General features: G+C 31.4%; 429 protein-coding genes, 10 tRNA genes, 1 other RNA gene, 15 pseudogenes, 2 riboswitches and 1 other annotated feature (2 of these 458 cut by a window edge). Of the genes and pseudogenes, 78 read left to right on the top strand and 377 right to left on the bottom strand.

The features are described 5' to 3' along the window. Both BQ4446_RS08400 and BQ4446_RS08395 read right to left on the bottom strand, forming a co-directional pair. Window positions 1–220: the 5' portion of a vWA domain-containing protein gene (locus BQ4446_RS08400; protein ID WP_071027497.1), read on the bottom strand. It extends 182 nt beyond the left edge of the window; only the first 220 of its 402 coding nucleotides appear in the window; the start codon lies at window positions 218–220; its stop codon lies off the left edge, out of view. Between the two features lie 295 nt (window positions 221–515). Further along, window positions 516–665, bottom strand: coding sequence for a hypothetical protein (locus tag BQ4446_RS08395; protein ID WP_167632540.1), 150 nt, complete (start codon window positions 663–665; stop codon window positions 516–518). A gap of 760 nt (window positions 666–1,425) precedes the next feature. Between BQ4446_RS08395 and BQ4446_RS05835 the strand changes: the two genes are divergently transcribed. The 4 genes and pseudogenes from BQ4446_RS05835 (at window position 1,426) to BQ4446_RS05820 (ending at window position 3,934) form a co-directional block, all read left to right on the top strand. After that, on the top strand, window positions 1,426–1,674 hold the full coding sequence (locus BQ4446_RS05835) for a hypothetical protein (protein WP_167632539.1): 249 nt from the start codon (window positions 1,426–1,428) through the stop codon (window positions 1,672–1,674). A gap of 168 nt (window positions 1,675–1,842) precedes the next feature. After that, window positions 1,843–2,295: pseudogene (locus BQ4446_RS08630) on the top strand (DUF4300 family protein). After that, entirely contained in the window at window positions 2,270–2,455 is a 186-nt protein-coding gene (locus BQ4446_RS05825) for a DUF4300 family protein (RefSeq protein WP_071027491.1), read from the top strand. The pseudogene BQ4446_RS08630 and the gene BQ4446_RS05825 overlap by 26 nt, the downstream one beginning before the upstream one ends. 60 nt (window positions 2,456–2,515) lie before the next feature. Continuing rightward, window positions 2,516–3,934 carry a phospholipase D-like domain-containing protein gene (locus BQ4446_RS05820; protein WP_071027489.1) on the top strand — a complete coding sequence of 473 codons (1,419 nt, stop codon included), beginning with the start codon at window positions 2,516–2,518 and terminating at the stop codon, window positions 3,932–3,934. 528 nt (window positions 3,935–4,462) lie between these two features. On the opposite strand, the gene BQ4446_RS08390 is transcribed toward BQ4446_RS05820, so the two are convergent. The 3 genes and pseudogenes from BQ4446_RS08390 to BQ4446_RS05810 all read right to left on the bottom strand — a co-directional run bounded on the left by BQ4446_RS08390 (window position 4,463) and on the right by BQ4446_RS05810 (window position 5,692). Beyond that, the gene (locus BQ4446_RS08390) at window positions 4,463–4,633 is read right to left on the bottom strand and encodes a hypothetical protein (protein ID WP_167632538.1); all 171 of its coding nucleotides are present in this window, start codon (window positions 4,631–4,633) and stop codon (window positions 4,463–4,465) included. 218 nt (window positions 4,634–4,851) lie between these two features. After that, a pseudogene (locus tag BQ4446_RS05815) lies at window positions 4,852–5,340 on the bottom strand (alpha/beta hydrolase family protein); the annotation flags it as partial. Between the two features lie 130 nt (window positions 5,341–5,470). After that, window positions 5,471–5,692 (bottom strand): hypothetical protein, encoded by a 222-nt coding sequence (locus BQ4446_RS05810; RefSeq protein ID WP_071027485.1) that lies wholly within the window; start codon window positions 5,690–5,692, stop codon window positions 5,471–5,473. 174 nt (window positions 5,693–5,866) lie between these two features. Here BQ4446_RS05810 and BQ4446_RS05805 point away from each other — a divergent pair, with 174 nt between their 5' ends. The 3 genes from BQ4446_RS05805 to BQ4446_RS05795 all read left to right on the top strand — a co-directional run bounded on the left by BQ4446_RS05805 (window position 5,867) and on the right by BQ4446_RS05795 (window position 7,972). Further along, entirely contained in the window at window positions 5,867–6,352 is a 486-nt protein-coding gene (locus BQ4446_RS05805) for an acyl-CoA thioesterase (protein WP_071027483.1), read from the top strand. A 707-nt stretch (window positions 6,353–7,059) separates the two neighbouring features. Continuing rightward, window positions 7,060–7,653, top strand: a complete 594-nt coding sequence (locus BQ4446_RS05800) for a hypothetical protein (RefSeq protein WP_071027481.1) — start codon at window positions 7,060–7,062, stop codon at window positions 7,651–7,653. A gap of 13 nt (window positions 7,654–7,666) precedes the next feature. Next, window positions 7,667–7,972: a hypothetical protein gene (locus BQ4446_RS05795; RefSeq protein WP_071027479.1), complete on the top strand. Its 306-nt coding sequence runs from the start codon at window positions 7,667–7,669 to the stop codon at window positions 7,970–7,972. A 92-nt stretch (window positions 7,973–8,064) separates the two neighbouring features. Here the strand turns inward: BQ4446_RS05795 and BQ4446_RS05790 are convergent, their stop codons facing one another. From BQ4446_RS05790 to BQ4446_RS05780, 4 genes are read right to left on the bottom strand one after another with little or no spacing between them, the layout of a single operon-like run. Further along, window positions 8,065–8,529: a CHAD domain-containing protein gene (locus tag BQ4446_RS05790; protein WP_071027477.1), complete on the bottom strand. Its 465-nt coding sequence runs from the start codon at window positions 8,527–8,529 to the stop codon at window positions 8,065–8,067. A 13-nt stretch (window positions 8,530–8,542) separates the two neighbouring features. Next, a complete protein-coding gene (locus tag BQ4446_RS08830) occupies window positions 8,543–8,785 on the bottom strand; it encodes a CHAD domain-containing protein (protein WP_083329045.1) in 243 nt (80 codons plus the stop codon). Window positions 8,786–8,797: 12 nt separating this feature from the next. Further along, the gene (locus BQ4446_RS05785) at window positions 8,798–9,076 is read right to left on the bottom strand and encodes a hypothetical protein (RefSeq protein WP_071027475.1); all 279 of its coding nucleotides are present in this window, start codon (window positions 9,074–9,076) and stop codon (window positions 8,798–8,800) included. Next, window positions 9,067–9,291 (bottom strand): hypothetical protein, encoded by a 225-nt coding sequence (locus BQ4446_RS05780; protein ID WP_071027473.1) that lies wholly within the window; start codon window positions 9,289–9,291, stop codon window positions 9,067–9,069. Before BQ4446_RS05780 ends, BQ4446_RS05785 begins: the two co-directional genes overlap by 10 nt. Before the next feature lie 150 nt (window positions 9,292–9,441). On the opposite strand from BQ4446_RS05780, the gene BQ4446_RS05775 reads away from it, so the two are divergent. Beyond that, window positions 9,442–9,729 (top strand): hypothetical protein, encoded by a 288-nt coding sequence (locus tag BQ4446_RS05775; protein WP_071027471.1) that lies wholly within the window; start codon window positions 9,442–9,444, stop codon window positions 9,727–9,729. Between the two features lie 217 nt (window positions 9,730–9,946). Here BQ4446_RS05775 and BQ4446_RS05770 read toward each other — a convergent pair whose 3' ends face one another. Next, a complete protein-coding gene (locus BQ4446_RS05770) occupies window positions 9,947–11,542 on the bottom strand; it encodes a potassium/proton antiporter (protein ID WP_071027469.1) in 1,596 nt (531 codons plus the stop codon). A 296-nt stretch (window positions 11,543–11,838) separates the two neighbouring features. Here BQ4446_RS05770 and BQ4446_RS08135 point away from each other — a divergent pair. Further along, a pseudogene (locus BQ4446_RS08135) lies at window positions 11,839–12,195 on the top strand (metallophosphoesterase family protein); the annotation flags it as partial. Here the strand turns inward: BQ4446_RS08135 and BQ4446_RS08625 are convergent. The 4 genes from BQ4446_RS08625 to BQ4446_RS05750 all read right to left on the bottom strand — a co-directional run bounded on the left by BQ4446_RS08625 (window position 12,115) and on the right by BQ4446_RS05750 (window position 14,569). Then, on the bottom strand, window positions 12,115–12,447 hold the full coding sequence (locus BQ4446_RS08625; RefSeq protein ID WP_245149706.1) for a hypothetical protein: 333 nt from the start codon (window positions 12,445–12,447) through the stop codon (window positions 12,115–12,117). The pseudogene BQ4446_RS08135 and the gene BQ4446_RS08625 overlap by 81 nt on opposite strands. 521 nt (window positions 12,448–12,968) lie before the next feature. Continuing rightward, on the bottom strand, window positions 12,969–13,247 hold the full coding sequence (locus BQ4446_RS08620; RefSeq protein WP_280630413.1) for a Ppx/GppA phosphatase family protein: 279 nt from the start codon (window positions 13,245–13,247) through the stop codon (window positions 12,969–12,971). A 437-nt stretch (window positions 13,248–13,684) separates the two neighbouring features. After that, window positions 13,685–14,119: a DUF3021 domain-containing protein gene (locus tag BQ4446_RS05755; RefSeq protein WP_071027463.1), complete on the bottom strand. Its 435-nt coding sequence runs from the start codon at window positions 14,117–14,119 to the stop codon at window positions 13,685–13,687. A gap of 9 nt (window positions 14,120–14,128) precedes the next feature. Further along, window positions 14,129–14,569 carry a LytTR family DNA-binding domain-containing protein gene (locus tag BQ4446_RS05750; RefSeq protein WP_071027462.1) on the bottom strand — a complete coding sequence of 147 codons (441 nt, stop codon included), beginning with the start codon at window positions 14,567–14,569 and terminating at the stop codon, window positions 14,129–14,131. Window positions 14,570–14,753: 184 nt separating this feature from the next. On the opposite strand from BQ4446_RS05750, the gene BQ4446_RS05745 reads away from it, so the two are divergent. From BQ4446_RS05745 to BQ4446_RS05730, 4 genes are all read left to right on the top strand, one after another. Then, window positions 14,754–15,323: a flavin reductase family protein gene (locus BQ4446_RS05745; protein WP_071027460.1), complete on the top strand. Its 570-nt coding sequence runs from the start codon at window positions 14,754–14,756 to the stop codon at window positions 15,321–15,323. Continuing rightward, entirely contained in the window at window positions 15,320–15,667 is a 348-nt protein-coding gene (locus tag BQ4446_RS05740) for a Spx/MgsR family RNA polymerase-binding regulatory protein (protein ID WP_071027458.1), read from the top strand. Before BQ4446_RS05745 ends, BQ4446_RS05740 begins: the two co-directional genes overlap by 4 nt. A gap of 168 nt (window positions 15,668–15,835) precedes the next feature. Continuing rightward, a complete protein-coding gene (locus BQ4446_RS05735) occupies window positions 15,836–16,225 on the top strand; it encodes a methylated-DNA--[protein]-cysteine S-methyltransferase (RefSeq protein ID WP_167632537.1) in 390 nt (129 codons plus the stop codon). A gap of 1 nt (window position 16,226) precedes the next feature. Further along, window positions 16,227–16,715: a methyltransferase family protein gene (locus BQ4446_RS05730; protein WP_071027455.1), complete on the top strand. Its 489-nt coding sequence runs from the start codon at window positions 16,227–16,229 to the stop codon at window positions 16,713–16,715. 19 nt (window positions 16,716–16,734) lie between these two features. On the opposite strand, the gene yfcE is transcribed toward BQ4446_RS05730, so the two are convergent. The 3 genes from yfcE to BQ4446_RS05720 are packed head-to-tail and all read right to left on the bottom strand — an operon-like array spanning window position 16,735 to window position 18,498. Beyond that, on the bottom strand, window positions 16,735–17,241 hold the full coding sequence (gene yfcE, locus BQ4446_RS05725; RefSeq protein ID WP_071027453.1) for a phosphodiesterase: 507 nt from the start codon (window positions 17,239–17,241) through the stop codon (window positions 16,735–16,737). Between the two features lie 8 nt (window positions 17,242–17,249). Then, window positions 17,250–17,375, bottom strand: a complete 126-nt coding sequence (locus BQ4446_RS08125) for an OadG family protein (protein WP_083329043.1) — start codon at window positions 17,373–17,375, stop codon at window positions 17,250–17,252. 4 nt (window positions 17,376–17,379) lie between these two features. After that, entirely contained in the window at window positions 17,380–18,498 is a 1,119-nt protein-coding gene (locus BQ4446_RS05720) for a sodium ion-translocating decarboxylase subunit beta (protein ID WP_071027451.1), read from the bottom strand. 239 nt (window positions 18,499–18,737) lie between these two features. On the opposite strand from BQ4446_RS05720, the gene yfcC reads away from it, so the two are divergent. The 11 genes from yfcC to BQ4446_RS05665 all read left to right on the top strand — a co-directional run bounded on the left by yfcC (window position 18,738) and on the right by BQ4446_RS05665 (window position 34,453). Continuing rightward, complete coding sequence (gene yfcC, locus BQ4446_RS05715) at window positions 18,738–20,525, top strand: putative basic amino acid antiporter YfcC (protein ID WP_071027450.1); 1,788 nt, start codon at window positions 18,738–18,740, stop codon at window positions 20,523–20,525. A gap of 11 nt (window positions 20,526–20,536) precedes the next feature. Then, complete coding sequence (gene iadA, locus BQ4446_RS05710; protein WP_083329042.1) at window positions 20,537–21,724, top strand: beta-aspartyl-peptidase; 1,188 nt, start codon at window positions 20,537–20,539, stop codon at window positions 21,722–21,724. 115 nt (window positions 21,725–21,839) lie between these two features. After that, entirely contained in the window at window positions 21,840–22,766 is a 927-nt protein-coding gene (gene glsA, locus BQ4446_RS05705; protein WP_071027448.1) for a glutaminase A, read from the top strand. 15 nt (window positions 22,767–22,781) lie between these two features. Continuing rightward, window positions 22,782–24,194 (top strand): alanine/glycine:cation symporter family protein, encoded by a 1,413-nt coding sequence (locus tag BQ4446_RS05700; RefSeq protein ID WP_071027446.1) that lies wholly within the window; start codon window positions 22,782–22,784, stop codon window positions 24,192–24,194. A 98-nt stretch (window positions 24,195–24,292) separates the two neighbouring features. Then, a complete protein-coding gene (locus BQ4446_RS05695; protein ID WP_071027444.1) occupies window positions 24,293–24,874 on the top strand; it encodes an HD domain-containing protein in 582 nt (193 codons plus the stop codon). Window positions 24,875–24,891: 17 nt separating this feature from the next. Beyond that, a complete protein-coding gene (locus BQ4446_RS05690; protein WP_071027442.1) occupies window positions 24,892–26,271 on the top strand; it encodes an NAD(P)/FAD-dependent oxidoreductase in 1,380 nt (459 codons plus the stop codon). A gap of 73 nt (window positions 26,272–26,344) precedes the next feature. Continuing rightward, window positions 26,345–27,751, top strand: a complete 1,407-nt coding sequence (gene miaB, locus BQ4446_RS05685; RefSeq protein ID WP_071027440.1) for a tRNA (N6-isopentenyl adenosine(37)-C2)-methylthiotransferase MiaB — start codon at window positions 26,345–26,347, stop codon at window positions 27,749–27,751. After that, window positions 27,732–30,338, top strand: coding sequence for a DNA mismatch repair protein MutS (gene mutS / locus BQ4446_RS05680; protein WP_335341263.1), 2,607 nt, complete (start codon window positions 27,732–27,734; stop codon window positions 30,336–30,338). The genes miaB and mutS overlap by 20 nt, the downstream gene beginning before the upstream one ends. Continuing rightward, window positions 30,339–32,261: a DNA mismatch repair endonuclease MutL gene (gene mutL, locus BQ4446_RS05675; protein ID WP_071027438.1), complete on the top strand. Its 1,923-nt coding sequence runs from the start codon at window positions 30,339–30,341 to the stop codon at window positions 32,259–32,261. A gap of 1 nt (window position 32,262) precedes the next feature. Further along, a complete protein-coding gene (gene miaA / locus BQ4446_RS05670; RefSeq protein WP_071027436.1) occupies window positions 32,263–33,177 on the top strand; it encodes a tRNA (adenosine(37)-N6)-dimethylallyltransferase MiaA in 915 nt (304 codons plus the stop codon). Beyond that, on the top strand, window positions 33,164–34,453 hold the full coding sequence (locus tag BQ4446_RS05665; RefSeq protein ID WP_071027434.1) for a methionine gamma-lyase family protein: 1,290 nt from the start codon (window positions 33,164–33,166) through the stop codon (window positions 34,451–34,453). The genes miaA and BQ4446_RS05665 overlap by 14 nt, the downstream gene beginning before the upstream one ends. 41 nt (window positions 34,454–34,494) lie before the next feature. Here the strand turns inward: BQ4446_RS05665 and lexA are convergent, their stop codons facing one another. After that, a complete protein-coding gene (gene lexA, locus BQ4446_RS05660) occupies window positions 34,495–35,112 on the bottom strand; it encodes a transcriptional repressor LexA (protein WP_071027432.1) in 618 nt (205 codons plus the stop codon). Window positions 35,113–35,328: 216 nt separating this feature from the next. Here lexA and BQ4446_RS05655 point away from each other — a divergent pair, with 216 nt between their 5' ends. The 4 genes from BQ4446_RS05655 to BQ4446_RS05640 all read left to right on the top strand — a co-directional run bounded on the left by BQ4446_RS05655 (window position 35,329) and on the right by BQ4446_RS05640 (window position 38,997). Next, entirely contained in the window at window positions 35,329–35,607 is a 279-nt protein-coding gene (locus BQ4446_RS05655; RefSeq protein ID WP_245149676.1) for a LysM peptidoglycan-binding domain-containing protein, read from the top strand. 224 nt (window positions 35,608–35,831) lie between these two features. Further along, window positions 35,832–37,346 carry a ribonuclease Y gene (rny, locus tag BQ4446_RS05650; RefSeq protein ID WP_209019111.1) on the top strand — a complete coding sequence of 505 codons (1,515 nt, stop codon included), beginning with the start codon at window positions 35,832–35,834 and terminating at the stop codon, window positions 37,344–37,346. 44 nt (window positions 37,347–37,390) lie between these two features. Then, window positions 37,391–38,374 (top strand): tyrosine recombinase XerC, encoded by a 984-nt coding sequence (locus tag BQ4446_RS05645; RefSeq protein ID WP_071027425.1) that lies wholly within the window; start codon window positions 37,391–37,393, stop codon window positions 38,372–38,374. Continuing rightward, window positions 38,374–38,997: a copper amine oxidase N-terminal domain-containing protein gene (locus BQ4446_RS05640; protein WP_071027423.1), complete on the top strand. Its 624-nt coding sequence runs from the start codon at window positions 38,374–38,376 to the stop codon at window positions 38,995–38,997. The genes BQ4446_RS05645 and BQ4446_RS05640 overlap by 1 nt, the downstream gene beginning before the upstream one ends. A gap of 469 nt (window positions 38,998–39,466) precedes the next feature. Here the strand turns inward: BQ4446_RS05640 and BQ4446_RS05635 are convergent, their stop codons facing one another. Next, on the bottom strand, window positions 39,467–40,705 hold the full coding sequence (locus BQ4446_RS05635; protein WP_071027421.1) for a serine hydroxymethyltransferase: 1,239 nt from the start codon (window positions 40,703–40,705) through the stop codon (window positions 39,467–39,469). Window positions 40,706–40,912: 207 nt separating this feature from the next. Here BQ4446_RS05635 and BQ4446_RS05630 point away from each other — a divergent pair, with 207 nt between their 5' ends. Continuing rightward, on the top strand, window positions 40,913–42,664 hold the full coding sequence (locus tag BQ4446_RS05630; protein ID WP_071027420.1) for an Rqc2 family fibronectin-binding protein: 1,752 nt from the start codon (window positions 40,913–40,915) through the stop codon (window positions 42,662–42,664). Between the two features lie 42 nt (window positions 42,665–42,706). On the opposite strand, the gene BQ4446_RS05625 is transcribed toward BQ4446_RS05630, so the two are convergent. The 39 genes from BQ4446_RS05625 to der form a co-directional block, all read right to left on the bottom strand. After that, the gene (locus BQ4446_RS05625) at window positions 42,707–43,021 is read right to left on the bottom strand and encodes a YerC/YecD family TrpR-related protein (RefSeq protein WP_071027419.1); all 315 of its coding nucleotides are present in this window, start codon (window positions 43,019–43,021) and stop codon (window positions 42,707–42,709) included. Between the two features lie 142 nt (window positions 43,022–43,163). Next, window positions 43,164–43,847 carry an AAA family ATPase gene (locus tag BQ4446_RS05620; RefSeq protein ID WP_071027418.1) on the bottom strand — a complete coding sequence of 228 codons (684 nt, stop codon included), beginning with the start codon at window positions 43,845–43,847 and terminating at the stop codon, window positions 43,164–43,166. A 2-nt stretch (window positions 43,848–43,849) separates the two neighbouring features. Next, window positions 43,850–44,083, bottom strand: a complete 234-nt coding sequence (locus tag BQ4446_RS05615; RefSeq protein WP_071027415.1) for a hypothetical protein — start codon at window positions 44,081–44,083, stop codon at window positions 43,850–43,852. A gap of 1 nt (window position 44,084) precedes the next feature. Then, the gene (locus tag BQ4446_RS05610) at window positions 44,085–45,533 is read right to left on the bottom strand and encodes an AAA family ATPase (protein WP_071027414.1); all 1,449 of its coding nucleotides are present in this window, start codon (window positions 45,531–45,533) and stop codon (window positions 44,085–44,087) included. Then, the gene (locus BQ4446_RS05605) at window positions 45,530–46,507 is read right to left on the bottom strand and encodes a metallophosphoesterase family protein (protein WP_071027412.1); all 978 of its coding nucleotides are present in this window, start codon (window positions 46,505–46,507) and stop codon (window positions 45,530–45,532) included. The genes BQ4446_RS05610 and BQ4446_RS05605 overlap by 4 nt, the downstream gene beginning before the upstream one ends. Before the next feature lie 29 nt (window positions 46,508–46,536). Beyond that, window positions 46,537–47,589 carry a recombinase RecA gene (recA, locus tag BQ4446_RS05600; protein ID WP_071027410.1) on the bottom strand — a complete coding sequence of 351 codons (1,053 nt, stop codon included), beginning with the start codon at window positions 47,587–47,589 and terminating at the stop codon, window positions 46,537–46,539. Window positions 47,590–47,598: 9 nt separating this feature from the next. Next, window positions 47,599–48,825 (bottom strand): competence/damage-inducible protein A, encoded by a 1,227-nt coding sequence (locus BQ4446_RS05595; RefSeq protein WP_071027408.1) that lies wholly within the window; start codon window positions 48,823–48,825, stop codon window positions 47,599–47,601. Window positions 48,826–48,833: 8 nt separating this feature from the next. Further along, the gene (gene pgsA / locus BQ4446_RS05590; protein WP_071027406.1) at window positions 48,834–49,367 is read right to left on the bottom strand and encodes a CDP-diacylglycerol--glycerol-3-phosphate 3-phosphatidyltransferase; all 534 of its coding nucleotides are present in this window, start codon (window positions 49,365–49,367) and stop codon (window positions 48,834–48,836) included. Beyond that, on the bottom strand, window positions 49,364–50,677 hold the full coding sequence (rimO, locus tag BQ4446_RS05585) for a 30S ribosomal protein S12 methylthiotransferase RimO (protein WP_071027404.1): 1,314 nt from the start codon (window positions 50,675–50,677) through the stop codon (window positions 49,364–49,366). The genes pgsA and rimO overlap by 4 nt, the downstream gene beginning before the upstream one ends. Then, complete coding sequence (locus BQ4446_RS05580) at window positions 50,670–53,111, bottom strand: FtsK/SpoIIIE family DNA translocase (protein ID WP_071027402.1); 2,442 nt, start codon at window positions 53,109–53,111, stop codon at window positions 50,670–50,672. The genes rimO and BQ4446_RS05580 overlap by 8 nt, the downstream gene beginning before the upstream one ends. 57 nt (window positions 53,112–53,168) lie before the next feature. Continuing rightward, the gene (dut, locus tag BQ4446_RS05575; protein WP_071027400.1) at window positions 53,169–53,600 is read right to left on the bottom strand and encodes a dUTP diphosphatase; all 432 of its coding nucleotides are present in this window, start codon (window positions 53,598–53,600) and stop codon (window positions 53,169–53,171) included. Window positions 53,601–53,645: 45 nt separating this feature from the next. Beyond that, entirely contained in the window at window positions 53,646–55,823 is a 2,178-nt protein-coding gene (locus tag BQ4446_RS05570) for a polyribonucleotide nucleotidyltransferase (protein WP_071027398.1), read from the bottom strand. Window positions 55,824–55,865: 42 nt separating this feature from the next. Continuing rightward, complete coding sequence (rpsO, locus tag BQ4446_RS05565) at window positions 55,866–56,132, bottom strand: 30S ribosomal protein S15 (protein ID WP_071027396.1); 267 nt, start codon at window positions 56,130–56,132, stop codon at window positions 55,866–55,868. A gap of 128 nt (window positions 56,133–56,260) precedes the next feature. Beyond that, window positions 56,261–57,169, bottom strand: a complete 909-nt coding sequence (locus tag BQ4446_RS05560; protein ID WP_071027394.1) for a bifunctional riboflavin kinase/FAD synthetase — start codon at window positions 57,167–57,169, stop codon at window positions 56,261–56,263. A gap of 3 nt (window positions 57,170–57,172) precedes the next feature. After that, on the bottom strand, window positions 57,173–58,066 hold the full coding sequence (truB, locus tag BQ4446_RS05555) for a tRNA pseudouridine(55) synthase TruB (protein ID WP_071027392.1): 894 nt from the start codon (window positions 58,064–58,066) through the stop codon (window positions 57,173–57,175). A gap of 1 nt (window position 58,067) precedes the next feature. After that, window positions 58,068–59,054 (bottom strand): DHH family phosphoesterase, encoded by a 987-nt coding sequence (locus BQ4446_RS05550; RefSeq protein ID WP_071027390.1) that lies wholly within the window; start codon window positions 59,052–59,054, stop codon window positions 58,068–58,070. Further along, on the bottom strand, window positions 59,035–59,394 hold the full coding sequence (gene rbfA, locus BQ4446_RS05545) for a 30S ribosome-binding factor RbfA (protein ID WP_071027388.1): 360 nt from the start codon (window positions 59,392–59,394) through the stop codon (window positions 59,035–59,037). The genes BQ4446_RS05550 and rbfA overlap by 20 nt, the downstream gene beginning before the upstream one ends. 1 nt (window position 59,395) lies before the next feature. Next, a complete protein-coding gene (infB, locus tag BQ4446_RS05540) occupies window positions 59,396–61,606 on the bottom strand; it encodes a translation initiation factor IF-2 (protein ID WP_071027386.1) in 2,211 nt (736 codons plus the stop codon). Between the two features lie 29 nt (window positions 61,607–61,635). Further along, window positions 61,636–61,896, bottom strand: coding sequence for an RNase P modulator RnpM (gene rnpM / locus BQ4446_RS05535; RefSeq protein WP_071027384.1), 261 nt, complete (start codon window positions 61,894–61,896; stop codon window positions 61,636–61,638). Window positions 61,897–61,924: 28 nt separating this feature from the next. Beyond that, entirely contained in the window at window positions 61,925–63,232 is a 1,308-nt protein-coding gene (nusA, locus tag BQ4446_RS05530; RefSeq protein WP_071027382.1) for a transcription termination factor NusA, read from the bottom strand. Between the two features lie 11 nt (window positions 63,233–63,243). Then, window positions 63,244–63,705, bottom strand: coding sequence for a ribosome maturation factor RimP (locus BQ4446_RS05525; protein ID WP_071027379.1), 462 nt, complete (start codon window positions 63,703–63,705; stop codon window positions 63,244–63,246). A 99-nt stretch (window positions 63,706–63,804) separates the two neighbouring features. Then, window positions 63,805–68,052 carry a PolC-type DNA polymerase III gene (locus tag BQ4446_RS05520; protein ID WP_071027377.1) on the bottom strand — a complete coding sequence of 1,416 codons (4,248 nt, stop codon included), beginning with the start codon at window positions 68,050–68,052 and terminating at the stop codon, window positions 63,805–63,807. 58 nt (window positions 68,053–68,110) lie between these two features. After that, a complete protein-coding gene (ispG, locus tag BQ4446_RS05515; RefSeq protein ID WP_071027375.1) occupies window positions 68,111–69,193 on the bottom strand; it encodes a flavodoxin-dependent (E)-4-hydroxy-3-methylbut-2-enyl-diphosphate synthase in 1,083 nt (360 codons plus the stop codon). Next, window positions 69,190–70,212 carry an RIP metalloprotease RseP gene (rseP, locus tag BQ4446_RS05510; protein ID WP_071027373.1) on the bottom strand — a complete coding sequence of 341 codons (1,023 nt, stop codon included), beginning with the start codon at window positions 70,210–70,212 and terminating at the stop codon, window positions 69,190–69,192. Before rseP ends, ispG begins: the two co-directional genes overlap by 4 nt. 12 nt (window positions 70,213–70,224) lie before the next feature. Beyond that, on the bottom strand, window positions 70,225–70,935 hold the full coding sequence (locus tag BQ4446_RS05505) for a phosphatidate cytidylyltransferase (RefSeq protein WP_245149705.1): 711 nt from the start codon (window positions 70,933–70,935) through the stop codon (window positions 70,225–70,227). Window positions 70,936–71,010: 75 nt separating this feature from the next. Beyond that, a complete protein-coding gene (locus BQ4446_RS05500; protein WP_071027369.1) occupies window positions 71,011–71,736 on the bottom strand; it encodes an isoprenyl transferase in 726 nt (241 codons plus the stop codon). 65 nt (window positions 71,737–71,801) lie between these two features. Further along, window positions 71,802–72,359 carry a ribosome recycling factor gene (gene frr / locus BQ4446_RS05495; protein WP_071027367.1) on the bottom strand — a complete coding sequence of 186 codons (558 nt, stop codon included), beginning with the start codon at window positions 72,357–72,359 and terminating at the stop codon, window positions 71,802–71,804. Between the two features lie 9 nt (window positions 72,360–72,368). After that, window positions 72,369–73,073: a UMP kinase gene (pyrH, locus tag BQ4446_RS05490; RefSeq protein WP_071027365.1), complete on the bottom strand. Its 705-nt coding sequence runs from the start codon at window positions 73,071–73,073 to the stop codon at window positions 72,369–72,371. 9 nt (window positions 73,074–73,082) lie between these two features. Then, window positions 73,083–73,733 carry a translation elongation factor Ts gene (gene tsf / locus BQ4446_RS05485; protein ID WP_071027363.1) on the bottom strand — a complete coding sequence of 217 codons (651 nt, stop codon included), beginning with the start codon at window positions 73,731–73,733 and terminating at the stop codon, window positions 73,083–73,085. 68 nt (window positions 73,734–73,801) lie between these two features. Further along, complete coding sequence (rpsB, locus tag BQ4446_RS05480) at window positions 73,802–74,626, bottom strand: 30S ribosomal protein S2 (protein ID WP_071027361.1); 825 nt, start codon at window positions 74,624–74,626, stop codon at window positions 73,802–73,804. Window positions 74,627–75,385: 759 nt separating this feature from the next. Continuing rightward, complete coding sequence (locus BQ4446_RS05475; RefSeq protein WP_071027359.1) at window positions 75,386–76,270, bottom strand: RluA family pseudouridine synthase; 885 nt, start codon at window positions 76,268–76,270, stop codon at window positions 75,386–75,388. Beyond that, complete coding sequence (gene lspA / locus BQ4446_RS05470; RefSeq protein ID WP_071027357.1) at window positions 76,267–76,725, bottom strand: signal peptidase II; 459 nt, start codon at window positions 76,723–76,725, stop codon at window positions 76,267–76,269. The genes BQ4446_RS05475 and lspA overlap by 4 nt, the downstream gene beginning before the upstream one ends. Window positions 76,726–76,736: 11 nt before the next feature. Continuing rightward, complete coding sequence (locus BQ4446_RS05465) at window positions 76,737–77,513, bottom strand: YlmH family RNA-binding protein (protein ID WP_071027354.1); 777 nt, start codon at window positions 77,511–77,513, stop codon at window positions 76,737–76,739. Further along, a complete protein-coding gene (locus BQ4446_RS05460; protein ID WP_071027352.1) occupies window positions 77,507–77,962 on the bottom strand; it encodes a cell division protein SepF in 456 nt (151 codons plus the stop codon). Before BQ4446_RS05460 ends, BQ4446_RS05465 begins: the two co-directional genes overlap by 7 nt. Before the next feature lie 13 nt (window positions 77,963–77,975). Beyond that, window positions 77,976–78,662, bottom strand: coding sequence for a YggS family pyridoxal phosphate-dependent enzyme (locus BQ4446_RS05455; protein ID WP_071027350.1), 687 nt, complete (start codon window positions 78,660–78,662; stop codon window positions 77,976–77,978). An 8-nt stretch (window positions 78,663–78,670) separates the two neighbouring features. Continuing rightward, the gene (locus BQ4446_RS05450; RefSeq protein ID WP_245149675.1) at window positions 78,671–79,924 is read right to left on the bottom strand and encodes a biotin/lipoyl attachment domain-containing protein; all 1,254 of its coding nucleotides are present in this window, start codon (window positions 79,922–79,924) and stop codon (window positions 78,671–78,673) included. Window positions 79,925–79,980: 56 nt separating this feature from the next. Continuing rightward, entirely contained in the window at window positions 79,981–80,988 is a 1,008-nt protein-coding gene (locus BQ4446_RS05445; RefSeq protein ID WP_071027346.1) for an NAD(P)H-dependent glycerol-3-phosphate dehydrogenase, read from the bottom strand. Beyond that, on the bottom strand, window positions 80,985–81,575 hold the full coding sequence (gene plsY, locus BQ4446_RS05440; protein WP_071027344.1) for a glycerol-3-phosphate 1-O-acyltransferase PlsY: 591 nt from the start codon (window positions 81,573–81,575) through the stop codon (window positions 80,985–80,987). The genes BQ4446_RS05445 and plsY overlap by 4 nt, the downstream gene beginning before the upstream one ends. Continuing rightward, entirely contained in the window at window positions 81,572–82,891 is a 1,320-nt protein-coding gene (gene der / locus BQ4446_RS05435; protein WP_071027342.1) for a ribosome biogenesis GTPase Der, read from the bottom strand. The genes plsY and der overlap by 4 nt, the downstream gene beginning before the upstream one ends. A 109-nt stretch (window positions 82,892–83,000) precedes the next feature. Here der and BQ4446_RS05430 point away from each other — a divergent pair, with 109 nt between their 5' ends. Continuing rightward, window positions 83,001–83,780 (top strand): threonine/serine exporter family protein, encoded by a 780-nt coding sequence (locus BQ4446_RS05430; RefSeq protein WP_071027341.1) that lies wholly within the window; start codon window positions 83,001–83,003, stop codon window positions 83,778–83,780. Next, the gene (locus BQ4446_RS05425) at window positions 83,777–84,226 is read left to right on the top strand and encodes a threonine/serine exporter family protein (RefSeq protein WP_071027339.1); all 450 of its coding nucleotides are present in this window, start codon (window positions 83,777–83,779) and stop codon (window positions 84,224–84,226) included. The genes BQ4446_RS05430 and BQ4446_RS05425 overlap by 4 nt, the downstream gene beginning before the upstream one ends. A gap of 16 nt (window positions 84,227–84,242) precedes the next feature. On the opposite strand, the gene BQ4446_RS05420 is transcribed toward BQ4446_RS05425, so the two are convergent. The 48 genes from BQ4446_RS05420 to BQ4446_RS05185 all read right to left on the bottom strand — a co-directional run bounded on the left by BQ4446_RS05420 (window position 84,243) and on the right by BQ4446_RS05185 (window position 136,872). Further along, on the bottom strand, window positions 84,243–85,394 hold the full coding sequence (locus BQ4446_RS05420; protein ID WP_083329041.1) for a TraB/GumN family protein: 1,152 nt from the start codon (window positions 85,392–85,394) through the stop codon (window positions 84,243–84,245). A gap of 88 nt (window positions 85,395–85,482) precedes the next feature. Continuing rightward, complete coding sequence (locus BQ4446_RS05415; protein WP_071027335.1) at window positions 85,483–86,568, bottom strand: hypothetical protein; 1,086 nt, start codon at window positions 86,566–86,568, stop codon at window positions 85,483–85,485. Between the two features lie 2 nt (window positions 86,569–86,570). After that, window positions 86,571–87,365 (bottom strand): hypothetical protein, encoded by a 795-nt coding sequence (locus BQ4446_RS05410; protein ID WP_071027334.1) that lies wholly within the window; start codon window positions 87,363–87,365, stop codon window positions 86,571–86,573. 12 nt (window positions 87,366–87,377) lie between these two features. Beyond that, a complete protein-coding gene (locus BQ4446_RS05405; protein ID WP_071027332.1) occupies window positions 87,378–87,800 on the bottom strand; it encodes a SoxR reducing system RseC family protein in 423 nt (140 codons plus the stop codon). 9 nt (window positions 87,801–87,809) lie between these two features. Next, complete coding sequence (aspS, locus tag BQ4446_RS05400) at window positions 87,810–89,585, bottom strand: aspartate--tRNA ligase (protein WP_071027330.1); 1,776 nt, start codon at window positions 89,583–89,585, stop codon at window positions 87,810–87,812. 247 nt (window positions 89,586–89,832) lie between these two features. Then, window positions 89,833–91,362, bottom strand: coding sequence for a Mur ligase family protein (locus BQ4446_RS05395; protein ID WP_071027328.1), 1,530 nt, complete (start codon window positions 91,360–91,362; stop codon window positions 89,833–89,835). Further along, window positions 91,359–92,738 (bottom strand): coproporphyrinogen dehydrogenase HemZ, encoded by a 1,380-nt coding sequence (gene hemZ, locus BQ4446_RS05390; RefSeq protein ID WP_071027326.1) that lies wholly within the window; start codon window positions 92,736–92,738, stop codon window positions 91,359–91,361. Before hemZ ends, BQ4446_RS05395 begins: the two co-directional genes overlap by 4 nt. Next, the gene (locus tag BQ4446_RS05385; protein ID WP_071027324.1) at window positions 92,735–93,361 is read right to left on the bottom strand and encodes an MBL fold metallo-hydrolase; all 627 of its coding nucleotides are present in this window, start codon (window positions 93,359–93,361) and stop codon (window positions 92,735–92,737) included. Before BQ4446_RS05385 ends, hemZ begins: the two co-directional genes overlap by 4 nt. A gap of 12 nt (window positions 93,362–93,373) precedes the next feature. Further along, window positions 93,374–93,823, bottom strand: a complete 450-nt coding sequence (gene dtd / locus BQ4446_RS05380; protein ID WP_071027322.1) for a D-aminoacyl-tRNA deacylase — start codon at window positions 93,821–93,823, stop codon at window positions 93,374–93,376. A 4-nt stretch (window positions 93,824–93,827) separates the two neighbouring features. Further along, a complete protein-coding gene (locus tag BQ4446_RS05375) occupies window positions 93,828–95,960 on the bottom strand; it encodes a RelA/SpoT family protein (RefSeq protein ID WP_071027320.1) in 2,133 nt (710 codons plus the stop codon). After that, a complete protein-coding gene (gene recJ / locus BQ4446_RS05370) occupies window positions 95,957–97,732 on the bottom strand; it encodes a single-stranded-DNA-specific exonuclease RecJ (protein ID WP_071027318.1) in 1,776 nt (591 codons plus the stop codon). The genes BQ4446_RS05375 and recJ overlap by 4 nt, the downstream gene beginning before the upstream one ends. A gap of 115 nt (window positions 97,733–97,847) precedes the next feature. Further along, entirely contained in the window at window positions 97,848–98,375 is a 528-nt protein-coding gene (thiT, locus tag BQ4446_RS05365) for an energy-coupled thiamine transporter ThiT (RefSeq protein ID WP_071027316.1), read from the bottom strand. Between the two features lie 225 nt (window positions 98,376–98,600). Beyond that, window positions 98,601–99,953: a thioether cross-link-forming SCIFF peptide maturase gene (scfB, locus tag BQ4446_RS05360; RefSeq protein ID WP_071027314.1), complete on the bottom strand. Its 1,353-nt coding sequence runs from the start codon at window positions 99,951–99,953 to the stop codon at window positions 98,601–98,603. A 43-nt stretch (window positions 99,954–99,996) separates the two neighbouring features. After that, window positions 99,997–100,152 carry a six-cysteine ranthipeptide SCIFF gene (gene scfA, locus BQ4446_RS05355; protein WP_071027312.1) on the bottom strand — a complete coding sequence of 52 codons (156 nt, stop codon included), beginning with the start codon at window positions 100,150–100,152 and terminating at the stop codon, window positions 99,997–99,999. Between the two features lie 9 nt (window positions 100,153–100,161). Beyond that, on the bottom strand, window positions 100,162–100,461 hold the full coding sequence (gene yajC, locus BQ4446_RS05350) for a preprotein translocase subunit YajC (protein WP_374042613.1): 300 nt from the start codon (window positions 100,459–100,461) through the stop codon (window positions 100,162–100,164). 74 nt (window positions 100,462–100,535) lie between these two features. Next, on the bottom strand, window positions 100,536–101,645 hold the full coding sequence (gene tgt / locus BQ4446_RS05345) for a tRNA guanosine(34) transglycosylase Tgt (RefSeq protein WP_071027308.1): 1,110 nt from the start codon (window positions 101,643–101,645) through the stop codon (window positions 100,536–100,538). 8 nt (window positions 101,646–101,653) lie between these two features. Beyond that, the gene (gene queA / locus BQ4446_RS05340) at window positions 101,654–102,673 is read right to left on the bottom strand and encodes a tRNA preQ1(34) S-adenosylmethionine ribosyltransferase-isomerase QueA (RefSeq protein WP_071027306.1); all 1,020 of its coding nucleotides are present in this window, start codon (window positions 102,671–102,673) and stop codon (window positions 101,654–101,656) included. After that, the gene (locus BQ4446_RS05335; protein ID WP_071027304.1) at window positions 102,660–103,793 is read right to left on the bottom strand and encodes a SpoIID/LytB domain-containing protein; all 1,134 of its coding nucleotides are present in this window, start codon (window positions 103,791–103,793) and stop codon (window positions 102,660–102,662) included. The genes queA and BQ4446_RS05335 overlap by 14 nt, the downstream gene beginning before the upstream one ends. Further along, window positions 103,793–104,797 (bottom strand): Holliday junction branch migration DNA helicase RuvB, encoded by a 1,005-nt coding sequence (gene ruvB, locus BQ4446_RS05330; protein ID WP_071027303.1) that lies wholly within the window; start codon window positions 104,795–104,797, stop codon window positions 103,793–103,795. Before ruvB ends, BQ4446_RS05335 begins: the two co-directional genes overlap by 1 nt. Next, entirely contained in the window at window positions 104,794–105,378 is a 585-nt protein-coding gene (gene ruvA, locus BQ4446_RS05325; protein WP_071027301.1) for a Holliday junction branch migration protein RuvA, read from the bottom strand. The genes ruvB and ruvA overlap by 4 nt, the downstream gene beginning before the upstream one ends. Beyond that, complete coding sequence (gene ruvC / locus BQ4446_RS05320) at window positions 105,378–105,872, bottom strand: crossover junction endodeoxyribonuclease RuvC (RefSeq protein WP_071027299.1); 495 nt, start codon at window positions 105,870–105,872, stop codon at window positions 105,378–105,380. The genes ruvA and ruvC overlap by 1 nt, the downstream gene beginning before the upstream one ends. A 38-nt stretch (window positions 105,873–105,910) precedes the next feature. Continuing rightward, a complete protein-coding gene (locus BQ4446_RS05315) occupies window positions 105,911–106,666 on the bottom strand; it encodes a hypothetical protein (protein ID WP_071027297.1) in 756 nt (251 codons plus the stop codon). 94 nt (window positions 106,667–106,760) lie between these two features. Next, window positions 106,761–107,756 carry an aspartate--ammonia ligase gene (asnA, locus tag BQ4446_RS05310; protein WP_071027295.1) on the bottom strand — a complete coding sequence of 332 codons (996 nt, stop codon included), beginning with the start codon at window positions 107,754–107,756 and terminating at the stop codon, window positions 106,761–106,763. A gap of 93 nt (window positions 107,757–107,849) precedes the next feature. Continuing rightward, the gene (locus BQ4446_RS05305; RefSeq protein WP_071027294.1) at window positions 107,850–108,500 is read right to left on the bottom strand and encodes a zinc dependent phospholipase C family protein; all 651 of its coding nucleotides are present in this window, start codon (window positions 108,498–108,500) and stop codon (window positions 107,850–107,852) included. A gap of 120 nt (window positions 108,501–108,620) precedes the next feature. After that, window positions 108,621–110,255 carry a glycosyl hydrolase family 18 protein gene (locus BQ4446_RS05300; protein ID WP_071027292.1) on the bottom strand — a complete coding sequence of 545 codons (1,635 nt, stop codon included), beginning with the start codon at window positions 110,253–110,255 and terminating at the stop codon, window positions 108,621–108,623. A 54-nt stretch (window positions 110,256–110,309) separates the two neighbouring features. Next, window positions 110,310–110,657: a 50S ribosomal protein L19 gene (gene rplS / locus BQ4446_RS05295; protein ID WP_071027290.1), complete on the bottom strand. Its 348-nt coding sequence runs from the start codon at window positions 110,655–110,657 to the stop codon at window positions 110,310–110,312. Further along, window positions 110,644–111,384, bottom strand: a complete 741-nt coding sequence (gene trmD / locus BQ4446_RS05290) for a tRNA (guanosine(37)-N1)-methyltransferase TrmD (RefSeq protein WP_071027288.1) — start codon at window positions 111,382–111,384, stop codon at window positions 110,644–110,646. Before trmD ends, rplS begins: the two co-directional genes overlap by 14 nt. After that, a complete protein-coding gene (gene rimM / locus BQ4446_RS05285; protein WP_071027286.1) occupies window positions 111,381–111,884 on the bottom strand; it encodes a ribosome maturation factor RimM in 504 nt (167 codons plus the stop codon). Before rimM ends, trmD begins: the two co-directional genes overlap by 4 nt. Further along, window positions 111,865–112,104: a KH domain-containing protein gene (locus tag BQ4446_RS05280; protein ID WP_071027284.1), complete on the bottom strand. Its 240-nt coding sequence runs from the start codon at window positions 112,102–112,104 to the stop codon at window positions 111,865–111,867. The genes rimM and BQ4446_RS05280 overlap by 20 nt, the downstream gene beginning before the upstream one ends. 12 nt (window positions 112,105–112,116) lie before the next feature. Continuing rightward, complete coding sequence (gene rpsP, locus BQ4446_RS05275) at window positions 112,117–112,434, bottom strand: 30S ribosomal protein S16 (RefSeq protein ID WP_071027283.1); 318 nt, start codon at window positions 112,432–112,434, stop codon at window positions 112,117–112,119. Window positions 112,435–112,486: 52 nt separating this feature from the next. Continuing rightward, window positions 112,487–113,824 (bottom strand): signal recognition particle protein, encoded by a 1,338-nt coding sequence (gene ffh / locus BQ4446_RS05270; RefSeq protein WP_071027281.1) that lies wholly within the window; start codon window positions 113,822–113,824, stop codon window positions 112,487–112,489. A gap of 11 nt (window positions 113,825–113,835) precedes the next feature. Then, entirely contained in the window at window positions 113,836–114,189 is a 354-nt protein-coding gene (ylxM, locus tag BQ4446_RS05265; RefSeq protein WP_071027279.1) for a YlxM family DNA-binding protein, read from the bottom strand. A gap of 80 nt (window positions 114,190–114,269) precedes the next feature. Then, window positions 114,270–115,472, bottom strand: coding sequence for a signal recognition particle-docking protein FtsY (gene ftsY / locus BQ4446_RS05260; protein WP_071027277.1), 1,203 nt, complete (start codon window positions 115,470–115,472; stop codon window positions 114,270–114,272). A gap of 8 nt (window positions 115,473–115,480) precedes the next feature. Then, entirely contained in the window at window positions 115,481–119,017 is a 3,537-nt protein-coding gene (gene smc, locus BQ4446_RS05255; protein WP_071027275.1) for a chromosome segregation protein SMC, read from the bottom strand. Beyond that, complete coding sequence (locus BQ4446_RS05250) at window positions 119,014–120,063, bottom strand: elongator complex protein 3 (protein ID WP_071027273.1); 1,050 nt, start codon at window positions 120,061–120,063, stop codon at window positions 119,014–119,016. Before BQ4446_RS05250 ends, smc begins: the two co-directional genes overlap by 4 nt. Continuing rightward, the gene (gene rnc, locus BQ4446_RS05245) at window positions 120,056–120,748 is read right to left on the bottom strand and encodes a ribonuclease III (RefSeq protein WP_071027272.1); all 693 of its coding nucleotides are present in this window, start codon (window positions 120,746–120,748) and stop codon (window positions 120,056–120,058) included. Before rnc ends, BQ4446_RS05250 begins: the two co-directional genes overlap by 8 nt. A gap of 5 nt (window positions 120,749–120,753) precedes the next feature. Next, window positions 120,754–120,981 (bottom strand): acyl carrier protein, encoded by a 228-nt coding sequence (locus BQ4446_RS05240; protein ID WP_071027270.1) that lies wholly within the window; start codon window positions 120,979–120,981, stop codon window positions 120,754–120,756. Next, window positions 120,981–121,967, bottom strand: coding sequence for a phosphate acyltransferase PlsX (gene plsX / locus BQ4446_RS05235; RefSeq protein WP_071027268.1), 987 nt, complete (start codon window positions 121,965–121,967; stop codon window positions 120,981–120,983). The genes BQ4446_RS05240 and plsX overlap by 1 nt, the downstream gene beginning before the upstream one ends. Window positions 121,968–122,085: 118 nt before the next feature. Next, window positions 122,086–125,625: a pyruvate:ferredoxin (flavodoxin) oxidoreductase gene (gene nifJ, locus BQ4446_RS05230; RefSeq protein WP_071027266.1), complete on the bottom strand. Its 3,540-nt coding sequence runs from the start codon at window positions 125,623–125,625 to the stop codon at window positions 122,086–122,088. Between the two features lie 230 nt (window positions 125,626–125,855). Next, window positions 125,856–126,776, bottom strand: a complete 921-nt coding sequence (gene hprK / locus BQ4446_RS05225; RefSeq protein WP_071027264.1) for an HPr(Ser) kinase/phosphatase — start codon at window positions 126,774–126,776, stop codon at window positions 125,856–125,858. Continuing rightward, window positions 126,760–128,631 carry an excinuclease ABC subunit UvrC gene (uvrC, locus tag BQ4446_RS05220; protein WP_071027262.1) on the bottom strand — a complete coding sequence of 624 codons (1,872 nt, stop codon included), beginning with the start codon at window positions 128,629–128,631 and terminating at the stop codon, window positions 126,760–126,762. Before uvrC ends, hprK begins: the two co-directional genes overlap by 17 nt. A gap of 4 nt (window positions 128,632–128,635) precedes the next feature. Continuing rightward, complete coding sequence (locus tag BQ4446_RS05215) at window positions 128,636–130,396, bottom strand: aminopeptidase P family protein (RefSeq protein WP_071027259.1); 1,761 nt, start codon at window positions 130,394–130,396, stop codon at window positions 128,636–128,638. A gap of 65 nt (window positions 130,397–130,461) precedes the next feature. Continuing rightward, window positions 130,462–131,325 (bottom strand): sensor histidine kinase, encoded by an 864-nt coding sequence (locus tag BQ4446_RS05210; RefSeq protein WP_071027258.1) that lies wholly within the window; start codon window positions 131,323–131,325, stop codon window positions 130,462–130,464. Then, window positions 131,322–132,137, bottom strand: coding sequence for an ABC transporter permease (locus tag BQ4446_RS05205; protein WP_071027256.1), 816 nt, complete (start codon window positions 132,135–132,137; stop codon window positions 131,322–131,324). The genes BQ4446_RS05210 and BQ4446_RS05205 overlap by 4 nt, the downstream gene beginning before the upstream one ends. Then, window positions 132,130–133,047, bottom strand: a complete 918-nt coding sequence (locus tag BQ4446_RS05200) for an ABC transporter ATP-binding protein (RefSeq protein WP_071027254.1) — start codon at window positions 133,045–133,047, stop codon at window positions 132,130–132,132. The genes BQ4446_RS05205 and BQ4446_RS05200 overlap by 8 nt, the downstream gene beginning before the upstream one ends. Window positions 133,048–133,119: 72 nt before the next feature. After that, window positions 133,120–133,809, bottom strand: coding sequence for a response regulator transcription factor (locus BQ4446_RS05195; RefSeq protein WP_071027253.1), 690 nt, complete (start codon window positions 133,807–133,809; stop codon window positions 133,120–133,122). 265 nt (window positions 133,810–134,074) lie between these two features. Beyond that, entirely contained in the window at window positions 134,075–136,171 is a 2,097-nt protein-coding gene (locus tag BQ4446_RS05190) for a sensor histidine kinase (protein WP_071027251.1), read from the bottom strand. Then, a complete protein-coding gene (locus BQ4446_RS05185; RefSeq protein ID WP_071027249.1) occupies window positions 136,171–136,872 on the bottom strand; it encodes a response regulator transcription factor in 702 nt (233 codons plus the stop codon). The genes BQ4446_RS05190 and BQ4446_RS05185 overlap by 1 nt, the downstream gene beginning before the upstream one ends. Before the next feature lie 148 nt (window positions 136,873–137,020). Between BQ4446_RS05185 and BQ4446_RS05180 the strand changes: the two genes are divergently transcribed. Then, window positions 137,021–137,096 (top strand) — tRNA-Trp (locus BQ4446_RS05180). Between the two features lie 128 nt (window positions 137,097–137,224). Here the strand turns inward: BQ4446_RS05180 and BQ4446_RS05175 are convergent. The 27 genes from BQ4446_RS05175 to BQ4446_RS05050 form a co-directional block, all read right to left on the bottom strand. After that, window positions 137,225–138,256: a YeiH family protein gene (locus BQ4446_RS05175; protein ID WP_071027247.1), complete on the bottom strand. Its 1,032-nt coding sequence runs from the start codon at window positions 138,254–138,256 to the stop codon at window positions 137,225–137,227. A 200-nt stretch (window positions 138,257–138,456) separates the two neighbouring features. Further along, entirely contained in the window at window positions 138,457–139,407 is a 951-nt protein-coding gene (locus BQ4446_RS05170; protein WP_071027245.1) for an FAD-dependent oxidoreductase, read from the bottom strand. Further along, on the bottom strand, window positions 139,340–139,570 hold the full coding sequence (locus BQ4446_RS08615) for a hypothetical protein (protein WP_135100590.1): 231 nt from the start codon (window positions 139,568–139,570) through the stop codon (window positions 139,340–139,342). Before BQ4446_RS08615 ends, BQ4446_RS05170 begins: the two co-directional genes overlap by 68 nt. After that, entirely contained in the window at window positions 139,542–139,817 is a 276-nt protein-coding gene (locus BQ4446_RS08610; protein WP_071027243.1) for an NAD(P)/FAD-dependent oxidoreductase, read from the bottom strand. Before BQ4446_RS08610 ends, BQ4446_RS08615 begins: the two co-directional genes overlap by 29 nt. Before the next feature lie 121 nt (window positions 139,818–139,938). Next, complete coding sequence (locus tag BQ4446_RS05160) at window positions 139,939–141,261, bottom strand: replication-associated recombination protein A (RefSeq protein ID WP_071027241.1); 1,323 nt, start codon at window positions 141,259–141,261, stop codon at window positions 139,939–139,941. After that, on the bottom strand, window positions 141,258–141,713 hold the full coding sequence (nrdR, locus tag BQ4446_RS05155) for a transcriptional regulator NrdR (protein WP_071027239.1): 456 nt from the start codon (window positions 141,711–141,713) through the stop codon (window positions 141,258–141,260). Before nrdR ends, BQ4446_RS05160 begins: the two co-directional genes overlap by 4 nt. 72 nt (window positions 141,714–141,785) lie before the next feature. Beyond that, a complete protein-coding gene (gene ftsZ, locus BQ4446_RS05150) occupies window positions 141,786–142,865 on the bottom strand; it encodes a cell division protein FtsZ (RefSeq protein ID WP_071027237.1) in 1,080 nt (359 codons plus the stop codon). Between the two features lie 213 nt (window positions 142,866–143,078). Next, the gene (locus BQ4446_RS05145; RefSeq protein WP_071027235.1) at window positions 143,079–143,885 is read right to left on the bottom strand and encodes a cell division protein FtsQ/DivIB; all 807 of its coding nucleotides are present in this window, start codon (window positions 143,883–143,885) and stop codon (window positions 143,079–143,081) included. A 19-nt stretch (window positions 143,886–143,904) separates the two neighbouring features. Further along, entirely contained in the window at window positions 143,905–144,987 is a 1,083-nt protein-coding gene (murG, locus tag BQ4446_RS05140) for an undecaprenyldiphospho-muramoylpentapeptide beta-N-acetylglucosaminyltransferase (RefSeq protein ID WP_071027233.1), read from the bottom strand. Next, window positions 144,984–146,111 (bottom strand): FtsW/RodA/SpoVE family cell cycle protein, encoded by a 1,128-nt coding sequence (locus tag BQ4446_RS05135; protein ID WP_071027231.1) that lies wholly within the window; start codon window positions 146,109–146,111, stop codon window positions 144,984–144,986. The genes murG and BQ4446_RS05135 overlap by 4 nt, the downstream gene beginning before the upstream one ends. Beyond that, entirely contained in the window at window positions 146,112–147,431 is a 1,320-nt protein-coding gene (murD, locus tag BQ4446_RS05130) for a UDP-N-acetylmuramoyl-L-alanine--D-glutamate ligase (RefSeq protein WP_071027229.1), read from the bottom strand. A gap of 7 nt (window positions 147,432–147,438) precedes the next feature. Next, a complete protein-coding gene (gene mraY / locus BQ4446_RS05125) occupies window positions 147,439–148,389 on the bottom strand; it encodes a phospho-N-acetylmuramoyl-pentapeptide-transferase (protein WP_071027227.1) in 951 nt (316 codons plus the stop codon). Then, complete coding sequence (locus tag BQ4446_RS05120) at window positions 148,382–150,706, bottom strand: penicillin-binding transpeptidase domain-containing protein (protein ID WP_071027225.1); 2,325 nt, start codon at window positions 150,704–150,706, stop codon at window positions 148,382–148,384. The genes mraY and BQ4446_RS05120 overlap by 8 nt, the downstream gene beginning before the upstream one ends. Before the next feature lie 9 nt (window positions 150,707–150,715). Next, window positions 150,716–151,129, bottom strand: a complete 414-nt coding sequence (locus BQ4446_RS05115) for a cell division protein FtsL (RefSeq protein WP_071027224.1) — start codon at window positions 151,127–151,129, stop codon at window positions 150,716–150,718. 1 nt (window position 151,130) lies between these two features. Further along, on the bottom strand, window positions 151,131–152,066 hold the full coding sequence (gene rsmH, locus BQ4446_RS05110; RefSeq protein WP_071027222.1) for a 16S rRNA (cytosine(1402)-N(4))-methyltransferase RsmH: 936 nt from the start codon (window positions 152,064–152,066) through the stop codon (window positions 151,131–151,133). After that, complete coding sequence (gene mraZ, locus BQ4446_RS05105; protein WP_071027221.1) at window positions 152,066–152,494, bottom strand: division/cell wall cluster transcriptional repressor MraZ; 429 nt, start codon at window positions 152,492–152,494, stop codon at window positions 152,066–152,068. Before mraZ ends, rsmH begins: the two co-directional genes overlap by 1 nt. A gap of 223 nt (window positions 152,495–152,717) precedes the next feature. Beyond that, entirely contained in the window at window positions 152,718–154,169 is a 1,452-nt protein-coding gene (locus BQ4446_RS05100; RefSeq protein WP_071027219.1) for a sensor histidine kinase, read from the bottom strand. Continuing rightward, window positions 154,153–154,824, bottom strand: a complete 672-nt coding sequence (locus BQ4446_RS05095) for a response regulator transcription factor (protein ID WP_071027217.1) — start codon at window positions 154,822–154,824, stop codon at window positions 154,153–154,155. Before BQ4446_RS05095 ends, BQ4446_RS05100 begins: the two co-directional genes overlap by 17 nt. 124 nt (window positions 154,825–154,948) lie before the next feature. Next, on the bottom strand, window positions 154,949–157,093 hold the full coding sequence (locus tag BQ4446_RS05090) for a DUF3160 domain-containing protein (protein WP_071027216.1): 2,145 nt from the start codon (window positions 157,091–157,093) through the stop codon (window positions 154,949–154,951). Continuing rightward, window positions 157,074–157,682 carry a hypothetical protein gene (locus tag BQ4446_RS05085; protein WP_071027214.1) on the bottom strand — a complete coding sequence of 203 codons (609 nt, stop codon included), beginning with the start codon at window positions 157,680–157,682 and terminating at the stop codon, window positions 157,074–157,076. The genes BQ4446_RS05090 and BQ4446_RS05085 overlap by 20 nt, the downstream gene beginning before the upstream one ends. Before the next feature lie 243 nt (window positions 157,683–157,925). After that, window positions 157,926–159,359, bottom strand: coding sequence for an Asp-tRNA(Asn)/Glu-tRNA(Gln) amidotransferase subunit GatB (gene gatB, locus BQ4446_RS05080; protein WP_071027212.1), 1,434 nt, complete (start codon window positions 159,357–159,359; stop codon window positions 157,926–157,928). Continuing rightward, on the bottom strand, window positions 159,356–160,798 hold the full coding sequence (gatA, locus tag BQ4446_RS05075; RefSeq protein WP_071027210.1) for an Asp-tRNA(Asn)/Glu-tRNA(Gln) amidotransferase subunit GatA: 1,443 nt from the start codon (window positions 160,796–160,798) through the stop codon (window positions 159,356–159,358). Before gatA ends, gatB begins: the two co-directional genes overlap by 4 nt. A gap of 3 nt (window positions 160,799–160,801) precedes the next feature. Further along, window positions 160,802–161,083, bottom strand: coding sequence for an Asp-tRNA(Asn)/Glu-tRNA(Gln) amidotransferase subunit GatC (gene gatC, locus BQ4446_RS05070; RefSeq protein ID WP_071027209.1), 282 nt, complete (start codon window positions 161,081–161,083; stop codon window positions 160,802–160,804). Continuing rightward, window positions 161,076–163,106: an NAD-dependent DNA ligase LigA gene (gene ligA / locus BQ4446_RS05065; protein WP_280630405.1), complete on the bottom strand. Its 2,031-nt coding sequence runs from the start codon at window positions 163,104–163,106 to the stop codon at window positions 161,076–161,078. The genes gatC and ligA overlap by 8 nt, the downstream gene beginning before the upstream one ends. Continuing rightward, window positions 163,106–165,310 (bottom strand): ATP-dependent helicase, encoded by a 2,205-nt coding sequence (locus BQ4446_RS05060; protein WP_071027206.1) that lies wholly within the window; start codon window positions 165,308–165,310, stop codon window positions 163,106–163,108. The genes ligA and BQ4446_RS05060 overlap by 1 nt, the downstream gene beginning before the upstream one ends. A 1-nt stretch (window position 165,311) precedes the next feature. Further along, window positions 165,312–166,007, bottom strand: a complete 696-nt coding sequence (locus BQ4446_RS05055) for a tRNA threonylcarbamoyladenosine dehydratase (RefSeq protein ID WP_245149674.1) — start codon at window positions 166,005–166,007, stop codon at window positions 165,312–165,314. After that, window positions 166,000–167,007: an S-layer homology domain-containing protein gene (locus tag BQ4446_RS05050; protein WP_071027204.1), complete on the bottom strand. Its 1,008-nt coding sequence runs from the start codon at window positions 167,005–167,007 to the stop codon at window positions 166,000–166,002. The genes BQ4446_RS05055 and BQ4446_RS05050 overlap by 8 nt, the downstream gene beginning before the upstream one ends. Window positions 167,008–167,391: 384 nt before the next feature. Between BQ4446_RS05050 and BQ4446_RS08485 the strand changes: the two genes are divergently transcribed. Then, a complete protein-coding gene (locus BQ4446_RS08485; protein ID WP_209019109.1) occupies window positions 167,392–167,589 on the top strand; it encodes a transposase in 198 nt (65 codons plus the stop codon). A 142-nt stretch (window positions 167,590–167,731) separates the two neighbouring features. On the opposite strand, the gene BQ4446_RS05045 is transcribed toward BQ4446_RS08485, so the two are convergent. Then, window positions 167,732–169,723: an S-layer homology domain-containing protein gene (locus BQ4446_RS05045; protein ID WP_071027202.1), complete on the bottom strand. Its 1,992-nt coding sequence runs from the start codon at window positions 169,721–169,723 to the stop codon at window positions 167,732–167,734. Between the two features lie 145 nt (window positions 169,724–169,868). On the opposite strand from BQ4446_RS05045, the gene BQ4446_RS05040 reads away from it, so the two are divergent. Continuing rightward, entirely contained in the window at window positions 169,869–170,723 is an 855-nt protein-coding gene (locus BQ4446_RS05040) for a precorrin-2 dehydrogenase/sirohydrochlorin ferrochelatase family protein (protein ID WP_071027200.1), read from the top strand. Between the two features lie 99 nt (window positions 170,724–170,822). Here BQ4446_RS05040 and BQ4446_RS05035 read toward each other — a convergent pair whose 3' ends face one another. The 18 genes from BQ4446_RS05035 to BQ4446_RS04950 all read right to left on the bottom strand — a co-directional run bounded on the left by BQ4446_RS05035 (window position 170,823) and on the right by BQ4446_RS04950 (window position 189,805). Beyond that, on the bottom strand, window positions 170,823–171,410 hold the full coding sequence (locus BQ4446_RS05035; RefSeq protein WP_071027198.1) for an ABC-2 transporter permease: 588 nt from the start codon (window positions 171,408–171,410) through the stop codon (window positions 170,823–170,825). 1 nt (window position 171,411) lies between these two features. Next, entirely contained in the window at window positions 171,412–172,023 is a 612-nt protein-coding gene (locus BQ4446_RS05030) for an ABC-2 transporter permease (protein WP_071027196.1), read from the bottom strand. Then, entirely contained in the window at window positions 172,023–172,862 is an 840-nt protein-coding gene (locus BQ4446_RS05025; RefSeq protein ID WP_071027194.1) for an ABC transporter ATP-binding protein, read from the bottom strand. The genes BQ4446_RS05030 and BQ4446_RS05025 overlap by 1 nt, the downstream gene beginning before the upstream one ends. Before the next feature lie 8 nt (window positions 172,863–172,870). Then, the gene (locus BQ4446_RS05020; RefSeq protein WP_071027192.1) at window positions 172,871–173,242 is read right to left on the bottom strand and encodes a GntR family transcriptional regulator; all 372 of its coding nucleotides are present in this window, start codon (window positions 173,240–173,242) and stop codon (window positions 172,871–172,873) included. Between the two features lie 175 nt (window positions 173,243–173,417). Next, complete coding sequence (locus tag BQ4446_RS05015; protein WP_071027191.1) at window positions 173,418–176,135, bottom strand: calcium-translocating P-type ATPase, SERCA-type; 2,718 nt, start codon at window positions 176,133–176,135, stop codon at window positions 173,418–173,420. A gap of 79 nt (window positions 176,136–176,214) precedes the next feature. Continuing rightward, window positions 176,215–176,448 (bottom strand): hypothetical protein, encoded by a 234-nt coding sequence (locus BQ4446_RS05010; RefSeq protein WP_071027189.1) that lies wholly within the window; start codon window positions 176,446–176,448, stop codon window positions 176,215–176,217. Between the two features lie 76 nt (window positions 176,449–176,524). Beyond that, window positions 176,525–178,882: a phosphoenolpyruvate synthase gene (gene ppsA / locus BQ4446_RS05005; protein WP_071027187.1), complete on the bottom strand. Its 2,358-nt coding sequence runs from the start codon at window positions 178,880–178,882 to the stop codon at window positions 176,525–176,527. Window positions 178,883–179,020: 138 nt separating this feature from the next. Continuing rightward, on the bottom strand, window positions 179,021–179,554 hold the full coding sequence (locus tag BQ4446_RS05000) for a class IV adenylate cyclase (protein WP_071027185.1): 534 nt from the start codon (window positions 179,552–179,554) through the stop codon (window positions 179,021–179,023). Continuing rightward, entirely contained in the window at window positions 179,554–180,231 is a 678-nt protein-coding gene (locus BQ4446_RS04995; protein WP_071027183.1) for a metallophosphoesterase, read from the bottom strand. The genes BQ4446_RS05000 and BQ4446_RS04995 overlap by 1 nt, the downstream gene beginning before the upstream one ends. A gap of 2 nt (window positions 180,232–180,233) precedes the next feature. After that, on the bottom strand, window positions 180,234–182,498 hold the full coding sequence (locus BQ4446_RS04990; RefSeq protein ID WP_071027181.1) for an ATP-binding protein: 2,265 nt from the start codon (window positions 182,496–182,498) through the stop codon (window positions 180,234–180,236). Continuing rightward, entirely contained in the window at window positions 182,488–183,522 is a 1,035-nt protein-coding gene (locus BQ4446_RS04985; RefSeq protein WP_071027179.1) for a metallophosphoesterase family protein, read from the bottom strand. Before BQ4446_RS04985 ends, BQ4446_RS04990 begins: the two co-directional genes overlap by 11 nt. Window positions 183,523–183,615: 93 nt before the next feature. Next, window positions 183,616–184,167 carry an isochorismatase family protein gene (locus tag BQ4446_RS04980; RefSeq protein ID WP_071027177.1) on the bottom strand — a complete coding sequence of 184 codons (552 nt, stop codon included), beginning with the start codon at window positions 184,165–184,167 and terminating at the stop codon, window positions 183,616–183,618. A gap of 8 nt (window positions 184,168–184,175) precedes the next feature. Beyond that, window positions 184,176–185,078 carry a PfkB family carbohydrate kinase gene (locus tag BQ4446_RS04975; RefSeq protein ID WP_071027175.1) on the bottom strand — a complete coding sequence of 301 codons (903 nt, stop codon included), beginning with the start codon at window positions 185,076–185,078 and terminating at the stop codon, window positions 184,176–184,178. 9 nt (window positions 185,079–185,087) lie between these two features. Next, a complete protein-coding gene (locus tag BQ4446_RS04970) occupies window positions 185,088–186,770 on the bottom strand; it encodes a phospho-sugar mutase (RefSeq protein WP_071027173.1) in 1,683 nt (560 codons plus the stop codon). Window positions 186,771–186,772: 2 nt separating this feature from the next. Beyond that, a complete protein-coding gene (ybaK, locus tag BQ4446_RS04965) occupies window positions 186,773–187,243 on the bottom strand; it encodes a Cys-tRNA(Pro) deacylase (RefSeq protein WP_071027171.1) in 471 nt (156 codons plus the stop codon). A gap of 65 nt (window positions 187,244–187,308) precedes the next feature. Further along, entirely contained in the window at window positions 187,309–188,103 is a 795-nt protein-coding gene (locus BQ4446_RS04960; RefSeq protein ID WP_071027169.1) for a metal ABC transporter permease, read from the bottom strand. Further along, entirely contained in the window at window positions 188,103–188,762 is a 660-nt protein-coding gene (locus BQ4446_RS04955; protein WP_071027167.1) for a metal ABC transporter ATP-binding protein, read from the bottom strand. Before BQ4446_RS04955 ends, BQ4446_RS04960 begins: the two co-directional genes overlap by 1 nt. After that, window positions 188,759–189,805 carry a metal ABC transporter solute-binding protein, Zn/Mn family gene (locus BQ4446_RS04950; RefSeq protein ID WP_071027165.1) on the bottom strand — a complete coding sequence of 349 codons (1,047 nt, stop codon included), beginning with the start codon at window positions 189,803–189,805 and terminating at the stop codon, window positions 188,759–188,761. The genes BQ4446_RS04955 and BQ4446_RS04950 overlap by 4 nt, the downstream gene beginning before the upstream one ends. Window positions 189,806–189,924: 119 nt before the next feature. Between BQ4446_RS04950 and BQ4446_RS04945 the strand changes: the two genes are divergently transcribed. Next, on the top strand, window positions 189,925–190,347 hold the full coding sequence (locus BQ4446_RS04945; protein ID WP_071027164.1) for a Fur family transcriptional regulator: 423 nt from the start codon (window positions 189,925–189,927) through the stop codon (window positions 190,345–190,347). A 48-nt stretch (window positions 190,348–190,395) separates the two neighbouring features. Here BQ4446_RS04945 and ftsH read toward each other — a convergent pair whose 3' ends face one another. The 4 genes from ftsH to dnaX all read right to left on the bottom strand — a co-directional run bounded on the left by ftsH (window position 190,396) and on the right by dnaX (window position 195,130). Next, the gene (gene ftsH, locus BQ4446_RS04940; RefSeq protein WP_071027161.1) at window positions 190,396–192,360 is read right to left on the bottom strand and encodes an ATP-dependent zinc metalloprotease FtsH; all 1,965 of its coding nucleotides are present in this window, start codon (window positions 192,358–192,360) and stop codon (window positions 190,396–190,398) included. Between the two features lie 99 nt (window positions 192,361–192,459). Further along, window positions 192,460–193,065, bottom strand: coding sequence for a recombination mediator RecR (gene recR, locus BQ4446_RS04935; protein ID WP_071027159.1), 606 nt, complete (start codon window positions 193,063–193,065; stop codon window positions 192,460–192,462). Window position 193,066: 1 nt separating this feature from the next. Then, window positions 193,067–193,408 (bottom strand): YbaB/EbfC family nucleoid-associated protein, encoded by a 342-nt coding sequence (locus BQ4446_RS04930; protein ID WP_071027157.1) that lies wholly within the window; start codon window positions 193,406–193,408, stop codon window positions 193,067–193,069. 9 nt (window positions 193,409–193,417) lie between these two features. Then, on the bottom strand, window positions 193,418–195,130 hold the full coding sequence (dnaX, locus tag BQ4446_RS04925) for a DNA polymerase III subunit gamma/tau (RefSeq protein ID WP_071027155.1): 1,713 nt from the start codon (window positions 195,128–195,130) through the stop codon (window positions 193,418–193,420). 132 nt (window positions 195,131–195,262) lie between these two features. Between dnaX and BQ4446_RS04920 the strand changes: the two genes are divergently transcribed. Both BQ4446_RS04920 and BQ4446_RS04915 read left to right on the top strand, forming a co-directional pair. Beyond that, window positions 195,263–195,544: a hypothetical protein gene (locus BQ4446_RS04920; protein ID WP_071027154.1), complete on the top strand. Its 282-nt coding sequence runs from the start codon at window positions 195,263–195,265 to the stop codon at window positions 195,542–195,544. A 143-nt stretch (window positions 195,545–195,687) separates the two neighbouring features. After that, complete coding sequence (locus tag BQ4446_RS04915) at window positions 195,688–197,391, top strand: zinc ribbon domain-containing protein (protein ID WP_071027152.1); 1,704 nt, start codon at window positions 195,688–195,690, stop codon at window positions 197,389–197,391. A 29-nt stretch (window positions 197,392–197,420) separates the two neighbouring features. Here the strand turns inward: BQ4446_RS04915 and BQ4446_RS04910 are convergent, their stop codons facing one another. The 10 genes from BQ4446_RS04910 to BQ4446_RS04865 form a co-directional block, all read right to left on the bottom strand. After that, complete coding sequence (locus BQ4446_RS04910) at window positions 197,421–198,194, bottom strand: TMEM164-related integral membrane acyltransferase (protein WP_071027150.1); 774 nt, start codon at window positions 198,192–198,194, stop codon at window positions 197,421–197,423. Between the two features lie 75 nt (window positions 198,195–198,269). Next, window positions 198,270–199,340 (bottom strand): class III poly(R)-hydroxyalkanoic acid synthase subunit PhaC, encoded by a 1,071-nt coding sequence (gene phaC / locus BQ4446_RS04905; protein WP_071027148.1) that lies wholly within the window; start codon window positions 199,338–199,340, stop codon window positions 198,270–198,272. A 14-nt stretch (window positions 199,341–199,354) separates the two neighbouring features. After that, window positions 199,355–200,404 carry a poly(R)-hydroxyalkanoic acid synthase subunit PhaE gene (locus BQ4446_RS04900; RefSeq protein ID WP_071027146.1) on the bottom strand — a complete coding sequence of 350 codons (1,050 nt, stop codon included), beginning with the start codon at window positions 200,402–200,404 and terminating at the stop codon, window positions 199,355–199,357. A gap of 270 nt (window positions 200,405–200,674) precedes the next feature. Further along, complete coding sequence (locus BQ4446_RS04895) at window positions 200,675–201,799, bottom strand: BMP family lipoprotein (RefSeq protein ID WP_071027144.1); 1,125 nt, start codon at window positions 201,797–201,799, stop codon at window positions 200,675–200,677. A 107-nt stretch (window positions 201,800–201,906) separates the two neighbouring features. Next, the gene (locus BQ4446_RS04890) at window positions 201,907–202,917 is read right to left on the bottom strand and encodes a hypothetical protein (RefSeq protein WP_071027141.1); all 1,011 of its coding nucleotides are present in this window, start codon (window positions 202,915–202,917) and stop codon (window positions 201,907–201,909) included. A gap of 121 nt (window positions 202,918–203,038) precedes the next feature. Further along, window positions 203,039–204,076: an ABC transporter substrate-binding protein gene (locus BQ4446_RS04885; RefSeq protein ID WP_071027139.1), complete on the bottom strand. Its 1,038-nt coding sequence runs from the start codon at window positions 204,074–204,076 to the stop codon at window positions 203,039–203,041. Next, window positions 204,073–204,855 carry an ABC transporter permease gene (locus BQ4446_RS04880; protein ID WP_071027137.1) on the bottom strand — a complete coding sequence of 261 codons (783 nt, stop codon included), beginning with the start codon at window positions 204,853–204,855 and terminating at the stop codon, window positions 204,073–204,075. The genes BQ4446_RS04885 and BQ4446_RS04880 overlap by 4 nt, the downstream gene beginning before the upstream one ends. Continuing rightward, the gene (locus BQ4446_RS04875) at window positions 204,839–205,687 is read right to left on the bottom strand and encodes an ABC transporter permease (RefSeq protein ID WP_071027135.1); all 849 of its coding nucleotides are present in this window, start codon (window positions 205,685–205,687) and stop codon (window positions 204,839–204,841) included. Before BQ4446_RS04875 ends, BQ4446_RS04880 begins: the two co-directional genes overlap by 17 nt. A 7-nt stretch (window positions 205,688–205,694) precedes the next feature. After that, a complete protein-coding gene (gene potA / locus BQ4446_RS04870) occupies window positions 205,695–206,732 on the bottom strand; it encodes a spermidine/putrescine ABC transporter ATP-binding protein (RefSeq protein WP_071027133.1) in 1,038 nt (345 codons plus the stop codon). Between the two features lie 9 nt (window positions 206,733–206,741). Then, a complete protein-coding gene (locus BQ4446_RS04865; RefSeq protein ID WP_071027130.1) occupies window positions 206,742–207,281 on the bottom strand; it encodes a helix-turn-helix domain-containing protein in 540 nt (179 codons plus the stop codon). Between the two features lie 150 nt (window positions 207,282–207,431). On the opposite strand from BQ4446_RS04865, the gene BQ4446_RS04860 reads away from it, so the two are divergent. Further along, window positions 207,432–208,127: a heparan-alpha-glucosaminide N-acetyltransferase domain-containing protein gene (locus BQ4446_RS04860; protein ID WP_071027128.1), complete on the top strand. Its 696-nt coding sequence runs from the start codon at window positions 207,432–207,434 to the stop codon at window positions 208,125–208,127. Here BQ4446_RS04860 and BQ4446_RS04855 read toward each other — a convergent pair whose 3' ends face one another. The 5 genes from BQ4446_RS04855 to BQ4446_RS04835 form a co-directional block, all read right to left on the bottom strand. Continuing rightward, window positions 208,128–208,907, bottom strand: coding sequence for a TPM domain-containing protein (locus BQ4446_RS04855; protein ID WP_071027126.1), 780 nt, complete (start codon window positions 208,905–208,907; stop codon window positions 208,128–208,130). A 7-nt stretch (window positions 208,908–208,914) separates the two neighbouring features. Further along, window positions 208,915–209,475 (bottom strand): LemA family protein, encoded by a 561-nt coding sequence (locus tag BQ4446_RS04850; RefSeq protein WP_071027124.1) that lies wholly within the window; start codon window positions 209,473–209,475, stop codon window positions 208,915–208,917. Continuing rightward, window positions 209,462–210,643 (bottom strand): tRNA uracil 4-sulfurtransferase ThiI, encoded by a 1,182-nt coding sequence (gene thiI, locus BQ4446_RS04845; protein ID WP_071027122.1) that lies wholly within the window; start codon window positions 210,641–210,643, stop codon window positions 209,462–209,464. The genes BQ4446_RS04850 and thiI overlap by 14 nt, the downstream gene beginning before the upstream one ends. Next, the gene (locus BQ4446_RS04840; protein ID WP_071027120.1) at window positions 210,644–211,795 is read right to left on the bottom strand and encodes a cysteine desulfurase family protein; all 1,152 of its coding nucleotides are present in this window, start codon (window positions 211,793–211,795) and stop codon (window positions 210,644–210,646) included. A gap of 166 nt (window positions 211,796–211,961) precedes the next feature. Then, window positions 211,962–212,399 carry an LUD domain-containing protein gene (locus tag BQ4446_RS04835; protein ID WP_245149673.1) on the bottom strand — a complete coding sequence of 146 codons (438 nt, stop codon included), beginning with the start codon at window positions 212,397–212,399 and terminating at the stop codon, window positions 211,962–211,964. 83 nt (window positions 212,400–212,482) lie between these two features. Between BQ4446_RS04835 and BQ4446_RS04830 the strand changes: the two genes are divergently transcribed. Further along, window positions 212,483–213,373 (top strand): ribonuclease H-like domain-containing protein, encoded by an 891-nt coding sequence (locus tag BQ4446_RS04830; protein WP_071027118.1) that lies wholly within the window; start codon window positions 212,483–212,485, stop codon window positions 213,371–213,373. Window positions 213,374–213,632: 259 nt separating this feature from the next. On the opposite strand, the gene feoB is transcribed toward BQ4446_RS04830, so the two are convergent. Together feoB and BQ4446_RS04820 are read right to left on the bottom strand one after the other, a co-directional pair. Then, window positions 213,633–215,705, bottom strand: a complete 2,073-nt coding sequence (gene feoB, locus BQ4446_RS04825) for a ferrous iron transport protein B (RefSeq protein ID WP_071027116.1) — start codon at window positions 215,703–215,705, stop codon at window positions 213,633–213,635. Then, the gene (locus BQ4446_RS04820) at window positions 215,702–215,932 is read right to left on the bottom strand and encodes a FeoA family protein (protein ID WP_071027113.1); all 231 of its coding nucleotides are present in this window, start codon (window positions 215,930–215,932) and stop codon (window positions 215,702–215,704) included. Before BQ4446_RS04820 ends, feoB begins: the two co-directional genes overlap by 4 nt. Before the next feature lie 463 nt (window positions 215,933–216,395). On the opposite strand from BQ4446_RS04820, the gene BQ4446_RS04815 reads away from it, so the two are divergent. The 3 genes from BQ4446_RS04815 to BQ4446_RS08115 are packed head-to-tail and all read left to right on the top strand — an operon-like array spanning window position 216,396 to window position 217,019. After that, a complete protein-coding gene (locus BQ4446_RS04815; protein WP_071027111.1) occupies window positions 216,396–216,623 on the top strand; it encodes a DUF1659 domain-containing protein in 228 nt (75 codons plus the stop codon). 20 nt (window positions 216,624–216,643) lie between these two features. Beyond that, window positions 216,644–216,856, top strand: a complete 213-nt coding sequence (locus BQ4446_RS04810) for a DUF2922 domain-containing protein (protein ID WP_071027109.1) — start codon at window positions 216,644–216,646, stop codon at window positions 216,854–216,856. 10 nt (window positions 216,857–216,866) lie between these two features. After that, window positions 216,867–217,019 carry a YvrJ family protein gene (locus tag BQ4446_RS08115; protein WP_083329039.1) on the top strand — a complete coding sequence of 51 codons (153 nt, stop codon included), beginning with the start codon at window positions 216,867–216,869 and terminating at the stop codon, window positions 217,017–217,019. Between the two features lie 256 nt (window positions 217,020–217,275). Here BQ4446_RS08115 and BQ4446_RS08605 read toward each other — a convergent pair whose 3' ends face one another. Next, window positions 217,276–218,721, bottom strand: coding sequence for a stalk domain-containing protein (locus BQ4446_RS08605; RefSeq protein ID WP_071027107.1), 1,446 nt, complete (start codon window positions 218,719–218,721; stop codon window positions 217,276–217,278). 529 nt (window positions 218,722–219,250) lie between these two features. Here BQ4446_RS08605 and BQ4446_RS04800 point away from each other — a divergent pair. Further along, window positions 219,251–219,901: a sigma-70 family RNA polymerase sigma factor gene (locus BQ4446_RS04800; RefSeq protein ID WP_083329038.1), complete on the top strand. Its 651-nt coding sequence runs from the start codon at window positions 219,251–219,253 to the stop codon at window positions 219,899–219,901. Further along, on the top strand, window positions 219,891–220,364 hold the full coding sequence (locus BQ4446_RS04795; protein WP_071027105.1) for a peptidoglycan recognition protein family protein: 474 nt from the start codon (window positions 219,891–219,893) through the stop codon (window positions 220,362–220,364). Before BQ4446_RS04800 ends, BQ4446_RS04795 begins: the two co-directional genes overlap by 11 nt. Before the next feature lie 504 nt (window positions 220,365–220,868). Here BQ4446_RS04795 and BQ4446_RS04785 read toward each other — a convergent pair. The 6 genes from BQ4446_RS04785 to BQ4446_RS04755 all read right to left on the bottom strand — a co-directional run bounded on the left by BQ4446_RS04785 (window position 220,869) and on the right by BQ4446_RS04755 (window position 228,754). Then, entirely contained in the window at window positions 220,869–221,261 is a 393-nt protein-coding gene (locus tag BQ4446_RS04785) for a hypothetical protein (RefSeq protein WP_135100589.1), read from the bottom strand. 87 nt (window positions 221,262–221,348) lie between these two features. Continuing rightward, window positions 221,349–221,888: a transposase gene (locus tag BQ4446_RS04780; protein WP_071027097.1), complete on the bottom strand. Its 540-nt coding sequence runs from the start codon at window positions 221,886–221,888 to the stop codon at window positions 221,349–221,351. A 541-nt stretch (window positions 221,889–222,429) separates the two neighbouring features. Beyond that, entirely contained in the window at window positions 222,430–222,693 is a 264-nt protein-coding gene (locus BQ4446_RS04775; protein ID WP_071027094.1) for a hypothetical protein, read from the bottom strand. Window positions 222,694–222,988: 295 nt separating this feature from the next. Continuing rightward, the gene (locus tag BQ4446_RS04770; RefSeq protein WP_071027092.1) at window positions 222,989–225,751 is read right to left on the bottom strand and encodes an S-layer homology domain-containing protein; all 2,763 of its coding nucleotides are present in this window, start codon (window positions 225,749–225,751) and stop codon (window positions 222,989–222,991) included. 590 nt (window positions 225,752–226,341) lie between these two features. Then, entirely contained in the window at window positions 226,342–227,652 is a 1,311-nt protein-coding gene (gene brnQ, locus BQ4446_RS04760) for a branched-chain amino acid transport system II carrier protein (protein ID WP_071027088.1), read from the bottom strand. A 595-nt stretch (window positions 227,653–228,247) separates the two neighbouring features. Continuing rightward, window positions 228,248–228,754, bottom strand: a complete 507-nt coding sequence (locus BQ4446_RS04755; RefSeq protein WP_071027086.1) for a folate family ECF transporter S component — start codon at window positions 228,752–228,754, stop codon at window positions 228,248–228,250. Window positions 228,755–228,790: 36 nt separating this feature from the next. Further along, window positions 228,791–228,883: riboswitch (THF riboswitch) on the bottom strand. Between the two features lie 46 nt (window positions 228,884–228,929). Here BQ4446_RS04755 and BQ4446_RS04750 point away from each other — a divergent pair. After that, window positions 228,930–230,201, top strand: coding sequence for a bifunctional folylpolyglutamate synthase/dihydrofolate synthase (locus BQ4446_RS04750; RefSeq protein WP_071027085.1), 1,272 nt, complete (start codon window positions 228,930–228,932; stop codon window positions 230,199–230,201). Window positions 230,202–230,734: 533 nt separating this feature from the next. Here BQ4446_RS04750 and BQ4446_RS04745 read toward each other — a convergent pair. From BQ4446_RS04745 to BQ4446_RS04665, 17 genes are all read right to left on the bottom strand, one after another. Beyond that, entirely contained in the window at window positions 230,735–231,892 is a 1,158-nt protein-coding gene (locus BQ4446_RS04745) for a C40 family peptidase (protein ID WP_071027083.1), read from the bottom strand. Between the two features lie 125 nt (window positions 231,893–232,017). Beyond that, an RNA gene (rnpB, locus tag BQ4446_RS04740) (RNase P RNA component class A) lies at window positions 232,018–232,345 on the bottom strand. Window positions 232,346–232,385: 40 nt separating this feature from the next. Beyond that, window positions 232,386–233,159 carry a Nif3-like dinuclear metal center hexameric protein gene (locus tag BQ4446_RS04735; protein ID WP_071027081.1) on the bottom strand — a complete coding sequence of 258 codons (774 nt, stop codon included), beginning with the start codon at window positions 233,157–233,159 and terminating at the stop codon, window positions 232,386–232,388. Continuing rightward, window positions 233,143–233,835: a tRNA (adenine(22)-N(1))-methyltransferase gene (locus BQ4446_RS04730; RefSeq protein ID WP_071027079.1), complete on the bottom strand. Its 693-nt coding sequence runs from the start codon at window positions 233,833–233,835 to the stop codon at window positions 233,143–233,145. The genes BQ4446_RS04735 and BQ4446_RS04730 overlap by 17 nt, the downstream gene beginning before the upstream one ends. Beyond that, window positions 233,832–234,929, bottom strand: coding sequence for an RNA polymerase sigma factor RpoD (gene rpoD, locus BQ4446_RS04725; RefSeq protein ID WP_071027077.1), 1,098 nt, complete (start codon window positions 234,927–234,929; stop codon window positions 233,832–233,834). The genes BQ4446_RS04730 and rpoD overlap by 4 nt, the downstream gene beginning before the upstream one ends. After that, the gene (gene dnaG, locus BQ4446_RS04720; RefSeq protein WP_071027075.1) at window positions 234,926–236,719 is read right to left on the bottom strand and encodes a DNA primase; all 1,794 of its coding nucleotides are present in this window, start codon (window positions 236,717–236,719) and stop codon (window positions 234,926–234,928) included. Before dnaG ends, rpoD begins: the two co-directional genes overlap by 4 nt. Further along, the gene (locus tag BQ4446_RS04715; RefSeq protein WP_071027073.1) at window positions 236,716–237,732 is read right to left on the bottom strand and encodes a deoxyguanosinetriphosphate triphosphohydrolase; all 1,017 of its coding nucleotides are present in this window, start codon (window positions 237,730–237,732) and stop codon (window positions 236,716–236,718) included. Before BQ4446_RS04715 ends, dnaG begins: the two co-directional genes overlap by 4 nt. A gap of 2 nt (window positions 237,733–237,734) precedes the next feature. After that, window positions 237,735–238,559 (bottom strand): pyruvate, water dikinase regulatory protein, encoded by an 825-nt coding sequence (locus tag BQ4446_RS04710; protein ID WP_071027071.1) that lies wholly within the window; start codon window positions 238,557–238,559, stop codon window positions 237,735–237,737. A 9-nt stretch (window positions 238,560–238,568) separates the two neighbouring features. Then, a complete protein-coding gene (locus BQ4446_RS04705) occupies window positions 238,569–239,198 on the bottom strand; it encodes a transcriptional regulator CcpN (RefSeq protein WP_071027069.1) in 630 nt (209 codons plus the stop codon). Between the two features lie 14 nt (window positions 239,199–239,212). After that, on the bottom strand, window positions 239,213–241,291 hold the full coding sequence (glyS, locus tag BQ4446_RS04700; RefSeq protein ID WP_071027066.1) for a glycine--tRNA ligase subunit beta: 2,079 nt from the start codon (window positions 241,289–241,291) through the stop codon (window positions 239,213–239,215). Next, window positions 241,284–242,165: a glycine--tRNA ligase subunit alpha gene (locus tag BQ4446_RS04695; protein WP_071027064.1), complete on the bottom strand. Its 882-nt coding sequence runs from the start codon at window positions 242,163–242,165 to the stop codon at window positions 241,284–241,286. The genes glyS and BQ4446_RS04695 overlap by 8 nt, the downstream gene beginning before the upstream one ends. A gap of 11 nt (window positions 242,166–242,176) precedes the next feature. After that, on the bottom strand, window positions 242,177–242,869 hold the full coding sequence (gene recO / locus BQ4446_RS04690; RefSeq protein WP_071027059.1) for a DNA repair protein RecO: 693 nt from the start codon (window positions 242,867–242,869) through the stop codon (window positions 242,177–242,179). Beyond that, a complete protein-coding gene (gene era / locus BQ4446_RS04685) occupies window positions 242,856–243,746 on the bottom strand; it encodes a GTPase Era (protein ID WP_071027057.1) in 891 nt (296 codons plus the stop codon). Before era ends, recO begins: the two co-directional genes overlap by 14 nt. Next, complete coding sequence (gene cdd, locus BQ4446_RS04680) at window positions 243,743–244,144, bottom strand: cytidine deaminase (protein ID WP_071027055.1); 402 nt, start codon at window positions 244,142–244,144, stop codon at window positions 243,743–243,745. Before cdd ends, era begins: the two co-directional genes overlap by 4 nt. 6 nt (window positions 244,145–244,150) lie before the next feature. Further along, window positions 244,151–244,858, bottom strand: coding sequence for a diacylglycerol kinase (locus BQ4446_RS04675; RefSeq protein WP_071027053.1), 708 nt, complete (start codon window positions 244,856–244,858; stop codon window positions 244,151–244,153). Between the two features lie 4 nt (window positions 244,859–244,862). After that, on the bottom strand, window positions 244,863–245,306 hold the full coding sequence (gene ybeY / locus BQ4446_RS04670; protein ID WP_071027051.1) for an rRNA maturation RNase YbeY: 444 nt from the start codon (window positions 245,304–245,306) through the stop codon (window positions 244,863–244,865). Next, window positions 245,303–246,274: a PhoH family protein gene (locus BQ4446_RS04665; protein WP_071027049.1), complete on the bottom strand. Its 972-nt coding sequence runs from the start codon at window positions 246,272–246,274 to the stop codon at window positions 245,303–245,305. The genes ybeY and BQ4446_RS04665 overlap by 4 nt, the downstream gene beginning before the upstream one ends. A gap of 127 nt (window positions 246,275–246,401) precedes the next feature. Here BQ4446_RS04665 and BQ4446_RS04660 point away from each other — a divergent pair. Then, a tRNA-Thr gene (locus BQ4446_RS04660) sits at window positions 246,402–246,477 on the top strand. Window positions 246,478–246,601: 124 nt separating this feature from the next. Here BQ4446_RS04660 and BQ4446_RS04655 read toward each other — a convergent pair. The 5 genes from BQ4446_RS04655 to ribD are packed head-to-tail and all read right to left on the bottom strand — an operon-like array spanning window position 246,602 to window position 250,717. Continuing rightward, entirely contained in the window at window positions 246,602–247,255 is a 654-nt protein-coding gene (locus tag BQ4446_RS04655) for an HAD family hydrolase (RefSeq protein WP_071027047.1), read from the bottom strand. Continuing rightward, entirely contained in the window at window positions 247,252–247,713 is a 462-nt protein-coding gene (gene ribH, locus BQ4446_RS04650; RefSeq protein WP_071027045.1) for a 6,7-dimethyl-8-ribityllumazine synthase, read from the bottom strand. Before ribH ends, BQ4446_RS04655 begins: the two co-directional genes overlap by 4 nt. A gap of 32 nt (window positions 247,714–247,745) precedes the next feature. Beyond that, window positions 247,746–248,951, bottom strand: a complete 1,206-nt coding sequence (locus tag BQ4446_RS04645) for a bifunctional 3,4-dihydroxy-2-butanone-4-phosphate synthase/GTP cyclohydrolase II (RefSeq protein ID WP_071028317.1) — start codon at window positions 248,949–248,951, stop codon at window positions 247,746–247,748. Window positions 248,952–248,961: 10 nt separating this feature from the next. Further along, complete coding sequence (locus BQ4446_RS04640) at window positions 248,962–249,615, bottom strand: riboflavin synthase (RefSeq protein WP_083329037.1); 654 nt, start codon at window positions 249,613–249,615, stop codon at window positions 248,962–248,964. Next, complete coding sequence (ribD, locus tag BQ4446_RS04635) at window positions 249,608–250,717, bottom strand: bifunctional diaminohydroxyphosphoribosylaminopyrimidine deaminase/5-amino-6-(5-phosphoribosylamino)uracil reductase RibD (RefSeq protein WP_071027043.1); 1,110 nt, start codon at window positions 250,715–250,717, stop codon at window positions 249,608–249,610. Before ribD ends, BQ4446_RS04640 begins: the two co-directional genes overlap by 8 nt. Window positions 250,718–250,769: 52 nt before the next feature. Further along, window positions 250,770–250,882: riboswitch (FMN riboswitch) on the bottom strand. Window positions 250,883–251,178: 296 nt separating this feature from the next. Between ribD and BQ4446_RS04630 the strand changes: the two genes are divergently transcribed. The 3 genes from BQ4446_RS04630 to BQ4446_RS04620 all read left to right on the top strand — a co-directional run bounded on the left by BQ4446_RS04630 (window position 251,179) and on the right by BQ4446_RS04620 (window position 251,460). Continuing rightward, window positions 251,179–251,270 (top strand) — tRNA-Ser (locus BQ4446_RS04630). Between the two features lie 7 nt (window positions 251,271–251,277). After that, window positions 251,278–251,354 (top strand) — tRNA-Ile (locus BQ4446_RS04625). A gap of 30 nt (window positions 251,355–251,384) precedes the next feature. Beyond that, window positions 251,385–251,460: transfer RNA gene (locus BQ4446_RS04620), tRNA-Phe, on the top strand. Window positions 251,461–251,912: 452 nt separating this feature from the next. Here the strand turns inward: BQ4446_RS04620 and BQ4446_RS08480 are convergent. The 4 genes from BQ4446_RS08480 to BQ4446_RS08255 form a co-directional block, all read right to left on the bottom strand. Then, a complete protein-coding gene (locus BQ4446_RS08480; protein WP_245149672.1) occupies window positions 251,913–252,131 on the bottom strand; it encodes a hypothetical protein in 219 nt (72 codons plus the stop codon). 98 nt (window positions 252,132–252,229) lie between these two features. Then, window positions 252,230–253,627 carry a DUF2207 domain-containing protein gene (locus BQ4446_RS04605; RefSeq protein WP_071027039.1) on the bottom strand — a complete coding sequence of 466 codons (1,398 nt, stop codon included), beginning with the start codon at window positions 253,625–253,627 and terminating at the stop codon, window positions 252,230–252,232. Beyond that, window positions 253,617–254,042 (bottom strand): LemA family protein, encoded by a 426-nt coding sequence (locus BQ4446_RS04600; protein ID WP_071027037.1) that lies wholly within the window; start codon window positions 254,040–254,042, stop codon window positions 253,617–253,619. The genes BQ4446_RS04605 and BQ4446_RS04600 overlap by 11 nt, the downstream gene beginning before the upstream one ends. Continuing rightward, window positions 253,976–254,185, bottom strand: coding sequence for a LemA family protein (locus tag BQ4446_RS08255; RefSeq protein ID WP_135100585.1), 210 nt, complete (start codon window positions 254,183–254,185; stop codon window positions 253,976–253,978). The genes BQ4446_RS04600 and BQ4446_RS08255 overlap by 67 nt, the downstream gene beginning before the upstream one ends. A 180-nt stretch (window positions 254,186–254,365) precedes the next feature. On the opposite strand from BQ4446_RS08255, the gene BQ4446_RS08865 reads away from it, so the two are divergent. From BQ4446_RS08865 to BQ4446_RS08575, 8 genes are all read left to right on the top strand, one after another. Beyond that, on the top strand, window positions 254,366–254,824 hold the full coding sequence (locus BQ4446_RS08865) for a DUF5058 family protein (protein WP_245149671.1): 459 nt from the start codon (window positions 254,366–254,368) through the stop codon (window positions 254,822–254,824). After that, window positions 254,805–255,089 (top strand): DUF5058 family protein, encoded by a 285-nt coding sequence (locus BQ4446_RS08860; protein ID WP_245149670.1) that lies wholly within the window; start codon window positions 254,805–254,807, stop codon window positions 255,087–255,089. The genes BQ4446_RS08865 and BQ4446_RS08860 overlap by 20 nt, the downstream gene beginning before the upstream one ends. Continuing rightward, complete coding sequence (locus BQ4446_RS04590) at window positions 255,086–255,703, top strand: hypothetical protein (RefSeq protein ID WP_071027035.1); 618 nt, start codon at window positions 255,086–255,088, stop codon at window positions 255,701–255,703. Before BQ4446_RS08860 ends, BQ4446_RS04590 begins: the two co-directional genes overlap by 4 nt. An 8-nt stretch (window positions 255,704–255,711) precedes the next feature. Then, window positions 255,712–256,632, top strand: coding sequence for a glutaminase A (glsA, locus tag BQ4446_RS04585; RefSeq protein WP_071027033.1), 921 nt, complete (start codon window positions 255,712–255,714; stop codon window positions 256,630–256,632). A 144-nt stretch (window positions 256,633–256,776) separates the two neighbouring features. Beyond that, window positions 256,777–257,157 carry a zinc-binding metallopeptidase family protein gene (locus tag BQ4446_RS08590; protein ID WP_245149669.1) on the top strand — a complete coding sequence of 127 codons (381 nt, stop codon included), beginning with the start codon at window positions 256,777–256,779 and terminating at the stop codon, window positions 257,155–257,157. Between the two features lie 36 nt (window positions 257,158–257,193). Next, the gene (locus BQ4446_RS08585; protein WP_245149668.1) at window positions 257,194–257,436 is read left to right on the top strand and encodes a hypothetical protein; all 243 of its coding nucleotides are present in this window, start codon (window positions 257,194–257,196) and stop codon (window positions 257,434–257,436) included. A 60-nt stretch (window positions 257,437–257,496) separates the two neighbouring features. Then, window positions 257,497–257,649 (top strand): hypothetical protein, encoded by a 153-nt coding sequence (locus tag BQ4446_RS08580; protein ID WP_245149667.1) that lies wholly within the window; start codon window positions 257,497–257,499, stop codon window positions 257,647–257,649. 76 nt (window positions 257,650–257,725) lie between these two features. Continuing rightward, on the top strand, window positions 257,726–258,100 hold the full coding sequence (locus tag BQ4446_RS08575; protein ID WP_245149666.1) for a hypothetical protein: 375 nt from the start codon (window positions 257,726–257,728) through the stop codon (window positions 258,098–258,100). A gap of 62 nt (window positions 258,101–258,162) precedes the next feature. On the opposite strand, the gene BQ4446_RS04575 is transcribed toward BQ4446_RS08575, so the two are convergent. The 23 genes from BQ4446_RS04575 to BQ4446_RS04465 form a co-directional block, all read right to left on the bottom strand. Further along, the gene (locus tag BQ4446_RS04575) at window positions 258,163–259,332 is read right to left on the bottom strand and encodes a type II secretion system F family protein (protein WP_071027031.1); all 1,170 of its coding nucleotides are present in this window, start codon (window positions 259,330–259,332) and stop codon (window positions 258,163–258,165) included. Continuing rightward, window positions 259,329–260,777, bottom strand: coding sequence for a GspE/PulE family protein (locus BQ4446_RS04570; protein WP_071027029.1), 1,449 nt, complete (start codon window positions 260,775–260,777; stop codon window positions 259,329–259,331). The genes BQ4446_RS04575 and BQ4446_RS04570 overlap by 4 nt, the downstream gene beginning before the upstream one ends. After that, window positions 260,770–262,854 carry a type I DNA topoisomerase gene (gene topA / locus BQ4446_RS04565; protein WP_071027027.1) on the bottom strand — a complete coding sequence of 695 codons (2,085 nt, stop codon included), beginning with the start codon at window positions 262,852–262,854 and terminating at the stop codon, window positions 260,770–260,772. Before topA ends, BQ4446_RS04570 begins: the two co-directional genes overlap by 8 nt. A 26-nt stretch (window positions 262,855–262,880) precedes the next feature. Beyond that, window positions 262,881–263,963 (bottom strand): DNA-processing protein DprA, encoded by a 1,083-nt coding sequence (dprA, locus tag BQ4446_RS04560; RefSeq protein ID WP_071027025.1) that lies wholly within the window; start codon window positions 263,961–263,963, stop codon window positions 262,881–262,883. Beyond that, on the bottom strand, window positions 263,963–265,483 hold the full coding sequence (locus tag BQ4446_RS04555; protein ID WP_071027023.1) for a YifB family Mg chelatase-like AAA ATPase: 1,521 nt from the start codon (window positions 265,481–265,483) through the stop codon (window positions 263,963–263,965). Before BQ4446_RS04555 ends, dprA begins: the two co-directional genes overlap by 1 nt. Beyond that, complete coding sequence (locus BQ4446_RS04550; RefSeq protein WP_071027021.1) at window positions 265,483–267,327, bottom strand: ATP-binding protein; 1,845 nt, start codon at window positions 267,325–267,327, stop codon at window positions 265,483–265,485. Before BQ4446_RS04550 ends, BQ4446_RS04555 begins: the two co-directional genes overlap by 1 nt. A gap of 8 nt (window positions 267,328–267,335) precedes the next feature. Further along, window positions 267,336–268,280 carry a DNA double-strand break repair nuclease NurA gene (locus tag BQ4446_RS04545; protein WP_071027019.1) on the bottom strand — a complete coding sequence of 315 codons (945 nt, stop codon included), beginning with the start codon at window positions 268,278–268,280 and terminating at the stop codon, window positions 267,336–267,338. Continuing rightward, window positions 268,273–269,079, bottom strand: a complete 807-nt coding sequence (gene rsmI / locus BQ4446_RS04540; protein WP_071027017.1) for a 16S rRNA (cytidine(1402)-2'-O)-methyltransferase — start codon at window positions 269,077–269,079, stop codon at window positions 268,273–268,275. The genes BQ4446_RS04545 and rsmI overlap by 8 nt, the downstream gene beginning before the upstream one ends. Next, on the bottom strand, window positions 269,076–269,765 hold the full coding sequence (locus tag BQ4446_RS04535) for a tRNA1(Val) (adenine(37)-N6)-methyltransferase (protein ID WP_071027016.1): 690 nt from the start codon (window positions 269,763–269,765) through the stop codon (window positions 269,076–269,078). The genes rsmI and BQ4446_RS04535 overlap by 4 nt, the downstream gene beginning before the upstream one ends. Further along, the gene (locus BQ4446_RS04530) at window positions 269,758–270,948 is read right to left on the bottom strand and encodes a CapA family protein (protein ID WP_071027014.1); all 1,191 of its coding nucleotides are present in this window, start codon (window positions 270,946–270,948) and stop codon (window positions 269,758–269,760) included. Before BQ4446_RS04530 ends, BQ4446_RS04535 begins: the two co-directional genes overlap by 8 nt. Beyond that, entirely contained in the window at window positions 270,921–271,565 is a 645-nt protein-coding gene (locus tag BQ4446_RS04525) for an epoxyqueuosine reductase QueH (protein ID WP_071027012.1), read from the bottom strand. Before BQ4446_RS04525 ends, BQ4446_RS04530 begins: the two co-directional genes overlap by 28 nt. Before the next feature lie 43 nt (window positions 271,566–271,608). Continuing rightward, window positions 271,609–271,685: transfer RNA gene (locus BQ4446_RS04520), tRNA-Pro, on the bottom strand. Window positions 271,686–271,721: 36 nt separating this feature from the next. Further along, window positions 271,722–272,465: a prolipoprotein diacylglyceryl transferase gene (gene lgt / locus BQ4446_RS04515; protein ID WP_071027010.1), complete on the bottom strand. Its 744-nt coding sequence runs from the start codon at window positions 272,463–272,465 to the stop codon at window positions 271,722–271,724. After that, window positions 272,462–273,118 (bottom strand): deoxyribose-phosphate aldolase, encoded by a 657-nt coding sequence (gene deoC, locus BQ4446_RS04510; protein WP_071027008.1) that lies wholly within the window; start codon window positions 273,116–273,118, stop codon window positions 272,462–272,464. Before deoC ends, lgt begins: the two co-directional genes overlap by 4 nt. 10 nt (window positions 273,119–273,128) lie before the next feature. Next, the gene (locus tag BQ4446_RS04505; protein WP_071027007.1) at window positions 273,129–273,701 is read right to left on the bottom strand and encodes a flavodoxin family protein; all 573 of its coding nucleotides are present in this window, start codon (window positions 273,699–273,701) and stop codon (window positions 273,129–273,131) included. After that, the gene (locus tag BQ4446_RS04500) at window positions 273,701–274,438 is read right to left on the bottom strand and encodes a YebC/PmpR family DNA-binding transcriptional regulator (RefSeq protein ID WP_071027005.1); all 738 of its coding nucleotides are present in this window, start codon (window positions 274,436–274,438) and stop codon (window positions 273,701–273,703) included. The genes BQ4446_RS04505 and BQ4446_RS04500 overlap by 1 nt, the downstream gene beginning before the upstream one ends. Window positions 274,439–274,592: 154 nt before the next feature. Continuing rightward, a complete protein-coding gene (locus BQ4446_RS04495) occupies window positions 274,593–276,878 on the bottom strand; it encodes a hypothetical protein (protein WP_071027003.1) in 2,286 nt (761 codons plus the stop codon). Window positions 276,879–276,888: 10 nt separating this feature from the next. Beyond that, on the bottom strand, window positions 276,889–277,683 hold the full coding sequence (locus BQ4446_RS04490; protein ID WP_071027002.1) for a metal ABC transporter permease: 795 nt from the start codon (window positions 277,681–277,683) through the stop codon (window positions 276,889–276,891). Next, window positions 277,676–278,335, bottom strand: a complete 660-nt coding sequence (locus BQ4446_RS04485; RefSeq protein ID WP_071027000.1) for a metal ABC transporter ATP-binding protein — start codon at window positions 278,333–278,335, stop codon at window positions 277,676–277,678. The genes BQ4446_RS04490 and BQ4446_RS04485 overlap by 8 nt, the downstream gene beginning before the upstream one ends. Next, window positions 278,328–279,272, bottom strand: coding sequence for a metal ABC transporter solute-binding protein, Zn/Mn family (locus BQ4446_RS04480; protein WP_071026998.1), 945 nt, complete (start codon window positions 279,270–279,272; stop codon window positions 278,328–278,330). The genes BQ4446_RS04485 and BQ4446_RS04480 overlap by 8 nt, the downstream gene beginning before the upstream one ends. A gap of 215 nt (window positions 279,273–279,487) precedes the next feature. Next, complete coding sequence (locus BQ4446_RS04475) at window positions 279,488–280,231, bottom strand: TRM11 family SAM-dependent methyltransferase (protein ID WP_071026996.1); 744 nt, start codon at window positions 280,229–280,231, stop codon at window positions 279,488–279,490. Between the two features lie 7 nt (window positions 280,232–280,238). Further along, window positions 280,239–281,099, bottom strand: coding sequence for a type II restriction endonuclease (locus BQ4446_RS04470; RefSeq protein WP_071026994.1), 861 nt, complete (start codon window positions 281,097–281,099; stop codon window positions 280,239–280,241). Between the two features lie 11 nt (window positions 281,100–281,110). Continuing rightward, a complete protein-coding gene (locus tag BQ4446_RS04465; protein ID WP_071026992.1) occupies window positions 281,111–282,055 on the bottom strand; it encodes a DNA adenine methylase in 945 nt (314 codons plus the stop codon). 210 nt (window positions 282,056–282,265) lie between these two features. On the opposite strand from BQ4446_RS04465, the gene rpsD reads away from it, so the two are divergent. Both rpsD and BQ4446_RS04455 read left to right on the top strand, forming a co-directional pair. Continuing rightward, window positions 282,266–282,862: a 30S ribosomal protein S4 gene (rpsD, locus tag BQ4446_RS04460; protein WP_071026990.1), complete on the top strand. Its 597-nt coding sequence runs from the start codon at window positions 282,266–282,268 to the stop codon at window positions 282,860–282,862. Between the two features lie 48 nt (window positions 282,863–282,910). Beyond that, window positions 282,911–283,174: a putative signal transducing protein gene (locus BQ4446_RS04455; protein ID WP_071026988.1), complete on the top strand. Its 264-nt coding sequence runs from the start codon at window positions 282,911–282,913 to the stop codon at window positions 283,172–283,174. Window positions 283,175–283,220: 46 nt separating this feature from the next. Here the strand turns inward: BQ4446_RS04455 and fabZ are convergent, their stop codons facing one another. From fabZ to BQ4446_RS04290, 33 genes are all read right to left on the bottom strand, one after another. Next, window positions 283,221–283,646, bottom strand: coding sequence for a 3-hydroxyacyl-ACP dehydratase FabZ (gene fabZ / locus BQ4446_RS04450; RefSeq protein ID WP_071026986.1), 426 nt, complete (start codon window positions 283,644–283,646; stop codon window positions 283,221–283,223). Then, the gene (fabF, locus tag BQ4446_RS04445) at window positions 283,646–284,851 is read right to left on the bottom strand and encodes a beta-ketoacyl-ACP synthase II (RefSeq protein WP_071026984.1); all 1,206 of its coding nucleotides are present in this window, start codon (window positions 284,849–284,851) and stop codon (window positions 283,646–283,648) included. Before fabF ends, fabZ begins: the two co-directional genes overlap by 1 nt. After that, window positions 284,848–285,558 (bottom strand): 3-oxoacyl-ACP reductase FabG, encoded by a 711-nt coding sequence (gene fabG, locus BQ4446_RS04440; RefSeq protein ID WP_071026982.1) that lies wholly within the window; start codon window positions 285,556–285,558, stop codon window positions 284,848–284,850. The genes fabF and fabG overlap by 4 nt, the downstream gene beginning before the upstream one ends. Next, entirely contained in the window at window positions 285,555–286,460 is a 906-nt protein-coding gene (locus tag BQ4446_RS04435; RefSeq protein ID WP_071026981.1) for an ACP S-malonyltransferase, read from the bottom strand. The genes fabG and BQ4446_RS04435 overlap by 4 nt, the downstream gene beginning before the upstream one ends. After that, complete coding sequence (locus tag BQ4446_RS04430; protein ID WP_071026979.1) at window positions 286,460–287,470, bottom strand: NAD(P)H-dependent flavin oxidoreductase; 1,011 nt, start codon at window positions 287,468–287,470, stop codon at window positions 286,460–286,462. The genes BQ4446_RS04435 and BQ4446_RS04430 overlap by 1 nt, the downstream gene beginning before the upstream one ends. Next, window positions 287,454–288,386, bottom strand: coding sequence for an NAD(P)H-dependent flavin oxidoreductase (locus tag BQ4446_RS04425; protein ID WP_071026977.1), 933 nt, complete (start codon window positions 288,384–288,386; stop codon window positions 287,454–287,456). Before BQ4446_RS04425 ends, BQ4446_RS04430 begins: the two co-directional genes overlap by 17 nt. After that, window positions 288,373–289,278 (bottom strand): beta-ketoacyl-ACP synthase 3, encoded by a 906-nt coding sequence (locus BQ4446_RS04420; RefSeq protein ID WP_071026976.1) that lies wholly within the window; start codon window positions 289,276–289,278, stop codon window positions 288,373–288,375. The genes BQ4446_RS04425 and BQ4446_RS04420 overlap by 14 nt, the downstream gene beginning before the upstream one ends. Then, window positions 289,269–290,159: a carboxyl transferase domain-containing protein gene (locus BQ4446_RS04415; protein ID WP_071026974.1), complete on the bottom strand. Its 891-nt coding sequence runs from the start codon at window positions 290,157–290,159 to the stop codon at window positions 289,269–289,271. Before BQ4446_RS04415 ends, BQ4446_RS04420 begins: the two co-directional genes overlap by 10 nt. 1 nt (window position 290,160) lies before the next feature. Continuing rightward, complete coding sequence (locus BQ4446_RS04410) at window positions 290,161–291,003, bottom strand: acetyl-CoA carboxylase carboxyltransferase subunit beta (protein WP_071026972.1); 843 nt, start codon at window positions 291,001–291,003, stop codon at window positions 290,161–290,163. Then, a complete protein-coding gene (locus BQ4446_RS04405) occupies window positions 290,975–292,369 on the bottom strand; it encodes an acetyl-CoA carboxylase biotin carboxylase subunit (RefSeq protein WP_071026970.1) in 1,395 nt (464 codons plus the stop codon). Before BQ4446_RS04405 ends, BQ4446_RS04410 begins: the two co-directional genes overlap by 29 nt. After that, on the bottom strand, window positions 292,363–292,806 hold the full coding sequence (locus BQ4446_RS04400; protein WP_245149665.1) for an acetyl-CoA carboxylase biotin carboxyl carrier protein: 444 nt from the start codon (window positions 292,804–292,806) through the stop codon (window positions 292,363–292,365). Before BQ4446_RS04400 ends, BQ4446_RS04405 begins: the two co-directional genes overlap by 7 nt. Next, window positions 292,781–293,017: an acyl carrier protein gene (acpP, locus tag BQ4446_RS04395; RefSeq protein ID WP_071026968.1), complete on the bottom strand. Its 237-nt coding sequence runs from the start codon at window positions 293,015–293,017 to the stop codon at window positions 292,781–292,783. Before acpP ends, BQ4446_RS04400 begins: the two co-directional genes overlap by 26 nt. 160 nt (window positions 293,018–293,177) lie before the next feature. Next, window positions 293,178–295,802 (bottom strand): DEAD/DEAH box helicase family protein, encoded by a 2,625-nt coding sequence (locus BQ4446_RS04390; protein ID WP_071026966.1) that lies wholly within the window; start codon window positions 295,800–295,802, stop codon window positions 293,178–293,180. Next, entirely contained in the window at window positions 295,802–297,727 is a 1,926-nt protein-coding gene (locus BQ4446_RS04385; RefSeq protein WP_071026964.1) for a DNA methyltransferase, read from the bottom strand. Before BQ4446_RS04385 ends, BQ4446_RS04390 begins: the two co-directional genes overlap by 1 nt. 169 nt (window positions 297,728–297,896) lie before the next feature. Further along, complete coding sequence (locus BQ4446_RS04380; protein WP_071026962.1) at window positions 297,897–298,337, bottom strand: hypothetical protein; 441 nt, start codon at window positions 298,335–298,337, stop codon at window positions 297,897–297,899. Between the two features lies 1 nt (window position 298,338). Continuing rightward, window positions 298,339–300,093, bottom strand: a complete 1,755-nt coding sequence (locus BQ4446_RS04375) for a DUF4153 domain-containing protein (RefSeq protein ID WP_071026960.1) — start codon at window positions 300,091–300,093, stop codon at window positions 298,339–298,341. Window positions 300,094–300,153: 60 nt separating this feature from the next. Further along, window positions 300,154–301,443: a dihydroorotase gene (locus BQ4446_RS04370; RefSeq protein WP_071026958.1), complete on the bottom strand. Its 1,290-nt coding sequence runs from the start codon at window positions 301,441–301,443 to the stop codon at window positions 300,154–300,156. 1 nt (window position 301,444) lies between these two features. Next, the gene (locus BQ4446_RS04365) at window positions 301,445–302,749 is read right to left on the bottom strand and encodes a bifunctional folylpolyglutamate synthase/dihydrofolate synthase (RefSeq protein ID WP_071026956.1); all 1,305 of its coding nucleotides are present in this window, start codon (window positions 302,747–302,749) and stop codon (window positions 301,445–301,447) included. Further along, window positions 302,742–303,602 (bottom strand): ATP-grasp domain-containing protein, encoded by an 861-nt coding sequence (locus BQ4446_RS04360; protein WP_071026954.1) that lies wholly within the window; start codon window positions 303,600–303,602, stop codon window positions 302,742–302,744. Before BQ4446_RS04360 ends, BQ4446_RS04365 begins: the two co-directional genes overlap by 8 nt. Beyond that, the gene (locus BQ4446_RS04355; protein WP_071026952.1) at window positions 303,599–305,617 is read right to left on the bottom strand and encodes a hypothetical protein; all 2,019 of its coding nucleotides are present in this window, start codon (window positions 305,615–305,617) and stop codon (window positions 303,599–303,601) included. The genes BQ4446_RS04360 and BQ4446_RS04355 overlap by 4 nt, the downstream gene beginning before the upstream one ends. Window positions 305,618–305,629: 12 nt before the next feature. Further along, window positions 305,630–306,907 (bottom strand): bifunctional folylpolyglutamate synthase/dihydrofolate synthase, encoded by a 1,278-nt coding sequence (locus tag BQ4446_RS04350; RefSeq protein WP_071026950.1) that lies wholly within the window; start codon window positions 306,905–306,907, stop codon window positions 305,630–305,632. Beyond that, window positions 306,904–309,543 (bottom strand): valine--tRNA ligase, encoded by a 2,640-nt coding sequence (locus BQ4446_RS04345; RefSeq protein ID WP_071026948.1) that lies wholly within the window; start codon window positions 309,541–309,543, stop codon window positions 306,904–306,906. The genes BQ4446_RS04350 and BQ4446_RS04345 overlap by 4 nt, the downstream gene beginning before the upstream one ends. A 31-nt stretch (window positions 309,544–309,574) precedes the next feature. Further along, window positions 309,575–309,780 (bottom strand) — a binding site (T-box leader). A gap of 60 nt (window positions 309,781–309,840) precedes the next feature. After that, the gene (gene trpS / locus BQ4446_RS04340; RefSeq protein ID WP_071026946.1) at window positions 309,841–310,830 is read right to left on the bottom strand and encodes a tryptophan--tRNA ligase; all 990 of its coding nucleotides are present in this window, start codon (window positions 310,828–310,830) and stop codon (window positions 309,841–309,843) included. Then, on the bottom strand, window positions 310,808–311,662 hold the full coding sequence (locus BQ4446_RS04335; protein ID WP_071026944.1) for a CPBP family intramembrane glutamic endopeptidase: 855 nt from the start codon (window positions 311,660–311,662) through the stop codon (window positions 310,808–310,810). Before BQ4446_RS04335 ends, trpS begins: the two co-directional genes overlap by 23 nt. Beyond that, complete coding sequence (locus tag BQ4446_RS04330; protein WP_071026943.1) at window positions 311,659–312,942, bottom strand: amidohydrolase; 1,284 nt, start codon at window positions 312,940–312,942, stop codon at window positions 311,659–311,661. The genes BQ4446_RS04335 and BQ4446_RS04330 overlap by 4 nt, the downstream gene beginning before the upstream one ends. A gap of 362 nt (window positions 312,943–313,304) precedes the next feature. Beyond that, on the bottom strand, window positions 313,305–314,483 hold the full coding sequence (locus BQ4446_RS04325) for an ISL3 family transposase (RefSeq protein WP_071026941.1): 1,179 nt from the start codon (window positions 314,481–314,483) through the stop codon (window positions 313,305–313,307). Between the two features lie 167 nt (window positions 314,484–314,650). After that, a complete protein-coding gene (locus BQ4446_RS04320; RefSeq protein WP_071026939.1) occupies window positions 314,651–315,205 on the bottom strand; it encodes a DUF6648 family protein in 555 nt (184 codons plus the stop codon). Window positions 315,206–315,312: 107 nt separating this feature from the next. Then, window positions 315,313–315,738 carry a hypothetical protein gene (locus BQ4446_RS04315; RefSeq protein ID WP_071026937.1) on the bottom strand — a complete coding sequence of 142 codons (426 nt, stop codon included), beginning with the start codon at window positions 315,736–315,738 and terminating at the stop codon, window positions 315,313–315,315. Then, on the bottom strand, window positions 315,735–316,643 hold the full coding sequence (gene mnmL, locus BQ4446_RS04310) for a tRNA modification radical SAM protein MnmL/YtqA (RefSeq protein ID WP_071026935.1): 909 nt from the start codon (window positions 316,641–316,643) through the stop codon (window positions 315,735–315,737). Before mnmL ends, BQ4446_RS04315 begins: the two co-directional genes overlap by 4 nt. After that, on the bottom strand, window positions 316,633–317,091 hold the full coding sequence (locus BQ4446_RS04305; RefSeq protein WP_071026933.1) for a peroxiredoxin: 459 nt from the start codon (window positions 317,089–317,091) through the stop codon (window positions 316,633–316,635). Before BQ4446_RS04305 ends, mnmL begins: the two co-directional genes overlap by 11 nt. Next, on the bottom strand, window positions 317,072–317,452 hold the full coding sequence (locus BQ4446_RS04300; protein ID WP_083329036.1) for a DUF1292 domain-containing protein: 381 nt from the start codon (window positions 317,450–317,452) through the stop codon (window positions 317,072–317,074). The genes BQ4446_RS04305 and BQ4446_RS04300 overlap by 20 nt, the downstream gene beginning before the upstream one ends. 60 nt (window positions 317,453–317,512) lie before the next feature. Further along, window positions 317,513–318,850, bottom strand: a complete 1,338-nt coding sequence (locus tag BQ4446_RS04295; protein WP_071026931.1) for a GTP pyrophosphokinase — start codon at window positions 318,848–318,850, stop codon at window positions 317,513–317,515. A gap of 182 nt (window positions 318,851–319,032) precedes the next feature. After that, window positions 319,033–319,725 carry an acyl-[acyl-carrier-protein] thioesterase gene (locus BQ4446_RS04290; RefSeq protein WP_071026929.1) on the bottom strand — a complete coding sequence of 231 codons (693 nt, stop codon included), beginning with the start codon at window positions 319,723–319,725 and terminating at the stop codon, window positions 319,033–319,035. Between the two features lie 240 nt (window positions 319,726–319,965). Here BQ4446_RS04290 and glmS point away from each other — a divergent pair, with 240 nt between their 5' ends. The 3 genes from glmS (at window position 319,966) to BQ4446_RS04275 (ending at window position 323,804) form a co-directional block, all read left to right on the top strand. Beyond that, window positions 319,966–321,786 (top strand): glutamine--fructose-6-phosphate transaminase (isomerizing), encoded by a 1,821-nt coding sequence (gene glmS, locus BQ4446_RS04285; RefSeq protein ID WP_071026927.1) that lies wholly within the window; start codon window positions 319,966–319,968, stop codon window positions 321,784–321,786. 288 nt (window positions 321,787–322,074) lie between these two features. Then, window positions 322,075–323,316: a hemolysin family protein gene (locus BQ4446_RS04280; RefSeq protein WP_071026925.1), complete on the top strand. Its 1,242-nt coding sequence runs from the start codon at window positions 322,075–322,077 to the stop codon at window positions 323,314–323,316. Beyond that, complete coding sequence (locus BQ4446_RS04275; RefSeq protein ID WP_071026924.1) at window positions 323,316–323,804, top strand: LURP-one-related/scramblase family protein; 489 nt, start codon at window positions 323,316–323,318, stop codon at window positions 323,802–323,804. Before BQ4446_RS04280 ends, BQ4446_RS04275 begins: the two co-directional genes overlap by 1 nt. A gap of 86 nt (window positions 323,805–323,890) precedes the next feature. Here the strand turns inward: BQ4446_RS04275 and BQ4446_RS04270 are convergent, their stop codons facing one another. Continuing rightward, window positions 323,891–324,247 (bottom strand): hypothetical protein, encoded by a 357-nt coding sequence (locus BQ4446_RS04270; RefSeq protein ID WP_071026922.1) that lies wholly within the window; start codon window positions 324,245–324,247, stop codon window positions 323,891–323,893. A 192-nt stretch (window positions 324,248–324,439) separates the two neighbouring features. Here BQ4446_RS04270 and BQ4446_RS04265 point away from each other — a divergent pair, with 192 nt between their 5' ends. The 5 genes from BQ4446_RS04265 to BQ4446_RS04245 all read left to right on the top strand — a co-directional run bounded on the left by BQ4446_RS04265 (window position 324,440) and on the right by BQ4446_RS04245 (window position 327,840). Continuing rightward, window positions 324,440–324,742: a hypothetical protein gene (locus BQ4446_RS04265; protein WP_071026920.1), complete on the top strand. Its 303-nt coding sequence runs from the start codon at window positions 324,440–324,442 to the stop codon at window positions 324,740–324,742. Then, entirely contained in the window at window positions 324,696–325,025 is a 330-nt protein-coding gene (locus BQ4446_RS04260) for a hypothetical protein (protein WP_167632536.1), read from the top strand. Before BQ4446_RS04265 ends, BQ4446_RS04260 begins: the two co-directional genes overlap by 47 nt. A 251-nt stretch (window positions 325,026–325,276) precedes the next feature. Next, a complete protein-coding gene (locus tag BQ4446_RS04255; RefSeq protein WP_071026917.1) occupies window positions 325,277–326,242 on the top strand; it encodes a P1 family peptidase in 966 nt (321 codons plus the stop codon). Window positions 326,243–326,291: 49 nt separating this feature from the next. Continuing rightward, complete coding sequence (locus BQ4446_RS04250) at window positions 326,292–327,053, top strand: ECF transporter S component (RefSeq protein WP_071026915.1); 762 nt, start codon at window positions 326,292–326,294, stop codon at window positions 327,051–327,053. A 7-nt stretch (window positions 327,054–327,060) separates the two neighbouring features. Beyond that, window positions 327,061–327,840, top strand: a complete 780-nt coding sequence (locus BQ4446_RS04245) for a type III pantothenate kinase (RefSeq protein WP_071026913.1) — start codon at window positions 327,061–327,063, stop codon at window positions 327,838–327,840. 125 nt (window positions 327,841–327,965) lie between these two features. On the opposite strand, the gene murI is transcribed toward BQ4446_RS04245, so the two are convergent. The 38 genes from murI to BQ4446_RS04055 all read right to left on the bottom strand — a co-directional run bounded on the left by murI (window position 327,966) and on the right by BQ4446_RS04055 (window position 366,642). Further along, on the bottom strand, window positions 327,966–328,778 hold the full coding sequence (gene murI, locus BQ4446_RS04240; protein WP_071026912.1) for a glutamate racemase: 813 nt from the start codon (window positions 328,776–328,778) through the stop codon (window positions 327,966–327,968). Window positions 328,779–328,860: 82 nt separating this feature from the next. Beyond that, complete coding sequence (locus BQ4446_RS04235) at window positions 328,861–330,990, bottom strand: TRAP transporter permease (RefSeq protein WP_071026910.1); 2,130 nt, start codon at window positions 330,988–330,990, stop codon at window positions 328,861–328,863. Then, entirely contained in the window at window positions 330,980–331,516 is a 537-nt protein-coding gene (locus tag BQ4446_RS04230; protein ID WP_071026908.1) for a DUF1850 domain-containing protein, read from the bottom strand. Before BQ4446_RS04230 ends, BQ4446_RS04235 begins: the two co-directional genes overlap by 11 nt. A 2-nt stretch (window positions 331,517–331,518) precedes the next feature. Continuing rightward, complete coding sequence (locus BQ4446_RS04225) at window positions 331,519–332,583, bottom strand: TAXI family TRAP transporter solute-binding subunit (protein ID WP_071026906.1); 1,065 nt, start codon at window positions 332,581–332,583, stop codon at window positions 331,519–331,521. Between the two features lie 222 nt (window positions 332,584–332,805). After that, on the bottom strand, window positions 332,806–334,815 hold the full coding sequence (recG, locus tag BQ4446_RS04220) for an ATP-dependent DNA helicase RecG (RefSeq protein ID WP_071026904.1): 2,010 nt from the start codon (window positions 334,813–334,815) through the stop codon (window positions 332,806–332,808). A gap of 43 nt (window positions 334,816–334,858) precedes the next feature. After that, window positions 334,859–336,517, bottom strand: coding sequence for a DAK2 domain-containing protein (locus BQ4446_RS04215; protein WP_071026902.1), 1,659 nt, complete (start codon window positions 336,515–336,517; stop codon window positions 334,859–334,861). Between the two features lie 11 nt (window positions 336,518–336,528). Next, on the bottom strand, window positions 336,529–336,882 hold the full coding sequence (locus BQ4446_RS04210; RefSeq protein WP_071026900.1) for an Asp23/Gls24 family envelope stress response protein: 354 nt from the start codon (window positions 336,880–336,882) through the stop codon (window positions 336,529–336,531). Window positions 336,883–337,032: 150 nt separating this feature from the next. Continuing rightward, on the bottom strand, window positions 337,033–337,224 hold the full coding sequence (gene rpmB / locus BQ4446_RS04205; RefSeq protein ID WP_071026898.1) for a 50S ribosomal protein L28: 192 nt from the start codon (window positions 337,222–337,224) through the stop codon (window positions 337,033–337,035). 98 nt (window positions 337,225–337,322) lie between these two features. Then, a complete protein-coding gene (locus BQ4446_RS04200) occupies window positions 337,323–337,958 on the bottom strand; it encodes a thiamine diphosphokinase (RefSeq protein WP_071026896.1) in 636 nt (211 codons plus the stop codon). Beyond that, window positions 337,955–338,599, bottom strand: coding sequence for a ribulose-phosphate 3-epimerase (gene rpe, locus BQ4446_RS04195; protein WP_071026894.1), 645 nt, complete (start codon window positions 338,597–338,599; stop codon window positions 337,955–337,957). The genes BQ4446_RS04200 and rpe overlap by 4 nt, the downstream gene beginning before the upstream one ends. Further along, window positions 338,599–339,456, bottom strand: coding sequence for a ribosome small subunit-dependent GTPase A (gene rsgA, locus BQ4446_RS04190; RefSeq protein ID WP_071026892.1), 858 nt, complete (start codon window positions 339,454–339,456; stop codon window positions 338,599–338,601). Before rsgA ends, rpe begins: the two co-directional genes overlap by 1 nt. Further along, window positions 339,456–341,468 carry a Stk1 family PASTA domain-containing Ser/Thr kinase gene (gene pknB / locus BQ4446_RS04185; protein ID WP_071026891.1) on the bottom strand — a complete coding sequence of 671 codons (2,013 nt, stop codon included), beginning with the start codon at window positions 341,466–341,468 and terminating at the stop codon, window positions 339,456–339,458. Before pknB ends, rsgA begins: the two co-directional genes overlap by 1 nt. 7 nt (window positions 341,469–341,475) lie before the next feature. Then, window positions 341,476–342,201, bottom strand: coding sequence for a Stp1/IreP family PP2C-type Ser/Thr phosphatase (locus tag BQ4446_RS04180; protein ID WP_071026889.1), 726 nt, complete (start codon window positions 342,199–342,201; stop codon window positions 341,476–341,478). Beyond that, window positions 342,179–343,225, bottom strand: coding sequence for a dual-specificity RNA methyltransferase RlmN (rlmN, locus tag BQ4446_RS04175; RefSeq protein WP_071026887.1), 1,047 nt, complete (start codon window positions 343,223–343,225; stop codon window positions 342,179–342,181). Before rlmN ends, BQ4446_RS04180 begins: the two co-directional genes overlap by 23 nt. Window positions 343,226–343,284: 59 nt before the next feature. Beyond that, window positions 343,285–344,574, bottom strand: coding sequence for a 16S rRNA (cytosine(967)-C(5))-methyltransferase RsmB (gene rsmB / locus BQ4446_RS04170; protein ID WP_071026885.1), 1,290 nt, complete (start codon window positions 344,572–344,574; stop codon window positions 343,285–343,287). Beyond that, window positions 344,574–345,266 (bottom strand): zinc metallopeptidase, encoded by a 693-nt coding sequence (locus tag BQ4446_RS04165; RefSeq protein ID WP_071026883.1) that lies wholly within the window; start codon window positions 345,264–345,266, stop codon window positions 344,574–344,576. The genes rsmB and BQ4446_RS04165 overlap by 1 nt, the downstream gene beginning before the upstream one ends. A gap of 4 nt (window positions 345,267–345,270) precedes the next feature. Then, a complete protein-coding gene (fmt, locus tag BQ4446_RS04160; protein ID WP_071026881.1) occupies window positions 345,271–346,194 on the bottom strand; it encodes a methionyl-tRNA formyltransferase in 924 nt (307 codons plus the stop codon). After that, a complete protein-coding gene (def, locus tag BQ4446_RS04155; protein WP_071026880.1) occupies window positions 346,191–346,694 on the bottom strand; it encodes a peptide deformylase in 504 nt (167 codons plus the stop codon). The genes fmt and def overlap by 4 nt, the downstream gene beginning before the upstream one ends. Window positions 346,695–346,707: 13 nt before the next feature. Continuing rightward, window positions 346,708–349,059 (bottom strand): replication restart helicase PriA, encoded by a 2,352-nt coding sequence (priA, locus tag BQ4446_RS04150; protein WP_071026878.1) that lies wholly within the window; start codon window positions 349,057–349,059, stop codon window positions 346,708–346,710. A 28-nt stretch (window positions 349,060–349,087) separates the two neighbouring features. Then, the gene (coaBC, locus tag BQ4446_RS04145) at window positions 349,088–350,284 is read right to left on the bottom strand and encodes a bifunctional phosphopantothenoylcysteine decarboxylase/phosphopantothenate--cysteine ligase CoaBC (protein ID WP_071026876.1); all 1,197 of its coding nucleotides are present in this window, start codon (window positions 350,282–350,284) and stop codon (window positions 349,088–349,090) included. Window position 350,285: 1 nt separating this feature from the next. Continuing rightward, window positions 350,286–350,582, bottom strand: coding sequence for a DNA-directed RNA polymerase subunit omega (gene rpoZ / locus BQ4446_RS04140; protein WP_071026874.1), 297 nt, complete (start codon window positions 350,580–350,582; stop codon window positions 350,286–350,288). A 1-nt stretch (window position 350,583) separates the two neighbouring features. After that, window positions 350,584–351,198 (bottom strand): guanylate kinase, encoded by a 615-nt coding sequence (gmk, locus tag BQ4446_RS04135; RefSeq protein WP_071026872.1) that lies wholly within the window; start codon window positions 351,196–351,198, stop codon window positions 350,584–350,586. Window positions 351,199–351,218: 20 nt separating this feature from the next. Then, window positions 351,219–352,094 carry a YicC/YloC family endoribonuclease gene (locus tag BQ4446_RS04130; RefSeq protein WP_071026870.1) on the bottom strand — a complete coding sequence of 292 codons (876 nt, stop codon included), beginning with the start codon at window positions 352,092–352,094 and terminating at the stop codon, window positions 351,219–351,221. A 9-nt stretch (window positions 352,095–352,103) separates the two neighbouring features. Next, window positions 352,104–354,515: a leucine--tRNA ligase gene (gene leuS, locus BQ4446_RS04125; RefSeq protein ID WP_071026868.1), complete on the bottom strand. Its 2,412-nt coding sequence runs from the start codon at window positions 354,513–354,515 to the stop codon at window positions 352,104–352,106. A gap of 25 nt (window positions 354,516–354,540) precedes the next feature. Further along, on the bottom strand, window positions 354,541–355,926 hold the full coding sequence (gene asnS, locus BQ4446_RS04120) for an asparagine--tRNA ligase (RefSeq protein WP_071026866.1): 1,386 nt from the start codon (window positions 355,924–355,926) through the stop codon (window positions 354,541–354,543). Window positions 355,927–356,086: 160 nt separating this feature from the next. Next, a tRNA-His gene (locus BQ4446_RS04115) sits at window positions 356,087–356,163 on the bottom strand. Window positions 356,164–356,205: 42 nt separating this feature from the next. Continuing rightward, a complete protein-coding gene (gene rdgB / locus BQ4446_RS04110; RefSeq protein ID WP_071026864.1) occupies window positions 356,206–356,793 on the bottom strand; it encodes an RdgB/HAM1 family non-canonical purine NTP pyrophosphatase in 588 nt (195 codons plus the stop codon). Beyond that, on the bottom strand, window positions 356,768–357,505 hold the full coding sequence (rph, locus tag BQ4446_RS04105; protein ID WP_071026862.1) for a ribonuclease PH: 738 nt from the start codon (window positions 357,503–357,505) through the stop codon (window positions 356,768–356,770). The genes rdgB and rph overlap by 26 nt, the downstream gene beginning before the upstream one ends. Window positions 357,506–357,515: 10 nt before the next feature. Then, a complete protein-coding gene (locus tag BQ4446_RS04100) occupies window positions 357,516–358,871 on the bottom strand; it encodes an N-acetylmuramoyl-L-alanine amidase (RefSeq protein WP_071026860.1) in 1,356 nt (451 codons plus the stop codon). Continuing rightward, window positions 358,868–359,869: an AIR synthase family protein gene (locus tag BQ4446_RS04095; protein WP_071026858.1), complete on the bottom strand. Its 1,002-nt coding sequence runs from the start codon at window positions 359,867–359,869 to the stop codon at window positions 358,868–358,870. The genes BQ4446_RS04100 and BQ4446_RS04095 overlap by 4 nt, the downstream gene beginning before the upstream one ends. Before the next feature lie 32 nt (window positions 359,870–359,901). After that, a complete protein-coding gene (locus tag BQ4446_RS04090) occupies window positions 359,902–361,158 on the bottom strand; it encodes a hypothetical protein (protein ID WP_071026856.1) in 1,257 nt (418 codons plus the stop codon). Beyond that, window positions 361,134–361,877, bottom strand: a complete 744-nt coding sequence (locus BQ4446_RS04085; RefSeq protein WP_245149664.1) for a prepilin peptidase — start codon at window positions 361,875–361,877, stop codon at window positions 361,134–361,136. Before BQ4446_RS04085 ends, BQ4446_RS04090 begins: the two co-directional genes overlap by 25 nt. 2 nt (window positions 361,878–361,879) lie before the next feature. Then, complete coding sequence (locus tag BQ4446_RS04080; protein WP_245149663.1) at window positions 361,880–362,269, bottom strand: prepilin-type N-terminal cleavage/methylation domain-containing protein; 390 nt, start codon at window positions 362,267–362,269, stop codon at window positions 361,880–361,882. 60 nt (window positions 362,270–362,329) lie between these two features. Beyond that, entirely contained in the window at window positions 362,330–363,085 is a 756-nt protein-coding gene (locus BQ4446_RS04075; RefSeq protein ID WP_071026853.1) for a metallophosphoesterase, read from the bottom strand. After that, a complete protein-coding gene (gene coaE, locus BQ4446_RS04070) occupies window positions 363,082–363,699 on the bottom strand; it encodes a dephospho-CoA kinase (RefSeq protein WP_245149662.1) in 618 nt (205 codons plus the stop codon). Before coaE ends, BQ4446_RS04075 begins: the two co-directional genes overlap by 4 nt. Further along, entirely contained in the window at window positions 363,668–366,325 is a 2,658-nt protein-coding gene (gene polA, locus BQ4446_RS04065) for a DNA polymerase I (RefSeq protein ID WP_071026851.1), read from the bottom strand. The genes coaE and polA overlap by 32 nt, the downstream gene beginning before the upstream one ends. A 91-nt stretch (window positions 366,326–366,416) precedes the next feature. Next, window positions 366,417–366,503 (bottom strand) — tRNA-Leu (locus BQ4446_RS04060). 52 nt (window positions 366,504–366,555) lie between these two features. Further along, window positions 366,556–366,642, bottom strand: a tRNA-Leu gene (locus tag BQ4446_RS04055). A gap of 169 nt (window positions 366,643–366,811) precedes the next feature. Between BQ4446_RS04055 and BQ4446_RS04050 the strand changes: the two are divergent. Then, window positions 366,812–367,402 (top strand): annotated as a pseudogene (locus tag BQ4446_RS04050) (hypothetical protein). Window positions 367,403–367,781: 379 nt separating this feature from the next. On the opposite strand, the pseudogene BQ4446_RS04045 reads toward BQ4446_RS04050, so the two are convergent. From BQ4446_RS04045 to BQ4446_RS08730, 39 genes and pseudogenes are all read right to left on the bottom strand, one after another. Then, window positions 367,782–368,482 (bottom strand): annotated as a pseudogene (locus BQ4446_RS04045) (replisome organizer). An 88-nt stretch (window positions 368,483–368,570) separates the two neighbouring features. Beyond that, window positions 368,571–369,566: an ORF6N domain-containing protein gene (locus tag BQ4446_RS04040; RefSeq protein WP_071026847.1), complete on the bottom strand. Its 996-nt coding sequence runs from the start codon at window positions 369,564–369,566 to the stop codon at window positions 368,571–368,573. Between the two features lie 267 nt (window positions 369,567–369,833). Continuing rightward, window positions 369,834–370,173, bottom strand: a pseudogene (locus BQ4446_RS04035) (phage replisome organizer N-terminal domain-containing protein); the annotation flags it as partial. A 64-nt stretch (window positions 370,174–370,237) separates the two neighbouring features. Then, window positions 370,238–370,402, bottom strand: a complete 165-nt coding sequence (locus BQ4446_RS08105; protein WP_280630412.1) for a PDDEXK nuclease domain-containing protein — start codon at window positions 370,400–370,402, stop codon at window positions 370,238–370,240. A 67-nt stretch (window positions 370,403–370,469) separates the two neighbouring features. Continuing rightward, window positions 370,470–370,886, bottom strand: coding sequence for a DUF4829 domain-containing protein (locus BQ4446_RS04030; RefSeq protein WP_245149660.1), 417 nt, complete (start codon window positions 370,884–370,886; stop codon window positions 370,470–370,472). Beyond that, window positions 370,870–371,493 carry a DUF1016 N-terminal domain-containing protein gene (locus tag BQ4446_RS04025; RefSeq protein WP_245149659.1) on the bottom strand — a complete coding sequence of 208 codons (624 nt, stop codon included), beginning with the start codon at window positions 371,491–371,493 and terminating at the stop codon, window positions 370,870–370,872. The genes BQ4446_RS04030 and BQ4446_RS04025 overlap by 17 nt, the downstream gene beginning before the upstream one ends. Window positions 371,494–371,698: 205 nt before the next feature. Beyond that, a pseudogene (locus tag BQ4446_RS04020) lies at window positions 371,699–371,953 on the bottom strand (nickase); the annotation flags it as partial. A gap of 130 nt (window positions 371,954–372,083) precedes the next feature. Beyond that, window positions 372,084–373,289, bottom strand: a complete 1,206-nt coding sequence (locus BQ4446_RS08475) for a restriction endonuclease subunit S (RefSeq protein WP_280630411.1) — start codon at window positions 373,287–373,289, stop codon at window positions 372,084–372,086. Beyond that, the gene (locus BQ4446_RS04010; RefSeq protein WP_071026839.1) at window positions 373,274–375,292 is read right to left on the bottom strand and encodes an HsdM family class I SAM-dependent methyltransferase; all 2,019 of its coding nucleotides are present in this window, start codon (window positions 375,290–375,292) and stop codon (window positions 373,274–373,276) included. The genes BQ4446_RS08475 and BQ4446_RS04010 overlap by 16 nt, the downstream gene beginning before the upstream one ends. A 2-nt stretch (window positions 375,293–375,294) precedes the next feature. After that, on the bottom strand, window positions 375,295–375,513 hold the full coding sequence (locus BQ4446_RS04005; RefSeq protein ID WP_001207345.1) for a helix-turn-helix domain-containing protein: 219 nt from the start codon (window positions 375,511–375,513) through the stop codon (window positions 375,295–375,297). Window positions 375,514–375,630: 117 nt separating this feature from the next. After that, on the bottom strand, window positions 375,631–375,789 hold the full coding sequence (locus tag BQ4446_RS04000) for a Maff2 family mobile element protein (RefSeq protein WP_004825242.1): 159 nt from the start codon (window positions 375,787–375,789) through the stop codon (window positions 375,631–375,633). A gap of 1 nt (window position 375,790) precedes the next feature. Beyond that, window positions 375,791–376,104, bottom strand: a pseudogene (locus tag BQ4446_RS03995) (single-stranded DNA-binding protein). Between the two features lie 205 nt (window positions 376,105–376,309). After that, complete coding sequence (locus BQ4446_RS03990) at window positions 376,310–376,828, bottom strand: ClbS/DfsB family four-helix bundle protein (RefSeq protein ID WP_071026837.1); 519 nt, start codon at window positions 376,826–376,828, stop codon at window positions 376,310–376,312. A gap of 93 nt (window positions 376,829–376,921) precedes the next feature. Next, window positions 376,922–377,536: pseudogene (locus BQ4446_RS03985) on the bottom strand (VirD4-like conjugal transfer protein, CD1115 family); the annotation flags it as partial. 11 nt (window positions 377,537–377,547) lie between these two features. After that, window positions 377,548–377,733, bottom strand: coding sequence for a transposon-encoded TnpW family protein (locus BQ4446_RS03980; protein ID WP_019132985.1), 186 nt, complete (start codon window positions 377,731–377,733; stop codon window positions 377,548–377,550). A 101-nt stretch (window positions 377,734–377,834) separates the two neighbouring features. Continuing rightward, on the bottom strand, window positions 377,835–378,824 hold the full coding sequence (locus BQ4446_RS03975) for an ORF6N domain-containing protein (RefSeq protein ID WP_071026836.1): 990 nt from the start codon (window positions 378,822–378,824) through the stop codon (window positions 377,835–377,837). A gap of 73 nt (window positions 378,825–378,897) precedes the next feature. Next, complete coding sequence (locus BQ4446_RS03970; RefSeq protein WP_068474691.1) at window positions 378,898–379,221, bottom strand: hypothetical protein; 324 nt, start codon at window positions 379,219–379,221, stop codon at window positions 378,898–378,900. Window positions 379,222–379,403: 182 nt separating this feature from the next. Beyond that, window positions 379,404–380,150, bottom strand: coding sequence for a phage replisome organizer N-terminal domain-containing protein (locus tag BQ4446_RS03965; protein ID WP_071026834.1), 747 nt, complete (start codon window positions 380,148–380,150; stop codon window positions 379,404–379,406). 2 nt (window positions 380,151–380,152) lie between these two features. Next, window positions 380,153–381,805, bottom strand: a complete 1,653-nt coding sequence (gene mobQ / locus BQ4446_RS03960; protein ID WP_071026831.1) for a MobQ family relaxase — start codon at window positions 381,803–381,805, stop codon at window positions 380,153–380,155. 244 nt (window positions 381,806–382,049) lie between these two features. Then, window positions 382,050–382,379: a DUF3847 domain-containing protein gene (locus tag BQ4446_RS03955; protein WP_071028303.1), complete on the bottom strand. Its 330-nt coding sequence runs from the start codon at window positions 382,377–382,379 to the stop codon at window positions 382,050–382,052. 83 nt (window positions 382,380–382,462) lie between these two features. Beyond that, the gene (locus tag BQ4446_RS03950; RefSeq protein WP_001074477.1) at window positions 382,463–382,879 is read right to left on the bottom strand and encodes a sigma-70 RNA polymerase sigma factor region 4 domain-containing protein; all 417 of its coding nucleotides are present in this window, start codon (window positions 382,877–382,879) and stop codon (window positions 382,463–382,465) included. Between the two features lie 265 nt (window positions 382,880–383,144). Further along, entirely contained in the window at window positions 383,145–383,729 is a 585-nt protein-coding gene (locus BQ4446_RS03945; protein WP_000791747.1) for an MptD family putative ECF transporter S component, read from the bottom strand. A gap of 10 nt (window positions 383,730–383,739) precedes the next feature. Then, window positions 383,740–384,444 (bottom strand): energy-coupling factor transporter transmembrane component T, encoded by a 705-nt coding sequence (locus BQ4446_RS03940; RefSeq protein WP_025194627.1) that lies wholly within the window; start codon window positions 384,442–384,444, stop codon window positions 383,740–383,742. 1 nt (window position 384,445) lies between these two features. Then, complete coding sequence (locus BQ4446_RS03935) at window positions 384,446–385,951, bottom strand: ABC transporter ATP-binding protein (RefSeq protein WP_000601969.1); 1,506 nt, start codon at window positions 385,949–385,951, stop codon at window positions 384,446–384,448. Between the two features lie 2 nt (window positions 385,952–385,953). Next, window positions 385,954–387,663: an ABC transporter ATP-binding protein gene (locus BQ4446_RS03930; protein WP_071026829.1), complete on the bottom strand. Its 1,710-nt coding sequence runs from the start codon at window positions 387,661–387,663 to the stop codon at window positions 385,954–385,956. Further along, on the bottom strand, window positions 387,656–389,395 hold the full coding sequence (locus tag BQ4446_RS03925; RefSeq protein WP_037328242.1) for an ABC transporter ATP-binding protein: 1,740 nt from the start codon (window positions 389,393–389,395) through the stop codon (window positions 387,656–387,658). Before BQ4446_RS03925 ends, BQ4446_RS03930 begins: the two co-directional genes overlap by 8 nt. Before the next feature lie 103 nt (window positions 389,396–389,498). Next, on the bottom strand, window positions 389,499–390,071 hold the full coding sequence (locus BQ4446_RS03920) for a TetR/AcrR family transcriptional regulator (RefSeq protein ID WP_000079886.1): 573 nt from the start codon (window positions 390,069–390,071) through the stop codon (window positions 389,499–389,501). A gap of 75 nt (window positions 390,072–390,146) precedes the next feature. Further along, on the bottom strand, window positions 390,147–391,985 hold the full coding sequence (locus tag BQ4446_RS03915; protein WP_071026827.1) for a recombinase family protein: 1,839 nt from the start codon (window positions 391,983–391,985) through the stop codon (window positions 390,147–390,149). Between the two features lie 96 nt (window positions 391,986–392,081). Continuing rightward, window positions 392,082–392,519 (bottom strand): annotated as a pseudogene (locus tag BQ4446_RS03910) (type IV secretory system conjugative DNA transfer family protein); the annotation flags it as partial. A gap of 41 nt (window positions 392,520–392,560) precedes the next feature. After that, entirely contained in the window at window positions 392,561–392,725 is a 165-nt protein-coding gene (locus tag BQ4446_RS03905) for a transposon-encoded TnpW family protein (RefSeq protein ID WP_071026824.1), read from the bottom strand. Between the two features lie 101 nt (window positions 392,726–392,826). Further along, window positions 392,827–393,591: a class I SAM-dependent methyltransferase gene (locus BQ4446_RS03900; protein ID WP_245149658.1), complete on the bottom strand. Its 765-nt coding sequence runs from the start codon at window positions 393,589–393,591 to the stop codon at window positions 392,827–392,829. Between the two features lie 147 nt (window positions 393,592–393,738). Next, complete coding sequence (gene mobQ / locus BQ4446_RS03895; protein WP_071026820.1) at window positions 393,739–395,223, bottom strand: MobQ family relaxase; 1,485 nt, start codon at window positions 395,221–395,223, stop codon at window positions 393,739–393,741. 239 nt (window positions 395,224–395,462) lie between these two features. Next, the gene (locus BQ4446_RS03890) at window positions 395,463–395,783 is read right to left on the bottom strand and encodes a DUF3847 domain-containing protein (protein WP_018165296.1); all 321 of its coding nucleotides are present in this window, start codon (window positions 395,781–395,783) and stop codon (window positions 395,463–395,465) included. A gap of 107 nt (window positions 395,784–395,890) precedes the next feature. Continuing rightward, on the bottom strand, window positions 395,891–397,369 hold the full coding sequence (locus tag BQ4446_RS03885; protein WP_071026818.1) for an Lsa family ABC-F type ribosomal protection protein: 1,479 nt from the start codon (window positions 397,367–397,369) through the stop codon (window positions 395,891–395,893). Between the two features lie 47 nt (window positions 397,370–397,416). Then, the gene (locus tag BQ4446_RS03880; protein WP_071026817.1) at window positions 397,417–399,087 is read right to left on the bottom strand and encodes a recombinase family protein; all 1,671 of its coding nucleotides are present in this window, start codon (window positions 399,085–399,087) and stop codon (window positions 397,417–397,419) included. A gap of 53 nt (window positions 399,088–399,140) precedes the next feature. Continuing rightward, window positions 399,141–399,512 (bottom strand): annotated as a pseudogene (locus BQ4446_RS08250) (type IV secretory system conjugative DNA transfer family protein); the annotation flags it as partial. Between the two features lie 282 nt (window positions 399,513–399,794). Next, a complete protein-coding gene (locus BQ4446_RS08245; RefSeq protein WP_135100582.1) occupies window positions 399,795–399,911 on the bottom strand; it encodes a replicative helicase loader/inhibitor in 117 nt (38 codons plus the stop codon). A 276-nt stretch (window positions 399,912–400,187) separates the two neighbouring features. Then, window positions 400,188–400,346, bottom strand: coding sequence for a hypothetical protein (locus BQ4446_RS08370; RefSeq protein WP_167632535.1), 159 nt, complete (start codon window positions 400,344–400,346; stop codon window positions 400,188–400,190). Between the two features lie 606 nt (window positions 400,347–400,952). Next, a complete protein-coding gene (locus BQ4446_RS08730; RefSeq protein WP_280630404.1) occupies window positions 400,953–401,084 on the bottom strand; it encodes a hypothetical protein in 132 nt (43 codons plus the stop codon). A gap of 218 nt (window positions 401,085–401,302) precedes the next feature. Between BQ4446_RS08730 and BQ4446_RS03875 the strand changes: the two genes are divergently transcribed. Together BQ4446_RS03875 and BQ4446_RS08820 are read left to right on the top strand one after the other, a co-directional pair. Beyond that, entirely contained in the window at window positions 401,303–401,911 is a 609-nt protein-coding gene (locus BQ4446_RS03875) for a LexA family protein (protein ID WP_071026815.1), read from the top strand. Then, window positions 401,898–402,035: a transposase gene (locus BQ4446_RS08820; RefSeq protein ID WP_083329032.1), complete on the top strand. Its 138-nt coding sequence runs from the start codon at window positions 401,898–401,900 to the stop codon at window positions 402,033–402,035. The genes BQ4446_RS03875 and BQ4446_RS08820 overlap by 14 nt, the downstream gene beginning before the upstream one ends. A 201-nt stretch (window positions 402,036–402,236) precedes the next feature. Here the strand turns inward: BQ4446_RS08820 and BQ4446_RS03870 are convergent, their stop codons facing one another. From BQ4446_RS03870 to BQ4446_RS03860, 4 genes and pseudogenes are all read right to left on the bottom strand, one after another. Beyond that, a complete protein-coding gene (locus tag BQ4446_RS03870; protein ID WP_245149700.1) occupies window positions 402,237–409,094 on the bottom strand; it encodes an InlB B-repeat-containing protein in 6,858 nt (2,285 codons plus the stop codon). A 1,533-nt stretch (window positions 409,095–410,627) separates the two neighbouring features. Further along, window positions 410,628–410,738, bottom strand: a pseudogene (locus tag BQ4446_RS08725) (hypothetical protein); the annotation flags it as partial. Between the two features lie 1,151 nt (window positions 410,739–411,889). Then, window positions 411,890–412,117 carry a hypothetical protein gene (locus tag BQ4446_RS03865; RefSeq protein WP_071026811.1) on the bottom strand — a complete coding sequence of 76 codons (228 nt, stop codon included), beginning with the start codon at window positions 412,115–412,117 and terminating at the stop codon, window positions 411,890–411,892. Window positions 412,118–412,267: 150 nt separating this feature from the next. Continuing rightward, window positions 412,268–412,344, bottom strand: a tRNA-Arg gene (locus BQ4446_RS03860). A gap of 315 nt (window positions 412,345–412,659) precedes the next feature. Here BQ4446_RS03860 and BQ4446_RS03855 point away from each other — a divergent pair. Both BQ4446_RS03855 and BQ4446_RS03850 read left to right on the top strand, forming a co-directional pair. Continuing rightward, window positions 412,660–413,142, top strand: a complete 483-nt coding sequence (locus tag BQ4446_RS03855) for a CarD family transcriptional regulator (protein ID WP_071026810.1) — start codon at window positions 412,660–412,662, stop codon at window positions 413,140–413,142. A 227-nt stretch (window positions 413,143–413,369) separates the two neighbouring features. Continuing rightward, the gene (locus BQ4446_RS03850; protein WP_335341259.1) at window positions 413,370–414,260 is read left to right on the top strand and encodes a PIN/TRAM domain-containing protein; all 891 of its coding nucleotides are present in this window, start codon (window positions 413,370–413,372) and stop codon (window positions 414,258–414,260) included. 214 nt (window positions 414,261–414,474) lie between these two features. On the opposite strand, the gene tnpA (BQ4446_RS03845) is transcribed toward BQ4446_RS03850, so the two are convergent. Both tnpA (BQ4446_RS03845) and BQ4446_RS03840 read right to left on the bottom strand, forming a co-directional pair. Further along, window positions 414,475–414,900 (bottom strand): IS200/IS605 family transposase, encoded by a 426-nt coding sequence (tnpA, locus tag BQ4446_RS03845; protein ID WP_071026806.1) that lies wholly within the window; start codon window positions 414,898–414,900, stop codon window positions 414,475–414,477. A gap of 201 nt (window positions 414,901–415,101) precedes the next feature. Next, window positions 415,102–416,748: a M20/M25/M40 family metallo-hydrolase gene (locus tag BQ4446_RS03840; protein WP_071026804.1), complete on the bottom strand. Its 1,647-nt coding sequence runs from the start codon at window positions 416,746–416,748 to the stop codon at window positions 415,102–415,104. Window positions 416,749–416,833: 85 nt separating this feature from the next. Here BQ4446_RS03840 and BQ4446_RS03835 point away from each other — a divergent pair, with 85 nt between their 5' ends. Next, complete coding sequence (locus BQ4446_RS03835; RefSeq protein ID WP_071026803.1) at window positions 416,834–417,478, top strand: GntR family transcriptional regulator; 645 nt, start codon at window positions 416,834–416,836, stop codon at window positions 417,476–417,478. On the opposite strand, the gene BQ4446_RS03830 is transcribed toward BQ4446_RS03835, so the two are convergent. Beyond that, on the bottom strand, window positions 417,479–418,921 hold the full coding sequence (locus tag BQ4446_RS03830; RefSeq protein ID WP_071026801.1) for an alanine/glycine:cation symporter family protein: 1,443 nt from the start codon (window positions 418,919–418,921) through the stop codon (window positions 417,479–417,481). It lies immediately after the preceding gene. Between the two features lie 25 nt (window positions 418,922–418,946). Further along, the gene (locus BQ4446_RS03825) at window positions 418,947–419,822 is read right to left on the bottom strand and encodes a dimethylarginine dimethylaminohydrolase family protein (RefSeq protein WP_071026799.1); all 876 of its coding nucleotides are present in this window, start codon (window positions 419,820–419,822) and stop codon (window positions 418,947–418,949) included. Between the two features lie 405 nt (window positions 419,823–420,227). Here BQ4446_RS03825 and BQ4446_RS03820 point away from each other — a divergent pair, with 405 nt between their 5' ends. Further along, window positions 420,228–422,528, top strand: a complete 2,301-nt coding sequence (locus BQ4446_RS03820; RefSeq protein ID WP_071026797.1) for a bifunctional dihydroorotate dehydrogenase B NAD binding subunit/NADPH-dependent glutamate synthase — start codon at window positions 420,228–420,230, stop codon at window positions 422,526–422,528. 51 nt (window positions 422,529–422,579) lie between these two features. Here the strand turns inward: BQ4446_RS03820 and BQ4446_RS03815 are convergent, their stop codons facing one another. Both BQ4446_RS03815 and BQ4446_RS03810 read right to left on the bottom strand, forming a co-directional pair. Beyond that, window positions 422,580–423,233 (bottom strand): type I restriction endonuclease subunit R, EcoR124 family, encoded by a 654-nt coding sequence (locus tag BQ4446_RS03815; protein ID WP_083329030.1) that lies wholly within the window; start codon window positions 423,231–423,233, stop codon window positions 422,580–422,582. Window positions 423,234–423,235: 2 nt separating this feature from the next. Next, a pseudogene (locus BQ4446_RS03810) lies at window positions 423,236–423,937 on the bottom strand (type I restriction-modification system subunit M); the annotation flags it as partial. A 240-nt stretch (window positions 423,938–424,177) separates the two neighbouring features. On the opposite strand from BQ4446_RS03810, the gene alr reads away from it, so the two are divergent. Then, complete coding sequence (gene alr / locus BQ4446_RS03805) at window positions 424,178–425,344, top strand: alanine racemase (RefSeq protein ID WP_071026793.1); 1,167 nt, start codon at window positions 424,178–424,180, stop codon at window positions 425,342–425,344. A 49-nt stretch (window positions 425,345–425,393) separates the two neighbouring features. Here alr and fusA read toward each other — a convergent pair whose 3' ends face one another. Further along, a complete protein-coding gene (gene fusA, locus BQ4446_RS03800; protein WP_071026792.1) occupies window positions 425,394–427,466 on the bottom strand; it encodes an elongation factor G in 2,073 nt (690 codons plus the stop codon). Between the two features lie 183 nt (window positions 427,467–427,649). On the opposite strand from fusA, the gene BQ4446_RS03795 reads away from it, so the two are divergent. Further along, complete coding sequence (locus BQ4446_RS03795) at window positions 427,650–428,279, top strand: helix-hairpin-helix domain-containing protein (protein ID WP_071026790.1); 630 nt, start codon at window positions 427,650–427,652, stop codon at window positions 428,277–428,279. A gap of 66 nt (window positions 428,280–428,345) precedes the next feature. Here the strand turns inward: BQ4446_RS03795 and BQ4446_RS03790 are convergent, their stop codons facing one another. From BQ4446_RS03790 to ychF, 15 genes are all read right to left on the bottom strand, one after another. Then, window positions 428,346–429,305: a C-terminal binding protein gene (locus BQ4446_RS03790; protein WP_083329028.1), complete on the bottom strand. Its 960-nt coding sequence runs from the start codon at window positions 429,303–429,305 to the stop codon at window positions 428,346–428,348. A gap of 9 nt (window positions 429,306–429,314) precedes the next feature. Continuing rightward, on the bottom strand, window positions 429,315–430,550 hold the full coding sequence (locus BQ4446_RS03785; RefSeq protein WP_071026788.1) for an aminopeptidase: 1,236 nt from the start codon (window positions 430,548–430,550) through the stop codon (window positions 429,315–429,317). 53 nt (window positions 430,551–430,603) lie between these two features. Beyond that, on the bottom strand, window positions 430,604–431,884 hold the full coding sequence (locus BQ4446_RS03780) for an AI-2E family transporter (protein ID WP_071026786.1): 1,281 nt from the start codon (window positions 431,882–431,884) through the stop codon (window positions 430,604–430,606). After that, window positions 431,884–433,005 (bottom strand): cysteine desulfurase family protein, encoded by a 1,122-nt coding sequence (locus tag BQ4446_RS03775; protein WP_071026784.1) that lies wholly within the window; start codon window positions 433,003–433,005, stop codon window positions 431,884–431,886. The genes BQ4446_RS03780 and BQ4446_RS03775 overlap by 1 nt, the downstream gene beginning before the upstream one ends. Window positions 433,006–433,024: 19 nt before the next feature. Next, the gene (locus BQ4446_RS03770; RefSeq protein WP_071026782.1) at window positions 433,025–433,420 is read right to left on the bottom strand and encodes an RrF2 family transcriptional regulator; all 396 of its coding nucleotides are present in this window, start codon (window positions 433,418–433,420) and stop codon (window positions 433,025–433,027) included. 10 nt (window positions 433,421–433,430) lie between these two features. After that, a complete protein-coding gene (gene sufU / locus BQ4446_RS03765) occupies window positions 433,431–433,883 on the bottom strand; it encodes a Fe-S cluster assembly sulfur transfer protein SufU (RefSeq protein WP_071026780.1) in 453 nt (150 codons plus the stop codon). Continuing rightward, window positions 433,873–435,114 (bottom strand): SufS family cysteine desulfurase, encoded by a 1,242-nt coding sequence (locus BQ4446_RS03760; protein WP_071026778.1) that lies wholly within the window; start codon window positions 435,112–435,114, stop codon window positions 433,873–433,875. The genes sufU and BQ4446_RS03760 overlap by 11 nt, the downstream gene beginning before the upstream one ends. 1 nt (window position 435,115) lies before the next feature. Further along, the gene (locus BQ4446_RS03755; protein ID WP_071026776.1) at window positions 435,116–436,165 is read right to left on the bottom strand and encodes a SufB/SufD family protein; all 1,050 of its coding nucleotides are present in this window, start codon (window positions 436,163–436,165) and stop codon (window positions 435,116–435,118) included. A gap of 9 nt (window positions 436,166–436,174) precedes the next feature. Further along, entirely contained in the window at window positions 436,175–437,587 is a 1,413-nt protein-coding gene (sufB, locus tag BQ4446_RS03750) for a Fe-S cluster assembly protein SufB (protein WP_071026774.1), read from the bottom strand. Beyond that, window positions 437,580–438,335 (bottom strand): Fe-S cluster assembly ATPase SufC, encoded by a 756-nt coding sequence (gene sufC / locus BQ4446_RS03745; RefSeq protein WP_071026773.1) that lies wholly within the window; start codon window positions 438,333–438,335, stop codon window positions 437,580–437,582. The genes sufB and sufC overlap by 8 nt, the downstream gene beginning before the upstream one ends. A 146-nt stretch (window positions 438,336–438,481) precedes the next feature. After that, window positions 438,482–438,841 (bottom strand): YraN family protein, encoded by a 360-nt coding sequence (locus BQ4446_RS03740; protein ID WP_071026771.1) that lies wholly within the window; start codon window positions 438,839–438,841, stop codon window positions 438,482–438,484. Continuing rightward, on the bottom strand, window positions 438,835–439,452 hold the full coding sequence (locus BQ4446_RS03735) for a ribonuclease HII (RefSeq protein ID WP_071026769.1): 618 nt from the start codon (window positions 439,450–439,452) through the stop codon (window positions 438,835–438,837). The genes BQ4446_RS03740 and BQ4446_RS03735 overlap by 7 nt, the downstream gene beginning before the upstream one ends. Continuing rightward, window positions 439,449–440,282 (bottom strand): ribosome biogenesis GTPase YlqF, encoded by an 834-nt coding sequence (gene ylqF, locus BQ4446_RS03730; RefSeq protein WP_071026768.1) that lies wholly within the window; start codon window positions 440,280–440,282, stop codon window positions 439,449–439,451. Before ylqF ends, BQ4446_RS03735 begins: the two co-directional genes overlap by 4 nt. 4 nt (window positions 440,283–440,286) lie before the next feature. Next, the gene (locus BQ4446_RS03725) at window positions 440,287–441,105 is read right to left on the bottom strand and encodes an HAD-IIB family hydrolase (RefSeq protein WP_071026766.1); all 819 of its coding nucleotides are present in this window, start codon (window positions 441,103–441,105) and stop codon (window positions 440,287–440,289) included. Between the two features lie 22 nt (window positions 441,106–441,127). Then, window positions 441,128–442,222 (bottom strand): redox-regulated ATPase YchF, encoded by a 1,095-nt coding sequence (ychF, locus tag BQ4446_RS03720; RefSeq protein ID WP_071026764.1) that lies wholly within the window; start codon window positions 442,220–442,222, stop codon window positions 441,128–441,130. 211 nt (window positions 442,223–442,433) lie between these two features. Between ychF and BQ4446_RS03715 the strand changes: the two genes are divergently transcribed. After that, the gene (locus BQ4446_RS03715) at window positions 442,434–443,762 is read left to right on the top strand and encodes an ATP-binding cassette domain-containing protein (RefSeq protein WP_071026762.1); all 1,329 of its coding nucleotides are present in this window, start codon (window positions 442,434–442,436) and stop codon (window positions 443,760–443,762) included. Between the two features lie 2 nt (window positions 443,763–443,764). Then, the gene (locus tag BQ4446_RS03710; RefSeq protein ID WP_071026760.1) at window positions 443,765–444,604 is read left to right on the top strand and encodes an ABC transporter permease subunit; all 840 of its coding nucleotides are present in this window, start codon (window positions 443,765–443,767) and stop codon (window positions 444,602–444,604) included. 158 nt (window positions 444,605–444,762) lie between these two features. Here the strand turns inward: BQ4446_RS03710 and BQ4446_RS03705 are convergent, their stop codons facing one another. From BQ4446_RS03705 to BQ4446_RS08855, 11 genes and pseudogenes are all read right to left on the bottom strand, one after another. Next, window positions 444,763–445,590, bottom strand: coding sequence for an exodeoxyribonuclease III (locus BQ4446_RS03705; protein ID WP_071026758.1), 828 nt, complete (start codon window positions 445,588–445,590; stop codon window positions 444,763–444,765). A 108-nt stretch (window positions 445,591–445,698) separates the two neighbouring features. Next, on the bottom strand, window positions 445,699–446,025 hold the full coding sequence (locus BQ4446_RS03700; protein ID WP_071026756.1) for a cupin domain-containing protein: 327 nt from the start codon (window positions 446,023–446,025) through the stop codon (window positions 445,699–445,701). A 191-nt stretch (window positions 446,026–446,216) separates the two neighbouring features. After that, a pseudogene (gene tnpA / locus BQ4446_RS03695) lies at window positions 446,217–446,689 on the bottom strand (IS200/IS605 family transposase). A gap of 246 nt (window positions 446,690–446,935) precedes the next feature. Next, window positions 446,936–450,298 carry an InlB B-repeat-containing protein gene (locus BQ4446_RS03690; RefSeq protein WP_071026754.1) on the bottom strand — a complete coding sequence of 1,121 codons (3,363 nt, stop codon included), beginning with the start codon at window positions 450,296–450,298 and terminating at the stop codon, window positions 446,936–446,938. Window positions 450,299–450,617: 319 nt separating this feature from the next. After that, the gene (locus BQ4446_RS08815; RefSeq protein WP_418008173.1) at window positions 450,618–451,046 is read right to left on the bottom strand and encodes a transposase; all 429 of its coding nucleotides are present in this window, start codon (window positions 451,044–451,046) and stop codon (window positions 450,618–450,620) included. 60 nt (window positions 451,047–451,106) lie between these two features. Then, window positions 451,107–451,379: pseudogene (locus BQ4446_RS08810) on the bottom strand (ISL3 family transposase); the annotation flags it as partial. Between the two features lie 354 nt (window positions 451,380–451,733). Next, the gene (locus BQ4446_RS03680) at window positions 451,734–455,582 is read right to left on the bottom strand and encodes a stalk domain-containing protein (protein WP_071026750.1); all 3,849 of its coding nucleotides are present in this window, start codon (window positions 455,580–455,582) and stop codon (window positions 451,734–451,736) included. A 649-nt stretch (window positions 455,583–456,231) separates the two neighbouring features. Then, the gene (locus BQ4446_RS08565) at window positions 456,232–456,342 is read right to left on the bottom strand and encodes a hypothetical protein (protein ID WP_245149657.1); all 111 of its coding nucleotides are present in this window, start codon (window positions 456,340–456,342) and stop codon (window positions 456,232–456,234) included. 26 nt (window positions 456,343–456,368) lie between these two features. Then, on the bottom strand, window positions 456,369–459,638 hold the full coding sequence (locus tag BQ4446_RS03675; protein WP_470381999.1) for a copper amine oxidase N-terminal domain-containing protein: 3,270 nt from the start codon (window positions 459,636–459,638) through the stop codon (window positions 456,369–456,371). A gap of 1,066 nt (window positions 459,639–460,704) precedes the next feature. After that, a complete protein-coding gene (locus BQ4446_RS03670) occupies window positions 460,705–460,986 on the bottom strand; it encodes an FtsX-like permease family protein (protein ID WP_071026746.1) in 282 nt (93 codons plus the stop codon). Beyond that, window positions 460,962–461,373 carry the final stretch of a copper amine oxidase N-terminal domain-containing protein gene (locus tag BQ4446_RS08855; RefSeq protein ID WP_470381998.1) on the bottom strand. The gene runs 1,553 nt beyond the window's last position, so 412 of the gene's 1,965 nt are visible here — the last part of the coding sequence; its start codon lies beyond the right edge, outside the window; the stop codon is at window positions 460,962–460,964. Before BQ4446_RS08855 ends, BQ4446_RS03670 begins: the two co-directional genes overlap by 25 nt.

Here is a 461,373-nt window from a genome sequence, read left to right as displayed (position 1 = left end):
TTACTTTTTGAATTGAATCTTTAGAAATATCCATCATAGTTTGATTTCCTATGGACTTTGCCATTGATCCAGAGCAATCTAGGGCAATTTCTAAATTTAAATTTATGTTTTCATTAATTGATTTATGGTTAAATGGATCTTCCTTATCATTTTTAAATACCAGATATGAATAGCGTTGGATTGATTCAATGACTGGATAGTCATAAGCTACAAGATACAAAAACTGTTTAAAAAGGTGGTCAATTTCATCTTAACTTGCATCATCTGTAAGTTTAGGTTCTGTCTTTTTTACTTCTTCTTTAAGATTTTCTCGCCATTTTTTTTGTATTTTCTTGGTAATTTTCTTCGTAGAAACTAGGGGAAGGACATATTCTACCAACTGAGTACACAATCACTTCATAAGTATATTCTATATTTGGTAATTGGCCATTAACGCCTTTTTTTATTTGCATTTCTTCTTCGCTCTTCTCTTCTTGCGAATCTACTAGCTTATTTTTTTCTCTTGGTCATTCTTATTATTTGTTTCTTCTCTTTGTATAGGCTGTGGAACATTTTTTTTGATTTTCGTTTTTAGATTCATCTTTTTTTGTACATCCGCTTAAAACTAGTAGGCAAACAAGAAATAATACTGCAGCTTGCATAAGCATTTTTTTCATCCTTATCATTCTTTTTATCCTGATATTCAAGATTGTTTGCCATTGGATATTTTTACCTATACCCCCCTTAGTAAATATTTAAGCTTAGGCTATTTTCTTTGATAAAATATAAACCAAATAAAATTTAAATTTTCACAAGAAAATATAGCAATGGAAGAGGTTTATATAATATGAACGATTATAATTTCAATATCTTACTACAGATATATTTTAAAATTACCTGAATAATTTTACCTTTATTTTTTTGAGAGCTAAAAATTAAGATTTTTAATTTATTTAGAGAAGAAATTTAATAGAGAAATGAAAAGAAATTTGATTTAATTATTTTTGCAGATGGAAAATATGCTCCATGCCTAGGTTGCTTTAAATGCTGGATTAAAACTCCTGCAAGCTACGTGATTAGAGATTCTCTTAAGGAAATAAGTAGAGTAATAGGTGTGGCTGATAATCTTACGATTCTAATGGAAAATTATTATTGAGGATTTAGCCCAAAAATTAAAAATATACTTGATAGATCAATAGGAACTTCAACACTTTTTAGCACCTATAGGGGAAGACAGATGCACCATGTTTTACGTTATGGCAAAGATGATAATTTTAAAAAAGAAGGCTTAGTGCATTGGAATTTATTATAGATTTAACAAGTCTTTTTGTTATTGAAGAAAAAGATTAAGAAAGCATAAGAACAAAGGCCGATTACCAAAAAGTATGATATAAGTTAGAAGACGCTAATAATCTTGTATTTTCCATTCCCTTATATGTTGATGGTGTGTCTTCTAATATTCTTCCTTTTCTTAAAAAAATGGAAGACCTTTGTAGGGAAAATAAACTTAGGTGTAATGTCTATGTAATTGCCAATAACCGTTTTATCGAAGAAAGAGAAAATGAGTTCCTAATGCAAATTATGGAAAATTTTTGCATTAGAAGCAATATAAAGTGGTGTGGAGGCCTAGAAATTGGTGACGGTGTTATGATGAATGTGATGAGAATAATGACTGCTCTAAATAAAAAATTATAAAATAACATAGGAAATGATAAATTATTCTTTAATTTGTAAGAGGAGATAAGTTATGAAATATTTTAAACTTTTAATTTTGTAACTTTGATTTTATTAGTATTTAATGGATGTGATAAGAAAAATCTTGTCAGTGATGAACTTGAAAATAATATAGAAATTATAAATTTAGTGTCTAGTAATGATAAGGCTCTTGTAAAAGATGGACTTTTAGAAGCTGGACTTAAAAGAGAAAATATTGATGCATTTCTTGACAATGTAAATAATTATAATGATTATGTAAATAACAGCCTTCCTTTAAAGATGGCTTTTCAAAAGGGCCTATTTATAAGCAAGATTATAATGAAACTGTAGAATAATTTTGTAATAAGGGCAATAAATTAGGATCAAATTGCAGAATTAATACATTTATATTATTATAAAGATAATATTATAATAAATAACTTTATAAATGACAATTCAAGTATCCTTGCCTTTGACAAGGCTTCAATTGAAAATGAGTTTAAGAATATTTTTAATGATGAAGAGGCAAGGGACTTTTATACTTTATTTGCATCAATAAGGGCAGCAAAAAGCAAAGATAAAAAAGAACAAATTAATGAAATTAAGAAAGCCTTTAAGTAAATGGGAATATCCTTCAAAAAATCAAAGGCAGCTTTCTGATTATTTAATGGAAAAGTATGATGTTGAATGCAATCAAGATGTTACAAGACCATTTATTATGGACGGCTTAAAAATATTAAAAGATTTTAGACAAAATTCAAAAAATAAATTAGTAATTTAAATAGGCTTAAAGAAAGACTATTATACAATTTTTGCTATAATTATTTAAGAGGAGGAAGTTATGAAAAGAAAAAATAAAAAGATAAAGCAGGTCATAATTCTTATAATTCTTGCTATGATTATAATCCCTATATTGTATAGTGCATCGACAAAAAATCCCCTTGGCACCAACATTTCAGGAAATTTTCAAAATGCAGATATTGATTTTTTCTACGATTTAACTTATTTAAAAGATGATGAAAGAAAGCATGAACACAATATTTTTAATGCAGAAATGAAGCTAATAGAAAATGCAAAGGACTTTCTAATAATTGACCTCTTCTTATATAATGATGAATATGATAAAATTGTATCTTATCCAAATCAGGTAAGTCAAATGACAGATCTTTTAATTACTAAGAAAAAAGAAAATAAGGATATGCCAATTTTATTTATAACTGACCCAATAAATAATTTTTATGGAGCTTACGAGCAAAAAAATATAAGAAAGCTTCGTGAAAATGGAATTGATGTGATAGTTACAGACCTAAATAAAATGCGTGATTCAAATATTTTAGTTTCAGGCGGCTATAGGGCATATTTTAAATACTTTGGCACAGGCGGCCCCACATGGATTAGAAACTTTTTTCAAAAGGACGGACCAAAGGTCAACCTACGCTCAATTTTTAAACTTGCAAATTTTAAGGGCAATCACAGAAAAGTATTAATTTCAGAAAATGAAGCAATTGTTGCATCTGCTAATCCTCACGATCCAAGTAGCTATCACTCAAATGTTGCACTAAGATTTGTGGGAGAGCCAATGGAGGATTTAATAAAATCCGAAAGCATATTTTTTGAAGAAATGCCAGATGTCATTAAAAATTTTAGACCAAAGAAAATAACAAAATCAGAAGATAAATTAAGAATAATAACAGAATGTGGTATAAGAGATGCCCTATTAAAAAATATTGAAAATTCAAAAGAAGACGACAAAATTCATCTTGGAATATTTTATATAAGCGAATTTGATATTTTAAAGGCTCTAGGACAGGCAAGCGATCGTAACGTTGATGTTAAAATTATTGCTGATTTAAATAAGGATGCTTTTGGACTTGAAAAAAATGGAACACCAAATAGGCCAGCTCTTAGTGAATTAAAGGAAAAATATCCAAAGCTTGAAATTAAATTTTACAACACTTCTGGAGAGCAGTTCCATACAAAAATTGCCTATTTTAAATTTAAAGATAAAAATAATAGGGCAATCTTAGGATCAGCAAACTTCACAAGAAGAAATCTTGACAATTTTAATTTGGAAACAGATGTGGAAATAGAAATGAATGAAAATTCTAAAATTAATAAGGAAATTAAAAATTATTTTGAAAGAATATGGAATAATGAAGATGCTGAATATACCTTAGACTTAAATACAAATTCTGAAGATAGCCTTTTTCTAAGGACCATTTGGAAAATACAAGAAAGAACTGGTCTATGCACTTGGTAATTAATAATTTTTTCTTTATATTCTTAAGAATATAAGATAGTAAAATAATTTAAGAAATATAGAAGACATAAAAATTTTTGAGGTTTGATTAATGAATAAAGATAAAGAAAAGATAGCTCAAATATAATAGGATTGGGAAATGGTTTAGTTTGAGTATTGTAATTTTATTAGGTTTATTAATTGGGCAGATTAAAATGTGAGCAGGAGTTGACCTTACAATATGTATAAGCATAGCTTCTGCACTAAATAATGAGAAATAGTTATTTGCTGTTGATTGACTTATTTTATGTTAATTTAGAATTAAGTCATTTTTCAAGATAAGTTTTATAAATTTTTGTGGTTGGCTTATACTTGCTTACATAACCAAGAATTTTACCATAATCTATAAACTCTTCAAAATTATTATTTATGGTACTATTTAAATAATTATAAGAAATCATTTTAACTAATTCTTGAACCCTATCAACTGTAGGAAGTTGTTCGAATGAGAAGACTATTTTATCTCCAAGATCAACGTCAATTACAAAATCAGTTATTATTAATCATATGGGGATTTTTTATCTTGTCAAAGTCTATTTTCAGTTTCTCATAAATATCTATATCCATTCTAAAGGAAATATTAAGCTCCATCATTCCTTTAAGAATATTTGCATAATAGTAATCATAGCGGCTTAAAATTAGGACTTTTATATGATTCATAGGTTCCATTAATTGTTGGATTAGATTTGGCCAAAGTGTGTAAATGGTATTTACTAAATTTTATAGTTCAAATCTTGATTCGAGGGTTATATAAATTTAAGTATTCTTGAAGAACTTTAGACAAATCATTATAATATTCAACATTAAAAAATTTCACATAATATAAGAAATAGTCTGATTGATCTACAAAGAAATCATTGTATCCTATCCAAAGATTATCATTTTTTATTATTATTTTTTAATTTGTTAAAAAAGTCCCTTTGACTTTCAAGACTTGTAATTTCATCATTTTTTGCTGACAATATTAAAAGGGGAATATCAGTATCCCTTAAATATTTATTAGCTGTTAAATCACTAAAATCAAAACCATAGCGTTTTTTTGAAATTAGATTGCCAGACATGACCATTAAATATTTATGGATACCTGTTTCTTTTTCTATATTATCAAATTCTTTATAGATCATCTCTTTTCCATTAATAACAGGGGAGTCAAAAATTAAAAATTCAGGCTTAATATCGAATTTTCCAATGGAAATTGCAATAGCCATAGCACCCATAGACTGACCCCATAATATTTTTTTCCTATTATTAACTTTATCTGCATATAAAAAGATATCCTTCAAATCATAGGCTTCATAATAACCAAAGGTATTTAAAGGTGCAAAATTTTCTCCCGAATTTCTTTGATCATATAACAATAGGTCATAACCAAAATCTAAAAATAACTCTCCCTAAAAATACATTTCTTCCTTTAAAGCCCCAAGTCCATGTGACATAATTACAAGGTCCTTCATATTCATTATCTATGTATAATGCAAGAATTTCGTGGCCATATTTCTAAGATTTAATTCTTAAGTTTTTGGGCCTATATTTATTTGAAAATTTTTCATATTTTCTTTTATATTTTTCTTCATAATATTTAAGGGTATCTTCTCTTGAAACCAAGTTATAAACACCTTCAGTAACTTGATAGCCAATAACAAAAAAAGTTATTGTTAGACTAATAAATACTGTAGTTAAGATTATTTTTATGATTTTTTTAAACTTTGAATTTTTCATTAAGGACTCCTTTTCATTAATATAAATTATTTAGAAAAAAATAAAGTATAGTGAATGTAAGAATTATTTAAATTTTTAAAGACTTAAAAATATAAAGTCTTTAATGGAAGAATTTTTTAATTGAGTGTATAATATAATAAGAATAAAAATAATTTATCTATAAAGGAGAATATAATGACTAGCGAAAACAATAAAATTGCAATTCAAGAAACTTATGGCGATAGATTTCAATATTGCTGGGGATGTGGACCAAAAAATGAAGAGGGTATACATATAAAATCATATCCAAGTGAAGATGGACAGTCCTGCTATTGCAAGATTGTGCCTGAAGAAAAATATACCGGTGGAGTTCCAGCAAATCTTTTTGGAGGAATGATTGCCATGATTTTTGACTGTCATGGAACTGCATCAGCAGCATGGTTTAACCATAATAATAAGGGGCTTAAACTTAAAGAAGACACGGTAATTGGAAGATACATAACAGCAAGGCTTGAAATAGACTTTAAAAAACCGGTTCCCATGAATAAAGAAATTACAGTTACAGCTAAGGCTGAGGAAATTGGCGAAAGAAAAATTATCGTAAGTATGGAAATGGAAGCTGGCGGAGAATTGAGAGCAAAGGCAAAAATGGTTGCAGTTGGCGTTAAGGACAATATGTAATTTCGATAAATTGGTTTTTTGTGCTAATAATTGGTTTTTGATAAAAGAATTGGTGAAAAAATGTGTAAGTGGTCTTAGCAAAAGTCAAATGGAAAGCCTAGTCAATAGAAAAATAAATGATAAGAATGGAATTAAATGACTAGGGGTGGAAGTGTACAAATGATTGGCGGAGCAGATGTAGAAACCTCAATTTATACTAAATTAAATAAAAAAAGTTTGTTGTCTAATAAAAGATATTTTATATAGAAATCCTTTTTAATTTGTTAAATAAAAAACCCTCCAAAATGGAGGGAATGAATTTTAAGCCATTGTCCAACCGCCATCAACAGGAAGATCAACACCTGTTAAGTAATAAGAATCGTCAGAGATTGCCTTTCCGCCCTTATCTTCAATTTCTTTTACAAGCTTCTTTTAATTGATATTCTTTTCTAGCAACTAATACAATTTTTGCTCCTTCTTAATAAAATAATAGGGCAGTAGCCTTATCAAAACCTGAAGAAGCACCAGTAATAATTGCAACTTTATTTTCTAATTTCATAAGTACCTCCTCTTATAAATATTATAGTACATTTTTACCAATAAAATTTAGTATTCAAATAAAGTTTTTCCGTAAAAAGTTATATTTATATTTCCAAAAATAATGAAAGGGAAAAAAATCTTCATGATATAATGAGATAAAATGCAATTAAAGTTATGTGAATAATTAAGTGTATTTTAAAAGTAATCATAAAATCGTAAATCATAAGGACGATTTTAAATTTATTGATATAAAAAATATGCCTAAAACATCTTATACGTCAAAAACCATAAAAGTTGCTGAAAAAATATCTTGGATAAGGACTGGAGATTCAAAAGATTTTGCTATAAATCAGTGCGGAGCTACGGTAGCAAGTAATATTTTCCTTTATTACAAAGAAGGCCTAGGAGAGGATTTTGCATATACTTTAAATAGTACAGAAATTTTTGCAGAAGTATATGATATACTAGGAAACGGGCCAATTATGTCAATTTCAGAAGCTTTGAAAAAATATTTTAAAAAATTTGGAATTATAATTAAGACTAAGGACCTTTATAGTTTTAAAGATTTAAAAAAGGAAATTGAAAAGAATATTATTGTTGCAATTCTTTTGGAAAAGGGTCTAATGAATTGGCACTGGATAATTTGTCTTGGCTATAGAATTTACGTTGATGGTGCTGAATATTTAAGAATTATCGATGGATGGAATAATAACATTGACAAGTTTTATAAAATCCAAAGGGGAAGGGAATGGCTTTCAGCAGCAAGCTATTTTATAAAATAATTAAGGGGTTATTATGAGTAAACAAGGTATTTTTGAAAAAATTCTATATTATATTGTAGGTTTAGTACCACTTTTAGCTTACTATTTTATTACTAAAGATTTTTTTAAGGTCAATCCCTTTAAGGATCTGGCTTTAATTTTTTCCACATATTTTATTCTTTCTTATATTTTATTTCCAAGGTCAGGAAAAATTTTTAGCGAAAGAAACGAAAATTCCAGTTTTTGGGGCATAGCTGGCCCAAAGACAAATCTTTTAATTGCCTTTATTTTCGGGCCTTTCATTTTATTTTCTCATAGACTAAAAATTAAAAAATTTTAAAAGAAGCAGATCTAAAAAAAATAGACCTGCTTTTTGTTTGTAAAGGGAAGGATTTCTGAAATCCAATATTGCAATAATTATAATTAGCTATATTAAAATTTCTTTTCTTCTTTCATTTTTTTAATAAGTTCATTTTCCCAATAGGCATTTAGTGTGATTAAATGATTTAAATCTTCTTCCCATGCGAAATTCTTATTTAGAAGCTCTTTAAGCATAAGCTGATTTGTTTTAGCATCACATAGGTCTCCTAGTTTTGTCTGTATATTCTTAAAATCTTTAGAAATATTGTCATCAAGAGAATTGATATAGTCTCCAAAATTTTCCATAACACAGTGCATCTTCTTAGCTGTTTTTCTTAAATTATGAGTTCCAATCATATTTTCATAGTCATTATGGTTTGCAGTCAGCTGGAAGTCAATCATTTGATTAAAATAACGCTCATTAATTTTATTAGCTAGGGAATCTTCTTTTAAGTCTAAATTATTTAAAATTTCTGAAAGCTCTGGAATTATTGCCAGACTATTTTCAAAAATCATCTCTCTTAAAAGTTCGTTCATTTCATTTTTTTCTTTAGCTTTTTATAAGATCCGTAATTTGATAGTAATTTTTTAAGATATCATTGTTTTCTTTTTGATAATCTTCAATCTGTTTTAACAAGACATCTTCTTCCCTAATTCTTGAAAACTTAAGAGCCAATTTTTTTAGAAAATCTCTTAAAAACTTGTTTTTTTCCTGATCAGTAAAGGGTCTTAAAAAATCAAGAAGAGATCTTAAAGTTCTGGCATTAACTCGAATCTTGTGAACAGCTTCTATATTATTGGCATTTTAGAAAAGAATAAGAAGAGTTTTTTCAAGAGTTTCCCGCTTTTGCTTTAAAATATTTAAAATGTCATCTTTAGCAGAGCAGTCATTAGATTGACCATCAGGCAAAAGAATTCTACCCTTTGATTTTATTTGCCATGGAAAATCAATTATATTATTTTCGTTTAAATCAATTTTAAAAGCCAAGCCATTTTTATTAGAACCTAAAAGAAGTTTAGCAAAGGAATTATAAAAGTTTTCAGGCAAAATTAAAAGGGAATTTTCGCCAGGATTTAAGTCCATAATATAAGATAATATTCTTGGTTTGATAAAAAATCAAAAACCCTTAAAGACTTATTCTTTAATAGGGGAAGAGCAATATTATCAGCACTTAAAATATAGTTTGGTAAATTTGCTCCCTCTATATAATAAATATTTTCTAATAATAATCCTAAATCCCTATAATTTTTACTTTCATTATTATGAAAATCTTTGCAAAAGATTAAAGATAAGGGCATATAATCACATCATTCTATATACTTGCTTTTATTATATCAGAAGTTAACTAAACAATCAGCTAAAGGATTATAAAATTTACTTTACAAAACTTATATGTTTGAAAATTATAAATTTACAATTTTTCTCTATAATAATCTTAGGAGGAAAGTATGAAAGAATTGAAATTATATTATTCTAAAGAATATTATTTGAGTAAGGCAATTTTAATGTTTGTTTTTGGATTTATGCCACTTGTTATTATTATTGTAGAAGAAAACTTGCAAGATGGCACACTAAAAACTCTAGTAAATTCCCTGGCCTTTATTTATATAGTTTTTTGGATAATTTATATTTTTAGAAACTTTGGAAAAGTCTTTAAAAAAGATATAGCCTTTATTTTAGATGAAAAATATTTTTATGATAATTTTTCTCCCTTTAAATTTGGAGATGTTTTATAGAAAGATGTAGTTTCTATAAATACAGAAGAATTTACATGAACGACATAAAATCCAAGGATGGATATATATTGGAAAAATAATTTAACAGAATTAAGGCAGAATCCTTTAATAGAAAAAAACAATATTTAATTTACACAGCAGATTATCAGAATCTATAAATCCTTATTTATCATAATATAAGTAAGGATTATTTTTATTATGATTAAGTAGGTCATAATTATTTTTTAATAGTCTTGTCTGCATTTAAAATTACTATTCTGTCATTTTCTTCTAATTTTGTATCGCCACTTGGTACGACTATTTGTCCTGTAGGTTTTTGTAGCATTATTATTAATTCATTTGGATCAACTTTTATATCTTTAATTTCCTTATTAATCCATTCATGATTACCTGAAAGTTTTATTTCTATTAATTCTTTTCCTGATGAGTCAAAATAAGCCTGACCACCTAAAACAATGTCATCTCCCACTTCTATTAGTGTGTTGCCACGAGGGACAATTGTCCTTCCTCTTCTTTCAATTTTTGCAACTATTATATTAAAAGCAATTTCTATGTCTTTTATCTTTTTATTTGCCCATTTAGAATTTTCTATAATTTTTGTTTTCAAAAATCCAAGACCAGACTTGTCCTGATAATAGTTAAAAGTTCTTAAGACTGTGTCATTTTCTTCAAACATATTTAGAGCCTTTGTTGATATAGGCATTAAAACCCCTTGAATTAAGGATGAAAATAGGCAAATTACAAATACTATTGAAAATAGATTTATGGAAAAATTTGCTCCTGAATTTACTGCCATTATGGCAAAGGCGATTGCTGCTGCACCTCTTATGCCTGCAATTGAAATTAAGGTCATTTGATTATTTTTTAATTTAAAGGGCTTCATTATACAAAAAACTGTTAGGGGTCTTGCTATAAAAAACATAAACAGCATTAAAATAAGTCCAATGGGAAGGGCTTTTATAAGTAGGGAAAAATCTGCAAGAAGACCTAATAAAAAGAATAGGGCAATTTGAACAATGCTAGTAACTCCATCATAGAAAAAAACAACATCCCTTTTGCCAGGATATTCAAAATTTCCAATATAAATTCCCATTAAATATAGGGCAAGATAGCCATTTCCTCCAAAGGCATCTGCAAGTCCATAAGTTCCAAACATAATGGATGCAATAAAAACTGCAAAAAGTCCGTCTTCATTAAAATTAAGAAGTTTTATTAATTTTATTACAATTATTCCTACTAAAAATCCTACTAAAATGCCAACGAAAACTTGTTTGAAAATTAATAAAAATACATTTACATCTTTCCCTAAAATTAAAGATAAAAATACCATAGTCATTGTATAGGCAGTGGGGTCGTTTGATCCAGATTCTATTTCAAGAAGGGAAGCAGTACCATATTTTAAATTTAGATTTTTTGAAACTAATATATTAGATACTGATGCATAGTCAGTTGATGAAACAACAGAACCTAATAGCATTGATTCTAAAAGAGGAAACCTTAAAATAAAATAGGAAAAAATACCAGTTAGAATAGCCGTTAAAAACACACCAAGGGAAGATAATATCATTGCTTCTTTGGCAACGTGTTTTCCCATAGACCAATTTGTACCAAATCCACCATAAAACATTATTACCATTAGGGAAATGGAAGCAATATTATCTGCTATTTGAAAATTATTAAATTCTATTCCTAGCCTTGAAAATATTAGTCCTAATATAATAAATAAAAGTAGTGCAGGAAGGCCTGATTTTGACGATAATTTTATGGCAACTAGGGCGAGAATTAGAATAAGTGTAATTAATAATAAATTCATATAATCGCTCCTCTTATTTTAATTATAGTATATCATTTAATTTTATAAAACAAAAGGGATATTTTATATTGTGGAATCTATTCACTATAATAAAATTTTTTTTATAATTTTTATTAAAATTTTGCACGTATCTTACAAATTAAGAAAAAAATTTACTTTTATCAAATAAAATAATTTATTGGGATAAAATTTATCTCAAATTTATATAAAGGTGATAATTTGAAAATTTTACAAGTAACGGATTTACACTTAGGAACTTTTCCCTATAAAAAAATGATTTAAAAACTGTAAAGCTAGTAAAAAAACTAATTGAAAAAAATGAACCTGCCCTTATAGCCTTTACTGGTGATGTAATATGTTCTGCTTCAACACAGGCTCTTGAAGTATTTAAAAATTTTGTTAAACTTATGGATTCTTTTAAAATTCCCTATGCTATGACTTTTGGAAATCATGATTCTGAAAGGTCGATTTTGAATTATTATATAGAAAATTTTGAAAAGGTAGATAAAAATACTCAGCTTGCCTTTAGAGAAGATGAAAAACTAAAGAAATATATGAAAAACTATATGAATTTAAAAAATTTTACTAGAGAAGATCTTTTTAATGGCCATAGGAACTTCATCAATCATTCCAAAGACATAGTTCATATTTAGGGGTGATGTTATTTTAAAGGCCACCTTTTTTTCAAGATTAATTTGATCTAAAATGAAATTAAAAGAGGCCTCAGGAATTCCTTCTTGACAAACTGGCCTTACGGCTTCAAGTCTTTTTCTCTTTTTTAGAATAGTCTTCATATATTCTTGATAGTCTTCAAATTCTTCTTGGGTATCTCTATCATCTTTAAAGTCAAAATTTCCGGTTACCTTAAAGACAGATTTATTTAAAACTTCATAGTCCTTAAAGATTTTTTCAACAAGATTTAATAGAATATCTTACATTAAAATGTAATCAACTAAATTTAATACAAAAATACTTATGAATTTTAACTTTTCTAAAAGAGGAACTTTCTCTTCACATACTTCAAATCAAACTCTTTCATTAAATCTTAACCACGAAATTTCACGATTTTGAAAATAAACTTTTTTATCCATTATCCGCCTCTTAAAACTTTAAAAATTAAATATCCTTCTCTTAAACCTTCTTCTGAAACAATTATTTTCTAAATATTTAAGTGCTGACAAACAGTTTTTAAAATTAAAATTCCAGGAACTATGGTATGAATTTTGTTTGGATTTACTTTTATTACTGTTCTAATAGTTTCTAAATCCTTATGTTTAAAATTATTTAATAAAACTTTTAAATCATAAGTATCAAATTCATTTTTATCCTTATCACAAAGTTCAGATATAATTTTGCCAGTTGCACGAATTGTTCCTCCAATGCCAATTAAAGTGTCATAGGAATCCTTAAATTTTTTGTTGGAAATCTACTTAATTATATGATTTGTAATTGGGATAAATTCTTTTTTCTTGGGAATTATTACTGATGAAGCTCCACCAATATCCATACTTATGCCCTCATTGACTTTTGTATTGTGAAGAATACCAATATTCCCAATTTTTGCTTCATCTTCTTGGTACAGAAGGTCAATCACTATTTTGCACTCATACTTAACCTTCCTTATAATTTCCTTAGAATTATTAATATTTCTTAGGGAAGCTGTGGCAAAAGCATTAAAACTTTCTACGAGCACTTCATCACAAATAAGCTTAATACTTTAAAGGATTTCAATTAATTTTTTTACAGCCTTATCTGATAACTTTTTAAATTCCACATAATTAATTAAGCCTGCTGTATATTTTTTATTTAAGATTTTCTTAAAATCATTATTAATAACTTCAAAAATTATAAACCTAATGGTGTTTGAACCAATATCTACTGTTGCGTGTTTCTTTTGAAACTCCTTGATAAATTATATATTTTCCCAATTGACAAAAATTATGCTATAGTTAATGGCAACAAAAAAGAACTTAATCGCCTTGTATTAAACAACATGTACATGCTATGTCCCTCAATCTGCAGTTGACCCAGTAAAATAAAATAATAAATTTTGGCCCCTAGGAAAAAATTCTTAGAGGTCTTTTTTTTACATTAAATTTCTAATTTTGAAAATTAAAAGGGTTGGAGTAAATCCTTGTCTTTCTAATTTAAAATATCTTTATTAATTTTTTCAATTCTTCTCTTATTATAAAAGTAAAATCCAGACCATATAACTAAAAAAATTAAAATAAACAATAGATTACTAAAAAATAATTCTTTAAAGTTTGAGAACCAGCATAAATAAAAACCTACAAAGGAATAATAGATTAATAGTAAAAGTAAATGCAGAGAAGTTGCAGCTAAAAGTGAAAACTTGTCAATATCATATAAGATTCTTCCTAAGGCCCCAACAAGCCCAAAACCTCCATATAGCACAAGCTCGATAGCCCTTGCATTTACAAGATTTGACTGACCTTCAAAAAAATTAGGAACTCCAACAATAATTTCTCCTAAAAGATATGAAATTGAAAGCTCAACAAGGGATCCAATTCCAACTCCAATTAAAAAACTAATTAACAAATTTTTTAAAATTTTCATAATTACCTCCTAAAAACCCAATAAATTTTTAAATTCTTTTAAATTTCTTCTGGAAACATAAGTCGTTTCTCCATTCTTTAATTCCACAGCAATGGTTCCCTTAAAAGATAAGTCCAGTTTTTTTATAAAGGAGATATTTATTATTTCAGACCTTGAAATTTGAATGAAATTTCTCTTGTCAAGGCGACTATAAATTTCGTAGAGTCTAAGACGAGATTTATATGATTTTTTAAGATCTTCAATAATAATATCATTATTTTCAGTATAAAATCTCACAATATCCTTAACGGCAATAATATATACATCCTCGTCATCAAAGCCTATAAAGATATTATTATTTATTGAATTTAAAGATTTTTCTAAATTTTCTATATCCTTGCTATAGGAGTTGGCAAAAATTTTTATTATTGTTTCCTTATATTCTTCATCTATAATAACTTCTACTTTCATACTTCCTCCTTAACTTATCTTACATAAATTATATAATTTTAAAAATTCTATGCTACAAAATTCCTACAAGCGGTTTATATTTAACTATAAGTGGTAATTCTTTTTATCTTATGCCCAATTTTATTGAAATTTATTGTATAAAATAAAAAACAAAGGGGTAAAAATAGAAAGCGAGGAGGGAATTATGAGAAAAAATTTAGGAATTAAATCTTATTTACTACCAGAGCCTGTGGCAATTATTGGAACTTACAATGATGATGGTAGTCCAAATGCCATGAATGCTGCATGGGTTTCAATGGCTGAATCAAATAGAATATCTCTATATTTAAGTTCAGGTCACAAGACTGTTAAAAATCTTTTAAAAAGAAAGGCTTTTACAATTGGTCTTGCAAATTTAGAGCATTTAGAAGACTGTGACTATGTTGGCCTTACATCAGGAAATAAAGTTACAAATAAGCTTGATGCTACAAGTTTTGAGATAGAAAAATCAGAATTTGTAGATGCACCTATTATTGCAAATCTACCAATTACTTTTGAACTAAAGGTATTTTCCTACCATGAAGACACTGAGCACTTAGTTGGTGAAATTATAAATGTCTCTATCGATGAAAAATATATAGATGAAAATGGGCAAATTGATGTAGAAAAAATGGAACTTTTAACTTATAATTCCATTGACCTAACTTACAATGTAATAGGTAAAAAAGTTGGAAAGGCATTTTCTGACGGAAAAAAATTAGGAGGAAATAAATGAAATTAGTAGGCTATAAATCTTGTAATACTTGTAAAAAAGTGGAAAAATTAATGAATGACAAAAATTTAGAATTTGATTATAGGGAAATTGATAAGGATACCCTAAATAAGGATGAACTAAAAAAACTTCAAGAGGAAAGTGGACTTGAAGTTAAAAAATTCTTTAACACTTGTAGTGCTCCTTATAAGGCAAATAATTTAAAGGACAAGCTTAAGGATATGTCAGAAGATGAAAAATTTAATATGCTTGCCGAAGAACCTATGTTAATCAAAAGACCTATCTTAATTGATGATAATACGGTTTATGTTGGACCAGATGTGAAAAAACACATAGAGAATCTATAAGGATTATTTTTAATCCTTATACATATTTAGATAATGAAGTATTTTTATTATTATAAAAGCCCTAATAATTTTTCTAATATTTATTTATTAGGAGATGGAGAATTTTTAAGAGGTCTTTATTTTGAAAATTCAAATAATTTAAAAGCTATCAATCTAAGGAGTTATAGGATGAATAAGGAAGTTTTTGAAACTAGTATTTCTTGGCTTAATATTTATTTTAAGGGAGAAAATCCTCACTTTTTACCTAAATATTCACTTGGAGAAATTTCAGACTTTAGACAACTTGTTTATGGAGATCTTTTAAAGCTTTCTTTTGGGGAAGTAGCTTTTTATAGTTATATTGGAGAAAAAATTGCAGTTAAGAAAAATATAAATTCAATGTCAAGTAGGGCAGTGGGAACTGCCATTGGCAAAAATCCTATTTCTATAATTATTCCTTGTCATAGGATAATAAGAAAAGATTTAAATATTGGAAATTACGATGGTGGATTTGAAAATAAGAAGAATCTTCTAGAACTTGAAGGGAACACTATTAAGGATTTTAAAATTGTAAAATAAAATGAAAGATAAAAAACTTCCAGCCTTTGGGCCTGGTCCTATTTACGTAATAGGCTGCTTAATTTTAACGATTTTTGGAATATATTTGGACAAAAAAGGCTTATTAAATTTTGCAAAAGTAGAAAATTTTAGATATATTATTATAGGCCTTGGCATACTATTAATTATTTTTGGAATTATCCTTTGGGTTTTAGCTGTTTTTAAGTTTAGAATAAACTATATGGCCCAAAATAATATACTTATAAAAGATGGCGTTTATGCCTATGTGAGAAATCCTGTATATTCAGCATTTTTATTTGTTTTCACAGGCATACTTCTACTTAGGGCAAATTTTCTTCTTTTAATATTTCCAATAATATTTTATTTTTATATGACTTTGCTCTTAATTAACACTGAGGAGAAATGGCTTTATGAAGTATTTGGAGAAGAATATTTAGAATATAAGAAAAAGGTGAATAGGATAATTCCATGGAAAAGAAAAAATGAGTGATTAATTTCACTCAATTTTTTTATAATTCTATAAATTTCCACTCTCCATTTTCATAAAGAGTGCAAGTATTTGGTCCATCTTTTGAAAGGGAAATAGATCCAGGATTTACTACTAATATATCTCCATGCCTTTCCAAAGTTTTTATATGGGTATGTCCAAAGCAAACTGTATTAGCACCCAAATGATAGGCTCTTAAAATTCTTTCATCTAATGTTTCTTCATATCCATGAACGGCATAAATTTTTAAATCCCCGAAATCAAAAAGTCTTTCCTTATGACTTAGATTCTTTCCAGTAACCATTTGGTCAACATCACTATCACAATTTCCTCTAATATAAGAAATATTCTTATCTCTTAAATACTCTGCAAGCTTGGCAGGTTCATAAGTTGAAAAAATTGGATTTCTTGGTCCATGATATAAAACATCTCCAAGATGAATTATATGGTCACACTTTCCTAAAGCCTCAAGTGCTTTTTTGGTCTGTATATAAGAACCATGACTATCTGAAATTAAACCTATTTTCATATTATCACCTATTTTTTAGAAAAAATTTTAAGCATAATTTTAGTTGAAATATAAAATAAAATTAAAACTAAAAAAACTCCACTCATTCCCAGTATGCTAATTTCAAAACCTTTTTCCATAATACTTAAATCCATTTTATCACCATCCCAAAATCATTGGTACAAGGGCAAGAATCATTGAGCCAGCAACAACTGATCCAAGCTGTCCTGCAACATTTGCACTCATTGCTTGCATTAAAATAAAGTTAGTTGGATCTTCCTTTGTTGCCATTTTTTGCACAACTCTTCCACTCATAGGAAAGGCTGAAATTCCAGCTGCACCAATCATTGGATTTACTTTATTCTTTAAAAATAAATTCAAAATTTTAGCAAATATAACTCCGCCTGCTGTGTCAAAAATAAAGGCAACAAGGCCCATAGCCATAATCATTAAGGTGTTAATATTTAAAAATGCTTCTGCACTCATTGTTCCGCCAATTGTTATACCAAGTAAAATTGTGATTAAATTTGCAAGACCGTCTTGGGCAAAAAGTGATAGCCTTTCTAATACACCGCAAACCCTAATTAAATTTCCAAACATAAGAGCTCCGATTAGGGCAACAGACATAGGAGCAATAATCCCTGCAATAATTGTTATTATAATAGGAAATAAAACTTCAACAATTTTTGGAACTTCAACTGTAGTATATTTCATCCTAATTTTTCTCTCTTGTGAAGTCGTTAATAGTTTAATGACTGGCGGCTGAATTATAGGAACAAGCGACATATAAGAATAAGCAGCTACAGAAATTGGTCCTAAATAATTTTGGGCAAATTCTTTGGCAACATAGATTGATGTTGGACCATCAGCTGCACCTATAATTCCAATTGAAGCAGCTTCTGGAAGGGAAAATCTTCCTGTGGAAAGGGCAAAGAGCATTGTTGCAAAGATTCCAAATTGTGCTGCTGCACCAAAAAATAACATAAAGGGAGAAGCAATAAGGGGTTTAAAGTCAATCATAGCTCCAACTGCAATAAAAATTAAGACAGGAAATAATTCCGTTGCAATACCCACATTATATAAAATAGTTAAAAAACCTCCATCACCAATGGCTGATGACAAGGGTATATTACATAAAATTGCACCAAAACCTATAGGCAATAATAAAGAAGGCTCATATTCCTTAGCAATTGCTAAATATATAAGTAAGCCTCCAATAATAAACATGATGCATTGATTTAGCTCAAGATTCAAAATTCCTTCAAATAATAATTTCATTCATACCTCCTAAATATAAATTATAACTATAAATTTTTAATTACTCAAGAAAATATAAAGAATTACTTCTTTAATAATAATTCAATACTATAGAGTTTATTTATTTCCTTATATTTAATTTACCAACATTAATTATAAAACAATATATAATATTTTGAATAAATAAAAGGATTGATTTGTGATATAATAGCAAAAGCATATTGTTTTTTTTATAATATTATTTAAGAAGGAGTGACAAAATGAATAAAAACAAAAAGGATCTTACAAAATTTAAGACGCCACATACCTATGCAATTATTTTCTTTGTTGTAATCTTTTCATGGCTTCTAACTTTTTTAATACCTGCTGGTAAATTTTCTACCCACGATATTGAATATTTAGATTCCAAAGGGGAAACAAAAACAAAAACTGTATTAATGGAAGATACCTTTAGGTATTCTTATAATCTTAATAAGGATTTTTTAAATGAAAATTTAAAGGACCTTACAAATAATGAAGCAAAGCTTGCCCAAGAAGGAGATTCTATTAAGATAATTGGTCAGGCTGATGGTCCAACATCTATTTACCTTGAAAATGAAAATGAGCTTGAAGTTGATAAGGAAGGCCTTAATGATCTTTTGGCTTCAGGAGATTATGATCAAGCTGATCTTGACGAAATTGGCTTAAGTGATGATACCCTTTACAGTATGTATGGTCTTGATATGTATGATACATCTCAAAAATTACATAAAACTGCTGGCCTTTGGGGCACAGATGACTTTGGAGGTTTTGGGGTTCTAAATTATTTATTTGAAGGTCTTGTTAGTGGTGACAAATATGGAACTGCCGTTGGTATTGTTGCTTTAATTTTAGTTGTTGGTGGAGCCTTTGGTGTAATTATGCAAACTGGCGCAATTGATGCTGGCATCTATAAATTTATTTCTAAGGCTAGGGGTGCAGAAAGACTTGCCATTCCAATGTTTTTCTTTTTATTTTCTCTAGGAGGAGCAACTTTTGGTATGTCTGAAGAGGTTATACCTTTTTCTATGATTATGGTTCCCTTTGTTATTGCCCTTGGCTATGATTCCATTGTTGCAGTTACTGTAACTTTTGTTGCATCACAAGTTGGTAATGCAGTTTCTTGGATGAGTCCATTTTCAGTTGCTATTGCCCAAGGTATTGCAGGCGTACCTGTTTTATCCGGTGCAAAATTTAGACTTATTATGTGGTTTGTTGTTACTGCTGCAGCATCTGCCTACACTATGAGATATGCAGAAAAAATTAGAAAAAATCCATCACTTTCACCTATGCATGAAAAGGATGCTCATTTTAGACTTTCAAATGAAAATGTAACAGAAGAAGAAAAAGAATTTAAATTGGGTCATAAATTAATTTTATTAGAACTTTTATTAGGTTTAATTTGGATTATTTGGGGAGTAACTTCTAAGGGCTATTACATTCCTGAAATAGCTTCACAATTTTTCGTTATGGGCTTTGTTTCAGGTATTACTGCCATAATTTTTAATTTAAATAATATGACCATTAATTCTATGGCTAGTGCCTTTCAAGCTGGCGTTGCTGATTTAGCTGGAACGGCTTGCGTTGTTGGTATGGCAAAAGGTATTCTTTTGGTTTTAGGAGGTTCAGATGCAAATGTTGCTTCAACTTTAAACACTATATTATTTGCTGTAGGTAATGCATTAAATGGAGTTCCGAAAGTAATAGCGGCAATTGGAATGTATATTTTCCAATCATTCTTCAATTTAGTCGTTACTTCAAATTCAGGTCAAGCAGCTTTAACAATGCCAATTATGGCACCTCTTGCTGATATTGTTGGAATTTCAAGACAAATTGCCGTTCTATGCTATCAAATGGGTGCAGGATTTGTTGATGCCTTTACACCTGTTTCAGCAAGTTTAATTGGTGTTCTAGGTGTTGCAGGAATTGATTGGGGCAAATGGTTTAAATTTCAAGTTAAAATGCAAGCCTTCTTTATGGTTCTTGGAATAATATTTATTTGTATTGCTGTTGGAATTAATTTTCAATAGAGGTGAAAATTTTGATCAAAATAATAAGAAATGTAAATATCTATAATCCCGATCCAATAGGCATAAAAGACCTTTTAATTTTAAATGATAAAATTGCCGCCGTTGAAGAAAGTATAAATATTGACCTTAAAAATTATGTTGAAGTAGAGGAAATTGACGGCAAGGGAAATATTTTAGTACCTGGTTTTATTGATGGTCATGTTCATATTATTGGTGGTGGCGGTGAAGGTGGCTTTTCAAATAGAACGCCTGAAGTCAATTTAAGTATTTTGACAAGAGCGGGAGTTACAACTGTTGTTGGGGTTTTAGGAACTGACTCCTGTGCAAGGGATACAAATGCCCTACTTGCAAAGGCAAGGGCCCTTGAAGAAGAAGGCCTTACAACTTATATTTATGACGGATCTTATAGACTTCCAATTAAAACTTTAACTTCAAATTTAATTAACGATATTATGGCAGTTGATAAAATAATTGGAATTGGCGAAATTGCCATTTCAGATCACAGATCATCTCAACCTTCTTTTGATGAATTCGTAAAAGCTGTCGCTGATACAAGAGTTGGCGGAATTTTATCTGGTAAAGCAGGAATTGTTAATTGCCATTTAGGAGATGGCAAAAGATGTCTTGATTTAATTAGAAGAGTTGTTGATGAAACGGAAATCCCTATTAGCCAGTTTTTGCCAACTCACATAAATAGAAATGAATATCTATTCGAAGATGGAGTTGCCTATGCAAAAAGTGGTGGGTATATTGACTTCACGGGAAATGCGGATCCAGATTTATGGGAAAAACTCTATGGAGAAATAAGATTTTCTAAAGGTCTGAAAAGACTTATAGATGAGGGAGTCAGTCTTAATAACTTCACCTTAACTTCTGACGGTCAAGGATCTTTTCCAATTTTTGATAAAAATGGAAATTATGAAGGAATAGGCATTGGAACTTCATCTTGCCTTTTAGAGGCTATAAAGGAATGTGTCTTTAAAGAAAGTATCCCTCTTGAAATAGCAATAAGATCCCTTACAATAAATCCGGCAAAGATTTTAGGATTTAAGAATAAAGGTGAAATTAAAGAAGCTTTCGATGCAGATTTATGTATCTTAAATAAAGATACTCTTGACATTGAAACAGTTATTGCCAAGGGACAAGTTATGATTAAAGACAGAGAAATTCTTAAATATGGAGTTTTTGAAAATAAATAATATTTAAAGGGTGAAAGGTTAAGTTCTTTCACTTTTTTTGCCATAAATTAATCTTGTTAATCTATATGATAAGTTGTAAAATAAGATTGAAATTTTAAGAATTGGGAGGTGAAAAATGAAAATTCAAGAAGTTTTACAAAAATCTTATGATTATGCTATTAAATATACCGATAAGGGTGTAGCTGCCAATTATATTCCTGAACTTGCAAAAGAAGATAAGCATAGGGCAGGGGGAGCAATTATTTCTAAAGAGGGAGAATTATATGAAGTTGGGTCAGCAAGATATAAATTTTCCATTCAAAGTATTATTAAAATTGTTATTTATCTATGTGTTTTAGAAAATTATGATTTTGATTACATTAAAAAATTTATAGGTGTGAAACCATCATCTAAGGCTTTTAACAGCATTATAGAATTGGAATTAAGCAATAAACAAATTCCTGTGAATCCTTTTATCAATGCAGGAGCAATTGTCGCTTGTTCTCTATTAATGGAAAAATATGGCAATAATACTTTTGATATGATTATTAATAGGGCAAGGGAAGTTATAGAAGATGATAAGCTAGATTTCTCAAGAAGTATTTATTCCTCTGAAAGTTCTAGTGCCTTTGCAAATCGTGCATTGACATATATGCTCTTAAATAATGAAATTATTGATAGAGAAATAAATGTAGAAGATTTACTTAATACTTATTTTAAAAGTTGTTCAATTCTTGTTGATGCTGTAGATCTTTCAAGATTAAGTTTTATTTTGTCCAGAAATGGCAAAGACATAGAAAACAAACAAGTAATTGATCCAGACCATGCATGTATTATAAGAACTTTAATGGCAACCTGTGGTACTTATGACTATTCTGGTGATTTTGCCATTAGAATAGGTCTTCCAGCTAAAAGTGGAGTTGGCGGAGGAATTGTTACTGCATCAAAAGCTGGTTATGGTATAGGAGTTTATTGTCCTGGACTTGATTCCCATGGCAATTCCTATGTAGGAACTAGAATGCTAGAAAGTATTTCTAAAGAATTAAAATTAAATATTTATTAACAATTGGAGGTTATTATGGTAGAAACTTTAAAGGGTATTATAGAACCCATTAATAATTTTATTTATTATCCGTTATTAGTTGTTTTACTACTATGTATCGGATTATATTTCACAATTAGGACTAAATTTTTACAAGGTAGACTTTTAAAAGAAGCAATAAATGTAGTTATGGAAAAACCTGAAAAGGAAGGAGCCGTATCTTCCTTCCAAGCTCTTATGGTTTCAACTGCATCAAGAGTTGGTACAGGAAATATTGTTGGTGTATCAACAGCAATTTGTCTTGGAGGCTATGGAGCGGTTTTTTGGATGTGGATTGTTGCTATCATTGGCGGAGCTTCAGCTTTTATTGAATCAACTTTAGCTCAAATGTATAAAAAAAGAGATAATGAAGGAAATTCCTACGGTGGTCCTTCATACTATATTGAACAAGCTTTAAAATCAAGAACTCTTGGAGTGGTTTTTTCCATTTCTTTAATTGCAACTTATGCAATTGGCTTTAATATGCTTGCAGCTTTTAACTTACAAACAAGTTTTATGGCCTATAGTTTTTATGATCCTAAGGTTACTCCTTGGATTATTGGTGTTGTGCTTGCTCTTATTACAGCTTACTGTATCCTTGGTGGTGGAAAAAGAATTATAAAATTTACTTCAACTCTTGTTCCTATTATGGGCGTAATTTATATTATAGTTGCAATTTTAATGATTATACTTAATATTTCTTGTATGCCAACAGTATTTTCAAGAATTTTTTCTGATGCATTTAATTTTAAAGCTATATTTGGAGCAATTGCTTCTTCATCAATGATGTACGGTATTAAGAGAGGACTATATTCAAATGAAGCTGGTATTGGTTCTGCACCAAATGCAGCAGCCTCAGCTGATGTTTCTCACCCTGTTAAACAAGGTCTTGTTCAAATGCTTTCAGTATTTATTGATACGCTTTTAATATGTTCAGCAACAGCTTTTATGTGCTTAAGTTCCGGAGTAGAACCAAATGCAGAATTAAGTGGAGCTCCATATGTTCAAAAAGCTCTTACTACTTTTATGGGATCTTTTGGTAACCACTTCATTTGCTTTTCACTTGTACTTTTTGCCTTTACAACCCTAATAGGAAATCTATTCTATGTTGATACTAACCTTGCTTATATTAATGGCAAACAACCATCTAAAAACTTTATGATTGTCTATAGAATTATTGCAGCAATAATAATTTTATTTGGTGCAACACAAGAAGCAACTTTAGCATGGGATATCTCTGACCTACTAATGGGAATTATGGCAATAATAAATTTACCTACAATTTTAATTTTAGGTAATAGAGCAATCGCCTGTCTTAAAGATTATGAAAAACAAAAGAAAACTGGCAGAAATCCAGTTTTCCATTCTGCAGACATTGGTATTAGCGAAAAGCTTGACTACTGGTCTTAATTTTTATTATTAATAACCAAGGCTTCGGCCTTGGTTAATTTTTTTATGCTTAAAAACGTGCTATAATTATGTTAGTCTTGAAGTGAAAGGAAATTAAAATGAAAAATTTAGAAAAAGATATGGATTTTATTTTAGAAATGGATAAAATGAAGTCTATTCAAAGGGAAACAAGAAATTTAACAAATGACCGTAGGGAAAATGATGCGGAACATTCTTTTTATGTAACAATAATGGCTATGATTTTGGGAGAATATGCCGATAAAAATATAGATATAAATAAGGTTATAAAAATGATGCTTATCCATGATTTAGTGGAAATTGATGCAGGAGATACTTTTGCTTATGATGAAGAAGGATATAAGTCAAAATATGACCGTGAGCAAAAAGCTGCAAATAGAATTTTTGCCCTTTTAAGTCCTCACAAAGAAAAATTTTATAAAGATCTTTATAATGAATTTGAAGACTGTCAAACTGAAGAAGCTAAATTTGCAAATTTAATTGATAGAATTAATCCCATGATTTTAAATTATTTTGGTCATGGCGGAACATGGAAAACTCACAATATTCCTAGAGAAAAAGTTTTGGGAAGAATTGAAAATTTAAAAGATTCTTCTGAAGAGATTTTTTCATATGTCAAGGGACTAATAGATAATTACTTTTCAAAAGAAGATATAGAATAAATTAAGTAGGGGTAAATATGAGTAACTATGATGTAATAATAATTGGCAATGGAGCAAGCGGAGTTTTTGCTTCCTATGAATTTACAAAATTAAAAAGCAAATTAAATGTTTTAGTTATAGATAAGGGAAATGTTATAACTGAAAGGCTTTGTCCAATTAAAACCGGAAAAGTTGAAAAATGTATAGGATGCGTACCCTGCAATATTATGAATGGATATGGGGGAGCGGGAACTTTATCTGATGGTAAATATAATATTACTACAAATTTTGGCGGCGAAATGCATAAATATGTTGGAAGGGATAGGGCTCTTGAACTTATGGAATATGTGGATAGCGTCTTATGTTCTTTTGACAGCCACGAATCAAAACTCTATCAAACTTCAAATTCAAATTTAAAGACCCTAGCTTTAAAAAATGACCTTCATCTTTTAGATGCTAAGGTTAGACACTTTGGAACTGATAGGAATGTAAAAATTCTTGAAAAAATATATAATTACACAAAAGATAATATTGATATGTTATTTAAAACTCTAGCTGTAGATATAGATTTTAAAGACGATGAATATATAGTTAGGACAAATAAGGGGAAGGAATATTCTTGCAAAAAGCTTGTACTGGCATCTGGCAGATCTGGTTCAAAATGGATTTCTCAAATCTGCAAAAAACTTAAAATTGACTTATATTCAAATCAAGTTGATATTGGTGTTAGAGTTGAGCTTCCAGCAGAAGTTTTTAAACATATTACAGATGCCGTTTATGAATCAAAAATTGTCTACCAAACTAAGGGCTACAATGATTTAGTAAGAACCTTTTGTATGAATCCCTATGGTCAAGTTGTGGCAGAAAATACTAATGGAATTATAACTGTTAATGGTCATGCCTATTCTGACCCTAAACTTCAAAGCGAAAATACAAATTTTGCCCTTCTCGTTTCCAATAAATTTACTGAACCTTTTAAGGACTCCAATGAATATGGAGAATCTATTGCAAGGCTTTCAAATATGTTAGGTGGGGGAGTTCTTCTCCAAAGATTTGGAGATTTGGTAAAGGGTAGAAGAAGTGACAAGAGAAGGATGGATAAATGTTTTACAGTACCCACCTTGAAAGCAACAGCGGGCGATCTTTCCCTTGTAATTCCTAAAAGGCAGTTAGATTCTATAATTGAAATGATCTATGCCCTTGATAAAATTGCACCGGGAACTGCAAATGATGATACACTCTTATACGGAGTGGAAGTTAAATTTTATAATTCAAAAGTTGAAACGGACAATAATTTTGAAACTGCAAAGAAAGGGCTTTTTGTTGTTGGTGACGGAGGCGGAGCAACCCATTCTCTTTCACAAGCATCGGCCTGCGGAGTTTATGTTGCAAGATATTTAAATGACTTACTTTCTTAGAGAGGATTTTTAAAATTCTCTCTATTTTTATGGGCTTTATGATATAATAAAATATTATGAAATGAGGGATATTTTGAATTCAAATTTAGATTTAATTAGTACTTTTGAAAATAGTGTTAATGAATATATAAGAAAAGTTAAGGACATAACAAATAATTTGCTATTTGCAAAAGTTATAACCCATGGCTGCCAAATGAATGAACATGATTCAGAAAAAATTAAATGGCTTTTAAATAAAATGGGTTATAAATTAACTGAAGATGATAATCTTGCAAATTTAATAATTTTAAATACCTGCTCAGTAAGGCACAGTGCTGAAGATAAAGTTTATGGCCAGCTTGGTAATTTTAAACGCCTTAAGGAAGAAAATAAGAATTTGAAAATCGCTGTTTGTGGCTGTATGATGCAAAGAGAAGAATCCAGAAATTATGTTATTGATAAGTTTGAAAATGTGGATATTATTTTTGGTACCAATAATATATGGAAACTTCCAGAACTTTTATTTGAGTCCTATAATGGCGAAAAACTGGCATTAGATATAGAAAATAAATATTCTGATCTCGACAACAATTTAGGTGCAAATAGACTTTATTCATACAAGTCCTATGTGAACATTATGTATGGTTGCAATAATTTCTGTACTTTTTGCATCGTACCCTACACTCGGGGAAGGGAAGCAAGCAGAAGACCTGAAGATATAATTAATGAAATAAAAGGCCTTGTCCAAAAGGGTTCAAAGGAAATCACGCTTTTAGGTCAAAACGTAAATTCCTATGGAAAAAATCTTGACAATAAAATTTCCTTTGCAGAGCTTTTATATAAAATAAATGACATAGATGGCATTGAAAGAATAAGATTTATGACATCTCACCCCAAGGATATATCCGACGAGTTAATATATGCCTTTAAAGATTTAGACCACCTTTGCAATTTTCTCCATCTTCCTGTTCAAGCTGGTTCATCAAGAGTTTTAAAACTAATGAATAGGAGATATACAAAGGAAGACTATTTAAGAAAAATTGATAAGATAAAAACTGTAAATCCTAATATTGCACTTTCTACAGATATAATGGTTGGCTTTCCAGGAGAAACTGAGGAAGATTTTGACCAAACCTTGTCCCTTGTTAAAGAAGTGAAATATGACACTTCTTTCACTTTCTTATATTCTATGAGAGGGGGAACTCCTGCCGCCAAAAGTCCGAACCAAGTGCCAGATAAGATAAAACACGATAGATTTCAAAGACTTCTTGATATCCTATATCCCATTCAATATGAAAAAAATAAGAAATTTTTAAATAGGGATGTAAAAGTTTTAGTAGAGGATATTTCAAAAAAAGATGATACAAAAGTCCAAGGCAGAAATGATGAATTTAAGCTCGTGAACTTTACAGGGACTAAGGAAGATATTGGAAAGATTATAGATGTTAAAATAACTGATTTTAACTCATTTTCATTAGTTGGTGAAAAAATTGGAAACTAAAAAACTAACCCCAATGATGAAACAGTATTTGGAAACTAAAGAAAAATACCCTGATTCTATACTATTTTTTAGACTTGGGGATTTTTATGAAATGTTTTTTGATGATGCAATCCTTGCATCTAAAGAACTTGAAATAGCCCTTACAAAAAGAGATGCTGGCTTTGCTCAAAAAGCGCCTATGTGTGGCATACCATATCATGTTAGTGATTCATATATTTCAAAATTAATTAATAAGGGATATAAGGTGACAATTTGTGATCAAATAGAGGACCCCAAACTTGCCAATGGCCTTGTAAAAAGAGCCGTAACTAAAATTGTAACTCCTGGCACCTTTACAGATAATGAATATCTTAGGGGTGATGAAAATAATTATTTAATGAGTATATATATAGAAGACTATAAAATTTTTATATCCTATACTGATTTTTCAACAGGAGAGCTTTATTACACTTCAAAAACGGCCTTAAATAAGGAAAAGCTTTATCTATTCTTGCGTGATGAAATCTATAAAATAATGCCATCTGAAATTTTAATTAATGATTATGAGAAGAAGATTTTTAAGAAATTTATTTCAGAGGACTTTTGTATAAATACCTATAGTAATAAAGAAATTGATAAAATTGATATCTATGACCTTGCAAAAAACAATTTATTAAAAGAATCCTTTGATAAATTTAAGGAGCTAGGTCTAAGGACAAATAAGTCCCTAATTTTACTTATTGATTATTTGGCTACAACTCAAAAAATTCATCTAAATCATATTAATAATTTCATTTATTATTATAATGACAATAATTTAATTCTTGATGAAAATTCAAAGAGAAATCTTGAAATTATAAAAGGTTTAAATAGCGGTAATAAAAAGGGATCTCTTTTAGAAATTCTTGACAAGTGTAAAACATCAATGGGATCAAGACTTTTAAAAAAATGGTTGTCATCTCCATTAACTGATATAGAAAAAATAACTTTAAGAGAAGATTTTATTGAAAACTTGAATGAAGACCTCTTGCTTTCCAGTGATTTAGGTGAATGTCTTAAAGGAATATATGATATTGAAAGGCTGAGCATTAAAATTACTAATAAAACAATTAATCCAAAGGAAATTAATGCTTTAAAATACACAATAACTTTAGCTTTAAAAATTAAAAATCTTTTAAATATAGAAGACAAAAAACTAAAACTTTTGGCTGATAAAATTGAAGACTTAAGTGAAATTTCAAATACTATTGAAGAAATCTTAATTGAGGATCCTCCTGCTATCATAGAAGACCAAAGAATAATAAAAAAAGGATATTCAAATGAAATTGACGAAATTTTTGAAGCCAAAGAAGATGGTAAAAATTGGATACTAAATCTTGAAATGGAAGAAAGAGAAAGAACTGGCATTAAAAATCTTAAAATTAAATACAATAAAATTTTGGGATACTTTATAGAAATTACAAAGTCAAATCTTGACCAAGTTCCAGATGATTATATAAGAAAACAGACCCTAGTGACTAATGAAAGATACTTTTCTATTAAACTTAAAAATATGGAAAGTAAAATAATTATGTCAAAGGATAAGGCAGAGGAGCTTCAACTTCAAATTTTAAATAGTTTAAAAGATATGCTACTTAGAAATATTGTAAGGATCCAAAATCTTGCAATTAGCATCTCTGAAATTGACTGCTTATATTCCCTAAGCGAAGTTTCAAGGCTTAATAATTATAAAAGGCCTAGGCTAAACAAAAAAGGAATTATAGAAATAATTGGGGGAAGACACCCAATTGTTGAAGAAAATTTTAAGGGAGAGCTTTTTGTTCCCAATGACACCTATTTAGATCTTGAAGATAATATGATTCTTATCATAACCGGACCCAATATGGCTGGTAAATCTACTTACATGAGGCAAGTTGCTCTAATAGCAATAATGGCTCACATTGGATCCTTTGTCCCCTGTGACTCTGCAAATATTTCAATTTTAGATAGGGTTTTTACAAGAATTGGGGCATCAGACAATTTAGCCATGGGCCAATCCACTTTTATGGTGGAGATGAAAGAAGTTGCCAATATAACAGAAAATGCCACTTCAAAATCCCTTTTAATTTTAGATGAGGTTGGAAGGGGAACATCAACTTATGACGGTCTTTCTCTTGCTTATGCAATCCTAGAATATATAGCATCAGAACTAAAGGCTAAAACACTTTTTGCAACCCATTACCACGAACTATGTGCTCTTGCAAATGCCTATAAATGTATATCAAACCTTACAATAGCTGTAAAAAAAGAAGAGGACAAGATTATCTTTTTAAGAAAAATAATTGAAGGCTATTCAAACCACTCTTATGGAATTGATGTGGCTAGACTAGCTGGCATAAATGAAAATATTATAGAAAGATCCAAGGAAATTTTAAGTAGTCTTGAAAAGAATTCTATAGACAAAAAAAACTTTGAGATTAATAAGGTAGAAGACCATCACATTTTAAAATCAAATCCCAAAAGGGATAAATTTATAGGAGAAATTCAAAAACTTGACATAAATAATATTTCTCCTATGACTGCCTTTAGCATTTTAAATGAATTAATAGAAAAATCTAAGGAGGTTTAGATGTCAATAATATTACTTGATGACAATACTATTTCCAAAATATCAGCAGGAGAAATAATAGAAAATCCTGCTTCAATAGTAAAGGAGCTTTTAGAAAATTCTATTGATGCGGGAGCGAGAAATGTAACTGTGGAGCTAAGAAATTCACCAACAGAATTTCTTAGAGTTACAGATGATGGTGAAGGCTTTTCTTTAGATGAAATTGAAAAAGCCTTTTTAAGACATTCAACTTCAAAAATTAAAGAAATTGAAGACCTTCAAAGTCTTTATACTTTAGGATTTAGGGGAGAGGCTCTTGCCAGCATTTCAAGTATTTCCAAAATTAAACTTTTAACTAAAAGAGAAGGAGAAATTTCAGGAACTTCATCTACAATAATAAATGGAAAGATAACTGACAAATCCAATGTTGGTATGACAAAGGGCTCTACTTTTTATGTGGAAGACATCTTTTATAACACCCCAGTAAGAAAAAAATTTTTAAATAATGATAAATATGAATTTTCTCTTATATTCGATTTAGTTCAAAAGATTGCTCTTGGGACTCCGGATGTTTCTATAAACTTAATAAAAGATGGAAAAACCCTTTTAAAATCTTATGAAACAAAAAATTTTAAGGATCATATTTTAAATATCTTAGGCAGAGAAATTGCAGGAAATCTTATTGAAAAATCTTTTGCCAGTGAAACCTATAAAATTAAGGCTTATTTTTCCAATAATAAGCTTTTTAGATCAAATAGAAATTTTGAATATATTTATATTAACGGTAGATTTGTTAGAAATAGAGACATTTCAAAAGAAATTGAAAAGGCTTATAAGTCACTAATTCCCTTAAATAGGTTTCCTGTATTTATTCTTTTTATAGACATTGATCCAAAACTAATTGATGTAAATATTCATCCAAAAAAACATGAGGTAAAACTTTCAGATGACAATAATTTGCTTGCTATTTTAAGGGAAATGATTGATGAAGTTTTATATCCAAATAGGTCGTTAAGAGAAATTAAGGAAGAAAAAAATCAAAAAAACTTAAATGTATTCCAAATATTTATCCAGGAAAATGGCAAAAAATGTACAAATGAAGAAAATATTGCAAGTTCAGAAAATCTTGATCTTAAAAATTCAGAAAAGACTTTTGAATTAAAAAGTCTTGAGGATAATCCAACTCTTTTTGAAGATTCTAATCTTGATAAAAACTTTTTTATAGCTGCTGAAAATACTAATGAATTTTTTAAAGAGGAATCAAAAGAAGGTGAAGAGGATAACTTTGATGATATAACTTCCAATGGCTATAAAGAAATAAATAATAATTCATTTTTAATGGATGAAGAAGTAATTGACAAAAACCTTTTAAACACTAGAATTGTTGGAATACTATTTAATACCTTTATAATCCTTGAAAATAAGGACAAAAAAATCCTATATTTGGTTGACCAACACGCAGCCCATGAAAGGGTAATGTATGAAAAATATAAAAATCAGTATCTTAATGAAAAAATCAATTCGCAAATTCTCTTGAAACCTGAAATTATTGAACTTACAGGCCAAGAATTTCTCAAGCTATCAAAGTATTATAATCTTTTTGAAAAGCTTGGATTTTCAATTGAAGCCTTTGGCGAAAATGCCATAATTTTAAGAGAAGTACCTATGATTTTCGGTATGCCAACATATGTGAACTTTATAAGAGATATAATTAGTTCTCTTGATGACAATATTAAGACCAATTATGAGGCAGATATGTATAAAGTAATGAAAAGAGCCTGTAAAAAAGCCGTAAAAGCAGGAGATATCCTTTCAGATTTGGAGGTTAAGGAACTAATAAAGTCCTTAATTCGCTGTGAAAATCCTTATACATGCCCCCATGGAAGGCCAACAATTATTGACATTAAAGAAGATACAATTGCCAAACTATTTTTAAGGGAATAAAATGGAAAAGCTAATAATTTTAACAGGACCAACAGGTATTGGTAAAACAGAAATATCTCTTGAAATAGCCAAAAAATTTAAATGCCAAATTATTTCTGCTGACTCCATGCAGATTTATAAAAAGCTAAATATTGGAACAGATAAAATCAATTTTGAAGACACAAATATTAAACATCATATGATTGATATCATAGGCCCAGATGAAGAATTTTCAGTATCCGACTTCCAAATTATGGCTAAAAAAATAATTTATGACCTAAATAAGGAAAATATTATTCCTCTTGTAGTTGGAGGAACTGGTCTTTATATAAATTCTCTTGTATATGACCTTGATTTTTCCAAAAGCGCTAAGGATGATAACTTGAGAAAGAAATTGGAAGAAGATGGAGAAAAATATGGACTTGATTTTTTAGTCAATAAACTTCTTAATCTTGATAAGGACGCGAGAAAAAAGGTTGACCTTGCAAACAAAAGAAGAGTAATAAGAGCCCTTGAAATAATTTTAAGTGGTGGCCAAAAGTCTAATAATTTTAGGGCCTATAATAATAACTATGACCTTATTTTTATAGGTCTTTACATGGATAGGTCAAGGCTATATGAAAGAATAAATAAAAGGGTAGATCAAATGATAGATAAGGGCCTTATTGATGAAATAAAAGAACTTCTAGATCATGGACTTAGGGAAAACTCTCAGTCCCTTAAAGCCATTGGTTATAAGGAAGTTATTTCTTATCTTAATGGTCAATTATCTTATGACCATATGATTTACGATATTAAAAAAAATTCCAGGCACTATGCCAAAAGGCAAATAACCTGGTTTAAAAGAGATGAAAGAATTAAATGGTTTAATAGGGAAGAACCTAGTATTAAAAACCAAATAATTAATTATATAGGAGAAAGACTTGGATATTTATGAAAATATACTTAAAGAAAATTACCAAATAAATTCTAAGGTAATAAATTTTGTTGACAAATGTGAAGAAAAAATAAAAAATCGCTATGAAGATTTTTCAAAAATAGCCATGTATAATCAAGTGAAAATTCTTAAAGCTATGCAGGATAGCAAACTTCAGTCCACAGACTTTTCTTGGACAACGGGCTATGGCTATGGCGATGCTGGAAGAGATAAAGCAGAAAAAATTTATGCTGATGTCTTTAAAACAGAAGACGCCCTAGTTAGGCCCAATATAGTAAATGGTACTCATGCAATTAGCCTTGCAATTTCTTCAAATCTTGAAAGCGGAGATCATTTACTTTCCCTTTCAGGAAGGCCCTATGATACACTTCAAAAAGTTATTGGTCTAACTTCAAATAACAAAAAAACCCTTTTAAATCGAGGTATAGAATATTCGGAAGTGCCTTTAATAGATGGTCATATTGATTTAGATTCCTTTAAAGATTATTTAAGAGAAAATACAAAAATTGTTATGATTCAAAGGTCAACTGGTTATTCAAATAGAGCTGCTTTTTCCATTGACGAAATAGATAAAGCATGCAGAACAATAAGAAAGCTTAAAAAAGACCTTATAATTTTTGTAGATAACTGCTACGGTGAATTTACAGATATTAAGGAGCCGAGTGAACTTGATGTTGACTTAATGGCAGGCTCTCTTATTAAAAACCCTGGCGGCGGCCTGGCATATTCAGGAGGATACATTGTTGGTAAAAAGAATTTAATTGAAAACTGTGCTTCATTTTTAACAGCACCTGGTATCGGAAAAGACTGCGGCTTAACTTTTGGTATGACAAGACAGGTTTTACAAGGATTTTTTATCAGCCCAAAAATAACAGAGGATGCCTTAAAAACTGCCCTATTATTTTCCAAGGCCTTTGAAGAATTAGAATTTTATGTAATACCAAAATCTGATTACAAAAGATCTGATATAATTACAGCTATCAGACTTGAAAGTCCAGAAATTTTAGAAGAATTCTGCAAATTTATTCAGTTTTCATCCCCAGTTGATTCACAATTTACACCAATGCCATGGGATATGCCAGGTTATAAAGATAAAGTAATTATGGCAGCAGGAGGATTTATTGAAGGATCATCAATTGAACTTTCGGCAGACGGCCCTATGAGAGATCCTTATTATGTTTACTTTCAAGGAGGACTGACCTACTATCATGGAAAGATCGCTCTTTTAAATATTCTTAACTCCTTAAACAATAAGGAATTAATAAAAATTAAATAAAAATAATATAGCCTCATAGGAAAACCCTATAAGGCTATTTTTTAATATTTTCTATAAAGACCAATAATTTTACCTAAAATTGAAAGATCTTGAACATATATTGGCTTCATAAAGTCATTTTCAGGTTGAAGTCTGAAGCCATCCTTTTCTTTGTAAAAAGTTTTTATAGTTGCTTCATCTTCAATTAAGGCTAAAACTTTATCACCATTTTCAGCATAAGAAGTCTTTTCAATAACAACATAATCTCCATCTAAAATCCCAGCATTAATCATGCTTTCTCCCTCAACTTTTAGGACAAAAACATTTCTATCCCTTACAAAATCACAGGATAGGGGAACAGTATCTTCTAAATTTTCAACGGCAAGAATTGGTATTCCGGCAGTTACACGTCCAAGAATTGGCACATCAATAGTTTTTTTCTTAGAAGAAAAAAATCCTTCATCCTGATCAATTATTTCTATAGCCCTAGTTTTTGAAGGATCTTTTTTTATATAATTTTTGTTTTCTAAACGTTCAAGGGCATAATGAACGGTAGAAGTACTTTTAATACCAACTCCTGCGCAGATTTCCCTAACAGTAGGAGGGTAGCCCTTTCTTTCAATTTCTTTTTTTATAAAAAACAAAATTTCAAGTTGTCTTTGATTTAAATCTTCGTACATTATAAACCCCCATATATTTTATTAATTACATAATAACACATGAAAACATATTTTTCAAACTATCGTTCAAAATTTTAAAAAATTTATTGACAAATTTTCAACATTATATTAACATATGTTTAGAACATATTTTTACCCTTTATGTTTCAATCTAATGTTTATATAAAGCGTTCTGATTATTTGTTCGTAACATACGTTCTATTTATGAGGTGTATTATGAAGAAAAAATTTAAACTAAATTTGACAAGAATATTTTTAAGTATGCTATTTGTAAGTATCTTCTCATCAGGAATTGTTTTCAAAGAACTTCCTAAGGATTATAGGGAGGTTCCCTTGAGAGTTCATACGGTTGTTGAAGGGGAAAGTCTTTGGTCCATAGCTGGTAAATATGATTATAAAAATAAAAATTATCTTATTAGTGAAATTATGAGAATAAATAAACTAAAAAATTCAAAAATATACCCTGGCTATAAATTATCTATTCCTCTATATTAATATAATATACAGACAAAAATTAATTATAATTTTCTTTATTTCTGCATTTTAAGCCCCTTCTTGTATTTAACTTTCAATTTAAGGCTCTTTAATTCATTGACTTATTTACCTAAAAGATATAAAATTAAGATGTAAAGATAATTTTACAATGTAATTAATTTGATTTATGAAACTTGAAAACTAAATATGGGAGGTGTTAGAACTTGGAATTGCAAATTTTATTAATGATAATTATTGCTATAATTGGCACTGGAATCGGTTATGCTGTTAGAAAATATATATCTGAAGGTAAAATTAAAAATGCTGAAGATCTTTCCAAAAAAATTGTTGTTGAAGCTGAACATGAAGCTCAATCTAAAAAGAAAGAACTATTGGTTGAAGCTAAAGATGAAATTCAACGCTTAAGAGCATCTCAAGAAAAGGAAATTAAAATTCAAAAAGATGAAGTTAAAAAATTGGAATCTAGGGTTTTATCTCGTGAAGAGCAAGTAGAAAAAAAATCAGCACTTGTTGATAAGAAGGATGAAAAACTTTCACAAAAATTAGAGGCTTTAAGAGAAAAAATCGAACATGCAGACCAATTAATCCTTAAAAGAGATGAAGAATTACAAAAAATTGCAGGACTTACTGCAGAGGAAGGCAAGGCCATTTTATTAAATGAACTGGAAAGGGATATTGTTCAAGAATCAGCCTTAATTATTAAAGAAAATGAACAACGAATTAAGGACGAATCTAATAAGTATGCCAGAGATGCAATAGCTGCAGCTATACAAAGATGTGCTGCTGATCAAGTCGCTGAAACGACTGTTTCTGTTGTTACACTGCCTAATGATGAAATGAAGGGCAGAATTATCGGCAGGGAAGGAAGAAATATTAGAGCTATTGAATCTATAACAGGTGTTGACTTAATAATTGATGATACTCCTGAGGCTGTAGTTTTATCATGTTTTGATCCTATAAGACGTGAAGTTGCAAGGGTAGCTTTGGAAAAACTTGTAAATGATGGAAGAATCCATCCTTCTCGTATAGAAGAAATGGTAAATAAGGCTCAAGATGAAGTTGATACAATTATTAAAGAATCTGGAGAACAAGCAGCATATGATGCTGGAGTGCATGGTCTTCATCCTGAAATTATCAAATATTTAGGAAGACTTAAGTACAGGACCAGTTATGGCCAAAATGTTTTAAAACATTCTGTTGAAGTATCTCAAATTGCAGGAATTTTAGCCAGCGAAATTGGAGCAGATATAAAACTTGCTAAAAGAGGCGGATTATTACACGATATTGGAAAATCTATAGACCATAATATCGAGGGTACACATGTTGAACTTGGAGTGGAAATAGCTAAAAAATATAAAGAACCTGAAAAAGTTGTTAATGCTATTGAATCTCACCATGGTGATGTGGAACCTACTTGTGTTGAATCTATTTTAGTTCAAGCTGCAGATGCTATTTCAGCAGCTAGACCGGGAGCTAGACGTGAAACCGTTGAAGCTTATATCCAAAGACTTGAAAAGCTTGAAGAAATTGCAAATTCATTTGAAGGAATTGAAAAGTCCTATGCTGTTCAAGCAGGTAGAGAAGTTCGAATTATTGTAAAACCCGAAGCTATATCTGAAGCTGAAATCACTCTTACTGCCAGAAACATTGTTAAGAAAATCGAATCTGAACTTGAATTTCCTGGACAAATTAAAGTTAATGTAATTAGAGAAACGAGAGCAGTTGAATATGCTAAGTAAACCTGACTTTATGTCGGGTTTTTTTTAAAGTTTAAGGAGAACTTATGATTAAATCAAATCTTTTAGACGATTTTCTAAATTATTTGGAAGCTTCTAAGGGACACTCAAAAAATACCTGCAAGGAATATTATTATGATTTAAGAATTTTTTTAAGATTTATAATACTTAGAAAAACTTATTTATATGATGAAAATGCTGATTTTACTGATGTTGATATAGATTATGCAGATGAAGAGCTTTTAGCTAGAGTTACTAAGCAGGATATTTATGCCTACAACTCTTATTTAGATAAGGTTAGAAAGTTATCTAACAAATCAAAATTCAGGAAAATTGCCGCAGTTAGGGCCTTTTTTAATTATTTGACCAATAAAATTGATCTTTTAAAATATAATCCTAGTGAAAATATTGATCTTCCAAAAATTGAAAAGACCTTGCCAGTATATTTAAGCCTAGATGAAGCTTTAAACCTTTTAAAAACCATAGAAAATTCTAAGGAAAAAGACCTATTTAAAAAGCGAGATTATGCCATTTGCACCTTATTCTTAAACTGCGGTATGAGGCTCTCAGAGCTTTCTTCCATTGATATTAAAGACTTAGAAGAGGACACAGTAAGAGTAATAGGAAAGGGAAGTAAGGAAAGGACCATATATTTAAATAAGGCCTGCATAAATGCCCTAGAGCTTTATTTAAAATTAAGACCCCAGGTAAAAACAGATGCATTATTTTTATCTATGAGGCAAAAAAGGATGAGCAATAGATCTATACAACATATGATTGAAAAACATATGCAAAATGCTGGCCTTGATACGGAAAAATATAGTGTCCACAAATTAAGACATACTGCAGCAACTTTAATGTACCAATATGGAAATGCTGATATTAGATCTCTTCAAGAAATACTAGGTCACGAATCTGTATCAACGACTCAAATTTATACTCATGTAAATAACGAACTTTTAAAATCAACTGTTGAAAATAATCCTCTTTCAAATATAATAGAAGAGGATACAAAAAAAGGAGAAAAATAATGAAAATCTTAAAAAAAATTTTAGTCCTTTCAGTGACAACTATTGGACTAAGCCTAAATATTTTTGCAGCCGGTAAATTGCCTGAAACTGCTTCCGATTCCAAAATATCTATTTATATGAATAACGTTGTAAAAACTATTCCTAATGAAATGGGTAGTGCCTATTTTGACAAGTCAAATAACAGGGTAATGGTGCCTATAAGATTTATTTCTGAAGAGCTTGGTGCCTATATTAATTTCTATCAAGAAAAAGAAGGTGGAAGAGGCATTTTAATTGGTGGCGTTGGCAGCAAATTAATTAAGATGAATATAGGTTCAAATGAAGCTAATTTACTTGAAAATGATTCATCAAAAATTGTTAAAACTGATGCTCAAGCTATTTTATACGATGGCAGGACTTATGTTCCAGTTAGATTTATAAGTGAAGCTATGGGTCTTACAGTGGACTGGAAAGATAATGTAGTATATATTACAGGATCCATAAAAGATGCTAAGGATTCAAATGAAAATTCAAAAAATTTAAAAGAAGAAAATAAGTCTGAAGAAAAGAAATTAGAAGAAAATAAACTTGAAGACAGAAAAATAGACCAAGAAAAAATGAGAAAAGGTCTAATATTTGAATAATATTCAAGGGAAAAGGACAAAAAATAGTCACAAAACAATAATTTTGTGACTAATTTTATATTATTTTTTTATTTTTTAAATCTGCCAGCAATAATTAATTTATAGGATCTAAAGAGCTTCATAATACTTTTTCCAAATTTATCAATATGATTTACTATTTCCCGTTAAATTATTTCTTTAATATTTATAAAAATCTTTTACATATACTTAAATAGAACTTTTAAGTTCTGTCATATATATCATGTTTAACTTTATTACATTTTACTTTAATTTTATAATATTTAAGAATTTTTACAAATCTAATATTTTAAATTTATCTTAACTTTAACTTATTTCCATATTTATTATAAGTTCTTAATTTAAATAACCTATAAATTATATCACGAATATAGAAATTATGTTCTAAATATATGTTCTTGTGCATATTGAAAAAATCCGGTCTATGACCGGATAATTCTAAGCTGATTAATTAATCTTCATATAAAGGAAAGACCTTTAATAATTCTAAAACTTCTCCCTTAATTGTTTCTACATCTTTCTTTTGTTTCAAAGTTTCTACCATAAGCTCTGCTACTCTGGCAACATCATCTTCCTTCATTCCTCTTGTAGTAAGGGCTGGAGTTCCAATTCTAATACCGCTAGTAACATTTGGTGAATTAGGATCATTAGGAATTGTATTTTTATTAGTAGTAATATTAACGGCAGAGAGCATTTTTTCGGCTTCTTTTCCTGTTAAATTCAAATTCCTTACATCAAGTAATAGTAAGTGATTATCTGTTCCGCCTGAAACAAGTCTAATTCCTTCTCTTTCAAAAACTTCACCCATTTTTTTAGCATTTTTAAGAACTTGTAAAATATAATCCTTAAATGATGGTTCAAGGGCTTCTTTAAAGCAAACAGCCTTAGCTGCGATTATATTTTCAAGAGGACCTCCTTGGAAGCCAGGGAAAATTGATTTATCGATAATCTTTTTAAATTCTTCCTTGCAAAGAATTGCACCCCCTCTTGGACCTCTTAGTGTTTTGTGAGTTGTTGTTGTTACAAAGTCAGCATATTCACATGGATTCATATGATAGCCTGCGGCAACGATGCCAGCAATATGAGCCATATCTACCATTAAATACGCTCCAACTTCATCAGCAATTTCTCTGAATTTAGAAAAATCAATTTCTCTTGGATATGCAGAGGCTCCAGCAACAATTAATTTAGGCTGAACCTCTTTAGCAACCTTTCTTACTTCGTCAAAGTCAATTCTTTCACTTTCAGGATCAACTCCATAAGAAGAAAAGTTATAAAATTTACCAGAAAAATTTACTGGACTTCCGTGAGTTAAGTGTCCACCTTCTGAAAGGCTCATGCCCAAAACCTTATCCCCCGGCTTTAGAACTCCAGCATAAACGCCAATATTGGCATTTGCTCCTGAATGAGGTTGAACATTTGCATGATCAGCGTTAAAAAGCTTTTTAAGTCTATCTATACCAAGCTGTTCAATAGTATCTATATGTTCGCATCCAGCATAATAACGCTTATTTGGATAACCCTCAGAATATTTATTAGTTGGTGTTGAACCAATAGCTTCTAAAACGGCTCTTGACACAAAATTTTCTGATGCAATTAATTCAACATGTTCTCTTTGTCTTTGTGTTTCTTTTTCAATAGCATTATAAATTTCCCTATCTACTCTTTTTAAATTTTCTTTAATTTCCATAATTCATCCTTTCTTCAACCATTTACATTGCTAATATTTATATAATTATACTATTTTTTTAATTTTAAAACAATTAAATAATGATTGCATCGCTTTATTTCCACAAAGAACTCTTACATATATTTTTAAAGTGTAAATTATAAAAATTAGAATTTTTGTATAATAACACAAGTTTTATTCCTATGATATAATATTTATGGTGATTAAATGTCTTTAGACGGATGTGTAGTGTCAAATATTGTATTTGAACTAAATAATAAATTAAAAAATGCTAGAGTAAATAAAATATATCAGCCTAATGATGAAGAAATTATTGTAAATTTAAGGCTAGGAACTAATAAATATAAATTATTAATTTCTGCAAATGCTGGTGAAGCGAGGATTCATCTAACAGAAAGAGAAATTGAAAATCCTATTACCCCACCTTCCTTTTGTATGCTGCTAAGAAAACATCTTGAGGGCAGCGTAATTAATGAAATTTGCCAATATAAAATGGATAGAATTGTAAAAATAAAATTTACTGGAAGAGATGAGCTTGGATTAATTGAAGATAAGTCCTTAATTATTGAAATTATGGGAAAATATTCAAATATTATTTTAACTAACAATGCCAATAAAATACTAGATGCAATAAAGAGAGTAAATTTTAATATGTCATCAGTTAGGGAAATTTTGCCAGGTGTTTCTTATAATTTAACAGATATATCTAAAAATTTAGACCCTAGGGATGAATCTAATCTTTTAGATAGATTAGAATCCTTTACACAAAATAAGACCCTAAAATCTTTTTTAATGGCAAGCTATACTGGAATTAGTCCACAAATGACTATGGAAATTGCCTTTAGGTCAGACCTTGATAATGATAGAACCTTAAATACTTTAACTGAAGAGGAAAAAAATAGACTTGAAAATTCATTTTATGAGATTTTTGGGGATATTAAAAATGAAAATTACTACCCTATAAAGATCTATAAGGATGAGAAATTTAAGGATTTTTATGCCCTAGACCTTAAAATATATTCTAAGGTAAATAAAAAATATGAAGAAAGTATTTCAAAAATTTTAGATGATTTTTATGCTAGCAGAGCTTTAAATATGAAACTCAATTCAAAAACTGCAGGCTATGAAAAATTAATTAGGAATAATCTTAAAAAAAATAAAAGAAAGCTTGTAAATTTAACAGACGAATTAAACGAGGCTCTTGATAGGGATAAATATAAGGTTTATGCTGATATTATTTCTTCTAATCTTCATCTTATTAAAAAGGGCGAAGATAAGACTATTCTTCAAAATTATTATGATAATATGAATGAGATTTCAATTCCCCTCGACATAAAACTTTCTCCAAGTCAAAATGCCAATAGATATTATAAAAAATATTCTAAATTAAAAAATGCTGCAAAACTAGTAACAGAGCAGATTGAAGAAACAAAGGTGGAAATTACCTATTTAAATTCCCTTCTTTTAAATATTTCTCTTATAGAAACTCTTCAAGATGCAGAAGATTTTAAGGAAGAACTTGAAAAGGCAAGTATAATTAGGACAAGAAAAACAAGCAAAAATTCATATAAGTTAAAAAGTCAAAATAATTTCCTTAGATTTTTATATGATGGATTTAATATTTATGTTGGAAAAAATAATAAGCAAAATGATTACCTCACCCTAAAGCTTGCAAATAGGGATGATCTTTGGTTCCATGTTAAAGAAGGTGCTGGATCTCACGTAATTCTTCGCTATGACGGCAGAGAATTTACAGATGAAGTCATAAATGCAGCAGCTGCTCTTGCTGGAAAATATTCCGATCTTTCAACATCTGATAACATAACTATTGACTATACAAAAAAAGTCAATGTGAAAAGGCACCCCCTTAAAAAACTTGGACTTGTAGTTTATGAAAATTTTAAATCCATTAATATTAAAAGGGATAATAGCTTTCTTCAAAATTTGCAAGAAGTATAAAAAAGGCCTAAGAAAAATTCTTAGGTCTTTCAATTATAAAATTTATTTTTCCTTCTTTTCTGATAAATAACCAAGTCTTTCAAGAAGAATTTTATAGCCATCAGCTCCATAATTTAATGATCTATTAATTCTTGAAATTGTGGCAGTTGACGCACCTGTTTCGCCCTCAATTTCATGATATGTTTTCCCCTTAACCAAAAGTTTAACAACTTCCAGTCTTTGAGAAATGGCTTGAATTTCTTTTACTGTACAAATATCTTCAAAAAATCTGTAACATTCTTCCATGTTTTCAAGGGCTAAAATAGCTTCAAAAAAACCATCTGTTTGTTTACTTTTTATCTTTGAGTTATATTTCATATCTTCCTCCTAAATCACTAAGAATAATTCTAATAGCGCTCATTAATAACTACTAACATACTAACAATTTTACATACTAAAGTCAAGCATAATTTTATTCATCTAATACGTTATTAATAGTAAAAAGTAAAATATTATAGACTTAAATTATTCTTTTATTTTCCCCTGCCCTTGTATCATTAGAAGATAGAGAAACTTGTGAAATACCATTTTTTATTTCAACGGAATAGGACTTGTCACAAATTTGGGCAAGGTGTTTATTATGAGTTACCATTATTATTTGTCTATTGAAAAGTGAGGAGGATTTATTTAAAAATTCTCCTAAATTAAAAATATAATCATCACTAACATGCTTACCAGGTTCATCTAAAATCAGAGGCCCTTCTATTTCAGGCTTGTGAATTTGAATAAAGGCTATTCTTAGAGCAATTGAAATAATATCAACAACTCCCCCACCCCTTGAAATTTCTGGTTTTGTAACTACACTATACCCCTCGTCATAGCTACTTTTAACTAGAAATTCTGCATTGGGAACTGATCTTTTCTCACTTAATTCTATTAAAAATTCAATGTCAGTTTCAAAAATAAATTGAAGACATTTAGAAACTATATCTTCAATCTGTCTTTTGGATTGATCTCTAGCATATCTTGCAGTCTTTTGAAATAAAATAACGACCTTAGTTAAAAGATCTTCATACTTTCTCTTTTCTGCCAGTTCGGCTTCAGTATTTTTTAAAGACTCTTCAATAATTTCTAGCTTTCCCTTTTCTATATTAACTTTTGTTCTTATATTTTCAATTTGACCATTTAAATAATCAATATCCATCTTTAAACCTTTGGTAGCATATTATTTGCCTTTTCAAATAAATCCTTTATTTCCCCTTCTAATTTTTCAATTTGTGTCCCTAAATCTTCAGGGTTTATTCCTTGGCTTTTGATTTCCTTTAAAAGTTCTTCCTTTTGAGATTTTAAACTTTCTAATCTTGCATCTGCTTTATATTTAAGGTCCTTTGCCCTGTCAAGCTGTTTTTTTAAATTATTTAAATTATCTTCATAATTCATTTTAATCCCCCTCTAAATGACTTTTTATATGCTTCAAAGACTCTACATTTATTTTGCTATAGCAAAATGGGCAAATTCCTGCCTTCATAATTATTCTTTCATAATCCTCTGTTAAACTAGATATATCCTTATTAATGCCTGAAATTTCCTTATTTAAAAGTTCAATATTTGAATTTAAGCCCTCATAAGAATTATATAAAGTTCTTAGAACTTTTAATTTTTCTGCCTTTTGTCCAATTGTAGTCACATTTGTATTTAAATCATTAAGACTATCAAAGGACTTTATATAATTTTCACCGATTTTTATGGATTTTTCTATATGTAAAAATCTTACATTTAAATCACTATAGGTCTTTAATATAATAATTTTCTCCTCTAAGTCCTTTAAATTTTTTTCTTGAGGATATATATTATCAAAATCTTTTAAAATGAACTTACATTCATAGATTTCTTTTTCATTTGCCTCAAGTTTTTCAAAAAGACCTTTATTTATCCTAAGTTTTAGTATATCATCTTTTAGATTAAGATATATTTCCTTTAAAGATTCATTATTTATAAAATGTTTTAAATAAGCTTCGGTTTTTAAAATATCTTCCCCAGTCTTATTTATTTTTGTAAATAAATTTTCATATAAGGAATAGTAGGAAATATTTGCTAGTAGTTTTCCATAAATATTAGATAGAACTTCAATATCAGGGAGACACCTTAGACTTTTCCTTTCCTTATCTATCTCATAATTAATTTTATTTAAATTTTGGTCATAAGATTTTAATAAATCAAACTCCTGACTTTTGTTCTTAATTTCTATTCTTAATTGATCTAAAGCCTTAAGTTTTTTTTCTAAATCTTCAAGATAGTCAAATTTCTTTATCTTTTCTTCTAAATTCTTTTTAGTTTTTTCAAGGTCGTTTATTTTTGAAAGAGTGCTCTTGTCATCACGCACAGTTTGTCTTAATGCATCGTCAATATAATTGACACTAACAAGCCTACCAATGGCATTTGCTCTAACTGATGAGCTTTCATTTAATAAAAACGGCCCTTCAAGTTGCTCTGAAATATTTAAGATTCCAAGATTAGATGATGAAAAATCAACCTTATACATGCCTGTTGCCTCTAAAACTTCTCTAGGAACCTCATTTCTAAATCCTTCAAATTGGTATTCTTCTCCATCTCCTGTCTTTAAATAGTATAAATTTTTAGAAGAAGATTTTAATCTTCTAACCACAACTCCATTGGAAAATTCTATTTCAACAACAACTTTTGCTTCGCCTTGTCTAATAAAATAATCACCTTGGGGTTCATTATAAAGGGCCCATTTAATGGCTCTTAAAATTGCAGTTTTTCCAGAGTCGGAATTTCCAATGATAACATTTAAACCCTTGTCAAATGTCATATCTGTCAGCTTATGGGATTGAAAATTTTCTAAATGAATTCTCTTTATATAAATCATACAAAATCCGCTCCATCTATTTGCACATGTTCAATTCTTTTTAAGGCTTCATCAATAACATCGCTTGAAATTTCTTCATTGCTGGCAATTATATTAAGTAATGAATAAATATCCATATTATTTAAATTTACTGATGAATCAATAAGTTCCTTAAATTCATTAATTTTAATACCCTTAAATTGATGCTTCTCAATTTCACTTCTATCTAAAACTTCATTTCCCACAGGGGCTGACTTTAAATAAATTTCCTTGATTTCTATATGGTCACTTAAGTCCATTATAATAACCTTAGGTCTTCTTTCAACTTCCTTTAAAGAGTTGGAAATTCTAACTAAGGCACCAGGATTTATAAAATATTTACCATCTAAATTTACAGTTTTAAAACCATAGTGAAAATGTGCCCCTAAAGTAATATCTGCAAGAGTATCCCTAATTTCAGAAATTAATGTGTGCGGAACTTCTTTTATAAAAGGCTTGTCCACTAAAAAGCCATGGGTCATATGAATAGCGTACTTTGCCTCCGGATCCCTTTCCCTAACCATATAGGATTCAATATTTTCTCTAGAATCCATAGAATAAACATAGGGAGAACCAGTAAGCTGTACTTTTATATCTTTTTTTAAGATTATTCTTTTATAATTTACCAAATTTAATATTCCAAGATTACAGAGAAGTCCAAAAACAGTTCTATTTAAAGTGGAGGGGTTGTGGCCAAAAATATCGTGATTTCCAGAGATTACAAAAATAGATTTATTAAATTCCTTTAAAATATTTGCAAATTCTCCCACTACTGAAAGAGAAATATCAGGTCTATCAAATAAGTCCCCTCCATGAAGGATATAATCTACCCCTTCATCTTTAGAAATTTGAACAACTTCCCTTATTTTATTTTTTAAGGTTTCATAAAAATTATCAAGCCTGTTCCTTGGATTAGTTCCCCTAATATGGGTATCAGTAAAATATAAAAATTTCAAAAAATCACTCTCTATTACTTAGTTCAATCTTAAAAATCAGAATTCTTATCTTCTTCTTTTAATAATTCTTCCTTACTTTCTTCTTCGTCACTAGATTTTAATAAATCTCTAACCTTATCTTCAATTTCCTTTAAAAGTACGGGATTGTCTATTAAAAATTCTTTTGATTTTTCTCTACCTTGACCTAGTTTTTCGTCATTATAAGAATACCAAGATCCTGCTTTTTTAACAACTTCTAAAGCAGCAGCAACGTCCAAAATATTTCCAATTTTAGAAATGCCAGCACCATACATAATATCAACTTCAGCTTCCTTAAATGGAGGTGCCACTTTATTTTTAACAACTCTTATCCTAACTCTATTTCCAACTGCTTGATCCCTTTGTTTTATAATTTCAACTCTTCTTACATCAAGTCTAACGGTAGAATAAAATTTTAAAGCCCTGCCACCAGTTGTTGTTTCAGGATTACCATAAACAACTCCAACCTTTTCCCTAAGTTGATTAATAAAAATAACTGCTGCCTTTGACTTATTAATTGCACCTGTTAATTTTCTTAGAGCTTGTGACATAAGTCTTGCTTGAAGGCCAATTGTTGCTTGGCCCATTTCCCCTTCAATTTCTGTTTTTGGAACTAGGGCTGCCACTGAATCTATTACAACAATATCAACTGCATTAGATCGAACAAGGGCCTCTGTAATTTCTAAGGCTTGTTCACCAGTGTCTGGTTGAGAAATTATTAAATTTTCAACATCTACACCAAGTTTTTTTGCATAAGAGGGGTCAAGAGCATGTTCCGCATCAATAAAAGCTGCCGTTCCGCCAAGTTTTTGTGATTCAGCAATCATATGAAGAGCTATCGTTGTCTTTCCTGAAGATTCAGGTCCGTAAATTTCAATTATTCTACCCTTGGGAATTCCACCAATACCAAGAGCTAGGTCAAGGGCAAGAGAACCAGTTGGAATTGAATCAATATCAAGTTTAGTTCCTTCACCAAGCTTCATTACGGAGCCTTCACCAAACTGCTTAACAATTGAAGCCATGACCTTATCTAGGGCTTCTTTTTTTTCTAGGTTATCTTTCATTTTCTACTCCTATTCTTTCAATATTAAATATAATAAATTTGACAATACTTGATCAACAGTTCTTCTTCTAATTTTATTTCTATTTCCTGTAAAATAATAATGTTTTAAATCAAAATTCCCGTCTGCAAAATAAATGCAACTATAAACACTACCAATATCTGTTTCCTTGGCATCTGGGCCTGCTTCTCCAGTTGTAGAAATACAAATATCAGCGCCTGTTCTTTCCCTTAATCCTTTAGCCATAGCTATTGCTGTCTCTTTACTAACAGCTCCATATTCATCTAAAATTTCTTTTGGAACTCCCAGCTCCTTATTTTTACTTTCATTTGAATAAGTTACAAGAGATGTGGAAATGACATTTGATGCTCCTTTAGAATTTATAATTTCACCAGCTAATAGGCCTCCAGTGATTGACTCAGCAAAGGAAATTTTTAAATTCTCTTCCCTTAATTTTTTAACTAAGACTTCTTCAACAGTTTCATTACTTTCAGAATAGATATGTCCGTCAAACTCCCTGTATAGTTTTGCTATAGTGTCTTCCAAAAGCATATTTAAAAACTCATAGCCCATTCCCTCTGCAATGATTTTTATTTCAGTTTGGCTAAAATGTGCAAAGGTGTTTATTGATAAATATTCGTTTTCTAAATTTAATTTTCTTAACCTATCTTCCGTAAGAGATTCTCCAAGACCAATTACATTTAAGGATTTAATTAAAATCACTTGGTCTTCAGAAATATTTTCAGCTAAATATCTGTTAACCATGGGTTCGAACTCCCTAGGAGGTCCAGGAAATAAAAAATATTTTTTTCCTTCGTACTCGTCAACTTCACCAAGGGCGAGGCCCCATAAATTATCAAATTTTTTAGCCCCATCTATAAGCATAACTTGCCTTAAATTATTTTCAGTCATATTTTTGCCAGACTTTTTAAAATATTCTTCCAGCTGTTTTTTACTTTTTTCATCATAGTGAATATCTCTATTTAAAAATTTAGCAAGCGCCTGTCTTGTAATATCATCATTTGTGGGGCCAAGGCCCCCACATAAAAATATAAGATCACTTGATTCAGATGCGATTTTAAGCTCTCTTATAATATCATCCATAGAGTCATTTACTGAAACCTGTCTATTAACATCACAGCCAAGTTCCACTAATCTTTCTGAAAGAAATTTTGAATTGGTATTAATAATTGAACCAATTAAAATTTCAGTTCCAACTGTTATTATTTCAGCCTTCATAAAAACTCCTATAAATTTTCTAAATCTAAAACTTTTTTATTCTTAGTAAAATAATCTATACCTGAAATTATGGTCATAATTACTGCAAAATAAAAGATAATAAGCCCAATATTATTTAAACTTTCAATGCCCGTCAAAAGAAGAATCATAGAAATCAACTGGCTTACAGTTTTAAACTTGCCGAGAGAGCTAGCTGCAATTGTAATATTTGATGAAGCAGCAAGTATTCTTAAACCTGAAACTGCAAATTCTCTCGCTTCAATAATTATTACACAATAGGCAGGTATTGTCCCATAAGATGCAAGCATGATAAGGGCTGCACAAACCAGGATTTTATCTGCTAAGGGATCAGCAAACTTACCAAAATTTGTTACTAAATGATTTTTTCTTGCAATATATCCATCTAAAAAATCAGTAAAGGATGCAATACAAAAAATAGCAGTCGCTACTAGCCTTGAAGCTTCAAAGTCAAGGTACATAAAGATTATAAATATTGGAACCATAAAAATTCTCAAAATTGTTAATTTATTTGGTAAATTCATATAACATCTCCTATTAAGTCATATTCTAAGGCATCTGTAATTTTAACTTTTATAAATTCGCCAAGTCTAAGTTTTTTATTTGAAGAAATATAAATAATTCCATCAATATCAGTGCTATCTAAATAAGATCTGCCTGTATATTCATTGTCTGAAATTTCTTCTTCAATTAAAACTTCATAAATATTTCCGATTTTTTCCCTTAAAAGATTTTCGGATATAAAAGACTGCTGTTCCATTATCCTATCTCTTCTACGAACTTTAATTTCTTCTTTAATTTGACCATCCATAAGGCCAGCTCTTGTTGATTCTTCTTTCGAATAGGTAAAAACACCTAGCTTATCAAATTTATTTTCCTTAATAAAATCTAAAAGTTCTTCAAAGTCCTCTTCACTTTCCTTTGGAAAACCGACTATAAAAGTTGTTCTAATACTAATTCCCTCAATAGTCCTTAATTTTTTCAAAAGATTTTTTATATGGTTTTTATCAGTATGCCTATTCATGAGTTTTAATACATGGTCGCTAACCTGTTGAAGGGGAATATCTACATATTTTAAAAGCTTTTCATTATTTTTAAATTCATTTATAAGCTCATCAGTAAAATGATCGGGATAGAGATATAAAACTCTAATCCATTTTAAATCTTCAATTTTTGTAAGTTCTTTTATAAGTTTTGCAAGAGAATATCTTCCATAAAGGTCGATTCCATAATCTGTTGTATTTTGGGCAATTAGGATTAATTCCCTCGTCCCTTTACTTACTAAATACTCAGCTTCTGCATAAATATCTTCAATCCTTCTTGATCTATTTCTTCCTCTTAATTTTGGAATAATGCAATAGGAACAGTTATTATTACACCCTTCAGAAATTTTAAGGTATTCAGAAACCTTGACATCATTTTTTCTAATTCCTTCAATATATGGGGCGTTTAAGTTATTAACTTCTACAACTTTTTCTCCCCTTTCAGAACTATTTAAAATATCATTAATTTCTGAAATATTTCCAGTTCCAATAATTCCGTCAACCTCAGGAATTTCTTTCAAAAGCTCTTCTGGATATCTTTGAGCTAAACAACCAGCTAAAAAAATTTTTTTACAATTTCCCTTTTTCTTAAATCTTGTGGCTTCTAAAATAGTATCTATAGATTCTGCCTTAGCATCATTAATAAAGGCACAAGTATTTACAATTATAATATCAGCCTTATTAGGGCTATTTGTCATTTGATATTTATCCTTATCAAGGATTGACATCATTTGAGAACTGTCAACTTCGTTTTTTGAACAGCCAAGTGTTACAATGTGAACATTATTCATCTTCATCACCTAAAAGCTTATCAATCTCTTCTTTTGTCTTCAGAAGTTTTCTAGGCTTTGAACCTTCATGAGGCCCAATTATTTCCATTTCTTCCATTTGATCAACAATTCTTGCAGCTCTTGAATATCCAATTTTTAACTTTCTTTGGAGATAAGATACTGATGCCTGCTCATCTGTTACTACAAAATTAATGGCATCCCTAAATAATGGATCAAGATCTAAATCTTCGTTTCTCTCTTGCTCCTTTATTTGATCTTCAATTACCTTTTGATTTTCTTTATTTTCTTCTACTTGATTATTTAATTTAATAAAATCAACTACTCTTTCTACTTCTTCATCGGAAACAAAAGCTCCTTGAATTCTTTTGGGCTTAGGATAATTTGATGGATAAAAGAGCATATCTCCCTTTCCTAAAAGTTTTTCAGCTCCACCCATATCTATTATTGTTCTAGAATCCACTTGTGATGATACAGCAAAGGCTATCCTTGAAGGGATATTAGCCTTAATAATTCCTGTAATTACATCTACACTTGGTCTTTGAGTAGCAATGATTAAATACATACCTGCAGCCCTAGCCATTTGTGCAAGTCTTATAATATAATCTTCCACTTCCTTAGCTGCAACCATCATAAGATCTGCAAGTTCGTCTACAATAATAACAATCCTTGCAAGTTTTTCTCCTTCTCTTCCCTCTTTTTCAAGTTTTTTATTATAGGATTTAATATCTCTTACCTGCATTTCAGAAAATAATTTATATCTCTTTTCCATTTCTCCAACAGCCCAGCTTAAAGCATAACCTGCCTTTTTAGGATTGGTTACAACAGGAATTAAAAGATGAGGTATGCCATTATAGACACCTAACTCCACAACTTTTGGATCAATTAAAATAAATCTTACATCTTTTGGTGAAGACTTATATAAAAGTGTAGTTATTATTCCATTTATACAAACTGACTTTCCAGAACCTGTTGCTCCTGCAATTAAAAGGTGGGGCATATCATCTATTGAAGAAATTATAATATTTCCCTCAACATCCTTTCCCAGGGTCAAAGGAAGGGCATTTTTAGCAGACTGAAACTCATTAGATTCAAGCATTTCTCTAAGACTTACAGAATCTTTTACCTTGTTTGCTATCTCAATACCCACAACAGTTTTTCCAGGTATAGGTGCTTCAATTCTAATGTCACTAGAAGCTAAGGCCATGGAAATATTGTCACTTAAGCCTACAATTTTTGATAGTTTAATGCCTGGGGCTGGTTTTAATTCATAGCACGTTATAACCGGTCCCTTATTTATGGCTGTAATTGTGCAGTCTATACCAAAATTATCAAGAGTCTGCTCAATAATTTTTCCATTCCTAATAATGTCCTTATTAGACATGGCATTTTTTTCTGCACCCTGATTTAAAAGTGAAATATCAGGAAATACATAATTTTCACTTTCTGCACTTTCCTTAATGTTTTCAAATTCTCTTTTATCTTCTTCTGAAAGATCCTCTGACAAGTCTTTAGACCTTTCTTTTTCTATCTTAGCTTCTCTTCTTGTTTCTTTCTTAAATTCTTGCTTTGGTTTTTCCTCTATCCTAATATTCTTCTTATCATATTCATTAATAGTGAAACTACTAATTTCTTCTGGATAGTCTTCTAAGATAATAGCTGCATTTTTATCATCTTTTTTTACCATTAATTCATTTTTAACCTGGTCTTTTTCTAGTCCTTTTAATTTAGCCTTGAGCTTACCAAAAATATGGGCATTTTTTTCCTTAAACGAATGAGAATTAGGGTCCATTTCTTTTGCTATAATTCTATCTTCTCTTTCTCTTTGCTTTTCCCTAAATTTTAACTTTTTATCTTCAATAAATTCTCCTAAGTCTTCAAAGAACATAAGAATTTGATCAATATTTGTCCTAAGTATTATATATAGGTTTACTAAAATTATTACTCCAAGGAAGATATAAGTTCCTAGAGATCCTAGTAATTTATAGACAAAAAAACCTAAAACCGCTCCTATAATTCCTCCACTTCTTGTAACAGAAAGATATTCAATTGACCTATTAATTCTGTCTACTAGAGTTAAGTCAAGTTCCTTTGATGAATCTAAAAGAACAAGAAGACACAAAAATATTATACTTGTGCATATAATATATCTTCTGGTGTAGTGCTTGGTAGCCTTTAAATTATATAAAATTCCCCAGAAAACTAAAATCAATGGAAATATATAATTTGCACTACCAAATAAGACAGATAATAGTCTATAGACGATTCTACCAACTATTCCCATTTTTGAGCTGAAAACGGAAATGAAAAAAATAATTCCCAGAACCATTAATAAAAGACCAAAAATTTCATTTTTAGTTTCTATATCAATCTGCTCATTTTTTGATTTAATTGTCTTTTTCTTTTTAAGTCTAGTGTCTTTTTTCTTTTTTTCCACTTTAACACCTCATTAATATTATATCATAAATGATAATATAAAAGAATATTTGTTTTATTAAAGACCTGTGTGGCCAAATCCACCCTTATTTCTTTCAGTATCTGAAAGATCTTGAACTTCAATTAATTGACATTTTTCTATCTTCATAATTACAAGCTGAGCAATTCTATCTCCGTCTTTAATGACTATATCATCTTTTCCTAAATTTACAAAAATTACTTTAAGTTCTCCCCTATAATCTGCATCGATTGTACCAATACCATTTGGAAGTGATAAACCTTTTTTCAAGGCAAGCCCACTTCTGGCTCTAACTTGCCCTTCATAGCCTTCAGGAATTTCTAAAAATAAGCCTGTTGGCACAAGAGTTCTTTCAAGAGATTTTAAAATTATGTCTTCATCTAAATTTGCATATAAGTCCATACCGCTTGATCCACTTGTTTGATATTTGGGTAATTTATGTTTTCCCTTATTTATTATTTTTATTTTCATGGTTCTCCTTTAAAAAAATCGCATTTTTTTATAATGCGATTTAAGTTAATTATCTTTTTCTTCTTTTGAATCGTTTTCTATTTCTTCTCTATTTCCATTATTATCTCTTCTATGAAAAGAATGATTTCTTTCGTTTCCCTTAGGCTTTTCTAAAAGAGCTCTCCTTGAAAGAGAAATCTTTCCAGTTTCGTCATTTATTTCAATGACCTTAACCTTAACATCATCGCCAACATGAAGAACATCTTCAACTTCTCTGGTCCTTTCATGGGCAATTTCTGAAATGTGAAGTAAGCCTTCTGTTCCCTTCTTGAGTTCTACAAAAGCACCAAACTTCATAATTTTCTTAACTTTGCCAAGGTAAACATCTCCAACTTCAACTTCCTTAACTATAGATTCAATGATTTCAATTGCTTCCTTTGCCTTTTCTGAATCTTCTGAAAGAACAGACACTTTTCCATCATCATCAATATCAATTTTTACACCTGTTTGTTCAATAATTTTATTTATTGTTTTGCCTCCAGCTCCAATAACATCGCCAATCTTATCAGGGTCAATAATAATAATATGAATTATAGGGGCATATTTTGACAAATGATCACGAGGTTCTTCGATTGTGGTCTTAATATGGTCTAAAATTTGTAATCTTGCAACTTTTGCTCTTTCAAGGGCAACCTCTAAAATTTCTCTTTTAATTCCTTCTACTTTAATATCCATTTGAAGAGCAGTTATACCTTCTCTAGTACCTGCAACTTTAAAGTCCATATCCCCAAAGTGATCTTCAAGACCTTGAATATCAGTTAATATTTTTGTTACTCCATTATTTTCTATAAGTCCCATGGCAATTCCAGCAACTGGAGCCTTAATTGGAACACCAGCATCCATTAAAGATAAGGTTGAACCGCAAATTGATGCTTGAGAAGATGAACCGTTTGAAGATAAAACTTCTGAAACAACTCTAATTGTATATGGGAAATCTTCAATTGACGGTAAAACTGGAACAAGAGCTCTCTCGGCTAAGGCTCCATGACCAATTTCACGTCTTCCTGGACTACGAGATGGTTTTACATCACCAACACAAAATCCTGGGAAATTATAGTGGTGAATATAATGTTTTGGTTTATCGTCACCTAAGCCATCAATAGTTTGTTCTTCTGAAAGAGCACCTAAAGTAGTAATAGATAAAACTTGAGTTTGACCTCTAGTGAATAATCCACTTCCGTGAGCTCTTGGTAAAAGTCCAACTTCTGAAGAAAGTTTTCTAATTTCTGTTAAGGATCTGCCATCAGGTCTTCTATCTTCTTCTATAATCCCTCTTCTTACTTCTGTAACTTCTATATCTTCAATGGCAGCTTCAACGTCCTTGCCATTTTCTTCCATAAGGTCCTTAAATTCTTCCCTAATCTTATCTTTGGCTTCATCTGTTAGTCTTTCTCTAACAACTTTATCTTCTTGTCTAATTGCATCTGTTAAAATATTTGTTCCAAATTCTTTAACCTTATTTACAATTTCTTCATTAGGCATAAAAACAGTATACTCTGCCTTTTCTTTTCCTAATTCACTTGTGATTTCATTAATAAATTTACAAATATCTTTAATTACTTCGTGGCCTTCTAAAATGGCTCCAAGCATTTGATCTTCACTAACAATATTACAGCCTGCTTCAACCATCATGATGGCACTTTCTGTACCAGCAAGCATTAAATTAATATCAGATTTTTCTCTTTCTTCTTCATTAGGATTGATAACATAAGAGCCATCAATCATTCCAACTTGAACAGAACCTGTTGGTCCGTCAAAAGGAATATCAGAAACTGAAAGAGCTATTGATGAACCAATCATTGCAACAATGTCTGGAAGGTGATCTTGATCAACACTAAAAACAGTTGCAACTATTTGAACATCATTTCTATATCCATTAGGAAATAAAGGTCTTAGGGGTCTATCAATTAATCTTGCTACAAGTGTAGCTTTTTCGCTTGGTCTTCCTTCTCTTTTAATAAAACCTCCGGGTATTTTCCCAACAGCATACATTTTTTCTTCATAGTCTACGCTTAAAGGAAAAAAATCTATTCCTTCTCTCGGCGTTTTTGAAGATGTTGCCGTTACAAGTACAATAGTATCGCCATACTGTACAAGACATTCTCCATTAGCTTGCTCTGCTACTTTTCCAATTGTTACTTTTAAAGTAGAACCAGCAAGATCCATGGTAAAAACTTTCTCCATATTTCCTCCTTTAAAAATAAAGAGCGGATACCCCGCTCTTATTTATCCTCTAATTCCTAATTTTTCAATTAAACTACGATATCTTTCAATATCCTTGTTCTTTAAATATCTTAAAAGATTTCTTCTTTTACCAACCATTTTTAAAAGTCCTCTTCTCGAATGGTGGTCTTTTTTGTGTTCTCTAAGGTGTTCATTTAAAATGTTAATCCTCTTAGTTAAAATAGCAATTTGTACTTCTGGAGATCCAGTATCCCCTTCATGAGTCTTATACTCATCAATAATTTCGATTTTTGAATTTTTATCTAGCATTTTTACCTCCTAATAATTTACCTTACCCTAGTAGATCGCCGAGGAACGACAAACCACGATAAGCTAGTTAATATTAATAATAATATTATAAAATATATAATAACAAATATTTGTAGTTTTGTAAAGAACTATCTTTGACGCACTTTTTGAACGTCATTTTCTATTTGTTTAAAAAGTTCATCTACTGAATTAAAAACTTTTTCTTCTCTAATAAAATTTAAAAATATAAGTTGGACTTCTTTTCCATAAATATCTTTATCAAAATCTAAAATGTGAGCTTCAATCTTTAAACCATCATCTTCAACTGTTGGATTTGTGCCAATAGATGTTGCAGCCTTATATCTTACTCCATCAACAACAATATCTGTATCATAAACTCCAAATCTTGGAACAATATAATTATCATTCATCTCAAGATTTGCTGTGGGATAGCCCATTTTTTTCCCTAGGCCCTTGTTATGAATCACCTTACCTTCAATTGTGAATTCACCTTCTAAAAGTTCATTAGCATCTTTTATTTCCCCTTCTGAAATTAAGTGTCTTATTAAAGATGAAGAAATAGTTTGTCCCTTACAAGTTTGCTCATCTATAATATCAAGCCAATTAAAAATATAGGAGTGCTCTTTTAAATAGTCTACATCTCCTGCTTTTTTATAGCCAAAGGTATAGTCATAACCTACAACAAGTCCTCTTACCTTCAATTTGTCATAGAGAAAATTTTTTAAAAAATTATAGGGACTAAGGGACATAAAAGTTTTATCAAAAGCAATTAAATATACAATATCAATACCTATTTCAGAAAAAATTTTAAATTTATTATCATTACTACTTATGATTTTTTTCTTATTTGTCATATAGGTATTAGAAGAATGTTCCTTGAAAGCTAAAACACAAGCACTTAGTTTTTTCTCTCTTGCTCTTTTTACTGTTTGTTTCAAAAGCACTCTATGGCCCTTATGGACACCATCAAAATTTCCAAGGGCCACTATAGATTTTTCCTTGGCCAAATAATTTAAATCAATATCTACTACCTTCATATCTCACCTAACTAATTTTTTGTGAACTAACATAAATTTTTTACCCAATTCATCTTGCACTTTACCAAGTCCAATAAATTGATCTTTACAATAAAGTCTATAATAATCTAATGCATTATGTGCAATAAAATTATTATCAAGCTGAAATTTTTGCCCATTTAATACTTTTTGGTAAAAATTTTGAGGATAAGTAAATTTAGGCAGATTATAAAGAGCATTATCCGTGGGAATTATCCTTTTTACTACATCCTCTTTTGATATCTCTTTTAAAATTTTCGTGTCAATGCCATCTTCAATACTAAAGCCATTGTTTTCTAATCTTGTAAGCTCAGTTAAAACACCAAAGCTTCCAAGTTTTTCTCCAATATCAAAGGCAAGTGACCTAATATAGGTTCCACTTGAGCATGAAACTAAAATTTCAAATTCATCTTTTCCATTAAAAGATAAAATTTCAAGCCTATAAATATTAATGAGTCTTTTTTTTATTTCGACCTCTTCTCCCCGTCTGGCATATTCATATAGTTTTTTCCCCTTAACTTTAAGAGCACTATATAAGGGAGGCTTTTGATAAATTTCCCCTTGAAAAGATTTTATAACCTTTTTTATTTCATCTAAGCTTTTATTTACACTTTCTTCCCTTAAAATCTCTCCAGTAATGTCATAGGAGTCAGTTAAAATTCCAAGCTTAACTTTTGCCTTATAAATCTTCTTGGACTTCATTATAAAATCGCTAATTTTAGTAGCCTTACCAAGGCAAATTATTAGGACTCCGCTGGCCATAGGATCTAAAGTTCCTGTATGACCAACTTTTTTCATCTCAAGTTTTTTCCTCACAATATTTACTGCATCATGTGAAGATATAAATTTCTCCTTATTTAAAATTAATAGTCCGTCCATTTTAGAATTCTTTTATAGCAGCATCAACAACTGCCTTTATTGCTAGGTCTATATTTTCATAGTAATCCTTATAAAGAGTTGCTCCAGCTGCTCTAATATGGCCTCCGCCTCCAAATGTCTTTACAAGTTTTGAAACGTCTAAATAGGATTTTGACCTTGTAGAAATTCTATAAGAATCTTCCTTTTCCTTTATAAAGATTGCAAGCTCCACTCCATCAATGTCTCTTATAAATTCAACAATTCCATCAGCATCAGATTTTCTCGCCTTGGTTTTTTTTGTGTCATCGTTATTAATAGTTACCACGGCGATTTTATGGCCATTAAAATATTTTAAAGATTTTAGGGCCGTTAGAAGTAAATCTGTTTTTTCCCTACTTCTTCTTTGGTATAAATTGACAACTATTTCATTTTTGTCAATTCCTTCCTCCAAAAGTTTTTTAGCTACTTCGAAAGTAAGGGGCCTTATAGAATCATATTTAAAGGAACCTGTGTCTGTTGAAAGTCCAGTATAAAGGCAGGTTGCAATATCCCTATCAATAGAAAATCCCATTTCTTTAATAAGGATATATAATAGTTCACAAACTGCAGGAGCCTTGTCATCAACAATATTTAAATCTGCAAAATTTGTATTTGATGCATGATGATCAATATTAACGGTAAATGCTGCATTTTTAAAAACTTTTACAGCCCTTCCAATTCTTTCAAGATCACCGCAGTCTAGGCAAATGAATAAATCAGCTATAGAATTTTCAAGTTTTTCAGAATCTACTAATTTATCAACGTTAGGTAAAAATTCTTCAGCAGTTGGTACTTCATCATTTTCAACAACATAAACTTTTTTCCCCAAATTTAATAAAAGTTTATACATGGCAAGTTTTGAACCCAAATTATCACCATCTGGGTTCATATGGCTTGCCAAAATAATAGTCTTTGCTGATGAAATTTTCTCCTTTAATATTTCAATCTCCCTATGAAAGTTTATTTCCATGGTTAACCTCATCAATTAATTTATCCATTTCCATAGCCCTTTCTATTGAATCATCTTTTATAAAAATCAGTTCTGGCATAATTCTTAATTTAACTTCCTTAGCCAGTTCTTTTTTAATAAATCCCTTGGCGCTTTCAAGTCCTTCAACTGCACTTTCTCTTTCTTTGTCGCTACCAAGACAGGATACATAAACTTTAGCAAAGGATAAATCCCTGGTAACATCAACGTGTGATATGCTTGTTAAATCCGGAATTCTTGGGTCTTTAATCCTATTTTGAACAATGTCACTTAGGCATCTTCTAACTTCTTCTGAAATTTTACTTATTCTTTTATTATCCATATCAATCTCTCTTAACTTCCTTCATAATGAAAGATTCCAATAGATCTCCTTCCTTAATGTCATTATAGCCATCAATTACAAGTCCGCCTTCAAAATTAGTTGCTAGTTCTCTGACGTCATCTTTAAATCTCTTTAGAGAACTTATATCTCCCTCATGGATTACAACGTCATCTCTTAAAACTTTCACCTTAGAACTTCTTAAAATTTTACCACTTATAACGTAAACTCCGGCAACCATATTATTATTTGGAAGTTTAAATAATTGACGAATTTCACATCTTCCTTGAATTTCTTCAACAATTGTCGGTTCAAGCATACCCTTAACAGCCGCTTCAATATCATTTAAAATATCGTAAATTACCCTATATGTTCTTATTTCCACTTCTTCATTTTTTGCAAGTTCAATTGCATTTATATTAGGTCTTACATTAAAACCTATAACAATTGCATTAGAGGCTGAAGCAAGAGTAATATCTGATTCATTAATTCCGCCAACACCTTGATGAACTATAGAAATTTTAACTTCATCTGTTGAAAGTTTTAAAAGTGATTGAATTAAGGCTTCGACAGAACCCTTTACATCTGCTTTAACAACAAGATTTAGTTCTTTCATTTTTTCTTCCTTAATCTTGTCAAATAGATTTTCAAGGCTTACCTTGTTTGTAGAATTTAATCTTTCATCTCTTTCAAGTTCCCTATTCCTATCGGCAATTGTCTTTGCAGTCTTATCGTCCTTAACTACAAAAATTGTGTCGCCAGCATTTGGAACTTCATTTAAACCTAATATTACAGCTGGCATTGAAGGACCAGCTTTTTTTAACTTCTTACGCTTGTCATCAACCATTGCTCTGATTCTACCAGAAGATATGCCTGAAACAACATAATCCCCTGCTCTAAATGTTCCATTTTTTACAAGAACTGTTGCCATTGGTCCCTTAGCCTTATCAAGTTTTGCTTCAATAATAGTTCCAACACCAAGTCTATTTGGATTTGCCTTCAATTCCTGCATTTCTGCTACAAGTAATATCATTTCAAGCAAATCATCAATTCCATCTTTTGTTTTTGAAGAAACGGGAACCATAATTGTAGAGCCGCCCCATTCTTCAGAAACTAAATTTTCATTCATAAGTTCTTGTTTAACCCTATCAAGATTTGCGTCAGGCTTATCAACTTTTGTAATTGCTACAATTATTGGTACGTCAGCTGACCTTGCATGTGAAATAGCTTCTAGAGTTTGAGGCATAACTCCATCATCTGCAGCTACAACTAAAACTGCAATATCTGTAGTTTGGGCACCTCTTAATCTCATGGAAGTGAAAGCTTCGTGACCTGGTGTGTCTAAAAATGTTATTTTTTTGCCCGAAAGATTCACAGTATAAGCACCAATATGCTGAGTAATGCCGCCAGCTTCACTATCAGTTATATGTGACTTTCTAATTACATCAAGAAGAGATGTCTTTCCATGATCAACGTGGCCCATAACTGTTACAACAGGAGCCCTTAATTTTAAATCTCTTTCTTTGTCTTCTTTTAATAGTCCAAATTTTTCTTCAATCGTTTGACCCGCAACTTCATCTTCTGATATTTCTATTTCAACTTTTAATTCATCTGCAAGAAGGATGCAAGTATCTTCATCGATAGATTGATTTTGATTTGCCATAACTCCAAGACCTATTAATTTCATAATCACCGTGCCCACAGGGATTCCCACTTCTTCTGAAAAATCCTTAACACTTATTGGAGTTTGAATCTTTACTGGTCCTTCACTCACATCTTTTTTAACCTTAGATTTTTTATTAAGTCTTCTCTTTGGTTTTTTCTTAGTTAAATCCTTTGGCTTGTAAGTTTCTTCTTGATCAAAATTTTTAGTATTGTCTTTTTTATTCTTATGATTATTCTTTTGATTTATATTTTTCTTATGCTTAAAATTATCTTCATCTTCTAAATTATCGGAATGTTTCATATGTTTTTTATCTTGCTCTTTCGCCTTATTTTCTTTTGTTGACTTTACTTCTTTCCTTCTATTATTTTTTTGCTTATCTATATTCTTATCAGCCTTGGAATAAAGTTTTCTAATTCTGTCCTCATCTTCTTTTTCTATTGTTGACATATGATTTTTTGCATCTATATTTAATTCCTTTAATTTCATTAGGAGTTCCTTACTAGTAATCCCAATTTCTTTTGCCAATGCGTGCACTCTAATATTTGACAAATAAAACACCTCCTAAAAGATGATATTTATTAAATTGACTCTTTTAACTTCTCATATGTTTCCTCGTCAATTTCTGTAGAAAATGCCCTGTTTAAAGCCTTTGACTTTATTGCTTTTTCAAGGCAATCTTTACTTTTACATAAATATGCACCTCTACCATTTGCCTTTCCGCTTAAATCAATAAATATCTCTTCTTCTTTATTTTTAACTACTCTAATTAATTCTTTTTTGGGTTTCTGCTCCCTACAACCTATGCAAGTTCTCATAGGAATTTTCCTAGTTTTTGCCATAAGTCACCATCAATATTTTATCCTTTCCTTATTCATCCTCTAAATTTATCTCTTTAGTGCTCTCAGGAACTTCTATTTCTAAGTCGCTAAAATCTTCTTTGTCTTCATCTAGTCCAATGACTTCTTTAGTGTTTTCATTTTCAGACTCAAAAGAATCTTCATCTGTGAGTCCATCTTCTGCCAATTCATTTAAATCTTCAGAACTATCTAATATAGGGTTTTCCCTACTGGACTCTCCATTTTCTTCACCTGAAAAATCTCTTTCAAATTCTTCTTCAGTCAAGTTTTCAGCTTCTAAAAATTCTTCAAACTGACTCACCGATTTTATATCAATTTTCCAACCTGTAAGCTTGGCTGCAAGTCTAACATTTTGACCTTCCTTACCTATGGCTAGTGAAAGCTGGTAGTCTGGAACAATGGCAAGAGCGGATTTTTCTCCATCTTTAATAAATACTTTTTCAACCTTTGAAGGACTTAAGGAATTTCCTATAAAAACCTTAGGATCCTTTTCATAAATAACTATGTCAATTTTTTCGTTTGATATTTCATCTACAATAGCATTTACTCTCTGTCCCTTATAGCCAACACAGGCTCCTAGTGGGTCTACTTCTTCATCCTTTGAAAATACAGCTATCTTTGTTCTTGAACCTGCTTCTCTTGAAATTGAATATATTTCAACAAGACCATCATTAATTTCTGGAACTTCAAGTTCAAATAATCTCTTGATTAAATCAGGATGGGATCTTGATAAAATAATTTGTGGCCCCTTTGTTGATCTTTTAATTTCAAGTAATAACATTTTATATCTATCACCATGCTTATATGATTCGCCTCTAATTTGTTCATTCGGAGGCAAAACTCCCTCTACCTTGCCAAGGTCAACATAAGCATTTCCGTAGGCAGTTCTTTGAACAAGTCCTGTTATTATTTCTCTTTCCTTTTTTGTATAATCTTCAAAAATTACGTCCCTTTCGGCATCTTTTATCCTTTGAATTACAACTTGCTTTGCAGTTTGGGCTGCAATTCTGCCAAAATTTTTGGGATGAATTTCCACACTATAAATATCTCCTAAGTTAAAATTAGGGTCGATTTTTTTTGCATCCTCTAAAGATATTTGGAAGCTATCATTTTCAACTTCTTCAACAATGTCTTTGTAAAAGAATAACTTGATTTCTCCAGTTTCTCTGTCCATTTTTACTATGACATTTTGTGAATTTCCATAATTTTTTTTGTAACTTGATACAAGTGCTGATTCTAAAGCTTCAAAAATTATATCCTTGGAAATGCCTTTCTCGCTTGCAATTTCATTTAATGCGCTGATAAACTCTTCGTTCATTTCATCCTCCATTAAAATTTAATACTTTGCTTCATAGATGATATGCTTTTTATTGGTATATCAATATTTCCCTTATTAACTTCTAAAGTTATTTTTTCCTCATCATAGGCTTTTAAAATGCCTGAATACTCCTTTTTATCATTAAGAGATCCAAAGAGTTTAAGGTCAACTTCATTTTCTAAATTTCTCCTATAATCGTCCTTTGTCTTTAGGGGCCTATCCAAGCCTGGAGAAGAAATTTCAAGATAATAAGGATTTTTTAAAATTTCAAGACTATCTATGTCTTTTTCTATTGAATGGCTCATTTTTGTACAGTCATCTAAATCTATTCCTTCTTTTTTATAGATGAATATTGAGAGCAGATCGTGTTTATTACCCTTTGTAAATTCCACGTCCACAATTTCGTAGCCTAAATTTTCTGCAGATTTTTCTGCAATTTCTATTACTTTATTTCTTAAAGATTTTTTATCCACAGCTACCTCCGATTAAAAAACAAAGAGTGGGATGGCCCACTCTCTAACTACTTTCTTACTAATATAAAAATTATAGCATAGGCTATATTTTATTTCAAGTTAAAACATACCAAACATTGAAATTTGATTTGTGTCATCAAGCTCTCCGATAACTTTATTTTCTTCAAATAAAGATAAAAGTGAAGGCCCTACTTTTGCTCTATTTTTTAAATCCTGTTTTGACAAAAATTTTCCCTTTTGTCTTTCTTCCACAATAGAATTTGCTGCTTGTTCCCCAACTCCCATTAAGGCTCTCAAGGGCATTCTAATTTTCCCATCTTCTATAGTAAATTTGCTTGCTTCTGACTTATATAAATCACAGGGCAAAAATTCAAATCCCCTTGCATACATTTCAAGAGCAACTTCATAAACAGTCATTTCATTTTTTTCCTTTACTGTTAAGCTTTCCCTTGTCTTTAAATCCTCCATTAATTGTAAAATTTCTTGGTGCCCCTTAATTATTTCCTTACCATTAAAGTTTTCAAGCTTAATTGTAAAATATGTTGCATAAAAGGCCAAGGGATAATTTAATTTATAATAGGCTATTCTAAATGAGAGCATAACATAAGCAACGGCGTGAGCCTTTGGAAACATATACTTAATCTTTTGACAGGAATCAATATACCATGGAGGCAAATTAAGTTTATTCATTATTTCTATTTGCTCATCGGTTAAGCCTTTGCCCTTTCTAACTTTTTCCATTGTGTCAAAGGCCATTTTATTTTCCGCCCCTGCATCAATTAAATATAGCATTATATCCTCTCTTGTACAAATTACTTCAGAAAGGGTCGCTCTTCCATTTGCAACAAGCTCCTGAGCATTTCCTGTCCACACATCAGTACCATGTGAAAGACCAGAAATTCTTACTAGCTCTGCAAAAGAATTTGGCTTTGTGGCAATTAACATTTGTCTTACAAAGTCTGTTCCGAATTCTGGAATACCTAAGGTTCCAGTTGGACTTGTCATTATATTTTTATCAAGCTTTAAATTATCAGAAGTTGAAAAAAGTGATATTGTTTCCTTATCATCAAGAGGAACTTTTGAAGAATCCACTCCAGTAAAATCTTCTAGCATTTTTAAAATTGTAGGACCATCATGACCAAGTATATCAAGTTTTAAAATCTTTCCGTGTATAAAGTTATAGTCAAAGTGGGTTGTTATAACTCCAGAATTTTTATCATCTGCCGGATACTGAATTGGCGTAAAGTTAAAAATATCTTTAGTTTTTGGGCAAATCATAACTCCGCCTGGATGCTGACCGCTTGTCCTCTTAACTCCCATTGCTTCCATTGTTAATCTTTCCACTTCAGCCTGAGAAATTTCTAAGCCTCTCTCTTCAAAAAATTTCTTTACAAAACCATAGGCAGTTTTAAAGGCAACTGTGCCTATAGTGCCTGCCCTAAAAACATAACCTTTTCCAAATAATTCTTCTGTATATTTATGGGCATTTGGTTGATACTCTCCAGCAAAATTTAAGTCAATATCAGGTTCTTTATCTCCATTAAAACCAAGAAAAACTTCAAAGGGAATATTATGACCATCTTTATCCATTTTTTGGTCACAATTTGGGCAGTTCTTGTCTGGTAAATCGACTCCTGAACCAATTTTTGGATCGTTTATAAATTCACTATGCTTGCAGTTTTTGCAAATATAATGGACTGGCAGGGGATTTACTTCTGTTATCCCTGCCATTGTGGCAACAAAAGATGAGCCTACAGATCCCCTTGATCCTACTAAATAACCATCATCATTTGATTTCTTTACAAGTTTTTGGGCTATGATATATAAAACGGCATAGCCATTTGAGATTATTGAATCCAGTTCCCTCTTAAGTCTTTTTTCAACGATTTCTGGAAGGGGATCTCCATAAATTTCTATTGCCCTTTTGTAGGTTATAGTTCTTAAATCATCATCCGAACCTTCAATTTCAGGTGGATATTTACCTTCGGGGATTGGCTGTATTTCATCAATTAAAGAATTTATATACTTTGGATTTTCAATAACAACTTCTCTTGCAATTTCAGGTCCCATATAGGAAAATTCTTCTAGCATTTCATCTGTTGTCCTAAAAAATAATTTTTGCTTAATTTTCACAAGACTACTTGGCTTTCCAGTCTTTCCATTTAAAATAATTCTTCTAATTAAATCATCTTTTTCATCTAAATAAAAAACATCACCTGTTGCAACCACTGGAAGACCCATTTTTTTGCCAAGTTCATATATTTTTAAATTAATTTCTTTCACATCATCAGGGCTTAACCTATTGTTTAAAAAATCAGGAATGTAATTATTTATAGGCTGTATTTCCAAATAATCATAAAATTTTGCAATCTCTTCAACTTCATTAAAATCTAAATTTCTAAAGAAAGCATCAAAGATTTCTCCACTGCCATCACCTGAGCCTATTAAAAGCCCTTCCCTAAATTCCTCAATTAAAGACCTTGGAACTTTTGCACACCTAGAATAGTAATTTAAATGACTTTTGCTTACAAGCTTATAAAGATTTTTTAAACCAACTAAATCTTTACATAAAATACTTAAATGAGTTTCAAATAAAATCCCAGGATCTATATCTTTTTTTAATTCATTAAGTTTATCAAAATTAATATTTTTCTTATCACTAACCCTATCTACTAAAGTTAAAAATAAGTTTGCCGTTGCTTCTGCGTCATTTACAGCCCTATGGGCTCCTACAAGTCTTATGCCAAATCTTTTACAAAGGGCGGATAAATTAAATTTTTTCACATCAAAAACACTTGCCCTTGCTAGGGTCAACGTGTCCAAAATCGGAAAGTCAAAGACTAAATTATTTTCCTTAAATATTCTCCTAATAAAAGCCGTATCAAATTTGGCATTATGAGCAACTAAAACAGATCCTTTAATAAATTTATAAAAGTCCCCTATTGCCTCTTCAATTGTTGGTTCGTTTTCGACAAAGGAATTTGTAATACCTGTTAGTCTAGAAACCACTTCAGGAATGGGAATTTCAGGATTTATAAGCTGAGAATACCTATCTACAATAATCCCCTTCGAAACCTTTACTGCACCAATTTCTGTTATCTTATCCCTTAAAGTAGAAAGACCTGTGGTTTCAATATCAAAGACTACAAAATCATTATGGCCTTCGGGATTTTCATAGTCATAAACAATATTTTCTTCATCATCTACAAAATTTGCATCAAGTCCGTAAATAACTTTTAAATTATATTTACTTGCGGCCTCCATGGCTTCTGGAAATCCTTGAACATCTGCAAGATCAGTAATGGCAATTGCCTCGTGGCCCCAAATGGCTGCCCTTTTTGCAAAATCCGAAAAACTGGTGACACCATTCATTTGGCTCATTTTTGTGTGCAGTCTAAGTTCAATTCTTTTTTCCTTAGCCTCATCCTTTTTTTCTTCTTTAATAGTTTTTTGCATAAAACGAATCATTAAGGCTTGAGATTTGGCATAATTATCATAAATTAGCTGACCGCCAACCATAACACTTGTCCCTTCCTTAAAAGCGTTTTTAAAATCTTCCACTTCTTTATCCTTCAAAAAGGCTTTAGCTAGTAATGAATTTGTGTAGTCCGTTATATAGATTGTGGCAAGTATGGAATTTTTTAGTTCCTTTACTTCCAACTTAAAAATATCGCAAATAAGGCTTACATTTTGATCATTTAAATTAATGTCTGCAATTTTTACAGGATCCTTATAGGTAAATCTTCCTGACTTATAAATATACTCCTTATCTGAATCATTTTTAGCTGGACCTATATTAGGACTAGTCACTTTACAAGTATTTGTATTTGAACACAGGTGGTCTTCCTCTTTTTCAATATTTTCAATTAATTCATCTTTTTTAACTTCCTCTTCTTTGCATATAAAGAAAATGCCATATCTTCCAAAGACCTTTAATTTTTCCTCTAAAATATTATGAAGGCCATTGTTAGAAAATGAATTATGAATTTCCCTTGTAGGAGCAATTATTTCTATTTTATTTTCTTCTTTATCCAAATTTATTTGTAGTTTATCGACCCAAGCCTTAACTGATGGATTATACTTTACAATCTCAGATTTAATTAATTCATCTTCAGTTGAAAAGGGGTTTTCTTTTAAGTTATAGGATATATTTAGGTCGATATCACCCAAATAGGCAGCCAATTTTTGTTTGAAACTATCTTTTATTTCATCTGGAATTTCTTTTTTCATATCAATTTTTACAAAAACTTCTCCAGTTTTTTCAATATAATCAATTGATTTAATCTCTGCTACTATATTTTCTTGGCAAGAAATCTTTAATTTATCTAAAACATTTTTTAAATTCAAAAAAATCACCCTTTATAATAAAAAAAGCTATTAAGATAATTATATCAAAATAGCTCCATTAATTTTTATTTAATTTATTATATTTTTTCATATTTTCAATTTCTAAAAGTAATTCGTCTAAAAGTATTTCTTCAGGAACTTTTTTTATGACCTCACCTTTTTTAAAAATCAAGCCATTTTTATTGCCACAGGCAATTCCAATATCTGCTTCTCTAGCCTCTCCAGGTCCATTTACAGCACATCCCATAAGAGCAACTTTTATATTTAAATCTAGCTGGTCAAGTTTTTTTTGTGCAATATCTACAAGTTTTATTAAATCAACTTTTGTCCTTGCACAAGTTGGGCAAGAAATTAAATCAAGCCCATCAGTTTTTAGGCCAAGAGATTTTAAAATTTTTTTTCCAGCCTTTACCTCTTCAATGGGGTCAGCAGTTAGAGAAACTCTAATCGTATCTCCAATGCCTTGAGAAAGTAAAGATCCAATGCCCACAGCAGATTTAACAATTCCCATTGGTGGAGGTCCTGCTTCTGTTATTCCTAAATGAAGTGGATAATCTGAAATTTCTGAAAATTTTTTGTAGGAATCAATGGAAAGATTTACATTTGATGCCTTTAAGGAAACTTTAATGTCAAAAAAATTTAAAGATTCTAAAATTTCAATTTCTTCTAGGGCTGACTCTACAATTGAATTTTCATTTACTCCGCCATACTTGTCTATAAATTCTTTTTTTACTGATCCCGAATTAACGCCTACTCTTATAGAAATCCCCCTAAATTTACAGGCTTCACAAACTTCTTTAACCTTCCATTTGGCACCTATATTTCCAGGATTTATTCTCATGCCGTCTATTCCATTTTCACAAGCTGCAAGAGCAAGTTTATAGTCAAATTGAATATCAGAAATTGTTGGGATATGAATCCTCTTTTTAATCTCACCAATTGCCTTTGCATCATCAAAATCATTAACTGCAAATCTAATAATTTCACAGCCTTCATATTCAAGTTTTAATATTTGACTTACTGTTGCTTCAAAATCCTTGGTAATAGTATTAGTCATGGACTGAATACTAATTGGTGCATCACCACCAATTAAAACATTTCCAACTCTAATTTGTCTTGTTTTTCTTCTATTAATTGTCATTTGAATAATCTTCCTAAATCATTAAAAATTGTTACATAAATCATAAGGGATAAAAGAAACGCATATCCTATCATAGTTAAATTTGCTTCTACTTTTTGACTTATAGCTTTTCCTCTTATGCCCTCAATTATTAGGAGGGCAAATTTTCCTCCATCAAGGCCAGGAATTGGCAGTAAATTCATAACTGCAAGATTTGCTGAAATTATTCCAATAATCTGTATTAAATAAATTATGCCCTTGGAAGTTTCCTGACCTATTATAGAAATTACCCCAATTGGCCCTGAAATCATTTCTCCAGAAAATTTCCCTTCTTTTATTATATCGAAAATAGAAAATATTGCCTTTACAACTCCTTTTGTGGCGTTAAATCCTTCTCCAATTGCATTAAATAAATTTCTTTGTCTAATGGCAGTAAAGCCAAGCAAAAATCTATTTTCTTCCTTTGAATACTCAGCCTTTAAAGTCTTTTGACTAGACTTGCCATCTCTTAAAATTTCAAGGCTTAAAGGTTCATCTCCAGATTTTTCAATTTCCCTAGAAATACTTAATAAATCCTTAGTTTCAATATTATTAACTTTTAAAATTCTATCATTTTTTTTAAGACCTGCTTCCATAGCAGGTGAATTTTCCATAACTCTATCAATTATATTTGTTCCAAAACCTATATAGAAAAATAAAATGGAAAAACAAATAATAGCCAGGACAAAATTCATAAATACACCAGCTAAAACTATGGCTATTCTCTTTAAAACTGAAACATTATTAAAACTTCTCAGATCTTCAGAATTTTCCTCTTCACCCTCCATGGCAACATAACCACCAACAGGCAGGGCTCTTAAAGAATATTTAGTTTCTCCCCTTTGCCTTTGAAAAAGTTTTGGACCCATTCCAATAGAAAACTCATTTACCTTTACTCCACATAGTTTTGCGACAGTAAAATGACCAAGCTCATGGAGAAAAATCACTAGAGAAAAAACAATTACTGATCCAATTATAGTCGTTAGTAAATTAAAAGGCATCCTATACTCTCCTTAAACAATTAAATAATATAAAAAATAAACAAAAGGACTTACAAAAATAAGGGAATCAAATCTATCTAAAAATCCTCCATGACCTGGAAGGATTTTTCCAAAGTCCTTAATATTTACAGTTCTTTTTATTTTCGAGGCAAATAAATCCCCAAACTGACCTGATATTGATGCAAAAACTATAAGAATTACAATATAAAAATTAAGGTCAATATTAACATAAGCTCTCTTTATAAAATAAAAATACAAAAATGTAAAAATTGTGGCTAGAATTGTTCCTCCGATTGCTCCTTCAACAGACTTATGGGGACTTATTCTCTCAATTAATTTATGCCTTCCAAATAAATTTCCTGTTAAATAGGCAAAAGTATCAGTTGAAAAAGATATAATTAGGGCTGAAACAAAAATATAGATCTCATTAATTGATGCCAAAAGACTTAATAAAAATACACCATAAAAATAAGCAAATATAGTATATATCATATCTGAATTCCTATATTTTTTTAAAATTATTGACCCAAATCCATTTAATAGAAAAAATAGAGCTAAAGCAAATATTAAATTATAGTGAAAATAAGAGCATAAAAAAGTAATCAACGCTCCTATAAATAGGATAGGCAAATTTATTTTTATTTTGATTTTTAAAAATGCGTTATGAAGCTCTAAAAGTATTTCAAGTGTGCATAGAAAAATTGCAATTCTAATAGCACTCATGCCGACCATTAAAAGAATAACAATTGCAATGATTCCTAATGTCCCAGTAATTAAACGTTTACTTAAATCCGTCACTTATAAACCACCAAACCTTCTATCTCTTTTTTGAAAACTAACTATTGCCTTATACAATTCTTCCTTAGAAAAATCAGGCCATAAAATATCAGAAAAATAAAATTCTGCATAGGACATTTGCCAAAGCATAAAATTTGAAACCCTAAGCTCGCCGCTTGGTCTTATTAAGAGATCAATTGGTCCTTGACCCCTTGTATATAAATAGTTTTCAAAAAGATTTTTATTAATATCATTTAAATTTATAGAGCCATCTAACAAATCTTTTCCAATGTTTTTGCAAGCCCTTAAAATTTCATCTTGACCACCATAATTTAAGGCAATATTTAAATTCATTTTATTATTGCAAGAAGTTTCATCTAAAGCTGAATTAATTTCATCTTGAACAAGCTCTGGAAGAGGAATAATATCCCCCAAAACATTTATTTTAATATTATTATTTTTAATTTTTTCCAGCTGTGTTCTTACATAATATACAATTAATTCCATTAATTTGTTTATTTCATTTTGGGGTCTCTTCCAATTTTCTGTTGAAAAAGCATAAAAGCTTAAAGATTTTATACCCAAATTATAAGAAGCTTCAACAATTTCAATTACCCTATCAGAACCCTTTGAGTGTCCATAAGTTCTTGGAAGCATTCTTTTTTTTGCCCATCTGCCATTACCATCCATAATAATGGCAATATGTTTAGGAAGATTATTTAAATCAATTTCATCTCTATAAGTCATAAAAACCTCTTGTAAGAATAAAATATTTTAAAAAAACGGGCTGATAAATTAACAGCCCGAATCTCTTAAATTTCCATTAATTCTTTTTCTTTTAATCCTGTTTCCTTATCAATTTCATCTATATATTGATCAGTTAGCTTTTGTATGTCATCTTCGTAAGTTTTTTTGTCATCCTCAGTTATTTCATTGCCCTTTTCAGCCTTTTTAATTTCATCCATGGCATCTCTTCTAATATTTCTAATGGCAATTTTTGCAGATTCTGAATTTTTATTTACGATTTTTGCTAAATCTTTTCTTCTTTCTTCAGTTAATTGAGGGAAGACAAGTCTAATAACCTTTCCGTCATTTGATGGTGTTATGCCTAAATCTGATTTCATAATTGCCTTTTCAATTTCAGGAACAAGTTTTGCATCCCAAGGTGAGATCATAAGCATTCTTGCTTCTGGAACCGAAATACCAGCAACTTGGTTTAAAGGAGTTTGTTGTCCGTAATAATCTACTGTGATTTTATCTAAGAGGGCTGAATTTGCTCTGCCTGCCCTAATGGATTGAAAATCTTCCTTTAAAGATTTTATAGTTTTTTTCATCTTTTCTTCACAAGATTTTTTTAAATCCTTTATCATAATATCCTCCTATTTTACAACTGTCCCCGTAACTTCTCCAAGGCAGGCCTTATACATTGTATCTTCTTCATCAATTCCAATAACAATTAATGGTATATTATTGTCCATGCAAAGAGAAGTGGCAGTTGCGTCCATAATTTTTAAGCCCTTATTTAATATTTCTTGATAGCTTAGGCTTTCGTATTTTTTTGCCGACTTATTAATATTTGGATCTGAATCATAGATGCCATCAACACCTTTTTTTGCTAAGAGTATTAAATCTGCATCAATTTCTGCGGCTCTTAAAGCTGCTGCTGTGTCTGTTGAGAAAAACGGATTTCCAACTCCTGCTGAAAATATGACAACTCTTCCCTTTTCAAGATGTCTTATAGCGCGCCTTCTAATATAGGGTTCAGCAACTTCTTTCATTTCAATAGCTGTTTGGACTCTTGTAACAACATCCATTTTTTCAAGTGAGTCTTGAAGGGCGAGTGCATTCATAACAGTTCCTAACATTCCCATATAATCAGAGGTAGCCCTGTCAATAGTCTTTGCATCTCTGCCTCTCCAGAAATTTCCACCACCAACAACTATTCCTGTTTCAACTCCCAAGTCATGAATTTTTTTAACCTGAGCTGCAATTTTGTCTATGACTTTCATGTCAATACCTTGACTTTTATCACCAGCCATTGCCTCTCCAGATAATTTTAAAACAATTCTTTTATATTTAGGCAATATAATCACCTAGTTTGTACCCATTTGTTTTGCAACTTCTTCGGCAAAATCTTCACATTTCTTTTCAAGACCTTCGCCAACTTCAAATCTTACGAATCTTCTAATCTTAATATTTTCTCCAATTTTTGAAATTAAATCGTTTAAAATATCAGAAACTTTTTTATCCCCGTCTTTAATGAATTTTTGATCAACTAAAACAATTTCTTCATAGAATTTTTCAAGTCTACCTTCAACCATTTTTTCAATAATCTTGTCAGGCTTTCCTTCTTGACGTGCTTGTTCAGTTAAAATTTCTTTTTCGTGTTCAACTTCGCTTTCAGGAACTTCTTCCCTAGTAACATATTTTGGAGACATAGCAGCAACTTGCATAGCTATATCTCTTACAAAGGATTTAAATTCTTCATTTTTAGCAACGAAGTCGGTTTCAGAATTAACTTCAATCAAAACACCAATTCTTCCGCCATGAATATAAGAATCTACAAGACCTTCAGAAGTTATTCTTGAAGATTTTTTAGCAACTGAAGCTAGGCCTTTTTCTCTTAAAAAGTCAATTGCCTTTTCAAGATTACCATCGCTTTCAGCTAAAGCTTTTTTACAATCCATCATTCCAGCACCTGTTTTTTCTCTAAGTTCCTTAATTTGTGATGCACTAATATTCATTTTTATCCACTCCTTTAAAATCTAAAAAAAGGGAGTTTAAAGACCAGCTTTAGAACTCCCAAATAAAATTATTCTTCTTCGTTTCCTTCAGTATTTTGCTCATTATCTAAAGCATCTTGCATATTAATTTCTACTTCTTCAGAAATTTCAACATTTTCTGCTGCTTCTTCTTTAGAATCACTTGCAGAATCTTCTTCCATTACATTTTGAGTGCCTTGTTTTCCTTCAAGAACAGCATTTGAAATTGTTTCTGTAATTAACTTTACAGCTCTAATTGCATCATCATTTCCTGGAATTGGGAAATCAAGTTCATCAGGGTCACAATTTGTATCAACAATGCCTATTACAGGTATTCCTAAAACATGAGCTTCTTTAACTGCAATTCTTTCCTTTTTGGGATCTACAATATAAAGAGCATCAGGCATCTTATCCATATCTTTAATTCCGCCTAAGAACTTTTCAAGTCTTTCTCTTTCGTGAATAAGCTTAATAACTTCTTTTTTGGGAAGAACGTCAAAAGTTCCGTCTTCTTCCATTTCCATTAATTTGAAAAGTCTGTCGATTCTTTTTCTAATTGTTTTATAGTTAGTTAAAAGACCGCCTAACCATCTTTGGTTAATATAAGGCATTTCGCATTTTTTTGCTTCTTTTTCAATGGCATCTTGAGCTTGTTTTTTTGTACCTACAAATAAAATCTTTCCATCTTCTTCTGCAATTTGTCTTACAAAATCATAGGCTTCTTCAATTTTCTTAACTGTCTTTTGTAAATCTATAATATAGATTCCATTTCTTTCAGTGAAGATGAATTTTGCCATTTTTGGATTCCATCTTCTTGTTTGGTGACCAAAGTGAACTCCGGCTTCCAATAAATTTTTCATTGATATAACTGACATTTCTACCTCCGTTTATTCCTCCATTTTTATCTTCTAACAAAAGAACAAATTGCAACGCTTTTGTTATCAAAAAATGTGTGTTTTATTCCGCATAAAAGTATAACATAAGACCAGCGTTTTAGCAATTAAAATTTAATATAAATAAGCATTAACTATATTAAATAACTTATAGTAATCACTTTAAAATAATTTAATTTTAAAAACTGCAAAAAAACACCTAAAAAAGAGCTTTATAAAACTCTTATTAGATGTTATGCTTTATAATATATAATTAACATTTTATTAATTCTTAAATAACGTATTTTTATTTTTTAATCTCATTAATTACTATTACCACTATATTACTTACCTATTAATTTTTGTTCTACTACTTCCACTAGAACAATTATGACTAACCCAATTAATAAAGCCTTTACAAGGTCTTTAAGAATATAAACTAATAAAATCCCTACACACAAGTAAAATAAACTTTTAAATATTTTTAGAAACATCTAATCACCTCTTCATAATCTAATGTGTAAAAAATGCTTAACAAAAATAATTAATTACTCAAAAAAAGTTGTCTATAGCTTTATTATAGATTCTTTTACACATTGCTGTCAATGAATTTTTTAAGTATTTACTAAGGTAACTTAAGAAATTGGAAACTCTTACCATAAATTACTAGGGGATTACAAAAAATAATCAAAAAAGCAAAAAAATACAAACATATAAAAAAACTAGGCTTGTCTACAACATAAAACTTAGTTAATAATAGTTTTAAAATTTATTAATTAAATTTTTAAATCTTTCAGGAAAGTCATCTGTTATTTCTATTTTTTCTCCTGTAATTGGATGATTAAAAATTAATTTATAGGCATGGAGCATTTGTCTTGTAATTTTTAAGGAATTCTTTCGGCCGTAAATAAGATCTCCTACAACAGGGTGACCTATATAGGCCAAATGAACTCTTATTTGATGAGTCCTCCCCGTTAAAAGTCTTATTTTTAAAAGGGCATAGTCACCGAAATCTAATATTTTTTTATATCTTGTGACAGCTTTTTTTGAATTCTCATAGATAACTGCCATTTTTTTTCTATCCTTTGGATTTCTACCTATTGGCTGGTCAATTTCTCCCTTGTCAATATTCTTTCCATGACAAATAGCAAGATAATATTTTTTGATTTCCGAATTTTTAAAAGCCTCCACCAATTTATAGTAAGACTCATTTGTTTTTGCAATAATCATAAGACCTGACGTATCCTTATCAATCCTATGGACAATTCCTGGCCTTATAGGGTCTACATCTGAAAGGTTTTCAAATCTATTTAAAAGACCATTGACAAGAGTGTGATCAAAATTTCCTGCTCCCATATGGACAACTAAATCCTGAGGTTTTGAAATTATTGCAAGGTATTCATCTTCATAAATCACTTTAAAATCTATTTCTTCTTTAAAAGGTTTTGGCTCTTCAGGATAAGAAATTTTTATTTTATCTCCAGCTTTTAAAGAATAGCCAGCCTTAACTTTTTTTTCGTTTAAGATAATTACCTCAGAATCTATTAGTTTTTTTATTTGAGATCTGCTTAAATCAATATTATCTTCTAAAAATTTATCAAGTCTTTTATTTTCATCTTTCCTTGCTATTAAAAATTCTTCTTTCATCTTGCATGTCTTTCATAATAAATACTGTAAATAAATAATATAAAGCAGCCACATACTATAAAAGCATCTGCTAAATTAAAAACGGCAAAGGAATAGCCAAAGAAATTTGTGGAAATAAAGTCAACAACATATTTTAAACGAAGTCTATCTATAAAATTTCCAATAATTCCTGCTATAACAAGACTTGCACAAATTTTTACAGTAAGGTTCATCTTTGAATAATATTTAAATAAATAGAAAAATATAAGACTTAGAGTCACAATGGTGATTATTATAAATAATATTCTTGCATCTTTTAAGATTCCAAAGGCTGCACCTGTGTTTTCAGTATATGAAAACCACATAAAGTTTTTTATGATTTCTAAATCACTAGCTCCTTTTAAAAATTTTACAACTAAGTATTTAGAGAACTGGTCAATTATAATTAAAATAGCTGATAGTAATACTACAAACATTTTTGTCTCTCCTATTTCGGTATTTTTATTTTCACAAGTAGTTTATCTTTTTTTGTAGTTTTTTCTATATTAGAAAAAATTATCCGTCCATATCTTCTTACTGAAACTAAGTCATTTTCATTTAACATATATGATCTCTTATCTATATAGGTGAAATTTACCTTAACTTGATTTTGAATTATAAGGCTTGCTGCTTTTGATCTTGGTATTTTTAAAGCCTGAGATAAGAAGGCATCGAGTCTTCTTGATGAAATAATAATTTCTCTTTCGTTATATTCTTTTTTTGGAAAATCCTCACCATCTTCAGTTTCAATTAGGCTAACATTATAATTTGAAATTTTTTCAAGATTATAAAAAATAAAATCGCTTATCTCATTTTTGGCAAAAAAATAAGTGAAGTCTTTTCCAATTAGAATATCACCTATTTTTCGTCTATCTATTCCAAGCCCTAAAATGCTTCCTAAAACATTTTTATGTTTTATCCCCGACATGCTATTAAATTTAAAAGCTCTAATATCAAAATTTGTGGGCTCCTCTAAATATTCAGGGCCCATAGAAATCACACTCAGCTCACTTTGGTCATAGCCACCGTAAACTGAGTATGACAAATTTAAAGAGTTTAAAATTTCTGTTGCCTTTTTTATTTCGTGGGGATTTAAAAAATCACTTGTAAGATTTACATAGTCATTAATGACAATTTCAGCCTTATCAATAATTTTTCTTAACTCTATTAAATCATTAGGATCATTTATGTGTCTTAAAAGATTCTCTCTATTTAATTTTACCAAGGAAACATACCATTATTTTTTAGAGTTTCCTTTAAACCATCAATAGCCACATTGCTTGGTGCTAAAATGAAAATATCCTTATTTACCTTTTGAATTTTTCCGTCAAGGGCATAAAGAGCACCGCTAACAAAATCAAAAATTTGTCTTTTTACTTCTGTGTCTAATTGTTCAAAATTTAAAACCACAGCCTTGTGTTGTCTTAAATCGTCAACGATTAATGGTGATTCATCATAAGATAAGGGTTCTTGTACAGTAATAACAAGTCCTGAAAGTATATCTGCCTTAGCCTTAGTAGATTTTTTGTTTGTAAACGTAGAAGAACTTGTTTCTACTTCCCTTTCAGGAATACTTTCTTCAACATATTCATCTTCATAGTCATCATACTCATAGGCTTCGTCATCTGCAAAACCAAAAATTCTCTTTAATTTATCAAATGTTTTTTCTGCCATAATATCCTCCTAATTAATAGATTCTTTTCCCAAAAATTTTGCTTCCTATCCTAACCATGTTTGATCCTTCTTCTATGGCTAGTTTAAAATCAGAACTCATACCCATTGATAGGTAGTCCATGGAAAGCCCTTCAAAATTTTCATTGGAAATTTTTTCCTTCATTTTAAACATCTTCCTAAAAAGACTTCTTAAATATTTTTCATCACTTGTATTTGGTGCTATTGCCATAAGTCCCCTTATAGAAATATGCTTAAAATCTAATAAATCATAAATAAAGGAAAGAGTTTTACAATACTCAATTCCTGATTTAGTGTCTTCATCACCAATATTTATTTGCACAAGACAGTTTACACAAATATTATCAGCTTCGGCTCTCTTTTCAATTTCTTCAGCAAGTTTAATCCTGTCAAGCGACTGAATCATTTCAACTTTATTATAGATATATTTTACTTTATTTGTCTGTAAATTTCCAATCATATGATAATTTACAATATTTCCAAGTTTCCCTATCTTATCTTTTAATTCTTGGACCTTATTTTCGCCAACGTCTTTAATGCCGAGATTGGTTATCTCTTTTATTATCTCAGCTTCATGGGTTTTTGTAACAGCAATTAACCTTACTTCTTGTCCTGTCACTGAATGGCGTCTGGCCTGTTCAATTTCCTCTAAGACCTTATTTAAATTATCCTTAAGTTCCATATGGCCTCCTAATTCAAAATACGCGATTCATCAACTGTCCTAGGATTTAATACTATTGCATCATTTATGGTAAGAGTTTTGTAGGACTTATTGTTTATTTCAATTAAGGACTGTCTAGTGCCCCTAGAAATAAAGACTTTTTCATCTTCCTCTTTTATTATATCTACAGGTACAAATTTAACAAGCCCCTTTATTTCTTGAATGTAAAGTCCCAATAAACTATTTCTTTCAATTAAGCAGGATTTTGGAACTATGTATCCTCTTGTCTTTTCAACTATTATCTTGCCTTCATGAATTCTCTTATTATAAATATCTTGAATGGAGTCGTTAAGACCAATAACTATTGCTGCTTTGCCTTCAAATCTATTTATTTTTAAGATCTCTCCAGTCAAAATATCTAAATTATTTATTTCAATAGAAATTCTATCGCCTGTTTGGTAATTTTTTATTTGTGCTTCCTTGGGAACTAAAGCCACTAATTTATAGGAAAAATTATCTATTAACTTAAAAATTGCTTCGTCTGCTTTTACATTTAAATTAATATTATTTTTCTTCGGCCTTTTTGCTTCCTCCACATATTTATAGGTATAATTTGCCAAATTAGGATCTGAAAAGTAATCTTCCAAGCCGTCAATTTCATAGGAAACAATTCCTGTAAACTGAGCATTATAAGTGATGTTATATTTTCCTATTTCAGATTCTAAGGAGAGTTTTTTATTTTGAAGGTCATCAATTGGCATCGACAAATATTCCTTTAAATCATTTATGGAAAAAGATCCCTTAGAATCAAGATCCATGGAATTTATTGCCTCATTTGCCCCTTCAAAATTTCTATTTATAATATACCTTTGAATATCCTTATTAAAAGAAAGTTTTTCTGTTTCCTTTCCTTGGGAATTAAGATAGCTTATAGCTGCTTCAACTTTTAAAAGTTCATCCCTCAGATTTGAAATATCCTCCATTAAATTTATGGAGCAAATTTCGTAACCAACTTGTACTTTTTGACCTTCGCTGGCATTAAAAACAGCAATTCCACTACTTGAAGCCCTATAGACCTTTTCATTTAAAATATTATAAAAGGTTGTATCTATATCATTTTCATAGGTTGTTAGAGTAGGAAATATAGTCTTATAAGAATTAAAATTTTTCCCCTTGATAAATTTAACAAAAAAAGTTACTATACAAGCTATAATAATTAATGCAAGGATTCTCCTAAAAACATATTTTTTACTATTTAGCTTTTTACTTTTCAAATTTACCACCTAGAATTAATTCTCAATTATTAAATAATTATAACATAAATAGGCTGTTTTTTATATTATTGGAAAAAATTTTGTTCAATTTCTTCCTTTTTTTCTCTAGTCATTAAAATTTTTACTGCCTCTTGTGGATCCTTCCCCTCATATAAAACTTCATAAAGTTTTTCAGTAATAGGCATTTCTATATTTAATTTTTGGGCAAGCATATGGGCAGATTTTGTAGTTTTAATTCCTTCAACAATTTGCCCAACTTCCTTTGAAGCCTCTTCTACACTTTTGCCTTCGCCAATTAAAATACCTGCTCTCCTATTTCTAGAATGCATACTTGTGCAAGTTACAATCAAATCTCCCATGCCTGAAAGTCCGTTAAAAGTGTGTGGATTTGCACCAAGAGCAAGGCCCATCTTACTCATTTCATACATACCCCTTGTCATAAGAGCAGCTTTTGTATTATCTCCAAATTTTAAGCCATCGCTAATTCCAGCAGCAAGGGCAATTATATTTTTAAGGGCACCACCTATTTCAACTCCAATTAAATCGGCATTGGTGTAAATCCTAAATTTATCTGTGGAAAATTCATTTTGGATAATATTTGCATATTTAATGTCCTTAGATGAAACTACAACTGTTGTTGGTATATCATTTCCCACTTCCTCTGCATGAGATGGACCAGAAAGGGCAACGAAAGGATTGTCGGGAAGAATTTCTTCACTAACTTCTGAAATCCTATCTAAGCTTTCAACTTCAATCCCCTTTGAAAGATTTACAATAATTACATTCTTTGATAGTTTGCCCTTAATAGAATTAAGTAATGGCCTAACGGCTGAAGTCGGAACAGCTAAAACTAAAATTTCAATGTCTTTTATAGCATCTTCTACATTTTCATAAAGATTAATTTCTTTTGAAAATTTTGATCCTGGCAAATATTTGCTGTTTTCCCTATTATTTTTAATATCAAGCCTTGTCATTTCATTTCTAATATAAAAATTTATTTCATGATTTATATTTGACAAAAGTCTTGCCATGGCAGTTCCCCAAGAACCGCCTCCAGCTACTGCAATTTTCATTTTTTGCCTCCAATCCTATTTTCATTTCCATTTAAAAGCCTTTTTATATTTGACTTATGTCTAATTATACCCAAAAGGCAGACTATAGCAATAAGAATTTTGTTTTCCAACGAAAAATCTCCAAATGCCCCATAGGAAATTATTGAAGATATAAAAAACATAATTGAGGCTAGAGAAATATACCTAAAGGTCAGGGCTATTATAAGCCAAATTATATAGGGGATTATTGTAAATTTAAAGGAAAAAATAGCTAGGCTTCCAAGAGTCATCGCCATTCCCTTGCCTCCCTTAAAGGACATGTAAAAGGGATAATCATGGCCCAAAACTCCAAATAAAATACCAAAAGGTACATACTCATATCCAAAAAATTTTCTAATTATTAAAACTAAAATAATTCCCTTAAAAAAATCAATAACAAAAGTTACAAGGCCTGCCTTTTGACCTAAGACCCTAAAGGCATTTGTGGTTCCAGCATTTCCTGAACCGAATTTTCTAATATCCTTATTTAGAAATAAATTTCCTATTATAAAAGAACCTGAAATATTTCCTATTAAATAAGAAATTACAGCTATCAAAAGATATTTCATTTTTCTACTCCACGATTTTTTAAATCTAAGATAATTGGGCTGCCAGTAAAGGCAAAGGACCCTCTAATTTGATTTTCCAAATATCTAACATAGGAAAAATGAAAAAGCTCCTTATCATTTACAAATAATAAAAACCTTGGTGGCCTTACGGCAACTTGATAACCTAAATATAGTTTTCCTCTCTTTCCCTTGTCAGATGGGGGCTGATTCATAAGACTTGCTCTATTTAAAATATCATTTAATACTCCTGTTTGGATTCTATGGTTATAATTATTATTTACTAGGTCAATCAATTCTAAAAGATTTTCTATTCTAATATTTTTTAAAACTGAGATGAAAATAATTGGAGCATAGGATAAAAAGGGCAGCTCCTTCCTAACCTCAGCTTCAAAATTATTCATTGTGTAGGTGTCTTTTTCTATTGCATCCCATTTATTTACACAGATAATTATGGCCTTATTATTGTCATGGGCATAGCCAGCAATTTTTGAATCCTGTTCACTTACCCCTTCTGTTGCATCAATTAAAAGTACGCAGACATTTGCCCTTTCAATGGCCGTTAAGGTTCTAATCACAGAATACCTTTCAATATTTTCCTTTATCTTTTTTCTTTTACGTAGGCCAGCTGTATCTATAAATAAATAGTCTGTATCCTTATAGATTATTTTTGAATCTATAGCATCTCGTGTTGTTCCTGGAATATCAGTAACAATTGATCTTTCTTCGCCTGTTAAAAAATTAAAAAGTGATGATTTTCCAACATTTGGTTTTCCTATCAAGGCCACTTTTATTTGGTCATCATCTTCATCTTCTTCATAAAGAGGCAAATCTTTTATAACTTCATCTAATAAATCGCCAACTCCCATTCCCTGCTCTGCACTGATTGTGAAAGGATCTCCAAGACCTAGCTCATAAAAATCGTATAAATTTTCCCTTGATTTTTTTGAATCAAATTTATTAACGGCAAGCACAACTTTTTTCTTAGCCTTTCTTAAATAATTTGCTATTTCTCTGTCTGTAGAACTTACTCCATCAAGTCCGTCAACAAGAAAAATAATTACATTACTTGTGTCTAAAGCCAAATCGACTTGAGCCTTGATATTTGACATAAAAATATCTTCATCTCTAAGATCAAGTCCGCCAGTATCCACAAGTAAAAAATTATAATTTAGCCATGAGGCCCTTTGATAAATTCTATCCCTTGTAACACCAGGAGTATCTTCAGTGATGGAGATTTTTTTGCCTACTATTTTATTAAAAAGTGTTGATTTACCAACATTTGGTCTTCCAATTATAGAAACTACAGGTATTTCCATTTGCTCACCTCTTTTTTTAATTATATCAAAGTCTAGAGCTACTTTCAAAAAATAAATTTGCCTTTGTGTCTTTATAATATGAATAGTATAATAAATATGGAGGTAATAGATGGAATTAAAAATTTCAGATATTGATGATGCAAAAAAATTAATGAATCTTGCCCTTTATGCAGGGTCCCTTTTAATTTCAAATGGCGCTGAATCGTATAGAGCCGAAGATACAGTTGAAAGAATTTGTTTGTCCTGCCAAGAAATTGATTCAGTTGATTGTTACGCCCTGCCAACTGCAATTTTTTTGAAATTAAAATATAAGGACGAATTTATAAATAATTTCAAAAAAATTAAGGTTTCAGATATAAATCTTGGTAAAATCGATTTAATTAATAATTTTTCCAGAAATTTTTCAAAAAATATCTATGATCTTGACAAAGCTTATGAAGAACTTAAGTCAATTGAAAATAAGGGAGATAGGCAGTATCAAAAAATTATTGCAGGTGGAATTGCTGCATCTTTTTTCACAGTCTTATTTGGGGGAGGTCTTAAAGATTTTTTCCCTTCCTTTATAATTGGAATGATTATTTCCTATTTTGTAGATTATCTTTATAGGTTTAATATGTCTTTTTTTATTAATAATGCAATTGCATCTTTAGTTAGTGCAGTTCTTGCTATAAGTGCAGTAAAACTTGGTTTGGGAAATGATTTTGATAAGATAATAATTGGTGTAATAATGCTTATTGTGCCTGGAGTTGCAATTACAAATGCCCTAAGGGATATTATGAGCGGCGAATTTATTACTGGTGCCATAACCTTAATTAAGGCTGTTTTTATTGCTCTTGCCATTGCCATTGGCGCTGGTTTTGGACTAAAATTTATGAGGATGATGTTATGAGATTTATTCAGCAGTTTTTATTTGCAGCCTTTGCCACTTTGGGCTTTACCCTATATTATAAAGTTCCAAAAAAATCAATTTTTACAACCTGTATAATCAGCGGTTTTATGTGGCTAATTTATGAATATTCCCTTTTGAAATATAATAATTACATGGGAAGCGGCTTTAGTGTTTCCTTTTTAATTGGCATAACATCAGAATTTTGTGCCTACTATTATAAAAAGCCTGTAACAGTTTTTTCCCTTCCCTGCTTAATTCCAATTGTGCCTGGAGCCGGCATGTATTATATTATGTATTATTTTATAGAAAATAATTATGAATTAATGGTTAGAAATTTAACATCAACCTTATTTACAGCAGCAGGACTTTCAATGGGTATTGTTTTTTCACAGGCCCTTGCAAAAATTACAAAATCAGTTTTTGAACCAAAAAATCCTATAAAATAAAAAAAGTATAGTAGGCTTATCTTACTATACTTTTTATTATATCCGTCCCTGCCAAAATAGTTCCAATCGATGAACCTAAATTTGCAAAGACAATTATTAATAATACTTTCAAAAATTTATTTGATAAAATTCCCTTTATAGAAAAAATATCTTCAGGAATCCTATTTACATCATCAACTGTTGGCTTTCTTATACTTGCCTCCACAAGGCCTGCAAACCAACCACAAGCTAAAAATGGATTAAGAGATGTAAAAGGTGCCGCAACAAAGGCCGTTAAAATACTAAGAGGGTGGGCTAGGGTTACAGCAGTGAAAATCCCCGCCAAAATGGAATTATATAAAAACCAAGATTTAATTTGAGAAAATCCAGTGTCTAAATTTTTTGTAAAGCCAAAAATTACAAGGCCCACAATAATTATGGGGATTATCCATGGAACAACTTTTGAAAAAGAAGACTTTTCAGGGATTTTGTCAAGCTGGTCTATATCTTGATCCTTAAAAATTTCTTTTTCAACACCAATTGAATGGGCAGCCCCTAAAATCGCAACAATTTTTTCTCCAGGAGCATTTTTTATCTTATAGGATAAATACTGATCTCTTTCATGTAAAAGAGCCTGAGCTATTTGGGGATATTCCCCCGTCATATCTGCTACCACATTTTCAAGATTTGATCTTTCAATTAATTTTTCAAGGTCCTCTTCTGAAACATCCTCATCTTTTGCAAATGCAAAGGAAAATATTAACTTGCATTTTTCAATGAAAGTCATTCCTCTCCAAATTCTCAAAAAAGTCGTTTGAATATTTCTATCAGCTAGTACCAAATTTGCTCCTAATTCTTCTGCAGATTTTATGCCTTGCATCATTTCTCCGCCTGGCTTAGTATTTAATTTTTTAGCAATGTTTGCTTGATAGGCACTTAAAATTAAATTTGCTATTAAAAGTGTAACTTTCTTTTCCTTAATGACATCAATTATATTTGTATCTTTCCATTTTTGGGGATTTGTAATATTTTTATATCTGGCTTCGTCAAGTTCTATGCATATAGAATCAGGTTTAATTTCATCAATCGTTTCCTTTACAAGTTTTATACTTTCTGTGGAAACATGTGCCGTAGGAATTATGGTGATTTCCTTGTCATTATAATTTATTTTAATGGTATTATCTTTCATTTTCGCCTCGCTTTTCATATTTTAGCATACTTTATTTTTTTATACAATTGGGTCCAATCTTTAGGAAAAAAAATAGATGCCGAAGCATCTATTCACTAGTAAATTCGCTTGTATAAAATATTTCACCTGAACCGTCATAATATTCCAATATTTTTTTGTCTTCCCTTTTACTTTCCTTTATAAAAATTCTTCCTTCAAGATTTTCTAAGTATCTATTGTCTTTATCCTTACGAATTTTTAAAAAGTTAATAAAATTTACTCCCTTATTTAAAGTTTCATAGGCATAGATGCCGTATTGATTTATGTCATTTAAATCCTTGTTTTCAGATCCGCCTTCACTCATTAAACTTAGCTCCTTCTTGGCAAGATCTTCTGTGTATGATGATAGATTTTCCTCATAATTTATTATCCCCAAGTCTTTAAATAGAAGTAAGAATTTATCTTCTTCTGATAGAATATTATAGGCTGATTCTTTTGTCTTGTTTAAATCTGTATTATACTTTAAAACTTTTGATTTAATTAAAAAGTTGTCGCCATTTTCTAAATAGTCAATTACTCCATAATATTCAATGACATCTGCATTATGCCTTGCAATTTTTAAATTCAAATCATTATTAAAGGCATATTCAAGTACTAGGGGCAAAAAATTTATATTATTTTTAATTTCATCATTAGTTAAGGAATCCTTAAAATAAATAGAATCAAGGGCTTTAAAAGAATTGGTTTCTTCTTTATTAACAAGAGTATTTTCAAGTTGATTTTCCTTTAAAGGATTTTCCTCTAAAGAACCCTCCTTGTTCTCTTCTGGCATTTTACTATCCTTAGTATTTGTAATAAAACTCCTATTTAATCTTAAGTCCCCATAAATATTTTCAAATTCCAAGTCCTTAATATTTTTTGTTAATTCATCAAGCTTTTCCTTTTGTCCAATAAGATCAAAATTATTTAATTCCTTGGTTAGGGACTCCTCCTCGATTTTCTTTTGAGATAGGATATCTTTGTTTTCAGTTATTTTATTGTCAAGAGATATATTCTCGGCCTCTATATTTTTTATTTCCTTATTTAGGGCAAAGGTTGAGGCAGGATTTTTTACAAGAGAATTGTAAAGCCTAAAGGCCAAAAGCCCTGAAAGTAAAATTAAAATGCCTATAATTATATTTGTCTTATTTTTCATACTTATCCCAACGCCTTAACTAAGCCTTTTTCCTTATAGTAGGAAATCATTAAATCTTTAATATTGGCCCTTAAATATTCTAAATTTTCAGCCTTTAAATTTCCAAGGTCATATCCCATATTTTCAGCCTTTGCAAGTAAATTTTTTAAATTTACAATAGCTGCATATACTTCATAAACAGGCACAGATTCATCATCGGCAAAATATTTTAATTTTGATGAATAAATTAAGTAGAGAAACATTAAATTATTTAGGCTGTCCTGGTCCCTATCCCTATTTCTACCCATAATATAGGAAATGCTTCCGTCATAGGACTTCATAAGTTTTTTTATTCCCAAATCTTTATAGGGATCTGTCATATCTCCACCAGATGAACCTTCAACTAAGGATGTAAATCTACTTAAGACTACATCCAGCTCTTCATTATCATAAATTTCGCCCTTATAATAATTTCCATAATTGACAACAATTGTCCTTATTTGGTCTTCTAAATCTTTCGATGAAGATTTATTTGCACTAATAAAGGTATTTATTTCATCTTCCTTAGAATTATTATAATCATAGCCAAATCTATTTTTAAATTCTTCTGAAAGACTGAGATAATTTTCGTCAACTCTTGCTATTTCCTTGCTTAAATTGTCTAATTCTTCTTTTTTTTGGTCTTGAGCGGCCATTAGGCTTTTCAGTTCCCTTTCTTTTATGGCTTCATTTTTTTTCATAAAAGATATATAAAAATTGCCAGCCAAAAGAAAGACAAAAATTATTAAAATCGGTCCAAGTAATTTATTATTATTCATATTTACCTACAATTAAAGTCTTTTTAATGTTATATAGGAGTCCTTAGCCTTTGCATTTTTTCTATCTATAAATCTAATTATTAAATAAGATGGAATTAATGATCCAAAGCCTATAAAGAATGAAAGGACTTCAAAGTTTTTAAGATTCGTCTTACTTAAAAAATAATAGGAAAGGCTAATTGCTAATAACATTAAAAGGAGAGGTAGTCCATAAACTAAGAAGAAATAACTTAGAATGTTTTGAGGTTTAGAAATAATTTCAACTACTTCACCCTTTTTGGCATTAATTAAATTATCAATTTCCAAAACTTCTGTCTTTGACTCTGCACATTTTGCAGTACAAGTGGCACAGGATTCTCCGCAAGCACTATCTCTAGTAAATTCTACATATAATTTATTGCCAATAACTTCTTTAACTATTCCAAGTTTTTCCATTTGTTTCACCTATTTACTTTCTATAACTTTTACATGGACTTCAGATAATTGTTTATCAGTTAATTCTGTAGGAGCTCCCGTTAAAAGACAGGTTGCAGATTGTGTTTTAGGAAATGCTATAACATCTCTAATACTTTCTGCTCCTGTAAAGAGCATTGTCAATCTATCTAGTCCAAAGGCAAGGCCTCCATGGGGAGGTGCACCATACTTAAAGGCTTCAAGAAGAAAACCAAATTTTTCCTTAGCTTCTTCTTCCGAAAAGCCAAGAGCCTTAAACATAGTATTTTGTATTTGTGAATCATTAATTCTTATTGAACCTCCACCCATTTCATCTCCATTTATAACTATGTCATAGGCCTTTGCCCTTGCCTTTTCTGGATTAGTAAGAACTATATCAAGATCTTCGTCATTTGGAGCTGTAAAGGGGTGGTGTTTTGCAACATATCTTCCTTCATCTTCACTATATTCAAAAAGTGGAAATTCCGTTATCCATAAAAGTTCATATGAATTGTTATCAATTAAATCAAGTTCCCTTGCAAGTTCATTTCTTAAATTTCCAAGGGCATCAAAAACAATATTATCCTTGTCTGCAACAAGTAAAATCAAATCTCCCTTTTTACCATCAAAAACCTTAATAATTTCGTCAAGTTTTTCAGGACTTAAGAATTTGCTAATTGTTGATTCAATTTCATCGCCAATTTTTATATAGGATAGACCCTTAGCCTTAAAATCTTTTACAAAGGATTCAAGTCTTTTAATCTTTTTCTTTGAAAGAGCTTCTGCTCCTCCCACTGCATTTATTCCTCTTACGCTACCAATTTTTACTGCATCTTCAAAAATTTTAAAGCCAGAGTCTTTAACAAGGTCTGAAATATTTTTAAGTTCCATGCCAAATCTGAGGTCAGGTTTATCAACTCCAAACCTTTCCATGGCTTCACTATATTTCATCCTTCTTAAAGGAAGTTCAATATCAATATTTAGAAGTTCTTTGAAAAGTCTTTGCAAAAACCTTTCGTTAATTGTCATTACATCTTCTTCGTCAACAAAGGACATTTCAAGGTCAATTTGAGTAAATTCTGGCTGCCTATTAGCCCTTAAATCTTCGTCACGGAAACATTTGGTAATTTGAATATACCTGTCAAGGCCAGAAACCATAAGTAACTGTTTTAAAAGCTGAGGTGATTGAGGAAGAGCATAAAATTTGCCAGCATTTACACGGCTAGGAACTAAATAATCCCTCGCTCCTTCAGGAGTGGGTTTTGTAAGCATTGGTGTTTCAACTTCAATAAAACCATTTTCGTTAAAGAAATCTCTTGTAATCTTATAAATTTGGGAACGAATTTTTAAATTTCTTTGCATTGATGGCTTTCTTAAGTCTAAGGTCCTATATTTCAATCTCATATTTTCAGCAACATTGTCATCATCTTTAACATATATTGGTGGAACTTCAGACTCTGCCAAAATTTTCAGTTCACTTGCCAAAACTTCAACTTTTCCTGTCTTTATTTTTTCATTAATGGATGATCTTTTTCTAACTCTTCCCTTAATGGCTATTACATATTCGTTGTGAAGTTTTTCGGCCTTTTCTTTAATTTCCTTTGGACATTTTTCATCAAATACAATTTGACAAATCCCTTCCCTATCTCTTAAGTCTACAAAAATTATTGATCCAAGACTTCTTTGCCTTTGAACCCAACCCATAAGGACAACTTCACTGTCAATAAACTCTTCTGTAATATCTCCACAGTAATTTGTCCTCTTTAAGTTTCCCATTTTCTCTGCCATTTCTACCTCCAAATAAGAAAAGCTCCTTAAAATTAGGAGCAATTATATTTAATGTCTCCAAGTAATTCTATTACATTTGACACTTAAATTCTGTATTAATCTACATTTATTATATTATATCTTGAAATTTTTTTCAATATAAAGCACCCTTCATTTGTCCTTTGAGATTATATATAATTTTATTAAATTTTTTACCATATTTATAGATAAGAAAAATCCCCCTAAATCTCTTTAGGAAGATTTAAAGTTAACATATTCTATTATCAATTCTATTTATAAATCTTTTCTTATCTTTAACTAAATTATTTTCTAGCATAAAGTCTTTAACAAATTTTGCTCCCTTGTCCATTCCTTGACAGCCTGCCAAAAGAAGGACATCATCTGGACAAAGATTTTTTAAAATTTCACAAATCCCATCTTGAAGATTTTCAAAATATTTACTTTCAATATTATTTTTGGCTAAAACTTTTTTATAGACTTCAAGTTCTTCTTCCCTTACCCTATCCTTTTCACTAACTGTGTCCCTGCTTAGGCTTGTATAAAAAGTTTTTGGCTTTAAAATTTTTATCCAGTGAGAAAGTCTTTCAGCATTTTCTCTATTTAGTTCCACTCCTCTATTGCCCCTGACTGCATATAAAATATGGAAATTTGTATATTTCATTTTGCTAATTGTTTCCATAGTAGAATCTATATTTTTTTCATTGGCAAAGTGGTCGTCTAAAATTTTAAATTTTTCATTATAAATAAGTTCAAATCTTCTTTCAACTCCCTTAAAATCAATAAGGGTCTTTTGAATTATTTCTTGGGGTATTTTTAAAATTAAGGCAATAATAATTGCAACTTCTGCATTCATAATTGAAGAATAGCCAATAGTTCCAAGATTAATGTCAAAAGATGATTTCTTTAAGCCTAATTCTTCAATATCTCTATTTATATTTAAGGTGAATTTTCCAAAACCTGTTGACAAATCAATATTAGAAATGCCAAAATCACTATCAAGGTTTCCCATAGAAAAGCCTAAAACTTTTGCCTCTGTCTTGTCTTTTAAGCTGGCAATCTTTTCATTATCCATATTTAAAATTGCATAGGCATCTTTTTTTGCCTCTAAAATTAATTTGGACTTGGCCTTAAAATAATTTTCAAAAGATCCGTGCTGATCAATATGTTCCCTACTTAAATTATTAAAAGTTACTATATCAAAGTCAATATTTTGAGTTCTATATGCCTCTTGGGCTGATGAAGATGCTTCCATTGTGCAAATTTCCACTCTCTCATCCTTCATCATTCTAAAATATTTTTGAAGATCGCAAGATTCAGGTGTGGTTAAAAGTGAAGGCACAATAAAATCATTAAATTTTGTATATACCGTTCCGATAATTCCAGTTTTTTTATTAGCGGCTTTTAAAATTTCATTTACCATAAAAGCTGTTGTTGTCTTGCCATTTGTACCAGTAATTCCTATCACCTTTAAATTCTTTGAGGGATTGTCATAAAAATTGTTAGCAATTTTGGCCATAAGTTTTCTTGCGTTTTTAACCTTTATTTGTGGCATATAAACTTCCTTAAAATCTTCAACAATTGCAGCTATGGCCCCATGATTTTTTGAAGCCTTTAAATATTTATGGCCGTCAGTTATATGGCCTTTCAAGGCTATAAAAAGGCCGTCTTCTTTTATATTATTTGAATTATAGGAAATATTTGTAATTTCTTCATCCATATTAACTTGGCCTCTAGTGTCTAAAATTTCAATATCCTTTAAAATATCTTTTAATTTCAAAATAATTCTTCCTTTTTTTCTATTAATTTTGACTTTTCTAAAATTATATCATTAATCCTATTTTCATAGTCTGCTAAATTTTTGTAGTTAAAACACTTTTTAAATTTAAAATTCTTATTTAAAATTTTTGTGGAAGCTGCCATCCCAAAAGCTAAAATATCCTCCATCTCCTCCATAATTAAAATGTTGTAAAGGCAAAAGGTCTTGTCCTTTCCATAGCCAATATTTTCACCATTTAAAGTCATCCTCTTTTGTCTATACATATAATAGACTTTATAGGAATTTTCTGCCAAGAGATTTTTGGCATAGGATAAAATTTCGCTATAATCTTTGTCGTTAATGTATGCACTTTCAAAAAGCCTTGACCCCTTTTTTAAGGCCAGGGAATGAAGGGTTATGTTTTCAGGATCAAGATCCACGACCCTATTTATAGATGAAATTATACTTTTCTTATTCTCTCCCGGAAGTCCAATTATTAAATCCATATTTATGACCCTGAAATCTAAGGACTTAGCCATATTATAATATTTTAAAAAGTCAGCTCCTCCATAGCGATTTAAATCTTTCAAAATCTCTTCATTAAAAGTTTGAGGATTTAAGGAAATTCGGCTAATTCCCCTATCATTTAAGGTCTTTAAAAGTTCTAAAGAAAAGGTATCTGCCCTTCCACATTCAACAGTAAATTCCTCAGGCCTTCCATAATTTTCTAAAACTAGGTCTATTATATAAGCGAGATTTTCAGATCCTATTGCTGACGGAGTTCCGCCTCCAATATAAACTGTGTGGGGAGGCTTCTTGTAATATTTTGAAATTTCTCTTAATTCTTTTTCTAAGGCCCTAATAAATCCGGGAACTTTTTCAAAATCAATAGTTAAACTGGGAAATGAGCAGTAAGTGCATCTTGACGGGCAAAAGGGGATATGGATATATATATTATAATTTTTATAGGAAGATGCATCTAAAAGATTCTTTTGATTTACATAAATCTCCTCCAAAAAATCTATATCATTTTCTGGCATTAAATAATCTCTTTTTAAAATTTTTTTGCTAATTTCCCTTGAATTCTTGTCCCTTATTTTAGCATACAACTTTGATGGCCTTACTCCAATTAAAGTCCCAAAAGATTTATCTATAAATTCATTAGGTAAATTTTTTAAAATCTCCCTTTTTAAAAAATGGTTGCATTCTGAAAAATCCTTAAAGCTAAATGAAATATTCTTTTCAAAAGACCCCCATTTTATTAAAATACTTCCCTTATTGTCAAAAACCTCAATTGACAAAAAAATTTCCTCTGAAATATTATGAGGAAATTTAAATTTTACAAAGTCCTTTAGACTTTTTTCAATCTTTTTATCATTTGCATTTACGTTTATCATATTCTTCTTAAATATGGATTATATTGAAGTTCTTCTTCAATTGTCGTTTCATCTCCATGCCCTGGAAGAACATAGATTTTTGGATCTAGCTTTTTCAATTTTTTTAGAGAATTCATTAAAGCTAGACCGTCACTTTCAGGGAAATCATATCTTCCAATTGAACCCTTAAATAAAGTGTCTCCTGAAAATAAAATGTCATCTATAAGATAGCAAACTCCTCCACCTGTGTGACCAGGGGTTTCAATTACAGTAAAATAGTAATCAGAAAATTTAATTTTGTCCCCTTCCCTTACAAGTTTATCAACTTTTGTACTTTCAACATCCATGCCATATAGGCTTGCCCTTTTCTTGTCAGTATCTTCCAGCATATATCTGTCATTTTCATGCATATAGACTTCTATCTTAAGTTTATCTTTTAAATAGGCAACAGCGCCAATGTGATCAATGTGACCATGTGTTAATAAAATATACAATACATTAAGGTGATTATCTTCAATAACCTTTAAAAGGTCTTTGCCGCTATAGCCTGGATCAATTACTACACATTCCTTATTCTCATTGTAAACTAAATAGCAATTTTCTTGAAGAGGCCCAACAACGAGCCTCATAATTTTAACATCCATTTATTCTCCTTATTAAAAATCCTTGGAAGAGTCAAGTAATATTGTTACGGGCCCATCATTTATTAGGCTTACTTCCATATTAGCCCCAAATTTTCCATGGTCTGTTTTAATTCCTTCTTTTTTTGCTTCTTCTATAAATTTTTCATAATAATAAGTTGCCTTTTCTGCCTTTGCAGCCTTAATATAGGATGGTCTGTTTCCCTTTCTTCCATCTCCATAGAGAGTGAATTGACTAACTACTAAAAGTTCAAGTCCCTCATCTTTTAAGGACTTATTCATCAAACCCTTCTCATCGTCAAAAATCCTTAAATTTAAAATTTTTGAAAAGATATAATTAAAATCCTTATCCTCATCATCAACATTAACAGCAAGCAGGAGCATAATTCCCCTTCCTATCTCGCCAATTAATTCTCCATCAACTTTTACACTTGCATTTTTTACTCTTTGTACAACTGCTCTCATTAAATCACGCCTTTATCCTATAAACATCAAAAACATTTTTAACTCTCTTAAGTTTTTCTATTACTCTTTCAAGTTCATTTGCATTTGTAATTTCAATAGTAACGTCAACTATTGTGTCCCCATCTCTTGTTGCCTTGGCACTTAAAGAAAGGACATTAAGTTTTGCATCATTAAGTCTATTTGCCACATCTCCAATTACATTTGGTTTGTCAAGAGCCCTAACTTCAAGAGCAGCTTCATAAGATGCTCCTTCACTCTTTTGCCAAGAAACTTCCACAATTCTTGATGGGTCACTATTATTTATAACATTTACACAATCAGCCCTATGAACGGAAATCCCTCTGCCTATGGTTATATAACCAACAATTTCATCTCCCGGAACTGGTGTACAGCATTTTGCAATTCTAACTTTAACACCGTCAACTCCCTTAACATCTATTCCTGATTTGGAAACTTTTCTTGTATGCCTTGTAATTTCTTTAATCTTCTTTTTATTAAATCTATTATATATATCTTGGAGCTTGGCTATAACTTGATTTAGGGTTATAGTTCCGAAACCAACTGCTGCATATAGGTCATCTAATGTTGAAATATTTAGTTTTGTCCTGACTTCATCAAGCCATTCATCCTTTAAAAATTCACTTAGATTATAATTTAGTCTTTTGACTTCTTTTTCTATGGCATCCTTTCCTCTTTCAATGTTTTTGTCCCTATCTTTTACTTTAAAATATTGAGAGATTTTTTTCTTGGCTTGGTTACTTTTTACAATATTTAGCCAGTCAAGAGAAGGCCCTGAATTAGCATTTGTAATAATATCTACAATATTTCCTGAAGCCAATTTATAATTTAAGGGTACAATTCTACCATTAACTTTTGCCCCAACACAGGTATTGCCAACTTGTGAGTGAATCCTATAGGCAAAGTCAATTGGTGTTGATCCTTCCGGAAGATTTATAACATCACCTTTTGGAGAAAATACAAAAACTTCATCTGCAAAGAAATCAACTTTTAAGGTATCCATAAAATCTGTGGCATCATTTAAATCCTTTTGCCATTCCATTAACTGCCTTAACCAAGTTAGGTTTTCGTCAAAAGAAGTAGTCTTTGTTTGGCCAGTCTTATATTTCCAGTGAGCGGCAATACCATATTCTGCAGTTTGGTGCATTTCATAAGTTCTTATTTGAACTTCAAAGGTCTCCCCATTGTTATCTATAACAGTTGTGTGAAGGGACTGATAATTATTGGGCTTGGGCATAGCAATATAGTCTTTAAATCTTCCTGGTATTGGCTTATAAAGTGTATGAACAACACCAAGGGCCCCATAACAGTCCTTAATATCATTGGTCAAAATTCTAACTGCGGAAAGATCATAGATTTCATCAAAAACCTTCCCCTTAACTTTCATTTTCTTATAAATAGAATAGAAATTTTTTGGTCTTCCATTTATTTCAAATTCAATGCCAACCTTATCAAGATTTTCCTTTAAAGTCTTAATAATGTTATTTATAAGATCTTCTCTTTCGTTTCTCCTCTTATTAACCATTTCAACAAGCTTGTAATAGTCATCTGGATCTAAATATCTTAAGGAAAGATCTTCAAGTTCCCATTTTACACGGGACATACCAAGTCTATATGCAATAGGTGCATAAATTTCAATGGTTTCTGTGGCCTTTTCCTTTTTCTTTTCTTCTGTCATATATTCTAAAGTTCTCATATTGTGAAGCCTGTCAGCAAGTTTTACAATAATAACCCTAATGTCCTTTGCCATAGCAAGAACCATTTTACGAATATTTTCAGCTTGTTTTTCTTGCTTATTCTTATAATTTAATTTTTTAAGTTTTGTAACCCCATCAACAAGGTCTGCAATTTCTTCACCAAATTCCTTCTTAATATCATCATAAGTTACCTTAGTGTCTTCAATGGTGTCATGCAAAAGACCGGCAATTATTGTTGGGGTATCCATATTCATATCCGCCAAAATCATGGCAACATGAACGGGATGAATTATATAGTCTTCACCCGAATTTCTCTTTTGGCCTGCATGATTTTTTTTGGCAAGCTCATAGGCCTTCATAATTTTGCCTTCATCCGCACCGGTATTATATTTTTTTACTTTATCAATTAATTCTTCTATCATTTTTCACCACTTACTCTAAAAGACTTTATTTTTAGCTGAATTTGCGAATTTCCCCTAAAAGTATTTAAGTCAAGGGAATATACAATGTCTATTTTTAAGGACTTGTTCTGCTTGTTTAAAAGCTGTAATACTCTTTCTCTACCATAAACTTTGGCTAATTTATTTAAAAATACATTGTCCTTTTCAAATAAAATTCCTATTAGAGAAATTTTTCCATCAGACAAAAGCATTTTTATTACATTTTTATTTTTCCCAAAGATTCCAAGATCTATTATAGATAAATTTTTACTTCCAAAAAGAGGCCTTTCGTTTTCTGTGCCATAGGGTTCAAATTTTTTTAAATCTTCAAGAAGCTGCATATTCACTGCCCCAAAACTTAAAGGATAATCAATATAAATCTTTCTCGTCAAATCATCTAAACTTAAATTTGCCTTTTTATTTACTTCTTCAATAAAATCTTGTAGATTTTCCTCTTTTATGGAAAGACCACAAGCCATTTTATGGCCTCCAAAGGCTTCAAGCATATCCCTAAAGAAACTTATTTCCTCATACATATTATATTCATTAATAGACCTTCCTGACCCCTTAAGAACATCTTTTGCATTTGTTAAAACAAGAGTTGGTCTATAATATTTTTCCTTTAGTCTGCTCGCAACAATTCCCACAACAGATTCATTGGCATCGGGAATATAAATAATTAAAACTTTCTCCTTTTTTAAAAGTTCTTCCTCTTTTATTATATCCTCTGCTTTTTTTAAAGCCTTATCAGTAAAGTCCTGCCTTTGGTAGTTGATCTGCCTAATTTCTTTGGCTTTTCCAAGAGCCACATTATAATCATCTGTTAGAAGTAAATCTAAAGCTTTTTTTGCAGAGTCAAGTCTTCCGCAGGAATTTAAAGTCGGCCCAAGAATAAATCCTAAATGATAAACACCAATATCATCTCTTTTTATATCGCAGACATCAATTAAGGCTGAAAGTCCAACATCATCTGTAACTTTTAAATACTTAATTCCTTCCTTAATAAAAATCCTATTCTCATCAGTTAAAGGCATGACATCACAAATTGTTGCAAGGGCAAGATAGGAAATGAAATCCCTATAAACTTCATCCTTTTCAAAACCCTTTAGCATATAGAGATACTCTATTAATTTGAAGGCAACTTCTGCCCCGCAAATATTTGAAAAGGGATAGGAACATTTTTCTTGCTTAGGATCAATAATTGCATCAGCTTCTGGCAACTTATCAACTAATACCCCTTCATCCTCAATTTTAGCTACTTCATGATGGTCAGTAATTACAAGTTTTAAACCATTTTCTTTTATAAAATTTGCAGCAGTAAAGGCGGCAATACCATTGTCACAAGTTACAATTAATTTCACACCTTCATCCATTGCTTTATTGCTAATTCTTTCATTTATGCCGTATCCATCAGAAACTCGATCAGGAATATCGAAGGAAATGTCAGAGCCCAGTTTTTGAAGACCCTTATATAAAATATATGTTGAAGAAATACCATCAACATCATAATCTCCAACAATCCTTATTTTTTCCTTTTTATTAATAGAATTATTAATAATATTTGCTGCCTTAATCATATCCTTTAACAAAATTGGAGAATGGACCTGAGAAAGATCACCATTTAAAAAAATTTCAAGCTCCTCTTCACTTTTAATTCCCCTATTTAAAATAACTCTATATAAAATTTCATTTAAACCAAATTTTTTGTAATCAATTCCACAATCTCTAGTATTTTTTATAAACCATTTTTCCATTTAACCACCATTTATAAGAGTATATCACAATTTAAAGATATTGAAAACGTGTTATTAATTTTGTAAATAATTTAAAAATTTATACATAAAAAAGACCTGCAATAGGTCTTTAAAATTATTTCATAAATTTATAAACTCTTTTAAAAAGTAGAGCTACTAAAATTACTGTTAATATTGTTTCAGGAATCATATATGAAGCATTATATGTTATAGAATAAATCCAAGGATTCATTCCCTCTGGTGCATAGGCTTTCCAGACTACTGCTCCTGAAAGGACAACCATTACAAATCTTAAGCATGAGGCAAGCAAGGCTCCTAAAGTTGCACTAATTGTGTTTTTCTTTGCAGAAAATATTCCTGCAAAGCCTAAAACTCCAAATCCTAGTAAATAATCTATGATAATTGACAAAGGATGAAGGGAAAAAACTCCTCCCAAAACAAATTGCAAAAGTCCGTAGACAAAGGCCGCCAATAGTCCCGGTCCCATTCCATAAATTAAGGCGAATAAAATAATTGGAACCATTGAACCACATGTTACAGACCCTCCTTGGGGCATTTCTAAAACTTTTAAATAGGATAGGATTTGGGAAAGAGCTATGCAAAGTCCTGCCGTCACTAAACTTTTCGTACTATTATTTTTCATATTTTCCTCCTTTAGAACAAGGCTAGAAAATAAGAAGCTTGGTCTTAAAAGAATCCATAAAAAAAGCTAGAGGCACTTCTCTAGCTTTAGCTCTTATTCTTACTACGCCGGCATTATCCGGATCAGCTTATGGGTCGAGATCGAATCTCCTCTCAGCAAGTGCTCCCCTGTTCTTTTAAATTTTATATTATTATAAGCCTTTTATTATTTACTTGCAAGCTTTGCTTATGAATTTTGATTTGCTAAGATTGAAATTGCACATTCAATTCTCTTTTTTTCCATTTCACAACCAATTTTGTAAGGCTTATGAATATTATTATTTGCATAATAGGCGTTGGCATGGCATCCACCTGAACAGTAATATCTTGCCCAACATTCGGGACAGTCTTCATTTGTATAGACATTTGCAGTCTTAAAACTATCTCTTATATCAGTTCTCTTAATACCATTAAAAATGTCGCCCATTTTAAATTCCTTTTCACCTACAAATTGGTGGCATGGATATATGTCTCCTTCAGGAGTTACGGCTATATATTCAGATCCTGCCCCACATCCAACAGTTCTTTTAACTGCACATGGACCTTGAGATAAATCTATTATAAAATGAAAAAAGGAAAATTCTTTATCTTCTTTTTTTATTTCAATGTATTCTTTGCTTAATTTTTCATACTCAACAAGAATTTTTTGTAGGTGTTCAGCCCTAATAGCATAAGGTTCTTTTTCATCTGTTACAACTGGTTCTATAGATGTCTTTTTAAATCCCTGCTTGTAATAATCCATAAGATCTTCTGAAAAGTCTAAATTCTCATTAGTGAAAGTTCCTCTAATAAAATAGTCCTTATCTCCACGTTTAGAGATAAGTTTTTTAAATTTTGGAATTATGGTGTCATAAGAACCCTTTCCTCCAACAGTTGGTCTCATTAAATCGTTAACGCATTTTCTCCCATCAAGTGAAAGTACGCAGTTATCCATATTTTCATTGATAAAATCAATTTTGTCATCTGTTAATAGAGTTCCATTTGTTGTGATTGTAAATCTAAAATGTTTATTGTGGACACCTTCAATTTCTCTGCCGTATTTCACAAGTTCCTTTACTAAATTAAAATTCATTAAAGGTTCACCGCCAAAAAAATCGACCTCAAGATTTCTCCTATAGCCTGAATTTTCTATTAAATATTCAAGAGCTCTTTTTCCAGTATCAAGGTCCATTAAAAGTCTTTGACCATGAAAATCCCCTTGAGATGCAAAGCAGTATTTGCACCTTAAATTACAGTCATGGGACACATTAAGGCACATTGCCTTTACAACATTTTGTGGATTATACATAGGTTTTAAATATTTCATATCCTCAGAAAATAACATTTCTTCTTCAATTAAATATTCAATTTCATCTATGGCTTCATTTATAGTTTTCATAGAAAAATTTTCCCTATACTTTTCTATGATTTCTTCTTTATTTAATTTTTTATAGTCATCAATGATTTTATATACCAATTCATCAACAATATGAACTGATCCGGATGGTATGTCTAAAACTACATATTTTCCGTTTAAATAAAATTTATGAATATCAGTCATTTTTTTCTCCCATTTATTTATAAGTTAAAAGAATAAAAGGCTGTTAACAGCCTTTTACTTGTACGTTTTCACATTTTTGATTTCCTACAGTGCAGCTAGTTTTGCAAGCTGATTGACAGGAAGTTTGACATTCTCCACATCCACCTTTTGCAAAGGTATCTTTTAATCTTCTTGATGTAAGTGTTTTAATATGTTTCATAATAACCTCCTACTTTTTATCTGAACTTAGTTCGGAATTATCTTTAAAAACTGAAGAAATACCCCATTTCATAACTTCGAGTTTATTTTTATCTCCTGAAGTTTCAAGAACAACAAGGTCTTCCTTTACTGCGATGATTTTAGCAACAATCCCGCCAATTGTTTGAACCTTATCCCCAGCTTTTAAATTAGCCCTCATGTCTTTTATTTCATTTTGCTTTTTGTTTTGAGGCCTAATAATCATAAAATAAAAAACTACAAATATAAGTACTAAAGGCCCAAACTGTGCTAATAATTGAGCGTAATCCATTAAATTCATCCTTTCTTTATATAATTATACATAAAAATTTATAAATCTACAATAATTATAAATAATTTTTATAATTAATAACCATACTTTTTGTAAAAATCATTTTTATATTCTAAGAAATAATCTTCCTTTATTGATTTTCTTATATTTTTCATCATATTTATTAGAAAATATAAATTGTGAATAGTCGCAAGTCTCATTCCTAAAATTTCATCTACATTAAAAAGATGCCTAATATAGGCTCTTGTATAATTTTTGCATACATAGCAGTCACATTCCCCATCAAGAGGGCTAAAATCTTCCTTATATTTACCATTTCTAATGACAAGTTTTCCATGATGAGTTATTACTGTTCCATTTCTTGCAATTCTTGTTGGAAGAACGCAATCAGCCATATCAATTCCTCTTTCAACTGCTTCAAATAAATAGTCTGGCGTTCCTACTCCCATTAAATATCTTGGTTTATTTTCAGGCATAAAATCTGTTGTAAAATCTAAAACTTCATTCATAAGCTCCTTTGGCTCTCCCACAGAAAGCCCACCAACAGAATAGCCTGGAAAGTCCATTTCCACCATTTCCTCAGCAGAAATTTTTCTTAAATTTTTAAACATTCCACCTTGGATAATTCCAAATAGGGCTTGGTGGTCTGTATTTTTATGGTGGTCCTTACATCTTTTTGCCCATCTTAAAGTTCTTTTCATAGAATTTTCTACATATTCATAAGTTGCTTCATAGGGTGCACATTCGTCAAAGGCCATCATAATATCAGACCCTAAAATATTTTGAACGTCAATTGAAACTTCAGGTGACAAAAATTTTTTAGATCCGTCAATATGACTTCTAAATTCAACACCATCTTCTGATATTTTTCTAGTGTCAGAAAGAGAAAAAACTTGAAAGCCACCAGAGTCAGTTAAAATTGGTCTATCCCAATTCATAAATTTGTGAATACCTCCTGCCTTTTCAATTATTTCAGTGCCTGGTTTTAAAAATAAATGATAGGTGTTAGACAAAATTATTTGGGCTTCAATTTTTTTTAATTCATCAGGAGTCATGGTTTTTACAGTTGCCCTTGTTCCAACTGGCATAAAAATCGGAGTTTCTATTTCACCATGATCTGTTGTAATTTTTCCAAGTCTAGCCTTTGAATCTTTTGCAGTTTTATATAAGTCAAATTTAAACATAGTTCTCCTTAATAGATAAACATAGCATCACCAAAAGAGAAAAATCTATATCTTTCCTCCACGGCAATTTTATAGGCATTTAAAATTATTTCTCTTGATGCAAGAGATGAAACTAGCATAATTAGAGTTGACTGTGGAAGGTGAAAGTTTGTAATTAAAGCGTCAACACACTTAAATTTATAGGCTGGATAGATGAATATATCTGTCCAGCCAGAGGTTTCTTTTACATGGCCCTTTTCATCTGCCACACTTTCCAAAGTTCTTATTGTTGTTGTTCCAACAGCAACAATTCTTCTACCTTCATCTTTTGCCTTATTTATAGATTTACTTACATCTTTTGTAATTATATAAAATTCGCTGTGCATCTTATGGTCATTTACATCTTCAACCTTAACAGGCCTAAAAGTTCCAAGGCCTACATGAAGGGTAATAAATAATATTTCAATTCCCTTTTCTTTTATTTTTTCTAAAAGTTCTTTGGTAAAATGAAGGCCGGCAGTTGGTGCAGCGGCTGAACCTATTTCCCTAGAATAGACAGTTTGATATCTTTCATTGTCTTCTAATTTCTCAACAATATAGGGCGGTAAAGGCATTTCTCCAAGTTTGTCTAAAATTTCTTCAAAAATTCCATCATAGATAAATCTTAAAAATCTTGATCCGTCATCTGTTATGTCTACAACTTCTGCTTTAAGTTTTGGCGAAAATTCAATTATGCTACCAATTTTTGCCTTTTTACCAGGTTTCGCCAAACATTCCCAAATATCTCCCTTATGGTTTAAAAGTAAAAACTCAATACTTTCTTCTTTTCCTTCCCTGTGACCAAAAATTCTTGCAGGCATAACTCTAGTGTCATTTAGAACTAAAAGGTCGCCGGGATTTAAATAATCAATAATATTATAAAATTTTTTATGGTCTACTTCCCCAGTACTTTTATTTACTAGCATTAATCTTGACCCATCTCTCTTATCAAGTGGATGCTGAGCAATTAATTCCTTGGGAAGATCGTAGTCAAAATCACTTGTCTTCATTTCCTAGATCCTTATTTTCAATAGTCGTTCCTGGATAGTAAAAATCTAAAATTCCCTTATAATCAAATTTTTGCTTAGCCATTTCTACGGCTCCATATTGGCTTAAGCCAACACCATGGCCAAAGCCCCTTCCCTTAAGCTGAAAGCTGTCTCCTAAATTTATAATTTCGAATAATGAGGATTTAACACTCATATTTCCCATAGCATTTCTAAATTCGTTGCCTGTCATTTCCTTAACACCATTTTGGCCAGTAATGACAATTTTCTTGCAGCGGCCTGACGAATCTTTTTCACTTATATCTATAGTATAAATATTTCCAAGTTTCAATTTATTAAGTTCCTTAGAAGTTAGTAAAAAATCCCAAGCATAACTTGAATATGGGTCTTCCTTGCTTATTAAATATGGGCTTTTATTTCCACCCCATACCTCACTTGAATCTGCTATATATCCCCCTGATGATGCACCAAAAATTGCATCGCAAATTTTTCCATCATAAGTTAAAAACTCTCCTTCTGTTGCCTTCACAGCAGCATCAGTCTTTTTATCATAAGAAGTCTTTCCCTTATAAACTTGGCAAGCTGTTGTATCATTTAGGTTGTAGCCCTTTTTTATATATTTATTTATATTTGCAAGGGCGAAAGACCTAGATGCAACTGCTTGAGCCTTTAAGGCCTCATCTGGAAAAGATGGACTCATTTCCTTTGGCAAGATACCCCTTAAATAATTTTCAAGGTCAATATTATTTATAAGGTCAAGTTTATTGTCATTGATTCTAAAAGAAATTCCTCCGTCATAAGATATTTTAAAATTATCAACTTTAATGTCCTTATTAGCTGAAATTAAAAGACTTCCATCAGATGGGAAATTTTCCATGGTAAAGTTTTTTGAACTTATATAGATTTTTCCATCCTTATAGATAACAGTTATATTCTGACTATCTACTTTATTTATTTCCTCAAAATCTCCTGAAACTACCTTAAACTGTCCCTTAGTTGAAAGTTTTACTTCTTTTCCCGCTTCAAATGATTTACCAATTTTTACATCAAGCCTATTTTCGCCAAAAACAAATACGGGCATCAAAATCAAAAAAATCACTAGACTAAATAATATTTTTTTCATTACTTGTCCTCCTTATATTCTAGTCCAAAGTGGTCATAGGCAAGTTTTGTTGTAATTCTTCCTCTTGCCGTCCTTACTAAAAATCCTATTTGCATTAGGTAGGGTTCGTAGACATCTTCAACTGTAACCCTATCTTCCCCAATTGATGCTGAAATTGCATCAATGCCAACTGGCCTTCCTTGAAAGTTTTCTATCATGGTTAAAATTATTTTTCTATCAATATTGTCAAGTCCAAACTTGTCAATTTCCAATAAATCTAAACCTCTAATAGAAACATCTTTGGTTATTTTACCCTCTTCCTTAACTTCTGCATAGTCCCTAACTCTTTTTAAAAGTCTATTTGCTATACGAGGCGTTCCCCGTGATCTCTTTGCAATTTGAATTGCACCTTCTTCTTCAATAGGGATTTTTAAAATTTTTGCTGACCTCATAATAATTTTTTTAAGGGATTCTATGTTATAGATATCAAGATTTAAGAGAACCCCAAACCTATCCCTTAAGGGGGATGTAAGCATTCCGCTTCTTGTTGTTGCTCCAATTAAAGTAAATTTTGCAAGGTCAAGTCTTATGGATCTTGCTGATGGCCCTTTGCCAATAATTATATCCAAGGCATAATCTTCCATGGCAGGATATAAAATTTCTTCCACAGATTTATTAAGTCTGTGAATTTCATCTATAAATAATACATCATCTTCCTTTAAATTTGTAAGGATTGAAGCAAGGTCCCCCTGCCTTTCAATGGCAGGTCCTGATGTCACCTTTATGTTTACACCCATTTCATTTGCTATAATCCCAGCAAGGGTTGTCTTGCCAAGGCCAGGTGGTCCGTTTAAAAGTGTGTGATCAAGGGGCTCTTTTCTATTTTTTGCTGCCTCTATAAAAATTTTAAGTTTATTAATAACTTTTTCTTGGCCTATGTACTCTGTTAGCCACTTAGGTCTTAAATTAACTTCGCTTTTATCTTCAACAGAAAAGCTTGCGTCTACAATTCTTTCATCTGTCATTTACCTAACACCTTTAAAGCCTCTCTTATTATAACAGAAAGTTCTTCATTTTCATCTATACCCTTGAGGGCATTTTTAGCTTCATACTCATTATAACCTAAGGAAATCAATGCCTCAAGGGCCGGGCTTTTATTTTGATCTACATTAATAATTTCAAGATCAATATTATCATTAAAAGATAATTTTGAAATCTTATCCTTAAGTTCTAGGCAAATTCTATTTGCTGTCTTTTTGCCAACTCCTGGTGCCTTGGAAATTGTGGCTGTATCCTCCAAAAGAATTGACTGCCTTAAAAGTGATGCTCCAAGACTTCCAATAATTCCTAAACCTCCTTTAGGTCCTACACCAGTAACCTTAGTTAAAAGGTCAAAAAGCTTTCTTTCATCCTTATTTAAAAATCCATATAGACCTATGTCATCTTGTCTTAAAATAAGCCTTGTATAAATTTTATAGTCTATATTTCTTTCAAGACTTTTTATATCACTTTGAGGCATTGATATTAAATAACCAATTCCTCCTACTTCTATAACAGTTTCTGTTTCTAAAATTTCTGAAACATTTCCTTTAATAAAATCAAACATTATATCATCCTAAAGCTTTCTTTAAAATTAATGGAAGAAGCATGAGTAAGCGCAACTGCCAAAGCATCTGCAACATCATCAGGTTTTGGAACTTCTTCTAAATGTAATAAAACCCTCACCATGTATTGAATTTGTTCCTTCGTTGCCCTGCCATAACCCACTAGAGATTTTTTTATTTGCAAAGGTGTGTATTCATAAATTGAATTTGTAAAATTTCTGCAAGCTAAAACTTCAACCCCCCTAGCTTGGGCAACATTAATAACAGTTTTGGCATTTTTATTATAAAATAATTCTTCAAAGGCAATATCCTCTGGTTTATAAGTTTCTAAAATCCTATTAAGGTCCCTATAAATGCTTTGGATCCTATCAGCTATTGGCATTTTTGCAGGTGTATTTATTTGTCCATAATCTATAACCTTAAAAGAATTTCCAACAAAATCTATTATTCCATAGCCAATAATTGCAAGGCCTGGGTCTATTCCTAAAATTCTCATACTACTCCTTAAAAAAATAAAGGTAGCCGAAACTACCCTTATTTATATCTTCTCATTACTTTGTCATTTATTCCGTCCCAATATCCGTTATTTAAAATTCTATAGCCGTCAACATACAAAAATTTCATAATCTTTTTATGTAAATTGACAATTTCCCTGCTTGATAGATAAGAATTCATTTCCTTATATGAGGATACGGCTTCTTCACTAAAGATAAGTTGTAAGTCCAAATGTGAATTAATGTTAAATAACTTTTCCTTTAAAAGATTTTTATCCAAGGAATTAATAATTTCTACAAGATTTTTCTTTATAAGCCTATTAGATCTCAGGTCCTTAAAAAGCTGTTTTTTATAAAGGAGAATATCCTTATTTTTAAATTCATAATTATAAAGCTTTTTGCGGGAATAAAGTTCATCAACAGATAAATACTTTAAAGCAATTATTTCAAGCCTATTAACTAATTTTATATTATTAAATCCTGTTCTATAACCTTCTAAATATAAATAAAGTTCAAATCTATTAATATCATCGTGAATAAGCCTTGATAAATTTCTTGCAATAAGTTCTATCCCATCTTTATTCTTATAAAGCCTAATAATATCTAGTCTTAAACCTTCAAGGGATACATATTTGGGAAAAATATTTTCAATTGATTCTTCTATATTATAAATATTAAGTAAAATATTTATACAGTCTGTTTCATTATTGAATAGGAACTTTTCTACAAGGTATTTTTTTATATCTTTAAAAGCATAGATAGTATCTTCTTTAATTTTTCTTCTTGCCAAAGTCATAAAAAATTCCTCCGAATTCTATTAAAATTTATTATACTATAAATTCAAATAAAATTGTTAAAAAGAAGATAATTTTTAAATTATTAAATTTTTGTTACAATAATTCAATTCCCTTATCATATGATGTTTTAAGGGTTTCATCGTCCCAAACACCAACTTGAACTTCTCCAATATGACTTTTTTCTAAAAAGAACATACAGATTCTGGACTGGCCTATTCCCCCTCCAATTGTATAGGGAAGATTCTTTTCGATTATATCCTTATGATAGGGAAGAGTTAATCTTTCTTCATTGCCAGTTTTTTTGCATTGGTCAACAATTGTATTTTCATCAACTCTAATTCCCATGCTGGAAAGTTCAATAGAAGAATTTAAGGTTGGGTTCCAAAATATAATATCTCCATTTAAAGACCAATCATCATAGTCTGGGCTTCTTAAGTCATGTGGCTTTCCTGATTTTAAATTTCCACCAATCCCTTGTATAAAAACCGCCTTTTTATCCTTGGCTATGGCATTTTCCCTTTCCTTGCCGCTTAAGTTTGGGTAGGCATCTTCAAGTTCTTGAGAACTTACAAAAAAGATTTCATCAGGAAGTTTTGCTGACAATATATAGGGATAGGTTTGGTTAATATATTCTTCACTTCTCTTAAAAACTGAAAATATTTCATTTACAATCAAATGAAGATATTCACTATTTCTGTCAATTTTACTAATAATTTTTTCCCAATCCCATTGGTCAACATAGGATGAGTGGATATTATCTAAAAATTCTTCAGCCCTGATGGCATTCATATCTGCATAAATTCCCTCATATATTCCAAAATGATATTTTTTTAAGGCATTTCTTTTCCACTTTGCAAGGGACTGAACTATTTCAACATCTATATCATAATTTCTTATTTTAAAGTTAACTGCCTTTTCTCCGTTAAGATTATCATTAAGTCCTGTTTCAGGTCTTACAAAAAGTGGTGCTGAAACTCTGGCAAGGTTTAATGTATTTGCCAAATCTCTTTGAAAATAATCTTTTAAAGATTTTATAGCAATTTGTGTTTCTCTTAAATCTAATATTTTTGCATTAGAATTATTTCTCATCTTAATCCTCCATAATGAACTAAAAAAGGCATAGGATAATTTCCTTTGCCTTTATATTTTAATATTTTTATATAATATATGCAAATTTAAAAATTAAACGAATTGAATTTCAAAATCTTCATTATATTCCATAACTGATTCTATGACAAAAGAAGCAATTTTGCTAGAAATATCTAGGGCAAAATCCATATCATTGTCAAAACTTGGCTCATTAGATTTATATTCATTAACGACATCTTCTATATAAGCTTTTATTCTATCCTTTAATTTATTATCTACATCTTTAAAAAGATCCAAATCTTCACACGAAATAACGCCCTTATAATTTTCTTCAAGAGCCTTATCCTTTAAAACATATTCATTTAAGTCAGATTCATATTTTATATGAGCCTTCATATCATTAAAATATGTCATTCTATAGGCATGTGGATAACAAACATAGTCGCAAAGATAGTGAGAAATAACTCCAAGTTTTTTACTTAAATAATTTACAAGGACTTTTTTTGGATTGTCCCTTAAATTAGAGTATCTGCAAAAATAAATTAAATTTGCAATTTCCTTTGAAATGTAGTCTATGCTTTCATCTTGATAATGCCTTATTAACCTATAATAAGGTAATATATCAGGACAAATGCTTCCCCACTGAATTTTTTCCATATTTAAATTGATATCGTAATCTTCTTTAATTCTGTTACAAACAATTTTTGCAACTATTTTGTGTGTACTTGATAAAATTGTAAGCACTTCCTTATATAAAAATTTGTACTCAATACATTTCTTATTTAATTTTATAAGTAAATAAAAGAATTGTCAATCTTTGTTGATTGACATTTTCAAAAGTATTTGTAAAGTGTATGTTATTTTTTAATATTCTAAATCAAAAATCTCGTCGTTAATTGCTGGCCAAATATCTGGACTTTCAAAACCAAGTCTCCAAGATGCTAGCCCTGCAAGTTTATATTTATTTACAAGACTAACCTTTCTTTTAATGGAATCCTTGTTTTCAATCCAAATTTTATTCGTAGCACTGCCATCAGTATATTCTACATAATACTGACCTATATCTTCCTGCCATTTTGGACTTAAACCCCTGCTTGAAATTATTGATGCACATTCATTCATAGAAATTGTTTTAGATGAAACTTTTCCATTTTCTTCTGTCCAAAGTCTCATATATAAGGGCACACCTAAAATCATTTTTTCTCTTGGTATGTTTCTAAATAAAACATTGATTGAACCTTCAACCCAAGGAAATTCTGCAACAGAACCTGCTTCTTCAGATTTTGCCCAGTGCTGATCATAGGTCATAACACAAATATAATCTGCAAAATCTACCAATGCCTTTCTGTCATAGGGTTCATTTTTTACATCAGATGAAATTTGAGGTGTTACATCAACTGAAAGTAAAATATTATTTTCTTTAGTAACTTCTGATAGTTCTTCAACAAATTTTGTTATTAAATCCCTATCATCCGTATAAGTATTTTCAAAGTCAATATTTAGACCATTCATATTATATTTTTTGCAAAGTTCTATGGTTTTATCTATAATTTTTTTCCTTGTGATGTCATTAGAAAGGGCCTTTCTTGTAATTTCTGGATCAAAAGAATTATCAAGATATCCCCACACATCAATTCCAAGGGCCTTATAATTATTTACATATTGGGTATTTCCCCTGTCAATTAAATCTCCAAGTTCATTTCTTATAGAAAACCATGTTGGAACTATAACATCAAGACCAGGAATATTTATAATTTGATTTATTTTTTCTTGAGAATGTTCTGCATAAGTATAGTCCCAAGTAATATTAAGAGGTTTTGATTTTTTATGATTATTTACCTTAGGAGAAACTTCTTTAATATCAGCTAGATAATCGCTATGAACAAAACCTGCATAGCCATTTAATTCCCTAACCCTATAATAATCATGCTCTAAATGATATATCTTAAGTTCTGTTCCTTCTTCAATTTTTTTAATAAGAGGAGTGGATTTATTTGCCCCTTCTCTTAAATTTACAGTTGTTATAGTCTTGCCTATGGAATATGGCTCATCAAGCCTATCTAAAATCAAAAGTCTTTGATCCTTGTCATAAGAAAGTTTAACTGGATAGTCATAGATAAAAGCTTCAATGGGGATCATAATTTTCCCATTTACATTTTTTGCACTATCCCTTAATAAAATTTCATGGCCATTAAAATCAGCTTTCTTTTCATCAAGCTTAATTATTTTTGTACCAAGTGCATTTTTTATTCTTATTTCATTAGTTGCCTTGTCAAAGGAAATACCCTCATCAATATATTCTTTTATATAGTCAAAAGAGAGAAAAAACTGTCCGTCCTCTCTTGAAAAATCATCCTTGTCAATTACACTAGATTCGCTTATAAAATTAAAGCCTTCGTATAGTGTGGAGGCCTTGTTAGATTCTCTATTTTCAACAAAGAAAAATAGACCACCAAAAATTCCTATTAAAATAAATATAATTAGAAAAAATTTCTTCATAAATCTCCTTTCTTTGCTAAAAATAAAGAAACTAAAATGAGCAAAAAACTCATTTTAGTAATTAATTTTTTCCTTAATTTTTGCAGACTTTCCTTGTCTATCTCTTAAGTAGTAAAGTTTTGCACGTCTTACCTTACCCCTACGAACAACAGTAATATCTGCAATTCTAGGTGAATTTATTAGGAAAATTCTTTCAACACCAATACCATAAGAAATTCTTCTAACAGTAAAAGTTTTTCTTGAAGATTTTCCTTGAATTTTAATAACTGTTCCTTCAAAAATTTGAACTCTTTCTCTAGAACCTTCAATAATTCTATAATGAACTTGAATTGTATCTCCAACTTTAAATGATGGTAGGTCTTTTTTAATTTGTTCATCTTCTATTTGCTTAATTATATCCATTTTTCTCCTCCTCTCTGATTTCTTCTAAAAATTTTTCTTCTTCCTTATTTAATTCTCTATCTTTTAATAAGTCAGGTCTTTTTTTGTAGGTATTTCTTAAAGATTCTTTTAACCTATATTTTCTAACTTTTTCATGATCTCCTGAAAGTAAAATTTCTGGAACTTCATGACCTTCAAAAACTCTCGGTCTAGTGTATTGGGGATATTCTAAAAGCCCATCATAAAATGATTCATCTTTGTAGGAATCTTCGCTTGCCAGAGTCCCGTCAAGGAGCCTTGTTAGAGAATCAATTAAAACCATGGAAGGAATTTCCCCTCCAGTTAAAACATAATCACCTATAGAAATTTCCTCATCTACATAATTATCAATAACCCTTTGGTCTATACCCTCATAATGGCCATTTAAAAGAATTATATGTTTTTCTTTTTTCATAACTCTTAATTTTTTTTGATTAAGTTTTTGACCTTGAGCTGTTAAAAAATATACTTTTGAAGACTCCTTCTTGACCTTATTAATGGCATCTACAATTGGTGAAGCCATCATAAGCATACCAGGCCCTCCCCCATAGGGATAATCATCAACCTGCAAATATTTATTTACAGCAAAATCTCTAATATCAATAATTTCAAGTTCTATAATTTTTTCTCTTATAGCCCTTCCAATAATTGAATATTCCTTTAAGGCCTCAATAAATTCAGGAAATAATGTTAAAACTGAAATTTTCACAATCTCATCCCTTCAATAGGATCAACTATTATGTTTCGAGAAATATCTTTAACAAATTCAGAAACATTGGGAACATTGTAAGTGATTTCTCCATCTACAATTACAAGGACATCGCAGGCTGGAAATTTTTCAACTTTTTCTAAAAGTCCCAAATATTCTCCATTTGACTTATAACATTTTTTGCCAATTAAATCAGAAATATAATATTTACCCTTAGGTAATTTTTCCCTATCTTCATCATAAATATATAATAAAGAATTTTTAAAAGCCAATACATCGTTGATATTATTCAAATCTTTAAATTTCAAATATACAAAATCTTTATTATATCTAACACTTTCAATGGCCAGTTTTTCTTTATCTTCTCCTAATAAGACATAGGTCAGTTTAGAAAATCTTTTAATATTATCTGTATAAGGCCTAATCTTAACCTCTCCCTTAATACCAAAAGTATTAATTATCTCGCCTATTAAGGTTGTCTCAGTCTTGGAGTTCTTCAATTTCTAAATTAACCTTTATATCTTCTTTTAAAGATACAGCTCTTAAAATAGATCTTATTGCCTTTGCAATTCTTCCTTGCTTGCCAATAACTTTTCCCATATCAGAAGAAGCTACTTGTAGAAGTATATTGTGAACATCTCCATCTTCGGAAGTAGAAATTTGTATCTTTTCCGGATTATCGACTAAAGATTTTGCAATATATTCAATTAATTCAACCATCTTATCCTCCAATTATGCTTCTTCGCCAGCTTTTTCAGCTTCTTCTTCTTTTGCTTCTGCTTTAGTTTCTTCAGAAGAAGATTTTGTCTCATAAATAGAATTTTCTCTAAATAGTCTGTCTACTGTATCAGATGGTTTAGCACCGTTCGAAATCCATTTAATTGCTTTTTCTCCGTCAACAACAACTTTTTTAGGTTGAGTTAGTGGATCATAATAACCAATTTCTTCAATTACTCTACCATCCCTTGGACTTCTAGAATCAGCTACTACTATTCTATAAAAGGGTCTTTTTTTAGTACCCATTCTTCTTAATCTAATTTTAACTGCCAATTAATTCACCTCCATAAACAAATTAAATTTATTTTAAAAAATAAATTACTAACTAAAAGGAAAATGGCATCCTAAATTTGCCTCTTTTCATATTTTTTTGCATATTTCCAAGCTGCTTCATCATTTTTCTTAAATCTTTAAACTGTTTTAAAAGTTTATTTACATCACTTGGACTTGTGCCAGAACCATCTGCAATTCTCTTTCTTCTTGAAGAATCTATAATGTCAGGTTTTGTTCTCTCTTCCTTGGTCATTGACCTTATAATTGCTTCAACTCTTGCCATTTCGCCTTCAGGAAGTTTAACATTTTTTAGAGCCTTTGAATTCATTCCAGGTAACATGCCTAAAATATCTTCTAATGGACCCATTTTTTTAATCTGCTGCATTTGATCTAAAAAGTCATCAAAGGTAAAAGTTTGACTTCTTAATTTTTCTTCAAGTTCCTTGGCCTTTTTTTGGTCGACCATTTCTTCAGCCTTTTCAATAAGGCTTAGCATATCTCCCATACCTAAAATTCTTGATGCCATTCTATCGGGGTGGAAGATTTCTAAATCATCCATTTTTTCTCCGCTGGCAATAAATTTTATAGGCACATCTGTTACAGCTCTTAGAGAAAGTGCGGCACCACCTCTTGCATCGCCGTCAAGCTTTGTTAAAATTACTCCTGTTAAAGATAAAAGCTTGTTAAAAGCATCTGCAACATTAACTGCATCTTGACCAGTCATTGCATCTAAAACCAAAAGGATTTCAGATGGATTTAAATTCTCTGCAATTTCTTTCAATTCTTCCATTAAATTTTCATCAATGTGAAGACGACCAGCCGTATCTATAATAACAACGTCATTTCCATTTTTCTTGGCATGTTCAAGGCCAGCCTTTGAAATGTCAATAGGGCTTATTTTATCCCCCATAGAAAATAAGGGTGTATCAACTTGATCTGCCACAACTTTTAACTGCTTAATGGCAGCTGGCCTATAAATATCACAGGCTACTAAAAGAGGTCTTTTGCCTTCTTTTTTTAAAAGTCTTGAAAGTTTTCCACAAGTTGTTGTCTTACCTGCTCCTTGAAGACCGCACATTAAAATAACTGTAGGTTTTTTAGAATAATCAATCTTAACTTCCTTAGTCCCCATTAAGTCTTTTAATTCTTCATTAACAATTTTTATAACCTGTTGTCCCGGAGTTAAGGATTCTAAAACTTTAGAACCCAAGGCCTTTTCTTTTACATTTTTTATAAATTCCTTAACAACTTTGAAATTTACATCCGCTTCCAAAAGAGCAAGTTTTACTTCTCTCATAGCAGCGTCAAGATCTTTTTCATTTACCTTGCCCTTGCCGGTAAGTTTATTTAGTGTATTTTGTAATTTTTCTGATAGTGACTCAAAAACCAATAATACACCTCCTATTCAAAAATCACGGTTTCTATTTCTTCTAAAGTTCCCTTGTCATAAGATTTACTTGTCTTCTTAAATTTTTCTAAAAGACTTTTTAATCTCTCATCCCTAATCTTTTTTTCTTCTTCTCTGTCCCTTGAATTTTTAACAAGCTCCAGTTTTTCTTCATAATTTAAAAGATTTGCCTTAGCTCTTAAAATATTATTTGAAACAGCCTGCTTAGAAATATCAAGCTCTTCAGCAATTTCATTTATGGAAAAATCATAAAGATAATACATAGACATAGCTCTCATTTGCTTTTCGCTTAAAAGATTTCCATAAAAATCTAACAAAATATTAATTTCAAAAAACTTATTATCCATATAATCACCATGTTTTAAGAGGTCAAGCAACTTACTTGACCTCTAATATTAAAACACAATATTTATTTTTTGTCAATAATTTATGCAAAAATTCCGTCAATAAAATTATCTAAATTAAAATCTTGTAAATCATAAACTCCTTCACCAACTCCAACGAGTTTTATTGGAACTTTTAATTCTGATTGAAGAGCAATTACAATTCCGCCTTTAGCCGTTCCGTCAAGTTTTGTTAAGGCAATGCCTGTTACATTTACAACTTCTTTAAAAGTTTTAGCCTGATTCATAGCATTTTGACCTGTTGTTGCATCTAAAACTAAAAGTGTTTCCTTTAGTGCTTCGGGATAATTTTTGTCTATAATTTTATTAATCTTCTCAAGTTCTTTCATTAAATTTGCCTTATTATGAAGTCTTCCTGCCGTATCCACAATTAGAATATCAATTTTTCTTGCCTTGGCAGCCGAAATTGCATCAAATGCAACGGATGCTGGGTCTGAACCTTCATCGTGACTTATTACATCACAGTCTGCACGGTTTCCCCATTCTCTTAGCTGGTCAATTGCCGCTGCTCTAAAAGTATCTGCTGCCGCAATTAAAACTTTTTTATTTTGGTCCTTAAATCTTTTTGCAAGCTTTCCAATTGTTGTCGTTTTGCCAACTCCATTTACTCCCACAACAAGAATTATTGATGGAGAGGATGAAGCAATTTTACCTTGCAAATTTTCATCCATAAGTTTTTTTACTTCTACCTTTAAAAGGTCCTTTACTTGTGAAGGGTCATTAATTTTTTCTCTAATTATTGTGTTTCTTAAATTATCAATTAATTTCATGGTAGTTTCCATACCAATGTCTGCTGAAATCAAAATATCTTCAAGGTCTTCTAATAGGTCATCTTCAATTTTTACATAGGATCCTAAAACTGTATTTATTTTTATGCCCACTTCTTTTCTGGTTTTATCAAGGCCAGACATAAGTCTTTGAAAAAAGTTCACCTTTTCAGGCTTCACTTCTGCTTCATCATTTGGAATATTATTTTCCTCAATTTTTTCTTCAATTATTATTTCTTCTCTATCTTCTAAGTTTTCATCTTGACTTTGAGAAACTTCCCTAGGATTTTCATCTTCTATAAAAATTTCTTCATTTAGTTTTTTACCGTCTTCATTATCTTCAGAAAAAATTTTTTCCTCTTCAGACTTTAATATTTCCTCTTCTTTTATTTCCTTTTCTATTTCATTTTCCTTGATATCTTCCTGATTCTTATTTTTTTTCTTAAACCAATTAAACATAATACCTCCTATTTTAATTCAACTGAATATATTTTACTTATTCCCTTTTCTTCCATAGTTACGCCATACATGGTGCTTGCAATTTCCATGGTAAGTTTTCTGTGAGTTATTATTATAAACTGTGTGCCTTCAAGGCTTAAAAGATAATCTGCATATCTTTTAATATTTGCATCGTCAAGAGCTGCGTCAATTTCATCTAGTATGCAGAAAGGTGCAGGCCTAACCTTTAAAAGAGAAAATAAAAGGGCAATGGCTGTCAAAACTTTTTCTCCCCCAGATAAAAGAGATAGGGATTTTAATTTTTTGCCAGGTGGCATAGCCTTGATTTCTATTCCACCCTCTAAATAATCTCCATCAAGTTCAATTTCAGCCTCTCCACCATTAAAAAGTATTTTGAAGATTTTAGAAAAATTTTCAGAAATTTCCCTAAAGGACTTTTTAAATAAATCCTTCATCTCTCTGTCAAGAGATCTTAAAATACTTTCTATTTCTTCACTTGATTTTATTAAATCTCCTCTTTGTCTTAAATTAAATTCAAGTCTTTCCTTAACTTCCTCATATTCACCAATTGCAGATAAATTTATGTTTCCCACACTATCAATATCTGCCTTTAATTTTTTGATTTCTCCTAATGTAACTTTTTTTAAGTCCCTGTCTATAAATTCATCTATGCTTTCTGTTTTATAGTCTTCTTTAAGCCTTTGGTAGGCAGAATCTATTTGATCAGTTTTCCTTTCAATTTGTGACCTTGTCTTTTCAAGGTCTTGTGAAAGTTCAAGTAGCCTTTCTTTTCTCTCATCATTTTGAGTTCTTAAATTTTTTAAGTCTTCTGAAAATTTTTGCCTTTCTTCTTTTTTGACCCTTAAATTTTCTTCAAGTGCCTCTTTTTTATCCTTAAATAACGAAAGATTTGTTCTTTCTCCCTGACCAATTTCTTCTTTATTTGCAATTTCTCCCGAAATTTCTTCCTCTCTTAAACTTGAAGAAGATAAAGAATCTTTAGCCCTTAAAATTTCCTTTGAAATTCTTTCCATTTCTCTTTCCAGGTAATTTTTTTTCTCTTGACCTTCCTTTTCCTTGAGCTTTAGGTCCTGAAGATTTTCTCTTAAAGCTTCAAATTTTTCCTTCTTTTCCTTTAGCTTATCAGAAAAATCTTCTCCCGTATTTTTTGCTTTATTGGTCTTTTCAAGGGTTTCTTCAAGCAAAATTTTGTTGTCTGAAACTGCTTTTTGGTCTGTCATTAGGCTTTCCTCAAGTGTGTTTAATTCATCTCCATATCTTTTTTCATAGTCGCTATTAAGAGCTTTTGATGAATTAATTTTATCCTTAATGTTATTGCAAGTAGTCCTTACATCTTCAAGGGCTTTTATCTTTTTGTCAAGACTTTCCCTTTCACTTATAAGATTATCAAGATTAAATTTGTCCTTCAAAGTTTTTTCTTCTAGAGCTTTAATTTGCCCTTTAAGGTCAAGGTCCTTGGATCTTAATTTTTCTAAATCATTTTTTCTTGAAATTAAATCTAAATTTGACTTATTAATATAGCCTCCAGTAACTGAGCCTCCTGTATTAAATATGTCCCCATCAAGAGTAACAATCCTATAGCGATTATTTAATTTTTTGCCAAGGATTCTTGCATTATCAAATGTATGGGCAACAATAATTCTCCCTAACAAATTTGAAAAAATATTATAATATTTAGGATCAAAATCTATTAAATTTACTGCAAAATCTATAGCGCCTAAATTTTCATAGTTTTTTATATTTAAATTATCCCTTTGTTCCTTAACACTATCAAGGGGCATAAAGGTAACCCTGCCAAATTTTTCCCTTTCAAGGATTTTAATCATTTGGTTAACATTTTTTATTGAGTCAACTATTATATATTGGCTACCACCGCCAAGAGCAACAGAAATTGCCTTTTCATACTTTTTTTCTACCCTAATTTCCTCTCCACAAGTTCCAATCAAGGAGTCTACATAAAGATGATTTTTTTGGCTAAAGGCCATAAAACTTTTAACTGACTTTGTATAGCCCTCATAATTATCCGTAAGATTTTTTAAAAATCCAATACGACCATTTAATTCTCTTTCTTTAAGGCTAAGGTCTTCTAATTTTTTCTTATCCTTTGTATTTGCCTCATTTAATTTCTGAAAATTTTCTTCTAATAGCTTCCTTTCTCTGTCAAGGTCTATTAACTGCTCTTCTAAATTTAAAAGTTTCTTTTCATTATCATTATAAGATTTTTCAAGCTCTAAATTATTTTCCCTAAGTCTTTCAATATTTTTTTCTAAAACTGTCTTTCTATCATTTTTTTCTAAAATAATATTTTCAAGGGTTTCATTTTTAAATTTTATATTTTTTAGCTGATTCTCAAGGTCAAGAGAGCTTGCCATATCCTTTTGGTGGCTTTCCTCTTCTTCATTAATTTCCTTATTTAAAAGGTAAATCTCTTCCTTTAGTTTTGATTTTCTTTGACCTAAGTTCACTTCATTTTCTCTTAAATCCTCAAGATTTTTCCTCAAGGACTCAAGAGAAAGTTCTCCCTTTGCAATTTCTTCCTTGGAATTCTCCTTAGACTCTATTAAAGATTCGCTTTCATTTTTAAGCCAAGAGATTTTTTCCCTTAAAATTTCTATATTAGATGCAGACTTTTCAAGATTTGAATTATTTTCATTAATTTGATCTTGAATTTTATAAATTTCTTCTTCTATTTCAAGATTTTTTTCTTCCAGTTTTCCTTGGCTGGCATTTGCGTCTGCTATTTTATTTCTTATCTCTTGAAGATGTTTTTCTTCACTTACAGAAATTTCCTTTAATCTTTCTAGATCCTTATTTAATCTTTCATTGGCAAAATAAGTATAGTTTATTTCTTTTAGCTTTAATTCTTCAAATAATTTAAGGTATCTCTTAGCCTGATAGGACTGAGTTTTTAAAGAAAGCTCCCTGTTTTCAATTTCTTCAATTATATCTGAAAGTCTAACAAGATTTGTCCTTGTCCTTTCAAGTTTATTTTGAGCTTCCCTTTTTTTAAATTTATATTTAGAAATTCCAGCAGCTTCTTCAAAAACACTTCTTCTATCTTGGGACTTTTCACTTAAAATTGCATCAATTTTCCCTTGACCTACTAGAGAATATCCGTCCTTTCCAATTCCAGTGTCCATAAAAAGCTCTTTTATATCCTTTAATCTTACCTTTACATTATTTATTAAAAATTCAGATTCAAGAGATCTAAACATTCTTCTAGTCACAGATACTTCACTATATTTTGTGTCAAGTAAACCATCGGCATTGTCAAAGACAATTGTAACTTCTGCAAGACCAAGGGGCTTTTTTGTGTCCGTCCCTTGGAAAATAACATCTTCCATCCTACTTCCCCTAAGATTTTTGACAGAATTTTCCCCTAAAACCCACATTATGGCATCAGTTATGTTTGATTTGCCAGATCCATTTGGACCAACAATTGCCGTTACATCCTTATTAAATTCTATTTTTGTCTTATTGGCAAAGGATTTAAATCCCTGTATAGTTAAAGATTTTAAGATCATAAATTCTCCATTATATAAAAATCCCTTAGGTCAATTTCTTCTTCATTAATTTTAATTCTATAATTATCAAAAGGTCCTTGCCTTAGATTTATCTTTTTTAGCTTAAAGGCTTTTAATAATCTATTTTTATTTATTCCTCTTTGGCCAGCAATATTTGAAATATTTCTACCCGAGCCAAAAATATTTACTTCATCAGTAGGTTTATTATGCTTTAAATAATTTGATAGGGCATTAAAAACATAATTTGCCTCCACAAGCTGCCTATAGGCAGGATGAAAAGGCCCCGCAAGGACATCTCCGTCAAAATTTATATTTTTCGTGGGCTGAAGTCCAACTCTTATGACTTCAATATTATTTACATAGTAAAGATGAATTAAATCTGAAACTATGCTAACGGATTTTTCAAGGTCAAGAGGAACATAATCACCCCTTTTATATGACCTTTCAAGAGCCGTATCCTTAATAACAAGAGTTGGATAAATTCTCACGCAGTCCGCCCCTAATTCTACAAAAGTTTTTGCAGTTTTATAGGACTTTTGGAAATTCTCTCCCGGCAGGCCAACCATTTGCTGAAGGCCAAGTTTAAAACCATATTTTTTTATTAGCTTAGAAGAATCAAAGACACATTTTGTATTATGGCCTCTATTTGTAAGCCTTAAAACTTCTTCATCTAAACTTTGAACTCCAAGCTCAATGGTATCCACTCCAAAATTTATTAAATTATCTAAAATTTTTCTATTAATGCAATCCGGCCTTGTAGAAAGTCTTATACTCTTTACAAGGCCCTTTTCCTTAAAATTATAGGCTGCCTTTAAAAGTTCATTTTGAATGTCAAAGTCAATAGCTGTAAATGAACCCCCATAAAAGGCGACTTCAACATTATCTTTTCTTTTAAAATAAGACAGATATTCCAAAATAGTATTAGTTACAATATCACTTGAAATATCTGTTGAAACTCCCGTAATTCTCTTCTGATTACAAAAAACACATCTCAAAGGGCAGCCATAATCAGGCACAAAAATAGGAATGATATTAATTTTAGACATTAATTTCACCTAATTTTATAAGTGCCTTCATTGCAGCTAATTGTTCTGATTTTTTCTTAGTCTTTCCCATTCCTCTGCCATATTCATCACCACTAATCAAAACTCTTGAATAGAAAGTTTTGTTATTATCTGGTCCAAATTCTTCCATTAACTCATAGACAATACAAGATGAATTTTTTTGTACAACTTCTTGTAATTTAGTCTTAAAGTCCCTATCAAGAGAATATATGTCATTAAAGATATCATCAAAAAGTTTATATAAAACTTCTCTTGTTTTTTCCAAATTAGAATCCTTAAACATTGCACCAATAAGGGCTTCAAAGACATCAGCTAAAATGGATTCTCTCTCTTTTCCATTATTTTTAATCTCACCCTTGCCAAAGTAAATTAAATCTCCTAAAGAAATTTTCTTAGCCACTATAGATAAGACATGTTCATTAACTGATGCGGAACGCAGTTTAGAAAGTTCCCCCTCTTTTTCATTTGGGTATCTGTTGTAATAATACTCACCAACAATTAAGCCTAAAACTGCATCTCCCAAAAATTCTAGCCTCTCATTTGAATCTATGGCCCTAAGGTTATTTTCATTAACATAAGATGAATGAGTTAAAGCCTGATTTAATAAATTTTTATCCTTAAAATAATAATTAATTTTTTTTTGTAGATTTTCGACACCAGTCGTCAATTATATCACTGTTCCAATTCCTCAACATATTCCAAAACATCTCCAACTGTCTTCAAACTTTCAAGTCTTTCATCGTCTATTTCTATTTCAAATTCATCTTCAATTGACATAATAAGTTCCACAAGTTCAATGGAATCAGCATTTAAATCGTCTTGAAAAGACATATCTTCTTCAAGATCGTTAACTGATAAATTGAATTGACTGGCAATAAGTTCTAATAACCTTTCTTTCATTATTTTTCCCCCAATTTATTTTTAATTTTATTTATTATGTCCTTATTTAAAATGTCTATTGCATAAGAACTAGCATTTTTTATAGCTCTGTGATCAGAATTTCCATGGGCCTTAATAATAGGACTTTCAAGGCCTAAAAGTATTGTGCCCCCAACTGATTTAGAGTCTAGTTTCTTTGACATATCCATTATGAGATGAGAAAGTTTTTCCCTCATTTCAGGCCCTAAATCTTCAGCTTGAAGCTTATAGGCAAAAGATTTTACTATAAATTCTGCAATCCCTTCAATGCTTTTTAAAAGGACATTACCAACAAAACCATCACATACAACAAGGTCAGCCTCAGTTTTTGCTAAATCTCTTGCTTCAACATTACCTATAAAATTAAAATCACTATCTTCAAAAATTTCATAGGTTTTTTTAACAAGAGCATTCCCCTTGCCCTTTTCAGAACCAACATTTAATAAAGCAATTTTTGGATCTTCTACATTATAATATTCCTTTAAATAAACTTCGCCCATTTGAGCAAATTGATATAAAAATTCTTCTGTAGAATCCATATTTGCACCAGAATCAATTATCATTGTAGATTTCTTCATTCCTGGAATATAGGTTGGTAGTATTGCCCTCTTAACTCCTGGAATCCTACCAACTATAAAAATTCCTCCTGCCAAAAGAGCACCCGTTGACCCAGCTGAAATAAAAGCATCAGCCTTTTTTTCCTTTAATAAATTAAGGCCAACAACTATTGAAGAATCTTTTTTCTTTCTAAGGGCAAAAGCCGGATCATCTTCATTTTCAATTTTTTCTTCTGCATTTATAATTTGAACTTTCTTTTCATTAAATTCAAATTCTTTTAAAGAAGATTCAATATCCTTTTTTATTCCAACTAAAATTATATCTATATTAAATTCATTAGATGCTTCAATAGCACCTTTTATTACTTCTTTTGGATTATCTCCGCCATTGGCATCAAAAATAATTTTCATTTTAACCTCCAAACTCTATTTAAATATATATTATAAACTTCTAAAAATCAATACGGAGGGAAAAAAAATTAAAAAAAGAAAGCCTAAGCCTTAACTTAAACTTTCTAAAATAATTATTTCATTCTTCAGAAGGCGAATTTTTTAAATTAACATAGGATTCATATCTATCCTTTGCATTTTGTTCTGCTTCTTCATATAATCTTTCTGCCCTTTCAGGGAATAGTTTCTTAAGAGAAGTATACCTAACTTCGCCATCAAGAAATTCTCTATAAGGTCTTTTTGGTTCTGTTGAATCAAGAATAAATGGATTCTTGCCTTCTGCCTTAAGGTCAGGATTAAATCTGTATAGGTGCCAGTATCCTGTTTCAACAGCCTTTTTTTCTTCTTCTATTGTTTGTCCCATGCCTGCTCTAATTCCGTGATTAATACATGGAGCATATGCAATTATTAAAGATGGTCCCTTGTAGGCTTCAGCTTCTTTAATGGCCTTGAAAGCTTGGTTTTTATCTGCACCAATGGCAATTTGTGCCACATATACATAGCCATAAGTTGTAGCCATTAGTCCTAAGTCTTTTTTCTTAGTTATCTTTCCTGAAGCTGCAAATTGTGCAATTGCTGCAGTTGGAGTTGCCTTTGAAGCTTGACCTCCTGTATTTGAATAAACTTCTGTATCAACTACAAGAACATTTAAGTCTTCTCCAGAAGCAAGCACATGATCAAGTCCTCCGTATCCAATATCATAAGCCCATCCATCGCCGCCAATAATCCATTGACTTTTCTTAATTAAGAATTTTTCTAAGGATTTTATGTCTAAAATTATATCGTCTACTTTTTCATCATTATATTTTTTGTCAAGGATATTTAAAACCTTAGCTGTTGCAGCCTTTGATGATTTAAAATCATCCATGCCTTCAATCCATTCATTAAAGATTTCATTTGTCTTTGAATCTATATTAAGGTCGATAAATTCCTTCATTAAATTTTTAATTCTTTCTCTTGATTGAGTTTGAGAAACTGCCATACCATATCCAAATTCCGCTGCATCTTCAAATAGTGAATTAGCCCAAGATGGTCCCTCGCCAAATTCATTTGTGCAGTATGGCATTGATGGTGCTGATGCTCCCCAAATCGATGAGCATCCCGTTGCATTTGCAATTGACATTCTATCGCCAAAAAGTTGAGTAACAAGTTTTACATATGGTGTTTCGCCGCAACCTGCACATGCTCCTGAAAATTCAAGATGCGGTTTATAAAACTGAGAATTTTTAAAGTTTGTTGGCTCAATAGAATCTTGTTTAGATTTTACTGTCATGGCATATTCCCAATTAGCCGCTTGAACTTCAAGTTCTTGTTCATAAGGAGTCATAACTAAGGCCTTTTCCTTTGCAGGACAGACTTGTGCGCAGTTCCCGCATCCAGTACAATCAAGGGGAGAAATTTGAATTCTATATTGATAATCTTCAAATCCTCTTCCAATTGCTTTTTTAGTTTCAAAAGTTTCAGGCTTTCTAAAAACTTCATCCTTATCAAGTAAGAATGGTCTGATTACTGCGTGAGGACATACAAGTGAACATTGGTTACATTCAATACAGTTATTTATATTCCACTTAGGAACATTAACTGCAATTCCTCTCTTTTCATATTTACTTGTTCCGTCAGGGAAAGTTCCGTCAACATGAACTAAAAGTGCTGATACGGGAAGGTCATTTCCCTCTTGTCTTGTCATTGGAATTAAAATATTATTAATAAAGTCTGGAGCACCTTTAATTGTGTGATCTTCTTCAGATTTTAAATTCTTCCAAAGAGGACTAACTTCAACTTTATGAATTGATTTAATGCCTTCATAAACCGCCTTATAATTCATTTCAACAATATCATCGCCCTTAACTCCATAGTCCTTAACTATTGCTTCTTTTAATAGTTTAACTGCTAATTCAAGTGGAAGAACTTTTGAAAGTTTAAAGAAGGCAGCTTGCATAACCATATTTGTTCTGCCTCCAAGACCAATGGCAGCAGCAATTCTTGTTGCATTTATTGTGTAAAATTCAGCTTCTTTTTCAGCTATCGCTCTCTTTAAAGAATCTGGAAGATGTTCTTCTAACTGTTCATCATCCCATGTTGTATTTAGTAAAAATACCCCACCTTTTTTTAGGCCTCTTAATAAATCATATTGATATAAATAAGACTGTTTAGAGCAGGATATAAAGTCGCTTTCTTGTAATAGGTAAGTGGAGGTAATTTTATGATTTCCAAATCTTAAGTGTGACATTGTAACGCCGCCAGATTTTTTAGAATCATAGTCAAAATATCCTTGGGCATACATATCTGTGTTGTCACCAATAATTTTAATGGCTGATTTATTTGCACCAACAGTTCCATCAGAACCAAATCCCCAGAATTTACATCTAATCGTTCCTTCTGGTTCTGTGTGAATAATTTCAGAGGCATCAAGTGATCTGTGAGTAACATCGTCAATAATACCTATTGTGAAATTATTTTTTACTTCATCAGATCTTAAATTCTTAAATACAGCTAAGATTTGAGATGGATTTGTGTCTTTTGAACCAAGACCGTAAATTCCGCCAACAATTAAAGGTTTCTTTTCTACATCATAAAAGGCATTTCTTACATCAAGATAAAGAGGTTCGCCTGCAGCACCCTTTTCCTTTGTCCTATCTAAAACTGCAATTCTTTCAACAGTTTTAGGAAGAGCTCCTAAGAAATGTTTAATAGAAAATGGTCTGTATAGGTGAACTTTTAAAACACCCGTCTTTTGACCCTTGTTGTTTAAGTAATCAACAACTTCTTCAATTGTTTCCGTAACAGATCCCATAGCAATAATTACATCTGTAGCATCTTCTGCACCATAATAATTAAATAAGCCATATTTACGACCTGTTAATTCTGAAATTTTTTTCATATATTCTTCAACAATTGAAGGAATATTATCATAATATTTGTTGGCTGCTTCAACTGATTGGAAATAGATATCTGGATTTTGAGCAGTTCCTCTAGTTTGAGCTCCATTTGGATTTAAAGCTCTTTCTTTAAATTCTCTCAAGGCTTTTTTGTCAATTAACTTGCTTAAATCCTCATAATCTAAAACTTCGATTTTTTGAACTTCATGAGAAGTCCTAAATCCATCAAAGAAATGTATAAAAGGAACTCTTCCTTTAATTGCACTTAAGTGAGCTATGCCTGCTAGGTCCATAGATTCTTGAACAGAACCTGATGCTAATAGTGCACAGCCCGTTGCTCTTGCTTCCATAACATCTTGGTGATCTCCAAAAATACTTAAAGCATGAGATGCTAAAGCTCTAGCTGCAACATGAAATACGCCAGGCAATAATTCCCCAGCCATCTTGTACATATTAGGAATCATTAGAAGTAATCCTTGTGATGCCGTATATGTTGATGTTAAAGAACCAGCTTGCAGCGCCCCGTGCATTGCTCCAGCAGCTCCCCCTTCTGCCTGCAATTCTTTTACCAAAACCTCTTGACCAAAAATGTTTTTTCTACCATGTGATGCCCAAGCATCAATGTGTTCTGCCATTGGTGAAGAGGGTGTAATAGGATAAATACATGAAACTTCTGAAAACGCATATGCGATATGGGCAGTAGCTTCATTGCCATCCATTGTTTTATAAATCTTTCCCATAATAGCCTCCCATTTATTAATTTTCTTAATATATATTTTCTGTACTAGCTAAATTATAAATCTTCAACTATAAATTTGCAATAAATCATAGCAATTTTTTAAAAATAAATTTCTCACAAAATAGAATTTTTTGGCAGGTATTTCACATTATAAAATTAAAAAAAGCTGTTTTATAATAGATTTTTATTAATGATGAATCTTTTATATATTTATAGTTATTAATCTATAACCTACAAATTTTTATTTCTTGCTGCTAGAATTCTATTATTAAGTTCTACAGCAGGATTATAACCAAGTTCTTTTTGCTTGAAATTTTTTGTTGCAACTTCAATAATTAGTGCAGTGTGCCTTCCAGGCTTGACAGGAATTGTGAATTTTACAACATTTATGCCCAAAAGACTTTCATAATTATCATCAAGTCCCAGTCTGTCATATTCTTTTGATTCGTCCCAGTCTACAAGTTCAACAACAATTTCTACTTCTTTTTCTTCCATAACATAGCCTATACCAAACATCTTTTGAACATCAACTATTCCTACTCCCCTAATTTCCATAAAATGTCTAGTTATTTCCGGTGACTTTCCCACAAGTCTATCATCCATATTTTTTATAATTACTGAGTCATCTGAAATAAGTCTTGCTCCTCCTGAAATTAAATCAAGGGCTGTTTCACTTTTTCCAATACCACTCCTTCCTGTAATTAAAACTCCAACTCCATAAATATCAAGTAGACAACCGTGCATCCTTAGTGTGGGGGCAAGTTCCTCATCTATAATTGAAACAAGTTTTGTCAAAAGTTTTGTTGTGGCATCATTTGATCTTATAATTGTGATGTTATAAGAGTGTGCCAAATCCTGAACTTCAGGAAATATTATATTTGACCTAGTAAAAATTATGCAGGGAACTTTTAGGGAAAAAAGACTTTCTAAAGACTCTTTTCTTTGAATTGGGCTTAAAGAATTTAAATAATACCATTCCTGAGCACCAATAATTTGTATTCTTCCTTCAACAAACTGATTAAAATGGCCGCAGAACTGGAGACCCGGCCTATTAATTTCATCTGTTGTAATATCAATTTTTGAATAATCTGTTGACTTATGAAGAATTTCAAGATCAAGTTTGTCTACAATTTTTTTAAGCTTTATTGTCATTTTTTTCACCTTTAAAATAATTATATAGGGATTCGGCAGATTTTTGATTCATACCTTCCACTTCTTTTAACTCCTCTATACTTGCGCTTTTTATTTTTTCAAGAGATTTAAAGTGCCTTAAAAGATTTATTTTTCTCTTTGGACCTATTAATTTTATGTCATCAAGTTCCGACTTAAACATATCTCTTGTTCTTAAAGACCTGTGATAATTTATTGCAAATCTGTGGGCCTCTTCTTGGATTTTATAAATCATTTTATAGCCCTTGGAATTTAAATCTAAATCATATTCTTTGTTGTTATAAATAATACCCCTTGTAGTATGAAAATCGTCTTTAACAAGTCCTATAACCGTTATATTTACGCCAAGTTCTTTTAAAACTTCCTTGGCAATATTAACCTGCCCCTTTCCCCCGTCCATCATTATCATGTCAGGGAATTTTGAAAAGGAGGATATTTTTTGAGAGTCAGCTTTTATCTCTTCAAGACCCCTTAAAAATCTTCTAGTTAAAACTTCCTTTAAAGACCCATAGTCATTTGCTCCTATAATTGTCTTTATCCTAAATTTTCTGTAGTCAGATTTTTTTGCCTCACCATTTTCAAATACAACCATCGAACCTACAGATTCAACTCCCGAAATATTTGAGATGTCATAGGCTTCAATCCTATTTAATTTTATGTCAAGGGATAATGTATCTGAAATTTCCTCAAGTGCTAGTATATTTGACTGGGCTCTTTTCTTATACTTGTCCCCATATTTGTCTAGCATATCAAGGGCATTTTTCTTAACCATTTTAATAAGCTCCATTTTTGTCCCCTTTTTGGGAGATAGGATGTTTACTTTTGACTTTCTCTTTTCACTTAACCAATCTTCCAAAAGATTTTTATCTTCCAAATCTTCTTCAATCAAAATTTCTTTGGGAATTATTGCCGCAGCATTGTAAAACTGTTTTATAAAAGAGGAAAGAATTTCATCTATAGGCTCATTGTAATAGTCATCAATCATATAATGCTCCCTGCCTATAATTTTCCCATCTCTTATAAAAAATATTTGGACAAGAACTTCATCAATACCCTTGGCAAGACCAATTACATCCTTATCATTAATTGACATGGGGTTTGTAATTACCTGCCTTTCCTTAAGCTCTCTTAAATTTTTTATTCTGTCACGAATTTCAGCAGCCTTTTCAAATTCTAAATTTCTGGAATAGACAAGCATTTCATCTTCCAGTCTATCTAAAATTTTTGTAGATTTATTTGAAAGGAAGTCTGAAATTTCATTAATCATAAGATTATATTTTTCTTCATCAACATTCCCTTGGCAGGGCCCTAGACATTTTTTTATATAAAAGTTTAAACAGGGCTTATATTTTCCCAAATTTTTTTCAAGATTTAAGGAGCAGGTCCTAAGAGGATAGAGCATTTCAAAAGCTTCTATGGAGGCGTTAACTGCAAATATATCGGGATAAGGTCCAAAATATTTTGCTCCGTCCTTTAAAATCCTTCTAGTTTTCATAACTCTTGGATATTTTTCATTTACAGTTATTTTTATATAGGGATACTGCTTGTCATCTCTCAATAAAATATTATATTTAGGATGATTGTTTTTTATTAAATTAGATTCTAAGATTAAAGACTCAACTTCATTGTCTACAATAATATATTCAAAGTCAGCAATATGCGAAACCATAGACCTAACCTTGGTACCTGATTTGCCATAAGATCCAAAATACTGCCTAACTCTTTTTTTAAGTGATTTAGCCTTGCCTACATAAATTATTTCATCTGTTGAATTTTTCATTATATATACGCCTGGCTTGTCAGGAAGCTGCGATAGCCTTTCCTTTACATCCTTCAAAATTTCACCTTTCTAATTTTCTAGTTACTTCTTTAAGCCATTTTAAAATATCTCCGCTTAAATATTTTGACAACTTTTCATAGACATTTTTATGGTAGCCATTTAAAATTTCAAGTTGCCTATCTGTAAGCATTTCTATTTTTATGGATTCAATTTCTATGGGACAAAGGCTCATTATGAAAAATTTATAAAAACTTCCGTCAGGGTATTTACCATCTTCTACAACTTCCATAATATTTTCGATTCTTATCCCATATTTCCCTTCTTTATATACCCCAGGTTCGTTAGAAACAACCATTCCAACTTCCATTGCCCTTCCCTTTGAACCTGGGGAAATTCTTGGCGGATCTTCATGGACAGATAAAAAATATCCAACTCCATGACCAGTTCCGCACTTGTAATCTAAATGATGCTTCCAAAGCTCCATTCTCGTTAAAGTGTCAAGCTGCAAATCCTTTGTTCCCTTCAAAAAAACTGCATCCATTAAATTTAAATGACATTTTAAAGTTAGGGTGAAGTCAATTTTTTCTTCTTCTGTCACTTCTCCCATGGCAATAGTTCTTGTAACATCAGTTGTCCCTGTAAAATATTGACCCCCACTGTCAACTAAATAAAATCCCTTATTTTCTATAAGGCTTTGATTCTTTTTACTTGCACTATAATGCATCATGGCGGCATTTGAACCATAGGCAGAAATTGTTTCAAAAGAATTATAGATATAAAGAGAATCTTCTGCTCTAAACTCATCAAGTCTTAACTGGGCATCATATTCACCTATTGGACCGTCTTTTACCCTGTTTTTTAGCCAATAAATATATTTTGTTAAAGCTAGACCATCTCTAACATAGGTGTCCCTTTGATTTTTAAGTTCAATTTCATTTTTTATGGCCTTTAAATTTAAGCTTATATTCTCGCCACTTACCATAAAATTATTTTTTTCTAAAAGGCTATAACATTTATGATTCACTCTTTTTTTATCTATATAAATTTTTTTATTCTTATATTTTTCAAGGTCTTCATAAAACTTTTCATATTCTTTAATTATGCAAATATCTTTTAAAGGTCCTTTAATATCTTCCGCTTTTTCCTTTTGAACATATAAAATAGCCTTATCATCTTCAATAATTAAATAGGACAAAAGTAGGGGCGTATATAAAATATCTCCTCCCCTAATATTTAAGATCCAGCAAATGTCATCAAGGTTTGTTAAAATATTTAAATCACATCCCTTTTCCCCTAATATTTTTCTAATTCTCATTAACTTACTTTCCCTAGATTCTCCAGCATATTTTTCATCAAGAATATAGGCCTTGGACATGGGAAATTCTGGCCTATCTTCCCATAAAGCACCTATTAAATCCATGTCAATAATTTCTGCATCCTTATCCTTTAATTTTTTCTCTAAATTTTCATAGGCGGATTCCAAAAAATATAGGCCATTTAAGGCAATCTTTTGATTTTTCTTAATATTATTATAAAGCCAGTCCTCTAGTGATAAAACTCCTTCAGTTCCTTGCCTTTGAAGGTCAAAGCCATAATCTTTTATCTCGCTTTCTGCCTGAATATAATATCTGCCGTCAGTCCAAAGATAAGCAGTTTTTTCCCCAACAAGGGCAGTTCCTGCTGAACCAGTAAAACCAGTTAAGAACTCCCTTTCCTTAAAATAATCTGGTAGATATTCGCAGGAATGGGGATCAAGTGTTGGCACTATATAATAATCAATATTTTTTTCTTTCATTGACTTTCTTAATCTATCTAAAATCATTTAATCACGTCCTTAATATAATAATAGCATAATTGTTTTATAAAAAAATAGCCTTCAATAGAAAGCTATTCTTTAATAATAATATAGAATCTCTTGTCCCAAACATAAATTTCAGACTTCAAAAACAATTTATCAAGGTGGGCCTTAACAATTGAAAGGCCTATGCCCGTTGCATTTTTTCTTGAGGGGTCTAAGACCTTTGACCTTTCAAAGAGAAAGTCATAATTTCCATTTGCTTCATTAATATCATTTGAAAATTCCAAATAAAGTTTACCATCATTTTTGCCAATAATTTTATTATTACCTAAGGAATATTTATACATATTGTCTAAAATATTTGTAAGAACTGTTTCAAAGGAATTTTTATTTGATGTTACTTCTAGCTGTTCTTCAATTTTAAGGTCAAGATTTTGATTTTTACCTTCAAATTTTTCAAAATAATTAAAGGCAACTTGATAAATAACTTCCTTTAAGTCAAAATTTTCAAATTCCAAACCAGTTTTTTCATTAATGAGTGAAAGCTGATAAAATTTTTCCACTAAATCATTTAAGAAATAGGCCTTTGAAATTGCAGTTTTTAAAAGTTCCCTATCCTTATCCTTTGGTTCAATTAAGTTTAAATATCCTATTATTGTAGTAAGAGGTGTCCTTAAATCATGTGATAAATTTGAAACTGTCTTACTATATTCTTTAGTTAAATTGTAAATGTCCTCATCTTTTTTTGCCTTTTCAATAAAAATATTGTCGACTTGCTCATAAAGGTCAAGGATTTCTTCATTTTTACTAGAAAGTTGGGGGTGAGTAACAGATCCTGACTTCTCCCTAAATTTTAAGTTATCTGAAATTATTTTTATATTCTTTTTTAAATTAACATATTTAAAAGACTGATAAAAGACAAGAAGAGCCAAAAAAAATAAAATAAATATCAATTAAAATCCTTCTTTTTTATTAAAATATAGCTTATGGCGGTAAAAACTACTGCATACATTAAGGAAATTAAAATTCCTCTGTAGGAAATATCTAATGGTCTTGCTCCTAATAATATATTAGTAATTTCATTTGCACCTACTTCTTTAGAAATAGATGAAGGCAAATAGACTAAAATTTTTTCTACCACACTTCCACCATTAAAAATAAAATTATCCATGATAAAGCGAATTATATCTGATAAATTATAATAAATAACATAAGAGATTATAACTGCAAAGTCCTTATTTAAAACTATATAAGATAGATTTAAAAAAGCAAGGGTTGAAATATTTACAAGAATTGTAAGAAATAAACCAAAAAAGCAGGAAGCTACATCTTGTTCCTTATAAATAACTCCACCAGCATCCGCAAAAATTGAAATAACTTGTGAAGTAATAAATCCTATTAAGAGGGTTGTTGCAATTATAAAAAAAGAATATATAAATTCAGTAATAATCTTTGCTGTTAAAATACTTGCCCTGCCATGAGATGCTTCAACAGACCTTGCTGGCATATTATTTAAAAATTCCCTTGAAAATACAAAAGTTGAAGGAAATATAACGAAAGTAGGAATAGTAACAATCATTAAATTTAATAAAACTTTTACAAAATCATAGGCTCCTAAACCACTTGGTCCATCTAAATTTGTTCTTATTACACCGACTGATAACAATATTGGCGAAAGAGCCACAAGCCAAACTAATAAGGTAAAAATCTTCACCCCTGAAAACTTTTTTAATTTAAAAATTTCAGCTTCAATTAAATTAATCATTTTCTCCTCCAATTTTTTCCAAATAATAATCCTCTAAATCCAGTCCCTTTTCCTTAATAGTAGTTACATATACAGAATTATCGACTAAAAATTTTTGTAATTTTTTTCTGTCTAAATCGGAAAAAATCCTAATTTCACCATGAGGATATACATTATAATTTAAACCTTCAAAATTCATTTCAAGTAGGGCCGTTGTCTTTGATAAATCTTCCTTATCCACTTCTATGCAAATATATTTTTTTGATTTCTCCTCTACCTCTGTCCTAGAAACTTCTTCAATAATTTTTCCATTCTTTATAAGGGCATAACGGTTAGCAATGAGGGAAAGTTCATTTAAAATATGAGAAGAAATAATAACTGTTGAGTTCCACTTCCTATTAACATTTAAAATATAATTTCTTAAATAGGTTATGCCTTCAGGATCAAGACCATTTATAGGTTCATCTAAAACTAAAATTTCAGGCCTATGCATAAAGGTAACAACAAGGCCAAGTCTTTGTCGCATACCTGTTGAATATCCCTTAATCTTTTTCTTTAAAGCATTTTCGATGCCAAATTCTTTCGCAATTTCTAAGGCCCCTCCAAGATCAAGACCTCTTAATTTGCAAAGATATTTTAAATTGTCAAGACCTGTTAAGTCACCATAAAAATTTGGTCTTTCAATCAAAAAACCCATTTTGCTAAAAGACTTAATAATGTCATCATTTGTATTTCCTAAAATACTTATGTCCCCGGAATCTTTTAAAATAGCACCTGATAATAATTTTAAAATCGTAGACTTGCCAGCACCATTTGAACCAACAAGGCCAAAAATATCCCCTTCAAAAACTGTTAGAGAAACATCATTAAGGGCCTTAACGCCTTTTCCATAGGACTTGTTAATATTTTTAAGTTCTATAATTTTTTCCATTTTTACCTCCCAGCATATAATAGACTTATTTCTTAAATATAGAATTAAAGAAATATTAAGTAAATCTAAATCTTACTTTTTCAGCCTATAGCCTACAGCCCAAACAGTTTCAATATATTCTTCATCATCAATTTTCTTAATCTTATTCCTTAAATTTGAAATGTGAACATTTATTGTGTCTGCTTCATAAAAATAATCTTCCTGCCAAGCTGACTTATAGAGATTTTCCTTTGAAAAAATTTTATTGGGATTTTCCAAAAGAGTTTTTAAAATTTGATATTCAATGGGAGTAGCCTTAAGTTCTTCACCCTTAATTAAAATCCTATTTTCATTTAAAAGCATCTTTAAACTTTTGTGGCTTAAAATCTTTTGGTCCTCATCCTTATAGGAATCATTAAAAGTTTTATATCTTCTAATATTAGCCTTAACCCTATTTAAAAGATCCTGTTCCTTAAAAGGCTTAGTAATAAAATCATCAGCACCCATTTCAAAAACCTTATTTTTTGTTTCCTCATCAATTTTTGCAGTAATGACAATTACAGGTTCATTGTGAGAATCAGATCTCATTTTTTTAATCATCTCCTCACCAGAGAGGACAGGCATCATAAGGTCAAGTAAAACCAAATCAAAATTTTCTTCAAGCCTAGTTAGACCATCAGCACCGGTAAAAGCCTGCTTCACAGAATAGGAATTTTTTTCTAAAATAATTTTTAAAAGATTATTTATATCTAAATCATCTTCAACTATAAGTATTTTATCCATTTAATCACCACCATAATTATAATAAAAAAATATAAAATATGCCTTAATAAAAAAAGAATTCTCTAAAGTTTTTCTAAAATTAGAGAATTCTAAATATAAAAAATATGCCACCTTACCTTTAATTTGTTGTCCTTTTTTAATTTAAATAGGAGGTCTGTCTTTAGCATTTTTGTTAGAAACAGTCCCCTAATATTAGGAGGACAGCCTTATATTCATTCGCTAACGCTCATTCATTAAAGACCGCCCTCCTTTTGTTTTTTATATTTTAGATTTCTATTATATTTTTAAATAAATCGCCATCTATTTCTATTTCAAATTTTCCACCATGAGCCTCAACAAGCGATTTTGCTATTGAAAGACCAAGACCCGATCCTTCTGTGTTTCTTGCTCTATCTCCTCTTGTAAATCTTTCCATTAATTCATCTGCTGAAATGTTTAAGGGATATTTTGAAATATTCTTTATAACTAGCCTTAATTTTTCTCCTGCCTTTAAGTCCACATAAACTCTTGAGTTTTCTGCCCCATATTTATATATATTTGAGAAAATATTGTCCAAAACTCTGGAAATTTTTTGACCATCAAGATTTAATTCATAGGGCTCTTTTGGAGAATTAAGGTATAAATTAATGTTTTTTTCTTTTAACTTGTCTTCCCATTCTCCCACAGTTTGCATTAATAGTGATATAAAATCTATTTTTTCCAAATCGAGCTTTATATTATTGGAGCTTGCCTTTGATACTTCAAATAAATCTTCTATTAAATTTTTTAATTTTAAAGATTTGTCATTTATTATTTTTGCATAATTTGTAATTTCATCCTTTGACAATTCCTTATTATTTAAAAGATCTGAATAGTTTATTATTGATGTTAAGGGAGTTTTTAGGTCGTGGCTCACATTTGTTATAAGTTCTGTTTTCATTCTTTCGCTTTTTAGGGCCTTATCCACAGATGAATCTAAATTTTTACTGGCAGAATTTAAATTATCTATAAGTCTGTCAAAAACCCTATATCTTTTTTCGATTTTATAGGCATAGTCGCCTGCTGCAATTTTTGATGATTCTAAATTTATCCTAGCAATTTCTCCTAAAATTCTAGTAATTAAGAGATAAATTCCTGTGAATATCCCAAAATATAAAATCAAGGTTAATAAATTATAGCTTGAATATACAAAAATCCTTATATATAAAAAGCCTAAAATAAGTATTATTCCATAAGAAATATTTAAATTTCTCTTGGCCTTGTATAAATCTTCATTTGACTCAACTTTCCCAATGTTTTTATAGGATTTATAGATAAAAGAAAAAATCAGCGAATTATTTACTAAAATATTTTCTTCTCTATCAATGGCAAAGGATTTTAGGCATAAGATTATATAATTTATGCAAAGGGAAAGAATTACATTTCCAAAGACTGCACATATACTTAAAAAAATGATATTTATTAAGTCATAAACACGAGGGTTTGAAAAAAACTCTTTTAAAATCAGGGATGAACTAATGATAAATGTAAAAAATAAAATCAAAACTCCTTCAAGGGGCATTGAAAATAATTTTCTTAGATTGTTATTATTCATTATTTTTTTGTAAGATAAAAAAGAACATACTGCAAGGCATAAAACTCCATTTATAAGAACTGCATAGGCTAAATACTCTTCAGGATTTAAGCCTTCAATTTCCCTTATCATATTATTATAGGCAGGAGAGTCTTTATTTATTTCATAATAAAATTTTATATTTTTTATTTCATCTTTATTTAAATTTTCAAACTCTTCATTTATTTTTTCCTTAAAAGTTCTTTCAAGATTTTTTGCGTACTTGGCACTTGTGTCAATTGTTTTTGTTTCCATTTCAAGTTTCCCATTATTTACTGACCCTGAAATGGCAAGTATGCAGTCTTCTCTTGGATTGATTGTCAAAGGATCACTTTGGTATGTTCCATAATTTGACATATAAAAATTTTCATATTTTTTCTCTACAAAGGAATTTTTATAATCTTCATTTGTCATAAAATCTTTGGCATTTAGACCCTGGTCTTCTAATTTTTTTCTCTTTTCTGCAAGGTCAAATCTCATTCTTCCCTCATCATCATTAAGTTTTATGCCTAGACTGTCATAATATTTTGCCTTATAGGATTTTACCCTATAATTAAAAGATTCTCTTGAATTTCTCGGTGATTCGTAAAGTGAATCTAAAACGGTAAGGGAAACATAATTTAAAATATTATAATTATCGTCATTTTCATAGGCGAACTTTGTTTTATCAAAAAAATATGATATGCTCAAAGAAATAGCTGAAATTAAAAATAAAATCGCAAAAAATTTTACAAGGCTATATTTTTTATTCATATTTGTTACATCTTCCATTATTTTCTCCTTTTGCTATCTACAAATTTGTAACCAAGCCCCCAAGCCACCTGCAAATATATGGGTCTTTTGGGATCAACTTCAATTTTTTCTCTAATTCTTCTAATATGAACAGTAACAGTTTTGGCATCAAAAGCTGGCTCGTTCCAAACATGCTCATAAATCTGTTCAATAGAAAATACAGTGTTGGAGTTTTCCATTAAAAATTTTAAAATTTTATATTCTAAAGAAGTTAAATTTATTAATTTGTCACCAACATAGCAGGTCTTTTCCATGGTATTTAATTTTACATCCCCAATCTCTATTATTTCCTTGTCCTTTAAATTGTCATAGGCATAATATCTTCTTAAATTTGATCTTACCCTAGCAATAAGTTCAAGAGGGTTAAAGGGTTTTGTAATATAATCATCAGCACCTATATTTAAGCCTATTATTTTATCATAATCTTCACTTTTTGCAGAAAGTATTATTATAGGCACATAGGAAATATTCCTTAATTTTTTTATGGCCTCTTCGCCTGAAAGTTTTGGAATCATTAAGTCCATTAAAACTAAGTCGATTTTTTCCCTTTCAAAAACTTCAAGGGCCTCTCTTCCGTCATAGGCAAAAACTATATCAAAGCCTTCATTTTTTAAATAAATGCCAATAGAATCTGCAATATTTTTGTCATCTTCACATATTAATATTTTAAAATTTTCCATAATCCCTCCGAAATTATAGTAGCAAATAATTTCTACAAATTTATTAGACAAGTCTTACAAAATTATTAAGAAAAAATTTCATTAGATAAAAGAATTTAAAAATCCTTTACAATTGCTTTAAAATTTGTTAAACTAAATAATGTTATTAAGGGGCATAGTTCAGTTGGTAGAACATTGGTCTCCAAAACCAAGTGTCGTGGGTTCGAGTCCTGCTGCCCCTGCCAATTAAGGTTGTATTCATTTGAATATGACCTTTTTTATTGTAATACACATTTTTCCATTAAGCTATTGTAAAAATTATAATATAAAAAACAGCCCTAAAATTAGAACTGTAAAAAAACACTTTTCAATTTTACCATAGATGTAAGAAATGCTGTATAAGTAGTGAAACTGAACTAATAGAAATCCAGCAGCAAAATCCCATAAAAATTGGTTTTCCACCTTTTCTTACAAGTTTAACAATATCAGTATTAAGACCAATCGCCGCCATTGCCATAACTATAAAAAACTTAGAAAGATTTTTAAAGGGAGCAAAAAAACCAAGGTCAAGACCAGATTTTACTCCTATTGTAGTTATTAAAGAAGCTAAAAGGAAGAATAAAATAAAAGTCGGAAATGTTGATTTTAGTGAAACTTTCTCTCCAGAACTATTATTTTGTCCCTTTGCTCTTATGGCAGCTAAAAAAAGTGTTATTGGAATTATGGCAAGTGTCCTTGTAAGTTTTACTGTTACAGCCTTATCAAGAGTTTGGCTTCCAAGGCCATGAACACTGTCCCAAGTTGATGCACATGCCGTTACAGATGAAGTATCATTAACAGCAGTCCCTGCGAAAATTCCAAAGGCTTCCCCACTCGTATTTGAGAATCCAATAAGATTTCCAAGAGTTGGGAAAATCAAAGCTGCCAAAACATTGAAGAAAAAAATTACTGAAATCGCTTGGGCAACTTCTTCATCATTTGCATCAATAACTGGAGCCGTCGCTGCAACTGCTGATCCTCCGCAAATTGATGATCCAACACCAATTAATGTTGATATGTTTTTAGAAATATTTGTAGACTTATAAAAAATAAAAGCCACAATTAATGAAGTTACTATTGTTGAAATGATAATTGGAAGAGATTGCCTTCCTGTTTTTGCAACAACTCCTAAATCCATACCAAAGCCAAGTAAAATTACAGCATATTGTAAAATTTTCTTTGCTGTAAATTTAATTCCACCTTCAAATGGTTCTTTATTTTTAAGAACTTGATCTAAAACCATACCAAATAAAATGGCAATGACTGCCCCTCCAATTATGGGGAATAGTTTGCCTAAATAAGTGCTTAAAAGTGCAATAATAAAGCATAAAATAAGACCTTTACTATTATTTTTCAAAAAATTCATAGATCACCTCGTATAATATTTTTTTGTATAAAATAATTTAAAAAATCTTCTACATTATAACAGTTTTATAAATTAAGTTGTTATAAAATTTTCAAAATCTTGTAAATTCTACTAATTTATTGGGCAAAAAATTTTTGTTAGCTTTATTAATGGTAAAAAATAAAAAGAGGTCAAAGCCTCTTAATATAATTTAAATAATCTTAGAATAAAATTTTGTCTGCTCCACCAAATTTAAAGTCAAGGGCTGCCATGACAAGTACATTAATAAAGTTCCATGGTTTATCAAATCCAGGTTGATAGAAGAAATCTGAAAGAGCAAGTTCTTCTAGGGTCATCTTATTTGAAATTGCTAAAGAAATAACATTGATTGCTTGAGAGATGTCATAAGTTGACATAAGTTGTCCGCCAAGAATAACATGACTTTCTTCATCAAAGAAAATTTTCATTCTTGCAATTTCATCTTTTCTCATAAATTTAGGGAAAATTCTTTTTTCCACATATTTACTTGCAACTTTTCCGTTATACAAGTCTTGATTTTGACTTCTTAAACCAGTTGAAGAGAATTTATAATCAAAAAGTTCAAGAGATGATGTTCCATTCATTTCAGAAACTTTAATTTCCCCTCCCATAGAGTTTAAAGCTGCTACAACGCCTTGTCTTCTTGCCATGGTTGCAAGTGCAATTGGTGCTTTTCCTCCAGTTGGAGCATAGGGAACATAAGTTGCATCTCCGCCAGCCCAAACGTCTTTTAAAGAAGTTCTTAAATATTCATCAACTTTTACAAAACCTCTTTCATCCATTTCAATAGAACCCTTTAGCCAGCCTGTATTTAGTTTTACACCAACGGAAACAATTGCTGTGTCACAAGGAATTTCACCCTTGTCAGTAATAACTGCAGTAACTTTTCCGCATTCACCCTTAAATCCTTTAACAGATTCGCCAAGTCTTAATTTAAGACCATGTTTTTGAGAATTTTCTTCTAAAACATCAGTAAATTCTTTGTCAAGATAAGTGTTTAAAACTCTGTCAACTAGATCAACTAAAGTTACATCAATACCCTTTTTAGCAAAAGCTTCAGCAACTTCAATACCAATATAGCCGCCGCAAATAACAACAGCCTTTTTTAGAAACTTCCATTCTTTCCTTAACAAGTCCTGTTAGTTCTCTACCCCTGAATAAAAATACATTTTCTAAATCATTATTTTCAAAGGGAGGCATATTTGCATAAGCACCTGGAGAAAGCAAAAGTTTGTCATAAGACTCTTCATGTTCACCATCTAAATCCTTAACAAGGATAGTTTTTTTTATCTCCATTAAGACCAATTACATCAGAATTACAGTGAATACTAATTCCTTGGTTCCTATAAGATTTTTCATTGGCTAAGTGCATTTCATCTAAATCTTTTGAAATTCCTTCAAGATAAGATTGCGATCCACAAGACATATAAGAAGCTGTTGCTCCTCTTTCATAAAGATGAATTTCAGCATCCTTATCTCCCTTTAGAATAGTTTCGACAACTTCGAAACCAAAATGTGAAGTTCCTACTACTACATACTTCATTATCTTTTTTCATCTCATATGATTTTTAAATTTTATATTTAAACTATAATTATTTAATATAAATTTGTATTAAATTAATACCCATTAAAAATATTTAATAACTAAAAAATGAAAAGACCGATTAATTTTCGGTCTTTTCATCTTCATTTATTTCTTTAAAATATTTTCTGATTTCTTTTTCATAGCCTATATCTTTTGGTTGGTAATACTTTTTATCCTTAAATTCTTGGGGCAGATATTCCTGTTTAACATAACCACTTGGAAAGTCGTGGGGATATAAATAGGAATTTTCTGATTTATTTGCAGGATTATTTTGATCTCTTAAATATTGGGGGATTTCTCCTTTTATATTATTTCTTACATCTTCTAGAGCCTTATTAATTCCCAAGTAAGCCGCATTTGATTTTGGTGATGAGGCAAGATAGGCTGTTGTTTGGCCCAAAATTATTCTGGCCTCGGGCATTCCAACTGCACTTATATTTTGAAAGCAGGCACTTGCAACAACAATCCCCATGGGATTTGCGTTGCCAATGTCTTCTGAAGCAAGAATTATTAGTCTTCTTGCAATAAATTTTATATCTTCTCCCGACTCAATCATCTTTGCCAAATAATATAGGGCTGCATTAGGATCTGAACCCCTAACGGATTTTATAAAGGCGGAAATTGTATCATAGTGTTCATTGCCGCCTTTATCATATATAATATTTTTTCTGACCATGGAGTTTTCCAAAACTTCTTCTGAAATAATTATTTCATTTTCTCCATTAGCCTCTGATAAAACTGCAAGTTCAAGAGAATTTAATAAATATCTTGCATCTCCTGAAGATGTTCTTATAAGAAAATCTCTTGCCTTCTTATTAATTTTTATCTTATATTTGCCAAGACCCCTGATTTCATCTTCTAGTGTATTGTCAATTAATTTATTTAAGTCCTCATCTTTTAAGGGCAAAAAATTTAAAATTTGCATCCTTGAAAGAAGAGCTTTATTCACTTCAAAATAAGGATTTTCTGTTGTTGCTCCAATTAAAACAACAATTCCCCTTTCTACAAAGGGAAGGAGGGCGTCTTGCTGACTTTTATTAAATCTGTGAATTTCATCTATAAATAAGATTGTATTTACATTATGAAATTTTAAATTTTCTTCAGCATCTTCCAAAACTTTTCTAAGTTCTTTTACATTGGAGGTTACGGCAGAAAGCTCTACAAAATTTTTTGAAGTTGAATTTGCTATAATTTTTGCAAGAGTTGTCTTACCAATGCCTGGCGGCCCATAAAATAGCATTGATGGAAGAAAGCCTGCCTTTAAAACTCTTCTTAAATATTTGCCTTCCGATAAAATATGATCTTGACCCAAAAATTCATCTAAATTTCTTGGCCTCATCCTATCTGCAAGGGGTGCTCCGGTTTTTAAATTGTTTTCAAGATTTAAATCAAATAGGTTCATTTTTTCTTTAGTATTGTTTCAAGTTCTTTGGCAAAAGATTGTAAGTCTTTAAATTCCCTATAAACTGATGCAAATCTAACATAAGCAACTTCATCAGCACTTTTTAATTTTTCCATAACCATTTCTCCAATGTCTCTTGAACTAATTTCTCTGGTCATAGAATTTTGGATTTTCTTTTCAATTTCATCAACAAGACTTTCAATTTTTTCATAGGAAACGGGTCTTTTTTCACAGGCCTTAATAATGCCGCCAATTATTTTATCTCTATCAAAAGACTGCCTTGTGCCGTCTTTTTTTATAACCATAATGGGTTGGGACTCAATTTTTTCATAAGTCGTAAATCTGCCCTTGCACTTTAAACATTCCCTTCTTCTTCTTATGGTATTTCCTTCTTCAGTTGGCCTTGTATCTATAACTTTTGAATCAAAGTGACCGCAAAATGGACATTTCATAAAAATTTCCTTTCATTTTAAAATTGGGCGGATTAAATAATCCACCCAAATTCATTTTAATTTTTTTATATCTCACTTATTTTTATTTGTTCTTAAGAATGATGGAATTTTTAATTCTCCATTTTCCTCTTCATCTGTTTCTTTTAAATTTTTTGCTATTAATTTAGGTCTATTAATAGAATTTTTTTTGTCATCTTTATATTTGTCAAATTCAGTTGCAATAACAGTGATTTTAACTTGATCTTTAAGTGATTCGTCAATTCCAGCACCAAAGATAATATTTGCATCTTCATCAACACATTCACGAATAAGATCTGCAGCTTCATTAACTTCAAAAATTCCAAGATCATTACCAGCCGTAATATTAAGTAGGACAGATTTTGCTCCTTCAATGGAAGTTTCAAGAAGTGGTGAATTAATTGCGAGCCTTGCAGCTTCTGTTGCCCTGTCATCACCAGATGCAATACCGATACCCATGTGGGCAATTCCCTTGTCAAGCATAATTGTCTTAACGTCAGCAAAGTCAAGGTTAATTAAATTTGGAACGGAAATCAAATCTGAAATACCTTGGATACCTTGTTTTAAAATTTCGTCTGCCATTTCAAAAGCTTCTGAGAAGCTAGTCTTTTTATCTGAAATGCTAAGTAATCTGTCATTTGGAATAATAACAAGTGTGTCAACTTTATCTTTAAGGGCGGAAATTCCTCTTTCAGCTGATTTTGCTCTTTTAAATCCTTCAAAAGTAAAGGGTTTTGTAACAACGCCAACAGTTAAAAGTCCAAGTTCTTTAGCAACTTGTGCAATAACTGGGGCTGCACCTGTTCCTGTTCCGCCTCCCATTCCGGCAGTAATAAATACCATATCTGCTCCGGAAAGAGTTTCTCTAATTTCATCAATTGATTCTTCAGCTGATTCTTGTCCAACGTCAGGATTTGAACCTGCTCCTAAACCTCTGGTAACTTTTTCGCCAATTTGAATTTTATTATCTGCCAAGGAAGATTTTAGTGCTTGTCTATCTGTATTAAAAGCATAAAATTCTACACCCTTAATTCCTGCACTTATCATTCTGTTTACAGCATTATTTCCGCCTCCGCCGACGCCAACAACTTTAATTTTGGCAAAGTCATCATGATCCATATCAAATTCCAACATATTTATCCTCCTCATATAATAAAAATACTTACAATCTATTAATTTATTAATTTAATATTTATACATTAATCTTATTTTATAGAATATAAGCTAAATAGTCAATAATAAAGTCTTTTAAAAGTCGAATCTTTCAATATATATAAATATTTTACCTTAAAATATATAAAATTAGCAAATTTTTATCAAATTTTTATAATTTACTGAAGTAAAAGTTTAATTTTCTGTGCTACTTTCGCTTTCTTCCCTATATCTTATATCCCTTTGGCCATTTACAATAGGATTCTCGCCCTTTTCCATTAAAATACTTTCTGCATTTTTGCCTGTATTTTTTATATCATCTAAAATTAATTTTAAGGTAGTTAATTTATATTCAATATTTTCATAAGAACCAAAATGAATTTTTATGCCATCAATGGTTATAAAAGTTGAAATTGAATCTAAAAGCTCCACAGATTTTAAATTTCCCCTTAAATTATATTTTTCATCTTTAAGTTCTTTTAAAAGATTTACCTTTTCCCTATCTCCTTCTCCTTTAAAAATATAGTCACCGATTTTTAAATTATCTATGTCTACTCCATAAATATCAAGAAGGTTAGATGACTTGCTTTTTAGGGCCTCTAATATTCTAAAGTTCTCATCAATTAAATAAAAGTCATTTTTTTGAATTTGATAGTAGGGCTTTCTTTCACTTATTTTTACAATAACTTTGCCTCCTAGTTTAAAAGAAAGATCGCAGTCATTAACATAGGAAATTTTTTCTATGGCCTTAATCCTTTCGTCCTTTGAAATATTGTAAAATTTTTCCCCTACTTTTAAGGACCCCGCCCTTAAAATTTCTTCTCTTTTAACACGACTGTTCCCTAGGACATTAATTTCCCTTATTTTAAAAAGTATAGAATGTCTAATGGCAAAAACTATTAAAAATATGAGTGAAAAAAATATAAAAAATCTGCTAAAGATTCTAAAAATTCTCCTAAATTTTCTTGGCCTTTTTTTAATTTTTCTTAGTTTTTTTTCCATACTATCACTCAAATTTATCTTAGGCGAGTCGTTCTAAAATTTCCTTTACTATTTCCTTAACGGCCTTGGGATTTCCAAGTTTTTTAGAATTTTCCGCCATTTCTTCTCTTAATTTATGGTCCTTTAAAATCTTTTGGATTTCTTCTAAAAGTCTTTGACCATTTAAAATATCTTCAGTAATTACAGATGATGCTCCCATATTTTCATAGGAATTTGCATTAAAAACTTGATGGTTACCAGCTGTGTAGGCTTTTGGTATAAGAATTGACGCAAGACCCACAGCTGAAATTTCTGCAAGTGTCATGGCTGATGATGATGCAATAACAAGATCTGATGCCATTAAATATGTTGGAACTTCATAGGTATAATCAAGAATTTCTACATTTTTCGGTATATCTAAATCAGCAATAAAATTTTTATAGTGCTCCTTACCAGTTACGTGGACAAGTTTAAAGTCAAGATCTTTTTGATCTTTTAAAATTTCCTTTAATGCATCATTTGTAGATTCTTGACCTCCGCTACCACCAAAAGAAAAGACAAGTTTTTCTTCTTTTAATTTTAACTTATTTCTGGCCTTATTTCTATCAATATAAGAAAAATCTTCCCTTACAGGATTTCCAGTAAAAATTATATGTTCATTATTAAAATACTTTTGAGCTTCCCTAAAATTTAAAAATATAAGGTCAGCCTTTCTTGATAAAAACCTATTTGTCTTTCCTGGAAAGGCATTTTGTTCTTGGATAACAGTTTTTATTCCCTTTTGCTGAGCCTTCATAACAATTGGAGCACATACATATCCGCCAGTTCCTATTACTACATCCGGTTTAAATTCCTTGATTATTTTTTCACACTCATTTAAACCCCTTAGCAAATTAAACATAGTGATTACTGTATCCTTATTAATTTTCTTTCTTGGCAGGCCTGAAATATGGATGGATTTAAAGGCAAATCCCTCTTTTTTTACAAGCTCTTCTTCCAAAGAATCTTTTTTACCAACATATAAAATTTCTGCATCCTTATCTTCTTTTTCCAATTCATGACAAATGGCTAGAGCTGGGTAAATATGACCTCCAGTTCCGCCACCACTTAAAATATATTTCATTGATTTCCCTCTTTCGATATTTTTAGTAAAAGTCCCACTGCAACCATGGACATAACAAGGGCCGTTCCCCCATAAGAAATAAAGGGGAGAGTGATTCCAGTAACTGGCAAAATTTTTACTGCAACTCCCAGATTAAAAAAAGCTTGGATGCCAATATAAGTTGTAAGTCCAATGGCAGTAAATTTATAAAAATTATCCTTTGCCCTGCTGGCAATAACAAAACCCCTATAAATAAAAATTAAATAAAGAATAATTAGAAATAGTGCTCCAACAAAACCAAACTCTTCACATATAACAGAAAAAATAAAGTCCGTGTGTGCTTCAGGAAGGTTAGCATATTTTTGCTTGGACTGAAAAAATCCGCTTCCCGTGTAGCCTCCCAGAGCAATGGCATAGAGGGACTGAGTTATTTGATAAAGGGAGTTGCTCATTTTATCGTCGCTATCTGCAAACATACTTGCAATTCTTTCCCTTCTAAATTTTGAACCTGGTCCCATTAAAATAATAGCAATAACTCCTAGGCCAATGACTAAAATGATAAAAAATTCTTTTTTGGTCATTCCCGCTGATGTAAACATGGCAAAAAGTGCAAGGCCAATAACAACAGCCGTTGAAAAGTCCTTTACCATAATTGGGATTACTGATAGGCCCATAATTAATAAAACTGTTAAAAATATAGAGCCTTCGGAAATTCTTTTAATATTATTAGATAAAAATTTTGCCATATAGACAATTGAAGCAACCTTTAAAAGGTCTGATGGTTGAAAGGAAAAAATTTCCCTTGAACCTATAACAATTTTAAGCCACCTAACCTGGCCATTAACAAGTTTTCCCATTGGCGTCCATAATAAAAATATTAGTAATAGGCTAAGGCCAAAAACTATATCTATATGATTTTTTATAAAATTTTTATTTATCTTAAGGATAAAAAATATGGAGAAAATTCCAAGAATCATCCAAATCATTTGTCTTATAAGATAATAAAACCTATTTACATTATATTTAATTGTAGCAGGAAAGGATGCAGATGCAACTGAAAATAACCCAAAAATTATTAGTAAAATCACATCTACTAAAAGTGCTGTGTCCACATCCCTTATATCTTTTTTTATTTTTAATTTCAATTAAATCAACTCACTAACAATTTTTCGAAAGTCTTCTCCTCTTTCTTCATAGGACTTATACATATCCCAAGAAGCACAGGCAGGAGAAAGAAGGATACTATCTCCTTTTTTAGCAAGATTTTTGGCAGTTGTTACAGCCATTTGTAAGTTCTCCACAAGATAATAATCAATATTATATTTTTTTGCTGCCAGACTTATCTTTTCTGCAGTTTGACCCATAAGGATTAGGTGACTTATTTTTGATGATGTTTTTTTAAAAAGATCGTCAAAATCTGAACCCTTGTCATAGCCTCCAGCAATTAAAATGCAGTTTTGATCCATAGCTTCAACTGCCACAAGTGTTGAATCGGGATTTGTTCCCTTGGAGTCATTATAATATTTTACACCTTTAATTTCCTTAATAAATTCAATTCTGTGGGCAACACCTGTGAATTTTTTAACGGCATCTATAATAATTTCGTCATCAACTTTTAAAATTTTTGCTGCCAAAATAGCTGCCATTATATTTTTTGCATTGTGGATACCGGGAATTTTTATATCTTTGATGTCAATAATTTTTTCTTCCCTGCCCCTTAGTCTTATATAAATTGCCTTGTCTTTTAAAAAGGCACCTTCAATATTATTATTTTTCGCTGAAAAATAAAGGACTTTTGATTTTAATTTTTTTAAATCCCTCGCCGACCTATCTTCGCTGTTTAAAATAGCATAGTCTTCCCCATCTTGATTGGCAAAAATTTTATATTTTGCTCTTACATAATTATCTTCTGACTTGTGCCAATCCAGGTGGTCTTTTGTAACATAGGTTAAAATTGCAATTTTAGGTTTAAAGGTAAGTGTATCTTCAAGCTGAAAAGACGAAGCTTCTATAACAAAAAAATCATCTTTTTTAGCTTCTAAGGCAATATCTGAAAGTCCCACTCCAATATTTCCCCCAACATAAGTTTTTCTTACTCTCTTTAAAATATCTCCTAAAAGGGTTGTTGTTGTCGTCTTTCCATTTGTACCTGTTATGGCTATTAAATTTTTACATTTTGTTATCCTATATGCAAATTCTAAATCGCTAATAACTTCAATATTTTCATCTCTAGCCTTAACTAATAAGTCATGGTCAGGATAAATTCCAGGACTTTTTATAATTAGGTCAATATCCTTTAAGTCTTCATCCTTAAAGATAACAAAATCTTCCTTAATATTTGATAAATTTAAATTTTTATTCTCATCATAAACATAGACTTTGCAGGGCATTTGACTTAAAGCCTTTAAGGCTGACTTCCCCGTTAAACCCATACCCATAATAAGGACTTTTTTATTATTTAACATAGGCCACCTAAAATAAAATTAAATATGATATCAGGCAAAAAATTCCTTCAGCAAGATAAAAAGTCCAAACAACTTTTTGTTCTTTCCAGCCCTTTTGCTCAAAATGATGGTGTAGTGGGCTCATTAAAAAGACTCTTTTGCCCCTGGTTTTAAAAGAAATAACTTGAATAATAACTGATAGGGTTTCTATAAAATAAATTCCGCCAGCAACGGGAAGAATTAAGGGGATATTTAATAAAACTGCAATGGCTGAAACTGCCCCGCCAAGGGCAAGAGACCCTGTATCTCCCATAAAAACTTTTGCTGGATATTTGTTAAAATATAAAAATCCTAATAGGGCTCCAATTAATATTATGGAAAATTTAAAAATTTCCATATTATTAAATTTATAGGCACAGATGGCAAAAAATCCTAGGCAAATTATTGTCACCCCTGATGAAAGACCATCTAAACCGTCTGTAATATTTACAGAATTTACAGTCCCAACTATTACAAATAAAATAAAGGGAATGTAAAAAACTCCAAAGGAAATAAATTTTTTAATTATTGGAACATAAACATGATTTTCAAGGCTTGAACTATAATATTGAAAGAAAATTAAAACTAATGATACTAAAATTTGTAGACTTAGTTTTTGAATGGCAGTTAAACCTAAATTTCTTTTTTTTACAACCTTAATATAATCATCTATAAAGCCAACAAGGCCAAAGGCAAAGGTAGCAAATATTAATAGAACTAGGGTTAAATTTATTTTATTGAAAATTAAATTTGTTATTAGCATTGAAGTCAAAAATATTAGTCCCCCAATTGTAGGTGTACCTGTTTTTATCATATGACTTTTGGGGCCATCTTCCCTAATACTTTGTCCTGCCTTAATTCTTCTTAAAAGCGGTATAAAAAATTTTCCTGCTATTAATGAAATTACTAACGCTAGAAATATTATTAAAATATTACTCATCTCTGTCTCCCTTGTTATTTGCCTTATTATTTGAAGATTCATTTTTATCTGTAGTGACATCTTCAAGAATTATCTTTACTTTTGTTGTCCTATCAAGTTCTTTTCCCTTTTCAGGACTTTGAGAAATAAATCCTCCGTCACCTTCGATATTATAATCAACCTTTAATTTTTTTAGAATATTTTCAATTTCACTCTTATTTTTTCTTGATAAATCAGGCATAACAAGCACGTCGCCATCATTATTATCTATGGCAAGATCAATAACTTGTCCCTTTAAAATATCAATTCCAGCTGACGGATTTTGACCAACAATTACTGCACTGTCACTAATGGTTTCCATGTTAGTATCAAATTTTATGCCAGAATCAATTATTCTTTTTCCGCCATCTTCTAAAAGCATACCCCTTACATCAGGAATTGTTACATATTCTTTTGCCTCTTCCTTAACTTCTTCCGTCTTTTGAATTTTTAAATAATTTAAAGTTCTTTCCATAACTTCTGAAACAACAGGAGCGGCAACTGTTCCTCCTAAAATTTCCCCCTTGGGATTTTTTACAATTACAAGAACAGTAATCTTAGGATCATTTATGGGGGCTACTCCAACAAAGGAGGCTATATAGGCATCTTCATATCCTCTTCCATCTTCTCTAGCAATTTCAGCAGTCCCTGATTTTCCTCCAACTCTGTAGCCAGGAACTTTGGCAAGTTTACCTGTCCCATTTAAAACGACTCTTTCCATTAATCCCCTCATTGTATCAGATGTGGACTGAGAAATTACCCTTCTCATAAGTTTTGTTTCTTTCTTTTCTATAATATTATTATTGTCATCAATTATTTCTTTAACAATTCTTGGCCTATTTAAAAATCCCCCATTGGCTACGCACGAAATAGAATTAATTAACTGAATGGGAGTAACTGCGATTCCGTGTCCATAGCACATAGTGGCAAATCTAACTGGATTAATATCTTCAGCCTTTTCAGGCACAAGACCCAAACTTTCTCCATTTAGTTCAATTCCAGTCCTTTCACCAAAACCAAAGGCCTTAATATATTTTAAAAAGTTTTCAGGGCCAAGCTGCTCTCCAATTTTTACAAAGGAAACGTTACATGACTGTTCAAAGGCTTCCGCCATAGTTTTTTGTCCCCTTGCATGAGAAGTGCATTTTAAAACTGTGCCGCCAAGATTTATTTCTCCTCCGCAGATATATGTTGCATCAGGGCTTGTTGTGTTTTGTTCAATAGCTGATGCTGCAGTAATTACTTTAAAAGTTGAACCCGGTTCATACTGGTCATTGACATTAAAGTTTCGCCAATTGTCGTACCAAATATTTGTCTTTTCCTTATCTGTATATAAAAACCAATTTTTTTCTTGTTCTTTGGTTACTGGTTTTTTAGGATCATTTAAGTTATAATCACTTTTTGTTGTCATGGCAAGAATTTCACCATTTTTTGTATCTTGAACAATTATGGAGCAGGAGTCAGCCTGATTAGTTTCAAAAGCTTTTTTTGCTGCAGATTCTGCAAACTGCTGAATATTTGCATCAATTGTCAAGAGTAGTGAATAACCTTCCTTGGGAGCAAAAGTTTCTCCCTCAGTTAAAGGAATAATATTGTGGGCATTATCTTTTTGTACAACATTTTTGCCCGGGATTCCCGTAAGTTCTTCATCAAAAGAAGCTTCAACTCCATATTGACCCATTGATTCATCATTAATAAAACCAATAACATGGGAAGCTAAATTGTTGTAGGGATAATATCTTCTTGTGACATCATCAATTGACATGGCCCTTAAATTTTTCTTTTTTTGTCTACCGTAGACTGATCTTTTTTCCTTTAATTTTATGGCCTTAGATCTTTCAATATTTGATGCAAGCCTAACAACCTTTGTCCCCTTCATATTTTTATAAACTTCTTCTTCATCAAGACCACAAATATTTGCTATAGTCTTTGCATCTTCAAGATAAATTTCTTCTCTTCTCTTTTTAAAGTCTTCAAAACTTTCTTTTTTGCCCTGCTCCAAATATCCCATATTATAAAAAACATTGGCCTTGGAAATATTAATGGCAAGTTCTTTTTTATTTCTATCATAAATAATTCCTCTATTGGAATTAATGACTTCAGTTTTAGTAATTTGATTTAATGCATCAATTGTTAGTTCTCCTGATTCAACGACTAAAATAAATAAGAGCCTAATAATTATTGTCATAAATAAAATAGCTAGAATAAGAAAAAATATTAGGGAAAAGGCGTTAATTCTCTTCTCACTATCATAAGGCATTTTTTTCTTCTTTCTAGCTTCATTTCCAAATAAGTTCATATCTTCCCCTTAATTATTATTAAAAGACCTTAGAACTGACACAATGGGACTTAAAAAAACATTATAATTAACGTCTTGTTTAATATCCTTATCTTCTGTGTCTATATAAACTATTTGAGATCCATCGGGATAAATCATACCTAATTTATAGCTTGCTATATCAGCAACTTCAATTTGGGATTTTATACCCTTTAAATCTCCAATGAGGGTCATCTTTGTCTTAGTCAGTTCATCTATTTTACTTTTGGTGGATAGAATTTGTCTGTCTAATGCAGCGTTTTGTGAGTACATAAATGTTACAGCAGAAATTGCAATAACAAAAATAGTTAGACATAAAATCAAGGCCTTGTTTTTTAAAATTCCTCTTCTTTTATTATATCGTTTTTTTAAACTTTTTTTATTATTATCTAATCTATTTTTCATATTAACCCTCTTTTTCTGCTACTCGCAGTTTTGCACTATGGCTCCTATTATTTTCTAGCAGCTCCTCCTTGCTAGGCAAAATAGGTTTTCTTGTAATAATTTTTATTTCTCTTTTTTTATTACAAGTGCATATTGGCTGGTCAGGTGGACAAATGCAGTCTAAAAATAAATATTTAAAGGCATCCTTCACAATTCTGTCCTCTAGGGAATGAAAAGAAATAATTGCTATTCTGCCACCAGGATTTAATCTATGGACAAGCTTAAAAATTGTATCTCTTAAAATATCAAGTTCATGGTTTACTTCAATTCTTATTGCCTGAAATGTTCTTTTTGCAGGATGAGGTCCATTTTGTCTTGCACCTTTGGGAACTGCTTTTTTTATGACATCAACAAGATCAAAAGTTGTGACAATTTTTTTATCTTTTCTTTCATCTACAATAAATTTGCTAATTCTCTCAGCCCATCTCTCTTCCCCAAAATCTCTTATTATTCTTATAAGTTCCTCTTCTGAATAATTATTAACAATTTCATAGGCTGAAATTTTTTGGTCCCTATCCATTCTCATGTCAAGCCTAGCATTATATCTATAGGAAAAACCCCTTTCGCCGTTGTCAAATTGATAGGAAGAAACTCCTAAATCAAGTAAAACACCTTCTATTTTGTTAATATGTAAAGAAGCTAAAACTTTATCAAAATCTTTGAAATTGGACTTAAGTAATTTTACATTTGAATAATCTTTTAAAACTTCTCCTGATTTTTTTAGGGCCTCTTCATCCTGATCAATGCCTATTAAAAGTCCTGAGCCATCAAGTTTTTTAGCAATGCCAAGTGAATGACCCGCCCCGCCAATTGTGGCATCTAAATAATTTTTATCTTTTCTAATATTAAGTGATTCTAAAACTTCACTATATAAAACACTTTTGTGGGAAAATTCCATTATATTCCCAGCTCCGACATCTTTTCGGCCAATTCTTCATAAGAAAGGCCCTCTTCATTATTGTATTTTTCCCAATTTTCTTCAGCCCATATTTCGGCCCTATTAGAAAGGCCGATAATAACTGAAGAGTCTTTAATTTCGGCATAGTCTCGCAAATTTTGAGGAATTATAACTCTGCCTTGTTTATCTATTGTGGAGCTTGTAGCACCAGAAAAAAATGTTCTTACAAAAGATCTAACAGCCTTGTTTGTCATTGGAAGTTCTTTTAATTTATTTTCAATCTTTATCCATTCATTTTTTGGATACAAAAATAGGCAATTATCCAGGCCCTTAGTCATAACAAAGTCTGTCAAATCTTCTCTAAATTTTGATGGAATTGTAATTCTACCCTTAGGGTCGAGATTGTGATAATATTCACCAATCAACATTTTATTCACCACTTCATTCCACTTTAATCCATTTTCTTCCACTTGATATAATTTTACTACAAAATCCTACCACTTTCCATTCAATTTGCCTTAAATTTTCAAATTAGGCCCATAGTCCCGAAAAAATTTTTAAAAAAAATCACTCTCAAAGAGTGACAAAAATTTTTAATTTTTATTTTTTAAATTTTTAAATTAACTAGATTATTTTTAATTTATTTTTTATTTAATTTGATTTTTTTCCTATAAAGTAAAAATCGCTTCCTTCATTTATTTTTGAATTTACTCCAAATTTAAAGGAGTGAAGGTTTAAAATGCTCTTTACTATATAAAGGCCAAGACCAGTTCCAACTTGAGGCCTTGTATGGTTTGTTCCTGCCCTATAAAATCTATCCCAAATTGAATTAATTTCACTTTCATCAATGCCAATTCCATGATCTATGCAATGAAATTCAACTCCTTCTTCACTTTCAAATATTTTTAATAGTATTTCATTAGAACTTTTAGAATAGTTTATGGCATTATTTATAAAATTATAGATGACCTGCTCAATTTTTCTCTTGTCTGCAAAAATTTCTGTATTTCCTTCCCTTTCGATTTTAAAATCTATGGGCGAATCTGTAAGATGCTTAAACCTGTCAGTAACTTTACCTGTAAGGTCAAATAAATCAAATTTTTCTAGCTTTATATCTTCAAGTTCTGATTCTATTTTAGATAAATCTAAAAGATCATTTACAAGATTTGTAAGGTAATCCGCTTCTGAAATAATTGTATTTAAATGGTCATTTCTCATTTTTTCATTAGATCCTGAAATATCTCTAATCATTTCTCCATAGGATTTAATTACTGTAAGGGGCGTTTTTAAATCGTGACTGACATTTGCAATTAAATCTTTTCTCACCTCAATAGTTTTTGTAAGTTCATCTTTAGCATAGTTTAAGGTATTTGAAAGATTGTCAATTTCTGTATACTCGCCCTTTTTAAAATTTACATTATAATTGCCGTGTGCAAGTTCTTTGGCCGTATTTGACATTTTAACAAGAGGCCTGGAAATTCTTTTTGAAAGGAAAAAGGCAAGGAGCAAAGATAAAATCAAGGATAAAACTGATACTATCATTAAAATCCTTTTTGTAACATCAACTGTAACGTCTACTGGCTTTAAAACTGTGTCTATAAAAAGATAATATTTTTTTCCTTCATTTTTGCCAAGGTAGCCTGAATAAATTATTCTAGGTTCATCTTCCTTGTCAAATCTCATTGTTGTTACCTTATATTTTAAATTTTCCCTTTGTAGGCTGCCGAAAAATTTGTCAAAAGTTTCCATGGTCATATAAGTCCTTGAAGATTTTATAAGATCAAGTAAGGTTATAGGATAAATGATTACACCATCTTCATCAAAAACTGAAATATTAAGACCCTTAGTATTTACATAATTTAAAAGTAAATCCTGGAAATTCCCCTTATCAAATTCATTTCTTAAATTATTTCCTACTTTTGTAACTTCGTGAATCTTTAAATTTTCATATACATATCCAAATAGAACAGTTTGTAAAAGCCAAAGGCAGACAAGAATAATTATGGAAAAAACTGCAAAATAGGACCAAAGTTTAAAAAGTATGGAGTCCTTATCAATATTAATTTTTTTTATTTTTTCAAAATTCTTATTCTCTTGTGTCAAATTTATAACCTACTCCCCTAACTGTAACTATGAATTTTCTATAATCTTTAATGGAATTTCTCAGCATTTTAATATGGGTGTCAACGGTTCTGTCATCACCAAAAAAGTCATAGCCCCAGACTTTATTTAACAGAGTTTCCCTATTCAAGGCTATATTTTCATTTTGAACCATAAAAACTAAAAGGTCATATTCTTTTGGAGTCATTTCAACTTTTTGGTCATCTACAAAGACAACTCTGCCGTCAAGATCAATTTTAAGGCCCTCATATTCTAAAATTTTGTTGTCATTGTTTTTTGAATTTCTGTTGACAATAACATTTAGCCTTGCCATTAGTTCCTTAGGTGAGAAGGGTTTTGTAACATAGTCATCAATGCCAATTTCAAAGCCAAATAATTTGTCATATTCCTCACCCCTTGCTGATAGCATTAAAACAGGTATGGTCTTGATTTTTTTTATTTCTTTATAGGATGAAAAACCGTCAAGACGTGGCATCATTATATCCATAACTATTACATCAAAATCTTCTTCTTTTACCTTTTCTATGGCATCAATTCCATCAACTGCTTCCACAACTTCATTGCCTTCAAATTCTGCATAGGTTTTTATAACTTCTCTTATTTTTTTTTCATCATCAACAACTAAAATTTTAAACATCTTATCACCTTTACTTATTTTCTTATACTTTTGTGTTTATTATATGAAATATTCTTAAAAATTTAAAGACTTCTAATTTTTATAAAAAAATTGCAGCTGAAATAACTGCAATTAATTTTTTATATTAAGATTTTGCCTTATAGGATTTTGTAAATTCAAGTTCATCAATTTTATTTTCCATTAGAAGGCCTCTAAATTCTTCATCATTAAGTCTTTTTTCTGATACAAATTCATAATATGAAAGAACTGGTCCTATTCCTATAAAAACTTTTCCATTAATTGTATAGGCTACATACATTTCCTTGCAATATCCAAGACCCACTTCTTCATAATGCCCTGCTGGAAGATTCCATGAATTTTCTGGAATTTTCATTAAGTCTGCAACAACTGCCATATCCCTATCAGACTTATCACCCAGTTCCCAAAAACCTTGGGCTTTGGGATTTACAAAGGAAATAAAAATATTTTCCATTTCTCCACCAATATAAGATAATCTATCATTATCTTCCTTTGAAAGGCTGCCACTTTCAAGCTCCTTGTGGCTGCAATCCATTAAGAATTTATTAAGACTTATAAAATTATCAAAACCTTTGATTTGATCTGCACTTAACAAATCTCTTGCCTTTAAATTTTCAAGGGTAAATCTTAAAAGATAGTCAAGTCTTTCATACAGTCTAATATTTGGTTCAACAAAATTTCCTACTTCAACTTCTTCTCCACCACCCATTTCTGCAACAACTGCTTCTGAATAGAGAATTGTATCATGCTTTAGGGCAGCCCATAAGCCAAGGGCTGAATTTATGTCTTTTTTCTTCCATTCGTCATTTGTCATAAATTTTGGATATCCCTCTCCATAGGAATTATTATATTCTCTCATAAGAGAAAAATATCCCCTATATAAATTTTTATTCCAAAAATCTTTATCTAAATTTTCCACTTCACTTTTTACTTCTTCATAGCGTTTAGGATATTCATCCCACTTTTGTATATTTTCGTCATTTTTTATTATATTTTCAGAAATAGAACTTCCAAGGAGAGCCATAATTTCAAGGCCTGAATATTTTGGCTTATTTGAAGCTTTCCCTGCCTCAGCAGTGTCAACTAGTTTTTGAGCCCATGTGTTATCAATTGGTGCCTTTTGAGGAATCACTGCAAAATAATTTCCTAGGCCCGGATTTATTTTAATGGGGACTTTTTTCAATTCTTCAAAGATATTATTAAGTTTTTTGCCATCATTTAAAGAATTTATGTCATCAGAAAAATTAAAATTTTTATAGTAGAGCCTAGCAAGATCTATGGCATCTGTCTTTTCACTTTTTTCAACTAAAAAGTCTAAAGTTCCCACTACTTTAAGGTAAATATCTTTTGTTTTATCGTCATTAACAAGGTTCCTTGTAATTAATAGGCTGCTTAAAAGGTGAGATTTAAGATTTTTTGAGCCATTGAAAAAGTTAAATTTATTTTGTGAATAAAGCATATTTAGGGCAAAATATTTTTTCAAATTATCGCTTTTAGTGTAGTGGCCTCTAGGGATAAACTGGCTATAGTCAAGGTCAGTTCCCGTAATATTTGAAATATCAGAACTTTGTCCCCTGATTTTTTTAAATTCATCACTGGCTAGCTTAAAAATTTCTTCATCAATGCCAAGGGATTTGTCAGACTTTATTAAATTATCGCCAATAACAAATTCTCCAGTAGCAAATAAAATTACATTTGCCTTAGCCGCCTCTTTAATTTCCTCATCTTCTGTATTTTTATAGTCATCTAATGATTTTTCAAGCATAAGACCATTAAATTCCTCTAAAAGAGGCAAGAATTTATCTTCTTCAACTTGTCTTAGCATATTGTCATAGAAAACATGGTAGAGATGGACCATAGAATCCGTTGTAACAAAACTTGAATTGGAAAAATACTCATTAAATTCATAGATTTGAAAAGGCTGTTCAGCTCCATAAGAATCCAATACAAAAAATCCATTTTTTAGAAGCAATTGTTTTTGCTCATCTGTAATAGAAAACCCCTCACCATAATCAAAGGCACCATAATTTGCAAGATTAGAAAAATCTTCCTTTAAAGGAATTTCTTTGTATGCGGCATTTATTTTGGAATTTAAAAGCTCAACACTTTTCATTTTATTTTCAAATCCTATTTCCTCTTTCTTAACTTCTACTCTTTCTTCACCCTTATTATTTATTTCCTTGCCTTCTTCTTTTGAGCATCCGGCAAGTAAAAGACTAATAATAAGCAAACTAATAAAAATCTTCTTCATTATATATTTCCCACCTTCCTAGGTTTTTTACAAATATTTTATTATCTTCTAACTTTATATCCTCATAAGTATCTAAATCAAAAGTTTTAATTCTCTCATAGGAAAAATCAGTATATCTATAGACTTCAACCGTTTTTCCAGTCCTTGTCCTTAAAAGACAATAAATTTCAGACCTATCCTTTTCTTTTATAAAATAATCTAAAAGGGGTTTTGAAAATCTTGAGCACCTATATTTAGGGACAAGCTTTTCCTCAAAATTATAGGCAAAAACCCTTTTAGCCATTACCCTGTGGTGGGGAGATTTTTTGTAAACTCCAAAATTAATCTCTTCTATCCCATCACCATCTAAATCACAAATATCAAGCTTAAAAATATTAAATTTGTTCCTTCCCCTTAATTTTTTTATGTAAGATATTGAAGGAATTATTATAGTATTTCCGTATTTTGAATATCTAGGTCCATAGATCAAAACTTCCCTGCTAGTATTTTTGTCAGAAATAAATCCCTCTGCCCTTAGAAGCAGCCTTTCCCTTGACATATAAAATAGAAAAATAGAAATAATTATGACGAAAAATAAAAACTTTTTCATGCTTTTATTTTAGCATATTGCTTTAGAAATAACAAGAAAAGCCTCCATAATCGGCTTTTTAAGATGAATGCAAAATAAATAAAATAGCAAAAATTTTTTTAAAATTTAAAATTTTTTATTAGCTAATATTTGAAATAATTTTTTTCAAAAAAATAGGAACTGCCCTTGCTCCACTCTTAGAGTGTGGACTGTTCCTATAATTTTAACTTTTTAATAACTGAAAAACCACAATAGCAGCATTAGTTAAATTAAAGAATTTAATTTTTTACTTACGAGTTCATTAACCATTTTTGGATTGGCCTTGCCCTTAGATTCTTTCATAACTTGGCCAACTAAAAATCCCAAGGCTCTGGATTTTCCATTTTTAAAATCTTCTATAGACTGCGGATTTGCTTTCATAACCTTATCAACAATTTCTTCAATAAATCCCGAATCTGAAATTTGAATTAGGCCTAGCCTTTTAATAATTTCATCAGAAGATTCACCTGTTTCAAACATTTCAAGCAAAACTTTTTTTCCTGCATTATTTGAAATTTTATTATCCTTAACAGACCTTAAAAGTTTAATAAATTCATCATCGGCAAAGGAAAGTTTAATTTCCTCACCATTTTCTAAATCTACTTGCCTTAGGATTTCTGTTAAAATCCAATTAGACAACATATTATAGTCATCAAATTTCCCTGCAAGCCTTTCATAAAAGCTAGCAAGCTCTTTTGAAGATGTTAAAATTTTTGAATCATAGTCGTTTAATTTATAGTCTTTCATAAATCTTAACTTTTTATCTTCCGGAAGCTCTGGCATATGTGAAATAATTTCATTGATTTCACCATCTGTAATTACAACTGGCGGCAAATCACCTTCAGGTGCAAACCTATAGTCGGCCACAGTATATTTTACTCTCATTAAAATAGTCTCATTTTTGGCATCGTCCCATCTTCTTGTTGTTCTTATTTCCTTTTCATCATTTTCCAAAAGTTTAATATGTCTTTGAACTTCAAAATCAATTGCCTTTTCAACTCCCCTAAAGGAATTTAAATTTTTAACTTCTGTGACGGCAGTTTTTCTTCCGCTTTCAATTTCCTTAACATTGACATTTACATCGCACCTTAAGGAACCTTCTTCCATTTTGCAATCTGAAATTCCAAGATAGATTAGGGTGTTTTTTAATTTTTCAAGAAACATTCTGGCTTCAGCTCCAGAATTCATATCAGGTTTTGTTACAATTTCAATTAGAGGAACTCCGGATCTATTATAATCCATCAGAGTTTCGTCCCCTTCTGTGTGCAAACTTTTTCCAGTATCTTCTTCCATTTGAATCCTAAAAATTCCAATTTTTTTGTCTTCACCATTTGAATTAATTGTTAAAAATCCTTCTTCACAAATTGGTTTGTCATTTTGTGTAATTTGAAAACCCTTGGTTAGATCAGGATAAAAATAATTTTTTCTGTCAAATTTTGACTTATTATTTATAGTACAGTTTAAGGCTTTAGCAGCCATAACAGAATATCTTAAAACATTTTTATTTAAAACAGGCATAGCTCCGGGAAGGGCAAGACAAATAGGGCACACTCTTGTATTTGGCTGACCTCCAAAAGAATTTTCGCATGAGCAAAAGGCCTTTGTCTTTGTTGAAAGTTCTACGTGGATTTCAAGACCCACAATTGTTTTATATGTCATCTTAAACTCCTTTCAAAAGCATGGGCAGCATTAATTAGTTCCCTATCCTTAAATCTTTTAGCTGTAAATTCCATACCAACGGAAAGTCCATTTTCTTTTTTTGGCATTGGGATTGAAATTGATGGGCATCCTGCCATATTAGCAGGAATTGTAAATAAATCCCCAGCATAAATTTCTACGGCTGACATTTCTCTATTAATTTCAAAGGGATATACGGGATAAGTTGGGCATAACATTAAATCATAGTCCTTAAACATATTTTCCATATCCCTTTTTATAATTCCACGAACTTTAAGGGCCTTGTAATAATAATCTTCAGCAAGATCAAGAGATAAAATATGAGTTCCAATCATAATTCTTCTCTTAACTTCATTGCCGAAACCTTCTCTTCTTGATTTTCTATACATCTCTTCAATATTTGAAAAATTTTCAGCCCTGTGGCCATAAATTACAGAATCAAATCTTGCAAGGTTTGATGCAATTTCACCATTAACTAAAATGTGGTAGGTTTCAATAACATATTTTAAGGATTCAATATTAAATTCTTCAACAATAGCCCCATTTTCAAGAAGTATGTCAATTGCCTTGTTAAATTCTCCCTTAATATCCTTATCAAGGTTCATATCCAAATAAATTTTTGGAATTGCAACCTTAATTCCCTTTAAAGAATTTTCAGCATTATTAAAATCAAAATTATCCTTTAGGGATTCATTTCCAACTGAAGTTGCATCTTTTTCATCTCTACCTTCAATTATTGATAATAGACTTTGCATATCTTCAACATCTTTTCCAATTACACCAACTTGATCAAAAGTATTGGCCATTGAAGAAACTCCAAATCTTGAAACTGTGCCATAGGTTGGCTTCATTCCCACTGTGCCGCAAAAAGATGAAGGCTGCCTTACACTTCCTCCAGTGTCCGTTCCAAGAGAAATTGCCGCCATATTTCCAGCAACAGATGCTGCACTTCCACCTGATGAACCCCCAGAAACAAGTTTTGTATTAAGAGGATTTTTTGTAACACCAAAATAAGATGTTTTTGTTGAAGCACCCATGGCAAATTCATCTAAATTTACCTTGCCTAAAATAATTCCATCATTTGCCTTTATTTTTCTAACAACTTCAGCATCATAGGGGCTTACAAAATTTTCAAGAATTTTTGATGCACAGGTCATTTTTAAGTCCTTAACTGCAATATTATCCTTAATGGAAATTGGGATACCTGCAATTTTTGACAATTCTTCCCTATTTCTAAATTTTTCGTCAACTTCCTTTGCTTCTTTTAGAGCATTTTCTTCATTTAAGGAAATATAAGCATTGATTTCTCCATTTTTTTCCTTAATATTCTTAAAATATTCTTTTGTAACTTCCTCTACAGAAAAATCCCTATTTCTGTAGCCCTCTGCAAGTTCTCTTGCCTTTAAATTTAATATATCCATATCCTACTCCACAAATTTTAACAATTTAAAATAACCATATTTTTCTGACTTAGCATTTTTTGTTGCTTCTTCTTGAGAAAGGGACTTTTTAATTTCATCCTCCTTCAAATTATTTACAGTTCCATTTACTTGAAAAACTTCATCCACTCCTTGAGTGTCAATTTTTTTAATGTTTTCAATTAAATCCATGGTTTCTAAAAAATCTTTTTCAAAACCATCTAGTTCTTCATCTGTAAATTCAATTTGTGCAATGTCTGATATGTGTTTAATTTCTTCTCTATTCATCATTACCTCCGAAAAGCTCTTTTAATCTATCTTCTGAAATAATTTCTATACCTAGATTTTTTGCCTTATCATATTTTGAACCAGGGCTTTCTCCAGCCAAAACATAGTCAGTATTTTTACTAACACTTGATGTAACTTTTGCCCCTCTTTGTAAAAGATCTGCTTCAATTTCTTTTCTGGACCTTGAAAGAGTGCCAGTAATTACTATAACCTTATCTTTTAAAGGACTATCTTCAAAAGAATTTTCATCATATTTTATTTTTATCCCATGATCAAAAAGTTTTGCTAGGGAAGATTCTATGTGAGAATCCTTAAAAAATTCTATGATTTCATAGGCAGTTATTGGACCAATATCGCCAATATCCTTTAATTCTTCAAAACTTGCTATCCTAAAGTCATCAAAATTTTTAAAGTAATTTGCCAAATCTCTTGCAGTTTTTATACCAACATTAGCAATGCCAAGAGCAAAAATAAAATTTGCCAAATAAGGATTTTTGCTGTTTTCTATGGCAGTTAAAAGATTCTGTGTTCTTTTTTCCTTAAAACCTTCAAGTTTTATTATATCACTTGCCTTAAGATTGTATAAATCAGGAATTTCCTTTAAGTCAAGTTTTTCCATAAAAGTTTCAATAGTTTTTTCACTTAAGCCTTCAATATTCATGGCATCCCTTGAAGCAAAATGTACAAGCCTTGAAACTAATTGAGGTTTGCAAGAAAGAGTATTTGGACAGAAGATGTGAACACCATTTTGTATAAGATGAGTACCGCAAGCCGGGCAAACTTCTGGCTTTTTTATTTCATAGGTTTTTTCTTCTGTGGGGACTGTCCCCAAAATTTCAGGAATAACATCATTTGACCTTCTAATTAAAACTTTTGAATTAAGTCTTAATTTCTTTCTATTAATATCATCAAAATTATTGAGAGTTGCCCTTTGAATTGTAACTCCACCTATTTGGCAGGGCTGAAGAATTGCAGAAGGTGTAACTTTTGAAGACCTTCCAACATTCCAAACGACCTCTAAAAGCCTTGTTGTTGCCTCCTGTGCTGCAAACTTAAAGGCAATGGACCATCTTGGAAATTTATTGGTAAATCCTAAAAGCTCTCTTGTTTTAAAATCACTAATTTTTATGGTTATTCCGTCAATTAAAATATTTAAATCACTTCTAATTTCTGAAATTTCTTCTATTCTCTTTTCAATTTCTTCAAAACTTTTTGCCCTATAATTCATTTTAGAAACTAAAAATCCCTCTTTTTTTAGAAAATCTTTCATTTGAATGTCATTTTTAAAAATCGCTGCTTCAATATAATTTACATTATAAAAATAGGCTGTTAAATGCCTACTTTTTGTAAGTTTTGGATCTAAATTTCTCAAAGCTCCTGCCGCTGCATTCCTTGCATTTTTTAATTTTTCGCTAGTACTTTCATTATATTTCTTTAGGGCTGAAAGGGGCATCAATCCCTCCCCTTGAATTTCGCATTTTCCTTTAAAATCAATGGATAAGGGAACTTCATTTATAGTCTTAACCTGCTCTGTTATAATTTCGCCAATACTTCCATTGCCCCTTGTGGTTGCAAGTGAAAGATAGCCGCCTTCATAGGTTAAATTTATGGTAAGACCGTCAAATTTCAATTCTATAATAAATTCCGGGTCTGGAAGTTTATCACTATGGCTTTGATTATAATCCCTAACAAAATTTATTTGCCTTTGATACCAAGTTTTTAACTGGTCAAGGGACTGAGCCTTGTCCATAGAATATAGGGGCTTTATATGCTTATGCTTTTCAAATTTTTTTAAAACTTCTCCACCAACTCTTTGGCTTGGAGAATCTGGCAGAACATAATTCTCCCTTTTTTCCATTTCTATAAGCTGGTCATAAAGCTTATCATATTCCCCATCTGAAACTAAAGGCTCATCTAAGGTGTAATAATTATAGGCATAGGAATTTAATTTTTTAACAAGGTCTTTCATTTTTTCATGATTGTTTAAAGGATTTTCCATTTTATTTTCTTTCATTTCATTCATTAATTTTCTACCTTTAGAGGTGCAAAACTTTGCATTAATTTTTTAAGCCCCTTCTTGTCAAAGGAAACAACAAGTTCAAAGTCGCCGTCCTTTTCCTTTTTTCCTACTACCATTCCCTTGCCAAAAATTTTATGCGAAACCTTGTCGCCAACATTTATAGTAGTTTGAATTTTAGGTTTTTCCTTTTTATTTTCAGATTTCTTATAAGTTTCTCCCTTAAATTTTTCCCTATAAGGACTATCATAAGTTTTTGTTTTTGAATCGTCATTATAATTTATAACCCTAAGGAGCTTTTCATCTCCGCCCTTAAAGTTTTCAATAGCTTCTTCCATTTCGTTTATAAATCTTGACCTAAGTTTTGGAGTTGATTTTCCATATAAAAATCTTGTCTTGCAAGAAGAAATATATAAAAGGTCTTTGGCCCTTGTAACTGCAACATAACAAAGTCTTCTTTCCTCTTCAATATCTTCTTCAACTTCCAAGTCCCTAATAATTGGAAATAATCCTTCTTCCATTCCTACTAAAAAGACAATAGAAAATTCAAGACCCTTGGCAGCGTGAACTGTCATTAAACTAACTCCCTTATTGCCACTTGTCTTGTCAAGATCAGTTAAAAGACTCATTTCCCCTAAATACTCTTCTAAGCTATAATTATCAGGATAGGACATTAAATTTGACATAAGTTCATTTACATTGTCAATTCGACCTCTGGCTTCAACCGTCCCCTCTTTTTCCAATTTATGCACATATTCAGTTTCTTTCAAAACTAATTCCAATAGCTTATACAGAGGAAGGTCTTTTTTTCTTTCCAAAAATAAATTAATACTAGACACAAAAGCCTTAATGCTTTTTTCTGACCTTAAATTTAAATCACTTTCATCTAAGGAGCTAATAACTTCAAAAATTGACTTATTATGAGATGCTGCATAGCCCTCAATTTCCTCTACTGTAGTATCGCCAATGCCTCTTTTGGGTGTATTTATAATTCTCTTTAGGGCAATTTCATCATTTGGATTATTAATTACTTTTAAATATGCCAAAATATCCTTTATTTCTGCCCTGTCATAAAATCTTAATCCTCCAACTATTTTATAATTAATGCCTTCTCTCATTAACTTTTCTTCAAAGGTCCTTGACTGGGCATTAGTCCTATATAAAATTGCCATATCGTCAAAAGACTTGCCCTTATAATTTAATTTCAAAATTTGGTTGGAAATTTCATAGGATTCTTCATCAGATGAATTAAATTCCCTATAGGAAACTTCGCTTCCGCCCTTTCTTTCTGTCCAAAGATTTTTCTTGAACTTTGCTGGATTATTTTTTATAAGGGCATTGGCAGTGTCCAAAATTTTTTGGCTAGACCTATAATTTTGCTCCAGCTTTATGATTTTTGCACCTGGAAAGTCCTCTTGAAAATTTAAAATATTATTAATATCTGCCCCTCTCCACTTATAAATGGACTGGTCATTATCACCAACAACTGTAAGCTTTGGGTCATCTCCTGCCAGGTATTTTATTAATTTATATTGAATGGAGTTTGTATCCTGATATTCATCAACAAATACATATTCAAATTTATTTTGATAAAAATCTCGAACTTCCTTATAATCCCTTAAAATCTCAACAGTCTTTATAATTAAATCGTCAAAATCCAAGGCATTATTTTCCTTTAATTTCTTTTCATAGTAGGCATAAATTTTTGCCACATTTAACTTATAGATATCATCCTTGAACTCTGCTTCAGCTTCCTTTGGAGAAACTTCTTCATTTTTCATCATTGAAATCTGAGAAATAATAGAATTCTTAGAATAGATATCCTTAGATAAATTAAGGTCTTTTAGGGCATCTTTAACTAAAGTTGATTGGTCCTGCCTGTCATAAATTGTGTAATTTGATTTATAACCAAGAACTTCAATATTTTTTCTTAAAACCCTAAGGCAAATTGAGTGAAAGGTACCAATCCACATGGCATCAATATCATTATCTATTAATTTTCCAACCCTTGTTTTCATTTCTTTGGCGGCCTTGTTGGTAAAGGTTATGGCCAAAATTTTCCAAGACTGTATACCATTTTCAATAAGATAGGCAATTTTATTGGTAACAACTTTTGTCTTGCCACTGCCAGCTCCTGCTAAAATAAGTAAGGGGCCTTCATTATATAAAAGAGCCTCTCTTTGCCTGTCATTTAAAGTACTTAAATCCATTTTACTCCTCATCTAATAAATTCCTAACTACATAGGAGGCTAAAATAAAGCCAGATACAGGTGGCACAAAAGAAACAGAGCCCGGAGTTCTCATAGAAGTTTTTATGGGCTCTTCCTTTGAATAGACCACAGGAATTTTCCTTATATTTTTTCCCTTAAGTTTTTTTCTTATAATCTTTGCAAGGGGGTCAATGCTTGTATTTTCAATAAAATCAATTTCAAATTTTGTGGGGTCAAGTTTATTACCCGTCCCCATAGAAGAAATTATTTTTACTCCAGCCTCTCTTGCCCTCTCAATAATTAAAAGTTTTGAACTTACATTATCTATGGCATCAATTATAAAGTCATAATCCTTAAAATTTATATTATCCTTAGTTTCTTCATTATAAGAAAAAGTGTATTTTATAACGTCAATATCCCGAATATCCTTAATTCTTTCATAGGCGACATCTGTTTTTGCCTTCCCTAGGGATTTTTTTGTAGCATAGAGCTGCCTATTCATATTTGTAATTTCATAGACATCGCCATCACAAATTCCGATTTTTCCAATGCCAGCCCTCGCTAGAGCTTCACAAGATGCTGCTCCAACCCCTCCAAGGCCAAAAAGCAAAACTCTTGAAGAATTTAATTTTTTTATATCCTCGCTACTAAGCATTAAGGAAGTTCTGCTAAAAAAATTATTTTCCATATCAATCATTTAATTTTGCATCTTTAACTTCTTTATTTTCATCTAAAACTGCTCTGCCTTCAACTAAATCTCCAACTTTTAAGTACTTATTAGTGTAGACAATAACAGTTTTTGGAAGAATTAAATTCTTGTTATCAGATTCTGTAATATCAATATACATATACTTTATAGTTCCGCCATCAACAATATTAGATATCTTGCCCTTAAAATTCACCTTAGAATTAATTACATCTTCTATAATTTTTTCATCTTTTTTCAGCTCTTCTTCATGAGCCTTAGGGCCAATAATATTGTCCTTATTATCTATTTGATTTATATCAATTCCCATATTATCATTACTATAATTTGGATTTGCCTTAATATAATCTAAAAGCTTTGAAGAAATAACAGCCATTTCAGACCTTCTAATAAATTTCGACCCATTAAAATTACCATTGGAACCATCTTTTGTGAAAATTCCCATTTCTATAAGTTTTGGTAAAATTTTCTTTATATTATCAGGAATAGAATCTAGGTCCTTATAAGTTAAGGAAGAATAATCCCCATCTTCTTTTACATTTAAAAATCTTGCAAATAAAAGAGCAACAGTATTTCTTGATGGATAACTTTTTGAATTAATCATATTCTTATTATAGGCAGCTTTTAAAGTTAATTCACTTACAACACCCCTAGTCAAAGAAAAGGACACAGCTTCCCTTGACCATTCAGGGATTTTATATTCCTTAAAAATATTTTCATAAGAATTTAAAGAATCAATTTGATTTTCCCTTGCTCTTACAGATATGCTCTTTAAAATTTGAAGAGTTTCTAAAAAAGATACAGACTTATTTGGCTTGTAAGTTCCGTCAGGAAAGCCCTTTAAAATATTTTCTTCTACCATTTTTTCCACATAAGTATAGGCCCATGAATAATTACCTGATTCATTAACATCCTTAAAGGTTCCTGCAAAAATGCTCATAGGCATTAAAATTATAATAATAAATAATAATATCTTATTTTTGATTTTCATTTCATCACTCCATAAAATATTATAACATAGATAGAAAAAGAATAAGGAATTTTTTAAGGATAAGCCTTTAATTTGAATTATTGAAAGTTTTATCTAAAAAAAGGAGCTGTTGCAAAAGTCCCATCATAGAAAAAAGACGAGGAAATATAAACATCCTACATAAAACCATCAAACTATGAAAAGTTGAAAACATGAAAACATAAAAAAGAGCAAGAATTTAGGGAAAGCTTAAAATACGATGAAAAACAAGACAAATACAAATCACAAGAAGGCAAAGAATTCATAAGATGTAATGACAGATACAGAAAAAGAAAAAGAGGATACGTAACAACAAAAGTCTACAGATGATTCGATTGGAGCAAAGAAGGACAAAAAACCAAAGGAATCTACATAGCAGAAACATTTCAAAAATATAGGGAAGAATCCTTAAAAAACATAATGTCCGACCAAGGAATAGAAGAAAGATTAAATAGATCAATTCAAGCCGAAGGAGCATTTTACAAAATAAAGTCAGGCTTAAACTACAACAGATTCCACCACAGAAGAAAAGAAAACATAATAAGTGAAATATGTCTCTTATAAATAGCACTAAACTTAAATAAACTGGCATCAAAAATAGAAAATAAGAACTTAGAAATCATAAAATATAAAGCTGCTTAATAAAAAAATGATGTTGCAGAGTAGAATCATCTATTCTGCAACATCACCTTAAAAATTTTAAATTTTAATAAAAATAATCCCCACTACTTGCTCCAAGATTTCTCCAATTGTCAAAATCTCTTGAATCTCTTATTCTTGAATCAGGTCTTACTTCATAAGATGAGCTTCCCACTGGTGTTACATAAGAAATTTGTGCATTTCCTCTATCATCAACATAACCCTTAAGCTCAACTATATCATATTTGCTAAAAGATCTGTCATAGACTCTTACACTATATTCTTTTCCCAATCCAACTCTTGAATTATCGCTTTGAATTATTTTTATTATTAGGTCATATTCAGCTCTGCTAAAAGTTGAACTTGAATTTTGAAAATCTACTACTTGTCCTCTAGCTGTAAAGTATTCAGCCTTATCTGTTTGTCTAATTACTGAAACTTTTCCATTGCTATCAAGTTCAAGCTGAACATACATGCCAATATAATCACTATCTCTTGCTTGTGGATTTGTTGCTTGTGAAGATCCATTTACATATCTAACATTCCATGCTAATTCATATTTAACCGGACTATAATTATTTACTCTAATTTCTATATGACCATTATTTCTTCCCCAAACATCTCTTGAAGCAAAATCCGTTACGACACCTGAAACAAGATTATCCGCACTATCTCCTATGTCAATTGCAACTTTATAATTAACCTTTAGATAAATTGTGTCATTTACTTTTACATTATTTAAAGAAGATTTTGTATCTTTTGTTATATAGAAAGTATATTCCTTGTTATCACTAAGTTTTAACTTAACTTCTCCAGTAGATGTGCTTGTAGAAATTGAAGTAACTTTTCCCTTTACAGTTGCTTCTTTTGGAAATACAATCATTTCAGAAATCTTTCCATCTGAATTTAACTTAAATTCAACTAAATCATCTGTTGAAACTTTATCAAGTTCAATTTTATTGCCATAGGCAGTTATTTTTGCATCAGATGCAAACTCAAAAGTTTTTGAATCAGATGTTGAAACTTTGCTTGTTGTTCTAAAGTCTAGCTTTGAAGAATTTTCTGTATATTTGATAGTAATTGTATTAGTAGTTTTTGAATTTACATAGCCAACTAAATTTTGGTTTAAAGATGTAATCTCAACTGTTTTTGCAAGGCCTAATTTGTCAGATGAATTTGATTTTACATATTCAACCTTAACTTCTTGGCCAGCTTGCAAGTCATCAAATTTAAGGGTCTTATCCTTTGTCTTATATTTTGTTTGGTCATTTAATTCAAAAGAATATTTTGACTTTCCTTCTTCAATAATTAAGACATTTGTATTATTTAATTTTGATGCAAGAATTACTTTCCCAGTCTTTGCTTCTGGTTTTTCTTCAGCATGACTTGACATATAATCAAAACCAGCCTTAACAATTATTGCCATTTCTGATCTTCTAATTTCTTTATCACCGTTAAATTTACCGTCAGAGCCCGTTGATGTAAAAATTCCTGCCTTAACTAATGATGCTAAATATCCCTTAACATTATCTGGAATTTGATCTAAATCATCATGTCTAAGGTAAGATTTATCTCCACTACTTGATAGCTTTAAGGCCCTTGCAAAAAATACGGCAATATCTTTTCTTATAGGATATTTCTTTTCTTTAGCTTCTAAAAATCCTTTATCAGCTGCATCTTTAAATTCAGTTTCTGATACTATCCCCCTATATAATGCAACACTAAAGGCTTTTTTTGCCCAATCTGGTGTGTCCTTTTCATTTAATAATTTTTCATATTTATCTTTTGCTTCTTTAATTTCACTTTCACTTGGATTAACAACTTGTACTATAAGCTGCATTACTTCAGGAAAAGATACTGGTGCTTCAGGTTTGTAGGTTCCATCAGGATAACCTGAAATTACATTTTTGTCGCTTAATTCATCTATTGCACTGAAAGCCCAAGAAAAACTTCCTGTTCTGCTAACATCACTAAAAGATTTAGCACTTACGCATGTTGTAGCAAATGTAATAGCAGTAAGACTTATAGCTAACGCTTTCTTAATCTTAGAATTAATCATAACTACCTCCATTTATATCTTTTTTTATATTATAACACACTAAAAGATAACAAATATTACATTTTTATAACAAGTTTGTTAATATCACAATTTTGGGCTTTTAATTACAGGTTTTTTTGATATAATTTAGTAAAGGAGTGATTCTATGCGTTATTTACCCGTAGGTTTGGATACAAGAGAAAAAAATATACTTGTTTTAGGCGGCGGACACATGGCCTACCAAGCAATTAAAACTTTGGCTAAAACTGAAGCCACAATTTATGTAATTAATGAAATTATAAACGATGATATAAAAAAATTGGCCGATAATTATGAAAATAGGTTTAAATTAAAGGAAGAAGAACTTACTGAAAACTTTATTTTTATGGGCTATGACTATGTAATTATTGCAACAGAAAATTTTGAAATCAATCAAGCTATGGAAAAAAGAGCAATTGATAAGAGGATGGCCTACGAAAGAATGGACATTGTATCTTCCTCATCAATTATATTGAATAAGGTTTTGGAATATGGACCAATTACCGTTGGCTTAAATAATTCTAAAAATAATTCTGTAATAACAAATAGAATTTACAAAGATATAGAAAAATTATTAGATTCTTATACCTTAGAAAAATTTACAAATTTAAATTCTATACGCACAGAACTTATTAGAAAAAATACCTTAAATGCTGATGATGTAATTGAACTTCTATATGATGAAAAAGACCAAACTATTAAGGACTTTTTATCTAAAATGAAAGAATATAAAATTGAAGGCCTTGAAGCTGCCAAAGACCTTTTAACTTCTCTTAAGAATAGATCATCTATAAATTTGGAAAAGGAAGAAACTAATAAAGAAAAAGTCATTGAAGATAATATTAATGAATTTAAAAACAATCCTGAAAATGAGGGATCCAAAGCAAATGATGTGACTGAAATTAATGACCCCCTTTCAAAGGATGAAATAAAAAATATTGATATGTCCTTTGATGATGAAAATGATGATAATAATAAATAAATAAAGACAAAACAAAAATAGGGAGGGTCTCCTAAAGACCTTCCCTATTTTTCTAACAAAAGGGCTGGAAAATTCTAGCCCTTTTTGCTAACTAAAATTTTAAAATTCTTTTTTCTCAATTATATTTCTTGACCACAGGTAGGAAATTATAAATATTATAGTCCCAAGGCCTAATAATATATAGGGGAAAAAGCTCATGTCTATATTGCCAAAATATTTCCTAAAAATTTTTAAAGATGGCCGTATAAGTAAAGGTAGCAAATATATTAAACTAGGAATATAAGAGTTTTTCCCAAATTTAATGATTGTGGGGATTGCAAGGCTATAAACTGATGTTAGTAAAATCATAGCTGATGCTATTAAAAGGAAATTTTTTGACTCTATATTTAGTAAACTCATGGCCCTAATAAATAAGAAGATGGAAATAATATATAAGCTAAGGTTAATTAAATACTTATAATTTACTATGTCTTTTCTATTTAATGGTAAGCTGACAATATAGGAAAAATGTTCTTCCATAAAATTTAGGCTATAGAGGAAGGAACCCATTAGCGGAACTATGGAAAGAAATTGTATTAAAGAGCTGTGATCTTTTCCCGGTAAAATAATGCTTACAATCACTGCTAAGATTATTAAAATATTTATTAGCCTATATTCATATAAATCTTTTTTTAAAAGCGCAATCATATTAAAACTCCTTCTTCCTTATTATTATTCTTGAAAAAATATAGGACAAGCTAAATAGGGCAAATGATATTAAGTAAAAAATATAGAGAGGTTTTTCAAAAATATCTTTTAAATCATTTATGAAAAAGGAAAGGCTCGTTGCAAAAAATATCATTAAAGATCCCATAACCATAAGTCCATATTCTTTTCTAAATTTTGAAAAGAATAGCTGAATTGGAATTATCATTGAAATATAGGAAGTGATAAAGGTCTTGGACATTAGCGGAAAATTAACTGAATCTAAAAATTTACTATTAACTATAAATGTTAGGCTTCCTATTGTTATATAAATTATGGCACATACAATATATTCTAAATATTTTGCATTAATAAATTCTATCCTTGAAATTGGATAGGTAAAATAAGTTTTATAGGATAGGGAAAAAATATCATTAATAATCATATTTAAAAATATTACTACTGAACCTCCTGTCAGCACTCCTAAAAGAGTATATTTAAGATCATGTTCAAGGTTTACAAAATAAAGAACTCCTAAAAAAACTCCAATAAAAATAAAATAAACTATTATGGACTTATAATTTTCAATTAAATCTCTTTTTAAAATTGCTTTCATTATTTTCCCCTTTCAAATAAAATCATAATTTCTTCAATTGTTGGCCTATCAACAAGAGCATCGGGATAAATTCTTAAAAATTCTTCCTTATTTTCTATTAGGGCATCTATGTTATAGGTGTTGTTCTTTCTCTTAATTATAAATTTTGGATCATATTCTTTTATTTCTTCTTCTGATGTTCTTAAAATTCCATAATTATAAAGGAGTTCTTCCTTGGACTTAGAAAAAATTATCTCACCTTCTGAAATAAAGGTTATATAGTCAGCAATTTTTTCTAAATCACTTGTAATATGAGTTGAAAATAAAATTGTGGCATCTTCATTTTTTATAAAATCAAAAAAAATATCAAGAATTTCATCACGAATAACGGGGTCAAGGCCTGATGTGGGCTCATCTAAAATCAAAAACTTGGGATGAGGGGCAAGGGCTATTGCAATTTTTAATTTCATCTTGTTTCCGGTAGAAAACTCCTTATATTTTGTATTTTCAGGAATTTTAAATTCTTTTATTAAATCATAGAAATAATTTTTGTCCCAATTTTTGTAGGCTGAGGATAGAACTTTTTCAATATCCTTAATCTTTAGGGTTTCTGTGAAAAATCCTTCATTTAATACAACTCCAATGCCTTCCTTTATTTCTTTTGACAAATCTTCTCCTAAAATTTTAATACTGCCCTTATAATTTACAAGGCCAAGAATTGACTTTATTATAGTTGTTTTTCCTGCTCCATTTTCACCAATAAGGCCCATAACAGTTCCCTTGTCTATTTCTAAATTTATATTTTTTAAGGAAAAGTTTTTATAATCTTTATAAAGATTTTTAATTTCTATTGCTTTCATAATAACTCCTAACTTTCTAGTAAATTTTCTAAAATTTCTAAAATTTCATTCTTACTTAAATTTATTGACCTAGCAGCAATAATTGCTTCTTCAAAATAATCTTCAATCTTTTTTAAGGCCTCTTCATAAACATAATCCTTATTTAGGGGGGCAACAAAAGATCCCTTGCCGGGAACTGTGTATATATATCCCTCTTCTTCTAAATCCTTATAGGCCCTTTTTGTTGTAATGAGAGAAACTTTTAGATCAGATGCAAGACTTCTCATTCCTGGAAGGGCTTCATCTTTTTTTAAAATCCCCTTGATTATTTGAATTTTAATTTGGTCATTTATTTGCTGATAAATCGGTTTATCAATTTTGTTTGAAATAATTATATTCATTAAATAACCTCTCTGTATATACTGTATATACAGTATATACACTGTTATATAAAAGGTCAATATTTTTTTAAAATTTTTTTAATTTATAATTTTTTCCATAAAAAAGAACTAAGCCCCAAAACTTAGTTCCATAAAAATACTAGAAAATAAAAAGTATTATTTAAATGTTTTCTAATTATTTACTTTTATTTTTTCTTGAAAATCTTATAATCTTTTGGACTTCACCTAATATTAATGGCATAGAAGATGCACAAATAACTACAATCCATTCCCTTAAATCAAGGTCAACTAAATGAAAGGCTTCTTCCAAAAATGGAACATATAAAACAAGTAGGGTCAAAATAAATGATGCTCCAACTCCTAAAAGTAAAAGTTTATTTGAAAATATTCCAGTTTTGAAAATTGTTTTGTCAATTGACCTTGCTGAAAAAGACCTTAATAGTTCACACAAAATTAAGGAGGTAAAGGCCATAGACCTTGCCATTTCAAGTCCTCTTCCTCCCATACCAAAAAATCTAAGACCAATTACATAGACCCCCATAACTGCAAGGGAAATGGAAATTGATTGAACAAAAAGGGTTATACTTATTTCTCTATCAATTATTGGCTCATCGGGATCTCTTGACGGCTCTTCCATAATGTCATCTTCTCCCTTTTCAACGCCAAGGGCAAGAGCAGGAAAAGAATCTGTTACAAGATTTAACCACAAAAGCTGAATTGGTATTAAGGGGACTGGAAGTTTAAAAATTATTGATAAAAATACAATTAAAACTTCTCCAATGTTACAAGAAAGTAAATAGGTTACAAATTTTTTAATATTTGAATAAATTATTCTTCCTTCTTTTACGGCATTTACAATTGTTGCAAAATTATCATCAGTTAAAATTACATCAGATGTGTTTTTGGCAACGTCGGTTCCAGTAATGCCCATGGAAATTCCAATGTCTGCCCTTTTTATAGCAGGAGCATCATTGACTCCATCGCCTGTCATGGCAACAATATGACCATTATCTTTTAGGGCCTTGACAATTTGCACCTTGTTTTCAGGTGAAACTCTTGTAAAAACTTTTTTAGTCTTAACTATTTCCCTAAGTTCATCTTCACTCATATTATTTAATTCTGATGCAACAATGGCCTGATCTCTATTTGTGGCAATTCCAAGATCCTTTGCAATGGCAAAACCAGTTTCTAAATAATCGCCTGTAATCATTACAGGTTCAATTCCGGCTTTTCTACATTCTCTAATGGCATCTTTTACCTCAGGTCTTGCAGGGTCAATCATTCCCGTAAGTCCCACAAAAATCATATCTCTTTCATTTTCTTCCGATAAAATTTTTTCAGGAAGTGAATCATAATTTCTATAGGCATAGGCCAAAACTCTTAGGGCATCTCTTGCAAATTCATTATTTTTTTCAAGGACCTTATTCTTTAAACCTTCAGTGAAATGCTTAATTTCTCCATCAATTAAAATTTTTGAGGAATTTTTAATAATAATGTCAGGTGCTCCCTTTGTGAAAGATGAAACTTTTCCTTCAAAAAAATCCTTGTGAAAAGTTGTCATCATTTTTCTGTCAGAATCAAAGGGTATTTCATCAAGTCTTCTGTATTTTGTATTTAGTTTTTCCAAATCATTTCCTGATTTTTCTGCAAGAGTCAAAAGAGCTCCCTCTGTTGGATCCCCTATTATCTTAGAATCACGTCCCTTTATTTCAAGCTCGGCATCATTTGTAAGCCCTGCAATGGATGTTAAAATTTTAATACTAAGGTCATTTTCAATATTGACTTTTTTATCTCCTCTTAAAATTTGTCCTTCTGGGTCATAGCCAGTTCCATAAACTTCTAAAACTTCCCCATCGACAAAGACTTTTTTAACAGTCATTTCATTTTGAGTTAAAGTTCCAGTCTTGTCAGAGCAAATTACAGTTGTTGTTCCCAAAGTTTCAACTGCCAAAAGTTTTTTAACAATGGCATTTTTTTCAGCCATTTTTTTCATACCAATAGATAATACTATGGTTACAATGGCAGGAAGACCTTCAGGAATTGCAGCAACGGCAAGAGAAATTGAAGTCATAAACATTTCAAGAAGTTCATAACCATATAAAATACCAACACCTAAAACTACAAGGCAAATAATTATAACTAAAATTCCAAGGACCTTTGAAAGATTTGCTAGCTTTTTTTGAAGGGGTGTCAGTTCCCTATCAACTGTTGAAAGAGATGTTGCAATTTTCCCAATTTCAGTTTTTTGTCCCGTTTCAATAACCACAGCCTTTCCACGACCATAGCTAACAATTGTTGATGAATAGGCAAGATTTTTTCTATCCCCCAGTTCAATGTCCTTTTCATAGACTTCTTCAGCATGCTTTTCAACAGGCACAGATTCACCAGTTAATGATGACTCATCAATTTTTAAATTTGAAGATTCTATAAGCCTTAAATCAGCAGGCACAATGTCGCCAGTTTCTAAAATAACAATATCCCCAGGCGCAATTTTTTCTGAATTTACTGCTTGAGATTTTCCACTTCTAATAACTTTTGCCTTTGGAGAAGACATTTTTTGAAGTGATGAAATTGCATCTTCCGCCTTTCCTTCCTGATAAATGGAAAGAGCCGCATTTAAAATTACAATGACAAGAATAATTAAAGAGTCTAGTTTTTCACCTGCTACAAAATAAGAAACAGCTGCAGCAGCAAGCAGGATTATAATCATAGGGTCAAGAAACTGCTCCTTTAATTTTTCAAATATAGATTTCTTTTCTTCTTTTTTTAGAGCATTATCACCACATTCACTTAATCTTTTTTGAACTTCCTCATCACTTAAACCATATAAATTTGAATTTAATTTGTCCAAAGCATCTTCTGAAGTATGTTTATACCAAAAATTTTTATCCATTTTTCCCCCAATCTTCTATAAAATTCATATAATTTTAAAATATAAAAAGCCTCTCTCCAAAAGGATAGGGACTTTCAAATTAGTGCTTTTTTAGTACAAAGTCAAGTAAAATTCTCTTGTTAAAAATAATCAAACATATGCCAAGCGCTATAACGGAAAAAATTCCGCTCTTATTGGCAATAAATCTTTCATAATAATAGTAAAGTCCAAGGAAAAAAGTAATATCAACAATTAGCATTGCACCGCCAAAAATTATTTTTGTCCTTAACTCTTCCCTTCTTCTCTCCTCTTTAAATCTATCATCTAAATTCATAAGTCACCTCAATTAAGTAAAATTTTAACATAAAAAAACCGTAGCTGCAATAAGAGCTACGGCTAATACTTTATTCTTATCCTCTCAATTTCTTTAAAATAATTTTTTGTTCAACACTTGCAACTAATTTTCTTGTATAGGCAACTGTGTCAGGATTTACAGAAATTGAAGTAATTCCATTTTCTACTAAAAATTCGCAAAGTTCTGGATATTGGCTTGGTCCTTGACCGCAAATTGAGCAAGTGATTCCGGCTTCATTTGCTGCATCAATAATAATTTTTAAGGCTCTCTTAACAGCTTCATTTCTTTCGTCAAAATAACCCATATTATTTAAAACTCCGCTATCTCTATCAGCACCCATAATTAATTGTGTTAAGTCGTTTGATCCAATTGAAAATCCATCAACAAGTGATGCAAATTCTTTTGCTTGCATAACAACTGAAGGAACTTCTGCCATAATCCAAATTTTAAAGTTTTTAGATTGTTTTAAGCCTTCTTCAGCCATAATATCTTTTACAACAACAAGCTCTTCTGGAGTTCTTACAAAGGGAAGCATAGCAATTACATTTGTTAGACCATATTCTTCACGAACTTTTTTCATAGCCCTACATTCTAATCTAAATCCTTGTTCATATTCAGGAGAAATATATCTTGAAACCCCTCTCCAACCAATCATTGGATTTTGTTCAATAGGTTCAACTTCATCGCCACCCTTTAGTCCTCTAAATTCATTTGTTCTAAAGTCACTCATTCTAACCACAACATTTTTAGGATAAATAGCTTGGGCAACTTTTGAAATTCCTTCTGCAAGTTTTTCAATCATAAAGTCACCTTGGCCAGTTTTTGCAAGATACATCGGGTGAGCACCAATCATATTTGTAAAAATAAATTCAGTTCTCATTAGGCCAATTCCGTCAAGAGGCAGGTCTTTATATCTGTCAATAAGTCCTGGTTCGCCAAGATTCATATAAATTTTTGTTGCAGTTACTGGGGCAAAAAGATTTTGTAATTCTTCAACATTTCCAATTCCTTGGCCCTTATTTTCATTTTCCTTTTTGTCTTTTTTATTTAAAACATTTCCATCATAGACAATTCCCCTTGTTGCATCAACAGTAACAAATTGTCCAGTTTTTAAAACCTTTGTTGCATCCTTTGAACCAACAATACAAGGAATTTGTAATTCTCTTGAAACGATGGCTGCATGGCAAGTTCTTCCGCCTTCATCAGTAACAACACCCGCTGCCTTTCTCATGGCAGGAACCATATCAGGGTTTGTCATTCCAGTAACTAAAATGTCACCATCTTCAACTAAATTTATTTCTGAAACATCCTTAATTAATTTAACTTTTCCTCTTCCTAGTCCCGGACTTGCTGCTAAGCCCTTTACTAGAGCTACTAATTTTTCATCCACTTCTTTTTCAGACTCCTCTTTTTTATTTTCCTTTAAAGTAGTTATAGGTCTTGATTGTAGGAAATAAAATTCCTTTGTATCTTTATCAAATCCCCATTCAGTATCTTGAACAGAACCATATAATTTTTCAACTTTTTTGCCCATTTCTACTAACTTATCAAGTTCTTTTTTGGATAGGCATTCTTTATTAACAGCCTTTTCTCCTAAATAATCAGCAACTTTAACATCTTCAGTTCCAACGCCCTTTTTCTTTTTAATAACCATTGTTTCTTTGGCTGCAATATTCTTTTCAACAATTTCTCCTGACTTTTTATTTATAACATATTCATCAGGTGACACACTTCCAGAAACAACTGCTTCGCCAAGTCCATATGATGCGTTAATCATAATTTCATCTACATTAGATGTTACAGGATTTGCCGTAAACATAACTCCTGACTTTTCAGAATTAACCATTTTTTGAACAACTACACTTAAAGCAACGTCAAAATGATTATACTCTTGTTTTTCCCTATAATAAATTGCTCTTGAAGTCCATAGGGAAGCAAAACAATCCCTAATATGTTTTAATAATTCTTCTTCGCCTGAAATATGCAGGTAAGTATCTTGTTGTCCTGCAAAAGAAGCATCAGGTAAATCTTCTGCTGTTGCAGATGACCTTACTGCAACTTCAGGATCCTTAAGTCCGATTTCCTTTGAAAATTCTTTATAAGCTGAAACAATTTCTTCCTTAAGCTCGGGATAAAATTCTCCTTCTTTAATTTTCTTTTGAATTTCCTTTGAAGCTTCAGTTAAATCATCAACATTATCTACATTTAAATTATCCATTAAAAATCTTACAACCTCATCAAGTTTAGCATAATCAATAAATTTTTTGTAAGCCTCAGCAGTTACGCAAAATCCTGGTGGCACTGGAAGACCAAAAGAAGTTAATTCTCCAAGATTAGCTCCCTTTCCGCCAACAATTCCTACGTCATCTTTGCCAATTTCTTTAAACCATTTAATGTAATTATATTTAGACATTTGCATCCCCCTTTATTACCATTAATATTATAGCACAAATATTAATTATGTTATTCTATTTTTTAAATTTTTTTAAAATTTTCAAAAAATAAGAGCTGCAATTTTATGGTAATCATAAAGTTTGTAGCTCTTAGTTTTTTATTTCTTTAAATTTTTGACAAGTTCTGCTATTGATAGGGTTGAAATATCTTCTTTTGGTATTTCTAAAAGTTTAATAAATTTATAAATTGTTTCTTCATCTGGGCCTTCTATTTCGGCGTAGGGATAGGGATACGTTGCTTCGTCCCAAGTGTCTAAATCAATTTTTAAATCATTGTAAATATATTTTTTCCTAAATTTTTCTCCACGAGAAAATTTATCATAGCCCATGAGCCTTAAAATATTTTCAAGTTCTTCTTCATCATCAAAGGTTATAGTATGTTCAATATTATCCCTAACATTTAAAGATGAAAAATTTTCCTTAAAGGTCAAATATTTTGTTATCTTTCCATTTGTATCTGAAATTCTTATCCTTAAATAGCCTTCTTTTTTGTAAATCTTGTGGGCTGTTGAGTTTATTCTAATATTTATTTGATTTTCTTCTCCCAAATATTTTGCGCCGACTTCAATTAACTTCTTTTCTAATTCTTTTAAATCAATATTTAAAATTTTAAGTTCAATTTCTCTTTCCATTAAAATATCCTTTCTAATTTAAAATCTAAAAAATCACTGGCAACAAATTTATAAATTACCCCATTTTTTTCTCCTTCAAAGGCAAATTTGTGGCTCTTGCCATGGAGGTGACCATAAAGGCAAAGTTCCACCTTATATTCTACCAAATTTTTTGAAAATTCATTTTCCTCATGGTTTTGACTAAAGGGAGGATAATGAATCATGACTATTATTTTTTTATTTTTTGCTTGGCCAAGGGAGTTTTTTAGTCTTAAAACTTCCCTATCATAAATTTTTTCATCTGCTTCAGAAAATTCTAAGCTGTCTTTTGCCATCCAGCCTCTTGTGCCGCAAATTGAAAATCCTTCATATTCATAGGAATTATTGTGCAAAAATTTTATGCTTTTAAATCCCTGACTTTCCATTTTATTTATTGAGGACCACCAATAATCATGGTTGCCCTTTGAAATAATTTTCTTGCCCGGAAGCTTATCTATTTTTTCTAAATCTGGAAGGGCATCCTTTAATTTTAGTCCCCAAGAAATATCTCCTGGCAGCAGGACTAAATCATTTTCTTTAACTTTTTCCTTCCAATCTCTTATTATTTTTTGTTCATGATTCTTCCAATTTTCGCCAAAAACATCCATGGGTTTTTCCTTAGTAGAATCAAAATGTAGGTCTGCTATTGCAAAAATCATTTTTACCTCATATTTATTAAATTATAGTCAATTTGTTTTTTGTTTAGAATTTCTATTTCTCTCTTATTTGATGTAAAGATTATAAGTTGGTCAAAATTTTTAAGATATTCAAGAACACATTCAAGTCTTAAATCGTCATAGTTTGCAAAGTGGTCATCAAGAATTATGGGAAAATCTTCAGGAAATAAAATGAAAATTATTGCCATCCTAAAGGCAAAATAAAGCTGATCACAAGTTCCCCTGCTTATGTCTTCCAGTGAAACATATTTTGAATTTCCCCTATCATAACAAGAAATATTATATCCCTCATCTATAAAAATTTCATCATATTTATTATTTGTAAGTTCAGAAATTATCTCTGCTATTTTTTCTCTTAGCTTTGGTAGAATCTCCTGTCTATTTTCTCCTAAAATTTTCTTTAAATTATTTAGGGCGAGCTCTGTGTAGTCCCTTTGATAATATAATTTTTCTAGCTCTCCTTTTAAAAAGGCCTGTCTTTCATTTAAGTTTTTTAAAACTTCAAGAGATGATTCAAGAGCATTAATTTGTCCCTTAATTTTAGAAATATTTAATTTTATATTATTGATATTTTCCTTAATTTCATCTAAATTTTTATCTTCAAATTCTTCTAAAAATTCCTCAGGCACAAAGTCTTTAAAATCTTCTAGCTTATTTTTTAGATTGTTTAGCCTATTTTCCTTTAAAGATAGGTCTTGAAGCCTATATTTTTCCTTAAAGTTATTTATGTTTTCTGCCCCAAATTTTTGAAAGATGTCCTTTAAACTTTTATTTAAACTTTCAATTTTCTCTTCCAGTTCTATATTTCTCTTTTCCCTATCTTCTTTTCTTTCTAACTTATATTCATTAGAAATTCTCATCTTGTCATTAATTTTCATCTTGGATGATAAAAATTCATTTAGGGAAGATGAATCTTCAAGGTCATATTTTTTTGCCATGGCAGAAAAAATCTTGTCAAAATTTCTTTTTCTTGCAGTTTTTACCATGGACTTATTTTTTAGGTCATCCATCCTAATCTTAAGCCTATAAACCAGTTCTCTATTTACCCTAAATTTCACAAATCTAAGATAGGAATATAGGAAAAATATTAAGGAGACGGCTGTTAAAAAGTATTTTTTTATATAAACTGAACCTATAATTATTAAAAATCCCAAGAGGATTCCAAGAAAAGTTAGGCCCAAATAAATATTTTTAAGCTTCTTTGATGCTCCTAAATCCTTTGACAAAAATTCCATTTCCTTAGAATAATTTATAGAGTTTAATTCGTCAATTTCTGTCCTGAATTCTTGATAGGCAAAATAGTCTTTTTCCAAATCATAATTTACTTCTTTTAAATCCTCTAATTCATTACTATTAAGTCTATCAATTAGACTAAAATTGGCCTGAATTTCCTTGTTTATTTCTAAAGCCCTTTGAAAGTCTTCTAGGGAAATGTGATTTTCCTTATTTTGTGAAATCTCCTCTTCAAGGCCTTTAATTTCATTTTTTAATTTATTAAAATCACTTGATTTCTGCCTATAATAATTTTTCTCTTCAAAGGCAAGTTTTTCTTCCTCATCCCTTAAAAGGTCAAGCATGTGAAAATATTTTTTTCTATCCTCTTCAAAAATTAATTTCTTTTGGTCTATCTTTTCAAGTTCTGTCTTTCTTGTGCCTATTTTTGTCTTTGAACGGGTGTCCTTTCCCAAATCCTCTAAATCACCTTCAAGACGCTTTAACAGGCTCTTATAGGAAAAATCTTGATCTCTTGAAGTCAAAAAATTTGAAATTTTTTCCTTTACGGTTTCCTGGGCACTTTTATCTATTTGGCTATCCATTTGCCTTATATAAAAGGTTGACTTAAAAAGAGGTCTTGTCATGGAAAAAAAGTAAACGCCTGGCTCCTTAATTCTTGAATATTTTTTAAAGGAAGGGTGGTCTGAAATGTCCTCTCCCCTTGTAAGATTTAAAACTTCAACTTCATCTTCATTAAAATCCCTAAAGACCCTATAAAGATCCCTTTTTTCTATTTCTATAAAACCCTTGTAGTCTGTACCTTGCCAAGGTTTATATTTATTAAAAAGTTCGTCCTTATTTCTGGATTTTAAATTGTCCTTGGAAAATCCATAAAAAATTCCGTCAATAAAAGAATGACAGGTGGATTTCCCTCCTTCATTTTCAGCATAGATTATATTTATCCCGTCTTTTAAATCTATTATTTTATTCTTAAATTTTCCAAAGGCAAGTAGACCTAATTTTTTAATTTTCATGGCTTGCCTCCATTAAATATTTTATTCCGAGCCTTAGGCCGTCCATTTCTAAAGCATCTTCCCTATTAAAGGAATTAATATATTTCCCCAAAAGAGTGTTATCATTTTTTTGCAGCAAATCCTCAATTGAATAAGAAGGCAGTAGATAATTTTCAATTTCAAAATAAAAAGCCCTTAAATTATTTTCAAGGTAGGATAAAAGATAGGTACTTTCCCTATATCTTCCCCTAAGTCTTATCCTATAAAGATCCTTATCATTAATATTTTTTGAAATTTGTCCTAAAACTTCTTCCGGATTTTTTTCATCGTCTATTTCAATGTCCAAAATTTGAAAGTGTTTGACCTGAGAATTTACAAAATGTATTTCTTGTGAGTCTAAATCAACTTCTATAAAACCGTGATCTCCAGTTTCCTTAAAGGACATAGGTTCTAAGGACCCGCAGTAATAGGCATTTGCAAAAACTTTTCCCCTTTTGTGAACATGACCCATGGCGACATAATCAAATTTTTTTGCATAATCCTCTTCCAATTTTAGAAAATTTCCATCTTCTATAGAAGCATGGATCAGAAGTATATTATTATAATCTTCTTTTATTTGCGGTTCAGGCAAAATTTCCTTAAAATATTCACTATTATAGGAAATTCCAAAAACTCTTGTCTTTAAATTTTCTAAATCAACATAGGAAAATTCATCTCCAAATAAATGGACATTTTCCGGAAGTTTCACCTTCTTATATATGGAATTGCCATCTAAAAAGTCGTGGTTGCCACATACTATAAAGACAGGAATTTTTATTTTTTCAAGTTCAAATAAAAATTTATTCATTTGCGATAGGCTAAAATATTCCCTTTCAAATAAATCTCCTGCCAATAGCATTAAATCTATTTTACTTTTTTCCACATAAGAAATTACAGACAAAAAATTTTCCCAAATATCTCTTGTAATTTTTTCCCTAATTTCTATAGGAAGATTTCCCTTATAAAATTTTGAAAAATGTAAATCGCCTAAATGAATTAGTTTCATAATATCACCATTTTCATTATAGCATATAAATTTTTGCTTTTTTTTAAAATATAATGGGTCAAAAAAAATCCTCGGCGAATGCCGAGGAAATGATTATTTTATTAACGCCTGAAGTTTTTTAAAGGTATCTGTTCCTGCAACTCCCGCCAAATCAAAAAGAATTGTTTCTGTATTTGAAATTACTGCTCCCATTTGATCAAGTTGACTAAGGCCGTTTTGGTGATTAAAATCACTTCTTGAACCTAAAGCATCAGAAACAGCAAAAACTTCATAGCCCTTTTCTAAAAGTCCTCTTACAGTTTGAAGGATACAAATATGGCTTTCAATGCCACAGACTATGATTTGTTTTTTATTTTTTGCTTTTAAATCCCTTAAAATTTCTTCATCTTCAGTTGAATCAAAAGTTAATTTGCTATGTTCTACATAATTTTTAAGATGTTTCAAAATTTCTTCATGGTTTGAACCAAGACCCTTAAGATATTGGGCAGTAACTACAAAATCCATATCCAAAATTTCGCAAATCTTAGCCAAGATAATTGAATTTTTTAAAACTCTTTCATTATTATCAATTGCCTTTAAAATTTTTGGTTGCATATCTATAAACATAAACATAGCCTTATTTCTGTCTAATTTAAAATTTTTCATCGAGCCTCCTACATTTCTTCAACTTTTACGCTGTTCATTAATTTTTTTATTTCACTCATTTCAACTTCTGAAAATTTCATATAATTTTCGCATATACTTGATGCAATTGCAAGTTTTATTGTCGTTTCTAAATCATAATCTCTGTCAATTCCAATGGCAAAGCCAGCAAGAATTAAATTTTTATTATAGGTCTTAAAATCTGATATCTTGTCAAAATAAACCTTATAATTCTTGTCTTTTGTTGAAACGACAGTTGCCCTTTGACTATTGACAACAACAATTCCAACACCTTTATCAATTAATTTTTTTGTAACCTCTGGCACATCTCCAGTATGGGTAATATTTTCTTCCCCTGTCAAATCTTTTTTGTCCATTATGAGAACGTAGGGTTTTGAATCCTTAATTTGTCCCACATTTTCAGGATTTACTACAATCTTTACATTTTCTTTATAGCAAATATTAATAAGAGCTTCATATAAATCATCCTTTAAAGAATCATGATCAATAATTGAAAGACCAACAATTTTTTTGCCCCTTATAGCTTCTGCAAAGGCATTTATAATGTCCTTTTTATCTTCCATGGTAATTCTTGGGGACTTGCTTTTAAAAATAGTCTTGCCTTCTCCATTATCAATTATTATATTTTCTATATTGTCATCTTTAAGGGAAATGCTTGTACTTTCAATATAATGATTTCTAAGGTCACTTTCAATAAATTTGCCAATATTTGTTCCCTTTAGATAAAAAACCTTAGAGTCTTGGAAAAGTCTATTGGCAAAAACTGCCATGTCAATCCCATAACCTGAAGCATAAACTCTTGATGCGTCAATAAGATTTTCTTCACCCACATTAAAAATTTTACTTTTATATTTTCTTATAAGTTTAGGATTAAAATCACAAAATAAAATCATGTATTCACCTCATTTTACTAACTTAATTTTATTTAAAATATCTTCCTTTAGGGCTTGTAAAATTTCTTCCGCTCTTTTTTCGTCCTTATTTTTTGTATAGATATAAACTTTTATTTTTGGTTCTGTTCCTGATGGCCTTAAGGCAAACCAAGATCCATCTTCTAAACTATATTTCAAAACATTTGAAGAGTCAATATTTTTGTAGCCCTTAATAAAATCAATTTTTTCTCTAGTCTTTAGACCTCCAAATTCTGAAATTTCTCTTGATCTAAAGTCCTCCATAATCCTTTTAATTTTTTCTGCCCCTTCAATTCCTTCCATTACAATTGAAGTTAAAAAACTTTTAGCATAAGCATATTTCTTATAGATATTTTGGAGCTGATCATAAAGGCTTAAATTTCTTTTTTTATAGTAGGCTGCCATTTCTGCCGTCATCATAGCAGCACTTACTCCATCCTTATCCCTTAAATGATCTGAAAGAACATAGCCAATTGATTCTTCAAAACCTAAAATAAAGGAATACCTCCCTGTTTTTTCCCAAATATTTGCATAGTTACAAATATTTTTAAAACCTGTTAGGGACTGAAAGGATTTAACCTTGTAGGTCTGTGCAATATAATCAACTAAATCAGAAGACACAAGGGATCTTACTATGGCAGAATTTTCTGCTAATTTATTTTTTTCAGACAGAGAGCCTAAAACATATTCAACTAAAAGATAGGCAAGTTCATTTCCTGAAAAGGCAAAATAATCACCTTCTTCTTTTTTTCCTAAAACTGCCAGCCTATCGCTGTCAGGATCCGTTGCAATAATAAGGTCTGCCTTATTTTTTTCTCCATATTTTTTTGATAAGTCAAAGGCTTCAATAAACTCAGGATTAGGATAAGATACTGTAGAAAAATCAGGGTCTGGATTTTCTTGTTCTTTTACAATTATAAGATTTTCAAAACCCCTCTGCCTTAAAATATGCCTTACGGGAATATTACCACAGCCATTTAGGGGTGTATAGACAATTTTTATATCCTTATCTAAATCTTCCCCATCATGAAGAGTAAGGTCCAAGGTTTTTTTATAGTAATCTTCATCAAAATCCTTAGAAATAATTTGAATTACAGACTTGTCAAAGGATTTATCTCCTAAGTAGTCTTCAAGGTCTTCAAATTTTATTTTTTCAATCTCTCCTAAAATTTCACCTGCTATATCTGATAAAATTTGAGAACCCTCTGACCAATAAACCTTATATCCATTATAAATTTTAGGATTGTGAGAAGCTGTAACCATTATTCCACCGCCAGTTTTTAAATATCTAACTGCATAGGCAAGCATGGGAGTTGGTCTTATGTCGTCAAAAATATAAGTCTTTATTCCCTCTTTTGCAAAAATTTTGCAGGACAGCTCTTCAAATTCTTTTGAACCATGTCTTACATCTCTTCCAAAAACAATGCCCTTATCATGAATTTTGTGGTTCTTTAAGACCTTTGAAATTGCAAGGGCAGTTCTTGCCACCACATATTTATTCATCCTATTGGTGCCTGGTCCTAAAATTCCCCTAAGGCCAGCCGTTCCAAATTCAAGGTCCCTATAAAAACTTTCTTTAACTTCATCTTCTGACATTTGCCTTAAGGCCTCTTTTGTCTTTTCATCTGTAAAAGAACCTTCAAGCCATTTTTTGTATTCTAATTTATAATCCATAACTACTCCTTACAAATATTCTCAAATTTTCCGCCAATTAAATTGACAAGGTCCTTTGGCTTTACTTTCATTTGCATGCCAACTTTTCCCGCACTTACAAAAAAATAATCATAATCTTCAGCTGACTTATGAATAACTGTTGGAAATTCCTTTTTCATTCCAACTGGTGAGCAGCCTCCGTGAACATAGCCCGTTAGAGAAAATAATTCTTTTTGGGGAAGCATTTCTATTTTTTTTGTATGAGTAGCCTTGGCAGCCTTTTTTAAATCTAGTTCATGATCACTGGGCAATACAAAGACAAAATATTCCTTGTCCTTAGAATAGGTGACCAAAGTCTTAAATACTCTACTGACATCCTCTCCAGTTTTTTGGGCCACATCTTTTCCACCAATGCCGCCCTCTGTAGAATATTCAATTAAATCATATTTAATATTATTTGTATCTAAAATTCTTATAGCATTTGTCTTTTTCATAATAACCTCTTTAAAAAAAGTATAGATTACTCTATACTTCATAATACCCATATTATACTAGAAAATTATCTTTTTTTCTTTAAAAGGATCATAAAAATTAAAATTATGACTCCAAAAATTACAATTGTTCCCCCAGGTTTTAATCCCAAATAAAAGGAAATGAAAAGTCCTCCAAGAGTGAAAATTATCCCAAAAACCGAGGAAAGAATTGTGGATTGTAAATATCCCCTATTAAACTGAAGGCTCAAGGCAACGGGAATTACCATTAACGATGAAATAATTAAAATCCCAACAGTCCTTGCAGATATTGAAATTGTCAGAGCAATTAAAAACATAAAAATTCTATTTATAGATTCAACTTTTAGACCGCTTAGTTTTGCTGAGCTTTCGTCAAAGGAAATATACATTAAATCCCTATATAAAAGGGCAAAAATAAAAAATATTACAAGGGAAAGAATAATAATTGTATAAAATTCAAAGTTTGAAATTGTTAAAATTGAACCAAATAAAAAGGATTCAAAATTATAAGAAGTGCGGATAAATCCTGACATAAGTGATGCAAGACCAATTCCTGTTGACATAACAATTGCCGTTGAAATCTCCTGATAGCCAGGAAAATTTTTTCTAATAAATTCCATAAAAAAACTTGCCAAAATACAAGTGATAATTGCGCCGAGCATGGGCTGGATACCTGCAAAAATTCCAATCATAACTCCTGCAAGAGAAACGTGAGAGAGGGCATCACCAATTATGGAAATTTTCTTATTGACAATAACAATTCCCATAAGGGGAATAATAAGTGATAAGAAAAATCCGCATATAAAAGCTTTTATCATATATGAATAAGAAAAAATTTCCATTACTTTACCCTTTCCAGTTTTTTATCTTCTATCTTATAAATTTTATTAGCTAAATTTTCAAGGTCCTTAGGCTCATGAGTTACCATAAAAATACTTATATTTTTTTCTTCATTAAAATATTTTAATAGATCAAAAAGACTTTCCTTGGATTTTAAATCAATGCCAGCTGTTGGTTCATCTAAAATTAAAAATTCTATGTCATTTACAATTGCCTTTGCAATTAAAACCCTTTGCCTTTGCCCCCCTGAAAGCTGGCCAAATATATGGTTTTTAAAATCTTCCATGCCTGTAATCTCAAGGGCCCTATTTATTTGCTTTTCATTTTCCCTTGATAATCTTTTAAAGGGCCCTATTCTTGGATAGATGCCTAGGGATAAAAGCTCCTTAACTGTTATGGGAAAATTTAATTTGTCCGCTGCACTTAGCTGGGGCACATAAGAAATTTTGTGGGGACTTTTTAAAAGGTCAAAGGAAATTTCTCCCTCATAGTCTTTAATTTCCCCCAAAATAATTTTTAAAAGGGTAGACTTACCCGCCCCATTTTCACCAATAAGCAGCGAGAAGTCCCCCTTTTCAATTTCTAAATATATATTTTCTAATATATATTCCTTTTTATATGAAAAAGACAAATTTTTTACACATAAAATTTTTTCTGTCAATTTAAAACCTCATTTAAAACCCTTAGATTTTCCTCCATAACTGAAAGATAATCCTCATTATTTTTTATTTGATCTTCATTTAAAGATTCAAGGGGTGATAAAATAACAATTTCTGCCCCTGTTTCCGCCTTTATGGTTTCTGCAATTTTTGTATTTACCATATCTTCGGCACAAATATATTTTATATTATTTGCTTTAATAAAGTCAATTATTTGAGCCATAGTTTTAGGATCTGGTTCACCAGAATTATTTACATTTTTTATAGGAAGCTGTTTTAAATTATAGTCCCTACAAAGATATCCAAAGGCTTCATGAGTTACGACAAAAGTTTTGGACTTTGCATTTTTTAAAGTCTCTTCATATTTTTTATCAAGTTCGTCTAACTTGTCAGCATAGGTTTTGAAATTATCTTCATAATATGAAGCATTTTCCTTGTCAATTTCTGAAAGTTTATTTTTTATATTTTCCAGTTCTATTTTTGCATTTTTAAGAGAAAGCCAAGTATGGGGATCGTAAGAACCGTGGTGGTGAGTGCTTTCAAGCCCATATTCATGTTCGTCTTCATGATTTTGGCTTTCATTGTGACTATCTACTTCATTAGCTTCATGATTATGCTTATGATTTTCTTCATCGTCATTATGGTCATGATCATGTTCGTGGTCGTGATCATGATTGTGGTCATGATCTGAAACAATTAAATCCACATTCTCTGAAGCTTCTAAACTTTTAAGTTCAGGCATAGAAGACAAAACTTTTTCTGTCCAAGATTCTAAACCTGAACCATTATATATAAATAAATCTGCCTTAGATAAATTTTTTATATCGTCAGTTGACGGTTCATAGTGGTGAGCTTCTTCACCAGGTTTTACGAGCATTGACAAATTAATTTTATCCCCTCCAATTTTTTTTGTTAAATCATAAACTGGATAAACAGAAGCATAAACATCTAATTTCCCATTTTCCATACTTACATCTTTATTTTCATTTGCCCTTCCGCAAGCAGTAAATAAAAGGGCAAATAATAAAATAATTAGTTTTTTCATTTTAGCCTCCTTGCAAATAGTTTCCATTCGCACAAATTATTATAACAAATTTTAAATTTTTAGCAAGGGTATTTTGAAAATTATTAAAAATATATTATAATAATACAAAGGGTGATTATATGAACAAATATCAAAAGTTATTAAAAGAACATAATTTAATTTTAACTAAGGGCAGACTTCATGCTCTTGAAGTTTTATCTAAAGAAGAAATTCCCCTAAATGTGGAAGAAATATTTGCCAAAGTCGACAAAGAATTTGTGCCTAACTTCACATCCCTTTATAGAATTTTAAATCAGCTTTATGATGCTGGTCTATTAAATAAAACAATTTATCAAGACGGTATAAATTATTATGAATTTAAAAGACATGATCACAGGCACTATATTATATGCACAAAATGCGGCAAGGTATCTAAAATTAAGGGCTGCCCAATGGATGCGTTTGAGGAAGAAGTTTCAAATGACACAGGCTTTATAGTTAAGGGCCACACAGTTGAACTTGAAGGTATTTGTCCCGATTGCCAAAAAAATGATAATAAATAGACATGAAAAATCCACCATCTCCGGTGGATTTCTTTTGATTTATTCTTATTAGTTATTACTTTCTTCCCTATCTAGGGCTTTATTTTCATCAGACTTTTCTTCAGAATTTATGATATTATTTTCTGAATTTTCATCTTTCTCATCTTCTGAAATTTTCCCATCGCTATAATCTTTTAAAATCGTCATAAATTCATCGCCAGTTATTGTTTCTTTTCTCAAAAGATATTCAGCAATGGCTGTTAGGGTTTTAATATTTTCTCTTAAAATTTTTATTGCTTTTTCATGAGCCTCGTCAATAATTTTTGCAACAGCCTTGTCAATTTCATATTGTCTTTGAGGAGAACAAGTTAAAGATGAATCTCCTCCTAAATAGGAGTTTGACATTGATTCCATAGCAACAAATCCAAAGTCCTTATCCATACCGAACCTTGTAATCATAGCCTTGGCAATTTTCGTTGCCTTTTCAATATCATTTGAAGCTCCTGAAGTCTGCGTATTAAATATTACTTCCTCAGCAGATCTGCCCCCAGTTAAAGTGACAATTTTATTGAAGGCTTCTTCCTTTGACATTAAAAATTTTTCTTCTTCATCAACTTGCATTGTATATCCAAGGGCACCTGATGTTCTTGGAATTATTGTAATCTTATGAACTGGAGCTGAGTTTGTTTGCTTTGCAGCAACTAAAGCGTGACCCACTTCATGATAGGCAATAATTCTTTTTTCATTTGGAGAGATCATGGCATTTTTTCTTTCATATCCGGCAAGCACAACTTCAACAGATTCTTCTAAATCCCTTTGACTCATTTTATCTCTACCTTCTCTAACTGCTCTTAAAGCTGCTTCATTGACCATATTGGCAAGGTCTGCTCCTGATGCTCCTGCTGTTGCCCTGGCAACTTGACCATAATCAATATTTGCTTCCTTTTTAATATTTTCTGCGTGAACTTTTAAAATAGCAATTCTTCCTGCTAAATCTGGAAGTTCTACAGGTATTCTTCTATCAAATCTGCCTGGTCTTAAAAGTGCGGGGTCAAGAGAGTCAGGTCTATTTGTTGCAGCTAAAATTACAACACCGCTTCTGGCATCAAAGCCGTCCATTTCAGAAAGCAATTGATTTAAAGTTTGCTCCCTTTCATCATTGCCTGAAAAACCAGCACCATCTCTTTTTTTGCCAATTGTATCAATTTCGTCAATAAAAATAATGCAAGGGGCTTTTTCTACAGCTTGTTTAAATAGATCCCTTACCTTTGCAGCTCCAAGTCCAACAAACATCTCAACAAATTCTGAACCAGAAATTGAAAAGAAAGGAACATTGGCCTCAGATGCCACAGCCTTGGCAAGAAGGGTTTTTCCTGTTCCTGGAGGACCAACAAGAAGTGCCCCCTTTGGAAGTTTTGCACCAATATTTGTATATCTTCTTGGATTGTGAAGAAAATCTACAATTTCCCTTAAAGATTCCTTGGCCTCTTCCTGGCCTGCAACATTTGAAAATTTTATGCCGTCAGTTGATTCAACATAAATTTTTGCCCCCGACTTTCCAATATTCATAGGCCCTATTCCTCCCATGTCTCCCATTTTTTTAAAGAGAGTTTTGGAAAGAATAAACCATAAAAAGCTAACTATTAAAAATGTTGATAGGAAAGATAATAGCAGCTGGAGAATTGGATTTAATTCTTGGCTATAAATCTGCTCACTTTTTACATTATGTTCAATTAATCTGTCTACTAACATGGGGTCGTTGAAGCGATTAGTTTCATATTTTTGCCTTTTTCCTTCTTCATCTTTTGCAACAAAGGCAATTGTCCTATCTCTCACTTCCACACTTTCAACTTGTCCTTTATTTATCATATTTACAAAGCTTACATAGTCGGACTGTTTAATATTTGTATCTCTGTTAAGTAAGGGTATTGTGTAATATGTTATCATAAAGAAAATTATAATGGCACCAACATAATAAATTAAATTAGGCTTATTTTTTCTAAATTTATTTTTTTTATTATCTTTATTTTGCAATTGTAACTCCTTTCATTTTATTACTTATACCCAAAAAATTTTTAATTTTTCAGGGTAAAAAATTTTTGATGCAAAATTCATCAAAATTTCACATCAAAATTAAATAATCTCTCTCCTATTTTTTAAAGCAGCGCCAATTGTTATTTCATCATAATATTCAAGGTCCCCTCCAACTGGAAGGCCAAAGCCAATTCTAGTAACCTTTATTTTAAAATCCCTTAAAATACTAACAAGATAAGATGCAGTAACATCACCATCAGTTGTTGGCGAAGTTGCAATAATAATTTCCTCTATTTCTTTATCTTCCTTTAGTCTTTCTAAAAGTGAATCAATAGTTAAATCCCTTTCGCTTTTACCCTTTATTGGTGAAATAATTCCGTTAATAACGTGGTATTTACCCCTATAAATTCCAGACCTTTCCATGGCATCAACGTCCTTTGGATATTCTACAATGCAAATTGTTTTGTTATCCCTTGAAAGGTCTGTGCATAAATCGCAGGGATCTTTATCTGCAATATTTGAACAGATAGAGCATTTTTTTACCTTGTTTTTAATTTCTCCAATAGATTTTGCTAGACTCTTAACTTCAAGCTCATCCATTCCAATAATATAATAGGCAAGCCTTTGAGCACTTTTTGCTCCTATGCCTGGCAGTCTATTTAAATTTCTAATTAATTCTTCAATAGGGCCAATTTTATAAGTCATTTTATAGTCCTGGTATATTTAAGCCGCCAGTAAATTTGCTCATTTGTGAACTCATTTTTTGTTCAGCAGCCTTTAGGGCTTCGTTAACGGCAGCCACAATTAAATCTTCAAGCATTTCTACATCGTCAGGATCCACAACTTCCTTATCAATAGAAATTGAAACAAGTTCCTTATTTCCGTTGACAACAGCACTTACCGCTCCTCCACCTGAACTTGCACTTATTTCTTCATTTTTTAAATTTTCCTGCATATCTTCCATTTGTTTTTGAAGCTTTTCTATTTGCTTCATCATATTATTCATATTTCCACCAGAACGTGGAAATCCTGGATATCCCTTAGCCATAAATCCTCCTTATTTTCTATTTATTATATTTTTTTCAAATAAATTTTCAAGCTTCTCCGCTGTAATATCTTTTTCCAAAGAAAATCTTACTTCTATATCTCTATTATATCTTTTCTTCAAAAGACTTTTAATTATTTCTAACCTTTCAGGATCATTTACAACCCTTATATGAAAAACGTGGCCCTCTGCAAAAGTTATGTCTAGTAAATTATTTGCAAAGGAATGGACCTTTGCATCAATTAAAACTCCTGCTAAGGCAACCTGGTTTATAGCCTTTAAATTATCTAAAATCTTTGGCCAATCCTCCCTAATATCTTTAAGGCTTAGGATTTCTTCCTTATTATTTTCATCATCAAATTCTTTACTTTCTTTTAAAATCTCTTTTGCTTCAGGAGTTTTTAAGTCAAATGACTCTTCTTCACTTTCATTTTCAAGAGGCAACCCTTCTTTTTTTTCTACTCTATCTTCTAATATTGGGGAAGGGACAAAATTTTCGTTCTCTGACTTATGAATTACTTGACTTTCCTTTTCTTTTTTAATTATATCAGAAGGATCCTCTCTTTTAAAGCTTTGAGTTCTTCCCTCTTCCAGAGATTCTATTCTTTCCCTTAAATTTTTTATATTATCCCAAAGGCTTTTTTGAGACGGCTCACTGCAAATTTTAAGAGAGGTCATTTCCATTAAAATCCTTGGGTTTTCCGCATATTTAATATTAGTTTGTAGGTCTTTTAAGCCGTCAATAATTTCCAGTATTCTGTCTAAATCTGAATTTTGGGCTTGAGCTTTAAATTCCTTTAAATAAGTTGAAAAAACAAGTTTTTCAGGCTCCTGCAAAGTTTTTACCAGCATTAGGTCTCTAAAATGACCTAGGAGCTGATTATTTAAGGATAAAAAATCTTTACCTTGATCTGCTAGCTCATCAATTGCATTAACAGCACCAATTAAATCCCTATTTATCAGGGCATTAGTAAATTTAAAAATTGCCTCTTGGGAAGAAATTCCTAAAATATTAACTGCATCTTCAATAGTCATATTTTTTATGTCAAAAGATAAAAGTTGATCTAAAACTGAAAGGGCATCTCTCATGGATCCATCTGCATTTTTTGCAATTAAAAGATAAACCTCATCATCTAATGATTTACCTTCCTCTTCAGTAATGGACTTTAAATTTTTTATAATTTCATTAATGGCAATTCTTTTAAATTCAAACTTTTGAGTTCTCGATAGAATTGTTGCAGGGATCTTTTCAATTTCCGTAGTTGCCAAAATAAAAATCAAATGCCTTGGGGGTTCTTCTAAAATTTTTAAAAGAGCATTAAAGGCACCCTTTGAAAGCATATGAACTTCATCGATTATATAAACCTTATATTTTAAGGAAGTTGGCGGATAGATTACCTTTTCTTTAAGCTGCCTAATGTCATCAACTCCATTATTTGAAGCTGCGTCCATTTCCACAACATCCATATTTAAATCATTTAAAATAGATGTGCATGACTCACATTTGTTGCATGGATTTCCATCAATTGGATTTTCACAATTAACTGCCCTTGCAAAAATTTTTGCAGCTGACGTTTTTCCTGTTCCTCTCGTTCCTGAAAATAAATAGGCATGAGAAATTTCATTATTAATTATTTGATTTTTTAAAGATTTTACTATAAATTCTTGACCAAGCATTTGGTCAAAAGATTTTGATCTATATTTTCTATAAAGGGCTTTATACATTTTCTCACCACATTTATTATAACAAAAAATTTACCATAATAAAATTATCTATTAGTTTTAACAGATTTTTCACAACTTTATCACAAACATAAATTATGATAAGCATATAAATTGATTAGGAGGAAATTAATTATGAACAATTTAAGAAAAGTATTAAGCGTAGGCGTTGCTTCAATTCTTATGTTAGGAATGGTAGCTTGCCAAGGCGGAAACAAATCTAATGCTAACAAAGCTGAAAATACAGCTATTGAAGAACAAAAAGAAGCTAACGAAGCTAAGGCAAATGCTAATGCAGAACAAAAAGAAGCTAATGCAGCTATGGAAGATGCAGCAGAAGAAAAGGCTCAAGAAGAAACTACTACTGAAGAAGCTCCTGCAACTGAAGAAGCTCCTGCAGAAGAAAAAGCTGAATAATTAATAAAAATTTTAATATTAAGGGGACTTTCATTTGATTGTCCCTTTTTTTATAAGTAATTTTAATTTACATACTATAATAAAATATTTCTTTAATTCTCATTTATGATATAATAGAAATACTAAGCGAAAGAAGGTGTCCTATGTTTTGTCCCAATTGCGGAAATATTGTTTCAAAAGATGACAACTATTGCAAGGTGTGCGGTAAAAATTTAAAAAACATAAAAATTAAGGTTGAATCCCTTGACTCTACCACACCTGTAAAAGCCGTTAAAATGCCTAAGACAAAAGATGTTACAAGAGTTTTTAATCCCAAGGATATTGACGGTATTGATACAACTGATGACATAAAAAATATTATTGCAGAAGTTGACAAAAAAATTTCCAAAAATATAAAGGAATATGAAAAACGCAGCTCTGAAGATGCCTTAATTAATAAAGAAAAAGAAGAAAAACTTAATTTATCTATGGAAAAAGGCCCTTCTACTAGCGAAAAAGTACAAATAAAAAAAGAAACAAAAGCCCAAGAAAAAATTGATTCAAAGGACAATTTCAATATAAGTAAAAAGGAACTTATCAGAAGAGTTCAGGAAGAGCTTAAGAAATCTCCAAAAATTTCTTCTGATGATTATCTTGAAGAAGAGGAAGAAAAAAATATTGAAGGCTCAAAAAAATCCTTAAAAGACCTTTGGAAGGACTTTATAAATGAAGATGACGATGAGTTTTCAATTTTTAATTCCATAAAGAAAGATAAGTCCCAAAAAACTTCAAGAATAAGAAATTTTGAAATAACGAATACTTCTGATGTTTCCAATAAATCTCTTGAAGACACCATGTCTGTTCCAAAAATTAAACTTGATAAGGATGGAAATGTGGATCTTAATGTTTTAGAAAATGATTCAAAGGAAAAGACTAAAAATAGTCCTAAGAAAGTCCAAAAAAATTTTCATGATGTCAAGCCCTTTCAAGGGGAAAAAATAGAAAAAACAGAAAAGATAGATAGAGAAGAAAGCCCCACAGTCAAGGCTGAGGATTTTAAGATTTCAAAGGAAAAAATTTTTGGAAGAAATGATGAAAAAAAGCTTTTAAGGGCAAAAGAAGAAAAAAAGCCCCTGGCTAAAAAACTAGGCTTGAAAAAAGAAAGACCCTTAAAAAGTCAGGATCTTAAGGAAAATTTAGCCGATGAAAAAAGTAAAATCAATAAATTAAGAGAAAATATTGAAGAGGACCTTTCAAGGGAAAGTTTTCCCAGAAAGACCGAAAGCAAAGCCGATGATTTCATAAGAAATAATTTTAAAAGGCTTTCAATATTAAATATAAATTTTGCTGAATTTTTAAAATCATATAAGAGTACGGAATCTATAATTTTAATAATTTTAGGCATCCAATTAATATTTGTTCAAATGTTTGTAGGTCAAGGAAAGTTTACGCCAATGCTTTTATTCTTCTTAATCTTAAAACTTATTTTTGACTACCTTCAATTTGTGGTTCCTTTAAGAATTGCAAAAGATCAGACAAATATTTTAAAGGCAAATGACAATACTAAAGTTTACTGCCTAATAAATTGGTTTTACTGCAAATTTTTCTTATTCTTAGGATTTATACTAACACCCTTTAGCGGATTATTTAATTTTAATCTCCTAAAGGCCTTAACTCCAATGCCCATTGCCACAATATTTTTAATAATATTTTCACCAGCTGTGGCCCTAAGTTTTTACTATAGTGAGCTTGAAGATAAAAAAATTATAAACTTTGTTGGCTGGTATGCCTTCCTATTTATTTTAATTGAGCTTTTGACAAAACTTTTATGGTTTGGAGTAAACTTTACTTTTAATACACTATTTTAAAAAAATAACTGCCTTAAGTGGCAGTTTTTTTATCCTTCAATTATCTCTGCATTATCTATATTTTTAAACCTATTTCCATTTTTTATCCATAAATTTCCAATGGTGTAGACAATATATATCAATAGATTATAGATGGCAAAGACTAGAATTAAATATAAAATTCTTGGTATAGATGCAAAATATTCTGTAAAAATTGGACTTTCATTTAGGTAGGCATAGTTTGCTCCAAGGACATCATTTAAAACTAGGGAAAATAAAATCTGAAAATTTGCTACGTAATACATGAACTTTAAGTCCCCAGCAGAAAAACTATAATTATCTACAAAAATAAATATTGCCGCTGTCCAGAGAATAGCTGCATGGGTCATAAAAAAGCTAATAAACATGGCATGGGGAAAATTGTAAGGCATAATATCTGTCACAATTAGGGGAATAATCCCGCCTATTGAACCCCAATAAATATTTATGGCCTTTAATTTGTAAGAAGAAAAAATTAGGGCAAATAAACCTGCCAAAAGGGCAACCCTACAAGTATATAGTGGAAGCAAATCCTTTATACTATAATAGGCATTTGCCAGGAAAAAATAATAAAAAATAAATTGCTGTATTAAAATAAGTCCTATTAAAAAAATTCTAAGTCCCCTGTTTAATTTCATGTCTTTCCTAATTTCAAACCTATTTTTATAAATTAAATAGCAACAGAAAAATATGAAAAAAACTATTACAATATGGGTCAAGCTAAAATTTTTAAACCTAACCCCATCTTCTTCAAGTCTAAAAAAATAATCCCAATAAGCTTTCATTTGCCACCCACCTTTTATTTAACTCTATTATAATATAATAATATAAATATGCCGTCAAAAGACGGCAAATTTTCCTTAATATTTACTTAAAAATTCATTAATTTTTGGTGCCACTATATTTGAACTATTTCTACTGACAAAAACACCAATATGACCAGTACTTATTTCCACAAGCTCCTTGTCTTTTGAAGAAACTGCATCCATAATTGGCCTTGTGGCAGCTGGTGGAACTTGATTGTCCTTTTCTCCTAAAATCGCAAGTAAGGGGCAAGAAATTTCTTTTAAATCAACAAGTCTGCCGCCAAGTTCAAATTCGCCTTTTATTAAAGCATTTTTATGGTACATGGCATCAATAAATTCTTCATATGCCCTGGCAGCTTGATCAGGAGAATCAAAAATCCATTTTTCCATCCTCAAAAAGTTAGCAAGTTTATTTTCATCATCAAGTGAATCTATAACCCCAATATATTTGTCAAGCATTAGGTCAACTGGTTTTAAAAATACAAAACCTGCATTCATAAATTCACCAGGAATATTTCCAAAAGCATCTACCATATTATGAGGATTTAAATATTTGCCCCACTTGAAAAGAAGTCCGTCATCAGTTGAAAAATCAACAGGAGTAACAAGGCTCACAAGGGCATTTACCTTATTTTGATTTAAAGCTGTATAAATATAGGAAAAAGTCCCTCCTTGGCAAATTCCCATAAGATTAATTTTTTTAAGGTTGTGGTGTTCTCTTATTAAATCCACACAATCATTTATATATCCGTCAATATAATCATCAATACCAATATACTTGTCATCTGCAGTTGGGTAACCCCAGTCAATTATATAAAGATCTTGACCGCCCTTAAGCAAATCTTTTACTAAAGACCTATCTTGATTTAAATCCATCATATACTGTTTATTTACAAGGGCATAAATTATAAGGGTCGGGATTTTATTTACCTTGTCCTCTTCAACCAGAGGCCTATAATGAAATAATTTCATCTTATCTTGATGGTAAATTAAATCCTTTGGTGTTTGATCTGACCCACTATAGTCAACATTTGTAAGAGTGTCAATCCCTTTTAAAATCTTGTCAAAGGCATCAAAAGAATCCGCTATTGATTTATCATATTCTATTCCAAAAAAATTTTCCAAATTATAACCTCCTCTTAGTCCTCTGTCATAGCTTGTTCATCTTTTTCTCTTAACATTTTCTTTAATTGTCTAACTTCTTTTTTCAGCTCATAAACTGACTTGTAAAGAGAATCCATATCCTCATTAGTAGGAATTGGTAAATTTTTTAGGCCCTCTATAATAAGCTTATCAAGATCCTTTTTAAGTACTGTTAGTGAATCTACAAAGTTCCCTAAAAACTTTGAAAACTCGTCTGAGTAAAATAATTTATCAAAATTATCTGATACTTTCTTTCTCCAGTAATTATAAAATTCTTCAAAAGTTGCAGAATTTTTGCCCTCCTTAATCATATTAAAGGATTCTTTAATAACTTCTTCTGTAGAGTCATCAACTAATTTATAAAGCTTTAAAGAAAGCTCTGCAAAATAATTTATAAATTTAATAAACTTGTCAAAAGTTTGCATATTATTTTCATATTGATTTCTGTCAATTCCAAATTGAGGAGAATTTAAAAGTTTGGCAAAAGTCTTGTCATAGTTTTCCTTCCAAATGTTGAAAAATTCAATAAAACCTTCAGGATCAGACAAAGCTCCCTTCATAAAATAGTCCATTAAATTTTCTGCAGTATCTAGCCAAGGACCATAAATTAAATTAAAAGTTTCATTATAAGTCTTATTTAAATTAAAGGCCTTTTTAAAAACTTCCTGCAAATCCAAGGGCAAAAGAGGGAATAAGTAATTGTTTATAGTTTTTAGACCCTCTCTTTTAAAGTCTTCTATAACTTTTTTTGCATTTTCAAGACTAGGCTCAAGTCCACTCTTATAAATTTCCTTGTAGCTTAAATATAATTTATAGTAAATATCACTTGAACCCTTAATCTTTGCCATTACTTCCATAGGAGAACCTTCGTAGTTAAAAAATCCCTCTTTTTTATAAAATTCCATCATACTTTCATAGGTCTTAAAGGGATTTATTGCATCGCCCCAAAAAAAGTCCTGATAATTTTTTCCATAATCTCCCCACATATCCATTAATTTTTTTTGTGATTTAAAATATTCTTCAAAAGGATTAAAATCTTTTTCCACTTAATTACCTCCTTATAAGTTCAATTTCTTGCTTAGCCATAATCAAAGGCTATTTTTTATATATACCCTTATTTTATTAATTTATTAGAAAGAAGCAAAAAATTTTGATTTTTTGGGCAAAAATAAAATCATAAATTTTTTTACAAGACTAGAAAAAAGAGGGACTTCCCTCGCTTGCACTTATTGAGTGTGGACTGTCCCTCTTTCTTTTAATCTTTTTTATTTGACCGCAAAATAAAATGCAGTTTCTTATTTTTAATATCTTTTTAATTACTTCATTGCATTGTAAGTTTCTTCGTTATAAGGAACTTTAATTTCTCCTGAAATTATTTTTTCAGTAAGTTCAGGAATCTTGTCAAGTATTTCTTTTTTAACGTGTTTGTCAGAAGTTGGTGCAATACCTACTGCTCCTTCATCTGCTAAACCAAATTCAATTGTTTTTCCACCTTCAAATTTGCCTTCAGCCATTGTTTTAATTACATTGTAAACAGCAACGTCAGCATTTTTCATTGCAGAAGTTAAAACATTGTCCGGACCAACTTCATATTGGTCTTTGTCAACGCCAATTGCCCACATTGTTTTGTCTTTTGTTGCATCTTTTGCTGCTGCAATAACTCCGTCTCCAGCTCCACCTGCTGCGTGGAAAACAACGTCAGCACCATTTTGGTACATTGTTAGGGCAATTGATTTTCCCTTTTGAGCATCTGTAAATCCACCAACATATTGGCTCATAATTTCAATGTCTACTCCTCTTTCCTTTGCTGCGTAATCAACACCAGCCTTGTAGCCATATTCAAATCCCCAAATAATATTTCCTTCTAGACCACCAACAAATCCTACTTTATTTGTTTCTGTTGTCATACCAGCAATATAGCCAACTAAGAATGAAGGTTCTTGTGCTCTAAACATAATTCCTAAAAGATTTGATGGCGCTTCTTTTGTTCCTTCAGCTGTTGGATCAACATCAACTATTGCATAATTAATTTCAGGGTAAGATTCTGCAGCTGCAATTATTGCATCACCCATTTTAAATCCAGCACCGATAATTAAATTCTTATCTTGATCTGTAAAAGTTTCAAGATTTGGAACATAATCCGCTGCTTGTTTAGATTCCAAATAAGAGCTTTCAATTCCCATGTCAGCCTTTGCTTTTTCAATACCTTCTTTTACACCTTGGTTAAAAGATTGGTCATTAAGTCCGCCTTCATCAGTAACAAATCCAACATTAATGCTTGAGCCGTCAACAGCTTCGCCACTTGTTTCTGTAGTTTCAGTTGCTTCTTCTGCACTGGCGTTTTCTCCTTCTGCTGCAGTGCCTTCATTTTTTCCACCACAAGCAACTAAAGCCATTAGTGCTATAAGTAGAAATAAGATTAATGATTTTTTAAATTTCATTTTTCCCTCCTAATTTTCTTTCTTTTAATTATAATATATGTAAAATATTTTTACAATTGTTGTAAATTTTTTTTCCATAAAAAAATCCACATGAAGTGGATTAATTTTTAAAGAAAAGCTCTAGGAACTATAAATAATATTAAGCAAATAGCAAAATACACAATTGTGTAGGCTAAAGATTGCTTTAAATCCTTTGTTTCAATTTTTAATTCGTCTTTAGTCAATAATTTTGATAAATAGCTTGCTATAAATCCAAGGATTGGATAAATAATAAGTATTGCGATAGTTCTTGTTCCCTTACCTATAAATCTGTAAAATGTTGGAATCATTACAAACATAGGAATTAAATAATATAAGTTATTTTTCTTGTTAAGCCAAATTAGCAAGCAGACAAAGGCTATGCATCCTAAAAAGATAATTGTTGAAATGGTGTTAAGAATATTTATCCTTGAAACAAATTTATCATTAATAAGTTCCAGTTTATTTACATAATATCCTGAGTCATTAAAGGCTTCTTTAAGTGAATCTGTTGACTTAGTTGATTCTCTAAAATCACTCATTCTAGCATTAGTAATGAAAACTGAAGTGTCTTCAACCTTTCTGCCACCTGAAAAATATAAGCTACTTACCTTATAATAAACAGTAAAAGAATAGGGTGCCTTTTCTTCTATTAAAGGAATTCTTATTGTTGAAAGAGGCGTAAACTTATCATCCTTCTTATAAAAATCTTTTAATTTAAGCTTGGCCGTGAAAAGAGTATTATTTACTTTTTCATAATCTCCCTTAAGACTTGCAATAGATTTTATGGGTGTTATTTCGTTATTAAAGAAAATTTGTCTAACAGGTAGACCCATAATTCTTGCCGTAGATTCTTCTCCTTTATAATTAAAGCTTATATCATATTTTATTAAATTTTCCTTGCCATCTTTTTCAACGCTTCTACTAACTACAAGGTTTTCTATATTTGTAGGATTTTGAAATATAATTCCGTTAAAATATTTTTCCTCGCCTGAAGCAGGCCACAGTAAATCTTTACTGAAAAATTGAGTTAGAGAAAATAATATTAAGACTAAAAAAAATACTGCAAATATTATATATTTTTTTACTTTATCACTCATTTTCTACCTCCAAATGAAAACATTTCACTTATTTATTATAATAACATAGCTAAAGAATAAAATAAACAAAAACTTTCTATTTATCAAATAGAGAGTATGTTTTCATTACTAAAAATAAAATTTATGAGCTGGCATTAATTTCAGTCCATGCTTTATCGTATAATTTTACGGCATCTCCAATATCAACAAAAGTTTCCATATTATTTAGACTGTCCATATCTGGATAGGCAACTTTAGAATTTTTAATTTCATCAGGCAAAAGATCCTTAACTCCCTTTACTGGAGAAGTATATCCTTTACAATAATTTACATTTTTAACTTGCACTTCTTTATTAAGCATATAGTTTATAAATTTGTGAGCCCCACTTGGATTTTCAGAATTTTTTGGAATAACCATAGCATCAATCCACATATTTGAACCTTCTTTTGGAATGACATAGTCAAGAGATTCATTTTGGCTCATCATTAGTAGGGCATCTCCAGAATACATTAGAGATAAATTAGCATCTCCTGAAACTACAACATCACGGCCATCATCATCCATATAGGCATAGACAATTTTCTTTTGATCAATAAGGGATTTCTTTGCTTCTTCAATTTCTTTTGGGTCAGAAGAATTTAAAGAGTAGCCAAGTCTTTTTAAGGCACATCCAATTGTATCTCTTTGAGAATTATACATTATTATTTGATCAGTATAGGCTGGGTCCCATAAAACGTCCCAAGAGTCAACTTTCCCCTTTACAAAATCCTTATTGTAAATTATGCCAAGAGTCCCCCAAAAATATGGTACTGAATATTTATTTTCTTTGTCATAGGAAGGATTTATTAAATTATCTTCCACTTCTTTAAAGTTTTCGATTTGTGAAAAATCAAGTTCTTGTAAAAAGTCTCCTTTGATTAATTTTTCAATCATATAATCAGAAGGCACTAAAACATCATAAGTATCTTGAGATTGAGTTACTTTAATATACATATCTTCATTTGAAGCAAAGGTAGAATAGTTAACTCTAATACCTGTTTCCTTTTCAAAGTCCTTTAAAATTTCAGGATCAATATATTCTCCTGCATTATAGACACTTATTGTTTCCTTGGCAGATGAATTTGAACATCCGCATAAAAATAATAGGGTGATAATTGGTAATAAAAATAATTTTTTCAAGCACTCAACTCCTTTAATTTATTTTCGCTCCTCCTATTTATAATGACTAAAAGTATTAATAAAACTATTAGCATAAGTGTTGAAAGAGCATTTATAGAAGGGTTAATTCCCTTTCTTGCCATTGAATAAATTGTTATTGAAAGATTTGTAACTCCCCCTCCTGTATTGAAAAAGGAAATTACAAAATCATCTATAGAAAGCGTAAAGGCCATAAGTGCCCCCGTTAAAATTGAAGGCATAATTTGTGGTATTACAACATTTTTTATAGCATAAAATGGTTTGGCTCCAAGATCCATGGCAGCCTCCAAGGTATTTTTGTCAAGCTGATTTAGCTTTGGCAATATTGATAAAATTACATAGGGTATGCAAAAAACTATGTGAGATATTATCATTGTCGTATAGCCCATTCTAACCTGTAAAAGTCCAAAAAATCCCATAAGGGCAACTGCCGTAACTATATCAGGATTTAAAACGGGCAGGTAATTTATATTTAAGATAATTTTTTTCTTCATGCCCCTCATTTCGTGGATGCCAATTGCTGCAAAAGTCCCTGCAATTGTTGAAATTACAGTTGCAACAAGAGCCACAATAAGAGTTGTCCTAAGAGAAGATAAAATTGCTGGGTCCTTAAAAAGATTTTCATACCATTTAAAGGTAAAGCCAACCCATTTTCCCCTTAATTTTGAATCATTAAAGGAAAAAATTATAAGGATTGCAATTGGTGCATATAAAAATAGGAAAACTAATAATAAATAAATTCTATCAATCAATTTCTTCATATTCAAACTCCTCCTCTCTTAATGGACTCTTTCTTTTCCCCTTGAAAAGTCCGGGAATAACCATAACTAAAAACATAATAATTATTAGAATAAAGGAAACTGCAGATCCAAAACCCCAATCTCCCGTAAAGGTAAACTGCTTTTCAATTAAATTTCCAATTAGATAGAAATTATTTCCACCCAGTAAATTTGGAATAACAAAAGTTGAAATTGCAGGAATAAAAACCATTGTTATGCCAGTGTATATTCCAGGAAGGGACAAGGGAAAAATAACCTTTAAAAAAACTTTCATGTCATTGCAGCCTAAATCCTTTGCTGATTCTATAAGTCTTTTATCAATTTTTAGAAGAATTGTATAAATGGGAAGAACCATAAAGGGCAAAAAATTATAGACCATACCAATCATAACGGCCTTCATATTAAACATTATGTCAAAAGGACCAAGGCCAATTAAGGCAAAGGCCTTATTAATAAATCCATTTCTACCAAGCAGACTTAGCCATGCATAAGTTCTTAAAAGAAAATTCATCCACATGGGAATAATAAAAATTAAAATTAAATTGTTCCTAGTATTTTCCTTAAATTTCGTAATTATATAGGCTAGTGGATAGCCAATTAAAAGACAAAGTAAAGTTGAAAGACCAGCAAGTCCAATAGAAACTAAAAGGACTTTTAAATATAGGCTTTCAAAAAATTTGCTGTAATTTGAAAGGGTACAGGAAAAATCTAAGATTTCCCTGTTGCCATTTAAAGAATAAGCTAAAATTAATGCTAGGGGAAAGACAATAAAAACAATTCCCCATAGGCCATAAATATAAGAATATTTCTTCATAGGTCACCTACTTTAATCTCATTACATGGATTAAATCTGGTTCAATTATAATTCCAACTTCCTCGCCAGCTTCATTTTTTACTGTGGACTGCACAAGCCATTCAAAGCCTTGACAGGCAACAGTCATTTCATAATGTACACCATAAAAAACCTGGTTTGTAACAATTCCCTTAAGCATGCCCTCTCCTCTTACAAGTTTTACATCTTCAGGTCTAATTACAATGTCAACATCTTCATTTTTTTCAAAACCCTTGTCCACACATTCAAAAACGTGACCTAAAAAATCAACCTTATAGTCACAAAGCATCCTGCCCCTAATAATATTTGATTCCCCAATAAAATCAGCAACAAAAGCATTGTTGGGTTCGTTATAGATGGAAATTGGATCTCCCATTTGCTGAATTTCTCCATCGTTTAAAACTATTATTGTATCAGACATAGACAGAGCTTCTTCCTGATCGTGAGTTACATATATAAAAGTAATTCCAACTTGCTTTTGAATTTTTTTTAGTTCTATTTGCATATCTTGACGAAGTTTTAAATCCAAAGCCCCGAGAGGTTCGTCGAGTAAAAGGACATCTGGTTCATTAACAAGAGCTCTTGCAATGGCAATTCTTTGCTGTTGACCCCCTGAAAGTGATTCAATATTCCTATCTTCAAAGCCAAATAAATTTACAAGTTTTAGGGCTTCCTTCACTTTTTTGTCAACTATCTTTTTTTCCAGTTTTTTTATTTTTAAGCCAAAGGCCACATTGTCATAGACATTTAAATGAGGAAAGAGGGCATACTTTTGAAAAACGGTATTAATCCTTCTTTCATAGGGCTCATCATCAGTAATGTCCTTGCCCTTAAAAATAACTCTTCCCTTATCAGGGCTTTCAAAACCACCAATAATTCTTAAAATTGTAGTTTTTCCACAGCCAGAAGGACCAAGAAGAGTTAAAAATTCATTTTCCCTAACAGTCATATTAAAATCTTTTAAAATTACATTATCTCCAAAAGATTTTTCTATATTTTTAAGTTCAATAACAATATTATTTTTCATCAAAACCCCCTAGAAATTTGGAGGAGCACTAATCCAAAGAACTGTACTTTCGAAACTTGATTTATTTTCCAGAAAATGAGGCCTGTTGGCTTCAAAATAAAAAGTTTCTCCCTTTTTCAGTTCGAATTTTTTGTCCCCATAATTTAAAACAATTCTTCCCTTTAAAACATATCCCAAAACTTCTCCTTCAAAGGGATCGACTTTTTTTGAAAGTCCACCTGATTTAAGAGAAATTAGTGTAGGCTCCATCATATTTTTTTGAGCATTTGGCACAATCCAGTTAATTAGATAGCCAAGTTTTGGGTCTTCATATTCAAAATAATCACCATCATTAAAAATAATCTTTTCATTTTTATCCTTAGAAAAAAATTCAGATGCTGATGTTCCTAAAGCTTCCAAAATGTCAAAAAGAGAATCAACTGACGGTGAAGTTAAATCTCTTTCCACTTGAGATATAAAGCCCTTTGTCAGTTCACTTCTTGTTGCCAGTTCTTCTTGCGTTAGGCCATTTGCAACTCTTAGTTCTTTTAATTTATTCCCTATTTGCAAATCGTCATCTCCCGTTAAACATTTTACTTAAATTATTAAACCAAATTGAGTATAATAATTTATTTTAAAAATGTCAAGTGGTTTAAGATATTAAATTTAAAATTTATTATAAAATTTTTATTTAACTTAAGTCTATGCTATAATTTACTTATGAAAAAAAGATATAATTCCATTGATTTTTTAAGGGGATTTACAATTATAAATATGATAATTTACCATTTAATCTTTGATTTGGAAAATATTTATGGCTTTAGTTTCCCCTACAATTTTTTTTATTATCAGCAGTATATATGTATGTCCTTTATTTTTATTTCAGGCCTTTCCTTAAATTTTTCAAGGCTTGATTTTAAAAAAATCTTTGTCCTAGGGCTTTCATCTTTAGCCATAACTTTAGGATCATATTTTTTTATGAGGGCTTATGCAATTTATTTTGGTATAATTCACTTTTTCTTTTTTGTCAATATAATTTTTTATATTTTCAAAAATCCTCTTAAAAAATTAAATCCATATTTTGCCTTTTTCCTATTTCTTGCTCTCTTTTTATTTTTTAGGACAATTTATGGAGGAAGTCTTGCCTTCGGACTAATAAATTTGCCTGCCTATCTTTATGAATACAATTTATTTTTCCTTGGTCTTCCGGCAAAGACTTTCACATCAGGAGATTATTTCCCTCTTATCCCTTGGATATTTTTGTTCCTTTCGGGCTTTTACTTCTTTTCCTTTGTTAAAGTCCAAAAAAAAGAAGCCTCCCACAATATTATTAATATTATGGGTAGGCATTCACTTTTAATTTATTTACTTCATCAAGAAGTTTTGCTTCTAATTCTTAAAATTCTGCTTAGATAATTAAAATCCACCACCTGCTCCGCCGCCGCCAGATCTTCCACCGCCGCCAAAGCCTCCAAAACCACCGCCGCCTCGGAAGCCTCCGCCTCCGAATCCGCCGTAAGGACCAAAAAATATTGTGGGCATTCTTCTCTTTCTTCCACCTCTGCCGCCGCCAGAGCCAAAAATTCTAAAGATAATATAAATTATAAACATTAAAATTATTAGAGACGAAATTGAAATATCTTCATCACTTTCTTCAGTAAATTCTCCTGGATCTCTTTCATCTATATTAATGTCATATTCTTCTTCATAGAGTTTCAAAAGTTCATTATAGGCATATAAAATTCCCTTTTCAAAACCCACTTCTCCCTTTGCTTCTTCATCTTGAATAATTTCCGCCATCCTTCTATAAATTCTTGAAGCCTTGGCATCAGTTATAAAACCTTCTGCTCCATAACCTGGTTCAATTTGAATCTGTCTATCTTTATTTAAAAGGAGAAGTAAACATCCATTATCCTTCCCCTTTTCTCCAAGATCCAAATCATCAAAAATCTCCGTTGCATAGGTTTTTGAATCTTCACCGTTACTTGTAGGTATAATGACAATGGCAATTTCACCGCCAGTTTTTTTCTGAAGGTCATAGCAGGTCTTATTTAAATAAGACTTAGCATCCTCAGACAAAATTCCCTGCCTATCATAGACATTGTAGTCCATTTGATTTTTGTCTATTATAAGGGAAAATACCGGCAAAGTAATTAATGTTATTAAAAGAAAAATAACTAAGAGTTTTTTCTTCATAAGTCACCTAAAATTCTACTTTTGGAACTTCTTTATCTGCTTCTGAAATTTCAAAATATTCCATATCTTCAAATCCCAAAAGTCCTGCTATTAAATTAGTTGGAAATCTCTTTCTAGCCTTGTTATAAACTGTTACACTTTCATTATATCTCTGTCTTTCAGTTGAAATTCTATTTTCAGTTCCTTCGAGTTGTGATTGAAGGTCAAGGAAATTTTCATTTGCCTTAAGTTCTGGATAGGCTTCAACAACAACATTAATCGCTCGACTTAGCTCATCATTTGCTTCAGCAAGTTCTTTAGGAGTCTGTGCATTTTGAACTCCTGCCCTAGCCTTTGTAATTTGAGTTAAAGTATCTGATTCATGTTTTGCATATCCCTTAACTGTAGCTGTTAAATTTGGGATTAAATCAGCACGTCTTTTAACCTGATTTTCAACTTGAGCCCACGCATTATTAACATCTTCTCTTAAATTCATTAGGCTATTATACTGCCTAGCAAGGACAAGGCCTATAATAACAACAATTGCTATTAAAACAATTATGCCTACTGCTCCTTTATTCTTTCTCATTACTACCTCCTATTTTTATTATCTTCATATTATTTATTGCATCTTCAACGAGTGTTTCTATATTTAAATTTTCTTCCGATTTTTCCATATCCTGAAGTCTTGGTCTTAAAGAAGGGTGCTTTGGCAAAAATACTGTGCAGCAGTCTTCATAAGGAAGGATGGAAGTTTCGTAAGTTCCAATTTCTTCGGCAATTCTTATTATATCCATTTTATCCATACCAATTAATGGCCTAAAGACCAATTTATTTGTTATGGCATCTGTAACTTTAAGTCCGTCAATAGTTTGAGATGCAACCTGTCCCAAATTTTCTCCTGTAATGATGGCATCATAGGAATTTTTTTCACTTAAACTATGGGCAATTCTCATCATAAATCTTCTTGAAATTAAGGTCATTTCATCTTCTGGACAGTTTTTATTAATTTCCTTTTGAATATTTAATAAATTTACAGAAAACATAGTCATCTTTCCAGAATAGGATGCAACAATTTCTCCAAGTTTTTTTACCTTTTCCTCTGCCCTTTCAGAAGTAAAGGGATAAGAATGGAAATGCAAAAGATCAAGGGCAATTCCCCTTTTTGCCATTAAAAATCCAGCAACTGGCGAATCAATTCCTCCCGACAAAAGAAGAAGACCTCTGCCATTTGTGCCTTGGGGCAGTCCCCCATAGGCCCTTATTTTTTTGGTATAAATATAAGAATAATCTTTTTTGAAGTCCAAATAAATATTTAAATCCGGCTTATGAACGTCAACTTTTAAAGGATAATTCTTTAAGACAAAGGCTCCTAAATTTCTTGAAATTTCCATAGAATTTAAGGGATAGGACTTGTAGGCCCTTTTAGTTAAAACCTTAAAAGTTTTATAAGAATTTTCTGAAAGCTCCTTGTCAAGAATTTCCCTTAAAGCCTCTTTTATTTTTTCCTCATCTGTTTCTATCCTATAGGAAGGACTCATATAGACAATTCCAAAAACGTGTTTAAGCCTATTTATAATTAAATCTTCATTTTCATAAACTTCTACATAAACTTTACCCATATTATGGTAGACTTTACCATGAGGCAAATCTTTTATATGTTTTTCTACTTGTGAAATTAATTTTCTCAAAAATTGATTTCTATTTTTACCCTTGAGAATTAACTCTCCTAGGGACATGGAAATACATTTTTCCAATTAATCACCTGCCATTATATTTCTAATTTCATCTATATATTTTTTTAATTTAACTATAAAAATATCCAAATCTTCAAAGCTAATATCCTTTGAACTGCAAATTCTTATTGTGCCCTCAGCCAAATTATCGTCAAGGCCAATTGCCTTTAAAGTTTCTGACTTATGACTGCCATTTGAAGAGCAAGCAGAAGCCGTTGAAATATAAATTTCATCCCCTTCAAGATAGTGTAAAAGAACTTCTGCCCTAATATTTTTAAAGGATAGGCTTAAAATATAAGGTGAAGAATCATCCGGTGAATTTATTTTAAAATCTTTAATATTTTCAGAAACTTTTTCTATTAAATATTTTTTTAAGTCCCTTGCATGGGCATATCTTTCATCAAATTTTTCCCTATAAATCCTTGCAGCTTCTCCAAAACCTAAAATTCCTGGCACATTTTCCGTTCCCGACCTTAAATTTTTTTCTTGACCTCCCCCAATAACAAGGGGTTCAAGGATAAGACCTCTTTTTTTATAAAGAGCCCCAGCCCCCTTTGGACCATAAATTTTGTGGGATGAAAAGGAATAGGTATCAAGGTCAATCCTTTTTAAGTCTACAGGTATTTTCCCAACAGCTTGAACTCCATCACCATGAATCAAAATGTTCTTGTCCTTATTTTTTACAATCCTGCAAATTTTTTCCAAATCGTTAATAGTTCCAATTTCATTATTCACATGCATTAGGGAAACAAGAATTGTATTTTTATTAATAGCTTTTTCAAGTTCTTCAATTTTTACATGGCCAAATTCATCTACTGGCAAAAAAATTACCTTATAGTCAAGATTTTTGTAGTGTTTCAGCTGATCTAAAATTGATGCGTGTTCAATTGAACTTGTAATAATTTCCTTACCCTTTCTCTTATTTTTTTGAATAAGACCATGAAGGGCAATATTATTTGCTTCTGTTCCTCCAGAATTAAAATAAATATCTTCCTTATTAGCATTTACAAGCCTTGCCACATTTTCCCTTGCCCTGTCAATCTTCTTTTCAATTTCAAGGCCAAAGGAGTGGAGAGATGAAGGGTTTGCAAAATCTAAAGTCATGGCTTCAAGAGCCGCCTTTGCCGCCTCATCACAAGTTTTTGTAGCTGCACAATTGTCTAAATAAATCATTTATCACCCTATTAATATCTCAAGTCTTCATTAATTAAAAATATAAATGAATTTCCTCCCAAGGGATTTACATCCAAAAATAATTCTAAATTATTAGTATCTTCGTCAATAACCCTATTGTCACTTCTCTCCCCTTCAAGAATATCATTATTTATCCTTCTTGAATTTAGAGGAATGGCAATTTTATCAGCTCTAGAAATGGCTTACTCGCCATTTGTAACAATTTTATTTCTGCCAGCAAAAATAAAAAATTTTTAGTGCCATAGCAAATTGAAGAAATTCTATTTCCAATCCTATCCACAAAATAAAGTCTACAGTCAGAAGTAATTGCATTGGCAGAACTAACATAAAAATCAGATATTGCCGTATCTTTTAATGCCACTTTCCAGTTTTCATTCCAGTGCCAATAGCAGGGATTTCCCCTTTTCTTTAAAATATTATATAGATCTAATTCTTCAACAGTTTTTGAACCAGCAAAACCAAAAGACTTTCCGCTTCCTGCAAAATGAAGAAAATAATCAACTGCTTCGTCCCTATTTTCAAATAAATATGTAAAGAATCCGTTCTTTTCTAAAGAAGTCTTTGTTCTTATTAAATCAATCATATACGCTCTCTTTAAATATTATACTATTTTTTAAAGAATTTATAAATAGCTATTATTCATGTTATAATTTTCTTGGTGATTTAATGAAAAAATATATTTATAATTTGGAAAGTCCAAAAAAATATTCATATATTTCCATAAATACAACAGGTCTATCTTATAATAATTCTGAAATTTTTTCCATAGGAATTTTACTTGGTCATGAAAATAAGATCTGCCTTTTAATTATAGAAGACTTAAAGGAAGAAGAAAAACTTTTAAAAGAAACTCTAGAAATAATAAATGGAAATGATTTTATAGCCTATAATGGCGACTTTGTTAGAAATTTCTTAATGGCAAAAATATCCGCCTATAATCTGCCCGTAAATTTTGAAATTATTAGTCTTCTAAAAAGGCTGCGAACTTTTTCCTATATTTTTAAAAGCCATAGCTTTGCAAAATCCTCCATGGACGAATATTTCTCACTTCCAAAAGATGAACTTTCAGGAAAGGAACTAGCAAAAATAATTGATGACTATTTAAAGTTAAGGGATGAGAAAATTTTTGAAAAAATAAAGACCTATGCCTATAAAAGCCTTTTAGGTCTTGAAAATTTACACACAAAAATTGAAAACTTTTTAGAATCTTACTTAAATTTTTCTCTTAAAGATTATAGATTTTACATTGATGAAATTCTATTAATAAAAAATATTTTAACCATAACGGGAAGGTCAGACTATAAAAATTCCTACTTTTCGGCAAATGGACTTTATACCTTATCCCTTGGAGAAAATTTTAAAATCCAAATAAACTCCTTAAATAATCTCTATGATGAAAAAAATTACTGCTATTATGTCAAAAAAAAAGACTTTAAAGGCTTAAAAAATTCAGAAGTCCTTAAAAGTCCAAAAGAAATTTTAATTATATACTATAAGGATTATATAATAGAAAACATCTTAAATTTAATAAAATATATATTAGATAAAGAAATATAAAAAGCCGGGGACAGTCCGCAAGGGACAGTCCCCATTACAAAAAAGAAGTTAGCAGGACTGTCCTTTTAGTGCTGTCCTGCCTAAAATAAAAAAATAAATAAAAATATAAAGGGAGGACAGCCTTACGTAAATTTCGCCATGCTCAATTTACTAAAGACAGCCCTCCTAATATAAAAAAAGTAAAAAAATAAAAGGAGGACAGCCTTACATTCATTTGCATACGCTCATTCATATAAGGCAGCCCTCCTTTAATATCTTTTCAAAAACCAAATAACCTCGCCACAGCAGTAAAAGCCATACAAATCACAATTCCAAAAATAGTTGGCAATAAAAAGGCAAGAACAGTCCATTTAATGCTTCCCGATTCCTTATGAATTGTAAGAAGAGTTGTGCCGCAAGGCCAGTGCATAAGAGAAAATAAAATTACATTAATGGCAGTAATAATAGTCCAGCCATTTTGAACTAGCAAATTTCTCATAATATTTATATCGTCAATTTCAAGAAGCGATCCCTTAGAAAGATAAGTCATCACCATAATTGGAACAACAATTTCATTTGCAGGAAGCCCCAAAATAAAAGCCGTTAAAATTACACCGTCAAGACCCATAAGCCTTGCCAAAGGATCTAAAAATCCCACAAAATGATTTAAAATTGTATCTCCACCAAGGCTAATATTTGCAAGAACCCAAATAATAATTCCTGCTGGTGCAGCAACAACAATTGCCCTAGCCAAAACAAAAATTGTTCTGTCAAAAATTGATCTTACAATTACAGTCCCGACTTGTGGCGGTCTGTAGGGAGGAAGCTCCAAGGTAAAAGATGAAGGCATACCCTTTAAAAAAGTTTTTGACAAAAATTTTGAAGAAACAAGGGTCAAATAAATTCCCAAAATTATAACAAGAGCAAGGATTAAAGCTGAAACAAAGGATGAAACAAATCCACTTGCCATGCCCGTAACTAAAAACATGGTAATCGTTGAAATAATTGTAGGAAATCTGCCATTGCATGGCACAAAATTATTAGTAAGAATGGCAATTAACCTTTCTCTTGGCGAATCAATAATTTTGCAGCCCGTAACTCCTGCAGCATTACAGCCAAAACCCATACACATAGTCAGAGCCTGCTTGCCACAGGCTTTACATGATTGAAAGGCCTTATCCAAATTAAAGGCAACTCTTGGCAAATAACCAAAATCTTCAAGTAAAGTAAATAGTGGGAAAAAAATGGCCATTGGCGGTAACATTACAGAAATTACCCATGCCACAACTCTGTAAACGCCATAAATCAAAGGAGAATAAATGGTCTCTGGCACTCCAATACTTATTAAAAAATTTAAAATCTTATCTTCAAAAGAAAATAAAAAAGTGTTAATCATTTGCGAGGGCACATTTGCTCCGGCAATTGTAATCCAAAAAACCCCAAGAAGGAGAAGAAACATTATTAAAAATCCGCTACTTTTGCCAGTGAAAACCCTATCAAGACTTCTATCCAAATAATTATAGTCTTCTCTTTCATAGGTCGTAACACCATCACAAATTTTTTCAGATGTCATAACAAAGGCATTTGCAATTTCATCTCTAATTTTTTCCTTGCTAAAATTTTTATCCCTTAGCCTTTCCCATGATACCTTTAAAGCATCAAGAAGATTTTTTTCTTCATATATATTTATTCCCAAATATTTTTGGCAAGATGCAAAAAAAGTCCCGTCTTCTTCCAAAAGCCTTATGCTGGCAAAACGAGTGGGCAGTTTTTCTTGAAAAACTTTTTTAACCTCACCACTTAAATTTAAAATTTCCTCCTCAATTTCATCTGGATAAGAAACCATAAATTCTAAAGGCTTTTTAGCTTTCAGCTCTTCAAGGGCAGGAAAAATTTCATCAAGACCATTCCCATTTCTTGCAGCAGTTCCAATAACAGGAATTTTTAATCTTTCTCTTAATTTATCTAAGTCAATTTTTATTTTTTTCCTCTTGGCTTCATCAAGGAGATTTACACACAAGATAACATTTGGTGTAGTTTCCATAATTTGCAAAAGTAAATTCATATTTCTTTCAAGAGTTGTGGCATCACAAATTACAATAACAGCATCGGGACTTTCAAAACAAATAAAATCTCTTGCAATCTCCTCTTCTTCTGAATGAGCAAGAAGAGAATAGCATCCAGGAAGATCGACAAGTTCATAATTTTTGTCATTATTTTTTACGCTTCCCCTTGCACATTCAACAGTTTTGCCTGGCCAATTACCAGTGTGCTGTTTAAGACCAGTTAAGGCATTAAAAACCGTTGACTTGCCAACATTTGGATTTCCTGCCAGTGCAACAACATTTGTCATAATTCCACTTCCCTTACTAAAACTTCTTTGGCATCAATTTGGCGAATGGCAATAACTGCCCTTCTAATTAAATAGGCAGTGGGATCACCCATTGGCGAATGACTTAGACATTTTATTTCTGTTCCCTTAATCATACCAAGGTCTTGAAGCCTTCGTCTGATTTTTAAATCGGCAGTAAATCCAGTAACAATTACAGATTGACCTTCCTTTGCTTCACTTAAATTCATAATTACTCCTAAGTATTAATTAATATTTTAATCATAGATTGCAACCTGCAAATATTTTAAAATGAAAAACTGTGTGCTAAATAAAATGAATAAAAATTTTGCAAGTGAATTAAAATAACCTATTTATTAGGTTAGGCTAACTTAATAAATTCATAATATACTTATTTATAAAATTTGTCAATAAACTTATGTAGTAATGAAAATGGTGGCCATAAGCAAGGCTATAGTCCCAAGAATTTTTTTATTTTTTTATTTTTGAGGGACTGTCCCTTTTTTGTTTAATTTTTTTTCTAATTTTCTTTGTGTAATGGGGACAGTCCCCGGCATTTTTTAAGCAAGACCGATCTGCATTGTTTTTCATGTTAGGCTAGCTTTCTATTATTTTTAAAATTTTAATAAAAATTTTCAAAAACACTAGCAACTTTCCTACCCTATTTCTATATATATAACAGGAGGTGAAAAAATGGCAAATCAAATTATGACAAGAAGGCTTAAAAGTAAATTTGACAACGGCTTAAATGAAAACGGCAGAAAGTCAACTAAAACCATAAGCCTTGCAAGATTAAACGAAAATGTTACTGATGATAAGGCCCTACAAACGGGCAATCTTTTATCAAAAATTATTGGTAAAAATTTAATCTCTGTAACAAAACTATCAGAAGTCGAAATTTTAAACAAAGAAGAAAAGTAATTTAAAGAAAGGAGAAAAAAATGAACAAAACATTAAGACTTGAATTTGTTGATGCGAACGGCAAAAAATGTAGCATATCAATATCTGATCCCAAAGATAATGTAACAAAAATTGATGCAAGTGAATTTGGAACATATCTTGTAAATGAAAAAATTGTAGCTGCTAAAGATGCTGCACTTGAAAGCTATCAAAAAGCCTTTTTAGTAACTCGCCAAGAAATTGAACTTGTATAAGAGGTGACTTATGGCTGATGAATTAATATCAAACATTGCAAATATAGGATTTCCAATTGCTATATCCTGCTATTTGCTTGTAAGATTGGAGAAAAAACTGGAGGAACTCAACTCAAGCATATCAGAGCTTACTAAAGCTCTTGATGCAATGAAACTTAAATAGGAGGACTGTCTTATATGAATGAGCGTATGCAAATGAATGTAAGGCTGTCCTCCTTTTATTTTTTTATCTTAGGATTTATGAAGGACTGTCCCTCTTTAATTCAATTATTTATTGTTTTTTTAATTTCTTTTTTTAATGAGGACAGTCCGTACTCTACGAGTACAAGCATGGCTACAGTCTCCAGCATTTTACAAAATTTTTAGCCATAAAAAAGGGATAGTCAAAACAAGACCATCCCCAAAAAATTTAATTCAAATTATTTTACATTAATAGTAACAGTTCTATTATCTTCATTCCATTCAATATCTTGATTAATACCGTCTTTAGTATTTCCGTTAGTCAAAGAGAAAATATTAGCAATATTAGTAATAGGAAGTAAAATTCTATTTTCAACCATTAAAGGTTTAGAATCCATAGTTACAAGCTTATTTTCAATTCCATTAGCCTTATCATTAATAACAATATCGTTACCATCAATTTGAATACTTGCAGTCTTAGAACCCTTTGTAAAAGTTGCAGTTCTAGAATCTTTATTCCATTCAACTTCTGCCCCAATCATTTCAGCAACTGCTCTCATTGGAAGAAGAGTTCTGGAATTTTTAATAGTAGGAGCAGCGTCAAAAGTATAAGCCTTGCCATTATTGTCAGTATAAGATTTTGAACCTATGGTTAAAACAAAATATTTATTTGTAGAAACAGCAGGTTTATTAACCACTCCGCCCTTAACTTCATAAACAGTAGAAGATTCTTTCTTTCCTGATTCAGTAGCCTTAATAGTTAGCTTTTCGCCGCCAACAACAGACTTAGTAAGTGAAACTGAAAAAGATCCATTTGAAGAAGCAGTAGCTTCACCAATATTTTTATTAACACCATCAAAAACAGAAATTTTTGCATCCTTACCGGCAACACCAGAAATAGTGCTTGCTCCATCCTTAACTTCGCTAGTAATTACTGGAGCAACAGAAAATTCATTACTTGTTTCAGTCTTTGATTCAGATTTTTTGCCGTCAGTATAAAATTCTAAATAGGATCTTGAATCAATATATCTGTCAGTTTTTAAAGTAAAATATCCGTCCTTATCTGTATTTGTTGTGCCAAGATAATAATTTCCGTCATAAACAGAAACTTTTGTATTCACATAATCAGAAAGTCTTCCTGAGACTTCATAAGATTTTGTAGAAATTCCTGTTGGATAAACTCTCTTTGCATCTTTTTCTCTTAAATATGAATAGTTACTGCCATAGATATAGTATCTTGAAGATTCACGATAATTGTCCCTTGCATAAAGATAAGCATCTCTGTCTAAAGTCCTTGACAAACTAAAGTCAAAGTATCCATCGCTATCACTCTTACCAAGTCTTATATTTTCATATCCATTATAAATATAAACATCAACATTTGGAGCAGTTCTGCCAGAAATTTTCTTGTCAGAATAAGAAACATTAGAAAAATCATTATTATAATATCTATCCCTATAATAATAGTCCCTATAATCTCCATAATATCTGTAATTATGATCTCTTAGATATGAATCCCAATCATAATCTCTGTTGTACAATTCTCTTCTGTAATTATAATTTCTTTCATCTTTAATCTCCTTGCCAGTTAAAGGATCAGTCTTGGCAAAAATCGCAGAAGGAAGAGCTGAAAGCATTAAACCAGCAAGAGTAATTGAAAGGTATTTTTTTAAATTTTTATTCATAATTCCCTCCTATAAGTTAATAATTATATAATACTACAAACATTGCCATTTTTGGAGCATTAAATCTGAAAATTTTGTGAAAGTTTAATTAAGATTTTATTAATAATAAAGAATGTGAGGGACTGTCCCTCTTTAGTTCTTAAGGACAGCCCTGCATTTTTTAGGATGGCTGTCTTTAGTAAATTGAGCATGGCGAAATTTACGTAAGGCTGTCCTCCTTTTTTATTTTTATTTATTTTCTTTACATTTTTGTTTTCAGCAGGACAGTCCTGCTGAAAAGGGGACAGTCTCAGGCATTATCCCCCTGCAAGTTTTTTAATAGGGACAGCTTAGCATCTCCTAAACGCAAAAAGAAATTATGTTCTGAATATTTGTAAAAACATATTGCAATTTTTAAACTTATGTTCTATAATCGTATAAAGACCAAAAAGGTCTGGCTAGCCAACAAAAAAATAAAATAAAAACAAAAAAATACTTAAGTAAAAATCAAAACAAAATTACGAATAAACAGAGAAAACCAGAGGTTAATATGGAAAACACAAAATATAAAATTAGAAAGGCTGATTATAATAAGGAGAATAAAATAAAAATAATGTCAGAACAAAATAATTCACATAAGCTAAATACCTACGAAAACTTTAACCATAGCTTAAATCTTGCACTTTTGGGCGATGGCAAGGCAAAATTCGACCTTCTCACCATGCTAAGTCCCTTAATCAAGGCATCTATTAAAAAATATTGCCCCATATATAAGGACTATGAAGATTTGTACCAAGATTGCAATTTAATAATCTTAGAAAGTTTAGAAACATTTGACGGGAAAAGATCATTTTTAAAATACATTAAATCTTATATAAAATACTATCTCCTTGACACCTTAAAATATATTAAGGCAGAAAAAGAAGTGCCAAGAAGAGATGAAGAAGGAAATGATCTCCTTGAAAATATAAAATCAGAAGAAGATATTGAAGAGGACTATATTAAAAAGAAGGGGCATGAAAAATTAAACCTTGCCTTAAAAAGCCTACCCCCAAGGCAAAAGATGATAGTTTATAACTTTTATTACAAAAAAATGAGCCTAAAGGCAATAGCCAAGGAAATGGGAATTTCCAAATGGACAGTAGTCGCTGCAAAAAATCAGGCTCTTAAAAATTTAAGGAGGAATTTTAATGATAATTGAAAAGAAATTAATAAAATATAACTTTCACAAAAGAGGCGGCACAAATATAAAATTTATTGTGATTCACGACACCGCAAATCCAAGAAAGGGAGCAGATGCCCTTGCCCACTATAGATATTTTAATGGTGGCAACAGGCGTGCCAGCGCCCACTATTTTGTTGATGACAAAAGGATTGTGGAGCTTGTGGAAGATGCTAACGCATCATGGCACTGTGGCGACGGCAGAGGACGCTTTGGCATAACAAATAATAACTCCATTGGAATTGAAATTTGCATAAATGAAGATGGCGATTATAAAAAGGCAGTGGAAAATACCCTGCCCCTTGTGAGGGAACTTATGGAGTTTTATAGGATCCCCCTTGCAAATGTTGTAAGACATTATGATGCGTCAAGAAAAATTTGCCCACGATCAATGTCTGAAAATGGCTGGGCAGCATGGTGGGAACTTAAGAAAAGAATTTGAATTATTAGGAGGAGCTGTCTTCATTTTTTATTTTAGGAGGGCTGTCTTTAGTAAATTGAGCATGGCGAAATTTACGTAAGGCTGTCCTCCTTGTTTTATTCTTATTTATTTTCTTCACATTTTTGTTTTCAGCAGGACAGCCCTGCATTCTTTAGGAGGGCTGTCTTTAATAAATTGAGCATGGCGAAATTTACGTAAGGCTGTCCTCCTTGTTTTATTCTTATTTATTTTTTTCACATTTTTTGTTTTTTGTAGGACAGCCCTGCAAAGTTTAATTGGGACAATCCTCAATGGACAGTCCCCCTGCATTTTCAAAATTTTGCAAGTTTTATAAAGGCTTTTCTTCTCCTGTGTAGTGTCCCCATCCGTTCTTTTCGGCTTCTGCCACTAACTTTTTAATATAAGCTATTGANTTTTTTATTTTAGGAGGGCTGTCTTTAGTAAATTGAGCATGGCGAAATTTACGTAAGGCTGTCCTCCTTGTTTTATTCTTATTTATTTTCTTCACATTTTTGTTTTCAGCAGGACAGCCCTGCATTCTTTAGGAGGGCTGTCTTTAATAAATTGAGCATGGCGAAATTTACGTAAGGCTGTCCTCCTTGTTTTATTTTTCTTTATTTTCTTCACATTTTTTGTTTTTTGCAGGACAGCCCTGCAAGTTTTTAGAAGGGCTGTCTTTAATGAATGAGCATGGCGAAATTTACGTAAGGCTGTCCTCCTTGTTTTATTCTTATTTATTTTCTTCACATTTTTGTTTTTAGCAGGACAGCCCTGCAAGTTTTTTAGGAGGGCTGTCTTCGGTTTTTTTATCTTAGGAGGGCTGTCTTTAGTAAATTGAGCATGGCGAAATTTACGTAAGGCTGTCCTCCTTATTTTATTCTTATTTATTTTCTTCACATTTTTGTTTTCAGCAAGACAGCCCTGCAAAGTTTAATGGGGACAGTCCCCAGTTTTTTTGTTTGAGGGACTGTCCCTCTTTAGTATCTATTCTTCTCTTTTCAAATAATCAAGATATATTTCCCTTGCCTTTTTAAAATCTGGGTTTAAAATTCCTAAAACATAGTCTGCATCAACAATTCCCTTCTCATCTGTAATATAATTTTTGTGGGATGTAAATTCAAATGTGAATTTTTGGTCTAAACCTGCCTTTTCAGGATTTTGATGAATATATTTTATGACTTCTAAAAGATATTCATCTTCGCCGCAGGCTTTTGAATTGTATCTGCCTTGGAAAACTCTGCCTGTTCTTTTATATTTTTTATTGTAATAATATGTATATTTTTGCTGGATATTTTGCATGGCTTTTGAAAGTTTTTCATTTTCTATTTTTAATAAGATATGGGCATGATTATCCATTATTGCATAGGCTAGAATTTTAAATTTATATTTTTCTCTAGCTTCTGTGATTATTTTAAGGTATGTTTCTTTTTCTTCTTTTGTTTTGAATATATATTCTTTGTTGTTGCCTCTAACGTAAATGTGGTAGATCCCGCTTTCAGCATATTGTCTTGGTGTTTTTTTCATTTTTTAACCTCGATTTTATTATAGCATATTTTTTATGTTAGGAGGTCTGCTGTGCTTTTTTTATCTTAGGATGACTGTCTTCGGTTTTTTTTTATCTTAGGAGGGCTGTCTTTAATGAATGAGCATTAGCGAATGAATGTAAGGCTGTCCTCCTTGTTTTATTTTTCTTTATTTTCTTCACATTTTTGTTTTTAGCAGGACAGCCCTGCAAGTTTTTTAGGAGGGCTGTCTTCGGTTTTTTTATCTTAGGAGGGCTGTCTTTAGTAAATTGAGCATGGCGAAATTTACGTAAGGCTGTCCTCCTTGTTTTATTCTTATTTATTTTCTTCACATTTTTGTTTTCAGCAGGACAGCCCTGCATTCTTTAGGAGGGCTGTCTTTAATAAATTGAGCATGGCGAAATTTACGTAAGGCTGTCCTCCTTGTTTTATTCTTATTTATTTTTTTCACATTTTTTGTTTTTTGTAGGACAGCCCTGCAAAGTTTAATTGGGACAATCCTCAATGGACAGTCCCCCTGCATTTTCAAAATTTTGCAAGTTTTATAAAGGCTTTTCTTCTCCTGTGTAGTGTCCCCATCCGTTCTTTTCGGCTTCTGCCACTAACTTTTTAATATAAGCTATTGAAGGTATTCTTGTTTGTCCTCTCACTGGCAAAAGATGTCCTTCTGGGTCCCTCCACATAAACCTATATCCATATTCAGAATTACCATCTCCATAATCAAATTTGCAATAATGAAAGCATAATATGTATTCTCCTTCTTTTCCTATTTCTGCTTCATGAATTATTTCTACTCTACCTGCCATAATTTTCTCCTTTCTACTTTTATTCTCTTTAATTTTTTTGTTTAATGGGGACAGTCCCCTGCATCTTTGGGTTTTCTTATCTTGGGATGGCTGTCTTTAATGAATGAGCATTAGCGAATGAATGTAAGGCTGTCCTCCTTGTTTTATTCTTATTTATTTTCTTCACATTTTTTGTTTTTTGCAGGACAGCCCTGCTTATAATAACAATCCTAACACAATAATTATAGTAAAAAAGGTTATAAAAAAACCCAAGGTTTTAAACCTTAGGTTTTTTATTTTTACTCAATAAGTTATTTTACCAATTTACTGGGCAAGTTCCATTGCCATTAACGCTACCGCATTCAATTACTGGTTTATCTGGAGTTACTCTTTCACATTTGTTGCTTTTTATTGTCATTTCAAATGTTGATGATACGCAACAAACTTTTTCATCTTCAGTTAATGTTGCTTTAACTTTACCTTTAACTACATAGCCAGTGAATTCAGTTGATTCAATTAACATAATATCACTTAATGAATATTTGTATCCATTTCCATCAACTAATTTTTCTTTTAATTTAGTTTCAACAGCTTCTTTAGTTAGAGCTTCTTGACCAAAATCAATACCTTCAAAAGCAGTAAAAACTGTAGTTAATTGAGTTTTAACTCTTTCAAATAATTCAGCTACACCAGCAACTTCTTCTTTAAACATTTTATATCCGTCAAAGTAAACATTGCCTTGTTCCCATTTGAAGTTCCAGTTTTCTTTTTTGTAGTTTTCAATTTCTTCATCTAGTTTTTTAATTTTAGCTTGAACTTCTAATAGATTTCCACAATTAACTTTACCTTTATAATCATTAACTAAGTTCTTAACTTTTCCTTCTAATGTTTCTTGAGATGTTGGTGCTGCAGGAGTATCTAAACCTTTCTTTGCTCCGTCAAGTCTGAAGTCAGTTGCATAGAATTTTCCAGCCCATCCAAGATCCTTGAATACCTTGAATTCAATCTTAGTATCTTTTCCAACATATGGTTGAAGTTTAAGAGCTGTGTCTTTAGAAATATTGAATGTTGCATATCCTCTAGAATCTGCTGCATTAAATACATTGTAATCAACAAGCATTGTTACTGTTGGATGTGTGCTTTCAATGTTAGTTACTTCAATTACTCTACCTCTTTCTTGTCCAGCAAATGCTGATGGAAGAACTCCATAGATAGATCCTTCAAGTTTTGTATCTCTTGGTAGTATAGAAATAATTTCAGCTACATTATTAGCAACAAGTTTGCCACCTTCATATTTAGCGTGATCTTCAACTCTAAATTGAATCTTAGATCCAACTGAAAGTGTGTCAAATCTCTTAGCTGAGAAGATGTCAGCATCTCTAATGTCAAGAAGAGTTTTTTCTCCATGAATATCTACAACTTCAAGATATTTGCTTCCGTCTTTGTCAGTTACTTCAACAATTGGGAATGTCTTTGTTGCAGAGTGGTCAATTTTAACAATCTTGTTAGAAGCATCTCTGAAACTATTAACTTCGATAACGTCTAGGTGATCACCATAATTTAATGGGAATACAGATGTATCGTTCCAGCTATTTCTATCAAATAATTTACCGTCAGTATCTTCTACTGTATCTTTGAATTGAGAAGAAGTAGAGTTAAGAACTCTGTAAAGGTCTCCACCAACGTATTTAGAAACTACGTTAAATACGATAACTGTTGCAGTATCTCTACCGTCGCCAAGTTTAACGCCCTTCCAAGCATCTCTTGCTCCGTCAGAATTAAATCCAGCATATACGTTAGGAATTCTGTATCCAGCTTCATAATTTCTGAAACCAATTAATAATAAAGCTTCATTAATTCCTGAAACTTTCTTCATAATGTTGTTATATGGGTTAGCTACATAAACTTCAGTTTTATCAGTAACTCTTAAAGATAAATCTCCCATATTTGCAAGTACATTATGGAATGTAATAGTGTTAGCTTTTGTTTTATCAGATTTAAATCCTACAGTAACATATGATGTTCTATCATTAATCTTTTCTTTATTATCTTTTAGTGTCCAAATATCTTTATATAGAGTAGTTTCAACTGTATTATCTGCTACTTCTGCCCAAGTTGAATTGTCAGCTTTAACACTTGCGTAAGCATTTCCAACAGCTAATTCAGATGGGTTACCAAGTTCGATAATGTGAGTTACTTCTTTCTTGTCATTAACAAGAACTCTTACTAGAGAACCTAACATATATTTATCAAAGTTGATAGAATATACAGTTACATATTGAGATCTTCCAGCTTTTAGTGGGTTTACATAAACCGTATCAGCTGTGATTGTGTATTCTTTATCTTTTTCTTCATTAAGAACTAATTTGCTCTTGTTAAGTTCAGATACGATACCTCTAACTTCGTTAGCTGGTACTCTCTTGAATTCTTTCATGTAGAATAAAGCATTGTAAAGCATTGTGAATGCATCTGCTCTGTTTGCTGCTGCATTAGAATCTGCAACGTTTACGTCTTCAAGAATTCCAAGTTCAGCTGCCCAAGTCATCCAAGATGTAGCCCATTTAGCATTTTTAACCATATCAGCAGTTAAATCTTTTTTAACTAAAACTACTAACATTTTTGCAAGTTCAGCATATGAAACGTTTCTATCTGGTTTGAAAGATCCGTCTGGATATCCTGCTAACATTGCAATGCCGTTAGCTGATGATGGTCTTGTTGTTCCAACATTGATTACACCATTTGCCCAGTGTGCTAAATCAACATCTGAGTAAATTTTAAGAGAACCTTGTAGTTGTTTAGCTAGGTCTTCATTACCATTAGCTAAAACTAAAAGTCTTGTGATTTCTGCTCTTGTGATATTTTTGTCATATCCCATTGAGCCATCTTCGTAACCTTCAACGAATTTTTTGTCGATAATATATTGGATTTTGTTGTCTTTTCCAACTATCTTTTCGACTTTTTCTCCGTTTTCTGCTTTTTTAGCATCTTTTGATGCTTCAGCTTCGGCTGCGAAGACATTTGCGAATGTTCCTAATACCATTACTAGTGCTAGTATTAAGGAAAGTACTTTTTTGTTCATAGTCTTGCGACCTCCTTAAAAATTTTTGTAGACTCTACAAAAGTCTTCTTCGGATAATTCCGAATATAGAGGTGGCAATTAAACGTCCTCTTCGAATATTTAATTGTCATTGTCCTCTTTACAATTACTATTATACACTATTTTTTTATTTGTAAAATTACATTTATATTACAAAAATATAATTTATGAAATATTTAAGAAATAATGTTTTAGTAATTATTTATTATTATAGCAGATATTGTTTTTTATGGGAAATTTTTTTGATATATTGGAGGGAATGTCCTCGACATTTTTTTTATACAAGGAGTGTCCTCCTTTTCTTTTTTATTTTTAACAGGACAGCCCTAAAAGGACAGCCCTGCTTTTTTTCTTTGTTTAATGGGGACAGTCCACAAGCGACAGTCCCCCGACATTTTTTTATACAAGGAGGGGCTGTCTTTAGTAAATTGAGCGTAGCGACCTTTACGTAAGGCTGTCCTCCTTTTCTTTTTTATTTTTAGCAGGACAGCCCTAAAAGGACAGCCCTGCTTTTTTTCTTGTTTAATTGGGACAGTCCACAAGAGACAGTCCCCAATATTTCAATCTTTTGTTTAGTTTTCTGCAGTTTTTGCCTCTCTTGTTTTGGATATTGCAAGAGCAATTATTATTGTTACTATCATTGGCATTATCCAGTATAGGCCGTGATTTTCAAGTGGCAGCATTTTAAATGGTTTTTCTAAGGCTTTTAAATATCCCCTATCAAGTATTGCCGCTAAAAGTCCAAGGACTAAGTTTGTATAAACTGGAATTTGATATACTAAATCGTCTTTGATTTTTTTATTAAACATCCCTAATATTATAAGTGTTGTGCAGCAGGGGTAGATTATTTCAAGGATTGGGGCTGAAATTTTTATAATTTCTTGCACTCCTAATACAGAAATAACTCCGCTTACTACTGATGCAATTACAACTACTTGTCCATAAGAAAATCTACCATTTAATAGATTGGTAAAATAGGATGCTGTTGCTGATACAAGACCTATGGCTGTTGTTAAACAGGCAAGTAATACTATTATTCCTAATATATATACTCCTATTTTGCCAAGAAGGCCATTTGTTACGTCTACTAAAAGTTTTGTGTTGTCTATATCAACCGGGATAGATTTGTCCATGGAAAGGGTCGCCCCAATGTGGGCAAGGCCTCCATAAACTATGGCCAAACAAATGGCTGCTGTTGTGCCTGATGCTATGGTTATTTCAAATTCTCCTAGTTTATCGCCCAGTTTTAAGTCTTTAACGGCATTTATTATTACTAGGGCGAACATACATGATGCTAAAGCATCCATTGTCTGATAGCCATCTCTTATTCCTCTTTTTACTACTCCTTCAACAAGGCTTGTGTCTGCAATTTCCCCAAGAGGGCTTGTAAATCCTTTAAAAATAAGTATGCCAACGCAAATTATTAGGGCTGGTGTTAAAAATTTCCCTACTATATCAACTACTTTATTAGCTCGTATGGTTAGTAGTATTACTAATCCAAAGAAGATGATTGCAAATAAATATTTTGAAAATCCGCTTCCAAATATTGGGAGGATTCCAATTTCATATGATGTGGCACCTGTTCTTGGCATTGCTAAGAATGGTCCTATGCAAAGTATGATTGCAAGGGATAAAATTACGGCAAATTTTTTATTTACTCTTGAACCTAGTTTTATTATATCTCCGTCAAAATTTGCAAGGGCAATTATTCCTATGAGTCCAAGGCCTGCGTCGGCTATTGTAAATCCAATACTTGATTTGATCCAGTCGCCACCTGATATAAATCCTAGATATGGCGGGAAAATTAGGTTGCCTGCACCAAAATACATAGCGAATAGTGCGAATCCGATTACAATTATACTTTTAAAATGTTTCTGTTTCATAATTCCTCCCTTTAAAAATAATTGCATTTTTAATATTTTTTTATTTTTTTTACACATATATTTTATAAATAAATATTATAGCAAAGCCAACTTATAATTATCAAGTATTTCGAGAGTTTTTATGGCTAAATAAAAAATATATTAAAAAAATTATAGACTTTTTTTAAATTTAAAGCAATTCATTTTTGTAAAAATCAAAAAAGCTATGTTTTTGTTAGATGGGGACTGTCCCTCTTTTATTTTTTAAGGAGGGCTGTCTTTTGCAGCCCTAGCCCAATGAAGCCAAGCGGAGCGAAGGCTGAATTGTGGCAGGACTCACGCAAAGAATCCCCAAGAGTGCGACTGAAAGGAAGCACGATTGGAAAGATTCGACTGCAAGTAAATTGAGCATAGCGAAATTTACGTAAGGCTGTCCTCCTTGTTTTAGTTTTTCTTTTTTCTTTTCTTCTTTTATTTTAAGCAGGACAGCCCTAAAGGACAGCCCTGCAAGTTTTTTATGGGTACAGTTCTCAAGGGGCAGCCCTCCAGTCCCAGACATTTTTAATTTTTGTAAAAATCAAAAAAAGCTCAGTTTTTGCTGAGCCTTTCTCCTCTTTTATAGTTTTTTTAATACTTTTGACAAAACTATGCCTGTTACTATAACTGCAATTGATTCTATACCGATTTTTAAAATTCTTGGTGGGAGAATTACTAAAAATCCATCGCCATAAAGCTGTGTTAGCCAAATTGTGTTTAAAATTGCATGCACAAATATTGCTACCAAAATGACTGAAAATGTGATTACTGTTTCATCTTTTTTGCCCTTTAAAAAATACGAGCAAAGGCCAGGAATTAATCCTGTTAATATTGATGAAAGGGTAAAACCTAGGTGGATTGTCCCCATGGGATTTATGGCAACACCAACAAGATCAGTAACAAGACCACAAAGCCCGCCAACTAAGGGGCCAAATAAGGTGCCCGATAAAATTAGGGGCATCCAGCCTAATCCTACTCTTAAATTTGCTGTAAGCATTACTGATAAAAATCTTGTCAACACTACTGAAAGGGCACATAAAAATGAAGCCCTAACAAGCACTTTTGTATTAATGACTTGTCTTTCCATAAAAAAAGCTCCTTTCTTAAAATTAAGAGAGAGCTAAACAGCGGCCGCAATAAAGAATCATAAGACTTTGCTTTCGTCCGGGAACAACAACCCATTTCCCGGCACTTGACGCTCTTTACCTACTCTGTCATTTCCATTATAATTGAATATATATAAAAGGTAAAGAGGTAAAATTATGAATGAAATAGATTGGCTTTTAAATAGAGAAACTCCTATGGTAGATTTTTCAACTGAAAATATTTCTCTTTTGCTTGAGCTTTTGGATAGGCCGCAGGATAAGATAAAGACTCTGCACGTTACGGGAACTAATGCCAAGGGATCTGTTGTAAGTTTTTTAAAATATGCCATGGCTGAAAATTCTTATAGGGTGGGAGCTTTCACCTCCCCCTTTATTTCCAATATTAATGAATGTATTGAAATTAATGAGGAAAAAATTTCAGATGAGGATTATGAAAAGATTTTAAGAGAAATTCATCCCCTCGTTAATAGGCTTGATAAGGAGGAAAAATATGTTACAGGTTTTGAAATTCAAGTTGCCTGTGCCTTTCTTTATTTTTACAAGAAAAAAGTTTCCTTAGCAATTATTGAGGTTGGCCTTGGCGGCCGTTTTGATGCCACAAATGTTATGAAAAAGCCCTTGGCGGCAATTTTTACGCCAATTTCCTATGACCATATAAATATTTTAGGCAAAAGTTTAAAGGAAATTGCTTGGAATAAGGGCGGAATTATAAAGGACGGGGTTCCTTCCTTTTCCTATCCCCAAAGGGATGAAGCCTTTAATGAACTGGTTGCCATTTGCCAGGAAAAAAATTCTAATCTTGTAACTTTTGAAATGAGTGATGTTAAAAATTTGTCATCTGGCATTTGGGGAAATTCTTTTGATTTTATGGGCTTTAAAAATGTAAAAACAAGTTTAATTGGTAACCACCAAGCCTATAATGCATCCCTTGCTCTATTGGTCCTAGATTATCTTAAAAAATATTATAAACTTGATGATGAAAAAATAAAATCCGGAATTGAAAGGGCAAAAAATACCGGTAGGCTTGAAATTATTTCTAGGAAGCCCTTAATTTTAATTGACGGGGCCCATAATATGGAGGCCATAGATGCCCTTTTGGAAAATCTTAAAAAATTTTCTTATAGAAATTTGATTTTAGGTTTTTCAATTTTAAGGGACAAGGACAGAGAAAATATTATTGAGAAAATGGTAAGGATTTCTAAAAAAATTGTGCTTACGGAAATTGATTCATTTAGGAAAAGTGAAATATCAGATTTGGTGGATATTTTTGAGACATTTTCTGGTGATGATAGTGAAATTTATGAAGACCTTGATGTGAAAAAAGCCTTTGAAAAAAGCCTTGAACTTGCTGGAGATGAGGATTTAATTTTGTGGTGCGGCTCTTTTTATCTTATTAAGGAAATTAGAAAATTTGTTTTGGAAGAATAGCCATTGTTGCTATTCTTCTTTTATTTTATTATTTTTATCTTAGGAGGGCTGTCTTTTGCAGCCCTAGCCCAATGAAGCCAAGCAAAGCGAAGGCCGAATTGTGGCAGGGACAGCAGACAATTGCATTCAAATCAAAGATTTGAACAATTGGTTGCATCAGACCTACTAAGACTCGCTATGCTCACCAAGTTAGGTCTGGATCATGCAAAGAATCCCCAAGAGTGCTACTAAAAGGAAGCACGATTGGAATGATTCGACTGCAAGCGAATGGGCGTAAGGCTGTCCTCCTTGTTTTAGTTTTAGTTTTATTTTTTTATTTTCTTCACATTTTTTATTTTAAGCAGGACAGCCCTACAGTCGCTCTCGCTCCTTAAGGACAGCCCTGCATGTTTTATTAAATGGGGATAGTCCGTACTCTACGAGCACAAGCAAGGCTACAGTACCCAGAATTTTAGCAGGAAAGTCCTACTTGTTTTACCTATACATAAAAAAAAAGACCTTAAAGGTCTTTAATTTCTCTTCATTATAATACTCTATAATACTCTTGCTGCGCTTAAGTATCTTTCAGCATAATAATCTTCGCTTAAGGAACTTATAACAACTTTTCCAGCTCCTGAAGATGCGTGAATAAATTCGCCGCCGCCAATATAAATCCCTACATGGCTAACTCCAGATCCGCTTGTATTGAAAAATACAAGGTCGCCTTCCCTAAGTTCTAATTTTTCTATGGGTCTGCCAGCATTTGCCTGTTCGCTTGATGATCTTGGAATTGATATGCCCATTTCATTCTTGTAAATTGCATAGACAAATCCGCTGCAGTCATAACCGCCATCTCCTGTGGCCCCATAAACATATGTAGTGCCCATTTTTGAATATGCAGAAGATATAATCCTATTTACTGTTTCTGAAGCGTTACTTAAATCTTGAGGTGCATAAGTCATTTCTTTTTCAGCTTTTATTTTTGCCTTAGATTTTGCAATCTTTTCGATTTCTTTTGAATCTTCATCCATTACTTTTATTAGGCTTAAGGAATTTTCTTCGCTATCTTTTTCTTCTGTCTTTTCTACTTTTTTGCCAGTTTCAATAGCTAATTTTTCTGCTGGAAGATTGTATTTTTTGCCATTGTCATCTTTAATAATAAAATCGCCATTGTTAAAATCAACAACGTTAACACTTTCTCCTGCCTTTAAGTCTAATACTTCTTTATCATTTTTGGCTTTTGTATTTGCTTTAACTTTAACTTTTGTTTCATTTTCTCTTGTTGAAGCTATCTTTTCAATGGAATCCTTTGAAACTGTGCCTACTGTGCCATCATTGCATCTGATAACGACTGAATCTTTATTATTTTGAACTTCAACTGCATATTCGCCTATAAAAAGATTTCTAAGCACTGCTCCATCTTTTTTAATAGGTCCTTGCTTTATTACTTTATATGTTGGTACATTAACTTCTGTTAATAATATTTTACTTTGAGGAATAGTAAGTTTTGCCTTACCTTTCTTAACTATATAAGAATCTTTTGTCTTTTCAATGACATTTACTTCTTCGCCAATAGCAAAGGAAACTTGATTTCCACTATAGGTTTTTTGTATATGTTCATTTATAAATATTCCTGTGTCCTTTAAACTTACTATAGACACTGCACAAAGAGCTATAAGCCCCATTGGCAACTTATTTTTTATAGACCACAAAATTAACAACTCCTATATCTGAAATTAATTCTTTTATAGTATAGCAAAAAGATTACAAAAAAGCAACAAAAAGTTACAAAATAGTTAAAATTTTTTTAACAATCTTGTAACTTTCTTTTTTTATAAATATAAGTAAGTCTATAAGCTGCGTTCTGTTTTGTCAACTATCTATCTTGAACCCCTGTCGCCAAGAGTTTCTAGCGACCTACCAACCGGGAGATACGAGCAGCATCTCTTTTTCCTTTGCGGTCTTGCTCCGAATGGGGTTTACATGGCATTATTATCACTAATAATCCGGTGAGCTCTTACCTCGCCTTTCCACCCTTACCAAATTTTGGCGGTATATTTCTGTTGCACTAGCCTTAGGGTCGCCCCCACTTGCCGTTAGCAAGCATTCTTGCTCTATGGAGCGCAGACTTTCCTCACACCTGGTGCAGTTGACCAACTTACTTATAAATTTATTTTAGCAAGCTTTTTAATTTTATTCAAGCTTTTAATAGTCTAATAAAAAACTTGATCTATTAAATATTTCAATTTTAAGGTCTGGAAATTCTTTTAACAGTTTTTCTTTTATTCTCGGTAAAATTAATTTTTCTGAACCGAAGTGGCCAATATCCAGCATTAAAATTTTATTTTCATAGGCTCTTTGGCCTTCATGATATTTTACATCACCTGTTAAGAATAGGTCAGATTCATTTTCCAAGGCCTTGTTAAAATAATCTGATCCTGCACCGCCGCAAAGGGAAATTTTTTTAACTTTTTCTCGCCTGCCGTAGCATCTTATGCCCCTGATATTTAATTTTTCTTCAAATTCTTTTATTATTTCCCTTATGTCTTTTGGGCTTTCCAGTTCGCCAACAAGGCCGATTTCCTTTTCTTCATCTATGGCAAGGGGCTTTAAATTTTTTAATTTCAAAAAGTCAGCTAGGGCATAATTTACTCCTTCTCTTGCTATGTCTAAATTTGTGTGGGCACTATAAACTGATATCTTTTCTTCAATTAATTTTATTAAATTGTCGCCTAAATAGGTGCCTTCAATTATATTTTTTGTTCCAGTAAATAAAAGGGGGTGGTGGCTTATTATTAAATTATAACCAAGGTCTTCTGAGCTTTTTATAACTTCGTCTGTTACATCTAAGGCAAGTAAAAGGCCCTTATTTTCTCTTTCAAAATAAACCTGCTTGCCGCAGTTGTCCCAAGACAGGGCATATTCTTTTTTTGCCCAATTGTCCATATATTCAATAATATCCTTATTTTGATATTTCATAAACTAACTCCTTAAATTTTTTATTTTCTCTTTCTAAATCTTCTATTCTCTCTTTTGCCCTTAGACTTTTCTTGTCCATATGATGAAGGATAAAATTATTTTGTCCTATTTTATCTTCTAAAAAATCTATAAGACTTTTGTCTTTCCTTTCCCTTAAAATTTTTGGGACAATTAAATCCTCTTTTTCATAGGTAGTAATTTTACCTGTAAATCTTCCTACAATTATTTGAAAGTACTTTTTGTCTTCATAGATAATTTTTTCATCTAAAATTTCAAAAGCCTTGTCATATAAAAATTTCCTCAAAAAATCTGCTTGCTGCATTGGCTGCAATATAAGTTTTTCTGCTGCTCTTGCTTTTTCCATATTTCTTTCTAAAATCCTGGTAATTAAAACTCCTCCCATGCCAGCAATTATTATGTTATCAGCAGGAGGCACATTTTTTAGACCATCTGAAATAATATGATCAATTCCTCTTTCATTTGCTCTTAACTTTGTAAAATCCATAGATTTTTGAAGGCAGCTTTTTGAAATGTCAACAGCATAGATTTTTTTTGTATTTTTTTCCTCATATAGAAAATTTGGCACAAATCCATGATCTGTGCCTATATCTGCAATTATTTTATTTTCATCACAAAAATCTGCTAAAGCCCTTAGTCTTTTTGATAAATTTATCATTCCAAAAAATCCTTTAATTTTTTACTTCTTGAAGGATGGCGAAGTTTCCTTAAGGCCTTGGCTTCAATCTGTCTTATTCTCTCTCTTGTAACGTCAAATTCCTTTCCTACTTCTTCCAAAGTTCTTGCCCTTCCATCATCTAACCCAAATCTTAGGGTCAAAACTTTCTTTTCTCTTTCAGTTAATGTTTCTAAAACATAAGATAATTGTTCCTTTAAAAGAGTGAAAGTTGCCGCATCTTGAGGTGATAAAATTTCATCATCAGGGATAAAATCTCCTAAATGAGAATCTTCTTCTTCCCCAATTGGCGTTTCAAGTGACACTGGTTCTTGGGCAATTTTTTGGATTTCCCTAACCTTTTCCACATCTAAATTCATTTCCTTGGCAATTTCTTCTGGCATAGGATCACGGCCCAGTTCCTGAACAAGCTGTCTTTGAACTCTGACAAGTTTATTAATTGTTTCAACCATATGAACGGGAATTCTAATTGTTCTTGCTTGGTCAGCAATGGCTCTTGTTATGGCCTGTCTTATCCACCAAGTGGCGTAGGTTGAAAATTTAAATCCCTTTGTATAGTCAAATTTTTCAACGGCTTTCATAAGACCAAGATTCCCCTCTTGGATAAGGTCTAAAAAACTCATGCCTCTTCCAACATATCTCTTTGCTATGGAAACAACAAGTCTTAAATTTGCCTCAGCAAGTTCTTTTTTTGCTGCCTTATCTCCTTTTTCCATTCTCTTGGCAATTTCCACCTCTTCATTGCCCGTTAATAGGGGGATTTTACCAATTTCTTTTAAATACATCCTAACCGGGTCATCAACATTTATGCCCTTCGGTACAGATAAATCTTCTTTAGACGGGTCTATTTCTTCCTTATCATCAATTGATTCCTTTTCATCGTCATTTAAAAGTTCTATTCCTGATTTTTCCAAATATTTATAAATAGAATCTATTTCATCACTTTCCATAGGATATTCATCTAAGGCATAAGAAATTTCGTCATAAGTGAGATTGCCCTTTTTTTTGCCGCTCTTTTTTAAAGAATCAATTACATTGTCCATTGACTCTTTTGTCTTATCTATTTCCTCACTCATTTTTGTCCCCCCTCATTTAAATCTGATAACTTAAGATTTATTTCTTGCAATTTATTTATAAGCTCCTTTAAAGTATTTTTATCAGAAGATTTTGTTCCAGCTATTTTTTCTATTGAATCAAGAATATTTTCCTTGTCCCTTATTAAATTTGCCCTTTCAAGAGTCGTAAGATATTCAGAAATAATTTTTTTATCTTCATAGTCACTAATTTCCATAGAAGCTATATTATTTATAAATTCTCTTGTAACTAGGTCTTTTTTTATTAGACCTTGGAAAAAGTCTTCTTTTGACATTTTATTTTTGTAGTAATTATCAAGCTCTTCAAATATTATCCTTGCTGCCATATTTGAAAAACTTATAATATCTAATCTTTCTTTTATATAGGCATAGGTTTCTTCATCCTTTAGGCTATAGGAAATAAGTCCCAACTCTGCCAGAAGCTTGCCACTTTTTATATTTAATACTTTCTTTGGTTTTTGAACTTTAGTCCCTTCTTTTTTGTAGGTATTTTTCTTTAAATAACCTATATAATTATTCAAGACATTTTCATCAACCTTATATTTGCTGGCAAATTTTTTGACATAGACATCCTTTTCTATTGGGTTTTTAATGGCTGTTAAAATTTTGGCAGCAGCAATGGTAAAATCACTTAGGCCTTTGGCTTCTTTTAAATTATATTTTTCTCTTAAATTTGAAATTCTATATTCCAAATATGAATGAGCACTTTTAAGCTGACCTTCAAAGGAAATTTTTCCATATTTTTTTATATATTCATCGGGATCAAGACCTTCTGGAAGGCTGACAATCCCAGGGCTTATGCCCACAGATAAGAAAATATCAATAGCTCTATTTGTGGCATTTATACCTGCAAGATCTCCATCATAACATATATATACCTCTTTTGCGTACCTTTTAATTATTTTCGCCTGATTTTCTGTTAATGATGTTCCAAGGCTTGCTACACTATAATTTATACCACTATTGTAAAGAGAAATAACATCCATATATCCCTCAACGAGAAGAATTTTATCCCTCTTTCCCTCCTTTGAGATTATATTTAAATTAAAAAGATTTGACCCCTTGTGAAAAATTGGCGTTTCTGATGAATTTAAATATTTGGGTTTGCTATCATCCATAACTCTTCCACCAAAGGCAATTACTTCTCCTTTTGCATTAATTATTGGAAAAATAATTCTATTTCTAAATCTGTCATAGCTTTTGCTCTTGGAAGATGAAAGCAAATTTAATTCAATTAAATCTTCTTCCTTATATCCCTTATTTAAAAGATGATTTTTTAAATCATCCCATGAATCTTTTGCAAAACCAAGGCCATATTTAAGTATAGTTTTTTGGCTAAGACCCCTCTTTTGCAAATAAAATAAAGGAGCCTTGGACTCCCTTAAATTTGCAAAAAAAAGTCTTGCCGCTTCTTTATTTATCTCAAAAAATCTTTTTTTCTTTTCTTCCTCTTCTCTATTAATGGAAGATTTTGATTTTTTTAGTTCAATATTATATTTTTCTGCTAAAAACTTAATGGCTTCTGTAAAGGAAAGATTTTCTCTTTTCATGGCAAAAGTTATTACATCTCCCCCTTCGCCGCATCCAAAACACTTAAAAATCCCCTTGGATGGAGAAACTGAAAAGGACGGAGTTTTTTCGCTATGAAAGGGGCAAAGTCCCATGTAATTGGAACCTGATCTTTTTAAATCCACATATCCTGAAATAAATTCATAGATTTCTGCCCTATCTCTAATCTCCTCAAGAAGTACATCATCAATTAAAAAACTCATATAATTGACCAGCCCTTAGGAATAAAAATTTCTTTCCATTGATTAATGGCGAAGTTATCTGTCATTCCTGCTATATAATCAGTTATTATATCTTCTTTTGTTGTTTCTATGCCCTTATAAATATCTAAATGTAAACTTGGGATTTTGTCAAAATTTTTCAAATAATATTTAAAAAGCTGGGCGAGAAGAATTCTAATCTTATCATTTTCACTTTTTACAATTTTATTAAAATAGACATTTTGAAACATAAATTCCCTAAGATTCATTGTTGCCTTATAGATTTCATCCTCCATTTCCACAATTCCCTTGTCCAAAGATTTATTTACAATGGAAGTTATCATTGTATTAATCCTCTTCGAATGTGAAGAACCTAAGATTTCAGTTAAATCCTTTGGCAAATCATCTATTGTAATTATTCCCGCCCTTATTGCATCATCAATATCATGATTTATATAGGCAATCCTATCAGCAAATTTTACAATTTTCCCCTCTAGGGTTTGGGCTTCATTTGTTCCTTGATGGTTTAAAATCCCGTCTCTAACTTCAAAAGTTAAATTTAATCCCCTTCTCTTTTCGCTTGTTTCAAGTAAATCTATAACTCTTAGGGACTGCTCATAGTGTTTAAAACCCTTGGGATTTAATTCATCTAAAACGGACTCGCCATTGTGACCAAAGGGTGTGTGTCCTATATCGTGGCCAAGTGAAATGGCTTCTGTTAAATCTTCATTTAATTTTAAGGCTCTGGCGATTGTCCTTGCAATTTGACATACCTCTAATGTGTGAGTAAGCCTTGTCCTATAGTGGTCGCCTTCAGGAGCAATGAAAACTTGAGTTTTATGTTTTAACCTTCTAAAAGATTTTGAATGAATAATCCTATCCCTATCTCTTTGAAAGTCCGTCCTAATATTACATTTTTCTTCTTTTGCTTTTCTTCCCTTAGACTCTTTTACATGGCAGGCATAAGTTTGTAAAAATTTATATTCTTCTTCTTCAAATCTTTCTCTAGGATTCATAATTACCTCAAATCTAATTTATTAAGTCTTTCTATTATTATTTCAGCCGTTTCTTCAATAGCCTTATTTGAAACATCAATAACAAAGCAGCCCAAATCTTCCATAACTTGTTTTGAATAGTCAAGTTCTTCTTTAATTCTATCTATATTTGCATACTTTGCTCCACTTGAAAGCCCAAGAGATTTTAATCTTTCTTCTCTTATGGAAATTAATTTTTGGGGATTTGCAATTAATCCTATTACCCTATTTACATCCTTTTCATAGACTTCCTTTGGAACAGGAACTTCCGGCACAAGAGGAATATTTGCAACCCTAAAAAGTTTGTTGGCAAGATACATAGATAAGGGAGTTTTTGAAGTTCTAGAAATTCCCACTAGGCAAATATCTGCTTTTTTTGCCCCTCTTGGATCTTTTCCATCATCATATTTTACAGCAAATTCTATGGCCTGAACTTTTTTAAAATAATTATCGTCAAGTCTTCTAATAAGTCCAGGCTCTCTTAGGGGCGGATAGCCTAAAATATCTTCAATTTCTGCCATAGGCTCACCCATAACATCAACTGTATGAAGTTTTAATTTTTCTGACATATCCTCTATAAATTTTCTTGTTTCCAAAACAACATTTGTATATACAATTAAAGCATTTTTTAATTTTGCTGCCTCTTCCAAAAGTGGGCTAATTTGATCAATGCTATTGTGGTAGGGATATCTTCTTATTTCATAGTTTTCAGATTCAAATTGTCTGGCACTTGCCTTGGCAATAAGTTCACCTGTTTCGCCAACAGAATCTGAAATTACATATATTACTAAAGTATCTTTATCTGACATATATTCTCCTTAAATTATTTCACCCTTACAAAATTCTACAAAAATTCTATTGACATTAGTTTTTGTAAATCTACCAACTACTGTTATATCACCATTTTCTTCTGTTTCAACAACAGGAAGACCGTCAATTCCTCTCTCTTCTATAAGTCTTGCACCTTCAAAAACTGAATCTTCCGGCCCTATTGTTACTATATTGGGCATTCTTGTCATAACAAGGCTAATGGGAGTTTTGTTTAAATCCATGCCGCCAATTGTTGTTCTAATTAAATCTTTCCTAGAAACGACGCCTGTTAGCCTTCCATTATTAGTTATAAAAACTGAAGATACATCTTCCAAAAATAGACCTACTATAACATCATAGACTGAAGATTTTTCATCCATTACAAAGGGGAAGGACATATAATCCTCCACCTTTAAATTGGCAATCCTATCTTTTACAAGAGAAATTTCGGAAGCTCCCTTGTAAAAATAGCCGACATTTGGTCTTGCACCTAAAATTGAAAGCATAGTTAAAACCGCAAGGTCTGGCCTAATTGTTGCCCTTGAAACTCCAATTTTTTCTGCAATTTCATCACCAGTAGTTGGCTGGTTGGCTTTTACGAGTTCTATAATTTCAGACTGTCTTTTACTTAAATTCAAACTATCCCTACTTTCTAGTCAAGGACAATTTTGCTAATATCAAGGATTTTTCTTTGAGCTCCTTGGACTTCATTTATAAGGGCTAATCTGTTAGCCTTAATTTTTTCGTCCTTGTCCATAACCATAACTTTTTCAAAAAATTCATCTATATAGGGACATAGACCTAATAATTTGTCCATGTATGCTGAAAATTTATTTTCACTATAAAGATTTTCTAATTCTTCCTTTATTTCTTCAAATTTGTTAAAGAGATTTCTTTCTGCATCTTCCTTAAAAATTTCAGGATTAATATTTGCAAATTCTTCTTCCTTTGAAGTTAAATTGTTTATTCTTGTAAAGGATTCTGTGAATTTTGACCTATCTCCATCCTTAAACCACTTGTCAATGGATTTTGCCTTTTTAAATATTATATGGATAAGATCATTTTCTGAAATTAAGGAATCAATTACATCGTATCTTATATTTTCTTCTTCAAGCATTGTTTTCATTCTGCCCTTGAAAAATTCTAAAATGCTATTCATTACCATTATATAATCAAAGGTTAAATTCATAGTATCTACATAATTGTAAAGGGATGATGAAATTATATCTTCAAGAGAAATTTCCCAGTTATTTTCCTTAATTATATTTATAATTCCTATGGCTCCTCTTCTTAGAGCAAAGGGATCTTGAGAACCTGTTGGCACTAGATCAATGGCAAACAGACCTGCAATTGTGTCCATTTTGTCGGCAATTGAATAAATTGATCCAACTGTTGTCTTTGGAAGTTCATCGCCTGCATGCCTTGGAAGATATTGTTCAAAAATTGCAGTTTTAACTATATCTTTTTCGCCTGAAAGACCTGCATAAATAGAACCCATAACTCCTTGAAGTTCTGTAAATTCTGTTACCATTTTTGTTGTAAGGTCTGCTTTTGAAAGATAAGCTGTTCTCTTTAAGGCATTTAAGGCTTCTTCTGCAACTTCAAGGGACTTTCCTATTTTAAGGGCCAAGAGTTCATTACGTTTTGACTTTTGGCTCATATTTCCAAGTTTAGCCGCAAAGTTTACTCCTTCAAGAGCAGGGACATAAGATTCTAGTGGTTTTGATGTGTCATCTTCATAGAAAAATTTTGCATCTGAAAGTCTTGCACCTAAAACTTTTTCATTACCTTCTATTACTATATCTTCATAATCCTTATTTCCATTTCTTATAGTTATAAAATATGGAAGAAGTTCTCCCTTTGAATTGTAAATTGGTGTATAACGCAAATGATCTATCATAGTTGTTGTAATAACTTCTTTGGGAAGGATTAAAAATTCTTCTTTAATATTTCCCTTTAGGGGAGTTGGATATTCAACTATATAGACAAGCTCTTCTAATAATTTTTTATTTTCCTTAATTTCTCCGCCCAAGGACCTAGCAATTTTTTTAGATTCAACTTTTATTATTTCTTCCCTTTTCTTTTGATTTAAGATTACGTAATTTTCTTCTAAAAGTTTTTCGTAGGAATCCACACTCGGTATTTCTATATGGTCTGATCCTAAAAATCTATGGCCCTTTGTTATATTTGAAACAGGAATCCCTTCAAAGGGAAATTCTACAATTTCGTCATTAAAAAGTGATACAGCCCACCTAATTGGTCTTGGAAACCTTAAATTTTTGCCTCCCCATTTCATATTTCTAGGAAGGTTTATATCTCTTATAACTTGAGGGATTAAAGACTTTAAAAGCTCTCTAGCTTCAAGACCCTTCTTTTCAATTTTTGCAAAGGCATATAGGTTTCCCTTTACTTCTCTTTTTTCTATTTGGTCAAGAGAAATATTTTGAGATGACATAAAGCCTAAAAGAGGTTTTGTGGGATTTCCATCTTGGTCAAAGGCAATTTTAATTTGCGGTCCTCTAACTTCTTTTGAAATATCTTCTTGTCTGTCAGCTAAATTATTTATATAGAGGGCAAGCCTTCTAGGAGTTGCATAGACTTCTGTATCATCAAATTTTAAATCATTTTCTTTCAAGGCCTTTTCAGCCTTTTCCTTAAGCTGATTTATAGCAAGGTCAACAAATCTTGAAGGCAGCTCTTCAACGCCAATTTCTAAAAGATATCTATTCATTTTTGCCTCCTTTTAATAGTGGATAGCCCATTTCTTCTCTTTGCTTTAAATAACTTTCAGCAACAAGTCTTGCCAAGGCTCTTACTCTTGCAATAAAAGTTGTCCTTTCGGAAACAGAAATCGCTCCCCTTGCATCTAAAAGATTAAAGGTGTGAGAACATTTTAAGGTATAATCATAGGCATCAATAATTGTGCCATCTTCAATTATTCTATTTGCTTCCTTTTCGTAGACATCAAATAAATTTCTAAGCATTTTTACATCTGCTTCTTCAAATGCATATTTTGAATGTTCATATTCAAAAACTTTAAAGACATCTCCATAAGTGATTTTTTCATTATACATAATATCGTAAACTGAATTAACATTTTGTAAATACATGGCAATTCTTTCAAGACCATAGGTAAGCTCTGCCGATTCAAGATCAAGATTTACTCCGCCCACTTGTTGAAAATATGTGAACTGAGTAATTTCCATGCCGTCAAGCCAAACTTCCCATCCAAGACCCCATGCTCCAAGAGTTGGTGATTCCCAATTATCTTCAACAAATCTTATGTCATGCTTTTTTGGATCAATGCCAATGGCAAAAAGTGAATCCAAATAAAGTTCCTGAACATTTTCAGGTGATGGTTTTAAAATAACTTGCATTTGATGATGCTGATAAAGTCTATTAGGATTTTCTCCATAACGGCCGTCTGCCGGTCTTCTTGAAGGTTCAACATAGCAAACTTTCCATTCTTCAGGTCCAAGTGACCTTAAAAAAGTTTGGGGATTCATTGTTCCCGCTCCCTTTTCAACATCATAGGGTTGCATAATAATGCATCCTTTTTCTTTCCAATATTTTTGTAAATTAAATATTAAATCCTGGAAATACATAATTCCTCCTGTTACAAAAAATTAAGTGAATTAAAATCACTAATTTCTAAATTATATCTTATATATTTAATGAATAGTAAAAGTAAATATTTCTTCCTTTTATCATCATAATTAATATCTTTATCTAAAGAAGTATATAATAAATTTTTAAGGTAGTAAATATCTTGGGACAAAAGTTTATTGCCTTCGCCCAAATTCTTATCAGTAACTCCTATTTGCGGAGAAAAATAAGATGATCCATAGACCACAAGCCTTGGCATATAACCCATAAAAGTCATATATTTTATAATAAAGGCTAGGGCTTTTCCTCCCGGATCTTGGCTTTTATTAAAAACATTTAAAGCCTTTGACAAAAGTCCATAAATTTTTTCTAAATTATAATGCTCTAGTGTTGACTTATCAACAATCTCAAGAATTAAAGAAGCATAGACTAAATTTTTAAAAGACTGTCTTATATTATAATTAGATGAAAGCAATCTCCCTGATTTTATATAATAAAAAGTTTGACCCTTCTTAAAAAGATATAGACCTTCTGTGAAAAGCTGAGTTAAAGAAATTAAAGACGATCCCTGAGCATAGGCCCCCTTCCCCATAACTGAAATCTTTCCATATTTCTTTGTCAAGATACTTAAAATCTTTGAAGACTCTCCATGTTTAAATTCATTAATAACTATACCTTCAGTAAAATCGTTATTTATATCCAAAGTTTTTTACCTTAAGGTCATTATTACGCCAGTTTTTTTCAACCTTGACCCAAATTTTTAAATTAACTTTCGTTTCTAACATATTTTCAATATCTTCTCTGGCATAGGTGCCTATTTTTTTTATCATGGACCCGTCTTTGCCAATAATTATGGACTTTTGGGACATTCTTTCTATATATATGCTGGCCTCAATATCATAAATGTCCTTATTTTCTCTTTTCTTGAATTTATTAATTGTAACTGCAATACCATGGGGCACTTCTTCCTTTAAAAACCTAAGGGCCTTTTCCCTAATTATTTCTCCTGCAAGAAATTTTTCGCTCTTGTCAGTTATCATTTCCTCATCATAATACATGGGTCCTTCCGGAAGATTTTCTTTTAAAACTTTAAGATATTCATCAATGCCATCATTTTTTGCAGCTGAAATTGGAATTATCTCTGCAAAAATTCCTTCATTGTTATAAGTTTCTATAAGTCCTAAAATTTCTTCTTTTTTTATCTCGTCTATTTTATTGATTAAGAGAATAATTTTCTTTCCCTTTAATTCTTTTAGCTTATCAATTATTAGTCTGTCAAGTTTTCCTATGGATTTTGAAGTGTCCACAATATAAGTTACTAAATCTGCTTCATTTAGAGATTCTAGAGAAACATTTTTCATATAAGTTCCCAATTTGTTTTTAGGCTTTTGGATGCCTGGAGTGTCTAAAAAAATTATCTGCCCTTCGTCATCTGTATAGATAAAGGAAATTTTTTCCCTTGTTGTTTGAGCCTTATTTGAAACTCCTGAAATCTTTTGACCAATTATGGTATTTAAAAGAGTTGACTTGCCTACATTGGGTCTACCAACCACTGAAACATATCCTGATTTAAAGGTCATTTTTCTCCCTCCAAATCTTCCGGCCCAAAGGAATGAGGAAGAAGGTCTTCTAAAGTGTAAATTTTATAATCTTCCTTTGTATTTGCAATAATAATTTCTGGATTTTTTGAAAATTCTCTTATAACTTGCCTGCATACTCCGCAGGGAAAAGTGTAAAAAGAATCTCCAACTACGGCTATCCTTTTAATCTTTCTCTTTCCCTCACTTACTGCCTTAAAAATTGCAGTTCTTTCTGCACAATTTGTTGGAGAATAGGATGCAATTTCTATATTGCCTCCACTATAAACTGACCCATCTTCCATTTCAACGCAGGCTCCCACCTTATATTTTGAATAGGGAGTGTAGGTCATATTGTCCCTTGCGTAAAGAGCCCTTTCTATTAATTCTTCTATTTTCATATTCACCTAACCTATAACCTTAAAAACAAAAATTGCCACGCATATTCCCACAATGGCCCCGGCAATAACTTCGCTTTTTTTGTGGATTCCACCTTCAACCCTTGCCTCAGCAACAAGAAGGGCAAGACCAAAAGAAGCAACAGTAATTAAAGAATTTTCAGAAACCATACTTATTATTGTTGCTCCACAAAAGGCAATTCCGCTGTGACCGCTAATTGCCCCTCCCTGAAAATATGTACCGCCATTTCTTTTTGCCAAGAGAAATTTGCCGCCAATTGTTAATATAACAACTAAAATCAAGGCCACAAAGGCCAAATGATTATCTGCATTTTTAATTTTAAAGAGCAGAAGATCTCCCACTGATGAAAATCTGTAAAAGAAAATTAAATACCCGCAGACAATGGCATTTATGGCAGTAATTAATACTGCTCCAGCCGAAACGTCTTTTATATATTTGGCAATGGGATTATAATCTTGGACAACTAAATCTACCGTTCTTTCAATTGCAGTATTCATCATTTCTGCAAAGACAACTAAAACTATGGCAAAGAGCATTAGCATAAATTCCGTTGAGGAGATCCTAAAAAATAGGGACAAAATTATGACAGCAAGGGCTGCAAGATAATGAAATTTCATATTTTTTTCAGTTTTTAAAACGGAAACTATGCCTTGAACGGCATAATTAAATGAAGATATAAAATTTCCCTTTTTCAATTTATCACCTATAAATTCCAAGCATATCCATAATTTTTTTTTCCTTGGCCCTCATTATTTTTTTATCCTCTTCTTCTATATGATCATAACCCATTAAATGAAGGGTTGAATGAACTGTCAAATATGATAACTCTCTTGTTTCTGAATGACCAAATTCTTTGGCTTGAGAAATAACTCTTTCCATATTTATAACAATATCACCAAGGATAAGCTGGTCATTAAAGTCTTCTTCCATGGGAAAGGAAAGGACGTCAGTTTCCCTGTCAACTCCCCTAAAATCCCTATTTAGATTTTTAATTTCCTCTCCATCTACAAAGGAAACGGAAACATAGGCCTTTTTTTCAATTCCAAGGGCTCCTAAAGATGCTTCAACAGATTTTTCAACAATTTTATACATTTCATTTGTGATTTCAAGCTTATCCTGCCTATTGTCAAAATCTATTTTCATTTTTTATATTTTTCCTTTTCATATTTATCATAGGCCGCAATAATTCTAGCAACAAGCGGATGCCTTACAATATCATTTTTGCTTAAATAAGAAATCCCAATTCCCTTAACACCATCTAAAATTTTTAAAACAGTTTTTAGACCTGATTGCTTGCCCTTTGGTAGGTCTATTTGAGTAATGTCGCCTGTAATTATTGATTTTGAACCATATCCAAGTCTTGTTAAAAACATCTTCATCTGTTCGTTTGTTGTGTTTTGAGCTTCATCTAAAATTACAAAAGCGGAGTCTAAAGTTCTGCCTCTCATATAGGCAAGGGGTGCAACTTCAATAAGCCCCTTTTCAACATAGGACTGATAAGTTTCTGCTCCCAAAATTTCAAAAAGTGCATCATAAAGAGGCCTTAAATAGGGATCAACTTTATTTTGCAAATCTCCTGGCAAAAATCCTAAATTTTCACCAGCTTCAACTGCTGGCCTAGTTAAAATTATTCTATTGACTTCTTTAGCTTTAAAGGCACGAACTGCTGCCGCCATGGCAAGATATGTCTTTCCCGTTCCGGCTGGCCCTATGCCAAAGCAGATGTCATTCGAAAAAATTGCTTCAATATACCTCTTTTGGCCCAAAGTTTTTGCCTTAATTGGTTTGCCCATGGCTGTATAAACTAAAATGTCATTTAATAAATCAGTCATTGATCTGGATTCATTTTTTTTAATAAGTTCAATTGAATATCTTACATCGGCAAGGTCAATTGACTTTTGCTTTTTAAGAACTTCTAAAAGATTGTAGATTAAGGCTTCTGTCTTTTCAACATTTTCTTCTTCTCCTGAAATAACAATACTGCCACCCCGATCATTAATTGCAACTTTAAAAGACTCTTCAATTTCTTTTATATTTTCATCTAATTTTCCAAATAAAAGAACTTCAGTGTCAGAATTATTAATTTCAATAGATCTTTGTATTTTACCCAAATTAACCTCCTTAATTAATTAAATTCTACCATAAAAAGCTTTAATTTTCTATAAATATATTAAATATGAGATTAGACCATAAATATAAATTGAAAATTAATAAATCATAGGTTATAATTATAAAAGTGCTATCGTAGCTCAGTCGGTAGAGCACTACATTGGTAATGTAGAGGTCGCGGGTTCAATCCCCGCCGTTAGCTCCATTTTCATTTTAACTTCTTATAATTCGCTCTTATATGGGCGAATTTTTTTAATAAACTAAATTGCATTAAAAAGCTCCCACTTAAAAATAAAAAAGAGGAGAGCCCTGCCCTCCTCTAAATTATCTTAAAATAATTCTAATAATTCACTTATATCCGAAATTTTGTAATCAGCATTTTTTCCTTCATCTTCATTTCCATATCCATAAAGGGCAAAGGCTGATTTTAAAAAGTTTTTCTCTGCTCCCTCAATGTCATGAAACCTATCTCCTACAACTATTATTTCTTTTTCCATTTCTTTTTGAATTTTTTCTATAATTTGATCTTTGGGAATGAAGTCAAAACTTTCAGCTGCGTAAATTTTTTTAAAATATTTTTTTATATCATAGACTTCCGTTGCTATGTCCAAATATTCTACACGAGCATTTGAAAGGAGATATAAATCTTTTCCTCTTCCCCTTAAAATTTCAAGAGTTTTTTGGGAATTTTTATAAAGTTCTCCCCTTCCCTCCTTTAAATTATCGTCCATAGCTGATCCAACAATTTTCATAGCACTTTGGATTAAATCTTCTGGCAGACCATGTACAATTAATTTCCAGGCATCTCTTGCAGAATAACCTAAAAATTTTGACGCATAATCATCTGTAAGTTCAAAATCTTTTAAATAGCCCTTATCTTGCAAAAACTTTATGCCTTTTGCAAGGGCAGGTGTATAGATTTTAGAAGTTTTGTGTAGAGTGCCGTCAAAGTCAAAAATTATGGACTTGAAATTTTCTATCATATTTCTTTAAATAAATTTACCATTTCAATAGCTGTTATCGCCGCATCATAGCCCTTGTTGCCAGACTTAACTCCTGCTCTTTCAATGGCTTGTTCAAGATTTTCTGTTGTTATAACTCCAAAGATAACAGGTATTCCAGTTTCTAATGATGTTTGAGCAATACCCTTTGAAACTTCTCCTGCAACATATTCAAAGTGAGCAGTCGCTCCCCTAATTACAGCTCCAAGACAAATTACGGCATCATATTTTTTTGAAAGGGCAAGTTTTTTTGCAGTTACTGGAATTTCAAAAGCTCCCGGCACCCAAATTACTTCAATTTCTTCGTCCTTAACTCCATGTCTTGTTAGAGCATCAATGGCACCTGACAAAAGTTTTGAACCTATAAATTCGTTAAATCTTCCTACAACAATTGCGTATTTTGCTCCTTCTGAATATAAATTTGCACTATAAATTTTCATAATTACCTCCAAATATTCTATATAATTTTTTCTTATTTAATAAATTCTGCCAAAAGGTGGTTCATCTTTTCCGCCTTGGTCTTTAAGTAAAATTCATCATCTTTTGTTGACTTTATTTCAATCGAAACTCTTTCCTTTATAACCATACCAAAAGTTTTAAGAGAATAAATTTTGTCAGGATTATTTGTTAAAAGTCTAAGTTCCTTTGCGCCCAGTTCCTTTAAAATTTGTGCCCCAACTGAATAATCTCTAGCATCCTCAGGAAGGCCAAGGGCAAGATTTGCTTCAACTGTGTCAAGCCCTGAGTCTTGAAGGGCGTAGGCTTTAATTTTATTTACAAGACCGATTCCCCTTCCCTCTTGCCTCATGTATAAAAGAATCCCTCTTCCTTCTTTTTCTATTTGCATCATGGCTTTTTGCAACTGATCTCCACAGTCGCATCTTCTTGAATGGAAGGCATCTCCTGTCAAACATTCAGAGTGAACTCTTGTAAGCAAATTTTTTCCATCACCAATTTCTCCCTTCACAAGGGCGATATGATGTTCACCATTAATTGTATTTACAAAGGCATGGGCCGTAAAATCTCCAAATTCAGTTGGAAGTTTTGCCTGTGCCACATCCCTGACAATTTTTTCATGTCTTTTTCTATATCTAATTAATTCGTCAACAGTTGTGATTTTAAAATTTAATTTTTTTGCAAGGTCAAAAATTTCCATGCCCCTCATCATTTGTCCGTCATCGGCCATAATTTCGCAGCAAAGTCCCGCTTCTTTTAGACCTGCAATCCTTAAAAGGTCAACTGTTGCCTCTGTATGGCCTCCTCTTACAAAAACGCCGCCTTCTCTTGCAACAAGCGGAAACATATGACCTGGTCTTCTAAAATCTTCAGCTTTTGAATTTTCATCTACAAGTTTTTTTGCAGTCAAAGATCTTTCAAAGGCTGAAATTCCTGTTGTTGTATCCACATGGTCAACAGAAACTGTAAAGGCCGTTGAATGGTTGTCAGTATTTTCAGTAACCATTTGATTTAATTCAAGTCTTCCAGCAATTTCGCTGCTAATGGGCATACAAATTAGTCCCTTGGCATGGGATGCCATCATATTAATATTTTCACCGCTTGCAAACTGAGCCGCACAAATCATATCCCCTTCATTTTCACGATTTGGATTGTCTGTCACAATAATAATTTCTCCATTTTTTAAGGCTTCAGTTACTTCTTCAATAGTATTTATCTTCACTTTGTCCTCCTTAATAAAAACCATTTTCTCTTAAAAAATTCATATTTATTTTTGGATCCTTAGAATTTTTGTCATTAAAAAATTTATAGATGTATTTACCAATAATGTCCGTTTCAATATTTATTGGATCCCCCATTTTTCTTTCCCATAAATTTGTACTTTTTATGGTGGTGGGAATTATGGAAACCTTAAAATAATCCCTTGATACTTCAGAAATTGTAAGACTTATACCGTCAAGGGCAACAGAACCCTTATAGACCATTTGCTTTAAAGTTTCAGTATCAGCCTTTATTTTATATTCTACAAAATTATTGGCATTAGTAATTTCCTTAATAGTTCCGAGGCTATCAATATGGCCCTGAACAATATGGCCGTCAAGTCTTTTATCAAGAGTCATCGCTCTTTCAAGATTAACTAAATCTCCGGCCTTTGCACTTTTAAAAGATGAGGCATTTAAAGTTTCCTTCATTAAATCTGCTTCATAAAAATCTTCGCCAAAGTCTGTTACAGTTAAGCAGACACCATTAGTGGCAATAGAATCACCAACTTTTGTTTTTTCCAAAACAGCCTTACAAGAAACTTTTATCTTATAAATATTTTTTTCTTTTGAAATGGAAGCAATTTTCCCAACTTCTTCAATAATTCCAGTAAAAATATTAATCACCCTTTCTCAAATAGCCTTGAACCATTAGGTCTGGCCCAATTTTTTCAAAAGTCATATTATAAACATTTTTAAGTGAAGTTAGGGTTTCAAATCCCTCTCCGCCAATGACTGAAAATTTTTGACCACCAATTAATTTTGGAGCCATAAAAAATATTAATTCATCAATTAAATCTTCCTTAAGCATGGAGTAACTTAGGCCAGGGCCACCTTCAAGCAAAATATTTCCTATGTCTTCACCTAAAAGTTTTTCTAATAAATATTTTAAGTTTAGGCTTTCTCCTTCTTTTCTGCCCACAATTATTTTTACATTTTCCCTTTCAGAAAGTCTTTTGAATTTTTCCCTATCATAGTCTTCTGAAGTGTAGATTATAGTTTGTGCCTCTGAGGAGGAGAAAAGTTTTGCATCTTCAGGAATTCTTAGACGGCTGTCAACAACAATTTTTGTTGGATTTATGTATCCCCCTTCAATTCTTACATTTAGAGATGGATTGTCTGCAAGAACAGTTCCAATTCCAACCATTATACCGTCATTTACTCCCCTTAATTTGTGGGCATATTCCCTCGATCTTTCACTGGAAATCCACTGACTTTCGCCAGATGAGGCAGCGATTTTCCCGTCAATGGACATAGCAGCTTTTAAAGTTACATAAGGCCTTTTGTATTTTAAATTATGGAAAAAAATCTTATTTAATTTTATGGACTCTTCTTCTAAAATCCCTTCCACAACTTCAATCCCAGCATCTTCCAGAATTTTTATGCCCTTGCCGGCAACTTTTGGATTGGGATCACCTGCCCCAATGATTACTTTTGAAATTTTTGCATCAATTATTGCCTGCGTGCAGGGAGGCTGTTTGCCAAAATGGCAGCAGGGTTCAAGACTTACATAAAGTTCTGCCCCTTCCAAAGGCTCCTTAGCATTATTTATGGCATCTCTTTCTGCATGAAGTCCTCCGAATTTTTTGTGGTAGCCCTCTGCAATTATTTGATCATCCTTTACAATAACGCATCCCACCATGGGATTGGTCTTTGTAAATCCCCTTCCTTTTTTTGCAAGTTCAAGGCATCTTTCCATATAAAAACTGTAGTCATAAAAATCTAACATAAAAACTCCTAAAAAAATAAGCCCACAAAGGGCCCTAAATTAAAACTAAAAAAATAACCTTCTCTCATCCAGACTATACTGTCGGTATTGGAATTACACCAATTCAGCCTAAGCTCGCGGACTTTTACCGCCGGTGGGGAATTTCGCCCCGCCCCGAAAATCAAATAATATATATTCATTTACTATATTTATAATATCACTCTAATAATTAATGTCAATATGTAATTTTTTATTTATTTTTTATTTCCTATAAAAAATTCTTCGTCAGGAAAATTTAAAACATAATAATAAACTAATGCTTATTTTAGCTCTTAATTGTTTTATTTCTCTTTAATGCTTTTATAAAATTTGGAGATTTTAAAATTTGAGAAAAAAGTCCCCTAGTTTTTGTAAAAAAATATTGACATTATGAAAAACCTCTAGTAAAATAGAGAAAGTAGTCAACTTGATGATATTTAAGTGGAGAAATACTCAAGAGGCTGAAGAGGCTCCCCTGCTAAGGGAGTAGGTCCCGATTAGGGGCGCGAGGGTTCAAATCCCTCTTTCTCCGCCAATGGTGAGGGCCTTTAGCTCAGTTGGTTAGAGCGCCCGGCTCATAACCGGTAGGTCCTGGGTTCAAGTCCCCGAAGGCCCACCATTTAATTTAAAATTTAAGTTCGATTTATTTGCCCAGATAGCTCAGTCGGTAGAGCAGAGGACTGAAAATCCTCGTGTCGCTGGTTCGATTCCGGCTCTGGGCACCAAAAAGCTCCTTTTTAAGGAGCTATTTTTTATTCTATATTTTTTCGCTTCTTATCTTTATAAATATTATATAGGTCATCTATAAAAGATACTGCACTTATAAAAATAAAAATATATGATATATCAACTAATCCATATCCTGTTCCATTTGAAATCACGTCAAAAAAGTTAATATTAAATCTAATTAACATAAATATAATTAAGCATACAAAGCCTAAGGCTAGGGATTCGCTTGGAATATCTTTGTAGTATTCTTTAAAATATATTGTATGCACAAAAAAGATTATATAAAAAAATATAAAACCTTTAGGACTAGAATTAAGGTATTTTATTGTTATATAGTCTATACAAATTAAATAAATAATAGATAAAACACTCAAGTATGCATCAGATACATATATATATTTTTTTATCTTTGTTAGCATTCATTTTTTCATCTCCTAAAAATTTTTTCCTATCTGCTTCCGCCTCCAGATCCTCCACCGGAAAATCCTCCGCCGCCAAAGGATAATGAGCCTCCACCTCCTGACGAGGATGAGGATGAAGAGCCGCCCATGGCAGTTGAAATTCTTGAGGCAAAATTATCTGAAATGCTGTAGGCCATATAGGTGGATGAATAATTATCAGTATTTGTAAAGTGGTAAGCAGGGTTTATATCCTTAATTTCATCCATAACTTGATCGCCTAAGCCAAATAGGGCTGCCATTATTAAATAATCATACCAAAGTTCAACTTCCTTTGGATATTTTTCATCAATAAGAATAAAATCCTTTAAATATTTTTAAAAGATAAACTTTCATCTCTGGCTTTCTTTCCCTTATCAGTCAATTTAATTTTTGACATCTTTTCTTTACTTCCAGTAGCAAAGCCCATTTCCTTGGTCGTCCTTATCATTTCCTTATCAAATGCTTCCATCATATTTTTGTATATGCTATACCTTCTTCTAAAGGAATAGTTAAAATCTCTTTCATCTAAAACGTCATCTTTTGATACATCTTTTAAAAATTTAAATAGCTTTTCTTCAAAAACGCAATCATATTTGGGTTCTGAAACAAAAATCATCTTGTCTTCTTTTGCTCTTCCTTTTCCATTTTCATCTCCCGCTTCAAAAAGAACTGCATCATCTTTCATCCACTTTAAAAAATCGGCTGAAATTAAATAGGAAATATTTAAACCAGTTATGGCATTCTTTCTATGGAAGAGATGGAAAAAGTGATTTAAAAGTAGACTTCCATTTTGAGGAATTTCCCTTTTATAATCTAGCTTTTTAAGTGACCTATATTGAGAACTTGTTAGCATGCTTATTAATGTTACAAATAAAAAGAGAAATATTAGGATGCAAACAAGGGGTGTAAATAAAACTGCAACTATTAATAGGGGGCTTGAGCCCTTTAAATTTCTTAAAAATCCTAAAAGCCCATCACTTTTTGAATTATCATAAGATGAGCCTTCAAAGGCCATTTCTCTCATTTTTTCAAAAGTTCCACTGCCGCTAGAAATAGGATTTATTATTCCCTTATCAAGCCTTAAAAGTACTGTCAAATTATTTCTGCTAAAGAATTTTTCAGAATTTGATCCTATTATTTGTCCCCCTAAAAAATTTATAGACCCTTTAAAACCAAAGGCCCAAATCCCAGCATTTTTATCAGAAAGTTCTGTCCCGTCTCTGTATATTTTTATGAAAATATCATTTGAGGCAGGATCCATTTTATCATTTACAAATCTAATATTAAAACCGTCATAATCTGAAAAGGCTTGGACGGCATTTGTCATCTTGTAAGTTAAGGTGTATGTCTTATCCTTATTGTATTCAGATTTACCAAAACAAAGTTCCGGCCCGCTTCCACTTTCGTTTATACCAAATTTTCCAGACTTTTCTTCTAAAGTTTTGTCCACGTCCCATGGCTTCATTTCTTTATAGGGACCATTTTCATCAGATACCTTGAAATTTTCTATAGTCATATCCCTCATATTTTGCTTGGGTATATAAAATTCTGTTCCGTTATCAGAATTTGCCTGCCAAACTTCTGTTATGTCAAGGGAGCCGTCATCATTAATTTTTGCATCAATGGAAATTTTTTTAATCTCCGTCTTTCCAAAGACATTTACAATGGAAAATATAAATAAAATAAGTAAAAATAAGGATAGTTTTTTTAATTTATTTTTCATCTTTAGCTCTTCCAAAATCTAAATGTGGCATTTCAAGAGTCACATTTTGGTCAAAATATTCAAGGGGCTTATAGTTTAAAATTCCTGCTATAAGGCTTGATGGGAAAAATTTTACAAGTTCATTATATCTCGTTACAGTGTCGTTATAAACCATTCGTGACATCCTTACTTTGTTTTCATAGTCATTTATTGAGCTGATGTCATTTTGAAATAGACCCTCTGATTTTAAGTCGGGATAAGATTCTGCAAGGGCGAAAACATTTTTTAAAGCAGAATTTAGTGCCTTTTCTTCCCTATCTGCTTCTAAAGGACCACTTATTTTTATAGATCTTTTTTCAATTATATTCTTTAAGGTCTTTGATTCATAAGCTGAATAAGATGAAACGGCATTGCAATTTCCATAAGGACATCCCAACGGGACTTAATTTGCACAGAAATTTGTGAAAGTGAATTGCTGACCCTTTCTCTTAAAGAAACTAATTTTCTCTGAGTAAAAATAAAATATAGGTCAATTAAAAGTAAAACTGGTCCTATAATTAATAGAAATATTTTTTTCATTTTGATCCTCCATTTATTTATATTTTTTTATACCTAAATACTTTTATTTTTACATGTGTTTATAAAATTTAATTAATTATAAACTTTATTTGTCCTAAAATTATTTTTTTACTCTATAATATAAATAATAAAAAATGTTTTCATATATTTTTTTATAATTTATTAAACGAGGTGAAGAATATGGGAATAATGGATGTTTTAAGTAGTAAGCTCCTCTATATTTTAGTTATTTGGGGTCTTCTCTTCATTTTTTCAATTTGTGTATTTTTCTTTAGAAGAGCCGTCAAAAGAGCCAAAGAGCTTGGGATTGAAAATGACAAAATCAAATCCGTTGTAAGATCTTCTCTAATCTTTTCCATTGTCCCTTCAATTTCAATTATTATCGGTTTAATAACCCTATCTCCAATTTTAGGTGTGCCTTGGCCTTGGTTTAAACTTTCTGTTGTGGGATCACTCCCCTACGAACTTATGGCAGCTGACCTTGCAGTAAAAGGAGCTGGCTACGAGTCCCTTGATAATTTTTTGAAGGCAGGAACTCCTGATGTAATCGGTGAAATTTTATTTGTCATGTCTATTGCTATTATGGGTGGAATGGTCTTTAATATTTTAGCCCTTAAAAATGCACACAAGTGTTGTTAAGGCTGGCTCTGAAGATACTCCAATAATAGACCTTGCCCTTTCAGTTTTAGTTGTTGGCATGATGAGCGTTTTTGTTCCTGTGCAATTTGTAAAATCAAAAGTTCACGCTGGAACTTTAATAATTTCAGCAATTTTTACCATCTTATGTTCTTATTTGTCAAAAAAATTAAATTGGAAGTGGATGGACGATTTTGTAATGAGTTTGCCATGTAATAGGGATGATTGCCGCAGTTATATTTGTAAATTTAGGATGGTGATTTTATGAACTTAAGTACTTATATAGAAAAAAACTATAGATATAGCATTATTGCAGCTGTTGCCGGTCAAATGCTCGCCTTATTTTTGCCCATAACAATATCTGAACAGCTTTCTATGATTCCCATTGCTGGAACAAGCTGCTATTTAAATTCAATTCTCGGAAATGTTATGAATATAAAATTCCCCTGCTATTTAAATGCTATAAAAACAGTTGAAGCACAAAATGGAACAGAAGAAGCTGATGTTATGGGAATGATAGCTAATACTATTTCAGGGATGGTTATAATTATTGTTGTTGCTATTGGCGTTGTTTTACTTGTACCTTTAACTCCTCTACTAAAAAATGAAAATGTAATTACTGCGACAAATTACATTCTTCCCGCTCTTTATGGCTCAATGGGCATTTCAGCCTTTATAGGTACAAAAGCAGACTCTTATAAAGTTAAGAGAAAACCACTTGTGGCTATCATTGATTTAATTCTGATTTTTGGATTTATATTTTTAATAAGTCCCTTAGCTGGAAAAAAAGGCTATTCAATGCTTGTTATGCTTTTAGTTTCAATTCTTGTTTCCTATTTATTATATAGAGTCGGAATTTTAAAAATGGTTAAGAAAAATTAGGTGAGCTTATGGATAAGATAATTAAAGAAGCCTATGAATATGGAAAACAATTTACAAAAAATGGAAAATTAGTTGACTATTTGCCAGATCTTACCAAGGCAAATATAAATAAACTTGGCCTTGCTATTGTAGATGAAAATGGAAAAATTCATGAAGAAGGAGAGGTTAATGAAAAATTTGCCATTATGTCTATTGTAAAAGTAATTTTATATTTAATGGCCCTTGAAAATTATGATTATGACGAAATTTTAAAATATGTTGGAATAAAACCATCATCAAAAGCTTATAACAGCCTACTTGACCTTGAAATGGGAGAAGATAAAAAACCCATTAACCCCTTTATAAATGCTGGGGCAATTGTGACTTCCTATCTTCTATTTAAAAAATTTGCTGATAAAACTGTAGAAAAAATTATAGAAAGGACAAGGACTCTAATGGAAAGTCCTGATATAAATTATTCTAAGTCCCTTGTTGAAACTTCTATGGCAGTTGCCGATAGCAATTTTGCCATGACCTATACTTTGAAAAAAAATAAGATTATAGGAAATGACATTTCAGCCTATGACCTACTTTTAATTTATTGTAAGGCCTGCTCTCTTATGATAAACACAAGAGAACTTGCAAAATTTGCCTCCATTCTTTCAAGAGGAGGAAAAAATTATAAGGGAGAGCAAATTGTTTCAGAAAAAAATGCCCAAAAGCTTAGGGTTTTAATGGCAACTTGCGGCACTTATAATTTTGCTGGCGAATTTGCCATGGATGTTGGACTTCCTGCAAAATCAGGAGTAGGAGGCGGCCTTATCGCAACGACAAATAAGGGGCTTGGAATCGCAGCTTATTCACCAGGTCTTGATGAGCTTGGAAATCCCCTTGCTCCCATGAAAGTCTTAAAATATTTGTCAGAAAAATTAAATTTAAGTATATATTAATCGTGGGCTTTTTAGCCCGCTTTATTGTTAAAAGGATGTTTTAAATTGTAAAGAAAATATGATGAAGAATTAATTGAACTTGCAAAAAAAATTTGGTCCTTTGCTGAAATTAAATTTAAGGAATATAAATCTTCAAAGGCCCAAATGGAACTTTTAGAAAAACACGAATTTGAAATTGAATCAGGTCTTGCCCATATTCCCACTGCATTTAAAGCGGTTTATGGCAAAGGAAAACCCGCCATTGGATTTTTAGGTGAATTTGATGCCCTATCAGGTCTTTCACAAGAAGCCGATAAACTTGAAAGAAAGGAAGTTGAAAAGGGAGCTTGCAGTCATGGATGTGGTCACCATATGCTTGGGACTGCTTCAATTGGGGCTGCCTTTCAATTAAAAGACTATATTGAAGAAAACAATTTAGATGCAAAGGTAATTTATTCTAGCTACCCTGGCGAAGAAGGGGGATCAGGAAAGGCCTTTATGGCAAAAACTCGAGTTTTTGATGATGCCGACATTGCGCTTACTTGACATCCCTTTAATGGCAATGCAATTTTAACTGGATCAATGCAGGCAAATAAGCAGGTCTATATTAGATTTTATGGTCAGGGATCTCACGCTGCCTTCAGTCCAGAACTTGGCAGATCAGCCTTAGACGGTCTTGAACTTTTAAATGTAGGTCTAAATTTTTTAAGGGAACATATAAAATCTGATGAAAGACTTCACTATGCAATTACAGATACTGGAGGCAAATCACCAAATGTTGTTCAAGCCTTTGCAGAAGGACTTTATCTTTTAAGATCGCCTTAAATTAAGGGCCTTGATAAATTATATGAAAGATTTGAAAAAATTGTTGAAGTTGCTGCTCTTATGATTGAAACAAAGGCAGAAATAATTTTTGACAAAGCCTGTTCAAATATTGTCCCCAACGAAGTTATAGAAAAAGTTTTATACGAAGCCTTTAGGGAAGAAGAACCAGTAATTCATAATGAAGAAGAACTTCAATATGCAAAAAATTTTTAGGGAAATACTACCCGATGAAAATCTCCTAAGCGAAATGAGCCTGCAATTTGTAAGTGATTAAATTAAGGAAGATAAAATGAAATATTTAAAGGACCATATTTTATATGACAAAATTTTGGAATACACTCATTCATCTTCTGTTACAATGAGTTCTTCAGACGTGGGAGATGTTTCAAATGTCATACCAACTTCACAAATAATTGTTGCATGCTATGCCATTGGAACTTCAGTCCACTCATGGCAAGAAGTTGCTCAAGGAAAAGCCTCCTATGCCTTTAAGGGAATGCTTAAAGCATCTGATGTATTAGCAAATGCAGCAAATAAATTTTTAGAAAAACCTGAACTTATAGAAGAAGCTTGGGAAGAATTAATAAAAAGAAGAGGCCCAAAATTTGTTTCGCCAATACCTGACGGACGAATTCCTATGGTCTTAAGAAAAGATAAGTATTAATATTTAAAATTAATTAAAAGAAACCATCATTTATTACTTTTTAAATGATGGTTTTTTGCTTTTTATATTCTATTTACCATATCAAAAATTGGCATAGCTATTGCCAAAACTATAAATCCAATTATTAGGGAAAGAATTATTATTAGGACTGGCCCTAAAATATCTACAAATCTTTGGTTATAAGTGTCCATATCCTTTTCATAATAGTCCCTAAAATTTTTAAATACTTCTTCAAAATTTGAAGATTCTTCACCAATTCTTACCATAGAAATAAAAAGTTTGGGAAATATATTTGTATTTCTAAGACCTATATAGTAGGACTCCCCTGCCCTTAGATCAGTTAGAACCCTATATAATTTTTCTTTTATAAGGCTGTTATCTTCCATAGTTCCTATAATTTCCATGGACCTATCTATTGTAAGCCCTGATGACAGAAGAGTATAAATGCTAAAGATGAATTTTAATGTATAAACTCTCCTATAATAATTTATTCTTAAAAGAATTTTTTCGTAGGCTCTTTTGTTTTTGGAAAAATAAAATATAAGAATTAAAAGTAAACTTAAAAAAATTATTGCCAGCAAAACAAAATTGGCTCTTAAAAAGGCTGAAATAGAAATTAACATTCTTGTAAAAATCGGGAGAATTGCCTGTGAATCCTCATAAATGTCTGCAAAAGTTGGAATTACATTTAACATTAAAAAATTTACTAAAATTATGGACACAATTATTAATAGGCAAGGATAAGAAGTTGCCCCCAAAATTTTTTTCTTAAATTCATTCATCTTCCTATAATAAACTGAAAGATTTCCAAAAACTCCCTCAAGATTTGCAGAATTTTCTCCTGCCTCCACTAGATTTACAGCAAAATTTGGAAAATAGCCTGATGACTTTAGAGCTTCTTCAAAAGATATACCCCTATTTAAGTCCTCTATAATTTTTAAAATGACCTCTCTTTTTTGTCCCTTAAAGGTTTCTGCAGAAATTTTTAGGGCTCCATCAAGGGTGATTCCCGTCTTTAGCATTAGTTCCAGCTGATTAAAGAAAAAATATAGGTCAACATTTGAAAATTTTTTTCTAAAACTAAAGGCATTATTTTTTTGGATATTTTCTTCAAGAGAAATTGGTCTAAAACCTCTGGTTTTTAATTTACTAATAGCATCTTTTTTTGTATTAGCACTAATAACTCCCTTAACTACCTTATCATCTTTTAAGGCCTTGTAATTAAAATTCATATTTCACCTATGGTATTAATATTTCTATAATATTCATCGAGAGAAGTCTCCCCATTTTCAATTAATTTTTTTATTTCGTGGGATAGAGTCTTCATACCCTCTGAAATTGCGTAGGTCTTAATTTTTGCTAGTGATTCTTTTCCTGCAATCATTTCCTTCATCTTTTCATCTACAATCATAATTTCAAAAACCGCCTTTCTGCCTAAATAGCCACCATTGCATCTAGGGCAGCCGCAATGTTTATAAATTTCTTTGCCTTTTAAAATTGGGTCTTTTGAAATATATTTTTCCTTGCAAATGGGACAGAGTTTTTTTATTAATCTTTGAGAAATAACTCCCAAAAGGCCAGCAGAAACTAAATAGGGTTCTATACCCATGTCAACAAGTCTTCCAACAACTGCTGGCGAATTTTCTGTATGAATTGTTGAAAAAACTTGATGGCCCGTTATGGAAGCAGAAATTGCAATATGGGCAGTTTCCCTATTTCTAATTTCCCCAATCATAATCTTATCTGGGTCCATTCTCAAAATTGATTTAAGGCCTAGTTCAAAAGAAAGCCCCGTATTTTCATTTACTTCAATTTGATTTATGCCCTCCATTTTATATTCAATTGGATCTTCTATGGTCATTATATTTATTTGGCTGCTGGCTATAAATTTTAACAAAGTGTATAAGGTTGAAGTTTTGCCGCTAGATGTTGGCCCTGTTATTAAAATTAGGCCTTGAGGCTGATTTATTAGGGTCAAAACTTTTTTATAATTTTCTCCACTAAGTCCAATTCCCTCTGGCGTATAGTCCACCCTATTTACATCTAAAATTCTAAAGACAACTTTTTCGCCGTAGGATGTTGGGCTTAAGGCAACTCTTATATCAATATTTCTTCCCCTAAAGAAATAGGAAAATCTTCCATCTTGGGGTAGCCTTTTTTCAGCTATATCAAGTCTTGATAAAACTTTTATTCTAGTTATTAAATAGGGATACAAAACTGTTGGGAACTTTACCATTTCTAGAAGACTTCCATCAATTCTATATCTTATTAAAATATAATCTTTTAAATGCTCAATATGTATATCTGAGGCATTTTTACTTATGGCCTCATCTAAAATATAATTTAAAACTTTGACAACGGGCGAATCTTTGCTATCGTCATCAAAATTAAATTCTTCTTTTTTATTCTTAAAGATTCTATTAATTTCTTTTACAATTTCCGGGTCTTCATTTTCTTCAAAGAGCTTATCTATTTCCTTAAGGATTGTTTCTTCATCCTTAACAAGAATTTCAATATTTTTACCCAGCATTTCAGATAAATTATATGCCAAAATTGAATCCTCTCTTTTGGCATATATAATGATCTTTGTCTTCTCTTCAAAGATAGGAACTATTAAATTTTTCCTGCAAAATTTTTTGTTTAGGGTATTTTTTAAATCACTGCTTAGATTATTCATTTTTTCCCTCTAATTTTGAATAAGAACAGTTGGGATTTGAACATTTTATAGTATTTCCCTTTTTATTTTGTATTTCTACTAGTGCTTCTCCACAATTTGGACACTTTTCTCCCGTTGGCTTGTTCCAAGAAACAAATTTACACTCTGGATACTTGGAACATCCGAAAAATTTTCTGCCCTTTTTAGACATTTTTATAATAATATCTCCATCCTTACAGTCAGGGCATTTTATGCCAATTTTTTCAATATAAGGCTTTGTATTTCTACATTCAGGAAAGCCAGGACATGCCAAAAATTTTCCAAACCTTCCCCTTTTAATAACCATATTTCTTCCACATTTTTCACAAATAACATCAGTTATAGGATCTTCAATTTCAACTTTTTCTATATTTTCATAGGCCTTGTCAAGGTCTTTTTTCAAGTCTTCATAAAAATCCCTAACAAGATTTTTCCATTCCAAATCTCCAGAAGCAATTTTATCAAGTTCTGTTTCCATCTTTGCCGTAAATTTTCTATCCACAAGATTTTTAAAATTATCGGCTAGGATATCATTAACTGTCAGTCCCAAATCCGTTGGAAGAAGTTTTTTATCCTCAATAACAACATAATATCTGGACAAAAGAGTTGAAATAGTTGGAGAGTAGGTTGAAGGTCTTCCTATGCCAAGTTTTTCTAAAGTTTTTATTAGAGATGCTTCATTATACCTTGCTGGCGGCTGAGTAAAGTGCTGATTTTTTTCAAGGTCTTTTAATTTTAATTTGTCACCCTCTGCTAAGTCTGGAATTATTTCATCTTTTTTTAAGTCATATTCATAAATCCTTAAAAATCCATCAAACGCAAGCTGAGATCCATTAAGTTTAAAAATTTCTTTATTGGAAATAATATCAACTGTGCTTGTTAAAAATGAAGCTTCTTTCATTAACGAAGCAAGAAATCTCTTCCAAATTAATTCGTAAAGCTTAAATTCATCCCTGCTCAAGGATTCTTTTATGGAATAAGGACTTCTAAAAACATTTGTAGGCCTAATACATTCATGGGCATCCTGAACATTTTCACCCTTTTTGGCATATTTTCTCCCCTTGCCAATATAATTTTTTCCATAATTTTTTTCAATGTAAGAAAAGGCAGCTGCCTGTGCTTCTTCAGAAATTCTTGTTGAGTCAGTTCTCATATAGGTTATTAAACCTTGAAGACCTTCACCTGGAATATCCACTCCTTCATAAAGGGACTGAGCAACTTGCATAGTCTTTCTTATGGGAAAATTAATTCTTCTTGAAGCCTCTTGCTGCATAGTTGAAGTTGTAAAAGGATTTGGAGCAAGCCTTTTTCTTGAACCCTTTTGAAGCTTATTAACTATAAAATTTTCCTTATCCAGCTTTTTAATAATTTGATCAGTTTCTTTTTCATTTTTTAAGTCAATTTTTTTTAATTTTTTATTTTCATATTCGCCGTAAAAGCTTGCCTTTAAAGATTTTCTTTTAAAGGTAAGGTGGGCATCTAAAGTCCAGTATTCTTCTGGCACAAAACTATTAATTTTCTCTTCCCTGTCGCAAATTATTTTTAAAACTGCAGATTGAACTCTGCCGGCAGAAAGACCAGACTTAACCTTTTTCCAAAGAAGGGGCGAAATTTTATAGCCAGCAATTCTATCAAGTTCACGCCTTGCCTGCTGAGCATCCACTAAGTCCATATCAATTGACCTTGGATTTTTTATTTCTCTTTTAACAGTATCCTTAGTAATTTCATTAAATGTAACCCTATTTTTATCCTTGGGATCAAGGTCTAAAATATGACTAAGATGCCAAGAAATTGCTTCTCCTTCCCTATCAGGGTCAGTTGCCAAAAAAACCTCGTCGTGATTTTTTGCTTCTTTTTTCAATTCTTTAATTAAGGTGCCCTTTCCTCTAATATTTATATATTGGGGTTCAAAATTATTTTCTATATCTATGCCAAGTTTACTCTTTGGCAGATCTCTAATATGACCAACTGAAGCCACAACCTTATAATTTGCACCCAGTATTTTTTTTATTGTCTTTGCCTTTGTTGGTGATTCCACAATAACAAGATTTTTCGCCAAAATAACAACTCCTTTAAAAAATCTATTTATAAAATCCTAAATTCAGACCTTGAAATTTTTTCTATGACTGATTTAAGTTCAAGTTTTGTAAGTATCGTATTAATATAAAATACATCAAAATCACTCTTTATGCAAATTTCATTTACATCACTTACTCCCGCCTTTAGAAAGTCAAGAACTTTTTCCTCGTCTTCACTTAGGGAAATCTCTTCCGTCTTTTTTTCCTTTGCCCTTTGAATGTCAGGATAAATATCTAAGATATCTCTAATATCAATTAAGGGTCTTGCTCCATCTGATATTAATTTATTTGTTCCCTTAGAATAAAGAGAATTTATATTTCCTGGCACTGCCAAAACTTCTCTACCCTGTTCTGCCGCTAACCTTGCTGTAATTAAAGACCCACTTCTCTCCATAGCCTCTGCAATTATTGTTGCCTGGGAAAGGCCAGAAATTATTCGATTTCTGTGGGGAAAAGTATACTTTGTTGCAAGCATACCAAAGGGATATTCTGAAATTATTGTACCCTCTTTTAAAATTTCAAAATATAAATTATTATTGGACTTTGGATATATTATATCAATACCATTACCCAAAACTGCAACAGTAGACAACTTATTTTCAAGGGCCCTTTTGTGGGATAGGGCATCAGTCCCATAGGCCATGCCTGAAACTATTATAAAATCATAGGGAGCCATTTCATCTACAAATTTATTAATTATGTAATTGGCGTAAGATGTGTGCTTTCTTGAGCCTACTATTGAAATATAATTCCCTTCTTTAAGAGGTCTTCCTCTCATATATAAAAGGGAAGGCATATCATCAATATATCTTAAAGAATCAGGAAAATCTTCATCTAAAATAGAAGTGATTTTAACTTCTAGCTTATCTGCCCTTTGATAAACTGATGCCAATATTTCGTCATAGGAGGAAATTTTGTTTTTTATTTTATTTATAGGTTCTTTCCTCATAAAGCCCTTAAAAAAATCTTCCTCTAAATTTATAAAATCAGAAAGTTCCATAGAATTTTCAATACAATAATTAAAAATACTAAGAGAATTTTTTGAAGATAGGCCTATGGCATTTAAAAATATTAAAGTATTTCTATCCATTAGTTCCCCCAAAATTTTGAATCTACAGTCCTATATTGGATGGCTTCCAAAATATGATCTTCCTTAATTTCACTTGAATGGCCAAGGTCTGCAATTGTCCTTGCAATTTTTAAAAGCTTATTATAAGTTCTTGCGCTCATCCTGTATTTTTTATAGGAAAGCTCAAGAATTTTTTTAGAAGCTTCATCTAATTTGCAGTATTTTGAAAGTTCCTTGTCAGGAATTTCAGCATTAAAATTAAAGGGCTTATCAACAAACCTTTCCTTTTGGACATCCCTTGCGTATTCTACTTCCCTTCTCATTTCACTAGATGATTTTGAAGGAGTATTTGAAGAAATTTCCTTATAATCCACTTCACTAACTTCCAAATGAAGGTCAATTCTATCTAAAAGAGGATGGGAGATTTTTGAAAGATACCTTTGAATTTGGTAGGGCGAGCAGGTACATTCATGTTTTTTTGATCCATAATAGCCACAGGGGCAAGGATTCATTGCGACAATCAATTGAAAGTCACTGGGATAAGTTACCGTTCCATTAGCTCTTGCTATATTTATAACTTTGGCTTCCATAGGCTGTCTTAAAACTTCTAAAACATTTTTTGAAAATTCAGGTAGCTCATCTAAAAATAAGACTCCTTTATGGGCAAGGGAAATTTCACCAGGCCTTGGATAGGATCCTCCACCAATTAAAGCAACTGCTGATGCTGTGTGATGGGGACTTCTGAAAGGAGGTGTTGTTACCAATGAATTTTCTTTTAAAAGTCCTGCAACTGAATAAATTTTTGTAACTTCTATGGCCTCTTCAAAGTCAATCTGGGGCAAAATGGTTGGAAATCTTTTAGCCGCCATTGTCTTTCCAGAACCAGGACTTCCAATAAATAGACAGTTGCCTTTAGAAGCTGCAGCTATTGTTAAAATTCTCTTTAAATTATCTTGCCCCTTAAGGTCTGAAAAATCCATGTCATATTTAACATCACTTTCAAAAAAATCTCCAAGGGCTCTTGGAAGAGAAATATTTCCCAAAAGAAATTCTGCAACTTCTTCTAATTTTTTAACTGGATAAATTTCCACATCACTTACAATAGCAGCTTCCTTTCTATTGTCATAGGGTAAAATAAATTTTGAAAATCCCTTTTCTCTCATGGAAATAACCATTGGCAAAACTCCCTGAACAGGATAAATTTTTCCATCAAGGGCAAGCTCCCCTAAAATTACATAGTCATCAGGAGATTTTTCTATTGAGCCACCTGCCGTTAAAATTCCAACTGCAATGGCAAGATCAATTTGAGATCCGTCTTTTTTTAAATTTGCTGGTGCCAAGTTTATTGTTATTCGCTTTTTGGGAAATTCATAACCTGAATTATTTATAGCAGACTTTACTCTTTCAAGTGATTCTTTTATGGCAAGATCTGGAAGGCCCACTAAAGTAATTTTTGGCATACCTCTTACCATATCTGTTTCCACATCTACCACATATCCATTTAAGCCGAAAAGTGAACAAGTTTTTATATTTGAATACATTATTCTTCCTCCAACAATCTATAGGACTGGCCTAAAAAATCATCACTTTTTTGGATTTTTCCCTTTTTACATAGTTCTTCTAAATTTCCTAGAAATTCATCATAAGAATAGGATTTTGACTTTTGAAGATTAATTTCCTTTATTGTATTTAATAGGTCAGTTGTCCCAAGAGGAAGGGAATCTCTTATGTCTTCTAAAAATTCATCAAGTTTTGAAGAAATATTATCTTCAAGTTCATCAAAGGGATTTAAAGTATGAGGACTAACTGTGTTTGCTGCCCTCATTCTCACATAAGATGTTCGGCCTCTTTCAGAAGAAGAAATAAAAACATCTCCTGTCTTTAAATATGGAAGCCTTTTTGTTTCTTCAATTCTTAGGTCCGTTTCCTCTTTTATGGTATCAATATCAGATGCCCTAACAGTTCTAAAAATCATCTTTGTATTAAGCTGAGCCGTAATTGTTTCATCAAGAAGAGTTGGCCTTTGACTTGCTAAAATTAAAAACACGCCATATTTTCTTCCCTCTTGAGAAATTTCTCTTAAAATTGATTTTGAAGGTGTTTCATAACCCTTAGGAGCAAAATTGTGAGCTTCATCTGTAACTATTATAAAGGGAGGGAAAAATTCTGCACCTACATTATTTCTATAGACTTCATCCCTATAATTTTTTCTCAAATAATATAATTTTGAGAGAAGATAGGTTGAAAAAACATTGATAAGTCTTGTTGACCCCTGTAAAACAACAAGCTTTCCCCTTAAAAGTAGGTCAATTATGCATGACGAGTCGTGGGAAAAAATTCCTTCACTATGGAGAGAATTTAATCTCCACAAAACTCCCCTAACAGACATAGAGTTTACAGTTTTGCCATATTTTTCGTAAATCTCTTTTACCATTCCTAATCTTTCCTGTCTTTGGGGATCTTCAAAGGATTCATTTATTTCTTCCTGAATTTTATCCTTTGAACCAAATTCTTCTGCTTCCAAAAGCATTTCCAGTTTATTTCTAAAAGAATCGTAAGATGCACCTGTTTTTAAAATTACGTCGATTACATTATTCATAGAATCTGTTAGAAGTGAAGCAGAATTCAAAAGATTTTTTAGGTCTTTTTTTGAAAGGTCTTCAAATCTTATGCCAATATCTATGCCAATTTGCAGACATTTAAATTTATCCTTATAATCTACATCTGAAATTTTTGAATTTTCCGAAAAGTCCATTTCAAAGTGGGGATCAAGAACAATAGTTGGAATTTCTTTTTTCATAATTTCTTCAAGCATAACTCTTAGACCAAAAGATTTTCCTGAACCTGACCCTCCAAAAATTCCTATGTGAGGATATTGGTGCATAGACCTATAATTAAAAAGATAGGGAAGGTCGTTTTGTTTTAAATATTCTCCCCTTTCAAAGGTATAGCAAAGATTTTTATATTCTTCGTCCATATCCTTTGTTAAGTCATCAGTATTTTTTATTACTCCAAAAATCATAGATGTTGAAACCCTATTGTTAATTAAAAGACCTTCAACTTCTTTAAAGGTGGGTATCCTAACATCACAGCCAGTAATTGGAGGATATAAAACTTCTTCATAAAATCTTAGCTTGCAGACGTAGACAGTTTCTTCATTTATATCATAGCCCATAGATTTTAATGATGTTAAAACTCCCGCATCAACAAAATCTCCTCCCATATCAAGGGGGATAAATCGGTTAAATGTTTTGGCTTCAACAACTTCTCCAATCAAGGGGCCTGAAGCAGGATCTTCAACCACTAAAAATTCATTAGATCTAAAATTCCTTTCCTTTGAACCTATAAAAACTTCCTGATTTGTAGTTATTCCTAAAACTTTCATATTTCCTCCTACAAGCTTCTTTTATCTCTTTCAGAAATAAAAAATCTTTCATAAATATCTCTATCTAAATAAGTTTCAAGACTGGCCCTAATTATTTGGTCAGTAATTTTTACATCCTTGTCCACAATGTCGAGCCAAAGGGGAACTCCTCTTGAATTAAAGGGAGTTAAAGTGTAGACAAGGGACAGAACAAAGGGCAAATATTTTTCCTGTATATCTAAAATATCAATTCCTATGCAGCTGGGAAATGATGACGACCTTAAAAAAGCAGAAGAAAATCCCTCTCCCAATCCCTTTTCTATATATTTTTTATTGACTTCATTATTTATTAGTAGGGCCTCTCCCACTTCAAAAGTGTTAAATAATAGCTCCCTATCATAGACATAGTCCTTAAAATTTAAGGCTCCTGAAATTACCTGAGTTTTTATATCCTTAATAACTCCAAAAAGCAAAATATTTTTTTCTTGGCAAAGATTCCTCAGGTCTGTAAACCTATCTTGACAATTTATTTTATATCTTATAAATCCTCCATCCATCATTAAAATGTCGGGTCTTTTATTTTTTATATATTCTATGGCTGTGTCTATTTCAATTGTTGCAAGAATTTGCTGGCCCTTCTCCTCTTCCTCATAACTTCTATTTAAGGTTGGCGTATAAACTTCGCTTAAATATTTTTCTTCATATTTTGTGGATTTGGCAAGGCCTTGAAAAATTTCTATATAATGAGGAAAAGCTCCGCCGCACCTATTTGATGACCCATCAACTCCAACTAAGTCATCAATTTTTTCCAAGTCTTCCTTGCTTAACTTTTGAATTTTTAAAATTTTTCCAACCTTCTCTTCCAAGGATTTTTTAAAATCTTTTTTATCGACCTTAAAATATTTAGAATATTTATTTCTTAAATTTCCATTTACTTCCCTTAATTTTCCTTCAAGGTCATATATGTTAAACATCTAATTTTAAACTCTCCTTATAAATATAGTTCTTGCTTAAATTATATTCTTTGACAATCTCTTTAACCGCTTGAGATTTACTTATTCCCTTTAGAATTTTTTCCCTTAAAAGGTCTTCTATGTCAAGCTTAATTTCCTCATCTTCTTTTCCGTGGCATATAATGACAAATTCTCCCTTAACTTTAAGATTTCCTTGCAAAATTTCTGAAATCTTTCCCCTAATGGTTTCTTCATAGATTTTTGTAAGTTCCCTTGAAATTGAAATTTCCCTATCACCAAAAATTTCTAAAAGGTCTCTTAAAAAGTCTAAAACCCTGTGGGGAGCTTCATAAAAAATTATTGTAGCCTTTAGGTCTTTAATTGCTTCCAGTTCTTTTTTTCTGGCAGATGATTTGGGAGATGTAAAGCCCTTAAAATAAAAATTTTCAGTATTAAGACCTGACCCAACAAGGGCAGTTAAGGCTGCATTTGGACCAGGGAGAACTCTAAAGTCAATATTTTCTTCTATTAATTTTTTTACAAGGACCTCTCCCGGGTCGCTAATTCCTGGCATCCCTGCATCTGTTACTAGGCAAATATTAAGGCCATCTTCATTATATTTTATAATATCTTCTGAAACTTCTGATTCATTAAATTTTTGATAAGAATATAATTTCTTTTTTATATCATAGTGATTTAAAAGTTTAAGTGTTACCCTTGTGTCCTCTGCAAAAATTATGTCACTTTCCCTTAAAACCCTTAAAGTTCTTAAGGTTATGTCTTCCAAATTTCCAATTGGTGTTGGGCAAAAATAAATCATAAAAGCACCTCATTTTTTATGGCCCTTTCCATTTCTTCTGAAAGGCCCAAACCCTTATGCACAATAAATTCCCTATAAAAATTCCCGAAATTCGCTTCTCGTCTTGCCCTTAAAATAAAGTGTCTGGCTGGTTTTGTGTCTCTTGGTTTTATGGCAATTATATCCTTAATCTTTAGCCCCGTTTCCGTAAAATAATAGATAATTTCTGCCATGCGATTTGTTGGAAAAATTATGGTCACATCTCCCCTATCTTTTATTAAATAGGAGATGATTTCTATAAATTTTTGTAAATTTTGAGAATGTCTTGCCCTTTCAATGCTGCCTTTTGGTTCAATAAAATTAAAATATGGTGGATTAAAGACAATGGCATCAAAAAACCTTGGCTCAAAAATTTCCCTTAAATTTAAAATATCTTCATTAAAAATTTTTATCCTATCTTCTAAATTATTTACCTTTAAGGATTCACGAAAAAGATTTAGGACCTTATTATTAATATCAACTCCATAAATTTCCTTCCACCTGTTAATTAAACGGAGGGACAAAATTCCATTGCCGCAACCTAAATCTAAAAGCCTATCTCCACTTTTAACAAAAGATGTTAAAATTAAGCTATCGCTTGTGGCCTTAAAAAGTCCGCCCTCCTGCATTAAAATATATTCAGTTCCTGGCACATAATCTCTATTCATTTGCCGCCTCTTTATAGTTTATTGTCTTTTCTACAAATTCATATCTATCCCTAGCAAGATTTTTTGTATTATCATCAAGGCTTTCAAAAAATTTTCCACCTTCCAAAAGATCTTTTAACTTGTAAATCCTATAAGTGTCTTTTTCATATATTCTTTCTTTTCTCACAAGACTGGGAATAAGTTCAAAACTTTCTAGCTTTGCTCTTTCATCTCCTGATGATTTTGAAATTTTTATCTTTACAATAAGACCTGTGTCCACTGCTTTCTTCCCAATGATTTCCTCTCTTTGGTTTGAAAGGGCGTTACCCATGGAATATATTACAAATTTTCTCTCACCATTTATATAATAATCTTCATAATTTTGGACAACATGAGGATGGGAACCCAGAATAATATCTGCTCCAGCCCCAAAAATTTTATCCTTTAATTCTCTTTGCCTTTGGTTTCCTATGTATTGGTATTCATTTCCCCAATGGGGCATGACAATTACAAAATCTGTCCTCTCCCTTAACTTTTTAATATCTCCTTCAAAGTCCCTCTTAAAGGTGTCAACTAAAAATTCTTGGCCACTAATTAAAGAATCCATACCATTTAAAAGGTCAGTGTAGGCCAAAAAACCAATTTTTATTCCATTTACTTCTATAATTTTGTCTACCCTTTTATCATTTAAATAAGTTCCAACACTTTTTAAGCCGCAGGCATTTATAGTCCTTATAGTTTCCTTAATCCCCTCTACTCCTGTGTCAAGGCAATGGTTATTTGAAGTTGAAAGTAAATCAAAACCAACATTTTTTAAGGACTGAGGACTTTCTTTAGGAAAATTAAAAAGAGGAAATTTCCCCATTGGCCTTTCTGAATTAATAGAGCCTTCAAAATTTGCAAGGGCAAAATCCGCACCCTCTATGTCATCTTTTATATATGCAAAAAAGGGGGTATAATCATAGGAATCTTCTATTTTTGCCGCAGCGTTTAAGGGCCTATGAAAAATCATATCTCCCATAGCAAGAATATTTATCTCAAATTTTTGAACTTCTTCTTTTTTTATTTCCTCTTCTTTTAGACTTCCCTTTTTAAGTTCATGCCCTAGATTTTTATCACTTGTCCTAAGGGAGTCAAAAGTACATGAACAAAGAAAAAGAAGGACAAGGAAAATTCCTAAAGTCTTCCAAACTCTTCTTGGCATTTTTCTTCCCTTTCTCTTTCTGAAAATTCACATCCACAATAGCATTGCCTATACATATTAAATTTATTTGAAAGTTCTATTGATCTTTGATAGCCATTTCTCTTTTTAAAATCTGAATATAAATAATCAACTCCATAAATTTCCCCCAAATATCCACCTAGCTTATTTAAAATCTGCGAATCCTTGTAGGGAGAAACACTTAAAGTCGTAGTAAAATAGTCAAAATTTCCCTCTTTTGCAAGCATAGCAGTTTTTGTCAGTCTTAAATTAAAACAAGAAACGCATCTTTCAGATCCTTCACCCTTATCTTCATATCCCTTAACAGCCTTTAAAAATTCGTCCTTTTCATAGTCAATAATTTGGACCTTGACTTCATCTTCAAGGCCAAGTTTTCCAATTAATTTAATTTGTTCCTTGGCTCTTTTCATATATTCTTCATAAGTGTCAATATTTGGATTGTAATAGAGAATTTGTAATTTAAAAAATGGTGCTACTCTTTCAATAACAGCTGATGAACATGGCCCGCAACATGAATGTAATAATAAAGTGGGTTTGTTATTTAAATCAATATTTTTTAAAATTTTTTCCATTTCCAAATTATAATTAATTTTATTCATAAAAACTCCCATAAAAAAATGGACTAGTGTAGAACTAGTCCTTTGGTCGGGATGAAAGGATTTGAACCTTCGACCCCATGCACCCCATACATGTGCGCTACCGGGCTGCGCTACATCCCGTTAATGGCAAAATTATAGCACATAATCATATTAAAATCAATTTCTTTTTCTTTTAGCGTAAATTATAAGGCCAGAAAGTATAAAAATCAGGCTCACAATTTGCGAAATTCTAAAGGGACCAAAATATAGTGAGTCGGTTCTCATTCCTTCAATAAAAAATCTGCCAATGCCATATAAGATTAAATAAAATGCCGTTAGCTGACCTGTGAATTTTTGCCTTTTGCTTAAGATAAAATATAGAAAGATAAAAATTCCTAGGTCTAAAATTGATTCATATAAAAATGTTGGGTGAACTTTAATTCCATCAACATAAATTCCCCAAGGAAGATTTGTCGGACCACCATGGGCTTCAGAATTTGCAAAATTTCCCCATCTGCCAATTCCTTGAGCAAGTGCAACTCCCGGAGATGCCGTATCAAGAAGGGTTATAAAATTTATCTTTTTTATTTTTGAAAATATATGAATTGTTATAAGACCAGCAATAATTCCCCCATAAATTGCAAGGCCACCGTTCCGAATTGCTAAAATTTCAGAAGGATTTGCCAAATAATAGTCTAGCTGAAATAAAACATAATAGGCTCTTGCACCGAGAACTCCAAAAATTATGGCGAAAATTCCCATATCGCTGGCAAAGCCTTCATACAGTCCATCCTTATATTTATATTTTTTTCCCATATTTTCGCAAACCATTAGGGCTAAAAAAGCTCCAATGGCAATTAAAATTCCATACCACCTAATTTCAAGACCAAAAAGTCTAAAGGCCACAGGATTTATATTCAATTTTTAGCTTCCTCCATTATTTGAACTCCTGCTGAGCATCCAAGTCTTGTTGCTCCGTTTTCAATCATTTCTCTTGCGCTTTTTAAATCTCTAATGCCTCCAGATGCCTTAACGCCCATTTCATTTCCAACAGTTTTTCTCATTAGGGCAACATCTTCTTTTTTTGCTCCGCCACTAGAAAAGCCCGTTGAAGTTTTTACAAAATCTGCTCCAGCATTTTTTGCAAGCTCGCATACCTTCACAATTTCGTCTTTATCCAGTAGGCAACATTCTATAATTGTCTTTAAAATCTTTCCATTATTGTGGCAAAGATCTGCCAAGGCTTTTATTTCCTCTTCAACTTTAGCATAGTCCCCTGCCTTTAAGGTTCCAATATTAATAACCATATCAATTTCATCTGCACCATTTTTTATGGCATCTTCTGTTTCAAAAACTTTTACTTCTTTTGTAGTTGCCCCAAGAGGAAATCCAATAACTGTACAGACTAAAACATCACTGTCCTTTAATTCTTCCTTAGCAAGTTTTACTTGGCATGGATTTACGCAGCAGGATTTAAAGTCATATTTTTTTGCTTCGTCACATAATTTTTTTATTTGCTCGTAAGTTGCTTCTGCTTTTAAAAGAGTGTGGTCAATATATTTATTTAATTCCATAAGCCCTCCCTTAATTTTTGTAAATTAAAATATTTTCATTATCCCTATTAATAAAATTAATAAAATTTGCACTTTCAGAAATTTCATTTTTATCCGTTTCTGTTACTTCGTAAAAAACATAAGATTCTGTGCCTATGGCCATATAAAAGTGCTTTAACACAAGTTCAAGGCCCAAAAACTGATCGTCAGTAAAGGGAGCTCCTCCAACTAAAAGACCGATTCCCTCTTTATTTTTCGGGATTTTTTCTCCCTGCAAAAATTTCCTAGACCAATAGACCTGCATCCTGTCGACAAAAGATTTTGCCTTTCCCGGCATAGAATTAAAATAAATGGGAGAGGCAAAAATAACTAGGTCAGAATTGTCAATTAATGGATAAATATTTGTCACATCATCATTTAAGACGCATCTTGGAACTTTTGCACATCCATAGCAAGAAATGCAGGGAGAAAAATCAAGGTCCTTTAATATAATTTTTTTTAGGTCATAGTCCTTAAATTTCTCCTTCAAAAAAATATCCAAAAATTTTTCTGTATTTCTAAACCTTCTTTCACTGGCCATAAAGGCAAGTATTTTTTTAGTCATTAATCTTCATCATCTTGATCCCAATTATGGTAAACATCTTGGACGTCATCATAATCTTCAAGGGTATCAATTAATTTATCCATTTTTTTAATATCTTCTGCATCTGTTAATTTTGAATAATTTGCAGGCACAAAAGTAATATCACTTTCCACAAATTCAAAGTTATCGTCTTCTAGGGCCTTTCTAACTTTATGGTAGTCAGAAGGATCAGTTACAATTTCAAAAGCTTCTCCCCTATCAATGACATCTTCTGCTCCTAAATCTAAAACGCTAAGCATAAATTCATCAGCATCAAGACCATCTTTTTTCACAACACCAATAATTCCCTTTTCAGAAAACATAAAGGAAACGCAGCCGGGAGTGCCTAAATTCCCGCCATTTTTATCAAAGAAGTGGCGAATGTCTGGTGCAGTTCTATTTCTATTGTCAGTTAAACACTTAACCATAACTGCAATTCCTCCTGGTCCATATCCTTCGTAAGTTATAGTTTCATAATTTGTAGCTGAATCTTCGCCTGAGCCTTTTTTTATTGCTCTTTCAATATTGTCATTTGGAAGATTTTCAGCCTTTGCCTTATCAATTGCGACCTTTAACTGAGGATTATAATCTGGATCCGCTCCACCTTCCCTAGCTGCAACAGTTATATATCTGGCAAGTTTTGTAAAAATCTTTCCCTTTCTGGCATCTTCCTTGCCCTTTTTATTTTTTATATTATTCCATTTGGAATGTCCGCTCATTTAATCACCTTTTCTAAAATAATTTCCTTTCCTTATTATAAACTATAAAATGGGACTTTGTAAAATCTTGCCTTTTAAATTATTTTCTTGATTTTTAAAAACTTAGGAATTTTAAAAGAGCAAGGCTTTTTCCCTGCTCACTTTTTTGAATATTTTAATTTTCTAATTCTATATTTTCATCTAACTTATAATTATTATTTATTTCTTTTCCATCAGCTTCTTCTACTGTTTCAGGAAATTTTGGTAGTTCTCCTTTTTTATAAATAATTAAACCACCCTTTTTGTCAAAATCTGCTTGATTAAATGATATCATGTCATTTTTATTATTAGTAACTAAAATACGTAATCCAAAATCATTTTCAACCTTTGCATCTGGGCCATAATAATTTTTAAGATAAGTTATTACCTCTTCCATTGATACTGAAAATTTATAGTCTTCCTCTTCTTCATTTTCTTGATTTCCTGTTTTTTTATTATCTATTAAATATTTTAAAGTTGCTACAACATCTCTGGCAGAATTATCGCCATAGTCCCCTGCCTTTTGATTTTTAATTATTTGTTTAACAGAAATTGCATGGTAGTGGTTTCCATGTAGCCAGTAAAATATATTTGATGTTTGCCCGTCTGATCCAAAAACTGGTAGGGTAGTATTTAAATTCCCATAATTTGTCATAGCTCTTAAATTGCCTAAATATGGTATAACACTACTTACAAGCCTTGGACTTACATCATCAATTGGAAAAATTTCTTCCTTATCTACATTAATATTAGAATGATCTTCGCCCTTTTCTACAATATACTCAGCATTTGGATAATGTTTTTTTGGATTTTCTCTAACAATTCCAACTTCCCTATCCCCAATATATAAATGCCAATGATCTCCATGGTCTATTATTTTTGTAATGCCCTTTGGCCACTTATTGTCAGTGTTTTCATTATTATTTTTCCCATGACTGCCTTGATACTCTTCTATAACTACAGAATTATAAACTCCTCCAATTTCTCCAAGATATTCGTAAGTTATATATTCTTTGTTATTATAATCGTAAATATGAAAATGATCCCCATGTTTTTTTATTTTCTTTATGCTTATATTTTGCAATTCACTTTTATTAATTGTCCTTATAAAAAATGAATTTTCATTATTATTTCCAAAATCAGGATAATTGGGGTAGGAAGGTCTTAAATTTTCATTCCAATTATTATTGTTCCAATTATTGTTAAAGTTGTTATTATTATTTAATCCATTTAAGGGTCCATGGCTTCCTTGATAAATTCCACGCTGTGCATTTGGGTACATTGAGCTTGGGTCTTCATAGGTTATAAATTCTTTTCCACTTGCTGTATAAACGTGATAATGGTCGCCATGCTTTAATATTTTAACTACTTCATTGGGATTATTTGACCTTTGATTAAAATTTTGTCCTAAATTACTTAATAAATTATTTTGATTAAGAGGGCTATTATTAAAGGCTAAATTATTAAAACCATTTAAAGACTTGCTATTATTAGAACCATGACTTCCAATATATGTCCCTATTTTTATATTTGGAAATAAACTGCTTGGGTCTTCATAGGTTATAAGTTCTTTTCCGTCTTTTGTGTAAACATGATAATGATCTTCATGTTTTAAAATCTTTTCTACATTTAGATTTTTTAAATCATTTAATCCAACAGCACTTATAAATTCAATTCCCTTATTTAAATTATTTTCATTATTTACCTTAGTAAGTTTTAAATTATTTTTGCTTCCATTACTTCCATGGCTACCAGTATAAGTTCCTATTTTTATATTTGGATAGGCCTTGCTTGGATTTTCATAAGTTATAAATTCTTCTCCAGATGCTGTATAAACATGGTAATGATCTCCATGCTTTAAAATTTTTACTACTTCATCAGAATTATTTTCTTTTGTAGGTCCAGGCAAAAATTTTTTACTAGTTTTTTTATTGGCAAGGACTTTGTCATGACCCTCATATTTTCCAATTTTTATATTTGGAAACATATCTTTAGGATTTTCGTAGGTCAAATATTCTTCTCCATCACTTGTGAAGACATGCCAGTGATTGCCATGAACTTTAATTTCTGAAACATCTAAATTTTTAAGCTGGTCAAGAGAAACTACACTTACCATTTCCATTTTTCCACCCATAGAATTTGGATCTGTGTAAGTTATATGTTCCTTGCCATCCTTTGTAAAAACGTGCCAATGGTCCCCATGTTCAATTACTTTTACAATATCATCCTTATTTATATCGCTGTCATCTAAAAGAACTTCTGTTGTGTCATCATCGATATATTTTTGATTTTCTTCTGACAGATTTTCGATTTTTGTATCTGGACTTTTACCAAACTCCCTTTGGCAAGCACCTAAATTAAGACTAAGACTTAAAAGTAGGGCTAGGGGCAAAATTTTACTATTTAAAAACTGCTTATTCATTTTTTTCTCCTTATTTTTTATTAAACATTAATGTAAATATTAAACTAACTACTCCTATTAAAACTATAACTGATCCTGGCTTTAAATTAAAATTATAAGAAATTAAAAGACCCAAGTACATATATAAAAGACAAAGACCAATTGACAAAATTAAAGCTCCCTTATAAGTTTTTGTAAGTGCCATTGCCGTTATAGATGGAATAATTAAAAGTGATGACACAATTAAAGACCCAATAGTTTTGGCAGCAAGGGAAATAGCAAGGGCACTTAAGATTGTAAAAATAAAATCTATAAGACCTGTTTTTATGCCCATTAATTTTGCACCTTCCCTGTCAAAAACTGATAAATATAAATCCTTATATATAAGGGAGTAAACAGCTAACAAAAGGACTGAAATTATTAAAACTCCATAAAATTCTCCCTTTGTAATTGTTACAATTGAACCAAAAAGAAAGGAAGAAATATTTGTCGCATTACCACTAAGACTTGAAAAAATTCCCGCAAGTCCAACAGAGGCCGATAAAATTACAAGAGTGGAAATCTCTTCATAGGCTTTTAATTTATTTCTAATAAATTCCACAAAAAGCCCGGCAAAAATACAGATGAAAATAGAACCGATTAGGGGATTTATGCCTGCAAAAATTCCAATAGTTACTCCTGCAAGAGAAGCGTGAGAAAGACTGTCGCCCATCATAGAAAGTCTTTTTAATAAAATTGTCATTCCAAGGCAAGGAAGAATTATCCCTAGAAGAGTCCCCACAATAAAGGCCCTTTGCATAAAATCATAGGACAAAATTTCAAGCATCTTCTTCCTCCCTCCTGAAAATTTTTAACTTTCCCCCTTCAAGTTTCAAAAGCTGATGGGCAAAGTCCCGAGCCTTTTGCAAATCATGGCTGACAAGTAAAATGGTCTTGCCATCTCTTGTAAAATTTTTTAAAAGAGAAAAAAATTCTCTTGAAAACTCATCATCGGTGCTTGCCGTTGGCTCATCTAATAAAAACAATTTTGCATCCTTAATTAGAGCAAGAGCAAGGGAAAGCCTTTGAAGCTGACCTCCAGAAAGTTCTTTCAAAGCCTTTTTCCTTTCCTTTAGAAGCCCTACCATTTCAAGATATTTTTCTATTGAATCTTTCTTTTTTAAATAGGAAAGATGAATTTTTAAAGCTTCTTCCACACTTGTTGGAAAATTTTTGTAGGATGAACTTTTATTTTGAGAAATATAGGCAAGGTCTTTGTGGTGGTTAGTAATTTTTATATCATCAGCAAATAAAAAAATTTGCCCCCTATAATTTTTTAAATTTCCTAAAATTAAATTTAATAGAGTTGATTTTCCAACACCATTTTTTCCAATTAAGCCATTAAATTCTCCCTTCTTTAGGGAAAAATTTATATCATCTAAAATTAACTTATGATCATAAGCAAAGGACAAATTTTTGACTTCTAAAATCTTATTCATTAAAAGATTTCACCAGTGCCTCTAAATTTTCTTCCATTAATTTTAAATATCCCCTTTCCATTTCTTCCTCTGTTAAATTTTCCATTGTATAAAGAGTTGCCGTCTTTGTATTTGTTTCCTTGGCAAGAGTTTCTGCAACTTTAGGTGTTGCCTTTCCCTCAAAGAAAATTGTTCCAATCTCATGACTTTTTACAAAATCTGCAATTGTTTTTAGCTGCTTAGCTGATGGCTCTTCCTCTGGAGAAATTCCAGTTACGGCAACTTGTTTTAAGCCATAATCCTTTGCCAAATAATTAAAGGCTGCGTGAGAAACAACAAAATATTTTTCCCCATGAACTTTTGAAAGTTCATCTTCAAACTTTTGGTCAAGAACTTGAAAATCTGCAAGAGCCTTTTGGAGATTTTCCTTATAAAAACTTTGATTTTCTGGATCTATTTCTAAAACTTTTTCATAAATCTCCTTTAATTCCACCATGGTGTTTTTTATGCTAAGCCAAGTGTGAGGATTTACTTTTTTTGTATCTTCAGAAATTTCATCTTTTTTTGCCAAAATCCTTAAGTTTTGTGATAAATCTAAAAATTTTGAATCATCACCTGCCGCATCCATGAGACTTGGAATAAAGGCCTCCATATTAGCTCCATTATAAATAATTAAATCGCCCTTAGAAATTTCAACCATATCCTTAGTTTGTAATTCAAAATCGTGGGGCTCCTGGCTGCCCTTAATAATACTTTTAATTTCCATTTTGTCCCCCACAATTCTTTTTGTCAGATCATAGACAGGAAAAAAAGTGGTGTAAATAATTTTTTTCTCCGAATTTTGACTTAATGCCAATTCCTTATTAGAAGCATTATTTAATTGACCTCCATTTTTATTTGTACAAGCACTTAAAAAAATTAAAAATAAAAGCCCTAGTAAAAAAATTTTTCTTTTCATATATCCTCCATTTAAAACATATTTATTGTTAATGATTTGCATTTACTTTCAGTATTATAAATCCATAAAAAATAAAAGTCAATGCAAATCATTCTCTTTTACTAAATTTTTATATACTTTCATTTTTGATTATTAAAATTAAATTTTCCTTTAGAAAAATATCAATAAAAAAACTTTGAAGATAAAATCTCCAAAGTTCAAGCTTATTATTTAAATTATTTTCTAAAAACGAACAAATACTCATGAGCAAGAAGTAGAAAATTATATTTTATACTTCTTGTTTTCCAAAATCCAGTTGCTCGACAATTATGCTGTTCTTTTAAAATTATTTCCTTTAGTTTAAATCCTGCATCTTGAAAGACCTTCATGGTCTCAAACCCGAGAGGAATTACATTTCCATTTTTCCTAGTATCACCAATAAGAATTGTGCAGAACTTACCCTTTTTTAAAACCCTATAAGATTCTTCTGAAACTTTTTTCATTTCTATCAAAAAATCTTTTATTTCAAGATGTGATAAATCACCTTCTATATCTTCACTATATCTTATTATATTAGCATAAGGGGGATGAGTACAAATAAAATCGATACTTTCATTTTTTAAAAAAGATAAATCCCTAGCATCTGCATTTTTTAAAGAAATATTTGAATTGCTTTTATATTCAAAATCAATTTTTTCTTTACAAATATCTAAAGAATTTTGATTTATATCAATCCCTATAATATTTCTATTAAGTAACTTTGCTTCAACAAGTGTTGTCCCTCCACCAATAAACTGGTCAAGAATTAGGTCTTGCTCTTTAGTATATCTTAATATCAAATTTCGAGGAATATACGGCGACCAATTCCCTCTATACTTAGCATCATGTGTGGCCCAACTACCCCTATCAGGAAACCCCCAAACTGTATTTAACTCAAGCTCAAAATTTTCAGGTTCAAAAGATTTTATTTTTTTATTCATAAGTCACCTATACAATTATCTCGTCTAAAATTCCACTATTTAAATCTTTGATATTATATATATGTTTCATATTATCAAAAGTTTCTTCAAGATTATTTCTCGCACTTTTCCAACCATAACCATCAGTAAACCATATAAATTCAGCCCCTTCTACATTTTTCATTTCAATTGCGATATTCTTATAGCTTCTTGCAGTCTCATTAAGCTTAGAGCCTTGCGAACTATAGAAATTTGCTTCAATTAAATAGGCACAAGTATTTGTTTTAATTACAAAATCAAACCTTTTAATTACTTTATCATTATTAGAAATATCTCCCAAGTCAATATTCCATTTAAGTTCAACATCTCGACTCCTCATCTCTTTAAAATATTCAAAACCATGTTCTTGACAATATTTACTTATGTGGGATTCTACAAGATTCTCCATAATATGACCGCCTCTATTTTTCCTAGAATTCGAATCTAGTCCAGTTTCTACTCCTGTAACATAATCCACTAAATCTTTAATTTTTGATTTTTCCATTAAAGAAAAAAGACCCGTCTTTTCCATAAAAATTCCATAATCAGAAAAATTCATATTCGGTTTATTAAAATTATAAATCAATTCCTTATCTTTATCTTTAATAAATATTTCATTAGACCTAACAGCTAATAAAATTGGTATGCATTTAAGAGTATCCGGATATTTTTTCACTAAATCAATAAAATCATGACTAATATTATTTGAACCTATCAAAGAATTTAAAATATTCAATTCAACTTTAATCGAATCTACATTTTTCAATATCTTTTCAAAGTCAGTATAATAGCTATAATCTGAAATGCTTGGTGAAAAAGTTGAAAACCACTCTTTAAAATTCCTATTCATATATATCCTCCTTAAATATTTGTAATTAATAACTCGTTTACAAAACCCCTTTTACTTGAATCACTATTAATAGACCTTTTTGCTGAAATTCTATAAATCTTAAAATCTGTATATAGATCATCAAAAAAATTATCATTTATGTCAGTATTTTTAGGATCGGAATTGCTTAAGATAAATTTTGCCCTTCTATTATCTATCATCTTTATAAAATTACTTAATTCTATTTGATCATAATCATTAAAATCACCTTTAGCATAAGATGTAAAACTTGATGAAGAACTTAGGGGTCTGTAAGGCGGATCTAGATAAACAAAAGTATTTTCATCAATGAACTCTAATGTGTTATTGTAGACTCCATTTAAAATAACTACATTCTTAAGCAACTTAGATATATTATATATATTGTCTTCATCAAATATTGAGGGATTTTTATAAGAGCCATAAGGAACATTAAAAAGTCCTTTTTTATTAACTCTATACAGCCCATTATAGCAAGTTTTATTTAAAAAAATAAAACTTGCAGCCATATCTGCTGTTTTAAAATCATTATTCTCAATATTTTTATTATAAATATTCCTTATTTCATAATAAAAGTCCGATCTTTTTGTTTGGCTTAAATCAAAGAAATATTTTTTTAATTCTCTCAATTTTTTAATTAAAATACTGGGATTTAATTGAATAAATTTATAAGTGCTTATAAGTTGTGCATTAATATCATTAATTATAATATTTTTTAAGGTAAATTTATTTAGAATATCAAATAATATAGCCCCACTTCCAACAAAAGGCTCTATATAAGTATCAATTTTTAAAGATTCAAAAGGATAAAATCTAGAAATTGCAGGAATTAATGCTCTTTTACCACCAGCCCATTTAATAAAAGGACTTACTGTAATATTGTTATTTTTTAAAAAAGAATTCTGTTCATTATAAGAATTTAATGATAATTTTTCCATAATTCACCTCTACTTCATAAGCATATTTCTAAATAGGTATATAAAAATTATAACATATGTTTACATAATAAAAAACTTTCACCATAACTAAAAACGTACAGGAAAAAAACAAAAAAAATTGACCTTAGACCTTTACATTTTCCCGAACTTTTAGTATAATACAGTCGGCTTCTAATTATCGCGGCAATATATATAGGAGTTTGATAAAATATGGCAAAAATGATGGATCCCAAATTCAAACAATCAAGAAGATTGGGATTAAATGTTTGTGGCCACCCCAAGGCTATGAAAAGAGCCGAAAGAGGTAGTGCAAGAAGTGATAAGAAATTAACTGAATATGGTAAGCAATTATTGGAAAAACAAAGACTTAGAGCTTACTACGGACTTCTTGAAAAACAATTTGTTAATCTTTTTAAAGAAGCTCAAAGAGTCCAAGGACAGACAGGTCCAAATCTTATTTCTTTCCTTGAAAGAAGACTTGATAATCTTTGCTATAGACTAGGCTTTGCTTCTTCAATAAGACAAGCTAGACAAATGGTTACTCACGGTCACATTCTTGTTAATGGACAAAAAGTTGATATTCCATCTTACAGATGTGAAGCAGGAGACGAAATTGCTCTTTCTCGTAAGGGCAAAAAGGTAGACCTTTTTAAAGAAAATTATAATACAGCTTTCCCTGTATCTTATCCATATCTTACTAAGGAAGAAGATTTTAAAGGAAAACTAGTTAGCCTACCTAATAGAGAAGATATTCCAATAGAAATTGAAGATCAATTAATCGTTGAATATTATTCTAAAAATATGTAATTAAAAGACTCCTTGAGAGTCTTTTTTTACTATCTTAAAGGTGATTTTATGGATGAATTAAATTACAAAAAATTAGTTTCAATTACAAATGAATTGCGTTTTGCCGAAATTTGTGAAATTTTAGAAGACAATGAAATTCCCTATCTCTATGATGATGAAGAGATTTATTTAAGACTTTTGACAGGATTTTCGAATTATGAAAAATCAATTTATGTTAGAGAAGAAGATTTTGATAAGGCAATAGAATTATTAGTATATTTTACTGAAGACTATGATTCAGAGAATTTATTTTTTGATGAGCAAGATGAATAGAGTGAATAAAAGAATTCCACCCAAGCACTTATGCAAGGGTGGATTTTTATTTGTCAATTATTGCGAAGGAAAATTCTGCTGTTGCCGCAAGTTTTCCGTCGACTTTTACTTGTGACTTAGCAAAGCCTACATTTAATTTTTTATCTATCATTTCTGTTTTTATTTCTAGCCTATCTCCAGGCACTAGCATTTTTTTAAATTTTGCATTTTTTAAGCTTGTAAATACTGCCAGTTTTTTTGGCTCTTTTGCTAAAATTGCTATGGCTCCTGTTTGGGCCATGGCCTCTAATATTAAAACCGCAGGCATTATTGGCCTTCCTTGAAAGTGTCCATGAAAAAATTCTTCATTTATTGTTAAATTTTTAATTCCAAGGGCCCACTTGCCCTCTTCCCCATCAATTATTTTATCCACCATTAAAAAGGGATATTTATGGGGAAGAATTTTTAAAATTTCATTTATTCCGTATTCCATTAAAGCTCCTTTATTATTACTGAAACATTATGCCCTCCAAATCCAAGAGAATTTGTCATGATATAGGTGATTTTTTTGTCAATGGCTTCCCCATTTATTTTTAAATCACATTCAGGATCTTTTTCCCTATAATTAATTGTTGGAGGGATAAAATTATTATTTAAGGCTAAAATTGATATGATTGTTTCCATAGCTCCACTTGATCCCAAAAGGTGGCCAGTCATGGATTTTGTTGATGAAACTGTTGGGTCTTTAAAAAGCTCCTTATAAATTTTTGCTTCTATTTTATCATTTAAATTTGTGGATGTTCCGTGGGCATTTATATAATCAATTTGATCAGGAGTTATCCTTGCTTCTTTTATGGCCTTTTCCATAGCTTTTTTAGCGTAAATTCCCGATTCAATAGGGGCAGTTATGTGGTAGGCATCAATTGCCGATTCAGCTCCAACTATTTCTCCATAAATTTTTGCACCCCTATTTTTTGCTCTTTCATATTCTTCCAAAACTAATACTGCTGCTCCTTCTCCCATAACAAATCCATCTCTTTCTCTGTCAAAGGGTATAGATGCCCTAGAAATTTCATCTGCCCTTGAAAGGGCCTTCATTGATTCAAAACCAAAAATTCCAAGTCTATTTATGGCAGCTTCTGCTCCGCCAACAAATACTAAATCATTATATCCGTCTTTAATATGTCTATAACCATCTAAAACTGCATTTAAAGATGAAGCACAGGCTGTAACAGAACATGATGAATATCCGTGAATTCCTAAATCAATTGCAATGTGGGCACATGTCATATTTGCAATTGCCTTTGGTATAAAAAAGGGAGAAATTTTTTCATAACCCCTTTGATTTGCCTTTTCCGCCTCTTCTTCAATTGTATGAAGTCCGCCAATTCCTGAGCCTATAATTATTCCAGCTTCTAAAATTTCTTCCCTTGAAAGTTTTGAATCTTCAAAAGCAAATCTTCCTGCTAAAATTCCAAAGGCATTTATCCTATCAAGTCTTCTCATTTCTTTTTTTGAAAAATATTCTTCTAGCTTTAGGTCAATTTCCCCTGCAAATTTAACTTGGGATTTTGAATTGTCAAAAGATTTTATTTCTTTTATGCCGCAGGTCCCATTTTTTAAAGATTTTGTGATTTCATCAAGACTATTTCCTATTGGAGAAACTGCCCCCATTCCTGTAACTACTACTCTTCTCATATAGCTCCTCCATCAACAATAATTTCCTTGCCGTGAATATAAGAAGCCTTATCTGATCCTAAAAATAAAACGGCATTTGCAACATCTTCTGCGCTTCCCAATTTTCCCACTGGTAAGGATTTTACGATTTCATCTTTTGAAAGATTTTTTGTCATATCACTTTCAATAAAACCTGGTGCAAGAGCATTAACATTTATATTTTTTCTTGCCACTTCCTTGGAAAGAGATTTTGTAAAGGCAATAACCCCAGCCTTTGATACAGAATAATTACACTGTCCCGGATTGCCAACAATTCCTGAAATAGATGCAATATTTATAATCTTTCCATATTTATTTTTTAGCATACTTTTTAATACAAGTTTTGACATATAAAAAACTGAATATAAATTTGTTTCTATAACATCCTTAAAATCTTCTACTTTCATTCTCAAAAGCAATTTATCCTTTGTCATTCCTGCGTTATTTACTAAGACATCAATTTTACCAAATTTTTCAAGGGCAGCGTCCACAACCTTTTGACATTCTTCAAAATTTTTAAGATCTCCTCTTAAAAAAATTACATTTTCGTCATCCTTAAATTCATCTAAGTTAGAAAGTTTATTTTCACTTCTATAGACTAGAGCCAAACCATAGCCCTCTTTTTTAAAGGCTCTTGCAATTGCAAGACCAATTTTTCCCGTTGCTCCACTTATTAATACACTTTTCATAAATTCTCCTTTAATTTTTTGTAAGAATCCAAATCATAAACTGACAATGTTTTTACAGACTTATCTATTTTTTTGACAAATTTTGTAAGGACATTTCCAAAACCAATTTCTATAAAGGTGTTAACACCATCAAGAATCATATTTTCAATAATTTCCTTAAAATTGACAGTATGGGAAACCTGCCTTGCCATAATCTCTTTTAAATCTTCTTCCTTAAATTTTCTGCCTGATAGATTTAAATACAAATTATTTTTCGGGTCTTTAAAGTCGATATCCTTAAAATATTCCCTTAAGTCATTTTCCACAGTCTTCATATAGGAAGTGTGAAAGGGCCCAGAAACTTTTAATTTAATGGCTTTTATTTTTTGATCTTTAAATTCTATAAGGGCCTTATCCAAAACATTTTTTGAACCTGAAACTACTATTTGGCCCTTGGTGTTAATATTTGAAACCTCTGCAAATTCAGCTTTTTCATTTAAAGATTCTAAAATTTTTCTCACTTTTTTTTCATCATCTGTCATAAGGGCATACATATCTGTAGAAAACTTTTGAGAAATTTCTTCCATCCTTTGGCCCCTATATTTTGCAATTTTAAAGGTATCTTCAAGGCTTAAAACACCTGACCTTTCAAGGGCTGCATATTCACCAATGGAAAGGCCGGCTGCAGCTTTTATATCTAGGTTGCAAAGAAGGTGCGAGATCATTGTTTCTAGGGCAATTAAACCAAGCTGAGTATTTTTTGTCCTTGTCAGCTCTTCCTCTTCCATATTAAAAATTTTTAAAATTTCGTCCCTGTCTTCTAAAGAATCAATAAATTCCTTTGCTTCCCTTAAATTTTCATAAAAGTCAAGGCCCATATTTTTTCTTTGTGACCCTTGACCTGCAAAAAGTATTCCTATCATTAAAAATAATCTCCTATTATTTCTTTAACGCTTCTTATTTTATTTATGCCGTCAATTTTTCCGCCGCTAAATACAAGACCCGACTGTCCTCTTGCAGATTTAATTAAATATTCTGTAATGCAGTATTTCATTGTTTTTCCATCGCAAGTCCTTATACATTTTATGCAAGGGAAATTTCTTGGCCTTATTTTTTTCTTATCAATATCATTTAAAAACCTATTTCTAACTGCCCTTGCTGGCATACCAACAGGTGAATTAATTATTTCTAAATCCCTATCAGATGCTGAAATTATTGTATTTTTAAATTCATCTGACCCGTCACATTCATAGCTGGCAATAAAAGGAGTTGCAACTTGAATGCCATAGGCTCCCATTTCTTTTAAATCTTCAAATTCTTTTTTTGTCCTTATTCCTCCTGCTGAAAAAATTTTTATGTCTAAAGAATTTTGGTCTAAATAAATTTTTATTTCTCTTGTAATTTCAAGTAGACTTTCAGAATTTAGGGGATCTTTAAAACCTAAATGGCCACCAGCTAGAGGCCCTTCAATCACAATAAAATCTGGCAACCTATTAACTTTTGCCCATCTTTTCAAAATTATTTTTAAGGCCCTTAGCCCTGAAACAACGGGGGCAATTAAAAGATTATAATCCTTAGTCAGTTCTGCTAAATTTAAGGGAAGACCTGCTCCTGAAACTATGGCATCAATGCCAAATTCTGCAGATTTTTTAACTAATCCCTCATAATCTTCACTTGCATACATAATATTTATGGCAACAAGGCCCTCACCCTCTGAAATTTTCTTTGCTCTTTCAATTTCTGCTTTTAATTCTTCATAATTATTTTTTTTTGAATTTTTAAAGAAATCTTTTTTTCTAAATCCTATATCCGCTGCAGAAATAGTTCCCATGCAGCCGCATTTTGCAACTTCACCTGCCAAATGGGAGAGAGAAATTCCAACGCCCATCCCCCCTTGGATAAGGGGAAATTTTAAATTATTCAGACTTTTCATAGGATTTTTTTATCCTTTCATAATCTCCATAAAATTTTTGAAAAAGTTCTTCAATTTTATAAATTTTATCAAGAGTTCCAACAACTTCGCCTGCCATTATTGAACCCTCTTCCATATCGCCATTAAAAACGGCCTTTTTTAAGGCTCCTAAAGTTAGCTTTTCAAGTTCAAGTTTATTTCCTTCTTCCCTTTCTAGGTTCAAATATTTTCTTGCCATTTTATTTTTCAAAACCCTTGTCCTGTAACCATTTGTAGTCCCAATTACAGTTACATTTGAAGACTTGGCTTGTAATAACCTATTTTTATAATTTTCGTGAATGGGACACTCTTCTGTAAAAAGCATGGAAGTTCCAAACTGTATGCCAGATGCTCCCAAAACTTCAGCTGCAAAAATTTGTCTGCCACTTGCAATTCCTCCTGCTGCAATCACAGGGATTTTTACTTTTGTTGCAACTTCTGGCAAGAGAACCATTGTTGAAAGCTCGCCAATGTGGCCTGCGGCTTCTTCTCCTTCCACTATAATTCCGTCAGCTCCCAGTCTTTCCATTCTAATGGCAAGACTTGTGTTTGAAACTATGGGAAATACAATTATTCCTCTTTCCTTAAATCTTTTCATAAATTTGCCAGGATTTCCTGCTCCTGTTGTTATAAATTTAATGTCTTCAGAAATTACCAGGTCTACTAATCTATCTATTTCTGGATTTAAGAGCAATAAATTAACCCCAAATAATTTATCAGTATTTTCTTTTGCAATGGCAATCTCTTTTTTAAGGTCTTCTGCATCCATGCCGCCAGTTCCTATTAATCCTAGACCTCCTGCATTTGAAACATCTGAAGCAAATTTCCCCTTAGAAATATTTGCCATTCCCCCTTGGATAAAGGGATATTTTATATTTAAAATTTTATCTAATCTCATTTTCTCCCCTAACTATACATGTCCCATATGTTAAACCGCCACCAAAACCAGCAAGTAAAATATTCTTTCCCCTTAGGCTATCTTTTTCATATAAATCAGCAAGAGCCATGGCAATTGAAGCCGATGATGTGTTGGCGTAATTTTTTATATTTGAATAATAATTTCCTGGTATTTTTTTCTCAATAAAATTTATGATTCTTTCATTTGCCTGATGCAAAATAAAAAGATCAATTTTTTGGTCTGCCCTCTTTAAAACTTTTTCTATAGATTTTGGCATGACGCTTGTAGCAAAGCGAAAAACTTCTCTGCCTTCCATTTTTAAGTAGCCCTCATCACTTTTTAGGGTCAAAAATTTTTCATCGGAAATTGTGCCAAGATCCTTATAAAATTTTTCCTTGCTTTTTTCATAGAGGCAAGCTCCAGCGCCGTCTGCAAAAATTATTGCTGTTGTCCTGTCCTTAAAATTAGTAAAGTTTGATAATTTTTCTGCTCCAATAACCAGAGCATATTCGCCAGCCCTTAAGTAAGACTCTGCCAAAATTGTTCCTCCCACAAAACCTGTGCATGCAATATTTAGGTCAAAGGCCAAAATTTCCTTTTCAAGACCAAGCCTACCTTGAAGGATGGCCGCAAGTGACGGGACAATAAAATCTCCGCCAACAGTTGAAACAATTAAAAGTCTAATTTTTTTCTTTTCTTCATCTGTGAGCTTTAAATTTTCTGCTGCCTCCTCTGCCATTTGGCTCAAGGGTTTTTCAGAAAAAAATCTTTTTTCAATGCCCGTCCTTTTAACAATCCATTCATTTGAAGTGTCTAACATTTTTTCAAAATAAAAATTGTCATAAAATTTATCCATTTTTAACTTGGCAGCTTTTTTTATAATTAGCCCCACAAGTCATACCTCCTATGCCTTTTTTTTAAAAGTTCTTCCTCATCTAATTTTTTTAGGTCCTTAAAATTTTTAAGAAGGGATTTTCTTAAGTCCCTATAAACCCTGTCAAAATTTAAATAGAGAGGATCAATTTTTTCGCCAATAATTTCATTGCAAATTCCATTTTTAAGCATATCTTGGGCAGTAAATTTTAAAAGTTTAGCAGCTTCTTTTATTTTGCTTGCGTCCCTAAAAATAATTGACCCAAAACCTTCTGGCGATAAGATTGAAAAAACTGAATTTTCAAGCATAATTAAATAATCACAAAGGGAAAGAGAAAGAGCACCACCTGAATATCCTTCAGATGTTATTATTGAAATTACCGGAACTTTTAGACCAGACATTGTTAAAAGTGAAGAGGCAATGGCATTAGACTGACCATTTCTTTCAGCTTCCACTCCTGGATAGGCCCCTGGAGTATCAATAATTGTTAAAATAGGCGTCTTGAATTTTTCCGCCTGCTTAAAAATTCTTATGGCCTTTCTAAAACCCTCTGGACTAACCATGCCGAAATTTCTTTCAATTTTTTCCTCTAGAGAATTTCCCTTATCTATTGCCACAAAAGAAATTTTTAGGTCCTTGATTTTTCCAATTCCGGCAATAACCGAGGGGTCTTCTCCTCCCTTTCTATCACCCTTAAAGATTATTTTTTCATCTAAAAGACCATTTAAAAAATCTCTAGCCTTAGGCCTATTTTTTTCACGAGCCAAAAATAATTTATCAAGACTTGTCAGTTCATGCTTTTTTATTTTGTCAAAGGCATATTCCCTGTAGTCTTCCATGTCAATTCTTCCAGCTTCAAGTTTATTATAAAAACTTGTGTAAATATCCTTAATACTCATCTTAAACCTCATAAAAATCCAAAAGCCTAGCTAAATAGGGTCTGAAATTATTTCTTTCAAGAATATCATCTAAAAATCCAAAATCCAAAACTTCCTTAGGACTTTGAAAATTTTTAGGCAAAGTTACATTTAAAGTCTTTTCAATGACCCTTGGTCCTGAAAAACCAATTCTTGCTCCCTTTTCTGCGAGAATAATGTCACCTAAACTTGCAAAAGAAGCAGAAACTCCGCCCATTGTTGGATTTGTTAAAATTGATATATAAAGGCCATCTTTTAAAAATTTATAAAGAGAATTTACTGTGTTTGCCATTTGCATAAGGGAAAAAATTCCTTCCTGCATTCTGGCTCCTCCGCTTACAGCAAAGGAAATGAGAGGTAGTTTTTCTTCCCCGGAAAGTTCAATTGCACTTTTTATTAATCTTCCTGTGTTCTTTCCCATAGACCCCATAAAAAACTCACTTTCCATAACAAAAATTATACAGCTATGACCTTCAATTTTTCCTCTTGCAATAATTAGGGCCTCATTTAAGCCAGTTTCCATATGGGCCTTTAAAAATTTTCTGTCATAATCAGGAAAGTCCAAAGGATTTTCAAAGGGCATTTCCTTTTCTATAATTTCATATTCTGAATCTAAAATATTATCTAACCTCTTTTTGGCAGGCATAGGAAAATAATGACCACAGGAGCAGATATAAGAATTTTTGCAAAGCTCTTCAATTCCTATATGCCTTCCACAAGCTGGACATTTTTTTAATTTTTTATATTTGGCCTTTATTTTAGAAAGGTTTCTCCCCTCCCTAATATCCTTTAAAAGCCTAGTCCTGTCTTTCCAAATATTTGTCATGAAATTCTCCCATTATTTTTAATATTTCTTTTTCATTTTCAAAAAGAAAATTGGTGGTGTAATTTCCCCTTAAAAATTCATAAATATAGCAAATTGTGTAAACATACCATAAATTAGTTTGAACTCCCGTAATGACAAGTTCCTCTAAGGCTCTCCTAAGTTTTTTTATAGCAAGGGACCTGGTTTTATCCATTACAATTAATTTCCCAATCATAGAATCATAAAAGGGACTAATATTTAAACCTTGATATAGATCAGAGTCAAATCTTGTGTCCATGCCAGAAGGCCCGTGAAAAAATTCAAGACTTCCACTTGAAGCCTTAAAATTATTAAAGGGATCTTTGGCAATTATTCTCGCTTCAATGGCATGACCATGAATTTTTATGTCCTCATTTTTTATTTTTAATTTAAGACCAGCTGCAATTTTTAACTGCTCTTTTATAAGGTCAATACCTGTGACCATTTCACTTACGGGATGCTCAACCTGAATTCTTGTGTTCATTTCAATAAAATAAAAATTTTCGTCCCTATCTACTAAAAATTCAACAGTCCCTGCATTTTTATACTTACAGGCCTTGGCAGCATTTATGGCAGCTTTTTTTAATTTTTCCCCAAGTTCATTTGAAATGTTAGGGGCTGGTGATTCTTCAATCATCTTTTGATTTTCTCTTTGAATTGAACAGTTTCTTTCTGGAAGGGCGATTACATTTCCAAAGTCATCTGCCAAAATTTGAACTTCAATATGCCTTGGATTTTCAATGAATTTTTCCAAATAAATAGAATCATCCTTAAAAGATGACCCAGCTTCGAGCTTAACAATTTTAAAAAGGTTTTGCATTTCTTCCCTTGAAGAAACTTTTCTAATCCCCTTGCCACCGCCACCAACTGCAGCCTTTAATAAAACGGGGTAACCAATTTTTTCTGCAATTTTTAGGGCCTCGTCCACATTTTTTACATTTCCGTCAGAACCTGGCACAGTTGGAACTTTTAATTTTTTTACACTTGCTATAGCATAGGACTTATTGCCCATATTTTTTATTGTTTCAGGATCAGGGCCAATAAATTTTATGCCTTCCCCTTCAAGGGCAAGGGCAAATTCATAGGATTCAGATAAAAAGCCATAGCCTGGATGGACTCCGTCACAATTTAAGGCCCTGGCAACAGTTATTAATTTGTCTATATTTAAATAAGATTTTTGGGCAGGAGCTCTTCCTATGCAAACTGCCCTATCCGCAAATTTAACGTCAAGAGATTCCCTATCCGCCTCAGAAAAAACTGCAACAGTTTCTATTCCCAGTTCCCTAGCAGACCTTAAAATTCTTAGGGCAATTTCTCCCCTATTTGCAATTAAAATTCTCTTTAACATTTTTCCATCTCAAAAATCACATCACCCTCGCCAACAAGGTCTTCATTTTTAAAATTAATTTTTCTAATGAAGCCGTCAAAGGGAGCCTTAAGTTCATTAAAAACTTTCATTGCCTCTAAAATACAAAGCACATCTCCCTTTTTAACCCTTGAGCCTGCCGCTACAAAATTAGCTTCGTCAGGTGAAGATGCAAAATAAATTATGCCTACAATTGGCGATTTAATTTCTTCAAAATTACTTTTTTCTTCCCTAGTAATTTTTTCAAATCCTTCATTTTGGGAAATTGAACTTTCAAAAAAACTTTCCCCATTTTGAGCAAAGGCCTTTTCCATTTCCACTTCAAAATCCTTATTTTTAAATTTAATTTTTCCAAGATTTGAATTTACAAATTTATCAAAAATACTTTCAAAATCAGTCATTGTCTTTTTCTTTTTCAACAAAATCTACAAGATCTTTAACACTTTTAAATTTTTCTAATTCTTCATCAGGAATAGAAATACTAAATTCTTCTTCCACAGCCATGGAAATTTCAACTGCATCAAGAGAATCAGCTCCCAAATCATCTGCAAGGCTTGCTTCCAACTTAACTTCTTCTGGGCTCACACCTAAATTTTCTACAATAATATCTTTAATTTTTTCAAATGTCATTTTTCTTCTCCTTTAATTTCATGTTTTAATTTCATTGAATAGTTTACATAGTTTTTTTAACTATGTCAATACTTTTTAAAAATTACAATCTATTAATTTTAAAAAGAGGCAAAAAAATACAGCTTAAAATTTTTAAGCTGTAAATTTCAAAACAAAGTATCTAAACACTTTCTATCCACTTGACAATATTTTTATCAAATATGTTTTTTCTTTCTTTTTCATTAAATAAAGGTAATCCTAAAATAATATAGTCCTTATTTGCAGTTATTGTTGTATTTTTAATTTCATGCTTTTCTTCTATCTCTAACAAAAACTTTTCTTTCCACTCATCTTTTTCTAGTAAGTGCTCCCCTTTAGGTTCTATATAAACTTGAAAACTCGAATTTTTATCTATTTTTTCTTTTTCAACAAAAAGTAAAAAGTCAGGTTCAAATCTTTCTCCATCTGCAAAGGAATATATGGCGAGATCTGGTATTCTTTCATTTCTTACAAGAAAAAATTTAAGACCTCTTTCTTCAAGTTTTGGTTTTATTTCTCTGTTAAAATATTGTATAAAAAGTTTTTCTTCGCTCGTACCATAATTATCGTTAAAAACATACCAATCCATATAAAATAAACTTAGTTGATAATTCTTATTTGGGTTATCATTTTGAGATTTACCAAGACCACCATTTTCATCTACACTTGATATATAAATAGACTTATTTTTTATAACTTCAGATAATTTTTTAGGATAAAAAGTTTTTGAGCCTTCATATTCAGGTTTTAAGCTTAAAATATATGATGAAATATTATTAAAAGCACGGATAAGTCCATTAAAAATATCTTTCCCATTTATTTTTTTGCTACTGTATGAAACTTCTAATGTGTTTTCTCCAAGAAATTTATCACTTGTTAAAAATTCCCTCATACTTTTAAGATGGGGATATTTTTCCTTAAGAACAGAAAATTTTAGTTCGCTATAACTTTCTGCTGCACCTAGCAAAATATTATAATCAATATCCTTAAACTTAATGCTTTTTGTGAATATATCTTTTTCAGATGCTAAAAAATTTTCATCATCCCCAAACAAAATATTAATATGACCTTTAGCATCTCTTACAGTATAAGAATGCAGAGTGTTTTTTTTGCTTCCTTCAAGTTCTCTAACGTTTGACCTGTCTTTTAAAACTCTTTTGTTAGAAAATACATATCCCTTTTTATAGATATCAGACTCTTTAAAAGAATCTTTAAGTTCATAAGTTAATTTTACAGGCTCCTTATCTTCCATGCCCGTTTCAATTAATGCTGCTCTTAATTCTGCAATATATCGTGAATCATCTCTTGAATGAAAATACATAGTTTCAAGTATTCTATTAGGATTATCTAAATCAAAATCATACTTTCTTTTATACTTTTCCTGAGTTTCTTCAACTTTGAATGGGCAATATCTAGCACCACGACCAATAAGCTGTGCTTCTTTTATAGTGTAAGACCCAATTTTACCCGCCTTACCAGAACCTTGACGTGTATCATAAAGCCTAACAATATCAAATAAATTTAAAACATCCCAACCTTCATTAAGCATATCTACTGCAAATATAAAACGGATTGGATTATCCTTATCTTCAAGTGAATTTATTTGAAGTTGCTGATCTTTTGTATTATCGCTTGCTCCATTCATAATAATGGCTTTTTCTTCTGAAAAGCTGTCTTTAAGAGAGTTAATTAAAAGCATAAATGAAGAATCTTTTACTTTAAAATAATCAAGTGCATCATCTAATTCTTTAATTTCTGAATTATATAACTTATTAATATCACCTATAGTTAAATTCTTTATTTTTTTAAAAAACTCGTCATAAAAACTTTCCGATTCCTTAATTTTTTGCGATTTAAATAATACGACAGGCTTTATATTTACATGAGCATCACTAAAAAGATATTTCCTATATTCGCTCATGATAATAGCCATTAAGGCTCTTTCCCACAAGTTAGAGTTAGTAGCAAAGTTTTGAAAGTCTTTTGTGTAACCACTTTTACGGAAATTAAGTAGGGGATAATTGTAAATAATCTTATCCATATACTTTGCTTTTACATTCTTATCTTTAAGATCCGCCGTCGCCGTAAATTCAAGCATAATGTGATCTTTATTTCTTGCAAAAGCACTCATAACAGAATACTCCCAAGAATTTTTATCTGCCTCTTCATCTTTTGTTAATTTTTTAGTATTTGAATTAACATGGTGGGACTCATCAGAAATAAATACTATCTTTTTGTCTTCAAAATCTCTATAACTTATGGAGTTCTCTTTAGGCGTAACTAAATCCATGTGGAGCTTTTGAGTTGTTGTAAAGTAAATATTAATATCATTTGAAGATTTGTCTAAGCCCATAAAGTTATCCACTTCATTAATCTTTACTTTTTCGCCTAAATACTCTATAAGGTCCTTAAATAAATATTTGCCGGAAAGATTATTTAAAAAGTTTTCTTTCGTTTTTTCTAAAATATTTGTTTGATTTACAAAAAATAGAAAATTTTTGTATCCTCTTATATATAAATATAGGATAAGACCCGCCATTATGACAGTTTTACCAGATCCCGTTGCCATGTGAAAAAGCGTGTGTATTTGCTTGTTTTTTGAAAGTTCATCATTTTCTAGATAAGTTATAAAATATTTTAAAGCATCTTTTTGATATTCTCTTAAAACAATCTTATCAGCTAAAGCTTTTTCTATAAATTCTGGCAAATCTTTTAAAAGACCAAATTTATTTATAGAATCTAAATCCTCATACAAAAACTTATCCATTAATCATGCACCTCATAAAAAGACCTTGTAAATTTCTTTTCATCTTCACTTATCTTGTAATCTTCATTATCAATGTCTGAATAATTTACATAGAGTTTATTTTTATCGATTAATTTAATAAGAGCTTTTTTCTTATCTTCAAGTGATAAGTTTTCAAAATCACTATCCACTTCTTCAAGCTCTTGTGTCATGACATAAGGTATTATACGGTCGTCCTTGTAAATTTTTGTTTTTATATCTTCTATCGTGATTTCATTTGCATTTTGAATAAGCTTTATAAGTTCATTAGCATTTTCTTTTAGCTCACAGTAAACAAAAGAACCGCCACCTTGCCAGTTAACAGATTTTGAAATGCCACCTTGTTCGCCGTCAAGAACTTTTTTAAGTCTTTCAACTGTAATATCCTTAATGTAGTCCATTTGTTCAATACCAATATAACTGCGACCCATCTTGTGGGCAACAGCTGCTGTTGTACCACTGCCTACATGATAATCTAGGATTAGATCACCTTCTTTTGTTCCTATTTGAATAATTCTCTTTAAAAGTTCCTCTGGTTTTGGGAAGTTAAATACTTTTTTCCCAAATAGTTCTCTAAGATGAACCGTTCCTCTTTCTGAATTTACTTCTTTATCCCACCACACAGATCTTGACATTTGAGTATTATCACGATATTTTTCTACTATCATATATCTATCATTTTCTTTCATAGCTTTACCAACTATATTAATATTTAAATTTTCTTCTGATTTTTCTTTTCCCCATCTCCATACAGTTTGAATCCCCATTGATTTTGCTGGCATTACTTCTATATATCCTTCTTTTGGAACAAGTGATAATTTTAGAAATCCGTTATCTACTTCTTGATTAGGGTTTATATAAAATGGATAACATAAATTAGGCCTATTTCCTATATGAAAAGCTGTATTTCTATTTCTAAGTTCTCTAACTTCATAACCACTTACGCTATCTTCAAAAGGAAAGATTTTTTCAGGATTAGCAATTTTATATAAATTAATATTTTCCCTTAATTTTGAATATACATGTATGAACTCATGCATATTTGCAATTCCACCATAATCTCTGCCTCTAGGATTATTTACAACTGTTATAGTTTCAATAAATTGACTATTTCCAAAAACTTCATCCATTAACACCTTTAAATATGCTTGTTCGTTATCATCACATTGCACAAAAATTACTCCATCATCTTTTAGTAATTTTTTTGCAATTTCAAGTCTGTTTTTCATAAATGTAAGCCAGCTAGAGTGGTTGAAAGAGTCGTTATAATTAAAAGAGTCGCTACCTGTATTATAGGGAGGATCGATATAGATGCACTTAACTTTGCTCTCATACCTTTTAAGAATGCTTGTTAAGGCGATTAAATTATTTCCCTTTATAATTAAATTATCATCTTCATTAAAAGTTATATTTTCTTCAAATCCGTCTTTTTTATATCTTTTTGCATTTGTGAAGACTTTTGGGTCTAGCATTCTTCTTATTTCATCTGATGCTAAGATTTCATTGTAAAAAATCTCTTCTCTTTTTTGGTCATCCTTGTCTTGTCCTCCTTGAAGCACACAGTCTTTGTATGGAAAATCTAAAACAATGTCATTTTTACTTGAAATAAAATCTCCACCGCTTGTAAGTCCTATTTTATTTGTATAAGCGGTATAGGAATCAGGGAGAAACTCTTTTGAATCAATTAGCCAAGCAAATTTTTGCTTGTCAAAAACAAGGGTATCTTCCACTCTTACAAAAAATGTATCTTTAATCTCTTCATCTGATAATAAAAGCCTTATCAAATCTTTATCCATTGTCATAATATCTGAATAAACTTTTGCCTTTAAAAGCTCCCCATCTTCTGATATGTATTTTTCTTGACTTTTTAATAATTTAGCAACTTTTTCAAAAATATTTTCTTTCATTTATACTACTCCATAATTTTTTATTACTTTATTTATTATTACTGTATAAAAACTATTATAATTTATTTTTAAAATAAAACCAAATTAAACAAAAGAGGACAGCCTTACATAAATTTCACTAAAGCTCAATTTATTAAGACAGCCCTCAAAAAAAATAATTATTAATTTTTTAATCATCAGTTTTTGAAATATTAATTTCTTTTAAACCATAAAGACTTTCAAGTTCATTTGCAAGATTTACTACTTCTTTCTCGTTTAAATTATAAATGGAAACTTCTTCTCCATAATTTAAAATTTCCATAATTAAAATATTTTCCCTAAAAAGACTTAGTTTATAAAAATTTAATGTTTGTTTATCCTTCAATAAAATATTTAAAAGCCCATCTCTTAAATCCTCATCAATAATTCCTGAACCAATTTCTTCAAAGGATTCATTTTCATCATAGGCTCCATAATTTTTAATAAATTCTCTTGCAATTTTATCTTCTTCAAGGGATCTTATTTCAAAAAAGTCTGCCTTTCCAAGATAAAGCCTTACAAGGTCTTTTAAAAAACTTATGTCTAAATTTCCATCAAAAAATATTTCATTTTCAAAAGTTAAATAATACATTTTAATCCTCTTTATTGTATAAGAAATAGAAATTTATAAAGATATCTGATTGTTCCATATAATACATATCAATATTTCTAAAAATTATCTTGTATTTGCTGCCCTTAAAGTCGCCAGTAATTGAAAGGTCATCTGGATTTATTGTTCCATTTGACTTTTGAAGGGTTTCAAGCTTATCACCAAGAGCCTTTAAATCAATTTCTTGAAGGAGGGTTTTTTCTTCCCCTTCCGTGGCAAAAATTTCTATAGTCTTAGAGTTGAATTTTATTTTGTAGTTTGAAATTTGACTTTCTTTTGCCGAAGAATCAATGACAGTCATTTTTTCATAGCCTTCTATATCTAAAAGTGTATTTTCGTCTAAATAATAAAAATTGTACTTAGTTTCATAATTGTTGTCTAGTTCAAATCCTAAGGAACTTTCCATTTGCTCTAAATCCTTCAAAGAACCTTCGGAAAAATAATCCAAGGACTTATCTCTGTGATTATTTCTCAAGTAGGAGATTGTTGAAATTATTGTTTCCCTATCTTCCTTTGAAAGATCATCCTTTGAAATTATTTTTCCGCTTTCAAGCATTCCATTTTTTGTCAAAACTCTTTCCAACCTATTTGCTTGATTTTTAAAGGAAAGCCTATAGGATGAAATTGGTCCTAAACAGGAAATTAAAATTACGCCGCTTAAAATTATTGGTATAAAAATATTAGAATTTTTTCTGTAGGTTAGATAGTAAATTTGGGAAATTAAAACCCATGTGCCTCCTGCAATGACAAAATACCTATTTTCTGTTAAGCCATATTCTCTAATTCTTATAATAATTGATAGGAACATCATGGCAAGAAGGGGCATTAAAACATAAGGATAATATCTCCTAAAATTTAAAATGGCTTTTCCTTCCAGCTTTTGGGCAAAAAATTGGTAAAAAACTGTGAAGATGGCAAACCACAAAACTAAATTGACAATGGTTCCCTTGGGAAGCTTCCAAATAATTAAAATTTTTAAAAAGTAAATCAGTAAAATTGCTGAATAAATTAAAATTAAAGGCAAAATAATATATAACATTAAAACTCTTGTGGCCTTTGAAAACTGACTGTCATTAAAAGATTCTCTCGTCTTTGGAAAGTTAGACAGAAAAATTGCCACATTAAAGCATAAAAATAGAAAATAAAATATTTTCATATATATATTATCGGTAAAATAAATATTAAAAAGTGATTTTAGGGCAAAAATTATGGCACTTATTCCTATGAAGGCCACAGTTGAATATATATTAGCAATTATAAAGGAGTCAATTATCTTTGAAACGTAGGAAACATAGTCTTTGTGATAGGAAAGTTTTGCAATATAAGAAGCCATTACAATAAAAACTCCCAGCATGCCAAAATAAATATATTTATTTTCATAGGCAAAAAATCCCAAGTCCTTAGAATAAATAACTTCATAAAGACCATACATTAATGGGAGTGAAAGGGCGTAGGCAACAAAAGTGCTTAAATAATATGCCCTTTTTGCCTCCTTATTTTCCACTTGTCCAATTAAAGCTTCAAGACCCAAAGCAATTACTGTATAAATAAAAATTCCTGCAATAAATAAAGCCCCATATCTTGAATAAATTACATGTCCTTCATCAATTGATCTAAAATTTAAAGCCTTGGCCATGGAAAAACTAGCCAAAAGTGATGAAATCATAGTTACGGGAAATCTTTTAATAGAACTTGTGACATTTTTTAAAGTTTGATAAATTGTTCTAAATATTTTCATAAAATCTCCTTCCTGAAATAATAATATACTATTTTTATTAATTCAACAAGTGTTTTACCCCTATTCCTTAAAACTATAACCAATTTGTGACTTTTTTAGGTCGTAAACAATTTTTCCCCTATAAATTGTATAGATGGTCCTTGCTTTTAAGGGATAGTTAATAAATGGTGTGTTGGAGGATTTTGAATAAAATTTATCTAGGCTGTATTCCATATTAGTATCAAAAATTGTTATATCTGCACTTTCGCCAATTTTTAATGAGCCGCCTGGCAAATTATATTTTCTGCAAGGATTTAAGGACATAATTTCAATTAATTTTTTTATGTCAATTATTTTTTCCTCCACTAAATTTTTGTAACAAAGTCCAAGAGAAGTTTCAAGACCAATAATTCCTGATGGGGCCTTGATAAGTTCTCCACTTTTTTCTTCTTTTGAATGGGGTGCATGATCCGTTGCAATTATTTCTAAAGTCCCGTCTTTTATCCCCTCTAAAACCCTAAGCCTATCTTCCTCACTTCTCAAAGGCGGGTTCATTTTTGCATTTGCACCATATTTTAAAAGGGCCTCATCTGTAAGGGAAAGATGGTGGGGAGTTACTTCTGCAAAAATATTTGCCCCTTTTGATTTTCCATATCTAATTAAATCAACACCCCTTTTTGTTGAAATATGTTGAATATCAATTTTTGCGCCAGTATAAAGAGCATATTCCACATCCCTCGCTATAAAAGATGACTCTGCAAGACTTGGAGAACCATAGATTTTAAAGTGGTCAGAAATTTTTCCGTGATTTATTCCATTTTCAGAAATTAAATATGGATCTTCTTCGTGAAAGGCTATTATCGAATTTAATTCCTTTGTTTTTTTCATAGCCTCTAAAAGCAAGTTTGAATTTTTATTGGGGATGCCGTCATCAGTAAAGCCAACTGCTCCTGCTTCCAAAACTTTTTCCATATCTACAAGTTCCCTGTCCTTAAAATTTTTTGTTAAGGCTGAAACTGTGTAGACCTTTAAGGGAAGGTCCTTTGCTCTTTGGTAAAAATCTTTTATCTTTTCTCCATCATCCATTATGGGATTTGTATTTGCCATACAGATAACAGATGTAAAACCGCCGGCTATGGCAGAAAGTGAACCTGTCTGTAAATCTTCCTTATATGTATAACCGGGATCTCTAAAATGAACGTGGACATCACAAAAACCAGGGGCAACAATAAGACCCTTGGCATCAAGAATCTCATCATTTTGATCTTCAATTTTTCCAATTTTAAAAATCTTTCCGTCCTTAATTTGCAGGTCACAAATTTCGTCTATATTATTTTCAGGATCAATAATCCTTCCATTTTTTATTAGCATTTTATCTCCCCTCTTTTTCTCTAAAATATATTTTGCTCTCAGAAATTAAAGATGTTGTTCCTAAAATTAGAATGGGATATGAATCCCCACTCATTTCAAGGGCCTCTTTAATGTCCCTGCTTTCTCTTACAAAAATATTATTTTCTCTTAATATTTCTCTTTGCTTTGATGTAAAAACATAATGAGCATTAGATGTTTTTGTCAAAATAATTTCTTGAGACAAATCTTTCATTTGATTGCAAACTCCCAAAAAATCCTTGTCATCAGGAACACCCACAATACTTGTAATTTTCTTTATGCCAAGTTCTTTTAAAGATTTTTTAAGTTCTGGGCAAGATTTTCCATTTATGCAGGCATCTAAAATTATAAGGGGATCTTTTGAAATAATTTCAAATCTTGCAGGATAAGATAAATTTCTTAAATTTTTTTTGACAAGGTCTAAATCAAAATCCCCAAAAATATCATAGGCAGCTGCCAAAGCCAAAAGGGCATTTTCCACTTGGTGTTTCCCAATGAGGGGAATTTTAATGTCCCTAAAAACTTTTTCCCCAATAAATCCGTCAAAAGTCATGCCATCAAGAGAATATTTTATACTATCTGCCCAAAAATCTTCGCCATAGATTTTTAGCTGAACTCCTACTTCTTTTGCCTTATCTTTTAAAATTTTTAAAACTTCTAGGGCTTGGCTTGCACTATAAATGCACTTTTGCCCTTTTTTTATAATTTCCTTTTTGTCATGGGCAATTTCTTCTAAACTTGATCCCAGTTCTCTTGTGTGTTCTAAAAATATTTTATTAATAATTGCATAGTCATGAATAGGATTATTTACATCGTCATACTTTGCCCCCTTGCCAAGTTCCAAAACATTTATGTCAGTTTTTTGGTTCTTAAAATAAACAAGGGCAAGGGCCGCTTCTAAAGCCATAGGGCTTAGTGGGATGTCATCTGGAAGATTTTCAATAATAGGATCAAATAATTTTTTAACCGTCTCCATATTTTTTACAAAATCCTCTTCTGAAATATCCTTTCCATTAATTTTAAATCTTTCATTAATTCTATAAATATGGGGGCTAGTGAAAAGTCCCACCTTAAATTTAGTCATAAGAATTTGTGAAAGCATATTTGCTACGCTACCCTTCCCTTTTGAGCCAGTTATGCAAATATTTGGATATGAAGATAGACCTTCTAAAATTTTTTTTGAAAGCTCGGGGTGTCTTTTTTTTGCATCCCTATCTCCATATTTTTGAAATTTTTCTGCCCTCATATAAGACTTATAAATATAATCTTCAGCTTCTTTTCTATTCATTAAAATCTTCCCTAATAGTTTCTAAAACTTTCCCTGCTATATTTACTCCAGTCGCCTTTTCCATACCCATAATTCCTGCTGCAACATTGACTTCGCAAAAATATAGGTCATCTTTTCCAAATAATAAATCAATTCCCAAAAAGTCAATGCCCGTTATTTTATATATGTCCCTACAAATGTCATTTATCTTAGGTGTGATTTCAAAATTTGAAACCTTGCCGCCTAGGGCAAAGTTAGCCCTAAAATCTTTTTCTGACTTTCTCATCATACAGCCAGCTGCCCTTCCCCTTATAGAATAAATTCTCAAATCTCTTCCAAAAGACTGCTCAATAAATTCTTCAAAAACCCATTCTTTTTCAGGTCCATATTTTTCATTAATATTTTCAAGGCCCTCTTGATTTTTTATAAGATAAATTTCGTCACCCTCAGAACCAGTAAGGCCCTTAGCAACAAATTTTTCTCCCAAATATCTTTTTAAAAATTCATATTTTTTATCTGCCGTAGCCAAAATAAATTTTGGATTTTTAAAGTTAGAAGACTTAATATTTTCAAGCTGCTTAAATTTATCTAGGTAAATATTAAAGGCAGAAATTTCGTTATAGGACCTAGCAGCCAAATTTGAAAGTTCATCCTTAAGGTGACCAAATTTATAACGGTTGATTATAAAGTCCCTTCTTTCTAAAAGCTCGCCCCTATGAAAAAACTTCCCTTCAAAAAAACATAGATCACAAGTTCCTATTAATTTTAGGTCAATCCCCATTTTTTTAGCCTCTTCCAAAAGCCTATAGCAAGAATAGGAGCCAATCATATTTGTATATTTTGCAATTAAATACCCTTTTAATTTTTCTTTCATTTTACTTTTATTCTCTCTTCATTTAAAATCCACCACAACATCAAGGGGAAAATTATTATTACAATAATAAATTTTATAAGGCTGGTGTAGGGCAATTGTGATACTGTAAAGACTGTGCCTAAAAATGTTATTGCCTGTTGGATAGAATGTCTTTTGAAATTATAAAGCATATCCCTTCTCAAATATACAATATCATTTATAGAGCTAAGTCCCAATTGTCTTCTAATTGTTGCAGGGACTTCAACTGTATAGTCATTTAAAGACTCTGACTTTAAAAGTCTTCCTCTCACTAAATTTTCGCCAAAGCCTATTTCCACAAGATCATTGTCTTCCATGCCTAAAAGGGTCATAATATTTTTTGAAACCCTTAAAATTCCATGTCTATCATCTGTTTCAACAGACCATTTACTTCTAAGTAAAAATGTCCTAGAACCCACAAAGTAATTTAAAATCTTTTTTTCACTATTCTTTAAAAATTTTTTAACTTTATTTTTAAAACTTATTTCCTCAAATTTTTCTATGGGAGCAATTAATAATTGGCAGCTATTTTTAACAATTTCATCTTTTTGATATTCTGCTAACTTGTCTATACTATCCTTATCTTTATCAGTGAAATTTTCCCTTTCAAAGACAAAATAATTTTCTCCTTGCATTTTCCTATAATACTTTTTAAAAAGTTCTTTCTTTTCCTCGTCTAAAGAATCTAGCAAAATTTCAAATTCTTCTTTTCTTATTAGGCCTATGGGATAGTCAATATAGCCTAAAAGTAGTTTAAAATATCTGGGGATCATTATTTTTTTAGCAGCCTTACCATCCTTTAAAACTCTGCCCTTGTCACCATATTTTGCCTTATTAAAATCAATACTTATTCTTGTGTCAAGAAATTCATTATAGACCATAAATTTATGGCTACTTGAAAGTTTTTTTAAATCATCGTATAAGAGATCAGAAAAAGTGATATAGTCAATTTTTTCAACCTTGGGAAGGCCCATTTCATAGACCTTGTTATCATATATATGAAGAATTATGGGCTTGCCATAAAGTAAAGATTTTTCATTTGGAGGCTCTTCCTTTTTCCACTCTCTTGAAAAGATTAAATATATAAGTCTATTGGTTAATAAAATTTCATCCCTTGCCAAAGAGTCATCGTTTTTTAAATGTATAAATTCTATGCCCCTATTGCTATTTAAAAGTCCAAAATTATGACCACGAGCATCTTCTCGTCCCTCTTCTAAAAAAGAAAAATTTACGGAAACAAGGTCCTGGGGTTTGTGAGCCTTTGCTTGGCGGCTTTTAAAAACCTTAAAGCTATTGGCGTTCCAGTCTAAATTTCCAAGACTTTTAATTATATAGACATAAGCCTTTATTAGGGCCTTAATATTTTCTTCATTTTCTTTATTAGGAACTCTGTAAGAATAATTTATTTCAGTTTGAATGGATGGTATTTTTAAATTACTACTAATATAATTTGTTATTGTGTTTTCATTTGAAGCCTTAAAATGTTTATTTGAAACTGCCTTGCCCTTTTCAATCCCCTTAAAATAATAGGCAAAAGCTTGAGAAAAAAAGTCCTTTATAAATTTACTTTTACCAAGAGATGAGTCGTTTTCGTCTATAGTTCCAAGTTCAATAGCACTTTCATGGTCTTCTGCCATTCCATGAATGTCAATTAATAGTCTTATATTATTTTCCTGACAATAAGATTTAAGGACCCTTTTGTAGGAACTTTCTTCCTCACTAGAAAAATTTGGGTCTGTGTGATTTTCTCTTCCAGCAAAAATTAAATGACAGTCTGTTAATTCATACAAAAGTAGTGATATTGCTCCAGTAAACATATCAGCATATTTTATTTCAGAGAGCCTAAAATGATTTACACTGTGGGGTGCGGAAACCATAATTGGTATAGAACCTTTTTTTATATAATAGTCATTTCCATAATTGCCATTATAATTATTGGCTGAAAAATTCTTTTCATAATTATTTAATTTTTGAATAGTATTATTTATTTCTTTCAAGATTTCCTCCGCCTATAGCCTATAAAAATCCTCTAAAAGATGAAGGGAGCCTGTAATTAAAATTAAGTCTTCTTTTTTTGCATCTTCCCTTGCAAAATTCATGGCTTCTTTTAAACCTTCAAATTTTAAAATATTTTGAGAAAACTCTCTGCCTTCTCTTTCCAAAATTTCTAAATCTTCATTTTTTTTGTCTTCAAGAGATACAAAAATTAATTTGTCAGCTTTCTTTGCCATTAGGCCAATCATTTTTTCGTGGTCTTTTTCTCCTAAAATGGATGAAATAATATAGAGCCTGCCAAAGGAAAAATTCTTAAGACTTTTCAAAAGTTTTTCCATCCCATCTAAATTATGGGCTCCGTCTAAAATTATAAGGGGATCACTTTTTGCAATTTCCATCCTTCCCCTAAATTTAGCATATCTTATCCTATTAATGGCTTCATCTAAGGATAAATTAATTATCCCCCTCTTATTTAATATATAAAGGCCGTAAAGTGCTAAAAGAGAATTTTCAACTTCATAAAGTCCAAGCTGGGAAATTTGACATGAAAAATTTCTGCCGTCTAGTTTAAAGGAAAAATAACTTCCCCCTAAATCTGACTTTAAAATTTCAAGGTCCAAATTTTTTGTGTAGTAAATTTTGGCACATTTTTCTCTGGCCTCATCTTCCAAAACTTTTAAAATCTCCTGCTTTTCATTAGAGGTTACAATACGGCCTTTTTCTGTGATTATGCCGGCCTTTTGATATGCTATCTCCCCTAAAGTATTACCCAAATATTTTGTATGATCATAGGAAATTGATGTAATTAGGGATAAAATTTTATTTTTAGGCTCAATAATATTTGTAGAGTCTGCCCTTCCGCCCATGCCAACTTCCAAAATTCCAAGGTCAATTTTTTTACTTGCAAAATAAATTAAGGCTATGGCCGTCAAAAATTCAAAATTATTAAGAGGGCCAAAGTCTTTAATTATTAATTTTTCCTTATTTAAAATTTCTGTGCTAATGGCGATAAAATCTTCTTCCGATATTTTTTCGTCATTAATCACAATCCTATCTCTATAGGAAAAGAGGTGGGGAGAAGTATAAAGTCCTACTTTGTAATCTGTCTTTAAAATTTCCTTTAAAAAATAGGATGTGGAGCCCTTGCCATTTGTGCCAGCCACATGAATGACTTTAAAATTATTTTCAGGGCTGTCAAAGGCTTCCAAAAATTTCTTTATCCTAATATTTCCATAGGACCTAAACTTCCCAACTCTTTCTTCTATATTTTTAATTATTTCTATATAGGTCATTTATTTTCTAATTGTTTTAATCTTTCTTCTATATTTTTTAAGATGTCAGAATATTTGGTAATCTTTGCCTTTTCTTCTTCAACAAGCTTTGCTGGTGCTTTGGCAATAAAACCTTCGTTGTTAATTTTCCCTTCAGCTCTTTTTATTTCAGAAATGGCAGTTTTCTTTTCCTTTTCAAGTCTTGCTCTTTCTTTTTCATAGTCAATTAAGTCTGAAAGGGGAAGGATTATTTCTGCCCTATCAAGGACAATAGAAACTTGATCTTTATTTTTTATACCTTCATCAGATGAAATGGATAGAGATTTTGCAAAACCAAGGTTTTCCATTTGTAGCTTATTTTTTTCAAAAATTTCCGCAATATCCTTATCTTTTGTAAAAATTATTGTATTTGCCTTTCTTGAATTTTCAATATTCATTTGACTTCTTGTGTTTCTAATATTTTTAATGGCATTTTCTATATAGTCAATGGCACTTTCCTCCTTAGGAAAATTTAATTCTTCCTTAACTTCAGGCCACTTTGCAATAATTAATGGACTTTTCCTTCCAGGAAGACTTTGCCAAATTTCTTCTGTAATAAAAGGCATAAAGGGATGAAGAAGTTTTAAAATATTTTCAAGAACATATAATAAAACTTTCATGGTGTTAGACTTATCATTTGTTGAATATAAAATTGGTTTAACCATTTCAATATACCAGTCGCAGAAATCTGACCAAATAAAATCGTAAATATCTGCAGCCGCCATTCCAATTTCATACTTGTCAATTTTTTCACTTATAGATTTTATGGTCTTTTGAGTTTTTGTAATTATCCACTTATCTTCATCTGACAATTTTTCAATATCAAAATTTGAGTCAAGAATATCTTCACTTAAATTCATAAGTAAAAATCTTGATGCATTCCATAATTTGTTTGCAAAATTCCTCGAAGATTCGACTCTCTTAATATAAAATCTCATATCATTTCCTGGTGTGTTTCCTGTAACAAGAGTAAATCTTAAAGCATCTGCCCCATACTTATCAATTATTTCAAGGGGATCAATTCCATTTCCAAGACTCTTTGACATCTTTCTTCCTTCTCCATCCCTAACAAGACCATTTAATAAAACGTCTTTGAATGGAAGCTTATCCGTTTGTTCAAGAGATGAAAATACCATTCTGATTACCCAGAAAAATATAATATCATAGCCCGTTACTAGAACATCTGTTGGGAAGAAATAATTTAGGTCTTCTGTATCATCTGGCCAGCCCATAGTTGAAAATGGCCAAAGGGCAGATGAAAACCATGTGTCAAGAGTATCTTCATCTTGGACAAATTTTCTTCCCCCATATTCTTCTTTGCCATTTGGATCATCAAGTGAAACAACATAGTCCCCATTTTCATCATACCAGACTGGAAGTCTGTGGCCCCACCAAAGCTGCCTAGAAATATTCCAATCCCTAATATTTTCAAGCCAGTTTTCGTAAATTTTTCCAAATCTATCAGGCACAATATTAAGTTCTCCATTTCTATAAGCTTCAAGAGCAGGTTTTGCTAGAGGGGCCATTTCAACAAACCATTGTTTTGAAATTAAGGGTTCAATAACAGTCTTACATCTTGAGCAGTGACCTACTGCATTGTGGTGAGCTTTTTTGCCGATAAAAAATCCCTTGTCTTCAAAATCTTTAATAATCTTTTTTCTAGCCTCATATCTTTCCATGCCGGCATAGGTTCCAGCATTTTCATTTAAATGACCGTCATCGGTCATAATTTTTAATTGTCCTAAATTATGTCTTGCACCAACTTCAAAGTCGTTGGGGTCATGGGATGGAGTGATTTTTACGGCTCCTGAACCAAATTCCATGTCAACATATTCATCAGAGATAATTGGAATTAATTTATTGCCCATAACAGGAATTTTTACATTTCTGCCAACAATATCCTTATATCTTTCATCATTGGGATTAACAGCAATTGCCAAGTCGCCAGGAATAGTTTCAGGCCTTGTTGTGGCAATTTCTATGCCCCCATCTCCATCTTCAAAGGGATATAAAAAATACCATATTTCGCCGTCATGTTCTTCATGATCAACTTCTGCATCTGAAATTGAAGTCTTGCAAGTTGGGCACCAATTTATAATTCTTGATCCCCTATAAATAAGTCCCTTTTCATAAAGCCTAATAAATACTTCTCCAACAGCCTTTGAAAGCATTTCGTCTAAGGTAAATCTATCCCTTGACCAATCACAAGATGCTCCAAGTTTTCTGAACTGCTTTTTAATATTTCCACCATATTTTTCAGTCCATGCCCAAGCTTCTTTCAAAAATTCTTCCCTACCAATGTCTTCCTTTTCCTTGCCTTCATCTTTTAATTTTGCAACTATTTTTGCTTCAGTTGAAATTGATGCGTGGTCAGTTCCTGGAAGCCAAAGGGTACTAAAACCTTCCATTCTCTTAGTGCGAATTAAAATATCTTGAATTGTGCCATTTAAAGCATGGCCCATATGAAGATTTCCCGTAACATTTGGCGGCGGCATAACAATTGAATAAGCCTTCTTATTTTTGTCCACTTCCGCCACAAAGTAATTATTCTTCATCCAAAAATCATAAATTTCCTCTTCAAATTTTTTAGGATCATATACCTTATCTAACTCTTTCATATTTCTCCTTTCAATAAAAAAAGTCTTTCATCCTAAGGACGAAAGACGCGGTACCACCTTAATTTTTATTTATAAAAAATAAACTCTCAATATTTTTAACGAAATAAATCGTTCCAAACTACTTTTTTCATTTGGAAGGCAAAAAAGCTACCTTGGTAATTAATAAATAAAACTTTTCAGCTGCCAGTTTCTCTCTAAAAATTATTAAAAACTACTCCTCTTTTTTATAGCCTTATTAAACTACATTAATTATATTTATAAATGTTATTTTTGTCAAATATAACATTTTGTCTTCATCTAACGGGGAATAAAGCCCATTTTCTTGTATACTTTTCTCACAGTTTTTGCCGCAATATAGGATGCTTTTTCTGCCCCTTCTTTATAGACTTTTTCAAGATAAGCCTTGTCATCACGAATTTCCTTAAACTTTTCTCTTATGGGCCTTAGACCTAAAGTTACTACTTCTGCCAATTCTTCTTTAAAAATACCGTAGCCCTTGCCCTCATATTTACAAACAATTTCATCTGTGCTTAGGCCACTAAAAGATGCATAAATATCTATAAGATTTTTAAGACCCTTTTGATCGTCATTATAGGAAATTTTCCCAAGAGAATCTGTTACAGCTTTTTTTAATTTTTTTCTCGTTTCATTTTCATCTTCAATAATTAAAATAAAGCCGTCTTTATTAGAATCAGATTTTGACATTTTTGACATAGGATCTTGAAGGGACATAATCCTTCCCCCAACTTTTGCTGGCAAAATTTCAGGAATTGTAAAAGTTTCAGAATATCTTGAATTAAATCTTTCGGCAATATCTCTAGTGATTTCAAGATGCTGTCTTTGATCTTCCCCAACAGGAACAAAATTTGTATTGTAAAGTAAAATATCAGCTGCCATAAGAACAGGATAATTTAAAAGTCCTGCTTCAACTTCCTTAACCTTTTGAGATTTTGACTTAAATTGAGTCATTCTTTGAAGCTGACCAAGACCAGTAATTGTGTTTAAGGCCCAAGCAAGTTCTGTATGTTCATGAACATGAGATTGTATATAAATAATTGACTTTTCAGGATCAATTCCCGCTGCCAAATAAAGGGCAATTAAATCAAGGGTATTTTTTCGTAAATTTTTGGGTTCTTGGTGCACAGTGATTGCGTGAAGGTCTGCTATACAATATAAGCATAGATAATCATCTTGCAGGTCCTTAAAATTTCTTAAAGCCCCAATATAATTTCCAATTGTAAGTGAGCCTGAAGGCTGAATACCACTATAAACTACTTTCTTTTCCATAAAAACCTCTTTTCTTTATATATAAATATGCACATAATATACTTAAACATTCAATAATTGTTACTAAAAAACTTCCTTCAGGCCCATAAATACCTCCCATTGCATTAACATTTAAACTTTCTATGCCAATGAGTCCTTCTATTTTTACTTGTCCACTGACAGGCAACCCATAAATTAAAGACATGGAAAAATTCCAAGCACTATGAGCACCACTTACAAGTAAGATATTTTTACAAGCAAGTATTAAAATCCCGTAGAAAATTCCAACTAAAAAAGTATTTAATGCTGATAAAAAAGTATATCCTCCATTAAAAAGATGCAGGAGGGAAAAAATGATGGCAGGTATTAAAACTGCATAGCTTGCCTTCATCTTTTCAAATAAATACCTGGTAAAAATTCCCCTTACTAAAAATTCTTCAGAAGTTGACTGAATAGTAAATCCTATTAAAAACATAAAAAACTTTAAATCTATTCTATTAAAGTTTATATTTTTAACTTGAGCATAGGAAAAAATCATTGCCAAAATAACAAATAAACTTATTTGAAGGAATCCTAGAAAAAAACCTAGGGAAAAATTTTCAAGTAACTTTTCCCTTTTTAGCCATATATAAGAAAAATTTTTCTTCAGTATAAATTTTACAAATATTAAAGATGCCAAAAGCTGGCCAATAGTTGCAAACAAAAAAACCAAGACATCTCTTTCATTTGTCATAGTAAAATTTGCATCTAGTCCGAAGATTAAAGATAAAATTACTATTGAAGCAATTTGCAGACCAACAACTAGGCCCATTAAAAATAAAAATCCTAAAAAAATTTTTAATGATTTTTTCATCTTTTTAGCAAATCTCCCATAGATTTATTTACCATATATCTTATTTTCTCTTCATCTACAGTTACAAGCTGCCTATTTTTCATTAAAAATTTACCATCAACCATTAAATCTTTAATATCCTCTGACTGAGCAGAATAGACCAAGGCGTTAATTAAATTATTTCTTGGTGTAAAATTATTTGAATTAAGGTCAAAAACTGTTAAATCAGCAATGTATCCCTCTTTAATAAGTCCAATATTGTCAAAACCCATGGCCTTTTCACCGTTTACAGTTGCCATCTTTAAAATTTCTATAGCCTTAACAGCTTCCTCATCCATTTCCCTAGCTTTATTTACAATGGCACCAATATGCATATCTTCCATTAAATTTTGATTGTTATTTGAAGATGAACCGTCAGTACCAATGCCCATTTTAATATTATTCTTTAAAATTTTTTCAACTGGCGTAAAACCGCTGGCAAGCTTTAAATTTGATGAAGGATTATAAATAGGATAAAATCTTTTATCCTTTACAAGATCAATTTCCTCATCTGTAATATGGACGCAGTGAGCAGCAATGACATGGGAATCTAAAAGTCCCAAAAAATTTACATATGCAATTGGAGTCATGCCATGGGCTTTTTGGCAGTCTGAAAGCTCACCCTTAGTTTCTGAAAGATGAATATGGATAATATCATCAAATTCATTTTTCGCCATTTCAGAAATTTCCCTTAAATAATTTTCGGAGCAGGTATAAATAGCGTGAGGTGCAGGAGCAACTCTAATTCTGCCACCCGCCCTTCCATTGTAATTTTTATAAAATTTTCTAAAAGATTTTAACTTAGCCTCACCAAGACCATCATTATCAGTAAGACCCCTAGTAAAAACTCCTCTTAAACCAATTTCAATAGCCCCGTCACAGACCCTATCCATTTCATAATACATATCACATACACAGCTTACGCCAGATTTAATATTTTCAGCCATGGAAAGAAGGCTGCCCCAATAAATATCATCAGGAGTTAATTTTGCTTCAATAGGCCAAATTTTACTTTCAAGCCAATCCATTAGCTTTAAATCATCAGCATAATTTCTAAAAAGACTCATGCCAAGATGAGTGTGTCCATTTACAAAAGATGGCGTCAAAAGTTTGTCCTTGCCATCATAAACTTCATAGGCCTTAAGCTTTAAATCCTTAGCAATTTTTGAAATCTTATTATCTTCAACAAAAACATCATAATCTTCCAAAATCTTTTCATTTTCTAAGTCCAAATAATTTATATTTTTAAATAAAACGCTCATTAAATCACCAAAATAATTATAACATAAAGAAGTGATTTTTGTTTTACTCTTGTAAGGAAAGCCATTCTTCTTATTTATTATTATTATTATTAAAACAGCCCTCCATTTCTTTTTTATTTTTTAAAAGCAGGACAGCCCTAAAGGACAGCCCTGCTTTTGTTTTTTTATTTAATTATGTCTTTATTTATTGGCTCTATGTCAAATATTGGGGAGACTCGTTAACTCGAGTCTCTTTCTTTATGTAAAAATCAATACATAGACGCTAATAGAATATCAAAACTAAAATAAATAAAAACTACTAAAAATAAACATAGCAAATAAAACCCCTAGGGGTTTTGCAAAATTTTTCCTGTTTTTTGTCACTACTTACAAGCAAACATAATTCTTTTTCTAAATAAATTAAAATTTTTCATACCAAAACAATTTCTCTTTAAAGTCTTTATCTTAGTATGTGTGCCTTCAAGAGGACCATTAGACCAAGGATAATCAAAAGAGTTACATATCTCATCAAACCAGTTATTAAAAGCAGTGATACAAGCTTTAAATTCTTTTAAATTAGATTCTTCAGCTCTTTTTATCCATTCTCTTAGAGATTTAGCTGCCCTAACTCTATTGGGTTGGGTAAGAACATATTGGTAGAATAACTCCTTTAACCTATATGCTAATTTTAAATCTTCACTAATATTAAGCATTAGAGAAACATCTTCAGCTTGATCAGTTGTTAGCTTAGAAGCAGGCTTTGTAAGTAGACTCCTACTTCTCTTAAAATATTTTCTAAGCTTAGAAGAAATATCTTTTTGAATCCTCTTTCTAACATTCTCCAAAGCCCATGAAACTTGCCTAATGAAATGATACCTGTCAACAATATGGATAGACTTCTTAAAGAACCTATTCTTAACAGACTTAAAGGTATTAGACATATCACTTACAAAAAACTTAACAGCTTGTCTCTCCTTGTTAGGAACTTTTTTAAAGTAGCTGAACAAAAAATTCATATCTCTAGTAGGTAAAATATTAATGATAGAGTGTTTAGCTCCATTTAGAAGTGATGTTTGGTACTTAATATTTCCACTATCCCCTTTAAATTCATCTATACAAAGGACTTCAGAAAGCTTATCTCTCGAAACACTTAAACAATTTAAAATTCTAAAAACAGTGTTAGTAGAAACATTATACCTTTTAGCAATAGATGAGATAGAGTAGAGCTCATCAAACTCAGCAACAATAGCAAAAACAAGTCTATTAGTCATAGTATGACCCTTAGCAATAAAATTAAGTTCTCTTTCAAAACGACAGCCACAAGACTTGCAATCATACCTTGTTTTCTTTAAATGAATAAGACATTTCTTTCCACGAATGTGAGTATCCTTAATCTTTTGAATTCTATGATCATGAACCCAAATCTTTTTAGAACCACAGTGAGGACAAGCATTCATCTTTTTAACAGACGCATGAACATAAACAAAGTCATTATCCTCGTCAAAGCTATCAAAAACTACATCTTTAAAACCTAACAAATTAATGTTATTATTATTTTGCACTTATATGCACCTCCTAGCTTTGTTTGTTGTTATTTTAAGTTTAGGATTAAATGCGTATAAGTGCAAATTTTTTCATAAAAATATCTGTTAGAGATTTACTCCCCAACAGATATTATAGAGCCTATTTATTTAAATAGGGACTGTCCACAAGGGACAGTCCCAAATATTTAATAATATTTTTCGTTAATGTAAGAATCTATTAAAGATTTTTTTGTTGTTTCTTCAAATATATTTTCTTCTATTAATATATCTAATAGCCACTTGGCCTTGGAATGAAATATGGCCATTTGGTGGTCATTTAATACTATTTCATAAAGTTCATTTCTTAAGGCTTTTGACTTGCATTTTATAAAGTAGGCATCCATATTTTCAAAATTTTCTATTTTTAAAATTGAAAGGACTGACCTATCTTTTTCATGATAATATTTATTTGCCAAATTTAAGTAATGATTATAATATCTGGAGTGTTTTTTTGAATTATAAAATTCTCGAGAAAGTGATCTATAATATTTTGCCATGACATTATAATATTGGTAGTTATACATGCCCTTTTCATAAGAATCAACTTTTATGTAAGGTTTTGTATTTTTTAATATTAGGTAGTCAAAATTTTTCCGCAAAAATTCTCTCTTTGTCAAATCTCCGTTGGTATATTGCATAATCAAAAATGCTCTATGTTCAAAAAAATCTTCAAATAAACTTTTTTCCCCTAGGGTTTTCACAAATTCTCCTATCTAAATTCTAAATGAAAATACAATAGGTATTAACATAGAAAGCACAAGAATTGCAATTAATACTCTTGTTGCAAATTTTCTGTTCAAACTATCACCTACTCGCCTTTTACTTCAAAAGCACATTTAGCAAGAGTTTCTGTCATATCTTCCATTAAATAATCTACGTTAATATAAATTTCTTTGTCTTCTATATCTGGAATTTTTGAAAGTTTTGATAGTACATATTCTAAATCTTCGATATTTAATTTTAATACCTTGTAAATTCCGTCAATATAAATTTTGTGAAGGTCATAATCCATTGCTAAAAGTCCACAAATAAATCCATAAAAAGATTCTATATTGTTAAGTCTATAGTTTGTTGCATTGATTAGTCTTACATTATAATCAAGACTGAAAATATGGTCGTCATCAACTTCGACAAAGGCTATGTTTCCATCACCCTTTTCCATATCTTCATTTGCTTTTTCAATTAGCCATCTTGTTTTTCCAGAGCCTTTTGCTCCTAAAATATACTTAATCATTTTAAAGTCCCCCTTATATCTCCTTGCCTAAAATTATTTTTTTTCATTTCTTCAACTATCTCATCCCGAATCTTCCACCAGGAAGTGTTCCAGTTTGAAAATAGTGAATCTTCTTCTGGGCTTCTGCCAACTAATCTTTCTATAATTATATCACTTTTTAGATGTCTTAAAAAGAGTATAACTTTTCTTTTATATTCTTCAAGGGAAATTGTTTTTATTTCTCCCTTTTCATACTGCCTTCCCATTACTGTATTTTTTAGGATATAGAGGGCGTGGATTTTTACTTCATCAACATTTAAAATTGATAAAATTTTTGCCTCTTCTATTAAATCTAAATCATCATCCCAAGGAAGACCGATAATTATATGGACGCAAATCCTTAGACCCTTTCTTTTTGCCCTTAAGGCTCCATCAATAAATTCTGCAAGTCCGTGCCCCCTATTTATTTTTTTTAGAGTGTGATAATTAACTGTTTGCAGACCTAGCTCTAAGGTAACCATATAATTTTTATTTATTTCTTCTAAATATTCTAAGTGCTTTTCAAATAAACAGTCGGGCCTTGTAGAAATACTTAGGCCCACTATATCATCAACTGAAAGAGCCTCGCTAACATCTTTTTTAAAAGTTTCAAAATCCATATAGGTATTGGTGAAATTTTGGAAATAAGCTATAAATTTTTTTGCCTTATATCTTTTTGAAATTGCCTCTTTGACCTTTTCCATTTGCTCTATAATAGTTCCTAAATTATTTTCAAAGGAGCCTCCTTCTTCGCCGCAAAAGGTGCAGCCACCAAAGCCCAGACTCCCGTCCCTATTAGGGCAAGTTATATTTAATTTTATTGGCAGTTTATAAACTTTCTCACCAAATTTTTCTTTTAAAAATTCTGAATAACTTTTATAAGTCATTTTCCTTTATATATTTAAGGACTTCTCTAGCATGGTCTTCGGCTTTAACGTCCCTAAATTCTTTTACGAGTTCTCCCTTCCTATTAAAAATAAATGTTGATCTAACTGTTTTTATAACATCTTTTCCATACATTTTGGCATCCTTTAAAACTCCAAATTCCTTGTGAATTTTTCTGTCAGGGTCTGCCAAAAGTTCTTGTTTTAAATTTTCTTTATTCTTAAAATTTTTGTGGCTTGTTACTTTATCTTTACTTATGCCTACAACTTTTGCTCCGAGTTTTTCAAATTCATCGTTAAGATCTGAAAATTCAAGGGCTTCTATGGTGCAGCCCTTTGTATAGTCCTTGGGATAAAAATATAAAACTAAAATTGAGCCTTTGTAGTCAGACAAATTTTTTTCAAGTCCTTCGCTTGATTCTAAACAAAAATTAGTCTTCAAGACTTTCATCTTCTTCTAAGAAAAGTTCATCAAATTTTGCTGATACTTTTTCAAATTCGTCATCATCTTGAATGTCTAGAAGTTCAACCTCTTCTTCTGAAATTTCATTATAAGCATATAGATATACATCTTCTCCATCTATTTCTTCTTCTGGCAGAAGGGCAATATATGTTTTTTCTTCTACTTCAAAAATTCCTAAGACTAAACATTTTGCTTCACTTCCGTCATCAAAGGTTAAAGTCAAAGTATCATAGCCTTCCATTTCTTCATGATTGTGATCATGACCGCATCCGCAGCCTTCTCCTTGATGGTGGTCTTTCATTTCTTCATGGTCATGTCCACATGAGCATTTGTTTTCTTTATCAGTCATAATATTTTTTCTCCTTTATTATTTTTTAATTTGATACCCTGAAATAAATAAAAAAATCATTTACTTGCAAGGTTTATATTCTTTTATAAAAATTTCTTTTATATCTTGTGGGGATTTTACATTTAAATCTTCAAGAACCTTTAAAATTCTGTGAAAGGCCTCAATTGATTTTACCATTAAATAGTCAATATTTGGATGCTCCTTAAATTTTTTTATAACTATATTTAAAATAAAGGCTTCCAAATCATTTTCTTCTTCCTTGCTAAAGGCATATCTGTCAAAGATTTCCATAATTAGAAGGGTGTATTCATATCTTACAAAGTGCATAAAATCTTCAAAAATTTCATCGTCAGAAGCATCATCAATTGTGGTTATAATCTTAAAAAATATATTCCATTCAAAGTCCTTATTTAGGGATGAAAGAATTTGATTGCCAATTGTTGCTGTAAATTCATCATAAAATTTGGGCTTATTTTTTATATTTATATATTCTTCAAGGTTCATATCAACTTTTCTAATGTTATTTATTTTATTTATAAGAGCAATAAAGTCCTCCCCATAGGAAAGGTCCCTATTTTTCTTAAGTTTCATAAAAATATATTCAACAATAACATCTGTTGAAGTCTTAATATTTATAACAAAACCAATTTCTTCATAGATTTTATTTATAAATACATCATTGACAATTTTTGACAGTAAAACCTTAAGCTGCTTTTCGGCAGGAACTTTTGCCGATGCGTCAGAATTTGTCACATGATCATATAAAATCATAAGCTGCTTATCCACCATAAAAAGATTATCAATAATGGAATTCATAATATCCCTGAAAAAGTCCTCAATTATCATATAATTATAATTTTTATAGAGGATTTTGTGGTCTATTTCTCCCCAAAATAGGTTGACTAGTGATTTTATTTGAAGTTCAAAGGCATAGGAATAATTTCTGGAAATAAATCTGCCGTCAAGCTTATAAATTTTAAAGCCATTATTTAAAATTTGGGGCTGCTCATCTTCTAAATTTAATAAGATGCCGGGATTTGACTTTGATGCATAATATCCATCGCCCATATAAAGAGTGAAGTCCCTTATTATTTTTTTATACATTTCTACTTCATCTTTAATAAATCTACATTCAACTCTTAAACCCACAAGGTCCGGAATATTATTAAAGGCATCAAAGGGATTGGGATAATTCATAAAATAGTTTTTTCTAATTAATTTCTCCCTTAGAGAACTTTGACTTTTTATCCTTGTTGACAAATTTAAAAGTCCTTCATCATCTGCCAAAATATCATTAAAAAATGTCTTTAATTCTTTATTCATGCTTACAAGCTCGAGTCTGTGATATTCTAATAAATCAAGCACATCATCTATATATTTAAAGAGCTCAAGTTTCATATTTCCTCCTATAGCCCATAAAAATCTTATAAATTAATTCTATAAGAATTTCCCAAAAAAAATTGCAGATTATTCTTCATACTTTTTGAGATCCCTAGGTCACTTTCATAATATCAAAGGAATTTTTATTGTGCAAGGGTTGCCCTCTGCTGCCTAAAGATTCTAATTTTAATTTCCCCTAATTAATTATAAAAACTTAAAAAGGCTCTGGCATTATAGTCCTCTGATTTTATGGAAAAATAAAGCCTATTCTCCCCTTCAAAGACAGTGATTTTCAAGGTATTGGGATATAAAATTTCCTTCATATAGGTAATATTAATCTCCTTAATCTTTTCTTTTTTATAAACCTCTGGCAGGGACTTCAAAATCCATTCTATATAATAAAAATTATTGACATGGTGATTGTTGTCAATTTCCTCTTTTAAAACTTCATGACTAATCTCATTTAAAATTTTGCCCTTGGCTTTAAATCTTGGGAAGTCTTCAAAATTTCTCTCATTTAAAACTAAATAAGAATCCGTAACAATCTTTGGGATGGCGGAAAGTTTTTTGCCTTTTGTATTTACAATTATAAATACTGTTGATGCCTTAGCTAATATTTTTTCATCTTTAATAATTTCAAACTCCCTAAATGATGAAATTTTTTCATAGCCTGAGGCCCAAGTCCTAATAGTAAACTGGCCACTAACATTCATGTTCCCTAAAATTTCTATTCGCCACTTATATATCATCCAAGTTAAAAAATTATCTGCAAAATATTTATTGACCTTGGTTTTTTTTGCAGAATCTTCTCCTGAAATTTCTATAAATAATCTTAAAAATTCTTTTAAGGATAAATTTTTTTCACTAATTATTTTTTTTGAATATTTTCCCATAGACCCTCCCCTTCTTATTTTAGCACGAAAGTTTACACAATTCTTCTAATATGTTAAAATTCTTTAAGGGATAAAATTAATAAGCGCCAGAGCCCATGTGGCTGACGAGGTATGGAGTTATCGAAATTTTCGGCGGATGCTCCATAGGTATCACAACCTGAATATTTAAAAAAACTAAGAGCAATCTTACAACAAATTAAATATAGTGAATCCCTAATTAAATATCGGGAGGTTTTATATATGTGTGGAATAGTTGCCTATACTGGAAAGCTAAATGCACAGGACGTTATTTTAAACGGTTTAAGCAAACTTGAATACAGGGGCTATGACAGTGCGGGAATTTCTGTCATTAGCAATGGAGAAATTAAAAGTCTTAAAAGACAGGGGAAAATTAAAATTTTAGAGGAAGCTTTAGAAAAAAATCCTTTAAAATCTCATATTGGAATTGGCCATGTGAGATGGGCAACTCACGGAGTCCCAAATGAAACTAATGCCCATCCTCAAATTTCCATGAATGGAAAATTTTCTCTTGTTCACAATGGAATAATTGAAAATTATTTGGAATTAAAAAATATGCTTGAAGCTGAAGGCTACGTTTTTAAATCTCAAACTGACACAGAAGTTATACCTATGTTAATTGAAAAATTTTATGAGGGCGATCTTTTAAAGGCTGTAGAAAAAACTATAGGCCTAATTAGAGGAGCTTATGCCTTTGCTGTCTTATCTTCAGATGAAGAGAATAGACTAATAGCAGTTAAACATTCCTCCCCTCTTGTAGGCGGAGTTTTTGAAGATGGTATTATTCTTGCCAGTGATGTAACTTCTGTAATTTCCCATAGCAAAAAAATAATTTATTTTGAAGAAGACGATATTATAGATGTAAATAATGGGGACTACACAATTTATAATAAGGGAAAAATTATTGATAGACCCTTTAAGGAAACAAAGATGAGTCTTGAAGAAGCATCAAAGGAAAATTATCCTCATTTTCTTTTAAAAGAAATTCATGAGCAAGGCAAAGTTTTACAAGAAGGTCTTTCCATAAGAATAAAGAATAATAAAATTGACTTAGGAGAGGGAGCTTTTTCTTCTTCTGATTTAAAAAAATTTAAAAAGATTTATGCAGTTGCCTGCGGCACAGCCTATCATGCCTGCCTTGCCATTAAATATGCCATGGAAAAACTTTTAAGGCTGCCAGTTACCTGTGAAGTGGCATCTGAATTTAAGTATGAAGATTATTTTGTAGATGAAAATTCACTTGTGCTTGTTGTTTCTCAATCAGGAGAAACTGCCGACACAATTTCTGCCATAAGAAAGGCAAAGGACCTTGGAGCAACAACTCTTTCCATAACAAATGTTTTAGGTTCTACAATTTCAAGAATTACAGACAGGGTTATGTATTGCTATTGCGGTCCGGAAATTTCTGTTGCTTCAACAAAGGCCTACACTTCACAAATCATTGCAGGCTATCTTCTTGCAATAGATATGGCCTTAAAATTAGACAAAATTTCTGACGATGAAGTTCAAAAATATATTGAAGAAATTAAAAAAATCCCAGCAAAAATTGATGAGATTTTAAAAGATGAGGAAGACTATAAAAAGATTGCAGATGAAATAAAATTGGCAAAATCAATTTTCTATACTGGTCGTGGTCTTGATTTTGTTACTGCTAAGGAAGGTGCCTTAAAATTAAAGGAAATTTCTTATATTCATGCAGAGGCCTTTCAGGCAGGAGAACTAAAACATGGTCCTTTGGCCTTGATTGAAAAAGACACCCCCGTTATTTCTATAGCAACTCAAAATCATACTATGGAAAAGACGGCTTCAAATAATGAAGAACTAATGGCAAGGGGAGCAAAAGTTTATGCCCTTGGCTTTAAAGAAAATAATCTTTTAAAGGCATCATCTTTAGAATTTATTGGTATTCCAAAAACTATAGATTTATTTGCACCTATTCTTGCAGTTGTGCCTCTTCAAGTTATTGCCTACTACACATCTGCCCTATTAGGAAATGATGTTGACAAGCCAAGAAACCTTGCAAAATCAGTTACAGTTGAATAAAAATATTAGGTCGGTTTCCTGCTGGCTTAGTTTATAGAAATAATTATAAAATTTTGGGACAGTCCACACTCTATTGGTGCAAGCAAGGGACAGTCCCTTTTCTTTTAGTTAAAGCTAAGAGGGCTGTCCTCTTTGGGAAAAATTGTAATAATTGTAAGAATATAACTATCAAAACTTCACTAGATATTTCATATACTTAAAAATATTTTCTTTTGTTTTATTAGGCACCCTAATTAAAATTTTGACAGCTAGTTAATATATTATTATAATTAGGATAAGGAGAGTTTTATGACAATGTACTCATATCTTTTTTTATCTTTGGTATTTTTATACTTATCCTATAAATTCACCTTAATAGAAAATGCTTTTTTAGCCCTAAATTCAATTAAGCTGGCAAAGATGGAAGAAGAAGGAATAAAAAATTACGATTTAATATATAAACTTACATCTGACGAGGAATTATTTCCCACAACCCTAATTGTGGACTACTTTTCCAATGCCTTATGTCAAATATTTCTAAGCCTATTTTTTTATATGGCCTTTGGACCTATTTATGTGATCCTCGGCATATTTTTGTCAGTTTTACTAGTAATTACAATTGGAGAATCCTTCCCCAGAAATTATGCAAAAAATGCCTATCCGAAAATTTTATCAAAAAATGTTAGGCTAGTTTATTATGCAATAATAATTTTTAGACCCCTCGCCTTTTTAATTTCAAAAATTTCCCAAATAATTTTAAAATTATCAGGTAATGGCAATTTTAAAGAGCCTTTAATCACAGAAGAGGATTTAATTGATGCCATGACTCGTGGCAAGAAAGAAGGAATACTTGATCACAATGAATCACTAATGATTGAAAATGTTATGGAATTTCGTGATTCTTATGCAAAGGATATTATGACTCCAAGAACAGATATTATTGCCATTGACATAGAATCAACCTACCATGAAATTATTGACATAATTTGCAGGGAAAATTTTTCAAGGATGCCCGTTTATGAAGAAAATATAGACAATATTATAGGCATTTTAAATGTAAAAGATTTATTTATGATGGATCAAAATAAGTCCCTAAGAGAAAATATATCATACTTTAAAAAGCCCTATTTTACCTATGAATATAAGGAAATTTCAAAACTTTTTTCAGATATGCGATCTGGTAAAATTTCCGTTGTCATTGTTACCGATGAATATGGCGGCACTTGCGGCATGATTACAATTGAAGATTTGATTGAAAAAATTGTGGGTACAATTTCTGATGAATATGATGATGAAGATGACGAAGATATTATTAAACTAGGTCCCAGCAAATATTTAGTTGACGGAACAATGAATTTAGAAGAGCTAAATCAAATTACTGGCCTTGACTTGGAATCTGAAGAAATAGACTCCATTGGCGGCTTTATAATTGAAAAAATTGACCGTTTCCCAAAAAAAGGCGAAGTTATTAAATTTGATAAGGGCAAATGTATCGTTAAAGAAGTTTCAAAAAATAGAATTGAAAAAATCCTTTTGGAGGTTGAAATTTAATGCAAAAACTTTATATTAAGCAAAAGGTCTTTAAAATAACAGACCACTATCCCATTTTAGATGAAGAGGAAAATACTCTCTACTTTGTGGACCAAGACTTTACACTTATAGGCAAAACTGTTCACGTTTCTGATAGGGATGAAAACGAAATTTTTGTCATTAATAAAAAAATCTTAACTTGGTTACCGGAATATCATATTTCCTATGCAAATGGTCAGGAAGTTATTATAAAATCAAATTTTACATTTTTTAAAGACAGTATGAATATTATTTCACAAGATTATGACCTTAGTGTGAAAGGTGATTTTTTTAGTCACAATTATAAAATATATAAGGATGAGGACCTTGCAGCAGAAATTAATAAGGTATGGCTTTCTTTTGGGGATTCTTTTGAACTCACTATTTATGACGAAAAATTTGCAGACCTTATTATTGGCCTTTGCATAGCCATTGATAATATTATTGATGATAGAGAAAGATCTTCTTAAAAAAAAGACCACCGAAAAAATCGGTGGTGATTTTTTTGTTGAATAGGGACTGTCCCTATTATTTTTTACTTTATCAGTTGTGGTTTTTATTCTGCAAGTTCTAAAACTCTAATTTTTGAATTTTTCCATGATGCTAAAGAACCAAGCTTTTTTACAATTTCTATTAAAAGCTCATCCTCTTCATAAGATTCGTCAATTATCTTTACTCTTATATCCTTATCAAAGGGGATTTTTTTGACTTCATCTCCTAAATCAACAAAAGTAATAACTCTATTTTGCGAGTTTTTAAGCTTTGATATATCTATAACTTTTTTATAAATACCATTTTCCCTTGTATAAAAATATATTTCTCTGCCATATTTTTCCTTATAATATTCATAATATACTTCAGCGGATAGGGAAAAATTTCCAAGAGGATTAAAATCAAAAACAATCTTTTTCATTTCATCACCAAGGTTATTATATCACAAATTTACATTTTGCCATATAATTTTAAATTCATTATTTAATTTTCTATTTAAATTCTTTTTACGCATTTTTATTACTTTTATTATATTTCAATTGACAAATTTGTTGAAATAATTTATCATTAGTAATTGAAAGATAGTATGTTGATTTTCTTTGGAGGTTAAATTATGAAAAAAGTTACAATTATAGCAATGATTCTATTGTTATTACTGATTTCTATTGTACCAGTTTTTGGGGACTCTAGAGTTTTAGGTTTTGACGATGATACAATTTATGTAAGAGTAATTAAATACAGATATGATAGGGCTTTTCCATCAAGTATCGAGCACACAGAATATAGAAGTTCAGGAAAATATAAGGGAAGACTTAATTTAGACTATTCATCTATAAGACAGGAAAACGACAACAGTTATAGTGCAGTATATGAAGGCACTTGTTATTTTGCTGGTAATGCCAATGCTTATAAATAAAGTAAACAAAAAAATTACAATTGTATTAGCTATAGTGCTAATTTCCTCCATTATCTACTTATTTAATGGCTTTAAATCTGAAATGTATTTAACTATTGTTAAAAGAAGATATAGCCCATCAAGCTTTCCAGAATATATTACCTATAAAACAAATAAGGGTCTTTTCTCTTACAGGGGAGATATGAAATTCAATCCTGATTCTGTAAGAAAAGATGAAACTAACACTTATTATGCTGAATACAGTGGTTATGTAAAAAATAAGGGAATTAAATTCCTCAAATGATTAAAAATTATAATATAGAATTTTATTTTATTAAAACATATTATCTTCTAATTTGAAGTGGGCCTTCATGGCTCGCTCTTTTTGTTTCTTTGCTATAATGTTTTTTATTTCTAGGGGACTGTCCCCAGTTCATTATTTTATTGGAGCTACTTTTTTCATAACTCTCCCCATTCTATCTTTTTCTTATTATCTTGCACTATCTTTTTTTATTTTTCCCATTACTTTGCTATAATGTTTTTGAGGTGGTAAAAATGTATGATGGTTTTTTAACTGATGTGGATGGTATAAAAGTTGGCCATGGTCAAGATGAAAGAGCAGGGACAGGACTTAGCCTTGCAATTTTTGAAGAAGGATTTAGCTGCGGTGTTGATGTTAGAGGATCAGCTCCCGGCACTCGTGAAACAGATTTATTAAAGGCTGAAAATTTAGTGGATAAAGTTCACGGCATTGTCCTTGCCGGCGGCTCAGCCTATGGCCTTGATGCTGCCAGTGGACTTATGAAATTTTTAGGGGAAAATAATATTGGCATGGATGTTACAGTTTGTAAAGTCCCTATTGTTGTTAGTGCAGTAATTTTTGATTTATCTGTTGGTGACCCCTTTGTTAGGCCTGACCTTCAAATGGCTTATGATGCTGCAAAAAATGCTTCTTTTAAAGATTCTTCCCTTGGAAATATTGGCGGCGGATGCGGAGCAAGTGTTGGCAAAATTTTAGGCAATGACTTTGCCATGAAATCAGGTCTTGGTCAGTCATCTCTTAAAATAAATAATCTTGTCGTTTCTTCAATGGTCATCTTAAATGCTTTTGGAGATATTTTTGACTATGAAAAGGGAAAACAAATTGCTGGAGTCTATGACAGAAAAAATAAAAAGTTTTTATCTACTTTAAACCTTTACGAAAAGGCAAATTCGGATTATAATGCTTTTAATAGGGCTACTAATACAACAATTTCCCTTGTGGCAACAAATGCTGACTTAACAAAGGCATCTTGTAATAAGGTTTCACAAATGGCTCACGATGGTTATGCAAGATCAATAAATCCTGTTCATACCATGTTTGACGGAGACACTATTTTTACAGCTGCTTCTGGAAAGGTTAAAGCTGACATTAGCCTTGTGGGAATGATGGCAGCCAAATCCATTTCAAGATCAATTGCCAATGCAATTTATGCAAGCAAATCTTCTTATGGTTTATATGCCCACGAAGATATAAAATAGCCCTAAATATTTGAGCGGCATCGAATTCGAGCTGCATCAGGAGGAAAAAATGAATAACACATTAAAAAAAGAGTCTTTAACGACAAGGAAATTAATTTTAGTTTCCGTACTCGGGGCAATCACTATTGTCTTAGGAATGACCCCTTTGGGATTTATACCGCTTGGCGTTATTAATGCAACGACAATGCACATCCCTGTAATTGTAGCAAGCATTATTGAAGGCCCAATTGTGGGCGGTTTAGTGGGACTGATTTTTGGTTTATCATCACTTTTCAATGCCCTACTAAAAAATGCTTCACCCGTTTCATTTGTATTTTACAATCCTTTAATTTCAGTTTTGCCTCGTGTATTAATTGGAATTACAAGCTATTATGCCTATAAGGCCTTTGAAAATTTTCCAGTAAAAAAATTAAGAATTTTTTCTAAAATTATTTGGTCAGTTATCACTGCCTTCTTAATCTTTTTTATGGTCAAAAATTTTGGTCAAATGTCCACTGCAAATAGGATTTATATGACTATATTTTTGGCAGCATCTCTTGGAATAACTATCTATTCATTTTTTAAAATTAATGATAATTTCCCAGTGGTAATAGGTGCCTTTGTTGGCTCTATGACAAATACAGTTTTTGTCCTTGGAGGAATTTATTTGTTATTCGCCAAAAAATATATGGCCGCCCTTGGTATGCCTCTCGAAAATGCAAAAGCCGCAATTTTAGGGGTTTCTATTACAAGTGGGATTCCGGAAGCAATATTATCCATAATAATTACAACAGCCGTTGTTAAGGCAATAAAAGTATATTACAGGTCTTAGGAGAATTATGTTACTTGCAGTAAATATAGAAAATCATTATATATCCTTTGGAATTTTTGAAGCTAATAATTTAATAGGGTCTTTTAAAATAAAAACTGACATAAATAGATCAGCTGATGAACTTTCCTTTTTAATAAAAAATTTGTTAATGGAAAGAAATATTTCTTTAAAAAATATTGATGACCTCATTGTGTCCAATGTTGTCCCTGAAATGCTTGGGATTTTTGAAGAAATTTCTCTCTATCTATTTAAAAAGAAAATAATAAATGTTGGACGTGGAACTAAAAGCGGCCTAGATATAAAATGCGAAAGCCCCAAGGAAGTTGGTGCTGATAGGATTACTAGGGCAGTTGGTGCCTTAAATATTTTCAAGGGCCCCATTCTTGTAATTAATATGTCATCAGTTACAACAATTGATTACATTAACGAAAAAAATCAGTTTATGGGCGGACTTATCTTCCCCGGCATTGACCTTGCACAGGAAATTTTAAAGATAGAAAGTGCAAAACTTCCCAATGTTGAAATTTCTTTTAGCGAAAAAATTATTGGAAATACTACAAGCCTTGCCATGAAGTCAGGACTTTATTATTCCTATATAAATTCAGTTAAGGGCATAATTAAAGACATAGAAAAATCTTTAGGTCATAAAGATTTTCACATAGTTTTGACTGGTGAATTTGCCCATCTTTTAAGGGATATGGAAAATTATAATATTTACTGTGACAAGGATTTAAACTTTAAGGGTCTAAAAATTATTTATGACTTAAATAAGACTTCTGCAAAATAGCGGAAGTCTTTATTTTTATAAACTATAAAAAACCCTCCCTATGAAAAGATCATAAGAGGGTTTTCTTTATAATTCAAAAGATTTATAGCTTAAAATTTTACTTGAAATTTCAAAAAAGCTAATAATTAGTCAAATCTTTTGCTTGCAAAATTTAATTTATAGGCAGAAACATCTACAACTTTATTTAAAGTATTTTTAAAATCTTCAAGATTTCCTGATTGGAAAAAGTCTATTTTCTTTTCCTTGAGATCAGTTCTTTCATTATTCTCATCTAAATAATTTTTCACTTCTTCCACCGTTTCTTCTGCTGGGTCCACAATATTAATATTTCTATTTGTATCCTTAAAAATCTTTTCAAAAGATGGCCTTGCCAGCGGAAAATGAGTGCAACCTAAAATTATTGTATCGTAGTCAAAGTCCTCAAATTTATCTAAATACTTATTAATAATTGGAACTATTTTTTCATGACTTAAATCCCCCTCTTCTGCTGCCAAAACAAGGTCAGGACAGCCTACACTTCGAAGTTCTACTTCAGGATCAGCTTCTTTAAAATAATTTTTATATACATTTGATTTAACAGTTCCTTCCGTTGCAACTAATGCAACTTTTTTATTTTTCGTTACCTTTAAGGCAGCCTTAACTGCTGGTTTTACAACTCCGAAAATTGGAAAATCTGAAATTTCACTAGCTTTTTTAAGTCCATAACATGTTGCAGTATTGCAGGCAATAATTGCAAGTTTTACATCTTTTTCCTTAAAAAAGCCCATGGCTTGGCAAGTAAATTTTTCAACTTCCTCACTTGACCTAATTCCATAGGGCATTCTTTGGGTGTCCCCAAAATATATATAAGACTCCTCAGGCAGCTTTTGTGTTGCAACTTTTAATACGCTAAGAGCTCCAACTCCTGAATCAAAAAATCCTATTAATTTATTATCCATATGTCATCTCTCCTTTTATTATATATATTTTAACTCAAAAAAATAAGACTGCAAGTTTTCTTGCAGCCTTATGAATTTTTTCTTAAACAGCTTCTGGATTCTTTTTATTTAACATCTTTTGAGAAACATAGATTATTACTAAAACTGCAAGACCTATGATATCTGTCAAAGTCTTTGGATCAAGAAGTCCGAAAGCGGCAACTATTAATAAAACTCTTTGCCATACTCTTAATTTACCAAATAAATATCCTTCAACGCAACCAGCAAGGCACATTGTACCAATAAGAGCCGTTATAATTGTTGGAATAGCGGCTGTAATTGGAAGCCAAGTGATTGTTGTTCCCACAACCTTATCAACTAAAATAAGGTGAGGATTTATAGCAAATATATAAGGTATGATGAAGGCTCCAATGGCAAGTTTAAAGGCTTGAACACCAGTTTTCATTGAATTAGCACCTGCAATACCTGCTCCTGCATAAGCCGCTAGGGCAACTGGAGGGGTAACGTCTGCTACAACGCCAAAATAAAGGATAAATAAGTGAGCACACATTAAGTTAACACCAAGTTTTGTAATAGCAGGAACTGCCATTGTTGCAAGTACAATATATTTTGCAGTTGTTGGAAGTCCCATACCAAGAATAAGTGAAGAAATCATAGTTAAGATTAGTGTTGGAATTAATTTTCCTTGAGCAATTGCTACGATAACTTCGGCAATTTTTAAACCAAATCCTGTTAGCGTTACAACACCAACAATCATACCGGCACATGCACAGGCACATGCTACACCAAGAGCACCCTTAGCTCCGGCTTCCATGGCTTCAAAAATTGATTTCCATGTAAAAGAATGGTCTTTTTTAATAAGTGAAACTACGCCAGCAACAACTGTTCCTACAACAATGCCTGTAAGGGCTGCTTGTGTTGGTGGGAATTGTTTAATTAACATATAGATAATAGCAATTAAGGGAAGTAATAAATAGCCTTGTCTAGCCATAATCTTTGAAACTTTTGGAAGAGATTCTCTTGGAAGTCCCTTTAATCCAATTTTACAAGCTTCTAAGTGAACCATAGTGCCAACAGCAATGTAATATAAAATTGCTGGGATAACTGCGGCCCTAACTATTTCAATATACTTAAATCCTGTGAAGTCCGCCATAATAAAGGCTGCTGCACCCATAACTGGTGGCATAATTTGTCCACCTGTTGAAGATGTTGCTTCCACAGCACCTGCATAATATGGTGCGTAACCTACTTTTTTCATTAGTGGGATTGTGAAGGCACCTGTTGTAACTGTGTTCGCTACAGATGAACCTGAAATTGATCCCATAAGTCCTGAAGAAAGTACAGACGTCATGGCTGGGCCTGATCTTGTATGTCCTGTTAAAGCATAAGCAAAGTCAATAAAGAATTGACCAACACCTGTCTTATCGAGGAATGATCCAAATAAGATAAACATAAATACGAAAGTTGAAGATACTCCAAGAGGTGTACCCATAATACCTTCTGTTGTCATATACATATGTGAAATAATTCTTGATACCGAAAAACCTCTGTGTGCTAAAATACCTGGCATTGACCTTCCAAAATATGCAAATAGTAAGAAAATTATGGTTACTATTGGAAGTTCTGGTCCAACAACTCTTCTTGTAACTTCAAGAGTAAGAAGAATTGCTAAACATCCAAATACAGTATCAAGTGTACTCATTTCGCCACCCTTTAAAGTTATAGCTTCAACATTAAAGAATATGTATCCCCAAACTACAGCTGAAAGGATCATTAATAACCAATCTAAAATTTCAATTTTTTTCTTGCTAGATTTTTCTCTGCCCGGATAAAGGGCAAATCCTAATACAAAGGCAAAAATCAAGTGAAGTGACCTTTGCTTCATAGCAAGTAACGTTCCAAAAGCAGATGTATATAAATGGAAAGCTGACATTAAAATGGCAACTATTGTAATAGCAAGTCCAACAGAACCAGTAAGTTTACGAAGTTTAGAAGAATCTAAATCGTATTTTTCAAGAAGTTCATTTACATCAAGAGTTTCAGCATGGGCTGAAGATGCAACTTCATGAATATCTTCTACCTTTTCGCTCAATTGTTTATCGATTTCTTTTTCTTTAGCTTCAGCTTTAGTTTCTTCAGATTTCTTTTCATCTGTCCTAATGTCTACGTCAGAATTTTCAAGATTATCTTTTTTTAAGTTCTTATCGCTCAATATGATACCTCCTCCATAAATAATTTAAAAGTGACATCTTCTTGGCAGAAAATTCTAAAGCCTCTCTAGGCTCAGAAAAATCTGTAAAAAGTTCTTCATCTTTGTCACCGATTTTAAGCCTGTGATTTGCACGAACATCTCCTGTTCTGTATATCACAGTTTCAAAGGGCTCGTCAATGTCATATAAAACAAAATCCCCATTTTCATGTTTGAATTTATAAATTAAATCCACAGGAAGACCCGCCCCTTGAGACCTATATCTTTCTTCCTTTAGGATAAGTTTACCATCTTGGATTTTGTACCACTCACTTGTCTGAGTTCTCATAACTGAATGTGTATAAATAATTCCTATTAAGTCGTCCTTTTTTACATAATAAATTTTTTTATATTGATTTGTAAAGGGGTCCCTAATTATTAAACAGTTAATTTTAATAAGTGCAATTAATAAAAAAAAGACAAGTAAGATAAAGAGTAGTGGAAGAAAAAAATTTCTCCCAATACTCTTTTCTTTATAATTTGTTTTCAAGATTATTTAGCTTCGTCAAAATATTTTTGTGCACCTGGGTGCAAATCAATACTCATACCGTCAAGAGCAGTATCTAAAGTAATGTCTCCGCCTCTAGCGTGAGATTCTTTCATAACATCAAGATTTTCAAATAATAATTTTGTAATGTTATAAGCATCTGCATCTGGCATATCTTTACTTACGATTAACATACTTTGAACAGCTACTACAGAAACTTCGCCTTCTTGGCCCTTATATTCTGTAGGAGTAATGTTTAGGTGAACATAGTATGGATATTCTTTAATAAGTTCTTCTGCCTTAGCAGCATCAATTGGAACCATATGAATATCATGAGTTGTTGCAAGTTCAGTAACTGCTGAAGATGGAATAGCAGCTACTACGAAAGCAGCATCTATTTGACCACTCTTAATTTGATCAGTTGCTTCTGAGAATGATAAATAATCGGCTTTACCTAAATCATCATAAGTTAATCCGTGAGCTTTAAGAATTTGCTTTGCATTAACTTCAGCACCAGATCCTGGAGCTCCAACGGCAATTTTTTTGCCCTTCATATCTTCTACTTTTTCAATGCCTGAATCATTAGAAGCTATGATTTGAACTATTTCAGGATATAATGTACATAATCCTCTGATTTCTTCAACTGGTTTGCCATCAAATGTTTCTATACCTTCTTTTGCATAATATGCAACGTCATTTTGTACAAAAGCAATTTCAGCATCGCCCTTTTGAATTAGGTTTATGTTTTCTACTGACGCACCTGTTGCTTGAGCAGTAGCTGTATAGTTAAGTCCTGCTCCGTTTAGGATTGTAGAAAGTGCTCCACCTAATGGATAATATGTACCACCAGTACCGCCAGTTGCTATTGACATATAGCCACCTTCAGTTTCTTGAGTACCTTCAGAGTTAGTTGCTGCTGCATCTGTTGAAGCTGCGTTTGTAGTTTCTTCTGCTGCAGAAGCGTTTTCAGCTGCACCGTTATTAGCCTTTTCTCCACCGCCACAAGCAGTTAAAGTTACAAGCATCATAACAAGAGTCATAATTAGTGCAAATAGCTTTCTTTTTGTCATAATAATCCTCCTCTATTAAATTCCAAATAAACTATTTACTATGTAAATGTTTATCTGATGCTTATATTTTATACTAGGGGCAAAAAAAAGTCAACGATTCTTAAAAAAATAGTTCTGAGAACTACTTTCACAAGTCGCTGACAAGTGGCTAAAATTACTTTTTTTATTACTTATCTTAATTTATTAATTAAAGACTTATATTTTCTGTAAATTTTCTGAAATTTATAGATTTAGTTTTTTGGATTCATTTTTAAAAATATTTATTGTGTTATTGTTTTCATCTAAATATTTTCCTGCATCCTCGTGGGCATATTTTAAAATATTTATATTCCTTAAGGGGTTTGCAAGTCTTAAATTTGGAAGCCCTGACTGTCTTGTCCCTAAAATATCGCCAAAACCTCTTAATTCCATATCTTTATTTGCTATATAAAATCCGTCTTGAGAATCTGTTAAAATTTTCATTCTCTGCCAAGAGATTTCAGTTTTTGACTTGTTATATAAAATGCAGTAACTTTGATATGATCCTCTTCCAACTCTCCCCCTTAACTGATGAAGGGTTGCCAGGCCAAATCTCTCAGCATTATAGACCATAATTACACTTGCATTTGCAACATTTATGCCAACTTCAATAACTGTTGTGGAAACAATAAGCTGTATTTTATTTTCTTTAAAGTCTTCCATGACTTGGTTTTTTTCCTGACCTGTTAGCCTGCCGTGAAGGAGGGCAACGTTAAAATCCTTATAAAAAGATTTTAATTTTTCATATACATCTTCCACCGCTTCAAGATTTTCTAAATTTTCATTTTCTTCAATTAAAGAGCAAATAACATAGGCTTGTCTGCCATTTTTTAGTTCTTGACCTATAAAATTTAAGGCATCTTTTTCCTGACTTGAATTTATAGAGAGAGTTTTTATTTTTTTTCTGCCCATGGGCATGGTGTCAATAACTGAAAGGTCAAGATCAGCATATAAAATTAGGGATAAACTTCTTGGAATTGGCGTTGCGCTCATAACAATATTGGCGGCAGATCTGTTTTTTTCTTGTAGCTTTTTCCTTTGAATAACTCCAAATCTGTGCTGCTCGTCAATTACATTAAGACCTAGATTAAAAAATTCGACATTTTCTTCAATAATTGCATGGGTGCCAATTAAAATATCAATAAGGCCATTTTTTAAAGCATTTAATATTTCTTCCTTAATCTTTGGTGGAGTTGAGCCCACTAATAGACGAACGTGGACTCCACGGCTTTCAAGTAAAGACCTAAAGGATTGGAAATGCTGGCTAGCTAAAATTTCTGTTGGGGCCATTATTGCACTTTGATAGCCATTTAATTTCGCTATGTAAGAAAGAATTACTGTTACAATTGTCTTTCCACTTCCAACATCTCCTTGTAAAAGCCTATTTACTGCCTTCCCTTCTTCCATGTCCTTAAAAATTTCATCTAAAACTTTTTCTTGACCACTTGTTAATTTAAAGGGAAGATTTTTTATAAGGTCAAAAACTTCATCGTGAATTTCAAATTTTATGCCAGAATCTTTTATATTATTATTTTTAAGCTGCAAAATTGAAAGTTCAAAGAAAAATAATTCTTCATAAATTAAGGTATTTCTGGCTCTTATATAGGCTTTTCTATTGGATGGTCTGTGAATATTTTCAATTGCCATATTTTTTTCCATAAGTCCGTACTTTTCCCTAAGATCTTTTGGAAGCTTATTTTCAAATAAATTCAGGGGTAAAACTTGGGCAAAAAGTTTTTCCAAGAGATTATTATTAATTCCCTGAGTAAGGGGATAGATTGCCCTAATTCTCCCTATATTTTTTATTTCAGAAAGCCTTTCAATTTCAGGGGAGCTTATTTGAATTAGACCCTTAAATCTTTCAAATCTTCCATAAACTAAGTATTCTTCGCCATAATGAATGGATTTTCCAATAAATCTATTGTTAAAAAAAGTCAGGCTTGCCCTAGCCGTTTCATCTTCAATTAAAAAAGTTGATATGTATAGGCCCTTTCTTATTCTTCTGTCTTGAGTATTTTTTAAAATCCTACATCTAAAGGTTCCCTTTTCGCCAGGAACTCCTTCATTTAATTTCAATATTTTTGAAGAATCTTCATATCTGTTAGGATAGTGGTAAAGCAAATCTTCTATTGTAAAAATTCCAAGATTATTTAAAAGTTTCAGAGTTTTTGGTCCAACCCCCTTTAAAATTTCTATTGAATCATTTATTTTCATTTTTTTCACCTTCAAAAAAGGAGCCCGAAAGCTCCTTAAATTTTTAATCAAGTGATATTAAATAATAGTAAATGGGTTGATCACCCTTAATTAATTCTATGTCCATATTGGGATATTTTTCTTCAAGTTGTGATGACATATTTTCTGCATCTTCCTTCTTAACGTCTTCACCATAATAAAGGGTAAGCAGAGTTTTTTCATCATCCATTAAATTTTCTATTAATTCAAATACCACGCCTTCTAAATCAGTTCCTGCTGCCAATAAATTTTTGTGGGAAAGGCCAATAAAATCTCCTTTTTTAACTTCCTTTTCACCAATTACAGTATCTCTAACAGCATAGGTTACCTGAGCATCAACAACAGTTTTTAAGGCCTCTGTCATTTCCCTTTCATTTTCTTTTCCATCCTTTGAGTCATTAAAGGCAAGCATTGCTGCAACACCTCCTGGCACAGATTTTGATGGGATTACAAAAATATTTTTTTCTGAAAGGTCCCTTGCAGTTTCTGCCGCTAAAATAATATTAGAATTATTTGGAAGAATGAAAATATTATTGGCATTTACTTCATTTGCTCCCTTTAAAAGATCTTCTGTTGAAGGATTCATTGTTTGGCCGCCATTTACTACATAATCACAACCTAAGGATTTAAAAAGTTCTGAAATTCCCTCTCCCATTGAAACGACAACAAAGCCATTTTCCTTTGGAGCTCTTTTTTCTTCTTCCTTTTTCTTTGCCCTTTGAACTTCCTCTTCCTTAAATAAAATTTCCCTGTGTTGAAATCTCATATTGTCAATTTTTATATCTTGAAGAAGGCCAAGTTCGCAGGCATATTCAAGAGCCTTGCCCGGGTGATTTGTGTGAACATGAACTTTAATAATTCCGCTTCCGCCACCGCCGACAACTAAAAGACAGTCCCCAAGAGGAGCAAGTTTAGATCTAAATTCTTCTACTTCTTCACTGTCTGTTTGAATGACAAATTCTGTGCAATAACCATATTTTAAAGAAAGATCAGCCTCGCCAAAATTAATATCCTTTTGCTTTTTTTGTTTTAGGACATCATCATCTATAAGATTTAAAATTTCTTCTCCCTTTAAAACTAAAAGAGCCCCTTCAAGTAGGGTTACAAGTCCCTTGCCTCCTGCATCTACAACGCCTGCTTCCTTAAGAGTGGGGAGTTTTTCAGGAGTCTTATCTAAAGAAATATTTGCATATTTAATAGTTTCTAATAAAAAATCTTCAAAAATATTAAATTTTTTATATATTTTTAAGGCATAATCAGCTGTTTCTCTACCAACGGTTAAAATTGTTCCTTCAACTGGTTTCATTACTGCCTTATAAGTTGTTTCAGATGCCTTTTTAAAGGCTTGAGCAATTTGAGAAATATTTGTGCTTTCTGATCCTTCTAAGGATTCTGAAAATCCTCTTAAAAATTGTGAAAGAATGACTCCGGAATTTCCTCTTGCCCCCATAAGAGCACCCCTTGCAGCTGCCTTGGCAACATCTCCAGTAGTTAAATTTCCCTTAAGCCCTTCAATTTGTTTTAAAGCTGATTTACCTGTTAAAGACATATTAGTTCCCGTATCTCCATCAGGAACGGGAAAAACATTTAGGGCATTAATCTCTTCCTTTTTTGAAATAAGATGATTAACTGCACCTACAAAAATTTCCCTTAATAGCTTTCCATCTATAATCTTAGTTTCCAATTTAACCTCCACTACTTAAGTCTAATTCCCTCAACTAGAACTTCAATATTATCAATATTTAAACCTGTTAAATTTTCAATATTAAATTTTACTCTTTCAATAATATTCTCTCCAACAACGGAAATTTTTACTCCATATTCTAAAATCACATGAAGTTCTATATTTATTTCATTATTTTCAGTGTTAACTTTAATTCCCTTAGAAAGATTTTCAAATTTTAAAAGTTCAAAAATACCGTCAGTAGCATTTTTAGATGCCATTCCAACAATACCATAGCTTTCCATGGCGGAAATCCCCGCAATATTAGCTATTACATTATTATCTATAACAATATTTCCTAACTCAGTATTTATAATTGCCGGCATATGGGCACCTCCTTGTACTGCTATTATTATAACAGAAAGTTTCCAACTTTAAAAATATTTTATAATTTGCAGGGGTCATTAAAAAAAGTCCTAAAATTTAGGACTTAAAAATTATTTTTATATAGCAAAAAAGGACCTCGCCGATCCCTTTTAAATTGCACGTTCAACTTTTCCTGATCTCAAACATCTTGTACAAACATTAATCCTCTTTGTAGAACCGTTGACAACAGCTCTGACTCTTCTTATATTAGGAGCCCAGCTTCTATTGCTGCGAGAGTGAGAGAAGGAAATTTTATTTCCAAAAACTTTTTGCTTACCGCAAATTTCACACTTCTTTGACATATCACACCTCCTAAAATTTATCTTTTACACGTTTACTTATTTTACCAAAAATTTCATGCTTTTGCAAATAATTTTTTACATATTAAAATTTCAAAAATTCAGTCCTTACTTTTTATTATAAAAACTTTTCCCCTGTGAATTTTTATACTTGCTCTTTCTTTTATTATTTCATTAGAAACGCCAAGGCCTGGATTTTCCCTGAAAATTGAAATCCTTTTAACCTCATAGGCCATGCCTTCTGTTGAAAAAATACTTTCATGACTTAAGGAAATGATGGAAATATATTTTTTGTCATCCTTTGAAAAATTATAGGTCCCTCTTTCCCTATAAAAAATCTCATTGTTGTTGTCAATAATTTTTCCATTAATATTTTTCTTATAGAGTTTTTGGAGAAGAAAAACTGATGCAAGTTCATGGTCAAACCTTGTCCCTCTAGTATTTACAAGGACTATATCTTTAAATCCACATTTAATTAATTTTTCAAGGCAAATTTCCGTATCCGTTAAATTTTTTTTGTATGGGAAAATTTCTCTTTTAATATTTTCTTCTTCAATAAATTTTTCCCCTTCTTTTGAAACAGAATCCATATCGCCAATTATTAAATCTGGTCTTATGCCATATTCTTTTAACATATCCGTTCCCCTATCGGCAGCCACAATATATCTGTTGAAATAGGGGCTTAAATTTTCTTTGGAAATAGGAGAACCGCCCGCTACAATTAAAGCCTTTTTCATTTCATAAGCTCTTTAAATTTTTTTATATTTTTGGCTGCATCTCCCTTAAAAACTCCTGAGCCTGAAACTAAAATGTCAGCTCCTGCATCAAGGACTTCCTTGGCATTTTCAAGTTTTACTCCTCCGTCAACTTCAATTAAGGTTTCATAGGAATTTTCATCAATAATTTTTCTTAGGTCCTTAATTTTTTTAAGGGCAGATGGAATAAAGGATTGACCTCCAAAGCCTGGGTTTACGCTCATAATTAAAACTAAATATAAATCCTTTAAAATATATTTAAGGCCGCTTAAATCATCGCTTGGATTTAAAGCCACGCCGCATTTCATTCCATGGGCCTTAATTAAATTTAAGGTTCTATCCAAGTGCTTTGTTGTCTGTGGATGGATAGTTAAAATATTTGACCCAGCTTTTGCAAATTCTTCAACATAATTTTCTGGTCTTTCAATCATTAAGTGGGTGTCAAAGGGGATTTCTGTAAGTTTTCTAAATTGACCCACAATTGAAGGGCCAAAAGAAATGTTTGGGACATAATTTCCGTCCATAATGTCCACATGGATAAAATCGCATCCTCCCTCTTCCATTATCTTAAAATCTTTCTTTATATCAGTAAAATCTGCTGATAAAATTGATGGTGAAAGCATTAATATTCCTCCTTTGATTTTAATTCTTCATATAAGTATTTATAATTTTCATAGCGGCTTTGGGGGATTTCCCCCTCCTTAACTTTTTCCTTAATTTGGCAACCTGGTTCATTTAAGTGCTTGCAATTATTAAATTTACAACCCCCTAAATACTTTTCAAATTCTCTAAAATAATGGACCAAATCTTCAGACTTTATATTGAGATCGAGGGAAGAAAAGCCTGGTGTGTCAAAAATATAATAGTCTTCATTAAATAACAATTCCGTGTGCCTTGTGGTGTGCCTTCCCCTTCCATTTTTTTTGGAAACCTCTCCACACACAATTTCCCTATTTAGGATATAGGAAGAAATTGTTGACTTTCCACTCCCACTCACTCCGCAAAGGGCTGTAGTTTTATTTTTTAATTTTTCCTTTAAAAGCTCCATATTTAAATATTCTGTGGCAGAAATTTCAAGACTTTTAAAACCTGCCCTTTCATAAATTTCTTTTATTTTTTTTGCCTCTTCAAAATTTAAATCAGACTTGTTGACAACAATAAAAATTTCTATGCTCGAGTTTTCAACTTGAGCAATCATTTTATCAATAAGAGTTAAATTGTAGTCTGGATTTTTTAAGGGTACGACAATTAGGGCAAGATCAACATTTGAAACCTTGGGCCTTGTGAGTATATTTTTTCTGGGATATATCTTTTGAATATATCCCAGACTTTTATTATCATATTGAAATTCTACATTATCGCCGACTATAGGACTTTCATTTAAATATCTAAAGGCTCCCTTGGCTCTTGTTTCTATAATTTCATCTCCTGATTTTATATAGTAAAAACCACCTGTCAGCTTAATAATTTTTCCCTTCATTATTTCACTACTTCTCTTGTTACATATTGGTCATCAAGGTAAATTTCATAGGTTCCCTTGCCAATTAATTCAATTTTATCTGTTGTTCCTGGATCCCTATTGTAATCCCAAACAGGACCTTCTGAAACTTCTTCTCCTCTGGAGTTCACAACTCTATAAGCCTTAACATTGTGAGTTTTTCCATCATCAGGAACTTTTAAGGTGTAGGTGTAAGTTGAAACATCAGATTTGCCCGTATTTTCATTTTCACTTTCAGAATCTGAGCCATCATCAATAATATCTCCCGTTTCAGGACCCTTGGAAATATAAAAAGTTACTGTTGAACCCTTTGCAAGTTCTGTTCCTGGTTTTGGATCAATTTTATAAATTTCTCCCTTATTTACTTCTCCTGAATAGCCTTCTTTTAATTCCACTACAAGACCAAGCTTTTCAAGCTGTTCCTTGGGAGCTTTTGGATCCATTCCTCTAAAGGATGAATTGTAGACAACTGGACTTTCGTCAATTCCCTTTGAAATAAATAATTTTATCTCCATGCCTCTTGCCACTCTTTCTCCAGCAGCTGGTTCTGTATAAATAATTTTTTCGGCTTCTATTTCTTCATTAAATTCATTTTCAACTTCTCCAACTTTTAAACCTGAATTATTTAACTTTTCTTCAGCAAGTTCCAAGGTATAATTTTTTAAATTTGGAACTTCTACATCATCAGGGATTGAATTTATTACAAGACTAACTGTGGTTCCCTTATCAACAACAGTTCCGGCAGCTGGATCTTGAGATAAAACTTCTTGAGATTTTTTTGTTGGATCTTCGCTAGTTGAAATTGAAAATTTTAGGCCTTGGCTGTCAAGTTTAGCTTCCGCTTCGCCCTTTGATGAGCCTACAACATTAACTACTTCAACTTGTTCTACTTCTTCATTACTATGGATTCCAGCAATAGCTTTTGGGGCAACTTTTGCAAGCAAAAATACAATGATAATTGCACAAAAGATTCCTAGAATTGCAGGAGCAGCTGAATTTTTCTTAGAGGGCTTTTTGGGAACATCCCTTTCAGGCCTTGGTTTACTTCTATTGTTATAAGAATTATAAGCATTATCCTTTGAAGGCATAAAGATTCCTGGTTCAATCACGCTTGTTGCATCACTGTCTTCTTTTTGATAAGAAGAATATGGACTTTGAACCCTTCCATTAATTGAAACTGATTTAATGTCCTTAATTAATTCGTAGACATCTGAATATCTTTTATTAGGATCTTTCCTTGTCATTTTTAAAACTAAATCATCAACGGCCGATGACAAACTTTTAACCTTATCTGAAGGTCTTGGCATATTTGTTTGTACCTGCATTAGAGCAATGGAAACTGGATTATCTGCATCAAAGGGAAGAGTTCCTGTTAACATTTCATATAAGACTATTCCCATAGAATAAATATCACTTCTGTTATCAACTTTTGCTCCTCTTGCCTGCTCTGGTGAAAAATAATGTACGCTTCCCATAACAGCATTTGTTGCAGTAACAGTTGTGTTGTCAGCAACTCTTGCAATTCCAAAATCTGTAACTTTTACTCTATCATCTTTGGTTACCATAATGTTTTGAGATTTTATATCCCTATGGACAATATGTTTTGAGTGAGCGGTTTTTAAAGCCTCTGCAATTTGAAGAGCATAATTTAAGGCTCTTTTTTCAGAAAGTCTGCCCTCCTCATTTATTAATTCCTTTAAGGTTTTTCCGTCAATATATTCCATAACAATATAATGGACAACATCACCATCAATTGTTTCTGAACCCACATCATAAATGCTAACAATGTTGGGATGAGAAATACTTGCTGCCGCCAAAGATTCTCTTTTAAATTTTCTAATAAAATTATTGTCGTCATTATACTCCAGCTTTAAAACTTTTATGGCTACAATTCTATCTAGCCTAGAGTCATGAGCCTTATAAACATTACCCATTCCGCCGGTGCCAATTTTTTCTAAAATTTCATATCTATTTCCAAAAACTTTACTAATCATAAAACACCTACTCATTATATATCAAAATCAAAGTAACATTATCTATGCCGCCATTTTTTAAAGCCTCATTAATAAGTTCTTCATGAGCTTTGTGCGGCTCCTTTTCTTTAACTATTCTTAAAATATCTTTATTATCGACCATATTTGTAAGGCCATCTGAACATAGAAGAAGTATCTCTCCCTTTTCAAGATTCATTTCATCGATAGAAAAATCTATTTTCGGGCTAGTGCCAAGGGCCTTTGTCAGGACATTTTTTTTTGGATGGATTTTTGCTTCATCTTCTGTAATTTCGCCGATTTCAATTAGATAATTGACATAGGAATCATCTTTTGTAATTTGTTTGATTTCCTTTTTTTCTATATCAATTTTATAAAGTCTTGAATCTCCTATATTTGCATAAATTACATGTCCATTATTAATGTAAGCAAAAGTTAAGGTCGTTCCCATGCCCCTGTATTCTTCAAAGTCTTTTGACTTATTAAATATTTCCAAATTAGCATCAATAATTGATTTTCTTATTTCTTCTATTATATCAGACTTAGGGGGATTTTCCTTAAATTTGTATAAATTATCGCTTATAATTTGCGTTGCCATTTGGGAGGCAGTTTCTCCTGCCAAGTGGCCGCCCATCCCGTCAGCTAAAATAAAAAAATTTTTATTCTCATCTATAAAATAAGAATCCTCATTATTGGTCCTGTGTTTACCAACATTAGTTGCTCCTACAACAACCATTTAAATCACCTCTTAACAACTTAGCTCTTAATTGTCCGCAGGATCCATCAATATCTGGACCCAATTCCCTCCTAATAGTTACATTAAAAGATGCTTCTTCTAAAAGCTTTTTAAATTTATTTATATCTTCTCTGCTCGGCCTTTTTTCATCATATTCATCAATAGGATTGAGAGGAATAAGATTTATATGGCATAGAAGATGTGAAAATCTATTTTTTAATTCTCTCACATTTTTTTCAGAATCATTTTTCCCCTTTATTAAGGTATATTCAAAAGTAATTCTGTTATTGGTCTTAGATATATAATAATCTAAAGCCTTTGACAAGTCATCTAAATTATATCTATTATTTATAGGCATAATTGCAGACCTATCTAAATCATTTGTTTCATGAAGAGAAATGGCAAGATTTATTGGCATATCTAGTTCTGACAATTTATAAATTTCGCTTACCACTCCGCAAGTAGAAATAGTTATATTTCTGTAAGACGTATTATGACCTCTTTCATCATGGAGGATTTTTAAAAATTTAATAACATTTTCAAAATTATCCATAGGTTCACCCGAACCCATTAAGATAAAATTTTTAACCTTTATCTTATAATAATTTTCTGCGGCATAAACCTGACCAAGCATCTCGCCTGGACTTAAATTTCTTAAAAGGCCCGCCTTTGTTGAAGCACAAAACTTACAGCCCATTCTACATCCAACTTGCGTTGAAATGCACTGACTATATCCATAATTATACTTCATTAAAACGCCTTCAACAATATTTGCATCGTCAAGCTCAAATAAAAATTTTTTTGTTTCATCGACTTTGGATTCTAAAACTTTTAAAATCTCTGTCTTAGATATTTTCTGGACTTTAATTATTTCTAAGGCTTTTTTAGATAAATTAGAATTATCCACATCCCATCTTCCATTTTTATGGAAAAAGGTAAAAAGCTGGTTTGCCCTAAAAGCCTTCTCTCCATTTTTTACAAAAAAATCCCTAAGTTCATCTAAATAAACTCCATTTAATTCCATTTTCTCACCTATTTAAGTATTATAACAAAAGGCCTGGTGAAGACAAAATTTTAAAAAAATTAAGCCTTCCTTATTAATCTTGTAATGGAAAATCCATCGCATCCTTCAAAGGGATAGAGTCTAAAAATTTCCTTGCCCTCTATTTTATCTATTTCAAAATCCTTTGTCTTTAAAAATTCCTTTACAACTTCTTCATTTTCTTCAAAACTTAAAGAGCATGTAGAATAAATGATGGCTCCGCCCTTTTTTACATAAGATCCTGCATTATTTAATATTTTCTTTTGGACTCCTGCAAGAGTTTTTATATCTTCTAAGCTTTTATTCCATTTTATGTCAGGCTTTCTTCTATAAAGACCTATGGCTGAACAAGGAGCGTCAACAAGAACATAGTCAAAATAGTCCTTAAAATTTTCCTTAAAAATGCTGGCATCATTAACCATAGTCTTTATATTTTTTGATCCCAGCCTTTCTGCATTTTCCCTAATGGCTTTTATTTTAAATTTATTTAAATCGCAGGCCAAAATTTCCCCAGTATTTTCCATAAGAGCTGATAAGTGGGTGGTCTTGCCACCTGGGGAAGCACAGAGGTCTAAAATTTTTGAATTTTTTTTAGGATTTAATAGCTGGGATACCCTTATAGACGAAAGGTCTTGAGCATAAAAATACCCCGCCTTAAAGGCCCTCGAATTAAAAATCTCCCTTGGATTTTCAATTACAAGTGACTCTTTAAAAAGTCCTTTTTTACCTGAAAATCCTTCATTGGATAATTTATTTAAAAGTTCTTCTCTTGAAATTTTTAGGGTGTTTGCCCTAATAACAAAATCCGGAATTTCATTATTGGCCTTTAAAAGTTTTTTGGTGAAACCTTCTCCATAATTCTTATAGAAATGTTCAGTGTAAAATTTAGGATGAGAATAAAATATCGAAAGATTTTCTATAGAATCTTTTATAGTGACTTTCTCCCTTTCCTTTCTGCTAATGGCTCTTAATATTCCATTTACAAAGGAAGCGGACCCCCTATTTCCATAAATTTTTGCAAGGTTTACAGATTCATTTATAGTTGAATAATTTGGGACCTTGTCCAAAAAATACATCTGATAAATTCCCATTTCCAGAATAATAAATATAATTTTATGAATTTTTTTTATTTTAAGGGAAGAATTTTTTTCTATTATATAATCAATGTAGGACCTATTTCTAATAACTCCTGAGCTTATTTCCCTAACAAAGGCAAAATCCCTATCACTAATTTTGCTCTTCCTTAAAATATCTAGTTCTTCTTCCAAAAAGGCACCCTTATTAAAGACAGAGTCAATAATAAAAAGTGCCTTTTCTCTAATATTTCTCATCAATCTCTCCTGTTGCCGAATATGGCAAGTAATCTTAAAAATTGTCCAAGGGCCGTTAAAGTTGCGGCAATATAAGTTAAAGCTGCTGCAGATAAAACTTCTCTTGTCCCCTTTAATTCACTTTCATCTAAATAGCCGCCTTCTTCTAAGGCAATTTTTGCCCTATTTGATGCGTTAAATTCTACAGGAAGAGTTACTATTTGAAATAATACTCCAAAGAAAAATAAAGCAATGCCAAGTTTTGTTAAAAAATATGAAAAGAAAAAGCCCGCAACAATTAAATAAAAGGAAAAATTTGTCCCAATTGTTGCAAGAGGCACAAGGCTTGCCCTAAATCTTAAGGGAAAATAATCTGTATTATCCTGCATAGCGTGGCCAACTTCGTGAGCCGCAATTGAAACTGATGCAAGAGAATCTCCATGATAAACATCTTTTGAAAGATGCAGAGTTTTATCTCTTGGATCATAATTATCTGTTAACTTACCTGGAATTTCTTCAATTCTTACATCCCTCATGCCATTGGCATCTAAAATCATTCTCGCAGCATCATAGCCTCTTATTCTTCTTTTTGTCCTTATATCAAGATATTTTGAATAAGCAGAAGAAATTTTTCCTTGAGCATATATGGCAAGTATAATGCCCGGCAGAATATAAAATAAATATGAAAATCCATAACCATAAACGTTATTCATTTATCTACTCTCCTAAAATTATATTTTTTTCTAAACTATTCCCTAGTAGAAAAGATTTAATGTCCATAGTTTTTTTACCAGCTATTTGAAGACTTGTTACTGAAATTGCTCCATTTCCTGTTTTTATTATAAGTTTTTTATCTGAATCAAGAATTTGACCAGCTCTTCCTGCAGTTTTTACATCAGCTTCTTCTCCTGCAAAAATTTTCAAAAGCTCACCCTTATATTTTGTCCTTGCTCCAAGATCAGGTGCCAGACCCCTAATTAATGATAAAATTTCCTCACTAGACTTTGAAAAATCAATTATAAAATCTTCTTTAGATAGCTTTCCTGCATAGGATGCCTTATCATCATCTTGCTTTTCAAATCTTAAACATCCATCTTCAAGGTCATTTACAAATTTTTCCATTAAATTTGTAGCAACTTTTGCAAGTTCTTCCTCCAACTCTCCAGCATTTTTTTTGCCGATTTCAACTTTTTCTTTTAAAGCCATATCTCCCTTATCAAGTTCTTTTGCCATTTTCATAATAGTAATTCCGCTTTCCCTATCCCCATTAATTATGGCAGTATTTATTGGCGATGCCCCTCTTAAATGAGGGAGTAGGGAAGCGTGAGCATTAACTGAATAGTATTTGGGAAGATTTAAAACTTCCTCTTTTAAAATTTGCCCGTAAGCTGCAATTACAAATAAATCAGCATTCATTTCCCTTAATTTTTCAATAGATGCCTCGTCATTTATATTTTCTGGCTGAAAAACTTCAAGGCCAAGTTCTTCTGCTCTTTTTTTTACGGGGCTTGGGCTTAATTTTTTGCCCCTTCCCCTCTTTTTATCAATTTGTGTAACGACAAGTTTTAAATCGCCAATTTCATTTAATTTTTCCATAAGGGGAATGGAAAATTCCGGGGTACCCATAAAAACAAATCTCATATTTCCTCTTCTTCGCCTAAATCTTCGTCTTGGTCAATAATCCTATACATTTGCAAAGCTCTATCTGTATATAAAATTCCGTCTAAGTGATCAATTTCGTGCTGAATAATTCTTGCCAAAAAATCTTTGGCATTCATCTCTAACTTTTCTCCATTTAAATTTTCATAGCTAACGTCAATATCAGTTGCCCTTTCAACATCTCCTTGTTTTCCAGGAATTGAAAGACATCCTTCCCTGCACACATCTGAACCATCTTTTCTAGTGATGACAGGATTGATCATATACATTCTAGTATTGTTTTCCTCCGCATTATCATCAATTGTAATTACTCTTTTTAAAATACCAACTTGAGGAGCAGCAAGGCCAACTCCATAAGATGCATCCATAGTTTCAAACATATCGTCAATTAAAACTTTTAATCTGTCATTTATATTGCCAACTTCCTTAGCTTTTTTTCTAAGAATCGGATCGTCATCAGTTCTAATTATTCTTATAGCCATTTTTTTCTCCTTCTTAAAATTCTATATTTAAAGAAACATCTTTTTCTTCATTAATCTTACTTTTATTTAATACCCTTTTTAAGATATCTAGTAACAGTTTTTCCTCTTCATCCTTGAATTTTAAGGAAAAACGACACCTATATAAATTTTTTATTTTGGGAAGAGAAATTATTTTTGTTACTTCAACATTTAAATCCCCCATTAATTTTCCAATATTGTAAATAAATCCTCCTGCCCATTTTTTTGCAATATTTTCATTTGCTGACACAAATTCAAGACTTATGATTTTTTTAAAGGGTGGATAAGAAAAAGTTTCTCTTTCTTTTATCTCATCCCTATAAAAACTTTCATAAGATCCTTCCGCTGCATGAGCAATGGCATAGTGTCCTGGGCTGTAGGACTGAATTATAACATCCCCTTTTTTATAGGATCTTCCTGCCCTTCCAGAAACTTGTGTTATAAGCTGAAAAGTATCTTCTGATGCTTCGTAGCCTGAAATAAAAAGCGAAAGATCAGCTGCCACAACTCCAACAAGAGTGACATCAGGAAAATCAAAACCCTTTGAGATCATTTGAGTTCCAATAATTATATCTACTTTTTTATCCTTAATCATCTTATAATATTTGCCATAGGATTCCTTGGAATTTGTAGTGTCCCTATCCATTCTTAAAACCCTAGCCTCCGGATAAAGATTTTTAACTTCTTCTTCAATTTTTTGAGTTCCAAGACCAAATAGTTTTATATATTTTGATCCACATTCAGGGCAGACCTTGGGAAGAACTTTTGTTGAACCGCAGTAATGGCAAATAAGTCTATTATTCGTCCTGTGATAGGTCATGGAAATGTCACAAGAATTGCATTTAATAACATGACCACATGACCTACAGGAAACAAAATTTGAAAAGCCCCTCCGATTTAAAAATAAAATTATTTGCTCTTTTTTTTCAAGCTTTTCTCTCATCTTATCCTTTAAAAGCCTTGAAAAAATCGAAAGATTTCCCTTTAAAAGTTCTTCTCTCATATCCACTAAATAGGAATTTGGCATAAGGGCATTTTTCATGGCCCTCTTTTTTAAGGTAACTAGATTAAATAATCCTTTGCTTGCCTTATAATAAAGGGAAACGCTGGGGGTAGCCGACCCTAAAATCACCTTTCCCTTATTTTTCATTCTCCTTATAGCAATTTCAAGTGTATTATACTTTAAAGAATCGTGAAATTTATAGGAAGAATCGTGAAATTCATCGACAACTATTAATTTTAAATTTTTAAAGGGAACAAAAACTGCAGATCTAACGCCAACTGCTATGTGTACTTTTCCATTTAAAATTTTTCTATATTCTTCAAATCTTTCAGTGGGAGAAAGTTTAGAATGAATTATTGCAACCTCATTATTAAATTTTCCCTTAAATCTTTCAATCATTTGAGGAGTTAAACCTATTTCAGGAACGAGAACAATAACATCTCCCCCATCTTTTATAACTTTTTCTGCAAGTCTTAAATATATTTCCGTTTTTCCAGAACCCGTTAGGCCATACAAAAGACTAACTTCTTTGTCAGTATCTTCAATATTTTTTATGGCCATAACCTGCTCTTCATTTAAATTTTTTTCCTCATAATCATAATTTTTTTTATCTTCTTTTAGATCTATTTTTTTATCAAATTCAATGATTAAATTTTTATCTAAAAGAGATTTTATAGGAGAATTTGAAATTCCTAGACCTGTCATTAAATCCTTTTTGGAACTTTCTGTATTTTCTTTTAAAAAATTTAAAACAAGGATCTGTTTTTCTGAAAGATTTTTTAAATCATTAAGGGAAATGTCATCTCTTAACCTTAAAAACTTTTGGGTCTTTTCTTTTATCCTTGCAATGGCTATATAGGAAAATTCAATTATTCCCCTCTCAAAAAGTTTTTTTGCCAGTATTTTTTGGTTTCTTGGCAAATCTTCATAATACTTTTTAAGGTCCAGCTTTTGTAAATAATCAAGCTCTTCCTCAACTGGATATTTTTTTATGATCATTTCTCTTTTTATAGCCTTTAATTTACCAAGAGGAAGAAGGGGAGAAAAGGCCTTTGAATAGCCAAGGAGATACCTATTTTTCATCCAAAGTCCTAGGTCAATTAATTCATTTGAAAGAATGGGCTGGGGATCAATAATATCAATTATTTCCTTTAATTCATCTTTAAAATCCCCTTCATAAGTCTTATAGATTTTTAAAATAAGACCTGTTCTTATGCCCTTGCCAAAGGAAACAATGGCCCTTTTCCCAATTTCTACTTCATTTTCTAAAGTCTTTGGAACAATATAGGAATATAAAATATCAATTTTTGAATAATTATTTTCTATAAATAGGTCGCAATACATTTTTTCTCCTAAAAAAAGCTAGGATTACCTAGCTAAATAAATTTTTCACCTTATTTAAAATAATATTTGCAAGTTCTGACTTAGACATAATCTCAAAATCTTCAGTTTCCCCATTTTTGTCAATAATGCTTGCAATATTTGTGTCAGTTCCAAATCCTGCTCCAGCTTTAACAATATTATTTACAACAATCATGTCAAGATTTTTGGAAATAAGTTTTTCCTTGGCATACTTATAAATATTTGTTGATTCTGCCGCAAATCCAACAATTATTTGTCCAACTTTATTTTTGCCATAATATTTTGCTATATCAGGATTTTTTTCAAGTTCAATAACATCAAGATAATTAGATGAATTTTTCTTTATCTTATCCTTAGAATAATATTTTGGTTTATAATCAGCTGGGGCTGCCGCCTTAATTAAAACATGACAATCATCAAAATATTTGCCAACAGCACCAAACATATCCTGTGTCGTATTAATTTTTACCAGCCTATGAACTTTTGGAGGCTCGATATTTGTGGGTCCTGTAATTAATGTGACTTCTGCCCCTCTTTTTTGAGCATTTGCTGCAAGGGCATAGCCCATTTTTCCCGATGAGTGGTTGGTCAAAAATCTTACTGGATCAAGGGGCTCAACTGTTGGACCTGCTGTAATTAAAAACTTTTTTCCAGCAAGGTCTTTTTCAGTTAAATTATCATCAATTGCATCCACAATTTTTTCAGGCGACAACATTTTGCCGCTACCATAATCATTGCAAGCAAGCAAATCTTTTTCTGTGTCTAAAATTACTATTCCCCTCTTTTTTAAAATTTCCATATTATTTATATTTGCAGGGCTATTTAACATTTCTGTATTCATGGCAGGCACAATTAAAACGCGGCACCTTGAAGCCATAAAAACTGTAGTTAAAAGATTATCGCAAATACCATTTGCAAATTTTCCAATTATATTTGCAGTTGCAGGTGCAATTACAATAATATCTGCCCATTTGGCAAGGGAAATATGTTCCACATCTGTATTTAAAAGCTGATTAAACATTTTTGAGTGGACTGTATTATTTGACATTGTTTGGAGGGATAGGGGTGTAATAAATTCCTTTGCATTTTCAGTCATCATGACCTTAACCTCGGACCCTTTTTTTCTTAAAAGGGAGCAAATGCTAGGGCTTTTATAGGCCGCAATTCCTCCGCTTACTCCTAACAGGATTCTTTTATTTTTTAACATATTATTCAGCTTCTATATAATTAGTCGGCAAGACCTGAGTTTCTTGCAATTTTGCTTCCAGTTCTGCCCTTTCAATAGCAATTTTTTCTTCGTATTCCTTATCAGTCATTGGCTCGTTGAAAAGAATTTGCCTATCCATAATTTCTTCAATTGCTATTGATACTGGTTTTTTCATATCAGTATCAATGAGAGCTTCCCCACCGTCAACAATTTTTCTTGCCCTCTTAGAAGCTAATATACAAAGTTCATATCTTGAATTAGTTACTTCTTTTAATTCTTCAAATGAAGGTATGTTCAAATTAATTCCTCTTTTCTTTTAAGACTTCGCTTTTAATATCTTTGTGTCTTTTTACCCTAAGTTTCTCAGCAGCAATAATATTCTCAATATCAGTTACCGCTTCATCAACTTTATCATTGACAACAAAATAGTCATATTCTCCTACAAAATTAAGTTCCCTAAAGGCATTTTTATACCTAGTATTAATTTCCTCTTCAGTTTCTGTATCTCTTTTAATAAGCCTATTTTTTAATTCTTCCATAGTTGGAGGTATTAAAAATATAAAAATGGCTTCCTTATATTTTTTCTTAATCTGCAAGGCTCCCTGCACATCAATTTCTAAAAGTACAATTTCTCCCTTTTCAATTTCGTCAAAGACAAACTTTTTAGGAGTTCCATAATAATTTGTATGGACAAAAGCATGCTCTAAAAGCTCATCTTTTTCTACCATCTCTTCAAACTCTTCTTTGCTAACAAAAAAATAGTTTTGGCCGCTCACTTCTCCGGGTCTCGACCTTCTTGTTGTAACGGATGTTGAATAGACAATTTCCTTATTTTTTTTCATTATAGCTTCACTTACTGTCCCTTTTCCACTTCCTGAAGGTCCAGACAATACTAATAAAAATCCTGCGCTCATTTCCACCTCGTCAAAATTTCTTACTCAATATTTTGGGCTTGTTCTCTTATTCTTTCAATTTCAGCCTTAATTGCAACCACATCATTAATAATGTTTATATTATTTGCCTTTGATCCAATTGTATTTACTTCTCTATTCATCTCTTGGATCAAAAAGTCCATTTTTCTGCCAAGGCTGCCCTCTTCTTCAATTAAATCCCAAAAAGATTTTAAATGAATTTTTAGCCTTGTAATTTCTTCATCAATTGATAATTTGTCAATAATTAAAAAACATTCAGTTGCAATTCTCTGCCTTTCAATTTCAGATGCATCTAAATATTTTGAAACTCTTTCCTTTAATTTTTCTTCATTTTCTACAAGAGACTGAGGAGCAAGGCTTTCAATTTTTTTTAGAATACTTTCTATATTTTTTAATTTTCCCTTGAAATCTTCTTTTATAGATTCTCCTTCTCTTACTCTTGCATAAATAAAGGAATTTAAAGCTGAATTTAAAACTTCAAAAAGTAAATTTTCAAGCTCCTCTGTAGTTTTTTCTTCTTCATTTTCGCTAACAACTCCCGGCATAGTCATTAAATCTTTGACGGAAAGAGAATTTTCAAGATTTAAAGCATCTGAAATTTCTCCTGCCGCCTCATAATAATTTCTTGCAAGATTTAAGTCAAGTGCCAAGGAATAGTTTGAAGAATTTAAAGACTTAAGTTTTATAAATACGTCAATCTTTCCTCTTTTTACTTTTTCTTTAATAGCCTTTTTTATCTTGTCTTCAATAGGAAAAAGTAAGACGGGATTTCTCAAATTAATATCGCAGTACCTATTGTTGACTGATCTCATTTCTATTTTGACCTGATAACTTTCGCTTTCAGCCTCACCAAGTCCATATCCTGTCATACTTTTCATATAAACTCCTTATTTGACAACTATATTATAAATTTTGCCGGGAACATAAATTTCTTTAACAATTTTTTTGCCTTCTACATTTTTTCCATAAGCTTCATTTTCCATGGCTATTTTATTAACTTCATCTTTAACTGCATCTCTTGCTACTTCAATTGTAAATCTAACTTTGCCGTTAAATTGTACTGGAAGTTCTATTACATCGTCAATAGTTTTGTCTTCACTATAAACGGGCCAAGACTTTTCATTTAAATGACCACCAAGTTCATTTACTTCCCAAAGCTCTTCAGTAATATGAGGAGCAACTGGATTTAAAAGCATTAAATAAGTTCTTAAATCTTCTTTTGTAATTTTTCCGGCTTGATTAAATTCATTTAAAAGGGTCATAAGAGCAGCAATTGCAGTATTTGCTTTTAAATTTTCATAGTCATAGGAAACTTTTTTTATGGTCTTGTGAATTGATTTTTCTAATTCTTTTGAGTAAAAATCTCCATCTTTAACAAGTTCGCTTAAATTCCAAACTCTTTCCAAAAATCTTCTGCAGCCTCTAACTCCTTGTTCACTCCAAGGCACAGGTTTTTCAAAATCCCCTATGAACATTTCATAGCATCTTAAAGTGTCTGCTCCATAATCTCTAACAATGTCATCAGGATTTATAACATTTCCCCTGGACTTAGACATTTTTTCGCCATTTTCTCCAAGAATCATGCCGTGAGAAGTTCTCTTTTGATAGGGTTCTTTTGTTGGCACAATGCCAAGGTCATATAAAAATTTATGCCAAAATCTTGAATATAATAGATGAAGGGTTGTATGTTCCATTCCACCATTATACCAATCAACTGGTGTCCAATAATTTAAGGCTTCTTTTGATGCAAGGGCATTATCATTATGGGGATCAGCATATCTTAAATAGTACCAGGATGATCCTGCCCATTGAGGCATTGTATCTGTTTCTCTGTGAGCTGAACCACCACACTTTGGACAAGTTGTGTTTACAAATTCTTCAATATTAGAAAGTGGTGATTCTCCGTCCCCTGTCGGCTCATAATTTTCTACTTCTGGAAGAAGAAGAGGCAAATCTTTTTCATCTAAAGGCACATATCCACACTTTGGGCATTCAACAATTGGTATTGGTTCTCCCCAATATCTTTGTCTTGAAAATACCCAGTCCCTTAATTTATAATTTGTCTTTTCTTTTCCAAGATTATTTTCTTCTAAATATTCAATCATTTTATGAATGGCTTCTTTTACTTCAAGTCCATTTAAAAATCCTGAATTTACCATCTCTCCACTCGAAGTATCTATATAGGCTTCTTTTGAAATATCTCCGCCCTTAATAACTCGGGTCATTTCAAGACCGAATTTCTTAGCAAATTCATAATCTCTTTGGTCATGAGCAGGAACCGCCATTATTGCTCCTGTTCCATATCCCATTAAAACATAATCTGAAATCCAAAGTGGAATTTCTTTATTTGTAATTGGATTAATAACCTTAAGACCCTTTACTTCAACACCTGTTTTTTCTTTTACAAGTTCAGTTCTTTCAAAGTCTGATTTCTTTGCAACTTCTTCTTTATAAGCATTTATCTCATCTAAGTTTTCAATCCTATCCTTATATTTCTCAATTATTGGATGTTCAGGAGCAATTACCATGTAAGTAGCTCCAAAAATGGTGTCAGGTCTTGTTGTAAAGACTTCAATTTTTTCGTCACTATCTTCTAGTTTAAATAAAACACTTGCCCCTCTACTTTTACCAATCCAATTTTTTTGCTGAATTTTTACCCTTTCAATAAAATCAAGGTCATCTAAATCGTCAATTAACCTATCGGCATAGGCAGTTATTTTTAGCATCCATTGACTTTTAACTCGTCTTACAACACTTTCACCGCATCTTTCGCAGTGGCCTCCAATTACTTCTTCATTAGCAAGACCAACCTTACAAGATGGGCACCAATTTATGGGCATTTTTTTCTTGTAGGCAAGGCCATGTTTAAATAATTGTAAAAATATCCATTGAGTCCACTTATAGTAGGAAGAATCGGTTGTATTAATTTCCCTTGACCAGTCAAAGGAAAATCCAATTGACTTTAATTGATCCTTAAAATGTTTTATATTATTTTTTGTAACAATAGCTGGATGAATTTTATTTTTTATTGCAAAATTTTCTGTTGGAAGACCAAAGGCATCCCATCCCATAGGAAATAAGACATTGTAACCCTCGTACCTTCTTTTCCTTGCCACTATATCAAGGGCAGTGTAAGGTCTTGGATGTCCAACATGAAGACCTTGACCAGATGGATAAGGAAATTCTACTAATAGATAGATTTTTTCTCTGTCATCATCATTTTTTGAAACATAAGTTTCGTGTTCGTCCCAATAATCTTGCCATTTTTTTTCTATGTCTTTAGGATTATATTCTCTCATACTAACTCCTTAAATATTTGAAATCTCAAAAGTCACAAGAACCTGCAGTTCTTGGGAAAGGTATAACGTCTCTAATATTCTTCATTCCTGTAATATACATTACAGCTCTTTCAAATCCCAGACCGTAACCTGAATGAACACAAGAACCATATCTTCTTAAATCTAAATACCATTCATATTCATTCATATCCATATTTAGATTTTTCATTTTTTCTTCTAATATTTCAATTCTGTGTTCCCTTTGAGAGCCGCCAATAATTTCACCAACTCCAGGAACTAATAAATCCATGGCAGCAACAGTTTTTTTGTCTTCATTTTCATACATGTAAAAGGCCTTAATTTCCTTTGGATAGTCAGTGACAAAAACTGGTTTTTTATAAACTTCTTCAGTAATATACCTTTCATGTTCTGTCTGAAGGTCAATACCCCAAGAAACAGGATACTTAAATTCCTTGTCAGCCTTTTCCAAAATTTCAATCGCCTTTGTATAAGTAATTCTTGCAAATTCATTATTTACAATATTATTTAGCCTATCAATAAGACCCTTGTCTATAAATTTATTAAAAAATTCCATTTCTTCCTTGGCGTTTTCCATTGTATATTTAATAATATATTTTAGCATGTCTTCAGCAACATCCATATTTACATTTAAATCTGCAAAGGCCATTTCAGGTTCAATCATCCAAAATTCGGCAGCATGCCTTGGGGTGTTAGAATTTTCTGCCCTGAAAGTAGGTCCAAAGGTGTAAATATTTCTAAAGGCCATGGCAAAGGCTTCAGCTTCAAGCTGACCAGATACAGTTAAATTTGCTTTTTTGCCAAAGAAATCTTTCTTATAATCAATTTTCCCTTCATCATTTTTAGGAATATCATTAAGGGGAAGATTTGTTACTTTAAACATTTCTCCTGCACCTTCAGCATCAGATGATGTAATAATAGGAGCATGGAAATAAACAAAGCCCCTTTCTTGAAAAAATTTGTGAATTGCAAAGGCAATTATTGACCTTACTCTAAAAACAGCATTAAAAGCATTTGCCCTTGGGCGAAGGTGAGAAATCGTCCTTAAATATTCCATGGTGTGTCTCTTCTTTTGAAGAGGGTAAGTATTATCGGCAGCTGAGAGAAGAATTACTTCCTGTGCCTGCATTTCAAAACTTTGATTTGCACCAGGTGATTCAACAAGTTTTCCCTTAACTAAAATAGAAGAGCTTAAAGAATATTTTTCAATTAAAGAAAAATTTTGAAGCTCCTTCCCGTATACGATTTGAAGAGAATTAAAAATAGTTCCATCAGTAAGTTCAATAAAACCAAAATTTTTTGATGCCCTATTAGTTTTAATCCATCCACAAATCTCTATATCTTTATTAATAAATTTTTCAGTATTTTTAAATACTTCTCTTATAGTAATCATAGCCCCTCCAAAATAATTCTTATGATATTTTAGTATATGATTAATGACATCTTTTGTCAAATAAAAGCTTGAATTATCAAAATCCTTTGCCTAATGGAAAATAAAAAATTCAATTATTTTAGGGTAAAAAAATAAAGCGCTGGAAACCAACGCTTTTTTATGGGGTGGATAGTGGGAATCGAACCCACGATCTTCAGGACCACAATCTGACGCCTTAACCAGCTAGGCCATACCCACCACATCTTTATTAATTATAGCAAGGCTTCAGTTTTTTGTCAATTAATATTTATTATTAGTAAAATATTCTTTTAGTTTTTGTAAAGCTCTTCCTCTGTGACTTAGGGCGTTTTTTTCTTCTTCTGTCATTTGACCAAATGACTTTTTAAAACCCTTTGGAATAAAAATTGGGTCGTAACCGAATCCCTCATTTCCCTTTTCTTCCTCGGCTATTTCGCCTTGACATATGCCCTCCAAAAATTTTACTCTTTTATTTTTATCTACAAGGGCAAGTGCTGTTTTAAAGTATGCTGACCTATTTTTTTCTCCTTTGAGATTTTTCAAAAGTTTTGCCCTGTTTTTTTTCTCGTCATGGTCTCCTGCATATCTTGCAGATTTTACTCCAGGTTCTCCTCCTAAGGCCTCAACAAAAAGTCCTGTATCGTCTGCCAAAATTAAATCATCAGTTTTTTCTGCCAAAGCCATAGCTTTTAAGGAGGCATTTCCTTCTAAAGTATCTTTGTCTTCAATGACATCAATTTCTCCAAGACCTGCTTCTTTTTTTGACAAAATTTCAAGGCCTGTGCCTTCCAAAAGGTCTATTATTTCCCTAACTTTATTTTCATTATCCGTTGATAAAATTAATCTCATAATATTTCTCCAAAATTTCCATATATTTAAAAATATCTTCAATACCAATTTTTGCAAAATCTAAAAATTCAAAAAGTTCTTCACTTGTGAAAGTATCTCTTTCTGATGTGCCTTGAATTTCCACAATTTCAAATTTTTGATTCATTACAATATTTAGGTCAACATCCGCCTTAGAATCTTCTTTATAATCTAAATCGCAAAGTCTTATGCCATTTACCTTGCCTACGCTAATAGCTCCAACTTTTGATATCAAAGGATTATTTTCAAGTTTTCCATCGGCAAGGGCTTTTTTAATTGCTAGTTCAAGGGCAATAAATGATCCATTTATTGATGTTGTCCTCGTGCCCCCATCTGCATTAATAACATCACAGTCAAGCCAAATTGTTTTTTCTCCAAGAATTTTTAAATCAATACATGTTCTTAGGGATCTGCCAATTAATCTTTGAATTTCCTGATTTCGTCCGTCAATTTTTCCCTTTGAAATATCTCTAACTTTTCTTATTACTGTTGAAGCTGGTAGCATGGAATATTCTGCAGAAATCCATCCCATTTCCTTCCCCTTTAAAAATCTTGGCACCTTATCTTCAATTGTTGCCGTACAAATTACTTTTGTCATGCCACATTCAATTAAAACTGATCCGTCAGCATTTGGTGTGAAATTAGGAGTCATTTTTATCTGTCTAATTTCACTATTTTGTCTATCTTCTCTCATTATTACCTACTTATTCTTCTACATATTTATCAATATAAGAATTTATACCCTTATATAAACCTTCTACTAATTTATCAATATACTCATCACTTTTAATCTTTTCAAGTTCTTCTTCATTTGAAATAAATCCAAGTTCTGCTAGGGCTGAAACATTTTTTGTCTTATTTAAAACTATTAAATTTGTTCTATTTTTTATTCCCCTATTTACTGCTCCTGTTTCTTCTATCAAGGCATCTAAAATTTCTTTGGCAAAGTATTTTTGTTCAACTGTTTTTATTTTTACATTTTTTTCAGAAGCATAGAGGACTTCAATGCCATTGGCATCTTTATTTGGAGCTGAATTGAAGTGAATTGATAAAAATAGGTGGGCATTATTTTCATTTGAAAGACTAGCCCTATCTTGAAGTTTTATAAATTCATCTCTTGATCTCGTGATTAAAATTTCATAGGGAGTATTTTGCATTTTGTCATAGAGTTTAGTTGCAACTTCAAGCACATAGTCCTTTTCATAAGTTTCATTATCACAAGCCGTTGCTCCCCGATCTTTGCCTCCATGACCAGGATCTATGACGATTTTTATCTTTCCATCTGCCACAATTTTTTTCTTTATAACTCTTTCCTCTTCCTTAAAATCATCGATGTTAAGTCCTACAGCTTTGTAGGCTTCTTCCTTTCCCCCTTTTGAAATTTTACTTTCAAAGGATTTTGTTTCCCTTACTTCTTCAACAGATTGGAAGACATTTTTTACAATTGAATTTGTTGTATAGTCCTTTTCAACTGATTTTTTGCTTCCATTATTTTTTGAACTGCTCGATTTCTTTGCCTCTTTTGAATCTTTTGTATTCTCATCAGTTGAATCATCTCTAATTCCCTCTGCCTTTATAGTAGAAATTTTTACCATATTTGTGTCCTTGTCCCAAGAAACGTCATAGCCAAAAGTTTCTGAAATAAATCTTAGGGGCACCATAGTTTTTGTTTCCTGACGAGGATTTTTATAGAGGACAAGTTTGGGCTGGGAGCTTTTATCAACTTTTTTTCTTTCGTCATTAATATAAACTACAGTTGAATCAATTTTCATCTTTATTTCCTTATCATCCATTTTAATTAGGACGCTTTTCTTATCTCCATCCCATTCGCACTTGGCTCCCAATCCTTCGCTAATTTCTCTTATTGCAACAAAGGTTCTTCCATCTTTTATAAAAGGTAAAAATTCTTTAGAATAATTTTCTCCATCAACTTCGACTTTTGCAGTTTTTACACTGACATCCTTATTTTGAATTTTTACCTTAAAAGTTGAAGATGAATTTGCAAAGGCTGTTATTAAAAGTATATTTAAAATAATTAGGCTTAATAATATTTTTTTCATTTTTCTTTATCACTTATTTTTGATTTTAAGGCCTTGTAAAGCTCATCACTTGCAGGCTGTGCAATTTCCTTTAAAGTCCCCTTATCATCAAGTAAAATCTCCTTATCTTTAGTCAAATGTCCAATAGCTGTAACTTTAATATTTTCATTCTTACATCTTTCTGCAAATTTTTCAAAATCCTTGGGATCAAAAACCATAAGCATTGATCCTGATGAAATTAATCTATACATATTTAGATTATAGGCATCAGCCAAAATCTTTGTTATTTCCCTATAGGGGATTTTATTTTTTTCTGCAATTAAACCAAAATTTAAGGCCTTGGAACATTCCCAAAGGGCCCCAAAAACTCCGCCTTCTGTTATGTCGTGCATATATTTTACACCATAATCAGTTGCAATTCTTGCTTCTTCTAAAACGGAAAGTTCCTTAATGTCAATTTTGTAAGAATCTTTTTTATCTTTCAAAAAGCCATTTTCTAAATCTTCTAAAATAATTGATGTGCCTTCAAGACCAATGTCCTTTGAAATTACTATTAAATCTCCTACCTTAACAGAAGAAGTTTTGGGAAGTTTTTCCATATTTGCTCTTGCAATCACCGTTGTGGTTAAAATTATTTTGTTTACAGCATCTGTAACTTCTGTATGGCCTCCAACTATTTCAAGATTATTTTCCTTGCATGCTCTATCAGCATCTTCCATAATTTGTTCTAAATCATAAATTTCTGCATTTTCTGGCAGTAAAACTGATAGTAAAACCCCAACTGGGTCTGCACCTTGACAGGCAATGTCATTTACAGAAATATTTATGGCCAAATAGCCAATATTTTTTGCCGCTCCTGTTATGGGATCAGTGCTGACAACAATTAAATCATTTTCAAAATCCATAAGAGCTGTGTCAAATCCCACAGATGCCTTCGACAAAACTTCTTTTCTATTTGCATGTATATTTTTAAAAACATATTTTTCCAAATCTCTATTGGAAATTTTACCTATATCCACAATCTCACTCCTAAAATATAAAAAACAGAAAGTTAATCATCTTTTATTCTCAGTTCAAATTTATAAAGTCCATCTTCCATAAAAACTTCTCTATTAACTATCTCATAATTATTTAATTTATCTAAAAATTCTTCACTTCTTGTTAGGCCTCTGACAATTATTTGCTTATCGCCATAAATATAGTCAGTAAACATTATATTTTCATCTTCCAATTTCTGTATAGCTTCGATTTTTTCAAAAAATCTTTTATTTGCATCTTGGTGCCTATCTGATGAAAGTGAAGTGTCAATCTTTACGTCATCTTCTTTAGCATTTTCAAGCTTTATCTTTTCAAGTTTCTCAATTTTTTGGTCAAGACTTTTAGAATACAAAAGATTGGCAGCAAGAAGAATTATAAAAATTCCGCCAAGAGCAAGGGGAAAAATCCTATACTTTTTCTTTTTCTTTTCCTCATATAAAAATTCTTTAAAAAGTTCAAAAGAATCAATAAAACTTTTCCTCTCTGGTCCCAAATTCTTATTTATTATACTATCTCCAAGAAGACCTGTAAATATTAAGGGTCTGTCGCCAGCAAATGATGCTATTTCCCTTGAATAGTTTGAAAGAATATTAAAATATCTTAGGGAAAGATCCTCATCAATTTCTTCTTTCATTATGTCATATTTGCCCCTTAAAATATTTGCCACATTTTCTCCTTCAAGTTTATTGTCCTTATAGAGATTTTTAAGGTCTTTCAAAAAAATATACTTATCTTTTTTTATAAGCCCTCCTCGTAATTCTGCAAAATTTATGGAATTCAAGTCAATGAAAAGATAAAATCCATCATCTTTTAAAATTTTTGAGCAGGGGAAAATCTTTAAAAGGTTTAAGTTATATTTTTTAAAAATTTCCACAAATCTCTCATAAATTACTTTTGGAATTAAAGTTATGGAAAGGTCATAGGTCTTGTCAAAGGTTTTTAAATCATATTCTATTTTATAGTCATCAATTTTTATGTCCTTATAATCCTCTAAGTCAAAGGAAAGAAAATTATCAAGATCTTCCCTATCAAGTTTAGGAACCTTATAATTAATATGAACAAAATCTTTGGCTGACAGAAATAAAATAACTTGCGTATTTTTTACTGGATTTAATTCTTCAATGGACTTTTTTAAGACATAGAAAAAATGGTGATAGTCTAAAATTTTTCCATCTTCATAGATATGTAGGGGCAAATAAAAAATTTTTGCCATATCCTTATATTTTATGTAAAGGTAACCACTTTTCAAATAAAGGTATAAAAACGCCATAAATTTTCTCCTAAAACTATTTCAATTAAAATTCCAAGGGCAAGAAAAGGTCCAAAAGGCAGGCTTTCCTTCAAAGATTTTTTCCTAAAAAAAATTAAAATAAGTCCAAAACAAGCCGCTAGAGTAAAGGAACTTGTAAAAATCCTAAGGAGGCTAAAAAAATCTCTAGCAAAAAAACCACCTACAAGGGAAAGTTCTACATCTCCAAAGCCCATGGCCCTTGTTAAAAGATGTATAAGTAAAAAAATCCCAAAAAAAATTAAGCCGAATTTTAAGGATGCAAAAATATTAATTTTATTTATTATCTGAAAAACAATTTCTAAAATAAATAAAAATATATTATCCATTGTGTAAATATATCCAGTTTTTAAGTCTGTATAAGAAATTAAAAATAGAAGAGAAATTTCAAGGGATCTTATTATAAAATTTATAGTCAGACCATAAAGACTTAGGTTTAATAAAAAGATAAGTCCGTAAATAATTTCAAAATATAAAAGGTCTCTAGGAATTTTAGAGCCGCAATATTTGCAAGTGCCCCTATTTTTTATGTAGGAGAAAATAGGAACTAGGTCAAAAAATTTTAATTTCCTGTTGCAGGATTCACAATAAGACTTTTTTAGAATGAAATCCTCTCCCCTTTCCCTCCTCCTATAAAATAAGGAAAAAAAAGAACCAAAGGATGCTCCTAAAATAAATATTAAGAAAAATATGGGAAGCATTATTATTTTCCAGAACCTGAATCTAAAACAATTTTTCCGCCTTCAAGCTTACAAAGGCCAGGGCTTACATTTATTTTTCCTTCACTGACATTAATGGAAAAAGAATCTCCAAGTCCCTTGGCAGGTTTTATCTTGTCAGCATCTTCCAAATAATCTTTTAATTCGCCCATAGTAATTGCAGTTGCTTCTGGTTTGTCAATTAAATATAAAATTGCTGCGTTTTTAATAGTCTTTACATTTGCATTATGGGCTGTTGCCTCTGCTCTTAAATTTGATGTTCTATAGGAAAGAGCTGCAATTGAAATTAAAATGGCTATTATGGAAATTACGATAACAAGTTCAAGTAGGGTGAAACCTTTTTTCTTAGACTTAAGTCTTTTGAAATTAATCAAAAAATCATCTCCTTAAAAACATTTACTTATTTATTATACTACAAAAATTTTTAAAAGAGCTTATTTTTGAGATTGAATAGTAAAAAGACAAATTTCAGTACGATTGAAAAGTCTTAAGAAAAATTTGCTGCCAAGACCTGATGTAATAAAAAGACTGCCCCTAGAAATTTTATAAAAACCCTTTGAAAATTTTGGAAAAAGTTTTAGGTCAGGACCAATTACCGGCCCTAATCCTGGAATCCTAACTTGCCCTCCATGGGTATGCCCTGCTAAAACTAGATCAAAATCTTTAAAATTTCCATAGACATAAGAAAGGGGGTCGTGAATTAATAAAAGATTAAAAGCTTTAGGATCAAAATTTAAATTTTTCGCCTTTTCCTTGTAAAAAATTCCTGAAATTTTTAAGTCCTTATAGGTAAAACTTTCTCCCCTCAGGCTTATTATCCCCCATTTTTCTAATAAATCTTCAAAAAACTCCCTGTTTTTATTTTCATATTCATGGTTTCCGCTGACATAAAAAGTTTTTTTCTTAAAAATTTTCAAAAAATTTTCAGCCCTTGCAATTTCCTTTTGCCCAGAAACCCTGTTTATAATATCCCCCGTTAGGCAGATAAAATCAGGGTCAAAATCCTTAATATATTTCTCAAGTTTTTTTAAATTTATAAGAGGATTTAAGTGAAAATCAGAAATTAAAATAAATTTTATGTCCTGCCCTATTTTTTCAGAAACAATCAGCTGTCTTGTCCTTTTAAAAAATTTATTTTCATAGACTTCATAAAGGGCAAGAATCATTAAGAATATAAAAAAATATTTCATGACTCTTCCAAAATTTTAAGCCTTTCTTCAACCTGTCTTTGAAGATTTTCTAGGCTTGAATTGTTATCAATTATAAAATCAGCATAAGCTTTTTTATCATCAATGGGCATTTGGGAATTTATTTTCGTCCTTGCATAGGATTTTGAAATATTATCTCTTTCCATAAGCCTTAAAAGCTGAATTTCTGGCCTTGTATAGGATAGCCAAATCTCATCAAATTTCAGGCCATGAGAGTTAGGCCCGTTTTCAATTAAAAGAGGGAGATCCACAAAAATTATTTTTTCCTTTGAAGACTCTATTTCCCTTAAAATTTTTTGGTAGATTGGCGGATGGGTTATGGAATTTAAAATATCTCTCTTGTTTTTATCATCAAAAACAATTTTGCCAAGAGCTTTTCTGTCAAGGTCATTATTTTTAAAAATATTTTCACCAAAGGCCTTTTTTATCCTCAAAATAACTTTTTCATCTTCTAAAATATCCCTTGCCAAAAGATCAGAGTCAATGACTTTATAGCCCCTTTCTCTTAAAAAATTTGAAACCTGACTTTTGCCCGTTGCAATTGAACCAGTAAGTCCGATAATTTTACTTTGCATCATAAAGACTTTGCCCTTCATTCATGTCTACATTAAGTTTTACCTTCATTTTAGCTGCATTTTCCATAACATCCTTCATAATTTTTTTAACTTCTTCGGCTTCTTCCAGTGGACTATCCACAACAAGCTCATCATGAATTTGAAGTATTAATTTCGCCTTCAATTTTTTCTTTTTTAATTCTTTGTAGCAGCCTACCATAGCAATTTTAATAATATCTGCTGCAGAACCTTGAATCGGTGTGTTTAAGGCAACTCTTTCTCCAAAAGACCTTATATTGAAATTTTTTGCTGAAAGTTCTGGAATATATCTTCTTCTGTGAAGAATTGTTTCAACATAGCCATTTTTTTTACCCTTTTCAATTTCCTCTGACATATAATTTTTAATGCCCTTAAAATGCCCTAAATAATTATCTATATAATTTTTCGCTTCCTTTCTAGGAATATTTAAATTTTGTGAAAGACCATAGTCTGAAATTCCGTAAACTATTCCAAAATTTACTGCCTTTGCCATAGATCTCATTTCACTTGTCACTTCATCATAGGGCGTATGAAAAACTTCTGAGGCTGTTTTTCTATGAATATCCAGTCCTCCTTCAAAAGCCTTAATCATGTCCTCGTCATTTGAAAGTGAAGCCAAAACCCTAAGCTCTATTTGTGAATAGTCAGCATCAACTAAAAGACAGCCTTCACTTGCCAAAAATGCCTTCCTAATAAGTCTTCCCTCTTTTGTCCTAATAGGAATATTTTGTAGATTTGGTTCTGTTGATGAAATTCTGCCAGTAGATGCTACAGTTTGATTAAAACTTGAATGGATTCTCCCAGTCTTTTCATTTATTACAGCCTTTAAGCCATCAATATAGGTATTTTTTAGTTTTGTTAGCTTTCTATATTCCAAAATATAGGAAATAATTTCTGCCTTTCCCTCTAATTTTTCTAAAACTTCAACAGATGTTGAATAACCAGTTTTTGTCTTTTTAATAACAGGTAAATCCATTTTTTCAAATAAAATTACCCCCAGCTGTTTTGGAGAATTAATATTAAACTCTTCATCTGCCTGCCTATAAATATTTTCTTCTAAATTTACAATCCTACCCTTAACATCTTCATCAATTTCATCTAAAACTTCTTCTCTAGTTCTGATTCCAATAAGTTCCATACTTGCAAGGACTTCCACAAGAGGTAGCTCCACATTTTTATAAAGGTCAAGCATTTCCTCCTCTTCAATCTTTTCCCTTTGCTTATAGGTAATTTCATAAATGGCATTCAGACCAAAGGCAAAATACTTATTTAATTCTTCTTCATCTAAATCCTTAAATTTTTTCTTTTTAGCCCCCTTTCCAAGAAGCTCTTCTTCATCCTTATAAGCCATATTAAAATATCCCTTATAAATTTCATTTAAGTCATAATTTGATTTAGTAGAATTTAAAAGATATTCACCTATTTTTGTGTCAGATGTGAAATTTTTTATATCAATATTATTAAATTGTAAAATTATTATATCTTCCTTAAGGTCATGAGAAAGCTTTTCAATATCTGCATCTTCAAAAAGATTTTTTAAAGCAGATAAATTCTCTTTTGAATAATCATAAATCCCTGCCAGTCCGCCCTCTGGTAGAATGGCAATTTTTAGAGGATTTACTCCTGCATATACCTTGCCGTCACTAATAAATTTAAAGGCAAAGGACCCAGCTTTTTTTATTTCCTTAATTAAGTCATCTAAACTTTTGCTTGTGAGGTCAAAAAACTTTTCACTAATTTCAAGTGCTTCTTCTTTTTGATATTCTTCGGGCAATCTTTGAAGGATTGAATTAAATTCAAATTTTCTGTAAAGATCCGAAAGATTTTTATAATCATATTCCTTAACTTCAAAATCAGAAAGCTTTACTTCAAGATAAATATTTCTTACAATAGTCCCTAAAGTTCTTGACATAAAGGCACTGGCCTTACATTCTTCCAAATTTTTCCTTAACTTTTTTCCAGAAATTTCATCAATATTATTATAAATATTTTCAAGATTTCCATATTCTTTTACAAGTTTTAGGGCAGTCTTTTCTCCAACTCCCTTAACTCCAGGAATATTGTCAGAAGGATCACCCATTAGGGCCTTAAGTTCAATAAATTCCTCTCCTGCAATTCCATAATTTTCTTTTAAATAATTTAGGTCAACTATTTCAAGTTCAGTAATTCCCTTTCTTGTCATTAAAACCATATTATTTTCATCAACAAGCTGATAATAATCCTTGTCCCCGGTTAAAAGATAAGATTTATAGCCTTCCTTTGAAGCCATTAAAGATAAAGTGCCTGCAATGTCATCAGCCTCATATTCCGAAAGCTCCATAACCTTAATATTCATATATTTTAAAATTTCTCTAATATATGGAAATTGCTGTTCAAGTTCACTTGGAGTTTTTTGTCTTGTGCCTTTATAGTCCTTATAAATTTCCCTCCTAAAAAGACTTCCTTTAATGTCAAAACAAACGACAATATTTGTCGGCTTAATTTTTTCAATTGCATTTTCAAGCATCATAACAAAACCATAAATGGCATTAGTATAAAGTCCCTTTTTAGTTTTTAAAAGAGGAAGAGCATAAAAAGCCCTAAAAAATAATGACGAACCATCTATAATTAAAAATTTTTTCTTATCCATAATCCACCTCACAAAACTTTGAATAACTATAATTAATTATAACCTAAAAAACCATAAAAGAAAAAAGACCCTAAAAATAGGATCTTTAAAATGGTGCCGAAGGGGGGACTCGAACCCCCACGATGTTGCCACCGTCAGATTTTGAGTCTGATGCGTCTGCCAATTCCGCCACTTCGGCTCAAAAGTAATTTTTTATATTATATTATTTAAAAGAAAAACTGTCAACAAAATGGTGCAGAAGAAGGGACTTGAACCCTCACGCACCAGTGTGCACATGCCCCTCAAACATGCCTGTCTGCCTATTCCAGCACTTCTGCAAAATAAATTCAATATATATGATATCTATTAACAAAAAGAAAAGCAAGATAAAATTGTAAAAAAATTTTGTGTAGTGTTACAATTGATGCGAGACAAAATAAAAGAAAAAAGAGAAATATCCTATATAATTAAATTAACCAAAATTTTAAAAAAGGACTGATTCTCTCTATGAATACAATTATACCAAAAAACCAAAGATATTTGCCACATACTTTAGACACAAGATATCACGCAGTTAAAATATATAGAAAGGGATATTCTGTAAATTTTGTAGTAAGAAGATACAAAATTTCTAAAGCATCTTTAATGAGATGGAATAAAAAATTTGATGGAACAAAATAATCTCTTAGGGATAAATCTCATAAGCCTTTAAGTAAGCATCTTAACGCATATACTGATGAAGAAATCTTATGGATAAAGTCTTTTATTAAAAGAAATCCTAATATTTCTATGATAGAACTATATGCAAAACTTAAGTTTAGGAAAGGATACATACATTTGATAAATTATGTTGTGAATTAGGTATAAAGCATCAATTAATAAGGCCTAGAACACCTAGACATAATGGAAAAGTTGAAAGAATCCATATAAATGATAATGAAAAATTTTATAAATATTTATCTTTATTATAGTTATGATGATTTGAAAGTTCAGATGAAAAGTTATTTGTATAAATCTAATAGACTTCCAATGCAGACTTTGAATTGGTTTAGTCCTATTGAAAAGCGTAATCTATTATTGGGGGCTAGCCCACAATAATAGATTAACATATAGGATATTTATTTTATTATTTTTGGTATCACATCACTTACAAATGTACATACTTACGCTTGCGTTTGTTTTATCTGTCTTTTTCTAAGTTTCTTTCGACTACATGCTCGATAATATCTTCAAATACTTCTTCAATCGGCTTTTCCCTACATATACTCGCTTTGTTTCATAGTTGATTTTTCCACTTCGTTTTTTATTTTTTAATTCCATATAATTTCTCCCTTTTGTTGCAATAAAAAAAGGTGATTAGATTTTTAATTTTCTAATCGCCTTTTAAGTGTCATATTTATATTTTTATTATCTCTGGCATACTTTGATACCTTTTTAGACTTAAAGTCTTTAATAGCGGCTTTCCACCTCTTTTTAACTATAAAGATTCTCCTACATCATAGTTCATTTTTTTATTTAAACCTTTCTGTGTTAGTTTTTCTTTATCTTCTTCATACCAATTTAAGATTGTTGCATAGTGGTTTTGATAGGTCTTGCCACTGCTTTTCATGTATCTTGATAGTTTATTTATCATTATTTCTGTGTGTGAGTTTAATTTTTCTTTAAAATTTTTGTATTCTTCTTTGCTTAGCCTTACATTTTTGTATTCTCCATAAAAGATGGGGGTGGACTGTTCTCTCTCCCCTTATCTATACTAACCTTATCTAATCTACCCTTACCTATACTGGGTTGACCACTTGACAACCTTTGGTCAACCAAATGACAACCAACTTTTTCTTCTGAAATATATGCTCCATTTTCCGTTTGATAAAGCTGCTGTTTCTGATCGATATACATTGTTGGCTTATATCTGTCTTTTCTAATAAAGTTATTTATCTTCCAATAAGTAATGACGATAATTCCCTGATCAAAGACTATCACAAAGCCTTTAGCAATAAGTATTTTTAGGTCATCTTCATTTGCTCCGATAATCTTGATGATTTTCTTAGGATTATTTACAAAACCGTCATCATCTGCTCGCATTGATAGATGAAAATACAGACATTGACTACTTAGTGGCATATCCAAAAATAAGTCGCTATCCACTATCTTTAGTGAAAACATTCTTTTATCTACCATGCTCTCCTACCTTTCTTGAAATAAAAAAGACGATAGTTTTTTACTTCTATCGACCTTGCATATTGCTATGATTTAACATAATTATATATTAAATTTTTAAGTCTTTATTATTTAACATCTTACTAAACATGTCATGATACATATCTTTAGAAGATTCTTCTATCTTGGTAATACTTGATATTTTATTTCCTGCATCCTTTGACGAAGCTCCGCAAAGATAAAAGGCTTCATTTTCTGTTCCATAGTCTATGGCAATATATCTATCATGGTATTTTTTACCTGCTATCTTAAGCTTCAGGTCTATATTAGGATAATCTTTTACAAAATCATCCAAGATATTTTTTGTAAGCATATCCTTGTTCTTGACATTATCGCTAAAGACTATGATTTGAGTCTTATCTCTTGCAGCTCTTAAAAGTTCCAATGTTTTAAGTCCTACATAGTTATCAATTACATAAATGCTTTTCTTTGCTGATTTATATATTTTTGTATAGGCAACATCAGCTTCTATCTTATCTCCATTCATCAAGAGGAAATGTTTATATGTTTCCGGGTCTATAAAATTGTCCATTACCTTTTTCAAATCTTCTTTAGTAGCTAATGTGTTAATCTTGCTATCTATCCTTGCAATATCATTTGTGTTTTGATTTGTTTGAATTGCTATTTGAACTAATTCCTTTGAGCTGATAAAATCTTGATTTTCAACGATGAAGTCTTTCATCTGCTTAAACATTCGTATTAAAGCCTTGCTCTGTTTAACAGCAAGTTCTCCCCTTAATACAGTCATAAGCATATATATTCCCTGTTCTGTAAAAGCATAAGGTAGTTTTCTACGCCCGCCCCAACTTGATGTCGATTTTTTCGATATCAAGTTTTCAAACTCTGACTTCGTCAACTGAAACATAAAATCATCATCAAATTTCTCCGAATTATTTTTTACTTGTTCGTTAAATCTTGTCGTTGTATACCCATAGATTTCAGCCAACTCAAAATCAAGCATAATCCTTTGATTTCGTATATAGTAAATCTTACTTTTAATTGTAGTTTCATCTATAACTACAATTTCCTTATTTTGTTCTGCCACAAAATGCACCTCCTATATATTTTGGGGACTACAACTTTTAGCCATTTTCTCTTTATTTCATTTAGCTTACAGCTCTTAAGCCAATTATCCATCATATTTTCAAAGTCTAATTTTTATAATTATACCAAAAATGTTAAATCTTTTCTATCTCTCCCTCTCTCTCTTTATCTATCTCTATATCTTTCTCTATCTCTTGTCGGACATGGGTTGGACTCATTAAGGACAATGTCCTCTGTTTATTTTGTCTGTATATTCTTTTTTTCTCTGCCCAAGCTGTTTCTAATCCTATTAGGCTTGGTATCTCAGTTAAATAATATTCATCATTTTCTGTTACAACTTCTAATAAGCCTTGATTTATTAAATAATTAACTGTGACCATTACATCATCGTCTGTTTCATCTATGGTTAGTGCTAACTCTTTTATAAAATCACTTTCTACTCCGTCATAATAGAGTTTGCCCTCATCTTTTAGGCTTAGTAGTAGAAGTTTGAGGTAGATTATCGTGTAGGTATCTCCTCCCGATATTCTCCTTAATCTTTTTTTCCTTTTGTCTGTGAAAAATTCTTCTTTTAATTTTATCCAATAATATCTTTTGTTTGTTGCCATTCTAATCCTCCTTGCAATAAAAAAGAAGTAGATTTTTTCTCTACCTCTCCTTATAATTTATATTTTATTTTCCCTTATACTTTTTAATGACTTTTTCTACTTGTTCTTCAAGCTCTTCCCTATTTGGAATATACAAGGTGTATTTTGATGCGAATATTTTATTTGATAAATTTCCTAAGGCGTATTCTGCTTGTACCCCGTATTTATCAGTACACAAGATAATCCCTATTGGTTCATTTGCTCACTTCTTAACTAAGCTTAATAAAAAGAAAATATTTCGGCTTAGCTTTTACATTTTAATAACCTTGATCTTCTATCTTCCATTCCTTGTCTTTGTCTGCTCTAACTAAGGTCCAGCTGTAATCCTTGTATTCTCCTTTACTTAATACAGGATTTTCTCCACTTACATCAAATTCTGAAAATAGTACAATAATATTATTTGGATTTATATCAGTACCCTTACCTTTTCCATATTCCATAAAGGCTTTTATTGCATCTTCAGATTTAGCTTCATCGTAGCGAAATGCTTTTAATTTTGAGCCTGGAAATGAAAAGTTATCCTTTACTACTTTAATTACAGAATTTATTTCTTCTTCGCTAAATTTACTAGAATCACCTATGTCGATTGTAATATCTCCATCTGCTTTTCCTTTACATGCTGCTAATGAAAATAAAAATATTAAAGCAAAAAGAATTCTAAAACCAAGTTTCATAATATTTCCTCCTTTGATTATAAAATACCATGTCCACATAATAATGTGTGTTGCCGAGATTTACTCTTTGTTTGGCTGTCTTATTTATTTCATTGCCCTTTAAGGCTAGGTCTAGGACTTTTTCTTTGTTCTCTTCTCCAGATGACAAGAGCAGTCTTTCAAAAAGTGAGGTTTTAATTTGTCTTTTAACTTCTCTCACCGACCAGTTTGCATTGATACTTTCTTTTTCATAGAAGCTTCTCTTTTTCTCATCGCTAATGGATAAGAGTTCACAATAATGGGACCAGGTCAATTTTCCAGACAGTGTCTGGAATATTGGATATGATAAATATAGGTTTCTCATATTAAATAAATTAGACTTAGAAAATCCTTTACCATATTCCTTTGTAAGTTGTCTTGACAAATCATTTATAAGCTCTTTACCATACTCGGCTCTTTCTGAATGTCCTTGCTCATCTTCTACGATAATACGTCCAATCTCCCAGTAAGTTTGAACTAAAATATTATTGAATTCTCTTGCGACTTGATTTCTTGCCTTATCCATTAATGTTTTTATACTATTAAAAACATCATCATGGACTCTATCTATGTTATTTTTCTTATTCATACAAGCACCTCTTTGACCTCTTAATTGTTCTAATTATATCATAAATATTGTGTTTATTCAATATTATATCCTTTCTACATTGATATTTTCCAGATTTTCGATAATCGAAATTCTTGATTTCCGATTTTCGGAATTCTGGACTTCTGCTTTTCAGAAGTCTTGTTGTTATGGTTATTTAAGGGTGTAACTTTTCGTTACTCCCTTAGATTTCTCTGGTCATATCTTTTTTGCTTGGTTTTACTTTTTCTTTATTTATTTCTTCAAGCTTTCTCATTAAAAGATTTTTTTCTTCATTCCATTTTTTAGGACTTAGTTTTTCCTTATCTGATAGGAGTTTTTTTAATTTCCCACTTACTACTTTATATTGGTCTATATCTTTCTTATGTTTGTTATAAAATGCGTCTTTTGTGAATATATTTTTCTTTTGATATTCTTCATAAACTTCTTTTTTGATTTTGTAATTGTTTAATGCTTTCTTCTTTCTTATCAATCTGTTCTTCAATACTCAACTTTATTCTTTTACTTGCCATAATGTATCCTTTCTTAAAATAAAAAAACGACTAGATTTTTATTTCTAATCGTTCTTGTGCTTAATTTTGTAAGGCTACTTTTTTTGTAGCTTCAATTTTTTTATCTGCCCATATTACAACATCTTTTATAATAAGTTTCTTAACAACCTTTATAAATTTATCCATAAATATATAATCGACAACCTCATTGCAAAATGGTATTTCTACTTCTGTATTCTTTAATCCTATCTTAGTTGCTTTTGCATTATAATCAAATCTTTCTGTTATTGATTTTCTAATACATGTCATTATATATAATGCAATATCTAAGTTCATATTCTCATTCTGTAATACACTAGTAGCTCCATGACCATCTTTTAAATAAAAAGGTGTTTGTAGATAAACAACATTTTGATTGTTTGAATGAACCAATATAGTTGGCAAAGCATTTTTATTATTTAAAACTTCTGCCTTTAATGATTCATAACTTATTATTCCGTTGTTATCAGTAGATTGACCATAAAATGGATATTTTTCAGAAGCTTTATCGTATAATTCATTCAATTTCAACGGATCTATCTCTGAAATTCCACTTTGCCATATCAATAAATCTTCTAATCTAATCTTGTCTTTCTTTCTTTCTTTCTTTCTTTCTAAAGAATTGTCTGACATTTTTTCAAAATCATCAAGTATTTTTTCATCTTCTTTTGTCAATTTATAATCTTTAAGTCCAGTTGCCATTAAATACGCTTCAAGTTCCTCGATGCGTTCCGCTTCGAGTTCCTCGATGAATTTTTCCATATAGGAAAAATTCATCTTGCCATTTAAAAATGGCAAATTGAGTTTTAAATTATTCAACTTTTTTGCAGAAACTGTGTTTGTATATCCATATATAACCATATGTTTCTTAATTAAACTACAAATAAATAATCCTACTCGTTTATTTTTTATTAATGGAATTTTTTCTTCTAATATAAGCACTCCATCGGTTGTTATGAATTCTTCCGGTTGATAATAAATAACTCCTGTCTGTCTGCCGATTATTATAGAATTACCTTTAAATTTCCTATAATCATTATTGCTAACTTTATATACATAGCCATTATTTATATCGTTTTGTGCAACAAACGAAACTCCAACATCATTTCTTATAAGAGTTTTTTGATTTTGAATATCTCCACGTGCAACATTAAAGAGTTTATCAAAATCAAATTCTTTCCATTCGCCCCCGTTTTCTAAAAACTCTCTTTCAAGTTTTTCTAAACGAGGGCTTAAGCTTTTTTTAATGATTTGTCCTCACTTTTTAAAATATTAGATACTTCCCAAGCTAAATAATCGGCAACGGTATTTTTAAAATCTTCTATCTTAGGTTTAGTATCTATTATCTTATGTTGTTCAAAATTCCAGTCATTACCACCATCACTTATAAAATCCTCTATATAAATTTCATCAATATCCCAAAGACTTCCATTTACTCTTGCACTTTTCCCCGCTTTATATATTTTTACAATGTCTTGATATCTTTCGGTTGGACTATCTGTTTCATTTAATCCTCTTTTTGTTCTCTTATATCCATCATTTCTAAAATCTATGAATTTTACCGTCTTTTCATAGTCATGTGGCACTCCTGCCTCAAAGACGTATATACTTGTTTGAACTCCTGCCATTGGAATAAATAAATCAACCGGCATTTTTATACTTGCAAGAAGAGTGTTATTTTTCAAAATTTCTTGATTGCTGGATACAGCTCTTCCACTTCCTGCACTATCTTGTATGATTATTGCTGCTAGACCTCCTTTTTCCATTTTTGATAAACCAAATCTTATAAATGGCATACCATTTTCCTCAAATGAAAAAGGTGGGTTTAAAAGAAGTCTATTAGCCTTAAAGTTTGTATATAATTCCTCTGGAGTTCTAAATGTGTTGCCTTTTCTAATATTACTTGACCCATCTCCTCTTAAAATCATGTTGGTTGCTGCTAAGGTAAACATTTCTGCATTCAATTCTACGCCGAGTAATTGTTCTTTTTTGATTTCTTCTATTTTTTTATTAGCCTTGCTTGTATCTTTTCCAAAAGTTTTATTAGCATCGTCAATCATTATTTCCATAGAACTTATTAAAAATCCTGCCGATCCCGTGGCTAAATCCATGGTTCTTGAATCTTTATTTACATTTAAAATTTCAGCCATCATTTTTGTTACATATGGAGGAGTAAGAACTATTCCTATTTCTTTACCATCACCTAAAGCATATTTTAAAAATTCAGAATACATCTCGCCCATTATATCTAAGTGTCCTGCCATAGCATCTATAGACATATAAATATTATTGAAAATATAAGTGAAGATTTGCTTATTACTACTTGCTTCTTTTTCTAAAAGTTTTCCAACTAACTTATCTAAATCTGTTGGCTCATCTCTTTGACTATCTTTTGAAATTTCACTAAAAGATGAAAGCATTAAATCTACTTTCTCTTGTTTTATTTGTTTTTGTTTTAAATATTCTTTTATTTGATTTGTGATTAAGATACCATCTCTTTTAGTGTCTGTTTTTGCTCCCAACAAGTCTTCTGGTATAAGTCCTCTTTGAACTAAATTTCCATCTTCGTCTAATATATCCTGCATAGATAAAAGCATACCCGATACATAAAGTACTCTTTGTGGAGCTGTAATATTATGATTGTGCATAAGTTTGTTTAATTCACCTGCATATTTCTGCAAAAGTGTTCTACTGGTGATTAATATTTCATGTTTTTCTTCTTCTGTTAAAACACAATCATTATAAAAATTAGAGAAAGTTTTTTCATTCTCTAAAAAATCTATACTTGCATAGCTTTGCATTTTTTTTATGGATTTAAATGATGAACCAAAAATATAATAAGTATCGAAGATTACATTTTCACTATTATCTCCTGCCACTCCAATAGCTATCGCTTCCTTATACTTTCCGCTTGCTATCATTTGTGTTGAATAATATATAGCACCATTGCTAGCATAATCTCGAATAGATTTCTCATCTTCTTTTATTCCATCTTTATTTTCAGATATTAACCTTTTACTTCCCAGTTTGTCTTCAAATATAACTGGTATATCATATTTTTCGACATGAAAATCAGGTTTTCCGAAATTTGTTTTTGTCTTTGTTTTTGCAGAACCTTTTAGAGCATCTTTCATGTAGTCAGACATAGAAGATTCCACATTATAATCTTTTAATTTTTTAAGACCTATTTCCGAAAATTTATTTTTTACATAATCATTTACATCATCTTCGAGTTTCCACTTTTCAATCATACCTATTCCTCATCACTAAAATTATCTTCAAAACTAATAATGTCATTAGGAGTACAAGATAAAGCCTTACATATTCTTTCTAAATTCTTAAATGTTATTGGTTTATCCTTGCCCATTTGTGCCATAACATTTGTTGTAAGTCCTGCCATAGCTATTACATCTGTTTTCTTTAGTCCTTTTTTCGCTAACTGTATCCATAATGGTTTATAGTTAAGTGCCATAATATCCCTCTTTTTCTCTTTATTAGATTTATTTAATTATAGCATAAATATTGATTTCATTCAATCTTACATTGGTTTAGTGATTTATTTTAGAGAATTTGTTTTGTTATTCCGTCCTTATTTTGCCATAAATTGCTTAATACCTTGAGATTTAGCACCAGGGTTATCATTACCATAACCTTCCATTAAGTTAATAACTCCCCATGCTCCTAAACCTGCACCAATTGCAGTTACAAGTGTCTTTAAAACTCCAACTCCAGCTGTAAAAAATTCCATATTATTCCTCCTCGTTTTCTTTCTCTTTATTTTCTATTTTGTTTAGTGATTTAACTATAAAATTCTTGTAGACCTTATCTCCTTTTTTATTTTCTTTGAAATATCCAAAGACATGGATTAGATCTCCTTTTAAAATTCTTTTACAATTTCTACCTTTTCTCCATATACTGAGCAATTTGTATATTCTTTGCCCTTTCCATATTTTTTAACAAGAGCAAAATTTGCTACTTGAACACTTTCTCCATCTTTTTCAAATTCTGAAAATTCAGCTTCCTTAACTAAATTTGCATTAATATTTATCATTTCTCTATCCATTAATTTCTTCTCCTTAATCTATAAATGTCAATTAAAAAAGCGACTGAACTTATAATTCAATCGCTAAATGCCTTATATATTAAATTGTTTTAAGTGGGACTTCTTATCCTTACCATCTTAACCTCCTGATTTTGGATATAAAAAAAGACGATAGAGTTTTTAATTTCTATCGTCTAATTTGTTAGCAATTCTATTTGTTAAGCACTTACAATGCCAACTTCTTCCATTTTCTAATCTTCGTTCTGAACGTTCCAAATGGTGCTACTGTGTTTACATGGATAAATTTATAAACTTCCCAAGTTGCAGTTTTGGTTGCTTCATCTGCCCATTTTCTCATATGTGGTTTAAATAACCCTTCTTCTGTTAATTCATCTATCATAAGATAAATATTTTCTACATTTTGTGTTAGTTTTGCTTTTAGTTCCTTTAACGATTTATGGGCATAGGTATCTGTAAACCATTGATATAATTCTCCAAGTTGATTCCATTTGAAATTATCTGATGGTGTTTTGACTTCGAGTCCTTTTTTCTCATCTTCTTCCCATTTTAAGAGTAAAGTTGTCCAACCTATTTGATAGGCAAGATTTTCCGCTGGTGTCCTATCAACTTCATCTATTCTTTTGTCTTTCAATTCTTCTGGGATATTATCAAATTCTGAAATATATTTTTCAAAAGTTTTCTTTATTTCATTTTTTAATTCTTCCTTACTTTCATAAGACCTCATATTCCGACCTCCGTGGTTTGTATATAGATATTATACCAAAAATATTTTTATCTTAGTATTAATTCATAATCTTGTAATCAAACTGTTCCTATTTATTTTTATTTTATCTTGGCTCATAAGTTCTTTGCCAGTTTTTTGGTAATTTAGACCAAAAGATTTTTGATTTAATCTTGTTTCTGATGTGTTATATAGGTCTATGGTTTCTTTTTCTAAAGTTTCTGATAACTCTTTTACTGTTATTTTTTCTTTTCCTCCTAGAAAAAGTGTAGAGTCACAGTTGCCAACTATTATATCTGCATGGTCTTTATAGATTGCCTTTAATTGAGATTGTGCTTGCAGTATTATACTTGCTGATATTTTTCTTGAACGAATTGTCGCTATTAGTTTCTCAAATTTTGGAATTAAGCCTATATTTGCAAACTCATCAAGTAGACACCTAACATGAACTGGAAGTCTTCCACCATACACATCATCTGCCTTATCACATAGTAGATTAAATAATTGGGAATACATTATTGAGACTACAAAGTTAAAGGTATCATCAGTATCTGATATTATTACGAATAGAGCAGTTTTCCTATCTCCAATTTTATCGAGTTCTAATTCATCTTCGCTCATTAGTTCTCTAAGCTCTCTTATATCAAAAGGTGCAAGTCTTGCTCCACAAGATATTAGAATTGACTTGGCAGTTTTTCCTGTAACAACTTGTCAAGGACTTTCTAATCATTTTTATCGACTTTTTGATGTTTTTCTCTCTCCATTTCTCTAAGCATTATGCGTTTTAATTTGTCTTGCATTGTTTCCGTTGCATTTTCATTAAAGTGAACAACAACCTCATAGGTTGCTTTACCAATTTTCTTTATCGTCTTTGTTCCTGTATTCTGTTCATTTTTATTTTCTTGCATATAGTTTTCCTCCTGTTTGTTGCAATTAAAAAAGACGATAGATTTTTACTTCTACCGCCTTGCTTAAAGCTCATATAACTGTCTATTCTGTTATCTGCATATTAAATTTTCAAATTCTTATTGTTTAACATTCCACCAAACATTTTATGATACATATCCTTAGAGGATTCTTCTATCTTGGTAATACTTGATATTTTATTTCCTGCGTCCTTTGATGAAGCTCCGCAAAGATAAAAGGCTTCATTTTCTGTTCCATAGTCTATTGCAATATATCTATCGTGATATTTTTTGCCTGCAACCTTCATTTTTAAGTTGATATTTGGATAATCTCTTCTAAAATCATTTAGGATGTTTTTTGTAAGCATATCTTTATTTTTCATATTGTCGCTAAAGACTATAATTTCAACATTGTCTTTTGCAGCTCTTAATAATTCTAAGGTTTTCAAGCCTATATAGTTATCTATTACATAAATGCTTTTCTTTGCTGACTTATATATTTTTGTATAGGCAACATCCGCTTCAATCTTATCTCCATTCATTAAAAGGAAATGCTTGTATGTGTCCGGATCTATAAAATTATCCATAACCTTTTTCAAATCTTCTTTTGTAGCCATTTGCGACTTTATTTCAGCTATATCCTTTGTGTTTTGATTTGTCTGTACTGCTATTTGTACCAATTCTTTTGAGCTAATAAAATCTTGATTTTCGATTATAAAGTCTTTCATCTGCTTAAATGTTCTAATTAAGGCTCTACTTTGCCTAATCGCAAGTTCACCTCTTAATACCGTCATAAGCATATAAATACCTTGTTCCGTAAAGGCATTTGGTAGGTACCTTGAGCCGCCCCAACTTGAGGTGAAATTTTTGCACCTCAAGTTTTCAAACTCATTCTCGGTCAATTGAAACATAAAATCTTCGCCTTCAAACTTTTCAATATTATTTTTTACCTGTCTATTAAAGTTTTTAGTTTCATAACCATATATTTCAGCTAAATCTGCATCAAGCATTACTTTTTGTCCACGAATGAAATATATTTTTTCTTGTATAGTTTTATCATCTACAATAACTATCTCTTTATTTTCATCTGCCATGAAATGCACCTCCAAAATTATCTAAATATCTTTTCCAATCCGCCACGCACTGCGTAGCTTTTTGAAATAAGTCTCATATCTTTTTATATTTTTCTACTCCACCTTCAGCTTTTCCGATGTGTTCCACATTTTTTACAAGTCTCTTATTTACATTTTCATAAAACCATCTGCCAATCAATGCCGGCGGTGTTGCGATTAACTCTCTCAAAACAAATTCTTTGCCTTTCGGTAAAGAGCTAATTTTGTTTAATAAGGTAGTATATAGGTCAGCATAGCTTGTATTTTCTTGTAAACTACTACACTTACAATATTCAGTAACGCTTGGGAAACCTCCCTCTATTGCTTTTTTAGTTAAAATTTCAAGTTCTTCATCGGTTACAGTAAATTGAATTCGCATTTATATATCCTCTCCTTATAACTGAGTTTATTACCATATCATTATCATTTTATCATAAATACGATATTTTTTCCATACCACAAATTTAAGCCCTTATACGATGTTTTTACAATTAGCCATAATCTGATACCTATTTTATTATTAACACTCTTAAAAAGCCTTTCCACCGTCTTATACGAGGTCTACAAGTGTTCACCCTTGTCATAATCTTCAAAGGTATATACTTTTGATTTACTGTTTTCCTTTAATTTCCCTTTGTCCTGTTCATACCAATGAACCAAGGTCGCATAATGGTCTTTGTAGTTTCTTCCTGTACTTTGCATATAGGTTGACAGCTTCTCTATCATTTTATCCCTATGACATTGCATTTTATCCTTTAATTTTCCATATTCTTCATCAGTTAAGGAAACATTTTTATATTCTCCATAAAGGGAGGGGGATATTTTTTCTTTCTCCCCCTCTTTTTCTAACTCTATATCTATTTCTTTCTCTATATCTCCGTTGCAATTTTGTTGCAAAAGGTTGCAATGTGTTGCATTAGTGTTGCATTGCAACGCTTTTTGTCCTCTCGATTTTCTCGAACGCCTTGTAGACGCTGTTTCTGAACCTATAAGACTTGGGATTTCTGTTAAAAAATACTCGTCATTTTCTGTGATTATCTCCATCAATCCTTGTGCCATAAGATAGTTCACTGTAACCATTACATCATCTTCTGTTTCATCAATCGTTAAGGCAAGCTCTTTGATAAAGTCTGTTTCTACTCCGTCATAATACAGTTTTCCACTATCTTTTAGGCTAAGCAAAAGCAATTTGAGGTAAATGATTGTATAGGTATCTCCTCCTGATATTTTTCTTAGCCTTTTGATTCTCTTATCTGTAAAAAAATCTTCTTTCAATTTTAACCAATAGTATCTTCTGTTGTCTGCCATTTTTATCTTTCCTCCCCTTTATTTTTATAATTTTCTTTAGCCTTTTCCTTGACTTTTTGGTTGTACTCTTTTTCTTTTTTGCCTTGCTCTTGGAATTTTTTTAGTTGTGCAATCACGCTTGGTTTATCTCCTCTCTTAATTGCCTTGTCTATCTCTATGGATAGGTCTATGCCATACTCGTCATTAACAATCTTTACTGCATATTTGATATGGTCTATCTGCTTAAATTCATCTTGTACTTTAGCTTTATCTTCGGTTAAATTTTGTATCTCATTTTCAAGATGTGATATTTCTTTTTGCCAATCACTTAATTTGATGGATGATGTCCCGGTAAATTTTTCTATGATCTTTCTTGCTCTTTGGTATCTGTCTATTTCTTTTTTATGGGAATTGTAAAAACTGTCTTTGAATAGTGTCTTGCTTTTGTATTCCTGATAGACTTCTTTGTTTTCTCTGATAGCGTCTATGCAGCTTACACACTGATTTAGGTCTTTAATTCTTTGTGTTTTACTCTGAATATCACCACTTATCTTTTTACTTTGCTTTGCCAGTTCAATGACTTTTTCTTGTAGGTCTGCTATGGTTTGAAGATGATTATCTTTTAGATAGTAGATTGCTTTTACAAATCTCTTTAGGTCTGCATTTCCCTTTTTTATCTGTCCATAGTAGGATAGATTTTTTATTTTTTCTCCCTGTATTTCGTTGTAGATAGAAATATATTCATAAAGGTTAAAGAGTTCTGCTTTGTTCTCCAGTTCATCTTTCTTGGTCTGTTTATACTCATCGTATTTTGCTTGCAGATTTCCAAGTAAAGAGTCTATCCATGAAGTGATTTCTTTTATCTTGTTCTTGATGGCTTTTACTAAGGAATTATGCTTTTTGATTTCTCTGTTGATGTTTCCTTTGTCGGTTTCGATTCCTTTTTTCTCTAAGGCACTTGCACTTGCTCCTAAATGAATGGTTGGGATTTCTTCTTTTCCTTGTCTTTTGTAGGAACGATGATCCACTCTCTTTTCCTGATGATTTTTTTCTAAATACTGATTACAAAGGCTTGCAAAATTCTTTCTCCATTTCTCTGCGTTGCCTTTATCGTTCCAGTCTGTCAGTTCTATTTTTCTTGTTTTATAGTTTCCGCTTTTTAGTTTTATCTTTTCTCCCTTTTCATCAAGTACATATTCTTTTTTACTCTTTGCCTGCCACTCTCCTTTTTCATTGATTGGTCTAAGGGTAGTCATAATATGTGCATGGATATTGTTATTTTCTTCATCACTCTCATCATGGATTGCAAGGTCTGCTATCATTCCTTTTGATACAAAATTTTCTTGTATGAAGTCGGTAATGAGTTTCTTGTTTTCTTCAAAGGATAATTCTTTTGGTAGAGCAATGATAAAATTTCTTGCAAGCTGTGCGTTGCTTGCTTTCTCATTTAGTTCAACGCTGTTCCATAAGGTAGTTCTATCTTTTAATGCTATGGGGACATTCTCCGGCAAGAAAATTTCTGAATGTAAAAGTCCTTTTTTATTGTGATAGTCATGAACTTCTCCGTCCCATTCATTTTTGATTTTCTCGCAAGAGATATATGCTGCACTTGCAACTGCCGATTTACTTTTTCCTCTGCTTATCATTGAAATATTAAAGTGAAATGTTTCTGCCACTTTTAAACTCCTTTCATTTTTTTATTTGTTTTCAGGTAAAGAAAAAAGCAGACGGGTTATTTTTTGTATCTTTTCCTATCTGCTTTATCCGTATGTTTTTATTAGGTTTTGGATTTTCAAAGACTTGCTAAAATCCCTTAGTTTACTAAGGGCGCAATTATACACCCTAAAGGGTGCTTTGCGTCCTGCGGAGCTTTTTGCCCTTGCAGGGAGCTTCTGAAAAAACTAAGGTCTTTTATTTTATCTACTCTATGTCTGTTTCATCTTCCATATCTTTCCCATTTATCATTTCTTCATAGGCTTGTCTGTATTCTTCTGTGTGAGTAGAGATATTTAACAGTTTTTCTATCTCCTCATTGGTAAATATTAGAGGATTTTTAATGACCCTTTCTACTATCAATCCCCTTTGTATGAGCCTGTGATTTCTTCTTTTTCGTTCATTTTCATTTGCCAGTTTTTCTAATTTCTTGCCTTGATTTTCTAATTGTTTCAGCTTCACATTGCACTTTTCTCTTTCTTCCTGAAGTTCAGAAATTTGTTCCTGTACTTCCTGTAATGTTTTTTCTTTCTTCATTTTTAATTCCTCCGTTTTGGTATCTGCTTGTTTCCATAAAGAAAGGTTAAGCACCTTTTTTGACACTTAACCTTTCCAAGTTTTTAGATTTTATCTTCTAAAATCTTTCTCAGTTTTTCTAAAATCCTATCCCTCCTCCCACTGATTGCTTGATGTGTAACTTTCTCTCTTCTGCTGATTGACCTTAGACTTTCTTCTTTGTAGAAGATGGCTTCCATTAGTTCTCGTTCTTCTTTTGTAAGAGTATTTAATGCTTTATGAAGTTCTTCAATTCGCATTTTTACTTCTACAATTTTTTCTAAGTCTATCTTTTCATCTATGATGTTATCTACAAAGTGTCCATCATGATCCAGTGCCGAAAATGGTATTACATTATGCTTCCAATCTTTTCTTTGGAGATACTTTTCATGCTCTGTTATCTTCCAATAGGCTTTGTAGACTTCTTCACTTACAGGTACGGCTTTGCCTTTTACATAAAGGTAATATTCTTTCTTTGCCACTTAGTCATCCTCCTTTTTAAGTTCTCTGTTTTGGTTTTGAGAATAAAAAAGGAGGACTTCTACACTTTGGCGTAAAAAGTCCTCTCGGCTTAAAAACTAATGTTTTATATAATTTTCTATTTGGTCGTTTCTGGTAAAGTATTATTGCTATGTGTAAGCAATTCCAAGAATAAAAAAGGATAATTATATCGTTCTGTGAAAACCGAAACTATAAGTTTTGACATAATTATCCCTCCATTATTTTCCCTCCTAAGTAAATTTATTATTAAATCACTCCTGCTTTTTCAAAATGCTTTTTGAGTATCTTTGTTGCAACGAATGCTCCTATGCAAGCAAGAACAAATGTTATCAAGGCAAAGCCTACTGCCCATGAAACTTTGAAATAAGATAATGCTTCATTTATTTGTGCTTCACTCATTTTCCATTTTGATGCTCTTTCCACAAAAGAAGCTGTTCCGAATAAAATCACAGGAATTACTGTCCCTAAAAAATCCGCTAATGCAAATATCCCATATCCAATAATCATTCGTCCCTTGCTCTCATAATTTCCTATAATCAAATCACATATAATTCCACCGATTACAGCAAAGACTGCATGAGGCAAATGTCCTCCTGACAATGCAATTAAACCAAGAAGCGTTCCTGATATTGTAAATACGCCCTTCTTTTTAACTTTCAAAGCCATAAGGATATAAACGGTAGCAGCTACCATAAAGCTAACTCCTGAAGCAATAAATCCTCCAATCACTGTTGTTGCCATAGCAAATGCAACCGCCATGTATATGACAATTCCAATTGCATTAAAGATTCCGATTGTAATAAAATCACGACCATTTAATTTGTTTTTCATAAAAGTCCTCCTAATAAATTTTCTGTATTACTATCACAAGAGCAATCATCAAAGCTCCTAATAGTCCAATCAACAAATCCGTTGTTCTAAACCTCAATTTTGTTAATGTAACCCTGTTCTCATCACTATCAAGTCCTCTAATGAGTGCTGAAGCTGACAGTTCATCTGAAATCTTAATCATTCTCATTAAAAGCGGAACAAGCGTATATTCAATATATTTAATTGGATGTAGCAAGGGGAAAAATCTACTTGTTACGATTCCTCGAATCTTCATATTCTCTTTTAATGCCTTGAGTTCTATTTTTATAGTTGGTACAAACCTAAGCAAAACACTAAAAGGTATACCAATGCTTCTTGGTACTTTCATTCTATTTAATGCTTCAAGCATTTCACTTACACTTGTAGTCTTTGTTATATATCCACCAAACATAGCAATTAAGGTCATCCTTGATGCAAAGTAAATAAACATATATATTGCAAATACGATACTTGCTTCACAAAACTTTCCAAGCCATAACTCTATGCAGTATAAAATCACAAAAAACAAAATAAAGCGTAATGCTCTTTTCCACATACTGCTGTATACATACAGAAAAAAGGCAAAGAGAATCAGTCCGAAAAGTAGAATTGTATCGCTTATAAAAAAGCTCGTAAATCCAACAATTGGAAGTAGAGTAAGTTTTATTCTCGGATCGACTGTTTTTCTATCCATCAAGTTATCTACCTCCTCTCATCTTGTCCAATATGAGAATTTTATTACTTTCACTCATATTCAAAACACTTTCTATTTTTCCATCTCCCATTACCCAGAGCTTACTCACTGTGTTCGCTAAAAACTCAAAATCATGACTTATCACCAAAACTGTTGTTCCATTTTTTAATTGTTCTTCAATTAATTTTGCCACTGAAAGCATTGAGTCTTTATCACAACCTGATGTTGGTTCATCATAGATAAAAACTTTTGCCTGTTTCATCATTCCACAAGCTATTGTGAGTCTTTGTTTTTCTCCTCTTGATAAAGCAAACGGATGCTTATCAATGTATTTATCTAAGCCAAGTACATTCAAAATAGACTTTGCCTTTTGAGTATTTTCTTTTTTATCTTTACTTGAAATACCAAGCAGCATTTCATCAAGTACACTTTCCGAAAACAACTGATAGTCTGAATCTTGAAAGACAAAATATGACATATCCATTAAATCTTTATGATTAAGCGAATTATCTTTCCCCGTCCATATCTTCCCCTCTTTTATCTTCTCAAGTCCTGAAATCACTCTTGCAAAGGTAGTTTTTCCGGTACCATTTAAGCCGATAAGACCAATGGCTATTCCGCACTCCATATTAAAATCAAGATGATTTAAAATGTACTGTTTTTGCTTCTTTCCATCCTTAGCTACATTCGGATAGCAAAATCTCAAGCCTTTTCCGTTTATACTTTCATCATTTAATTGATATGAGTCTTTCTTCTCACTTATCCTATATTCTTCTAATTCAAGAGTTCTTAGTCCATTCTCATCCCAAAACTCCCCTTCAAGATGAATAACTTCTTCCCGACTCAAGTCCAGTGCAATTTCTCCATCTTTCACCAAAAGAAAACGGTCAAATAAAGATTTTACATAGTACAAACGATGTTCAATTAGAACAACTGTTGTTCCTTTTTTCTTTAATTTTTCCAAAATTAAAAATAGGTCAAATGTTGCTTTCATATCCAAATTTGCTGAAGGTTCATCTAAAATTAAAACTTTCGGATTCATCGCATAGATACTTGCAATAGCTATCTTTTGTTTCTGTCCGCTTGATAATTCAAAAACAGATTTTCCTTTCAGTTCCTCAATATCCAGTTCTGCATATACTTCTTCTACTCTCTGTTTTATTTCATCTCTTGATTTGCAAATGGTTTGAAGCCCAAAAGCTATTTCTTCATCTGTCGTTGTCGTAAAAAATTGACTTCTTGGATCTTGAAATACAGTCCCTACAATATGCCCTATTTCATGAAGCGATAATTTGCTTATATCTTTTCCGGACGCAAAGGCTTCCCCTTTCATTTTGCCTTTGTAATAATGTGGAATAAGACCATTCATCACACTTCCAAGAGTACTTTTACCACTTCCACTTTTCCCTGAAATTAAAACAAATTCACCTTTTCTAATTTCAAGATTGACATTTTTTAAAGCAGTTCGTCCATCTTCCCATTCATAATAAACATTTTTTAGCAAAATCATGGTTATACCTCATACTGAGCTTTCCATAATTTTGTGTAGTAACCATTTTTTGCAAGAAGTTCGCCATGCTTTCCTTTTTCAAGTAAATTTCCTTTTTGAAATACGAGAATTTGGTCAGCTTTTTGAATTGTTTTTAAATGATGAGCCACTACAAGTACAGTTCTATTCTTTGCAAGTTCTGTAATAGCATCCTGTATCAAAGATTCGTTTACAGGATCAACATTACTTGTCATTTCATCAAGAATTAAAATCGGTGCATCTTTTAGAAAAGCTCTTGCAATAGATATTCTTTGTCTTTGTCCACCTGATAAAATTCCTCCATTTTCGCCAATATCAGTTTCATAACCTTTTGGTAAGCTCATAATGAAATCATGTATCCTTGCCTTCTTTGCAGCTTTAATGATTTCCTCTTTTGTAGCTCCTTTTTTACCTACTCTAATATTTTCTTCAATCGTGTTATCGAATAGTTGAACATTTTGCATGACAATACTGATACGATCCAAAAGCTCATCATAAGGAATATCCCTTATATCAGTTCCTCCGAGTGTAATTTTCCCTTTATGCACATCATAAAATCTTAGAAGTAAGTTTGTTATAGTAGTCTTTCCACTACCTGATTCTCCAACTAAGGCTGTCATTGTTTTTTCAGCAATAGAAAAACTCAATTTTTCCATTTTAAATTCATCTTTTTCATAGGAAAAATCTATGTTTTCAAAAGCTATATCATTATCTTTCGGAACAATTCCATTCACTTTATCCGGGATTACATCTGCATATAAAATTCTTGAAAGTCTTTCGTAACTATCTACCGCCGAAACATAGTACATATAGTGTTGTTCCATAGAAGCGAACGGCTTATAAAACTCTTTTGAAATTACCGCAAAGATAATAAAATTAAGCACATCGAGATTTCCCTTTATAACAAGTATTGCTCCAGAGGTTAAAAGAACTAAATATCCAATATCCAGTAAAAAACCAAATATAGATAACTGTTTTGCCTTGAATCTTGAAGCTGCTTTACTTGTTTCTCCGAACTTTTTCGTTTTGTTCATAAGCTCATTATCTAAGCTCTTATTGTTTGAAAAACTCTTTAGTACAGGTATTCCTCTAACATATTCAACAAATAAGCTAACCATATCAAGAAGTGCTGAGTTGTTCTGATTTTCTATTTTTTCAGATTGCTTAATTGTCAGATATAGAAAGATAAGTGCAATCGGAACAGATACAGCCATAATAATAGCAAGTTTGAAATCAATACTTGCAAGACCAACAAATACGACTGCACCTATCAAAAAATCACCAAACATTCTTGACCACATGTGTCCTACAACAAGGGACATATTATCAACATCTTTGTGTAAAATTGTATTGATCTCGCCCAGTCTTTCGTTGGTATAAAATCCTAAGCTGAATTTTTTTAATTTGATAATCATGCGTTCTCTGATTTGCTGAACAATATCAAAACCTGCACTATGCTTTTTCATATCTGCAACCATATTACAAATACCTTTGAACACTACAAGTAATCCAATCGCAATAAAATATTTATATAGACTTGCTAAGCTCGTTCCATCGAATATTTGGAACAGTATAGAAAATACGATCACAATCATAGCTATGGAGCTTAGTCCATAAAGGGCAAAGAATACACTCGATATAATCAAATCTCTCTTGCCGGTTTTTGTAAGTAGTTTTAACATTTCTCTAAACATTTTCTGTTACCACCTCTTTCAAATTCCATCTATCTACCTTGTTCTGTGCTTCAACCATATCCTTATAGAACTCACATCTTTTCATCAGCTCTTCATGGCTTCCTGCATCAAGAACAACACCCTTATCCATAACAATAATTTGGTCTGAATCTCTAATCGTATTTAGATGATGAGCAATTGTAATGATGGTTTTATCCTTGCTTAAATCGTCAATTGCTTCGCCGATAAGTCTTTCATTTTCACTATCAACAGCCGCCATTGCTTCATCTAATATTAAAATCGGTGCATTTTTCAGTATCATTCTTGCTATAGAGATTCTTTGTTTTTCTCCACCGGATAACTTAACTCCCATTTCACCTACTCGTGTTTCATATCCATTTGGCAATGCTGAAATAAAATTATGGCATCTTGCTTTTTTAGCAGCTTCTATGACTTCTTCTTTTGTTGCATTTAGTTTTCCAATTGCTATATTTTCAAAAATACTTAAGTCAAAAAGGATAACTTCTTGTTGCACACTACCAATCAGCATTGAGATATTTTCTTGACTATATTCTTTTATATCTTTTCCATTTATCAGTATTTGTCCTTCATCTGCATCCCAAAATCCCATAAGCAAATTAGATACCGTACTCTTTCCACAACCGCTTGCTCCTACAAAGGCGTTCAAACTATTTTTCTTAAAATTCAAATTGATATTTTTAAGCTCAAAGCTATCTTTTCCGTATGCAAAATTCACATCTTTAAATTCTATGTTTCCAAATTCTAAACCTTGTTCTGTCTTTTTGTTTGGAAGTGGAACTGTTAATACTTTCCCTATCGCCTTTAACGCTTCCTTAAACACAATAGAAAAATGTTGCAATGTAGCTGTCTTACTTATAGAAGCAGTAAAAGCAGACGATAAAATAATGGCAAGGATAAAATTAGGCGTTGTAATATTTCCATGATAAAGAAATATGCTTCCCAAAATCATGACAATAACCACTCCAATTTCCATAAATATGTCAATGAGTCCCATTGGAATTGTAACCATCCCCATGCTCTTTTTAACCCAGTAAATATATTCTCTTGCCGTTTTTAATGTTCTTTCACTAATTTCCTCTTCTTTAGCAAAAGCCTTAATCACAGAAATATTTTTTACATATTCCATTAGCTCTTCTCTCATTCTGTTTTCATGATTGAAGTAAATCGCAAAGTTTTTATCCATTGTTTTCTGTGAAAGAACTTTTACCAAATACATGAGTGGAACTCCGGCAATCATCCCAAGAGCAAGACGCCAATCCACAAAAATCATAGCTACAAAAATAATGGTAGGTAGAAGTGTAACTGACATTATTTCAGGGAGACCATGAGCAAGATATACTTCCACTTGTTCTACATCATGTTGGACAATGTTGGTAAGCTCTCCTGTATTATGTTCTTTAAAGAATCCCAAACTTAGTTTTTTCAGATGACCGATAATATCTAACCTAAGTTCTGTTAATTTTTCGTATGCTTTCTCATGGGCAACCTTTGTTGCAAAATAATAAAACACTCCTTTTAATACAAACGATATAAAGATTCCCAAAAATATATACTTTAAATTACCTTCGTTAATATTGTTTGTAATTAAAGAACTAATCAAATATACGAGTAAGATTTGTGGTATCAAATCAAATACTATTTTTAAAGCAAGAAGTGAATTGGATAAACCGTTTTTCCCAATCACTTTTTTTCTTAATTCTTTTTCCGGCATGAACAACTCTCCTTTCAAAATTGAATAATATTGAATTTTAATTCAGTATTAAGGTTTAAAGTAAGACTTTGCTGATTACGCAAAGTCTATTTTTTTGTGCTGATTATAGGGATTCCACTCCCTTGTAATAACACCTTGCAATAAGTTTTAGCATATCTTTTGCCCACTTTTCACTTTGATAATGCCTTGCTATTTCAAGAAGTCCCTCTGTAAAGTTACTGGCTAAAATATGGGCAAGCATTGGATCATATTCCTGTTTCGATTGTCTTTTTAAACTTACTTCAATATGAACCTGCATTTGTGATATGAGTTTTTGTTTTGCTTCTGTATGCTTTGTACCTGAGCTTTTATCCATTAAAATAATTAACTTCTTACGATCTTTTAAAAGTTCATGAATATAATTTTCTCCAACCTCATCAAACCTTTCAGAAGCAGAACCTTTTTCCAAAGATTCTTCCTCATTAAAAGCTGACTCGAAGTTTATATAAACAGAACTTACTACTGCATCAAACAAAACTTCCTTATTTTTGAAATAGGTATAAATGAGTGCCACAGGAATATCTGCTTCTTTTGCAATTTCTGTTAATTTGGCACCTCTATAATCCTTTTTATAAAATACTTTTTCTGCTGCTTCGAGTATTCTATTTCTAACTTCTTCTTTTAATACTTGTGCCATAGCACACCTCTTTCTATTCCAATACTGAATATATATTTAATAATAAATCAAAATTCAATATTTGTCAAGATAGGTTTAAATATTTGTTTTTATATACTCACTCACCGGTATCCCCACTCTTTTCAAAACCTTTATTTTCTCCTGTTTCTTCTGTTCTCTCCTTGCCTTATATTTATCTTCATACTCTTTCTGTTTTCCGCTTGCTTTTCGTTTCAGGTAATTTTGATGTAGCTTGTCTTTTCTTTTCTTTATTTTTCTTTCTTCTTCCTCAAGTTTTTGTTTTTCTTCATCACTTAACTCCGCCTGTGGCAGTTCATAATTTCCTATGAAATTAAAGTAAATTTCTATCTTTTGCTTTGATGTCTGACTTCCTTTTCTATCTCTTTCGTGTACGATAATTTTTTCTACAAACTCATTTATCATTGTAGTTGTAAGTTCATCAAAGTTTTCATAACGACTGATAAGAGATATAAATTTTCTTGCTCTGTCTGTTTCTTTTTCATATCTTGAAACCTGCTGCTCCAAGTCCTTAATTTCTTTACTTAAAGCTACCTGCTCCGTTTCATATTGATTATTAAGGATTTCATAGCGATTATTCGGTATTTTATTCAGGATCATATCTTCGTAAATTCTGCACATCAGTCGTTCGAGTTCCTGAAGTCTGTTTTGGCTTTCCGTTAATCTTATCTTTTCCTTTTCTATCTCTATTTTTTCTTTTTCTTCCATTTCATTTTGAATGGAACGGATAAAGGCTTCATTATCTTCATCAAGATAATTTTTTATATCTTTTAATGTTTCTTGGATAAGGTTTAAGACTACTTCTGCTTTTATCCTGTGAGCTGATGGACATAGCGTTCCGCAAGGCACTTTCTTATAATTACTGCAAACATAATAAGGAATATTCTTATAGTTATTTGTCCTATGAACATACATCTTGCTCCCGCAATCTGCACAATACATCAATCCTGTTAGTGGGTGATATTCGCCCCAACCATCAGGATACCTTTTTACATTTCCTCTTATCCTTTGCACATTATCAAAGGTTTCTTGGTCTATGATTGCTTCGTGAGTATTTTCAAAGATGAGCCATTTATCTTCGGATACATATTTACTTTTCTTATCCTTGAAATGCTTTCTTGTTTTAAAGTTAACTGTATGCCCTAAGTATTCTTTTTTCTTTAAGATACTGGCAATTGTGGAACTACACCAACGATAAGGATATTCAAAGTTTTTGCTTTGATGTAATCCATATCCCATTTTTTGCTGATGATAAGCGGGTATATCTATCTTATCTGCTTCCAGTATCTTTGCTATTTTGTATGGTCCTGCTCCGTCCATTGTAAGATTAAATATTCGTCTTACTATCTCGGCTGCTTTTTCATCTACAACCCACTTATCTTTGTCTTTTTCATCTTTGATGTAGCCATAAGGTGGAGTGCTTGCCGTATGCTTTCCGCTTTCTCCTTTTGATCTAAATGTAGATTGTATTTTTCTTGAAGTATCTCTTGCATACCATTCATTCATAATATTTCTAAAAGGGGTAAAATCATCTTCTCTGTAAAAGCTGTCTACATTGTCATTGATAGCAATCAGTCTTACGCCCTTTTGTCTTAATATCTCCATACATTGACCGACTTTGAGATAATCTCTGCCAAGTCTACTCATATCCTTTACGATGATACAACCGATATTTCCAGTATTTACTCCATTCATCATTTCCATAAAGCCTGGTCTATCAAACTGTGTCCCGCTTATTCCGTCATCTGTAAAATGGATGATGTTGGTTAAATTATTCTTACTTGCATATTCTTCAAGGATTTTCTTTTGATTAACGATTGAGTTACTTTCTCCTTCAAGTTCATCATCTCGACTTAATCTCTCATAGAGTGCTGTTATCTTTTCAAAATTCCTCATTTTTACCCCCTTTCCCTTAATTTCTTAAATAAAAAAGAATTAAGAAGTACATGTTTCACTAAAACAGTGATTAAGTGTTCTCCTTAATTCTATTACTCCTGCTGCAAGCTTATATTTCTTATATTGCTTAACTGCAAAATGACTTGGGTCTTTCTTTTCAAGTGCTTCAAAGAGCCTATCAATTGGGTTCATATAGGTTTCATCATCTTCTCTGACTTCACTTGCATCAATCATATCTAAAAGCGTCTTAAAATTCTTTTCTTCTTCTGGTGCTTCATAATAGATATAACCGATTAGGGCAGTGTAATATAACTTTTCTACCTTTGCCCAAAAATCTTCTCCTGCCTTTTCTCCATCTCCCTTGGTGTTGGCAATTATGGTTTGGACAAGCTTTAAAATATCTTTTTCTGATCGAAGATAAGCAAAGGGATTGTATTTCATAGATTTTTTGAAATTGATGGTATTTAGAATTTTAATCTCATATCCATTATCTTCAAGCATCTTTCCACACTCAAGGACTATTGTTCCTTTTGGGAAGATTTGTCAAGGACATAAACAAAAATTTTTTGATAAATTTACATCTTCTCTGTTTCTCTCTTGATTAGCTTTAATATTTTATCCTTGTATGTTTCGCCTGTACCTTGCTTAAAATGTAGATTTACAGTGTATTTTGTCTTTCCAATATCCATAATTAACTGTTTATTGGTTGGTGCTTGTATTTCTCTTTTTTCTTCTTCCATGTTTCTTCCTTTCCATTTTTAGACGAAGAAAAAACAGTAAACCTTTTATGATTTACTGTTTCGTAAGTTGATATGTTATAGATTTTATTTAGTTGCTTGAGTTAAACAAACTCAATTTTATTTATAGCCATCTTCATCATATCATCGCCTATCTTTGCAAGTAAGCGATGAGAGAAACGAATATTGGGGCTTTTCATGTCATAGTAACCTAACATATAGCCTTTTGAGGTGATTTTTATTTTGTCCGACCAGTTAAGCTCTTGCATTGTATTATTTGTATAGAATAATCCTTCTACATCGCTGATACCCATATTCTTTAGTATCTTTGACATCATTAGCTTTAAACCAAGCTTGCCTACACTATCAAAAATCAAGCCGCCTCCTACATATCTTTTAGAAAGCTCTAAAACCAAATCCTTTACTTCGTTTCTCTTAAAATAATGAAATACCCCTGCCGCAAAGAAAATAACTCCATTTGAACCGTCTACTTCGTTCATCCATGAATAATCTTTTAAATCACAGGCAACATTTTTTTCTCTTTCATAATTTGAAATAAGCCGATTACGAACCTCTATAACATCAGGAAAATCTACATTGACCATTTTACAACTTCCATTATCACAAGCTTTTCCTGTTTCGTCCAATCCGCAACCGAGATTTACAACAGTTGCCTTTGGATAAGTCTTTAGATATTCTTTGATTTCCCACATAATATCCAACTGACGCATTGCCGCTTCAAGTGATCCGAATTCATATAAAAACGAATTATTTTTTCTCTCTAATTCTGAAAAATCATAATCCAAACTATCGCATAAATTCTTTGCGAAAATGTCTGTATAAAGTTCAGGGAATTTTTCAGAACACATTTTTCTACCATAAAGTGGCACAAGCAATGTTTCCTGAACAGTATTCTTTTCTATCTTTACTTTTTGTATTTCAACACACCTCTTTGAGTTAATTGAAATTTTATTTCACTCTATATTTATATCATTATACCATTTTTTCACTTAGTTTTATAGGTCTAACTCATTCCTCTTTACCTGTGTTAGTCGCTTTTCTTGTTCCTGTAACTGCTCTATACAGATTTTAACTTTTTCTGCTTTTTCTACTTCTTCTCGTATTTCTAATATTTGATTGTATAGGCTCTTTTTCTCTTTCTTCATATTAGCAACTTCTGATTTCCATTTAGATATATTTAAGGTCTTGCTATCTCCTAAATGCTCTTTTAGATATTTTCTTGCACTCTCAAATAAAATAATCTCTGCTGTATGTTCGTTATAAAAATCTTCCTGTTTGCTTTTCTTTAACTTGGTATAAGCTTTGTATGTGTCTTTATGTTTCAAATATTTCTCTGCTTGGTCGATAAGCTGTACTCTGTCATTGATTTTCTTTTCGGTATCTTTTATTGCTCTTGTAGTCTTGTAATTCTTATCTTTTAATGCTGATATACTTTCTTTCAATTCGGATATTAATGTAATATTTTTCTCTTTCAAGAATTGATAACTTTCAATATATTTTTCTAAGTTTATATTACTATTATCTGCGTTTTCTTTTATGAGATGAGAGAGCATATCTGTTAAATCATTTTGTTTTGGTAGTGTGGTGGATTGTATAGCCATATCGTCCTGTTTATCTTTTGATGTATCATTATTTTTATCTTTCGTTAAACTCCTTATCCATCTCATTAAGGCTTTGATTCGTCTTGCAATTTCTCTTAATATCTTGTTTTGATGTTTGATTTCTCGGTTGATATTTCCTCTGTCGGTAACAATACCTTTTTTCTCCATTTGACTTGCTGATACGCCTAAATGAATGGTCGGTATTTGTTCTATACCTTGTCTTTGATAAGAGCGATGATCCACTTTTTCCTGTATGCTGTTTTCTTCAAGATATTTGTTTGTAATATCTGCCCATGCTTTTCGCCACTCCTCTGCTTTGTCTTGTTCGTTCCAATCAACTGTACTTATTTTTCTTGTTTTGTAATTGCCGTTTTTGAGTTTTACTTTTTCTCCGTTTCCATCAAGGATATATTCCTTTTTTGATTTTGCTCCCCATGTCTTATTTTCATTTAATGGTCGCATTGTAAGTAGAATATGTGCGTGTGGGTTTCCGTCATTTTTATCGTGTAGGGCAATATCGGCACACATACCTACTTTTACAAAATTTTCTTTTACATATTCTCTTACAAGTTCAATCTGTTTTTCTCGATTTAATTCTTTGGGTAATGCAATTTCTATTTCTCTTGCAAGCTGTGAGTTTTTACTTTTTTCTATTTTCTCAACACTATTCCATAATTTTCCTCTATCTAAAAATTCCTGTGGTGCATTTTGTGGTAATAGGATTTCAGTATGGGCTATTCCGCCTTTTCTTGTAAAGTCATGGACTATTCCGTCATATTCGTTTTTTATCTTTTCGCCACTACGATAAGCTGAAGCTGCTACTGCACTTTTATTTTTTCCTCTTGAGATAATCTTTATACTGAGATGATAGATTGCCATAAGAAAAAACCTCCTTTCCATTTTTGATATTGGTGTGGTGGCGATGATAAAGACTTACTAAAAAAATCGGATTGCTTTTATCCGATTTCTTTTGGTAAGTACACAAGGGGTAGGAAATTTATTTCCGTAGGGGAGTGTAGCTCCCCTGTATCAGCATTAGCTGATATGCCCTCTGCAAGAGCCTTCGGAGAACGCACACACCCTTTAGGGTGTATAAGTGCGCCCTTGTAAACAAGGGACTATTCCTCTGTTTCCGTTACTTCCTCTTGTGTTTCTGTAATTTTGTTTTCGCTTTGTTCTCGCTTCTCTATGATTTTTAAGATTTTTTGATTGACTAACTCTTTGATATTTGGGAATGTGATTAGCTGATAGAATTCATCTTTGGTAAAATCCTTGCTTTCAATAAAGATACTTTCAAAGACTGCTCCTTTTTCATAAAGGCGTCTATCTCTTTTCTTTCGTTCTTCCTGTTTCTGTTGACTGATGAGTTTTTTTCTCTTGTTTTGTAACTGCTTAATTTCTTCTTCTGCCATTAAAATTTTTTCATCTATGTTTTTCATTTTCTTTGTCCTTTCTTCTAAAATCTGAGCAACAAAAAAACAGTAAACCATTTTTGATTTACTGTTTCTGTGTTAGTCTTTTTCTAAACTTTGATTGTTTATTTCATTTATAATTGTATGATTTTATTGGCTATATCTTCTACAAATCGCTTATCGTGTTCCACAAATATGAGTGTAGGCTTTGCTTCTTTTATAATTTCCTCAATCTGTATTCTTGATATTACATCTATATAATTCAGTGGTTCGTCCCAAACAAATATATGAGCTGGCTTTGATAAACTTACAGCAATTAAAACTTTCTTTTTTTGTCCATCGCTATAGTTCTTCATATCCATTTCAAATAATTCTCTTACAAAATCTAATTTCCTAAGAATTGTTTTGCACAATGTTTCATCAACACCTTGCTTATGAATATACTCATTTAGGCTACCTGTTAAGTTAGATGTATCTTGAGGAATATACGATATTTTTAAATTACTTGCCGATTTTATTTCACCAATATACTCATGATGTAACCCTAATAAAATTTTAATCAAGGTTGATTTTCCACTACCATTTTGACCATATATAGCCACTATATCGCCTTGTTTTATCTCGAAACTTACATTGCTTAATATCTGTCTCTCTCCATAGCATGATGATAAATTGCTAACTGATATTAGAGGATTTTTATGATGATGTAATGGATGCAATAATAAACTTTCCTTTGTTTCAATATCTTTTAGTAAACTCTGTTTTTCTTCTATTGCCTTGTTTTGTCTATTCTCCAAATTCTTAGATTTTTTCATCATCTTGGCTGATTGATGACCTATATGTCCTTTGTCTGGTTTTACACCTGATACTTTCACACCATTTTTAGTATTTTCAATTTTATCAGACCAAATTTGACTTTGTCTTGCAGCCTCTTTTAATCGTTTAATATCTTTTCTTAATCTCTCATTTTGACTAATTTCAAATTTGTCTTTCATCACTTTGTTTTCATACCATGATGTAAAATTTCCCGATTGGACATCAATAGAATTCCTGTTAATAGAAATAACATGATTGATACAACCATCTAAAAAATCTCTATCATGAGATATAAGCAAAAATCCTTTTTTACTTTTCAGATATTCACTTACAATTTTTCTTCCGTCCATATCTAAATGGTTTGTTGGTTCATCAATAAGTAAAAAGCCATCTTCTCTTGTAAACAAAATAGCTAAAAGGATTTTTGTTTGTTCTCCTTTAGAAAGCGTTTCAAACTCTCTGTAAACAAGGTTCTCATCTACATTTAGCAAATTAAGTTCTCTAAATAATTTCCATTCTTCCTCATCTGATATTAGTTCTTTATATAACTCAATTCCTAATTTTGAAGTATCGCTTATATTTGGTGGAAATTTAATAAATTCAACATCCTTGCTTATTTTACCTTGATAAGTTTCTTGATTTAAAAGTAACTTAAATAGAGTTGATTTACCAATTCCATTTCTTCCTATCAATCCTATTTTCCAGTTTGTATCAAAGGAAAACGATACATTTTCAAATATAGGTTTTACATATCCATAATATGAGAAAGTGAGGTTTTCAATTTTAATTGCCGACATAAAAACACCCCCCTCACAATCCTATTTTGTTTAATATTATACCATTTTTAAGCCATTTTTTCTATATCAGCTTTCTGTGGTACTTGACAGTTGCCTATAAAGTTAAAGTAAACATCAACTTGCTGTTTTCTATCTTTCCCTTTTCTTCCCCCTGTCGCTTCATGAACTACAACTTTTTCTATATACTCATTTATCATTGGTACTGTCAGTTCTTCAATATCGGTATATTTCTCTATCATTTTTAGGAATTTATCGGTGTCAACTTTTCTCTGATGATAGCTTTCTATTTCCTCTTCAAAATACTGTATTTGCTTTTCTAAGTCTTGTTGCTCTGTATCATAGGTATTAAATAATCTGTCAAAATGTTTTACGGGAATTTTTCCAAGTGCGTGGTCTTCATATAGTTTTGTAATAAGGGTGGTTAGTTCTGCATTTCTTGATAACAACTTTTCTAATTTTTCTTTATCTCCTTGATACTTTTCTTCTCTTTTTTCATCAGATAACTTATTCATCACTTTTAGAAATTCTTGCTTTTCTTCTTTTGCGAAATCGGTTATTTCTTTGATTGATTTTAAGAGAATTTCATTCACTGTTTTTACTTTGATGTAGTGCATACTGCAAGTGCCTTTTCTGTGTCTGTAATGTTGACATACAAAAGAGTAATCACTATCGTATTTCTTTTCTTTATGTTCTGCCGGCTCTCTGTAGCTTAATTTACCTCCACAATCTGAACAGATTAAAAGCCCTGTAAATGGGTGTGAGGTTGTCCCGTACTTCGGACTTCTTCTTACTGTTTTTCTTAGCCTTTGGGCGTTATTCCATGTTTCTTCATCAATGATGGCTTCATGGGTATTTTTGAAGATAATGAGTTCATCTTCTTTCGCCTTTCTGCGTTTCTTAGTTTTGTAATCAACGCATATTGTTTTACCAAGAACAGTATGACCCATATATTCTCTTTTTTCTAAGATATAGCCTATTGTGGTCGGTGTCCAAAAATACGGGTCTTCTATTCCTCTTTTCTTAGAACTATGGTTATTTTCAGGATAATGTATTTCTGCATAGGCTGATGGAATAAGGACTTTATCTTTGGTTAGTATATCTGCTATCTGTGTTACGCCATATCCCTCTATTACAAGCCTGTAAATGCGTTTTACGACTTTTGCACTCTCTTTATCGACAAGTAGCTCCTGTTTGTTCTTAGGGTTTCTATAATAGCCGTATGGAACGCTTGGCGATACTCTTTTACCCTCTTCCATTCTTGCTCTGAAGATAGATTGTATTTTTCTTGAGGTATCCCTTGCATACCATTCGTTCATAATGTTTAAAAATGGGGTAAAGTCGCTTTCTGCTTGTTTCTCACTGTCTATTCCGTTATTGATTGCAATAAATCTTACACCCTTTTCTTTGAAAAGTATTTCGGTGTAAAAACCTACTTTGAGGTAATCTCTACCAAACCTACTCATATCTTTTACTATCACAGTAGATACTTTGTTTTCTTCTACTGCTTTTATCATCTTTTGAAATCCCTCTCTATCAAAGGTTGTTCCGCTTACTCCGTCATCAGTATAGTGATAGATATTTACAAAGCCGTTTCTTTTGGCATAGCTTTCAAGCAGCTGCTTTTGATTAGTGATGGAATTGCTTTCTCCTTGCATTTCATCATCACGACTTAAACGCTCGTAAAGGGCTGTTTGTCCTGTTCTTTTCGTATTTGACATGAGAATTACCTCCTTTCCAAGTTTTATTATTTTCTCTGTCCTTATAAGGTTAATCCTTTAGGGTCTGTTACTACATAGGAAGAGTGCATTTGCATTAGATTTGGCTTTACATAAAATCTCGTTTTACCTGATCCAGAACCTCCTATTACTAATACATTTTTATTTCTAGCATATTTAGGATTTTTAGGTCTTGAGTTCATTGTAAGTCTTTCGGTATTAGTTATAAGAACATTGTTTTAAAACTTAGGGTCAATATATGGAGCAATATCCTTACTTTCTCCCCATCTTGCAGATCCATACTCTTTACCTTGCTTATATTTCTTTTTATTTTTTCCTTTGCTGTAAACAATTAGCTTAACAATGGCAGCAACTGAAATACCTACTAACAAGTCCCTTAGATTAAGGCTTGGTATATAAGATAAAGTTCCTGAACTGACAATTGATACAAATTTGTTAATTGATAAATTTGTACGATAAATTCTATAAAACTATTAAGATAGATGATATTAAAGAAGTAATTTGCATTAAAAAAATAAAACCATCTATCTCTAAAATGAAGCTAGAAGATAAATTGGTTTCCATTAAACTTTTAAATCAGATATATAATGCAGAAAGTCCAAGCTACTTACAAGATTATTCTATACAAATTGTGGAAATTCCTGGCATATAAGATGCTCTTAATTTGCTAGCATAAGTTAATGATGATTTTAATCTTTTAATAATTCAAACCAAATCATTATAGCTTCTTTTGCATCTAAAACGCTAAAATTAGAATAATTAGCTTTTATTGTTTTTAAAATGTTGCCAAATTTATCTAGTTTCATAGCCTTATTCCTTTTCTTTTACGAGTAGTTCACTTTCTATTTTACTTATATTTTATCTTTTTTTACTATCCAATTTATAACTCCATCATTCGATATATAGCCCTCAAGTTTTCGTCCCTCTAAAAGTTGCATTGACTGGAGCGTATATTCTTCTTTCTTTGCAAATTCCAATTCTATTTTTAAATCTTTTATTGAAATTTCTAAAAATGGATATGAACTTAATTTATCTTCAATTTATTTAATTTTTTTCATATCTCTCATTTTCCACCAAACCTTCTATATTCCTATAATCCAAACAAAAATAAAATATACTACATAGAGTAAAATTGTTTGGATTGTAGGTATAATAAACTCACTTAAATCTAAATATTTGCTGAATTTTTCATCTTTTTTGTTTTTATAATAAAGTTTTTTATTTCTGTAAAAAATTTTCATAAAAATTTTCTCCTATCGAAAATTTATTATTTATGTAAATTGCTATCGTTCATAATACAAAATAAAACATTATCATCAACATCAAATAATCTATATCTAAATTTTAAGATTTATTTGCTTTTATATTTTTATTTTCGTAAATCATAAAAAACTACTGCTGAACACAACATAAATAAAGAAATCGGATTATATCCCTTTTTTATACCTACTATTAAGATTATAATTATAATGATTAGGGTTACTATTTTTTTTATTAATTTACACTTCATAACTTTTTAAACCTTATATTCAATTTTCATATATGTTGAGAATAATTTTTTATTATTATTTAATGCATTCATTTTTAACAATCTATTTTCGATATTTATTTTATATTTTTTATTATTTATCTTGCAATTTTACAAAAAAGAGCTGAAGTAATGATTACATACTGGAATAATAGACAACAACTCTTTAATAATAAAACTATACTGTAAACAGGTTTCTTTTAAATATTTAGCTATCCATCCAACGGAGTAACCATTCCCTTTTAAAGAGTTTTAAATTACTTTCACCTTTTTCTTTGTACATTATGTTTCCTCTTTTACATCCATTCGATAAAAAGTTTTAGCTAATCCTTAAAAAGTCCGCCGCTTCTTTCGTGTTAAATATCTCCTTTTGAGTTTTTGAATTTATAATCAAAAAGTCTATTTTACAATTCAAAATTTCTAAATCTTCATTTAAAACAATAATTCCCATGTGCTCCTCCAGAATTTTTCATGTATCTATTATTCGCATAATGCACAAAATAGCAATAGATTTTTTATTATTTTATCGCATATATGCGACTATTAAAGTCGTAGTACATTTGTTCTATATATCAATCCTTTTTTCGCATTTTATACAATTATTTTATTTTTCTTATTTTTGCGTTGCATAAATGCGAATATTTTTGTGAAATATACCTAGGTGATAAAATGCAAACAGGAGAAAAAATAAAAAAAAGAAGGTTTGAACTTAGATATTCTGTCCAATACTTAGCGGATCTTATAGGTAAAAACAGGGCAACTGTATATAGATATGAAAATAATGAAATACAGAACTTTCCATTAGATGTAATCGAACCCATAGCGAAAGCTTTAAATGTAAGCACCGGTTATTTAACAGGTTGGGATGAGTACGATTCAAATATTGAATTCATAGATTTATCTGATACGGTAAGTATTCCTGTGGTTGTAAAAATCCCTGCCAGTGTTCCTATCGAAGCCATAAAAGATGTAATAGAACATATAAACATTCCAAAAAAATGGACAAATAATGGAAAACAATATATCGGACTGAAAGTTAATGGAGATTCAATGTACCCTATCTTTTTGGATGGCGATACAGTTATAATACAGCTTCAGCCAATTGCAGAAACAGGTGATATATGCGACTGTTATGTTAACGGTTATGATGTTATATTGAAAAGAATAATTTTAACTGAGAAATCAATAACATTAAAACCGGAAAATCCAAATTATTCACCAAATACATACACACATCCAGGCGAAGTCAAAATCTTAGGAAAAGTTGTTCAAGTTTGAAGAGATATGCAATTCCTTTGATTATGAATTTACTAATGGACCTCTTGAGGGAACTCATACTAAGATAAAAACATTAAAGAGAAACTGTTTTGGTATGAAAAATTTTGAAAGATTTCGAAAGTGAATTATGCTTTGTTGTAAATGACAGGTAGGAAAGCGGGAAAATTTTCGAAAACCCCTAGGGGTTTTGTTTACTATGGTCTAAAACATAAGATTTTATTTTTATTTAAAGTTTAGACTTATATTTAGGTACTTTTATTGATTTTTACAGTAAAAGAGAGACTCGATTTTATCGAGCCTCTCCAATATTTGACATAGAGCCTTTTTATCTTAGAACTCTTTGAAATTTGTCTTGAATAATTTCAAAACCGTCCGTATTGATATTGAAAGTGATATTTGTCTTATCTATTCCTCGGCCTTTGTAAGTTTTGCCGTCATGCAAGAAAGTATTGCTTGCGCACAAAATATCCGCATAAGCCCACATCGAAGAATTAATATCCTTATAGTTTATAAGACTCTTATCATTTCTTACGATATAAGTGTCATCTAAAACTCTGTTGAAAGCTCTGTTGGATACGGCCGCAACTTCTTGTCTTGAAATCGGTTCGTCAGCCTTAAATTCCGCAAGACCTCCCGTATAAATTACGAGCCATCCTTCGTTATAAGCCGCTTCAACTTCATTCATAGCCCAGTGTCCGTCTCGCAAATTCAGATGATTTCCATTTCCGTTAGGAATTTCTTGGAATCTTCTTAAAGTTGAAATCCACTCAGCTCTCGTGATTTTTTGTTGTGGTCTGAAATATCCGTCATCATAGCCCTTGAATACATTGGCTTGAGTCGTAATTTTAACCGCTTCAGTGTACCACGCATCTCCAACATCTTTGTAGTTCAATTCGTAAGACAGGTTATAATTGTAGCCGTCTTCTTTAAGAGCATTCGCCAAAATTTGAGCAGCTTCCGCTCTTGTCAGTCCGTCATATGGTCTGAATTCGCCTTCAAAACCTTGCATATATCTTACTTCTTTGCGATAAGAATTATCCTTAATAGGAACTTTTACAACCTTCATTTCAACTATTGTTTCCACTACGGTTCCCATGCGTTCAGGATATCCAGGTCTGTACGGTGGATTCGGTTGGCCCGGATAGTCCGGATTCGGTTGGTTCGGATTGATCGGTCTTAGTTTTCGTTGAACGAAAACTTTTATAGTTACAATATCCTTAGTTCCGTCATTGTAAGTTATTTCAACCGTTGCCGTTGTTATTCCTGGTTTGCTTACATCCGGAGGATTTATAACTATTAAGTCTACAATTGTTTTTCCTGCAGGCGGATTAATCTTGTCTTTATAATCCTGTTCCTTAGGATATATTCCTTCTTCGGTAATAACGTCTCCCGATTCAGGCGCTCTGTCATACTTGGCTATAATTCTAGTTTCAGCTTGAATAAATCTACGAGCTTCTCCTCTGTATTCTGGATTTGTACCCCCTTCAATATACCATCTGATAAATCTTGCACCATCTTGCGCATTAATTTCCGGCAAAGGAATCACAACTTCCAATTCAGGATTTACATAGTATGTTTTATTTTGCGAATCGTCATTCAAAACTGTCGGCACAACCGTAACTTTTACATAATTTGTAGGAGTGTCCGATGTTTTATTTCCGTTAGTATCTCCAGGATAAATATTATCATAAACTTTTACGGGAACTTTTATAGTTTTTATCGTGCCATTGTTAAATTCTATTTTAACTTCAGCTTCACTCATTCCAGGTTTACTTACATCAGGATCCTTTGTAATTTCAAAACTTGAAACATTGTCATCGAATGTTATTCCGTCTTCGCCGAGTTTCATTTTTACAGCATTTTCATAATCTGAAAGTTCAGGCTCTTTTCCTACATAAGTTTCAACGGTTGTTGCATCAATTGTTGGTTCAGGAACTTTACTTTCATATTTTGCTGTAATTATAGTTTCAGGCTCAGTAAATATAGCTGTCAATGGACTTGACCATTCTTTAAATACCCACTTAATTTCTTTTCCTGAAACATCTGTAACGACATTTCCATTAGCGTCCCTTGCAGTATCTCCTATAGGTGTTGGAACATTTATAGTAACATTAATATTTGGTTTTACCCAGAATATCTTTTCAAACTTAGTAGCATCAGTTGCCTTTTCAACACCGTCTTCAGTAGTTTTAACAATAACCTTAACAAAGTCATTTGGTGTGTCTTGTGGTTTTTCTGTGTCTGTTTGTTCAATCACATTTGGTACATATTGAGCTACAAGGGTTATATCCTTCATAACATTATCAGTCGCAGGATCAAAATCATTTCCATCAACTTTCCAGCCTATAAAAGTATAGTTTTCTTTTGTAGGGTTTGTTACAGGTGTGATTTTTGCATTATGTTTTACTTTTTGTATTGGAATATATCCTCCACCATTAGTATTAAATTCAACATTATGCAATCCTTCTTCCCATACCGCTTCAGCAATCGTATCTTTTTCTATCTTAAATTTTGCACCCGGAGCATAAATTGTTCCTTCTATCTTCCAGCCTGTCAATACATAATTGTCTTTATTTAAGTCATTTCCACCGGCTAAAGTAATTTCCGTTCCTACATCATACGATAACTCTGCAGGTACTGTTCCAGTAGTTGCGTCATCAGCTTTATATGTCATTTTAACTTTATCAAGCTTAAATCTTGCTACATATTTTTTGGAAGATGTGATTTCTTCACTAGTGTCTATAGTTTCATACCACTTGTCAAATACATAGTTAGCATCTGGTACTGGCGTAGGAACTATAAGCCCATTTGAACCTACTTTAACATTCTTTAATGGATTTACATAGTAAATTTTATTTCCACCTTCAAGTCCTCCATTAGCATCTGCTATAAATTCAACTTTGACATAACCAGGATGTGCAATTGTATCCACATCAGGAAGTGCTTTGAAAATAAATTTATAAGCTGTATCACTTGTATATTTCTTAGTAGTGATTGCATCTTGCCATATTCCACCATCAGCTGTATAACCTGTATTTGCTGTCTTAGAAATTCCATCAGCTTGAGCTGTCAAGTCAATTCCTTTTAAAGGATTTACATAATAAACAGTTGTTCCTGACAAGCTACCGTTGTCGTCAGATACAAATGTAACTTTTACATAACCCTTAGGTTGTGATTTATCTCCTGGAATTATGTCAGCTAAACCTTCATATAAAGCAGTTATTTCATAGGTTCCAGTATTAGCTTGAAGTGTAACTGTTGTTCCTTTATCCCACTTATTGAATTTATATCCTACAGTCGGATTAACTGTAGGTTCCGGTATGTTTACTTCTACTCCCGGTTTTATCCAGTAAGTTGTTGTTCCTGACAAAGTTCCATGGTCGCCTTGTTTAAATTCAACTTTTACATAGCCTGCTACTTCCGTTTCTGAAATATTTCCAGGTTCGTTGTAAAGTGCTTTTATTACATCATTATCTTGATATTGAATAGCTTTGTTTATACTTGTGTCCCAACCCGCTGAAGTATATCCTGTATCAGGATTTATAGTAGGAGCTTTAGCTTCAAGTACAACCGCTTTGTTAGGATTGATATAGAAAACAGTATTTCCTGTCAGATTTCCATGTTCTCCTTTATCAAATCTAACCGTTATATAGCCTTCTGGTTTTGTGTTAGGCTTTCCATTATTATCCTTTTCAGGTATTACATCGTCAATAGTATTGTATTGTGCAGTAACTGTTTCCTCTTTGGTTATAGTAAAACTATCATCTTTATCCCATTTGTCAAACTTATATCCGATTTCTGCTGTTACTGTCGGTTTAACTATTTCAGCATCGCCAAGTTTTTTACTTGCTTTAGGATTTACATAGTAAACTGTTTGTCCTGTTATATCTGTTCCGTGGTCGCCCTTTACAAAGGTTACCGTTACATAGCCGACAGGTTTTTCGTTCGGTGTTCCGCCTATCGGATCAGTTGACGGGATTATATCTTCAAGTTTTTTGAATTTTCCTTCTACCGTTGTATCTTGAGTGTAGATAGTTTCTACTGTGGTATCCGGATTCCAATTATCAAACTTATATCCAATTTCCGCATCTGTTTTTGGTGGATTAATGGTTACTCCTGTATTCGGTTTTACATAATAAGCCGATTTTTCGCCATTAGCTATATTTCCACCTTGACCTTCAATAACAAAAGTAACTGTCCAATAACCGTTTGGTTTTATGTTTTCTGTTCCGTCATCTTTTGTCTTTGGAATAACATCATTCAAATCATTAAAGCTTCCTATGATTGTCGTGTCGTTAGCGTATACTGTCGGTATTGTGGTGTCTTTATCCCATAAACCGAACTCGAATCCTGTGCTTGCTTTTGTTGTTGGCGGGTTGATTGTTACGTATTCTGAAGGGTTTACGTAGAATTTTGTTACGCCTTCAATTGAGCCTTTAGTTGCATCTTCAGGCTTAATTACAAACATTACTTCTTTGTAGCCGTCAGGTTTAGTGTTTAGTTTTCCATTATTATCCTTTTCAGGAATAACTGTATCCAGCTTTGTTGCTTTTGCTGTTACTACTATATCAGCAGCTTGAATTTCAAGTGTGTCTTCCTTATCCCAATTATCAAATTTATAACCTGTATTTGCAGTTACAGTTGGCTTAGCTAAACTTGCCAATGTTATGCCTGCATTTGCCTTTACATAGTAATATTTTACATTTGATAGCGTAAGTCCTTCGCCTGCTTCAAATTTAACTCTTACATAGCCATCCGGTCTTGCGATTGGTTCGTCCGGGTTGTAAGGGATGATATTTGTTACATCCTTGTATATTGCAGTTATTTTTGTTTCTTGAGTAAATTGCCCTTTTATTTCACTTGTCCAAGTTCTCGTTGTGGTTTCATCAGATTTCCACTCGTTAAATGTCCAAGCTTTTTCAGGCTCTGTTCCTGTTTTTGGAATTACTTTTCCTATAGGATTATATACCGGAATTGTAATCTCTTTTGTAGGATTAACCCAGAATGTCTTTGTGAATTTAGTTGCTGTTGTTGCATTGTCAGTTGTATCAACAATAACTTTTACAAAAGTATCAGGCACATTTGGTTTTTTGTTTGGATCTTTTTGTTCTACAACATCAGATGCAAAATCAGGACGAATTTCTGTAATTTTTTCAAACTTATACCTCTTCTTAATACCTTGATCTTCAAAGATATATTTTCCATCTGTATTTACATCAGTATTGTCAGATGTCCAGTAATTAAAGCCCAAGTCTTTCTTTTCAGCTTCTGTAAGTTTTATTTCAGGAATCTCAACGAGAGCTTTCGGATTTACATAGTAAATCTTGGAATCTTTTTCGTCCGGTTTGCCTGTAGGATTTACCATAACTTTTACATATTTTCCTGTTACGCCTACCAAATCTCCGTCAGGTTCCGTTGTTGCATCTTTTAAGACTTTTGGCATATCTCCAGATGTCAAGGCTTCGTAACGGTTTTTGTAAACTTTAATAGGAATTTCAACTTCTTTTTCTTCGGTGTTACCGTTAAATGTAACTTTCGCCTTAACCAAAACCGTTCTAACCAGTTCTTCGCTGTCAAGTTTATTTAATTCCTTTAATTCATCATAAATTCCGTCGTAGTTTTCAATTTTTACGGTTGCATCTGCAGGCAAATCAGCTTCTTTACCGGCAGCATTTATCCATCTGATTTGTGCCTTCAATTCTTCTTCAGTCGGCACAAAATCGTTGACACCGGTTAGAGATTCCGTTACAACCAACTCTTTTGCAATTACACCTTGCCAATCGTACAGTGCTGTAAAAGTGTAATAACCCGGAGTTTCATTTTCTATAATTGTACTTGGGTTTAAAAGCGGTTTTTTATCCCATTTGGCAAAGTTCTTTCCAGCATCTGGAGTTATATAATATTTCTTTGCTTCCTTCACGTCGCCTTCGTTAAATTCTTGAGGAACGAAAAGATTATCCGATTTAAGTCCTTTTAGTACGTCATAGTAAACTTCTTTTACTGAATTTCCGTCTTTGTCCGTAAAGCTACCACCGTCTCCAGATTTAAATGTTACTCTAATGTAGCCTTGAGGTATAGGATCGTCCTTATTTTTTCTTTCAACTACACGAGAATCTCTGTAATAGAATGTAATTTCGTCAGAGTTTGTTCCGTTTATACCTTTAAATTCTCCAGTATTTTCATCTATATCATAGAAAAGTTGTTGTTGTGGTTCGCTAACCAAAGTCCAGCCCGGAATCGATCTATAATTTCTGACATCATAATGACGATTTTTACTTACAACCGGCTCTTGGCCGATGATACTGTATTCATTAACAGCTTGTTCTATTGCTTCTTTCTTTTCGTCTTCAGATAATCCACTTGCATTGATTTCTGAAATTTTATCTTTAACTCTAATGTCCAAATAATTTACTTTGTAATTACGAGTTTTAAAATGACGATAATAGAAGTGGAAGACATTGTTCTTTACATCAGGATTATCAACCATATCTCCTTCAGCGTTCATTATTTTTTTAGGTTCAACTTTTATGGAATGAAAACCTGTATTGTTAAAGCCTAATCTGTCATTATACTCAGTATAAACCCCTTTTACTTTTGGGTCAGGTGAGTTTACTAATTCAGCATTAGGAACCAAAATCCATTCTTCATTTTGATATTTTGCACTGGCAGAAACATAAAAATGCGCTCTCGCTTCCGGGATTGTAATTTTCTTTAGTGCATCTTTTATTTCAAATCCTTCTTCATCTATAAAGTGATGATATGCGACAACTTGCATCTTATTGTTTTCGATCCAAATAGCTTTCAAATAAACATCACTAACTAAATTGTTTCCGAACGGGTAAAGTTCTGGAACTCCATAAGTTTTACGATAGCTTGTATCAACTCCGGTTATATTTCCTTCATCATCTTTCAAATGTCGTACCCATTCCCAGCCCAAAAAGTCATATCCTTTTCGTGTAGGCGTAGGAATATTCTTTAAATTTTGTCTATGTTGAACTTTGAAAACTTGATTGTTGCCTTCATTCGGTTTCTTACTTGCCAAATATTCTCCCTGAGCATTTGGATTTACCAAATCGCTTACATCTAAATCAGGCACCTCACCGCCGGCAGGATCTACGGTAACTTTCCATTGCACATCAGGTTCGTCCCATTTAGCGTAGAGAATCAAATCGTAATTCGGCATCGTTTCGTTTCCGTCTTTCACCAAATTTTTTCCCGCAGAGTCCAAACAATATCCTTTAAATTCCCAGGTAGCAGGTACCCAAGCAGGTTTTACCGGCTTGTATTTTTGATCCAAGTTCAAGTCCTTCAAAGGTCTTTCGTAGAACTCGTCGAACCTGTCCACTCCATCCGTGTATTCTGAGTCGTTTTTCTCTCTTTTGGGATCGTTGTTTAGTTTTAACTTGTACTTGTTACGAGTGTAGTTTGCAAAGTTGTAGCGATTTTTTCCATCAAAGGATTTTGTGCCCCAAGGAAATTTAGCGATGTATTCTATCTTGTCAGCATCGCTTCTAAAAGGCGTTTTCTTATTTCTCGCATTATTTACATCGTTAATCGTTCTGTAATTACTAGTTGTTGGTTCAGCCAATACCCACTCTGCGTCCCTTGTATCTTGTTTAAGGGTAAAGCCTTGAAGATTAGGCAAAATGAAGGGATAGGATGCATTCGTGTCACTCTTCCAATAGGAAAGGTCATAATCTATTTGCTCATTGCCATCGAAATCGTCTTTTATAATATCAATGTGGTGGACAACGGATTCATCCCAGGATGTTGATCCAAGGGAAATCTCATATTTTTCCCTATCTTTGGTTTCATTTTCTCCTAGGGGTATTTTATCACTGTGACCATGTCCCTCATAATCTCCTGTACCGACTACATCTTGACTGTCTATAAAATCTTCTACACTTAAGCGATAAGGTGGCGTGTCACGAAAAATTAGTTCTCCTGGTTCATTAACATTAATTGTCCATCCTATTGGACCCATGTCTACACCCGGGGCGCTACTGGCAGGCGGAAGTCCTGAAATCTCCTCATCCTTTGGCCATATCTTATCTAAGCTTTGGTTGAAGCGTGCCTCTACTTTATAAGGAGATCCTTTTTTTCCTATGACTTGTCCATTTCTTGTTATAGTAGGCCAATAGCTAGATGAGGGATCCCATCCCTCTTCATTAGCGCCTGTAAAGTAAAGGGTATAGACTCTGCGGTCGTAGTAGACATTGTAGACCGTTTCACCGGTGGATGATACCGCCTCTTGAACGTTAGGATTGCTTTCGGATACATTCTCGATTCTAGTCAATTCTTCATTCAAGAAATAATATTTGGCAAATACTTCTGGATCTGCCCATGCTTTTTCCATTCTTCCATTTTCTAAATTCGGAAATCTGATGCCATTTATTGATACTTGAGTCAAGTTAGGTCTAAGACCCGTATCAACGTCTTTTACAACTTTTGATCCGATAAAGTCATAGCGGTCACGCAAAGGAAGATTTGTGTTCTTGTCGTCATAATCCGACTTTTCAGACCAAAATAGTATTGTATAATCAGCTTTTTGTTTTTCCTTCCAAACTGCAGTAAATGTAACGCTTCTCGCCGGCATAATCAAATCAGCAGCCAAATCTTTAATGGCATTGCCGTTAGCATCCGTAATTAATTCATCTTTATTAAAAGTTTTCGCTACTCCGCCGACTTCCCCCTCTAGTTCGACAGACGGTTTCCAGCCCAAAAATATAGCTCCATTTTTAGTAGGTTCTTCCACTTTAGGCATTATTTGACCATAATACAATACTTTACTTGCTACCGACGTTCCACCTTCGGTATTGAACTTCATTTGATAAGATTGACGATTGTAGCGATATTCTACTTCAAAATTATTTACATCTTCCGGCACCAAAATCGTTAAATATGGCGCTTCAGGTTTAAAACCTGGAATATCTTGCTCTAATAAAGGTGTGATATTCAGTGTTGATCCAGTATCACCGAGTTGAGTTGTATGAACAACCTCTAGGTCCTCTGGTCGTTTGCCGTATTTATTAAAATCTCTTAGATCTTGAAAAACGTGCTTAATTTTAACGTTATTTTTCGTTGGATGATACACAAATTCCTGCTTTGCATAGTAATTAAAACCATCTTGCATTCCATTAAGTGCTTTTCCTTTGATAATATCGTAAGTCAGCTTATAAGACGGCGGTTTTGGTGTTCCATAGCCTTTAAATTCAGGAAGTTGAATTGTCTTGTCTACCTTTGCTTTTTCTTCATTTGTAGCTTTCTCTCCGACACTAGCTACGTAAGGCTGAAAGTTGATTTTCGTTTCACCGTCTTTTTCAACCTTATAATCTGTCTGCAAAGTATAGATGGCAGGCTGCTCCGGATCTCGTAATTTTTCCTCCGCATTTTCACCTTCAGCCAAAACCCACGGATCAACCGTCATATCATTGATATAACGAGCTGTTTCGTTGACTAAATCGTTATAGTTCACAGGTTCTGCGAAAGCTTGCAAAGGCATCGCTGTCAGCAATAAAATTGCTGCCAACAAAGTTGCCGTCACTCGTTTTAAAAAACCTTTTGAATTACTCTCAAAAACATTTCTCATTTTTTTCCTCCATATTCATCTTTCTATTTATGTTATTATAGTAATAATTTCTAAAATTTTAGTATAGATTAATTCTTTCTCATTAGATGAGTATAGCATAATATGCTTTTCTTTTCAAAATTTTATATGTTATAAAATTTAATTCATTCTCAACTGTCAAGACATATGTTACACTTATAGTACTTTTATACAATTCTTTCAAAAGCTTAATTGTTTATTAAAAAGGAAACGAATGATTGTCAAGGGCTTTAGAGCGAAGCGTACCTTAACATTAATGAGTTTCCTTTTTATAATTTTTAAAGCTTTTGAAGATAGTATTCTTCTATTTTTTCATTTGGAATTTTGAAATTCAATACATATTTTGCTGTATTATTGTATATTTCTTCATACTATTTTATTTTTGTTTCTAATTCTTTTCTTGTATGAGCATTTGGGCTTGTTTTTGTGGCTCTTGATTTTAATGTAAGACTTCTTACATTTCCGCTATATTTTTTTAACTGCCTATACACAAATTGTCGGTTAGTGTGATATCTTCTTGCAGCTTTTGTAACTCCATTTTTTAATGCGTATTCACATAATTTTTGACGGAATATCATTTCTTCTGTCATTATATTCATAGAGAGGTCTCCTTTTAATACTTTTTTCGTTTATCTTATTGTATCAAAAGTACCTTTCTTTTTTCTATTTAATCTGTAACATATGTCTTAACACATAACAAAAATTAAAATAAAAAATACCCGATAATTTTTACATTACCGGGATTTAAATGGCGCACCATAGAGGATTCGAACCCCTGGCCTTTTGGTCCGTAGCCAAACGCTCTATCCAGCTGAGCTAATGGTGCGTATTTTTTAATACTAATTTAGTATATACCAATCTTTTACAAATTTCAATTATTTTTCAATGACAAATATCTTTGGTTTTTTTGATATAATTGTATTCATAGAGAGAATCAGTCCTTTTTTAAAATTTTGGTTAATTTAATTATATAGGATATCTCTCTTTTTCTTTTATTTTGTATCACATCAATTGTAACACTACAAATATTTTACATAAAATTAAATTATTTTTTTGCATAATTATTTTATCTATGATATACTATAAAATTTTACTTTTTTTGATTTTTCTGATATACTTTAATATGGTATAGGAGGTAAAAATGTTTAATATTGGTGATAAGGTAGTTTATCCTATGCATGGGGCAGGCACCATAGTAGCTATCGAAGAACGAGAAATTCTGGGAAAAAAGCATAAGTATTATATTATATTATTACCAATCAATCGTTTAAAGGTGATGGTGCCCGTTAAAAATGCTGATGCTGCTGGACTTAGAAATATATTGGAAGTAGAAGATATGGAGAAAGTTTTAACTGCACTTTCTTCTGATGTCATAATGAAGATGCCCAAAAATTGGAACAGACGCTACAAATTTAATTTAGAAAGAATTAAATCAGGCGATTTAATGGAAATTGCAGATGTTATAAAATCTCTTGAAAAGCTAGATACAAAAAAATCTTTATCTACTGGCGAGAGAAAAATTTTAACTGAAGCCAGATCCATTATTATTTCTGAAATGGCCCTTGTCTTTGACAAGGAAGTAGAGGAAGTTGTTTCAATGGTTGATGAGGCTATTTTCGGTTAGGGGGAATATTTATTAACAAGAATCGCTCTTTAGCAAGAAATATTTTTAAACTTTTATTTACGCTTATAGGAGCAGGTGCTGGTTTATTTATAGTTTCAATCATAAGTGAAATTCAATTTATTAAGAATATTGAAAATGAAAGATTTTTCTTTATTCTTACTTTAGTTATTGTTATTTTATCTGCATTTATCTTTTTTATTATTTCAAATAAAGTTTTTAAAGCACTTATGGAACTATTAACAGTTTGGGAACAGGAACTTAAGAAAAGATCATTTTCTGAAATTATCTTTGCTGTAATAGGAATAATTTTAGGCTTAATAATTGCCTTCCTAATTTCACAGCCAATTTATAAGATACCTATCCCCTATGTTGGCATGGCAATTTCCATTATTTTATATGGAATTTTAGGCTATTTAGGTTTCAGAACTGGCCTTTCTTATAAAGATGATTTAAGTTTAAAAATTAGAGATTTAGTTGCAGGCGGTAAAAAGATTTCAAAAGATAAGGGAAAAATAAAATTTCAGTCCGACCTGCCAAAAGTTTTAGACACTTCTGTAATAATTGATGGAAGAATTTTGGACATAACAAAATCAGGGTTTGTAGAGGGGACAATAGTTATTCCAGTTTTCGTTTTAGAAGAACTTCAGCACATTGCAGACTCAAGTGACTCCTTAAAAAGAAAAAGAGGGAGAAGAGGACTTGACATAGTTAAAGAAATGCAGGGTCTTGAAAATGCGAATATAGTTATTGAACAGTCCCTTTACGAAGACATTTCAGAAGTCGATTCAAAACTTTTAAAACTTACCAGCGACTTAAATGGAAAAATTGTTACAAATGACTATAATTTAAATAAAGTTGCCTTAGTGCAAAATATCCCCGTTTTAAATATTAACGAACTTGCAAATGCCGTGAAACCAGTCTACCTCCCCGGCGAAGAAATGGAAGTTCAAATAATAAAAGCGGGCAAAGAATTAAATCAAGGTCTGGGATATTTAGATGACGGGACAATGATTGTTATAGAAAATGGAAAACATTTAATTGGCAAAACAGTTAACGTTACAGTAACCTCAGCCCTACAAACATCAGCAGGAAAAATGATTTTTGCTAAGCCAAATTAATATTAAGAAATTAAAGGGGGCTGTTGCAAAAGTCCCATCATAGAATCATAACCACCGGCTAAGCCGGTGGTTTGTTTTGCCCCTATAAGGGGCTGTTACTGGCAGCATTCCATGCTTTGAACTTTCTTTCTCGCGCACCAATTTTCACAGCTGGTGCTAAAGCACCTTATTTTTTGCTTTTGTTTACTTGCTCACCCGTAAACGGGTCTACAAATTATTTAATACTTATTTGATCTGCCATGTAATCTTCTTTTAATTGATTTTTTATATATTCTTGTATCTTTTTCGCATTCTTTCCTGCTGTGTCTACATAATATCCTCTGCACCAAAAATGTCTATTTCCATATTTATATTTTAAGTTTGCGTGCCTATCAAATATTATCAGGATACTTTTCCCTTTTAAATATCCCATTGTTTGAGATATGCTATATTTTGGTGGGATTTCCAACAATATATGAATATGGTCTGGACAACATTCTGCTTCTATTATGTTTATTCCTTTTCTCTCACATAAGTCTCCTAATATTTTTCCAATATCTTGTTTTAATCTTCCATATATTACTTGTCTCCTGTATTTCGGAGCAAATACTATGTGATACTTACAATTCCATGATGTATGTGATAAACTGTTTTTATCCATTTTAGGATACCTCCCTTTTCTATTTATGCTACTGCCTGTAACATACTTAGTTTATCACGGGAGGTTTTTTGCTTGAAGCTAAAGCTTGTTTTCCTACCACCAGCATAGCTGGTGGTTTATTCATGCTAAAGCGTACAAAAAATGATGTTGCAGAGTAGAATCATCTATTCTGCAACATCACCCTTTCTTATATTATGGAATTTAATGACCAAGAAAATCATGTACTGTAAAATCAATTAATTTAGGAACCTTATCGCATAAGTCTTCAATTAATACTCTTTCTGTATATTGATGAAAGTCTTTACCCCATGCCCCAAGATTTAATACATTCATTGAATGCTTTTTAATTAATTCCAAAGGTATTTCATAACTATCGCCCCAAAGAATCATATTATTTTTAATATAATCAATAACTTCATCAGATTCAGTAAACATTCCATAAGATAAATCACAAATCCCTGTATAATAATTTTGTACCTCTAAATCTGAATTTAATTTTTCTTTAGAGAATTTTTGTAGTCTTCCAATTAATTCATTCATTTGTTTTGAGGAAAATAAATCCATATTATTTGTACTTGGATAATATGGAGGTGCTATTCCCCACATAACTAAGGGTCTTCTGTCATCATAAAATTCTAATAATTTTTCCATCATCCTATAAGCAGCCTCAGCTCTTGAAATTTTATTATCTTCAATTTTTTCAATTAATTCATCTTCAAGTTCTTTCATCGCATGTAAAAAATTAGGATTCCCTGATTTTAGGATTTCATCATAAACCTCATTATAAAACTTAACATTAGCTTTATAATTCATTTCCCCGTATAAAACCTTAGAGGTTTTTTTGAATTCCGCATAAGATTCTTCCATATCAGCTATAACCTTATCAAAAGCATTAACAGAAATTTCTCTTAACATATTCATTAATTCTTTAGGACCTCTCTTTAAAGGTAATATAGACATATAACCGCCACAATAAATCGGAAGAGATACATCATAAACTTCTTTTCTGTCTTTAAAATACAGCCAAGTTGCCGCTGGTGAAGTAGTATTTCCTGAAACTTCTGAAAAAATTGGATTTAATTCTGTCCTCCTAACAATTTCCGCCATAATATTTATGGGATTAAATCCAGAATAAACTTGACCAACATGAGCAAGCTTTCCTCTTGCTAAACATATTGGCATTATTTTTCCAATCGCACCATCATAAACAACTAGAGTATCTTTTTCTAATCTTTCATGTGGCTCTGAATTAATCATTAAGCCATAATCCAAATCATATTTATTATATAAATCTTCAAGTAAATAAGCAGCTGAACGCATTCCGGCTGATGAATTTTCTTCATCAGGAACACCCATTAAAAGAATAGAACCAGGAAAATCTTCATCTAGTGAATATTCTTCAAAAAGGGCCATATGCATCGCTCCTCCCTGTTTCATATCACATCCGCCTCTACCAAAAAGCCAGCCACCAGCATCTAAATCAGCTTTTGTTCTAGGATCAATTTCAACTTCTCCACTTTTATAAATTTCTTCAAGTTTTTCTGGATCATAGGCAATATCTTTTAATTTACCATAATCATCTACATCAACAGTATCGGTATGATGGATGAAAACAATGGTTTTTTTCGACTTTCCCCTCATTAATAGCCAAGGAATTTCCCTTTTTAAAGCATCCTTATGAACAGGGAAAAATCCATAATCAATAGGATTTTTTGATTCCTTTTTCATCTTTATAAACCACGGTTCAAAAAATTTTTTGTTATTCCTTTCATACTCTGTTGTAGTATGAGTTACAACTTTCATATATTTTTTAATATAATCAAGTATTTTTTCTTCTCTTTTTTTCATAATTACCTCCTATTATTACTTGATTTTTTTAGGATATTTACAATATAATTAAAAATAGTATATATTTTTTAGAAAGGATTATATTATGGAAATACCATCTTTAAAAGATTATGTTTATAAATATATAACCGAATCTATCCAACAGGGAAAACTTAAAGCCAATGATAAAATTAACGAGTCTGATATAGTTAATGCTTTAAATGTTTCCAGAACCCCTGTAAGAGAAGCATTAATTCAATTAGAAGCAGATGGTTATTTAGAATCATATCCTCGCAGAGGATTCTTTATTAAACCGATTACCGAAGAAGAAGCTAAAGACCTCTATGCAGTAATTGGGCAACTTGATGCCTTTGCAGCCGAACTTGCCATTAATCGCCTAAATTCACAAGACCTTGAAAAGATGGAAAAGTTAGTTGAATCTATGGACAAAGCTATATCTAAACAAAATTATAGAAAATATTATGAACTTCAAATAGAATTTCATAATGTTTACACTTTAAAATCAAATAACCCTGTGCTTATAAATACGCTAGACCGATTAAAAAGAAGATTTATTAGGCAAGATTATGGTAGTAACAATGCCGCTAAATTTGGGGAATATTTGTACTCAGCTAACCTTCAACATAAAAGAATTGTAAAATTATTTAAATCTAAAGACATTGCTGAATTAAAACACCTTTTGACTGTTGATCATTGGGCTTTATACTTTGCTGAATTAGATAGTTTTTAATTAATCATTATAAAATATTTCGTTATCTGGCAATCTTTCACCTTTCCCTAAATATCTAGCAGAATAATCTTTAACTAATTTTTCAAATGTAGGGAACAAAATTATCAGAGCTATTAAGTTTGCAAAAATCGGCAGTGCCGTAGATGCATCAGATATCAGCCACAAAGTAGTTCCTGGAAGCCCAAATTTTGTGGCAATTATTACCATTGCTAAACTTGGAATGGGATAAAACCATTTATAAAATTGTAATAACTTTTCTTTTATAGGTTTTTCACCCAATACGTATCTAAGGACAACTTCAATTTGCGTGTATACACCGCTTGATGTGGTTAAACCAAAGAAAAATACACCTATAGCTAACACCATTCTTCCAATATTACCAACACCTGACTCAAAAGCATATAAGGTTAATGTTGCACCATCTAAACCACTACTCCATGCTCCTGATACCATAATTACTAAAGCGGTCATAGAGCAAATTATTAATGTGTCAAAAACTACTTCAAAAATACCCAATATACCTTGTTTCAAAGGGTGATCAACTTTAGCTGAAGCGTGAATCATGGCAGCTGTACCCCATCCTGCTTCATTACTAAAAACAGAGCGGCTCATGCCTGATTGAATTGCAAGCTTGAAAGAAGCCCCTGCAAATCCACCAATAGCGGCAGTACCAGTAAATGCTGATTCAAAAATTAATTTTAATGATGGTATAACATTTTGTGAGTGAATTAGAATAATAAATAAACTTCCAACTATATAGAATATGCACATGAAAGGAACTATTATTGAAGCTATTTTTCCTAATTTTTTCATACCACCGCTAATCATTAAATACAATAATATTGTATAGACAATGCCAACTAAATTTAGATTTAAATTAAATGTATTGCCTACAGCCTCAGAAACTGTATATGTTTGAATATTTAAAAATATACCCATAATGAAACCAAAAGCAAATATAAAATTTAAAATTTTCGCAAAGTATTTATGACCTCTTTCAATACCTATTCCTTTATGAATATAATAGTTTGGTCCTCCATAAGCGTCTTGATTTTTTTCTTTACTCCTAAAAAAAAGGGCTAAAGTAATTTCAGTAGTTTTAATAACCATTCCAAACAACCCAGCTATCCACATCCAAAATATTGCTCCTGGACCTCCCAATGCAATTGCAGCTGCTACACCGCCAATATTCCCAACTCCAATTGTAGTTCCTAATGCCATACTCATTGCTTCAAAAGATGATATAACCCCTGTATTACCAGATTTTTTGTCAGCTTGACCAAATGATTTAAATGCTGTTGAAAAACTCTTTTTAAAAAATCTAAACTGCAGGAATTTACTTCTAATTGTGAAATAAATTCCTGTAAATAGCACAAATAACACAAGAGGCATTCCCCATAAATAATCATAAACTATTACACTTGCTAAATCATTTAAATTCATAGCAGCCTCCTTTTAATACTAATATTTATATTCTTCTAAGTGGATGAGTCAAACAAGTTGGTCCACCAGTACCTCTAAATGACATCTCTTTACCAGGATATGTAAAGACTTTGCAACCTTCTTTTTCCATTAGTTTTTTAATTTTAATTACTCCTTCTATTACTATACAAACTCTGGGTGCTAACGCTAATACATTGCTACCTAAATATGCATATTCATCATCATCTACTTCAAGAAGCTTAATTCCTTTATTGATCAAATATTCTCTAAAAAATACTGGCATAAATTTAGAATATACAACAGCTAGATCTTCATCTATTAGACTAATTACACTCATTAAATGCAAACATTCATCTTCACCTTCTCCATGAGGCATAGGAACAATAATATATTCATCGATAAATGATTTTGTCAATTCCTTAAATTGATTTATACCTTCTAGATTAGTTCTGTAACCGAGACCAATTGCAACAGTCTTTTCATCAATCCAAACTACATCCCCACCTTCCATTTTTCCTGGCACTTCAATTCTACCAAGCGTTGGAATTCCATTGGATTTTAAAAATTCTTCTGTTGCATAAGATTCCTTACTTCTTAACGCTTTCCCCATAGGAAAATAAATTGCTCCCTTATTAGTCACTTTTAATGAATCATGTGCATAAATAGAATCCAATCCCGTTCTATCGTCTTTCGGTAAATATAAAACATTTTCTACATTTTCCTTAATTATATTTTCAAACACCGAATATTCTTCTAAAACTTTGCTATAATCTGGACAACCTATATAATTAAATTTTTCATAAGTTTTTTCCAAATTTTCTTGATTTATAAATGCATCTTTTGGATGCTTAAGTAATATATCCGTAATTTTCGTCACCATAGATTGACAACCGTAATTCATATTAATCCTCCTTGTTTAAAAAAGCATTAATTTAAAATAAAATATTACCAGATAATTTAATTTTAAATTAATAAAAAAGTGAATCTTAATAAAATTCAAGACTCTTTGTAATTGAATGTAACATCAATTATTAGCGCTAACTATCTTATCTTATCTTATATTATATATAATATATTGTATACAATATACGATAGTTTTTTGTATTTGTCAATACTATAAAAAATTTTTTTAATTAATTTGATAATTTATTAAAGATGAATTTAAACAGCTTTTCCTATTTCTTTTAATTTATTATTTTTTTAATATCTTTTAGAAAATTTTTATCTGCTAATGTATTAATTTTTTATAAATTTCGTCTTTTTTTTAACAAATATGTTATAATTATGATGAATGGAGGGAGATAGGATGAATAAAATAATTAGGAAAGAAAATTTGGCACCTAGTATATATTTGTTCGATATTTACGCACCAAGAGTAGCTGCCTCTGCCTTGCCGGGGCAATTTGTTATTGTTATTGCTGATAAATATTCTGAGCGTATTCCTCTTACAATTTCAGACTACGATTTAGATAGGGGTACAGTCCAATTAGTGGTTCAAGCTTCTGGCGAGTCCACTAAAAAGATTTGTAGTTTTGAAGAGGGTGAATATTTTAAGGATTTTGTTGGTCCTCTAGGTAGGCCATCAGAATTTTGTAGTGAGGATTTGAACGAGCTCAAGAAAAAGAAATATCTTTTTGTTGCGGGTGGTGTTGGGACCGCTCCTGTTTTTCCACAGGCTAGGTGGTTTTCTGAAAGGGGTCTCCACTGCGATATTATTTTGGGAGCAAAAAATAAAGATTTTGTAATTTTGGAAGATAAACTTGGGTCTGTTTGCAACAATTTATATGTTTGCACTGATGACGGATCATATGGTTTTAAGGGAATGGTTACTGCAAAAATTGAGGATCTTTATTCTAAGGGTTTATCTTATGATGTATGCGTTTCAATTGGACCTATGATTATGATGAAATTTGTTTGTTCAACTACAAAAAAATTTAATCTTCCAACTATTGTTTCTTTAAATCCTATTATGGTTGACGGTACTGGTATGTGTGGTGCTTGCCGTGTTAATGTTGGTGACAAAACAAAATTTGCCTGTGTTGACGGTCCAGAATTTGATGGCCATTTAGTGGACTGGGACGGTGCATTGTCTAGGTCGAAACAATATATTGATAATGAAAAAACCAAAAGAATTTCTGACCATTCTTTAATGACAGATATCAAATTTAATGAAGCTAAAAGAAATAGGACTAATGAATTTGAATTACTTAAGGCTCAAGATAGATTTAAGAGAACTCCAATAAAGGAGCAAGATCCAAATGTTAGAAATAAAAATTTTAAAGAAGTCTGTCTTGGCTACACACCTCAGGAAGCTGTTATTGAAGCTAGCAGATGTTTAAATTGTAGAGTTCCAGGATGCGTTAAGGGCTGTCCTGTGTCCATAAATATTCCTGGATTTATAAAAGAAATTGCTAATGGGAATTTTGAACAGTCAGCAAAAATTCTATCCCTTTATACTGCATTGCCAGCAGTTTGTGGAAGAGTTTGCCCTCAAGAATCTCAATGTGAAAAAGGATGCGTTTTGGCAAAACGTGGCGATTCCGTTGCCATTGGAAAACTTGAAAGATTCGCAGCTGATAATGCAAGAATAAATAATATCGATTTATTACAAGAGCCGAGAAAAATTAATAAAAAAGTTGCAGTTGTTGGTGCAGGTCCTTCTGGCCTTACTTGTGCTGGAGAACTTGCAAAAATGGGCTATGATGTTACAATTTTTGAAGCCCTTCAACAAAGCGGAGGCGTTTTAGTTTACGGCATTCCTGAATTTAGATTGCCTGATGAAATTGTTCATCACGAAGTTGAAAATATTAAAAAATTGGGAGTTAAAATTGAAAATGATGTAATTGTCGGTAGAACTGTAACAATTGATTCGATTTTTGAAGAAAGATTTGAAGCAGTTTTTATAGGTTCAGGAGCTGGTCTTCCAAGATTTATGGGCATCCCTGGAGAAAATTTAAATGGAGTTTATTCTGCCAATGAATTTTTAACTAGAAATAATTTAATGAGATCATTTGACAAGGAATATGACACCCCAATAAATGTTGGCAAAAAAGTTGCTGTTATCGGCGGCGGAAATGTAGCAATGGATGCTGCAAGAGTTGCAAAAAGATTAGGAGCAGACGTTACAATTCTTTATAGAAGAACGGAAAAAGAACTGCCTGCAAGACTTGAAGAAGTCCACCACGCAAAGGAAGAAGGAATTAATTTTCAAATGCTTACAGCGCCAACAGAAATTATTTCTGATGAAAAGGGCTGGGTAAAATCTTTAAGATGCGTGAAAAATGAACTTGGAGATCCTGATGCCAGCGGCAGAAGAAGTCCCGTCCCAATTGAAGGCTCTGAATATTTAGAAGATTTTGAAACAGTAATTATGGCACTTGGCACAAGCCCAAACCCATTAATTGCACACACAACAAATAATCTTTCTATAAATAAAAAAGGTGGAATCATTGTTGATGAAAACGCCGTAACATCAAGAGAAAATATTTTTGCCGGCGGCGATGCCGTTACAGGATCAGCAACAGTAATCCTGGCAATGGGTGCAGGAAAGACGGCAGCAAAGTCAATTGATGAATATTTAAGAACTGAAGCTACTATAAATAATTAAATTTAATAAAATAAAAAGGGCAGTAAGCTAAAAACTTATCTGCCCTTAAATTTATATACCCACAAAAATATCTACCATATTTCTTATTTTTTCAAGAAGCTCTTGTTTCTTTTTTTCTCTTGCTCCTCCCCTTCTTGAAATTGGAGGCAAAATATTGTCAAGTTCCGGACCATTTTGGCTTACATAACCTTTACTAATAGATTTTTCTATAAATCTTTCAGCATCTTTTTTCAAAAATTCATCGCTTATAAATTTTTTTATTCTATCATCTTTTCTTTTTCTTGCAAAACTATAAAAAGACTCCAATATATCTTCATTATTTTTTAGGTCAGAAATTTTCGTATTATTTATAAATTCAATAACTAAATCTTCTTTCGCCCTTGTTCCTATACTTGAACGGATTACCCTTCTGATCTCATCTTTTAATTTATCAATATTTTCACTTTCCTTATATTTTTCTAAAATCAAAGCTAAAATATAATCTAAATTAATCTCGTCAGTTCTTAAGAGCTCAATTTGAAACTCTACATCAGAAAAATCTATTTCAGCATTTTCTTTGCCATTTTGGCCACCATTATAAGCGGAAACCTGCTCTTTTATATCAACATAGACGCTTTTCATATCTTGCATTTGCCTATCTGAAAATCCATTATCAAAATTTTCAAATTCGTCAAAATTTCTAAGAATATTTTCGGCCTTCAACATTTCTCATAAACTTTATTTATTTTTGTCTTGCCTTCCATTACTAGTCTTGCTAAAAGTTTTGAAACTGTTTGAGGGGTGAAGAATTCCCCTCCTGACTTACCTGCATTTGACGCATAATTTGAAATTAAATATTCGTAAGCATCGCCAAAGGCATCTATATCATTTTCTTCAAATCGTCCAAAATTTATATCTCTGATGCCTTCCAAGATGTCTGTAAGTCTTTTATTTTTTTCTGCTACTGTTGCCCCAAGTTTGTTACTTGTTGTATCTATATCTTCAAATAAACCCTTTATGTCATTTTCTGATGGGTAGCCAACTGCTGAGCCTTCAATTTCTTTAAATATATTGACTAAATCTGTATTCAAATTTTCATTTGATCTTGCATTTTTTACAAGATTTTCAAATAATTGGCTCGGCAATATAAAAAATCCCTTCTCTTCAACTGTCCCTGGTTTAAAATCTTCTTCTGCTTCTTTGTCAGAAATTTTTCCATAATCAAATTCTAAATCCCCAGCTTCATATTCTGCCTTATTAAAAAATGCACTCATATTTTCTGATATGAACCTATAAAATAAAATTCCAAGCACATATTGTTTGAAATCCCAACCATCAACAGCTCCACGCACTTCGTCAGCTATTGCCCAAATTTTTCTATGTAATTCCTGTCTTTGTCCTGTTGACTTATCTTCTTTTATAACTTCCATATTTATACCTCTTATATAAAATTAATCTATTATTTTATATTTATTATAGAGTAAAAAACATAAACAAAAAAGACCAAAAGATTTTTCTCTCCAAAACTTTCCTCTCTTAAAAATATTTTAAAACTGATGCTAATTTAAATTAAAACTATTAAACTGCTATAGAAAAAAACTTAGTCTATTTTTTGTTTGAAATTTTATCCCTTAATTTATTGTGATATAATGATAAAAAGGGGTGTTAATATGATTATAAGCAGCACAAGACCTGCATGGGTTGAAGTTAATTTAGATAATATAGGCTATAATTTAAAAGAAATAAGAAATATTGTTTCGCCAAAGGCTAAAATTATGTGCATTGTTAAAAGTAACGCCTATAAGGCTGGGGCTCTTGCTCTTACAAATAAATATGTGGAAATGGGCATTGATTATTTTGGAGTTGCAACTTTAAGTGAAGGCATCTCTCTTAGAAATCATTTCCCTAATATTAAGATTTTAATTCTTGGCTATAGTCCTCAGTTTTTAATGGAGGAGCTTGCAGTTTATAATATTATGCCAAATATTTATTCCTTAGATGATGCCCTTAAATTAAATGATATTTGCAAAAGTATGGATAAAGTTTTAAATATTCATCTTTCTCTCGAAACGGGTATGGGGAGAATTGGTTTTCTTCCAAATGAAAAATCTCTTTATGATATTAAAGAAATTTCTAGGCTTTCAAATTTAAAAATTGATGGGATTTTTTCTCATTTTGCTGTTAGTGACAGTGATCCTGTATATACAAAAAAGCAGTTTGAGATTTTTATGAACTTTTGTAAGAAATGTGAGGAGAAAAATATTTCTCTTGGCATTAAACACATTGCTAATTCTGCTTCTATTTTAAATTACAGGGACTATGATTTAGATATGGTCCGCCCAGGGATTATTCTTCATGGTCTTCATCACAATCTTTGCCCTGAAGGTATTTATAATTTTAAAAGGGATGTTGAGGTTAGGTGCCTAATTGCCAATATAAAAACTATTAAAAAAGGTGATACTGTTAGTTATGGCAGGAATTTTACTGCAAGTTCTGATACAAAAATTGTAACTCTCCCCCTTGGCTATGCTGATGGTTTTCCAAGAATTTTATCAGGAAAACTTTCTGTTTTAATTAATGGTAAAAAATGTAGGCAGGTTGGAAATATTTGCATGGATCAGATGATGATTGATGCAACGGGAGTGGATTGCAAAATTGGTGATCTTGTTACTCTTATAGGAAAAGATGGTGATGAGGAAATTGAATTTAAAGATATTACAGATTTAATTGGTGATATTGAAACTTCAATGCTAACTCATTTGTCTGAAAGGCTGCCAAGAATTTATCTTGAAAATAATGAAATAAAATATGAAGAGGATATAATTAAATTTCTATAAAATAAAAATAAGCCCTAAGTGAAATCCACTTGGGGCTTTAAAAATTTTTTTATGATTCTTTTTCCTTGTCTGCCTTTGCGTTTTCTATAACTTTACCGGCAATATTTGCAGGCACTTCTTCATATCTTATAAATTCCATTGAAAAAGTTCCTCTGCCTTGAGTCATGGCCCTTAGGTCAATTGAATATTCAAACATTTCAGCTTGTGGTGCTTCGGCAATTAATAATTGTGTACCATCAGATTGTTGGTCCATGCCCAAAATTCTTCCACGTCTTTTATTCATATCTCCCATAACATCGCCTAGATAAGAATCAGGAATTGAAACTTCAACTTTCATAATTGGTTCCAAAAGAACGGAACCTGCTTCTTCCATTCCCTTTTTAAAGGCAAGTGATGCAGCAATTTTAAAGGACATTTCATTTGAATCTACATCATGGTAAGATCCATCATATAAAACTGCCTTGAAATTTGTTACAGGATAACCTGCCAAAACTCCATGTTCCTTTGATTCTATAATTCCCTTTTCAACAGCTGGAAAATAATTTTTCGGAACAGAGCCGCCAAAAACTTCTTCGTCAAATATAAAATCTTCTTCACATGGTTCAAATCTTACCCAAACGTCACCATATTGACCGGCACCGCCTGATTGTTTTTTATGCTTACCTTGAACAGAAGCTGCCTTTTTAATTGTTTCCCTATAGGGAATGATGAACGGAACTTTGACAACTTCAACGCCAAACATATTCTTTAATTTTTCAAGAATAACATCAAGTTGAACTTGACCAAGTCCTCCAATAGTTAACTGTTTTGTTTCTGGATTTCTTTCAATTACAAAGGATGGATCTTCTTCTCTAAGTCTTTTTAAAGATGTTGAAAGTTTTTCTTCATCACCCTTAGTTTTTGGTTCTATGGCATAGAATAAAACTGGTGATTGATATTTTAATTTTTTATATTTAACAAGATGATCTTTTGTGCAAAGAGTGTCGCCAGTAACTGTAATTTGAAGTTTTGTTGTTGCTCCAATATCACCAGCATAAATTTCAGGGACTTCAATTTGACTTTTACCTCTAATTACATAAACTCCGCCAAGTTTTTCAGCTTCATCTTGGCTGGCATTATATAACTGAACATCTTTCGTTAATTTTCCACTAATAACTTTAAAAATTGAAATTTTTCCAACAAAGGGGTCTGTAACAGTTTTAAAAACAACTGCAGCAAAGGGTTCTTTTTCAGAAATATTTCTTTCTTCTCCATCTTCATATCTAAAGCCAAGGTGAGCTCTTGGATCGTCAGGAGCTGGCATATAATTAATAATTGTATTTAATAAAATATCAATGCCTATTCCCTTTTCGCCGCTTCCTACAAGCAGGGGAACTGCATCGCCTTCAAGAAGGGCTGTTGTCACTCCTCTTAATAAATCTTCACGAGTAAATTTTTCACCTGCAAAATATTTTTCCATTAAAACTTCATCAGATCCGGCAACAACTTCTGCAATTTCTTCATACATTCTTTCAGTTGCCTTTACTTGATCGTGAGTTAATTCTGCTTCTGCAGGAGCACCTTTTTCATATTTAAAACCCTTTTGGTAAATTACATCAGTAACACCAACAAAATTTTCTCCTTCGCCAATAGGTACAGAAAACGGAATAACTTTTTTACCGAAAGAAGCCTCTAAATCTTCCATTAATTTTCTAAAATTAACATTTTCGCCATCAATTTTATTTACGAAAATAATTCTTGGAAGTCCAATTTTTTCTGTGTATTTCCACATTCTTTCAGTTCCAACTTCAATGCCCTTTGTTGCATCCACAACCATAAGAGCAGCTTCACTGGCCCTCAAAGCTCCCATAGCTTCTCCAGAAAAATCCATATATCCTGGAGTATCTATAATATTAACCTTAAAATTCCTCCACTCTACAGGAATTATTGAAGTTCCAATTGAAGTTCCTCTTTCCATTTCTTCCTTAGAAAAATCTGAAAAAGTATTTTTGTCAGTTACATTTCCTAATTTTTTTGTGGCTCCACTTTGGAAAAGCATTGCTTCAGTTAAATTTGTCTTTCCAGATCCGGAATGCCCAACTAATGCTAAATTTCTAACATTTTCAGTTTTATAAACTTTCATAGCCTTCCTCCTATATGTATAAATTTGAAAGCGTTTTGTTAATTATACCATAAATTCCTTTATTTGAATAGATAAGTGATTTTTTTGAAAAAACCCTTGAAAAATCCATAGAAAATTTTAGATTAAAATTATAAGCGGATAACTTTTTCTTATGCTATAATTAACTTAACTTGAGAGGTAAATATGGATTATATCAATAAAAATTCAAAATATCTTGTGGTCCTCCTTCTAATAATTTTAGGGGGCTACCTTGCCTACAATTCAAAAAATTCTGAAAAATATATTGATCCCGATTTTTATGCAGAAAATCAAGAAACTGGTCTTTCTAATGAAATGACTTTTGAAAACTCTTCCCAAGTAGATGAAGATAAGGAAATTTATGTCCATATTGCAGGGGAAGTAAAAAATCCTGGCCTTGTAAAATTAAAATCAGGCGATAGACTTGTAGATGCAATTGAAAAAACTGGCGGAGCAACAGATGAGGCAGATCTTGACAAGGTAAATCTTGCAAGGAAACTTTCAGATGAAGATAAAATTTACATACCAAAAATTGGAGAAAATCCTTCAGCAGATGCTGGAGAAAGTGAGAGTCAAATGATGGGAATAATTTCTAAGGCTGAAGGCTCAGTCGATTTAAACAATGCATCAAAAGAAGAACTAATGACCCTTCCAGGAGTTGGTGAAAAAACTTCCCAAAAAATTTTAGACTATAGAGAAAAATTTACATTTAAGTCCCCAGAGGATTTAAAAAATATTGAAGGTATTGGCGACAAAAAATATGAAAAACTAAAAAACTATATTTGCGTAAGATAAATTTCTTTAAAAAAATTACCCTTGGAAAAACCAAGGGCTTTTTACTATGCTAATATAAATCTTAAATCATTTACCTATAAGAGGTATATTTTTAAAATCATTTTTCATAAAAGATGAAATATATTTTCCTACATTTGAATCTGCCTCTTCAATAGATTCTCTTGAATAAAAGGCCACGTGAGGAGTAATTATTAGATTTTCATTTTTTAAAAACTTAAGACTAGCCAAATCTGGATTCTCATCTGCTAAAACATCAAGTCCAAGGCCTGTGATAAGATTTTTTTCCAGGGCCTCTTCAAGATCCTCTTGGTCAATTAGTCCTCCCCTGCTGCAATTAATTAAAATTGGCTTTTTTTCCAATTTATTTAAAAAATCCCTATCAATAATATTATATGTTTCTTCTAAAAGCGGCAGATGAATTGAAATAATGTCGCAATTTTTTTCAATATCTTCTAAATTTGCCTTAAGGACTCCTGCGCTTTTAAAAACTTCATCTGCCACATAGGGATCATAGGCATAAACTGTAGAATCAAAGGCCTTTAGTCTTTTTGCAAGTAGCCTTCCAATTGAACCAAAGCCAATAATTCCTGCCTTTAAAGATGAAATTCTTCTTAAAGAATTGCCCAAAAGATTATAGTCCCAAATTTTATCTTCCTTAACACTTTTATTAAAAATCGAAATTCTTCTAAGCAAATTTAAAATTAAGGCCATTGTGTGGTCTGCAACTTCTTCTATGCAATAAGCTGGATTATTTGAAAGTAAAATATTTTTTCTTGCCGCATACTCTGCATCCACCATATTATAGCCAATAGATCCCAAGGCTATATATTTTAAATTTTTAAGTTCATCCATAACCTTTTTTGTAATGGGCTCGTATATAGAAATTAAAACATCGGCATCACGACACTTTTGGATTATTCCTTCCTCGCTTTTGCAGGGCAAATAAAAATATTCAAATTCTCCCTCAAGAGAATTTTTAATTGTATCCTTATTGCAATCTTCTGTAATTTGATAGATTTTAATCATATCTTACTCTTAATCTATGGCAAAATTTCCATTTTTAAAGATTTGTATTTTATTTCCATTATAATCTTCACCAATTATTTCTGTTGACTCATCACCAACCATAAAATCAACATGGACTATTGAATCATTAATGCCAATTTTGTCATAATTTTTGGGATCAAGGTCTTCGCCATTTCTTATACAAGTTGGGTAGGCCTTTCCAAGGGCAAAATGGCAGGAAGCATTTTCATCATAAAGGGTGTTATAAAATAAAATATTTCTATTAGAAATCGGACTATCAAAGGGCACAAGGGCAACTTCACCAAGTCTTTTTGAACCCTCATCACTTTCCAAAATACCCTTTAATTCTTCATAGCCTTTTTTGGCATCAAATTCTATTACTTTTCCATCCTTAAATTTTAAATAAAAATCATCGATTAAGGACCCACCATTGTTTAAGGGTTTTGTGTTGTAGATAATTCCATTTACCCCATATTTGTGGGGAAGAGAAAAGACCTCTTCGCTTGGGACATTTGCTATAAACTCTTCACCATAAGAATTTTTTTCACTTGAACCATTAAAAATATAGTTTTCTGGCAGCTGCACTTTTAAATCAGTTCCCTTTTTTGATTTATAATAAAGATATTTAAAATTATGGGAATTTAAAAAGTCTGAATATTTTTTAAGATTATTCACATGAATTTCCATAGATTTTTTTGGATTTTCATCAAAAAGCCTCATGGAATAAAAAATTTCCTCCCAAAGTTTTTCTGTACCCTCCTCTTCCGAAAGGTCCGGAAAGACAATTTTTGCCCAAGAAGGCATTGCCGCTCCAATTACGCACCAAGATGTATAATTTGCCATAAGTTTTTCTGAAAAATCTTTAAAGGCCTTTCCTGATGCTGCATTTGCTGCAATTATTTTTTTAGAATCGATGCCCTTTAAATTATAGGGATTGCCGCCAGTAATTGAAAGATATTTAGCCTTATTATCTATAAAATAATTTTCCTTATCCACTTCAAATTTTTGGATGTCAGACAAAATTTCTTCACTTTCATAGTTAAATCTTAAGCGGCTAAATTTTTCGTCCCTATAGTCAATTTTAACTTTTTTAGCACCGAGCTCATAGGCTTTTTTTGCCATGGCTCTTGCAAGCTCAGCACTTTCTATGGGCGATCTTATGACTAAAATATCGTCTTTTTTTACTTTTAAGGCACAGTCTATGATAAGTTCTGCATATTTTTCAAACATAATTTCTAAATTCATTTTTTCCTCCTAAAGAAAAACGGTTTAAAAAACTTAAACCGTCAAATTTTAATTTAATTTAATTTATCTTCATTGTATTTTATCTTATAAAAGTCAAATAGGATTATTAAAATGGACACAATGGGAACTGAAACAACCATTCCCCAAACTCCAAAAACTCCTCCTCCAATTACAATTGAAACTAAAACTGTAAGAGGATTTAAGCCTGTTGATTCGCCAATTAATTTTGGTGCCAAAATATTATTTTCAATCCACTGAATTGAAATGAAAAGAATTGAAACCCAAAGAGCCTTTATCGGTGCATCCATAAAGGCAAATAAAACTGCTGGAATAAACCCAAAAAGCGGTCCTATATAGGGAATAATATCTGCAATGCAGGTAATAATACCAATGACAATTGCAAAGTCCACCTTTAAAACTAAAAGATAAACCATTGTTGCAAAGCCAACAAAAAGGGCGAGCAAAAGTCTTCCCCTAATAAATAATTGCAGGGCCGTATCAATTCTCTTTGCCAAATAATTTACATCTGACCTATATTTGTTGGGCACAGTTTTTTTGAAAAATGATAAATATTTTTCCTTGTCAATTGAAAAGTAAAAGGAAAATAATAAGATTAAAACAATCTTTAAGGTTGATGTCAAAAGCCCATATAATTTTAGAACTGTATTTCTTAAAGTTTCCAGAGCAGACTTTTCAATTTTATCTAAAATATTTATAACGGTTGTATTTATAGAGCTAAAAATCTTGCTAATGGGGTCTTGAGCTTCATTTGCTGGTCCAGGATTTTGCATAGTATTATTAAACATATTAAGAAAATTATCAGGCAATTTAATATTATACCTATCCATAATATTTATAAGAAATTTATTTAAATTCCTTGAAATAGAGTCCACAATATTTGGTATTGAAGCCAATAAATTTGTAATTTCATTTATTGTTTTTGGTATTACTGTGAAAAGTAAAATAGAAAATATAATAAAGGCACTAATATAGACAATAATAACACCAAAGGGCCTTCTAATTCCCTTTCTTTCAAAATAATTGACAAGAGGGTCAATAATATAGGCAAAAATAACTCCAATGATTAACGACCATAAGGTATAACCAAGGATAGTATATTTTTCAAAAATTATTGTCAGTAGATAAAAAATAACTATGCCAATAAAGACCTTTAATATTAATTTTAAATTGATTTTTATTCTCTTATCCCCTTCAATATACCTGTTGCCAATATTTATTAAGTAATAAATCATTAGGGATAGAAGGATTATTGCAAGAATTATAAAGGCATAATTTACAAACCTTTGTGTGTTTCCTGAAATATCTTTTATCATTAAACCACCGCTTTAAATTTTTTTTGGGCCTTATTTAAAATTTCAAGGACATATTCAGCTTCTTCTTTTGTATTTTTATAATTTATGGAAAGTCTTAGAGGATTTAGGGCCTCCTGCCTTGATCTTCCCATGGCAAGCAGCACATGAGAAGGATCAATACTTCCCGCCTGGCAGGCAGATGCCTGTGACGCACATATATCATTAAAATCTAAAAAAGGCAATAGAACCTGACTTTTCATATTTTCAAAGGAAATATTTATATTGGTAACAAGCCTTTTTTCTCTAGGTCCATTTAATTTTACCCCATCCATTTTTAAAAGCTCATCAATAATATAGTCCCTAAGTTTTTTCGTATATAAAATCCTCTCTTCAAAATTGTCATTTAATTCTTCAAAAGCTGCTCCTAGTCCAACAATTGATGCTACATTTTCAGTTGATGCCCTTTTTTTTCTCTCCTGATCTCCGCCATCTATAAAGGAATTAATCTTATAATTTTCATTTACATATAAAATCCCAATTCCCTTTGGGGCTCCAATTTTATGGCCTGAAAAGGACATCATAGAAACATTTCTCTTAGATAAATCTATGGGAATATTCCCAAGAGCCTGAACTGCATCTATATGAAGGGGAACGCCATACTTTTGGCAAATTTTTTCTATTTCACAAGTAGGCTCCAAAGTTCCAACTTCATTGTTGGCCTCCATTATGGAAACTAAATTAGTATCTTTTGAAATTTTTTCTTCAAGTTCTTTTAAACTTACAAAACCTTCATGGTCAACGGAAATATAATCAACTCTATTGCCCATTTCTTCCATAAATTTTGCAGACTTTAAAATTGCTTCATGTTCTATTTGTGATGTAATTATATGATTTTTAGGTGAATTTTTCAATAGATTTTTAAGAGCCCAATTGTCTGACTCTGTGCCTCCTGAAGTAAAATAAATTTCAGAAGGCTTGCAAGATAAAAATGCTGCAATTTTTTCTCTTGAATTTTCAATTGCCGCCTTTGATTTTTGTCCAAGACTATAAATACTTGAGGGATTACCATAATTATCCTTTAAATATGGCAGCATCGCTTCAAGTACCTTGTCCTTAATTTTTGTTGTGGCGGCATTATCCATGTAAATAATAAATATCGCCTCACATATCTTCAAGTGTTAGGGAATCCATAACTTCTTCCATTCTATTTTGGAGCTTAAATAAAATATCTTTTGTTGCACAGGCATTTATTTTTGTGCAATTAAGTCTTTGATTTGTAGCACAGCAGGAAAGTTCAATTTCCCCTTCAAGAGAATTTATTATTTCACCAATTCCAATTTTTTTTGGTTCTCTTGTCAATTCATAGCCTCCTCCTGCTCCTCTAATAGATTTTACAAGCCCACTTTTTTTCAAGAGTGAAAAAAGCTGTTCCAAATATGCTTCTGATAAATTTTCCATATTTGCTATGTCCTTTAAAGAGAGAGGGCCTTTGCCATAACTTTCTCTTAATCTATACATAGCCATGAGTCCATATCTTCCCTTTGTTGATAGCCTCATTCTTACCTCCTTAGGGTGTAAAAGAACCTTCTTTCTTGTCATTTACTAAAATATCTTTTAGGGTGTACCATGCAAGGACGGCACATTTTACTCTAGCCGGCATATTCCTAATATTTATAAAGGCTATGCCGTCTCCCAAATCTTCAAGTTCATTTTCATCCCTAATTTCACCCTTTATCATTGCTATAAATTTATCTGCAAGTTCTATTGTTTTCTTTACTTCCATTCCCTTAACAGTATCGCACATAATTGATGTTGATGCCTGCGAAATTGCACAACCGTTTCCCGTATAGGAAATATCTTTAATTTTTTCATCTTCCACATCAAGTTGCAAAGTTATTTCATCTCCACAAGAGGGATTGTGACCAAGTTCTTTATGAGTTGGATTTTCTAAATCTCTTTTATTTCTCGTGCTCCTGCTTTCTTCCATAACCATTTGCGTATATATTTGTTTAAGATCCAAATCCTAACAACCTCCTTACATCTGTCAAATGATTTATAAAATAATCAATTTCTTCAGTTGTGTTATAGACTGCAAAAGATGCCCTGCATGAAAAATTACAGCCTAAAAATCTATGAAGGGGCTGAGCACAGTGGTGACCGCTTCTTATTGCTATGCCATAAGAATCTAAAATAGATGAGGCATCATGGGGATGAATTTCCTTAAAATTAAAAGTAATTACAGGTGCCCTATTTTTATTACTTGTTGTGTAGACATCTAAAAAGTCAAATTTTTTAATCTTTTCATAACAATAGTCAGTTAAATATCCTTCATATTCTCTTATATTATCTATGCCAAGTTCATCTATATATCTTATGGCACTTGCAAGATTTACAGCACCTTCCACATTTTGAGTTCCTGCTTCAAATCTTTGGGGCGAAGGTAAAAAAGTTGTCTTGTCTTCATAAACATATTCAATCATATCTCCACCTGACAAAAATACATCTAAATCATTTAGAAGTTTTTCCTTGCCATATAAAACTCCAATGCCCGTTGCAGAATACATTTTGTGACCAGAAAACGCCATAAAGTCGCAGTCAAGATCCCTTACATCAATTTTGTTGTGGGGCACATATTGTGCTCCGTCTAAAATAATTATGGCCTTTGAATTTTTTCTTACATAGTCAATAATTTTTTTAATTTCAGGCATTGTTCCCACAACATTTGAAGCAAGACTTAGGGAAAAAATTTTTGTATTTTCATTTACTTTATTTTTAACTTCTTCAAATGGGATATTTTGTTCTTCATCAAGATATAAATATTTAAGTTTTGCCCCTCTTTTTTTAGAAACTAATTGCCAGGGCACCAAATTTGAATGGTGTTCCATAATGGAAATTAAAATTTCGTCCCCTTCATTAATTTTATTCATACCATAGGAATAGGCCAAAAGATTTAGGGCTTCTGTTGCATTTCTAACAAAAACTATTTCATTTGAGCTTTTTGCATTTATAAATTTTCTGACACTTTCTCTTGCCCCTTCATAGGCTGTAGTTGCCTTAACTGCTAAATAGTGGGCTCCCCTGTGGGGATTTCCATTTTCTTCCCTATAAAATTTCAAAATATCGTCAATAACCCTTTGGGGTTTTTGAGTTGTGGCTGCATTGTCGAAATATATTAAATTGTGATCATTAACCCTTAAATTTAAGTAGGGATATTCTCTTCTTATTTCTTCAATTTCTTTTTTAGTAAACATACTACCTCGTAATTATTTTCTTAATAGAATTCCAAACTTCTTCTTCCAATTCTTCATCCATTAATTTGTCTATGGCTCCTGAAAATTTTGATTCTATGATTAAAGCTTCTGCATCTTCATAGCTTATGCCCCTTGACATAATATAAAATAAAATATCAGGATCAATTTTTCCAGCACTTGATGCATGATTTCCTTCAATGTCATCTTCATGTGCAAGCATTAGGGGAACTGAAAGTGAATGAACATCATCACTTAAAAGGACTGTATATTCTTCTTCGCTTCCCACTGCATCATTGCAGCCTTCCTTAAAGTCAAGGTTCGATTTAAAGTTTTTAAAGGCCCTGTCCTTTAAGGCTCCATTAACTAGAATATCACTTTTTGTCTTTTCTCCTAAGTGCGTCATTTCATAATAAATATTTAATTCTTCATCACCTTTGCCAAAATAAACTGAATCTACATAAGACTGGCTCTCTTTTCCCTTCAGCTCACACTTATAATTTAAATATAATTTTCCTGCACCAATTTCATATTGGCTTACATGAACTTTTGCCCCGTCATGGCAATAAATGCCTATTGATTCAAGGCTTTTAGATTCAGGACCTTCTCTTTGGATAACAAAAAGTTCTACCTCTGCATTTTTTTCAGCTAAAATTCTAATAACTGTATTTCTAAACTTTTCCTTGTTTCCTTCTGAATAATAATCTAAAAATACTTTAATCTTAGAATCTTCATGTGCAATAATGTCTTGCAAGTCCACTAAATTTACATTTTCATCATCTGTTTTAAAATAGCAGGGTTTAAATTTAATATCTTCGCCGCCAATTGCTTCATAAATTCTATATAAATTCATATCCTTTCTATTGAGTTCAAGGGCCTCTTTAGAAACGCCATATCTTAAATTGTCAAATTCTTTTAAATGTCTTACATGCTTTTCTGATGAAGGATAGGGAATAAGGTCTTTGCCAATTTCCGGCACAGTAATTTCCACATCATTAACCTTCATCCAAGAAAAAGTTTTAAAAGCTAATTCATTTCCTATTATTTTTTTCATCTTTTCACCTTACCCAATTGCTCCAACAAGTTCCAGATTTATAAGATTATTCATTTCAACTGCATATTCCATAGGAAGTTCTTTGGCAATAGGCTCTGCAAATCCACGAACCACCATTTGTTTTGCATCTTCTTCGCTTAGGCCTCTTGTCATTAAATAAAATATAACCCCATCTGAAATCTTTCCAATTTTCGCTTCATGTCCAATATCGACTTCCTTATTATGAACTCTTATTGTTGGGATTGTATCTGATCTTGATTCTTCATCAAGCATTAGGGACTCGCAAGATGTAGAGTTTTTAGAATTTATTGCATCTTCTGAAAATTCTACTAGACCTCTATAAACTGCAATTCCTCCACCTTTTGAAATAGATTTTGTATTTATTACTGAATTTGTATGAGGAGCAAGATGAACAACTTGAGCTCCTGTGTCAAGATTTTGTCCTGGCCCTGCAAAGGAAATGCCTGTAAATTCACTGGAAGATCCTTCTCCTTTTAATATGGAGCTTGGATACAGCATAGAAACTTTTGAACCAAAGGATCCAGAAATCCACTCTATTTTTCCATTTTTTTCTACAATTGCTCTTTTAGTATTTAAGTTATACATATTTCTTGACCAGTTTTCAATTGTTGAATATCTTAAAGTTGCATTTTCTGCAATAAAAAGTTCAACAGCACCGGCATGAATATTTACAACATTATATCTTGGGGCTGAGCAGCCTTCAATAAAATGGCAATAAGCTCCCTCTTCAATAATAATTAAAGTGTGCTCAAATTGTCCTGCCCCTGGTGCATTTAACCTAAAATAAGATTGCAGCGGAATATCAACATTAACTCCCTTTGGAACGTAAACAAAAGATCCGCCACTCCAAACTGCATAGTGAAGAGCTGCATATTTATGAAGGGATGGTTTTATACACTTGCCAAAATATTTTTTAACAATTTCAGGATATTCTCTTAAACCTGATTCAAAATCTGTATAAATTACTCCTTGGTCCCTTAAATATTTTTGAATTGAATGGTAAACAACTTCACTATCATATTGGGCACCAACACCTGACAAAAATTCTTTCTTTTCGGCTTCTGGAATACCCAGCTTATCAAAAGTATCTCTTATTTCTTTGGGCACCTTATTCCAATTATCACTTAAATCGGCATCTGGTCTAATATAAGTTGTAATATCATTTATATCAACTTCAGAAAGATCCGGTCCCCAAATGGGATTATCTATTTCATTAAAATTTTTAAGAGCTTCAAGTCTATAGTTAAGCATCCATTCTGGTTCATTTTTTTCTTTAGAAATTTGTCTAACTATTTCTTCAGTAAGTCCCTTTTCTGTTTTACTCCTATATTCAAAGGGGTTTTTTATATCATAGACACCCCTATCCATTTCTTCCACATAAGTTCTTTCTTTTTTAGTCATTTAAAGCCTCATCTCTAATCCAACCAAAACCTTCACTTTCAATTTTTCCAACAAGTGAAGCATCGCCTTCTTTAACAATTCTTCCATCAACAATAACGTGAACAAAGTCAGGCACAACATTTCTCACAAGTTCTTGATGGTGAGTGATAATAAATACGGCATTATCTTTTGACAAAAACCTTTCTATGCCTTGGGAAACAATTCTTGTTGCATCAACATCAAGACCTGAATCTGTTTCATCAAGCATGGCAAGTTTTGGATTTAGCATAAGCATTTGCAAAATTTCTGTTTTTTTCTTTTCCCCACCAGAAAATCCTACATTTAAATATCTTTCAGCATATGAAGAATCCATTTTTAATTCCTGCATTTCTTCTTCAATTTGTTTTTTAAATTTTATAATGGGAATATTTTTATCTTCCTTATTTATTTTTGCAGTTCTAATAAAATTTTCCACTGAAATTCCAGGAACTTCTTCTGGACTTTGGAAGGACATAAATAACCCCTTATTAGCCCTCTTGTCAGTAGAAAGTTCTGTAATATCTTCCCCATCTAAAAAGATTTTTCCGCTAGTAACTTCATAAACAGGGTTTGCCATAATGACATTTGCAAGAGTTGACTTCCCTGATCCATTTGGTCCCATAATTACATGTACTTCTCCATACTTGATTGTAAGATTTATATTTTTTAAAATTTCCTTACCTTCAACTCCGGCACTTAAATTTTCCACTCTTAATAATTCTTTTGCCATAATTCCTCCTATATTTTCAAAATATTATTCTTTTCAAAAAATAAATCATAGTAATTTACTCAGATATTTATTATAATGATACCACAATTCTATGATTTTTAATATTCTTATTTATAAATTTATAAATTTTTTTACATTTCATGAAACTAAATTAAAGAGAAGGCATTTTCAATATGATTAATTTTGCCTTCCCTAATATAAACTTCGATTATGTCGAAACGAACTTGGATGTCGTATAAATTATTTTTATAGATATAAGCTCTTGCCGTTTGAATAATATTTTGCATTTTTATTTCATCAACAGCCTCATAGGCATCGCCAAATTTATGGGACCTTCTTGTTTTAACTTCAACAAAACAAAGTTCGTCCTTATCTTTTGCAATAATATCAATTTCAGTTCCGAGGGCCCTATAATTTCTATCTAATATTTTATAATTTTTGTCTTCTAAAAATTTTGTCGCCAAAGTTTCGCCAAAATTTCCCAAATCTTTATTATTCATTACCATCTTTCCAAATTTTTCAAAAAACTCATTCTATGCATGGGGCTTGGACCTAGTTTTTTCAAAAGCTCTCTGTGAAGTTTTGTCCCGTAACCCTTATGTCTTTCAATTCCATAACCTGGATACATTTCTGCCCACTTTAGGCATAAATTATCTCTATAGACTTTTGCAATTATTGATGCACAGGCAATGGAATAGCAATTTTCATCGCCCTTTATTATGGAGTGCTGAAAAATATTTGTTTCAATCCTTTCGGCATCAATTAAAACAAGATCAGGAGTAACGACTTCACCCTTTGAATTTCTTAAATTTTCAATGGCACGGACCATAGAAAGGTGGGTTGCCATTTTAATATTTAGTTTGTCAATTTCCTTTGAATTTGCCCTTCCAATTCCTACTGCAAGACTATCTTCTAATATCTGAAAATAGAGTTTTTTTCTCTTGTTGGCAGTTATTTTTTTTGAATCATTAATTCCTTCAATATTTGAATCTTCTTTCATAATTATGGCGCAGGATAGAACATCACCAAAAAGACAGCCTCTTCCAACTTCATCTACTCCTGCAATTAATTTAGATCCCTTTTCCCTATAATCTTTTTCAAAATTTTCAAAAGTCATACTGTCTCCAAACTTATCCTTCCAAGAAGGCCCTTCCTAAATTCATCAAGCAAAATTCCTGAGGTTTTTTCATAATCAATAAGTCCGCCCCTTAAAAGAGCTCCTCTTTTTCTGCCGATTTCATCTAAAACTTCTAAGGGCTTTCCATTATTTTCAATTTTATATCTATTTATTAAAATATTTTTATCAATGGCGTTTAATTTCTCAATTAATTTTAGGGATAGACTTTCCCTATCCATAATTTCATCTTTAATAGATCCAGTTAAGGCTAGATTTAAACCAATATCTTCAGGAAATTTTTGCCACAAAACTCCCGGTGTATCCAAAAGATGAAGCCCTTCATTTAATCTTATCCACTGGTTCGTCTTTGTAATTCCAGGTCTATTGCCAGTTTTTGCAGATTTTTTTCCTATAATTCCATTAATAAAAGTTGACTTTCCAACGTTGGGTATGCCCACAACCATTGCCCTTAAAGGCCCATGATTTACTCCCCTTGATTCATATTTTTTTATTTCATCAGCCATTAATTTTTCTGCATAGGAAGTAACAGATACGGGGTTTGGCCTTTGAGAATTATATTTTAAAACGGAAACCTCATCTTTTATCAAAAAATTTATCCACTTGTCGTTTTCTTTTTCATCTGCAAGGTCTGACTTATTAAAAATTATAAGTTTTTTCTTGCCCTCTAAAACTTTTTCTAGTAGAGGATTTCTGCTAGATAGGGGAATTCTCCCGTCAATTATTTCAATTACAAAATCTACAAGACCTTTTTTCTTTTCTAGGTCTTCAATAGTTTTTTTCATGTGGCCGGGATACCAATTAATATTCATCTTATCACCACAAAACTTCTCTTAAAATTTCTATTGCTCCATTATGGTTGTTGTCTTTTTTAGAAATTAATTTTGCCACATCCTTTACGGCCTGAACTCCATTTTTCATGGCAATTCCAAAGCCAGCATTAGCAATTAAATTTCTGTCGTTAGAATCATCTCCAATGGCAATAATATCCTTTAAATCAATATTTTTCTTCTCACAATAAATGCTAACTCCCACAAATTTGTCCCCGTTTTTTTGAAGAACTTCAAGCATATATCCCTTGTGGGATTGCATAGACATTAGGTGAAGATTAAAATCTTCTGAAATATTTTCCTTTAAAATTTCATAGAGTTTAAAAAGCCTTTGGTCATCTCCGGTAAAGACTATGGATAAAACTTTTGATTTTAAATCTTCAATAGAATCTACCTCCCTAATTCTTCCTGCAAAATGATTGGCATAATGCTTGTCAAGAGTCCTTGTTTTTCTATCAGGAAAGGCAAGGTCTACTCCCTTTTGCCCAGTAACATGAAGAACGCAACTTAAAACTTTTTCTTTATCTAAATCCATAACCCTTCTTAAATCTTCAAAAGAAATGGGATTTACATAAAGTATGTCCCCATGTTTAGAATTTCTAATTAAATTTCCATTATTGCAAATTAAATCTATATCCACATCTCCCACAAATTTTTTAGCAGTTGTAAATTCTCTACCCGTTGCCACAATGGGAATAATATTTTTTTCCTTTAGTTCTTCTACAAAGGCTGGGAAATCTGGACTCATCTTCTTATCTCTAGTTAAAAGTGTTTCATCTAAATCCATGGACACTAATTTATACATCTTTTCTCCTATAATTTAAATTTTATACATTAAATTTAAATACAACAACATCTCCGTCTTTTATAACATATTCTTTTCCTTCACTTCTAATAAGGCCCTTGTCACGAGCGGCTGCCGTTGAGCCAGCAGAAACTAAATCTTCATAGGAAATTGTGTCAGCTTTAATAAATCCCCTTTCCATATCAGAGTGAATTTTTCCTGCAGCTTCTGGTGCTTTTGTTCCCTTTTTAATGGTCCAGGCTCTCGATTCCATTTCTCCTGTTGTTAAAAAAGAAATTAGGCCTAAAAGTTTATAGGATGATTTTATTAACTTATCAAGACCTGATTCTGAAAATCCAAGTTCCTTTAAAAATTCTTCCTTTTCTTCTTCTGAAAGCTCTGCAATTTCAGCTTCTATTTCACAGGATATTACACAAGTTTCATCACCTAATTTTTTTGCATATTCCTTAACTTTTTGAACCATTTCATTTGATGCACCGTCATTTTTTGCATCATCTTCATTTACATTTGCCACAAAAATAACGGGCTTTGAACTTAGCAGAGCAAAATTTTTTATGATTTTTTCTTCTTCATCATTTAAGGCCACAGTCCTTGCTGGAATTTCCTTTTCAAGAGATTCCTTTAATTTAATTAAAAGATCCATTTCAGCTTTTAAAGATTTGTCGCCCTTAATTTGTTTAGTAATTCTTCCAAGCCTTTTTTCAATTTGTTCAAGGTCTGAAAAAATAAGCTCCAAATTAATATTTTCAATGTCACGAATGGGATCAATTGAACCGTCAACGTGAATAATATTTTCATCTTTAAAACATCTTACAACATGGACAATAGCATCAACTTCACGAATATTTGAAAGAAATTGATTGCCAAGACCTTCACCCTTGCTTGCTCCCTTAACAAGACCAGCAATGTCATAAAATTCTATATTTGTATAAACAATTTTTCCAGAATTAGAAAGTTTTGCCAAAACTTTAAGCCTTTCATCAGGCACATTTACAACTCCAACATTAGGCTCAATTGTTGCAAAGGGATAATTTGCAACTTCAGCCCCTGCATGAGTTAAGGCATTAAATAAAGTTGACTTGCCCACATTTGGCAGTCCAACTATTCCAAGTTTCATATGATCACTCCTAAATTAAAATTATTATATCATATAAAATAAATTTTATTAAAGCTCAAGAGCCTCTCCATTAAAATTAATTATAAAAAAATTTTAAGAGAAAATTAAAAATAGATAAAATTTTTCAAAGTCTTTCTTAATATTTAAGCTCTTTTAATTAAATCTTTAATATTGTATAATGATATTAATGATTAAAAAAGAGGTGAATAATTTGAGTGCCATTGTTATAAATGATTTAGAAAAGAGAATAGGTCGAAAAATAGTTTTTGATTCATTAAATCTTGAAATTATGGACGGTGAATTTTATTCTCTACTAGGCACAAAAGATTCTGGAAAAACAACTCTTGCAAAAATTCTTATGGGATTTTTAAAGGTAAATAAAGGAAACTCTTATATATATGATATGGATTGTTTTAAGGAATCTAAAGAAATAAAGGAAAGTGTCAGCCTTGTAAGTTCAGATTTTTTTATTCCCGACAATCAAAAGGCTATAAATATTTTCAAAAAAACCCTGTCTTCTCACAACTTAAAGAGTTTGGAAGATGTTGATGTTTTATGCAGGTACTTTGACTTTGATGATAGATTAAAATTTGGTGAAATGACTGATAGGGAAAAGAAACTTTTCCAAATAATAAATGCTTTAATTGTGAAACCAAGGCTTCTTATTTTAGATTCTCCTGAAGAATTTTTGACAGAAGATGATAAAGATTTACTTTTTAGTCAACTTGTAAACTTAAATAGGGGCGAAGGAACAACAATATTTCTGCTCACAAATTCTTTAATAGATGCAAAAAAATATTCTAAGAGAATTGCCTATCTTTATAATGGTAGGGTTATGGATGTAGAATATAATAATGAAAAGCCGTCCTATGACAAAATTTTAAGAATTTATAATTATAGGGGTAATCTTTCCTATTTCACAGATGCTGGCGCAAGACTTGTTAGGGATACAGATATTGAAACAACCCTTTATTATGACGGGGACCTTCAAAAACTTTCCCATGTGATTTATGATGAAAGACTTGATAACTATTCTTTGGAAAATGCTTCTTTGGAAGATAAACTTTTGGCATATTACAATAATGGTAAAGAAGTTCCCCACAGAAGAACTGAAGAAAAAAATAAGTTAAGACCAAAAAAAGATATAGGACTTAATAAAAACTTAGATAAAAAACCTGATCTTGAAAAAACAATGGACCTTAAGGATGATTTATCTGACACAAAAATTAATGAAATTAAAGTTGTGGAAAGCGAAAATTATGCAGACAAAGAAAATAAGGCTGAGCTTTTTGTTGAGAAAGATAAAAAAACTGAAGATGAAAATTTAAAAACAGAAATAATTACTGGACAAGATTCTGTTATTAGCCAAGATAAAAATGCTGAAATTTTTAAAGAAGAATCCTTTGATAACTCCCAAAAGGATGAAACAAAAAAAAATATAATTATTAATGAAAATGCCGAAGGCAATTCAAATGATAATGCGATTTTTATAAAAAAATCAGGAAAAATCAATATTGCTTCAGATGAAGGGAGAGATTAAAGATGATATTTTCAATGGAACTTAAAAATAATTTTGGGAAATTAATAGCTTGGACCATAGTTATAGTAATTTTACTTGGTCTTATGACAGCTTTCTTCCCTCTTTTAGTTGAACCGCAAATGACAAATATTACTGAATCCTTAATTTTTTCTATGGGTGATGTAACAAGAAATATTTTAGGAATTGAAGACGGTTTTGACTTAACAAATATTAGTGAATATATAGCTCTAATATATTATTATATTGGAATTTTAGTATTTATGTTCGCTATGCAAATTGGTGCATCTTCTCTTTCAAAGGAACAAGCAAGCGGAAATATATCCTATATATATTCAAATCCAATTTCAAAATCAGAAATTGTTACAGGAAAATTAATTGCCGATACAATAATTTATATTTTCCTACTTATATTTTTAAGCCTTGCAACTTTTGGCTTTATCTATGCCATTAAAGCTGTGGGAATAAATGCAGAATATATCTCAAACTTTTCAAACTTTGACGTATTAGAAGCAATTTTAAGAATATTTATAAGCCTTTTAGGCGGCGGTCTTGTCTTTATGGCAATTGGATTTTTTATTTCAACCTGCTCATGGCAATCACTTCACCAAGATGCCATTGCAACTTTATTTATATTCTTAATAATTCTTTTAACAGTAATTGCTAAGGCAGTTGGCGGAGGATTTTTAAAAGCAGTTAGCTTCTTCCCAAATGAAGTATTTAAACCCTACTCCTTTATTTCTAGTAATTTAAATTTAGTTGGTTTAGGTTTAAATCTTGTAATCTTTATAGTCTTTATAATCCTTACCTATCTTGTATATGGCTCAAAGGAATTGAAATACTAATTATAAAAATTTAAGAACTGAAAAATCACTTTTAAAATTGCAGAGATAGTTAAAAATAATAGGGACGTTCCACTTTAATGGGAAGTCCCCTTTTTTTAAATAGTAATAATAAAAATTCAAGGACCAAAAAAAATCGGTCCTTGCTCTTTAAATTATTATTATTCTTTTATTTCTAAAAGTATTGGGGCATGGTCTTGCCTTTGTCCAGAATCAATCATTTCTGATTTTATTATCTTGTCCTTAAGAGAATTCGAAACTATAAAATAATCAATTCTCCATCCTGAATTATTTATTTTTGAAGTCTTAACTCTTTGGGCCCACCAGGTATAAGATCCCAAAACATCGCCATGAATTAATCTAAATGTATCTATAAATCCCCTTGCCAGTAAATTGGAAAATCCTTGCCTTTCTTCGTCAGTAAATCCAGCTGAAAAATGATTTGTGTCAGGGTGAGCAAGATCAATTTCCCTATGGGCAACATTAAAATCTCCTGTTGCAATTACTGGTTTTTTTTCATTTAGCTTGCAAAGATAATCTGCAAATTTTTCGTCCCAAATTTGCCTGTCGGAAAGTCTTTTTAAATCGCTACCTGCATTTGGGGTGTAGACATTTATTAAATAAAAATTTTCCATTTCCATTGTAATTATTCTTCCTTCAAAATCCATTGTTGTAGGCGCTCCAATGACAGGATAAGTTATGTCTGGAGTGATGGATTTTTTGTATAAAAACATAGTGCCTGCATAGCCTTTTCTTGCTGGCTCTTTAGAAGTTAGCCATGCATAGTCATAGTCCTTGAAATTTTCATCTAAAATTTCCTTGTGTTTTTTTGAAGGACCGCCCATAGGAAGTTTTGTTTCCTGAATGGCAATAATATCTGGTTCTTCATTTTTTAAATTATATAAAATTTCTCTTGTTAAAAGTGCCCTATTTGAATCAGAAGTTAGGGCGGCATTTAAAGAGTCAATGTTCCACGAAATAATTTTCATTATAATCTTCCTTTCTATAACTTGTCTTATTTTATTATAACAAAAATTTCCCTTTAAACTAAATATTAAGCCCTAAAATTAAAATTGCAAAAAACTTAAATATGCAATTTAATTTTCTTTTTCCAAAATCAAAAGCATTTTAAATTTGCCTTGGCTTGTAACATTATGAATAATTCCCATGATAAGAACAATCTCTTCTCCTTCACTTATGATAAATTCATTATCGCCTACTAAAATTTTTGCCTTTCCTTCTAGGGCAAGAAGAAGAGTATCACCTGGAGCCGCATGAGGTTTAAGTCCCGTCTCCTTGTCAAAGGCCATCATTATAAGTTTTAGACCATCATTATTTGCAAGCTCTAAATTTGTAATTTCACCTTCCTTGTAATCTAAAAATGATTTAATATCTATGATTTTTCCCTCATCTAAATTTTTCATGGAAAACCTCCTTATAGTTATTTATACATTCATCTTAACAAAAAGAATAAAAAAATAGTTGCTTAAGCAATCATAACCACCGGCTTAGCCGGTGGTTTGTTTTGCCCCTATAAGGGGCTGTTACCGGCAGCATTCCATGCTTTGAACTTTCTTTCTCGCGCACCAATTTTCACAGCTGATGCTAAAGCACCTTATTTTTTGCTTTTGTTTACTTGCTCACCCGTAAACGGGTATACAAATTCTTTAATACTTATTTGATCTGCTATGTAATCTTCTTTTAATTGATTTTTTTATATTCTTGTATCTTTTTCGCATTCTTTCCTGCTGTATCTACATAATATCCTCTGCGCCAAAAATGTCTATTTCCATATTTATATTTTAAGTTTGCGTGCCTATCAAATATTATCAGGATACTTTTCCCTTTTAAATATCCCATTGTTTGAGATATGCTATATTTTGGTGGGATTTCCAACAATATATGAATATGGTCTGGACAACATTCTGCTTCTATTATGTTTATTCCTTTTCTCTCACATAAGTCTATTAATATTTTTCCAATATCTTGTTTTAATCTTCCATATATTACTTGTCTCCTGTATTTCGGAGCAAATACTATGTGATACTTACAATTCCATGATGTATGTGATAAACTGTTTTTATCCATTTTAGGATACCTCCCTTTTCTATTTATGCTACTGCCTGTAACATACTTAGTTTATCACGGGAGGTTTTTTGCTTGAAGCTAAAGCTTGTTTTCCTACCACCAGCATAGCTGGTGGTTTATTCATGCTAAAACGTACAAAAAATAGAGACTCGTTTATACGAGTCTCTAAGATACTTTCATCTCGCCCTTAAATAAAGGCTTATAACTTTTTTCGCTCATCTTGTGAGCAACGCTTATGGTTTTGTGTCAGCTTAGATTGATTATTACGGTCTTGTTTTGGTCATCCCATTCTATGGTTTGATTTATTCCATCTTTAATATTTCCATTGTCTATGCCAAGGGCATTGGCTAAATTTGTTAAAGAAATGAGTATTCTCCCTTCTATGTTAAGGGGTTTTGAATCCATTTCTATGGTCCTTCCATTGCTTAAGACTATTTTATTTCCGTCTATTTGGATTTTTGCCACTAGACCTCCCTTGCTAAAGCTTGCTGTCCTTGTTTTATTATCCCAAGCAACTTTTGTTCCCAAGATTTCTGCTACTGCCCTTGCTGGTATGAGGGTCCTATCGTTTTTGATTATAGGTGCCACTTCTAGCTGGTATTTGTTGCCTAAATTGTCCCTATATTCTTTATCACCAATTTTTAAAAAGAGTTGCTTAATGGTTTTTTCACTTACATAGGCAGGTATCTTTGAATTAGTGTCTAGTAATTTAAATAGGTCTTCATTATATCTCTTGTAGAAAGGATAGTATTCATATTCGTAATAATCATTGTGGTCTTTTCTTGGTATTTGTGGTTGTGGATCTTGAGGTTTAGGAATAGATGGGTCTGGAGGTGTATTTCCTTTATAGAGTGCTGCGTAAATTCTTTTGTCATCTATTGCACCTTCTTCTACATTGCTGGCATCTTTTGTGATTTGTGGTGACCATCCCATAAATTCTTTATCTCCAGATTTTAGTTTTCCTTCTACTTCTTCTTTTATTTTCTTTTGAAGATCTGGGTCCTTAAAACTTGTTCCCTTCAATACTTCAAATGCTACTTTTCCTTTGCCAGCTATTTGGCCAAAGCTTCTTGCGTCAAATACAAATTTTATATAACCGGTGGTTGAAGGATCTTCTATTTTGTCATCTTCTACATCAAGAATCTTTTTTAAGACTTCTTTGAAGATTGCTTTTGCACTTACATTTTCCTCTCCAAGGGTTAGGGTAGTTGTAGGTGCTTGCGGGTCTGCTACTATTGCTCCTTCTACTTCCCATTTGTCAAATTCATATCCTTGGTTTGGAACTGCTGTTAAGGTTACCTTTGTCCCCTTTGGTCCTTTGGCTAGGTCTGCTGTTGCTGTTCCATTAGTATCTGAGCTTACGGTTACTGTGTATTCTGCTATTGGGATTATTTTTTCTTCCCATTTTGCTGTTAGTTTTTTGTCTTCTTTTACTTCTGTTTCAAAGTTATATTCTTCTGTGCCTATAAACCAGCCTTTGAATACATAGGTCTTGCCACTTGCATTGTTTAGGATTTCTGTTATGTCTTTTTCGTATCCTTGTGGCGCTGTGGCTTTCCCGTTTTCTTTTATTTTTTGGTCTTCTGGTTTTGTTCCATAGGCTGTTTCAAAGCTTACTGTGTATTCTGTAGGTGCTATTTCTTTGAAGATTGCTTTTGCACTTGCATTTCCTTCTCCTATAGTCAGGATTGTTTCAGATGCTTGTGGATCTGCTACTCTTGCTCCTTCTACTTCCCATTTGTCAAATTCATACCCTTGGTTTGGCTCTGCTTTTAAGGTTACCTTTGTTCCTTTTGGTCCTTTGGTTAGGTCTGCTGTTGCTGTTCCATTACCATCCTTAGTTACAGTTACTGTGTATTCATTAGCTTTAACTGTTACAGTTCCAAGGAAAAGGCAGTATAAATCTCGAATTTTTTCGAAAAATGGGTCTGCATTTTCATCATTGTATCTATATGAAATGGTGGGTACTTTTTCACCTTCACTCCAACTTTTATAGGCAAGTCCTATTTTTTTTGATTCTATCTCTATCTTTAGGGCAAATTTGTCACTAGTTAAAGTAAATGGTTTTGTTACTTCTAATGTATTGTATCCCTTTTCTGTAAAGGTGCCACTAGCTAAGGCTACCCACTTATCACTTTGGATATCTTCAAGTGTTTCTCCTTGAGTCCCATTTGCGAAAGTAGTTTTATGTCCTTTCAAAATGTCTTTATCTTCAGTTATAAATATTTTATATGAGGCTGGTCCATCTGAAACATTATAATAAGTTAAATACTTGATAGTTTCAGGCTCATTATTACTTCTTTCATAAATATTTATAGCTTTATTTAAGTTTCCTTTTATATTTGCTTCTCGAAGGTATGAAGTTTTACCAGTATTATATACATTTTTTAAATTTTTTCGTTCATCTTGGCTCATAAGCCTAGCATCTCTTGGCGTAATAATCTTTTTAAATGATGGAACAATATCTCCATTGCCTAAAAATGATTCATAGGAAATCCAGTGGTAGCCTCTGAAATCATCGTAAGGATTAAAGGGCGGAGCAGGAATTGAATTTTTAACTAAAAAAGCACCTGTAGCCGTCTCTTCCTTACTATTGGTGATCTTCATGTCATCATCCCATCCAATTAGTTCGACTGCATGATTTGTAATCATCGTTTTACTGCCTGGACTGGAGTTAATATAGTGATAACGTACTCCCATAGTTTTAACTATCGGTCCATCCCACGGTTTATTCCCAAGAACAAATTTATTATATCCATCATAGGTTATAAAGTATGACGCTGGTACTGAGCCATTTTCATATATACATTTCTTTAAATTCTCAAGTGTTAGGTCTAACTCCAAAGTTTTAGGGACGAAAACATCTAGCTTCTTATTAAAGGCATCGCCCAATATTTTAAAGGTATCTCTTTCACCAACTGGCAATAAATTAGCTCTTGATGGATCAAATTCCTTGTATGTTTTGTCTTTTGGATTGGTTTCATCAATGGTGTATGCTGGAAAATTGGATTCTAGTACAGGACCAGCAAGTCTCGCACAATAAGCTAGTACATCTTCGTCATTTCCACCTGATTGAAGATCTGTGTGATCATCAATATTATATGCCATGTGACCTTCTGATAAATCATAGTCTTGGTTTAAATTAATTTTTAATAGTGATTCTACTACTGCTAAGTTGGCTTGTGCCCAACAGGTCCCTGTGTTAAATTGATTTTTTCGTGGAGTTATGACATTTCTGCCAAAGTGATTTTCTTTTGTATCACTGCTTCTGGAATCATATTTTCTGATGTTAGCAACTGGGCTTGCGGCTCTAGTCCTAATATTTCTTGTCTTTTCTTGAGGAAAGATATACTTTGGTGGTATGTAGCCATAAGTAAATTCCTCTTTGTGATTTAGATAATATTGGTATTGGGGATTAGGTATGGGTTCCTCAATTTCCTTAAGGCTTATAGGTGCACTCTTTAATGTTTCTTCTTGCTTTGCAGGTGGCATTGGTTCTTTCGACTGACCAGCTGCAAAAACAGGCATAGCAAATGCAGATATTAAGATTGTTAAGGCAAGTAACATTATCCAAAACTTTGTACCTAATTTCTTTTTAAGTAGATACATCTTATTATCACTCCTTTATCAATTATTTGCTTTGAAAAGGACTTTTTCTTTTCTTCTGTAACTTTTTACTCTTTCGTTTTTAGAAGTGAATTTTTTCTCACTTTAAAATTTATAGCTTAAAAAGTCTGCAAAATTTTTTCTTGATATACAAATAAAATTTTTATTTGCTAGGTATGATAATTTTTGTGTTTTTTAATAGATTTTAATAGATTTTTATTGGTATTTTCATTATACATATAGATTTAGAAAATGCAAAGGTTTTTTTATCTTGGGTTCTTTGTCTAATAGTGTTAGTGGTTAAAAATTAATGATATATGGTTTATGTCTTAGGGCTTAAACCATATATTTTTTTATGATAAAAACATAAAAAAACTCTCAATCTAAAATTATCAAAAGAACGATAGCCATATGAAACTCTCTTAATAACTTTAATCTTGTTGTTAATACCTTCAATTTTTCCATTGTTGTAATTAGTATTTAAAGTATTCTTAATCTTTTCTAAATGTTTGATAGCTGTACTTATCGCCGTCTTAATTTTGTTGTATATTTCGCCAAACTCATCAGGCTTAAATTCGTCTATGGATAGTATAGGTGGAAGATAAGAAAAATCCTGTTTAAAGGATTTATTCCATTCTTTAAAAACTCTAAAAATGGTATTAGGGCTAACATCATTAGACTCTGCAATAGACTTAAAGGATGAAATTTTGGTAAGATCTATAGCAATCTTTCTTTTAACATCATTAGAAATATTAGAAAACTCACTAACTATATCGGTTTTAGCACTAAAAGTAGAACCGCACTCTTTGCATAGAAATCTTTGTTTTTTTAAAAAAAGAATAGTCGGTATATTAGAAATACTAGGAAGTTTAATCTTACAAGTTTTACTACCATATTTGATAATATTAAAGGATTCATTAACATGACCGCAACATGGGCAACCCTTTGGATTGTAAGTTGATTTTCCATAAATAAATTTAGTATCTATATACTTAATTTTCTTGACAATAATATTTTCAGTATCAATTACTATATTTTTATCTTTAATGTTCAACAAGTCTTTTATATAATTATTAATAGACATAGAATCACCCCTTGGTATTTGCTAGCAACTATATTTTATAGGAATGTGATTTCTACGTCTATTTTTTATACATATCCATACAAAAATAGTGCTGATGATTTTTCACCAACACTATTTATTATAGTCCCTTTTATTTTAAATTTATAAACCCCCTAATTCTCACAAGAATCTAGGGGGTTCATTGATTTTATAATTTTATTTATTTTGGCTCTATGTCAAATATTGGGGAGACTCGTTAATTCGAGTCTCTCTTTTTATGTAAAAAGGAACTAAGCACTTGGCTAAGTTCCTTCTTTTATTGCTAAAAGTTAGCAAATATTCACTTGTCTAAAGTCCTTGTCACCTTTGAAATTATTATTTCGCAACTTCTCTTGTAATTAGAACTTCCTTTGTATTTCCATTCCAGAAAATATCCTTGCCATCTTTTAAGCCCAATGCTCTTGCTATATTTGCTATTGGTAGCATTGTTCTGTCATTTCTAATGACTGGTTTTACATCACTTTCATAAACTTTTCCGTTTACGATTATTTGATTTGTATCTACCGGAATTTTTACTACATTTTCTTTATCAATTAGGATGACTGTTCTGTTTTCATTATCCCACTGTACATTAAATCCTAATGCTTCTGCTACAAATCTAATTGGTAGCATTGTTCTGTCTTTTTCAATAAATGGTGCAATGTCCATAAATACTTTTTGTTCTACGCCATCTACTGATTTAATCAATTCTTTAGAACCTATTACTAACTTTGCTTCTAGTTTTACAAGATTTGATTTTGCTACTGTTACCTTTGTAGTACTAGATGGTCCATAACTATATGTCCAGTATGATCTATGCCAGTAATCGCGATCCCTGTCTCCATCTGGATTAGGTGTAGGAGTTGGTGTTGGTGTAGGTGGTGTTTGACCTCCAGCTGATTTTTCTTTTGCTGCTTCTACAACTTTTTCAACTTCGCCCTTTGTCTTTGCATCATCAACTTGTTTTTTATACTTATCTTTTTCTGTGTCGCTTAGGTTTGGTAGCTTGCCGATTTCTTCTTTAGCTTTATTTTTATCATCAGGTGTTGCAGGAAGAGCTTTTTCTTTTTCTTCTGCTTCTTTAGCTTTTTTATCTGCTTCTTTTTGTGCATTATCTGCAGCTTCTTTTGCTTCCTTAGCTTCTTCAGCTGCCTTTGCTGCTTCTTCAGCTTTCTTTTCTGCTTCGGCTTTTGCTTCCTCTGCTGCTTTCTTTGCTTCTTCGGCTGCCTTTGCTGCTTCTTCAGCTTTCTTTTCTGCTTCTTTTGCTTTTTCTTCTGCTTCTTTTGCTTTTTCTGCTAATTCTGTATTATTTGGATCTGCTTCTGATGCTTCCTTTGCTTCTTTTGCTTCTTCGGCTGCCTTTTCTGCTTCTTTTGCTTTTTCTTCTGCTTCTTTAGCTTTTTCTTCTGCTTCCTTTGCTTTTTCTTCAGCTTCCTTTGCCTTTTCAGCTGCTTCTTCAGCTTTCTTTTCTGCTTCTTTTGCTTTTTCTTCTGCTTCTTTTGCTTTCTTTTCTGCTTCGGCTTTTGCTTCTTCTGCTGCTTTCTTTGCTTCTTCGGCTTCTTTTTTTGCTTTGTCTGCTGGGTCAGATGCCTTTTCTGCGTCTTTTGCCTTAGCATCTTCTACAGCTTTATCTACTCCAGCTTTGTCTTTTGCTTCGTCTACTTTATCTTTTGCGTCTTTCTTTTCATCTTCGCTTAGATTTGGTAGTTTGTCGATTTCTTCTTTAGCTGCGTCTTTTTCGTCCTTAAGTTCTTTATCTTTTTGGTCGTTTGCTGCTGCTTTGTCTTTTGCGTCTGCTACAGCTTTATCTACTCCATCTTTGTCTTTTGCTTCGTCTATTGCTTTTTCTGCTGCTGCTTTTTCTTCTGGGGTTAGATTTAGATCTTTTATGTCTTCTTTGGCTTTGTCTTTTGCTTCCTTAAGTTCTTTATCTTTTTGGTCGTTTGCTGCTGCTTTGTCTTTTGCGTCTGCTACAGCTTGGTCTACTTCAGCTTTGTCTTTTGCGTCATCTATTGCTTTTTCTGCTGCTGCTTTTTCTTCTGGGGTTAGATTTAAATCTTTTATGTCTTCTTTGGCTGTGTCTTTTGCTTCCTTAAGTTCTTTATTTTCTGTGTCTTTTGCTTTTGCTTCTGCTACAACCTCGTTTACTCCAGGTTTGTCTGTTGCTTTATCTACTTCGTCTTTGTATGTGTCTTTTTCTGTGTCACTTAGGTTTGCTAGCTTGCCGATGTTTTCTTTTGCTTTTTCTTTATATTCCTTTAAATCATCTGCATTTTTTGCAGCTTCTGAAGCCTTAGTTACGTCTTCTTTTGTTTTTGCGTCATCTACTTGTTTAATGAATGGTGCTTTTTCTTCTTCACTTAGGTTCGGTAAGTCGCCGATTTCTGTTTTTGCTGCGTCTTGTGCTGTTTTTAAGTTTTCTGCGTCTTTTGCCTTAGCTTCTTCTACAACAGCTTTTACTTCTACTATTGTGTCTGGTTTTTCTGCTTTCGTAACAAATTCTTCTTTTTCTGTATCGCTTAAATTCTTTAGATCGTTAATAGTAGTTTTTGCTTCTTCTTTTGCATTTTTTAAATTTTCTGCGTCTTTTGCTTGAGCTTCTGTTACAGCTAACCCTATCGGACCTGGTGCGTTTGCATTACGCACTATTTCTAAATAACCTTCTTTTTCTTCTTCGCTTAGGTTCTTTAAATTTTCTATTTTTGCTATTGCACGCTTTCTAAAGTTTCTTGCATTTTCTAACTTTGCATCTTCTACAGCTTTGTCTACTTCGCCCTTTGTTTTTGCATCATCTACTTGTTTAATAAATGGTGCTTTTTCTGTATCACTTAGGTTCGGTAGCTTGCCGATTTCTTCTTTTGCTGCGTCTTTTGCTTTCTTAAGTTCTTGAGGGTCATTTGCAGCTTTATTTTCTGCATCTTTTGCCTTGGCTTCTTCTACAGCTTTAGCTACTTGGCCCTTTGTTGTTGCATCGTCTACTTTACCTTTATATTCTTCTTTTTCTGTGTCACTTAGGTTCGGTAGCTTGCCGATTTCTTCTTTTGCTGCATCTTTGTCTTCTTGCGTTGCATTTTTCGCATCTCTAATAGTGTCTATATCTTTTTCAATTTTTGCTAATTTGTTCATTGCATCAGCATCATCGTCATTTATTGCATCAATTTTTCTTTCAAAATCTTCCTTTTGTTCTGGTGTAAATATATCTTCATAGTTTACATCTTTATCATTAAGCTTTTCTTTCATTTCAGCTTTTTTAACTATTACATCAACTTTCTTTTCGAAAGGATCCCATTCAGCCATTGTATCAGAAAAACTTTTTTCAAAATAATCAGAATAAGCAGTATATATATATGTTTCATAAGGTTCATTATCTATTAATTCATCTCTCATATCTTTGCTAAGAAGATATGTACCGTCGCTTTTTTCCTTATTTATTTTATCATGTACAGCATACATTCTAGCTTGAAATTTAGCCTTCTGTTCTGCATAATCCTTTTTTGTAAAATCAAAAAATTTTTTTACAGCTACCATTAATTCTTCCTGGTTTGTTGCTTCTTTAAATTCTTTTTCTGCAGTTTTTATAGCTGCTTTAAGTCCTTCTTCAAATAAGCTTTCTTTTTCAGGATAAGAATATGTTCTGTATAACTCATCAATATAACTTTGTTTATATTCTTCAAAATTCACAATCTCAAAATCTACTTGGACTGTTAAATCTTCTGTAAATGGTACATAACTGGGTTCATTTCTATTTTCACCAAATCTCATTGTATCTCCATTAAGTACTTCAAATTTCAACATTGCCTTTCCCAATTTAATGTCTTTTTCATTAGGTGAATCGATTGTGAATGTTTTAGATTCATTTCCAGATGTTAATGTCGCACTAATTTTAGTACCTTTTCTTTGACTTATACCGATGTCTATTGTTTTTTGTCCATTATTAGCTCTAGCTTCAGTTGGAATATCATATTCATTTCTCTTTGTTATACTAAAACCATTATAATGATCATCAGTAGTAACATCTACATCTTCCCTATTGCTTCCACTAAGAAATTTAGTAGGAGTGTAATTATTATAAATAAATTTAAAATATATCTTCTCTGGTCCTTCTGCCTGTACAACCCCTACCAATGTGGGTAATAATAACATAGCTGCTAAAAAAAGACTTAGCATTTTTTTTAGTTTTTTCATTATTTACTCCTTTCAAATTTAAATTGAATAAAATCAATTCTTGAATTTGTGCCTCCTTAGGCTCCTTTTTATAAAAGATATCTTATTTGTTATCCCTATCTATTATGAAACTTACTTATATTAAATTTCTTCTTTTCCTTTCCTCCTTATATTTTAAAAATCTATTATATCCTATCTATACCCGAGTCTCCTTTCTGGTTTACACAAAAATGTTTATACCTAACCTTATTCTACCCCCCCCCTCATACATTTGTCAATACCTCATTATTCATATATATCTATGATTATTTACTTTTTTAATATACTTTAGTCTGTGATTAAAGAATTGTATTTAATAATGTTAAATGACATATTTTATCAGGCTATTTTGTCTTTTGGTTTTTTTATACTTTTTTTATATCTTTTTCTTCTCTTCTCCCTTTTATTTGTTTTTATCAATATTTATTTTCTATCCCGAAATTTTCTCTTGGTAATCTTGTCTTTAATTTCCATTTTTTAGTTTTTTGTTTTTATTTTCTTATGAAAAAAGGAACTAAGCACTTGGCTCAGTCCCTTCTTTTATTGCTAAATTTTAGCAAATATTTACTTGTCTAAGACTTATAAATTATATTTGTAAAAACATTCAAAGTCCTTGTTACCTTTGAGGTTATTATTTTGCAACTTCTCTTGTAATTAGTACTTCCTTTGTATTTCCATTCCAGAAAATATCCTTGCCATCTTTTAAGCCCAATGCTCTTGCTATATTTGCTATTGGTAGCATTGTTCTGTCATTTCTAATGACTGGTTTTACATCACTTTCATAAACNCTTCCTTTGTATTTCCATTCCAGAAAATATCCTTGCCATCTTTTAAGCCCAATGCTCTTGCTATATTTGCTATTGGTAGCATTGTTCTGTCATTTCTAATGACTGGTTTTACATCACTTTCATAAACTTTTCCGTTTACGATTATTTGATTTGTATCTACCGGAATTTTTACTACATTTTCTTTATCAATTAGGATGACTGTTCTGTTTTCATTATCCCACTGTACATTAAATCCTAATGCTTCTGCTACAAATCTAATTGGTAGCATTGTTCTGTTTCCTTCAATAAATGGTGCAATGTCCATAAATACTTTTTGTTCTACGCCATCTACTGATTTAATCAATTCTTTAGAACCTATTACTAACTTTGCTTCTAGTTTTACAAGATTTGATTTTGCTACTGTTACCTTTGTAGTACTAGATGGTCCATAACTATATGTCCAGTATGATCTATGCCAGTAATCGCGATCCCTGTCTCCATCTGGATTAGGTGTAGGAGTTGGTGTTGGTGTAGGTGGTGTTTGACCTCCAGCTGATTTTTCTTTTGCTGCTTCTACAACTTTTTCAACTTCGCCCTTTGTCTTTGCATCATCAACTTGTTTTTTATACTTATCTTTTTCTGTGTCGCTTAGGTTTGGTAGCTTGCCGATTTCTTCTTTAGCTTTATTTTTATCATCAGGTGTTGCAGGAAGAGCTTTTTCTTTTTCTTCTGCTTCTTTAGCTTTTTTATCTGCTTCTTTTTGTGCATTATCTGCAGCTTCTTTTGCTTCCTTAGCTTCTTCAGCTGCCTTTGCTGCTTCTTCAGCTTTCTTTTCTGCTTCGGCTTTTGCTTCCTCTGCTGCTTTCTTTGCTTCTTCGGCTGCCTTTGCTGCTTCTTCAGCTTTCTTTTCTGCTTCTTTTGCTTTTTCTTCTGCTTCTTTAGCTTTTTCTGCTAATTCTGTATTATTTGGATCTGCTTCTGATGCTTCCTTTGCTTCTTTTGCTTCTTCGGCTGCCTTTTCTGCTTCTTTTGCTTTTTCTTCTGCTTCTTTAGCTTTTTCTTCTGCTTCCTTTGCTTTTTCTTCAGCTTCCTTTGCCTTTTCAGCTGCTTCTTCAGCTTTCTTTTCTGCTTCTTTTGCTTTTTCTTCTGCTTCTTTTGCTTTCTTTTCTGCTTCGGCTTTTGCTTCTTCTGCTGCTTTCTTTGCTTCTTCGGCTTCTTTTTTTGCTTTGTCTGCTGGGTCAGATGCCTTTTCTGCGTCTTTTGCCTTAGCATCTTCTACAGCTTTATCTACTCCAGCTTTGTCTTTTGCTTCGTCTACTTTATCTTTTGCGTCTTTCTTTTCATCTTCGCTTAGATTTGGTAGTTTGTCGATTTCTTCTTTAGCTGCGTCTTTTTCGTCCTTAAGTTCTTTATCTTTTTGGTCGTTTGCTGCTGCTTTGTCTTTTGCGTCTGCTACAGCTTTATCTACTCCATCTTTGTCTTTTGCTTCGTCTATTGCTTTTTCTGCTGCTGCTTTTTCTTCTGGGGTTAGATTTAGATCTTTTATGTCTTCTTTGGCTTTGTCTTTTGCTTCCTTAAGTTCTTTATCTTTTTGGTCGTTTGCTGCTGCTTTGTCTTTTGCGTCTGCTACAGCTTGGTCTACTTCAGCTTTGTCTTTTGCGTCATCTATTGCTTTTTCTGCTGCTGCTTTTTCTTCTGGGGTTAGATTTAAATCTTTTATGTCTTCTTTGGCTTTGTCTTTTGCTTCCTTAAGTTCTTTATTTTCTGTGTCTTTTGCTTTTGCTTCTGCTACAACCTCGTTTACTCCAGGTTTGTCTGTTGCTTTATCTACTTCGTCTTTGTATGTGTCTTTTTCTGTGTCGCTTAGGTTTGGTAGCTTGCCGATGTCTTCTTTTGCTTTTTCTTTATATGCCTTTAAATCATCTGCATTCTTTGCATCTTCTACAGCTTTAGTTACTTCGCCTTTTGTTTTTGCGTCATCTACTTGTGTTATAAATGGCGCTTTTTCTTCTTCACTTAGGTTCGGTAAGTCGCCGATTTCTTTTTTGGCTTTTGCTTTTGCGTCTGCTAGTTCTTTAACTGCTGCTATTGCTGTATCAAGTTCAGTAACTTTTTCATCTACTTGGCTTTGTTCTGTTGCTGTGCCTATTAATGCTTCTGCTTCTTTTACTTTCGCATCTAATGCTTTTGCTGGGTCTGAAGTGTTGTCATTTTTAAGAACTTCTTTTGCTTCAGCAATTTTATCTTCTAATGCCTTTGTATTTAACACTGGTTTGTAGATTGCTACAAAATCTTGTTCTTGAACTTCTCCACCTATAGGAACTGTGCTATCCCATTCTTTAAATTCTTTTGTTGTGTCTTTGTATTTTGCACTTGCTGGAACTTGTCCTGTTACAGCTGCGTTATCCCATGTTGTTCCATTTAATACATCTATAACTTTGTATCTGTTTCCTGCAATGTTGCCATCTACTGTTGCATCAAAAATTATTCTTGTATAGCCAACTGGAACTGTTGTACTAGGATCTGTGCCTATTTTTATTAGACCTTTTGAGCTTGCTGTTGCTACAATTTCTACTGTGCTATTGATTGGTGTGCCTGGTGTAACTGACCATACAGGATTTTCGTGAGTTGCTTTTAAAGTTACTTCTGGATAGTAGGCTTCTCTTAGGCTAGTTCCTATTTTAACATCATAAGATTTTGTTGAATTTAGTTTTTCAATACCTTCGCCTGCCCTGAAAGTTACCCTTGCATATCCCTGTGGTGTTGGTTTTGTAGGATTTTCAATTATATCTGGTGTACCCTGTTCATATTGTGCATAGACATCAATACCGTATCCTTGAGTTGAACTTGAAGTTTTTTCGTTATATACTTTTGTGCCATCTATTGCAGGTGAACCTTCCTCTGGACTTTCTGACCAATATTTAAATTTATATCCTTCCTTATATGGATCAGGTAGATGCTTAATTACTTCTGCAAAAGTTAAATCATAGGCAACATTTGCATAAACTTCGCGTTCAGTTTTACCATTAATTGTTCCGCCGTTACCATGACCTTTTATTCTTCCATAACCAAGATTAACAGGTGCATGGAAAATGCCTTCCTGCGTCCAAATATAGTTGTCAATTTCACTACTATTGGATCTAGATAATGTAATCTTTTCTTTTAACCTAAAATCAGCTTCAAAGATTCTACCATTGTTTAATACATCATCATCATTAGGTAATCCGTTTTTAAAACCATAAAATTCGAATTGACATCCTTGTCCTGTCATGCTTCTGATTATCGAATACATAGCTACAGGACTATTTTCATAATCATAACCTAAGTCTGAGCGAAAATCTCTCCAAAGCATACGTTTAGGTATTATAAATGATGTAGTTACATTGAAACATTTGTCAGGAAAAGCTCCATTCTCATACTCATATTTATATTTATTAGTTTGGCCTGGCACCTTAATAAGCTTGGCCATACAAATATATCTTGATAGTTCAGGCAATTTAAATGAAATGATACTATACTTAGTCGTATCAAGCTTTCCATTTATTCTACACTCATCAGGTATGTTCGCATCACTTATATCTACTGGGTTATCCAGATTTGTAGGTCTGTATTTATAAACTTTTCTTCCAGTTTCTGCATAGGTTTCTATGATATTAAATGGTAGACAACCTATGAGCATAACTAGGGCAAGAAATAGCCCCATTATTCTTTTACTTTTTGCTTTCATTTTTTACCTCCAATTTTTATTTTTATCATCTTTTATTCCCCTTTTTTGTTTTCTTCTTTTCCTTTCCTCCTTATATTTTAAAAATCTATTATATCCTATCTATACCTGAGTCTCCTTTCTGGCTTACACAAAAATGTTTATACCTAGCCTTATTCTACCCCCCCCCCCTCATACATTTGTCAATAGCTCATTATTCATATATGTCTATGATTGTTTACTTTTTTAATAGACTTTAGTCTGTGATTAAAGAATTGTATTTAATAATGTTAAATGATATGTTTTATCATACTATTTTGTATTTTGGTTTTTTTCGTTTTTTATATTTTTTTCTTCTCCATTTCATTTGTTTTTATCAATATTTATTTTCTATAGCAAAAATTTTTCCTGGTAATCTTCTCTTTAATTTCCATTTTTTTAGTTTTTTGTTTTTATTTTTTTATGTATTATTTTGTTTTAGCTTCATAATTTATAAGTTTCTTATGCTTTGATATTAAATTGTATAATCATAACCACTGGCTAAGCCAGTGGTTTATTCATGCTAAAGTGTACAAAAAAATAGCGTTGTTCATTATTTGACAACACTATTATCTATTATCTATCTACATCTTTATTATTCATTAGATTTTAAAGATTCTACCATGTCAATTTTTTTAATTTTGAAATGGAAGACTAGCATAATTAAGGTCGTAACTAAAAGTGTAATTACGGTTGCGTAAATGTAGGCTCTTGTTATTAAATGACTTGAAAGCATTACTGGATAAGGAACTACAATTTGCAGGACGCTGTAGTGGAGAATTTTTCCAATAATAAGGCCTAAAATTATGCCCATTATGGTAAGAAAATAAGTTTCTCTATAGACATAAGCCGTTACTTCCTTGGCATAAAATCCCAAAACTTTTNAACTTCTCTTGTAATTAGAACTTCCTTTGTATTTCCATTCCAGAAAATATCCTTGCCATCTTTTAAGCCCAATGCTCTTGCTATATTTGCTATTGGTAGCATTGTTCTGTCATTTCTAATGACTGGTTTTACATCACTTTCATAAACTTTTCCGTTTACGATTATTTGATTTGTATCTACTGGAATTTTTACTACATTTTCTTTATCAATTAGGATGACTGTTCTGTTTTCATTATCCCACTGTACATTAAATCCTAATGCTTCTGCTACAAATCTAATAGGTAGCATAGTCCTATCTTTTTCAATAAATGGTGCAATGTCCATCATTATTCTTTCCTCTATACCATCTATTGATTTTCTCAATACTTTAGAACCAATT

It is taken from the genome of Peptoniphilus raoultii (assembly GCF_900099555.1).
Taxonomy (GTDB): domain Bacteria; phylum Bacillota; class Clostridia; order Tissierellales; family Peptoniphilaceae; genus Peptoniphilus_A; species Peptoniphilus_A raoultii.
Note: the sequence above shows the minus strand (reverse complement) of the source record. Positions and strands in the feature narration are given on the sequence as shown.

Coding starts and splice junctions, on each gene's coding strand:
- BQ4446_RS08395 (WP_167632540.1), bottom strand. CDS start 665: ATGATAAGGATGAAAAAAATGCTTATGCAAGCTGCAGTATTATTTCTT.
- BQ4446_RS05825 (WP_071027491.1), top strand. CDS start 2,270: ATGAAATTAAGAAAGCCTTTAAGTAAATGGGAATATCCTTCAAAAAAT.
- BQ4446_RS05820 (WP_071027489.1), top strand. CDS start 2,516: ATGAAAAGAAAAAATAAAAAGATAAAGCAGGTCATAATTCTTATAATT.
- BQ4446_RS08390 (WP_167632538.1), bottom strand. CDS start 4,633: ATGAATCATATAAAAGTCCTAATTTTAAGCCGCTATGATTACTATTAT.
- BQ4446_RS05810 (WP_071027485.1), bottom strand. CDS start 5,692: ATGAAAAATTCAAAGTTTAAAAAAATCATAAAAATAATCTTAACTACA.
- BQ4446_RS05805 (WP_071027483.1), top strand. CDS start 5,867: ATGACTAGCGAAAACAATAAAATTGCAATTCAAGAAACTTATGGCGAT.
- BQ4446_RS05795 (WP_071027479.1), top strand. CDS start 7,667: ATGAGTAAACAAGGTATTTTTGAAAAAATTCTATATTATATTGTAGGT.
- BQ4446_RS05790 (WP_071027477.1), bottom strand. CDS start 8,529: ATGAACGAACTTTTAAGAGAGATGATTTTTGAAAATAGTCTGGCAATA.
- BQ4446_RS05785 (WP_071027475.1), bottom strand. CDS start 9,076: ATGGACTTAAATCCTGGCGAAAATTCCCTTTTAATTTTGCCTGAAAAC.
- BQ4446_RS05780 (WP_071027473.1), bottom strand. CDS start 9,291: ATGCCCTTATCTTTAATCTTTTGCAAAGATTTTCATAATAATGAAAGT.
- BQ4446_RS05775 (WP_071027471.1), top strand. CDS start 9,442: ATGAAAGAATTGAAATTATATTATTCTAAAGAATATTATTTGAGTAAG.
- BQ4446_RS05770 (WP_071027469.1), bottom strand. CDS start 11,542: ATGAATTTATTATTAATTACACTTATTCTAATTCTCGCCCTAGTTGCC.
- BQ4446_RS05755 (WP_071027463.1), bottom strand. CDS start 14,119: ATGAAAATTTTAAAAAATTTGTTAATTAGTTTTTTAATTGGAGTTGGA.
- BQ4446_RS05750 (WP_071027462.1), bottom strand. CDS start 14,569: ATGAAAGTAGAAGTTATTATAGATGAAGAATATAAGGAAACAATAATA.
- BQ4446_RS05745 (WP_071027460.1), top strand. CDS start 14,754: ATGAGAAAAAATTTAGGAATTAAATCTTATTTACTACCAGAGCCTGTG.
- BQ4446_RS05740 (WP_071027458.1), top strand. CDS start 15,320: ATGAAATTAGTAGGCTATAAATCTTGTAATACTTGTAAAAAAGTGGAA.
- BQ4446_RS05735 (WP_167632537.1), top strand. CDS start 15,836: ATGAATAAGGAAGTTTTTGAAACTAGTATTTCTTGGCTTAATATTTAT.
- BQ4446_RS05730 (WP_071027455.1), top strand. CDS start 16,227: ATGAAAGATAAAAAACTTCCAGCCTTTGGGCCTGGTCCTATTTACGTA.
- yfcE (WP_071027453.1), bottom strand. CDS start 17,241: ATGAAAATAGGTTTAATTTCAGATAGTCATGGTTCTTATATACAGACC.
- BQ4446_RS08125 (WP_083329043.1), bottom strand. CDS start 17,375: ATGGATTTAAGTATTATGGAAAAAGGTTTTGAAATTAGCATACTGGGA.
- BQ4446_RS05720 (WP_071027451.1), bottom strand. CDS start 18,498: ATGAAATTATTATTTGAAGGAATTTTGAATCTTGAGCTAAATCAATGC.
- yfcC (WP_071027450.1), top strand. CDS start 18,738: ATGAATAAAAACAAAAAGGATCTTACAAAATTTAAGACGCCACATACC.
- glsA (WP_071027448.1), top strand. CDS start 21,840: ATGAAAATTCAAGAAGTTTTACAAAAATCTTATGATTATGCTATTAAA.
- BQ4446_RS05700 (WP_071027446.1), top strand. CDS start 22,782: ATGGTAGAAACTTTAAAGGGTATTATAGAACCCATTAATAATTTTATT.
- BQ4446_RS05695 (WP_071027444.1), top strand. CDS start 24,293: ATGAAAAATTTAGAAAAAGATATGGATTTTATTTTAGAAATGGATAAA.
- BQ4446_RS05690 (WP_071027442.1), top strand. CDS start 24,892: ATGAGTAACTATGATGTAATAATAATTGGCAATGGAGCAAGCGGAGTT.
- mutL (WP_071027438.1), top strand. CDS start 30,339: ATGTCAATAATATTACTTGATGACAATACTATTTCCAAAATATCAGCA.
- miaA (WP_071027436.1), top strand. CDS start 32,263: ATGGAAAAGCTAATAATTTTAACAGGACCAACAGGTATTGGTAAAACA.
- lexA (WP_071027432.1), bottom strand. CDS start 35,112: ATGTACGAAGATTTAAATCAAAGACAACTTGAAATTTTGTTTTTTATA.
- BQ4446_RS05655 (WP_245149676.1), top strand. CDS start 35,329: ATGAAGAAAAAATTTAAACTAAATTTGACAAGAATATTTTTAAGTATG.
- rny (WP_209019111.1), top strand. CDS start 35,832: ATGATAATTATTGCTATAATTGGCACTGGAATCGGTTATGCTGTTAGA.
- BQ4446_RS05645 (WP_071027425.1), top strand. CDS start 37,391: ATGATTAAATCAAATCTTTTAGACGATTTTCTAAATTATTTGGAAGCT.
- BQ4446_RS05640 (WP_071027423.1), top strand. CDS start 38,374: ATGAAAATCTTAAAAAAAATTTTAGTCCTTTCAGTGACAACTATTGGA.
- BQ4446_RS05635 (WP_071027421.1), bottom strand. CDS start 40,705: ATGGAAATTAAAGAAAATTTAAAAAGAGTAGATAGGGAAATTTATAAT.
- BQ4446_RS05630 (WP_071027420.1), top strand. CDS start 40,913: ATGTCTTTAGACGGATGTGTAGTGTCAAATATTGTATTTGAACTAAAT.
- BQ4446_RS05625 (WP_071027419.1), bottom strand. CDS start 43,021: ATGAAATATAACTCAAAGATAAAAAGTAAACAAACAGATGGTTTTTTT.
- BQ4446_RS05620 (WP_071027418.1), bottom strand. CDS start 43,847: ATGGATATTGATTATTTAAATGGTCAAATTGAAAATATAAGAACAAAA.
- BQ4446_RS05615 (WP_071027415.1), bottom strand. CDS start 44,083: ATGAATTATGAAGATAATTTAAATAATTTAAAAAAACAGCTTGACAGG.
- BQ4446_RS05610 (WP_071027414.1), bottom strand. CDS start 45,533: ATGATTTATATAAAGAGAATTCATTTAGAAAATTTTCAATCCCATAAG.
- recA (WP_071027410.1), bottom strand. CDS start 47,589: ATGAAAGATAACCTAGAAAAAAAAGAAGCCCTAGATAAGGTCATGGCT.
- BQ4446_RS05595 (WP_071027408.1), bottom strand. CDS start 48,825: ATGAAGGCTGAAATAATAACAGTTGGAACTGAAATTTTAATTGGTTCA.
- pgsA (WP_071027406.1), bottom strand. CDS start 49,367: ATGAATTTACCAAATAAATTAACAATTTTGAGAATTTTTATGGTTCCA.
- rimO (WP_071027404.1), bottom strand. CDS start 50,677: ATGAATAATGTTCACATTGTAACACTTGGCTGTTCAAAAAACGAAGTT.
- dut (WP_071027400.1), bottom strand. CDS start 53,600: ATGAAAATAAAAATAATAAATAAGGGAAAACATAAATTACCCAAATAT.
- BQ4446_RS05570 (WP_071027398.1), bottom strand. CDS start 55,823: ATGGAGAAAGTTTTTACCATGGATCTTGCTGGTTCTACTTTAAAAGTA.
- rpsO (WP_071027396.1), bottom strand. CDS start 56,132: ATGCTAGATAAAAATTCAAAAATCGAAATTATTGATGAGTATAAGACT.
- BQ4446_RS05560 (WP_071027394.1), bottom strand. CDS start 57,169: ATGAAGGTAGTAGATATTGATTTAAATTATTTGGCCAAGGAAAAATCT.
- truB (WP_071027392.1), bottom strand. CDS start 58,066: ATGGACGGACTATTAATTTTAAATAAGGAGAAATTTATATCTTCACAT.
- BQ4446_RS05550 (WP_071027390.1), bottom strand. CDS start 59,054: ATGGAAATAAACTTTCATAGGGAGATTGAAATATTAAAGGAGAAAATT.
- rbfA (WP_071027388.1), bottom strand. CDS start 59,394: ATGGATAATAAAAGAATAAGTAAAATTTCAGAAGAAGTTAGAAGATGC.
- rnpM (WP_071027384.1), bottom strand. CDS start 61,896: ATGGCAAAAACTAGGAAAATTCCTATGAGAACTTGCATAGGTTGTAGG.
- nusA (WP_071027382.1), bottom strand. CDS start 63,232: ATGAACGAAGAGTTTATCAGCGCATTAAATGAAATTGCAAGCGAGAAA.
- ispG (WP_071027375.1), bottom strand. CDS start 69,193: ATGACAATTAATAGAAGAAAAACAAGACAAATTAGAGTTGGAAATGTT.
- rseP (WP_071027373.1), bottom strand. CDS start 70,212: ATGCCTTTTAATTTACTAACGACTATAATTGGATCAGTAATTGTTTTT.
- BQ4446_RS05505 (WP_245149705.1), bottom strand. CDS start 70,935: ATGAGTGCTATTAGAATTGCAATTTTTCTATGCACACTTGAAATACTT.
- BQ4446_RS05500 (WP_071027369.1), bottom strand. CDS start 71,736: ATGACTTATAGAGATGAAATTGATTTAAATAATCTTCCTAAACATATT.
- frr (WP_071027367.1), bottom strand. CDS start 72,359: ATGATAAAGGATTTAAAAAAATCTTGTGAAGAAAAGATGAAAAAAACT.
- tsf (WP_071027363.1), bottom strand. CDS start 73,733: ATGAATATTAGTGCATCACAAATTAAGGAACTTAGAGAAAAAACAGGT.
- rpsB (WP_071027361.1), bottom strand. CDS start 74,626: ATGTCAGTTATATCAATGAAAAATTTATTGGAAGCCGGAGTTCACTTT.
- BQ4446_RS05475 (WP_071027359.1), bottom strand. CDS start 76,270: ATGAAAGAAGAATTTTTAATAGCAAGGAAAGATGAAAATAAAAGACTT.
- lspA (WP_071027357.1), bottom strand. CDS start 76,725: ATGTTTGTAGTATTACTATCAGCTATTTTAATTATAATTGACCAGTTC.
- BQ4446_RS05460 (WP_071027352.1), bottom strand. CDS start 77,962: ATGGCAGAAAAAACATTTGATAAATTAAAGAGAATTTTTGGTTTTGCA.
- BQ4446_RS05455 (WP_071027350.1), bottom strand. CDS start 78,662: ATGGAACTTAAGGATAATTTAAATAAGGTCTTAGAGGAAATTGAACAG.
- BQ4446_RS05445 (WP_071027346.1), bottom strand. CDS start 80,988: ATGAAAATTGCAGTAGCTGGAGGCGGTTCTTGGGGAACTGCCATGGCA.
- plsY (WP_071027344.1), bottom strand. CDS start 81,575: ATGAAATATCTTTTGATAGCTGTAATTTCTTATTTAATAGGAAATATT.
- der (WP_071027342.1), bottom strand. CDS start 82,891: ATGGAAATACCTGTAGTTTCTATAATTGGAAGACCAAATGTTGGTAAA.
- BQ4446_RS05430 (WP_071027341.1), top strand. CDS start 83,001: ATGGAATTAAAAATTTCAGATATTGATGATGCAAAAAAATTAATGAAT.
- BQ4446_RS05425 (WP_071027339.1), top strand. CDS start 83,777: ATGAGATTTATTCAGCAGTTTTTATTTGCAGCCTTTGCCACTTTGGGC.
- BQ4446_RS05420 (WP_083329041.1), bottom strand. CDS start 85,394: ATGAAAGATAATACCATTAAAATAAATTATAATGACAAGGAAATCACC.
- BQ4446_RS05415 (WP_071027335.1), bottom strand. CDS start 86,568: ATGAAAAATAAGACAAATATAATTATAGGCATTTTAATTTTACTTTCA.
- BQ4446_RS05410 (WP_071027334.1), bottom strand. CDS start 87,365: ATGAATAATAATAAATTACTTGGACCGATTTTAATAATTTTTGTCTTT.
- BQ4446_RS05405 (WP_071027332.1), bottom strand. CDS start 87,800: ATGGAAAAACTTGGAATAGTTAAAGAAGTTATTGGCAATAAATTATAT.
- aspS (WP_071027330.1), bottom strand. CDS start 89,585: ATGGCAGAGAAAATGGGAAACTTAAAGAGGACAAATTACTGTGGAGAT.
- hemZ (WP_071027326.1), bottom strand. CDS start 92,738: ATGATAAACGTAAATGCAAATGATAAAAAGATTGAAAAAAGTCTAAAG.
- BQ4446_RS05385 (WP_071027324.1), bottom strand. CDS start 93,361: ATGGATGTTAAAATTATGAGGCTCGTTGTTGGGCCTCTTCAAGAAAAT.
- dtd (WP_071027322.1), bottom strand. CDS start 93,823: ATGAGAGCAGTTGTACAAAGAGTAAAAAATGCAAGTGTAAAAGTTGAT.
- BQ4446_RS05375 (WP_071027320.1), bottom strand. CDS start 95,960: ATGATAGAAGAATTAATTGATAAAGTAAAAAAATATAATACCGGTGCG.
- recJ (WP_071027318.1), bottom strand. CDS start 97,732: ATGGAAAAATGGTTTATAAAAAATACTAGAGATTGTGGAATTGATTAC.
- thiT (WP_071027316.1), bottom strand. CDS start 98,375: ATGAAAAATAATAGTACGAAAAGTTTAGTGACGGCAGGACTTTGCATA.
- scfB (WP_071027314.1), bottom strand. CDS start 99,953: ATGACTGATATTCATAAATTTTATTTAAACGGAAAATATGTAGTTTTA.
- scfA (WP_071027312.1), bottom strand. CDS start 100,152: ATGAAACATATTAAAACACTTACATCAAGAAGATTAAAAGATACCTTT.
- yajC (WP_374042613.1), bottom strand. CDS start 100,461: ATGGATTACGCTCAATTATTAGCACAGTTTGGGCCTTTAGTACTTATA.
- tgt (WP_071027308.1), bottom strand. CDS start 101,645: ATGTTTAAATTTGACTTATATAAAACTGCAAAAGATTCAAAGGCTAGA.
- queA (WP_071027306.1), bottom strand. CDS start 102,673: ATGAAGACAAGTGATTTTGACTACGATCTTCCCAAGGAATTAATTGCT.
- BQ4446_RS05335 (WP_071027304.1), bottom strand. CDS start 103,793: ATGAAAAAAATATTATTTAGTCTAGTGATTTTTTTGATTTTGATGCCC.
- ruvB (WP_071027303.1), bottom strand. CDS start 104,797: ATGACAGATGAAAGAATTGTAGACGCAAGCTTTTCTGTTGAAGATAAA.
- ruvA (WP_071027301.1), bottom strand. CDS start 105,378: ATGTTTGATTTTATTAAAGGAAATGTTTCAGAAATTTTAGAAACAGAA.
- ruvC (WP_071027299.1), bottom strand. CDS start 105,872: ATGAGAATTTTAGGAATAGACCCAGGCCTTGCAATTATTGGCTATGGA.
- BQ4446_RS05315 (WP_071027297.1), bottom strand. CDS start 106,666: ATGACTTTGGCAAGAAGAAAAATTAAAGAAGATACTATCTATGCTTTT.
- asnA (WP_071027295.1), bottom strand. CDS start 107,756: ATGAGAAATAATTCTAATGCAAAAATATTAGATTTAAGAGAAACACAA.
- BQ4446_RS05300 (WP_071027292.1), bottom strand. CDS start 110,255: ATGAAGAAATTTTTTCTAATTATATTTATTTTAATAGGAATTTTTGGT.
- rplS (WP_071027290.1), bottom strand. CDS start 110,657: ATGGATATAATTAAGCAAATAGAAGATGAACAAATTAAAAAAGACCTA.
- BQ4446_RS05280 (WP_071027284.1), bottom strand. CDS start 112,104: ATGGTTGAATTAATTGAATATATTGCAAAATCTTTAGTCGATAATCCG.
- ylxM (WP_071027279.1), bottom strand. CDS start 114,189: ATGGATAATAAGTTTTTTGAAATTAATATTTTGTTAGATTTTTATGGA.
- ftsY (WP_071027277.1), bottom strand. CDS start 115,472: ATGTTTAATTGGTTTAAGAAAAAAAATAAGAATCAGGAAGATATCAAG.
- smc (WP_071027275.1), bottom strand. CDS start 119,017: ATGATCTTAAAATCTTTAACTATACAGGGATTTAAATCCTTTGCCAAT.
- BQ4446_RS05250 (WP_071027273.1), bottom strand. CDS start 120,063: ATGTCTAAAATTAATATCATTCCTATTTTTGTGCCTGATTATGGCTGC.
- BQ4446_RS05240 (WP_071027270.1), bottom strand. CDS start 120,981: ATGAAAGAAAGGTTATTAGAACTTATTGCCAGTCAATTCAATTTATCA.
- plsX (WP_071027268.1), bottom strand. CDS start 121,967: ATGAAAATTATTTTTGATGCCAATGGCGGAGATAATCCAAAAGAAGTA.
- nifJ (WP_071027266.1), bottom strand. CDS start 125,625: ATGGGAAAGATTTATAAAACAATGGATGGCAATGAAGCTACTGCCCAT.
- hprK (WP_071027264.1), bottom strand. CDS start 126,776: ATGACAATAAAGCTTAAAAAAATTGTAGACAAACTTGATCTTGAAATT.
- BQ4446_RS05215 (WP_071027259.1), bottom strand. CDS start 130,396: ATGATTTTAGATAGATTAAGAAAGTCAATGAAAGAAAAAAATATTGAT.
- BQ4446_RS05205 (WP_071027256.1), bottom strand. CDS start 132,137: ATGATTAATTTAATTGAAGCTGAAATTTTTAAATTAAAAAAGTTTTCA.
- BQ4446_RS05200 (WP_071027254.1), bottom strand. CDS start 133,047: ATGGAAAAAATTATAGAACTTAAAAATATTAACAAGTCCTATGGAAAA.
- BQ4446_RS05195 (WP_071027253.1), bottom strand. CDS start 133,809: ATGGATAAAATACTTATAGTTGAAGATGATTTAGATATAAATAATCTT.
- BQ4446_RS05190 (WP_071027251.1), bottom strand. CDS start 136,171: ATGGAAGATGTAACAAATATGAATAAAAAATATAGCCTTGTAAAATTT.
- BQ4446_RS05185 (WP_071027249.1), bottom strand. CDS start 136,872: ATGGAAAATTTTAAAATATTAATATGTGAAGATGACAAAAATATTGCA.
- BQ4446_RS05175 (WP_071027247.1), bottom strand. CDS start 138,256: ATGAATTTTTTGAAAAATAATAGTAAAGGTCTTATTTTATGCTTTATT.
- BQ4446_RS08615 (WP_135100590.1), bottom strand. CDS start 139,570: ATGGAGATAAAAAAAACTATCCTTGTTAAGGATTTAGATGGTGAACAT.
- BQ4446_RS08610 (WP_071027243.1), bottom strand. CDS start 139,817: ATGAAGTATGTAGTAGTAGGAACTTCACATTTTGGTTTCGAAGTTGTC.
- BQ4446_RS05160 (WP_071027241.1), bottom strand. CDS start 141,261: ATGAACCTATTTGATTTAAATCTTGAAAACAATTTAAAAACCGGAGCA.
- nrdR (WP_071027239.1), bottom strand. CDS start 141,713: ATGAAATGTCCATTTTGCGGTCACTTTGATTCAAAAGTTATAGATACA.
- ftsZ (WP_071027237.1), bottom strand. CDS start 142,865: ATGTTGGAATTTGATATGGATCATGATGACTTTGCCAAAATTAAAGTT.
- BQ4446_RS05145 (WP_071027235.1), bottom strand. CDS start 143,885: ATGGAAAAAAAACTAAGAAAAATTAAAAAAAGGCCAAGAAAATTTAGG.
- murG (WP_071027233.1), bottom strand. CDS start 144,987: ATGAAATATATTTTAAGTGGTGGCGGAACTGGAGGTCATATTTACCCA.
- murD (WP_071027229.1), bottom strand. CDS start 147,431: ATGTTAAATAATAAAAAAGTCCTTATTATGGGTATGGGTTTAACGGGG.
- mraY (WP_071027227.1), bottom strand. CDS start 148,389: ATGAGTAATATTTTAATAATATTTCTAGCGTTAGTAATTTCATTAATA.
- BQ4446_RS05120 (WP_071027225.1), bottom strand. CDS start 150,706: ATGAACTTATTTGGAAATGAAGCTAGAAAGAAGAAAAAAATGCCTTAT.
- BQ4446_RS05115 (WP_071027224.1), bottom strand. CDS start 151,129: ATGAAAAATAGATTAGATAATAATAAAAAAAGTTTAAAAAAACGATAT.
- rsmH (WP_071027222.1), bottom strand. CDS start 152,066: ATGGAATTTTCCCACAAAAGTGTTTTATATAGTGAAGTTTTAGAATCA.
- mraZ (WP_071027221.1), bottom strand. CDS start 152,494: ATGTTGATTGGTGAATATTATCACAATCTCGACCCTAAGGGTAGAATT.
- BQ4446_RS05095 (WP_071027217.1), bottom strand. CDS start 154,824: ATGTTTAAAATTTTAGTTGTTGATGATGAAAAAAAAATAAGAGAAGTT.
- BQ4446_RS05090 (WP_071027216.1), bottom strand. CDS start 157,093: ATGAAGAAGATTTTTATTAGTTTGCTTATTATTAGTCTTTTACTTGCC.
- BQ4446_RS05085 (WP_071027214.1), bottom strand. CDS start 157,682: ATGAAAAAGTTTTTATTTTTCGTCATAATTATTTCTATTTTTCTATTT.
- gatB (WP_071027212.1), bottom strand. CDS start 159,359: ATGACATATAAAACAATTGTGGGTCTTGAAATCCACGTAGAACTTTCA.
- gatA (WP_071027210.1), bottom strand. CDS start 160,798: ATGGATATATTAAATTTAAAGGCAAGAGAACTTGCAGAGGGCTACAGA.
- gatC (WP_071027209.1), bottom strand. CDS start 161,083: ATGAATAGAGAAGAAATTAAACACATATCAGACATTGCACAAATTGAA.
- ligA (WP_280630405.1), bottom strand. CDS start 163,106: ATGAATGAAATGAAAGAAAATAAAATGGAAAATCCTTTAAACAATCAT.
- BQ4446_RS05060 (WP_071027206.1), bottom strand. CDS start 165,310: ATGGATTTAAGTACTTTAAATGACAGGCAAAGAGAGGCTCTTTTATAT.
- BQ4446_RS05055 (WP_245149674.1), bottom strand. CDS start 166,007: ATGATTGATATGGAAAATAATTTTTTTAGCAGAACTTCCTTAATGCTT.
- BQ4446_RS05050 (WP_071027204.1), bottom strand. CDS start 167,007: ATGAAAATCAAAAATAAGATATTATTATTTATTATTATAATTTTAATG.
- BQ4446_RS05045 (WP_071027202.1), bottom strand. CDS start 169,723: ATGATTAATTCTAAGATTAAGAAAGCGTTAGCTATAAGTCTTACTGCT.
- BQ4446_RS05040 (WP_071027200.1), top strand. CDS start 169,869: ATGCGTTATTTACCCGTAGGTTTGGATACAAGAGAAAAAAATATACTT.
- BQ4446_RS05035 (WP_071027198.1), bottom strand. CDS start 171,410: ATGATTGCGCTTTTAAAAAAAGATTTATATGAATATAGGCTAATAAAT.
- BQ4446_RS05030 (WP_071027196.1), bottom strand. CDS start 172,023: ATGAAAGCAATTTTAAAAAGAGATTTAATTGAAAATTATAAGTCCATA.
- BQ4446_RS05025 (WP_071027194.1), bottom strand. CDS start 172,862: ATGAAAGCAATAGAAATTAAAAATCTTTATAAAGATTATAAAAACTTT.
- BQ4446_RS05020 (WP_071027192.1), bottom strand. CDS start 173,242: ATGAATATAATTATTTCAAACAAAATTGATAAACCGATTTATCAGCAA.
- BQ4446_RS05015 (WP_071027191.1), bottom strand. CDS start 176,135: ATGGATAAAAATTTTTGGTATAAACATACTTCAGAAGATGCTTTGGAC.
- BQ4446_RS05010 (WP_071027189.1), bottom strand. CDS start 176,448: ATGAATTTAGATGATAGATTTAAAGAGGAGAGAAGAAGGGAAGAGTTA.
- ppsA (WP_071027187.1), bottom strand. CDS start 178,882: ATGTCTAAATATAATTACATTAAATGGTTTAAAGAAATTGGCAAAGAT.
- BQ4446_RS05000 (WP_071027185.1), bottom strand. CDS start 179,554: ATGGAAAGAGAAATTGAACTTAAAATTTTAAATATTGATTTAAAAGAA.
- BQ4446_RS04995 (WP_071027183.1), bottom strand. CDS start 180,231: ATGATTTTTGCAATAGCAGACCTACATTTTGATTCTACTAAGGAAAAA.
- BQ4446_RS04990 (WP_071027181.1), bottom strand. CDS start 182,498: ATGAAAATTAAAAAATTAGGTCTACTTGCCTTTGGAAAATTTAAGAAT.
- BQ4446_RS04985 (WP_071027179.1), bottom strand. CDS start 183,522: ATGAAACTAATTCATTTAGGCGATTTACATTTTTCAAAATTTTATAAG.
- BQ4446_RS04980 (WP_071027177.1), bottom strand. CDS start 184,167: ATGAAAAATTTTAAATTAGACAGAAATAAGGCTATGTTTATGTTTATA.
- BQ4446_RS04975 (WP_071027175.1), bottom strand. CDS start 185,078: ATGATTTTATTTTGTGATTTTAATCCTAAACTTATAAGAAAATATAAA.
- BQ4446_RS04970 (WP_071027173.1), bottom strand. CDS start 186,770: ATGGATTATAAATTAGAATACAAAAAATGGCTTGAAGGTTCTTTTACA.
- ybaK (WP_071027171.1), bottom strand. CDS start 187,243: ATGAAAAAGACAAATGCTATAAGAATTTTAGATACAAATAATATTAAA.
- BQ4446_RS04960 (WP_071027169.1), bottom strand. CDS start 188,103: ATGGAAATTTTTTCTTATTCATATATGATAAAAGCTTTTATATGCGGA.
- BQ4446_RS04950 (WP_071027165.1), bottom strand. CDS start 189,805: ATGAAAAAACTAATTATTTTATTATTTGCCCTTTTATTTACTGCTTGC.
- BQ4446_RS04945 (WP_071027164.1), top strand. CDS start 189,925: ATGAACAAATATCAAAAGTTATTAAAAGAACATAATTTAATTTTAACT.
- recR (WP_071027159.1), bottom strand. CDS start 193,065: ATGACTTATAAAATTGGCCCTATTGAAGAATTAATTAGAAATTTAAAT.
- BQ4446_RS04930 (WP_071027157.1), bottom strand. CDS start 193,408: ATGGCTAAGGGATATCCAGGATTTCCACGTTCTGGTGGAAATATGAAT.
- dnaX (WP_071027155.1), bottom strand. CDS start 195,130: ATGTATAAAGCCCTTTATAGAAAATATAGATCAAAATCTTTTGACCAA.
- BQ4446_RS04920 (WP_071027154.1), top strand. CDS start 195,263: ATGAACAATTTAAGAAAAGTATTAAGCGTAGGCGTTGCTTCAATTCTT.
- BQ4446_RS04915 (WP_071027152.1), top strand. CDS start 195,688: ATGTTTTGTCCCAATTGCGGAAATATTGTTTCAAAAGATGACAACTAT.
- BQ4446_RS04910 (WP_071027150.1), bottom strand. CDS start 198,194: ATGAAAGCTTATTGGGATTATTTTTTTAGACTTGAAGAAGATGGGGTT.
- BQ4446_RS04895 (WP_071027144.1), bottom strand. CDS start 201,799: ATGAAATTTAAAAAATCATTAATCTTATTTCTACTTATAGCACTAATG.
- BQ4446_RS04890 (WP_071027141.1), bottom strand. CDS start 202,917: ATGAGTGATAAAGTAAAAAAATATATAATATTTGCAGTATTTTTTTTA.
- BQ4446_RS04880 (WP_071027137.1), bottom strand. CDS start 204,855: ATGAAGAAATTGATTGATAGAATTTATTTATTATTAGTTTTCCTATTT.
- BQ4446_RS04875 (WP_071027135.1), bottom strand. CDS start 205,687: ATGAAGAAATATTCTTATATTTATGGCCTATGGGGAATTGTTTTTATT.
- potA (WP_071027133.1), bottom strand. CDS start 206,732: ATGAAAAATAATATTGTTATTGAACTTAAAAATATAGAAAAATCTTTT.
- BQ4446_RS04860 (WP_071027128.1), top strand. CDS start 207,432: ATGAAAAAAAGATATAATTCCATTGATTTTTTAAGGGGATTTACAATT.
- BQ4446_RS04855 (WP_071027126.1), bottom strand. CDS start 208,907: ATGAAGAAAAAACTCTTAGTTATTTTTCTTTTAATAACATTAATTACT.
- BQ4446_RS04850 (WP_071027124.1), bottom strand. CDS start 209,475: ATGAGAAAGAATAAAGGAGCAGTAGGCATAATTGTTTTAATAGCAATT.
- BQ4446_RS04840 (WP_071027120.1), bottom strand. CDS start 211,795: ATGATTTATTTAGACAATTGTGCAGCTACAAAAACTTGTGATGAGGCG.
- BQ4446_RS04835 (WP_245149673.1), bottom strand. CDS start 212,399: ATGATTGATTTAATAAGAACAAAGACTTCTTTAGAAAAGAACGGATTC.
- BQ4446_RS04830 (WP_071027118.1), top strand. CDS start 212,483: ATGAAAAAATATATTTATAATTTGGAAAGTCCAAAAAAATATTCATAT.
- feoB (WP_071027116.1), bottom strand. CDS start 215,705: ATGACAAATGTTGTTGCACTGGCAGGAAATCCAAATGTTGGCAAGTCA.
- BQ4446_RS04820 (WP_071027113.1), bottom strand. CDS start 215,932: ATGAATTTAAGTGAAGCAAAGGAAGGTCAATCTGTAATTGTTACTGGA.
- BQ4446_RS04815 (WP_071027111.1), top strand. CDS start 216,396: ATGGCAAATCAAATTATGACAAGAAGGCTTAAAAGTAAATTTGACAAC.
- BQ4446_RS04810 (WP_071027109.1), top strand. CDS start 216,644: ATGAACAAAACATTAAGACTTGAATTTGTTGATGCGAACGGCAAAAAA.
- BQ4446_RS08115 (WP_083329039.1), top strand. CDS start 216,867: ATGGCTGATGAATTAATATCAAACATTGCAAATATAGGATTTCCAATT.
- BQ4446_RS08605 (WP_071027107.1), bottom strand. CDS start 218,721: ATGAATAAAAATTTAAAAAAATACCTTTCAATTACTCTTGCTGGTTTA.
- BQ4446_RS04800 (WP_083329038.1), top strand. CDS start 219,251: ATGGAAAACACAAAATATAAAATTAGAAAGGCTGATTATAATAAGGAG.
- BQ4446_RS04795 (WP_071027105.1), top strand. CDS start 219,891: ATGATAATTGAAAAGAAATTAATAAAATATAACTTTCACAAAAGAGGC.
- BQ4446_RS04780 (WP_071027097.1), bottom strand. CDS start 221,888: ATGAAAAAAACACCAAGACAATATGCTGAAAGCGGGATCTACCACATT.
- BQ4446_RS04775 (WP_071027094.1), bottom strand. CDS start 222,693: ATGGCAGGTAGAGTAGAAATAATTCATGAAGCAGAAATAGGAAAAGAA.
- BQ4446_RS04770 (WP_071027092.1), bottom strand. CDS start 225,751: ATGAACAAAAAAGTACTTTCCTTAATACTAGCACTAGTAATGGTATTA.
- brnQ (WP_071027088.1), bottom strand. CDS start 227,652: ATGAAACAGAAACATTTTAAAAGTATAATTGTAATCGGATTCGCACTA.
- BQ4446_RS04755 (WP_071027086.1), bottom strand. CDS start 228,754: ATGGAAAGACAAGTCATTAATACAAAAGTGCTTGTTAGGGCTTCATTT.
- BQ4446_RS04750 (WP_071027085.1), top strand. CDS start 228,930: ATGAATGAAATAGATTGGCTTTTAAATAGAGAAACTCCTATGGTAGAT.
- BQ4446_RS04735 (WP_071027081.1), bottom strand. CDS start 233,159: ATGAAATATCAAAATAAGGATATTATTGAATATATGGACAATTGGGCA.
- BQ4446_RS04730 (WP_071027079.1), bottom strand. CDS start 233,835: ATGATAAATTTATCAAAAAGACTAAGGGCTTTAGCAGATTTTTGTGAT.
- rpoD (WP_071027077.1), bottom strand. CDS start 234,929: ATGAGTGAGGAAATAGATAAGACAAAAGAGTCAATGGACAATGTAATT.
- dnaG (WP_071027075.1), bottom strand. CDS start 236,719: ATGAGTTTTTTAATTGATGATGTACTTCTTGAGGAGATTAGAGATAGG.
- BQ4446_RS04715 (WP_071027073.1), bottom strand. CDS start 237,732: ATGAATCCTAGAGAAAGATTTGAAGAAGAAGAATATAAATTTTTACAA.
- BQ4446_RS04710 (WP_071027071.1), bottom strand. CDS start 238,559: ATGTCAGATAAAGATACTTTAGTAATATATGTAATTTCAGATTCTGTT.
- glyS (WP_071027066.1), bottom strand. CDS start 241,291: ATGAATAGATATCTTTTAGAAATTGGCGTTGAAGAGCTGCCTTCAAGA.
- BQ4446_RS04695 (WP_071027064.1), bottom strand. CDS start 242,165: ATGTATTTCCAGGATTTAATATTTAATTTACAAAAATATTGGAAAGAA.
- era (WP_071027057.1), bottom strand. CDS start 243,746: ATGACCTTTAAATCAGGATATGTTTCAGTGGTTGGTAGACCCAATGTA.
- cdd (WP_071027055.1), bottom strand. CDS start 244,144: ATGAAAATAGAAGAATTAATAGAAAGGGCTCTTTACGCAAGGGACAAT.
- ybeY (WP_071027051.1), bottom strand. CDS start 245,306: ATGAAAATAGATTTTGACAATAGGCAGGATAAGCTTGAAATCACAAAT.
- BQ4446_RS04655 (WP_071027047.1), bottom strand. CDS start 247,255: ATGATAGAAAATTTCAAGTCCATAATTTTTGACTTTGACGGCACTCTA.
- ribH (WP_071027045.1), bottom strand. CDS start 247,713: ATGAAAATTTATAGTGCAAATTTATATTCAGAAGGAGCAAAATACGCA.
- ribD (WP_071027043.1), bottom strand. CDS start 250,717: ATGTTAGATTTTTATGACTACAGTTTTTATATGGAAAGATGCCTTGAA.
- BQ4446_RS08480 (WP_245149672.1), bottom strand. CDS start 252,131: ATGGATGAAATTAAGGATATAAACCCTGCTTACCACTTTACAAATACT.
- BQ4446_RS04605 (WP_071027039.1), bottom strand. CDS start 253,627: ATGAAAAATAAATTAAAAAAACTATCCTTATTTTTACTTATTTTATTT.
- BQ4446_RS08255 (WP_135100585.1), bottom strand. CDS start 254,185: ATGAAAAAAATATTTCTATTAATTATAGGACCAGTTTTACTTTTAATT.
- BQ4446_RS08865 (WP_245149671.1), top strand. CDS start 254,366: ATGGGAATAATGGATGTTTTAAGTAGTAAGCTCCTCTATATTTTAGTT.
- BQ4446_RS08860 (WP_245149670.1), top strand. CDS start 254,805: ATGCACACAAGTGTTGTTAAGGCTGGCTCTGAAGATACTCCAATAATA.
- BQ4446_RS04590 (WP_071027035.1), top strand. CDS start 255,086: ATGAACTTAAGTACTTATATAGAAAAAAACTATAGATATAGCATTATT.
- glsA (WP_071027033.1), top strand. CDS start 255,712: ATGGATAAGATAATTAAAGAAGCCTATGAATATGGAAAACAATTTACA.
- BQ4446_RS08590 (WP_245149669.1), top strand. CDS start 256,777: ATGGAACTTTTAGAAAAACACGAATTTGAAATTGAATCAGGTCTTGCC.
- BQ4446_RS08585 (WP_245149668.1), top strand. CDS start 257,194: ATGCAGGCAAATAAGCAGGTCTATATTAGATTTTATGGTCAGGGATCT.
- BQ4446_RS08580 (WP_245149667.1), top strand. CDS start 257,497: ATGATTGAAACAAAGGCAGAAATAATTTTTGACAAAGCCTGTTCAAAT.
- BQ4446_RS08575 (WP_245149666.1), top strand. CDS start 257,726: ATGAAATATTTAAAGGACCATATTTTATATGACAAAATTTTGGAATAC.
- BQ4446_RS04575 (WP_071027031.1), bottom strand. CDS start 259,332: ATGAATTTTAATTACAAGGCCTTAAAAGATGATAAGGTAGTTAAGGGA.
- BQ4446_RS04570 (WP_071027029.1), bottom strand. CDS start 260,777: ATGAATAATCTAAGCAGTGATTTAAAAAATACCCTAAACAAAAAATTT.
- dprA (WP_071027025.1), bottom strand. CDS start 263,963: ATGGATAGAAATACTTTAATATTTTTAAATGCCATAGGCCTATCTTCA.
- BQ4446_RS04555 (WP_071027023.1), bottom strand. CDS start 265,483: ATGTATTCAAATATAAAAACTTGTTCACTTTTCGGCTTAAATGGATAT.
- BQ4446_RS04550 (WP_071027021.1), bottom strand. CDS start 267,327: ATGAAAGTTTTAGGAATAACTACAAATCAGGAAGTTTTTATAGGTTCA.
- BQ4446_RS04545 (WP_071027019.1), bottom strand. CDS start 268,280: ATGTTTAACATATATGACCTTGAAGGAAAATTAAGGGAAGTAAATGGA.
- rsmI (WP_071027017.1), bottom strand. CDS start 269,079: ATGATTTATTTTTGCCCAACACCAATTGGAAATTTGGAAGACATAACC.
- BQ4446_RS04535 (WP_071027016.1), bottom strand. CDS start 269,765: ATGAATAGAGATTATGTGCCAGGAACTGAATATATTTTAATGCAGGAG.
- BQ4446_RS04530 (WP_071027014.1), bottom strand. CDS start 270,948: ATGCCAAGAAGAGTTTGGAAGACTTTAGGAATTTTCCTTGTCCTTCTT.
- BQ4446_RS04525 (WP_071027012.1), bottom strand. CDS start 271,565: ATGAATAAAATTAATTATAATTTGGAAATGGAAAAAATTTTAAAAAAT.
- deoC (WP_071027008.1), bottom strand. CDS start 273,118: ATGGAATTAAATAAATATATTGACCACACTCTTTTAAAAGCAGAAGCA.
- BQ4446_RS04505 (WP_071027007.1), bottom strand. CDS start 273,701: ATGACTAAAAAAATACTTGCCTTTATGGCCAGTGAAAGAAGGTTTAGA.
- BQ4446_RS04500 (WP_071027005.1), bottom strand. CDS start 274,438: ATGAGCGGACATTCCAAATGGAATAATATAAAAAATAAAAAGGGCAAG.
- BQ4446_RS04495 (WP_071027003.1), bottom strand. CDS start 276,878: ATGAATAAGCAGTTTTTAAATAGTAAAATTTTGCCCCTAGCCCTACTT.
- BQ4446_RS04490 (WP_071027002.1), bottom strand. CDS start 277,683: ATGCTTGAAATTTTGTCCTATGATTTTATGCAAAGGGCCTTTATTGTG.
- BQ4446_RS04485 (WP_071027000.1), bottom strand. CDS start 278,335: ATGAATAAGATTTTAGAAGTCAAAAATTTGTCCTTTGCTTATGATCAT.
- BQ4446_RS04480 (WP_071026998.1), bottom strand. CDS start 279,272: ATGAAAAGAAAAATTTTTTTACTAGGGCTTTTATTTTTAATTTTTTTA.
- BQ4446_RS04475 (WP_071026996.1), bottom strand. CDS start 280,231: ATGAATAAAAAAATAAAATCTTTTGAACCTGAAAATTTTGAGCTTGAG.
- BQ4446_RS04470 (WP_071026994.1), bottom strand. CDS start 281,099: ATGAATAGGAATTTTAAAGAGTGGTTTTCAACTTTTTCACCAAGCATT.
- BQ4446_RS04465 (WP_071026992.1), bottom strand. CDS start 282,055: ATGGAAAAATTATCATTAAATTCTTATAATGAACAGAATTCTTTTTTA.
- rpsD (WP_071026990.1), top strand. CDS start 282,266: ATGGCAAAAATGATGGATCCCAAATTCAAACAATCAAGAAGATTGGGA.
- BQ4446_RS04455 (WP_071026988.1), top strand. CDS start 282,911: ATGGATGAATTAAATTACAAAAAATTAGTTTCAATTACAAATGAATTG.
- fabZ (WP_071026986.1), bottom strand. CDS start 283,646: ATGGAATACGGAATAAATGAAATTTTAAAAATTCTTCCCCATAAATAT.
- fabF (WP_071026984.1), bottom strand. CDS start 284,851: ATGAGAAGAGTAGTAGTTACAGGAATGGGGGCAGTTTCTCCAATAGGA.
- fabG (WP_071026982.1), bottom strand. CDS start 285,558: ATGAAAAGTGTATTAATAAGTGGAGCAACGGGAAAAATTGGTCTTGCA.
- BQ4446_RS04435 (WP_071026981.1), bottom strand. CDS start 286,460: ATGATAGGAATACTTTTTGCAGGTCAAGGGTCACAAAGAAAAAATATG.
- BQ4446_RS04430 (WP_071026979.1), bottom strand. CDS start 287,470: ATGAAAAGTCTGAATAATTTAAAATTTCCCCTTATCCAAGGGGGGATG.
- BQ4446_RS04425 (WP_071026977.1), bottom strand. CDS start 288,386: ATGAGATTAGATAAAATTTTAAATATAAAATATCCCTTTATCCAAGGG.
- BQ4446_RS04415 (WP_071026974.1), bottom strand. CDS start 290,159: ATGAGTATTAAGGATATTTACACAAGTTTTTATAATAAACTTGAAGCT.
- BQ4446_RS04410 (WP_071026972.1), bottom strand. CDS start 291,003: ATGACAAATATTTGGAAAGACAGGACTAGGCTTTTAAAGGATATTAGG.
- BQ4446_RS04405 (WP_071026970.1), bottom strand. CDS start 292,369: ATGTTAAAGAGAATTTTAATTGCAAATAGGGGAGAAATTGCCCTAAGA.
- acpP (WP_071026968.1), bottom strand. CDS start 293,017: ATGACATTTGAAAAAATTAAAGATATTATTGTAGAAAATTTAGGTGTG.
- BQ4446_RS04390 (WP_071026966.1), bottom strand. CDS start 295,802: ATGGATAAGTTTTTGTATGAGGATTTAGATTCTATAAATAAATTTGGT.
- BQ4446_RS04385 (WP_071026964.1), bottom strand. CDS start 297,727: ATGAAAGAAAATATTTTTGAAAAAGTTGCTAAATTATTAAAAAGTCAA.
- BQ4446_RS04380 (WP_071026962.1), bottom strand. CDS start 298,337: ATGTATTATTTAACTTTTGAAAATGAAATATTTTTTGATGGAAATTTA.
- BQ4446_RS04375 (WP_071026960.1), bottom strand. CDS start 300,093: ATGAAAATATTTAGAACAATTTATCAAACTTTAAAAAATGTCACAAGT.
- BQ4446_RS04370 (WP_071026958.1), bottom strand. CDS start 301,443: ATGCTAATAAAAAATGGAAGGATTATTGATCCTGAAAATAATATAGAC.
- BQ4446_RS04365 (WP_071026956.1), bottom strand. CDS start 302,749: ATGAATAGAAAAGAAGCTGAAGATTATATTTATAAGTCTTATATGAGG.
- BQ4446_RS04360 (WP_071026954.1), bottom strand. CDS start 303,602: ATGAAAGAAAAATTAAAAGGGTATTTAATTGCAAAATATACAAATATG.
- BQ4446_RS04350 (WP_071026950.1), bottom strand. CDS start 306,907: ATGACCTATATAGAAATAATTAAAAATATAGAAGAAAGAGTTGGGAAG.
- BQ4446_RS04345 (WP_071026948.1), bottom strand. CDS start 309,543: ATGAAAGAGTTAGATAAGGTATATGATCCTAAAAAATTTGAAGAGGAA.
- trpS (WP_071026946.1), bottom strand. CDS start 310,830: ATGGAAAAGAAAGTAGTTTATAGTGGTATTCAGCCTTCAGGCTCACTT.
- BQ4446_RS04335 (WP_071026944.1), bottom strand. CDS start 311,662: ATGAAAAAATCATTAAAAATTTTTTTAGGATTTTTATTTTTAATGGGC.
- BQ4446_RS04330 (WP_071026943.1), bottom strand. CDS start 312,942: ATGAGCGTTTTATTTAAAAATATAAATTATTTGGACTTAGAAAATGAA.
- BQ4446_RS04315 (WP_071026937.1), bottom strand. CDS start 315,738: ATGATTAAGTATATTTTAGGAGCAAAAGGCTCTGGAAAAACAAGATGG.
- mnmL (WP_071026935.1), bottom strand. CDS start 316,643: ATGACTTATAAAAGTTATTCAGAATTTTTAAAAGAAAAATTTGGTGAG.
- BQ4446_RS04305 (WP_071026933.1), bottom strand. CDS start 317,091: ATGAAAGTCTTGAAGACTAATTTTTGTTTAGAATCAAGCGAAGGACTT.
- BQ4446_RS04300 (WP_083329036.1), bottom strand. CDS start 317,452: ATGACTGATAAAGAAAACAAATGCTCATGTGGACATGACCATGAAGAA.
- BQ4446_RS04295 (WP_071026931.1), bottom strand. CDS start 318,850: ATGAAACTTGAGCTCTTTAAATATATAGATGATGTGCTTGATTTATTA.
- BQ4446_RS04290 (WP_071026929.1), bottom strand. CDS start 319,725: ATGGGAAAATATTCAAAAAAAATAATTAGTGAAAAAAATTTATCCTTA.
- glmS (WP_071026927.1), top strand. CDS start 319,966: ATGTGTGGAATAGTTGCCTATACTGGAAAGCTAAATGCACAGGACGTT.
- BQ4446_RS04280 (WP_071026925.1), top strand. CDS start 322,075: ATGACAATGTACTCATATCTTTTTTTATCTTTGGTATTTTTATACTTA.
- BQ4446_RS04275 (WP_071026924.1), top strand. CDS start 323,316: ATGCAAAAACTTTATATTAAGCAAAAGGTCTTTAAAATAACAGACCAC.
- BQ4446_RS04270 (WP_071026922.1), bottom strand. CDS start 324,247: ATGAAAAAGATTGTTTTTGATTTTAATCCTCTTGGAAATTTTTCCCTA.
- BQ4446_RS04265 (WP_071026920.1), top strand. CDS start 324,440: ATGAAAAAAGTTACAATTATAGCAATGATTCTATTGTTATTACTGATT.
- BQ4446_RS04260 (WP_167632536.1), top strand. CDS start 324,696: ATGAAGGCACTTGTTATTTTGCTGGTAATGCCAATGCTTATAAATAAA.
- BQ4446_RS04255 (WP_071026917.1), top strand. CDS start 325,277: ATGTATGATGGTTTTTTAACTGATGTGGATGGTATAAAAGTTGGCCAT.
- BQ4446_RS04250 (WP_071026915.1), top strand. CDS start 326,292: ATGAATAACACATTAAAAAAAGAGTCTTTAACGACAAGGAAATTAATT.
- BQ4446_RS04245 (WP_071026913.1), top strand. CDS start 327,061: ATGTTACTTGCAGTAAATATAGAAAATCATTATATATCCTTTGGAATT.
- murI (WP_071026912.1), bottom strand. CDS start 328,778: ATGGATAATAAATTAATAGGATTTTTTGATTCAGGAGTTGGAGCTCTT.
- BQ4446_RS04225 (WP_071026906.1), bottom strand. CDS start 332,583: ATGACAAAAAGAAAGCTATTTGCACTAATTATGACTCTTGTTATGATG.
- recG (WP_071026904.1), bottom strand. CDS start 334,815: ATGAAAATAAATGATTCAATAGAAATTTTAAAGGGGGTTGGACCAAAA.
- BQ4446_RS04210 (WP_071026900.1), bottom strand. CDS start 336,882: ATGCCGGCAATTATAAATACTGAGTTAGGAAATATTGTTATAGATAAT.
- rpmB (WP_071026898.1), bottom strand. CDS start 337,224: ATGTCAAAGAAGTGTGAAATTTGCGGTAAGCAAAAAGTTTTTGGAAAT.
- BQ4446_RS04200 (WP_071026896.1), bottom strand. CDS start 337,958: ATGAAAAAGGCTTTAATTGTAGCGGGCGGTTCTCCTATTTCCAAAGAA.
- rpe (WP_071026894.1), bottom strand. CDS start 338,599: ATGCTTTCACCATCAATTTTATCAGCAGATTTTACTGATATAAAGAAA.
- rsgA (WP_071026892.1), bottom strand. CDS start 339,456: ATGAAGGGAAAAATTATTAAGCTGACAGGTGGTTTTTACTATATAAAA.
- pknB (WP_071026891.1), bottom strand. CDS start 341,468: ATGATTAGTAAAGTTTTTGGAAATAGATATGAAATTTTAGAAAAAATT.
- BQ4446_RS04180 (WP_071026889.1), bottom strand. CDS start 342,201: ATGGTTGTTGTAGGAGCAACTAATGTTGGTAAACACAGGACCAATAAT.
- rlmN (WP_071026887.1), bottom strand. CDS start 343,225: ATGGAATTAAATGGAGTTTATTTAGATGAACTTAGGGATTTTTTTGTA.
- rsmB (WP_071026885.1), bottom strand. CDS start 344,574: ATGAGAAATATTAGAGAAAAGGCACTTTTTATTATTGACTCTGTCTTT.
- BQ4446_RS04165 (WP_071026883.1), bottom strand. CDS start 345,266: ATGAATAACGTTTATGGTTATGGATTTTCATATTTATTTTATATTCTG.
- fmt (WP_071026881.1), bottom strand. CDS start 346,194: ATGAGATTTGTTTTTATGGGTACCCCGGAATTTTCCATTCCCCTTATG.
- def (WP_071026880.1), bottom strand. CDS start 346,694: ATGGCTATAAGAATAATTAGAACTGATGACGATCCGATTCTTAGAAAA.
- priA (WP_071026878.1), bottom strand. CDS start 349,059: ATGTATTGCGACCTATTTATAGAAAATAATTATTCAAAAATTGATATT.
- coaBC (WP_071026876.1), bottom strand. CDS start 350,284: ATGTTAAAAAATAAAAGAATCCTGTTAGGAGTAAGCGGAGGAATTGCG.
- gmk (WP_071026872.1), bottom strand. CDS start 351,198: ATGAGCGCAGGATTTTTATTAGTATTGTCTGGACCTTCAGGAAGTGGA.
- BQ4446_RS04130 (WP_071026870.1), bottom strand. CDS start 352,094: ATGAAAAGTATGACAGGATATGGACTTGGTGAGGCTGAAAGCGAAAGT.
- leuS (WP_071026868.1), bottom strand. CDS start 354,515: ATGAGAGAATATAATCCTAAAGACATAGAAAAAAAATGGCAAGATTAT.
- asnS (WP_071026866.1), bottom strand. CDS start 355,926: ATGATTACTATAAGAGAAGTATTTAAAAATACTGAAAAATTTATTAAT.
- rdgB (WP_071026864.1), bottom strand. CDS start 356,793: ATGAGATTAATTTTATCAACGGATAATGAAAATAAAGTTAGGGAAATA.
- rph (WP_071026862.1), bottom strand. CDS start 357,505: ATGAGAGAAGATAGACAAAATAGTGAAATTAGACAGATAAAAATGACT.
- BQ4446_RS04100 (WP_071026860.1), bottom strand. CDS start 358,871: ATGAAAAAAATATTATTAAGCCTAATTATTTTAAATATACTTTTAATA.
- BQ4446_RS04090 (WP_071026856.1), bottom strand. CDS start 361,158: ATGGCGTTTTTATACCTTTATTTGAAAAGTGGTTACCTTTACATAAAA.
- BQ4446_RS04085 (WP_245149664.1), bottom strand. CDS start 361,877: ATGCTTCCCATATTTTTCTTAATATTTATTTTAGGAGCATCCTTTGGT.
- BQ4446_RS04075 (WP_071026853.1), bottom strand. CDS start 363,085: ATGAAATATTTTTTTATATTCTTAATGATTCTTGCCCTTTATGAAGTC.
- coaE (WP_245149662.1), bottom strand. CDS start 363,699: ATGAAGGGCAAAGTCTTTATGATGCAAAGTAAAATTATCGGACTTACT.
- polA (WP_071026851.1), bottom strand. CDS start 366,325: ATGGATAAGAAAAAATTTTTAATTATAGATGGTTCGTCATTATTTTTT.
- BQ4446_RS04030 (WP_245149660.1), bottom strand. CDS start 370,886: ATGAAACTTGGTTTTAGAATTCTTTTTGCTTTAATATTTTTATTTTCA.
- BQ4446_RS04025 (WP_245149659.1), bottom strand. CDS start 371,493: ATGAATAAGAAAAATAACATAGATAGAGTCCATGATGATGTTTTTAAT.
- BQ4446_RS04010 (WP_071026839.1), bottom strand. CDS start 375,292: ATGATTGAAAAGTGGAAACTCGAAGATGATGTAAATGATTATGTAAAA.
- BQ4446_RS04005 (WP_001207345.1), bottom strand. CDS start 375,513: ATGGCACTTAACTATAAACCATTATGGATACAGTTAGCGAAAAAAGGA.
- BQ4446_RS04000 (WP_004825242.1), bottom strand. CDS start 375,789: ATGGAATTTTTTACAGCTGGAGTTGGAGTTTTAAAGACACTTGTAACT.
- BQ4446_RS03990 (WP_071026837.1), bottom strand. CDS start 376,828: ATGAGGTCTTATGAAAGTAAGGAAGAATTAAAAAATGAAATAAAGAAA.
- BQ4446_RS03980 (WP_019132985.1), bottom strand. CDS start 377,733: ATGCAAGAAAATAAAAATGAACAGAATACAGGAACAAAGACGATAAAG.
- BQ4446_RS03975 (WP_071026836.1), bottom strand. CDS start 378,824: ATGGCAGATGAAAATAAAGAGATAGTTATTGTAGATGATAAAACTATA.
- BQ4446_RS03970 (WP_068474691.1), bottom strand. CDS start 379,221: ATGCGAATTCAATTTACTGTAACCGATGAAGAACTTGAAATTTTAACT.
- BQ4446_RS03965 (WP_071026834.1), bottom strand. CDS start 380,150: ATGGCAGACAACAGAAGATACTATTGGTTAAAATTGAAAGAAGATTTT.
- BQ4446_RS03955 (WP_071028303.1), bottom strand. CDS start 382,379: ATGAAGAAAGAAAAAACATTACAGGAAGTACAGGAACAAATTTCTGAA.
- BQ4446_RS03945 (WP_000791747.1), bottom strand. CDS start 383,729: ATGAAAAACAAATTAAATGGTCGTGATTTTATTACAATCGGAATCTTT.
- BQ4446_RS03935 (WP_000601969.1), bottom strand. CDS start 385,951: ATGATTTTGCTAAAAAATGTTTATTATGAATGGGAAGATGGACGAACT.
- BQ4446_RS03930 (WP_071026829.1), bottom strand. CDS start 387,663: ATGTTTAGAGAAATGTTAAAACTACTTACAAAAACCGGCAAGAGAGAT.
- BQ4446_RS03925 (WP_037328242.1), bottom strand. CDS start 389,395: ATGCCGGAAAAAGAATTAAGAAAAAAAGTGATTGGGAAAAACGGTTTA.
- BQ4446_RS03920 (WP_000079886.1), bottom strand. CDS start 390,071: ATGGCACAAGTATTAAAAGAAGAAGTTAGAAATAGAATACTCGAAGCA.
- BQ4446_RS03915 (WP_071026827.1), bottom strand. CDS start 391,985: ATGAGGAATTTTGAAAAGATAACAGCACTCTATGAGAGATTAAGTCGA.
- BQ4446_RS03905 (WP_071026824.1), bottom strand. CDS start 392,725: ATGGAAGAAGAAAAAAGAGAAATACAAGCACCAACCAATAAACAGTTA.
- BQ4446_RS03900 (WP_245149658.1), bottom strand. CDS start 393,591: ATGTGTTCTGAAAAATTCCCTGAACTTTATACAGACATTTTCGCAAAG.
- mobQ (WP_071026820.1), bottom strand. CDS start 395,223: ATGGCAATCTATCATCTCAGTATAAAGATTATCTCAAGAGGAAAAAAT.
- BQ4446_RS03890 (WP_018165296.1), bottom strand. CDS start 395,783: ATGAAAAACATAGATGAAAAAATTTTAATGGCAGAAGAAGAAATTAAG.
- BQ4446_RS03885 (WP_071026818.1), bottom strand. CDS start 397,369: ATGTCGGCAATTAAAATTGAAAACCTCACTTTCTCATATTATGGATAT.
- BQ4446_RS03880 (WP_071026817.1), bottom strand. CDS start 399,087: ATGTCAAATACGAAAAGAACAGGACAAACAGCCCTTTACGAGCGTTTA.
- BQ4446_RS08245 (WP_135100582.1), bottom strand. CDS start 399,911: ATGAAACTAGATAAATTTGGCAACATTTTAAAAACAATAAAAGCTAAT.
- BQ4446_RS08370 (WP_167632535.1), bottom strand. CDS start 400,346: ATGAAAATTTTTTACAGAAATAAAAAACTTTATTATAAAAACAAAAAA.
- BQ4446_RS08730 (WP_280630404.1), bottom strand. CDS start 401,084: ATGGGAATTATTGTTTTAAATGAAGATTTAGAAATTTTGAATTGTAAA.
- BQ4446_RS03875 (WP_071026815.1), top strand. CDS start 401,303: ATGCAAACAGGAGAAAAAATAAAAAAAAGAAGGTTTGAACTTAGATAT.
- BQ4446_RS03870 (WP_245149700.1), bottom strand. CDS start 409,094: ATGCCGAATTACGATTTGATTCTCTACGCTAAATGGGACGAACCTGAT.
- BQ4446_RS03865 (WP_071026811.1), bottom strand. CDS start 412,117: ATGAATATAATGACAGAAGAAATGATATTCCGTCAAAAATTATGTGAA.
- BQ4446_RS03855 (WP_071026810.1), top strand. CDS start 412,660: ATGTTTAATATTGGTGATAAGGTAGTTTATCCTATGCATGGGGCAGGC.
- BQ4446_RS03850 (WP_335341259.1), top strand. CDS start 413,370: ATGGAACTATTAACAGTTTGGGAACAGGAACTTAAGAAAAGATCATTT.
- tnpA (WP_071026806.1), bottom strand. CDS start 414,900: ATGGATAAAAACAGTTTATCACATACATCATGGAATTGTAAGTATCAC.
- BQ4446_RS03840 (WP_071026804.1), bottom strand. CDS start 416,748: ATGAAAAAAAGAGAAGAAAAAATACTTGATTATATTAAAAAATATATG.
- BQ4446_RS03835 (WP_071026803.1), top strand. CDS start 416,834: ATGGAAATACCATCTTTAAAAGATTATGTTTATAAATATATAACCGAA.
- BQ4446_RS03830 (WP_071026801.1), bottom strand. CDS start 418,921: ATGAATTTAAATGATTTAGCAAGTGTAATAGTTTATGATTATTTATGG.
- BQ4446_RS03825 (WP_071026799.1), bottom strand. CDS start 419,822: ATGAATTACGGTTGTCAATCTATGGTGACGAAAATTACGGATATATTA.
- BQ4446_RS03820 (WP_071026797.1), top strand. CDS start 420,228: ATGAATAAAATAATTAGGAAAGAAAATTTGGCACCTAGTATATATTTG.
- BQ4446_RS03815 (WP_083329030.1), bottom strand. CDS start 423,233: ATGTTGAAGGCCGAAAATATTCTTAGAAATTTTGACGAATTTGAAAAT.
- alr (WP_071026793.1), top strand. CDS start 424,178: ATGATTATAAGCAGCACAAGACCTGCATGGGTTGAAGTTAATTTAGAT.
- fusA (WP_071026792.1), bottom strand. CDS start 427,466: ATGAAAGTTTATAAAACTGAAAATGTTAGAAATTTAGCATTAGTTGGG.
- BQ4446_RS03795 (WP_071026790.1), top strand. CDS start 427,650: ATGGATTATATCAATAAAAATTCAAAATATCTTGTGGTCCTCCTTCTA.
- BQ4446_RS03790 (WP_083329028.1), bottom strand. CDS start 429,305: ATGATTAAAATCTATCAAATTACAGAAGATTGCAATAAGGATACAATT.
- BQ4446_RS03785 (WP_071026788.1), bottom strand. CDS start 430,550: ATGAATTTAGAAATTATGTTTGAAAAATATGCAGAACTTATCATAGAC.
- BQ4446_RS03780 (WP_071026786.1), bottom strand. CDS start 431,884: ATGATAAAAGATATTTCAGGAAACACACAAAGGTTTGTAAATTATGCC.
- BQ4446_RS03775 (WP_071026784.1), bottom strand. CDS start 433,005: ATGGATAATGCCGCCACAACAAAAATTAAGGACAAGGTACTTGAAGCG.
- BQ4446_RS03770 (WP_071026782.1), bottom strand. CDS start 433,420: ATGAGGCTATCAACAAAGGGAAGATATGGACTCATGGCTATGTATAGA.
- BQ4446_RS03760 (WP_071026778.1), bottom strand. CDS start 435,114: ATGTTTACTAAAAAAGAAATTGAAGAAATAAGAAGAGAATATCCCTAC.
- BQ4446_RS03755 (WP_071026776.1), bottom strand. CDS start 436,165: ATGAAAAAAATAATAGGAAATGAATTAGCTTTTAAAACTTTTTCTTGG.
- sufB (WP_071026774.1), bottom strand. CDS start 437,587: ATGACTAAAAAAGAAAGAACTTATGTGGAAGAAATGGATAGGGGTGTC.
- sufC (WP_071026773.1), bottom strand. CDS start 438,335: ATGGCAAAAGAATTATTAAGAGTGGAAAATTTAAGTGCCGGAGTTGAA.
- BQ4446_RS03740 (WP_071026771.1), bottom strand. CDS start 438,841: ATGGTAATGAATAATAAAGATTTGGGAAATTTTGGCGAAACTTTGGCG.
- BQ4446_RS03735 (WP_071026769.1), bottom strand. CDS start 439,452: ATGACTTTTGAAAATTTTGAAAAAGATTATAGGGAAAAGGGATCTAAA.
- ylqF (WP_071026768.1), bottom strand. CDS start 440,282: ATGAATATTAATTGGTATCCCGGCCACATGAAAAAAACTATTGAAGAC.
- BQ4446_RS03725 (WP_071026766.1), bottom strand. CDS start 441,105: ATGTATAAATTAGTGTCCATGGATTTAGATGAAACACTTTTAACTAGA.
- ychF (WP_071026764.1), bottom strand. CDS start 442,222: ATGAAACTTGGAATAGTTGGACTGCCAAATGTGGGCAAGTCAACTTTA.
- BQ4446_RS03710 (WP_071026760.1), top strand. CDS start 443,765: ATGATATTTTCAATGGAACTTAAAAATAATTTTGGGAAATTAATAGCT.
- BQ4446_RS03705 (WP_071026758.1), bottom strand. CDS start 445,590: ATGAAAATTATTTCGTGGAACATTGACTCTTTAAATGCCGCCCTAACT.
- BQ4446_RS03700 (WP_071026756.1), bottom strand. CDS start 446,025: ATGAAAAATTTAGATGAGGGAAAAATCATAGATATTAAATCATTTTTA.
- BQ4446_RS03690 (WP_071026754.1), bottom strand. CDS start 450,298: ATGTATCTACTTAAAAAGAAATTAGGTACAAAGTTTTGGATAATGTTA.
- BQ4446_RS03680 (WP_071026750.1), bottom strand. CDS start 455,582: ATGAAAAAACTAAAAAAAATGCTAAGTCTTTTTTTAGCAGCTATGTTA.
- BQ4446_RS08565 (WP_245149657.1), bottom strand. CDS start 456,342: ATGCTACCAATAGCAAATATAGCAAGAGCATTGGGCTTAAAAGATGGC.